We start from the raw sequence: 461,373 nt of genomic DNA, 5'->3' as shown, positions 1-461,373 counted from the left end.
TATTGCCTCTATCAGTGTAGGTGTGAAGGACGAAGAATATGAATTCGTTGAGCAATTAGCAAACGAAGAACTGGTTCCGGAATTTATTACGATTGATATTGCGCATGGACATTCTAATGCAGTTATCAACATGATTAAGCATATCAAGCAGCATTTACCAAAAAGCTTTGTCATCGCAGGGAATGTCGGAACTCCCGAAGCGGTTAGAGAATTAGAGCATGCAGGAGCAGACGCTACGAAGGTCGGAATCGGCCCAGGGAAAGTTTGTATCACGAAGATTAAAACAGGCTTCGGTACAGGCGGATGGCAGCTTGCAGCACTACGCTGGTGTGCCAAAGCAGCAACAAAACCTATTATTGCAGATGGCGGTATCCGCACACATGGTGATATAGCTAAATCTGTACGTTTTGGAGCTTCAATGGTGATGATCGGTTCTCTTTTTGCCGGACATGAAGAGTCTCCAGGCGAGACCATTGAAAAAGAAGGAAAGCTTTATAAAGAGTACTTCGGCTCCGCTTCTGAATTCCAAAAAGGCGAAAAGAAAAACGTTGAAGGCAAGAAAATGTATGTGGAGCACAAAGGCTCTCTTGACGATACATTAACTGAAATGCAACAGGATTTACAATCCTCAATCTCATACGCTGGTGGAAGCACACTTGATTCTATCCGCACTGTTGATTACGTTGTCGTGAAAAATTCCATTTTTAACGGGGATAAAGTTTATTAAGTCTATTACAAAAGGCATGGGTTTTATAGAGCCCATGCCTTTTTTGTCTAATTTGTCTGCACAATAATGTTTTATTTATTCCTCACCAGGATGGTCAAATGATATAAACCAAGCAAAAAGGCTGGGTCTATCTCCTGCGTAGTAATGTTTACTCGATGATTTGTCCGAATAGCAAAACGGTCAGCATCCGCTTCTAGTACCTTGTCATTACTTACTGTTGCCTTTGTTTTAGTGGACATTACCGTGCGCTGATAAAAAATTCTCTCTTCTTGTTGGTCTACTGGCTCATATCTAACATGCATTTCTTTTAACTTAAACTTCATTTTGAATTTTCCAATGTATGCATCATCCTGGTAAACGTCCCATTGATTTGTATAAAGGTTTTTCAAAATGGGCTTCTGTTTAAATGTATAGTGACTATTCCCACCCCGTATTTCAGCATTGAAAAAGAAAACATCTAAATACTTACCCAAAAATCGTTGAACAGCATTCAAAAAATATACTCGGACCTGATAGGGACTCTCTTCAGCTCTTGCAAAGATGGACACCCACTGTTCTGATGCGTCCCTGTACTTTTCACGGTATGCATAATCAAAATCATGCTGTTCCATGTCAGTAGGCTTTTGATCTTCTTCCCGGTCGGACCTCCTCTGGTAGGCTCTGTAGGTTAATATCCCGACAATTGCAATAAAAAGGATACCTACGAAGATCCATAACTGGGTTGTTGTAATAGGATTATCAGGTGCTAATCCTATTGTGTCTAGTATTGCGAATAAGAACAAAATCAAGAACAAAGCAACCACTCGTAAAATATGTAATCCCTCCGTTTATTGGTTTACTGGCATTAAATTCTTTTCTTAACCTATACCCTACTTCCTATTTTTATAACTAGTTTGGAAACATACTCTGGTTTTAATAAGACAACCTTTATAACTCCCTAAAAGCACATACTTAACTAAAAGACTGGAATAATAAGCACTAGGAGGTGTTGAGAATGCCAAGCGATTCAAAGAAGAAGCGTGCTGGTATGAGTGATGAACAAGCAGTAAGAGGGAAGTTATCAAAACAATTTGACCACGAATTTGCGAACGAACCCCTTACCACCGAAGAAAAGTTAAATAATAAAAAAACGAAGAAAAGACAATAATTCCAATTAAAACAGCCCCTTAACTAGAAGGGGCTTCCTGTATGTACATATTGATTTAAGTTACAGCTTTTTCACAAACTTGGTTTTTAATTGCATCTCACCAAGACCATCAATTTTACAATCGATATCATGGTCTCCATCAATTAAGCGGATGTTTTTAACCTTCGTCCCTCTCTTCACTACAGAGGACGTGCCTTTTACCTTCAAATCCTTAATTACGGTAACAGCATCGCCATCATTCAATACGGTTCCATTTGCATCCTTGTACACTTTCACATCATCTTGTTCCACTTCTGTTTCTCCCGTCCACTCATGGGCACATTCCGGACAAACATAGACATTCCCATCATCATATGTATATTCTGAATGGCATTTTGGACAACTTGGTAGTTCGTTCATAGGTAAAACCTCCTTTAACATACAATTAGTTTACCACACCCCTGGCCAAGTGTGGCACAAGCTCATTGGTGTATTTAGAACTGCGTTAATTCAATGCCAGTAAAAGGCACATTACAAAAGCAACGCCTGCTATAGGTGTCATCACATACCTTTCTTTCTTACTTCGGGATGCGAGATTTGCTATCGTATTAAGTCCTAGAAAGATACTAATGACCCAAACCAAAATAGGAATTGGTAAAAACTCAAAGCCACTTATTAAATTAGCATTTTTTAAGTAAACCAAACACATACCTAGAAGAATAATAGCATTCGATAAACTGACTAAACGTAATTTTTTAGGTAATACCTTATAGTACCCTCCCATCGCAAATTCTCCTAACGGCAGTCCAAACGAAAGAAGCACTTGAAAGGCGGCCATCCCTACAAACAAAACAGAAACAAACAACGTCAACAGGTTTACAAAAGTCTCTTCCATCCATTCTTACCTCCTATAACTCTTCATATAAAAAACAGATGTGCTCTGTTATTCATACAGCACATCTGCTAAAAAGTTTCATGTTTCTTTAATTTAATTGAAAAAGCATCACAAGCGCATAACCAAAAATCGCTAGGAATACAGATCCGACGATACCTGCAGCAACTCCTTTCATTCCTAACTTACGGAAAGTTTTGACCTCCACATTTAACCCAAGACCACCCATCGCCATCGCGATTAAAAGGTAAGCAATCATAACAATACTATTTGCTACAGACTCCGAAACGATGCCTAATGTATTAAAACCACTCATGGCAAGGAATCCTAAAATGAACCATGGGAAGATAGACATTGTAGGTTTGCTTCCTGCCGCTTTTTTATTTCCTCTTTGTATAAGATAACCAATAACAAAGGCAACAGGGACAAGTAATGCGACACGTGTTAATTTAACAAGTACTGCCATATCAACTGCCGTTTCTCCTCCAGCCCCAGCTGCAGCAACAACATGAGCCACTTCATGCAAGGTACCTCCCGCAAATACGCCATAGCCTGTTGACGATAATGGTAACAATCCGTAAATTAAACTGTACACCAAAGTAAAAGTGGTACCTAATAATGCTACGATTCCAGCGCTCACAGCCGTTTCTGTTTCTTTTGCTTTAATAATCGGGGCAATTGCCACAACAGCTGCAGCTCCGCATATGGCTGTACCACATGCGGTAAGGATTCCCAGGTTGCGACCCACTCCGAACCAGCGTGCAAGGAAATAAACGAGAATAAGTGCGAACACAAGATTAAGAAAGGCGATAATAAACACGTTTATACCCGCATTGTAAATGTCTGCTAAGTTTAAGCGCATACCTAATAAGATAATTCCTAGTCGTAAAAGCTTTTTATTAGAAAAGGTCACTCCAGCCCGTAATGTGTCAGGTAGACCAAATGCTGCTCGCCATGCCATTCCTAAAATTATTGCGATCACGAGCTGCCCCATGATTGCTAAGAAAGGTAGTTTGGCGAAGAGGCCTGCCAACAATGCAAGCAGAAGTGTTAATCCAATACCCACAATAAATCCATTTTGACTATTTTTTTGCAAGTAACTTCCCATATCTATCACGTCCTCTATTTCACTCTCCATTCACTTTATCGAAAGCTCTACTATTAGTGAAATACATATAAATTATTGTTATGATTAGGAATACTAATAATAAGGAGTGTGACCATGTATTACGATGCCCTTAAAACCTTTATAACACTTGCTGACGTGGGAAATTTCACGAAAACCTCACAGGCATTACATATTTCACAACCTAGTGTTAGCTTACATATTAAAAACCTCGAAAAGGAGTTTCACACAGAACTTTTTGTCCGCTCACCAAAATCTGTTCAAATTACACCAACAGGGGAGATACTTTATGACCGCGCCAAGCAAATCATTGCCATGTATGAGCAAACGCAAGAGGATATAGCAACACATCACCAATCTATTCAAGGCCAATTAAAAATTGGCGCGAGCTTTTCAATAGGAGAATATATTTTACCTACTTTTCTACAACAACTACAGCATGATTTTCCAGCATTAGAATTAGAGGTCGTAATTGGAAATACAGAAGAAATTGTAGAACAGGTGCGTCTCTTTCAGGTTGACGTGGGGTTGATTGAAGGTCAGAGTAATGAAAAGGAACTTGCTGTTCATCCCTTTATGAACGATGAACTGTCCATCATTTGCTCGACTGATCATGAACTTGCAGGGAAACAGCGCATATTGATTAAGGATTTACATGAGCAGACATGGATTACAAGAGAGGATGGTTCAGGGACAAGAGAGTATTTAAACCATGTCATTCGGAGTAATGGCCTCTCTGTGAAGTCAATGCTTACCATTAGCAGCAATCAGGGGATTAAGGAGAGCGTGATGAGAGGAATGGGTTTATCTCTATTGTCTCGTAGCGTTATTTCCCGGGAAAAGATGCATGGGGCACTCGACGTACTGGAGGTAGAAGATTTGCGTTTTACTAGGACTCTCTCTTATATCTATTCTCCAGTTATGCGAAGCAAAAAAAACGTAGAAACATTTATTGGTGTAGTGGAAGCTTATAAAGGGAATAGAATGGCAGATCGTCTAGCCACAGAAAAGGAGTCTTAACATGAAAAAAATAGCATTATATGTATTTGCCATACTCTTTATATTGGCTGGAATATCCCATTTTGTGCTAGAACCTTTTTTCACAGGGGCTATGCCTGATTGGGTTCCATTCCGCCCAGCAGTTGTTTATATTTCAGGAGTCATCGAGATCCTACTAGCCATTGGCTTGCTTTACAAGCCCACTCGGAGAAAAGCAGGAATTCTAATTGCAATATTTTTAGTGTTAATCTTCCCAGTGAATATCTATATGGCGTTAGAACCAGAGCAGTACAATATTCCCTCCTTCGCATTATGGTTGCGTCTACCCCTGCAATTTGTGTTGATTTGGTGGGTGTTGAAGGTTAGGAAAGTCGGCTAATCAACTTCTCCATGGGGGAAAATAAGTTTGCTAGGATAGAATATGTACATGTTTTAGATTGAGTAGCATCAAAAAAAACAACAAAACATTCTTCTAATTTTACCTAGCAAAACTATATATCTAAAAATTATGTTAGCATTGTATAGAGTTCTTTAAACTGATTTACACTATAGTTTAAGTAAAGGGGTTTTCACGGTGCATACTGATAGTGAGAAAAGAGACGGTAAGGTAATATTGTTAACAATTACTTGGATAGCTACATTCTTACCTTATCTGTTCAGTCCGATTGCATTTGGACCATTTGCATTCTTTCTAGGTTTAGTTCTGAAAAGAGGGTATGATGTAGGCAAGCAAAGTAAGATAATCATGGTGTTAGCAGTAGTGAATACAATTGGGGGAATGATATTCGCCAATTGGGTTCTTCGCAACTATGGCGGTTTATAGTTACATGTTAGCCTTGCGTCGTGCACTAACATAGTTTTTGGGGGAGAGGTCAATGGATCAATACTTTGTAGGATGGGGTACACTAGCGTTAATTAATGCTGGTCTCGCACAAGGGAAGAATAGAACAGGATTAAACTGGTTTTTACTTTCTCTTTTATTAGGTCCCCTTGCAACACTCATTTTGTTGTTTGTTGAGAAGAGAGAGCATTAACATTGAATATTATAAAAAAATGGCATACGTCGTTTCGTATGCCATTAGCTTTATTAATACCCTTTATTATAATCAACTAGGTTCTTAGAAGGTTTTTCTCCTTCAAGGTAGTTCTTAAGATTTGGAATGAATACATCCCTTACAACACGCTCTGTATAATGTTCCGTTGACCCTGCAGTATGTGGGGTAACAATCACGTTTTCCATTTCCCAAAGTGGGCTATCTTCTGGTAACGGTTCTGTCGCGAACACGTCTAATCCTGCACCAGCAATTTCACCAGATTGAAGTGCGTCAATCAACTCATCTTCTTGCACAATTGGACCTCTACCAATATTAATTAAGATAGAACTGTTCTTCATTTGTTTGAATTGCTCTGTTCCAAATAAATTTGTTGTTTCTTCCGTTAATGGCAGTGTAATGACTACAATATCACAGTGTGGTAGAACTTCCGATAATTGATCAGGTGTGTACATCTCATCCACAAAATCGGTACTTTTACCAGAATGGCGTACACCTAGCACTTTCATTCCAAAAGCCTTCGCTATTTTTGCTGTTTCCAGACCAATGGCACCAACACCGAGCACCCCAATTGTTTTTTCATGAATTTCCGATTTTAGATCTGCATGTTCCCATTGCTTTTGCTGTTGTTGGCGGACATATGTATGAATTTTGCGTGTAAGCCCAAGCATTAAAGCAAAAATAGTTTCAGAGATTGGATAGGCATGCACACCATTCGCACTCGTAAGGGATATGTTACGCTTACTTAGTTGTTCAAGTGGCAAGTTGTTTACACCAGCACTCCAAGTCTGAATCCATTTTAATTGGTTGTTTTGCTCCAAAACCGTATGCTCAATCGCTTTTTTCCAGTGGAGAATGGCCTCTGCATCTTTTAAATCTTCTTGCAGTTCATCCGTATCTTTCCCTGAAACAACTTCCCAGTCGGGAGCTGCTTCTTTAATTTCATCCATGTAATGTCTCTCAAGGTCAAGATTTACTACCATTTTTCGTTTTGACATAAGAACCCTCTCCTTTGAATACTGTCTCTATTACCTTATACCCTAAAATTTCTAGAGCTAGGCTTCTATATCCTGTAACATTCCTTCAATCAGTTGAGGTTCTCGTTTAATGGCTTCTTCAGGAAAAATAAATGTCCATGGCATACTACTTCTCGCCTCTAACTCTAAATTAGAATAGGAAAAAGTATGGCTGGCAACAAGCTCCCCTTCTTCTACGTACTTTAATGGCAAATGGGTGAAGGACATAGCTTCATCACTAAAGTTTTGGACAATTACCGTTATTAGCAGTTCTCCGCGATAGTTTCGCGCCTGCCAAAAAGGAATATACTTTATGGGTGTTGCTTCTTCATTAGCCTGTTCAAATGTTATTTCTATCTGTTTCCTGTCACCAAGTGAAATCGTCTTATCCCAAGCCTGCTCCCAAACTAATCGTTGCATGGTCTCATCCCTTTCTTTCTATTGGTAGATTACGGTATCAGTCCATATATTTCGTAATTAACTCATAAGACCTTTCTTTCGTTAGCTGTGCTTGTGTGCTTATATATTGCATGGTTTCCATTGAGCCACCTTCATATTTGGCTGCCTCTTCTTCTGCTTTTGCATCTCTAATTTTTACCCATTCCCGCTGCTCTTTTCTCAAGCTTTCCATTTCTTTCTCCGGAAGCTGCTTTTCCAATTCAGCATATACTTCGTTTAATGCATCATCCCACATATTAAAGCTTTTCCCAGCAAATTCAGTTAGTTCTCGCTGTGTAGAGCCTATTTCTTGTTCCTCAGCCGCCAATTCTTCTTCTAGATCGACAAGCTTGTTTCGATAGGTTGTTTTCATATCAGGAGAATTGGGTTTCTCCTCTTCTGCTACTTCGCTTTCCTCATCCTGTTCTTCCGTTGCTGTTGTCTCACTTTCTTCATCCATACTGCTCTCAGACTCAGCATTCTTATCCGTTTCCTCGGCTGTAGTGTCTTTATCATTCACATTATCTGTGTCTTTTGCACTCTCGTCATCATTGTTTCCGCATGCTGCTAATAGCAAAATTAGCACCCCGGCTAAAAGTAATTTCTTCATATTCTAATCATCTCTCTCTTTTTTCTTAATGCTACCTTTTTATAGTATCCCATGATAGACATTACTTGTCATTTCAAAAACTTCATTTCTCTCTACGAATAATCTGAGCAAAAACAACCAAGTTAAGTCTGGGAGGTGCTATTTATGGGGAAAGATCGCCAAGAAAAGAAGTTGAAGGCAAGCGGCCGTGTGGAATCCGATCGTGATACCGGGTTACGCTATACCGGCTCAACCAAAATGTCTAGTCCAGAAGAAGCCAGAAGATTAAACGACGGCCATAAGTAAACCGATGTACGAGGGTCCTCACAAAGTGGTGGCCCTCATTTCCCTTGAAATCCTTTTACTCCAACGCATAGCTTTTGCTTTAATACAAATGCTAACTGGAAAGAGGAGGGTCGATTTGAACCATATAAAACCCATTGCAATAAAGGTAATTGCCGCACTTGTTTTACTATTTGTCGTATTAGGGCTTGTCTATGAGATGCCTTTTGGTGATGTTTTGTTCATAACCTTAACCTTAGGCGTTGTATCATACTTGATTGGAGACCTATTCATTCTTCCCCGAACCAATAACACAGTAGCTTCTATCTCTGACTTTGTTCTCGCTTTCGCTCTTATATTTATGATGAGTGAAGGATTAGAGCCTACTGGGGAATGGATGGTGCCTGCTCTAATTTCTTCCATAGGCGTGGCTGCATTTGAAGCTTTCTTCCATAAGTATGTGAGCAGGCAGTTGGAGAACGACTCTTCGACTTCCAATGTAACAGGGAGCATGAACTTAGGTACAGAGGTATCTGAAGAGCTTGATCCAAAGGATAATTATGATAAGTAAAATTTCAAGTTAACTTGAAGAGTTTTGTTCGATATCTTTCCCTCTAGGAGGTGTTACAATTGAATAAAGACCACCAAGATAAACATGCAAAAGCAACAAGCCGCACGAAATCTGGACGTGACACAGTCATGCAAAAGACAGATACAACAAAGTTCTCTAGCCCAGAAGAAGCAAGCATTCAAAACAAGACAAGAAAGTAACGAGTAACGGTCCCTATATAAGGGGCCGCTTTTCTTTGTTCCTGCAATGTAATGTTACCAGTCTTCTCTACATAGTATTAACTGATGTACAAGCTATTGGGGAGGGTTAGAAATGGGACATTTTTTTAGTTATATTTTATTAGGAATTGCTTTATCCGCTCCCGTTGGACCAATAAATGCGGCTCAATTGAATAGAGGAATTCACCACGGTTTTTTCCACGCCTGGCTGGTTGGGCTTGGAGCAATGCTGGGTGATCTAGTCTTTATGCTTCTCATTTACTTTGGACTGGCTAGCTTTCTAACGACCCCCCTTATGAAAACCTTCCTTTGGTCATTTGGCTTTTTCATTCTGGTTTATACTGGGATAGAAAGCATTGCAAAAGCCAAAAAGCAGATAGAGGGAACGAATCCTACTAAGAACTCTACGAAAAAGAAATCATTTGGCACAGGCTTTTTTATGGCCATATCTAATCCCCTTAACATCGTATTTTGGCTTGGTATTTACGGAGCAGTTTTGGCAAAGACAAGTGAAACCATAGGTAGCATACAAATCCTTCTCTACAGTAGTGGAATCTTTATCGGGATTATCATGTGGGATGTCTTAATGGCGGGATTGGCTAGTGCATTTCGCACCATACTGACAGATCGTCTTCTTTACTTCATTACCGTAACAGCAGGTGTTAGCTTAATTGGGTTTGGATTATATTTTGGATATGAAGCCATGTTACTCTTACAAAAGCTTTAAAAGAAATGGTATATAAGACAGTCACGCCTTGGGCTCTCCCTTCATAATGTATGGTACAAAGAAGGGAGACTGTACGATGGACACCATATTAGACAAAGAGTGGCTGGAAAGGAGTTTGGAGAAGCTTCCACATTGGCAACAGAATGCCTACACCTCTTTTTCCTCCATGCTCACAGATAACAATGCATATCCTTGTGTTCCTGCAAGAATTGGCTTTCTTTCTAACGAGTTGCGATTTCGTTTTCTTGGTGACCCTCGTATACCAGAAACGGCAGAACAGCTCGCTTCAACGCTAAAGGCCTATGGTGGCATTTCGCACGAAACAGGAAAGTACGCTTCTCTAGGAGTATTTTTTTATACACCAGATGATATGGCTACTACATACCGTGTCGAGGATTATCGGGGTGTGTTTTGGACCTTAATGAACAGCGTAACAGCCATTGACGAGACAGAATGGCCTTCAAACATTCCTGAAGACCCTCACCATCCTAACTGGGAGTTCTGCTTTAACGGGGAGCCGTATTTCGCTTTTTGTGCAACACCTGCCCACAAAGTGCGAAAAAGCCGTTATCAGCCCTGCTTTTTCATAGCCTTTCAACCTCGTTGGGTTTTTAAAGACATTAATGGGAGCACTCCCTTCGGTCAAAAAATCAAAAAAGCCATACGCCAGCGATTAGCAACGTATGACAATATCCCAATCCATCCTGACTTGAAATGGTATGGAGATACCAGCAACCATGAATGGAAGCAATATTTCTTAAGTGACGACGAGACAGGTTCAACTAAATGCCCGTTCACTAGAATGAAAAACAAGCTCTCCAGTATTTTAAAATAGGGCAACTATTTTCTTCTTAGTGGCAAAGTCATACAGCGTATACCGCCTCCAGCTTTCTCTAGCTCTGTGACTTCCACTTCGATATATTTTTTACGTGCCAATTTTGGATGTTTTTTGAGCATTTGTTTATGGGCTTGTTTACTAAGCAGAATGGTTTCTGGGTCTAGATTAAAATAATTAATGTCTGGCACTGAATTGTATTCCTCTAGCCAGTACACCTCAAAACCGTGTCGCTTCAGAAATGCCGGGGCCATCTCATAACGGTCGCCCTTTTCGGTCATGACACGTACCGGAAAATGGCGCATAAATTCTTTTGCTATGACTAAATCTTCATTCGCCACATTACAATTCATATCAAGATGCAATGTATCGCCTCTTCTCGGAAGGCTGATGACCGCAACTTCCGAAAAACCAGCATGAAATATATAATGCTTTATGATCTCAATACTTTCAAAGCTAGTACGTAAACCTGCATTAATAAACACTGCATCCTTATTCAAGACCAATACATCCCCGTTCTCCAACGCCTGAATACCTACCTTTTCTTGAGGGATAAAGGAGGTGTCAAACCAAGACTTGAAGACCCGATGAGCCTGTACATATTCTGGCTGGCGCATGAAAATAGAAGGATGTCCTGGTAGGATGGTATTTCCAAATACACAGGCGAGGTCTCTTACAAAAAACCGATTAAGTAATTTCTCACTGAGTGATTGCTCTTCCTGTGATAATTCATTCGAATAATCCAATACATTGATCCCAGCATCCAAAAAGACACCTTGAAGCTCTAAAAAATTTTCCATTGCCTTTTCGTACTGAACAGGTGCGCTCCATTGCACATCCTCTGCAACCTTAAGTGTCGGTACGTCTGCGATTGATGGTGGACAAACCAGCACCGCCTCTAATTCTCCATGTTCTGACCAGCAATTTGGCTTGATTAATACCACTCGGAAACAATCCCCCTCTTTTTTTCTTATCTTTAACCTTTCCTAGTAGGATTATCCATACATGAAGATGGCTTACAGGGAGAAGATATATAAGAAATATTGATAAATGGGAGGAATCATCATGATGATGCAAAATCAGAACCAACAACCTAATCCAAATGCTGCCATGAATCAAGCGATGTCTAAAAATCACGGTGGCCATGAAATGTTTGACGCCCATGAAGTACTTGCAGGTGTCATTAGCATGCTTGACCAATATCAAATGTATGATCAGCATATACAAGATCCCGAATTAAAAAGCATAGTCCAGCGACAATCCACCTTTGTCACCCAATTGTACAACACAATGGTGAACTGCTTTAAAACAGGACAGGACCCTTCTGTACCAACGCAGCAATATCAGATGACACAGGAAAATGAAGTGGTATACGGGATAAAGCCAGGGCAACCAAAGAAGCCGAACAGCTCTGTCAGCCAGCTTTCCGATCAAGGCCTTTCCGCATACATGCTCGGAAACACAAAATCATTAACGTCCCTGCTTGCCATGACTGCTCTTGAAATCACGAATCCCGTTTTACGTCGTGTTGTAGCTGATAGTGTTCCGAATTTTATTGAGCTCAGCTATGAAATCTTCCTGTATCAGAACAAGCATGGCTACTATCAGGTTCCACAACTAATGGAGCAAGACATGCAACAAATGCTTAACAGCTATGCTACTGTTCCGCAGCAGGGTAATACTGTACACTAGAACACATTTTAAAGATAATAGAAGCCGGCTGATTACTCGAATTTACTTGTCGAGTAACGCCGGCTTTTTCATTGGTGATTCATTTTGGTGTTTCTATTCACTCTTGGACGCTCTCTTGTCACTTTGGCCCGTTCTCTTGTCAGCTTGGCTTGCTCTCTTTTCTCTTTGCCTCGTTCTCTTGTCACTTTGCTTCGCTCTCGATTCACTATCTGGAGCTTTCACTATTTTGAAATGTTAACTTCCCTTATACGAGGCACCTCTTTTTCAGACCCTTTAATAAGGAAGCCGATTCCTAATAGAAGCAAGCTGACGCCTATCCAAGAGATGAAGCTTAGCTCCTCTCCAACAAAGAAGACACCTAAGAACGCTGCCGTCAATGGTTCAGCAAGCGATAATGTAACTGCTGTAGAAGATGGAATATGGACGAGCCCTTTTGCAAACAGAAAATAGGCCAAGGCTGTCGCAATTAATCCTAGGTGAAGGCTAGCCGCAGCTCCGCTCAACTCTGTCACCCATGTCATATCATAAATAAATAACAGAGGAGAAAGAATGATAGCACTAAGGGTAAACACAACCGCAACTACGGAGATGGAGGAGAAATCCCTTACTAATTCCTTACTGACAAGCGTATAGATTGCGAAGGAAAGCCCTGCACCAAGTGCTAATAAAATGCCAAGTGGGTCTACATACACAGATGACTGGTTTAAGAAAAGCAACAGGCAGCCGAGAATAGCTAAAAATGTAGATATCCACCAAACCTTCACTGGACGCCGCTTCCAAACCAACCATTCCAGTAGCCCAGATAAAATGGGGGCACTACCTATCGCGATTACTGTCCCAATTGCCACGCCTGTCATGGTGACTGCAGTAAAAAATAACGGCTGATAGGCAGCCATGCTGATCGCAGCAAAAATAGTTGGCTTAAGTGGCCAGCTTTTGAGATCTAATTTCCCCATTAGTAACACGATAATCGTTAGTGCAATACCTCCCACTGCTAAACGGGCAGTACCCACTGCTACAGGATGCGCGCCCTCTGGCACAAGGGTTTGCACCGTCCCCGTTGTCCCCCAGAGCATTGCTGCAAATAAAACAAACCCAACTGCTAATTTCCCCTTCAATTTAATCCCTCCTCTTGTAACGTCGTTCTCCTTTCTAAAGCCATTCATGCTCTGATGACACACAAAAAAGAACCTTTGTCACTAGCATAGATAATCGACTGAATGTTATCTATACCAAAATAAAGGTTCTTTTTAGCCATTATTCATATCTTCTATAGTTTTGTGGGGAAGTTCCTACTTTCATTGTAAACCAGCGCGTGAAGGAGGAAGAATTCTCAAAACCAATTTCCTCGCTAATCCGAGTAATCGTCTGGGTTGTGCCCCGCAATTGGCGCTTTGCTTCATTCAGCCTTAATTCAGCAATATACGCCTTGGGAGTTTTTCCCGTCTTTTCTTTAAACCAACTCGAATAATACACTGGATGATAATGTTCCATTGCCGCTAAGTCCTCAATCTGAATACTTTCCCTAAAATGTCGGTGAATGTAATCAATAGAAGGAGCTGTCGCACGGCGAAGCTTCTGTCCCACATATTTAACCAGCTCTGGCAATCCTGTAGAAATATTGCTAGGCTCCTTAGCCTCCTCCAGTAATAAAGATCGGATAGCCGACCACTTGGAATCTAACTCTGACAAGGTTATCTCTGTTTCCACAGGTAAATAGGAGGTAGGAATATCTAAGATAAGAAACTCGTTTCTGTCCCGCGAACGGTAGCTGTGCGTATAATAAGGCGGTACATAAAAACAATGATCTGTGCCTAGATGAATTTCCTGTCTATCTGTCGCAATGTCCAACGTTCCTTGTAGTGGAAAAAGGAACTGGCCAAAAGCATGTGCATGGGAATCCAGCTTTTTAGAATAGCTCCTTTTTTCACAGATGATCTGGTTATCGCTCACCATTCGCTCCCCTCCCCGATAAATACTTACATTAAGTATAATGTGTGTTTGGATGAGGAGAAAGCGTTTTGCTAAAAAACGAGCATAAAAAGCTACAATCGTTCATGCTCCTCTAATCAACTGCTTACACCTGCAAAATCTCCCGTATATCGTCATCCGTTAGAGAAGCAACTTGCTTTTCTTTCGGATCAATGACTGCTTCAATCAGCTGTTTCTTTCGCTCCTGTAGCTCATTCATTTTCTCCTCAATCGTACCTCGTGCAACGAGTTTAATTACCTGCACAGCATTTTGCTGCCCAATCCGGTGAGCACGATCGGCTGCCTGTTGTTCTACGGCAGGATTCCACCAGCTATCATATAAGATAACGGTATCCGCTCCTGTAAGGTTAAGACCCGTCCCGCCAGCTTTCAAGGAAATGAGAAACATATCGCGTTCCCCCTCATTGAATCGGTCGCATCTATCCAGACGATCCTCTGATGGTGTTTGACCATCCAAATAAAAATAAGGGATGCCTTCTTGACTTAGCTCTTTTCCTATAATGGATAGCATTTGCGTAAATTGGGAGAAGATAAGCACCCTTCTGCCCGCAAGACGGGACTCCTCTAACAGCCGCTTTAATTGCTCCAGCTTAGCAGACTTCCCTTTATAGCCAGTTACAAATAAAGCGGGATGACAGCAAATTTGGCGTAAACGTGTTAATCCTGCAAGTATTTTTATCTTGTTTTTTCTTAATGTATCTTTGTCCAGGTGCTTTAAAGTGTCTTGGCGCAGCTTAGCTAAGTAAGCTGCATAAAGCTTTTTCTGATCTTCTAGCAACTCCACGGATTCTTCTTCCTCCGTTTTCCGAGGAAGCTCTGCAAGAACATCTTCTTTTACCCTGCGTAGCATAAATGGGCGGATTCTTCTGGCAACCTGCTTTTGCGTAAGGTTACTATATTCTTTCAACCCTTGAAAAAGCTCTGGGAAAACGACATGGAAAATCGCCCATAATTCTTCGAGCGAATTTTCCATCGGTGTTCCGGTTAATGCAAACCGGTAATCTGCTTGAATCTTTTTCACGGCACGTGCTGTTTGGGTAACCGGGTTTTTAAATGCCTGTGCTTCATCAAATAACACCGTATGGAATGCTTGCTTTTCATACCACTGGATATCCTGACGTAATAGTGGATAAGAGCTAATTACAACATCCTTTTCCATAACTTGTCGTCTGTTAGCAATACGTTTCGCTTTGCTTCCGTCCATAATGGCTGCATTTAGTTCCGGTGCAAACTTCTTCAGTTCATGTAACCAGTTGTAGGTAAGCGAAGAAGGACAGACAATTAATGCTGGTTGCTGCTTTTTACGGATTTGCGGCAGCTCTGATAAAAGAAAGGCGATGCTCTGTAACGTTTTACCCAATCCCATCTCATCTGCAAGCACCCCACCAAATTGGTAGCTGGCTAACGTCTTCATCCACCTGTACCCATCCTTCTGGTACTCCCTTAACACGTCTAACAAGCTCTCTGGAATCGAAAACGAGCTAGCTTCAGGATGTGAAATCTGTTCAAGAAAACGCCGAAATGAGTCTTCTTTCGTAAATACATCGTCATCTACCACATCAAGCAGCTGGAGACCCTGAAGCAACGGAACATCTAACCCATTCTCTATCTCGTCATGTTGGTTCGGCACCGCATGTAAAAATCGCTTAATTTCTTCAAACTCCCTTGTTTCTAATGAAAGCAAAGAACCATCCCGCAACCGGTAATACTTTCTTTTTTCCTCTAGTGCTGCTAGCACTTCTCGTATATCTCGTTCAGGAAAACCTTTCATTTCAAACTTAAATTCCAGCCAATTTGTTCGCTCACGGTGGGCCTTCACTCTTATCCTTGGTTTTGCTGGGCTTTTCATTACTCGAGTCCTGACCGCTGTGGTCGCATACACATTAACAAGCTTCTGCAGTTTCGGAAGTAGGTGATGAAGAAAGTTATACTCCAGCTCCTCATTATGTAAAAAGTAGCCACCGTCAGTTTGAGCAAACTGCCCCTCCTCCATCAACTTGAGAATACTTTCTTCCTTTTCGATATCTCGAATGATAATGCCATGGGGTTCTATCTCTTCTTCTAATGGATTAATTGTATTGTTTTCATATTGGAACTCCAAGCTTGCGAGCAAGCGATTTTTCACACGATCTAAATAGAGCTTCGCCATTAACGGGGTTGTAGGCAAATGGTCCGTAACTGTTCCGGCCATATTTACTGTGCCAATTTTATTTAAACTTGGAGCAACTTTGTCTGTGAAAAAGGCTGCTTGATTTTCCGGGATTGGGAGTTGGTTTGTCCCTGCGTTCTCGAGCATCTTCTTTAGCTCAATCAAGTAGGTATAATCCATCCTGTTCAGCTCAATGATATTCCCGGCTACTAGGACAGACTCGTAAGCATGTAAAATCGTCAACTCTTCGAACCCGTTGATAGCAAGCGTATAGTGGCTCCCTTCTGTTTCAGAAAAATTAAATTGCAATGGCAATGGTCCTTTTGACAAACGGACCCCTGTATAGCTTCGTCCGCCATCTTCTATCGTAACCGAAGAAATTCCAAGGAGTTGAGGCAAAAGTCTTTTCCAAGAAGAACCAGGAATGAGTAGTGTTTCCTGCTCCGTTATCTCGTTGTTACCTTCCAAGTACACCTTCTCATCCTGAACAGCTTGGACCAATTGTTGAATAATCGCATCTTCTTCCCTAGCAAAGAAATGCCTTGCTGTATCATATGTAAGGTTTGGAGACACGTCATAGGCTCCACCAAATTTCACTTGTTTTAAAAATTCTCGCACATTCTGCACTTTATCCACACCAAGTTGTAACGTTACTCCCATGAGGGTTTCCCCTGTGTTAATCGTGGTAGGCGTAAGGGTAAAGGTTGCCTTAAGAGGCTTGCGATTCTCAAAATGTCGCTGCTGTCCACTCGTACGAACAGGTTTATTTTCAAACAGGTTTATAAACCCTGTAGCAAGCTCCGCACGATGCCGCTCTCGTAAAGCTAGCAACACTGCTGCAACATGCTGGCAATCCTTTTGGAAAGAGGCAAGAGAGGGACAAGTGCAGGAGGTCTGCAGTTTTTCTCCTTCTGCCTGTTCAATCGTTACATAAAAATTTTCCTTGCCCGCAACAACGGCTTCACAATGAGCTGATGTGACGGTATCCAACATTACTTTCCCTGCATTATAAAAAGCGTCCCCTTTCTTAAAGGAAACTTCTCCGCATCGTTCTGCAATTTTTTTGTTTGTTAGGGTGATTTTCACATCATCTCGCCTGCTTTTCTTCGTATTCCGAACACGTTGGTCTTTTTATTGTATCATACAGGTAGCATAGCAATAAAAGAATAGGTGTTCGCCTCACAAACTAAAATCTTTCCCTTAGGTAAACCGCTTGGTATAATACAAACAAAGGAAAATATTAACAAAAAGGGGACACAAACTTGTCAAAATCAGATGGTTATAGAAAGTTCCAAATAGGATTCCATCTTATTATCGCCCTAATTGCCGCAGCCATTGTGTATTCCTATGCTGTCAACGGCTTTCAATTAGCTTATGTCATCATTGGATCTGTTATTGGTATATCAAGTATTTATCAACTTATAACATTGCTAAGGATGGGTAACAAAAAACAAACTTCTCATTAAAAAACCAACAAAAGGGCCGAGCAATTATTCGAATTTGCTCGGCTTTTTGATGTAGTATAAAATTTTTAAACCATCACCTTACATATATCACGGGTAAACTCCACAGGATCATTGATTGGTAACCCTTCAATTAGTAAAGCCTGGTTGTATAGTAGGTTTGTAAACAAGTTTAATTTGTCTTTATCCTTATCATATGACTGTTTCAGTGACTGGAACACGTCATGGTCGACATTAATCTCCAACACCTTATCTGCTTGAACCTGTTGGTTATCAGGCATCGCGTTAATGACTTTTTCCATTTCTATAGAAATATCACCTTCAGCAGTCAAACATACAGGATGTGATTTTAAGCGTTTGGATGCGCGGACATCTTTTACTTTATCAGCTAATACTTCCTTCATAGCCTGGAAAAGTTCCTTATTTTCTTCTTCTTTTTCTTTTGTTTCTTCATTTTCTTCATCTTCTATTCCCAAGTCACCGCTCGAAACAGACCTAAACTCTTTTTCCTTATAGTTCATCAGCATTTTAATGGCAAATTCATCAATTTCTTCGGTGAAATATAAGATTTCGTAGCCTTTTTCGGCGACCATTTCGGTTTGCGGTAACTTTTCGATACGATCAATGGAGTCCCCGATAGCGTAGTAAATATACTTTTGGTCCTCTGGCATTCTTGATACGTATTCCTCTAACGAAACAAGTTTTTTCTCTTTTGAGGAATGGAATAGCAATAGATCTTGTAATGCTTCCTTATTTGCACCAAAATCGCTATAGACACCAAACTTCAGCTGTTGACCAAACGCCTTAAAGAAACGTTCATATTTCTCACGGTCATCACGCATGAGGCTAACTAATTCCTTTTTAATCTTCTTGTTAATATTCTTTTCAATTAACTTTAATTGGCGGTCATGCTGTAGCATCTCTCTGGAAATGTTCAAGGATAGGTCTTCTGAATCCACCATTCCTTTTACGAAACTAAAGTAGTCTGGCAGTAAATCCCCACACTTGTCCATAATCAGGACACCATTTGAGTAAAGCTCCAAGCCCTTTTCATATTCTCTTGTGTAATAATTATATGGAGCACTTTCCGGGATATATAAAATTGCATTATAACGAATACTTCCGTCTACATTAATGTGAAGATGCTTAAGTGGCTTATCAAAACCATAGTGCTTCTCCTTATAGAAGTTTTCATAATCCTCATCTGTCAACTCACTCTTATTCTTTTTCCAAATAGGTACCATGGAATTAAGTGTTTCTTCTGTGATTACCTCTTCATATTCATCCTCTGTACCTTCTTTAAGCTTGCTTTCTGTTACATCCATTTTAATTGGATAGCGAATAAAGTCAGAGTATTTCTTAACAATTTGGCGTAAACGGTGTTCTTCAAGAAATTCATCATAATTGTCTTCTTCTGTGTTTTCTTTGATCTCTAACACAATTTCTGTACCTGGCTCGTCCTTTTGAACAGATGTTAATTCATAACCATCAGAGCCTTGCGATTGCCATTGGTATGCTTCTTCACTATCAATAGATTTCGTAGTCACTGTCACCCTATCTGCCACCATAAAGGCTGCATAGAAGCCAACACCGAACTGCCCAATAATATCGTGGCCATCTTTTATTTCATTTTCATTCTTAAAGGTAAAGGATCCACTGCGAGCAATTGTGCCTAGATTGGATTCCAACTCTTCTTTTGTCATCCCAATTCCTGTATCAATTACTTTTAGAGTTCGAGTATCTTTATTGGGAATGAGCTTTATGTAGTAATTACCTTGGTCAAATGAAATCTGTTCATCTGTTAAAGCACGATAATAAATTTTATCCATTGCATCACTTGCATTTGAAACCAGTTCTCTTAAGAACACTTCACGCTTGGAGTAAATCGAATTAATTACCATATCCAAGAGCTTTTTCGATTCTGCTTTAAATTCCATCTTTGCCATGTGTATCTCCCCTTTAATTTAATCTTTAGCACTCTCTACACCCGAGTGCTAATCCCTCTATATTTTTAATACCATAATCGATTTTGCATGTCAATTCTATTAGTAGTTCTATCTTACTAAGTGGATGAAGTGAACAAGATACTAATTTATCTTTCGCCGGGACATAATGAAAGCAATAAGCACGGTATTTATTATCGAGGCAATAAGAGCAGAAAAACCAATGTAACCCTTACCCATTCCACCAAAACCACCTTTAAAGAAACTGATAACGATTAAAGTCATACTTAATAAGCTAGTTATAATAGGAAGCATTATTTTCTTTTCTTTTAAAAGTAAACTCAATACAAATATAACGATCCCAATTACGAAAGTTAAACCGATGAATTGGCTGATTACATCCATTACCTGTCGCCTCCTACTCTTCAAAAATCCAACGTTATAGTACTAGTATGCCATCCCAACCAAGTTAATGAATAGGAAAAAATCCATTTAGCTCTAACAAGCTTTTAGCAATTCCAATTATAATACAAGCGTTTACAACAAAAAACACTTATGTTAGGATACTTGTATACAAGTATTCACCTTTTATTTAAAGGATGTGTAAGTATATATGAAAGCCCTTTACCCAGAAAAAAGACTAGTAAATGCATCCATGGGCGCGAGAGTCGTGGCTGAGTTGCGTATGAGGATTATCACAAAAGCTATCCAAGATGAAACCGTTTTAACCGAAAACCAACTTGCCAAAGAGTTCCAAGTAAGCAGATCACCCATCAGAGAAGCACTTAGGACATTAACAAGTGAAAATTTAGTTCGCCCTGAGCGAATGGGTGTTGTAGTAGTTGGAATTTCAGAAAAAGATATTGAAGAAATATATGATATACGCCTAATGGTGGAGTCCTTTGTTTTTGAGCGATTACTCCATAAAGATAACGACAAACTTGTCGGCGAGCTTGAAAAATTAATTGAAATGATGAAGATCGCGGTCAAGTACAAGGATATCGACGAATTTTCGTTTCTCGACCTGGAATTTCATGAAACGATCATCCGATCCATTAATCACCGCTATATCTCGATGCTTTGGTCGAATATTAAACCTGTTATGGAGTGTTTAATTCTTTTATCTATGCGCTATCGATTGGAAGAGAACGATAAAGACTTTGAGCGTGTGATTGCCAATCATGAATTAATCTTGGAGTCCATTGCGAATAAGGATACAAATTTGATAAATCAGGCGTTCCACAAAAATTTTAATGATGTTCAGAATAAAGTAGAACAGTTATGGAGTAATGAAGAAATGATGAAGATTGCGAGGGAGAGCATTGAATCCAAATAACTATATGCTTGGTGTCGATATTGGGACAACCAGCACAAAAGCAGTATTATACCGAGAAACAGGTGAAATCATAGCACAGGAAAACAATGGCTATGAGCTTAACACACCAGATGTTTCAACAGCTGAGCAAAGCCCAGAAGAGATCTTTTTAGCTGTCCGACTATCTATTAAAAACATTATGAGCCAATCAGGCATTGATCCTGATAACCTTTCATTTATATCGTTCAGCAGTGCGATGCATAGTGTCATTGCCATGGATGAAGAAGATCAGCCACTAACCCGTTGTATAACTTGGGCAGACAATCGCAGTTCACAATGGTCAGATAAAATTAAAAATGAGCTAAATGGCCATGAAATTTATCGGAGAACTGGAACACCAATTCATCCAATGTCTCCGTTAAGTAAAATTACGTGGCTTCAACATGACAAGCCAGAGGTAGCGCAGAGAACGAAAAAATACATTGGTATTAAAGAATATGTCTTTTATCAATTGTTTGGTGACTATGTAGTAGATCACTCCATTGCCTCAGCGACCGGAATGATGAACCTAGAATCTTTAGACTGGGACAAGGAAGCTTTGGAGGTTGCAGGAATATCCGCTAACCAACTATCACGCCTTGCATCCACGACAGAAATACTAACAGGCTGTGACGCTAATTTAGCTCGTGAGATGGGTATAAAAACAGATACACGCTTTGTAATTGGTGCAAGTGATGGTGTTCTATCTAACATCGGTGTAAACGCCATCAAAAAAGGAGAAGTGGCAGTCACAATTGGTACGAGTGGAGCCATTCGCACAGTAATTCCTAAACCTAGAACAGATGCTAAAGGACGTATTTTTTGTTATGCCTTAACAGAAGATCATTGGGTTATCGGTGGCCCAGTTAATAATGGTGGGATGGTCTTACGCTGGATTCGTGATGAATTTGCAGCAAGTGAAGTGGAAACAGCAAAACGCTTAGGTGTCGACCCTTATGAGGTTCTAACTAGAATTGCCAGTCGTGTTGAACCAGGTGCGAACGGTTTACTCTTCCACCCATTCTTAGCTGGAGAACGCGCCCCACTGTGGAATGCAAATGTTCGCGGTTCTTTCATTGGCTTAACCTTGAATCATAAAAAAGAACATATGGTACGCGCAGCATTAGAAGGCGTCATCTTTAACCTATACTCTGTCTTTCTTGCGTTGGTAGAAGTCATGGATACCGATGTCACTGCCATAAAGGCAACAGGCGGATTTGCCAGATCTGAATTATGGCGGCAAATGATGGCAGATATTTTTGATCAGGATGTCATCATCCCGAAAAGCCATGAGTCCTCTTGTTTGGGAGCCTGTCTATTAGGTTTATATGCAGAAGAGAAAATTGATTCCTTTGATGTCGCAGAAGACTTAATCGGTTTTACCCATAAACACGAGCCGGATTCCTCAAACGCAGAATCTTATCAAGACTTGATGGCTATTTTCATACGCATCTCAAGATCTTTGGAGTATGAATATGAGCAAATCGCCAAGTATCAAGAAAAGCGCAGTGCGTCTGATAGCAAATAAAAAAGTAAATAATTACTAACTAGATTGGAGCTAACATGTTATGTCTGTAATGGAAAATCTCACACCCCTTTTTATTGTCGCGTTAGGGGTTGTCGTATTATTACTATTAATTATGAAACTAAACTTAAACACCTTTATTTCCCTCATCATTGTTGCTTTTCTCGTTGCTCTAGCATTAGGGATGCCACTTGATGAAATTGTTGGATCGATTGAAGGTGGGATGGGAAGTACACTTGGAGACATTGCACTAATATTTGGTTTTGGAGCCATTTTAGGTAAACTTATTTCCGATTCAGGGGGCGCTCAACGTATTGCCCTCACATTAATTAATAAATTCGGGGAAAAACATATCCAATGGGCTGTTGTTATTGCTTCGTTTATTATTGGGATTGCCCTATTTTTCGAAGTTGGTCTAGTGCTATTAGTTCCAATCATTCACCAGATTGCAAAACAGCTAAAAGTTTCTACCCTATATTTAGGGATTCCTATGATTGCAGCATTATCTGTAACACATGGATTTTTACCACCACATCCTGGGCCGACAGTTATTGCCCAGCAATACGGAGCAAATATCGGTATGGTCTTAATCTATGGCCTGATCATTGCGATCCCTACTGTGATTGTGGCAGGTCCATTGTTTACCATTGTTGCAAAAAAACTCGTACCGGATGCCTTCCAGAAAACCGGGGATATTAAATCATTAGGCGAAGTAAAACAATTTGAAATAGAAGATACACCAGGATTCGGGATTAGTGTATTTACGGCTATTTTCCCAGTTATTTTAATGGCGTTCGCCACGATTATTGATTTGCTTCAAGATGTCTGGGGCGTATCTGATAATGTATTTTTTGAGATTGTTCACCTGATTGGGGAACCAACTCCTGCATTGCTTTTATCAGTATTGCTAGCTATTTACACAATGGGAATTGCACGAAGCATTCCAATGAAAAATATCATGAAATCGGCAGAAGCTTCCATTCGTTCCATTAGTATGATGCTACTTATTATTGGTGGTGGCGGTGTCCTTAAGCAAGTGCTTATTGATGGTGGTGTTGGCGATTCTGTGGCAAAATTATTTGAGGGTAGTAGTATGTCACCAATTTTACTAGCCTGGATCATTGCCGCTATCTTAAGAATTTCCTTAGGTTCAGCTACCGTGGCCGCATTGACGACTGCTGGACTCGTTATTCCGTTGATGCAAGGGACTGATGTGAACCTCGCATTGATGGTTTTATCAACTGGAGCTGGTAGTGTCATCGCCTCGCACGTGAATGATGCAGGGTTTTGGATGTTTAAGGAATTCTTTGGTCTAACGATGAAAGAAACTTTTTCCACATGGACTTTACTCGAAACGGTTATTTCCGTGGTAGGACTAGGCTTCATTTTACTACTAAGTATATTTGTTTAAAGGATGTGTCATAAATTGAATTCAATAGGTGTATTTGGGCTCGGTGTAATGGGAGCAAACCTTGCAAAAAATATGGTGAATCACCAAGAGAAGGTTGCTGTTTATAATTACACGCCAGATCTAACAGAAAAATTTATTACCGAATTTCCAAATGATAATGCCGAGGCACATTACGAGCTAGAAAGCTTTATCGCTTCCTTAGAGAAGCCAAGAAAAATTTTCCTGATGGTGACAGCAGGTCCTGTTGTAGACTCTGTTATTAAATCTATGATCCCCCTACTTGAAAAAGGGGACATCATCATGGATGGTGGTAATTCCAACTTTCAAGATTCCAATAGAAGATACCATGAACTGAAAGATGCAGGACTTCACTTTTTAAGCGTTGGTGTTTCTGGTGGTGAAGAAGGTGCGCTTAACGGACCAGCTCTCATGCCGAGTGGCGATCCGGCAGCATATGCTCAGGTTGCTCCAATTTTGGAGAGTATTGCTGCACAGGTTGATGGGAAACCTTGTTGTACCTATTTAGGTAATGAAGGTTCAGGTCACTATGTAAAAATGGTGCACAACGGAATTGAATATGCAGACATGCAATTAATTACAGAGGCCTATCAATTCCTACGAGAAAAGCTGGGACTTACTGTAAACGAAATTGCAGATGTATTTAAATCATGGAATGAATCAGAGTTGGAAAGCTACTTGATTGAGATTACGAGCGAGATTCTCACTCATGTGGATGAAGAGACGAAGCAGCCAACGATTGATGTCATTCTCGATAAATCCGGTTCCAAAGGTACTGGTAAATGGACAAGTCAAAATGCTTTAGATGTCGGCGTACCACTTTCCATCATCACAGAGTCCGTATTTGCTAGATATCTTTCCGGACTAAAAGAGGAACGTGTTTTAGCGGAAGCAGAATTAGCAGGCCCGACTATTAATAATGAGGAAATCGACAAGGATACGTGGCTCAACCTAGTCAAGGAAGCACTATTCATGGGAAAAATTGCGGCATACGCGCAAGGCTTCCATCAATACAAACAGGCATCTGATCACTATGGATGGGAATTGAAACTCGATGAGATCGCCTTGATTTTCAGAGGCGGCTGTATTATCCGAGCCGATATTCTAAATCCGATTAGTGAAGCCTTCAAAGCTGACCCTGACTTACCTAATCTACTGCTTGCACCTTACTTCAAGGAAAAAGCAGGCAAATACGAAAAATCGCTTCGTCAGGTTACAATGAAAGGCATGGAAAATGGCATGTCCTTACCTTGTTTTAGTGCCTCATTAACATACTATGATGGCTATCGTTCCGCACAAAGTGGCGCCAATATGATCCAAGCACAGCGTGATTATTTTGGAGCACACACGTACGAACGTAAAGATAAGGCTGGAATTTTCCATACAGAATGGTATTAAAGTAAACAATACTCCCTTAAGCAGTGGCTTAGGGGAGTTTATTTTTATATAAAAAGCCAAGAATCTGTCTGTCTGTAAACAAACTAGCTCTTGGCTTTTTCTAATCTTCATTTTCATGATTTTCGTAGTAAACTGAAATTTGTTATAACAAGTTAAACCATTCTCTTTTTGAGACTGTAACATCCATCTTTTGCCTTTTACTCAATTAGCCTTTCCCCGATCGAAAAAACAATATGAAAAGCATGTTTGTATTCATCCACCAATTCATTGCGTCATTATCTCTCATTCTTCTTCTATTCTCATAAGCTTCTTTTCTTAAATTATTTATATGGTCGTTTGTAATACTTCTATAAATATCTAAATGATAACACACGGTGATTCCTCCCTTACGTTGTTTTACTTTTTTCTCAACAACCGGGAAGGCTTCAGGACGGCATGGTGACAGACATATCCCCGAAATTTACTCTTATATTAATCAAGAGTACTTTCAGGTGGTAATACCAATTATTTCAACTTCTGTTTATAGTGCGTGTTCAAAAAGTTTTTACCGGACTTTTTGAACAACCTATACTAAAATCACCTTATTTGATGCATTCAACATACTGCAGCCTCCTTTCACCATTAGCTATCGCTACATATTCATTAACTCACTAAACAACCTTGCCGAACAAGGGAAAGAATTGTTATAACCATTCTTTACAAGTTTTTCTTTAGAAATTGTTCTGTACTGGAAAAATTAAAAAGCGTGGTAATCAGATGTCTCTTTTACCACGCTTCCCTAATTATAAGTTAGTCTTTTTATATGAACTCTTTTACGATCCATCACAAATGTTTCGCGTTTTATAAATGATTTTTCGAATACTGTCTACAGACAAATTGTACATCTGCTCAAGCTCTTCAAGGGATGTTCCCTCTCTAGACATTTTAAAAATTTCTTCATTTCTCTGGGCAAGTATCTCCCGTGAACCGTTTACTTCTCCCCATCCCGCACGCTGACTCTTTTTCTTAGGGATGTAAATCAGTTCTCCCTGGATATATTTCTGCATTTCTTTTAGCAGGTTAGGGGGAAGAACCTCTTTTCCATTTTTGTATTGCACGATTTACGTCCTCCTTTAAAAGGTATCCATTGATTCGATGTGTGTACAGATTCCAATTAATCATGCGACTTCATCTCCTTTCTTCTAATTTTATTTTTTGATCCTTTGTCCTTAAGTATAATCTACTTCTTCCACAACCGAAAGATGCTAATTTTCCGAATAATAATTTGTTAATAAAAGGGGTCGCAAAACGCGACCCCTTACGTTGCGATTCCCGCTATGCGGAAATCACCTCAATTTCTGCGTAATTCATAATCAGCCTCCTTTCACAAGAGTCTGTCGGTCCGACACCCTTATTAACTCATAGGACAGGCAGTAAGCACAAGGGAAAGAATGATTATATCTATTTTATGACTATACTGCGGTGGTGAAATAGATTCCTCAGGGGTTTGCTAAAACCTACTTGGTCATTTCACAATCTTTTCATTCATTGCCTCCTAACGTTTATTCTCCCTTCCAACCAGGGTAATTCTATAATAAAGCGTAATAATACATGGAGGGATATAATGGAGTATATTAATCTAGGGAACTCAGGTCTTCGTGTACCGAAATATATACTTGGTACAATTCCTTTTAGTGGTACAAATGGATTTGAGCCAGCAGGAGATGTGAAAGAGGAAGAAGCACGCAAGATGGTCGACATTGCATTGGACGCTGGCATCAATATGTTTGATACAGCAAACCTGTATTCTCGCGGTGATGCTGAAAGGGTATTAGGCGCAGCAATAAAAGGGCGCCGAGATGAAGTGCTATTAACCTCAAAAACTGGCTTCCCGATAGGGGATGGCCCAAATGAACAGGGCGCTTCCCGGATTCACTTAAAGAACTCTATTGATCAATCATTAGAGCGTCTTGGTACAGACTATATCGATCTTTATTTTGTTCATTTGTGGGATGGACGTACACCGATTGAAGAAACGGTTGAAACGATGACTGAGCTTGTCAAGTCAGGTAAAATTCGTTATTGGGGTGTCTCCAACTATAGTGGTTGGGCACTAGCAAGAACGCTATCAATTGCCGAAAAGCCTGGCTATATTGCACCGGTTTGTCAGCAAATTTACTACACTCCTGAAGCACGTGAAGCGGAATATGAGCTACTACCAGCAGCAAGTGAAATGGGCATTGGCTCTATGATATGGAGTCCACTTGGTGAGGGATTGCTTACAGGTAAAATTGACCGCGATAACGATGCGCCGAAAAACACAAGACAGGGCGAGGGATGGCCAGAGCCTTGGGTAATGGATGACGAAAGATTATATAACGTCATCGATGCCTTAAAAGAAGTAGCTGAAAAACGCGGAGCGAGCGTTCCGCAAATCGCACTTTCTTGGGTAAAAGATCGACCTAATATTGGACCTGTAGTCATCGCAGCACGAAATGAAGAGCAATTACGGGAGAATATCGACTCCTACGAAATCAAGCTAACAAAGGAAGAGCATGACAAAATTGAGTCTGTCGCACGTCCGGCACCAATTTATCCACTTTGGCACCGTGTAATGGCTGCCATGGATCAAGGCTCCCCTTCTGAAATGCCATATTTAGAGGAATATAAAAAAACATTAGGTATTTAAATGACATGAAAAGGCATTGGCTAGAGACCCAATGCTTTTTGTAACCTTCCTTATTCATTTTTATTACCCAATTGAATGGATATGAATACCTAACTCCGCTTTTTTTAATAAACTACTCTAATCATTTCTCCTGTTCTGGCATAGTATTTTAAAAAGACCGGAGAGGGGAATTGATGATGTATTATCCTTATGTAAATGTTTATAGGCAGAACACGCCCAACGATCATAACCGTGCAAATCAAGTTATGACGGTAGTAGGGAATGGCTCTGTCTCCGTACAGCCTGACATCGCGAATGTGGAATTAGGAGTTATGACAGAAAACGTCTCCCTCCTTGAAGCTCAACAAGCAAATGCGGAGGCCATGAACCAGGTTATTGAAGCATTGCTACGTTTGGGCATACCCAGGGAAAATATACAAACCACTAGTTATACAGTGAATCCTCGTTATGATTTCGTTGATGGAGAACAAATTTTTAGAGGTTACCAAGTGACAAACTTGATTTCAGTATCCATAACAGCAATTGATCAAATTGGAAGTATATTAGATGCAGCTGTAGAGAGTGGAGCAAACCAGGTCAACTCTATTCAATTCACTGTCCAAAATAGTGATGCATACAAACAACAAGCACTCCAGGAAGCATTGGCCAATGCCCAAGGAAAGGCAAATGCGCTCGCTACTTCCATGCAAGTAAACCTTAATCCCATTCCCTTTCGGATTAAGGAGCTATCAGAAACGATGCCAATTCCTTTTTCAAAGATGGCTCTGTCAGCAGAAGCTGCAGCAACACCGATTGAACCAGGAGAGCTTGAAATCCGTGCTAATCTGGAAGTGAAATTTCAGTACTAAAAAGAATAGAAGCTGTTATCACAAGTCATTCTTTTTCCTTTCTTGTTGATACAGCTTCTTCATGTTTGCATACATTAGGAATGAAGTAATACTAATAGTTGTTAACGAAAGCACAATGAACTTTTCAATGGTGGTTTCAAACACAATGTTACCTCCCCTCTAATTCTTTGGCTTTTGCAGTTTTCTAACCAGTAATAAATCCTTTATTCCATGAAAAATGATATGGAGTATAGCAAGAACCGTAATGATATTAAAAAACGCATTTCCATAAAAGGTTAAATAATCGGAAAAAAAATTCCATTCTACTATACGAGTTGCAAAGTTACCTATTACATTGTTGTTTGGTTCAAGGAATGTGCCATCTATTAGAACGAATACAATCATCATAATCACAAAACCGCTGATGGTGATTATCCATTTCCTTCGTAGCTTCCCTGATCTTGTCTGTTTCTCTTCACCCACTTCAGTACCTCCTATCTTTGCTGTTTATACGTGGAAGATCTCTTCTTTGTTTCAAACAATAGGAATGCCCATACAGAAAACCCCATCCCCCATTACGAAATAAACTTCTCCCCCTTTTAACCATCTCCTTATCACGCAACTAATTTTATGCTAAAGTTAGGGCAAGAATAACCTGATGAACACTTGGAGGCTAATTTATGGAAGAGACCGTTTCATTAAGAGATTTAAAAGCATTTGTTGAAAAGAAAACAAAAAAGAAAACCATCCTGAAAGTCATCTGGAATGATCAAGAGAAAATTACGTTGCTGATCACACCCAACATGAAAATTAATTCCTTTATTATAGATGAAAAGGAAGGCTATTTATTTTATGACATAGAGGGGAAACTCGTACAGCAGGCTATCCCCTGTGTGTTGCCAGAAGATGCCATGCTTGGAGATAAGATCAGCCTTGATAAGAGCGTTACAATTGGCGGACAAGCCCTTTCCAAAGACGATAAGGCACTTTTAAAAGGGTAAACTAGAAACTGACCTTCCTTCTATCTGGAAGCAAGATCAGTTTCCCGGCTATAGTTTTTACTGTATTCCGACCATCCTGTTTGCCATATACAATGCCTTGTCCGCACGATTTCCTCTTTTAAGCGAGTTTCTTTTCATTTAATGTAGCATACCAACTATTAAGAGTGGGGTTTTTACACAAGCTTTGCCTATATCTTGATACTCTTTACTGCATAGTGTGTAAAGAAAACGACTATCTTCGCTTTGCAATGAAAGACCCGATCCCCGTAATCCAAATATATGCAAAGAAGAAAATCCATAAATAGAGAAGCGGGATATTATCACTTCCTATAAGAGTAAAAATAGTCATACCTATAAATAGAACGGCTAAAAAAAGATGGGAAGAGAATGCAAAAAAGCGAAATACATTGTGGGCTACCCGTTCATCTGCTTCAGGTACATTGTCTTTTTTACGCTTTTTCTTTATCACTTCTATTATTACTAATAGGACTGCCCCAACTAAACTACCAAGTACAACCTCGTAAGGAAATTCTCCACTAAAAAGGTACACGAGAACCGCTCCCAAAATCCCACCGAATGCAGTGCATCCAATAATAAAAAATCCTCTCCATTTTTCGAAGAACGCTCCCCACTTTTTCCTTTCAGTTTTTTTCATGTTTCATCCTCCTCTAAGATAAAGATCTCTTCTATCGGAACATTAAAATAGGCTACTAGTTTTAAAGCTAATTCTAAACTTGGATTATATTTTTTTTTTTCAATTGCGTTGATCGTTTGGCGTGTCACTTGTAAATCCTCTGCCATTCGAATCTGTGTGATTCCTTTTTCTTTGCGGATCTTTTTAATATGATTGATCACACCCATGAGCTCGACCTCCACGTTTATGGTAAAGATATCTTTACGTTTAGAATAACAAATCTCTTTAGGTATGTAAAGATATCTTTACCTCATGTTTCGTTGCCTTTATTTCGGGAACAGAATTAATATAGGATATATTAACTAATTCTGATAAAACTCAAAAGAAAGGATGGTATCTTTATGCCTAGATTAGAAGGTAAAACAGCAGTCATTACAGGGGGCGCAGGCGGTATCGGGAAGAAAACAGCCGAATTCTTTTTAAAAGAAGGCGCCAAGGTATTACTAGTAGATATGAATCAGGATGCTCTAGATGAAGTGAAGTCAAACTTAGATCAATATGGTGAAGTAGCTGTTGCAAAAGCAAATGTGACAGACGAAGACGAGGTAAAAGGATATGTAAATAAAGCGAAGGAAGAATTCGGTTCTATCGATATTTTCTTCAATAATGCTGGTATAGAGGGAACTGTTGCCCCAATAGCTGAACAGAAACTGGAAGACTATCAAAAGGTTATGGCAGTTAATGGCGATGGCGTATTCCTTGGGTTGAAATATGTACTCCCTGTCATGTCAGAGCAAGAAAGTGGAAGCATTATTAATACTTCTTCTGTTGCCGGACTTGGCGGTTTTCCAGGTATGGCACCTTATGTTGCCTCCAAACATGCTATTATTGGCTTATCAAAATCAGCCGCAATGGAGGTCGCAGATAAAGGAGTTCGTGTTAATTCCATTCATCCGTCCCCAGTTAACACACGGATGATGCGTTCCATCGAGAAAGGTCAAAATCCGGACGACCCAAACAGTTCAAAAGAAGAGCAGACGAAAGCAATTCCACTAGCACGCTACGGGGAAGCAGAAGACATTGCCAACCTCGTACTATTCCTTGCTTCTGATGAAAGTAAATTCATTACAGGATCAGAGTATCGCGTAGATGGTGGACAGCAAACGAGCTAATAAGAAACGCAATTAATGACAAGCCGCGGGAGAGCTTTCCTTCTCCTATTTTAAAAAGCATCCTACCCTTCACAAGGGCAGGATGCTTTTCTATTTACCTTTAACTGAGTTTGTTTTCTTTAATAAATAAAGAAGATATGGCGCTCCAATCAAGGAGACGATGATCCCTGCAGGTATTTCCTTTGGTGCAAGTATAAAGCGGCCGAGAAAATCTGCTGACAGAAGTAGGATACCACCAACCGCTAACGTCAATGGGAGTACACGTAGCAGTTTAGGACCTACAAGCTGCCTTGCAATATGTGGTGACAGTAAGCCAACAAAGCTGATCGCCCCGACGATAGAGACGCTAATAGCTGACAGGACGACACCTAATACAACCATTAGTAATCGCATACGATCCGTTTTCACTCCAAGGCCAATCGAAATGGCATCCCCAAAGGAAAGGATATCAAACGTTGTAGCGAGATAAATGATAATTGGTAGAATGAGAATAATCGTGATTATAAAAATGATAAAATCATTCCAGCCCACGCCATATGTACTACCGGCTAGCCATGTTAGTGCTTGGCTTGCATGTACATTTGCCTTTACGAGCAATATTTGAATAATTGCAGCTCCTACAGCCGAAATTGCAATCCCCATCAGTAAAAGCATCATTGGCTGGTATCCACTTCGTGCACTTATTGCTAAAACGATGACCATCGTAATAAGGGCTCCAAGTAATGCGCCAATTGGAATGAATACGAAAGGTGCCGAAGGAAAAACAATAATAAACACCATTGCAAACACACTTGCTCCTGAGGTAATCCCTAACACGGAAGCTTCTGCAAGCGGGTTACGTAGCACCGTTTGTAATAATAGGCCACTTACTGCCATCATCATCCCGACACCAAAACTTACAAACACACGTGGAACACGTAAATCCCATACAAAGCGGTTATACATAATCTCTTGTGGCAAAGCGAATAACTTCGTAAAACTTGTGCCTCCAAAAGACAAACTCGTAATAATAATTAGTAGTGTTACAACCCCTAGAATAGGATAAAAAACCTTGGGCTTTGTTATTCGTATTTTACCTTCTAAAGCATTACCTGATGCTCGCGAATTTGAGCTCATTTTTAATGCTAAGTAAACAAGCCAAGGTGCTCCAACAATAGCCGTCATTGCCCCGACTGGTAGCTCAGAAGTCTGAGAAATGATACGAACCAAAATATCCGCCGCAATTAATAAGCTCGCCCCTACAACGATATTACCGAGAATCATTGTTCGATGCATACGAAATCCCATAAGTCTTACTAAATGGGGAGCAATAATGCCGACAAACCCGATTGGTCCCACAACCGTTACTGTAACTGCGGCAAGCAGGATCGCAATTGCCCAACCCAACAACTTACTTAATGTAACATTTTGACCAAGGCCAATCGCCGTTTCCTCACCTAATAACAAAATATCAAATCGCCGGCTTACAATTAGTGCTACAACAAGTGTAATGAGTATCCATGGTGCTGCAAACTGTACTCCACCCCAATCTAGCTGTAAGAGCGTTCCTGCGCCCCATAAGAAAAGTCCAGAAACTTCATTTTGAAATAACAGCTGTAACGCACTTGTAAACGAGGAAAACAGCATCGTTACAATCATCCCTGTTAACGCGATCCGAACAGGATCCAGTGACTTTCCAACAAGAAATGTTACACAGAGTGCCGCTAATATACCCCCAGCCATTGTTACAGCAATGGGGGAAGTTCCAGTAAGACCTGGAAAGAAAATGGTAAAAAAGACCACGAAAAAGTAGGCCCCCGCGTGGATACCAAGCGTACTCGCACTTGCTAAGGGGTTTTTGGTCATTGTTTGCAGTAGCATTCCTGCTACCGCTAAAGCTGCACCCGCCAAACAACCAATGACGAAGCGGGGCATCCGACTATGTAATAAGAAATTCATTTGACGCTCATCATGCCAAACCTCTGTCCAAAATGCAAAAAACCCACCTGAAGCTTGTCCTTGGCTCACATGAATGAGCCCAAGGACAAGAAACAATAGGATACTTCCAATGAAATATAGCGTAGCTTTTACATTCATAACATTAATTCACGAGCGCTTCTTCTAGCTGCTCAATTAAGGTTTCCATAGATAGGACACTACCGAATGTCCAAACTCCTGGACCTACATCATACATCGCATCTTCTTCAACGAAGTTTAGGCCGTTCCAAGCACTGTTATCTGCAAGATTGTCGAATAACGGATCATCTTCTTGCACGGTATGAATGAAGAGTGCCTCATCATAATTTGATACACCTTCTACATTTGCTTCAATAAATCCGCTTGACTGAGGATCCTGATCTTGAATTTTATTTGTAAGTCCTAAACCTTCTAACACATGGCTTACAGTAGAGTTTTCTGTAAACAAGCGGAAGGTAGGTGCTTCATTTACCGTATAGGCTTGTGTGAAAACAAATTCCTTCGTCGGTAAATCTGCTGCTTCGATTTTTTCAGCCCCTTCTGCCATCCGCTCCTCTAAATGCGTAATATGGTCTTCGGCTTCTTGCTCTTTTCCAACCAACATAGCGGTTTGCTTAAATGTTTTTAACATATCAGCATACAAATTCTCAATTGCTTCATCGGTTGTGTTTTCATACATAACGACCGGAGCGATTTTCTCTAACTCTTCTTTCAGTTCGCCTTGATACCCCTTCATGCCTATAATGACATCTGGCTCAAGCTTCGCAATTTCTTCAATATTCGGCTCTGTTCTCAATCCAACCTCTGTTACACTGTCATCTAACTTTTCGTCAATGGTTACCCATTTATTAAAGCCCTCAATATCTGTAACACCGACTGGTTGTACACCAACGGCTAGTAATTCCTCAACAATACTCCATTCTATTGCAACAACTTTTTGTGGGGCCTGATCAAATTCCTGTTCACCATAGCCATCTTCAATTACAATTTTTTCGCTTGCTGTATTTTCTGACTCGTTAGAGCTAGTATCCTCTTCATCTTTTTGCATACATCCTGCTAAAACAAGAACACCAACTAATAACATAAATAAGATCTTTTTCATTTCTTATAACTCCAATTCCGCGTATATTTTTTTGTTTTTGGTTTTAAAAGATTCGTGATGGGAGGAAACCATCGCTGTTTTAACAGCAGCAGGCTCAATAAACTGCTTTGCACGATTTACAGCATTCGCCGCATCATGAAATGCACCCGCAATTAGATTGACTTTCCCGTCATAGTTAATGGCATCACCTGCAGCATAAATTCCGGGAACAGAGGTCTCTGCCATGCTGGTTCCTTGTATTCCATACTCAGGATGCATGTTAATCGTTACATCACTCTGCTCAATTAAGTCGTTTACTGTGTCATAGCCGTGATTAATGATAACTTCATCTACAGCAAGCTTGTCTGTGTCATTTAAGGTCACACTCTCTATCACATCTGTCCCATTTAAACCTGTAATGACAGATTCATAGATTACTTCAACAGAGCTATCTAACAGCTTTTGGATGTCAGCTTCATGGCCTGTAAAATGGTCCTTTCGGTAAGTGACATAAACCTTTTTCGCGATTGGTTCTAATGTATTAGCCCAATCCACTGCCGAGTGGCCCCCACCTGAAATTAAGACTACTTTATCTTTGAAACGAGCTAAGGACTTTACAGTATAATGCAGGTTTGATTGAATAAATCTTTCCTCACCCGATAAGCCAACTTTTTTCGGTGTGAGAATCCCACTACCTGTCGCAAGAATGACTGTTTTACTAGTATGGCTTTCACCTGCTGCAGTAGATAATAGAAACCCATTCTCTTGCTGTGAAATCCCTTCCACTTTTGTGTTAAGAGCCACCGTTGGATCGAAAAGTACAGCCTGTTCGGATAAATGGGTGATGAGCTGCTCCCCCAATACTGGTGGCATTCCGCCAACATCCCAAATCATCTTTTCCGGATAGGCATGCAGCTTGCCACCTAGCACTGCCTGGCTGTCAATGAGCTTTGTTTTCATTCCACGCAATCCACTATAAAAAGCTGCGTACAATCCTGCTGGACCTGTGCCTATTATGGTTACATCATACATGGGCTACGCCTCCTTCATGCCATACGAAAGACATATTGGATTCTGGCTAAACGGGCAAACTGTCAACATCGCTTGGATTTGGAATACATCCTGCAAGTTTGGCGCCGTCATCACTTCGTGTGGTGCACCTTGTTGGATTACTTTTCCATCACGCATTGCAATAAGATTATGTGAGAACCTTGAAGCATGGTTTAAATCATGCAATACCATCACGATCGTTTTGTTTTGTTCTTTGTTTAGCTTATCCAGCAATTGTAATATATCCAGCTGATGAGCCATATCAAGGTAGGTTGTTGGTTCATCCAAAATTACAACTTCCGTATCCTGGGCTAATGCCATAGCAATCCAAACTCGCTGACGCTGACCACCAGATAATGCTTCTACCGGACGGTCCTCTAGATCGCTCAGTCCTGTAGCCTCAAGTGCCCAGTCAATTGCATCAAGGTCTTCCTGCTTCTGTTTACCAAACTTAGACTGATGCGGGAAACGACCATATGTAATCAATTCTCTCACTGTTAACCCAGCTGGCGCTTCTGCTGACTGTGGGAGAATGGCCATTTTACGCGCTATATTTTTGGTGGATGTTTGACTGATGGCCTTTCCATCTAAATAAATCGCTCCACTTTTTGCTTTTAAAATTCGGGCAATCGTCTTAATTAAAGTCGACTTACCACAACCATTCGGTCCAATTACCGTCGTAATTTTCCCTTTAGGAATGCTAAGGTTTAAAGAATCTATAATAAGTGTGTCGCCATAACCGACTTGCACATCTTCTACATGTATCATATGTCCACCTCAATTGATAATGATTATCATTACTACTGATACTATAGGTATATGTCTGATTTGTCAATTGAATTCGCAAAGTTTTCACTGTTTTGTAGGAATTTTGGCAGGGGGGGGTGAATTGGTGTGATCGATTGCGTAGTTGAGTTGGTTGATTGTTGTGTGGGATTGGTTGATAATTCCTCTGACTTGGTTGATTCCTCATCGTTCTTGGTTGATTGTCTTGCTATTTTGGTTGATTCCTCTTCATTCTTGATTGATTCTCTGGCTATCTTGGTTGATTTCTCTTCATTCTAGGTTGATTCTCTGGCAATTCTGGTTGGTTGATCACCTACTTCTCCCGCCACACAAAAAAGGCCATCTACACAAGATGGCCTTCCTCACTGCAAAAAATTTCACATTAAATTAGCTTTCGGAATCGAAATTTTATATATCCCAATACAGCAAGTATTATCCCAATGGTGGGAAAAAGGATGATACCAATCTTATAGGAGTAATCTAAATTAATTGTTTCGGTTAATTTTGCTCTGTTAATAATCTGGTGAATATCAATATAGCTAAACGGGCTATAAGGACTTTGGAAAAAATGCATCCCGATAAATAAGATCGATGCAGTTAGAAAAAGGGTAATCCCTGGATTTTTAACAAATAAGGATAGAACAAAATATATAGAGTAAATAAATAACGCGAACAGGATGGTGAATAAAACAATATAACCAAAATATTCTTTAAGCGTTATAAAATGAAACGTATCCTCCATTACCTTGAGCTGTGTGTACTCTTCCCCAAATGGGTTTAGAGTAGGCCCGTCATACACCAACACAGGATAATCCAAGCCCCCTGTACCACCTGTAAACAAACTGCATAGCAGTGGAAGACCTAACATAAGGAATGTAAAAACCACAGTGTAGAGGAACCCACTTGTGAATTTAGTAAGATAAACCGTACCTCTTCTTACAGGAAGCGTTGCATAGAAGTGTAAGCCACGTCTCTTCATGCTAGCCTCGGTTGAAATGCTATTCCCAAAGATAAAACAGCCAATTAGGATGATGATTGGGATATATAGGTATTGGATGACTTGATATAAAAATAGATAACCCGTTGTTCCATAACGTTTTGTCATATTGTCCCAGGCTTCTAAAGCTCTACCAGTGAAGTTGTCGTAAACGGTTGGTAAAAAAGCTATATCTGTCTCATTCTGGATCATCGGATTGAGGTTATTTTCCAGTTGAAACTGTTTTTCTTCAAGGGTAGCTCTAAATGTAAACCAATTCGTATCTTGGCCTTCAATATCGTGCCCAGGTGTATCAGTACCGTATGAAGAATCGAACTGAAATTGTAAATCACTGATATCACCTTCTAATATGGTCCGCCAATCTTCCTCTTCAAACGCCCTCGCTCTTTCTTGTGTTGCTATCTTTAAATTCTCGTTTTCTTCTACCATCATCGCTAGTTCTTCTGCTTCTTCTACATTGTTCGCTTCTTCCGCAGCTTCCTTTTCCTCTAAAAACGCTTGGACGTATCCTTCTATTCTTAATACATCATTTTGCAATCTTGTAGTATTGGCTTCATGGATGTTTTCTGCCACAGTATAGTTAAAGAAGTAAAGGCTAACAACTGCAAGTAGGGTTAAAAGAAGTGCAACTATGTTTGTTCTTTTTTTTATGGCCTTTAAGAATTCAAATCCTAATGTTTTCACCTTGCCGACCTCCAATTCCAACTATCTTTACTAGTTAAAGCCAGCAAAACAACAGAAGCAATAAGCAGTGCACATATACCTTTCACATCATAACCCTGCTGATACAAGGAACTAGCATCTATATTTTGGTATGTAAGAGGATTCAATGAAAACACCATACCATTTTCGATTACAATCCAACTACCAACAAACACAAATATTCCTACTAAATATGACACGATTGTATTCTTAGTCAAAAATCCAAGCAGGGTGAGTAGTGATACCGTAAACGTCATAAATAGAGCACTATACAGGATAGTCTTTTTCACGTAATCCCCTGTTGTTATAAAATTCCCTTCTGCAGTAAAGAGGGGATAATGAAAGATATTTCCCTCATTATGACCAAAAACTAACGGTAACAAGTATGACGTAATAAAGACGACGGCCAACCAGGACACACCACAAAGGAGTACACTTGTAAACTTTGTAAGTACATATTGCAACCTCGCAATGGGGAGAGCATACACCATCTGGATATTCCGGTCTTCAAATTCTCTTGTTATGCTTACACCAAGCACTAATAGAAACACTAAGAAGCCAGGTGTGCTAAGAAATAAGGATACTACCTTTTTTAGAAAGATAGATGTCTGTATAGATAAATCCATGTTCTCTTTTGGCAGACCAACACGTAACAGTTCCTCATTTAGTCGGCTAATGTCCTCCATATCAGCAATGCTTGCTCGAAAATTGCCATTCATGTTCTTATATGTAATTGCCGTTTCATATACCTCTATCTCAACCTGCAATTCTTCTTCCCATAGATTGTTTTGGATCGCACCCAAAAGCTGGGATAATTGGTCAGCTAATAGTTTTCCCACTTCTAATCTTTCTTCAATAGCAGCGTTAGGTCCATCTCTATGCAAGGTCATATTATCGCCTGTATTTTCGCTAGAGACTTCAGAGGCATATTCTGAAAAATGCTCAATTTTTTGCGCAACTATCGTATCTTGGAGTATCACATTCCTTAGAAACAAACCTGTAATGAGAGCTAACGTAACAATTAAAAATATCGGAAATGCCTTTGTACGAATAATTTTCTTGAACTCAAATAATAATAGATTCATCTCTGTTGACCTCTCACACCAAAGACTTCTTCATACAGTTTTTCTGAACCAGTAACTTCTTTATGAATATCTTTTATTTCGATGGAGTGGTCTTTGATTTCATCAATAAGCATATCCAGTTTACTACTTGGGATTTCGGTAACAATACCATTAGCGGTTTCTTCGACAATGTATCCCTTTTCTCGTAAAATAGCATGAGCTTCACTTGGGTTCGGTAAGGTGAAATAGTAAGAGACTGTCTCATGTTCACTCATATCTACTTCTAGTAACTTCCCATCCTTCAAAAACAACACATTTTTGGTTAGACGATCAATCTCATTTAAGTTATGGGAGGAAAGAATAATGGTAGTATTCTTTTTCCCTAATTCTAGTAGTATTTTTCGCATTAAAATTGCACTTGTGGGGTCCAGGCCATTTAATGGCTCATCGAGTAATAAAAGCTCGGGCTCATTTACAATAGACATTGCAAGCAATAAGTGCTGCTTCATCCCCAATGAATAGTTGCCAACTCTTTTTTTGAGATAGCTCTCCATTCCTACTTGTTCGGCAACTTCTCTCACTCTTTCTTTGTTTAGCTTATGTACCTTGCACACATAGTTAAGATGGTCGTAACCAGTTAGATAATCAAACAAAACGGTATTATCTTGCAAAAACGATACCTTTTTAAAAACCTTATGTCCCTTATTCGATTCCCCCAACAGTTCCACAGTTCCTGACGACTCAGGGAGGATATTCGTTATAACATTTAGTAATGTTGTTTTCCCTACGCCGTTTGGTCCAATGAGCGCCCATATCCCAGGGGAATCGATTGTCAGGCTAATCTTGTTCAATACAAGCTGCTTTTTATAGGTCTTTGATAAATGATGTAATGCTAGAATTGCCATAAGAATTACCTTCTTCCTCATATTTAATTGTAAGTTGGTTTTCTAAGGAAAGAGATCATGTGGAGTTTTACTAAGAGGATGTAAATTTCCTTAAATGTGGAGTTATCATTATCAACTACACACTTGGGGGTAACGACATTTAGAAAAAATTGTCATAACAATAGAAATTTTACCATAATTTGTTAGATAATCAACAGGAAAATTGAATGTTCTAAATTTAATTAAATTCCCTTTTCCTAATGAACGGGATTTGGTGGGAGGAAGGGATTTGTTTTCCTGCGTAAGCCTGATTAATGCCATTAAAATAAGTATTCAAGACATGATCCAGGTTTTCATTTATATTAATCGGTAAAACCAAAGCCGTTTTTTGCTCTAGTGTAGCAAAGCCATGGTGACACCCCATAAATTTTATAGTCTTCTAATGTAAATAAAACATTACATAAAATTCATTAAAACACTCTAATTAAATGTCTATGCTCAAAGTAAACTAAATGAAGACAGATACTCATTAAGTTAAAGGAGGAAAAAACATGGCTTTAACAACAGCAGCAAGAACTCACGTTAGTGCTTTATCATTCTTCATAGCTGCCATTTTATTTGTTACTTATCCAGCGTTACGCCCTTTTTCCGACGAGAAATCGTTGCAGGGAGCAGAAGCATTCGCTTCTCAAGAGTGGGTACTTTCCCATATATTTGGCATGATTGCCTTTATGTTGTTACCTTTAGGATTATTTGGCATTCATCGAGCATTGGAAGGATCAACTGGAGCTACGTTTTCTTATTGGGGTTTTGTCCTGAGTGCCATCGGAGTAGGGCTTATCTTGCCCTATTATGGTGGGGAAACATTCGGCCTCTATGCTATTGGGCAGGAAGCGTTAACGCAACAATCTGCTGATCTTATGAGTCAAGCCGTCGTCGTTCGTTCTGGGGCAGGTCTAGTAATGTTTGTGATCGGTCTATTGCTTCTACTGATCGCATCGATCCTCTTAGCAATTGGCATTTGGAAATCTAGTAAATTACCAAAAATGTCTGGCTTTCTATTCGTACTAGGAATGTGTCTTTACTTGCCACAGTTTTTCTTTGACCAGCCATTACGAGTGGCTCATGGAGCATTGGTAGCAATTAGCTGCATTTGGTTAGCGGTTGTCTTATGGAGTAATCGTAACAATGCTCCATAAGCATAGGTATTAATCTCTCAGGCTAATGCTAATACATGGCATCAGCCTGAGAACCACCCATCATCTCTTACTTAGTTCTCCTAGAACCCAGTTAGCTCTTGCACCATTCTCGCCTGTACTTGGGGATTTATTATCTTTTCCAGTTAGTTCTTCTACCACCATTGTTACAAGAGGTTGATGAACATGCTGCGGTCGTTCAAACGCCCATTTCTGCTTTCCATTTGCAGTTGTTAATACAACTGGATCATCACCAAACGTGGAGAAAGTGATTTTTCCTTCACTGCCAACGATTTCATTTATGTCCACATTCTCAAATGCAGCAAAACACCAACTTCCCACACCATGTACACCTGAATTAAACTGATATGTACCTGTCACGATATCCTCAGCCTGGTAATAACCCGCCTGATTGGACGCAATTCCTTGTACATCCTTAATCGGACCAAGTAAAAAATCTAAGATATCTAGTGTGTGACTAGCTACATCGAAGAACAGTCCACCTCCAGACAATGCCGGCTGCAACCTCCATGGTAGGCTTTCCCCTTTTTTCACCTCATCTGATGCTCTTTTATACTGCATAGTAGAGACGAAACGGACATCTCCAACTGCATTTTGTTCTAGCAATTCTTTTATCTTTAAAAATCGGGGCTGCGCTCTACGGTAATAGGCAACATATAACGGCACTCCGGCTGCTTTGCATGCCGCTATCATTTCATGGCATTCCGCAAAATTAACTGCCATCGGCTTTTCCACATAAACCGGCTTCCCTGCTGCTGCAACTTTCAAGGTATATTCTTTGTGAGATCCAGGTGGTGTTGCAATATAGACAGCATCTACCTCTGGATCCTGAATAAGCGCATCCGCGTCATCATACCATTTTGGCACATTGTGACGTCTTGCGTAGTCTTTCGCTAATTCACCAGTCCGTCGCATCACTGCTACTAACTCGGAATCCTCAACTTTTTGAAAGGCTGGTCCACTTTTTACTTCCGTTACGTTACCACAACCAATCATTCCCCAACGAACTTTATCTAACTTCAAGTGAGTTCCCCCTTGTTTATACGCCCTTTTTTGTAGTGAAACCTTTATGTATATAGTAGCATAATCATATCTTTACTAGTGCTGCTAGGCAAATAAGTTTTGGATTTCAAAGTGTTCTACTAAGGTAACCTTTCTTCCTTCTTCATGCCACCTATGGTATTCACGGAAAACCTGCTGGATATCATGGTTCGCCTTTTCCTCTACGATATATTTAATAGCAAGAAAGCTACGCCAATAATCAAACATAATACTGCTTAAACTCCCTTGATAACTAGCACTTCCAAACTCCTCTAAGGAACGATTTCCATATTTATCTTTAAACATGTTTACCAACTCTTGTTCAATATTCGTAATGTTGGTAAACACTTTTTCATCTAGTAGCAGCTTTCTAGGTAAATACTCACACATTCCCTCTTCGAACCATATCCCATCTTCTCTTTGCTCATCAAACTCATCGAGAAACAAATCAGAGTGGTGTGTTAGTTCGTGACCCACTATTGTAAATATATGCTCTTCCGAAAGGTTTTCATAAAAGTTTTTTATATTGGGGTTTTCCCGTCCCTCTAGTTGCTTAATAAAAAGACTCCTCCAACTCTGTAAATCAGGAGAAAAATAAATAAGATCTTTATTTGTGAAAGCTGGAATTGGTACATTGGAAAAAGACGTTGTAGCCAACTCTTTTGATGTCCATACAATCCCTTCAGGTAAGCTTTTTAGCGCATAGTCTTTTTCTAGAAGCTGCTGGTAATCTTTTAACTTTTCACTGAACCGTTCAATAATAGGTTGGTGTTTTTGGTAGTCTTCTATCTTTTCAAATGCGTAAATGTTTTTCATGCCATCCTGCTCCCTAATATAATACTTTTTTCTTTATTCTAACAAAAACCACAAGAAAAAAGACGGTTATGAGTATAACCGCCTCGCATAGAAATTCCTATAAATTATATTAGATTTTCAATATTGGTTTAATTGTCGTACCTTTTCCAGAATCCTCAAACGCCTGATTAATTTCTTCAAGCTCATAAAATTTCACTAATTTATCAAACGGGAATTGGCCATTTTTATAGTACTCAATTAGCTTAGGAATGAATAGTTGAGGAATAGAATCTCCTTCTACTACTGACACAATAGACCTTCCTTCATTTAACAAATCTAATTGCACGTTCAACGTAACTTCTCCAGTGGCACCGACAACAGCAACTGTTCCTAAGCTGCGCAGGGCTTGTACAGATTGTACAACAACTGGTGAAACGCCTGTTGTTTCAACAGCGTAGTTTGTTCCTCCGTCCGTAATCTTTCTAATCTCTTCTAGAGTATCCACTTCAGAACCATTGATAACATGTGTTGCACCTAACTCCTTAGCTAACTCTAATCTGCTATCATGAATATCTACTGCAATAATTTTAGAGCAGCCAATTAATTTCGCACTCATTATGGCACTTAGTCCTACAGCTCCGCAACCGAATATCGCGATAGTTGAACCGAACTCTGGTTGTAATTTATTAATCACAGTCCCAGCACCTGTTTGGATTCCACATCCTAGTGGTCCAAGAAGGTTAAGGTCTACATCTTTGTCCACTTTAACAACGTTTCGTTCATGAGAAACAGCATACGTACCAAAGGTAGACTGACCAAAGAATGTAGAAACTTCTTGATCTCCTTGATAAAGTCTATTTGTACCATCAGGCATTTTTCCGCCAAAGTTAAATTCAGTTAAATGTATACATGCGGCTGGGTGTCCTGTTAAGCAGTTTTCGCAGTTTCCACAGGATGAGAAAGATAATACAACATGATCACCAGGCTCAACCGTTTTAACACCTGCTCCAACTTTTTCAATAATCCCCGAACCTTCATGCCCAAGTACAGCAGGAAGTGGTACTGGGATCATTTGGTCACGTGCAACAGCATCTGTATGACAAACCCCTGCTGCAACAACTTTTACTAAGACTTCATTTTCCTTCGGTTCGGAAAGTTCCAATTCCTCTATTTGGAATTCTTGTCCATTTCCGTGTACCACGGCACCCTTAATTTTCATTCTTATTTTCCCTCCTAACAATATTTACCTAAGTAATTATACCTAACTTTTTTCTGAAAGGGTTATTACGTGCTCAGTACTAGGTAAATGCAACCCTTATTATGTGAAACTATTTCAGTTATCATGTACTACAGTTCTTTAATAAATATAAAATTTCTGTAATTTTTTATCCGCCGGCTTCTTTTATTTGAAAAATTTAGTAAAATGAAAGGAAGGGGGGACAACTTAATGAAAATAAAAAAGTATACGAAGCAAGAAACGAGTTGGATGTTCTATGATTGGGCTAGTAATGCTTATTCCATTATTATTACTGCCGCTATTTTCCCAATTTTTTATAAGGCACAAGCTACTGCAGCAGGGGTTGCAGCAGCAGACTCTACTGCCTATCTAGGGTACACCATTGCCATCTTTACGTTTATATTAGCTATGATTGGACCAATATTAGGGACCATTGCGGATTATGAAGGGTATAAGAAAAAGTTTTTCACCGGTTTTTTAGTGGTTGGACTAGCTTCCACCTTCTCGCTAATTTTTGTTCCAGAAGGCGAATGGCTAATATTACTCATTGTTTTCACAGTAGCTTCTCTTGGGCTAACAGGGTCAAACCTCTTTTATGACGCATTTTTAGTAGATGTCACCGAAGACAAACGAATGAATAAAGTTTCTGCCAGAGGGTTCGGACTCGGATATATTGGTGGTGCTATCCCATTTGTAATCAGTATTGCTATTATTTTAATGGCTCAGCAGGAAATTATTCCAATATCCAGTACGACTGCAAGTAAAATTGCCTTCTTTATCGCATTTGTATGGTGGGCAGTATTTTCCATACCTATGTTAAAAAATGTAAAGCAAGTTCATGGGATCAAACGTGATGCTAAGCCAATTCGTACAAGCTTCCGCCGCCTAAAAAATACGATTAAGAATATTAGACAATATAAATATCTAACTATTTTTCTCATTGCTTACTTTTTCTACATAGATGGTGTAGGCACCATTATTTCCATGTCTACCGCATATGGGACAGATGTTGGTGTTAGTGCCACTGTGTTGTTAATCGTTCTTTTTGTCACTCAAATTGTTGCAGCCCCTTTTGCTATCTTATACGGTAGACTAGCAGATCGGTTTAACGCAAAAATTATGTTAAACATAGGAATCCTTGTATATATAGTTGTATGTATCTATGGGTATTTTCTTGAGACAGCTTTTGATTTCTGGGTTCTCGCCATGCTTGTTGCTACATCACAAGGTGGAATTCAAGCCTTAAGCCGATCTTATTTTGCAAAGCTCGTTCCCAAGGATAATGCCAATGAATTTTTCGGTTTTTATAATATTTTTGGCAAGTTTGCATCTGTTACAGGACCTGTTTTAATGGGGGTAACAGCACAAATAACTGGAAGGTCAAATGCAGGTATATTAAGTCTTATTGTCCTATTTATTATAGGCATGATCGTCTTAAACTTTGTCCCTTCTGATAAGAAGATTGAAGGACAACAGACTCCTAAAGTAAATATTTCTTAGGTAATTAATATAAACCGTTTATCCTCTGGGTAGACGGTTTATTGTTTATTATTTTGCCGCTCCTAGGAAATGATGTAGTAGTTCTCGTGCGACTTTGTCTGACTCCCGCTCAGCCCAATGCTTTGTAAAATAAAAACTAAAAGGTTGACGTTACTAAAAGTAAGTGCTATTATTATACTGAATTAAAGATAATTTAATTTAAAATAAATGAATTAACTAAAGCAAATTTACCCTTAGGGTTACCAAATAGAACCCAAGATAAGTGCTTTAAGATGGAGGAAGAAATGAGTTTACTTAATAAATTTTTTGGAAGAGAAAAAGAGGAGGAAACAACAATGGAAAAACTAAACATTGGTATTATTTTAGGTTCAACACGTGAAGGACGCTTAAGCCCACAGGTAGGAAACTGGGTAAAAGAATTGGCAGATCAGCGCGGGGACGCTAACTATACGGTTATTGATCTAGCAGAATACAAACTACCATTATTAGGTGAAAGTGGTGCAGACGCTTCAGGTGCAGCAGCATGGGCAGAAGTAATTGCAAAACAGGATGGCTTTGTTTTCATCGTACAAGAATACAACCATTCTATTACTGCATCACTTAAAAACGCATTAGATTACCTACGTGCAGAATGGAACAACAAAGCTGCAGGTATCGTATCCTACGGTTCTGTTGGAGGAGCACGTGCAACGGAGCACTTACGTGGTATTCTTGGTGAATTGTTAGTAGCAGATGTTCGCGTTCACCCAGCTCTTTCTTTATTCACAGACTTTGAAAACGGAGCAGACTTCAAACCAGCTGCTGTTCAAGCAGATTCTGTTAACCAAATGCTTGATCAGCTCCTTCCTTGGTCAACTGCATTAAAAACAATTCGTTAATTGATATAAACAAAATTTTGAGACTATTCATGTCTTCCAAACGCCAAAAACCTCTACCAAATGGATAGGGGTTTTTTTGGATTTAGAGAGTTAATTTTTAATCACCTTCATTTTAGAGTTGGCTAAGTTTTTCACTAACCAACCCTTTGTACACCTTCTTTAAAAACAAACCTTTATACCGATATAAAGAATATACCACCTTAGAATTTAGGGCCTCCTAATTTAAGAGATAAATTATTTCTAATAAGCACTTGTGGTGTTCATATTTGATAGATATACTTAGAAGATTGGTGCAACATTTTAATGACAAGGCATGGCACCAGTACAAACATTATTGCGCATACATGGCTTCACTAACAATAAGGGGAAACACAGGATGGAAGTATTAGGAAGTTTAATAGAAACATATGGGTATTATGGTATTTTTATCGCTTTAGTCCTGGGAATTGTTGGCTTGCCGATCCCTGACGAATTGTTACTTACATTTGTAGGATATAATATCTTTATTAGTAGGATGACATGGAGCGGTTCTTTATTTGCGGCCCTATTAGGCTCTCTCATGGGGATAACAATTAGTTATTTGTTAGGGATTAAACTTGGAGTGCCTTTTCTAAAAAAGTACGGACCTAAATTTCATATAACAGAAAAAAGAATTCAGATAACAGCTTCTTATTTTTCCAGGTATGGTGGCTGGCTTCTTACTTTTGGCTATTTCCTACCAGGGATTCGTCATGTCACAGCATATATGGCTGGTATTTCAAATTTCAAGTTTGGTAAATTTGCTTTCTTTGCTTATTTAGGCTCTCTTATATGGGTTCATACTTTCATTCTTCTCGGTTTCACCCTTGGAAATAACTGGACTATCGTCTCCGAAGTGGAAGGTTATTTCCACAATGTGGGGATTGTTGCCTTGATACTCGTTGGCGTCGCATTGTTCGTTTTTCTGTATATTCGTCGCCGAAGAAAGAAACTAGGCCATTAAGCCAATTCTTTCTCCAACTTTTATTTCGTGGCCGATAGCAAGTTCTGTATCTAAAGGTGACTCGAATAGAAGGATGACAGTGGAACCAAAAGAAAAGTATGCCATTTCTTGTCCTTTTACCATATTAGTATCTTTATAAGTCAAGTGGATGCTATTAACATTTAATGCGCCTACTTTTACAACAGCACAATAACCAAATTCGGTATTTACTTCTGAAATTCGCCGGTAATTCGTTGAGAGTGGGCGGTTCCCATATTTCAGCCCAAGTTTATTGACTGGGTATGACTTTCCACCTAGCGAATAACTATTCATAATCTTTCCATCTACTGGACTATGAATTCGGTGATAGTGTTGTGGGGACAGGTAGAGAACAATATAGCTTCCACCGTGATAAGGGGTAGCTTTATCCTTGCTACCTAGCAATTCGTCGATGGATAATGTCTTTCCTTTTACAGAAATGGCAGTGCCATTTTGAATGGAACCATAATCATTCACGACACCATCTACTGGACTAACGGCAGTTGCCTTAGTCAGATCAACAGGGCGAACTTCTTCCTTCAATTGTCGTGTGAATAAGGCTTTAAGTGAACCATAGGTGGGCAATGGCTCCCGCATTTCCTCCTGTTTCAGCTTGTATACGGAAGCAAAAACAGGGACAAGGAACTTGCTATATTTCGATGCTGTAAAGTTAGCCAATATACTAGAAACAAATCGATTTCCAGTTAATTCTACAAATAATTTTAATATATGTTTTAACACAACAACGCAACTCCTAGTAAACAATAAATTTATATGAAACTGTATTATAAAATCTTCATTTTGTAAAAGGTGGTTACCACAATGAATGTTAAAAAGCATATCCCGAATAGTGTAACACTCGGGAACATGTACTGTGGTTTTTTATCAATAGGGTTTACTGTCAGTAACTCTTATAAGGGCGCAACATGGCTCATCATAATAGGGATAATTCTAGATGCACTGGATGGTAGATTAGCACGTCTATTGAACGTTAAAAGTGATTTAGGAACACAACTAGATTCACTTGCAGATATCGTCACGTTTGGCATCGCTCCTGCACTTCTTTTTTCTTATACAAATTCTATCGGTGGCGGATGGCTCGATATTTCATTGGCTGGACTGTTTGTTTTATGTGGTGGGTACCGATTAGCGCGATTCAACTCAGCTCAATCTGAAGAGACTTCCTTTTTCACAGGCGTACCTATTACTGCAGCTGGCGGAATATTGGCCATTACCACTTTATTCCATACACACTTACCACCAATGGCGAATCTCCTCATCATTGCATTACTCAGTTACGCGATGGTAAGTACGATCCGTATACCTAGTTTAAAAAATATAACCTTACCAAACCACAAAACGATGGCTACCATCCTAATAGGGATCGTTCTATTACTATTTGATAGAAGATCAATCGTTGCCCTTTACTTAACGGCCATCTATTTTATGTATGTTGCATACCGTATTATGCTAATGCGAGCTAATCGGAATGGATAGCCTGCATGGCCTTTAGATGCACCTTCTCTATCTTTAAATTAAGTCGGACGGACTCCAGTGACCGTCCAACTTTTTTATAGATTGTACTTGCAGTGTAGTTTTAGAACGTTTTATGTGTTTCTTATTCCTCTCCAGAAAATTTCCCAAGAAAACGTAGCTTGGACCATATTATCTGGTATTTGCTTATAGCTTGATTCAGAAATTATTCCAACGATTAAACTAAAGAAAGTGTATGCTATTTTACTTGCTTCCATATCAGGAAGAATAATCCCTTCTTTTTGCCCTTTCACGATAACACTGATTACAATATCATCTACTAACCTCTCGCTTTCTTCAATAAACTCTCTAATCTTTTCTTTTAACTCTACCGGGGGAAATTGAATTAAGCGGTTATATATTTTATTAATAACATCCTCTTCATTAGACCAACTCTCAATATAGTTAAAAAAAGCCTGCTTCATCTGCTGCTCTACATTTTCCCCTTCTTTGTTACTAAACGATTTTCTTATATCCGCTACATAGCTTTCCGAGATATTTTTAATTACATCTAGAAAAATCGCTTCTTTATTCTCATAATGAGAGTAGATAGAGGCTTTTTTAATACCTACTTGTTCTGCAATCTTTGTTAAAGACGTTCCTTCATATCCTAGTTCTGCAAAAAGCAGTTGGCTACTTAGTCGAATTTGATTTTTTGTGTTCATAACATTCCCCTTTACAAAACTCTCCTTCTAGTATAACATGTACCTACCGAACGGTCGTAAGTTTAAACTGTCTTTACTACCGTTCCACATAAGATCTAAAGGAGTTAGACAAATTGGTTAACCAGTCTTTATTCAAAAATCGAACATACTCTATATTACTTCTTGCTGGGATCTTTGCGATTGTAGGATTCAGTATGTTCCTCACTACGACAACTTGGTATGTTACCACTACATTAAGCGCCGGCTCTTTAGGCCTTGTATTAATAGCAGCAACGGTTCCTCGCTTACTTATGATGGTATTTGGAGGCGTTATTGCAGATAAATATAAAAAATCAATGGTTATGTTCTGGACTAACCTGTTGCAAAGTTTTCTTTTATTTGGGATCTTTTGGTTGGTGTCTACTGACAATATGAACCTTACCTTACTTCTATTATTAGCTGGAGTGTTTGGAATGCTTGACGCATTTTTCGGTCCAGCTAGTTCTTCGATGATCCCAAAAGTCGTAGAAAAACGGCAATTACAACAAGCGAATGCCTACTTTCAAGGTATCGACCAGGTTTCCTTTATCATTGGGCCGATACTCGCAGGGATTATCATGGAAGTTTTCAGTGTATCAACAAGCTATTTTGTCGCATCTATCTTGGTGTTTCTTTCCGCTATTATCATCTTCCCACCCTTTGTGAAAGAAGGCGAAGTAGAAAACCAAGAACAAAATAAACCGCTAGATGATCTAAAAGAAGGAATATCTTATATACGTCGTTCATCCTTTTTATTAACGGGTATCCTTGTTCTTATCACGCTTAACTTTTTCATTTTCGGGACACTCAACTTAGCCTTACCTCTCGTTGTTGATTTATATGGTGGTAGTCCAATTAATTTAAGTGCTATGGAAGTTAGCTTAGGAGTAGGAATGGTGATCAGCACCATTACACTTAGTAGAGTGCAGATTAAGCGAAGAGGTAGAGCTTCAATCTTTGGATTATTTGCAGCCATTTTTAGCTTCTTGATATTCAGTCAGGCACCAAGCCTCCTTTTATTAACTGTACTCGTTTTTTTTATTGGTGTTTCAATGCCATTTGTATTTATCCCATTTTTTACAGCTGTACAGGAAACTACTGAAAATCGGTTAATGGGTAGAGTAATGAGTATCATCTTCCTTGCAATGAATGGATTTGATCCCATTGCATATGGAGTTATGAGTGGATTCATCGCTTTAGGTATTACTGTGCAAGTGACATTATTAGCCTTTGGCATTGCAGGTTTAATTGTGGCGCTTTTCATCTACTTTAAAGCCCCACATTTTACAAAGACTTAGATATAAGGTGAGGTTATTCTTCAGAGTATTGTTATATAATTAACAGAGTGCTGGCTCTTTGGAAGAGGAAAGAGCCACTTCATAATTTTTACCCCGGAACAACCGTCCGTATGACTCCCACTTCAAAACATGAAGTGGGAGTCTTACGGGAGATGACGTGCAGTTTCAGCAAGATTCTCTTCTCTTTTGGTGTTCATAAGGGCGATGACGTGCAGTTTCAGCAAAATCCTCTTCTTTTTCGATGTTCATAAGGGCGATGACGTGCAGTTTCAGCAAGATCCCCTTCTCTTTTGATGTTCATAAGGACGATGACGTGCAGTTTCAGCGAGATCCTCTTCTCTTTTGATGTTCATAAGGGCGATGACGTGCAGTTTCAGCAAGATTCTCTTCTCTTTTGATGTTCATAAGGACGATGACGTGCAGTTTCAGCAAAATCCTCTTCTCTTTTGATGTTCATACTGCGAATAAAAGCCATATCACAGCAAGGGTTCCTTTCGATTTTGATTTCCGTTTATGTTATAAATGTATTTTAATAGAGTTCCTTACCCAAAGGACTTTTTCTCTAAGGAGTGTTAAACATGATTACAGTAGTTGGAAGTATAAATATGGACCTTGTCGTTTCGGTAGATAGAGCGCCCAACAGAGGCGAAACGTTAATAGGAAAAACTTTTCACACCAACCCTGGTGGTAAGGGAGCAAACCAGGCTGTATCTGCAGCTCGCCTAGATCACCTCACGAACATGGTCGGCCATGTCGGGACAGATGCATTTGGCACTTCCCTACTAAATAATTTAAAAGAGCAAAACATCAGAACAAATTATGTAAAAAGAAAAGAAGGACCTTCCGGGATTGCGAATATTACAGTAGCTGGAGGAGATAACTCTATTATTGTCGTTCCAGGTGCCAACTTTTCATGGGAGGCCAAGGAATGGGAGCAATATGACGACCTGATCACAAAGAGTGATGTGTTGGTGCTTCAGCTCGAGATCCCGCTTGAGGTGGTAGAGGCATTTGCGGAAATGGCCAACAAACGAGGAACAACGGTTATTCTAAACCCAGCCCCAGCTCATTCCTTACCAGCAAGCTTAATCAGGAATGTTGATTACATAACACCCAACGAAACAGAGTGTATGGAAATTTTCAGTATGAACGCAGAAGAAGCAGTATCACACTTTCCTAATAAACTTATCGTAACAGAAGGCGAAAAAGGTGCTGTTTATTATGATGGCTCGTCCCTTGTTCGAATTCCAGGATTCCCTGTAAAAGCAGTGGATACAACAGGCGCAGGAGATACGTTTAACGGGGCGTTAGCTACTGCTATCGCAGAAGGACAGGACCTTAAAAAAGCTGTCTCCTTTGCTAACGCAGCAGCATCCCTCTCCGTGCAGCATTACGGTGCACAAAATGGCATGCCAGAGAGAGAAGCGGTGTTAGCGCGGTTAGGTGAAATGAATTAAAGCTCTATAATCATAGGCGTGGAGGTCAGCAGATAATGCTGATCCCATGCTTTTTTTATAAGCTCCTATGAAAGCGATTAGCGAGCATAATATTATACAAAGCATATCTGATCTATTATCATATCCAGAACAAGGAGGAGTAATAAATGAACCCAGAATATCAAGATATGTTTTCTCCATTAACGTTAAAAAATGGTGTTGAATTAAAGAACCGCTTGGTGATGGCGCCAATGACAAACTCTTCATCCAATCCCGATGGTACCGTAACAGATGACGAGGTGAGCTACTATGCCCGCCGCTCTAAAGGCGTAAGCATGGTCATCACTGCCACAACATATGTTACACCCAACGGAAAAGGATTTATTAATGAATTTGCGGCAGATCGTGATGCCATGATCCCAAGCTTAAGCAAACTAGCAAAAGCAATTCAAGCACAAGGTGCTAAAGCCATATTACAAGTTTTCCATGCTGGTAAAATGAGTCCAGAAGCCCTTGTTCCAGATGGTGATGTTGTAAGCGCAAGTGACGTTCCAGCGAATAGAGAAGGTGCTGTGAAGCCACGTCCGTTACGCGAAGAAGAAGTAGAAGAGATCATTGAAGCCTTCGGTGAAACGACACGCCGGGCGATTGAAGCAGGTTATGATGGTGTGGAAATACACGGAGCTAACGGCTACTTAATCCAGCAATTCTTTTCCCCGCATTCCAATCTGCGTAAGGACCGGTTTGGTGGGAGCCTGGAAAAACGCATGACTCTCCCACTTGCTATTATTGATAAAGTGCAGAGCATCGTTGCAGAGCATGCGGACGAATCGTTTATTGTGGGATATCGCTTTTCCCCGGAAGAACCGGAAACACCAGGGATTACGATGGAAGAGACACTTCATTTAGTCGATGTGTTGGCAGATAAAAACTTAGATTACCTGCATGTTTCCTTAATGGACTTTTTCTCTAAGCCAAGAAGAGGTGTGGAGGATCTAGACAAAACGAGAATCGCACACCTACTAGAAACAATTGGCGAGCGTGTACCTTTAATCGGTGTAGGTTCCATTTATACTGCAGAAGATGCGAAACTAGCATTCAATACCGGTGTCCCACTTCTTGCCCTAGGCAGAGAGCTCGTTATTGACCCTGATTGGGTTCAAAAGATAGCCGAAGGAAGAGAAAGTGAAATCATGACGGAAATTGATAAAGAGAAGCAGGAAGAATTAGTTGTACCAGACCCACTTTGGAAAACTATCATAAACACGCCTGGTTGGTTCCCAGGAGTTTAATAACAAAAGCGTAAGCGGCCGTTTAGAGACGTACGGACTGGACTGAGCCGCAGGAGATAAAGGAAACACGGAGACCGTAGGGATCTGATGTTGACTTATCGTACGGAGGTGAGGGAAGTCACGCTAGTCTCTGGGCGCTGGAGCTGGACGTGGCAATTTCTGCCATCGAAAATTATGAAGCCAAAATTTTAATTCCTTTACTTAACACAATAAGTCAGCCCACTGCATCGAATGCAGTGCCTGGCTTTTTCTTATTTATTCTTTAACACTTGAGACAGACCTTTCAAAGCATCATATTGTTTAATGTGATACTTCCGTCCTTCTTTTTGTAAGTACTGTTTTTCACAAAATTGTGTTAGCACATGCAGTAAATGCCGATAGGATACGCCTAAATAGTCACAGACGGTAACATGTTTTTCTTTATACACTCCATTATCTGCTGTTTGCAAAATAAAATCGGCAAGCCTATTTTCAAGTGGAAAAGCAAGACTTTGCGTATATTTCATAGCCATTTGCGTTGCCTTAATACTTAAAAATCGCGTTAATTCACGCAAAAATTTTGCATCTTCCATCAGTTGTTTTCGATAGTGATGCATCGGTAGAGCGAAACAAATAGTCTTTGTTGAGGCTTGAATTCCTTTTGTATAATACACATCATGGAGTAATTCCATTTCCCCTATAAATTCTTTGGCATTGATAAAATTAATTAACGATACTTTCCCATTTTGATGGGTGATATAGATTTTTGCATTCCCATCTACTACGAAAAATAGAAAGTCAGGTCTCGTGCCCTCTTTTATAATCCAGTCATCACGCTGATATTCATGAACTTCCATAAACGCTTTTACCGGGGCAGAAAACAAATGTTCAATTGAGTGCTTTTCCAAATATAGACTTTTTTTGTCAGCTTTATATATTTCCATTATTCACCTCAAAATAGGAGATATCTCATATTTTCTTTTATTCAACCATGATATCATGCAATCAATAAGGAGGATACATAATGAATACACAACGTTGGATGGGCATACGGTTTTTTAGTTTTTTCCTAACATGGGGCATTTTTCTACCTTACTGGGCCGGGTGGATGATTTATACAAAAGGCATCTCTGTTTCAGAAGCTAGTCTCATTATGAGTGTCGGGTTAGTTGCAAGGGGGCTGTCTACTCTATTTGCCTTTCCTTACCTTTCCGAGAAGGTTAGCAGTAAACGACTACTAAACATAGCGGGAATCGGCACATTCATTGCCCTTATCGCTTATATTCCGGCGGGTTCCTTTTCGGGGTTAATGGTAGCTACCATCCTCCTGCACCTTTTCTATCCCGCACTTATGCCTGCATTAGATAGTGCTGCTGGTGTTCTTGTACAAAACAAACAATTAAAACACTACGGGAGAAGTCGCCAGTGGGGATCAATCGGGTTTGTTTCAATTGGTATGGTCCTTACCATTTTCACAGCGAGGTTTGGCGATGAGATCATTTTTTGGGCGTTATTAATAGGGATATTAGCTTTTGTGGTGCTTAGCCTTTTGGAAGCACCTGCTGTCTTATCTGTAAAACCGCCAGTGGATCAAACACAAAAAGTTGGACTATTCTCTGTCTTCAAGATCAAACATTTTAGCCTCGTACTTTTAATTGTTATATTACTACAGGCCGCACATGCGAGTTATTACAATTATGGCTATATCTTTTTGCAGGATATTGATGCACCTATAACCTTAATAGGTCTCATTATTAACATTGCTGTCATAGCAGAAATTATTTTCTTTGCAATGGCCGATAGAAGGTTTGGTAATTTTTCAGTAGGATCCTTACTGACACTGGCAGCCATCGGTTCCTCTGTCCGTTGGATCGTCGTATTTGCCTTCCCAAGTGTGATTATCTTTAGTATCGCGCAAGTTCTACATGCATTTTCATTTGCTATGGCGCATTATGCCTTTATGAAATACTTAATCAACAATATTCCGGAAGTACAGATACCAAAAGCACAAGGCATCTACTCTGCACTAGCGCTTAGCTGGAGCACTGCTGTCTTTACTATCTTCGGGGGCTTTTTATATGAAATCGAACCAAGATTTGCGTTTATTGGGATGATTGTCTGTACCATTCCAGCCATGCTGCTTGCGTTGGTTTACCGGAAAGTGGAGGTTAGAAAAGGGACTGTGGGAACTGCTTGATATTTCCTTATGAACAGACTTATCTAGTATGGTAAGTCTGTTTTTAATTTTATCGAGTGAGACTGTTTATGTTTTTCTCCTAATAGGGAAGGCTGAATAAGAAACCGCACTTATTGGAGGAACACATCATGCATGAGCTAGATTTACATCATATTTTTCAACTCGGACTTATTTTAGTTATGATTGCGGCTGGGATTACAGCAATCGCCAAGAAGTTTAAACAACCTTACCCCATTGCGTTAGTCATTGTCGGGACAATCATTGGGCTTATAAACATTCCTGTATTAGAGCCGTTAAAGGATTTTATTACCGAAGGAGAAGTGTTTAACTTTGTCATTATTACATTGTTCTTACCTGCTTTATTAGGAGAAGCAGCGTTAAAGCTTCCGTTTTCCCATTTAAATGAAAACAAGAAGCCTATTCTCGCTCTGGCATTCGGAGGGACTTTTTTATCCTTCTTAATCATTGGTTTTTCCTCCATCGGGCTACTTGGTTTATCCATCCCTGCAGCATTTGTATTTGCAGCATTAATGAGTGCTACAGACCCCGTCAGTGTTTTATCCATTTTTAAAAGTGTTGGGGTTAAACGGAGACTTGCTACAGTAATTGAAGGGGAAAGCCTGTTTAATGATGGACTAGCCGTCGTTTTATTTAACATTTCCGCTTTCTCCCTGATCTCCTATCTCGACATGGGGGTATTAGGTGCTGGATATGGCTTGTGGGAATTTATTAAAGTTATCTCCTTAGGCCTGCTCATTGGCGGACTGCTTGGCTATGGCTTTTCACGTCTAACGCGTTACTTTGATGATTATCCGTTAGAAATTATTTTTAGCATTATTCTCTTCTACGGTGCCTTCTTGCTTGCGGAAAGCTTTGATGCGTCAGGGGTTATCGCTGTTGTAGTTGCTGCGCTTATCTTCGGTAATTATGGTACCAAAATTGGAATGAGCCCTGCCACCCAATTAAACATCAGTAATTTTTGGGATGTTGCCACACTGCTTGCTAATTCACTGGTCTTTTTAATGGTTGGATTAGAAATTACACGAATTAATGTTGCGGAACATTGGGGGCTTATTTTCACAGCAATTCTAATTGTGCTAATCGCCAGAAGCTTCGCAGTCTATGGCAGCCTTCTATTTATCAAGAAGATCCCACTATCCTGGAAGCACATCTTAAATTGGGGTGGTCTGAAAGGATCCTTATCTATAGCACTCGTTCTTAGCCTCCCGAGGGATTTTGAAGGTCGCGAGGAAATTTTGATTCTTGCTTTTAGTGTCGTATTGTTCTCTCTTGTCGTGCAAGGCCTTTCCATTAAGCCGCTTATCTCTTGGCTTGGCGTAAACAAAAAAGAAGAAGGATATCAGGAATATGAAGCACTTATTGCCCGAGCACATAGTTTCGAAACAGGCATTGAAGAAATCAACAAGGTTAAAAAGAACTTGTTTATAACAGAATTGGTTTCAGATTCCGTTGTTGATGAATATGAAAAACAACGTACGAAACTGCATAACGAGATAAATGCGCTTTTCCATAAGCACCCTGACCTCAGGGAAAAACAGGAAATTGCCCTCTTAAAGCATTCGCTCTACGCGCAACACGAAGCAGTTGGTCATTTGTTAAGGGAAGATATTATATCGAGTGAGGTTGCACAAAAAGAGCAGGACTTGATCATTAACAAAATCGTGGAATTAGAGGATGACCATGCATAACAGAATTCAACTAAAAAATGAATGGCGCATCTGTTGGACTCACATCAGATACACCATTCATTTTTTATTATCTATTAAAAATTTGGTAAGTAGTTAACTTAATCTGTTGATTTTTCTACATAGCTTTTAAAGTTCTCTAGGATCGCCTGCCAACCCTGTTGCTGAAATTCTGCTGGATGTGAAGCGTCTGAATCAAATGTTTCCACGACCTCTGTTTCCTTGTCATCACCTTTAAAAACGATTTTTACTTTTCTTCCATCAGCCATCGTATAAGCAATGACTTCATGTACCTTTACCTCGTCATAAATCCCACCAAAGTCGAAGCCAGTGCTCCCATCTTTGGCTTCCATTCTTGAAACAAATGCCCCACCTACTTTTAAATCATTTTCTGCAAACGGGGTATGCCAATCATCTGAAGCATTGTTCCACTGCTTAATGTGGTCAGGCTCTGTCCAATACTTCCACACCTTATCTATCGGTGCTTGAACGGTTGTTGCCACTCTAATTTCTTGAGATCCTTCCATTTTAAAACCTCCTCAACAAATCTAATTTTTCTAACGTTTGTTTACTCGAGGTGCCTAAATTTATTATAAGTGCCTTTTCGTTGTTTGACCACTAGTAATCTAAAAAGAAGCGTGAGGTGAAGCATCAATCCCAGTAATGAAAGATTACTTGGCCTATTGTCGCTGGCTTCCAATAAGCAATTTGCTCCAATTCAGCAGAATTTAATTTAGACTGGTTTATAACATCTTGATTGAAAGGCTCTTTTAGCTTTCTCTCTTCAATTATCTGGTAGAAAGAAGAAAGCTGCCCTTGGATATCTGGTCGATCTATAAACTCAATGTTCTCGAAATTCAATTCTGAAGCGAAAGCGAGGTAGGGATAATATTGGTTCAGCAAAATGTAAAATGAATCATCCCTTATCTCAAGTCTGGCGAAATAAAATGTAGTTGGATATTGTGCCACATTAAAATCTATGACTCTCCCGCTGTATCGCAAGGCGAGGTCATAGCACAATTGCTTAAATGGCTTCCAATCAACTCGTGGTGGCTCTTCACTTTTTGAATCGTAAAATCCTGTTATACCATTGGGTAGTTTCATACTCTTTTCACCTTTCTGTGGAACGTACATTTTTAGAGAGAACCTGATTTATCCTACCATAACGGCGATGAATATCCTTTTTTTACCTTAACAGAATTTTGTGATAAAATTAACCAGAAAATTATTATGTCATAGGAGGTTGTTACCATTAGTATTTTAACTATTATTGGGCTATTCATCGTGCCCTTTTTCCTAATTTTTTTCTATGTGACATTAAAGTTTTCTTGGAGCAAGGAAGCTAAAGAAGAGCATGGTAAAGAAGTATTAAAGAAGGCATCTCTCTATTCATTACCATTATTTCCAGTAGGATGGCTAGGCCTTGATATGTTTCATCGTTATATTCAAGCAGTGACCCTGGAGACCTATAGAGATTTCATGCTTCTTTTACTTTTAATTATGATGACGGTTTATGGGGCGAGTATTACCGTATTTAAAAACCGGACAGCACACAACTAAACCGTAAGGCCTTTTCGTATCGGTCTATATGGCTAATTATACTGCAGAAGAGGCGATGAAAGTGAAGGAAAACCCAATTGGTGTTAATTACGTATATAAAAACACCTTAGACCAGACTATTGAGCTTTGGATACCTATACCAGAAGAAAAGAGTACCACACTTAAACCAACCCAACTACATAAATTGCCTACAGGCGAGGACCTGGGATACTTTCTCTTACATAAAAATGACACATTACATCTGCAATATACTCAAAAATGGTATAAACCAAAACAGCTAAAATATTTAACCGAGGAAGAGATAACATACTATTTAAGAGATACGACTCTTTCCCCTGTTAACAAAGAGACGTTAAAAATGGCAAAGGACATTACGAAGGGAATAAAAAATAAAAAAGCTCAAGCTAAAGCCATTTTTCAACATATCGTAACGAGCTATAAGTATCATTACCCTCCAAAGAGTAGAGGAGTAGAATCTTTCCTACGAACAAAATCTGGAGATTGTGGAGAGTTTTCATTTTTATTTTCATCCTTGTGCAGATCCCTTGGAATCCCAACAAGAACATTGTTTGGCAGTTGGTCCACTGGAAGAATGAGTGGTCACGCGTGGAATGAAATTCATGTGGAAGACGAGGGCTGGGTTGCTGTTGACGTAAGTATGGCTAATTTACAAAAAAATAAGCCTCTTAGATTTTTGGATAGCGATTTAAGAACAATGCGGTGGACAAAATACTTTGGAGAAACAGAAGGACAGCGAATTGTCTTTTCTCATGACGCTGAAATAAGATTACATCCAAGGTATCGTGACAATAAAGATTACACCCCTGCGATGGAACCTACTTATGTAAACGATCAAGCCTTTTACTGGGGACAAGAGTCCTTAAATGGAGCTGCACCTTATCTTCAACCAGCATATGTAAAGATAGATATGGAAAACCTCCTCCCAGACACCTCCCTTGGTGTGGAAAACTATTTCGGAACCTGGGAAACAAAGGAAGTCGGTTGGCGAGGTTATATAGCAAAATCAAAAAAATATGCAGCCCTCGTTGGAATTGCTACCATGGCTACATATTTCCTATCTGGTTACGAATACCTCGCGCTTTTTTATAAAATCAGTTTTATTGCGTTGTTTACGTGTTTCATATTAAGGAGAGAGCGTGTTATTTTATTTAGCGTTTTATTAATCTTTATGATTCTTTCCTTTGTTTCAACAGTATCTGAATTGGTGTAATCGTTTCTTTCCATCCCACATTTAAAGGTGTGGGATTTCTCGTTAGGGAAATATTTAATAAGCGCTTCTTTGAAAACCTTATCTGCTAGTACATTACCCGGGAAATAACGTAAACTAACAGCAATCCATTACAATGCGAAGTCATGACTCACCCGTATGAAACCAGACACCTGTTTTTAATGTACTAGCGCTTCCTTCTCTCCCTCTGTCCATTCAGCAGGTATCTGTCCATATCGCCAAATTAAACTTCTTTCATAGAAGTCATACCAAAAATTTATCTTGTCAGAAATTTGCTCGATTTGTTCTTCCGATATAATAGGGTCTACATGTGTAAGAAGGTCGGGAATATATATTTCCATTTCTCTGTTGTATTTAACAGCCACATGAATATTTCTATCCAGAAGAGGTTGGAGGAACGAGAGAATTTCATGTAGACGTTTTTTAGGTAGTTCCTTTTTGGCGTACACGTCATGTGTGTCTAGCACTTCTTGAAGTTTGTATTTCTTCATTTTCACTTTATTCCCGGCAGGTACGAGCAAGAAGGGACCTAGACGTTTGGCTAACCGGTTTGGAAGGACGAGGCGCAAATGCAGTCCTACTTTATTTGTTTTTTCAATATCGAGCCCTTTCTTATACTTAATATAACTTATAGTATCGTTGGGTACATTGGAAAACTGCGGAATTCGTTCCAATTTCAAAGTGTGGTCGCTCTCAAAACCGTAGTGGAGAAACTCCTTGCTGACATTCGCCTCCCCTTTAAAATAAAAATACGGCATAATGTATTTCAATTTCATGTTCCAATACCTTATGCAGTACCTATACATTATTTTTGTATTGGAAACTCTCATGCTATTCATCTCTTCATCTCGCTTTTTGCGCCATTTCCATTGTTTATAAAAACCAAAAACTAACACGATACCTAAGACGAAAATGTTGGGGGATCCTGTAATAATACTAACTGCCACAATACCTGTTAAAATAATATACAGGTACACAGTTAACCATAAATAAGCTTTCCTTAGCCGCTTTGCATAATGTTGTTGACCTATATCTAAGACTTTTAATCCGAGCCAACGAACTACTTTGTCTTCGATAAGCGGTCGTTTTTTCACTTGAAATGGCGGAACTTCATAAAACAGAGTATCTTCATCTTTTGTAGCAATGTGTACATCTCTCTCCAAACTAACCACTTCCTCAACCGTATATTATCACCATTAATTTTTTCCAGAAGGTGGGGCGTACCCTGCCAGTCGCTTTCCAATGGCATGGCATTTGGATCATTATAAAGTGAACTCTTTTTCTTTAAAAAAAGTGATAAAATTTTTCGTTTATTTTCCCAAACATTATACCAAATTTATAATTCATATTTGATATATCTTCATAATTAAATCTGAAAACCGTTAATTCACCCCTAAAACCTGAAAGCATGTTCCATACCGATCATGAAACTAATAGACTGTTGGCAATGTATTTTATTAAATAGTCAAAAATTTTCACGTGTCTCGCTTCCACAAATACATGAGAAGCACTATTGACCATAAAGGTATTAAACTTAGAAAATCGTTATCGATAAAAAAGAATAAAAAGAACAAGGCTAAATATATAGATAACTGGATAAAGGTAGTTTTTAAAGATTTTTCTTCTACGATTAAACTCGACAAGAAAAGGAAAGTCATAGCAAGAGTAATAAGAATTAAGACTACAAATTTATTTAAATCAATTTCTGTAAACGCTAAAAATACTAAACTAAATAATATAAAGTAAGATGCTATACTTAGAAATGTTGATATATGTTTTCTACTCATAAAATACCCTTTCTAAAAGAAAACTTAATTGTACACTTTAATCTTTCATTAAACCTATTATTTAGACAACAGAAAGTTTAGCTTAGAAGGTTCCATATGTCTAAGCTATATGTTATAAGGAACTCTTTTCTCTAGTCTAACAAAGCATAGCGAATAATTCCTTCCTCATACGCAAGTAGATTCCTGGCGAAATAAACGCTCCGCTATACGAAAAAGACACACCCATCAAAAAGTGTGCCTCATCTCTAATTTTATCGATCAAACGTAACTCTTTCTGTTGCATTTCCCAACGTGATAGCTGTTTCACTTGGTTTTGTTTGGGAAATGAGCTTGCCATTTCGGAAGGAGTACCGTACTGCTGCTTGCTTACGAATGACTTCATATTCATTCTCTGCTGTCATAACGATAAAGTTTGCTGGCTTCCCTTCTTCGATTCCGTATTTGTCTTCAATATGCAATGTCTTCGCACTGTTTTTCGTAATTAAATCGATCGAGTTTACAATTTGCTCATAGCCCATTAATTGTGACGCATGGATTCCCATATGCAAGACTTGAAGCATATTCCCTGTTCCGAGTGGATACCATGGATCAAAGATATCATCATGGCCAAAGCAAATGTTTAAGCCAGCTTCCTGTAATTCTTTTACCCGCGTTAGACCACGGCGCTTCGGATAGGTATCAAATCTTCCTTGTAAATGAATGTTCACAAGTGGATTGGATACAAAATTAATATTCGACAACTTCAATAGGCGGAATAATTTCGTTGTATAGGCATCATTATAAGAGCCCATTGCTGTGGTATGGCTCGCAGTTGTTCGCTCGCCCATGCCACGTTCGTATGCTTCTTTGGCTACCACTTCCACAAATCGAGACTGCTCGTCATCGATTTCATCACAGTGGATATCTACTAAAAGATCATATTTTTCTGCTAGATCAAACGCTGTCTTCATCGACTCCACACCATATTCTCTTGTGAATTCAAAGTGAGGAATGCCACCAACAACATCCGCCCCCAATTTCAATGCCTCTTCAAGCAATTCTGCTCCATTTGGGTAGGATTGAATTCCCTCTTGCGGAAACGCGACAAGCTGAATGTCAACAAAGTCGGCCATTTCTTTTTTCACTTCGAGCATCGCTTTTAATGCTGTAAGATTAGGATCTGTTACATCGACATGTGTGCGCACATGCTGAATTCCTTGGGCAATTTGCCATTTTAATGCCTTTGTTGCTCTTGTTTTCACATCTTCCTCTGTTAACGAATCCTTACGCTGGGACCAACGTTGGATTCCTTCGAATAAGGTACCGCTTTGATTCCATTCCGGTTCCCCGGCAGTTAATGTTGTGTCTAAATGAATATGTGGCTCAATGAAAGGTGGTAAAACGAGCGCTCCTTTTGCGTCTATAACCTCTTCTGTTTGCTGCACTTCCTCAAGGTTTTGTGAAATAGTTGCAAACTTGCCATCTTCTATTGTTATATGCCAATGTCCTTCTTTTCCGCGTAATGTTGCATTTTTTATGAGCATTTGAGATCTCCCTTTTCTAAAATTAATAATGTATTCAATTCCCCCAGGATGGCCGTGCCTAGTCGGCCTTCCTTAAAACAGGCGCTTCTTCTTTTTTTATTTTTAATGATGCTAGATACATAAATACGATATAAACAGCCGCTGTTCCGATTAAGGCATTTAATGGCGTGATCCCTGGTGCTAGCTGTGCAATTGCCACACCACTTGCCCATGCCCCAATCGCTACCCAGTTTACTGTTTTAAACGTCATTTCTTTAAACGTACCATATTTCCTTTTTCTCACAAAGAAATAGTCTGCGATAATGATCGCCCCAATGGAAGGGATAGCGGCACCCAGAATGTTTAAGAAGCCGACAAAGTTGTTGTACATCCACATGGCGAGCAATGTCCCAACAAGGCCATTTGTGACAACAAATACCTTTTTAGGAAGCTTGGTGATATTCGCAAATCCTAGACCTGAGGCATAGAGGGCATTATCATTGGTCGTCCAAATATTTAACCCTAACACGATAATTGCCGGAATCATCAATCCTTGTAAAAACATGACTTCTGAAATATCTGGTAGTCCGTAAGACATTGCTCCGACTGCGCCAAACAAGAACATTAACGAGTTTCCTAAGAAAAACGCGATAACCGTTGCTACTACCGCAGAACGTGATGTCTTGGCAAACCGCGCAAAGTCTGGTGTTAGCGTCCCACCACTAATAAAAGAGCCAACACAAATTGTTAAGGCCGCCGCCACGGTCAATGTTTCTGTAGGTTCATAGCTCCACAGTGCATCAAAACCACCCAAGTACTCTGTCGCTTCAAATACAGAATAGCTTCCTAAAATCGCAATGGCAGGTACAGCAATAAATCCTAAAACGACTAAAGCTTTCATGCCAAAGATAGCTGATGCTGTAATGGCAACTCCAAAGATAAAGATTAAAGCATAGACATTCCAATTCATGGCGGTTGCGACAGGCACAGCAAACATCGCCACCCCAACACCAAACCAGCCAACCTGCGTAAAGCCTAGTAAGAATGATGGCAAATACGATCCCTTTTCCCCAAACGCGTATTTAGCCAGAAGATGTGTAGACAAGCCTGTCTTTGCTGCAATGTAAGCAAGCGATCCCGTATACATACCAAGCGCTATATTTCCGATTAACATGATTAAAATAAATTGTGAGAATGATAGACCAGCCCCCAATTCCCCACCTGCTAGCATACTTGCAGAGAAGAACGTAAACCCGAGCATAACAGATAATGTCTTCCAAAAATTATTTCGCTCTGACTGTGGTACTGCTTGTAATGAATACTCAACATCTATTTTTTTCATCATTATTCCCCCAACTATGATTTTCCGGTACCAAAAATCACAGATCCACGGCATACAAAAAAGAGGCTAATCACCAGTTAACCTGACAATTAGCCTCTTTTTCTATACAGTACACCAGCATAGGGTAAAGCACACCTACTCCTCGCGTATTGTAAAAATCCGCTGTCCTTGTCAGCCTCTCTGGACTGAATTAAAGGTACCATATGCAATTAAGAAGATTATGACAGGAAAATTAGTTCCTGTCAATTGCTTAAGGAGAACAGGGAAAATCCCTGCTTAGACATGAAACCGACGAATGAACTCCTCCTTAATTGTTTTGTATGAAAATAATAGCATTCCAATAAGCGTTAGTAATGCATAAAGAGAAGTCCCTACACATGTCCAAAGAACGGTAGCAATCCCACTAATATACAAGCCAATTGGAATAAAGCCTATTACAAACATGACGAATGTATAGCCCATATAGTCCCGCCAGTGCACCCGCTTTTTTAAAATAATAATGGTTGTCAGAAGCGTAGCCATAATAATTATCAGAGGGATGGCAAAATTTACTGACCACCGCTGAAAACCTGATGTGAAGTCCATGATTACCAGTACACTAGAAAGACTAATCACCTGTAAAATAATCTTCGCTCCAGTATGTGCTGAGGAAAGGAGTGTATGGTTCATTGTTACCCAAAGATAAACCGCTCCGCCTACTACATACAGCGACCAAAGGTAGTCGGCATTTACTAATAGGTTTATAACAAAACATGTACTTGCCATAGTAATCGATAGAAAGGCCACGACTTTTGCAATAAACGTCCTTCTTTTTTTCATTGTCATATAGTCTGGATATAGCTTTACCTCATTATCTATTGACTCTGCTACTTTACGATGACATAAGGGACATGTCACGTGGTTGATTGACACGGCACAATGATTACAGTAGTTCATCTCGTCTCCCCCCAATTATTGGAGTAAACTTCCACATTAAGGCCTGTTAAACGAGAAAGCTGACTGAAGAACGACTTAATGACTTCAGATTCTACAATCGAACGTGCAAATGTAATGGTCATTTGATCATTAACGGTAGCAACTCCACAACTAATTGGACTGTTTTTAGTAGGATACAGTGCAACTTCCATTCTTTCAATATAACCTTTCATGGAATCAGGCAGGTTAATGTTTCCTAAGTTAGTTAGTGTAAGTGTCTTTGCCATTTCTCCGTAATGTGTAAATCCATAGCGCATTGCAGGATACTTTAAGGACAAGGGTACTATTCTTGTTTTTAAGCTCTTTTGTAGCTGTACATGGCGGTTGATTTCATCCTGTAAATGTTGCTTGTCTGTCTTACTTTTTAATTGCTCGGATACCGCCTTCATAATCTCCTCTAACGTGATATCACCATTGATATCCACCCTTACATTTACTACAGAAAAAAAGTTTCTTAACGTGACAGAAGGAAACCTTTGGCGGAGGTTTACAGGGATTGCAATGGAGATATTTTCTTTGTATATTCCATATTTCATTGTTTCGGAATAAATGGCATAGATGACCAAGGCTGTAATAAATTCCGTGATAGACACGCCCATTCGCTTTGCAACATTATTTAGAGCAGAGGCACTGATTACGCCATGAATCACATTTACGCCTTTAGGGTCAAATGGCGTTCCTTTAATCTGAAACGCTCGCTGTACTTTATCCTGCAGATAATTACGATTAGACTTTTGGTAATACTTTTCAAAACTATCCTCTGTTTCATACTTACTTGGCACTTGGTCCGAAAATAGTAACGCGTCCCCGTCTACTGCTATTTCTTCCCCTCGCAATGTTAAATATTGATAAATTAATGTTTTAAGAAACTCCACTGCACCTGTTCCGTCTGTAAGAGAGTGAAAAATTTCCACAGCTATCCGCTTGTTAAAGTATAAAACCTTGAACAAATACCCATTATTCTCCTTTGGATTTATCGGGTGACAAGGATAGGTTGTTTCTTTCTGAACGCTTAGCTTTTCTTCATTACTCTCCATAAAGTCCCAGAATACCCCTTTGCGTACCTTTACAGCCAGTGTCGGGAATCGTTTGATCACGCTATCTAGCGCCTCCTGCAATCCCTCCTCGTCTACCATGTCTTTCATTAGCACAGAAACACGGTATACCGAGGAATTAGAGGCCTCTGTTACGGCATGAAATACTTTACCTACATTATCGATTTTATACCATTTGCTCATCAACTTACCTTCTTTTACTTCGTACTTTATCTATGATGATCTGCCACTCCAATTATTAAATTGTCTCATACTTAGTTACAAATAGCGTAACAAATTAGGCTATAACATAAATACACTATATTGTTGCAATTATAGCATTATTTTTTACCGATAGTCCCGATATAGAGTCGACTCTGATATACCCATACTTGCTCGCACATGCTGAGTAAGGAAATACCCAGATGCATCTTCTTTCGCCAGTACGGCAAGGACGCATGCATCAAGTAAAGAGGACCCCAGCTAGAATGACATTAAAGCACCTCCGATTTTTTATATAATAATGGGTGTCAAGATACAATAAGCAACTTATTTTTATTGATCTTTCCCTTTAATAGAGATATATTTTAACCACTGGTAAGTTAAAGGAACGGGGAGATCTTTCGTGAGCGCAATCGAGAAGGTTAAAAAGTTAACAATGGTAAATGGAACAGTTAAAGAAAAATCAGTTGGGTACGAAGATATTAAAATATATGGCGCCGTTACTTTTCACGAGGACTGTGAGTCGAAGCAGTTGTCCCTTTGGGGAAGAGGCAAATTCCTAGCTAATACGAAAGCAGATTGTTTAACCAATCATGGAGCTTCCTCTTTTCATACTGTAGAAGCTGGAGAACTAATGAATATGGGGGCACTTAAACTTGAAGAAGGGACTGTAACAACTCTTACTAGCATGGGGCACCTAACTGTGAAACAGGCAATAAATGCAGAGAGAATAGAGTTAACAGGTGTCATAAAAGCAAACACATTAAAAGCAAAACATATCGAGATAAGTAATACAGGCAAAAGCAATGTAAAAACATTGCAAGGCAACTATATTACCGTCAGTGTAGAAAAAAAGTCACTTTCTTTAAGTGGGAAGAAGCTTACTTGCAGCGTCATTTTCGGTGAAGAAATTCATCTTCATTCCACCAATGCCAAGTGTGTTAAAGGTGCAAATGTCCATATCGGGCCTAAATGTTACATAGAAGAACTTGTTTATGCAGACACCTACACCATAGACCCAACTTCTACAGTAAAGAATTTTATAAAAGAACAAAGAAATGAAAATCCATAAAAAGAAACGTTTGTTTTGTTATTGCCAGTTAAGCTACATTTATATTGGGGTCATGTTCAGCAGTATTATTATTGTTTTCTTAAGTGAGTTATTACGAACAAATGGTTTAGATATCATACAATATTGATAACGCCTGGTAAGGAGACACCTACATATATATTGGTTTTTCAAATAATGTGTGTAAGTTCAATCTTACTCTCTGGTTGGTACTAGTGTTTGGTTCCCTAAATCAGCTGTTTTAGAATACTGCTTAGATTTAGCCAGTAAAATAGCTTTCCATTCCTATCATTTTATTCTTCCAATGAAAAAACTAAACTGTGAAGTAAGAGGGTACGCCCCCATACTTACACAGTATAGTTTACAGTCTCGACTGAATCACTATTGGATCCAATCTTTGGATTCTAACTATTTAATAAGGAAATATTATCTTACTTAAATTTTAATGTTTCTAATATGTCAGGCATGTCCTCCTCTACCATACGAGAAAATTGATTACCTGTATTTATGTACGGCTCGTCATATAATTGCTCTGGCATCATCCCAGGTCTAGTATATACTAAGACAATACCATTTCCTGCCCCAATGTACCCTTCAAACCCTGGCCAATTTTCATAATACTTTTCCACTCCTCCTTCATCTATGTCCTCAAGGACTTCAATGGAAAATAAATCCCCAATGAACGCCCCATCTTCAACCATGCTGAAAACAATAGATTTAGATGGATCTTTAATCAAATGTTCATAGTAGTCTTCACTTATTCTTACTTTATACTTATTTTTCCATGATTTCGGAAATTTCATAGAAAAACCATAATCATTATCGATATAAGTTAAAGTAGTTGTTGGGCCCACAGAAGATCCAAACTCATACGTTTTATTGTCCTGTTTTAGTTCTGTGGCTGAGAATTTTCCCATATTACTCTCTTGATATTCTTTTAGTTCATCCCATGTGACTTCTACCCCTACAATTCCTGCGGCGTTAGGAAAAATACTGAAATATTGTTTATAAAAAGTAATCGACTTCTCTGTTAAGGTAAATGACTCATAATTACTCTCCACTGGCTCTGTCTCTTCATATACTCTTTCCTTATAATTTTCTGATGCAGAATCACCTCGATACTCAGCAAATTTTTCACCCGAAATAAGTTCTTGAGCCACTAATTCAGCGATCTCTTCTAAAGAAGTTTCGTGTTCTTTTAAAACGTCATTCAAGGTAATTAACTGTTCATCCATCAAATTAAAAGTCATTGTATGACTAACAGAATGACCAGTTCCCCCCATGGCAATACGGTCCTCGAAATATATAGATACAAACTCTTTCGTTATAATTGGTTTTTCAAATGTTTTAGTTATAAAATATCTTAGATCTACAGAAGGATTTTCATAAGATTCTACCGTTGCATCAACGCTCTTCCAATGTTCAACTTCCTTCTCCATTTCGCCTGATATAATTTCATCCAAAGGATCATAGGAGAATTTCGGATACTCTATTGTTAGTTCTTTTAATTCTTCAACCTCTTCCAATACAACCGTTTCATAGTTTTCTAGGTTGTTAACTAAATCCTCCTCTATATCTTCTTCATGTTCATTTTTAGTTGTTTCTTCAGACTTTCTTTTACTATGTTCAACTTCTTCACTTTCAGCCTTCTCTTCTGCCACTTCCGTATTACTTGCTCCCGTTTCCTTATTACTACATCCACTTACTATTAGAAAAAGGATAGTAAATGGTAAAATCACATTCTTCATAGCTGTTTTCCCCCTGATAGATATGATACTCTCAAAAAGTTTGTTAATACTTTCGAATTACAGTCATTAGAAGTCTATATCCAGTGTATGATTTATCTTGACAGCTCTTCATAACTAGGTATATATACCTTTCTTAAAAATGAATAAACAACCCAACAATGTTCCTTTCGACCTACATTACATAATATTACGAATTCCATCTTACGTAAATAAATAATGGAACAACTTGCTTTTCAAATTAGCAGTATTTTTAAGATCATTCAAATTCCCTTCCTTAATATTGCTAAATTTATTGTGAATACAGAGCACCTTGTTAGTAGCTGAAGGCAGCTACAGATAAAATTTTATATAAAGTTCGATTTCTCCCGCACTTTTCAAGTATAATGAACCTTAATCAGATCATGCATATGATATTTCTTGGAGAGAATTCTATATATATGACGAAAAAACAAAAAATGAGGTTAAAAAATGAGTAAAAGAAGTTTTGCGGATTATCATGTAAGCGAAGAAATTAAAAAAGCACTAGCTGTGCTAAAATACGAAACGCCAACAGAAGTTCAAAGTAAGGTCATCCCACTAGCAATGGAAAATCAAGACCTTGTCGTAAAAGCTCAAACAGGGAGCGGAAAGACCGCCTCTTTTGGTATACCTGTTTGCGATATGGTTGAATGGGAGGAAAAAAAGCCACAAGCCTTAATTCTTACCCCAACCAGGGAGCTTGCAGTTCAAGTCCGTGAAGATATTACGAATATCGGAAGGTTTAAACGTATTAAAGCTGTGGCCGTCTATGGAAAAGAACCTTTTGCGAAACAAAAGGATGAATTGAAACAAAAAACGCATGTAGTCGTTGGTACGCCTGGACGGGTCATGGACCATATTGATCGAGAAACCCTAGATTTGAATCAAATAAAGTACCTTGTCATAGATGAAGCGGATGAAATGCTTAATAGAGGTTTCATTGATGAAGTAGAATCGATCATTAAAGCGTTGCCTTCAAACCGCGTTACCATGGTTTTTTCTGCTACCTTGCCTAAAGATGTGGAAAATCTTTGCTATAAATATATGAAAAACCCTACTCAGATTGAGATTGAATCAACTGGGGTAACAGCCGATTCCATTGAACATTTCTTAATCGAAGCGAAACAAGAAGAAAAAATTTTACTACTTAAAGATGTCACAGTTGTACAAAATCCAGACAGCTGCCTCATTTTCTGCCGAACGAAAGAACATGTGGATACAGTGTACAGCGAACTAGATAAAGCTGGATATCCTTGTGAGAGACTCCACGGGGGACTAGAACAAGAGGACCGATTCGCTGTTATGGAAGGTTTCAAAATGGGGAACTTCCGCTATCTGGTGGCCACCGATGTAGCTGCCAGAGGGATTGATATTGATAATGTGTCACTTGTTATCAACTATGATGTTCCAATGGAAAAAGAGAGCTATGTGCATCGAACTGGGAGAACCGGTCGTGCTGGAAATAAAGGAAAGGCCATTACATTTTCGACACCTTTTGAAGAAAAATTTCTTAAAGCAATTGAAAAGTACATCGGCTTTGAAATACCGACTATAGAGGCTCCCAGCACTCAGGAAGTAACTGGCGGAAGAGCTGCTTTCGATGAAAAACTTAGCAACAAGCGAATTGTAAGAAATAATAAAACTGCCCGTATCAATCAAGATATTATGAAACTCCATTTCAACGGTGGTAAACAGAAGAAGATTCGTGCTGTTGACTTTGTTGGAACGATCGCCAAGATCCCTGGTGTCACAGCAGATGATATCGGCATTATAACCATCCATGATCGCATGTCATATGTGGATATTCTGAACGGAAAAGGCTCACTCGTTATACAAGCCATGGAGAATACGACGATCAAAGGAAAGAAGTTAAAAGTAAGCAAAGCAATTAAGTAATAGATGTATAAACCTTAAATCCCCCTCCACAAAAAAGTGAGGGGGATTTTTTAATTCAAGTAGCGTATAAATAAAGTCGAATTTAAAAAGCCCTGAACGAGGCTAGGACATATTAGCCAAAAGACGGATAAACGATATAACAAGCGTAAGAAATATACGGAGACTCCTTGAAAATCAAAAACGATTTTCTGCGTGCGATGCAATGCTGTCGAAGTCTTCCTTGTCCAATGGGAGGGAAGGCCTAGGTGAGACCCCGGAATGCGAAGCATCCGGAGGCTCACCAGCCGCCCATGGAAAGCGTAGTATATTTCTGGAGCGGTTTTTCAAAAGCATATCTTTCGGATTTTTCTTTTAAATAATATCCCAAACACGTACTTTTATTTCAGGTGCTTAACTCCCGTTTCTAACATCTCCATCTGCAGCAGTGTTTGTTCGTCTGTGATAGTTTTTTCCTTACCATTTATAATCGCTTCGTATACATCATCATACACCCGACCATAATCACCATTTACCGATTTCACTGTTTCTTCATGGATTGTGCCTTCCTCATCGATATATGTCAGCACACCATAGTGGTTTATTGTATCAACACCAAAGTCTTTGTTATCAGGCATGTAGAATAATTTCAAATGTTCTTCCTGACGATCTTTCGTTTCTTTGACAAAGGACCCTTTTTTACCATGAACGACGAAGCTTGGTCTCTCTTTCACTCTGAAATAACTAGATTTTACCGATACTTTGACTCCACCATAATATAAATCCAAATCGAAGTAATCATTTTTTCTACCTTGTCCTAAAATCTGCCTCACATCATAATGAATATCATCTGGCTTGCCAAAATAGCTGATGACCTGATCTAGTGTATGACAGCCATGTTCGTATAAAAAGGATGATCCTGGATCAAAAGAGGTAGCAGACTCAGGTACTTCGGGGCGATAGTAGTCATAATGCATTTCAACTTCCAGTAAGTCCCCTGTTTTTCCTTCTTCAATCACCTTTTGAACAGTTAAGAAGTCACTATCAAAACGTCTATTTTGATATGCCTGCACAATTAAGTCCTTCTCTTTTGCCAATGCGAATATTTCTTTAGCCTGTTCCGAAGTTTCCATAAATGGCTTTTCAACCAAACAGTGTTTATTATGTTCTAATACTTGTTTAGCATATTCATAATGGCTATCATGTTTTGTACAAATCACAATAAGCTGGATGTCCTCGTCATGAAGTAATTCTTGTAAATCAGAAGTATAATGGACACCCGCAATCTTATCCCAGCTATCATTTGCAGGCGTTCTCCGATAGATTGTTTTTACGTTTATATTTTCCCTTTGCAGTACGAATGGCAGATGGTACCTGTTTGTACTTTTTCCATTTCCGATATAACCAATAGTAAGCATAGTAATCTCCTTTTATAACATTATGTAAAAGTACCTCCTTTGATGAACAGATGTCATCCTAGGAGGTACTTCACTATTTAAATAAAGTTTAGCATTACATTAAGCCAATTACGTGGAAGACAATACCTAGAACGAATAATCCAAGGATCATAATAATTGGAGAAACTTTCTTTCTAAGCAACCACATACAAATAAGGGTTAACGCCAAGCCAGCTAAACCAGGAATTAAGCTATCTAAGTTGTCTTGTAATGTTGTAACTTGATATTCACTTAATGATCGCCCAGCGGCCTGTTGTTCGAGTGCCGTTTTAATTCCCTCTGCTCCGGATGGTAGGTTCTCCCAATCAATATAAGCACCGTCATCGAGTTGGATTTCCGAGACGGTTGGGGTGAACGATACAGCTACCCACCTATTAACCAAGGCACCGAGGATGAACATACCGAGTATCGAGGCACCCTTGGTGATATCTTGAAGTATTCCGCCAGATAAGTCATCCGTGATCTTAGAACCGGCTTTGTAACCAAGCTCTTGTGAATACCACATGAAGCCCATACGAATCAGATTCCATAAGACGAAGTAAAGAATTGGACCAAGTATATTACCGCTCATTGCAAGCGAGGCAGCTAATGCACCAAGGATCGGTTTTACCGTGAACCAGAATAATGGATCGCCAATACCAGCTAATGGACCCATCATACCGACTTTAACCCCTTGAATAGCCTTGTCGTCAACCGGGGCACCATTTGCCCGTTCTTCTTCAAGCGCAAGCGTTACACCAATAATTGGCGAAGCTACATACGGGTGTGTATTAAAAAACTCTAAATGACGCTGCAATGCAGCAGAACGATCTTCTTTTGTTTTATATAATCGTTTGATGGCCGGGATCATGGAGAATGCCCAACCACCGTTTTGCATCCGTTCATAGTTCCAAGAACCTTGTATGAACATGGAACGGAACCAAATAGCTATACGATCTCTTTTTGATAATTTCAATCCTTTTTCCATTTTTTAAGCCTCCTCCTTTTAGTAGTTATCAATAATGTCGCCTAACGGATCACCAGTATTGCCGCCGCCTCCGCCATTACCAGAGCCACCTTGTTTTGATAATGCAATATAAATAAGTGCAAGTGCTACACCGATACCACCTAAACCTAAAAGGGTAAGAGATGGAATGGTTGCTATTACGAAACCAATTGCCAAGAATGGCCATACTTCTTTTGTAGCCATCATGTTAATAACCATCGCAAAACCAACCGCTACTACCATTCCACCACCGACTGCTATGCCGTCTGTCAACCAAGCCGGCATCGATTCAAGTAATTCTCTAACAGGACCTGCGCCAATTGCTACAATTAATGCAGCAGGAATAGCAATACGCAAACCTTGCATAATGATCGCGATAATATGCCACATCTCAACCTTTCGGAAATTACCTTCCCTCGCTGCGGCATCCATGAAATGTACAAATGCTGTTGCAATCGTTCGAACAATAATTGTTAATAATAAACCTGCTACTGCAAGTGGAACAGCAATCGCGATTGCTGAAGATACACCTGCTTCGCCTTGACCACCCAAAACTAAAATAATGGCAGATGCTACGGATGCCAACGCGGCATCAGGTGCTACAGCAGCTCCGATGTTAGCCCACCCTAAAGCAATCAATTGAAGCGTACCACCTAAAACGAGACATGGTATTATTTCTCCTGTAACTAAACCAATTAACGTACAAGCAATAATTGGCTGATGGAAGTGGAATTCATCCAATATCCCTTCGACACCAGCTAAGAATGCTACGATAATAACTAGTATTATCTGAATAATAGTCAAATCCATGATATATCCTCCTTTTCACCTAATAATTATTTCTGTTTATCTAACTCAGCTTGTGCTCTTTTTAGAATGTCATCCATGTTGCCATATTGATCAGCTGGAACTTTACGTACATCGAAGTCCACACCAAACTCTTTTAACTTGCGAAACGTATCGATATCGTTTTGATCAAAAGCCAACACCTTATTCGGCTGGACTTTACCAGGAGAGTGTGACATCGAACCAACGTTAATGGTTTCTAATGGAACGCCACCTTCTACAGCTCTAAGCACATCCTGCGGGTTTTCGAAAAGCAGTAACGCGCGCTGACCACCAAAATGCTGATCATCCTTGGCAAGCTCGATCATTTTTTGAATCGGCACGACATGTGCCTTAACACCTGAGGGAGCAGCCTGCTGGATCAATTTTTTACGAAGCTCATCTTCTGCTACCACATCTGATACAACAATAATACGCGTAGGCTGTGTATTCCTTGTCCAGGCTGTCGCTACTTGTCCATGCAACAAACGCGTGTCAATACGAGCTAGCACATAGTCAAATGTACCAGGTGCACCTGTACTTGCTGGTCCGGCATCAGCCTTCGCAGTGTCCGCTGGTTCTAATTCTTCCGGTTTTACTTTAACGGCTTCTTTCGCTGTACCTAGGATATGTGTCGCAATTTCATGTGCTGTGTCCATAGACATGCGCGAAGCATATGCTTCTATCAGCATGGCTAAATTCAAACCAGCAACAATTGCCCATTTATCTTTACCTTCCATCAAGCTGCTTGCCTGATTGAAAGGAGTACCGCCCCAAAGATCGACTAAGAATAATACTTCATCTTGATTGTCGAAAGAGGAGATTGCCTTTTCCATTTTTGTTTTTACATCAACAGGTCCTTCGTTCGGCATCAATGTAATAGCTGTCACATTTTCTTGCTCTCCAAAGATCATCGCTCCAGATTGCAAGATACCATCTGCGAATTCGCCATGCGTAGCAATGATAATTCCTACCATCTTTTTACCTCCTATTAGTATTCGTTTTTTTACACTTAAATTATGGATAACTCGTTAACCACTATCTCCCCATTCCCTCTAAAGCGTTTGCAAACACAAAAAAAGAATAAAAAAGACACGAGTAAAAAGCAGACTAAAACAAGGCAGAGGTGTAGTAGGTCCCCTTTTACTTCGTTTTAATCTATACTTCCCACTCATGCCTGATCGAATCAGTAACACGTAAAAAATAAGTACAATCTATTCACTTTATGCAAACGCTTCAATCACACTTAAAATAATTAAGCATTTAGAATGCTTAATGAGTTTATCCAAAAGTATTATAACACTACATTTTACTCGTTTCAAGAATAAGCTAATTATTTTTGCTCAGTACCTTTTCACTATGAACCTTTTTAATTACGTTTAAGAACCTCTGCAAAAAGCTACTTATTAAATCTACCTTTAAAACCCCGCTTAATGACATCAAAGAAGCCTAATGATTGAACCATCCGATCCGGGTCAACGTACTCACGAATGGATCGCAATACTTTCTTTGGATCCTTAGAAGAAAATGTATATGTCCCATCACTCTTTGTTTTAATTGCATAACGCGGAATCCACTTTCCTTTAAACATGACAGAAGCAATCACGGAATCCACTTCTTTCCACGGAATTTGAATAAACTTTCGGGCATCACGAGTATTGTAGAATTCAAACCCTTTGTCGCCAATCATAATTTTGCCATAATCGGTCATTCTTATATGTGAGGTTGCATTAATAACTAAATCTACTTTTGTATTAAGAGACTGGACCATTTGACCTACCCCATTTCTTTCTATTACTAGAAATCATTATACACGTTTTAGTCTTTTAAGCAAAAAATGTTTGAAAGAAACCAGCTATTAATGAACACTAGACGTACACGTTTTAGAAGACTAGTGACGGCAACCGTTACATTCACCCATAACAAAGGTCTGTCATAAACTGTATAAAGTGAAAAGATACATTAATCGTCCACCTTGGTGAAAGGCAAAATAACAAAATTTGATTAAAGGAAGTGACTCCTTGAAAAATTATTATTATGTCACGGCAAATACAGCAGAGGGATTTTTTAACTTACTATCCTCCAATATAGAAGGCTTGCAGCAGATCATTAGTCTGAAACATGCTTCCCAAAAGGTAAAATCACAGATTTTAAAGCATTTAATACAAAAATATGAAACTACTAATGCAGTGGAAGTGTTAAAAAGTCCGTTAGGTGAGGGTTACTTGGATGGGGTTATTATTCGCGAAAAAGGTATCGCGTTTTTAAATGATTCCGCCATCCCCCATGGTATGGAGAGCGTAATCGAACTCGATTTAAGTGCCTTTACATCAGAAAAATTAGTAAATAACATTGTGCTACAAGAAAAATTCAAGCATCACACCGAAAAAGCATATAAGGATTTTGAAACAGGATTGCGCATTCATGATGATCTGGAAGAGATCTATATTAAAGAGATGCATTTTGAAAAGGCGAATGAAATGACAGGTAAATTTATTCAAGAAAGATTACAAGGGCAACCAAAGAAGACCCGCGATGCCCATGAATATCACCGCCTCTTTGGTACGACAACCGTGGATGGACCTGTCAATGTCATCCCCCATATTACGGAAAAGCTCTCCCATGTTTTTTATGTGAAAGGGCGTGCCGGAACAGGCAAGTCAACATTCATGAAAAAAGTAGCAAGTGCTTGTATCCAACACGGTTATGATACGGAAGTTTATCATTGTAGTTTCGATCCAAATAGTATTGATATGGTAGTTGTACCCGGTTTAAATTTCTGCCTCTTTGATAGCACGGACCCGCATGAATTTTTTCCAACAAGGGAAAAAGATGAAGTCATTGATTTATACGAAGGAGCTGTCACTCCTGGTACAGATGAAAAATATGCAGATAAAATTAACAAAGTAAATGACCACTACAAATCCTATATGAAAAAAGGTGTTGTAGAGCTGAAAAAGGCTGGAGAATACTTGGAATCGTTGGAACAACAGTATTCAAGTACGGAGCAAGAACAGAAGAAAATACTTGAATTTATTGAACAGCAGCTCGACTAGTCCTTTGCGTGCCGAGCTTAATAATATACATCAAATGCCATAGAAACCATCAACTATCGTTTCTATGGCATTCTGTTTATCATTTTTTTCTTAATTAATTCATAATACAAAGCTAGAGTTGTTTGAACAGATAAAATTACAAGCAATGAAAAGTACATATTATATCCATGTTGATAATGAATTACTCCCATAAATACTGATAATTTTTCCATGGATAAGCTGATTATAACCCATCCTATAACATAAAAAATAAAACGTTTTTTATTGATATTTAGCACTTCATAAAAATAAATAAAGAAGTAACTAAAAATCGGAAACTGAAGATAGGTTAAAAAATCTGCAAACTCATAGCCATTAGCATCATTAATTTTATAAAAGTCCATCATCCCTCCACCGATAGTAAAATCGACTAACATTGCAGTAGCTAAACCCCATGTTAAAAACAAAACAGTAATAGGAAGAGGCAACTTTTTAGGGGAAATAAAGACTGCAGCATAACCCCCAAGCAGTAAAATTAATGTATATATTTCATTTTTATCAAAAGACTCCCATAACATCATTTACTTTCTTGAACCCCCTTGATTTTATTAAATAAGGTGTATGAAATAAGACCAATAAGATTTAAGCAAATGAGATAAATTGCTTCTAACCAAAGGCTCCATTCTTTGAATTCTATTATGTTTAATTGGGTTGAAATAAAACTAATCATGAGCAAAATTATTATGGAAGAAACCAGGATAATTCCTTTCTTAATATATGAATGAGTTTTTATAAAAAGGTTTACCTGTAACAAGACAAGAATAGGTATAAGTATACTGCGATTCAACAAGTATGCTGTGTACGGCGTCCATTCTTCTCTTAACGTAATTAAATTCAATTCATCGTTAATAATCCATGAAAAATTAATACTCACAATAAGTATGATTAGAAAAATAAAAGTGTTTGTAACAATACTTAGATCTTTATTTATAGCCGTGAACAATGATATTGCTAGCCAGGATAGAAAAAAGAAAACAGCAATTTCCATAAAGACCTCCATACATAATTTTTATCTAGTATGTCAGCTGAACAGTAATTTATTCTCTTCTATCTAAATAATGGTCTAAGTGCAGTCCCATATATATATTAAAAAAATTTAAAGGAGGTTGTCCTTATGACACGAGTAATATCTCTCTTTTCACTTACCTTCCTTTTATTCTTCACTGGTTGTTCCGACACTAATGCAGTGGGAAGCAGTTTGAACCTTGGTGAAACAACCGGGATGGACTGTGTACCTGGTGAGAATGGAGCGAGCAGAATGTTTGGAGATACATTTCTCATACATGAGGGAGATGAGGAAATTACCATTACTGATATTTCTCTCGTTAACGCTGACGGCTTGGAATTAAAAGAGTCGGTGCTAGTGAAGCTCAACTCTGATGAAGCACTTCTTGGGTTTGGTGAGTGGCCACCAACAGACTCCACAGATTTCCCACTGCCGAAAAATTGGGATAATCGAGTAGAAGCGATAGGTGCGAAAGTTCAGCCGAATGAGATGCGGAATCTTGTATTCGCCTTAACGTCTACTTCATCTGAAACGGGTTCCACTGATGCAGTTAAGATTGAATACAAGGACTCCACAGGAAAAACCTTCGAACAAGAGACGCTCATCCGCTATTTTATTACTTCTGATGAGTGTGAGGATGTTTGAAGGAGAATCCTTTGTAGAGGAATGACTTAGAATATTTATCCACTTCGTTACAGCTAATACGGTTCTGTCAATCATCCCCCCTTTATACTCAGGGGGGATTTAACTATTTGTGTAACACAGCTAAAAATTACTACTTGATAAACTAGATGAAAGCTAGTAAACTATTCAAAGTGCTTGATTACATTAAATTTAAATAACCTGTATAACCTCAGGAATATGGCTTGAGGGTCTCTACCAGGAACCTTAAAATCCTGATTACAGAAAATGAGTGAATCATTTTTTGTAATCAGGATTTTTTTATTTAATTTGAAAGGAAGGAAAGAAAGATGAATTTAAAAGTTTTTATTCTCGCATTATCTACAGTAGCCGTTGGACTTGTTGAATTAGTCGTTGGTGGAATTCTTCCAACTATAGCGAACGATTTAAATATCTCCTTAAGCTCCGCTGGACAATTAATCACGGTTTTCGCACTTATCTATGCTGTTTCCGGTCCTGTATTATTAGTCCTAACGAGCAAAATGGAGCGCAAAAAGTTATATCTTATTTCCTTGTCTATTTTCTTCATTGGGAATATTATGACTTATTTCAGTCCGAATTTTACCTTTATGATGATTGCAAGGGTCATTACCGCCATGAGTACAGCACTGATCGTAGTCCTGTCCTTAACCATCGCTTCAAAGGTGGTTTCACCGGCACATCGAGCAAAGGCGCTAGGCCTTGTTTACATGGGGATTAGTTCTTCGCTTGTTATGGGAGTGCCACTGGGAATTTTGATTTCCGATCAATTTGGCTGGCGCGTTATCTTCCTAGGAATTGCATTGTTATCGATAGGTTCTTTTGTACTTATCTCCATCTTTTTAGACCGATTCCCTGGCGAGAACGCGATTCCACTCACGCAACAACTAAAAGCAGTGAGTAGCGTGAAATTAGGTAGTGCACATCTCGCAACCATGTTTATGCTAGCAGGGCATTATACGCTTTATGCATACTTCACGCCATTTTTAGAAACAGAACTTCATTTGGGTTCCAGTTGGCTCAGCATTTGTTATCTATTATTTGGGATTGCAGCAGTAAGTGGCGGTGCATTTGGAGGATTTCTTTCCGATTCGATTGGAGCTCCAAAAAGCATTATTACCGTGATCATTTCATTTGCTGTAGTGCTATTTATACTGCCATTTACAACTTTTTCACTTATTGTATTCCTACCAGTTATGATGATCTGGGCTGCATTAAGCTGGAGTCTAGCTCCACCACAACAAAGCTATTTGATTCAAACAGATCCTGCAACATCTGATATTCAGCAAAGCTTTAATAATTCAGCATTACAAATTGGGATTTCGCTTGGGTCAGGATTTGGTGGACTCGTGTTAAATCAAACCGGAAATGTTTCCAGTACAGCTTGGTTTGGTGGCGTGCTTGTTATTATTTCCTTAGTATGTGCGGTTGTTTCTTTAAGGACAAAAGCGCAAGGCACGCGTTTAAGGAAGGATAACTACGAATTAAAGCCCGAAAAAAATTATTAAAAAAGGTTTTTATCAATCCCTAGGCTTAAAAGACAGATGGACCCCTCATTTAATGGAGGACTATCTGTCTTTTTTAATTTACTGCCCAACTAATGGATACGTAATGATTTCTTGCAACGTGTCATTTATTAAACGGACCTCCCACGCGTTGAAGTCTAGGGCTGCAAGCTGTATGGCATTTTCAAATACAGTTCGATCATCTTCCGTTACAATCTCTTCATCCAACGTATATTGGACCGTAGCAACACCATTCTCAATGGATGCGTGAACAACTTCCAATCCTTCTACCATTGCCGAAGAGTAAAAGGCATCTTCGCGATCCACTGTAGCCATCGCTTCAACTGTTTCCGGGAAGGATAATGGCTCTTCGTTGTCATTTGTAACCTGCTCCTCTAATTCCCCTCCTGGCAGGAACAACGTTTGCTCTAGGTCTTGGTCGTAGACGGTGTAGTACCCACGCGTAAGACCTCTTTCGTCTTCAATTTGCATAGGCTCATCAACCAATCTTTCTGCTACCGTGATGTTTTCCTCGCCATCAGGATTAAAAAATGAAACTTCTTCAATCCCATATAAATCACTAATTCCAAACAACGAATCATAAAATAACATCATTTGTGCAGAGGTAGCGGATAATTGATTTCCCTCTTCAGTAAAGTTTACTTGAAGCTTTGGCCACTCTACAGTCATATCAGTGAATGAGCTAAGAATATCCTGCTCAGAAGGATCATTTTCTGTAAGAGACTCCTCTAATCTATCTTCGAGTGGCATATCTCCCTCATGATCACGTTCAATGGTGTATGCTGTATAAAACTTATTTTCTGAACTAAAGATTTGTGAATCTATGAAGTAATTAGGAGTCTCTTGAGTTCCTCCATAAGTACCTGAATCGTTATCGGCATCTTCGTTTGATGATTCCTCATTTGTATCCTTGTTATTGCTGTTTTCATCTGCATTATTTCCCGTTTTTTGTTCTTCCTGATCAGCTGGATCACTTTCATTTTGACTTTCATCAACCGACTCAGCATCCTGTACTGTTTCTTCTTCAGGATTTTGACAACCAACAAGTAAAATAGCGATAGTAGCCATTCCGGCTAACTTGGTTATTTTATTCACTCATAACGCCTCCTTTTTAATCATATCCCCTATCTGAATATGAATTAAAAGGGATTTTTGCGAACGTGATTCATGAGTGGATGTCGCATCAATAGCTTTGAAGAAAATAAATTCTTTATAAACCTCCTAAAGCTTACTTTAGCTAGCTATGAAAAATTCTATGTTAACCTAATTGAATATAGGGTATATATCTAGAACATCAATACATAAGGAAGTGAACAACATGAAAAAACTAGCATTGCTATTCACAGGAGCACTTTTCCTTTTTTTCCTGATCGCTTGTTCAGAAGACACCACTACTACTAATGAGAGTGAAAAAAGTGATGAAGAACCGGCACAGGAAGAAGACACTGCTGATGAGAAGGAAGAAGAGAACCCTCCTCAACCCTACAAAGCGATGGAACCAACAGAAGATGCCACCGCTCTAAAAGAAACGTTATCTGAAGAGGAGATTGAAAAAATGCCTAGTGCTGAAGCTGGCGGAGGGGATCGTACTAGGATGGTTCCAGTTGGAGAAACATTGGTAAAAGGAGCCGAAGATCAAACTGAAGGCCTATTAAAAGATCATAGACTCGTAGCCTATTACGGACATCCGAACTCTACCAATATGGGGATATTGGGAGAAATGGAACCAGATGAACTAATGGAAAAATTAAAAGAGCAGACACAAGCATATTCAGATGCAGATCCTTCACGCCCTGCAGTGCCAATGATTGAACTCATTTCTACCGTAGCCCAGCGTGACCCAGGGACTGAAGGGACGTACGTCCATCCAACTCCACCAGAGAAAATTGACGAATATGCCAAACTCGCGGAAGAAAATGATGCGTTACTTATGCTGGATGTCCAACTCGGAACAGATTCCGTCATCAATCAAGTTAAATCACTTGAGAAATGGCTTAAGATGCCTCATGTGCACCTAGCTATTGATACCGAATTTCATGTAAAAGAGGGACAAACACCAGGTGTTGACCTTGGGCAAGTAGACGGGGCTGAAGTGCAAGAAGCGGTAGATTACTTAACGGAAATGGTTGAGGAAAATAATTTACCAGATAAAATTGTTCTCGTCCATCAGTTTATGGACGAAGCATTAACGAACAAAGAAGCCATCCAACCAACCGAACATGTGGAAGTGGCCTTGAACTATGACGGGTGGGGCGATTCTGCCACCAAAATGTCACTCTATCGCAAGTTCGTGCGCAACGAAGCAGTCCAATACGGAGGATTTAAAATCTTTTATAACAAAGACGAGCCTGTATTGAGTCCGGAAGAGGTCTTGAAGCTTGATCCTAACCCGGCGATTATTAATTATCAGTAAGGAAGGTTTGGTTTTAATCTTATTAGTTAATATAATTCCATAATTAATGTCCAAAAATGATAACAAAGCATGGGGCGGTTTAACCACTTCTACCGATAACCGCCCCTGTTTTTACCTTAACCCAAATTTTCTTTATACATCAACAGCCGTAATGTCTCTTCCATGCCTTGTTTAAAAGGAGTTTTTGGGATGGGACCAATTCGCTTTTCATATTTTTCACCACTTAAAACAAACCCTTCTTTCGTAAGGTACATAATTTCAACAACTTCCCTCATAAATACATCAAATAACCCAATAAAACGAATGGTGTTTTTAGAAAGTGGAATAATTATCTTTTGGCTCCCCGATACGTGACGAGCTATTTTAATAATATCTTTCCCCGAAATTAATCCCGCCCCTGGTATATTCCAATTCTCTCCATAAGAATCGTCTTTTTCTGCTATATTAACAATCATCTTCGCCGCATCTGGCAAATAGACATACTCACGAGGAGTTTTTAGATTTCCAATAAAAACAGAGGCTTTATTGGCAGCTATTCCTTCTAGGGTAGGCTGTAAATAGGAATTTTGTGACGTGGGACCATAATAATCTGGTAGCCTGACAATTAATGCTTTAGCACTTTTCCATTTAGGACTGAAAATCAGTTGCTCGAATTCCACTCTAAGTTTACCTTTTTTCGTATGGGGCTGTTGTGGATGATTTTCATCCCCTTTTGCAACTTGGTGCCCATACACGTAAATTCCATCTACAAAAACAATCTTTTTTTCTAAAGTATCAGCTGCTTTCATTACACTCTCTCCAAGTAATAATAGCTTTGATTTCATTTCTTGATACTTGACATTCGCACACTGAAAAATAACATCTACATCTTTGGCAGCTTCTATAATGGTTTTATAATCAAATATATTACCCAGTTTGTATGTTAATTTGGGGTGGTTATCATGTTCTTGCATTAATTCATTTAATTTCTCTTGAGAACGCCCGAAAGCCATGACTTCTATTCCTCTGTTCAATAATTCTGAGACAATAACTTGACCTGTTCCACCAGTCGCTCCTAATACAACTGCTTTTTTCATATATAACACCTCTTTTTATTATTGATTGATCAATAAATAACTAAATTAAAAAAACACCACTTATTCACCCTTCCACCGGAATTATTCGCATCATAGCATGCTGTTATTAGTCCCAAAATGTGAATAAAACGATCACAACTGCAATAATCCCCAATCCAATAGATAAATATGAAACACGCGTCTTCTTATTATTCATCATTACACCTCCCTGACTATATTTGATTTTAGTAGGTTCAATCCCACCAACTTATAATACACACCACAATGATGCCTATTGAAAGGAAGTCTATTTTACTTAGCTTCATATTTTCACCTCCTTATTCTTTAGTTATTGATTCATCAATAACTAAAGAATAAAAAATAAATAACTCGCTTAGGCTACATTATTTATTTTTTGTATCTATAAGCTCTGGGAGATCTACGAAATAAGATATATTGCACAATATCCCTCGGGCCAAGAATGTAGTAACTTCTCTTTCAACATTTTCTATTCCCGCATCTCTAAATCGTTCTAAGGTGTAACTGCGAATATTAGATAGTCCTTTCTGCGTTGCATTTCGGATTGCGCTTTCTGTAACGGATATGCCTATAACCTGTAATGCGATTTCATTAGGATGAAGTTCAGAAAGTTTATCATAAGCGTCAATCATTTTCTCAACAAGTTGTTCTCCACTAGCATCTACATTTTTAAAAGTATCGAGGATTCTATCAAATGCGCGGTCTAGCGCAGCAATAAACAATTCCTCTTTTGTTTTATAAAACCGAAAGACATATGGCTGCGATATCCCCGCTTTTTCTGCTATATGTGCGGTAGTTGTATTATAATAACCTTTCTTTGCAAATACTTCTAATCCCGCTTCAAGTATCTCCTCTTTACGGTTTCCCCCACTTGGCCGACCCATATCAAACACCTGCTTGTTATTAGTTATTTATTGATCAATTACATTATAAGAAACAGTACGCTTTAATTCAAGTATAAAGTTTTTTTAGCTGTACTGTTTACACCTTAAACGGCTGGGTATCGCCATTAAGAATGATAATGGCAATGACTCGAATTTGAATTTACTACTTCGTAGAAATTGATTGTCTCACACAATATATAGTGAAACTTCACCTATCTTCCACAAACTCCAAAACCTAATTTTTAACATTATATAACATATATGTTTATATGATGTTATTTAGTTGCTTTGATTTTGATTATTTTGTTACTAAATGTTATTGTATTCCCAAAATGACAAACAAGAGCAATACTAATTTCATACAATCTTGTGTTATGAGAGATGAGTTAATCAGGCAAAGAAATTTATGCTATGGAGTGGAAAAGCTTGAATCAAACAAAAAGACATGTGTTTATTTTAGAAAAAGTAAAAGTAAATGGTGAGGTTAATTCTAAAGACTTAACCGAGGAACTCAACGTATCTTTAATGACCATTAATCGAGACTTGAAAGCATTATCCGAAAATGGTGAGCTAGAGTTGGTTTATGGAGGTGCTGTTTACAAAAAAACGGATTTATCCGAATATCCGATGACGATTAAAAGAGAAGTTAATGCCTATGGCAAGAAACTAATCGGGGAATACTGTAAGCGGCTTGTAAAACCCTATTCTTCCATATTTATTGAAACCGGCACAACCACTTTAGCTGTGGCTCACGAAATATTTAGAACAAGGAACTGCACCTTTTATAGCAACTCCTTAATGGTCCTTTCCACTTTATCAAAACATAAAGACATCTCTTTGTTTAGCGTTCCGGGAGAGTACAGAGATTTATCTCAAGGTTTTTTGGGAGTGCAAACAATTGATTATATAAAAGACTTTCAGTTCGATTTAGTGTTTGTAGGTACGGAAGGGATTACACTTGAACACGGTGTCACATTACCAGACGAAATAGACGCATTTACAAAAAAGGCGATTATCAACCAGGCCAAGCAAGTAGTGCTAGTTGCCGATAAGACAAAGTTTGGCATTTCCCATCTTTATAAGGCAGGGGAAGTGAAGGATTTTGATGTAATTATAACCGACTTACCAAAGGATCACGAGAGCTTTAAAGAAATAAGTCAAGTGACCAACATCATCTCAGTTGCAGAATAGAAGGAGAAATTATAATGGATATACAATTAACTCAGATTACGCCACCGAAGATTCACCATAATATGCAATCTGTTATCTTAACAGACGAAACATTAGCCCAACGTCACACAAATTTCTTGGAAAAAATGAAAGAACACCAAGTGGATACAGCGATTATTTATGCAGATCGTGAACATGGTGCCAACTTCGAATATTTCACAGGGTTTATTCCCCGCTTTGAAGAGGCCTGCCTTGTTTTGCACAGCAACGGAAAAAGCTATTTACTGTTAGGAAATGAAAATTTAAAACTAGCGAGTAAATCCCGGGTGAAGGCAGAAGCCATTCATGTTCCTTACTTTTCCCTTCCTAATCAACCGATGAAAAATGAAAAGGAACTAGCTCAATATTTTAAAGAAGCCGATATTTCTCAAGACTCCAAAGTTGGGTTAATTGGTTGGAAGATGTTTACGAGCACTGTTTATGAGAATAGCGACCTTTTTGACATTCCTTATTTTGTTGTAAATGAATTGAAAAAATATGTGACACAAGGAAAAGTGTTCAACTTTTCGCCAGCCCTTCTCTCTCCACTTGAGGGGGTTCGCACTATTAATAATGCGAATGAAATTGCTCATTATGAATACGGAGCATCATTAGCTGGGTCTCGTTTATATCAAGCGCTACAAAACCTTGAGGTGGGAAAAACGGAAAAAGAAATTGCTTCCATACTGGCGGCGGATGGACAGCCGAATTCTGTAACGACCATTACTGCTGCAGGTGCTAGATTTACAAACGCTATAATCTACCCAAGGGATAAAGCAATCCATTATAAAGATAACTTTTCCATAACCGTAGGCTATAAGGGTGGATTAAGTAGCCGCGTGGGCTATGTAGTGGAAGCGCCCGAGCAATTACCTGAAGAGCAAAAAGACTATCTTGAGCGACTAGCAAAGCCTTACTTTACTGCTTATGTGACTTGGTTAGTATCCATCAAAATCGGTCAATCAGGTAAAGATATGTATGCGATCATAGAAGAGGTGTTGCCTAAGAAGGACTATGGCTGGTCCTTAAACCCAGGACACTTTACAAGCGATGAAGAATGGCTGGCTTCTCCATTCACAGAAGACTCAACAGCTGTCGTTAAAAGCGGCCAAATGTATCAAGTTGATATTATTCCAAGTGTGCCAGGCTATGCAGGAGCATCATGTGAAGAACCAATTGCCATTGCAGATGAAGCATTGCAATCAGAAATTAAAAACACTTATCCAGAAGTATGGGAAAGAATTCAAACGAGAAGAAGCTATTTACAAGATGTTTTGAATCTATCCATTAGCGACGAACTACTTCCATTAAGCGATACAGTCGCCTTTTACGCCCCACTTCTGTTAAATAAAACATTGGCATTTAGTAAAAAACAATAATACTTTTAAGCCAGGGCCTGTAACGATGTGATACAGAACCTGGCTTAAATGCTAATTCAGAAGTTATGTCGTATCTGGCGGAGATGATGCTTGGTCAGCCTTCACACAGTCAATGGCTATGACGAGTGCAATTAAGATCGTCTCCATCTCTTCGTTCAGTACTTGAACCTTGTAGCTATCTCCCCATGTAAACCATTCTTTATTCACTTTCCCTACAGCTTCCCCATACTGAAATACTTCAAAGTTCATATCCCACCAGTTACCATGCACTTCTATCCCCGCAGCCTCAATAGAATAGCGTGCTTTAAAGAAAGAAAACTCTTTATTAATCGTTAATACCTCTTGGCCGTTTACCTCAACATAAAATTTCGGCAGGAAGCTCATCACCTTTTTCGTTATAAGTGCAACCTCTGTTCCAGCTGTATCTAAGATGGAGAACGTTTTTGGGATTTTCATAAAACTTCCCTCTACATAATAAGCATCATTCTGCTGCTGGTCCTTTATCGTGAATTTGTCTTTAAAACTCATCACTTTTTGTTTTATAAAGAATTGTTTCAAAATAAGAACACCCTTCCTTTGGTGGGATACTATTACTGAAGTATTTCCTATTGTACGGTTTTAGCGCTTATGAGGTTTCGTATTATCGATACGAAGAGGACACGTAATAATTGAAATGTATATCTCGATAAATTTTATTCGTAAGGCCCCATTCTTTTAATTTGCAACATGCCAGCAAAATGCTTGGAATGAACTTTACATGTAAGCAAGTTTGAAAAGGTATTTTTAAGTACTATTTTATAAACAAAGCCCCGCTTTCAGATGGAAAGCAGGACTATGAAGAAGTCTATAATTAAGAGGATGAGCGGGAGCACCAAAGGAGGGTAATTACATCTTTTATCTCGAAAAGAAAGCTCAATTTTTAAGTTGTTCCTCATAAGCCTTAGACCAGTGGCGAGATTGAATTTCAAACAACACTTAATTTTCTTTTATTCCAATGATTCAAATTCTAATTCATATTTACTTTATTCAGGATTTGTATATTTTAAGTATTCTTCTAGCAGTTCTCGTTCTGCTCCTATAATAAAAACATCTTTCATTATAATTTTTTCAAATTTATTTTTGGTGAGATTACTGGAAAGATTATTAGTATCTTCCGACTCTAACTGTACGTACACTGATGTTAAACGATCTTTAAATAACTTCAAAAAAGCTAGTTCTGATTGATCGATCTCCTGCTCCTCAAAAAATGGCGGTATTTGAAGTCCCTCATAACTTACTCCACGATTCATAACAACTGCAGCGTAACCAATGTAATTTGTTCCTCCTCCCATACCATCGAAATAATAAGGAACACTTCTCAGCATATAGTCCAGGTAATTTAATCTTTCTACAAGAAAAGAAATTTCACGATAATCAGTCTCTCCCCGGGCAATCATTGAATCTAATAATGATATCGATTCTTTGATTTCGTTGAAAAAGTCTTCAATATAATATACAGTATAATACCTATTCTTTTCTTGGTTCTCGCTATATAGATGATAATTTAAAAAAAGACTAATTAGAAGTAAACATATTAGCGAAATATTTAATGCATTTAAATTATTTTTTATCATATTAAAGACTCCCAACTATCAAGGTTCAAAATATCACGCCTAGGTCTAAATAGACCTAGGCGTGATATACTAATATAAGTTTGTTCCTAAATCTGTTCTATAGGTCCAAGTTAAACTTATACTGCCATCACCTGAATGAATGTCTCCTTTAAGATTTACATAAGCTTCTTCATTCCTAATATCATAATCTCTTAAACTTCCTGAAACTACACGGTATACTTTGCCATGATGGACCTCTTTTTGAGATTCAAAATCTTTTCCTACAAATTCCTCAGCAGTACCTAAGTCCTTATTTTTAGGGGACATCTTACTTAGTGTATCCCAGACGTTATTTACATTATCCCCATATGGAATTAAACCTGCAACATACTTTATTAAAGGTGAACCACTTCTTTCTGTAAGTCCTTGCCCTTGTAAATCTTGACGTGTATAAACGCTAACTTCGCCTGCTCCATCAGCTAAATTTTGCGCTAAATGAAAGTTTCTTTGATTTATACCAAGATTATAGAAAAAAGCTTTAATATCTTTGGTATAGTGGTCATATTCTAGTACCATCCCATGTTTTATTTTCCAAATATTTGTATAATCGTTAGTGCCACTTACCCATTCTCCAAACCTTCCTTCAAATTGAAAGGCAGTTATTTGAGTTAATGTGAAAGAACCTTGGTCAGATCCAGCAGCATAATATCCCCATCCAGGATTCACATTTAGGTTAGCACTCTTTTTCCATCCGGACCCCTTAAATAGTGATTCAGGTAAATTATAATCTGATAGGTTTACAGAATCAGTATAAGGATCTTTTAAGTCCTGAAACATTCTATCCAATTCTCTAAAATTAACACTAATGTCATCCATTTGAGTGGAAATTGGTTCATCTACTGTTCTGTTGCCATTAGTATCATCTATACCACTATCCTCTACTTTTATATTATTACCTATTTTCTCTCCATGTTCGGCTTTATTATGAATGTTTAATAAGTTAGTTACTTTCTCTGCTACCTCTAATTCTTTTACCTCTTTATTTTCTATCAGTAATGTAGAGTCTTGGTAGAACTTTTCAAAAGTCTGTTTACCTATTTCTTGGTTAAAACGTATCCATTCACCTGTTACTTTATCTTCCAAAACAATTGTTGCATTGGCAGACTCGGCGTTTTTGCTTACTGAATCTTCGGATTTATGTTCTATTTTAAACTGTATTACATTATAATTCTCTGTGGGATCCATGTCTCCCAATACTAAATTACCTTCATAGTATCCCTTACCGAGGACAGGGTATAACTCTCCTTTAATTGAGAGTTCACTTTTGGTACCGTTTTGAATGATGGTTCCACTTCCATTAATAATTCCTTCTTTTTGTTGGATGTTTAATCCATCTAGTAAAAAACTGCTTTCTTTTTGCAATTCATTGCTATCTCGTACTGTTTCCCCTTCAATTTTTTCAAAATCAAACATATTCGTTGATTGATCAGCATAGATTGTCTGAATGCTGAATAAGCTTAAAACCATTACAAAAATTGTAAGACTAAACAACCTTTTCATAAAATAACTCTCCCTCTACAAGTATTTTTAGCACTGAAAATTCAAGTTACTCTCTAGATAGTAATAGATGTAATTAAACTAAACACCTCCTATCTAACCTCGAAAAAATATGCTAGGTCAAAATGTTGTTAAGGTTCAGAAAATATAGTACGCCTTAATCTTATCTATCTTTCAAAAAATTGGCAAAAACTAATAACACCCCTTTACTTAGTCTAATTTATTTAAAAAGATGGTTTGTTAGAAAATATTCTTGACTCGAAAATTTAATCGATATTTAAGGTTTTATTTGACAAGTTCTTCGAGAAACTTGATAAAATCATTATTTTTTAATTATCCTATACTACCACATTTTAATTGAGATTTTTTCTAATCCTTGGTGTTTATGACTTGAAATATTCTGGGTATTTTTCCCTCAACTTATATTGCATTACTATATATTTCCCCTATCTCTAAATTACGCTCGTCATACCGACTTCTTTTTGCCCTCTTTTGCAATATATCCAAAGCTTACGAGTTAAATGATCGGTAATACTAGAGTGCTAAGTATAAACTTTAGAGTAACCCCCTCCCTTACTAAAATACAAAGGTGTATCATTTTAGCTTCGATATTGGAAAATTTTCCAATAACTCGATTACTATTGATTTAGAGAAGAAGATAGTTTAGTGGAGTAAAGAAAATTTTAATTTTATTAAAAAAACTAAATATTAATGGATTTACAAGTAATAGTTGTCTTATAATTCTACTAAGGAGGAGGTATATTATGAAAAATATTGGCCAAAAAATTAGGTACTATAGAATCCAAAAAGGTATGACACAAGCCGAATTAACAGAAGGTATAATATCTCACTCTTACTTATCAAAAATAGAAAATGGGGGTACTTCTGTAGACCCCGAAATTATTGCACTTTTATGTAATAAACTCAAAATAACTCCTCAATTGGCTGATTTTGATTCTGAGATAGAAATTTGTAAAAATTGGTTTAAAAAGATATTGGAGGGTAACAAAAAAGAGGCACTAATTCTATATGATGAAATAATAAATAATTCCACTATTAATACATATGAATTACTTGGCAATTTAATAGAATTAAATAAACTAAGATTTTATATGCTTACTAAACAAGAGGGTTTAGCAAGCCGCCAAATAAAAGTGCTAAATAGAGAGGCAAAAAAATTCACCAGTACAGAGAAGTATTATTGGTTGAAATTTAAAGGAGAGTATAAATTCTTTCAACAGTCATATAATAAAGCGCTTATTGATTTCCAAGAAGCTGAAAAGTTGATAAATGATAAAATATATTTTAAAGAAGAGGAAGAAAATGATTTGTTTTATTTAATTGGTTTAACTGCAAGTAAAATAAGACAAGTTCATTTATCTCTGGTTTATACTTATAAAGCTCTAAAGTATTATCAAAGTAAATATAATTTATATAAATGTGCTCAATGTCACATTTTGTTAGGTATCTCATATAGGAGGTCTGATGATTTAGAGAATTCAAAACGTAGTTACGAAATGTCTAAACACATCGGGGAAGCCATTAAGGATAATAAAATTTTGTATCTATATAATCAAAATATGGGTAGTCTCTATTCATCAATAGGGATGCACGAAAAAGCTATAAACTATTTTAATCAAAGCTATGAACTACGACGAACAGAAGAACCGATCCGATTAATTGTTCCCATATCTAGTATAATGAAGGAATATTACAAAATGGGAGATCACCCTAATGCAATTTTTTGGTTAAGTAAAGGAATAGATTTATCTAGTAACATGGAACCAAACGCTTCTATTTATTTGTTAGAATTTAAAGTATATGAACAGTTACTACTACATAATGAGAGCCCTTTACTAGAAAAATTAATAGTTAATAGAGTATTTCCATTTATGGAAGAGCGCAAACTTTTTTTTGAGAAACGTACCTATGAATTAATATTAGCTGAGTATTATTATAAAAAGAAAAGATACAAATTAGCAGCAGATTACTATAGAAGTGCTAATATTACACTTGGCAGAGTATATTGTGAATAAGGGGGTGTTAATCATGAAAAGATTATTTATTTGTCTCTCTTTGCTTTCAATAATTTTCTTCACAGCTCATACAGACTTCTATTATAGTTCTAAATTGGAGCGAATTAATAAAATCGAAAATTCCCCTCCAGATAATGAGGAGGAACCAGGTCCTTATCATGATAAAATATACTTTAATTAATATATAGAATAAATAGGGCATGGAATTTTTAACCCATGCTCTTAAATCCTTTTTTTGCTTATATTAATCCTCGTACAGTTAATTGAACAAGTGGATAGGCTACACTAAGTTGGACAGATAAAATGAGGGCTTGTAAACTTAGACTATAACTTAAGGGAGCGTGACTACAATGACACGTCAACGTCGAACTTTTACAACCGAATTTAAACTGCAATTAGTGAAGCTTTATGAAAATGGTAAATCGCGTGCAGATATTGCGAGAGAGTATGATATCACGCCTCTCTGCGTTAGATTACTGGATTAAAAATCATCAAGAAACAGGTTCATTTGCCACCAAGGATAATCGTTCTGAAGAAGAGAATGAACTAGCTCAGTTACGTAAGGAAAATCAACGTCTCAGATGGAAAATGATATTTGCACCTAAAGGTATAAATGCGACTAAGCATATAAAATGCTAAGTCTTACTACAAAGCAAGCAGCGCTGATCATGGGACGAAAATAGATGTGATTCGAAATAACGCTCACATCTATTCGGTATCAGCAATGTGTGAGGTCCTCCAGATTCCCAAAAGTACGTATTACTATCATGCCAATTTGAATGGCCGACGTGTGCTAAAAACGGAAGATAAAGAGATTTCTCAGGAGATCTCTCGAATTTTCAAAGAAAGCCGAAACAATTATGGTACGCGCAAAATTAAGAAAGAATTAAGTAGATTACCACAGCCAAAACACGTATCACGGCGTAGGATTAGCCGTTTAATGACTGAGCTTGGACTTGTATCAAACTATACGGTAGCACAGTATAAACCGCATAAATCATCATGTAATGAAGCATTGATAAAAAACGTATTACAGCGTCAATTTGAACAAGACAAGCCGTTGGCTGTCATTGTGAGTGATTTAACTTACGTCCGTGTTGGAACAAAATGGCATTAAGTATGCTTATTTGTTAATCTTTTTAACCGTGAATCTTTGGCCGTAGTGCTGGTGCTAATAAAAATGCAGAGCTTGTCTACTAGGCTTTATTGAGCATTAGAGGTAACTTGAAAGACGTTCAAATGTTTCATACAGATAGTGGTAAAGAGTTTGGTAATAAGCTTTTTTCCGAAGCACTAGAGACATTTGGCATCAAAAGATCGTTGAGCATGAAAGGATGTCCTTATGATAATGCCGTGGCTGAAGCAATGTTTAAGGTATTCAAAACAGAATTCGCTAACAGTGCTCATTTCTCTTCTCTTGAACAGCTAGCTATTGAACTTGATGATTATGTTCATTGGTTTAATAATATTCGAATTCACGGAACTTTAGACTATTTAACACCAAGGGAATACAAGCGACTGCCCTTATAATTTTTTTCCAGTTTAGTGTTGACATACCAAAATAGATTATTATAAGAATAGCTTCCCAACTAATAAGGGTAGCAATCCGACCTACTGCTACCCTCAATAATTAATTGAAAATTTGTACGGATTAAACAAATGAATATAGTGTATATGTATCTTTTACCTTAGAATCGAAACACACCCCAACCTGATATTCTTCACCCTTTGGATCAATTTCCCCATATTCTTCATTATTTATTTGTATAGATTGTACAACTCCAAACCCAAATTTCCCTTCAGGTTTTTCAAATAAGATGGTATCACCCTGAGACAATTTAACATTATTTATTTCTAAACCTATTATTTTATCTGTTATTCTAGCAATTGGATTACCAATCTTAACAATATTATCTCCAGTTCGTATAATAAAAGGCAAAGCTTGTTCAATTAATACAGTATTCAATGAATTCGTAAACTCCTTAATGAACTTTGAATACCTGTATAACTCATCTAAATCTAAAATATCATTCTCTTCAGAACCATGCGATATTCTATTTCGCCTTTCTGCCAGATCATTTAATATATGGAAGGCATTTTCTAACTCTATACCTTCTGATTCTAAATATTCTTTGAAAACTTTATTACCTTTCATTAATGACGTTATATTCGCCAAACCCACACTTTTGAAAAACTCGTTGATTGACTGTTCCTTAAAATTGTAAGTATGCTGAGTAAAAGCATCATTATTAATCTTGTATTCTTTTAATCCCTTGCAATTTCCACAACTATATAAATTATTTATAATAAATTCTTTAGTTATTTTATCTTTATATTTTGGTAACGATAGATTATTTATTAAATTAGCGGACAATTCATAGTGATTACTTTTGATGGCGTCTGGTAAGTTATTGTATTTGGGAATACATCCTGATAAATAATCAAGGTACTCCTTCATTAGGTTTTCAATATAGTTTTCTAGGAGCCCATACAAATTTATTATTACACTGGAATATTCAAATATTTTATTATCAGGTTGTAGGTGTGAAATCAGTATTTCTTGAGCCTTACTTATTAAGTTCTCACTATTTTCACCTGACGTTTTCTCGTGTTCTCTGATATCGAGTAATAATTCTCTATGCTTCTTCATACCCTCTATATAGCCCATTATCTTTTCCAAGCCTTTATTTAATTCGATTACCGAGTATTTTAATATCATGATTTTTACCTTAACCTATATACCTACTAAAAAATTCATCAAATAACTTTATTCTGGTTAATACATCATTTTTTCCAGTATTTCTTCCACCAAACGTCTCATAATTTTCTTGGTAAAATTCTAGAATATCTTCTTTAATTTTTTCTCGTTGCTCAATAAAATGTTCCTTATTAGCAATATAACTACTCAAGACATACATTATCGGATCGTAAACTACTTTAGTAGGTCTATTGTACATAATCCATTTATTATTTCTTTTTCGATAAAGGCAAAAAGCCTCCTCTTGAAATAGTTGATACGCTAACTTAGAGGTATCATTAAACAATTCCTCGTATTGCTTAAATACGTCATTAGGTAATAAATTCCCCTTCTGCAAAAATAAATCTAAAAACCTTGTTAGGGATACCCTCTCCCATTGATCAATATGTCTAAAAGCAAAAAATCTTAGAACTAACTCTACATCCTGCATTTTTCTATACAGAGGATTTTCAGTTAGTTCTTTAGAAATCTCTCCTCCTAATTCCTCATCGGTTCTTTGAGGAATCCCCCACATCCAACAAAAGTATTCATTTCTAGATAATTCAGAGCAAAGCCTATTTAAAGGCCCATTATATAGGGCATTTCTTTTTTCTTGATCCTCCAAACGCTCACCGCCACTATTTATTCGTTCAAACACAAGTTGCTTCAATCTTTGCTCTTCAATTTCAGAGCGAGCTGTTTCTTTTAATAATATCATCGAAGACAAATACCTGCGGTCTATCCCTCTTCTAACTTGTGATGGCAATTCAAGATATTTTAAACCATTCAATTCTGGCCATTCTTCTAAACCTTCCAATGCAAAACCGTCGCTATAAAACTCATATAGTGCAGTCAATCTTTGTAAGCCATCCATAACTTCGTATACAGAATAATCTACCTCATATAAGAATATTGGCGGGATAGGTACGTTCATAATAAAAGATTCTAATAACCTAGACTTCTTTTCAATACTCCACCTGTGGCGTCTTTGAAATTCAGGATCTAAAATATAATCTTCACTTTCAACTATAGACTGGACCGTAGTAAGTTGAAACCTACCTTGTTCTGTTACTATCCGTACTTCTCCCTTTTGATATTTCTCATTAACTTTTTCATGGTCTACTTCTTCACTCTCGTCAGTAAATTCTTGGAATATTTTAATATATTCATTTTGAAAAAGGTTCATTAAATTCATCTCCATTGTTCTTTTTTTGGTCAAATAGTTACTTAAAGCTTAGATTAGCAATTATTTCCACCACTCCTCATTTGTTATTCATAAAGACGTTGAACAGATGAGGTAGGGGAGCAAATATCCTTCGACTATTGCTATTCACCTATTACCACTTCTTTTCCCCTTTCTAAGTCCACAAAATTAGTTGGTTTATCTTGCTTCCATATTTCTGACGGTATTACAGTTTTTGATGGGTCACCAAATTCCTCCCCGTCTATTTTCACTTCCATAGGGATAGCAAAAGAATCACCAACAATTAGTACGACACCTCTTCTTAGGAATGATAATCTATTTAATTGTCCATCGTTTATATATGGAATGCTCTTTCTCATTTGATCTAAATCTATATTATTCCGAATGCGATGTAAAATAAAATTATTACATTGCGATAACACTGTCTTAGAAAGTTCTCCTGGTCTTTGACTAGATAGAATCAAGAAAACACCAAATTTCCTACCTTCTTTTGCAACTGTTCGAAACATTTTAGAGTAATCTACAATGTTATCCTCATTTTTCTCAGATATATATTTATGGGCTTCATCAAATACAAAGTTATAACTTTTTGTTACATGTCCAGTTATCATTTTTCTTTCAAGTTGTGCATTAAAAATACTTCTTAATACATAACTTGTGAAAAATAGCAGAACGTCTTCATCAATAAAAGAGCAATCAAATACTGTAAATGCCTGTTTAGTTAACAACATACCTTCCAACTCTTCTTGCCGTGTCAAATCTTCAGAGAAAAGGTTATTAGAATATGTAGCATCGAGATTGTCCATCCGCGTAATTAAAGTTGAGCAAAAAGTTCTAATTTGATTATTGCCCTTAGCTTCTTCTAAAAGTAGTACTAAATCAACAGCTATTTTTAAATCTTTAATAGTTTTAGTCTTACATTTAGTGGATTCTAAACAACTAATTAAATATGAGTGAGCATCTTCATATTCATAACCAGTTTTATCCTTAACATAAGCTCTAATTTCACTTCTAAATGTATCATCAATATTTGGCGGATTAAAGCTTCCAAACTGGGCATTATAATGTTTTAGGTATTCATTAATTTTTTCCGAATCTATTCCCTCTAACAAGCCCTTAATTTTAGCTCTTTTTGGAACAGCATCGGTTGACTGGTTATTAAACAATTCTAATGCACAAAAAGCTTTTATCCAGGAAACATCATTATTATTTGAATTGAGATGATTAGCTAATTTTAATGCATTAAGTAAAACAGGCCTTTGTGTAGCGTGCGAAGGTTGTAGTAAATTCATCCAATCCTCTACTGTTAGTCTCTCTAGATTTATAGAGATATCATTAACTTTCTTTAATGTTGTCATCTTTGGTGGCAAATCTGTATATTCACCATGAACATCAAAAATAATAAAATTTGCTTTAGAAATATCAATCTCAGGATCCTTTTTGCATCGTGCTATCTCATTTAGTAATTTTCTAACTGTAGTAGATTTTCCGGAACCAGTATTCCCCAATATACTCATGTGGTTGGTCAAAATACTATCTACACTAATCTTAGGCATTAAATCTTGGGTGGTTAACTTGCCCAACATAATCGACATTTTGCTATCAGACAACAGTAACATGGTGTTTATATCATTAACATCAGTTAAAAACGCCTCTTCACCAATAATCGGAAAAGTAGACAAACCATACTCAAACCTATCATATAATATTTCTCCCACAGGGGCAGCCTCAAAAAAAGCCTTTTGGCTGAATTTTGACTGTTCTTCTACATTTAATGGCTTTTCTTGTTCATATAATCCGATAATTTGGTAAATGTACTTGTGCGAGCCGTTCTTATAAATTGTTACAAAGTCGTTTAACCCATTTAATGTATACAAATCCCCTAAATAATTATGCTGAATTAATGTGGTATCAGGAACTTCAATTACTACTTTATTAAAATAAACTTTAGTGATTATACCGAATGCATGGTTAGTCATCCATACCAACACCTTTCATAAATCTAATGATGTTATCAAAATGATGTCCATCACTAAAAGAAGTGTCTTCTGAAAAACAGCCACCTATAACATGAATATTTTTAATATTTTTATGTTTACTGTAAAAAGCCTCTATTTTCTCTTCGCCAAGATTAGCAAAAACTATTAAAGTAAAGTCCTCATTGCTTAGTGCTTGTGAGATAAGCTGGTTGATATGTTGATCCGGAAAACCATAACCTAAAACTATTAAAGTACTATTAGATTTTTGAAGGTTAATAGTAAATTCCCTAAACAATTCAGAGTAAGGAGTTTGTTGTGTTTCAATATGTTTGTTAATTGTTGGATATATTAGAGCGTTTTGAGTATCATGGTGAGAATTAGACGTTTGCATCACCTTTTGAGTATTAGAGTCATAAAACCAATCTATAGATCCGTGAACTTTATACAACTTAACAAACTTTCGTACGATACTCCATTTATCCTTGTATCTGTTCATATCGTCTACTAATCTATAATTAAATTCTGAAGGGTCAAATGCTCTATTTATAATCCCCCTAAAGCCATTAGTATACCTGATATTCGTTTTCTCTAATGCTACCTCATTGAATAGGTCATAATTGGTAGTAAATATATTCACTGGTGTATAGTCCTTATTATCTCTAACAGAAAATATCTCGTTATAAAATTGTATGTAAAGGTCCATAACACTATTTTCTGCTTTGTAGTCAATATTAATACTTTTAAGAAGTGCCTCTTTGGTCATTAAGAAATTATCCTGATAATCTTTAATGTTTTTATCTGATTCACCTGAATCAGATAAAAATTTTAGAGCTGTATTTAACCAATTTAAATAATCCTCAATATTATCATTCTCTTCTTCATAATATTTTCCTATAGCAGATTTTTTTAATTCTGGCTTAATTTTTTTAAAAGTATCTCCCATGGAGGGTATTGCAGAAAAAGAACATCCAGAACCCAAGAGGAAATTTAAGTTATTAGTTAATAACCTCTTTTTTATAAAAGAACTAATTTCTTTCTTTTGTTTATTAACAGACATCCCTTCTAAAATGTCTTGATTGCCCTGATAATGATATAAACCGTTTACTACATAAGACATTTTTCTTTCCTCCTTAATGCTTTTCAAGAATTATCAACCTAAATGTATTTGCTTTCATTTTGCATTCTTTCAAAGGATAAAAACATAAGGAAGTCTTCTTCCTTTAATAATTTTCCCTCACTTATGATACGGTTCCCCCCTAATAATCCGAAACGCCCGATAAACCTGCTCCAACAAAATCAACCTCATAACCTGATGAGGAAACGTCATCTTCGAGAATGACAATGCCAAATCACTTCGCTTCTGAACCTCATCACTAATCCCTAAAGATCCACCGATCACAAAAGCAATCTTACTTTTCCCATATGTCGCAAGCTCGTCCATTTTTGTTGCGAGCTGTTCGGAGCTTAGCATTTTACCATTGATTTCAAGCGTAATGACATAGGTATCCTGGCTAATATGGGAGAGGATGCGCTCGCCTTCTTTGCGTTTCACTTCTAACATTTCCGCTTCACTCATATTTTCTGGTGCCTTTTCATCCGCGACTTCCACAATATCTACCTTGGCATACGCACTCAGCCGCTTCATATACTCCTGAATGCCTTGCTTGAGGTATTTTTCTTTTAATTTTCCAACTGATACGAGGGTTATTTTCATTGTAGCTACATCCTTTGTCGTCTTTTGTTCCCTATAGTTTACCACAGTTATTCTGTAGCTATTGCCGCATCGCGTTCACGAGTAATCTTGCTAATATAGAAGCTAAAGGGACCAAGAAAATAAAAAGCAACACTAAAGCCCATAAATCGGATACAGGGGTCCATGGCATGTATAGTCCCCAGAAGTATGTAAACACTTTTAATAAAATCCAAAAAATCATAAAAAAAGCAATAACTGAAATAAGTTTATCTTTCATAACGCTCCCTCCCATTCTAAGGAAATGGACCTACTTCTAGTTTATAATACTTTCCATATTTTCCCCATAAAAAATTTCATGATTCTGAATTTGTTGTGGTTTTAAAAAAACATTGCTGTCCTTATACTCCAAACCTCATCGCAACTTGCATTACGTTTTCTTAACTTACTCATACGCAAAAAACTCCATTTAGCGAGAATTGTTGATCCTTCCCACTAAATAGAGTCTTTTTACAACTTATATAGATATTACCTGCTAGAGTAATGGCCTTTTCATTTGTAAGATGTGAACCATAATAAGCGCAACATCCCCGCCGGTCACTAAATCCCTCCGGCCCGTTTATTATTCTTTATCTGTCACGTCCTTTAGGTTCTTAAACAGTCTCTTAAGGATTTGTTTATCAACACTTTCTGGGTCGACAGTAGAAATTTTATTTAACACATATGCTAAAACGTCTTGAACAATAAAGCCATTTGCATTATCAACCACAATATTCGCCTGTGACATTAACCAGTTCACATCACATTCAACCATAGAGAAATATAAAAAACTATCTGTAATCAGAAAGGCGTCGTCACCTTTTTGAACCTCTGTTTCTAATTGCAAAGGTGTATAACTATTCTTAGCACGTAATCCAGTCGATTTATTGGCACGAGCTTTGCTTGGCTGACCTTTATTTTTTTCGCTTAAAATAGGGATTCACCTTCTTTCGATTAATTTAAATGCTGTATGGAATTGTTGTTAGAATGGAACTATTGGAAGTAAATTGTAGAGCGATTGCTGAAATAATGAGTATGATGACGGTTAGAGGGACAAGGAGAATTACAATCAGTAATAAACACCACGAGAAAGTCGGTATCAAAGTGACTTTTCCTTCGCTCCATTCCCAATAAGGAAACAGGCTCCTTCCAGTGTATATGACTTAGCAGGCTATTCATAGGTGAAATTACAAATCGTTTTGTTTTATGCTAGATAAAGAGCCCAGGCATCCTTTTATTGATACCTGGGCTCTTTTTTTCTATGCCTCATCCAACTGAGCAAGCATTTTAGAAAGGGTTTGTTTTAGCTGGATCACTTCTTCTTCATTTAGATTCGTTTGCTCAACAAATTTTAAAGGGATTTGTTCTGCTTGTTTCTCTGCTTTTCTCCCCTGTTCTGTTAAGACGACTTCCACGACTCGTTCATCCTCTTTTGAGCGTGATCGCTGCACGAGTCCATGCTCCTCCATTCGCTTTAACATAGGGGTTAGCGTACCTGAATCCAGTAGTAGACGCTTGCCTAGTGCTTTGACTGAGATTCGATCAGTTTCCCAGAGGACAAGTAACACCAGGTATTGCGGATAGGTGACGTTTAGTTCCTCTAGTAGTGGACGATACCGCTTTGTCATTTCGCGGGTTGTTGCATATAGTTGAAAACATATTTGATTATCTAATTTTAATATTTCATTTGTCATTGTGATCACTCCTGGAATCATTATAGCAAGATCGGAAGTAAAATTATAATAATTGACGTCTCGCTATTTAATTGTGTACAATCTAATTGTACACAATTAAAAAAAGAGGAGTGTTTAATTATGGGATTAGCATTATACACAGCGTCTTCAACTGCAGCGGGGGGCCGTCAAGGAACGGTTAAATCATCTGATGGCACATTGGATCTAGATTTATCTTTACCTAAAGGGTTGGGTGGAAATGAAAAAGAAGGCACCACAAACCCAGAACAGCTCTTCTCAGCTGGCTATGCCGCCTGCTTTGATAGCGCACTACAAATGGTAGCCGGTAAAGCAAAGAAAAAAATAACCTCAGAAGTAACAGCAGAAGTTAGCATTGAAAAACAACTGAAAGGTTTTGGCTTGAGTGTGAAGCTAAAGGCTGAAATGGAAGGCGTTACACAAGAGGAAGCAGAGGAACTAATGGAGAAAGCACATGAAGCTTGCCCATATTCTCGTGCCATTGAAGGAAATGTGAAAGTGAAGAAAACAGCCGTTGCGAAGTAAATAGTGTATGAAATTGGAGATCTCCTACCTACTGCAAAAGCCCCTTTATGGGGTTTTTGCGTTTATAATGAAGCTCAACTTGGCACCTCCCATTCCATTAAACTACATTATCCACATGTATTTCCCGCATGACCGCTAAATAATCCGCATACTCTTTAGAATTTTTATAGTCGTGATGGTCCGCTATTTTCTTCAGCGACCCGTATACGTATGGCTTTAGCCTGTAGTCAGGAACGTTTCGATTATTGTCCACGAACTCTCTTGCGTATTTTTCGATAATCTTGTGCCACTTTTCCTTTGCCCAACGTCCAGCAGCGAATTCTGCATAAAATTCATTGGCAATCTCAATAATTTGCTCCATTTTGTTGGTTGGCTTGTTAACAGTTGCTAATGAATGTTTTTTTGTACCTGTTTCTTTTGTCTTTTTTTCATTTGTAGTAGCACTTTTTGCACTGTCCGCTTTGAATTGTACATTTTGTAAATCAGAAAAAAAATCAGGTACAACAAAGGGCGAGTCCTTGATCACTTTAATATTAAACACCACTTTTCCTTCTTCTTCGAGCTCTTTTTTCTGTTCCTCAATAAATGTTTCAAAGTCAGTTTGTGAGAAAGGATGATCGGCTGCCTTATAATAATACTTATGGTGTCCATTCACATGACAAAAAAAGCCCATGATGTATCGATGCTCCAGCAAAACCTTCCAAGAGCTATCCACCTTACGCCGAGTGAACTTCCTATGCAGCTCTGATTTATGTATTTCCCAAGTGGGGGCATGACTCAGAATGTGTGTAAGTAATCCAATTGCTGCCAAATCTTTTAAATCTTCTTGCACTACTTTGTTATCAATTTTAACGTAGCCAGATTCGTTACGATTTTTAACAATATAATTCATATCTATACATCCTTTTTATTCGCAGACGAAAGGGCTCCTCTACCCCATGACGGTGAGACAGGCACCTTGCGTGCGGTATTTTATTTTTTATCAAGCTATAGGTGAAAATTTACTTTCAAATTTCATTTTCAGCCCAAACGTCCAGCGATTCTTTGGTGAAGATGATGCTATTATGAATAAGCAAATGTGGCAGTTTATTCAGCTTCACCAATACGTACACCATGTCCGTGTGTATGCTAAGATAGGCAGCAACTTCTCGTACACTTAATATCGTGCTCTGCATACTTCTCCCTCCTTCCATTAGATACTTGAAACCTCTTCACTTCTACAATCGAAAAAGATGCGCATAGGGGGGCATCTTTTTGAAAAAAAATTTAAGAAAGCATTAAAACTGATATTGACGTGCGATTTTGTCATGTTGAGACGCGGCCTTGCCGGGCTGGCACGCGACTTCGTGGGATTGACACGCGACTTTTGTTATACTAAAAAGAAGAGAAGAATCTCTGTTCTCCTATTACATAATTGAAGGTGATATATATGAAATTAGTAAAACCAAACATACCTGCAGAATTACCAAAAGGAAATTTTTATGACATTTTTAATGAGGAAGATCCACATTTAAGCAACATGGAAATTGAGGGGTCCTATTTCGATAACGAGGTACTGGACCGCGTTCATCTAAACGAAATGGTGATCAAGCACTCGACGTTTCACCATACGAGGTTCGAGAACATCGATATTACAGACGTAGTCTTTGAGAATTGCGATCTATCTAATGCTGATTTAAGCACAGCGAGCATCCATCGGGTTACATTCAAGAACTGTAAGCTATTAGGTGTGCAGTTTGTCGAGGGGCGCTTTGGGAATGTGACGTTTGAAAATTGCTTGCTATCCATGTGTAATTTCGGTGATTCTAAGATTGAAAAAACACAGTTTATCGAATCAAACCTGCAGAGTGCAGACTTTTTCAACTGTAAATTAAAACAAACCGTTTATTCCTATTGTGATTTGGATGGGGTTAGCTTTGACAGCACCAAGTTAAAAGGAATTGATATTAGTACATCTCACTTCGAATCCCTAGTGGTTAAGATGGAGGACTTGAAAGACTGTATCGTTTCCCAGCATCAGGCGATTTACTTTGCTTCCATGTTAGGGTTGGATATTCGGTAACAGGGGGTTAAAAAATGGACTTGAAAGCTCGTTTGAAACAGTTAGCGCAAGGCAGTATCGAACGGAAAGATGTAGCATTATTGCTGCCTGACATGATAGATCATATTGGGGCACCTGACCCTGAATTAAGGGACAATCTTATCTACCAAACATTTATTAGAATAATAGATGAAAACTTGCTGACGAAGGAGCAGTTTCGCCATATGTTAAATACTTGTTTAGACGAACACCATCTTTCCTTTAGATTAGGTGAGAGAGAAACAGATTCTGTTTTCACCAGGTCTTTTTCATCTTTAGTTATTGCTGGGCTTTTAACAAAGGACAGTGAGATTGGGCTTTTATCTGAGGAAGAGATACAGGAAACATTTGATAGATGCATCAGCTATCTAAAGTTCGAGCAGGACACTAGAGGATTTGTTGAGGAAAAGGGGTGGGCACACAGTATTGCCCACGGCGCTGATTTACTGGTCTCGCTCGTTAACCATCCAACGTGTAACAAGAAGAATTATACTGTTGTCCTCGATACCATACATAATTGCTTACTTAAAGAGGCTACCTACATTGATGATGAAGATGAGCGATTGGTTTTTGTTACCAAAGCACTCATCGAACAAGGTGTGAATGAAGGGGAATTGGAAAAGTGGGTGCTTGATGTTTTTAATGACTTGGAGAAGATCCACGAGAAGGAAGGCTTTTCCCTAAAGTACTTCCGAGTGAAGTTCAATATCTCTACCTTTATGAAAACATGCTATTTTCAATTAGGGTTTAAAGAATATCGTAATAGTATTCGAGCAATTATCCAGGATAACTTAAAGGAGCTTCATCTTAAGCTGTATGGCGCTTAAGGTGATAGCTCTTTTTTTACTTTCAATATCTTAACCTAAACTCAGAAAGGATTCTCCCCTTTGACAAAAGGGACAAACACCACATAATTGGCTGCAATAAAGGTAAGCCAAAATAAGACCGACTTAAGCCGGTGTTTACAAATAAAACTATTTTTAAATAGGAATATAGCAATCAACGTGTATAAGGCAAATAGAATATAAGACACGCCAAACCAATTCACCCATACATTCCCCATAAACTTAATTCCAAAGTGTTCATATATGGGTTCTAAAATATACACTGTGAAAAACAAACCGACTATCAGGATGGCAAGGATCTCCATTAATCTTGCTACAGCTTTTGACCATTCATTCAAAAAAATCCCTCTCTCTTCCTTTACTACATTTTATTCACACTTTTATAAAGTATTTCCTTGTATTTGCTGCTGTCATTCGGCCATCACCGACCCTTGATTCGACAATTTCCTACAAAACCGTTGCATCTCAAATAAGAATATAGTACTATGTATGTAAAGCGTATACATGACGGATTGTAACTGTTTAATCAGGCAAAACCGAGTCCTTTTTTAAAATTAGGGGTGGTTTTGCTTTTTTGTTATCGGAGGTGAAGAAGTGGAAATCGTAAAGATATTAAACAACAATGTGGTCGTATCGATAAAGGAAGAACAAGAAGTTATCGTGATGGGCCGTGGAATTGCATTTAACAAGCGTTCTGGTGATGAAATCAATTCGGAACAAGTCGATAAAATTTTCACTTTGGAAGACGATATTACAAAGAAGTTCAAAACACTCATCTCTGATATTCCAGTGGAATACATGGAACTCTCTGAGAGAATCATTCAATATGCTAAAATGAAACTTGGCAAAAAATTGAATGATAGTATTTATATATCGTTAACAGATCATATTCATTTCGCAATTGAGCGACATAATGACAATATGCCGATTACAAATGGGCTGCTTTGGGAAACGAAGCATCTATATAAAGAGGAGTTTGAGATAGGGCTAGAAGCATTGAACATGATCTGTGATCAATTTAATGTAATTTTACCCGAAGACGAAGCTGCTTTTATTGCCCTGCATATTGTGAATGCTCAATTGAATGAAGATATGACAAATATTATGGATATGACGGAAGTAATCCAAGATATTTTAACCATTGTGAAGTATCACTTGAAGATGGAGTTTGATGAAAGCTCATTGAACTATTATCGTTTCGTTACACATTTGAAGTTTTTCGCGCACAGGCTCGTGAAAGGCACCCATTATAAGAAAAACGATGAGGATGACCTTTTAGGCGTAATAAAAAGTAAGTATCCTGACGCGTATAAGTGTACAGAAAAGATTAAAAAGTTTATCGAGAACAAATATAGTTATGAATTAACAGAGGAAGAAATGCTTTACCTCACAATTCATATCCAGCGAGTAGTTAAAAATTAAATAACATCCATTTAGGATTGTGACTTGCGAGGCAAAACCTAAATTGACTTTTTCCGATAGAAAGAGTCAATTTAGGTTTTTTATTTGCTCAAAAACGTATCAGTATGAAAAAGCTAGCTGAACAGGATACTAACTTTAACGAGTTAGGGACTATTCACGCAGTATAAGGAGGAAAAACAATGGCTTACGAGAAGTTAGCAAAACAAATCGTCGACAATGTTGGCGGTGAAGAGAATATTGCCAGTCTTGTTCACTGTGCAACACGATTGAGATTCACATTAGACGATCATGGTAAAGCAAACAAAGAAACATTAGAAAATATGGATGGCATCTTAAATGTTGTCGAAAGCGGAGGCCAATTCCAGGTTATCATTGGTTCTCACGTATCAGAGGTTTATAAAGAGATTAGCAATGTCGCAAATGTAGGCGATGGTGGTAACAAGGAGACTTTCAATAAACAAAAAGGTTCCATTATGAACCAAATATTCGATGTTATATCACGGACCTTTTCTCCTATAATCCCTGCATTAGCAGGGGCTGGGATGCTTAAAGCATTATTAGCACTTCTAACTATGATAGGATGGCTCTCAGAAGAAAGTGGCACTTATTTAGTCTTATCGGCCGCTGCCAATGCAATCTTTTACTTCCTACCTATTTTCATAGGAATAACCTTATCAAGCAGGCTTGGTGCTAACCCATATGTTGGTGGTACGATTGGTGCCGCATTGCTTGAGCCAAATTTGACGGGATTAATCGAAACGGGTTCCTCATTTTTAGGAATTCCAGCAATTGTAGTGGATTATTCATCAACTGTTTTCCCGGTATTTATCGCAGTGTGCATATTTGCATTATTTGAAAAAGCCATTAAGAAAGTTATCCATAAAGATTTACAGCTATTCTTGGTTCCGATGTTATCTTTAATTGTCATCGTGCCGTTAACTGTCCTTATTTTCGGGCCATTTGGTACGTATGTAGGAGAGGGCATTGCTACTGTGATCGAATTCTTAGCAGATAAAAGTGGATTACTAACAGGTGCAGTAATGGGTGCGGCTTGGACGTTCTTAACCCTACTCGGTTTGCATTGGGGTCTTGTACCAATCATTCTGCAAAATATTAGTGCTGGAGGAGATCCACTTTTACCTATGATCTCCGCTGCTGTTTTTGCACAGGTTGGGGTAGCTACAGGTATCTTCTTTAGATCAAGAGATAAGAAAGTGAAGACATTAGCAGGTTCGACTATGCTTCCAGGTCTATTCGCTGGTGTAACAGAGCCTATACTATATGGAATTATTTTAAGGTATAGAAAAACACTCGTCATCCTTGTTATCGCAGGTGTGATTGGTGGTGCCATAAATGGTGTCCTTGGTTCACAAGCAATGTCCTTTGCATTCCCAAGCTTACTTGCCATTCCAGCTAACACACCTATTATCTTATATTGCATCGGTATCCTTGTATCTTTTGTAGTAGCCGTTGTACTCATCATGATCTTTGGCTATGAAACAAAAGCAGCTGACAAAGAAAAAACGGTAGATAAAGAGGAAGAAACTGTTCAAGAGGATGCGGAACCGCTTGTAAGAAAGGAAACTGTGGGAAGCCCACTTACAGGTGACGTGAAACCGCTAAGTGAAGTTAGTGATGCAGCCTTTGCATCAGAAGCGATGGGTAAAGGGATTGCAATTGAGCCTACTATTGGAGAGGCAGTTTCTCCTGTTGATGGTAAAGTAACAGTTGTGTTCCCTACAGGCCATGCAATCGGCATTACGTCAGATAGTGGCGCAGAGATCCTTATCCATATTGGAATTAACACCGTACAACTAGATGGGAAGCATTATACACCACTAGTTGAAGTTGGAGATGTCGTGAAACGTGGCGACAAGCTAGTGAACTTTGATATTAAAGAAATTAAAGAGGCAGGGTACGAGCTTACTACCCCTGTTATCATCACAAACACAGACCGTTATCTTGAAATAGCAGCAACTGAAAAACAAAGCATTGAAGCAAAAGAAGATCTATTGACATTGGTAATTTAAACAAAAGCGTAGAGTGGGGGGATTCCCCCCTTAAAGCTAAATAGTAAAGGAGTGCAACGTAATGAGTACAACAAACAGTAAATTTCCAAAAGACTTCCTATGGGGAGGCGCCACAGCAGCAAACCAAATGGAAGGTGGTTTCCATGAAGGCAATAAGGGATTGAATATTGCAGATGTCCTACCTGGTGGAAAACAACGACTAAGAATCCTAAAAGAGCCTGGCTTCAACTTCGAAATTGATCATGATAAATATAGCTATCCGAACCATGAAGGTATTGATTTCTACCATCGTTACAAAGAAGATATTGCCTTATTTGCTGAAATGGGCTTTAAGGTTTATCGTATGTCGATCGCCTGGACACGTATTTTCCCAAATGGCAATGAAACCGAACCAAATGAAGAAGGACTTGCTTTCTATGATCGTGTATTTGATGAGTTGCACAAGCATGGGATTGAGCCTGTTGTAACCATTTCACACTATGAAATGCCATTAACTCTCGTAAAAGAATATGGTGGCTGGAGAAGTCGTGAAGTAATCGGGTTCTTTGAACGTTATGTAAATGCTATTCTGAATCGCTATAAAGATAAAGTAAAATACTGGATGACATTTAACGAAATTAACAGTGCGCTCCATTTCCCAATTATGAGCATGGGCTTCTCAATTGAAAGCCATGAAGACAAGTATCAATCGATTTTCCAAGCATTTCATCACCAATTTGTAGCAAGTAGTATTGCGGTAAAAGCATGTCACGAAATCATTCCTGACGCGCAAATTGGCTGTATGCTGTTAGCTGCACCAATTTATCCTTATGATAGCAATCCAGAAAACGTTATGTTTGCTTTAGAAGAGGAACGTATTTTTAATTACTATTGTGGGGATGTTCAAGTACGAGGAGAATATCCTGCTTATGCTAATACATTCTTTAAAAAACACAATGTTACCCTTGATATCCGAGAAGGCGACTTAGAGCTAATTAAAGAGAATACGGTTGATTATATTGGCCTTAGCTACTACATGTCCTCTACACAGAAGAAAAATAAATTAGAAGAAGAGATGATCCAGGGTAATTTACTTGAAGGGGTTAAAAATCCATATCTACAAGCGAGTGATTGGGGATGGGAAATCGACCCAGTTGGATTACGTATTGTGTTGAACAATTTATATGACCGTTATCAAGTACCACTTTTCATTGTGGAAAATGGCTTAGGAGCTTATGACAAGTTAGAAGAAGATGGTTCCATTCAAGATGATTATCGTATTGAATACTTACGTAGCCATCTTGCAGCTACAGCAGATGCCATTGAAGATGGTGTGGAAATAATGGGCTTCACGAGTTGGGGATGTATTGACCTCGTAAGTGCATCGACTGGAGAATTCTCCAAGCGTTATGGTTTCATCTATGTCGATAAACAAGATGATGGAAGTGGAACATTAGAGCGTAAAAAGAAAAAATCCTTCTACTGGTATAAAGACGTTATTGCCAGTAATGGAGAAAATTTATAGGATTGACATTTTAAAGACCGTTGGGATAAGCTCAACGGTCTTTGTTTATATAATTAAGGGATTAAGCGATACTGATTTTATCATGCCAGCTGCTTATCCATTTGCTGTTTACCAAGCCGCTTCATATGGTGACGGAAGCAGGCCATGATAAACAGATGTGCATTGGCCTGGGTGTATTTATAGATGAACCATGGTAGGGATGGCAGGTAATCATGAATGGCGATGATTGCCTCGTTCGCCCCCGGGATTTTTCTAAATTCCATCCGTCCTCGTTCATTGTGCTGAGAATCCGAGAAAAAGCCACCCGTAATATAATAAAGTGCACGGTCTTCTGTGCTGCGTTCAGGCGCATACGATAGCTCAAGCATTGGCTTTTTATTACCAATCCAGCCAATCTGACAGTTAAGATCCTCATCAACGGTTGTCCGCACCCATGGATTAAGGAACCTTTCCAGCCATTGCACGTAATACCTTGCTACTTCATCCGCACGATATCCTTCCGGTAGTGGAATGCGTTGTACGGAGCGCACGTCGCGCTTCAGCGGCCCGATTTCCGGCTTCGGCAATAGCTTACTATTCGTGCCTTCTTCGTTCTCCAATGAATACGCAGCCGCTTCTCTAAAGGTAATTGTCCCATGGCTGATTCCCTCTTCATCCTTTTGTGCAGTTAACGGATGCTTCAAGCTAGCCAGCAGTGGGTAAACCGTTTCTTTTGGTGTTTGCGTAATTAGGCGTAACCATAGTCGGGATAGGTACAAGGAGAAAAAAGGAACATTATACATGACACGCTTTTCACCCATGACTTCAGCTGTTTGTTCCATCATCTGGCGGTAGGTCATGACTTCTGGTCCACCGAGATCATAAGAGTCGTTCACTGCCTTTTCGTCGGTCACCGTCGCATCCAGAGAATTGAGTACATCTGGAAGGGCGATGGGCTGTGTCTTTGTCCGTGTCCATTTCGGTAGAATCATAATAGGTAGACGCTTAACCAGCTTGGCTAAAATCGGGAAAGATGAACCCTTTGGCCCAACAATCAGACCTGCACGCAATGCAGTCACCGGCGTACCATATGCCCGAAGAATGCGCTCCACTTCCAATCTACTTTTCAGATGGGCGGATAGTTTTTCTACCCCTTCTGGCACAATGCCGCCAAGGTAGATAATTTTCTTAACACCTTGCTTCTTTGCTGCCTGAGCAAAGTTATCAGCAAGGATCACATCCATATCTGCAAAATGGCCTTGGGTAAGCTTGGCTGAAGGCATCATCGAGTGCACAAGATATACCGCAATGTCCGCTCCCTGTAGCCCTTTTTCGGCATCCTTTAGGGAAAACAGGTCACAGGAACGCCATGTGATATCTTCTGTGTTCTCCCGTTTATCTCCATTCCGCGAAAGTCCAATGAAGGTTGCACGTCCTTGCAGCTTTTTAAGCAGGTTCTGGCCAATATAGCCGCTCGCCCCGGCTACTGCAACGACAGGTTTTGTTTCTGTCATGTGTTCACATCCTTTTAGTCACTTGTAGTAGGTTGTACCCTTTGTGGGGCCTCTGTAACCACTGGTTATGTAAGGGGCTGCATTATCGGGAAAGGCAAGCGGGTTTACTTGGTCCTCTTTTTCTTCTTCATCTTTTTAAATAAAGAATCCATGCCGAGGAAAATTCTAATAATGACCACAAAAAACAATGCCAGCCCTATATTTCTCGCCCAATCAAGCTCACCATTCTGTAGATAATCAAAGAATGAAAGGACTATGAAAAGTATTATGCTAAAAAGGATGGATTGTAAAATCTCTTTCTTCATGTCGTTCGCCTCCTAACGACATGATAAAGAGTAAGTGCTGCGTTTGCAATGTTGGTTGGTAGTGTTTGATGCCTATTTAAAATAATTGAATATAATACTACCGATAATGACTACTAAAGTAAGGATAATCATAAACCCTGGTTTACCTACGAAAGCTCTATCGAATGTATCTTGATGATCTTCTCTTTCACGGTCATATTTATTTCGACTCATAAAGGCCCTCCTTAAATATCAGTAGTTTTTGTATAGCTAAATCCAGGTACTCGAATAAACTTTGATCGTTTTCTAACTGTAATTCATTAAGACCACGCCCAATAGTTGCAGGTTGCACGTAAAATTCCATTAATCATGTTGTTAGGATAGAATTTATAAACTCTGTTTTAGACTTCGTGTATTTCTCTCTATCGTTTTTGAATTTTTCGGCCGATTCCCTTTTAAGTTTTGCGTATTCATTTACAAGATCTTGGTTAGATCGTAATCGATCCCTAAACAATAGCTGTTTATCCCACCTATCATCACCTTTTAGCAATAAATGTAGATGCGCTTCCCGTTTATCATTATTTACTTTTACGAATAACCGTTGCCAAGGTCGCTGGTCTAAATCTGGATGTACATAGTGCCAGCTATGATTACTTAATATAGATAGTACTTCATCCTCTACGATTTTAAAGGAATCAACCTTCGCCATTAGATCGATAATTGGCTTAGATGGTAAGTTGGGGACAGAGGTACTTCCATAGTGTTCTACTTGATTTATTCCTATAGGGTTTAAAAGATTGAGAAGTAACTGTTTTTCTCGTTCTCCTTTTTTAACCATTCCTGTTTAGGCTCTTCAATTTTAACTTCTTCAATAGCCCATACCGGCCATGTCGTTTCATCGTGAACATTGCTCATATAGTACCCCTTTTCTATAAGAATTTCCTACACTCTATGTATTTGTATAGTAGCATTGTTTCAGACTATTCAACAAACTGAACTGTCCAATTCCGAATCTTTATGTAAATTTTTTAAAAATTTGCTTCCTTTTCTTAGATTTATCATGTACCATATATCTAAATGATATATAACATAAAGATAGGATGGACTTCATGAAAAAATACAATAATACGACCTACGCGATTCTCGGGATTCTAACAACAGGTTGCACATCAGGATATGAAATCAAGCAGCTTATGGATAAAAGCCTCAATCACTTCTGGAAAATTAGCTATGGCCAAATTTATCCCACTTTAAAACAGCTTGCCGAGGATGAATTGGTTACAGTTACGACTACCTCTCAAGATGGAAAGCCGGACCGAAAAGAGTATGAGCTCACCAGTAAAGGAATAGATGCTTTGGAAAAATGGCTCACACAACCGATTGAGCAGGTTCCAGTGGAACGAAATGAAGTGTTGCTAAAGCTGTTTTTCGGTAGACATCAGCCCACAGAAAAAACCCTCGCACAGCTGGAGGACTATAAACTCAAGCTGGAGGGGCGTTTCCAGACATACACTACAATTGAGCAAGCAATTCGGACGAATCATGCGAACGATCCAGATGCCCGCTACTGGTTATTCACACTCGATTATGGAAAGCGAACTACCGCAGCTGCCATCGATTGGTGTGATGCTACGTTGAATGACCCCCACTTAACGAACGTTTGAAGTGGGGGATTCCTAAGAACACCTTCGTAACCGAAAGTTATGTTATTAGGCTATCCCTGCGTCCCCGCAGTTAGAAGTCGTAACGCTTCGTTTTTAAGATTCAAGCTTGCGTTCTGGTCCCGGTCATGTTGTGCGCCGCAATAAGGACAAACCCATTGGCGCAATCCGAGATCTTTAACGGCTTTATTTTGATAGCCACAATCTGGTGTGGAGCAAAGCTGACTAGACGGAAAATTCCTGGCAACGGTTATCACGTGCTTTCCATACCAAGCCGCTTTGTATTCTAGCATCTGTCGAAATTGTGACCAGCTCACTCCACTAATGGCTTTTGCTAACTTGTGATTTTTCAGCATGTTGGACACCTGCAAGTCTTCGATACCTATAATGTCGTGGTTTTTGACAATAGCAGTAGAAATTTTATGCAAGTAATCATGCCGTGCATTGCTGATACGTTCATGGAGAAGCGCCACTTTTCGTTTTTGTTTTTGATAGTTCTTGGCGTCCTGTAAGGCTCGTTTTTGCTTTATCGCCAGTTCTTTACGCCGTGAAAGAATACGCTGTTCTTTTGCCAACCGGGACGCTAATGTACGAAAATGTTTCGGATTCTTATATACTGTTCCATCCGAAAGAACGGCAAAATCTTTGAGTCCGACGTCAATTCCAACAGTAGAACCTGTTTTGGTTAACGGTTGTACCTCCGTTTCAGCTAAAACCGAAACAAAATATTTCCCACTCGGATTGCGTCTTATCGTAGCACTCATGATGCGTCCCTCAACTTCCCGGCTCTTGGCGAATCTGACAAGACCTAATTTGGGCAATTTGAGTTTGTTCCCAACCACCGCAATATTATGATTCGTATACTTCGTCGTATAAGATTGAACCGGGTTTTTCTTTGACTTAAAACGTGGCGCTTTATTCTGTTTTTTAAAAAATCGATTGTACGAATCAGCCAAATGTTTAAGCGCTGACTGCACGGCTATGCTATCCACTTCTTGGAGCCACACCAGTTGCTTTTTGAGTTGTGTAAGGCGGGCGGAACAAGCCTTGTATGTCAAGCCTTTTCCCGTCTTAGAGTAAGCTTCATTCCATTGATGCAGAAAATAATTGAACACAAAACGAGAGCAACCAATCGTCTTCGCAATGAAGACTTTTTGTGATGCATTTGGATAGATACGGAACTTATAAGCTTTGTGAATAGACATAGTTTTCACAACTTTCTCACAGGAATATTACATCTATTATATCAGAAAACAACCATACGCACACCCGTTCGCATTATAATTAATACAGGAAAGTTAGACAATTCATCTCCACCCTAGCTAGGCTTGAGGATGGAGTCTTCTTGTCCAAAACCGATAAATGTTATTTAAAAGGAGGAAATAAGATGGGGAAAGCGATTTTCAGTGGAAGATTCACGACAGAAAATGAGGAAGACCTTGTTGTATTTATCATTGGCATGCGGATTAATAAGCGAAGGGCTGTCCATAAGTGGCTCCCTGTTATGAAATCTATGCCACCTATGATAAGAGAGCTTTATACGAACCAAGAGGAGCTGGGATTCTTGTCTATGGAAAGTTTCTTTGGGCTTCGTACAACTGTCATGATTCAATACTGGCGTTCAACCGAGGACCTGCTTGCTTATGCAAAAGGGAGCAACCATTTAAAGGCTTGGAAAAACTTCAACAAAAAAGTTGGGGACAATTCCGCAGTCGGCATCTACCATGAAACCTATGTGGTGAAGCAAGGGAACTATGAATCTGTTTATGGAAACATGCCACAGTACGGGTTGGCAAAAGCCATGCCCCATCTTCCAATTAACCCTAAACGAAGATCTGCTCAGAAACGTCTTACTCCACAAGTTAAATAAACCTTATCCCGTTATTGCCACACGTCCAGCCTGTTAGGCCACGTGTGGCTTTTTTCATTCCGTTGCCCATTTTTCAAACTCCATATTGACTTAAAAAAATTTACCTGTTATGGTTATACACATAAGTATATAACCATATAAGTGTATAAGACGAAAAAGGATTGTGGGAGATAACATGAGAGGTGCATTTACGCAAGACAAACCAATATATGTCCAAGTGCGTGAAAGATTGGAAGATCAGATTTTAAATAATCAATTAAAAGAAGAGGAAAAGGCACCTTCTACAAATCAGTTGGTGGATTTTTATAAGATAAACCATGCCACCGTAACGAAAGGGATTAATCCGCTGGTGGAGGAAGGGATCCTTTATAAGAAGAGAGGGATTGGGATGTTCGTCGCCGTTGGGGCAAAGGAAAAGTTGAAAGAAAAGCGTAAGCTCTCCTTTATGGAGGACTATGTAGTCAAACTAGTTCAGGAAGCTGACAAACTGGAGATTGAAGAGAATGAGATCATTCAATTAATAAAAAAAGTAAAAGGTCGTGATCAACATGACAATTAAAGTGGAAAACTTGAGTTTACATTATAGCAATCATATTGCACTAGATAATGTCAGCTTTTCCTTAAAGGAAAAGAAAATTTATGGACTGCTTGGCAGAAATGGGGCTGGAAAAACAAGTCTACTATCCATTTTGGCATCCTTTAGTGAACAGTCTAGTGGATCGCTTACCATTAACGGGATAACTCCATTTGAAAATGCAGAGATCATGCAGCAGGTCGCCTTTTTATATGACAGAGACTATAAGGACGAATCAGATAAGGTAGTACCCTTACTTCAAGATGTTCAGCGCTACCGCCCTAATTTTGATATGGATTATGCAGAAGAACTTGTTGCAAAATTTAAACTGCCCAAAGATAAAGCAGTTAAATACTTTTCAAAAGGGATGCAATCTGCTCTCAATGTCATCATTGGTCTCGCGGCCAGAACCCCCATTACTATTTTTGATGAGGTATACCTTGGTATGGATGCCCCATCACGTGACATCTTTTATAAAGAAGTATTAGCAGATCAGCAAGAACATCCAAGAATGATTATCCTCTCGACACACCTTGTATCTGAGATGGATTACCTTTTCGATGACGTCCTGTTATTAAACAAGGGGGAGCTTTTGCTTCACGAGGGATACGATTCCCTTCTTGCAAAGGGCGCTTCTATTACAGGTAGCTCGGAGACCGTGGAGGAGTTTGTTAAAGACATGAAGCAGATACATGAAACGCAATTAGGTGGGACCAAATCGGTCATGGTTTATGGTGCGTTACGCGAAGAGGAAAAACAGGCTGCACTCGCTAAAGGCCTTGAGATTGCTCCACTCTCACTCCATGAACTATTTGTCCACTTAACAGAGGAGGGAGTCGAATGAAATCATCAAATAATTATCTAAAAGTAATGACGGATATGTTCTTCATACAACTATTTTGGGCATTTGGCGTTATGGGGGTCATGCTAATCATTGGCATTGTTAGGCTGGTCCTTCAATTTCAAGCAAATGGGCAAGATAATTTCTATAATTCCTTCTTTGTTGTAGCTACTTTCTTCTTTTTTGTTATTGGAATTATGGCCACCTCTTTTCTCCCACACTATGTAGGGCATGGTGTAACGAGAAAAGACTACTTTAAAGGGGCTTCTCTTGCTTTGATTGGTATGGCAATTACGCTTCCGTTTGTCGCGTGGGGCATTTCCGTCTTAACAGAGTTTGTTGTTGAAAATGTTACGAGTTTTTCATTTAGAGAACCTAATATGGAAGTATCTATAGACGATAGTAATTTCATAGGCAATATTGTTGAGTTTCTAATTGTAACACCATTTGTGGAGCCTGAGAGTAATTGGGTTCTGGCGATTGGTATCTTTAGTTTAAAGATTTTAGTCTACTATTTGGCTGGATGGTTAATTAGCGCGGCTTTGGCTTTCTACCGATTTTCGATTGTTATAGGAATTGGATTTATTGCAATATCAATCGTTCTTCTAACAGTTGAAAATGTACTCCTTAGATCGGTCTTGAGCCTGCCCATTCCTAATCGATATGCGTTTCTTGCAATGCCCGAAGGAATCGCTATTGCAGCCCTATTCATTATTCCTCTTGGCATGTTTTACTTAATCCGTGTTTTAACCAAACGTGTTTCAATTAGAGTGTAACGGGTCTGTAGTGGGGGCGTACCGCCGTGCGGTAGTGCTCTCACGCATGATTTATAAGGGGGATTATGATGGAGAATAAGTTGGAAGTTAGTAGTATTAACTTATGGAAGGATCATAAGGCATTGCTTGGTCTGATCCTTCATCTATGTATTTTTTTAATTATACAGCTATCATTTTTTGCTATCGGTGATTACAATGCCTGGCATATTTTTAAACTTAATGCCGGTGGGGAAAATGCTGCAGCATTTTTGAAGCAAGTTGAGGATTACATTCACTTTCACGAAAGTTATCAATTTAACGTGATTACTGCTGTTTTACTCGTTGCTTTATGTCTCCATGCCGGCTCCACATTGATTAATGTGTTGAAGAAAAAGTGAGGGAACAAATCTGGCTGATGACCTAAGGTGCTACTAATAAGGTCTCCCTAAACTTTCTTAATACTTGTCAGACCTGAAAAACAGCCTCTTCCAAAATGGAGTGGCTGTTTCATTTTAAATTGAGCACTTCATAACTAACCGTATTCTAGAAAATGATTCTATTTTTGGTTGAAGAGATAGAAGATCTAATATATGGTCAGTATATATTTGGAGGTGTTTTATTGGATAAAGGGGAAAATAAAAAAAGTAAGTATGAAATTGTAGATGATTATCTTTTGAAAGTAAAAATGATGTTTGGCCCCACGCTTCTTTTAATTATTGCATTTGTGGATATAAGTAATAAGATGATTTACTTTTTAAGTGTATTTCTCTTTTTGCTGATAGTTATTCAAACGTTTTTAAATTATAAAATTTATAATAGATTAATAAAATCTTTTATCATCGAGCTTTTTATAGTAACAATAACCATTTGTATAATAATTTTCTACTTAACATAGTAAGTTGTATTGTATGGTTGATTCATGCATTTTTAAAATTTTAATCATATGCAATATTCACTAGTGCTGTTCGATAATTGTTCCGATATACTTACTATAAAAAGGAGATTTGCTATGGAGACCGTAGAATTTAAAGAACTTCAATCAGAAAGTGAGATAATGCAAGCCTTCCCAGTTATGAAACAATTACGAACACACCTCACGGAAGAAACATACCTAGACCTCGTTATAGAAGCTAAAAAAGAAGACCGGTATAAACTATTTGCATTATTTGATGAAGGGGAAATTGTTGCCGTAACAGGGTTCAAGCCTATGACAACCTTATATTATGGGAGGTTTGTTTGGGTTTGCGACCTTGTAACAGATAAAAACAGGCGTTCAAAGGGATATGGAGAAAAGCTACTTACATACGTTCATGAATGGGCTAAGGAGAACAATTATGAGAGTGTAGCATTATCTTCTGGACTACAGCGAACGGAAGCACATCGTTTTTATGAAGATAAAATGGATTATGACAAAGTTAGTTTTGTATTTAAATCATCTTTAGAATAAGAAAATTCTACTTTAAGGCCACACTTTCATTTGTGTGGCCTTTTTTATATTGTGGCTAATTATAACTCTCTCCCTGAAGCACCTGGGTGTTGGTTTGAGGTTTTACTATTATTGGTTTTCGGATCAGTATTCTTTGAACGTTGCTCATGACCTAGATAGGTGGATCTGTCTTTCCCTTGAGCTTTAATGAACTTTCCAAAATCTGTGTTAACCATTATGAAACTCCTCCCTTCCCCATTAAAATGCCCTACTGCTTTAGAGATTAATCAACTCTTATGGCTAACTAACACCCCTGATTGGATGATTATTCCTTAAATTTTTGCACATAATAACGTGAAAACGAGATAGGTGGTGCATAACATATGGAGATTGGTGAGTTAATAGCAAGAGTCATTATCGGCTTTTTTGTACTATTTGCAATGACTAGATGGCTTGGGAGAAAAGAAATTAGCCAAATGACCTTTGTAAATTTCACTTCAGCTATTTCCATTGGATCCATTACAGCAAACCTTGTCGTCAACCAGAATTTAAGCATTTTAAATGGTGTGTTGGCTGTTGTGGGATGGGCAATTATTACGTTTATTTTGGAGTTAGTGGAGCTAAAATCAAAAAAGGCGCGAAAAGTCATTTCCGGAACCCCTATAGTAGTCATCAAGGAAGGGAAACTCGTCAACAGATCGCTTCAATCACACAGATTAGACTTGGATTCACTAATTGCTTTGCTTAGACAAAAGAATATCTTTTCTATTGCTGAGGTTGACTATGCTATTTTAGAAACCAATGGTAAATTAACAGTTCTTCCTAAAGACAACAATAAGCCGGTTACGAAATTCGATATGAATGTACCTACCACGCCAAAAGCCTTCCCCATTCCAACTGAAGTCATCTCAGACGGCAGAATTTTAACGGAAAACTTGAGCAAGTTAAAGCTTGATAATAATTGGATTCAGCAACAATTACAGCAACGCAACATAGCCTCCATATCAGAAGTGCTATTTGGACAGGTACAAATAGATGGAACATTGTTCCTAGCTTTAAAAAATGAACGATAAAACAATTTTATTCTAAAAGGTCTTTTATGTTTGGTGCTATGAGAGGCCTCTTTCTTATTCCAACACTTCTCTCATTCTCTTAAAACAAATTCCCACTAATTTTTCCTTTTTAAGGAAAAAGGTAGGCCTTAAAACAATGTTAAGACATTGTCCTTCCCTCTATTATTCCCAATAGCGACAGTGCCTGGATACACACATGATCCTATCCGAACTCCCATATATTGTTAGAGTGTTAAATCAAGGGAGGGAAAAGGATGAAGAAGAAGTTTTTTGGTTCCATTTTGTTTATGTTTTTGGTAATGGTATTTCCATTGGTGAGTTTTGCTGAGGAGAGTGAGAGTCCATCTTTAGCAAAGGAGAATGTTCCGGTTAACGTTAGCATTGAAAAGGGGAGCTACGTTAAAGGAGAAGTGATTGTTAAATTTAAAGATAGCATTTCTCTAAACAGTCAGGAACAGATTTTAAACGAACTTAATGCAAAAGTTCAACCAAGCCCAAGCGTAGTGAAATCCCCATTTGTAGTCCTTGAGGTTGGGGATGTGGATAGCGTTGTAAAAACGTTAAATCAGAATAAGAATGTAGAATATGCAGAACCGAATTACATTTTAAAAGCGACATGGTCTCCGAACGATACTTATTTCAGCCCATCCTATCAATACGGATTATTTAATATATCCGCACATCATGCATGGGATCATGCAAGGGGAAGTTCTTCTCAGGAAATTGCTGTATTAGACACAGGAGTAGATTATAACCATCCTGAATTAAGAGGAAAAACGATCCGTGGCTACGATTTTGTAGACCGGGATTACACTCCTACTGATGCTAATGGCCATGGTACGCATGTAGCAGGGATTGCCGCGGCCGAAACAGATAATGGAATTGGAATCGCTGGTACGGCTCCAAATACAAAAATATTAGCTGTACGTGTACTAGATGCAAGGGGTGAAGGCTCCCTTTCTAACATTGCCAATGGGATACGTTACGCTGCAGAACAAGGAGCAGAAGTGATAAATCTTTCTTTAGGCTGCGCATGTGACACGCAAACATTAGAGTCTGCTGTTAACTATGCATGGAATAGAGGATCGGTTGTGGTAGCAGCTGCAGGGAATGATGGTACATCACAACGTTTCCAGCCAGCATCTTATGCAAATGCCATTGCAGTTGGCGCTGTTGATCGGAATAATAATAAAGCAAGCTTCTCTAATTATGGAACATGGGTAGATGTCTCCGCTCCAGGTGTCGATATTGCTTCCACTTATCCAGGAAATCGTTATACCTATCTATCAGGAACTTCGATGGCATCCCCTTATGTTGCTGGTCAAGCGGCATTATTGACTGGTCAAGGCAAGAACAACGCTCAGGTTCGCGCAGCTATACAAAACACAGCAGATAGTGTTAGTGGCACTGGGTATTATGTGCGTTACGGGTTAATTAATGTTTTAGATTCCGTACGATATTAATAGATTTCTAGGTAGCATCCATATTGGGTGCTACTTTTTCATTATGTATATTCTGGCATATATCTTGTGAAATAAGCACCTATTATTAGCAAAATTATTGTTATTGACCAACTTAATATCCCCATAAACTGTAACCAATAAGCTAAGAGATGGGTTATCGCGATAAGATAAAAACAAATTGAGGGAATAGCACTTCTCACCCCTGTTATACCAGACTTTTTTCTCTTTTGGATAACAACATAAACAGAAAAGATAAGAGCGATTATTAGTATGACAGTTAAAATTATTTGAACCATTTAAATCTCCTTTTTAAAACATATGTAATGAATTCTCTTCTTAAATTTCTTATTGAATTACAATTCAATTCCTACCCTAACGGAGCACGGTTTGGTTAAAGTAAACTATGCTTGCAAAGCACAATGAAGTATTTCTTGGTACATATCGCCCCAGCCATGATGATATTCTGATACATTATCGGGATTAATTACAATTCTTTCAATTGATTCATACTCCGCTTTAAATTCATGTAATTGGTCAATATCCATGCGGTAAAAAACTTGATATCCAACTAAAGGGTAAGGGCTATTCTCATCCCAATTTGGATTTTCATTATGGTCGACCACAATATGACCTAAAAGAGAACAACTCCCTGTTATATAAGCTTCTTCATATGCTTCACGCTTTAAACATTCATCAGGAGTCTCCACCTCTTCAATATGACCTCCCGGAAAGTCCCATCCTCTATGTCTTAAATTAATTAATACCAATTTATCATCTTTAAAACAAAACCCATGAACACTCGTTATTTGTTCTCTTGGTGGGAGATGATTATTACGGTTCCACGTTAACTTTACTTTTCCTTCTCCCCAATTAACATATTTTAATCATGTATTACCTCCTAGCACATCTATTCTTTTTACCAACCAAAATACATACTAGTCAACGTCCATTTTACCATAAACATCCAATTAATAAACAACCTAGTTATCCCACTACCTTGCCTAATACTAAACGTCCTTCCATACAAGTTATCCTCAGCCTATAACATTGCTAATACGCCTTTAGAAATAGTAAGCTTTGTTTATTTTTATGGAAAAGTAGGGAAGAAAGGGGTATATAGAGCGATCTAAAGGAGGATATAAGAAATGGGAAAACTAGATGATAAAGTGGCATTGATTATTGGTGGTACTTCAGGTATTGGAGAAGCCACAGCTAAGTCGTTTTCTAAAGAAGGAGCTAAAGTGATTGTGAGTGGTACAAATGATGATCAAGGGAATCGGATTGTTAAGGAAATAAAACAAAATAATGGGGAAGCTACATTTGTAAAAATAGACGTAACAGATCAGGCATCCATTGAAGAATGCGTTAATAAAACGGTAGATGAATATGGCACGATTGATATCTTGTATAACGGAGCTGGTGTCCATGATGCCTATAAAAACGTATTGGATACAGATGAAGAAACATTTGATAAATTAATGGAAGTTAATGTGAAGGGTCCATACCTCGCTACTAAAGCCGTATTGCCGATATTCTTGGATAAAGGGAAAGGAAATATTATAAACATCGGCTCTCAATCTTCATTTGTTGCTGGAGCAGGTGGCAATACTTACGTTACAAGCAAATTTGCTATTAATGGATTTACAAAACAATTAGTCTATGATTTTGGCAGCAAAGGAGTCAAAGCTAATTTAATTGCACCTGGGTTTGTTGACACCCCTATGACGGAGGGCATTCAAGATGAGAGATTAAAAGACATCCCTGCAGGTAGGGCTGGTAAGCCAGAAGAAATCGCATCTGTTGCCGTTTTCTTAGCTTCTGATGAATCAGATTATATGCAAGGTGCAGAAATTAAGGTTGATGGTGGCTGGACAGTCGGGCGTTAAGAAAAAGAAATAACTTTTATGTGGTACTAGTAAATTGCAAAGCTAGATAGTCTCCTGCTTCCTAATTGATTTATGGGAAGCAGGAGATTTTTTGTCCCTGCCTCAGTATTTTATACCGCTTATCTCCTCTATAATTTTACAATACATTTAGCTTACTTAATATGCAGTTTTAAAACGCCATCCACCTTTATTATAAGTACATAATCTTCATGAAGATTAGTAGAAACGATTATCTACGTGCACGTAGACAAGGAAAACTAAAAAAAGAAAAGGGGATAACATTATGACAACAACAATTGCAAGTACAACTGTTTACATTGTTCAACCAGGTGACGTATTGGGGAGGATTGCAGAGCAGTTTGGCATGACTTTATCTGAGATCATGTCGCTTAACAACATTAGTAACCCTGACCTCATTCAAGTTGGACAAGAACTACTCGTTTATAGTAATGGCGGGTCTAACCCGGGTACCACCGTTTATGTGGTACAGCCAGGAGATGTGTTGGGGAGGATTGCGGAACGATTTGGAATGACTTTATCTGAGATTATGTCGCTTAACAACATTAGTAATCCTGATCTTATTCAAGTTGGACAAGAACTACTCGTTTATAGTAACGGGAATGACGATGGCGGCTCTTCTCCTGACACGATCATTTATATCGTCCAGCCAGGAGATGTTTTGGGAAGGATTGCGGAGCGCTTTGAAATGACTTTATCTGAGATTATGTCACTTAACAACATTAGTAACCCTGATCTCATTCAAGTTGGACAAGAACTACTCGTTTATAGTGACGGAAATGATGATGGCGGATCTACCCCTGACACGATCATTTACATTGTCCAGCCAGGGGATGTATTGGGAAGGATTGCACAGCGCTTTGGGATGACACTGGATGAAATTATGGCACTAAACAACATTAGTAACCCTGATCTTATTCAGGTTGGGCAAGAGTTGCTCGTTTATGATAACGGGGATAGTGGTTTGCCACCAGGTGATGGTGATCTTTATGTAACAGAAAGCCAACTAAATCAAATTGGCTGGTCTAGCGCCTATCTTTCAAACGCCATTTTGGAGGATTTAAATAGATGCTTAGAAAGATATAATATTACAACCAGATCTCGACTATGCCATTTTATTAGTCAATGTAGCCACGAGTCAGGAGCTGGCAGATGGACAAAAGAACTAGCATCCGGTTGGGATTATGAAGGACGAACAGATTTAGGGAACACCCAACCTGGTGATGGCCCGAAATTTAAAGGCGGGGGATATATTCAATTAACAGGTCGCTATAACTATACACGTTTTTCCAATGACATCGGTGATCCAGAGATTGTAAACCAAGGTGTAGATTACGTTGCTGCTAATTACCCTTGGACAAGTGCCGGATTCTGGTGGGACTTAAACAATATGAATGCACTTTGTGATACGAACCCATCAGTCGAGGCCGTAACGTTAAGAGTCAATGGTGGTTACAATGGATTAGAGGATCGAAGAATGTATTATAACCGGTGCCTTCAAGTATTTTAAGCGAATAAAATCAATCTGAAATAACAGCAAGGGGTGGCTCACAAATTAGTGAGCCGCCCCTTATTTCTTTCTAGTGAATTTTCATGATGTCTATGAGCTTTATAATTTCTTCGTCATTGCCCGGATCAATTTTCACTAGCTCTGTTTCTTCGATTAAACTCTCTGTGTACTCTTTCATGAAGTCTTCATCTACCTCAGCGTCACTGCTATCCCAACGTAAAGGTACATTGTAAACATTAATTGTGCCATCTCCATTACCACTATATGTAACCGAACCATCAACCAAGCGAGAGCCCGCTAGCTGGATGACATCTTCTGGATAATTCGCACTGGTTTCATCGTTCGGGTTAATCGGCTCTCCTGCAGCAATATGCCGAACATTTAATTCATCGATCTCTTGGTTAGGTCCAAGCTCTAGCCAAACGCGAGCATATTCAATTTCCTCAGAAGAATAATTCGAAAGTGACTTACCCTTTTCTTCTCTGTCTTCAGAATTACTTTCTTTGTCTTGGTTTCCTATTTCCTTTGTAGAAGAAGTATCATTAGAATCGTCGTCCGCTTCTGTAGTAGCCGTTTCTGACTCTTCCTCAACATCAGATTCATTTTCATCTGCCTCATTCGCTTGCTCTTCAGATTGTGAAGCATTGTCACTTTCTGTTGAATCTGATTCTTCATCTGAACCTCCTCCACATCCAGCTAGCAATAAAACGAGCAAAAGTAAAAGGAAGCTAAAATAGTAGTTTTTTGTACGCCTTGTCATCAAATCATTCCTTTCTTTAATCAAAAGATATCACACTAAACTTTAGAGTCAAGTTGACTTTAGCAAGTAGATGTTCTTTCCATTGGGAGAATAACTTAAATTACAATGAATCTACCTGCATGATTAGTCGCCTCATAACCAGATAAAGTTACAATTTTTGCTAAATTTAGCGTTTACTGATTTTTAGGTGGCTTATTACTTATTTACCTCTATAAAAAAATAAGACACTTAAGGGAGATTAGTAGTTTATTTAGCGTTGCTTTTCTTATGTTAAAGACATACTTTTCACTATACCCCAAATCAAAAGAAGTCTGCACGATTGTCTTCCCTTTTAAATAGCGAGATGTTATAAATTGATATTCTGTTTCATCCAATTCCGCAATAGCTTCATCAATAGACGCAACGATTATACTGTAATGTAACAATTCTTCGTACAGCTTAATAAATTTTACGCTTGATAATCTATCCATATCTTTACCTAAGGATTCTATAGTAACTCTACCATCCAATACATTCCCTACTTCAAAACATGAAACAAAGCCAGGAACCAGGTGATTTAATTGCTTCACTATAATTCTAATTGCCGCTTTATATGTCTTATAATTTTTTAAATGGGTTTCTAGCTTCTTTATATCATCCTTTTCTGCCTTCCTCTTACTCCCGTTCATATGCATCCCTCCTTAATATATCGCCTTCTTATTTTTTCTTACTATCAATTCTAAAGGATTCCATGAAGCAAGAAGTCTTAACCTAATAAAAAGTTGATACAAGAAAGCTCAACCGATTCTACGGATAAAGTACAGTGTTTTTCTAAAACCTACAAATTGGTAAAAATATCCTTTTAATTCACAGGAGACAGTGGTACAATATAAAAACAGAATGTATGTTCTATTTTTTTAGGAGGGATATAGTTTGAAAATGGAACGAACCAAGACAGAAAAAAAAGATAAAATAAAATTAATAGAGTACTATTTGAAAAATTACACAACATTTAAAGTTGCGAATGATAACCTACAAAGACAGCTTCAGTACCTTACACCAAATGAAAATCAAAGCTACCTCTCTATTAACTCGGATGAAAAAGAAAAGATTATGACCATCCGCAAAAAGTTAAACGAAACACTCCTGATAGAAAATTCCATTGAAAATGCTATTTCAAACTTAGATATTCTTGAACAAAGATTTATTAACTTAAGATATTTTCAAAACTATTCCATTGAAAAAACAGCTCAGACTATCGGCTATAGTAAGGCCTCACTTTATGTACTCAGGAGTCGTATAATGGATAAACTACTCATTAGTTTTGGGATCATGATAAATAACGACTTGAAAACTGTAATCGAGAAAAACAATTAGGGAGCTTTTTTCCTCTTCATATTAATGGGAAGCACCCGAAATTGGGTGCTTCAACTTGGTCACCTTTCTTCCCAGTTCCATAGTTCTACTTCACCTAGCTGCTCCCCTTGAACAAGTTCAGATTCTCTTAATTTTAATAACTCTTTCACTGGACCAGTTACAACAGCACCATATACAGTAAAACCTTCTTCCTTTACGTATTGATATCTCTCATCTAAATGGGCAAGACCTAAGAATTGCTCATAATAGCTCTCTGATTTGTTCAAAACTTCTTCCATGTTCTCCAACATCAACTTCTGGCTTTCACCAACCGTACTTTCATCCAGGCTGTTTATCCTCATTGATTGATGGTAGCGTTTATCATGGTTAACACCACCTGTCAAACCAATTCGATTATCTACCATGATCGTATTATCGCTTGCACTCCACATATTCGGCTCATACTCTACAAATTCTCCAGTGTACAATGGCATCCACAAAACCCTAATATCGTATGGTTGTAGAGACTCGACTAATTGTTCTGATTCCATAAAACTTGTCGTGGAGAAAGCTAACTCTCCTACTGTCCCTTGAGGAAGCATTTCTAATGTTTCCCATACATTTGGCGACGTATTTGCCTCTAGCTTTTTATCAGTTCTTGGATCTTCAGGGAGCGAAAAGGAAAAATCACTTAATTGCTGTAAGCCAGGATGTGAATAGGTGACCCTTGATAGATTACTGGATAGATGCTTCGTTACATTTGCCTCACCTACCACTTTATTTTCACTTCCTACCGTTTTAAGTAAGTTGTAGGAGAAACTTTTTGTACCGAAAGCGTTCAGTTCTTCTTCTTTTATATCATAGTCAGCTCTGACATTAGGTACAGTCCAATCAAGCGCAAGACTGGAGTAATATTTATTTTCCCTCCCAACATCAAGTTTATCAACTAAAATATTCGTAATCATCATGTATAAAACATAAATAAATACCAGGATTATTAGCATTCGTAAGACCCGAAATGCTAAAGTGAATTTTGACTTTTTTAATATTCTCTTCTCTAAATCTTTATTCCATTCTGTCATGATTCCACCCTTTCCTCTTAGCAAGGCTTGCTAGCCGTGTCCTCGCTCGATGGAGTGTTACTTTCACCTGTTCTTCTGTAAGCTGTAATGCTTCCATCATTTCTTTATAGCTAAATTCCTCAAACTCACGTAAATAAATAATTGACCTATATTGTTCTGGTAAAAACTCCAATAAATCTTCAAGTTGTTCATGTGTTTCTTTCGTTATAAGGGCGTCTTCAGGAAGCCCATAAGGACTAATCATTTCTTCTTTTACCGAAAATATTTTGAACAGTGGAAGTGTTCTTCTTCTTTTTTGCTTTCGCCATTCATCTAGGTAAGCATTACGTGCTACTTTAAAAAGCCAGGCTCGTGCCTCTTCACCCTCATATGTATGAAGGTGAACCGTAGCACGAACAAAGGTCTCTTGCGTTAAATCCTCTGCAAGCTGCGTTGAACCGCTTAGCTTAAGTAAATAAAAATAGAGCGTCTTTGCATACTGTTTATATAGATTTTCTAATTTTAGTTGATTTCGCATTTGCCCCCCTCTTTACCATCCACATTACAAACACGTTTGACCGAAAGAAATGTTACAGTGCTTTTTTACTTTGATTTTGGAATTAAGAATGTCTATGAAAAGAAAAGGGATTGTCTTGAGACAATCCTTTTAATAGCAGTATGTATGTTAATAAGGCATATTTTAATCTACATTTAACTTTATGGATCTTGTGGCTATAAATGTGGAAATATCCATTACCTTTACATCTGCACCTGTAGCAGACAGGATAGGTGCCTGTTGACCTCCCCCCGATGCTAAACAGAGCACCTTTTTTCCTTTGTAACCGTGATTTCCCATTCGCCGGCCTTACTTTTTTTAAATGCCTCACTGCTAACAGGTTTAGTATAATAGGGCCTTCTTCCACTTTTTTATCCCATGCATTGCTATTATGGGGAGTTGTATCCAGTGGTTGATCTCCTATTTTTAATAATGATAAATTGTAATAATTAATTTTTATGAATTACCTTTCCACGGAGTACGTAGGGGATGGTGGAATTTCTATTAACTAATTCATTTCCTTCAGTTGAGAGAGAGGCATATTTTAATGCTTCTTCCGCATTCATCCACGTGACTTCTTCGATTTCTTCTGGATACATAATATTTATTTTACCTCCAACGACCTTACCTCTAAATGTAAAAAAGATTGCGTGATGTCCTCGTTGTTCAAGAAATGCTTCACTTACTGCCAAGACTCCATCCAGTTCAACGCTTAATCCTGTTTCCTCTATAACCTCCCGGATAGCTGCATCTTCTAAAGTTTCCCCAATTTCTACTGCCCCTCCTGGAAGTGTATAGTAAGAGGAGTCCATTCCTTTATTTTTTACCATCAAAATTCTTTCTTCACTATGGTCATATAAAAGAACATAAACCACATTTACTCTTTCCATATATCATTACTCCCCACTCTGTTAGTAAATTCAATCCTTGTAAGCACTTTAAGAATCTCCTTTACCTTGCTGATCCATTTTATTCAACAAGGAATGTTAACAAATCCCCAAAAATAATATCATATGATAGGGCCAACTCCTGCTTTACCACATCTAAGTATGGTTCACAATTTTGCATGTCTACTTCCTGTCCATTTTCTTTTCCGTAGCAAACATTATTCTTATAAATGTACTCCTCTGAAATAAAACTACCATCTCGGAGAATGACAGGATGATCACTGTCCCTCGTAAAGAGATTACGACCAAATGAGTAGTTAACTTCTGTCTTAATGCCTAGAAGATGGAGAAGGGTTGGACGTATAAGACAGCCAGCTTACCCTACTCCTCAAACAAATGGTGTAGCAGTCTCTCTTTATTTTCAAAGAACTGTTTCATGGAGCGATAATGTCCCGTTTCCTCAAGCGCCATTTCCTTCATGCCGTCCTCAGTCAATTCAATTAATTTTGCCCACGGATAAGCCATCAGTATAGGAGCGTGGGTGGAAATAATAAATTGTGCCCCTTCACTTACCAGCTCATGAATGCGTGAGAGCATGGACATTTGCCTTAATGGCGAAAGGGCTGCTTCTGGCTCGTCCAATATGTATATTCCTTCGCCTGAAAAGCGGTGGAGAAATACGGAGAAAAAGGCTTCCCCGTGTGATTGCTCATGAAGTGATTTGCCACCATAGGAATTTACTGCACCTACTTCTTCAATATTTGTTGCAACATTATAAAACGATTCCGAACGAAAAAAGAAGCCGCCCTTTGGTAATATTGGCCCTTTTGCAACTCGCAAATAAGAGCCGAGATCAGAATGAGAATCATAGCTTGAGAAGTTGAAATTTCGTGTGCCACCCTCTGGATTGAATCCAAGTGCAACTGCTATGCCCTCTAACAAGGTTGATTTTCCCATACCATTCTCTCCAACGATATAGGTGACATTTGGGTGAAAGTTAAGCTTGTCTAGGTTGCGAATAACAGGGAGGTCAAAAGGAAAGCAATTAAAGCTTGGTATTTGGTCTCTCTTCAATTCCATGCTTTTTATGTATGCCGTTAATTCGTCGAGACGCATTGGCCCACCTCTTTTTTCTTTATTTTAACAGAATTGTTTGCCTTTTGGGAGATTTTGCGTGGGGGTAGGCTTAAGTGTTAGCTCGCTTCACCTGCGGGGGTTGATGATTCACTGCTCCCGATTCACTTCTCGGCGATGACGATTCACTCTTGGCTTCTCTCGATTCACTTCGCAGTGCTGTTGATTCACTTTCATCTGATGACGATTCTCCTTGGCCATTTTCGACTCATTTGCCTGCTTGGGGCAACTCGCTCTTATTTGCAAGCCTAAATACTAAAAAAGCCACCCTCCTTTAGGAAGGTGGCTCGTTAGCTAGATTACTCCGAAAACTCGTGTTCAGCTAACGTCGTTGCAATGTCATCTTCTATAGCACGCATACTTGAGCTCGATCCAAGATAGTTGTTAATTAAAATAGAGAAAATAAGGTCCTCTCCATTTGCAGAGGTCACATAACCAGAAAGGGTGGATACGCCAGAAAGGGATCCTGTTTTGGCAGTTACATTTCCTTTAGCAGGCTCCTCTGTCATCCGATTACGCAGTGTCCCTCCTACAAATCGATCTGATTCACCAGCAATAGGGAGAGAGTATTCAAATGCATCAAACCATTCCGTTGCTTGAATTTCATATAAAAATTGAGACAAATCATGAGCTGGTATCATCGTCTTATGCGACATACCGGAACCATCGCGTAGTTGGATCGTATCTTTATTCATCCCATATTTGGCGGCTACGTCCTCGATGACTTCTAGCCCCTCATCCCAGCTTCCTTCACCAGAAACCACTTTTCCCATCTCTTTGGTCAGCACCTCTCCATGCCCATTGTTACTGAGCTTCATGAATGGCACCAACAACTCATGTAATGGCATCGATTGCTTAGATGTTAGCAACTCGGCGCCTTTTGGTGTCACACCAGACTTCTCGTCTGACTTTCCGATAAAGCGAATATTTTCTTCTTCCAATGACTTTTTGAAGATATTAAGCGCATAGCCTGTTGGCTCCCATACGGAGGCCCAAGAACGGGAATTGGATCCATCCACCGGCATATTTCCCTCTATTACGATTGTATTGGTGCCATGCTCGCGTTCTATGGAAATGGTTTTCCTTTCACCTGAAGGAACCATCTTTGTCTTGTTTTCTATCGTGACATAATCTGTTGCAGGGCTAAGATTGACCTCAGCCTTGCCATCAGGATCATCAGCAGGACTTACTTCTACAATAACTGTACCTGCATCATAGTCTTCGTTCGGAGATAGAGTTAGTGCCGAAACTTGAGCACCTGTATAGAAAGGCTCGTCCGACCAATTTAGATCCTGTGAAAGCCGTACATCGTCATACCAGCTATCATCTCCAATTAGATCGCCTTTCACCTTTTGAATTCCTTGTGCCTTCAGCTCTTTCGCAAATTGATCGAAATCTTCTTTTAATAGTGTAGGGTCTCCCTTTCCTTTTAAATAGAGATCTCCATGAAGAACCTTTCCACGTTTTTCACCATCTGTTAGTACTTCTGTAGAAAACTTATAATCTTTACCCAACGTTTCCAAAGCTGCCGCTGCTGTCAGGATCTTCATATTGGATGCTGGGTGGAGACGTATATCCCCGTCTTGTGAAAAGAGCTGTTCACCAGTATCAGCTTGCATAATGCTAACTCCAGTTACCGCTCCGTCAAGCTGTTCATTCTCTAGGAGGATGCGCAGCTTTTCTTCTAGGTTAGATTCGGCAAATTCTTTTTCTGTTATCTCATTGGATGCTGTAATCGTTTGATTTCCCTCTTGTCCAAGCAAAGGAAATACTGCAAGGACAGCAATAACTACTAAGAGCAGGATTCGTTTCAAACGCATTGTTAACATCTTCTCCCTTCATATTCAATAAAATTTTGAATATTTAAAGTATACAGTAATATATATATCAATAATAGAGCTCTAATAGAAAAGGGATCAATGGGCCCAGTTAATAAGCCTATATCATACTATAGAAGGGTTATCACTAATCTAGTCCACTATTTATATGATATTTAGTCTACATGCTCATTTCATAAAATCCCGTGTTTGATTCCGCTCTACCTCGGGAAACGCCTAATATGAACGATAAATCCTTCATAGAGAGGAGTTTTAGAGTGAATCAAGTTCTATTTATTCAAACAGGAACTGGAATCGACGTTCATGGACAGAATATAACGAAGGCAGCTGTCCGTGCTGTGGAAAATGCAATATGGTTTAACTCCATGCCAGGCATTGAAAAAAGCCTTCCTGAACAACAATTAGAAAATATGAAAGTTCAAGTGAAGTTAGCTGTACCGCTTGATCGAGACGAATTGGATGAGGAAAGCGTTAAAAAAGCAATCCCTTATGGCTCTGTATCGGTAGATGTTACAGATGGGGGAATGGCCACATCCAGTGGAATTACCCTTAAGGACAAAGGCGATGAAAATGACTTAATGTATATTGTGAATGCAGCAGTTGAAGTAGGCTATTAAGATTTTTAGGTTTTAAGGTTTTCTCCAACCCAAAGCAGGACAAGGCTGGTATAAGCCCCTTGTCCTGCTTTTTTGGTTAGATAATTTTTCTACTTTATATGTCACTATGAGACGGTTTGGTTTCACTTTTCGGGCATGTGGTGTCACTCTGGGCCGTTTTGGTGTCACTTTACTGGTTATCGTTTCACTTTCTACCGCTGAGGTGTCAGTTTCATCGGTATGGCGTCTCTTTACTAAAATCCTGCGTCGCTCAATATATTTTAAAAATCATACTCCGCTTCTTTTGCTTCTCGTATCTTGGTATAGGTTTCGGTTAATACGACGGTATCCTCCACGAGTCTTTCAATTCGAAAATGGACGTCATCATTGGTAATTTCTTTGCGATAGAAGTCACTTTCTTCAATGAATACATAGGTATGCACGATTTGGGCCTTCATGTAGCCAAGAATTGGCTTCAGCTGTTGTTCCGCGATTAGGAAGTGCTTGGCAGATCCCGCGGTCACAACCATACTCACGATCTTATCTTGAAATGCGTTAACAGGGAGTAAATCAAAGATATTCTTTAAAGTAGCCGGGATGGAAGCCTGGAATATAGGGGTTCCTATAATGACGGCATCTGCTTCCATGATCGTTTTCGTCACATAGCGGGTATCACCCTCATAATCAAGGTAGTTACGCCCATCACTAAATTGGATGTCATAATCAGCTAGGTCGAGTAGTTCTGTTTCTATTTCTGGATACTTTTCTTGTAATTTAGTTATCGTGTAATCCATAGCAGTTCTTGTTTTGGAGCCAACTTTTGAGCCGGATAGTCCCACAATCTTCATCTGTATTCACCTCTATTTTTTTGCTGTATGTTTTTTGATTGCCGGAAGAATTTCTGTTCCGATGATTTCAATGTTTTTACGTAGCTTATCGAACGGCATACCACCAAAGTCTATCTGAGCAATATAGCGCTGATGGCCAAACATTTCATGCTGGTATAGCATCTTTTCAATGATCTGCTCTGGGCTTCCTATATTTATAATACTATGCGGGTCTGCACCTTGTGCAAAAGCCTGCTTCGGAAATCCTTGTCCGTTAGTGCGCTTCATACCTTCATTTATATGTGGATACATATCCCTAAGAGCCGTTTGCATATCTTCAGCTGCGTAAAAGAATCCAGCAGTTGCAACGGGTAGCTGGTCTGTATCAAATCCTCGGCTTTGTGCTGCTTGGCGATACGCATCAATTGAACGTTTGAAACTGCTAGCCGGTCCACCTAAATGGGCAAGGAACATTGGCACACCTGAATAGCCTGCTTTGATTGCACTGCCCGGTGAACCACCGACAGCACGCCAGATTGGCAACGAGCCGTTAAGTGGGCGCGGCAATATTTTCGCATTGTTTAGCGGGGCACGAAACTCGCCTTCCCAGTTTACAATCTCTTCTTCATTAATTTGTCTTAGTAAATCAAATTTTTCTTCAAAAAGCTCTTCGTAATTGCGAACATTATAGCCGAGAAGATCAAACAAGCCAATTCTTGATGCTCGTCCGGCAACTATCTCCGCACGCCCTCCAGAAATTAGATCAATTGTAGCAAAATTCTCATAAACGCGCACGGGATCTGATGTGCTAATAATCGTCGAGGAACTGGCAATTTTTATATTCTCTGTAGCTTGGGCAATTGCTGACAAAACAACGGCATGTGCCTGGGTAGCGAAGAAATCCTGATGGCTTTCGCCTACACTAAAGAAATCAATTCCTGCCTGATCGGCCAGTTTTGCTAATTCAATTATTTCCTGTAAGCGTTGCTGTGCAGGAATTCGTTTTCCCGTATGCGGGTCTGGCAGGTGGTCACCAAGTGTGTATAGTCCGAATTCCATTCCTTTGCTAGGATCTATTCGATATTTTTCCATTTCATTATCAACCTTTCTATCCTACATAATCTATATCTACTGGCTTTCTATTTTTTCATTATAATGCTATTGTAAGGTATAATGAGTATTTCCTGAAGTACGCACTTTTAGGTGGTATAGTATACAAAAAGATACTAAGGGAGGAAAAAGCATGGATAAAACACCAGATTTATGTCGGGTAGAGGATGCGCTAAGTATTTTGGTTGGTAAATGGAAGCCAATTATCCTTCTCCATCTGTTACAAAAGGGGACACAACGATTTAGTGAGCTTAAGCGCAGTATGCCCGGAATCACCCAAAAAATGTTAACCAAACAATTACGTGAGCTGGAGGAAGAGGATATTATTGCCCGTGTGGTGTACCCACAAGTTCCTCCAAAGGTTGAATACTCCATGACCGATTATGGAAGAAGCTTAGAGCCGATTTTAGAAGCAATGCATGAATGGGGAACAAAGCATACCGTCCATAAACAAGCCAAGCTAGATAAAGAAGCTAAAAGACAGGAGGCATAGCACCCCTGTCTTTTTAGACTTTTCGTTTATACCTTAATGAGATTTGTCTTTCTCCTGTACTTGTTGGAGTTTCTTTTTTCTCTTGATAGATAAATCCCCTCGCTTCATAAAAAGGAATACCATACTGGTTTTCCTCTTGAACAGATACCCACTGCTCTTTTGCGCCTTTTTCAATCTGTCGCCTTGTTAGAGCGTCAAGGAGCTGCCTTCCTATGCCTTTATAACGGTGTGCTTCTTTTACATAAAGCACAAACAGTTCACCGGTCTCTGGTGCCGTTATTCCGCCTCCAATTACGCCAACCACTTCGGAATCAAATAAGGCAACATGTGTATAGCTTTCTGATAAAATATCGTTTTCTACTCTAGCGTAGTTATACCATTTAGCAACATTCTCCTCCTGAAACGTTTCGCTAAGCTTGCCTTCTACTGTCTGCTTCCACCCAGCTGTGCATATGGCAGATATAGCTGCTGTATGAGAAATTTCAGGTTTCACAATTGAGATAGACATACTACTTCCAACCTTTCTGCTGCTATTTTATACAAAAGCTCTTCCCAAAATAGGAAGAGCTTTTATTATTTATTCCGTTGCACCTTCTTCGTTAATCTTACGTGTCATTTCTTTTTCTTTCTTTGGTGAGCTTAGGAAGAATGCGAGCACTAGACCAACGAATGCTAGTACCGTGCTTCCTGTAAACGCCCATTCAAAGCCTTGAATTTGCGCAAGCTGACCGGCTGTATCTACTGACTCATTCGCACTTGGTGTGAATTGCTTGGCACCAACTGTAGTTAACGTTACAAGAATTGCCGTTCCGATCGAAGCGGAAATTTGTTGCATCGTATTGGCCATGGCAGATCCATGCGCATACCATTTTGGCGGTAACTGATTTAATGCTGATGTCATAACTGGCATTAAAGCGAAAGATAAACCAAACATCCGAATGGCATATACCGTGGTCAAGTAGGCAAATGATGTTTCCATCGATAGATTTGTGAAAAAGAAGGTCGTTACGGTAACAATGGTAAGACCCGTGATTGCTAGATATTTACCACCGAATCGATCAAACAGAAAGCCTGTGATCGGAGACATAATCCCAATTACGATGGCTCCTGGTAATAGCATCAGCCCTGATTCGAGTGGACTAAAACCAAGTGTGTTTTGCATAAATAGTGGTAACAGTGTCTCTGCACCAATTAAAGAAATCATGACTGCCATCGTAATTACAATGGCAAGGGCGAAGATGCGAAACTTAAAAATGCGAAATTCAAGAATCGGTTTTTTAAGCTTCAATTGTCTAAGGATAAATAGCGTAATTAAGATCGCTCCCCCGACAATTGCGATAATGACAGCTGGACTTCCCCAGCCATGCTCTGAACCGATACTAAACCCATATAGGAATCCGCCAAACCCTAGTGAAGATAGCACAACGGACAGGACATCCAGTTTTGGGCGACCAAGATCTGTAACGTTCTTTAAAAACAACGCTGCGAGAATAATAGTAAGAACGACAATCGGTAGCACGGTTAAGAAAAGTGCTCTCCAATGGAAATGCTCAAGCAGCCATCCAGATAAGGTAGGGCCAATTGCAGGTCCAAACGCAATAACAATTCCGATTAGCCCCATTGTCGTGCCGCGTCTTTCTACAGGGATGATTGCGAGCAACACTGTCATTAAGAGTGGCAGCATAATCCCTGAACCGGAAGCCTGAACAACCCTTCCTAATAGTAATACAGGGAACACTGGGGCAGTTGCCGCAATTAAGGTTCCTATACCGAAAAGACTGATTGCCGTTAAAAACAGTCCACGGGTCGTGAATCGTTCAATAAAGTATGCTGAAATAGGGATCATAATCCCATTCACCATAAGGAATGCCGTAGTCAGCCATTGAACCTGGGCTTGTGATATTTGAAAGGCATGCTGAATCGTTGGAAGTGCTGTCGCTAAAAGCGTTTCATTAATAATCCCCATAAACGCCCCAACAAGCAATGCCGCGATCATGGCAACCTTTTGGCCTTTTGGTAAATCTGATGTAGCCATATGTTATATCCTCTCCTTTTTTGTATCTAAGAACGTATGTTTTTTATGTAAAAAACCTTTACACATCTTTTTACTATATAGGATGCAATCGCTTTTAAACAATTAAATTGCTTACAATTTTTATAAACTTTTGTTTATAATTGAATATTTAGACATTGTGGTATAATTAAGGCAAATACCGTATAAACAATGAAGGAGACACAAGATGAAATATTATATTGCATCAGGTTTTAAAAATAAGACAAGCGTCCAAGCTGTCAGCCAGTTTCTTTCCTCTAGGGGGCATGTGAATACATATGATTGGACATTGAACGAACGCGCAGACACTGTTGAACAACTTGGAAGGATTGGCACATTAGAAAAACAGGCAGTGGCGGACTGTGATTTTTTCATTCTATATTTACCAGGTGGGAAAGGCAGTCATGTTGAGCTTGGTTTGGCATTGGCCTATGATAAAAAAGTTTTTATCTACAGTGAAAAGGGGTTTTCACCAGAGGAAGCATCCAGTTTTTATTTCGTTGAAGGTGTGCACCATGTGTTTGGGGATTTGGAGAAGCTTTTTTCTGAAATTCATCTGGTTGAGGAAACTAAATCTAGATAGATGTTTTCTTCGTTGGTACACCAGAAAAATGCTTATATACAACGTAAAGGTCTTCAGCAATCGGGCCAGATTGCGGAATATAATGCGTGAATAGATTGAGTCTAACAAAGTATCTAAGGGAAATAAGTTTAAGGGGTTGCTCTCAATAAAGCAATCCCCTTAACACTACTTATTAAACAATTTATAACTATTGAAAAGAGATAAAAATTGTTTAAAGTTAACGTTATTTAAGTCATCTATTTTTGCATGCTTCAAGGCTTGTCTGAACTGATTTTTAGTAAAAAGGACGTGATATTCTTTGTTTACCCACCTATAGACAAACGATTGATATTTTTTGTAGTCTTTCTTTAAAATCAATGGCTCGTGGCGTTCAAGGACGATTAATACAGAATCCACGCTTGGCCTCGGATGGAAATAAGTTCGAGGCATTTTTGTGAGGATTTTGATATCCATTTCAACCATCAACAGCAAACCTAAAGCTCGTTTAGTATTTTGTAATCGTTTTGCAAAACCTTTCTCCACGATAAGGTAACTAAATTTCGACTGGCTTTCAAAAGCGATTTTTTTGACAATATCAGTACTGATGTTAAAGGGAATATTACCAAATATTTTATAGTCTTTGTTTTTGTGGAAGTTAAATTTCAGAATATCCGTATGGATAACTTTTATATTCTGAAAAGGCTTCACCACTTTTTGGGTGACTTGACACAAGTCCTCATCAATTTCTATAGAATGCACCCACCGACTCATTTTGACAAGCTCTTTGGTAAAATGCCCTTTTCCTGATCCGATTTCTATTACGTGATCTTGTTTATTGATACTCGTATGATCCAATATTTCTTTTACATGCTTTTTAGAAGTAATAAAATTTTGAGTGTCCTTTGGGTTTTTATGGTTCATTATAACCTTCTCCTTGCTGGTTATAATGAACTGACATTAAAAGTTCATTATAACCAATTTATTTTTGATCTGGTTGATAATGAACTCTATTAACGACACATATAGAACAAATTCCCATACTTTTATCTCCTTTCCATTTTTTCAATATGAATGAGATAAAGTAAAATCGACTACTGCTATGCTAGAACACATATTTGAACCCTCCATGAGTTGCTTTTTATGAAACTGATTATACCTGATTATACCATTTTCGTAAATCAAATGTTCAAATATAGGAAGGTCCTCGTTTGCATGCCTCTTAAAACGGTAAACTCTGTTCCGTAATCGGGCGCTATTCTTTAATAAAGATCAACGCCCCTTTTGCTTATAAGAGCCATTAATGTAATATCAGTTGGCATAAATCAATAGGTTAGTGGCTTTTGGTCACCCTCAGATGAATGATCAATTTTTGTAGCAAAGTGTGCCTTTGTCAGCTCTACAAAATCATGTAATTGAGGTGTGAGCCATTTGTTTTTGTGTAAAGCCATTTGTGTAGTTAATACGGGCATTTCTACATCCCAGTTTAATTCCATTAATAATCCTTCTTCTAAGTCCTCCGCAACGGCCATTTCTGGAAGCATTGCAACCCCTAAATTGGCGATTACGCATTTTTTGATAGCTTCAAGACTAACAAATTCAAGCGTGTTTTTCGGTGATACTTGATATTCGTGAAGCTTTTGTTCAAACATAATCCGATACGAACAGCCTTTCTCTGTCAATAAGACCGTTTCTTCTTGTAAATCATCCGGTAATACTGTAGGTTTTGAAACTAATGTGTTCGATGGCGAAGCAACTAATATTAATTTCTCTTGTAATAAAGGATTTGGCTCTAAATATGGATTTGGTTTGTTTGTATCCATAATAAAAGCCAGATCTAATTCTCCCTGCAGCAAAGACTCTGTTGCACTTTCATCAGAATGAGCAGGTTTAAAAATCAAATTCACAAGTGGGTATTTTGATTTAAAGTTTTTAAGAAGCTCAGGTAAACGGTATGTGCATTGGCTTTCTTGTGCCCCTACTATAATTGTTCCTGTTTTCTCTCCGGCACCAATTGCAGTACGTGCTTCAGTTGTTAAATGAACAATTTGGTAGGCATACCGTTTTAACTGCTTTCCCGCTTGAGTCAAAACAAGTTTCTTCCCAAGTCTCTCAAAAAGAGGAGTCTCCAAATCTTGTTCGAGAGATTTGATTTGAGCCGTGACACTAGACTGAGCATATTGGAGTTTGGCAGCGGTTTTCGTGAAGTTCATGGTCTCGCTTGCAACTAAAAATGTTTGTAAGTATTTATATTCCATATAGTTCTCCCTCTCTGTAATCGAAATTATTGATTGATACCATCAAAATTATCACCTTTTATAATCGATAAGCTTAGTTTACACTCTATGTAGATCCAAAACAATATGAGAGAGGGGAAGACTAAATGAAAAATATATTACTTATTAATGGTCATGACGTACTTCAAAGAGCAAAGGGTCAATTAACAGATCACATGATTGATCTCATTAGGGAGGAAGTAAGTCCCCATTTTGAACTGAAAGAAACAATTATTTACAAAGGTTATAACATCAAAGAAGAAATTGAAAAATTTCAATGGGCAGATATTGTGCTCATACAAACACCTATTTATTGGTTTAGTATTCCGGGCATTTTTAAAAAATACTTTGATGACGTGTTTATGCCAGATGTATTTTTTACAAAAGCAAAGGAGTTTGGTCGAGGTGGTTTACTTACTCAAAAAGAATACATGCTTTCCGTTACATGGGGTGCACATATAAACGCATTTAACGGAAGCCAAGATAGTTTTTTAGAGGGGTACTCCCCAGATCAAGTATTATTTCCCCTATATAAAATATTTGAATACTGTGGTTTGAATCGTTTACCGACTTTTTCAATCTATTCAGCGATGAAAAATCTACCTTTAAAAGAGTATACAAGTCAATTACAAGATCACCTCCAACGTCATATCATCAAAGGAGAAGAAAGCAATGCTCTTTAACATGTTGAAAGGCAGGAATTTCAGAAACTTTTTCATCTCCGATATTATACAAGGATTCGGTGTTGGAATGAGTACGATCGGCGCAAACTGGTATGTACTTGATCAAACAGGTTCAGCTTCAGCAGTCGGATTTTTATTAGCGCTCAATCTTTTGGCAGGATTTCTATGTTTTCCTCTTGTCGGTTACCTAACCGATCGCTTTAGTCGAAAACAGATCATTTTCTTAGCACATGTTATACGTGCAATCTTAATCTTTACCATCACGTTTATATTTTTTATCGATGGATTTAGCATGATATATATTTATCTTTTTACCATCATTAATGGTGTTGGATGGACAATCTATATGTCTGCTTCGAGAAGCTTTACACAAGAAATTTTAACAAAAGATGAATTTGTGAATGGCAATTCGTTGATAGAGATTAGTTTGCAAGTCGGAATGTTTTTAGCAGGTGCAGTCTCTGGAATTCTTTATAAATATTTTGGTTTTGAGTTCATTCTGCTTATGAATGCATCTGCATTTATGCTCAGCAGTATCTTTTTAATGCGTGTCGTTTACCGCACCAAAGTCTATGTTAAGGAAGAAGAGGAATCTTTTATACAGAGCTTCAAAGGTGGAATTGGTTATTTAAAAAGCAAACCAATCTTATTCCTATTGGGAATAGTCTCCATCATCCCGTTAACTACAACCATGGTTTTCAATGTTATATTGCCGGGTTATGTTAAAGATTTATTACAAGCCGATTCTGTAGTTTTCGGTACGGCAGATATGTTTTATGGAATCGGGGGATTGCTATCAGGGTTTTTAGCTGCACCAATTGTTAAGAAATTAACTAAACCCTATACCATTGCGATGTTCTTCATTCTTGCAACCGTGACAATGATAGCTCTAGCCTTTCAGCATCATGTTATTTGGCTGTTTTTAGGAAGTATGTTGATTGGTCTTTCTAATTCATCTATAAGAATACACACGAATGCACTCCTGATGGAACTAGTATCAGAAAGGTACATGGGGCGATCGATGTCCGTCTGGATGGGAATCTCCCTCTTATTACAATCGGTTTTAGCTTATAGCATTGGTCTCGCAATTGACCTCATGCACGCAGGTATTGGATTTATTTTAATGGGTGGCCTGATGCTTATAGGCATTGTCTTATTTATCGCTGTCCATCATTCCATGTCCAATTCAAAAGTGAAAGAAAATGCTGTTGTACAGTCACAGTCATAATTTATATACGATGGGAGAGATTGTTGTGAAAGAAAAAATGAAACAAGTGGTAGCTTTAGTTGAACCTAGCTTTTATGGAGTTGACTTTGTAAAATCGGCTTTCAATAAAGGTCATAAAGTTGTCGTCATTACTCATTCCGAAAAAAGCCCTAATAAATATGGTTACGAAGGATATTATCACGATCTCATTATGGCAGACATCCGAGATGCGCAATCTATAATTACAGCAATTCAGGAGTCGCCCTATAATCGAAAATTGCATGCTTTAATACCTGCTACTGATTTTGCCTCACATATTACGGCAATGGTAGCAGAGAGTCTAGGCTTAAGAAATGTCACCTATGATGCCGCAGTAAAGGCTAGAAATAAAGATTTGGCCAAAGAAGCTTTTATTAATAATTACGTTCCTTGTGCAAGGTATCAAATAATAAAAAGTTATGAAGAGGCACTAACGGCTGTTCAATATATAAAATATCCGGCTGTTATTAAACCAACGAATGCGGCAAGCAGCCAGGGGGTATATTTAGTAAAGAATGAAGAGGAATTAAAAAGTGCGTTAAAGAAACTATTATTGTTCAAACAAAGCTATCTTGGGTTTGCCGTAAGGGATGAGTATTTGTTGGAAGAATACCTTGAAGGCCAAGAGTACAGTATTGAGCTTTTTCTAGAAGAGGGTAACACACTTATGAGTGTTGTCACGGAGAAAACTATCAGTCCCCCGCCTTATTTCGTTGAAACTGCCCATATCATGCCTGCAATGATTGATAAAGATGCAGAGAAAAAAATTGTCAATACTGCTGTTCAAGCTCTCCACGCCATTGGACTCATTAATGGTCCGAGCCATGTAGAAGTAAAGATGACAACGGAGGGGCCAAAAGTCATTGAAGTTAACGGTAGACCTGGAGGCGATCAAATAGCTTCAGATTTATTAATGCAAGCTAAGGGAATAAATGTTTTTGATGTCACTATTGATTTTTATTTAAATATACCGATTAATTTAAAAGCAACCAAAAATAAAGGAGCATCAGTTGCTTTCTTGACCGCAGAGAAGGAAGGGCGTTTAGAAAGATATACTAATACTGAAATCTTAATTAATCATCAAGGAGTTGTTCGAACGACATTAAATGTACAGTCCGGTGAGAAAGTATACACCCCGAAAAGCTCTGATGATCGATTAGGGTATATCATTACGGTTGGCGACACACCTGAATCAGCAAAGAGTATTGCACTAAGCTTGATTAATTCAATAGACATTAAGTACAAGACAGAATTTTCCTTTCCTTTCCATAGTAATTAGGAAATGGAGTAAGCATAGCCATTCATTGAGTGGAGGAACCACAAGAAAAAACGTATGGTAAAGAATATGCCATAAGAGTTAATTTAAATATCTTGATTGATCACGTCTATGACTATGCCACAAACGGGCGCGTTTGTGGCATAACGAAGACACAATAGCCCTTTAATAATTAGGGGGAGAACGGGGTATAAATTTATTCATTGAATACATGGATAAAATGAAAGAACATCTTTAATTCACACTTTTTATAAAAAAGGTATTGATAAAATGGTAATGACCTCTTTTGGGACATTAATTGTGGCGATCCTGTCATTTAATCACAAAAAATAACCACCCCAGCCTAGCAAGCTAATTAAGTGGTGGTTATTTTATCACTCTTATTAGTGAGCTGCCCCCTTGAAGGGCTACTGCACTTAACCGTTTGGTGTAACAGCACCAAGCGGTTATTTTATTATATGAAGATCTATACATAGTATACCCTATTCTATGTCTTTTGAAAACTATAGATAAATGAAGAATGGTTCCATATGAGTCTGCTTTTACAAAGGGAAGGAAAAATGAATTTTTTTAATATTAATCGTAAGCGCTGTCTTATGTTTGTCTGTCACCATGGGGTGGAATAGACTATTGTGACGCAAAAAATAGCAATTATTCAAGGAGGTAATGTCACTTATGGATCCGAAAGAGATGCAAAAGGGTAGTACCCCTAGACAAAAACAAGAGAAACAACCAGGTATTGAGTCAAAAATGAACCCACTACCGAAACAGCCAACAGAATATAAAGGTTCCGAAAAACTAAAGGGAAAAAGTGCCTTAATTACAGGTGGCGACAGCGGGATCGGACGCGCTGTAGCAATGCTTTACGCGAAGGAAGGGGCAAATGTTGCCATTTCCTATCTAGATGAGCATGACGATGCAGAAGTAACAAAAAAAGCAGTCGAAGCAGAAGGTGTAAAATGCCTGCTACTTCCTGGAGATATTAAAGATGCTGCGCATTGTAGAGATCTCGTACAAAAGACAGTCGATGAGTTTGGCAAACTGAACATTCTCGTTAATAATGCAGCTATTCAATTTGTTCGAGAAAATGTGGAAGATATTTCAGATGAACAGTTTGAAGAAACATTCCAAGTTAACTTCTTCTCACAGTTCTATTTAACAAAAGCAGCAGTCCCTCATATGCAGGAAGGAGATTCTATTATTAGCACATCTTCCATTAACGCATATCGCGGGAATCCAATCTTTATGGATTATTCTGCAACAAAAGGTGCGATTACGGCGTTTACTCGAAGCATTGCCCAAAGCCTTGCAGATAGAGGAATTCGCGCTAATACAGTGGCTCCAGGGCCAGTATGGACACCACTTATTCCGTCTTCCTTTGATGAAGATGGCGTAGAAGGGTTCGGACAGGATACGTTAATGGGTCGCCCTGGACATCCATCCGAACACGCAGCACCATATGTATTACTAGCATCGGATGAAGGTTCTTATATTACAGGACAAGCTATCCATGTGAATGGTGGCGCTTGGACCTCATCTTAAGAACAGGTTAAATTGAAGAAAAAGTGCCGGGAGCGTTAATGGCTCCCGGCACTTTTATTATCCTTCTAGTTTTGCAAAAGCCACCAATGAACCCTGATCACAGGACTCGAAGCCATTTTTCTCATAAAAATGTCTCACGTCTGGTGCCTCTTCTGTTAACAAGACCTTTTGCCTCACGTGTTCATATTTCTGCAACACTTGCTCCATTAATTGTGTGGCAACTCCTTGATTTTGATAAGCATTCAATACCAGGATGTCTTGGATATAGAGGATTGTTAACCCATCGCCTACGACACGAATTAGGCCGACTAGCTTTTCTCCATCCCATGCGGTTATGACATCTAAGGACTGCTCTATCGCATTTTGTAGCAGGTTAGCATCCTTCGTGTAAGCAGCCCACCCTACATCATTATATAAATTCATTACCTGTTCTGTATTAATCTTTTTACCATGTTGTATGGTTAAATTCACTTTTATTCCTCCTCAAAAAAATATTTATTTTGAAGAGTCCGCCCACCATTTCTCCATTATTAAATCTCTCCTTTCAGCTATACTCTACTACTATTCGACAATTATTCCGAAATTCCTTTTTTTAGTTTTAAAAAAAAGAACCTAGCTACCTACTAAGGTAACTGGGTTCTTATCAAGTTAGTAAACTCCTACTGCGTCATATGCTTGCTCCACTGCAGTCACTGCATCCGAATCGCTACCATAAAGGTCTCCCGCTGCCTGTATTGCCGCTTCACGCATCATGCTGAAGTCAGAGCTGCGAGTTAAATAGAGTGATAGTGCACGGTAATAAATTTGCTCCGTTTTCTCCCTTCCAACTCCATTAACGGTTACATCAAAGTGTTCCCCACCTTCGGAAACGAGATATGCTGCCTTATTATTAATACTCGAATTAATATGGACACCACCGTTATCAAGGTTGCCGGTGTACCTTCTACTCCAGTGATCTGGATATGGTTCCTGTGTTCTCCGTTCAATCAAGACTGTTGGATCCTCCATTGACCTTAATGCCAAGGTACCATCTGCCATAATATCTTCCCCGATTAACCAATTTTCCCGGTCCACCATTGCGCCAAAAATATCAGCAAAGGACTCATTTAGTGCACCTGATTCATCTCGATAAATAAGATTGGCCGTATGTTGAATAACACCATGAGTCATTTCGTGGGCAGCTACATCAAGCCCTGCTGCAAGTGGATGGAAACGGATCCCATCTCCATCCCCATATGACATTTGCCTTCCATTCCAGGACGCATTATTCCAATTATCCCCGACATGGACAGCTGAAATTAAGATCTGCCCGTTATCATCAACGGAATCCCTCCCGAATGTTTCCTGATAATAATCATACGTAATTTGTGCATTAGCATGCGCATCTACTGCCGATCCATCGCTGAACATTTTATTTATACTAAATACATCTAAGTTGATTCCAGTCGTATTATCATATGTGATAACACCATCTCCTCGGCTTTCATCAAACAAGCGAAACATTCCTTCAAAAGCTTGTGCTTCAAACTTCTTCCTGTCGCCGAACACCCCCGTTCCAAAGGCCGTAACATCGTGCGCCGAATTATAGGAGTCAATAACTTTTCCATTGGTTGCATCGATAAAGTAATGCCAAAAACCAACCTCTGGCTGGGTAGTCGATGCTGTGACAAGATACGTATAAAAATAGTCTTCGTCATGTTCATAGATATAAGGTTCTGCTTCTAGTGGTCCATCAAAGTCTTTCACTTTACCAATCTTTTTCTCAATTTCTTCTTTTGCAAGCTTAATCGCATCGGATTCTGATAGGTTTGCTTGCATGTTTATTTTTTTCTTATCGAGATCCGGAATTACTTCTCCAAAGTATGCGGTTACATTATTATTTTCATCTAACTTTACAGTTTGATCTGCTCCATAAATAGGAATTCCTTTGTAAGTTTGCTGGACTTTAAAGTGGGAATTATCTGTTTGGTCATCCTTTAATTCCTCTATAATTTCAAAATCTACATTTTTGTTACCTTGTAGTTGGAAGTCTTCTTTATTCTGAGAAAAATAAGCTAAGACAATCTCCTGCTTGGTCATTCCCCCTGGCGCATCCCACTTTTCCACAATATAAGATGGTGTATTGTAGGTCTCGTTTAATTTGATGTTGGACTCCTCTGCTGAAGCAATTGTTCCATGTGTAACAATCCCTATTGATAGCGACAGTGCTATGGTAGAAAAGCCAATTTTTTGGCGTAATTTCATTCCCCTCATTCCTTCCTGTGAATTTATTTGTTATTTTTCCTCTCCATCTCCCTGTGTCGCATTAAAGATCCATTCCAATGAGAGAGAGTCTCCTTGAAACATGTTTTGATCTGCTCCATTATCAACAAACTCAAATTCTACCCAAAAATCATGTACTTCTTCTGAATCAAGCCCACCTTTTTGCTCCCATAATGGATCCCAAATATCCCGCTTCACAACATCTGGATCCATTTGCTGTAAATCATATAATGTCGTTTCAAATACTGGTTCACTTTCCTGATTCCAGTTCCAAAGAAAATTCACCTTTATATGCTTGCCATAATCATCTGTATTGTCATCCAGTATGTCCGTTACAGTATAGGCTGTCTCCAAGAAGACGTTCTCTATCTTTAAGCTCCCTTCATTTGCTAAACTAAACTCTCGCAGCATCGTATCGCCAGGCTTTAAATCCTCCAATTCTATAAGCGCTGTTTCGTTCATCGATAGATCTAACGTGCCCGCAGCAAAGGAACTATTCGCCACTTCTTGATCACTAAAGTAGGCATAGGTTCCTCCACCAATTAGCGCCACCCCGAGTACACTTGATGCTAAAGCCAAACCTAACTGCTTTTTCAATTTCATGCCCGTTCCTCCTCATTTTTGTTTTATCTACCGTAACCATGCATGACCGCTTGCAGTGACCCTTCACCTCCATTGTCTTGGAAATCACCTTGGTGCCAGCCTGCTATTCTTGTAACTCTATTATAGGGGTGCCCTTCTACTAGATGTGTCGAAGCCTGTTGGCGTATTTATGCATTTCTAAAAATAACCAGGAAGTACTAGTAACTGTTTAGTTGCTTATAGGTATTCAGCATTGGGAAATTTTTCAATAAGCGGTGGAAAAGCTCTATTACTCATACATAGGGTTCATTAAAGAGGAATTCGCTAGTTTGATAGAATTGAAAAATAAATAATAATGCCTAAAAACAAATTTCGTGAGACAGCTGTTCGTTATATTTAGGATAGATTAATGCACAATACAAGCGGAATTTCCTAGAAATGAGGCCAGGAAGAAGGAGAGCTTGTGGCTTTAGGCTTACGTGAATGTGAAGCTGAGCTGCTTTCCATTTACCAGTGCGGCAAATATTGTCGATTGAAGGAAAAGGAAGAGGGGGAATGTGACTCTTCCTGTGTGGTGCGTGACGCTTGGCTGGAGTTGCTCACGCTCGACTTTTCGCCAAGGCCACGCGACTTTGCTCCGACCTCACGTGACTTGCTGCCGGGATCACGTAACATCGCCGCTATCGATCTGTCTCTTTAAATGTAATGGAGGTTACCTCTTCTGTCTCTGGTTTGTACTCAATGTTCACATATACACCGAATTCTTTGTTATCCTGTTTAAGCCACAACTTAAACATTTCTACTTCTGAATCTCCATTTTTCCTGCTGCCTTCATGAAGGTAATCAATAATGTCAGCATTAGGATACTTTGCTTTCGTTTCTTTCATAGCAATTTTTCCCCATTTCGCATAAGCAGGGGTTTGTACTTGCTCCTGTTGTGGTTCCACATCTGCTGGTGGTAAAGCTTGTCCGATAAAAGCGGATAGGCCTAGGCTGATTGCTATAAGTAAGTTTTGCATGTCGTACACTCCTTTTAGAACTAGGTTGTGACATTGGGACAGATTTATTCAGCTGACCGCCCGCAGATAGAGCGAAATCTGTTATTATTTTACTAACATGCATAAAGCAAAACAGGGGGTTATAATATTGACGACAATTTGCCTTATACGACACGGAGAAACGGATTGGAATTTAAAAGGAAAGTTGCAAGGGAGTACAGATATCCCACTAAATGATACAGGCATCCGGCAGGCTGAAAAGAGTGCTGCCCACTTGAACGCAGAGGATTACGATGTAATGGTCGCTAGTCCAATGAAGCGAGCAAAACGTACGGCAGAGATTATCAACACATCCCTTAATCTTCCATATGAGGAGATGGCAAGCTTTGCAGAATGTTCTTTTGGTGATGCGGAAGGGCTAACTATTGAAGAAAGAACTACACAATATCCTGATAAAGCCTATCCTAACAGGGAAGAACCAGAAGATTTCACCAATCGTGTAATGAGTGGTGTGAATGAGGTTATTCGAAAATACCCGGATAAGCGCGTACTTATTGTTGCACATGGTGCAGTAATTAATGCCATTTTAACAACTGTCTCAAATGGAGAAATCGGTTCTGGAAAAACAAAACTTATGAATGCTTGTATTAGTAATATTCACTACAAACAGGAGAAGTGGGAAGTGCTGAACTACAATCAAATTGAGCATTTAAACGAAAGCGTCTAGTTTCATTATCAGCCAATTCTTTGTTAAGTCACCTTTCATAAGGAGGAGATCATGCTAACATTTGAGACAATGGATTTAACCAAACATCAAAAAACAGTTATTGCATTTCGTAAAGACTCGTTTAAAGCTAGTTTTGGCGATACTGCAGGTTTTGGGGATGAAGATGATTATTTACATTGGCTAGGAGAAAAGATTAGCACATTTCCTAAAGGCTTTGTGATGGTATTGGAAGATGGTGAATACATCGGACAACTCGAGTTATCCATCAAGGATTATAAAGGGGAATCGATTGGGTATATCCATCTTTTTTATTTAGTCCCTGAAAAACGCGGAAAAGGTCGGGGCGTAGATCTGTTCCATTATGCCAAAGCATTTTTCCTTGAATCTAAGGTAGAACATTATCACCTAAGAGTATCTCCTTCAAACAAGCGTGCTTTAACGTTCTATCGGAAAATTGGTATGGAACAAATCAAAACAGAGCTTGATGGAAAAGTGGTTAGGATGAGGGGGAAGCTTTAACCTTCAGATGGACTAGGTTTAACGTCTTGATATTAGTGGAATTACCGAAAGAGCCCCTCACGATAGAGATTCTATAAAGGAGACAGAAATGTAGGTGGTATTATGTCAAAGAATAAAAAAGACTACTTCGGGTTTATTATAGTGCTAATTGTACTTTCACTTTTAATTCTTATTCTTGATATACCAAAAGTAAGTAACTTTATAATTTTAGGAATAAGTGCTGTCTTTTGTATCTTTCTTCATGTGGCGTTTGGGCCTAAAAATAATAATAAATAGGGGAAAAATTCTGTGATGTTATCCACATTAGCTAGCGTTTTTTACGTAATTCACATACACTCCATCGCTTCAACAAATTCTACATCATCATGAAATTTTCTACTACAAAATTAAATACTTGTTGCACTAGGCTTAGTAGAATTCTCACTAAGCCTCTTTTTCATCAATTTGATTCTCTTTATATAACGATAACCCTTTATTTAACTCGGATATCTTCTCTCTTTTTCTACGGATTTTTTCCTCTTCTTCTATAAACTTTTGTTCTTTTTCTCTTAGGGAAAGGGTAATCTCTTTAATCAACTCATTTGAACCACGACCATCGCTTTCTTTCAAATCAAAGATAGCTTTAATCTCCTTTAAAGATAAATCCAATTCCTGCATTTCTTTTATTGCCATGAAATCCTCAAGTTCTTTTTCTTTATAGTCTCTTCGACTGTTCGTAATTGTGGGACTTAATAAATGTAAGCTTTCATAGTGCCTTTTGCCGCTGTCCTTGTATTCCTTTCAAGACTGACTAATGGTTTAGTTCTCTATGGAAAAAACAATGGAAAGCATTATATCGTAACAGGTGCCATAATATTATTGGCATTTCTATTATACTTGTATGAACTATAATGATAAACTTATATATAACAGAAAATTTAAAACACTAGGAGAAACATCATGGTAAAAGAGAATTTAGAGGAATATCAAGATCCTATTCAATATGACAAAGAAAATGATTCTTACAATCAGGATATCGCTTATATACTAAAGCTGGCAAAAAAATTCAATGGCCCCATTGTCGATTTAGGTTGCGGTACGGGGAGAGCCACCATCCCTTTAGCAAAAGCTGGCCACAAGGTATTAGGTGTAGATTTACATAGTGGAATGTTAAAGCACGCAAAGGAAAAAGCAGCTGCTGAGGGGGTTTCTATACCTTTTACCGAACAGGATTGCACAAAGCTAGATCTAGGCCAGAAAAGTGATTTTATTTTCATGGTCGGAAACTCATTCCAACATTTTCTAACCAATGAAGGTCAGGACAGGCTACTGGCCTCCATTCAAAGCCATCTTATTACAGGAGGTCGCTTTCTGTTTGATACACGCTTCCCCAGCACATACGAGCTAAGCTGCTCGGAAGATGAGGAGCCAGGTTTTACTTATAAAGATGGCAGGCATTCTGTCCATGTATCCTATATAAGCCAATATGACCCGCTCAACCAAATACAACATAATATCACGATAAGAAGGTCTTTTGATGAGAATGGAAAATTGCTAGAGGAAAAGCGATCAGCTATTAATTTGCGCTTCGTCTTCCCTTTAGAAATGGAGCGTCTTTTAGAAAGGCATGGTTTTACCATTGAAGGAGTTTATCAGGATTGGAAGGAAACGCCTTTAACTACTGAGGCGTCAAGTATGATTTACGTCTGTAAAAAGTCAGTCTAGAAAGGTTGCTCTCAGAGGGGGAGATTATCTTGTGGAAAAAAGAACTCGTACAAACAAATCGAGGGACATTTGAAATTTTCTTTAAAGGAGAAGGTGAACCAATTTGTATTACGCATTTATATAGTCAATTTAATGAAAAAGGCTATTATTTTGCGGATCCATTCACAGAGCAATTTAAAGTATATTTGGTAAATCTTAAAAACGCAGGTAATTCTAGCAAGGTAACCTCAGATGAAGAGTTGAGCATGCTTGAAAGTGTAAAAGATATAGAATCCATACGGGTAGCGCTAGGCTATAAAACGTGGGCTTTCGGTGGGCATTCAGCAGGAGGAATGCTGGCATTAGAGTATGCAATACACTTTCCTAATTCCTTAACAAAGATAATTTCCGGTGGAGCTACCGCATCTAAAGATTATATGAACCATGAAGAAAGCATCTATTGCAGGAAAAATCCTCATAACAAAAGATTAAAAGAATTATTATCCATTATAAAAACATCTGAAATTAGACAGGAACGCGTTGTCGCATATAGGGAGTGGATGGAAATGTCCCTGTACAAACCACAACACTTCGATCATTATTTTTCTAAACCAAGCAGTGGAAGCGTCGTGCAAAAACGGCTTGATTATTACTCTTACGAAGAGTTACCAAGCTATGATATTAGAGAAGAATTGAAAAATGTAAAGGTCCATGCCATAGTCTATTGCGGAAAACATGACGCGCAATGCCCTTTTGTCTTTTCAGAAGAAATCCACAAGCTGTTACAGCATTCTTCTTTTTACTGCTTTCATGAAAGCAATCATAATCCCTTTCTTGAGGAAGCAGAAGCTTTTGAAGAAATGGTCCAAGCATTTAAAAAACTCCGCTAAAGTTCTTAGCGGAGTTTCCACGTCCAGCTTCAGCGCCCAGAAACTAGGCGCTTGCGCTTTTGCCCTTAAAACGCTGCGGTCCAACCAGCGTCTGCAGTTATCACGGTACCATTTACAAAGCTTGCTTCATCAGATGCTAGGAACAAAGCTACACTCGCTATTTCTTCTGATTTTCCGGCACGTGGCATAACAGCTTGAGATTTTCCTGCTCTCGATGCACCGAATTCATTGAGGTTTTTCATGCTTGCTGCTATATTTGTTGCCACACCACCTGGGGCGATGGCGTTACAACGAATCCCTTTTTCGGCATACATGTAGCCAGTGTTTTTCGTAAAACCGATCACAGCATGTTTGGAAGCTGTGTATGTCGCACCAGCATGCGCACCATTTAACCCGCCAGTTGATGCTGTATTAATAATAACTCCTTTCCCTTTTTCAAGGAAAACAGGCAATGCTTTACGTGTTGCGCGCATAACAGCGGTAGTATTAATAGCAAATATACGCTCCCATTTTTCATCCTCAATATCACCTGCTGGCTCCATGCTATCCATAATTCCAGCATTATTAACGAGAATATCCAATGAGCCAAATTCCTTAACTGTTGAATCAATTAAATGGTCAATATCTTCTCTATCTGCCACGTTTGTCTTGATAGCCTTGGCTGTTCCACCATTTGCCTTGATCTCTTCAGCTACAGTCTCTGCGCCTTCTAGGTTAATATCAGATACAACCACTTTTGCTCCTTCTTCCGCATAACGGGTGGCAATTGCCTGTCCCATCCCGGATGCTGCTCCCGTTACAATCGCTACTTTTCCTTCTAGTCTCATTTCTATCTCCCCTTATTTTAGAATATAGGTCTAGGAAATGCCTTAAAATATACATTTGAATACGCTAAGTATAATGTACTATACTTAAGGTAGCAATAAGCAAAAGACCACTGAAATGTTGTTAAATCAACAATTATAAAGGATTTGTTCAATCGAAAGAGGATAATGAACAGAAGGGTGGTAAAGTGTAAATGACCCAACATGATCGGCGAATCGATAAAACGCAAAAAGCTTTAAAATCAGCTTTAATAAAGTTAATGGAAGAAAAAGACATGCGGCAAATTACGGTAACGGAAATTGTAAAAGAAGCTGATGTTAATCGTGGTACTTTTTATAAGCATTACGAAGTGAAGGATGATTTACTGGAAGCGACTATACATGAAGTGATAGAGAGTCTTATACAAGCATACCGACATCCTTATTTAAATAAGGAGACATTTACCATGAAAGATCTTTCTGCTTCTAAAATAAAGCTCTTTGAACACGTCGCTGCAAATGCTGATTTTTATCGTGTTATTATGTTGCATCCAAGTGTCTTGCCTGGTTTTCAAAATAGATTATGTGAGGTATTAAAAAAGCTTTCTATACAAGATTTAATGTTTATCCATAACATGGGAACCATTGATGTGGATTTACAAGCAAGTTACCAATCCCATGCATTATTCGGTATGATCTTTGAATGGGTAAAAGGTGGGTTTAAGTATACACCAGAACATATGGCACAACAGTTATTGGAGATCTTGTCTAACCAGCCCTTCTCCTCTGGCTACCAAACGATTCTAAATAAGTGATACAAATCCCGATGTTTCATGTGAAACGTCCCTTAAACATCTATGTGTATAAATTAGTAAGAAATGGCGTCTAAGCTCACTAGCTTAAACGCCTTTTTCTTTTTACCGCATCTGCACTTTATGCAAGTTAGCGAAAATACCATCTCGTTTTAATAATTCTTCATGACTTCCTTCTTCTTCAATGCCTTCTTTTGTTACCACCATTATGCGATCAGCATTTTTAATGGTTGCCAGCCTATGCGCAATGACCAATGTGGTGCGATCCTTCGCAAGCTCTGTTAAGGCTTTTTGGATAATGGTTTCCGTTTCGGTATCCAAGGCGGATGTTGCTTCATCAAGAATAAGAATAGGTGGGTTTTTCAAGAACATCCGGGCAATCGCAATACGTTGTTTTTGGCCTCCGGACAATTTCAATCCACGCTCTCCTACCTGTGTTTCATAGCCATCTGGAAGTTCCTTAATGAAATCCTCCATATGAGCCTGACGAGCAGCTTTTTCTATTTCTTCATTTGTAGCATCAAGCTTTCCATAGGCAATATTTTCTCTTAACGTACCTGTGAATAGAAAGACATCCTGCTGCACAATACCGATCTGGGCACGCAAGGATTCCTTCGTCATATCACGAAGATCTAGCCCATCGATGGTAATACTACCTTGGTCCACATCGTAAAATCGAGGAATTAGGGAAGAAATCGTCGTCTTACCGGCACCTGATGGCCCAACAAACGCAATCGTTTCCCCCGCTTTAATTGAAAAACTTAGATCATTCAATACAGGCCGCTGGGTTTTTTCATAAGCGAACGTAACATCATTAAAGGCGATATCTCCTTTTAACGTTTCCACTTCTTTCGCATCTGGCTTGTTATCGACATCTGGCTCAACATCCATTAGATCCATAAACCGTTTAAAGCCGGCCATACCTTTCGGATATAGCTCCAGTAATGCAGTAATTTTTTGAATTGGGTTAAACAATACATTTACAAACAAGACAAAGCTGACAAGTTCACCGTATTGCAGTTCATTTTGATAGGTTAACCAAGCACCGACCACAAGTACTAGCAAAGTAATCAAGCGCATCATCATATAAATATTGGAATGCACAAATGCCATTACTTTATAAGCACCAATTTTAGCTATACGGAAGTTGTTGTTATCCTTGGAAAAACGCTCCATTTCAAACTTCTCATTCGTGAAAGATTGTACAACACGTACACCTGATACGGCGTCTTCCACTCGAGCATTCACTCCAGCAATTTCTTCATACATCTGCTTCCATGCTTTATTCATTTTAATATTGCTGAATGTAATCAGGAAAATAAGAATTGGCACTGCGATTAGAATAATCAGTGCAAGTTTCACATTGATTGTAAACATGATGAGAAATGCACCAATAAAGGTCATAATCGAAATAAAGAAATCCTCGGGCCCGTGGTGGGCAAGCTCTCCGATATCAAATAGGTCATTCGTTATTCTACTCATGACATGCCCTGTTTTCGTATTATCAAAAAAGCGGAATGATTGCCTTTGAACATGGTGGAAAAGATCATGACGCATATCTGTTTCAATATTTATCCCAAGCTTATGTCCTAAATAAACGACGACAAATTGCATGAGCGTACTAATGATATATACCAATAAAAGCAAGATACTTACGGTTACAATGAGATTCCAATCTCCACTTGGTAAAAGATCATCTATAAATCGTTGTACCGCCACTGGGAATGCCAGTTCCAGGATAGCAACGAAAAAGGCAGAGGTGAAATCAATTATAAATAACCGTCGATGCGGTTTATAGTAAGAGAAAAATCGTCTTAGCACTTCTTCACTTCCTTTTTTACAGTCTAAAAGAAATTATAAGGTTAATTTAGAGACTTGGCAATCTATTCATCCTTATCCCTAGACATGAAAAATGGATTTCCTAGTTAAATGCTTGGCAAGGTTGTCCAGTTTCATGCATATAGATCATATATAGGAGTTTAGATATCTGGGGGGTGATTAAATGAAGATAAAATTATCTATGCAGACATATAAGTGGATTTGTTATGCGATTGGTTACGTCTTTATCACTTCAGGAATTATGAAGCTTGTAGTTAGTGATTTTAGAGGAATGTTCGCTAATATGGGGCTACCATTTCCAGAGGCAACTTTATTTCTTGTAGCCATTGTTGAAATTGGTTGCGGCGTGTTAATTGTGGCTAGGCTCTATATTCACCTCGCTGTACCACCCTTATTGCTAATCATGCTTGGTGCACTTTATTTCTCAAAGCTTCCTACTTTATTTAACAAAGGTTTTCTTTCCTTCGCATTTGAAGCAAGACTTGATATCGTCATGTTTATCCTTTTACTTTTAGTTTGGCAGCATGTTAGAGGTAAAATAGCTTTTTAGAAAAAGGTAAGCATAGGGCTTCTTTTTCTCAAATCTTTGTTTTAAAAAAGTTATACACATGTTTACACCCCTTTTCTGTTGAAAAGGGGTGGATAACCTTGCTATTGTTTGTGGAAAACAAGTAGTTATCCACAAACTTATGCACATATGCACAAGTGTTCGTAGTTATTTTGTTGCCGAACAACTTTTCTATACTATATATAGATTCCGGCAAAATAATTATCCACGGATTGTGCATAACCTTTAAATTATGTGGATAACCAGTGAAGCTATCCTAATTTAAGTAAGGATAGCTTCAACATTACTCCTGTGTACCTAATGTTAATGTTGTTTCATTTCTTTCGCCTTCACGGTAATAGGTGACGGTTATTTCATCACCTATTTCTTTATCTTGATAAAGAACTTTACGAAGATCGATCATATTCATAACTGGATTGCCATCTAACTCGGTAATGACATCCAATCTTTTAAGGCCTGCTTGGTCTGCTGGAGATAAAGGCTCGACACTCCATACATAGACGCCACCTTCTACTTCATTAGGCAAACTGAGGGTATCTCTCCATTCAGCTTGTGGCACTTCATCCAAGGAGTAAATCTCCACACCTAGAAACGGTCTGTTAACTTCACCTGTTGTTTCAAGCTCCTCTATAATTGGCATAGCTGAATCAATCGGGATTGCAAACCCAATCCCTTCAACTGCGGCTTGGTTAATTTTCATGGAGTTAATCCCAATCAGTTGTCCGTTAATATTAATTAACGCTCCACCACTATTACCTGGGTTAATGGCGGCATCTGTTTGAATAACTTCTGCTTGCCAATCTGCACGGCCATCCTGATTAAAATCCTGTGGGATCGTACGCTCCTTACCGCTAATAACTCCTTGTGTTACGGAACTTGAAAACATAAGGCCCAGTGGATTTCCAATAGCAATGGCAGGCTCGCCAACTTTTACATTCTCAGAGGATCCCAGTTCCATCGTTTGCTCGACCTGTTCTCCATTCATTCTCAGGACAGCCAAATCCGAGAACACGTCACTTCCAACTATCTCGGCTTCTATGTGGGTTTCATCATATAAGACAACCTCTACGCTATCAGCACCTTCGATGACGTGATGGTTTGTTACCACATAGGCTGTGCCATCTTCATTTTTATAAATAACACCTGATCCTTCACCAGCTTGATTCGACTCTTGTTGTTGCCAAAAGTCACCTTGCTGCTGAATATTAATAACACCTACCACCGCAGGGGTTACCTGCTCTACCACGTCTGTGACTTGGGTGGTGACATCGACATTCACTGCGTTAGCCGTCCCTTGGGACCCATCATTCATACTGGAGTTTCCTGGCTGACTCTGTTCCGTTGAATTACCTGGGAGTAAATTATTCTCTTGTAGTGCTGGTAATGCAACAACAACTAATAAAATACCGATAATGACACCAAGTAATGCAGGAACAAGCCACCCTCTATTTTTCCGGTGGCGATGAGGGTTTGGTGGGTAATGCTCATCATAATAGCCCATAGCTTTATCCCCTTCTATCCTAAATAGGTCTAAACACTCTAGTATAGTATTCCTTCATTACAAATAGAATAAACAAAAATGTTTATTCTATTTGTAGGGATGCGTAAATACCTTACTTGTTAAACTAACGTACAGCTAATGTCAATGCCTATAGCTTCATACTACACAACTTCGTATAACGATGTTGGTGATTTCGGATCAGTATCACGCAAATCAAGGGTAATACCTCTTTCCTGCAAGACGCTGTCTACGGACATGCGCGCAAGATCCTTCATATTATTATCCAAGCTAAGGTGTGCCAAGTAAATCCGCTTTGTCCGATTACTAATAATATCAGTAAGCGCCAGACCACAATCCTCATTGGATACATGGCCTGAGTCACCTAGTATTCTTCTTTTGACATTCCATGGGTATCTTCCCATACGCAGCATGCTCACATCATGATTCGCTTCAAAGATGTAGGCATCTGCATCCTCGACTGTCTTCTTTATTCGTTCCGATACATAGCCAAGATCTGTAACAAGTGCTACCTTTTTTCCTTCATGGTGGAATGTGTAAAACATCGGCTCTGCAGCATCATGTGATACCCCAAAGGATTCGATGTCCAGATCTTGAAATTGTTTCACTTGCTCCATATTAAAATGAAATTTTTGATCTACCCCAATTTTGCCAATACTGTGCTCCATGGCTTTCCATGTTTTTTCATTCGCAAAAATCGGCAAGTTGTACTTTCTAGCCATAATACCTAGCCCTTTAATATGGTCACTATGCTCATGTGTAACAAGAATGCCTGTAAGAGTTTCAGGGTCGATGTTAATTTGGCTAAACAGGTTGTCCATCTGTTTCCCACTTAACCCCGCATCTACAAGCAATCTTTCCTTTTCTGATTCTATATAAAACGCATTTCCTGTGCTTCCTGATGCAAGCACACTAAAACGTAACGTCATGGTAGTTCACTCCGATTTGTTTCTGCTTGTGTCAATTTCCTAAGTTTGTTAATCATGTCATCTTTCCAATCAAGATCATTTGGGATAACCTGCACATCCATAAAATTTTCCATGATCATATCCCGGGTGAAATTTTCTTCAGGATCGGTAAACAATTGCCCTTCAATGGCGTTTATAAAGTAATCTCGTTCTTCATTTACAGACACTTTATAGGTAGGAGCAAAAACTTGTTTTCCACCAGTAGGAGGAATCCAAGTATGATAACCGAATTCTACATCATCTACATGGTCTTCAAAAAACAAGGAATTATCTTCATACAACGTTCCAATGGCCTGCATTGGCTTAATTAATGTCCGTAAATTGTCTTCATGCGAGGCATCGGTATCACCAAGAATGGATTGAGTATAATATTCTATCTCATTATCTTCATTCAAAAAGACAAGCAATAATCCATATTGGTTGTAGTATATCGGGTCACCTTCTTTTTCTTGAAAGAAAAGGATAACATTTAACTCCTTGTCCCATTCCCAAAACTTGTAATTTTCTGCACGGTAAACATAGTCGTTAATTGCTTGAGAGATTTCCGCTCCATCTGCCTCCTCTGAAATCGGGATAGGATCATCGAAGTGAGAGATAATTAAGTTGTCTGTATTTATTACAGTTTCTTGATTATCAAGCTCATCAATTGTTTCCTTTTGCTCTTCTGTGAATTCTATTGGGGAAACCGTGATAGGAGATTCTTTTTCGACCCCTACTTTAATATCTCCGAGCGTAATTCCCTCCCTTTTTAACTCTTCTTGAAGGGTAAGATTCTCATCCCCTGAATATTGATCAGCCCTGTCCTGCTTATCTATAAACTGTACGAGTAAATATATATCTAAAATGAGGAAACAGAGGATAAACAGGGTTTTAATTTGACTCCATTGCATCCTTGTTCTCCTCCTTTACTGGTTGCCAAGAACCATTATAGTTCATGTACCATTTTGCTCTGAGACTAAGATAGTCAGCATTATCAATATAGGCGAGTTCGTAACCGATACGAATATTTTCAACATTTTCTAAGGAAATATCCTTTTCACCACGTTCCCTTAAATAAGCTATAATGGCCTCTCCAGAATCAAGGTTAGTGGGCTCTGGTGTTATTTCGGAAGTCACCTTGAACAAGGGACGCTTATATTCTAAAAGGGTCCCACTGCCAAATTTTTGTTCGATTGCTGTTAACCCTTTATCAAAAACTGGATAGTCCTTATAGTACATTTGATAACGAACTCTTTCTGATCGTCTATCAATGGAAAGAAGCTTGTAATCATTTGTCCAACCACCATGATCGGAAATGCTATCCATACTATATTCAAGTAGCTCTTGTTTCTGCGATGGGAGCCCATCACTAGATTGGGGGTTAATAAAACTCATGACCCGGCCATTCTTTATCACTTTTAACTCACGGATAGCATCCGTATAAGAGGGTTCATTAAGCGGATTAAGAGACCGACTCACGATCCTTGGATCCCGAAATAGAGAGTTAACGAGCATTTGTACATTAAGGTCCCTAGTGGAAAGGGTATAGTTTTCTACATTTTCCACTTGGCTGGGCAAATAAATTTCTTCTGCTCCTTCAGAAAAATGTACGTATTGAATTAAACCCTCTTTTCCTACAAGCTTTGATTGGAACAATTCGAAACTACTTGCATCATTTATGGTGGCCGTCGCTCGGTGTTGCCCGTCTACAGAAATAAAGGTAACCTCTAGTAACCGATTATTTTCTTTATAATTTAATACAATCTTTTCAAATGACCAGTTTGGTAAATTCTCTGCCACTTCATCAAGACTAAATAAGTTGTTTGCAAGTGTCATTGGTAAAGCGTCAGGAAAACGCATCTCCATGTCAAAATTCGACTCGTTTATAATTTGATGTTCTCGAAAATTGCTCATTGTCCATGTCTGAAGCTCTTCATAAAACTCACGCTCTTCCTGAGGAGAGGGAAAGCCATAATGTGTGTCTTCTTCTGCATGAAACAAGATAGAGGTCGGCTCAATAATCGAGCGGACAGATTCCTCTGTGCCACCGAGATCACCTTGTGAGTATACATCCTCGCCACCCAATGACTCACTTTCAGAGGGTTGATATGTCCATAGGCCGAAGCTGAGTAGTAAACTCACACCAATTAGGACAATTAATAAAAATGATTTGGTTGTTTCCAGTCTCATCGCTCGCCCCTCCACATCTTATTCATAAGTGGCAGTGTGAAGAATATCGTTGTGCCCTTTCCTTCCACACTTTTCGCCCAGATTTTTCCGTGGTGTACTTCGACGAGTTCCTTGGCTATCGCTAAACCTAGTCCTGTACCACCAAGCTTTCTTGTACGGGCCTTGTCAGCTCTGTAGAAACGTTCAAAAATCCTTTCCAGCTTATCATAGGCAATTCCCATTCCTTGGTCTTGAATGCTCACCAGCAAGTGATGCCGGTTGTTTTCTACCTTCAACTGAATGGTTCCACCTTCTGGAGAATACTTAATAGCATTAGAGATAATATTATCAAGTACTTGGGTCATCTTATCTTTATCAAGCCAAACTAGATATTTCCCTCGCGGCAGATCCCGTTTTAACGTAATATGCTCCGGAATATTCATCTCAAAACGGTCAATTATTTGATGGAAATAGCTAACAAACTCTGTCCGCTCTTTTTGAAGTGGATACTCCTTTGCATCCATCTTAGATAGCTGCAATAAATCATTAACCATTCTTATCATGCGGTCTGTCTCATTTTGTGCAACTTCCAGGAACCTAGGTGCTATCTCTTTATCTTTCCACGCGCCATCATTTAATGCTTCTATATAGCTTCGCATCGTTGTCAATGGGGTCCTCAACTCATGCGATACGTTAGAAACAAACTCTCTTCGTTCCTGTTCGACCTTTTCTTGTTCAGTTACATCACTAATTACAGTAATAAACCCAGTTATCTCTTCTTCATCATCCACAACAGTGGAAAAATTTGACCTTACTAAAAACTCTTCTTCTTCATTACTAAAATCAATAATCATGGAGCCGCTATCCTGTAGTTCTGTTATATCGACTATTTTATCCTCGAGTTGTAAAACATCGATTAATAATTCTCCGATAATATCATCTGGATCATGGCCGATTAACCTGCCCGCCGCTTCATTCATCAAGGTAACGGCACCTGTGTTGTCTGTTGCGATTACACCGTCTGACATATTAGAGAGTACAGAGCTAAGCTTTCTTCTCTCCTCTTCAATCGTCGCATAGGAGTGTTTAAGCCGACTGTTCAGGTCATTAAATGTGTCAGCAAGATGGCCTATTTCATCTCTTCCATAAACATTTACCTTTTGAGTAAAGTCTCCTCTTGCCATTAACTGTGCCTGACGACGCATTTCCATTATTGGTTTCGTGATCGTTCGGGCTACTAATATACCAATAAAGGCTGATACCGCAATGGCGAGTATGGACCCTTTTAGAAAGATCTGATTAATATTATCCAGCTGTTCATAAACCATCTGTATGTTGGCTTCCGCATAGAGCACTCCAACCGTTACATCATCCTCTCCCTCTTTATAGAGAGGCTGAACAATCACGTATATCTGTTCTCTATTGTACTGAACTACTTTTTTCTCAGTCTCTCCTCCTTGGAGAACGCCTTGCACAAGTTCATTGGATATTTTCTTCCCAACATCACTTTGACTCTGATAATCGTTCGTTGCTATAATTCTGCTTTGATTGTCTATAATCTGTAGCTCCATGCCATCCTCTGAACCTACTTCAGCTACAATACCTCTCACTTCTTCCTCAGGGGTTACTTCATCTTCGGCTCCTGTGAGTTCCCTGCTCAAAGCTTGTTCTAAATTGTGTGAGAGTAGTCTTAAACGATCATCAACAGAGGTTTGATAGGTTTCTACCAACTGGGATTCAAGTTCTGTGGTAAAGAAAGAACCAATAACCTGAATAGCTACTAATAATAGCAGAATATATATAATAATAAACTTTAACTGTATCGAACGAAAGAAACCAACTTTATTCATTCTACATTACTCCTGCTCAGGGTTACGTAGATAATATCCAACACCTCTTCGGGTTACAATCCATACGGGATTGCTCGGGTTTTCTTCAATCTTTTCACGAAGACGACGTACGGTAACATCCACCGTTCGGACATCACCAAAATAGTCATATCCCCACACGGTTTCCAGTAAATGCTCTCTTGTCATTACTTGCCCAATATGGCGAGCCAGGTAATGGAGCAACTCGAATTCCCTGTGTGTCAGCTCTATCTGCTCTCCATCTCTTGAAACAACATAGGCATCTGGGTGTATAACAAGGCTACCGATCACAATATCCTTTGTTGCTTTTACTGTATCGTCTGGTGCAGCATGTTGTCTGCGTAGGTTCGCTTTAACCCGGGCAATCACTTCACGGTTACTGAACGGCTTGGTAACATAGTCATCTGCACCAAGCTCCAATCCCAGGACCTTATCAATTTCCGCGTCTTTTGCTGTTAGCATAATAATCGGCATCATTTGTGTCTTTCGGATTTCTCGGCATACTTCATTACCATCTTTATTTGGAAGCATTATATCCAATAATATTAAATCAGGCTTTTCTGCTTCTGCTACTTGGATAGCTTCATCGCCATCATGAGCAAGTACCACATCATAGCCTTCTTTTTCAAGGTTGAATTTTAATATATCTGCAATTGGCTGTTCATCATCAACTACTAAAATCTTTTGACTCATCTTTGCCACATCCTTTTTTATTCGCATACTTGCAAGAGGATTTATCATCCTTAGTAAAAAGCAACATATCCACTTTTACTGTTTAAGACATATTCATCCTCATTTTATAACACTACTTCTATTCTATCGTATTTTCGGGTAAATGTCTTTACCTGCCTTTTACTCCCTTAAAAGGAAGGAATACATTTTGAAATACAAAAAGACAGCCACAAAGGGAGGGCCTCTTATAGGCAATCATTCCCTTTATGGCTGACTATATATTTTAATTACTACTTAGCTATATACACTGCGTACTACATTTGTTTGACTACGATCTGGCCCAACAGAAAATACTGAAAGCGGGATTTCTGTTAGCTGGGAGATTCGCTCTAAATAATGACGGGCATTTGCTGGAAGTTCATGTAAGCTTTGAACACCAGTAATATCTTCTGTCCAGCCTGGCATCTCTTCATAGACTGGCTCACACTCAGCAAGTGCTGTTAAGCTCGCAGGAAACTCATTGATGACTTCCCCTCTATAACGGTAAGCAACACAAATCTTCAATGTTTCAATTCCTGTGAGTACATCAATGGAGTTTAGCGATAAATCTGTAATTCCGCTAACACGACGGGCATGACGAACCACCACACTGTCAAACCAGCCAACACGACGTGGTCTACCTGTTGTTGTACCATATTCACGGCCTACTTCTCTAATTTGATTTCCAACTTCGTCATGCAATTCTGTTGGAAACGGGCCATCGCCTACACGGGTTGTATAAGCTTTAGAGACACCGACAACATGATTAATTTTAGTCGGACCAACACCAGAACCTATCGTTACACCACCAGCAATTGGGTTGGAGGAGGTTACGAATGGATACGTTCCTTGGTCGATATCAAGCATAACACCTTGCGCTCCTTCGAATAATACCCTACGACCTTCATCAAGGGCATCATTAAGAACAACGGATGTGTCACAAACGTATTTTGCCAATTGCTGTCCGTATTCATAATATTCCTCTAGAATATCTTCCACCTGTACAGAATCTACTTCATATACTTTTTCAAAGAGACGGTTCTTTTCCCTCAGGTTTTGCTCAAGTTTTTCACGGAAAACATCTTTATCCATAAGATCGGCAATACGTATTCCCATACGTGCTGCTTTATCCATATAAGCTGGTCCAATCCCCTTTTTGGTTGTCCCAATTTTGTTTTCACCTTTTTCTTCTTCTTGTAAGATATCCAGCTTTAAATGGTATGGCAAAATGACATGTGCACGATTGCTAATACGCAGGTTATCTGTTGAGACATTGCGCTCATGCAAGTATGCAACCTCTTCTACGAATGCTTTTGGATCAATTACCATTCCGTTACCAAGCACGCAAATTTTATCATCGAAGAAAATCCCGGATGGAATTAAATGTAGTTTATACGTAACATCATCAAATTTTATTGTATGGCCGGCGTTGTTTCCACCTTGATATCTGGCAACTACTTCGGCATTTTGCGATAGAAAGTCTGTAATCTTTCCTTTTCCTTCATCGCCCCATTGTGTTCCAACTACTACTACTGAGGACATAGTGCACCTCCACAAAATTTATATTATATGTTTTCTTTAATTACCATAGTAAGTTTACCAATATTTCTTATGTCAGTCAATCCGAAATACGAACAATGTTATATAAATAAATTTCAACGTTCGTAATAACGGAGTCTCCCTTTTGTTTGGTTTATTCCCACTGCTTAAAGGTTACTGATTGGAAAATTGCTAATTGCGCTACAGGAAATACTCCATTTTCCTGGGGCAGCTGTTAAATCGGGATATACTTCCACCACCTAGAACCTTCTTACTTTATATACTGTCCTAAATTGTAAAAAAGCAGTCTCTCCTAGGGAAAGACTGCTAATTAATTTATATTACACCGGGACCGGGGGGATGTCACTCTCTGAGTAGCGGTGATCTAAGTCCACAAATTTGTTATATTCTTTCACAAATGCCAACTCTACGTTACCTACTGGACCGTTACGTTGTTTGGAAATAATAATTTCAATAATGTTTTGTTTCTCTGATTCTGTATCGTAGTAGTCATCACGATAAAGGAAGCCAACGATATCGGCATCCTGCTCAATACTACCCGATTCACGAAGGTCGGACATCATTGGGCGTTTATCCTGTCTGGATTCCACACCACGTGACAGCTGGGATAACGCAATTAGCGGTACATTTAGCTCACGGGCAAGCCCTTTTAAGGAACGAGATATTTCTGATACTTCCTGTTGTCGGTTTTCTTTTGAGTTCACACTACCTTGGATTAACTGAAGATAATCAATTAAAATCATACCAAGTCCATGCTCTTGTTTTAATCTACGACATTTGGAGCGGATATCCGCAACACGGATACCAGGTGTATCATCAATATAAATACCTGCATTGGACAGGCTTCCCATTGCCATCGTTAGCTTACTCCAGTCATCTGCTTCCAACTGTCCATTACGCATCCGCTGTGCATCAATATTCCCTTCCGCACAGAGCATACGTTGAACAAGCTGATCTGCTCCCATCTCCAGACTGAATATCGCTACATTTTCATCCGTATTAACGGCCACATTTTGCGCTACATTCAAGGCAAAGGCCGTTTTACCAACGGAAGGGCGGGCCGCAACGATAATCAAATCATTTCGTTGGAACCCGGAAGTGATTCTATCCAAATCCCGGAATCCTGTCGGTATCCCCGTTACATCTGCGCTTTGGTGATGTAGTTGTTCAATATTATCATAGACATCGATTAACACATCTTTAATTGCTTTAAAGGCACCCGAATTTTTTTGGCCGGATACTTCTAAAATTGTTTTCTCTGCTTCGTTTAATACATCCTCTACCTCATCTTCACGTTCAAATCCGGAGGTAACAATGTCTGTAGCGGAGCGGATCAGCCGGCGCAGCAATGATTTTTCATCAACAATTTTACAATAGTACGCTATATTCGCGGAGGTTGGGACACTTTCAGCCACCTCGGAAAGATACGTAACACCTCCGACTTCCTCAAGCTGTTTCGCATTATGCAAATACGTGGTAACCGTTACGACGTCAATTGGCTCACCTCTATCAGCAAGCTTCATCATTGCCGCAAAAATGCGTTGGTGTGAAGCCCTGTAAAAATCCTCTGCCACCAACAGCTCTGAAGCTGTGGAAAACGCCTCTGGGTCTAAAAATATAGCACCAATAATGGATTGCTCTGCCTCTATATTATGTGGTGGTCTACGATCACTCCATGTGTCGCTCATGAACCCCGCCTCCTTTCTTTCATGATAGAAGGCTCACTTTGAAAGTGAGCCTCCTTAAAATTTGTTAAAAAGATACCATGTTCCCTAAAGCACCTCGTCTACTAGACTGACACAATAGGAATGTTTATTTTTCTGCTACATGTACTTTAATAGAACCGGAAACCTCTGGGTGGAGTTTAACCGGTACTGTCGTATATCCAAGAGCTCGGATCGGCTCATCCAGCTCAATTTTTCGCTTATCTATTTTATAGCCATGCTCTTTATGCAAGGTTTCTGCAATTTGTTTGCTTGTAATAGAACCAAACAGTCTACCACTATCACCAGACTTGGCTTTTAATTCAACCGTAAGCTCTGCTAATGTGTCTTTTAAATCCATTGCTTCTTCTTTTTCTTGCTGCTCTAGCTGCTCATTCTTTTTCTTTTGTGCCTCTAAAGCCTTCATATTAGCATTGGTAGCTTCCTCTGCCAAGTTATTTTTTAGTAGGTAATTGCGTGCATAGCCATCGGAAACATCTTTCACATCACCTTTTTTGCCTTTACCTTTTACGTCTTGCAATAAAATTACTTTCATTCAGCTTCTCTCCCCTCATAGTACTCTTGTAAAATATCTTTGAGCAGGTTCTCTGCATCATCAATAGTTGTATCCTCTATTTGAGTTGCGGCATTCGTTAAATGACCGCCACCATTCATTTTTTCCATAATTACCTGGACATTTACTTCACCCAACGATCGGGCGCTTATTCCTATTCTACCATCTTTTCGCTCGGAAATGACAAATGATGCGCTAATTCCACTCATTGTCAATAATGTGTCAGCAGCTTGTGCAATTAACACAGGACCGTAAGCCTTGCCTTCATCAGCTTTTGATATTGCAATATGCTCGCGATAAACCTCTGCTCGCTCTATTAGCTTACTCCGTTCAACATACAAATCAAGATCTTCTTTCAAGAATTTCTGAACAAGTACTGTATCCGCACCTTTTGCTCTTAAGTATGAGGCTGCATCAAAGGTTCTTGATCCTGTTCGTAAAGTAAAGCTTTTTGTATCCACAATAATTCCTGCAAGTAATGCAGTCGCTTCAAGCATTTTCAGCTTCAATTTTTTTGGCTGGTATTCTAAAAGTTCTGTGACCAATTCAGCAGTGGAAGAAGCATATGGTTCCATATAAACAAGAGTTGGATTATCTATAAACTCTTCTGCTCTTCGGTGATGATCAATGACAACTTTATATTCTGTTTGGTGAAGCAAACTTTCATTTACTACCATCGATGGTTTATGTGTATCAACTACAACAACAAGGCTCCTGCTGCCTGTAATGGACTCTGCTTCTTCTGGTTCAATAAAATGCTGCCAAACATTTTCTTCCTCTTTAATGGCATCCACTAGACGATATACACCAGTGTCCACATCATCTGGATCAAACACAATATATCCTTCTACATCATTGGATTTAGCAATATTCAATATCCCGATCGCTGCCCCGAGTGAATCCATATCTGGTGATTTATGCCCCATGATGATAACATTGTCGCTCGCACGCACCAACTCTTTTAAGGCATGGGATATCACCCGAGCCCTAACTCTTGTTCGTTTTTCCATTGGATTTGTTTTACCACCATAGAATCTAACTTTACCAGCATCATCCTTAATTGCCACCTGGTCACCACCACGTCCTAGGGCTAAATCTAGACTTGATTGTGCTAGCTCCCCTAACGTCGGTAAATCAACATCCCCTTGGCCTACACCAATGCTTAGTGTAACAGGATTATTTTGCTCTCCGTTCAATTCACGAACCTCATCTAGAATGTCGAATTTCACCTTTTCAAGCTTTTCTAGTATATCTTTTGTGCCAACTGCTAGAAACCTCTCCTGGGATGTACGCTTCAAATAAAGGCCATAAGAAGTGGACCATTTATTTAGTACCTCTGTTACCTTGGAGTTGAGTTGACTCTTACTGGTGTCATCCATGTTTTGCGTTATTTCTTCATAATTATCTAAGAAAATAAAGGCTAACACTGTTTGATCATCATGATATAACTGCTGTAATTCAGCTTGCTTAGTACGATCAAAAAGATAAAGCAATCGCTCTTGCTTTTTAACTGTTGTCTGAAACTCATAACCCTCTAGGTGAAACCATACATTTTCTTTATTCTCTTTAATCATAGGGATAAGGTCTTCAGATAATTGCTGGAGTGACTCACCAACAAGGCTATCTTCTGCAAATTGATTCATATAAGGATTTGCCCATTCAATGGTATAGTCCTCATTGTATAAGATTATACCAAACGGCATTTCTAACAGGGCCTCTTCCCCGACCCGTTTAATTCTATACGATAATGTTGATATATATTGTTCCGCTTCATCCTGCAGTGTTTTCTCAGTACGAATACTGTAAAAAAAGGATGCCCCAAGTAATAATGTCATGATAAGGCCAAGCACCCATTGGAAATACCATATTACGACAAGTAATACGATCGAGAGTAAATAAATAATCCATAAATGACTGCTTAACACGGGGTTCTTCTTTCCATCTGGCATTTACATCAGCTCCTACTGCCTAAACCATAATTTGAGGACTATTCATCTTTTTTGGCAAGACGGTCTCTCATTCCAAATCCCAAATCAAAGATTCCTATAAAGCGCACAAGGAATATAAAGAGTGTTGGGAAAAGCAGAGTGAGTACCACACTGAAAATAGGGAGTGCTTTTGACATTTTCTTGTGATGTGCATAAAAGAATATAAATGAAAATCCCTGTAGGGTCATCAGTAATCCTGTTAAAACAAGTATATTTTGTGCTCCTGTATAGAAGAAGCTTGTTGTGTCACTTACCAAAAATGATGCTATTAAGGCAAAGAAATATACCCATATTAAGGATGCCGGAAACTTTAGTGTTCGAAACGGTGGAAATCTCAAGTCTTTTTTGTCCAGCCTGTTTATCACCTTATAACTAAGCCATTGACTGATAAACGCCATAACGATTGCTCCCCCTACGAGTAGTACTGGCAATAAGTTTACAAGTAGGTCAATTGTCTGAACTAGCACCTCTTCACCCTGCTCCTGACTTGATAACCCAAATTCGCTCAGCGTTTCAAAGGTTGAGTCCATTGACATATTCATTTGTTGTTCAATCTCTTCAGTCCAATTCACCTGAAAGACAACCTGTGTAAAGACAAAAGCAAACAGAAGTCCAAAAATAAATCCTAAGGTACCTCTGGCCCATGTTTCGTGGGCAGAAAGCTTGCGAAATATTGCGTGCCCTATCATAACTCCACCACTACCCATTAAAACGGCAATAGGCAAGGAATAAAGGCTAGCTATAAGCATGGAAATTAATGCTGTTACAAGCCACATCAACAATGCTGGTTTCCCACCATGTTTTGAAGCAAAAATTACGAACGGGATTGGTAACAATACCATTCCTATAATGGATATCACAGGAGCAAATACACTAACAAGTAATAGGATTGCAAATACAGCTGTCAGGATAGCTCCGTCTACTATTTTTTTAGATTGATTCATTGTGCACCCCATCTAATTTTTAAACAAATATTAGTCCACTTTAACATTTATCCCCCCACTTTATTGCTCGGCAAGATGTAAGCAGTAAAGTAGGGGGAAGCTTCATTCGCCTAATACTAAATCAAAGCGGACAAAAAATTACCTTGTTATTATGATAACATGTTTTTAAATGAAAGGCTTGTCGAAAACAGTAGAAAATATTATTTCCCGGGTAATATTCTGTTATAACCTGTAACGATTACAACCGTTTTAATCGTTGCCTGCTTGCAGTTTACAAAAATGTCATGTTTTTTAATTCATGTATGACTGTTTTCCTTTATAATAGATATAGACTACTAAATAAGGATGAAGAATATGAAAATCCATCATGTATTTCTGCAAAGCCTCAAACTCCCAAGTAAAAAAGCTACCTTTTCGCTTAATCGTGTTAGCATGGATATTACCATCATTTATATGTTTATTCTGCTCATACTTGTCTCTATTCCTGCTTTAATTGATCGCATTGCCGAAAATAATAGTGTGTCAGCAGAACTGAATATTCTCTTCCTCATTATCTATTTCTTCATTTTTTACTATCTGCCTTTAGCAGTTTTTGTCTGTATCGGCATCTCCATCACCGCTTATCTTGGAGTATGGGTGGCAAAAGGGTTGGATCGGAAGCTACAGTTCCCCCTGCTTTGGAAAATGAGCGTATTTATTGCTACGATTCCGTTTATTATATATGCCATCATTGCTTTCCTTTTTCCTGTAGATGATGTTTTATTAGGTGCTTTTTTTGTGTATATAATATTTATGCTGTTTATTATCATTCGTATCTATCCGAAACGAAGGAAGCAAAATTAATCTAGTTAGGAGTAGATTATTATCTATGAGGTATATCTTGTTCGTAATCATTGGCCTAGTTAGCCTAACTGCTTGCTCTGATGATCCATTTGTTAAATCAACCGAGGAAACCCATTTACTTGTAGCATCGACATCAAGTATATCTGGCACTTTGCCAGAATTAGTGGAAGAATTTGAAGAAGATAACCCATATATTAACATTTCTGTAGATTACGGTCCTTCTGGAGAACTTGCTCAACAAATTCAGCAGGGGGCACCTGTTGATTTATTTCTATCAGGGAACCAGGAATGGATGGATATGCTGGCAGATCAGTCTATGATTGTACCTGAATCCAGAAAAAATTTCGCAACAAATAAACTTGTATTTGCCGGAACTGCCGGAGAAGATTTGAAGGTGTCATCTTTTGAGGAATTAAAACAACATTCATTTGAAAAGATTATTTTAGGACAACCTGAAACTTCACCAGTTGGCACCTATGCACAGCAAGCACTACAATCTGCAGGTGTCTGGGATGCTTTATCAAACTCCTTCTTTTATGCTAAAGATGTTGCACAAGTAGTCACTTTTATAGAATCAAGAAAAGTGATGGCTGGATTTGTTTATTACTCAGATATCATTGAATCTGATCACCTGGAAGTACTTTTCCCTGTTGATCCAGAATTACATGATCCCATTGAATTTCCCGCAGCGATTACGACATATAGTACAAACCAGACCGATTCAGAAAGGTTTATCGAATTCCTGCATAGTGATACTGCAAACGATATTTTAGAGAAGCATGGCTTTAACAGGGAGTAATTCCGAAGTTATTCCTTCGTGCCTACTAAAATCTCATTCTCTACGATCGAACAAAACTTATCTACTTCCTCAATAAATGGGGAATGGCTGGAGTTTTCAAAGGTGAAAAATTTCTTCTTAGGAGATTGTACGTTATCAAAAAAACGTTTTGCCTGTTGGTAGGATGTCTGGTAGTCATGCTTTCCTTGAAATATATAAACCGGTATCTCCATGCTAGGAACTATCTGTGTTAAATCGTTTTTTGCTAACTCTTTGTATAAAGAATAGGAGTAGTTCGATCCCCTTAAAATATTCATTCTCTCTTTAAGAGAGTACGACTTACAAAATAGTAATTCCTTCATTTGCTTAAGGTTGGAGTAATTGTCGCGTTTCATACCGCCTCCATACTTAATTAAATACTTAAATAAAATCTTTCCATACTTCGTGTTATTGTAGTAGTTTTCATCAAGTGTTATTTGGGAAATTTCTTGCTGTGCCTTTTTTTCACCACGGTCTATTGCCGTCTGTAATAAAAATTGTAATGTTTCCTTTTCTGAGTCTGCCTGGCTGCCTATTTGTCCAGATCCCATATAAGCATGAAAAAGATGGGGATACTTTGCAGCTGTTAAGCATCCTAAAAAGCTCCCCCAGGAATGACCAAATAGATAGACCTTCTCTTTATTGAACCTCTCACAAAGGTATGTTGTTATACTAGCAGTATCCTCGACTAACTGTTTAGAGCTTAGCTTCTTATTTGTCATTCCTTTATGGAAGGACATCCCTGTGCCACGTTGATCCCAATAACACACTGTAAAATATTTCTCTAACTTCAAATGGCTATTTTTTATAAAGGGATATCCTGGATAGCCAGGTCCTCCGTGTAAGAAAAGTAATAAGGGGTTTGCAATATCCTCCCCTTCAATAAACATTCCCTGTACCAGCCCATTAATTTCAATAAACTCTTTCTTCTTAATTCCCTCTCTTGGTGCGCTTGTTTCTGCAACAGGTTGCATATTCACTACCCCCGTTCAAACTTATCGTATTGTATATAATACGACTTTGATAACTATAAGATTCACTTTATTTAGAATCTAGTAAAGAGGAGGAGGGTAAGCTAGTTTTCACTTAGCCAATGTTTTAACACATAAAAAAACCTCCAGACCTTATACCGGTCTAGAGGTTTAAATAACAATTACTCTGCTACGAATGGTAACAATGCCATTGTACGAGCACGTTTAATTGCTATAGTCAATTTACGTTGGTATTTTGCAGAAGTTCCAGTTACACGACGAGGAAGAATTTTTCCGCGTTCTGAAATGAAACGTCTTAGCAAGTCAACATCTTTATAATCGATGTGTGTAATTCCATTAGCTGTGAAGTAACACACTTTACGACGCTTTGCGCGTCCGCGACGAGCTGCCATTGATAACCCTCCTTTTTACTTTAGAATGGTAAATCATCGTCTGATATATCTATAGGCTCCCCATTATTTCGAAATGGGTCGTCCTGATTTTGGTTCTGGTTCTGATTTTGATTCTGATTAGGTTGATACTGGTTTTGGTTTCTGTCCTGTTGGAAACCTGAATTATCCTGCCCTTTATTCTGGGAAGAACCTTTTGATTCTAGGAATTGAACGCTGTCTGCAACAATTTCTGTTACAAATACCGTTTTACCATCCTGCCCTTCAAATGTACGTGTCTGCACACGGCCATCCACACCAATTAAGCTTCCTTTTTTCATGAAGTTCGCAAGGTTTTCGGCAGGTCTTCTCCAGACCACACAGTTAATGAAATCAGCTTCACGGTTTCCCTGCTGATTAGAAAAAGGACGATTAACTGCAATAGTAAAATTGGCTACGGCCACTCCGTTGGGTGTATAACGTAAATCAGGATCCTTCGTTAACCTGCCAACTAGTACGACACGATTTAACATCAGAACCACTCCCTATTATTAATCTTCTTCTCGAATTGCAATATGACGAATAATGTCTTCAGAGAATTTAGCTAGGCGATCAAATTCATTTACTGCATTTTCATCACCGCTGAAATTAATGATTACATAATATCCATCACGATAGTCTTTGATTTCATAAGCAAGACGTTTCTTGCCTTTTTCATCAACTTTTTCAATCTCCGCGCCATTATCAGTTAGAATACCATTAAAGCGCTCAACTAAAGCTGTTTGAGCATCCTCTTCAATGTCTGGGCGGATGATGTACATGATTTCGTATTTTCTCATCCGTTACACCTCCTTTTGGTCTTAGCGGCCCTTATTTTTTGTCAGGCAAGAAGCCTTCCTCACCAAGGGCAAGGAGTAATCGTAATAATAATTACTCACAATTGTGTATTATACCAAATCTTTTTTGAAATAACAAGGTTTCGAGAGATCCTTTTTACGTTAGATGTTTTTTTATACATTGAAACGGAAATGGATGACATCGCCGTCCTTAACGATGTACTCCTTACCTTCCAAGCGTACTTTACCGTTTTCCCTTGCTTGCCCCATCGTACCTGCCTCGACCAAATCACCGTAAGACACCGTTTCAGCACGGATAAAGCCTCTTTCAAAGTCTGTATGGATGATACCCGCTGCCTGCGGTGCCTTCATCCCTTCACGGAACGTCCAAGCTCGTACTTCCTGCTCTCCGGCAGTAAAATAAGTAGCTAATCCCAATAAATGATAGGAAGCTTTGATAAGCTTATCAAGTCCTGATTCAGAAATGTTAAGATCTTCAAAGAACATTTCCTTCTCTTCCAGGTCTAGCTCAGAGATTTCTTCCTCTATTTTTGCGCAAATAACAATTACCTCTGCATTTTCTGCCGCTGCAAATTCCCTTACTTTTTGTACATTTTCATTACCATCAGGGTCTGCAACCTCTTCTTCACTAACATTTGCCACATATAATGTCGGCTTTGCTGTTAGTAAATGCAGGCCTTTTACTATTTTCCATTGGTCCTCAGAGAAGTCCATTGCCCGAGCAGGCTTTTCCTCTTCTAGTCCAGCCTTTAGCTTCACAAGTATTTCCTGCTCAGCCACAGCTTCCTTATCCTTTTGTCTTGCCAATTTTTCTACACGTTGAGTCCGTTTATTTACTGTTTCAAGGTCAGCCAAAATAAGCTCCAGGTTAATGATTTCGATATCATCAATTGGATCAATTTTTCCAGAAACGTGCGTAATGTTTTCGTCCTGAAAACAGCGGACTACTTGGCAAATCGCATCCACCTGGCGAATATGGGATAAAAATTGGTTCCCAAGACCTTCCCCTTTACTTGCACCCTTCACTATTCCAGCAATATCGGTAAACTCAAATGCAGTTGGTACGGTTTTTTTCGGTTTAACTAGTTCTGTTAATTTATCTAAGCGCTCATCGGGTACTTCCACAATACCTACATTGGGATCAATCGTGGCAAACGGATAGTTCGCAGCTTCTGCTCCCGCTTGGGTAATTGCATTAAATAAAGTTGATTTTCCGACATTCGGAAGTCCGACGATTCCTGCTGTTAAAGCCATACAACCTTCACTCCTTAAGGATTTCCATTCATATGAACGTGATAGTTATCCTAATTATAGATAGTAGACAAACAATTGACAAGCTAACAAAAAACAAAAATAGGCATTTTGAGAATGCCTATTTTCATATTTAACTCTATTTATTTATCTAACACTATCTTTTTCTACTCTCATAATACCATTTTTACAAGAGAATCGTCCATTTTACATCCCAAAAAACTTTATGCGAATGTAAAATGAACTACAACTCAATCTTCGGCTTTTTCCAATACTTTTTTCACTTTCTTTGTAAAATCTCTTCGCGGGATCATTACACTGTGATCACACCCGAGGCATTTAATTCGAATATCCATTCCCATTCGGATTATTTTCCATCGATTTTCTCCACACGGATGAGGTTTCTTCATTTGCACAACATCATGTAAATTAAAATCTTTCTCCGCCATTCCCTTTTCTCCTTTATTTAAAGTTAATAGCTCTATTATATAGGGAAATTACTCGCCACGCTCGCGATTTTTATCTAATAATTTTTCTTTATCATTTCCAGAGTACATTACAATACGTGGAGCAGGGATTTCGATACCTGCATTGTACAGTTGGTTTTGTATTTCTTTTCGGATATTTCGTTCACCGGCCCATTGGAAACCAGGAAGTGTATCAGCAATGATGCGAATCGTAAAGTGAGATACATCCAGATTCTGTACGCCAATAATTTCTGGAACACCAACAATGAAATCGTACTTATCTGGTAGTGTAGCGACAATTTCATTAATGGCATTTTCTGCATCATTTACATTGCTTTCATAAGGGATATTAACATCTACAATAGATAGACCGTTATGAACAGAATAGTTGATAACCTGTGTGACATTGCCGTTTGGCAGCACGTTTAATTCTCCAGTCCAGCTCAGTACTTTTGTCGTACGAAGTCCTATTTCTTCTACCGTACCTTCAATTCCAGAAACACCAACATAGTCCCCTACTGAGAATTGGTCTTCAAATATAATAAAGAATCCTGAGATAATATCACGCACAAGATTTTGCGCACCAAACCCGATAGCAAGTCCAGCAACGCCAGCCCCTGCTAGTAATGCCCCAACATTAAAGCCAAATACATTATCCAAGATCATAATAATAGCAATAAAATATACTACATAGGCAACCACATTTTTAATTAATTTTTTTAGCGTATTCTCTCGTCTTTCCGTTATGCGAATTGGACCTTTTTCTCTTTTCATAAAGAGACGATTCACGAGCTTTCTTGTAACCCGGACTATTATTAATGCCAATACTATAATTAGTATAGCATCCAAAATCTTTCCCCCGATTAACAACCATAAATCTGGGCCTTTAAGATAATTCCAAGTATCTTCAAAATTAATCACTACTTCTCCTCCTAATCATGTTGCTATGTTTTTTTCTACGTTTCTTTGTACCATAATGGAAATAGCAGTAATCTAGTCAACACGTATAAATTCAATATCCCATAGATCGGGTATAAATAACTAACCAGTGTACTAAATCCTAATGCTGTTAATGGAATCATTGTAACCAAGGTAACCACGACAATCAACCATAATGGTTTGTTTATATAGCTTTGAATTCTCGTCACAATGCCGAGAATTCCGGAAGCAGCTGTTGTAAAGATCGCAAACCATAATAATATACTAATAAAGATGATCATTTGTACTGGATAATGCTGAAGAATGGCAAATAAGGGGATCTCAAATACGAGAAGCTCGTCTGCAATTTGGATAAGGCTATTGTTATAAATATAGGAGATACTTCCAAGCAGAAAACCACTGCCGACACAAGCCACCCAAATTTCTTTTTTTGACTCTACTTTATTTCCAACCGCCCCCAGTACAGCGATCAGTGGTAATATGTTCAATGCGGTGAATGGAAATGCCGCAGTCCAATTTCCTTGCTCTCTCCAGTGGGAGAACAGTTGAAGATCTTGATCCACCGTAAATAATAGTAGAACGAACACCAAACCACCTAACAGAGGCGGTAGGATAAATTGATTAATTGAAAGAAGTCCATTTATATCTTTCATAAACAAGGCTATTAATGCCATTAACATAATACATATACCCCACCAATAGGGAAAATTAAACGCTTGTCCTGTAGCACCACTTCCTGCAATCATAACAACCGTTGTAGTGAAGAGATATAGAAAGATCATTACATCATAAATAGCCGTCATTCTTTTCCCGACGATGATACGCAATACCGGCAAATAATGTATAGACTGATGTTTATAGCTAAGGCTCATAATGACCCCACATGATAGGGAAAAGAATATAGCAAACAATAGAATAGCAAGTCCACTTTCATGGCCAAAAAACTGCCAAAGCTCTCGTCCAGAGGCATAGCCTGCCCCAATTGTCGTTCCAATTATTAAAAACATCCATTTAATTCCTGCTCGCATAATTTGTCCCCCATATATCCATATTGTATGTATAGATTCCTTGGAATTTCCGTATACTATACCAATATGTAATTGGAGGATAAGCTATGAATCTAAAAAGCCGTTTCAGCCCTAATAAAGAAAATTTTCGAATGCACCATACAGACTCCAACCTATACCCGACAATGAGCGAAAAGATTATTTCCTGGCTTCCAGCTATCCCAAAAGATTATGTTCTCATTTGTATTGGGACAGACCGCTCAACTGGTGATTCACTCGGCCCCCTGGTTGGTACCCTTTTCTCCGAAACGAGACCTAAGCATATGACAGTATATGGAACACTACACGAACCAGTTCATGCAACCAATCTGCAAGAATATATGGAACAAATAAACAAGCAACACCGTGACCCTTTTATTATCGCCATAGATGCCTGCCTGGGGAAGAATTCATCAGTAGGTCAGATCATATCAGGGACAGGCCCAATAAAGCCAGGAGCGGCCTTAAACAAGCCTCTGCCTGACGTAGGAGATGTACATATTACTGGTGTTGTGAACATAAGTGGCTTTATGGAGCATTCCGTCCTCCAAAACACACGACTATCGGTAGTAATGGACATGGCAGTAAAAATTTCTGGTGTATTGGATCAAATTGACCAACGGATGACGTATAACCATCCTAAACCCTCTGTCGTGCTGAGGTTTAAAGAAGAAATGAAGACATCTGCTCCACAATCTTAGATAATTAAAAAGGGCTCGGATATAACGTCCCAGCTCTATGCAACACGAACAATAAAATAAGAAAAGAGACTGCTTTATTACCGCTTCGGAAAATACTACGCTTTCCGTGGGCACGGCCTCGGGCCAACAGGATGTTGGTCACAAAGGCGTTGCCACAGGACGTGGCGCTCTTAGCCTTTCTTCCTTTTCCTTGCGGGGCCTTCAGACTCGTGCTGTTCCCACAGGACAAGTAAGACTTCGTCAGCGATTCATCGCACGCAGAAAATGCGAATGCATTTTCAAGGAGTCTTCGCATTTTCCTTTGCTAATGTGTGGTTAAGATACAAAAAAATCAGGACTATATCCGGAAGTATTCAAACTTTTACTACAATACTTCGTTTGAGCGTCCGTTTTTTTTGTTTAATTTTTTTATGTTCCAGCTTCTTTTTGCTTTTTAAAAAAGATAATATATAGAATAAATGATACCTACTGTCAAAATAGATGGAAGCAGGTTTCCAATTCTAATTTTTGTTAGCTTTAATAGATTTAAACCAATGGCTACTATTAGTAATCCACCTACAGCCGTTAGTTCAACAATCAGTCCATTTAGAAAAACTTCTGGTAGCCAGTTCTCTATTTGTGTCGCAAGTAATGCTATAGCCCCTTGATATAGAATGACAGGGATGGCAGACAGTATCACACCAAATCCCAGTGTTGTCGTAAGCACTAATGCTACAAAACCATCTAGTATACCCTTTGTTATAAGTACCTCATGATCCCCACGGATACCACTATCTAGCGCACCTAGTATTGACATGGCACCGATCACAAAAATAAGAGAAGACGTTACAAAGCCCTGTGCTACACTAAAATTGTCATTCTTTGTCGTAAATTTACTTCCTATCCAATTGCCTAGTCGATTTAATGCTTCTTCTAATCTTAGTAATTCCCCAATGATCGCTCCTGTTAGTAGACTTAACAACACGACGATAATAACCTCTGTTGTGAATGCCATTTGTAAACCAATAAGCAAGACAGCCAACCCTATCCCATGCATAACTGTTTCTTTATAACGCTCTGGTATTTTGGTGAAGAATAGACCTAATATGCTCCCAATAATAATAAGTGCTCCATTAACTAGTGTTCCGTATAATACCATCGCTACCTCTCCTGTATGTAAAATCTCTCTAATATCGTTGATTGTTTCACGTGAAACAATTTCCATAGCAAAAGACTGACGATACGTACGCCAGTCTTTTAAAATTTAATCTTCTAATACTTCAATGATGCGTTGTAAATCATCATCCGTATAAAATTCGATTTCAATCTTCCCTTTTTTCTTTCCACGTTGAATGGTTACAGCTGTACCAAAGCGATCTCGTAAAAAGGATTCTCTCTCTTGTAAAAAAACATCCTTTTTAGGTTTTTCCGCTTCTTTCTTTACTGGTTTTTCGTTCAGCTGAATAATTAGTTGTTCAACTTGTCTTACGTTTAATTTTTCTTGACGAATTTTATTTACAAGAGGAATTACTTTTGTTTTGTCTTTTAAGCCTAGAAGCGCTCTTCCATGTCCCATGGAAACTTCCCCGTTGTTTATATATGCAATAATTTGCTCTGGTAAGGAAAGCAGTCGAACAATATTAGCTATATGTGACCTGCTTTTTCCAAGTCTTTTCGCAAGTTCTTCTTGGGTAATCTTTAGCTCGGCCATTAAATTGGTATAAGCATGTGCTTCCTCAATTGGTGTTAAATCTTCTCTCTGAAGATTTTCAAGCAAAGCTAGTTCCATCATCCTGTCATCAGATAGCTCTTTGATGACTACAGGAATCGTTCCTAGGCCAGCCTCTTTTGCAGCGCGGAACCTTCTCTCCCCTACTACAATCTCATATCCTTTAATGCTTTTTCGGACAATAAGCGGTTGAATAATGCCATATTCCAATATAGATTCTTTAAGTTCTTCAATCGCATCTGCATGAAACGTCTTCCTAGGTTGATAAGGATTTGGCCTACATTCTGTAATTGCAATTTCTTCTATTTTCTCATTGGCCTTTTCCTCAATCTCAGGAAAGAAAGCATTTATCCCTTTACCTAACCCTCTCGCCATTGGCCACCACTTCCTTCGCTAATTCAAGATATACTTCTGCACCTCGAGACTTAGGATCATACGTTATTATGGGTTGTCCATGACTTGGCGCCTCTCCCAATCTTACATTTCTCGGTATGATAGATTGATAGACTTTGTCTTGGAAGTATTTTTTCACTTCGTCAATTACTTGGATACCTAGATTTGTTCGAGCATCCAGCATGGTCAGAAGAACCCCTTCAATCATAAGATGCTTATTCAAATGCTTTTGAACAAGACGAATTGTATTTAATAATTGGCTTAAACCCTCTAATGCATAATACTCACACTGTACAGGAATTAACACCGAATCGGATGATGTTAACGCATTTAATGTTAGTAGACCTAGTGAAGGCGGACAGTCGATAAGAATGTAATCATAGTCTTCTTTTAGACTTTCTAATGATTTTTTCAAACGTATTTCTCGAGAAATAGTCGGTACAAGCTCAATTTCTGCTCCAGCAAGCTGAATGGTAGCAGGTATTATATCTAAGTTGTTTACACTTGTGGGAATGCAAACTTCTTCTGCAGGCATGTCTTCTACAAGTACATTATAGATACAGTGCTTAACATCTGCCTTATTTACACCTACCCCGCTTGTCGCATTCCCTTGTGGATCTGTATCGACAAGTAACACTTTGTTACCTAAATGGGCAAGGCATGCACTCAAATTAACGGATGAAGTTGTTTTCCCTACGCCACCTTTTTGATTTGCGATGGAGATTATTTTTCCCATGTTGACACCTACCTAACGATATACATTTTATTTTATCACTAATTGCAATAAAAGGACGAGATAATTTTCACTTTTGTTAAGAATTTGTAATTAGCTGAAGAAGAAAGAGGAGGAGAATCGATGAATTAAGTAATTGGAGGTGCTATATTATGGGACCATAGACCCTCTTATTTAATGATTGCTGTTTTTCGCGTACGTTTTTCTGCACCGCCTTTTATTGCATCACTTCTATTGGAAAAATACCCATCTCCTTTAAAGATGGGTATGTATTATTTGGAATAAAGTAGTAAAATTATTTCTGTTTCGGTATTTTAATTGTTATTTGGTAATAATCATCCATTTCCTGCTCATCAGATTCCACGTCGACTCCAGTATCTGAAACCATACTTAAGGATTGCCTGATTGTGTTCATTGCTATGCGAACATCTTTACTAAACCCTTTTAGAGTTGCCTTCTTCTTAGGTGGCGTGTCTTTTGGTTCATTCATCTTCGCAATCCGTTCTTCTGTCTGTTTTACATTTAATTCGTTCTCCAATACATCCTTAAGAACTAGAAGTTGTTTTTCTGGATCCTTTAATTTGATTAACGCGCGGGCATGACGCTCTGTAATCATTTTGTTTAGCAAAGCTTCTTGAACCTCTTCAGGTAGCTTTAATAATCGCAATTTATTAGCAATTGTTGATTGATTTTTCCCCAAACGTTGTGCTAATGCTTCCTGTGTTAAGGAATGGAGTTCTAAAAGTTGAGCATACGCTTTTGCTTCCTCAATGACTGTTAACTCTTCACGCTGAAGGTTCTCTATTAACGCAACGGAAGCTGTTTCAGTATTGGTCATTTCTCTAACAATAGCAGAAACTTTCTCCCAGCCTAAAAATTGTACAGCTCGCCAGCGTCTTTCCCCAGCAATTAGCTCGTACTTACCTTCTTCACCTTCCACTTTGCGTACAACAATCGGCTGAATCATTCCATGCGTATTAATGGTTTGTGCGAGTTCTTTTATTTTCTCTTCCTTAAAAATAGTTCTTGGTTGATAACGATTGGGCTCAATATCACTGACTAGAAGTTGAACCACTTCATCCGGATGATAGGCTTCTACTTCTGATTCAGAGTCAGAAGCGGGCTTTTCCCCCAAACCAAAAATTTTATTAAAAGGCTTTACCATCATCAGACACCACCTTTTGATTTACTAGTTTAAAAAACGCTTTCTCCTACAGAAGCGAGACCGTTTTTCTTTTACTCTTAATAGAGAGGAGCTATGTAAAAAATGTTTCACGTGAAACATTTAGATTTTTAAGACAAATGTACTTTTGGAAGATTGCCAATGATAGAATTCGCCAATGTGTCTTGTCGACAAGCCTAAATAAAGGATTAATCGAACAAATAGTTATATTTAAAAAATAATCGAATTCACGCAGTCTCTACTTCTATTTTACCATATTAAAGCCTGATAAAGTAATTAATTGTATCTATATATTCTCTAATCTATAGAATTTTTGAAAACTTATTCTATTGGTTCCTTGTTAGGGGTACCAGGCTTTCTAGGATATTTTTTGGGAGTTTTTCGTACTTTATCTATCACAACAATGGAGCGTTCACTATCTTCTTTTGGCAGAGTAAAAGAGAATGTGTCGGACATTTCTCCACCCATCAACTCAACTGCTGCCTTACCTGTGGATAGTTCTTCAAGGGCTTGGGACCCTTTCATAGCAATAAAGACGCCTCCCTTTTTGACTAAGGGCAGGCATAATTCACTTAAAACAGACATTCTTGCTACTGCTCTAGCTGTTACAATATCAAAGCTCTCTCTGAAATTACTGTTCTTACCAAAATCCTCTGCGCGGTCGTGGTAGAACGCTACATCTGTAAGCTCTAGTTGTGAAGCTAAATGGTTTAAGAAGCCAATACGCTTTTGCAATGAATCCACGATGGTCACCTTTAACTCCGGAAAACAAATCTTGATTGGAATGCTTGGAAAACCAGCACCTGCTCCTATATCGCATACATGCATTGGTCCGTTGAAGTCGAAATGGAAAGCAGCAGAGATGGAATCATAAAAATGCTTTAAATAAACATCTTTTTCGTCTGTCAACGCTGTTAAGTTTATTTTTTCATTCCATTCTATTAAGGTTTGAAAATAAGTGGCAAACTGTTCTAGCTGGTATGAAGTGAGTTCTATCCCCTTTTCTTTCAAGGCCGTTGCAAACTCTTCTGGATTCATATAATGGAATCTCCTTTACGTAATTTACATTTGTACTATGTACCATGGTGGGAGTTAGAGCTGCCTTACAGCATCTCTTAACCCACCATGTTAGAAGTTTACTGTGCAATTGAATAGAAGAGTAGTACCTTTCGTTGCGCCGACAAGTACTCCCCTTTCGTTTTCCATTTTTTATTCACCTAAAGAGAAAGGGGGCGTTGCACACTAACCCCTTTAGCTCTAAATACTTGCTATAAGCCTAATTCGCTACGCGTGCTATATTCCCCTGTTCAATATAAACAAGCAAGATCGAAACATCTGCCGGGTTAACGCCTGAAATTCGAGACGCTTGCCCAACGGATAATGGACGTACCTTCTTAAGTTTCTCCTTCGCTTCTGTAGCAATCCCACCAATAGCATCATAATCAATGTCATCTGGAATTTTCTTATCTTCCATTTTTAGCATTCTGGAAACTTGCTCATAGGCCTTTTTAATATAACCTTCATATTTAATTTGAATTCCAACCTGTTCTTTCATCTCATTTGAGAGATCTGGGTTAGGTTCTATCATGTTCTCTAAAATCTCATAAGATAGTTCAGGTCGCTTCAATAAATCATACGCTTTTACTGCTTCTTTTAATGGTGTTGCTCCTGCTTCTTCCATAACCTGATTGATGGCTTCACTTGGTTTAATAATAAGCTTATTCAACCGTTTCTTTTCTTCCTCTACCAGTCGTTTCTTCTCTACAAATGTTTGGTAACGAGCATCCGTAATCAACCCAAGCTCATTTGCAGTTTCTGACAATCGTAGATCAGCATTGTCATGACGAAGCAACAGGCGGTATTCCGCACGGGAAGTTAGAAGTCGATATGGCTCATTCGTCCCTTTTGTAACAAGATCGTCAATCAGGACACCAATATAAGCTTGTGAACGATCTAAAATAACTGGGTCTTTTCCGAGTACTTTCGCTGCTGCATTGATTCCTGCCATAATTCCTTGTGCAGCAGCTTCTTCATATCCAGATGTCCCATTTATTTGTCCAGCTGTATATAGTCCAGCAATTCTTTTTGTTTCCAATGTTGGCCATAGCTGTGTTGGAACCACTGCATCATACTCAATGGCATAACCAGCACGCATAATTTCAGCGTTTTCCAAACCTTCTACACTACGTACCATATCATGTTGAATTGATTCTGGAAGCGAGGTCGATAACCCTTGTACATAAACCTCTTCCGTATCTCTTCCTTCTGGCTCCAAAAAGATTTGGTGACGTGGTTTATCGTTAAAACGTACAATCTTATCTTCAATAGATGGGCAATAGCGTGGACCCGTACCACGTTTCATCCCTGAATACATTGCAGACAAGGATAGATTTTCGTTAATGATCTCATGCGTAAATTCATTGGTATAAGTCAACCAGCATGGGATTTGATCTGTTATATACTCCGTTGTTTCATATGAGAAGCTTTGTGGCTTTTCATCCCCTGGTTGAATCTCTGTTTTGGAATAATCAATGGTATGACTGTTTACTCGTGGTGGTGTTCCGGTTTTAAAGCGAGTCAGTTCAAAGCCTAGATCCTCTAGATGCTCTGAAAGTTTTACAGAAACGCGTTGATTGTTTGGGCCACTTTCGTATTCCAAGTCTCCCATTAACACCTTTCCACGCATAAACGTACCTGTCGTAATAATAACCGTTTCTGCGCTATATGCAGCTTTTGATTCGGTTATTACTCCTTTACATACCCCATCCTCAACAATTAATTCATTTACCATGCCTTGTCTTATTGTAAGATTTTCTTCGTTTTCAATAATGTTTTTCATTTCTTTTATATACAAAGGCTTATCAGCTTGTGCACGTAATGCCTGAACAGCTGGCCCTTTTCCTGTATTTAGCATACGCATTTGAATATGCGTCTTATCAATCACTTTAGCCATCGCGCCACCAAGTGCATCTATTTCCCGGACAACAATTCCTTTGGCCGGACCACCGATAGATGGATTACATGGCATAAAGGCAATCATATCCAAATTAAGTGTAAGCATTAAAGTTTTTGCACCCATTCGAGCAGACGCTAACCCTGCTTCAACACCAGCATGCCCTGCACCAATTACGATTACATCATAATGCCCAGCATCATATGTCATTGTTTTTCATCCTTCCTATTATTTAAAGTACATGTTTTTCTAACATGCATCGATTATTTTCCTAAACAAAATTGTGAAAACAATTGATCAATCAAGCTATCACTAGCTGTATCACCAATAATTTCACCTAAAAATTCCCATGTGCGTGTTACATCTATTTGTACGATATCAAGTGGCATTTCCATATCCAATCCCTGCATCGATTCTTCTAATGCTTCTTTCGCCTGTTTTAATAGCTGGATATGACGAATATTTGAAACATAGGTTAGATCACCTGTATCAATCTCGCCGGAGAAGAACGTTTCGGCTATTGCTTGTTCAAGCTTGTCGATGCCTGCTTCCTCTAATAGTGAGGTGGTGACGATTGGATTTCCTTCTGACAGTTCACTTACTTTCTCAAGATCTAATTTTTGCTCCAGATCTGTTTTATTTATAATTACAATATATTCAAGTCCTTGAATTGCTTCAAAAAGTTTTTCATCTTCTTCGGACAGTTCTTCATTATGGTTTAAAACAAATAAGATCAGATCAGATTCCTTCAGAACCTTGCGCGAACGCTCTACCCCTATCTTTTCAACAATATCTTCCGTTTCCCTGATACCTGCTGTATCAACAAGGCGCAACGGAACTCCACGAACATTTACGTATTCTTCAATGATGTCTCTTGTTGTCCCCGGAATTTCTGTCACAATGGCCTTGTTTTCCTGTACTAATGCATTCATTAAGGATGATTTCCCGACATTGGGACGACCAATTATCGCGGTAGCAAGCCCTTCACGTAAAATTTTCCCTTGTTTTGCAACCTCCAAAAGGTTTTCAATTTCACGATGCACTTCTTTTGTCTTTTCACGCATTACTTCTTTGGACATTTCTTCTACATCATCATATTCCGGATAATCAATGTTAACCTCTACATGCGCTACTGTTTCCAATAAATTTTGCCGTAATGTTTGAATTAGCCCTGATAACCTGCCGTCCATTTGCTTTAAGGCAACAGACATCGCTTTGTCAGTCTTCGCTCTGATCAAATCCATTACTGCCTCTGCTTGGGATAGATCTATTCTACCATTTAAGAAGGCGCGCTTTGTAAACTCCCCTGGTTCAGCTAGGCGTGCCCCTTTACTTAAGATGATTTCTAGCACACGGTTGACGGAAACCATACCACCATGACAGTTAATTTCGACAACATCTTCCCTTGTAAATGTCTTTGGTCCTCGCATTAAGGTAACCATAACTTCTTCGGCAACCTCTTGAGTTTGGGGATCAAGAATTTTGCCGTAGTGTATTGTATGGGAATCAGCCTCTCTTAAGCTTTTCCCTTTATATATTTGCTCGGTAATGGAGATTGCCTCAGGACCGCTTAGCCTGACGATGGCAATCGCTCCTTCGCCAATAGGTGTGGATATTGCAGTAATTGTATCTGTCTCCACTACATTTCACCTCCAGAAACGTGCTTTTTATCTATATTAATAACGAATTATATTTTTATCGCCACTAACTTAATAGAATAACACAACTTCACCTAAAAATAAAGTTATCCACAACAGTTTTTTATCTCTATTAATCCTGTTTTTATCCACATGTGTATAGTTCGTAAAAATAATTTCACGCTTTGTGTTCTTTATTTGTGGATAGAGGTTGTTCTATTTCTACTTTCGCCAAAGATTGAATTTGCTAGACTGGTACATTTTTTCTAACGCAAAAAATCCGCTTGGTTTCACTTGAAAACCAAACGGATTTATCTACATTTTTACTATTAAACTTATATGTCGCTTTAAAAAAACATTTCGCTATGCAAATTGTTTTCAATTAAGGTTTAATGACGATGTGGCGGTGTGGCTCTACACCGTCGGAATAGGTGTTAATTCCTTTTTTTGACTGCAGTGCGGCATGGATAATTTTGCGTTCGAATGAAGGCATTGGTTCCAGTGCAACCTTTTTATTCATTCGCACTGCTTTATCGGCCATTTTTGCTGCAAGCGACTCTAACGTGTCTTTTCTGCGTTGGCGATATCCTTCTGCATCAAGAGACACTGTGTAAAATTGCTTACCATCTTTATTAATTGCAAGATGGAGCAAGTGCTGCAACGCATTTAGCGTTTGACCACGTTTTCCAATGAGAACAGCAATATTTTCACCGCTAAGTTCAAAGTTCACATGATTTCCTGTCACAGTCACTGTAATTTCTGCTTCGATGTTCATATTTGTAATAATTTTCTTAAGATATTCCGTTGTTTCTTCTATTTTGTTCTTTGCTAACGTAACTTTTACAAAGGCACGTTTAGAACCGAATAGACCGAGCAAGCCTTTCTTGCCCTCGTCTATTATTTCAACTTTTACCTGATCCTTCGTGGTGTTCAACTGCTCTAACGCTGACTGGACGGCTTCATCAACTGTTTGTCCACTCGCAGTTATTTCTCTCACTTTTTGTCTCCTCCAACTACTTCTTTCATCATTGGTTTACGGATAAAAATAGTTTGTATCACCATAAAGACGTTACCTACAACCCAGTAAAGTGCTAGTGCTGCTGGGAAGAAAATAGCAAACACACCAATCATAATTGGCATAACATAGAGCATAACAGCCATTTGTGGATTGTTTGCTGCAGGGCTTCCTGCCATCATAAGCTTCTGTTGAATAAATGTCGCGCCACCTGCAATTAATGGTAACAAGAAGATTGGATCCGGTGAACCTAATTCAAACCATAAAAAGCTATGGGTACTAATCTCTTCTGTACGCATAATGGCATGATACATCGCTAGTAAGATTGGCATTTGAATGAATATAGGCAAACAACCAGCAAGCGGATTAACACCATGCTTTTGGAATAACGCCATTGTTTCTTGTTGCAGTTGTTGTTGTGTATTCGCGTCTTTTGAGCTGTGTTTTTTTTGAATTTCTTTTAATTCTGGCTGAATATCCTGCATCGCCTTTGAGCTTTTTAATTGCTTTACGTTTAACGGTACTAGGACTAAACGAGCTAGAATTGTAACAATTACTATGGAAAGACCATAATTTTCGTTGAATAACTCAGCAAAATAGGTAATAACTACGGATAAAGGATATACGAAGTAACTATTCCAAAATCCTTCACTTTCCGGTGTGATTGGCTGGTTAACCTCTGTACAACCAGAAAGAATTGCCAGCAACATAATGAGTGTCACAAGCAGTAAATACTTTTTACGCAAAATGTTTCCTCCTAACTATATGAAAAGCGCAAACGCTTAACATAAGCCTTATACAGATTTTCCTATATGTATTTTATCCTAAATCCATATGGGATTCTATATAAATTCTTTATTTTTTTAGTAGTCTTTCTTTATATAGTAAATGGTTGAGACTTTTTTTCATTTCTTCAAATGACATTTTTTTCGTTTGTTGTCTGGCAATAATAACAATATCGTAAGGATACTTTATCCGGTCATCCATCTCCTGAAAGGCCTGACGTAAGTATCGCTTAATACGATTTCTCGTTACCGCATTTCCAATCTTTTTCCCGACAGAAAGGCCAATGCGATAGTGATCTTGATCCTTTTTCTCTATATAATAGATGACAAGCTGTCTATTTGCAAAAGACTTTCCATGCTTGAATGTTTGTTGAAATTCTTCGTTTTTTTTGATGCGATACTCTTTTTTCATCATGATCACCTTTACTACTCTACATATCCAGCTTGTCCTTCATATTTCTATGTATCGGCCCCCGGATCGAAACCCGGTGAACCCGATTTACTGCTTAAAAACAATTAATGGCCTTAAGTGGAAAAAAGACCACTGACTTATCAGTGGCCTATGCAGACAATACTTTTCTTCCTTTACGACGACGACGAGCTAAAACTTTACGTCCGTTTTTAGTACTCATACGCGTACGAAAGCCGTGTACTTTTTTGCGTTTACGGTTATTTGGTTGAAACGTTCTTTTCATTTATCATGCACCTCCCCAAGGGATGAAATTTCCTGTTTAAAAATCTTATCATAAGACAGTCTTTGTAATTATAAGTAATAACTATGCCTTCTGTCAACTTTATTCTCGTTAATAGCTCATTTAATTGCTTACTACACCATCTATGTGACCTATTTTCAACACAACCTACTTTGCTATGAAAACATTTAATAGATCCTCTTGAAAATCAAAAGAAAATTTATTGTGGATAGTTTTGGTGTCTTTTGTGTCCAGTAATTACTTTCACCGTATTATTCATTCAACACTCTATCCCTTATGTACTATTACTCATTTTTCACTATCCACACCCCATTGTTCACTGTTTTATTACAAAAAAATACTATCCACAACACATATCGACAGGAAAATCACAAAATATAGTAGTGTGGATAGATGTTGTCTACAACCAATGGGACTTGTGGATAAATGTCGAAACATCATTGCACATCACGGGTTTTTTTGATATTATAATTGTGTTTAACTTGTGTAAATTGATTTTAGTGATTTAAGTTATTCACAGATTGTGGATATCGTGTGGATATTTATTCACACCCTCGTTTACAACGTTATCCACAGAAATGTTAATAACGTTTATAAGCGTTCTAAAAGCATTATTGATCTGTACAAAACTATCCACAAGTCATTTTATTATATCGTTCATTTCAGCATGCCTAATTAAGGCTAAATAAACGCCTTTTATGAATGAATGCCTGTCCATCTTTATGATTGAGAGAGGCTTTTTCTGTCATGATATAAAACCAGGAAGGAGTGAATAAACGCTTGGAAAACATTGAAGAACTTTGGGTCGCAACCCTAGAAAAAATCGAAGAAAAAATTAGTAAACCAAGCTTCGACACCTGGCTTAAAAATACGAAAGCTGAATTTCTAGAAGAAAATACACTTGTTATTTCAGCGCCGAATGAATTTGCTAGAGACTGGCTTGAGAACCAATACACTGCACTCATATCTGATATTTTGCTCGACATTACTGGTTCTCGGTTGGCTACAAAGTTTATTATTCCAGATTCAACCCCACCGGTTGAAGAGTCAGAAATCGCACCCAAGCAGAATGCAGCAAATGAGGCAAATAATGAAACTCCAAAGTCTATGCTAAATTCAAAGTATACCTTTGACACCTTTGTCATTGGGGCAGGCAACAGATTTGCACATGCAGCATCACTTGCAGTGGCAGAAGCTCCAGCAAAAGCTTATAACCCACTATTTATCTATGGTGGTGTTGGATTAGGTAAAACACACTTAATGCATGCAATTGGCCATTATGTGCGTGATCACGATCCTAGTGCGAAGGTGGTTTACTTATCGTCAGAGAAATTTACGAACGAGTTTATTAATGCCATTATGGATAATAAAACGGTAAACTTCCGCAATAAATATCGAAATGTCGATGTCTTGTTAATTGATGATATTCAATTTATTGCTGGAAAAGAATCGACACAGGAAGAATTTTTCCACACCTTTAACACGTTACATGAAGAAAGCAAGCAAATTATTATCTCCAGTGACCGTCCACCTAAGGAAATCCCAACACTGGAAGATCGTTTGCGTTCTCGTTTTGAGTGGGGGCTAATTACTGATATAACGCCACCTGATTTAGAAACACGAATTGCAATATTAACGAAAAAAGCGAAGGCAGAAGGGCTTGATATTCCGAATGAGGTAATGCTGTATATTGCCAACCAGATTGATACCAACATTCGGGAGTTGGAGGGCGCTTTAATTCGCGTGGTCGCCTATTCCTCTTTAGTAAACCAGGATATTGACGCTTCGCTAGCTGCTGATGCATTGAAAGACATCATTCCTAGCAGTAAGCCTAAAATAATAAGTATTCAACGGATCCAGGAAGCTGTTGGGGAAAAATATAATATACGCCTAGAAGATTTCATTGCAAAGAAACGTACAAAGTCAATTGCATTCCCACGACAAATTGCCATGTATCTATCAAGGGAATTAACGGATTCCTCCTTACCGAAGATTGGCGAGGAATTTGGAGGACGTGACCATACGACCGTCATCCATGCCCATGAAAAAATTGCGCGTCTCATGGAAAATGACACACAACTAACACGTGAGATCGATGAAATTAAGGAAAGCTTAAAATCATTTTAAAGACTTTTTATAGGAAAGATTTCCTTTTTGTTTATTGATTTCCTATATTAGACCTGTGCACAGTGTGAATAGTGGTGCAAACTTACAAACAGTTTATCCACATGTGTATAACTTTTAGTGATCTAGGTTTTACACGCTTATCCACATAACCACAGCCCTTACTATTATTAATACTGTATTTTTATAAAAATAATAAATATAAAAGAACTTCCATTAGGAGGATTTATTCATGAAATTTATAATTCAACGAGATCAATTAATAGCTAGTGTGCAAGATGTTATGAAGGCTATATCTTCTCGTACTGTTATCCCAATATTGACCGGAATGAAAATCGAAGCGAAAGAAAGTGGCATTACCTTAACAGGAAGTGATTCTGATATCTCAATCGAATCTTTTATTCCAGCTGAAGAAAATGGAAATGTGAATGTAGAACAAATTGAAGAAGGAAGTATTGTTTTACAAGCAAAATATTTCCCCGATATTGTCCGAAAACTACCTGAAAAAACAGTAGAAATTGAAGCCGATGAAAATTTAAAGGTAACCATTCGATCAGGGAAAGCAGAGTTTAATTTGAATGGACAAGATGCTGAAGAGTATCCACAACTGCCTAAATTACAGACAAACGATAGTTTTGAATTACCAATTGACCTTTTAAAAAGCTTAATAAAGCAAACGGTATTTGCTGTATCTACTATGGAAACTCGCCCAATTCTTACAGGAGTAAATATAAAACTGGAAAACGGCAATCTTGTCTTTACCGCGACTGACAGTCATCGCTTAGCTTCAAGAGAAATCCCTGTTAGTGAGGCACCAGGTCAACTGCCAACTGTCGTGGTACCAGGAAAAAGCTTGAACGAATTAAATAAAATTTTAGACGATACGGAAGAAACAGTTGAAATCAGTGTCACAAATAATCAAATACTGTTCCGTACAAAAAATCTAAATTTCTTATCCAGATTGCTTGATGGAAACTATCCAGAAACCTCACGATTAATTCCAGAACAAAGCAAAACAGTTCTTCATGTAAAAACGAAGGAGCTTTTAAGCACAATTGACCGGGCTTCACTACTGGCGAAAGAAGAACGTAACAATGTAGTAAGATTGAGCACAAGAGGAAATGGATTAATTGAAATTACGAGTAACTCTCCTGAAGTAGGTACTGTAGCAGAAGAAATTACCGTTCCTTCGATTAGCGGGGAAGAACTAAAAATCTCTTTTAGTTCCAAATATATGATCGATGCACTAAAAGCAATCGAATACGAAGAAGTGAAAGTTGAGTTTACAGGGGCAATGCGACCATTCATCATTCGCCCAGCAAACGATGATCCAATTCTACAATTAATTCTGCCTGTCAGAACATATTAAGAAAGAAAAGTGAGAACACCTGATTCATTTCTCTAATAAAAAAATTTTCATAGAAGGTCCTTATCTCAAAAGATAGGGACCTTTTAATTGTTCTGGATAGCCCATAATAAAAAGTTAAAGGCTTTTTAAAAACGATTTTAAGCCTAAATAGGCGTTTTTAATGTAAATATGGGGTGATACCTTTCCTTATTGACAAATCTTTAGTAAAATAGGTATACAAGACGTTTACAGGTTAAAACTAATAATATTAACATTTAAAATCTAAAATCACCTATAAGAGGGTGGATACGTTTTACTAATACTTTGATTATCTGAACCTTTTTTGGTAGGTAGTTCAATGTATTTTCAATAAAGTAGGAAACTTGGTGATAACATGCATGAAGAAATTGAAATAACGACGGAATATATTCCATTAGGCCAATTTATTAAGCTTGCCAATGTCTTGGAATCTGGTGGGATGGTAAAAGCTTTTTTGCAGGATGAGGGTGTTTTAGTAAATAACGAACGGGAGCATCGGCGTGGGCGCAAGCTATATCCTGGAGATAATGTCGAATTAGAAGGCATTGGATCTTTTAAAGTGATAAAAGCTTGAATCACTTGAAAGACGGCTTAGCAAGTGCTCCTGAACTGAACCGAAAAAAAGAGGATTCGTCATGCACATAGAACAGCTATATTTAAGAAATTTCCGCAATTATGACAGTCTGGAAATGGAATTTAATAATAAAATTAACGTCATCATCGGGGAAAATGCCCAGGGCAAAACGAACTTGATGGAGGCAATCTATTTACTTGCCTTTACAAAGTCGCATCGAACTCCTAGAGAGAAAGAGTTGATTCAATGGGAGAAGGAATATGCAAAAATAGAAGGCAGGATTACAAAAAGAAACCAGAACTTTCCGCTGGAAATTATCCTTTCAGCAAAAGGTAAAAAAGCAAAGCTCAATCGCCTGGAACAAAAGCGTTTAAGCGACTATATAGGTGCGCTTAATGTGGTGATGTTCGCCCCGGAAGATCTGACATTAGTCAAAGGGGCACCTCAAATACGCAGGCGTTTTATCGATATGGAACTTGGACAGATACAGCCACGGTATATCTATCATTTAGGGCAATATCAAAAAATATTAAAACAGCGAAATCACCTGTTGAAACAATTGCAACGTGGAAAAAGCCAAGATAGGACCATGTTACAAGTCATAACAGACCAACTCGTAGAACATGCCGCTACCTTATTGGAAAGACGGTTTGTTTTTTTGGATTTATTAAGGAAATGGGCTAGCCCCATCCATCACGGTATCAGCCGTGAGCTGGAAAGGCTTGAAATAAAGTATTCTCCGACAATCGAAGTATCAGAAGATGATAATAAGGGGAAAATAGAAAGTATCTATTTAAATAAATTTCATCAAATACAAGAAAAAGAGATTGAACGTGGCACAAGTCTAATTGGGCCACATCGTGATGATCTCCTCTTTTATGTAAATGGCAAGGACGTGCAAACCTATGGATCACAAGGTCAGCAACGTACAACCGCCTTGTCGGTGAAGCTGGCAGAAATTGAACTTATCTACAATGAAGTTGGGGAGTATCCAATCCTCCTGCTCGATGATGTGTTAAGTGAATTGGATGATTACCGACAATCACACTTACTTCATACCATTCAAGGGAAGGTTCAAACCTTTGTATCTACCACAAGTGTTGATGGAATAAATCATGAGACCCTGAATAAAGCGGAATTGTTCCGTGTCTGTAATGGTGAAGTGGAAAAATAGATTAGGGGGGAATTAACATGTTTATTCATATCGGGAATGATAATGTCATCCGTTCCAGGGATGTTATTGCAATCGTTGATTATAATTTAATCTCATCATCTACCATCATGGAGGAAATGATGGAGACTGCTGGCAAGGAAAAGAAATTAGTAGGACCAACAGTTGATGCAAAGTCTGTCATGATTACAAAGGAGATTATTTACTATAGCACGCTTTCTGTATCAACATTGAAAAAGCGTGCAAGTATGATCTCCACGATCAGCAAGCTGGATGATTTCTCCGACGAACTTAAAGAAGAAGCAGAAGAAGCATAGCATACTGTTTTTAATTCGATACATTTTAAGTAACAGGAAATGGAAGTGAGAACATGGCAATGGAAGACAATATGACGAATACTCAATCCGAATATGGTGCTGATCAAATTCAGGTACTAGAAGGACTTGAAGCAGTACGAAAAAGACCTGGCATGTATATTGGATCAACGAGCGAGAAAGGTTTACATCACCTCGTATGGGAAATAGTTGATAACAGTATCGATGAAGCATTAGCTGGATATTGTGACAAGATTGATGTAACAATTGAAAAAGATAACAGTATCACCGTGAGAGATAATGGCCGAGGTATTCCAGTTGGCATTCAAAGGAAAACGGGTAGACCCGCATTAGAAGTTATCATGACAGTCCTTCACGCTGGAGGGAAATTTGGCGGTGGTGGATACAAGGTTTCTGGTGGACTGCATGGTGTAGGTGCCTCTGTAGTAAACGCCCTCTCAACAAACTTGGAAGTCCATGTTCACTTGGATAATAAAATCCATTACTTAGGGTTTAAAAAAGGAGTTCCACAGGGAGAAATTGAGGTCGTTGGCGAAACGGACATAACAGGAACGGTTACTCATTTTTCTCCGGATCCTGAAATCTTTGATACAACCGAATATGACTATGATACGCTGACACAGCGCTTACGTGAGTTGGCATTCTTAAATAAAGGTATTACCATTACCGTAGAAGATAAGCGTACGGATGAAGAACCTGTCAGCTACTTCTATGAGGGTGGAATAAAATCCTACGTGGAATTTATTAACCGCACAAAAGAAGTCTTGCATGAGCCATTCTATGCAGAGGGAGAAGATCAAGGAATCTCTGTAGAAGTTGCAATTCAGTATAACGAAGGGTTTGCTAGCAGTTTATACTCATTTGCCAACAATATTCACACCTATGAAGGTGGTAGTCACGAATCTGGTTTCCGAACAGGTCTTACAAGAGTGATTAATGATTATGCGAGAAAAAATAATTTATACCGAGAAAACGATCCAAACCTATCTGGTGATGATGTTCGAGAAGGCATGACCGCCATCGTATCCGTGAAACACCCTGATCCACAATTTGAGGGACAGACAAAAACAAAGCTTGGAAACAGTGAAGCACGTACAATTACAGACTCTGTTTTCAGTGAAATGTTCTCCAAGTTTCTTTATGAAAACCCGTCTGTTGGAAAAATCATCGTGGATAAAGGGCTTATGGCTTCGCGTGCACGTTTAGCTGCGAAAAAAGCTAGAGAGCTTACTAGAAGGAAAAGTGCACTGGAGATTTCAAATCTACCAGGTAAGCTTGCTGATTGTTCCTCTAAGGATGCAAAAATAAGTGAGCTTTATATCGTAGAGGGTGACTCAGCTGGTGGTTCAGCGAAGTCTGGTCGTGACCGTCATTTTCAGGCGATCTTGCCACTACGTGGTAAAATTCTCAATGTAGAGAAAGCCCGTCTTGATAAAATTTTATCCAATAATGAAGTTCGTGCCATGATTACTGCCCTTGGTACAGGTATCGGGGAAGATTTCGATATCTCTAAGGCCCGCTATCATAAAGTTGTTATCATGACAGATGCCGATGTCGATGGCGCACATATACGTACATTACTATTAACCTTTTTATATCGTTATATGCGTCCGTTAATTGAATATGGCTATATTTATATCGCGCAGCCACCTTTGTATCAAATCAAGCAAGGGAAAGCTGTTCATTATGTTTATAACGAAAAGGCATTAGATAAATTGCTTCAAGAACTTCCACAATTACCTAAGCCAGGGATTCAGCGTTATAAAGGTCTAGGAGAAATGAATGCTACTCAACTTTGGGATACGACAATGGATCCAGATTCACGTACACTCCTCCAAGTTGACTTAGCCGATGCCATCGAAGCAGATCAAGTATTTGATATGCTAATGGGAGACAAAGTGGAACCAAGAAGGAACTTTATTGAAGAGAATGCACAATACGTTAAAAATCTTGATATATAATTCACATTAATATATGTAATATTTGAGGCAAATCACTATTTCTTTGATAAATAGTGATAGGAGGTATAAGAATGGCAGAGGAAAAACGTCCAAACGTTCAGGAAATAAATATTAGTAATGAGATGCGCACATCCTTCCTTGATTACGCAATGAGTGTTATCGTATCACGTGCATTGCCAGATGTACGGGATGGTATGAAACCTGTGCATCGAAGAATTTTATATGCGATGAATGACCTGGGGATGCACTCAGATAAAGCATACAAAAAATCGGCCCGTATCGTCGGGGAAGTAATTGGTAAGTACCATCCACACGGTGACTCAGCGGTTTATGAAACAATGGTCCGGATGGCACAAGACTTCAGCTATCGTTATATGCTCGTTGATGGACACGGGAACTTCGGTTCAGTTGATGGTGACTCAGCAGCAGCGATGCGTTATACAGAGGCAAGAATGTCCAAAATATCAATGGAGCTTTTGCGTGATATAAATAAAGACACAATTGATTACACAGATAACTATGATGGTTCTGAACGAGAACCAGTCGTTTTTCCAGCTCGATTTCCTAATTTACTTGTGAACGGAACATCGGGGATTGCAGTAGGAATGGCAACGAATATCCCCCCACATAATTTAGGGGAAACCATTGATGCTGTGCTAGCGATCAGTAAAAATCCTGATATCACCATTAATGAATTGATGGAAGATTATATTCATGGCCCGGACTTCCCAACAGCTGGTCAAATCTTAGGGAAAAGTGGAATTAGAAAAGCCTATGAAACAGGTAAAGGTTCGATTACCGTACGGGCAAAAGCAAACATTGAAGAGCAAGCAAACGGCAAAGCAACGATTATCGTGACAGAGCTTCCATATCAAGTCAATAAGGCGAAATTAATTGAGCGGATTGCAGAGCATGTCCGGGACAAGCGAATTGAAGGAATTACCGATTTGCGTGATGAATCAGATCGTAATGGAATGCGTATTGTGATGGAGTTACGTCGTGATGTTAATGCAAATGTGGTGCTAAATAACCTATACAAACATACGGCATTACAAACAACCTTTGGAATTAATACATTAGCCCTTGTTGATGGTCAACCTAAAGTGTTGACGATTAAACAATGCCTTGAATATTATCTTGAACACCAAAAGGTTATTATTAAACGCCGAACCGCGTTTGAATTGCGTAAAGCAGAAGCGAGAGCACATATTTTAGAAGGGTTACGTATTGCCCTTGATCATTTAGATGAAGTGATTGCCCTTATCCGTAATTCCAAAACAGCCGATATTGCTAGAGACGGTTTGATGGAACGCTTTGAACTTTCGGAAAAACAGTCACAAGCAATTCTAGATATGCGTTTGCAGCGATTAACTGGTCTGGAACGTGAAAAAATAGAAAATGAATATAAGGAACTTCTCGAGTTAATTGATGAATTAAAAGCTATTTTAGCAGACGAGGAAAAAGTTCTAGAAATTATTCGTGAAGAGCTTACAGAGGTAAAGGAACGTTTTAATGATGAGCGAAGAACAGAGCTTGTTTTAGGCGGCGTTGACTTCTTTGAGGATGAGGATTTAATCCCTGAGGAGAATATTGTCATTACCTTAACACATCAAGGTTATATTAAACGTCTGCCATCTTCTACCTACAGAACACAAAAACGCGGAGGACGCGGTATACAGGGCATGGGTACAAACGAAGACGATTTTGTAGAACATCTTGTTTCCACATCCACGCACGATACAGTGTTATTCTTTACGAACAAAGGGAAGGTTTACAAGGCCAAAGGCTATGAAGTCCCTGAGTTCAGCAGAACAGCGAAGGGAATTCCTATCATTAATCTCTTGCAGATTGAAAAGGGCGAGTGGGTTAATGCTGTTATTTCTGTAAATGAATTTAGTGATACAGATTACTTGTTCTTTACTACCAAGCACGGTATTTCTAAACGTACAACCCTTTCACAGTTTGCTAACATCCGTAAAGGCGGATTAATTGCGTTAGGATTGCGAGAAGAAGATGAATTAATATCTGTTCGTCTAACTGATGGTGAGAAAGACATGATGCTCGCTACCAAAAATGGTTATCTTATCCGATTCCCTGAAGATCAAATCCGTTCTATGGGTAGAACAGCTGCCGGTGTGAAAGGTATCTCTCTAAGGGAAGATGATGAAGTCGTATCTATGGAAATCCTGCAGGAGAACTCCAAAATCTTACACGTAACGAGTAAAGGTTATGGTAAACAAACCCCTGAGATGGAATACCGTATAACGAACCGTGGCGGTAAAGGAATCTTTACATGTAACCTAACAGATAAAACAGGTCATGTAGTGGCTGTGAAAGCTGTCTCGGGAGATGAAGATCTTATGCTGATTACTGTAGCAGGGGTTCTTATTCGAATTCCAGTTCGAGATATATCGGAAACTGGGCGAAATACGATGGGTGTACGTCTTATTAGGCTACAAGAAGAAGAGGAAGTAGCAACAGTAGCAAGAGTTGACCAGGATGAAGAAGAAGAAATCGATGAAGAAACAGAGACCGTTGAAACAGAAGAAACACCAGAGGAGAATACAGAGGAATAAAATTGCAGGAAGGGACCTTGGTCCCTTCCTGATTAATATGGTAAAGGGGAAGAATGATATGAGGGTAAAAGCCTCGCAGCTTGTCCCAGGATGTGTATTGCTTAGAGAAATAAAAGGGAAAACAAATAGAGCTATTATCCCAAAAGGCACCGTACTAACAGAAAGACATATAACCGTAATAAAAAAGTATCTTGTGGAAAGTGTTGATGTTTCCTCAAAGCTTGCTGAAGGAGAATCATATACACCTGAGCAAATAGAGGAAGTACAACAGGTACAACAACCTGATGCAAAGAAAGAAGACGTAGATCTCCCACCTTTTCATGTACATTATGAACAAACCGTACAAGCATACAAAAAACTTTTTGAAAACTGGAAAAATGGCGCGCCGTTAGATATGCCATACGTCCGCAAATTAATAATTCCTTTAATAAAAAGAATGGACGATATCTCCTCTGCTGTTTACACCATGCACCATTATTCAAACAAGCGGGATTATATTTTCTACCATAGCGTCGCGGTCGGTATCCTATCAGCATTCCTTGCAAGAAAAATGGGATATCCCTCTGGTGATTGGTTACAAATCGGAATCGCCGGTTTTTTATGTGATGCAGGTATGGCAAAGGTCGAACATAACCTTCTTCATAAAGCAGGTACATTAAGCACAGCACAGATGAACGATTTGAAAAAACATCCTACTTATTCTTATCGAATGGTCGAACAAATCCCAACCATTAAGCAGTCCGTAAAGCTGGCGATTTTGCAACACCATGAAAGATCAGACGGTAGCGGTTATCCACTTGGCCTTACTAGCGGAAAAATACATAAGGTTGCCAAAATAATAGCTGTTTGCGATATGTACCATGCCATGACATGTGAAAGAATCTATAAGGAAAAGCAATCCCCGTTTCTTGTTATAGAGGAACTACAAAAGGAGCAGTTTTCAACCCTTGATCCAGAAGTCGTTACTAGCTTTGTAGAAAGCATGACCCACTTTTCTATCGGAACTAAAATACGTCTGTCTAATAACAAGCTTGGTGAAATTGTATTTATTGATGCCAAGCATCCAACAAGACCAATGGTACGACTGGAAGGTAATGAGGATATAATAGCTTTACAAAAAACAGAAATGTTTATCGAAGAAATAGTCGGAATCCAATAATACGGATTTTGGCTTTTTTTATTAAAGAAGTTAATTCGATTCGTTGTTAAGGAGGTGAGCGTTGTTATTATTATGATGATGAACGTCACATTATGAGGTGATAGCGCTAAAAAATGCATTTCATAAGGGTGAGGAACGTTAAAAAGAGAACGTCCCCAGCTGAAAGTGTAGTTCATAACTGAAGTGACGTGCAATTTACTAAAAGATATGAGGTCCCAGACTTAGATAAACAAAATATCCTTCTATTCATTCCTTTTTTTTATAAAGTTCTAAGCCCAGTAACAGCGGCACTTTATTAGCCGATTCCTTCAAGAATTGAGTTATAAAGGGATAATCTATGTCTGACTTTGCTGTAAACAAGTCTCCCCACCAATCCGTTTCATAGCGACATAGCATACTAAGATTATAAAGAAGTAAATAGTGAACCATAATCTCAGAAAAAGGCAAAAACAGATCTCTTTTGGCTGGGAAAAAAATGGCGGTTTGCGTCTTATCTGAGAAGAAGGGGCCTTTAAGTTCCGTTAAAGGCATAGCCAGTTCTATTTGGATATGCTGGCTATCTGATTCCATATGCTTTATATCTGGCAAATAAGAAGAAATTTTCTTAACGAATCCGTCTTTTGTCGTATAGTAATCATCCAGTATCTTTAGTGGGAATTCTAGCCACTTCCCGTGTGTTTTTCCTACCTGATATAATCCCTTTTCCTGATGAAAGCCAAGCAGAGGAACCATTTCTGGTATAAGGGAGAGAAGTTGTTTCATACTTAATTTTTCAAAAGGTAGTTTACTTACTTTAAATAAATGCTCGGAAAAATAAGGAAACAAGCCATTATGCTGAAGCTTTACCTCATCATGCAAAAAGGAATAATCCTTTTTTTTACGTTTCCTTGCTGTAACTCCGTGGGCAAGCAAGGTCGTTGATTCTGGGTAATCTGGTCTTACAGTCAGAAGGCAGGCTTTAATTAAATGTGCCATGCCGTAAAAATAAAGGACAGGCTGCAAAATGGGAGAGGAATTTTTTCCACTTTGATAAAACAACTGCCCGTGTTCTAAGTAAGAGATAAATACTGTGCAGTTTTCATAACTTTTTCTTTCTGCATCTACTCCCTCTATCCTTTTATAACAGTTGTACAAATAATGCTGTGCTGTTTGCTGTGACATCAGATAGGTATAAAACATCTCTATGTGTTGCATATCGCATCCTCCCCCCTAACTGTTTAAAAATTTTGAATCTACTTTCTTTTATTTTGTTTAAAGATCTTGTTGAAAAAGCAATTATGTTAACGTATTGTATATAAAAATAGTACTACTTGCATAGCTTGTGCAGAGATTGCACGTTGCATACATATTACAAATCAGGAGGAGGAAATATCATGCGTGAAGACAAGTTCGCTAAAGAAGGATTAACGTTTGATGATGTGTTACTAATGCCTGCAAAATCTGAGGTATTGCCAAAGGATGTTCAAGTAAAGACAAAGTTGACAGAAAACTTACAGTTGAACAATCCATTTATTAGTGCTGGAATGGATACCGTAACAGAGGCTGAAATGGCCATAGCCATGGCTCGTCAAGGTGGCTTAGGTGTCATCCATAAGAATATGTCGATTGAAGATCAAGCTGAACAAGTGGATCGTGTGAAGCGTTCGGAAAGTGGTGTCATTACGAATCCATTTTTCTTAACTCCTGAGCATCAGGTATACGATGCAGAGCATCTCATGGGAAAATTTCGTATTTCTGGTGTACCGATTGTAAACTCTATTGAAGAGCAGAAGCTTGTTGGCATTTTAACAAATCGCGATTTACGATTTATTCAAGATTATTCCATATCTATTTCGGAAGTGATGACAAGTGAAGATCTTGTTACTGCACCTGTAGGAACGACACTACAAGAAGCGGAAAAACTACTTCAACGCTATAAAATTGAAAAACTACCGTTAGTAGATGACGAAGGGATTCTTAAAGGTCTAATCACGATTAAAGATATTGAAAAGGTAATTGAATTTCCAAATTCAGCGAAAGATAAACAAGGCAGATTACTTGCGGGCGCCGCTGTCGGTGTTACAGGCGATGCGATGAAGCGAATTGAAAAACTCGTTGAGGCAGGTGTTGATGTTATCGTAATTGATACAGCACATGGTCACTCTAAAGGTGTACTCGACCAGATTAAAGTGGTTCGTAACGCACACCCTGAGCTGGATATTATTGCAGGGAATGTGGCAACAGCAGAAGCTACTAGAGAATTAATAGAAGCAGGAGCATCAATTGTGAAAGTTGGGATTGGCCCTGGTTCTATTTGTACGACAAGAGTAGTAGCAGGTGTCGGGGTTCCACAAATTACAGCAGTTCATGATTGTGCCCTTACAGCAGCAGAATATAATGTCCCAGTTATCGCTGATGGTGGTATTAAGTACTCTGGGGATATTGTTAAAGCATTGGCGGCAGGAGCACATGCAGTAATGCTTGGCAGCATGTTTGCTGGTGTAAATGAAAGTCCTGGCGAAACAGAAATCTACCAAGGAAGACAGTATAAGGTCTACCGTGGTATGGGATCAGTTGGAGCAATGAAGGCCGGTTCTAAAGATCGTTACTTCCAGGAATCAAGTGAAGCTAAAAAATTGGTGCCTGAAGGAATTGAGGGAAGAGTTGCCTATAAAGGAGCTCTCGCTGACACTATACATCAATTATTAGGTGGCCTGCGTTCAGGTATGGGGTATTGTGGAACAGCTTCTATCGATGAATTACGTCATGATGGACGGTTTATTAAAATAACGAATGCCGGGCTTCGCGAAAGTCATCCACATGATGTCCAAATCACGAAAGAATCACCAAATTACTCCTTACAATAGAAAAGTTAATAATAATATGAAATTTAGTGGACGGGGGGAATTCCCCGTCTATTTTTTCAGGGTTTTCTATGGTAAAATAACAAAGTGCACAAGAAAACAACAACAAGAAGATTAAACTACAAGTTGGAGGTAAAGGAAGTTGAAACACAAAATGAAAAAGCGTTTTTCAATGCTACTAGCTTTTTTGGTAGTGATTACATCAGTATTAGTTCAGCCGTTTGCAACACATGCTCAAGAAAATGTAGATATCGAAGCTGAATCAGCTATTTTAGTTGATGCAGCAACAGGAAAAATTATCTTTGCAAAGAATGTAGATGAAGCCCTGCCTCCAGCAAGCATGACAAAAATGATGACCGAATACCTCGTATGGGAAGCCATAGAGGAAGGTCAAATCAGCTGGGATACAACAACACAGATTAGTGACTATCCATATAGTATATCTGCCAACAACTCTTTTTCCGGAGTTGGATTAAGGCAGAATCAGGATTATACTGTCAAGTCTTTATACGAAGCAATGGCAATTAACTCCGATAATGCAACTACCATTGCACTAGCTGAACTGATTGCAGGTTCAGAAAGTGAATTTGTAAAAATGATGAATGAAAAGGGAGAAGAAATGGGGCTCCCTGATTATAAATTTGTAAACTCTACTGGACTGGATAACTCATCATTAGGTGATAATTATCCTGAAGGTACGGAACCAGATGATACGAATTTGTTATCTGCCAAGTCATCTGCACTACTTGCTTACCATCTCGTTAATGATTATCCTGAAGCTCTAGATATTTCAGGTATTCCAGTCACAGAATTTGATGGACAGGAAATTCGTAACTGGAACCATATGCTTAACCATGAAACCACCTTTCTAAAGCAATTTTACTATAAAGGGGTAGATGGTTTAAAAACAGGTTATACCGATCTTGCTGGTTATAGCTTTACAGGTACAGCAGAGCGCGATGGCCAACGCTTTATCTCGGTTGTAATGAAAACCGATAGTGAAGAAGAGCGATTTGCACAGACAGCGAAATTACTTGATTATGGTTTTAATAACTTTGAAACAACAGAGCTATACCCAGCAGGTTATCAGCTTGAAGATCAATCCACTATTCCAGTAACCAAAGGAAAAGAAGATGCAGTCTCCGTATCTACTGGACAAGCAGTCTCTTTCCCGATAAAAAAAGACGAATCTGATGCATATAGTATCAAATATACATTAGACGAGGAAAAACTAAATAGTGACGGAGAGTTGACTGCCCCCATTAAAGAAGGGGATGTAGTAGGAACTGCCGAGCTCGTTTATGAAGGTGAAAATGATTACGGGTATATTATGACAGGTTCCGACGGTCCAATTGACTTGGTGGCAGATGAGTCAGTAGAGAAGTCCAATTGGTTTATGCTGACACTAGGCGCAATTGGCGATTTCTTTGCAGACCTGTTTACAACTGTTGTGGACTGGGTTAAAGGTTTATTTAGCTAATTAAAATTATATAACATACAAACAGGGGGAATTATTCATGTCAAATACAGGTACAGAACGTGTAAAACGTGGTATGGCGGAAATGCAAAAAGGCGGCGTCATTATGGATGTAGTGAATGCTGAACAGGCAAAGATTGCGGAAGCTGCTGGAGCAGTAGCCGTAATGGCACTTGAACGTGTTCCATCTGATATTCGTGCAGCTGGTGGCGTAGCACGTATGGCTGATCCTACCATTACAGAAGAGGTACTTAATGCAGTCTCTATTCCAGTGATGGCAAAAGCACGTATTGGCCATATTGTTGAAGCTCGTGTGCTTGAAGCAATGGGCGTTGATTATATTGATGAGAGTGAAGTATTAACACCTGCGGATGATATTTATCACCTTAATAAATCAGATTACACTGTCCCATTTGTATGTGGTTGTCGTAATCTTGGTGAAGCAACTCGTCGTATTGGAGAAGGTGCTTCCATGTTACGTACGAAAGGTGAGCCAGGTACAGGGAATATCGTTGAAGCAGTTCGTCATATGCGTGAAGTCCAATCCGAAATCCGTAAGCTTTCTGCAATGTCTAAAGACGAAGTGATGACATTTGCCAAAGTAATCGGTGCACCTTTTGAATTATTACTACAAATCCGTGAAGAAGGTCGCCTACCAGTCGTTAACTTTGCAGCTGGTGGTATTGCAACACCTTCTGATGCAGCATTGATGATGGAGCTAGGAGCAGATGGCGTATTTGTTGGTTCAGGTATTTTTAAATCAGATAACCCAGAAAAATTTGCGAAAGCAATTGTGGAAGCAACCACACATTATCAAGATTATGCATTAATTAGTGAGCTTTCTAAAGGATTAGGAACAGCTATGAAAGGTCTGGAAATGAGCACTATTGCGGCTCATGACCGTATGCAGGATCGCAGCGAATAGAAAGAAGGAATGTTATATGATTACGATTGGTGTTCTTGCTCTTCAGGGAGCTGTACGGGAACATATTCGTTCTATAGAAGCATGTGGTGCAAAGGCGGTTGAAGTGAAACGTGTAGAACAGCTTGATGAAATTGACGGCATTATTCTTCCAGGTGGGGAAAGTACGACTATGCGCCGTTTAATTGACAGCTACGGTTTCTTCACTGCCATTCAGGAATTTGGCCGCCAAGGCAAGCCTGTTTTTGGAACATGTGCTGGATTGATTTTAATGGCCAGTGAAATTGATGGCCAAGAGAATGCTCATCTTGGATTAATGAATATGAAAGTTGCTCGAAATGCATTTGGACGTCAGGTAGCAAGCTTTGAAGCAGAGATTGATGTAAAGTATATTGGCGAGGCGTTTAATACTGTATTTATTCGTGCACCATATGTGTTGGAGGCTGGCCCAGAAGTAGAAGTATTGGCTACGTATCAAGACAGAATTGTTGCAGCGAAGCAGGGTCCTTACCTATGTACGGCCTTTCATCCAGAATTAACGGATGATAATCGTGTCATTGCCCATTTTGTCACAATGGTCGAAGCATCGATTAAAGCAACGGCTTAATGGTCTTGTTGTAAGAAGTAGCAATTAAAACATTGGGCTATGAGATGACACCCAGCCTAGTATTTCCCGAAGCGCTGATTATCATCTCATACTAGGGTTGCATTCGATGTATAAATTGGATATGATATATTATAATAAATTCAATGAATAAATGATTGTTATGATAGGAAGCAGTAACAGTATCTCCTCCTTTAGAGAGTCGATGGTTGGTGGGAATCGATGAAGGAGTGCTGTGAATCCATCCTTGAACTGGTTAATGGAACCCGGATTTCCCCGGTAGTAAATGAACCCGGTAGCACCGTTAAAGCTGTGAGCCGGAAGAGTGTATTCTCTTCAACAAGGGTGGCAACGCGGGAAAAAACTCTCGTCCCTATATTTAGGGACGGGAGTTTTTTTGCGTTCCTGTCAAATCGATTAGTGTAATAAATAAAAGGAGGAAATAACATGTTGGATATGAAGTATTTGCGTAACAACTTCACAGAGGTGAAGGAAAAATTAGCACACCGAGGAGAAGACCTTTCCGAGTTAGACAAATTCGGGGAATTAGATGATAGACGAAGAGAGCTCATTGCTGAATCAGAAACGTTGAAGGCGAAACGTAATGAGGCGTCTAAGCAGATCTCTGTTCTTAAAAAAGAAAAGAAAGATGCTGACCAGGCCATTAAAGAAATGCGTGAGGTTGGAGAACGCATTTCTGAGCTTGATAAAGAATTAAAAGAAATTGAAGAAACGCTTAACACGATTATGCTTTCTATTCCAAATATCCCTCATGAAAGTGTTCCAGTTGGGGAAGATGAAGAGGATAACCAGGAAGTACGCAATTGGGGAGAACGTAAAGATTTTAGCTTTGAAGCGCAAGCTCATTGGGACATTGCGACAAACCTGGATATCCTTGATTTTGAACGTGCAGCAAAAGTTACAGGAAGCCGTTTCGTTTTCTATAAAGGACTTGGCGCAAGACTAGAACGTGCTTTAATTAACTTTATGATGGATTTACATGCAGATGAGCATGGCTATGAGGAAATGCTTCCACCCTATATCGTCAACCGTGCCAGCATGACAGGAACAGGCCAACTCCCTAAATTTGAAGAAGATGCCTTTAAGCTAGAAGAGTGGGATTATTTCATGGCTCCTACAGCTGAAGTACCTGTTACGAACTACCACCGTGATGAAATTTTGACAGTAGACGATCTTCCTAAAAAATATGCTGCCTTTAGTGGTTGCTTCCGCTCTGAGGCGGGTTCTGCTGGTCGTGATACTCGTGGTCTTATCCGTCAGCATCAATTTAACAAAGTTGAGCTCGTTCACTTTGCTAAACCAGAAGATTCTTATGACACATTAGAGACGTTAACAGGCCATGCGGAAAAGGTGTTGCAGCTTCTACAGCTACCATATCGTGTAATGAGCATGTGTACAGGGGATCTTGGTTTTACAGCAGCGAAAAAATATGACATTGAAGTATGGATCCCAAGCCAAAACACGTATCGCGAAATTTCTTCTTGCTCTAACTTTGAAGACTTCCAAGCAAGACGTGCAGGCATCCGTTTCCGTAGAGAAGCTAATGCGAAGCCAGAGTTTGTCCATACGTTGAATGGCAGTGGGCTGGCCCTTGGACGTACTGTGGCAGCAATCCTGGAAAATTACCAACAAGAGGATGGCTCTGTAATCGTCCCTTCTGTATTACGTGCATATATGGGTGGTAAAGAAGTAATTAAATAAGTTAAGTTTTGAAAAAGGGCTGCTTTCGTTAACGCGAGGGCAGCTTTTTTTGAAAATAAATAAAAAACGGTGTTTAGCAAAAAGAGTGATCATAAATAATTAATAGATTTAAATAATTCAGATGAATTGTTTGAAAATTAATGTTAGAATCAAGCTAACTTATTGAACTAAAAGGCAGTATATGTAATATGGAAATGGGGTTAAGTAGCTGAATGGATATGGAGAAGGCTCCTAATCGGGAAAATAAGCATACTAAAAAGCGGAAAAAATTGCGTTTCTTTACTTGGGCAGTAATAGTAATAGTTGGTCCCATTATTATTTTTATTGGTATATTTTCCTTTGAAATGTTTTTTAAAGAGAAACCCCTCGTATCTAGTCATTCTCCAAACGATATCAATACCATTGAAGTTGTCGAGAAAGGGGAACCTGCTTGGTTTGGCCCATCTTCGGTAAAAATTAAGTACGATGGAAAACATATTGACCGAAGTATTAGTAATGATGGGAAAATGCTTCAAGATTCAAATTTTGCAATCCACTGGGATAATGATAATGAAGCTACGATTACTATATATGGCGAGGAACAATATCCAGATGTAATTACATTTAATGCTAAAGAATCCCCCCCTTTTGAGGGAATTGAAGGAAAGGAAATAGTACTAGGTTCTTTTACATTTAAGACAAGTGAATCACCCAACCTTAAAAATATTATCGAACTCAGAGAGGTAAATAAAATTAAAGACACATCCCGATACTCAACGCTTCAAATATTTTATGGAGAACGAGGGAGTGTTTTAGAAAAGTATAAAGAACATATCCCAAGTGATACATATACAACAGATAACTTTATGGTTTATTGGAAAAACGACGAACATGTAAAAATTGAAGTTATTAGAGAAAAAGATAGTGGAGAAACCTATATAGAAGATACCATTGAAATTGATTTATCCAAATGAACCTGTTAATAAAAAACCCCCTGTATTGTTGGGGGAATAATTGAAGAAAAGATTGAAATAGCTGTGTACTGACGGGTCATGGTAATTTAGGAGGGCTCCAAATGTTTGAACATAAAAGATTTCCTAATATAGAGACAGATAGGTTGTTATTGCGGAATGTAAATAATGAGGATGTTGATTTCATCTATAAGCATTTTAGTGATGAAAGAGTATGTGAATTTTTATATGATGAAGAATTATTTAAAAGTAAAAATGATGCCATAGAATTTGTTGAATGGAACAAAGATCCAGAAGAAAAGGGTTACAACCGGTGGGTGCTGGTCAAAAAAGATGCGAACCAAGAGAAAATTGGTACCTGTGGATATGATAATTGGGACAGATTAAACAATATTGCAGAAATAGGATATGATTTATGGCATGAATATTGGGGACAAGGATATATGAAAGAGGCATTAATTAGTTCAATAGAAAGTGGATTTAATCATATGAATTTGAATAGAATTAACGCTTACGTCGCTATAGATAATTTAAATTCTATAAAGTTATTAGAAAAACTTGGGTTTGTAAAGGAAGGAATATATAGAGATAAGCATTTATTCAGGGGTAAATATTATGATCATTATTCCTTTTCTTTACTAAAAAGAGATTGGAACGAATACTAGGCTTTTGTTACGAATTTTAGAAAATTATTAAAAAAACAATTGACAGAATAAAAGTCTGGTAGTATTGTAAATAGCAACAACAAATTAAATATGCATTACTTCTTATTCAGAGAGATGGAGGGACTTGGCCCATTGATATCTCGGCAGCGGACTTTTAATAGTACTGTGCTAAATCCAACAGGCGAATGCGAGCCTGAAAAATAAGAAGAGGATGATCGTACATAGCTGATCCCTTCTTATTTTATAAGAAGGGGTTTTTTAATTTCACACGAAATAATTCTTCTTCACTAAAATTAAATATGCATTACTTCTTATCCAGAGAGGTGGAGGGACTGGCCCATTGATACCTCGGCAGCGTGCTTATAAAGCAACGTGCCAATTCCAACAGACGAAGGTCTGTAAAGATAAGAAGAGGATACTCGTATATTGCCTCTTCTTATTTTATAAGAAGGGGTTTTTAAAATTAATAGACGATCAGGAGGAAGCAGATGATTACATTTGATCAGGTTTCAAAAGTATATGGCGAAAAGGCGGAAGGTGTAAAAGCACTGGATGAGGTGAATCTTCACGTAGAAGAGGGCGAAATTTACGGTGTGATTGGATTTAGTGGGGCTGGAAAGAGTTCACTAATTCGCTGTGTGAATTTACTCGAACAACCAACCTCAGGCTCTGTGACAGTGAATGGGCAAAATTTACAGGAACTGTCGCCAAAAGAGCTTCGGGAGGCAAAACGGAACATTGGGATGATTTTCCAACATTTTAATTTGCTTAATTCCAAAACTGTATTTACCAATGTCGCAATGCCCTTACTGTTAAGTAAGACACCTAAAAAGGAAGTAACAAAGCGTGTATATGAATTGCTTGATTTTGTGGGCTTACGTGACAAAGCTGACAGCTATCCAGACCAACTATCCGGCGGACAAAAACAACGTGTTGGGATTGCTCGTTCTCTTGCAACACAGCCATCCATTTTATTATGTGATGAGGCGACATCGGCACTTGATCCGGATACAACAAATGCCATTTTGAAGCTTTTAAAGAAAATTAATCAGGAATACAATATCACCATCTTGATTATTACGCATGAAATGGGTGTGATCAGAGAGATTTGCGATAAGGTTGCAGTGCTGGAAGACGGAAAGGTAGTCGAGTCTGGTTCAGTGTTTGATGTCTTTTCCCAGCCAAAAACAACCACAGCTCATAACTTTGTCAGCACGGTGATGCATGATCAAATACCAAATTCTGTGTATGAACTGCTACAAAAACAGGATGCACAAAACAAGATCTATCGGATTGTCTTTGTTGGTGAATCTACTGGTACACCGCTGTTATCTCAAATAGCGAAACAATATCAGGTGGAGGTAAATGTTCTATTTGGTAGTATCACAGAATTACAGGGCGTCCCGTTTGGTAATCTCATTGTTCAATTTGAAGGAGAAGAAAAAGAGATTAACCGTGTCATTATGCATATTCATCAGCAAAAAGTAAGTGTAAAGGAAGTGTTAGAAGATGTTGGTTGATTGGCAACAAATTATAGAAGCATTATGGCAAACGGTTGTGATGGTCGCAGTATCCCTTTTCTTTTCAGCCCTTATAGGTCTAGTCTTAGGAATTATTCTTGTGGTAACACGCAAAGGGCACTTATGGGAGAACAAGTATATTTTTACGGTTTTAAATGCAATAGTAAACATATTTCGTTCCATTCCCTTTATTATCCTGATGGTTGCAGTTATTCCATTCACTAGACTTGTGGTTGGAACCTCGATAGGTACGGCCGCAGCTATTGTACCAATGGTATTATTTGCAGGGCCATACATTGCAAGGTTAATAGAGAATTCCCTATTAGAAGTAGATCCTGGTGTCATGGAAGCTGCCCAGTCGATGGGCGCAACGCCTTGGCAAATTATAATTCGTTTTCTTATACCAGAAGCACTTAGTTCACTTGTTTTAGGGGCTACCATAGCAACGATTGGATTAGTTGGTGCATCAGCCATGGCAGGAGCAGTTGGTGGTGGCGGATTAGGAGACTTGGCCATTACCTTTGGTTATCAACGATTTGACACCATCGTAATGCTAATAACTGTAGGGATTCTAGTCGTCATGGTCCAAGGACTACAATCCACAGGAAACATCTTATCCAAAAAAATCAGAAGAAGATAACAACAAAAGCGACAGCACCCGTATTAAGGAAGGCTGACTAAGATCGACCCCTCCTGGGTCAACGCCAGCATGACCCGGATCCTCCGGGCCTACGTACGGACTGGACTTCTCCAAAGGAGATAAAGGAAATATGCTCCTGCAAAAGGAGTATGTCGGCGTTGGCCGACAAGGCTGAATTTAGTCGACCTTCCTTTCTTCCAGAAGCTGATATTGACTTTCACCCTCCGGGTATAAGTGCGACTAGGCCTCTGGTTGCCACCAGTCGGCAAGTCTTCTACATCGCACGGAGGAGAAGGAAGTCACGCTAGTCGCTGGGAGCTGGAGCTAGACGTATAAAAAATGAAACAAAAGGAGACGACTCAACATGAAAAAAGTAAGCTTATTTTTATTACTCGTTAGTATTAGTTTGGTGATCAGCGCATGTTCTAGTGGTGATGCAGCTACAAAGGTGAAAGTGGGAATTAGTGGCTCCGATACGACCATTTGGGATTATGTATCGGAAAAGGCTGAAGAAGAAGGTATTGAAGTAGAAATTGTCCGTTTCTCTGACTATGTGCAACCGAACTTAGCGTTATCAGAAGGAGAAATCGACGCAAACGCTTTCCAGACTATTTCCTATTTTGACGCATTCATTGAAGAGCATGACCTTGATTTGACGCCAATTGCAACTACTGTCATTGCGCCCATGGGGCTTTATTCCGAAAAGCATGAAACAGTTGAAGACATTCCTGAAGGTGGAACCATTGCCTTAGCAAAAGAAGCAACGAACATGGGCCGTGGCCTTTTACTTCTTGAAGAAGCAGGACTAATTAAATTGGAAGAAGGCTTTGACGGAAATGGTTCAGTTGATAAAATCGTAGAAAATCCAAAGAACTTAAAATTTGAACAGATTGTTGCCGGACAGACACCAAGGGTATTACCAGATGTTGATGCCTCCCTTATTAATAACGGGATTGCTGTGGACGCTGGTTTTAGCCCAATAGATGATTCTATCTATCATGAGGATGAAACAGCAACACCATATATTAATATTATTGCCACTCAATCTAAGGATAAAGACGATGAGACTCTAAACAAATTAGCAGAAATTTACCAGTCAGATGATGTAGCAGATTTTATTATTGAAGAGCGTGACGGAAATTCTATCCCAACATTTGTCCCATTAAGTGAAATCGGCCATTAAAAGAACGTTTCGGTGATTAAAAATAAAAAAGAGGTGGAGTAAATGAGTGTTGTAGCTAAAAGTTTAGAAGAAGTGAAAAAGATTATCGTGGATAATGTGGAAGAAAATAAAAAGAAGTACATTCAAGCAAGTCATGACATTCATGGTAACCCGGAAATTGGTAACCAAGAGTACTATGCATCTGGTCGCTTAATTGAATTGCTTGTAGAGGAAGGATTTATAATTGAAAAAGGGGTAGCTGGTCATGAGACAGCATTTGTGGCGAAAAAGAAAAGCGAAAAAGAGGGCTTAAAGATTGGTTTTCTCGCAGAATATGATGCCCTACCGGAAATTGGTCATGCTTGCGGACATAACTTGATTGGCACAACAAGCGCTGCTGCTGCGATTGCACTAAGTAAAGTATTAGATGAAGTAGGGGGAGAGCTTGTCGTTCTGGGTACACCAGCGGAAGAAGGCGGACCGAATGGAAGTGCAAAAGGCAGCTTTGTAAAGGCAGGGCTGCTCGAGGATATTGATGCAGCCATTATGATCCATCCAGGTGCAGAGACAAATCTAACAGGACCAAGTCTTGCAGTAGATCCACTTGATTTTGCTTTTTACGGGAAGCCAGCACATGCTTCTGCACATCCGGAAAAAGGAATAAATGCACTGGATGGCGTCATTCAGCTTTTTAATGGAATTAATGCGCTCCGACAACATCTTCCGTCAGAGGTTCGTATCCATGGAATCATTACAGATGGTGGAGATGCGCCAAATGTAGTACCAGATTACGCCAAGGCAAGATTTTATATCCGAGCAAGTTCTCGAGAGCTTTTAAACGAAGTAACGAAGAAAGTGAAGGGTATTGCAGAAGGTGCTGCATTGGCTACAGGTGCTGATGTGAAAGTGATCGCTTTCCAAAATGAAGTGGATAACTTTATTGTCAATAAGCGGTTTGATAACGTATTTAAGGAAGTTGCAGAAGAATTGGGAGAGGAAGTTAATACGGAGGAAAGAAAAGCACTTGGCTCTACAGACGCAGGAAATGTTAGCCAGGTAGTACCGACCATCCATCCACACATCAAAATTGGTTCAAGTGATTTAATTGGTCATACAGTAGCATTTCGGGAAGCTGCAAGATCCGAGCAAGGGGATGAAGCACTTATTAAAGGAGCGAAGGCCTCCGCACTCACGGCTCTTCAGCTTTTGACTAACTCTGCATTGTTTGAGGAGATTAAACAAGAGTTTTCGGAGCGGACAGGACGTTAAAGTATTATCTAAAAGCTAATCTATACACATTAGGTGGAAAAAGTAGCATTTTTTTTATAAATGAATGCTACTTTTTATTTACTTTCCAAATATTTTATATAAAATGAGGATAATTTAAAATAATAGAGGTGGTCTTATGGAGATTGAAGATATATTTAGTAATCTACCAACATTAGAAACAGAACGGCTACTATTAAGAAAAGTAACATTAAATGATATGGAAGATATTTATAGCTATGGATCCAATCAGGAAGTATCTAAATATGTAACATGGGAAACACATAGAACATTATCAGATACTAAAGCGTATGTTGATTTTGTATTAAGCCGATATGAGAATAAAAGTATCGCTCCATGGGGCATCGAGTATAAAGAAAATGGTAAATTTATTGGGACGATTGACTTTGTTACATGGCAAACCAGACATCGTGCCGCCGAAATAGGTTATGTAATTTCCTCTGATTATTGGGGGAAAGGGAATGCCACAGAAGCAGCGAATGAAGTAATAAAATTTGGATTTCAAAATATGGACTTAGTTCGTATTCAAGCAAAATGTTTTAATGAAAATGTGGGGTCAGCACGTGTTATGGAAAAAACAGGGATGACTTATGAAGGTACTCTTAGAAAAGGGATGGTAGTAAAAGGAGAACATCAGGACTTAAAGATGTACTCTATACTTAAAGAGGAGTTTTTTTCCCAGTTATAATCCGAAAATAATTCGTTATAGAATTTTAACATTATGAACTGCGTTTTCACCAGAGGAGGTGCTCCTTTTGACGTTCATCAGCCATATGAACTGTATTTACATCAGAAGTTATATATACGGTTTGAAAATAAACTCGCTTTCTGAAGTAGGAGTCTTCCTGCCAGTTATGCGAAGAAATTTCAAAATTCTCGGTCATTCTTTAAACTTTAATTTTTTGTAGAAAAATAATTGACATCTTTTTTTCAGCATGATATATTATATTCTGTTGCCACGGAGGTATACCCAAGTCTGGCTGAAGGGATCGGTCTTGAAAACCGACAGGCGGGTCAAACCGCGCGGGGGTTCGAATCCCTCTACCTCCTCCATTAATTAAATTAGCGCATAAAATTTGGAGATAAAAAAAACCGTTACCTAGTAGCGGTTTTTTTCTTTACCTAGCCATATAGCACTTTCTTTGTAAGAAACCTTGACTTTTTTGATGTGAAGACATATAGTAATAAAAATTGATAACCTGACGTTGATCAGATCAGTAATATATTAACGCCTGAAAGAGATTGGAATTCATCGGCTGAAAAATTCCATCGGGGACAGTGTATATGAACCTGCCTGGGAGTCGTTAGTTAAACGCTAACCGCAGTTAAACTGTGTTAACAATAAAAAGCTGGGCATGAATATGCCAATTTAGGTGGTACCGCGGAACTCATTCCGTCCTGAAATGATTCAGGATGGAATGAGTTTTTTAGTTTAGATTACGAAAAACTAAAGGAGGAGAAAAAATGAAAAAAATTGCATTTATCGGAGCAGGATCAATGGCTGAGTCCATTATTTCTGGCATTGTACAGGCAAATGTATTGGAAAATGATGATATTATCGTAACGAATAAAAGTAATAAAGAACGAGTAGAGCGTCTTGAGGAAAAGTATCTAATTACAAGCATGCAAGATAAAGCGGACGTTGTGAGGGATGCTGATGTTATCGTTCTAGCAACAAAGCCTTACGATCTAGAGGCAGCAGTTAACTCTATTAAGGAACACATCAAGCAAGATCAGTTGCTTGTTTCTGTGATAGCCGGAATTTCCACAGACTATATCGCCTCCCTTACTGGTCAAGATATTCCAGTCATTCGTGCCATGCCCAATACCTCTGCTTCCATTGGATACTCTGCAACGGCCATTTCGGCTGGGGCATTTGCGAAAGAAGCACATATTGTAACGGCACAGGAGCTGTTTGATACAATTGGAACAACCGTGATTGTAGAAGAAGAGGATATGCACATTGTAACAGGCATTTCTGGAAGCGGTCCTGCATATATTTACTATTTGGTAGAAGCTATGGAAAAGGCTGCTATCGACTCAGGGCTTGATCAGGAAATAGCAAAGGCTTTGATTACCCAAACCGTGCGTGGGGCAGGGGAAATGTTAAAGCGGTCAGGTGATTCAGCAGAAGTGTTACGAGAGAAAATCACTAGCCCAGCAGGAACAACACAGGCAGGTATTGAATCATTAAAAAGGAATGATTTTCAGGAGATTGTGAAGAGCTGTGTGGAGAGTGCAAGAGATCGTTCGATAGAGCTTGGTAAAAAGAATAGCTAGGTTAAAAAACACCCTATTGAGCAGAAGCATTTGTCTGAAATCTACTCAATAGGGTGTTCGTTTATTTCATTAGTTCTCTGGACTTCCAGCGTCTGGATTGCTGGATGAAATGGCCGATTTTTTCTAGGATTGGTTCAATAGAATCTTCTTTTTTCATTAAATCGTAATCCGAGATATTAATACGCAAGATCGGACAAGCATTGAAGTTATCGATCCAATTGGTATAACGGTTATACATTTCTTCCCAATACGAATTTGGTGTGCTTTTCTCCATTTCCCTACCACGTTCCTGAATGCGGCCCACGACTTCATCAAATGAGCCCTCTAGGTAAATAAGTAAATCAGGATGTGGGAAATATGGTGTCATGACCATTGCTTCAAAAAGATTTGTATAGGTTTCATAATCCGTTTTTGACATTGTCCCATTCTCGTAATGCATTTTAGCAAAAATGCCAGTATCTTCGTAGATGGAACGATCCTGAATAAAGCCACCACCGTATTCAAAGATTTTCTTTTGCTCTTTAAAGCGTTCAGCTAAGAAATATACTTGTAAATGGAAGCTCCAACGTTCAAAGTCTGCATAGAACTTTTCCAGATATGGGTTGGTATCCACTTTCTCAAATGATGTTTTGAACTGCAGTGCATTCGCCAGGGCATTTGTCATCGTGGATTTCCCAACACCAACCGTACCAGCAATGGTAATGATGCTGTCATTCGGTATTAGGTATTTTTCTCTTAAATTCATTGGTAGTTCCCCTTTTTTCTTATTTACAATTTTGCTTATCGTTTCATTGCACGGAAATTTTGCAACTGGTTGTCCACTTGAGCAATTATCCCTTCCAGATCATCTTGATGTTTTACAAAGTCTATTTTATCTCCATCAATTCGGATCACTGGGATGTTGGGATGAAGCAATTCAAACTCATTCATGTAATCTTCATAGTCCTGTGCAAGCTGAGCAAGATAAGAAGCTTTAATGTTTTGCTCAATATCACGACCTCGCATCCGTATCCGTTCAAGAATGGTATCGAGACTTGCATGCAAATAAATCATCATGTTAGGTACAGGCATATCTTGTGTCAAGATATGATAAATTTGTTCATATTTATCGAACTTATCTGGCTGTAATGTACGTTTTGCAAAGATCATGTTTTTCGATATATGATAATCCGCCATAACGGCTTTACTCTCGTTTAAATATTTCTTCTCGATATCCTCGAGCTGCTTAAATCGATTGCATAAAAAAAACATTTCTGTTTGAAAGCTCCACTCGTCAATATCGTCATAGAATTTACCTAGAAAAGGATTTTCCTCAACAATTTCTTTTAATAAGTGAAAGTCATAATGAACAGAAAGTTTTTTAGCTAGGGATGTCTTTCCGATCCCAATTGGTCCTTCTATTGCGATAAAAGGAACTCCTGCCATGGCTATTCCTCCAATCTATATTCCATTGAACAGATGTATATATTTTACCACACAACGGTAACCCATTCCATGTGTAAAAAATGTTTCGCTTTTCAAATGGGTCTCCATTTTGTATAATGATTTGTACCGTGTGAAAACTTAGCGCCCGTTTTAAAGGGGACGCCGACTAGAATGCCCGTCCTGGTGCAACGTCGGCATGACCCGAGTCCACCGGGCCCTCGTAGCTCAGGGGATAGAGCATCGGTTTCCTAAACCGTGTGTCGCAGGTTCGAATCCTGCCGGGGGCATTACTAGTAAGGGGAATGTTGATTTATCAACGTTCAGAAGCCATTTGTCTTTCTCGTTAGCTTAACGAGGGGGACATGGTTTCCATCTCAAAATAAACATAAACCGTAAGCGTCTTTTTTCGTTTTATTGTCTGTATTGACATTAATTCTAGAGGAGGCGTTTTTTCTTTTGTTTAAAGATAGTCGTAAAGGAAATTATTTGTTTGAAGGAAAACAATCACCGGCATATAGGAAATCCTATAATGGTTTATTCATTTCATTCGTATATACACTCTGATATAATGGCTAAATTACTGGCTAAAGTAAATCTTTGTTGTATGGGAGTGAATAATGTGAGTAACAAAATATCAAAAATTGATTATCTTGAAGTGATGGAATACTCTCTAGACCCCATCATCATCCATACTGATTATAAAATAATTTACATAAATCGTGCAGCTGAAGATTTTTTCGGCGCAGAGAAAAATGAAGTGATAGGCTCTAATCCTTTAGATATTTTCAAAGAGTCTTCAAAGGCTGGGATTGAGAAAAGAATAAAATCTGCCTATGGTGGTCCGGCTGAGGTTATTGAGGAGATCATCTTCAGAAATAACGGAACGACAGTCGATGTTGAACTATATTGTCATCCAATAGTTGTCGAGGGTAAAAAGGCTATTCAGACATATGTAAGAGACATTACAGAACGAAAACAGGCTGAGCAGAAGCAATTAGAAATGGTTGCACAAGTAAATGAATTATCTGCAACACTTGTTCCTCTACTTAACGAATTAGCTATTCTCCCATTAGTAGGGAATTTTGATGATCAAAGAGCAAGACAGCTTGTAGACATTGTACCAGCAAAGGTTCAAGATCAAAATATAAGCACTTTAATTATTGATTTCTCTGGTATTTATAATCTTGATAATGTTGTAGCGAATCAGCTTTTTAAAATCAACAAGGTACTATCCCTGCTTGGCGTGCAAACCATTATCACAGGGCTACGACCTGAATTAGCTATGGTAGCAACTAATTTTAATCTCAATTTGTCTAATATCCCAACAATGGCTACAGTAAAGGACGGACTTTCATACTTGGGTATAGAGTTTGAGAATAATAATTAATTCTGTTTGAAGAAAAATAAGTAAAGCCATCCTTCGCGAGGGCTTTACTTAAATAACAAATATCGATACGACAAAAAAGACAATTATCATTAGGATAATTAGGAGTAAAGTCCCCTTCCAGCTTAGTGCACCTACTAAATCAGAAAGTACACTCCCATGATTACTACTAGAAGGTCTTTTTAACTCTTCCTGTCTCATTTTTTCTCTTCTTCTTTCGGGAGTTTCCTTATCGTCACTCATTACTATCCCTCCCTTTATTATCTAATAATTCTAACACATAATAAAAAATATGGGATTTTATTACCATATCCTGAAGTTAAAGAATATGGTAAAATAACATATACTGGTAGTCTATACTTTGTACGATAGGTTCATTCTTGCTTTAGCATGCCAATCTTTTTTCATTTCTATTATCCTCACACACAGAATTACACATTCCATAACACAACAAAGAATAAACATAGAAGGAGATTAAGGCTATGAGTCTAACAAAGAAAATTATTATTGCCCTAATTCTTGGTGTCATTACAGGGGTTGGCCTAAGCTTTGCACCATCATCTTTATACAGTCCACTAGATACTTATTTATTAGGTCCGGTTGGTCAAATATTTTTAAACTTAATTATGATGATTGTTGTTCCAATTGTATTTGTTTCCATTGTACTAGGCACAGCTGGACTTGGTGATCCGGCTAAATTAGGAAAAATTGGTATACAAACGATTCTTTTCTATATGGTTACAACAGCAATTGCGCTTATTATTGGGCTAGGAGTAGCCTATATCCTGGAACCAGGAAAAGCAGGAACATTTGATACAAGTAATGTAGAGTACGAGTCTCAGGAAGCACCACCAATTATGGAGACACTCGTAAATATTATTCCTCAAAACCCAATTGAAGCCATGACCTCGGGAAATATGCTGCAAATCATTGCTTTTGCTATATTCATAGGTGTTGCGTTAGCAGTGTTAGGTGAAAAAACGGCTGGCATATATCGATTGTTCGAACAGGCTAACGATCTATTAATCTTTCTGGTAAACGCAATTATGAAACTGGCTCCATATGGCGCCTTTGCGTTGATTGCCTCTGCAATTGGTGATGCAGGTTTGGATGCTCTAGGACCAATGGCGATGTATATGGTTGCAGTTATTTTAGCACTCCTACTACATGGCGCTATTACCTATAGTCTCGCTATTTGGGGAATTGGTAAGGGAAGTCCGATAAAGTTTTATAAAGAATTTTTCCCTGCGATGTCACTAGGTTTTAGTACATCAAGCTCTAGTGCAACACTACCTGTTGCCATGAAGACTGCGCAGGAAAGCCTAGGTGTTAGAAAGTCTGTCAGTAGTTTTGTACAGCCATTAGGTGCAACGATAAACATGGATGGCACCGCCATTATGCAGGCAGTCGCTACCGTGTTTATTGCACAGGTTTATGCCACATCACTTGGTTTGAATGATATTGTCATGATCATCTTAACAGCGACACTGGCAAGCATTGGTACTGCTGGTGTTCCGGGGGTCGGGCTTGTCATGCTAGCGATGGTACTAAACCAAGTCAATCTCCCTGTGGAAGGAATTGCCCTCATTATTGGAGTTGATCGTTTGCTCGACATGCTACGGACTTCGCTTAATGTTACAGGGGACGCAGCCTGTGCATATATCATTTCAGAGAATGAACGTAGAAAAGAAGAAAAGGCCAAAATTACCTGACATAAGCATCTATCGTGAAAGAAAATGACTTTCTTAGGAAGGACATTTTTAAAGCGGTAGGTGCTTTTGCTTTTTCTAAGCAAGCACCTCTTAATGCTATCCTTCTAATGCACTATTTAACAGATTCTTGTGTCTAATCGCTTTAAAATTACGCCCAAATGTTCTAAAATAGGGTTAGTTACCTAAATCTTTCAATAATTTGGATCGTAAAATGCAATCGTTTACAAAAACAGAATGCTGAGGTGATTGGATGGATATGCAGAAAGTACCGTCAAGAGAAGGGGATCATAATTTAAAGGATTATAAACAGGTGAAGGAGAGCTTTTCCTGGGAAAAAGTAAAAGGTAGCTTTTCATGGAATGAAACAGGAAAAGTAAACGCTGCTTATGAAGCGATTGACCGTCATGCGGAAGATCCTCAGAAGAAGAATAAGACCGCCCTTTTATATTCTGCTCCGGGCAGGGAGGAGAAGCACACGTTTGAAGATTTACGTAATTACAGTAACAGGTTTGCGAATGTCCTAAAGAAGCATGATGTCAATAAAGGGGATAGGGTCTTTCTCTTTATGCCACGCAGTCCTGAATTCTATGCTGCATTCTTCGGTATTTTAAAAGTAGGGGCGATAGCAGGACCTTTATTTGAAGCGTTTATGGAACAAGCCGTCAGGGATAGATTACAGGATAGTGAGGCAAAGGTATTAATTACAACACCTGACTTGCTAGAACGTGTTCCTCAACAGGATTTACCAAGCCTCGAGAAAATTGTGTTAGTTGGAAAAGGAGAAGAAAGCTCATCTGTATATGTGGACTACGAAGCAGAAATGGAGCAGGCTTCTGACGAGTTTTCAATTGAGTGGGTGGATCTAGAGGATGGTATGCTATTGCATTACACCTCAGGATCAACTGGCAAACCAAAAGGTGTCTATCATGTTCATAATGCTATGATTCAGCATTATGCAACAGCTGAATGGGTGCTTGATTTGAAGCAGGATGATATTTACTGGTGTACGGCTGACCCAGGCTGGGTTACGGGAACAAGCTATGGCATCTTTGCCCCATGGCTGCATGGGGTCACTAATGTAATTAGAGGTGGTAGATTTTCTCCGGAGGATTGGTATGGCACGATTGAAAAACATGAAGTAAGCGTTTGGTATACAGCACCAACAGCGCTTCGTATGCTCGTAAGTGCTGGGGAAAATGTGGTCCAAAAATTTGCTTTATCATCGCTGCGTCATATTTTGAGTGTGGGAGAGCCGTTAAATCCAGAGGTTGTAACATGGGGATTAAAGGCATTTGACCTGCGAATTCATGATACGTGGTGGATGACGGAAACGGGTGCCATCCTGATTGCGAATATACCAGCAGAAGAAATCCGTCCAGGATCTATGGGAAAACCCGTTCCCGGGATTGAAGCTTCGATTGTCGACAATGAAGGGAACGAGCTTCCAGCGAAGCAAATGGGGAACCTTGCCATAAAGCAAGGGTGGCCATCTATGATGCGGGCGGTTTGGAATAATCAAAGCAAGTATGAGAGCTACTTTATTAACGGGTGGTATGTTTCCGGTGATAGCGCCTATAAAGATGAGGACGGTTATTTCTGGTTCCAGGGTCGCTTGGATGATGTTATTAATACATCTGGGGAACGAGTGGGGCCATTCGAAGTAGAGAGCAAACTCATAGAACACAAGGCGATTGCCGAGGCAGGCGTCATAGGCAAACCACACCCGGAACGCGGTGAAATCATTAAAGCGTTTATTACACTAAACGCTGGATATGAAGAGTCTGAAGAATTGCTTGAGGATATTCGTCAGTTTGTAAAAAATGGGTTAAGTGCCCATGCTGCACCGAGGGAAATCGAAGTAAAGGACGCCATTCCTAAAACACGCAGTGGTAAAATTATGCGTAGGCTGCTTAAGTCCTGGGAACTCGGCCTTCCTACAGGCGATACATCGACTTTGGAAGAGTAATTAGTTTGGAAAATGTACAACAAGCCACGGAGCATTTTTCGCTTCGTGGCCTTTTCAGCGTGAATAATGGTAGAGGGATGTTTTATTTTCGCCATAGTGGGAACACATATTTATGTAATACTACTAAAAGGAGCGGATAATTCATGGGTAAAAAAATAGCAACAGTGCTTACAAACATGTTTGAAGATGTGGAATATACTGATCCGGCCAAAGCATTTAAAGATGCTGGTCATGAAGTAGTTACAATTGAAAAAGAAAAAGGCGCAAAAGTAACAGGAAAGAATAACGAAGAAAGGTTAACTGTAGATTATGGTATTGATGACGTTAATCCAAGCGATTTCGATGCGTTATTCATTCCAGGTGGTTTTTCACCTGACCAATTACGTGCTGATGACCGCTTTGTGAAATTTGCGAAGCATTTTATGGATGAAAAGAAACCAGTATTTGCAATCTGTCATGGTCCACAGCTATTAATTACTGCGAAGACTTTAGAGGGACGTAAAGCGACAGGCTTTAAATCCATTCAAGTTGATATGGAATATGCTGGTGCAACAGTAGTTGATGAAGAAGTGGCAGTATGCCAGAATCAACTGGTAACAAGCCGTCAACCTGATGATATTCCGGCATTTAACCGTGAGTCTCTAAATCTTTTAAAATAAGGGCAGTAAAGAAGAGAGCCTTATAAACTTTAAGTATATGTAAAATGTAAAAAAGTCGAATGGATTCGATTCTATCTTAAGAAGTCTCGAATTTCCATTCGGCTTTTTAATTTTGATACTAGTTCATCGATATAAATTTTTACTAAACTAGCTTCTCTACTTCAAATTGATCGTTTAGCAATAGCCAATTTTGCGGGAATGCTAGACCTAGTTTCCAATACGCAATTCCCCGCAAGTTAAGTTCTTTAATTAAGTTAAACTTTGCTTGTATGGATCGCGCATCCTCAAACCATACCTCATGCTGATTTCCTTCACTGTCTGTATAAATGAAAAATGGGGCCTGTGCGCCTGGGTCAAATTGTATTTCAGCATTGTTCTCACGCGCAATGTTTATAGCTTGTTGGGGGCTTACCGCGCGGGCTGCCTCTCCTCCTTCTTCATAAGGAAGGGTCCAGTCATATCCATACAAATTCTGACCAAGCATAATTTTCTCTGCAGGCATCTCGGTTAAAGCATACTCCACAACACGCCTTACTTCATTTATCGGCGAAACAGCCAAAGGTGGTCCATAGCTATAGCCCCATTCGTAAGTCATGAGCACTACAAAGTCAGCAATTTCACCATGGGTAGCATAGTCATGTGCCTCATACCATTGACCTGTCTGAGTTCCGCTCGTTTTTGGAGCAAGTGCCGTGGACATCATTAATCCTGCCTGAGAAAAACGATCTTTCGCTTTCCGTAAAAACTCATTATATGCTTCCCTGTCATCGGCTTGAAGAAATTCAAAATCAAAATGAATATCCGTATAGCCAACCTCTTCTGCCACGTTAATAATGTTATCCAATAGTGTATTTTGCACTGCCTGCACTGTCAGGATGATATGACCAAGCTCTGCGCTAAAAGATCCCTCTTCTAGGTTGGTTAATACAAGCATAAGGGCGGTATTATTTTCTTGAGCAATTTCGGTTAATCCGTTCAGTGGCGGGGGCGTTAGTGAACCGTCCCGATTTACGTTATAACTGAAGATAGAAAGGTATGTTAGGTATGGCGAGTTTTTGGTTGCAGCATTTTTTAATGTCTGTGAAACAGCGTCTCCCCGGGGCTCGATATATGCAGCCGATTGAATAGAACGGCGAGGCTGCTGGGGTATATAAAGCCGGAACCCTACAGGCAGAATATTGCCGATTGGAAATTGATTGATCTGAGCAAGCTCCTCTGGCGACATATTGAACTGTTGTGCAATGGAATAAAGGGTGTCACCTTGCTGAACAAAATAAAATCGCCCAATGATAGGAATAACCAGTGCCTGCCCTACTACTAGTTCATTAGGTGTCTCTAATTCATTTGCTTCCGTAAGAGCAGTAGTAGAAGTGCTATATGTATTGGCTATTTCAAATAAGGTCTGTCCCTGTTCGACCACGTGAATTTGCAAAAAAACCCCTCCTTCATAGATGTCCCTACTGACAAATTATGAAGGAGAGGTTCAATTTATGTCATTAGAATGCTTCAATATCGGCTTCCATTACTGTTTTCATTAGGTGTAGGGCATAGTCGTTAGTTTGATTGTTCTCAGATGCCATACAGTTTTTAGGAATTTGTAAATCAAATTTATACATATACGCATCCTTAGCTGTAAATAAAATACAAATATCTCCCGCAATACCAGAAATAATTAAGTGTGTTTTTTCTAGCTCGGTTAATAGGGATTGTAGGGGAGTCTGGAAAAAAGCAGAGTGCTGTGGTTTAATTAGAAAATAGTCATCGTCGTCTGGACCAATCGCATCAATCACTTCTTGGCTTTTCTCATTCTTACAAAAGTCTGTTACTTTTTTAAAATCAGCCTGCCATAAGCCATAATGATCATTAATATAAATAATAGGTAAGTCATTGTCTTTCGCATATTGACGTAGCTTTTTCATGTTCGGTAAGATTTCTGTGGTGTGGGCGAGTAAGTCATCTCCACCGTCAAAATCAAAATGATTTATAATATCTACAAACAACACAGCTGTATTATCAAGTGGCGTTTTCATGCTAGCAACTCCTTTTTAACGTCATATTTTATTTATTTCCTATTTAATATATTTCAAACTTAAGAAGGTGACATGTATGAAGACAGATGATAAATTTATGAGACAAGCAATTGAACAGGCGAAAGAAGCTAGTTATAAAAAAGAAGTTCCGATCGGTGCTGTAATTGTCTTTCGAGATGAGGTTATTGCTACTGGTTATAACGAGCGGGAGGCTTCCCAAACAACTTTATCGCACGCAGAACTATTTGCAATTGAAGAAGCGAATAAAAAAATAGGAAGCTGGCGTTTAGAAGACTGTACACTCTATGTTACCTTAGAGCCATGTCCTATGTGTGCGGGGGCAGTTGTTCAGTCGCGGATCAAAAGGGTTGTCTATGGCGCGCCTGACCCGAAGGCTGGATGTGCTGGAACCCTTATGAATTTATTAGATGAAGAAAGATTTAACCATCAAGTCGAGGTGACAGGTGGTATTTTGGAAGAAGAATGTGGTGCCCTGTTACGCGATTTTTTCCGGGATTTGAGAAGAAAAAAGAAAACCGGGGATGAATTGTAGACTGATTAAATAAGCCTCTAGCTCTTGTTCCCATATTTTTGAAAGGGACAAGCATTGCATTCTATGAAAAAAGTCGTTATAATAGACGATGTCGTGCTAAGCGGGGAGGTAGCGGTGCCCTGTACTCGCAATCCGCTATAGCGAGGCCGAATTCCCACCCAAGGTTTGGCGACTTTATGGTCTGCCCTAACGGAGTGGTGTTGACGTCCAGGTCCTGCGCAACAGAGACCCATGAATCCTGTCAGGTCCGGAAGGAAGCAGCAGTAAGTGGTTATCTCCGTGTGCCGCGGGGACGCCTGGGCCGAGCCATGAAATTAGGTAACGCATAGGGTCGTCAAATCGACGGTGGGTGCACGGCATACATAAAAGAAACCTTCAGTCCATTGCGGGCTGAAGGTTTTTTTCTGTTTTGCTTTTGATAGTGTGAATGAAGGACGTTCGTCTGGTCTGTTTGAACATCATAAGACTAATGAACATCATTTTGCCTGGAATTCTATCTCAAACTGCACGTCATAAGACGAATGAACATCATTTTGCCTGGAGTTCTATCTCAAACTGCACGTCATAAGGCGAATGAACGTCATTTAGACTGAAATCCTCTTCCAAAGTGCATTTCATAAGACAAATAACATCACGGTAGACAGCTGGACTCCCATAATTCGGGAGCCCACAGCCTGTTTTCCTTACTTAGTCGCATATCCGTCAACAACAAGATCCAGTTTTCCTGTATCGGGGTTGATCACAAGTCCGTGTACTGGAACATCATCTGGCAATAGGGGGTGGTTATCTACAGTAGAGACACTATGCTTTACACTGTCTTCTACGTTATCGAACCCTTGTAGAAATTGTTCGAAGTCAATACCGGAAAACTCAAGCGTATTCAGTTTCTCTTCTGTCACACCACGCTCTTTCATTTTCTGTAGCGTTTTATCTACTTCAACGCCGGACATACCGCAGTCATGATGTCCGACCACACATATTTCGTCAATACCAAGCTCGTAAACACCAACTAGAATACTCCTCATTATACTGCCAAAGGGATGTGAGACAAGGGCACCTGCTGTTTTTAATATTTTCACGTCACCATTTCCAACATTCATCGCCTTTGGTAAGAGCTCGACTAGCCTAGTATCCATACAAGATAGGATTAGGAGACGCTTATTGGGAACCTTGCCTTTCTGGTACGCTTCATATTCCTTTTTTTCTACAAATTCTTCATTATGGGCTAAGATATCATTTAATAGACTCATTGTTACTCTCCTTATGCTCGTTTTTTAACTTATTATAAAGGAAAAAAGCATTGAGGCAAAATAGAACTCACTTTTAGGATAGGAAGTAAATCAGCCAATATTTCTAATCAAGCTCCTCTACGCCTTTGATCGTCTAGCTCCGAGCACCAGAAACTAGACAACTTCGCGAATCGCCTTTCGATAAGGCATCATTGGTTCGCGAAGCTCACCATGATTTTTTTATCTCAGTTGATTCACTCCAGTTGTTACATTTCTAAACGGTGCTCTGTGCCTTTGATTTAAATAAATTGTTCACACGCTATGGTTCACATTCACCCTGTAAATAGAGTATAATTAGAAAGAGATCATAGAGGGGATTTTGTATTATGAGCTATCAGGCATTATATCGCGTTTGGCGTCCTAGAAAATTTCAGGACGTAGTCGGACAAACACATATTACACGTACATTGCAAAATGCGATTGTCCAGGAGAAGTTTTCGCATGCTTATGTATTCTCCGGTCCACGAGGGACGGGGAAAACGAGTGCTGCAAAAATTTTCGCCAAAACGATAAACTGTGAACAGGCACCCGCAAAGGAACCTTGTAATGAATGTGCGGCATGCCGCGGAATTCAGGATGGGTCGATTTCGGATGTAATTGAAATTGACGCTGCCTCCAACACAAGTGTGGAGGATATTCGTGACATACGGGATAAGGTGAAGTACGCTTCTAGCTCTGTTCCCTATAAAGTATATATTATCGATGAAGTGCATATGATCTCTACGAATGCCTTTAATGCCTTATTGAAGACGTTAGAGGAACCACCGAAGCATGTTGTCTTTATTCTTGCGACAACTGAGCCACATAAAATTCCATTAACGATTCTCTCAAGATGCCAACGGTTCGATTTTAAGCCAATTTCCAATGCAGCGATTGTGGAACGTATGCAGTCGATTATCGATGCAGAAGGTATTTCTGTTTCTCAAGAAGCAATGGAAACAGTGGCACTTGCTGCAGAAGGCGGAATGCGTGATGCGCTAAGTATACTGGATCAGGCAATATCCTATAGTGAAGAAAAGGTAGAACTGGAGGATGTCCTCGCAGTTACTGGCGGTGTTTCGCAACAGATTTTAACGGATATGGTACAATCCATGCACGAAAAAAACGTCCAACATGCATTAAAGCAGCTGGATGAATTGATTAGTCGTGGAAAAGACCCGGGCCGATTTGTCTATGACATGATCTACTTCTTGCGTGACCTCTTGTTATTCAAAAGTGCGCCGTCTCTTGAAGGGTTATTGGAGAGAGCGAGAACAGATGAAAGCTTCACTTCTTTGGCAAAAGCTGTCTCCGTTCAATGGATCCAGCAATGTATCATGGAATTAAACCAATGTCAGCAGGAAATGAAGTGGACGAACAGTCCCAAGGTATTTATTGAAATAGCCATTCTGTCTCTTACGAACGGACAACAGCAAACTGAAGCAGCACAGGTAACAGAAAAAAACGATGATTCTGAAGCTGTTATGAAACTGACTAGTAAACTGTCTGCACTGGAAAAGGAAGTAGCTGCATTAAAACAAAACCCACCGGCTGCTGGGCAATCTGCCGCTCCAAGAGAGCCGCGCAGACCACAGACAAGGGCTACGAAAAACAGCTACAAGGTTCCTAATGAGCGTATTCGTGAGGTACTAAAACAGGCGGAAAAGACAGCCCTAAAAAACGTGCACAGTCAATGGGCCAATTTTCTATCAAGGCTCAAATCATCGAATGCGCCTGCGCATGCTACAATCCAGGATAGTAAGCCTGTAGCAGCTTCAGAGCAGGCGATTGTAGTGGCATTTAAGTATGAGATCCACTGCTCACTATTTCTTGATAACAGGGAAACAGTAGAGTCAATACTGACGAGTGTGCTGAACAAACAGCTGACTATTATTCCAATACCGGAAGTAAATTGGTCCGAAATTCGAACAGATTATATAAATAACCAAGAAAAAAACAATGAATCTGAGGAACAACAGGTTGATCCACTAGTGGAAGAAGCACGAAAGCTCGTTGGAGATGATCTGATTGAAATACATGATTAGCTACAGTAAAGTTTGGTAAGATAAAGCTAAGTTTAATTTAAAGGAGGCGTTTTCCATGAAAGGTATGGGAAATATGGGCGGAATGATGAAACAAATGCAAAAAATGCAGAAAAAAATGATGCAAGCACAGGATGAGCTCCATGAGATGACGTTTGAAGCGTCTGCAGGTGGGGGAATGGTTACTGTCACTGCAAATGGTAAAAAAGAGATTACGGATGTACAAATTAAAGAAGAAGTTGTAGATCCAGACGATATTGATATGCTACAAGACCTTATTCTTGCAGCTACCAATGATGTAATTAAGCAGATTGAAGATAAAACGAATGACACGATGGGACAATTTACCAAAGGGCTGAATATGCCAGGGATGTTCTAGTTTCACATCAGCACTGCCACCTGTGAAGCGGGGAGGCAGCATGCTGGCCACATAACAAGAGGGTTGGATAAAACAATGTTTGTCCAACTCTTACTTGTGTGTCGCTTCTAGGAGGAAAACGATGTACTATCCAGAACCAATTTCTAAACTTATTGACAGTTTTACAAAATTGCCGGGGATTGGACCAAAAACTGCTGTCCGACTGGCATTTTTTGTTTTGAATATGAATGAAGACGACGTCATGGATTTTGCCAAGGCACTTGTAAATGCGAAGCGTGAATTAACACACTGTTCTGTATGTGGGCATATTACGGACCAAGACCCATGCTCTATCTGCCAAGATACTTCACGGGACGCGTCAATCATCTGTGTGGTTCAGGATCCGAAAGATGTTATAGCAATGGAAAAGATGAAAGAGTTCCACGGCAAATACCATGTACTTCATGGTGCCATTTCTCCAATGGACGGGATTGGTCCAGAGGATATTAACGTACCGGATTTAATTAATCGCCTCAAAGATGAAGAGGTAAAAGAATTGATACTTGCTACAAACCCAAATATTGAGGGAGAGGCAACAGCAATGTATATCTCTCGTCTGGTGAAGCCGTCAGGAGTACGTACGACTCGTATCGCACACGGTCTACCAGTTGGTGGCGATCTTGAATATGCAGATGAAGTAACATTATCGAAGGCGTTGGAAGGTAGAAGAGATTTGTAGAGATTAGGTGGGACACATGGCCAAAAAAATTAAAAAAAGCGATATGGATGAGCAATTATTAAATTCAATATTTAGATTGGAAAGCGAATGGAAGCAGATCTCTTCTTTGCTTGAACAAAGCATTGATCGACCGGCACACGCAGTAAATATAGAGGCGCTTGCGCAAGCGAATTATTTATTTTTACTTCGTGAGGCAAGGCATCGTAAAGTAAGTGCCATGAGCTACCGTTAACCACAGAGAATCTCTGGGAGCAAAACTTTTTTACAATTTCGTTCGATAAAAGACAAGGACACCGTCATGGGCGCCTTGTCTTTTTATTTTGGGTAACAATTGATGCAGTCGAAATGTTGAAGTCCAAAGTAAAAGAAAAACATACACATTCGCTATAAGAAGAGTGAGTGTAATGATTTCTAATGTTCTTTTTTCCTTCCTTTATTCATATGTACTAGAAAGGGGACAAGGAGGGGATTAGGATGAGTTCTACAATAGTCATATCCATAATGGTTGCACTTATCATTGTTTTGTTATTGGTAGGAGCCCCCATTAAGCCAATGCGGTTCTTGGCACAAGGGACGATTAAATTAGGAATTGGGATTTTATTTTTATTTTTTTTCAATGTGTTTGGGGGAGCAATTGGGCTGCACATCCCAATCAATGCATTCACGGTTATTGTATCCGGGTTTTTAGGGTTGTTTGGAATGGCGTCTTTAGCTGCCATTCACTTATTTGTCCTACCATAAAATGCGTTAACAATAGAAAAATAGCACATAAAACTGTCTTGAGGCATGGAGTCATTCTCTCAAGACAGTTTTTATTTTGCCTTAAAAGCTTGACCAATCTTGTCGCATTGATTATTATATGAATATAAAATAATTTAATTCATATATTCAAAAAAGAGGGGTGCCACGATGCCAAAGTTTGGGCAGAAGGAGAAAGAATGGATACAACAAGATCTTCTAACAAAGGGGAGGGACTTGTTTGTGAAAAGGGGATTGAAGAAAACGAGTATTTCGGATATCACGAAAGCAGTCGGGATCGCACAAGGATCCTTCTACAACTTTTATGAAAGCAAAGAAGTGCTCTACTTGGAGATTTTAGAGCAGGAGGAAGGAAAGATTAGAGAACAGCTTGTTCTACCATTTTTTCAGTCAGATACCTTTACGAGGGAAAGCTTTAAATCCTTCCTTATGGAGGCTTTTTCTACAATGGAGTCTAATGAATTTATTCGACAGTTGTTTGACGAGGGAATCATGGAATCACTATTTAGGAAATTACCAGAGGAAAAAGTAGCGAAACTCGCTAGTAGTGATGTGGATTTTTTCACACCATTAATTGGGAAATTGCAATCGGAAGGCGCCATAATAGACAAAGAACCAGAGGTCATTACCCAATTGCTACGCATGGTTTTCTTGTTATTTCTCCAGAAAAAGCAGATTGGTGAAAAGCGGTTTGCAGAAGCGATGGATTTACTTATCACATTTGTTTCAACTGGTTTAATGAAGAAGGTGGATTAATGATAGACGTGGAGAAGTTACACTTTACTTATCCTGGGCGTAAAGAACCCACCATAAAAGGGATGGATTTCACGATAAATGAGGGAGAGATTTTTGGTTTCCTCGGACCCTCAGGTGCTGGAAAAAGTACGGCACAGAAAATCCTAATTGGTATGCTTAAAAACTATCAGGGTAGAGTTCGTATTTTTGACCAAGAGGTTAGCCAGGTGAAACGTTCTTATTATGAAAGAATTGGGGTTGCTTTTGAATTTCCTAATTTTTATCAAAGACTTACGGCAATGGAAAACCTATCTTTATTTCGTAGCCTGTATACAGGAGAAACTGTGGCGCCAGAGGAGTTACTAATGGAAATGGGTTTAAATGAGTCTGCTCGGATGAAAGTGTCTGCTTATTCTAAAGGCATGAAAATGAGGTTAAACTTATGTAGAGCACTATTAAATAAACCGGATATTCTCTTCCTGGACGAACCAACATCGGGGTTGGATCCCCTTAATGCTAAGAAAGTTAAAAATAAAATAGTACGTTTAAAAGAAGAAGGAAAAACGATTCTAATTACAACACATAATATGAATACAGCTGATGAGATTTGTGACAGAGTTGCATTTATTGTAGATGGGAGGATCCAACTAATTGATACCCCTAGAAATTTGAAAGTGCGCCATAATGAAAAAAAGGTTCAGGTGGAATCTCGAGAAAAGGATCACGGGTTAAAAATAAATGAATTTGACTTACAGGGAATTGGTACAAACCCTGACTTTTTAACTCTCCTACGATCTAACAAAATAGAGACAATACATACACAGGAGGCAACACTTGAGGATATATTTATTAATGTTACAGGGAGAGGATTGAATTGAGATTCCATACTGCTTTTTTCTATGATATTAAAATTCAAATTCGGCATGGATTATATGCTGTTTATATCCTTGTTAGTCTGTTTTATATCATTGCTCTTTATCAGATCCCGGAACAGTATAGAGAAATGGTTGGGGTTTTCATTACATTTTCTGACCCTGGGGTTTTAGGCTTTTTCTTTATTGGTGGGCTTGTCCTATTAGAGCGAAACCAGAATATATTAGACAACCTTTTCATTACACCATACAAAGTAGAGGAGTATATTCTTTCAAAAGCTCTTTCACTAACCGTGTTGTCAATTATCTCAAGCTATGCTATCCATATTAGTGTATTTGGCTTTTCCTTTGGTATGATCCTATTTCTAATAGGAGTTTTTTTGACCTCCATGTTTTTCACCATTTTTGGTTTGGGGGTAGCTGTCCGAAGTCATACACTAAACGGCTTCTTTCTCTTGTCTTCTAGCTACAGTTTGATTTTCTGTCTTCCCTTGTTAGAGTTGGTTGGAATAGATTATAGTTTATTTATGCTGCTTCCAACAAAAGGCGCTCTTCTTTTAATTAGCACAGCGTTTAGTCCCATAAATATGCTGGAAATGATATATGCTATAGGTATTTTACTATTTTGGAGTCTCGTTGCTTTTTGGTGGGCTAGACGTTCCTTTTATAAAATGATTATATTCAAAGCAAGTGAGGGGAAGACATTATGAAAGCTGTCTTCCATTTAATTAGAGGCGACATGAGGCAAATATATAGGGATCCAATGTTATTCATATCCATGGTTGGCCCTATCTTGCTAATCCTCTTAGTTCGATTTATTGTACCTTTTGTCACAGCGCATTTCGCGATAGAATCGTATAATGTCCTTTTGGCAAGCTTCTTCATTCTATTAATTCCTTTATTATTAGGCGTTATGACCGGCTTTATCATGCTTGATGAACGCGATGACAAGATGATAGACTATTTTGCCGTAACCCCTTTAAGCAAAATAGGATACCTTATTTATCGTTTGCTATTCCCTGGGGTGCTAACCATCTTCTATGGAATTGTATTTGTGGAGTGGGCTAGTCCAGAGTCTCTAGCCGCATTGGATACATTGCTGGTAATTGTAATGTTAGCAATGGAGGCTCCTATTATATGCCTGTGTCTCGTTGCCCTTGCTGCAAATAAGATTGAGGGATTAGCTTTATCTAAAGGTGTTGGATTGGTGGTATTTGTACCCTTTATCATTTATTTTGTACCACTGCCATGGCAGTTGGTTGGAAGCATCCTGCCGACATACTGGACAGCAAATCTGTTTTTAGTGGGTGACATTAGTTTTGGTATGCTTCTTATAATAGGGATTTTGGGGATCTTTATTCACATTCTGTACATCGTATTCCTGTCCAAGCAATTTTTAAGGAAAATAGATTAATAGCTTCCCATTTTTTTCAAAGATTGTTTGTATATTATTCGTTAGATTGGGAGATACTAGTTTCTAACGGAGGTGGGGAGATGGAACAAACGACTTATATCCAGCGATGTGGTATCTGTGAAGAAGATAAGGTTAGAGGCATCCATTTGTACACGACGTTCATTTGTACAGAATGTGAGCACAATATGATTCACACAGAGCCACGTGAAGAAAAATATAATTATTATGTTAGAAAATTAAAGAATGCAACGAAACCAAAATTATATTCATAGATATTTGAGTCTTTGCTTATTGCAAAGGCTTTTTTTATAGTAAAATAGCACAAACAAATCCGAACGATTATGAATCTATAAAACATTAAAGAAGGAGTTCTCCACCATGGATCAGCAATCAACCCCTTTATTTCAAGTATTGCAGCAATTTACACAACATAATCCAGTCTCCTTTCATGTACCTGGGCACAAAAATGGAGCTGTTTTTCCTGAAAAGGCAAGCGGCTATTATAATGCTGTTTTAAAAATGGATATGACAGAGCTAACAGGATTGGATGATCTGCATGCCCCAGAGGGACCAATTGCGGATGCTGAACGTCTTGCAGCAAGTTATTTTCAGTCAGCACATACTTATTTCCTTGTCGGTGGGAGTACAGCAGGAAATTTAGCCATGATCATGGCTACTTGTTCACGTGGGGATAAAGTTATTGTTCAGCGAAACAGCCATAAATCGATAATGAATGGTTTAGAGTTAAGGGGAGCTAATCCGATTTTTATTTCTCCAGCATATGAGGAAAGTGTCGGTCGCTTCACCAACCCCGAGCAAGATACATTACAAGAAGCTTTGAATAGACATCCAGATGCGAAGGCGGTGGTGCTGACATACCCGGATTATTTCGGAGGGACATTTCCATTAAAAGAAATGATTGATCTAGCACACTATTATGATATTCCTGTATTAGTTGATGAGGCACATGGTGTGCATTTTTCCCTAGGTGAACCTTTTCCTGCTTCTGCTATTAGTCTAGGAGCAGATGTTGTTGTCCAATCGGCCCACAAGATGGCACCCGCAATGACGATGGCATCTTTTCTTCACCACAACTCCTCCATGGTATCGAGGGAGAGAATCTCGCATTATCTGCAACTCTTGCAATCAAGTAGTCCATCCTATCCGTTGATGGCTTCATTAGATATCGCGAGAGCTTTTCTTGCCACAATGTCTGCCGATAAGATGGAAGCTGTGATGAAAAGCGTGAAAGAAGTGAAGAATCTATTTGAGGATTCGGAAAACTGGAGCATCATACCTGCAGAAGACCCATTAAAAATAACGTTACACGTGAAACATTCTGCCAAGGAAGTAGCAGGATTATTTGAGGAACAGCATATTTTTCCAGAACTTCAAACAGAAAAACAGATTTTATTTATCCACGGACTAGCCCCTTTTCGTCGTTTAGAAACATTGAAAAAAGCTATAAAAACAGTGAATGAGCAATTAAAAAATAGGCAAAGGCATGATACAATAGATATAGTACCGTTTTTAACGGGGCTTGAATCCATAACAGAGCTGGCGATTCCTTATACAAAAATGGATCAGTTGGAAACAAGGCATGTGCCTATCACCGAGGCAGTGGGACGAATAGCGGCAGAGGCTGTTATCCCATACCCGCCGGGAATACCGCTTATACTTAAGGGAGAACGTATTAAAGAGAAACAGCTTGAACATATAACCCAACTCCAACGTAATGGAGTTCGATTGCAGCAAAGGGATCCTAAAAGAATTGCAGTCTTTAGAGGGTCCGCAGAAGGAGCAGAATGACGTGGACGGAATCTTTATAACATTTGAAGGCGGAGAGGGAGCTGGCAAAACATCCCTTCTTCATCGTATAAGCAAGCATTTACGTGACCAGGGGTATGACGTATTGGCAACTAGGGAGCCTGGGGGCATCGAGATTGCCGAACAGATTAGAAAGGTAATACTCGACCCTGTCAATACAGAGATGGAAGAGCGGACAGAAGCTTTATTGTATGCAGCTTCCAGACGCCAACATCTAATTGAAAAAGTATTACCTGCCCTCAAAGAGGGAAAAGTAGTACTATGTGATCGTTTCATTGACAGTAGCCTAGCTTATCAGGGACATGCTAGAGGACTCGGTATCGACGAAGTTTTCTCGATTAATCAATTTGCCATTGGTGATTGTATGCCTGATCTTACTTTATTTTTTGATATTGAGCCAAACAAGGGATTGGCAAGGATTGCGGCGAATAAAGATAGAGAACGAAATCGTCTGGATTTGGAAAATCTAAAATTTCATGAACAAGTTTATGAAGCCTATCATATTCTAGTGAAAAGATTTCCACGTCGTATCCAGGCAATCAATGCAGACCAGCCTATGGAAATTGTTGAAGTTGAGGCAATGGAACGTATTGGTACATTACTAAAAAATAAAGCGTAAAGGGGGTACGTATAATGAAATTGCTTATCGCGGTAGTTCAGGACAAAGATTCCAACCGTCTAGTAGATGCTTTGGGTGAAGAGAATTTTAAAACAACCAAGCTTGCTACAACAGGAGGATTTCTAAAAGAAGGCAACACGACACTTATGATCGGTTGTCAGGATGAGTATATCGACGAAGCATTGCAAATTATTAAAGACAATTGCTCCCATCGTGAGCAAATGGTCGCACCCATTTCCCCAATGGGAGGAAATGCAGATTCGTATATTCCGAAACCTGTTAAGGTTGAAGTTGGTGGCGCAACAGTATTTATTCTGCCGATTGAGTCATTTTATCAATTTTAATCTAATGGTAGCGAACACTGACTCAGCTAGATAAAGAAATATTTTAACACAATGAATAAAAAAGGCGGCCAGCAGATGAGGATGTTGATGCTGGTCGCAACCTATACTTCAAGGAAATTCGTTTAAGGGACTGATCTTATGAAAATTGGCCAGGAAATACGGACACAGACAGAGCCGAATTATACCCGGACTAATGTAGTAGAGTCTAATACGTTTCAACAAAGCCTTCGGTCCCAAACCCAAAGTTTGAAACAGCAGGAACTACAGCAATTAATGAAGCATATTACACTACAGGGAAATAAGCTCGCACGGTTTAGGTCCTTTCGAGATCTTGCTAAATTTAAGCGAATGGTGAAAAGCTTTTTACAAGAGACTGTGTCGAGTGGTCTTGACCTTGAACATACTCACAGCTTCAGCCTCGATGGACAAAATCGTAAGCTGGCAATTGTGAAGCAGGTAGACGAGAAACTAGTAGAGCTAACAGAAGAAATAATGAACCGAGAAAAAAAGACAGTAGATATCCTTGGCTTAATTGGAGAAATTAAAGGACTATTGATTAACATATATACGTAAGTAAAAGGTATGCCGTAGATTGGGAGTGAATACAATGGTGAACTGGTCTGACATTGCTGAAATACAGCCACTGGCTAGTAGAATTATTACCAACAGCATAAAAAAAGACCGTATTTCTCATGCGTATTTGCTTCATGGGGCACGTGGAACGGGGAAAGAAGCAATTGCAGAATTAATCGCAAAAAACTTATTTTGTGAAAATCTGGCAGGTGTAGAACCCTGTAATCAATGTAATGCATGTAGGAGAATTGCCTCTGGGAACCATCCTGATGTTCATTGGATCGAACCAGAAGGGCAATCCATTAAAATAGAGCAGATCCGTAATCTGCAAAAGGAATTTAGCTATTCTGGTATGGAATCAACCCGTAAAGTATATGTCATAAAGGGTGCAGAGACACTGACCGTTAACGCAGCCAACCGTATTTTGAAGTTTTTAGAGGAGCCTAGTAAACAAACAACGGCCATCATGCTTACAGAGAATAGTCAGGCTATTTTACCAACCATCCGCTCTAGGTGCCAGATTATTGATTTACAGCCATTGAATGTCATTCAATTTCAACAGAAATTAATGGAGAATGAGGTAAGTGAGAGTACGGCCAGATTAATGGGTGCCCTTACGAATAACTTGGATGAAGCGATCGCTCGAAGTAATGATGAGTGGTTTGCCACTGCTAGAAAGATAGTGGTACAATTAATAGAAATGTTTGCCGATAACCCGCAGGATGTTTATTTATTTATTCATAACCATTGGGTGGGACATTTTAAAGAACGAAACGAGCAGGAAGAAGGACTGGATTTACTGCTTATAGCATTTAAGGATGTACTCTATTACCATATTGGAAACGAGACCGAAATGGTGTTCTTTTCTAATCAGGAGCAAATGCTTGAAAAGGTAGCTCTTTCCTTTTCTCAAGAGGAATTATTAGGACACTTAAATGCGATTATGCAGGCAAAAAGAAAATTGAAGCAAAATGTTAATCCCACATTAGTGATGGAACAACTTACACTTCAGATTCAGAGGTGATTATGTGATAGATGTAATTGGAGTCCGCTTTAAAAAGGCGGGTAAAATATATTATTTTGACCCTGGAGAACATACAATTCTCCTAGACAGCTACGTGATTGTGGAAACAGTCAGAGGCATAGAATTCGGCAAGGTAGTAATTGCTAAGAAACAAGTGGATGAGGAAGATGTTGTACTTCCCCTGAAACAAGTAATACGTGTAGCGAATGAGAAAGATAAATTGAGCGTGGTGGAAAACCAGGAGCATGCTGAAAAAGCTTTTCAAACTTGTACAGAAAAAATCATCCAACATAAGCTTGATATGAATCTAGTAGAAGTAGAATATACATTCGATAGAAATAAAATTATCTTTTATTTTACAGCAGATGGCAGGGTTGATTTCCGTAACCTTGTTAAAGATTTAGCAGCAATGTTTAAAACACGCATTGAACTTAGGCAAATTGGCGTGCGAGATGAGGCGAAAATGCTTGGAGGGATTGGGCCATGTGGTAGAATGCTCTGCTGCTCTACCTTTTTAGGTGACTTTGAACCAGTTTCCATAAAAATGGCGAAGGACCAGAACCTATCTCTTAATCCTGCAAAGATATCTGGGCTCTGTGGAAGGCTTATGTGCTGTTTGAAATATGAAAACGATGATTATGAAACGGCCAAGCGTGAACTTCCTGATATTGGGCAATCTATAAAGACACCGCATGGTACAGGGAAAGTAGTTGGCCTCAACATTCTGGAGAGACTAATCCAAATCGAAATTCCAGAAAAAGAACGTGTTATTGAATATACTTTAGATGAACTAATTGATGAAGGTATATTAGCGCAAGCCACAGAATAATGGGGTGAGTTAGGCGTGAAAAAGAGAGAGATTTTTGATCAAGTATCGGATATGGAACAGCAGATTGGAGAATTATATGAGCAGCTTGGTGATCTAAAAGGACGCTTACGTGATTTGCTTGAAGAAAATCACAGGCTTGCTGCGGAGAATCACAATTTGCGCAACCATCTAGAACAAACTGATAAGCAAAATAACACGGAATCAAGCGAGGACAAGCCTCCCAAAAGTTTTCCTGGAGAGGGATATGATAACCTGGCGAGGCTGTATGAAGAAGGATTTCACATATGTAACCTCGAATTTGGTAGCCCGAGGCAAAATGAAGACTGTATCTTTTGCCTCGACTTTTTAAACAAGAAAAAATAGCAATTAAAGAGCGGCTGTCCCAACAATGGGGCAGCCTTTCTTACAACAGGAGATACACTTATTTTGCTGAAGCGGCTGGTTAATATATATAATAACGATTTTTTACATAGAAAGGGTAAGACAATGGTAGCTTTATACGATGATGAACGAATAGATTATTTACTAGCAGATGAGAGTATGAAGATCATTCAGAGCCCAACAGCATTCTCCTTCTCTCTCGATGCCGTATTACTAGCACATTTTGCATATGTTCCGATTAAACGAGGATCAATTCTAGACTTGTGTACAGGCAATGGTGTAATTCCCCTTCTTTTATCGAGAAGGTCGCAGGCAAAAATAACGGGAGTAGAAATTCAGGAACGTATTTTCCACATGGCAGAACGTAATATAGAACTTAACGCCTTGGAAGAAAATGTGGACGTACTTCATGCAGATTTAAAGGATATTGGGCCAACTTTGCAACAAAGCAGCTTTGATGTGGTCACATGTAATCCCCCTTACTTTAAAACCCCATCTAAGAATGAACACAATCATAATGAGTACCTCACCATTGCCAGGCATGAGGTTTATTGTACACTTGAAGATGTGGTAAAAGCTTGTAAGTTATATGTTCGTCCTGGTGGGAAAGTAGCAATGGTACACCGACCCGACAGGCTTGTCGATATCATTGAATTATTCCGCAAGTACAAGTTGGAGCCAAAACGTGTGCAGCTTGTCTACCCAAAAAACCACAAGGAAGCCAATATGCTGCTTGTAGAAGGAACGCGTGACGGGAAACCAGGATTAAAATTTTTACCACCGCTATATGTCTATAATGATGACGGTGTATATACCAAAGAAGCAGCGGAGATCATTTATGGCTGAGGAAAAGCACACAGTATATATATTAAAATGTAAAGATAATTCATTATATACAGGGTATACAAATAACCTAAAAAAACGACTTCAAATGCATACAGAAGGTAAAGGGGCTAAATATACTCGTGGTAGAGGCCCATTTGAAGTAGTCTATAGGGAGCACTTTTCTACAAAGGAATTGGCAATGCAAAAAGAGTATCAAATAAAACAATTATCCCGTAAGGAGAAATTCTCTTTAATACGGGACATGCTGAAAGAAGGGGTGCAAGTTGAAAATACAAAAGAGTTATGAAGAAGCGGGAGGGGGCACCCTTTATGTAGTACCGACTCCGATAGGTAACCTGGAGGATATCACATTTCGTGCACTTAGAACATTGAAGGAAGTTGCCGTAATTGCTGCTGAAGACACTAGGAATACGAAAAAACTACTGAACCATTTTGAAATCAGCACACCTTTAATTAGCTACCATGAGCATAATAAGCTAGGGCGCGAGGAACAGCTTCTTTCACGAATGCTTGATGGTGAGTCTATAGCTGTAGTGAGTGATGCCGGAATGCCAGCCATTTCTGACCCGGGGTATGAAATCGTACAAGCTGCCATTGCCCATGATTTACCGGTAGTCGTTCTGCCTGGTGCTAATGCAGCACTTTGTGCGTTAGTAGGCTCGGGCCTTTCCGCCACTTCTTTTCATTTTTACGGATTTCTACCAAGGAAAAAGAAGGACAAAGAAACGGAATTAGAGCGATTAAAAGGATTGGGGGACACCTTGCTGTTCTACGAATCTCCCCATCGTTTGAAGGAAACTTTAAAAGCAATGAATGACCAATTGGGTCAAAGGCAGGCTGTTATTGCAAGAGAACTGACGAAGCGTTTTGAGGAATACAGTCGTGGTACAATTGAGGAATTGCTGACATATGTAACAGAAACACAGTTAAAGGGAGAATGCTGTATAGTTGTAGAAGGAAGTAGTGGTGACGTAGAAGAAAGCAGCACCTTATGGTGGAGCCATCTTCCTGTTCGTGAACATGTCACGTATTATATAGAAGAAGAGAGTTTACCGAGTAAAGACGCGATCAAGAAGGTAGCCACAGAAAGACAGATGCCTAAGCGCGACGTTTACCAAGCATACCACATTGATTAAAAGAAAAGCGTAAAGCGCTGGAAAAAAAGGACTGACGTGCATATGCAAGCGTCAGCCCTTTTTATAACTTTTAATTGCTTCTATAAAGAAACGATTATTTATTGAAGCGTGATTGTATTTCGTTTACAAGTTCTTGTGCGCCTTCAGGGCTAAGAACTAGTTTGCCATTCGCTAATGAAAGATTATCATCTGATACTTCCCCGGTTAGGTGGCAAGTCATGTTTGGTTTATACTTTTTCAGGACAATTCTATCGTTGTCCACATAGATCTCCATTGCATCCTTCTCATGGATATCAAGTGTGCGACGGAGTTCAATTGGGATTACCACACGGCCAAGCTCATCGACTTTACGTACAATTCCAGTAGACTTCATTTTTCTCCCCCTCGTAGGTTGGAAAGTATCTTCAATCACAAAGGTATATAGTGTGTGATGGACAATCTTTCCGAAAATAAATCGCCATAATTCGACATGTTTCTAAGCAATAGAATACCAACCTTTACCACGCCTGTCAATATATATTTACCTAAAAATAAAATTAGTGGGAAAATTTGATAAACCGTTATGAAGGGATTTGTTTTACATACTAGGCTACGACGTTGTCTTAAATTTAGGTAAAAATCTCCTAGTTATAATGGAGTACAAAGTTGTTTTTTTCGACATAATTCGACAAAAAGGTCATTCTTTATGGAATATATAGAATTTGGTAATACTGATTCTTGCAAGGGGTTTGGCAAAATACGTAAGAAAAGCTACAATAGGAATAGTTTAATAATAGATGTTAGCAATTGAAGGAGGTAACAAAATGCCATCAGATAAAAAGACATTTTATATAACAACGCCAATTTACTATCCAAGTGGCAATTTGCATATTGGGCATGCATATTCGACAGTAGCTGGAGATGCGATTGCTCGTTATAAAAGAATGCGCGGTTATGATGTAATGTATCTAACAGGTGCAGATGAGCACGGGCAGAAAATCCAGAAGAAGGCTGAAGAAAATGGGCAGACTCCTCAGGAATATGTTGATGAGATTGTTGGAGGAATTCAAGAGCTTTGGAAAAAGCTAAAAATTTCCAATGATGATTTCATCCGGACAACAGAGGAACGCCATAAAAAAGTATTAGCTAAGCTATTTGATCAGCTTGTAAAGCAAGGAGATATCTATCTTGATCAATATGAGGGCTGGTACTGTACTTCATGTGAGTCTTTCTTCACAGAACGCCAGCTGGACCAAGGACACTGTCCTGATTGTGGTGGCTCAGTTGAAAAGGTTAAAGAAGAATCTTATTTCTTTAAGATGAGTAAATATGTTGATAGGCTCGTACAATTCTATGAAGATAACCCTGAGTTTATTCAGCCTGAAAGTCGTAAAAATGAAATGCTAAACAATTTCATTAAACCAGGTCTAGAAGATCTTGCTGTATCTAGAACAACGTTTGATTGGGGAGTTAAAGTTCCTGGCGATCCTAAACATGTTATCTATGTTTGGGTTGATGCCTTGTTTAATTATATTACAGCGCTTGGCTATGGCACGGATGATGATGGGAAATATCAAAAGTACTGGCCAGCAGATGTCCACTTAATGAGTAAAGAAATTGTAAGGTTCCATACGATTTACTGGCCAATTCTACTTATGGCTCTTGATTTGCCATTACCGAAAAAAGTATTTGCTCACGGTTGGATCCTTATGAAGGACGGTAAAATGTCCAAATCTAAAGGAAACGTAGTGGACCCAGTAAGTTTAACAGATCGCTATGGTCTTGATGCATTGCGCTATTATTTGCTTCGTGAAGTTCCATTTGGCTCAGATGGTGTCTTTACACCAGAAGGGTTTGTAGAACGCACAAACTACGATTTAGCGAATGATTTAGGAAACCTACTAAACCGTACAGTTGCGATGATTACGAAGTACTTTGATGGAGAAATCCCTGCTTATAAGGCAGGCGAGACAGAAGTTGATGCTTCACTAGAAGCCTTCGGGAAAGAAACGATTAAAAAGGTAGAGGATGCACTTGAAGACATGCAGTTCTCTGTAGCCTTATCTTCCCTATGGCAGATGATTAGTCGCACAAACAAATACATTGATGAAACACAGCCATGGGTATTGGCTAAAGATGAATCTCAAAAAGAACGACTAGGCAATGTAATGGCACATTTAGCAGAATACCTGCGTAAGGCTGCTGTTATGCTCCAGCCATTCTTAACAGAAGCACCAAGTGAAATTTTCCGCCAGTTGAATGTGGGCGACGAGTCCTTGCATGTATGGGACAGTGTGTATGAAGAAGGCAACATCCCTGCAGGAACCAAGGTACAAAAAGGGGAGCCAATTTTCCCTAGACTTGATGTCGAAAAGGAAGTAGCTTCCATTAAAGCAATGATGCAGGGTCCAGCCCAGGAAGAAGAAACAGAGCCTGAAAAACATGAAGATGAAGCAAAAGAGGAAATCGCTTTTGATGACTTTATGAAGGTAGACATGCGTGTAGCTGAGGTTTTAAAAGCAGAGCCTGTAAAGAAAACAGACAAGCTGCTAAAATTACAACTGGACCTTGGAACAGAAAAACGTCAAGTTGTATCAGGAATTGCGCAGCATTACAGTCCGGAAGAATTAACAGGTAAAAAAGTAATTTGTGTCACCAATTTAAAACCGGTAAAACTTCGAGGCGAAAAGTCTGAAGGTATGATTCTATGTGGTGAAGACGAGACAGGGAAACTAGTCCTTGCTTCTGTAGAACAAGATTTACCGAATGGTTCCGTTGTAAAATAAACGTTAAAGGTCAGGTCCCATTAGTGGGATATGGCCTTTTTCTATAACTATAGCTTAAGAAGTTACAACCTATATTTGAGAAAAATTGCTGTAAGGTAAGGTTTGTTAAGGAGGATGAAAAGAATTGTTATTTGATACACATGTGCATTTAAATGCAAGACAATTTATGGAAGACCGCGATGAGACAATCCAACGGGCTTTTGATGCTGGCGTGAAATACATGGTGGTAGTTGGCTTTGACAGTGAAACCATACCACTTGCCATTGAAATAGCAGAACAGTACGAGACGATTTATGCTGCGGTAGGCTGGCACCCAGTGGACGCCATTGATATGACGGAGGATCACTTAAAATGGATTGAAGAGTTAGCCGCACATCCAAAAGTTGTGGCTATCGGGGAAATGGGGTTAGATTACCATTGGGACAAGTCTCCTAAGGACGTTCAGAAAGATGTTTTCCGCAAGCAAATTCAATTAGCGAAAAAAGTACAAATGCCAATTATTATTCATAACAGGGAAGCGACCACAGATATTATTGAGATCTTACAAGAAGAGGATGCACAATCTGTGGGTGGTATTATGCACTGTTATAATGATTCGGTTGAATATGTCCAAGCTTGTTTGGATATGAACTTTTATATTTCTCTTGGAGGACCAGTAACCTTTAAAAATGCTACCCTACCTAAGGAAGTTGCAGTACAAGTTCCGAGGGATAGGCTGCTTGTAGAAACAGATGCCCCATTTCTTGCCCCCCACCCGAACAGAGGGAAACGAAATGAACCTGCATATGTAAAATTGGTTGCGGAACAAATAGCTGATTTAAGAGGAATTAGTTTGGAGGAACTTAGCAAGTTTACGACACAAAACGCCTTTTCTCTTTTTAAGCTCGAATTATGAGGGTTGTAAAACAAATAACATAATATGTTAAAATATAGGAAAACAATGGAATGAACAAGAGAGTCTGGCCACAAGAGCCAGGCTTTTTTTATTGAAAATAAAAATCAGGATAGGCCCTTTTATACCGGGGTATTTGGCTGCTTGTAAGCTTCGTACTTCCCATGCAGGATATAGTTGTAATCTAATTGTAACTTAACCGTAATCGGATTTACTTTGACTTTGCATATAACTGTATCTATAATCAAAAATGCATTGAGAGGGGGCAGAAGCATGCGAATTATTTCAAAGCTAATGCCGGCGTCGAAAATGAAGCTGGTTATTTCAAGCATTGGTGTTTTAGCACTTGTTGTATTTTCAGGTTTAGTGCTATTTGATGCCACAAAGGCAGAGGTTGTACTAAACGATAATGGGGAAAAACAGAAAGTAAGAACACATGCAAAAACGATTGACCAACTGTTAGAAGAGGCAGGAATTACCGTTGGGGGACACGATTTGTTATCACACAAAGCAGATGCTTCCATAGAAAACGGTATGGAAATTAACTACAAAACAGCGAAACAAATAATCGTAACAATAGATGGAGAAGAAAAAGAGTATTATACAACAGTGGATACGATCGAAGCGTTCCTGGAAGAGAATAATCTCTCTTTTGCCGAGCGTGATGAAGTATCTCACGATATGCAGGCAGCACTAGAAGATGGACTACATATTGACGTAACACAAGCATATCAAGTTACTATTCAAGATGGTAAAAAAGAAATAACGGAGTGGACGACTGGCGGAAATGTGAAAGACTTACTTGCGGAAGCTGGAATCGAATTTAATCCAGAGAGCGACGACAGAATTGAGCCAAAGCTTGATGAAGCACTTTCTAAAGAGGTCTCCATATCCATTGTTCGCGTTGAAAAAGATAAAGAAGAAGTAAGCGAAGCAATTGCGTTTGAGACAGAGAAGCAAGAGGATAGTAGTCTTCCAAAAGGGGAAGAGCGTGTAGTGGCGGAAGGCGAAGAAGGAACAATTAAAAAGGTTTACGAGATCGTCAAAGAGAACGGAAAAGAATCAAGCCGAGAGTTAGTAAGTGAAGAGGTAACGAAAGAATCAAAAAATCGTGTTGTTGCAATTGGTACAAAAGAGCAACAGCCTCAAGTAGTAAAAAAGCAGGAACCAAAGAAAGAAGAAAAGCTAGTAACCTTATCTAAAGAAGAACCGAAAAAGAGCAAGAAATCAAGCTCTGAGGGCAAGGTTTTTACAATGAGTGCGAGTGCGTATACAGCAGGATGTAGTGGTTGCTCTGGCTTTACTTCTACGGGAATTAACCTTAACGCAAATCCTAATATGAAGGTCATTGCTGTCGATCCGAGTGTGATTCCTTTAGGTACGAGAGTATGGGTTGAAGGATACGGAGAAGCAGTGGCAGGCGACACAGGTGGCCACATCGTAGGAAATCGTATCGATGTCCACGTCCCAAGCAAAAGCGCAGCATACAGCTGGGGAAGAAAAACAGTAACAGTAAAAGTTCTCGATTAAAATTTATGCTCTTACCATGGTATAGTGGTAAGAGCATTATTTATATAGAACGATAAACAGAAAATATCTTAACTGGAAGTAAGCCTCATTTACTCCATTATGTAAGAAGGAATGGGGTATGGCAGAATAGTAGGAGTAAATCCTCTGAAGGATTGCGTAATTCTAGCCTGGCATTACATTAATTGAAGCGGAGGACCGTCGACTCCTGCGGGAGAAAAGGTATAGGTGAGACCCCGTAGTGCGTAGCACACGGTGGCTCACCAGCCGCCCTCGGAAAGCGACTGTCCGGAGCGGAGATTTCGCTGTACCTCCATTCCGTTAAAGAGATACTGTTAGAAGAAAGAGGAATATAATGAAAATAAAAGAAGTAATTGTTGTGGAAGGTAGAGATGACACGGCTAAGATTCTACAGGCCGTCAATGCCGATACAATTGAAACAAACGGATCTGCAATAAACAACACAACCCTAAAACAGATAAAGCATGCACAGGAAAAACGCGGCATCATCATCTTTACAGACCCGGACTATCCTGGAGAAAGAATCCGTCATATTGTAAACCAAGCTGTTCCTGGATGTAAACATGCATTTTTAACCCCAGATCAAGCAAGAGCTAACTCTGTACGGAGACGCAGCTTAGGGATTGAGCATGCCTCCTTGGAAGCAATCCAACAAGCATTAGCAGATGTGTATGAATTAAAGGAAGTTGAACAAAGTGAGATAACAAAGGAAGATCTCGTAAAAGAGGGGCTTATTGGGGGAACAGGTGCGAGCAATCGACGACAGCGACTTGGTGAGCTTTTACAAATCGGGCATACTAATGGAAAACAACTTTTAAAGCGTTTGACAATGTTTCAAATTACAAAAGCACAATTTGAGGAAGCTATGAAGCAATTGCAACAGGAGGATGGCCATGACAAATAATAAGTATATTGCAACACCTACTCGTACAAAAGAGATATTAAACAAATATAAATTTACATTCAAAAAAAGCCTTGGGCAAAACTTTCTTATTGATAGCAATGTCTTGGAAAACATTATTGCTCATGCCGGTATTGATAAGCAAGCTGGAGCCATTGAGATAGGTCCAGGAATCGGAGCTTTAACCGAGCAACTGGCAATTCATGCAGACAAAGTAGTAGCCTTTGAAATTGATCAGAGATTGATACCAGTACTTCAAGACACACTAATTGATTACGACAATGTAAACATTGTGAATGAAGATATTTTGAAGGCAGATGTCTCAGAAACGATTAAAGCAAACTTTTCAGAAACACAACCTGTACATGTTGTGGCAAATTTGCCATATTACATTACTACGCCGATATTACTGAAGCTACTGCATGAGGATCTCCCGGTCACCAGTTTGACAGTTATGATCCAAAAAGAGGTAGCAGATAGGATGGCAGCAGGACCGAATAGTAAAAGCTATGGGTCTTTAACAATTGCTGTCCAGTATTACACAGAGGCTGCTGTTGTAATGGATGTTCCGAAAAAAGTTTTTATGCCACAGCCTAATGTAGACTCAAGCATTTTAAGATTAGTGAAAAGGGACAAACCACCAGTAGAAGTGGATGACGAGGAATACTTTTTTGCCATAATTAAGGCAAGTTTTGCCCAGCGTCGTAAAACACTACGGAATAACCTGACAAGTTATTTTAAAGGCAATATTGATAAAGAAGTAATTAACCAAACCTTAGAAAGTATAGGTATTGATGGGACAAGGCGTGGTGAATCCCTGGATATGCAGGAGTTCGCTACAATGGCTAACGCGTTTTCACAACTAAGTTAGAGTAATAATTACTTCTATATTAGTCATCGGTTATCAATGATTAACAAAAACACTTGGAAAAATATTAATCCAAGTGTTTTTGATTACGATGAAAGTCGCAGATTGTAATAACCATTATTTATTCAACTTCCAGTACAGCATACCATCGACTTCTTGTATTTTCTGCATTTTTAACTTCTCTAACACTTTTATAGAAGAGGTATTTCCCACAAGGCATTCCGCACTTATTGTATTTACCATATTAGAGTTAAATGCCCATTCAATGATTCTATGTAAGGCTTCTGTTGCATACCCTTTATTTTGTTCTGTAGGCGTAATGCCATAACCTATTTCAACAGACTTGTCTAGGTCAGGCTTACCTTTAAATCCCATATCCCCAATAATTTTGTTCGTTTGTCTATCGATGACGAGCCAAACTCCCCAACCAAGGGAAGATTCATCTTTTTTTAATTCTTCCAGATACATGGCAATATGAGGTCCCAGCGCGTAATCTTTTGTAAAATAAGCTGATAAAGCACCGTTGGAACAAGGGACAAGTTTTAATCTTTTTGTGTTTAGCTCCATTTCTTCTTCTTTTCCCCTCTATATATAAAAATTATCTACCCAATCTTTCAGCAGATTTATGTGGTTCGTTGTCAAAGTTGAGGACACAATACTTTCCTTCCGTTTCGAACTTACAAGTCCCACCTCTTCGTCACTAATCATACATTAAATATAACTAAAAGTTTGCATTTAAAGTATATACAGATTAGAGATTGTGAAAAGAGGTATACCAACTCATGCTTTGTTTGCCTGTATAATTCGCGGTTACAGAGAATTTGCCCACGGCCTCCGCACGTTCTTTCATGTACTTCATATTCTATATAAGCAAGGTTTTGGATAATGGAAGGCTGTGACAAAATGGATGTAAGAAAAGGCGGTTTAGTAACAAGGAAATCCTATAATCATGATTTGCTCTTTAGAGTCGATAGGGTGGATAAAGGGATTGTTGGGTTGTATGGTGAGGATATTCGACTTGAAGCTGACGCACCAGTCGAGGACCTAATCACCGTAGAAAAGCGGGAACTGGAAAAGCGGCGTAAGAAGGGAAAGGAGCAGGAGGAATTTTCCTATAGATTATTTCGCCAGGACTATCAGTTGTTGAAAGAGAAGCGAGACTACCAATCGACAGATGGCTATCAATATGAGGCTAAAATCTTTCAACTGCCTGCAAAAGTGCTTCATTTGGATGGAGATCAAATGTATCTACAGAAATGTATTGAACTGTATCAACGGATGGGTCTACAAGTTCATGGTATTCATTTGAACGAGAAAGACATGCCCCTTGAAATTGGATCTCTAATTGAAAAAATACAGCCAGACATCCTCGTAATAACAGGTCATGATTCTTTTTCTAAAAATAAAGGCATAAAAAACGATCTACGGGCCTATAGGCATTCAAAGTATTTTGTAGAAACGGTTAGAGAGGCGAGAAAAAGAATGCCTCATTTAGACCAGCTTGTTATATTTGCAGGGGCTTGCCAATCTCACTTTGAATCTTTAATTAGGGCAGGAGCTAACTATGCGAGCTCACCACGGCGCGTTAACATACATGCCTTGGATCCAGTATACATCGCTGCTAGAATCGCTTATACGCCGTTTATGGAGAAGGTAAGTGTATGGGAGGCTCTACGAAACACTTTAAGTGGAGAAAAAGGAATGGGCGGTGTGGAAACAAGAGGTCTGCTGCGTACAGGGATGCCATATATGGGGGACGAAAATGAAATGTAAGGGAGTACCTTGCCTATAGGGTAAGTGTTGCTCTTTCTTATAATCGGACATGCATTCATTAGATTTAGGAAGTTATTTTCAAAAAACATTACATAAATTGTTAAGTTTTACAAATAATAAAGAAAATCGACAAAATAAATTGTTGACATTAAAAAAGGTATCTTGTTATAATAAAAAGTTTTATTTGACTATTAAACAAGCTTATGCTACAATGTTAACAGTGAGGTGGAGTATAGTGGCTAAAACATTAATCGAAATTAAGCAAGGTCTTGAAGGTCACGTTGGACAGCGGTTAAAGCTTAGAGCCAACGGTGGTAGAAGGAAAACGATTGAACGGTCCGGAGTACTAGCAGAGACGTATCCTTCAGTTTTTATTGTGGAGCTGGACCAAGAAGAAAATGCATTCGAACGTGTTTCATACAGCTATGCGGACGTGTTAACAGAGACAGTAGAGTTAAATTTTTCAGAAGAGCGAGCAATCGCATCAATGTTGGAGCAGTAGACATACGTTTACTGCTTTATTTTATTCAAAGCCTTTCTGCAATCCAAAAAAACCCAGCGTATAATTTTCCTTTTTTACATACTTCTGCTTGGTGTTGAGTTGGCCAATATAGCATAAACTATAGGTGTCGTAAAAACTCATGCAGAAGGGGGTTGTTCTTTCATGGCTAGACGTAGAGGAATGATGTCAGACCAATTGAAAGAAGAAATTGCAAAGGAGTTAGGATTTTACGACACAGTAAAGCAAGAGGGCTGGGGCGGTATCAAGTCAAGAGATGCCGGTAATATGGTGAAACGTGCAATTGAAATGGCTGAACAGAATATGCAAACCAAAGGCAAGCCCTAATAGGGTTTGCCTTTTGGTTTTTTGGACAATAGTTATACTATGATAATCGGTGACGAATTCAATTTATAAGTGCATTTAAACGTGCTTGGCTCATAGGTCGCCACTGTTTTTTTAATATGTTACAATTTGTTTATCTATGTACAAGAAGGTGACGGTGTTGGTACTTTATGAGAAAGCTCCCGCCAAAATTAACTTATCACTGGATGTGTTAAGTAAACGAGATGATGGCTACCATAATGTTGAAATGATTATGACCACCATCGACCTTTCTGATCGGATTGAATTTCATGAAATGAAAAAGGATCGGATAACGATTTCCCTTGAGAGTAGATTCGTTCCAAATGATGAACGGAACTTAGCATATAAAGCTGCAGCTTTGTTTAAGGAACGTTATGATATTAAAGCTGGGGTTCATATAAAGATTGAAAAAAACATACCAGTCTCCGCTGGGCTAGGCGGTGGTAGTACAGATGCTGCTGCTGTGCTACGTGGCCTCAATCGTCTTTGGTCCATGAATTTATCTTTATCGGATCTTGCAAATTTGGGAGCGGAGCTTGGAACGGATGTGCCCTTTTGTGTCTACGGAGGTACAGGGATTGCATCAGGACGCGGAGAAATAGTCAAATCGCTTAAAGCGCCACCCGCCTGCTGGGTGGTGCTTGCCAAGCCAAATATAGGTGTATCCTCAGGTATGGTGTTCCAACAAATCAAGTTGGATGAGCTTATTCATCCAACTACCAAAGAGTTAATTAAGACACTGGAGGAAGGCGATTTTTCAAGGATGTGTACAAACTTGGGGAACTCGCTAGAAAATATAACGATGGAAAGACATCCAGAAGTGCGTCAAATTAAAGAGGCAATGATACAAGCTGGCTCTACTGGAACGTTAATGAGCGGAAGTGGGCCGACTGTTTATGGTCTTGTTATGCAAGAAAATAAAGCACATCGTATCTACAACAGTATGCGAGGGTTTTGTGAAGAAGTCTTTTTGGTCAGACTTTTAGGATGACCTTTTTAAATAATGAAATAAAGATCCTTAACTATCAAAAGTAATTTATGGGTTGGCTGTACAGCGTCTAGCTATAAGTTCCACGAACTAGGCTGCTTCGTAAATCGGTTTTTACGCCCGTTGTCGGTATACTCTTTTGCAGGACATGCTTACTTTTTCTCAATTGATATATACAAATCGCTCTCTACTTTTGATTTTACGTATATTAATGTTATAATGTGGGGAAATATTCGGTTTTGAGGTGTGGAAATGAAAAGAAGCAATCGTTTGGTTACATTGACTAACTTTTTTTTAGAAAACCCTAGAGAGCATGTGCAATTACCATACTTTGTCCAACTTCTGCAAACAACAAAGGCTTCCGTCAGCGAGGATATGGATATAATTGACGCAGTGTTTCAGCAAGAGGGGCTGGGCTATTTAAATCGTACTACTGGTGCTGCAGGGGGAGTAAAGTTTATCCCTGAATTTTCCCAGCAGAAAAGCTTTCAGTTTATCGAACAGATGAGAAGAAAGCTAGAGGATCCAATTCGAATTCTTCCTGGTGGATATTTATATATGAGTGACATCTTGGGAGACCCCAAAACAGTAAAAGAGATTGGTCGTGTCTTTGCTTCCGCCTTTTCAAAGTCAAAAATTGACGTTGTCGTTACGGTAGCGACAAAGGGGATTCCGCTAGCTTATGCAGTAGCATCGTTCCTTGATGTCCCTGTCGTTATTGTGAGAAGAGATCCAAAAGTGACAGAAGGATCGTCTGTAAGTATAAATTATGTATCAGGGTCTTCACGTAAGATTCAAACAATGGTCCTACCAAAGAGGAGTTTACAGGAAGGTGCCAATGTCTGTATTATTGATGATTTTATGAAAGCTGGCGGAACGATTACCGGTATGGTAAGTCTCCTTGAAGAATTTAATGCAAATGTAAAAGCCATTGGAGTGCTTGCCGAAGCGGACGATGAGGAAGAAGAACGAGTGGTAGACAACTATACTTCCTTAATTAAAATTTCCAATGTAGATATTAAGGGTAAAAAGATCGAAGTACAGCTAGGTAATATAGGTGAAAAGTCCTCTGAATAACGATTTTTGTAGCAGACAAAGCCTCCTTTCCCGCTTTTTTTGAAAATAATAAATTTTTTTCTTATAAAAAGAAGGATTTTCCTTTTATTTGTTGAACTTGTTAATTAAGTTCTAATGGGAAAAGGTGGTGAAACATCATGGAAGTAACAGACGTTAGATTACGCCGCGTCAATACAGAAGGAAGAATGCGTGCTATTGCCTCAATTACACTGGATCAGGAATTTGTCGTACATGATATCCGTGTCATTGATGGGAACAACGGTTTATTCGTAGCAATGCCTTCCAAGCGGACTCCGGATGGAGAGTTCAGAGATATTGCACACCCAATTAATTCTGGAACACGCGGGAAAATTCAAGATGCTGTGTTAGAAGAATATCGTCGTGCAGGGGAAGAAGATGTGGAATATGAAGAAGCGGGCGCTTCCTAAACCATAAACCTGCGTGAAAACAACTAGAGGTCTAATCTTACAACAGGTTAGCCTTCTTTTTTTGCGAGAAAAAGAGCATAATACATTCAATCTTTACCACCTATCTCCTCATCATTAATCCCCTTTTCTTTGTAGTTAGAAGAGCTAATAGTGTTGAAATCCATGGCTATTTAAGATATATTCATTATGGATAAAGTGAAACTTCAATTAGCGGGCTCGTTTGACCCCTGATTGTTAGTGAGCAGAATCGGACAAATACTGGCAGTCTGGTCCCTGAATTTTCCTTTTGTATGTGGAGTTCTTACTGGTAGACATGAAGGGTTAAATTCACCAGCTTTTAGTAGTTGAATATAGGATGGATAAAGCTTAATACAAACATGGAGGTCTCCTAATGGCAAATCGGTATGCGCTAATCTTAGCAGCGGGTCAGGGAACAAGAATGAAATCGAAATTATATAAAGTACTACATCCAGTAATGGGACGCCCTATGGTTCAGCATGTATTGGAACAAGTGAAGACGGTAAACCTAGAAAGTGTGGTTACTGTGGTTGGTTTTGGTGCGGATAAAGTCGCGGAATACATAGGACACGAAAGTGAATTAGTTGTCCAGGAAGAGCAATTAGGTACAGGACATGCCGTTATTCAGGCAAAGGACCTCTTAAAGGATAAAGAGGGAACCACCATTGTTGTTTGCGGGGACACACCTTTAATCAAGGGTGAAACCTACGCGGAACTATTTGCACACCATGAACGTACAGGTGCAAAAGCAACGATCCTTACTACCAAGGCGCCGAATCCGGCTGGGTACGGTAGGGTTATCCGTAATGAAGAAAACGAAGTAGAGAGAATTGTGGAGCACAAGGATGCGAATGAACAGGAACTTATGGTAGATGAGATAAATACAGGTACCTATTGCTTTGATAATCAGGCCTTATTTGCAGCTCTTGAGCACGTATCGAACGATAATGCACAAGGGGAGTACTATTTGCCTGATGTAATTGAAATCCTTCGTAGACAGTCTGACGTGGTAAGTGCCTTTCTAACTCCTGATTTTGAAGAAACTCTTGGTGTTAATGACAGAGTCGCTTTAGCCCAAGCTGAAGGAATCATGAAACAACGAATAAATGAGAAGCATTTACGTAATGGAGTTGGAATTATTGATCCAAGCAATACGTACATCCATCCTGATGTTGTTATTGAGCCAGATGTTGTTATTCACCCCGGAACGGTAATTAAAGGAAATTCTACCATAAAAAGTGATGCTGAGGTCGGCCCTTTCACTGAAATATCGAATTGTTATGTTGGAGAAAATACGGTCATTAAGCAAAGTGTGGCTACTGATAGTCATATAGGAGACCGCGTTAAAATCGGTCCATATGCACATATTCGCCCTGATTCTTCTATTGGAGACGAAGCAAAAGTTGGAAACTTTGTTGAAATAAAGAAAACAACCCTCGGGGATAGCAGCAAAGTCTCCCATCTAAGTTATATTGGCGATGCAGAAGTAGGAAGCAATGTTAATGTTGGTTGTGGTACAATTACAGTGAACTATGATGGAAAGAATAAATTTTTGACAACAATAGAGGACGATGCATTTATTGGATGTAATTCTAATTTAATCGCACCAGTTACAATTGGCAAAGGTTCTTACGTCGCTGCTGGCTCTACTATAACCAAAAATGTCCCAGAAGATTCGCTGTCTGTCGCGCGTGCCAGACAAACGAATAAGGAAGGGTACGCATCAAAAATTAAAAACAGACAAAAAGATTAACGGAGGGTTTTAACTCATGGCATCTACTTACAAAGATTCATCTTTGAAAGTATTCTCTTTAAATTCAAATCTTAAATTGGCAGAAGACATTGCTAACCACATTGGCACAACACTGGGCAAATGTTCAGTTACTCGTTTCAGTGATGGTGAGATTCAGATTAATCTGGAAGAAAGTATCCGCGGCTGTGATGTATATGTCGTTCAGTCAACATGCTCCCCAGTAAACGAGCATTTGATGGAATTATTAATTATGATTGATGCGCTAAAGCGTGCATCAGCGAAATCTATTAATATTGTGATGCCTTACTATGGTTATGCCCGTCAGGATCGTAAAGCAAGATCCCGTGAACCAATTGCGGCAAAGCTGGTTGCAGACCTTGTTGAAACAGCTGGTGCTACAAGGGTGATTACACTTGATCTTCACGCACCACAAATTCAAGGGTTCTTTGATATCCCTATCGACCATTTACAAGGGGTTCCTATCCTATCTGATTATTTTGAAGCAAAAAATCTAGATGACATTATTATCGTTTCCCCAGATCACGGTGGTGTTACACGAGCTCGTAAAATGGCAGATCGCCTAAAAGCCCCGATCGGGATTATAGATAAACGTAGGCCACGCCCAAATGTTGCCGAAGTGATGAATATTGTAGGTAATATTGAAGGTAAGACAGCAATATTAATTGATGATATTATAGATACAGCGGGCACCATTACACTTGCAGCAAATGCATTAATAGAAAATGGAGCGAAAGAAGTGTATGCTTGTTGTACACATCCTGTTCTTTCTGGTCCAGCAATCGAAAGAATTGATAACTCAAAGATCAAGGAATTAGTTATTACAAATTCCATCCCTTTAACAGATGATAAAAAGAGTGATAAAATCACACCACTATCAGTTGCACCGTTAATTGGGGAAGCAATTATTCGAGTTCACGAGTTGCAATCCGTAAGTATTTTGTTTGATTAAATGTTTAGCAGACTGATTTAATGGGTAATATCTTAATGGACCTTGTTTTAGAAAGGCTAGTAAAACCTTAAAGCAAACATGCGAAAGGTTGCTAGGAACTGCAAAGAATATACACACGAGACATAAAAGAGAGAAAACTAATAAGTTTTTTAACTAATTTGGAGGGTGATGAATATGGCAGTAAAGCTAAAATCAACAAACCGAGAAGATCTTACAAAATCAGCTACGAAACAGGTAAGAAACAGTGGAAGAGTTCCAGCTGTAGTTTATGGACAAGCTAAGGAACCAAAGGCAATTTCTGTTGATAGTATTGAACTAGTGAAAACAGTTCGCGATGAAGGTAGAAATGCTATTATTTCTCTTGATATAGAGAATAGTGAAGCAGTGGATGTAATGCTGCATGACTATCAAATTGATCCAATTAAGGACGAGCTAATCCATGCAGACTTCTATGTAGTCAACATGTCTGAGGATATGGATGTAGAAGTGGCGCTACGTCTTGAAGGCGAGGCACAAGGTTCTAAAGACGGCGGTGTAGTGCAGCAACCTTTATATGTTTTACAGGTTCGCGCTAAGCCTAATAGTATTCCGGAAGAAATTACAGTGGATATAAGCTCCCTGGAAATCGGAGAAAGCTTAACTGTTGCAGACCTACCAACTTCAGGTAGCTATGAAATTCTAGATGAACAAGATACTACTGTTGCAACAATTCTTGCTCCAGATACACTTGACGATGTAGAAGAAGCACCAGACAGCGATGATAAACCTGAATTAGTCGATCCGGAAGCAGAGACGCTAAACGAAGAGAATAAGTAGTACGTCTATCTTGATAAGGCGTTGCTTAGTTAATCAAAATAGTTAATAGAGAAAATATATATACCCTCCCTCTCCAAAGAGGGAGGTTTGTTGTATTGTATAACTATAACAAAAGCGAAGAGCACACGTAATAAGGAAGGCCGACTAAGAACGCCCCGTTCTGGGGCAACGTCGGCATGACCCGGGTCCTCCGGGCCCACGTACGAACTGGGGCTGCGATTACTCGCCCCACCGAAAACCTTTTGGACTGAACCGTAGGAGATTAGATGAACTCAATTTTAACGAATGTTAAAATGATAGTGAATCTTATGCTTGGAAAGCGAAAAGGAATCATGCCCCTGCAAAAGGGGTATGTCGGCGTTGGCCGGCAAGGCCGAATTTAGTCGACCGACCTTAATTGTGCGAAACGATGATGACTTTCACCCTCCGGGTATAAGTGCGACTAAGCCTCTGGTTACACCAATCGGCAAGTCTTCTTTATTGTAGGGAGATTAGCGAAGTCGCCTAGTTTCTGGCACTCGTAGCTAGCCGAACAAAAGCGAAGAGCACACGTTTATATTTAAAAAAAGGGAAGCGTTAAAATGAAGTGTATTGTAGGACTGGGTAATCCAGGGAAGAAGTATAAGGATACCAGACATAATGCTGGCTTTATGGTGATAGATGAATTATTAGGCCGCCATGGCTGGTCCTTAAATAAATCTAAATTTAATGCGGATTATGCGATGGAGACACTTAACGGGAATAAAGTGCTTCTCGTAGAACCACAGACATATATGAACCTATCCGGAGATGCGATTAGGCCACTGCTGGATTACTATTCCATTGACGTGGAAGATGTCCTTGTCATCTATGATGACCTTGACCTTCCTCCAGGGAAAATACGACTGCGACAAAAAGGGGGCCATGGAGGTCATAATGGAATAAGGTCCACTATCTCTCATTTAGGTACAAAGGAATTTAAACGGGTTCGAATCGGGGTTGGCAGACCTACCACACCAGTACCAGTAGTAGACTACGTTTTAGGAAACTTCCATAAAGCAGAACAGAGCGATGTACAGCTAAGTATTGAGAAGGCTGCTGATGCATGCGAGTTGTGGTTAGATAAGCCATTTTTAGAAGTAATGAATGATTATAATAGCTGACAACCCATCAACTAGTTATGCGTTTAAGTGCTAGTTTGAGTTATTTGTACATAGGTATAAGGAAACGGCTTTGGGGTAAAACTAAACAAGACATCTTGTTGGTTTCCAAGGAGGTTTTATTAGTGCCTATTATTTATAAGTGCAGACATTGTACGAAAGAGATTGGAAGGTTAGATCAACACGTCGTAGAGTCAACGATGCTTGGTTTTGATCAATTAACCACAAAGGAAAAAGAAGATATGATAAAATATAATGCTAATGGCGACATGGAGATAATCTCTATTTGTGAAAGCTGTGAGGATACATTAGGTCACCATCCTCATTATCATGAGCTAGATTTTTTTATTCAATAGAAAGCAATAAAGCTTTGGTGTTTAAGCCAAAGCATTTTTGCGCTTATTCATTAGCTCCGAGCACCCAGAAACTAGGCATCTTATTGAAGTTCCATATAATAAGGTTATTTCGTTTTAGTGCTATGTGGCCTTAGAGGATCGGGTCTTGCGGTTGTTAACCTAAGAATGGGTTATTTTTACTCGGTGTTCCTTAGTATGGGGCTCTGTTTTTTATAGTATTGCAGGCGGAGGTTTAAGAATGAAAGGTATTAATAAGTATTTAAAGTCTAAAGAGGATATACAATCAATTATTAGTGGGATAGAGAGCGGCATGAAAGAACAACTCGTGGCCGGGCTCTCCGGCTCTGCACGAAGTATTCTTGTGTCTATTTTAAACGAATCGACAAAAAGGCCTGTTTTATTAGTGACACACCAGCTTGTTCAGGCACAGCAATTATATGATGATTTATCTGAAATAATGGAAGAGGATACCGTACATCTTTACCCTGTTAATGAGTTAATAGCCTCTGAGATAGCGATTGCCAGTCCTGAATTAAGAAGTCAACGAATTGAGTCCTTAACTTCATGGGCGAAGAAGGAAACCGGTGTCTTAATTGCTCCGGTTGCTGCGTTGAAGCGGTTACTTCCACCTACAAACTATTGGGAGAAATATCAGCTTGTTTTTAAGCTTGGTGAAGAGATACAAATTGACAATTATTTGTCTTCGTTAATTGATATGGGCTACGAGCATGCTTCTATGGTTGCTTCGCCTGGAGAGTTTAGTAGACGTGGCGGTATTATTGATGTATATCCGATAACAGAAGAACATCCGATTCGAATTGAGTTGTTTGATGAGGAGATTGACTCCATTCGATATTTTGATGCAGGGACCCAGCGATCGTTGGATACATTGGAGAACGTTACGGTTGGCCCAGCAACAGAGTTATTGCTCACTCAAGAGGATATTCTATCAGGTGGTGAGCGCCTCGAAGAAGCCTTGGCTGTCAGCATGAAGAACCTTAAGTCTTCTGAAGCAAAGGAAATGTTAAATGAAGCGGTTTCCCATGATATTGATCGACTTAAAAATCTGGAACGTTTTCAAGAAATGTACAAATATATTGGATTTTTATATCAGGAACCTGCTAGTTTGTTAGATTACTTACCTGATAATGGTCTCATCATAATGGATGAGATGAGCCGAATTCAGGAAACAGCAATAAACCTTGATACGGAAGAAGGGGAATGGTATAGCAGTCTCCTGGAATCAAACCGAATGGTGAAAAACAGTACATTCTCTTTTGATTGGAACCAGGTTTGGGAACATCTAAGGCATCAGCGTCTCTATATGTCTGTTTTCCTGCGGCATATACCGAATACGCAACCGCAAAATATTATCAATCTGTCATCACGAGCGATGCAAGAATTTCACGGCCAAATGCATTTATTCAAGAATGAGTTGATTCGTTGGGAGAAGGGTGATTTCTCTGTTGTCATTCTTGCACCAAACGAAACACGAGCAGAAAAAATTCATTCGATTTTCGCCGATTATGACATTGAGGCGTCTGTAAAGCAGAACCCTGAGCTTCCTGCTGAAAAGCCTGTCATTACAGTAGGAAATATGAATGGTGGTATTGAACTGCCAATGCATAAGCTTGTCTTGATCACGGAAAAGGAACTGTTCAAAAAACAGACCAAACGGAAAAGAAAACAACAGAAGATATCCAACGCAGAACGGATCAAAAACTACCAAGACTTAAAGGTTGGCGATTATGTAGTGCATGCCAATCACGGTATTGGTCGCTATCTTGGCATTGAAACACTTGAGTTAAAAGACATGCACAAGGATTATATGCTCATTAAATATTCTGGTGATGACAAGTTGTTTGTGCCAATAGATCAGATTGACCAGGTTCAGAAATTTGTCGGATCAGAAGGTAAAGAACCTAAACTATATAAACTGGGCGGTAGTGAGTGGACGAAAGTTAAACGCAAAGTGCAATCTTCTGTTGAGGATATTGCTGATGATTTAATTAAGCTATATGCCGAGCGGGAGGCAAAAAAGGGCTACGCTTTTTCAGAAGATACGGAGATGCAACGTGGGTTTGAAGCATCCTTCCCTTACCAGGAAACAGAGGATCAACTAAGATGTATTGAAGAGATTAAAAGTGATATGGAACGAGAAAGACCAATGGACCGCTTGCTATGTGGGGATGTTGGCTATGGAAAAACAGAGGTGGCAATTCGTGCTGCATTCAAGGCTGTTGCTGACGGGAAACAAGTAGCTATTCTTGTCCCCACAACTATTCTGGCACAACAGCATTATGAAACAATAAGGGAAAGATTCCAGGATCACGCGATTAACATTGGACTAATGAGCAGGTTCCGGACAAGAAAACAACAGACCGAAACAACCAATGGTTTAAAAAAGGGAACGGTAGATGTTGTCATTGGAACACATCGTATCCTCTCTAAAGACTTGGAGTACCGTGACCTTGGTTTACTTATCGTCGATGAAGAGCAGCGTTTCGGCGTAAAGCATAAAGAAAAAATAAAACAGTTAAAAACAAATGTAGATGTATTGACCCTTACGGCTACCCCGATTCCACGTACGCTTCATATGTCTATGCTTGGTGTGAGAGATCTCTCTGTTATTGAGACACCACCAGAGAATCGCTTTCCAATCCAGACCTATGTTATGGAATACAATCCTATTTTCATGAGGGAAGCTATTGAAAGAGAAATGGCTAGAGGTGGCCAGGTATTCTTCCTGTACAATCGTGTGGAAAATATTGATAAGGTAGCAAGAGATTTAGGAACCCTTGTGGGAGATGCACGTATTGCTGTTGCTCATGGGCAAATGAATGAATCAGAGCTGGAAAATGTTATTTTTGCCTTTTTGGAAGGAGAATATGATGTATTAGTTAGTACGACTATTATTGAAACAGGTGTAGACATTCCAAATGTAAACACCTTAATTGTAAATGATGCTGACCGTATGGGGTTGAGTCAACTTTATCAATTACGTGGCCGCGTTGGACGTTCTAATCGTGTTGCATATGCTTACTTCACTTACAAAAAAGACAAGGTGCTAACAGAGGTAGCAGAAAAACGTCTTCAGGCAATTAAGGAGTTTACCGAGCTTGGTTCTGGTTTTAAAATTGCTATGCGTGACTTATCAATTCGTGGGGCTGGTAATTTGCTTGGTTCTCAGCAGCATGGGTTCATCGATTCAGTCGGGTTCGATATGTACTCCCAAATGTTGAAAGATGCAATTGATGCAAGAAAAGCTGGCAAAGAGCTTGAGGATATCAAGCCATTTGAGCCAGAGCTTGCCTTAAATCTTGATGCGTACATCCCTGAAACGTATATTCGGGATGAGAAGCAAAAAATTGATATTTATAAGCAATTCCAAGCTATTCAAGAATCAGAGGATATTACCGAATTAAGGGATGAGTTGATGGATCGATTTGGCGATTACCCAGTCGAGGTAGAAAATTTATTTACTGTTACTAAACTCAAAATGAGTGCGAAGCGGGAAAGAGTCGAATCCATTAGCGAAAAGAACGCAAAAATTGAATTACTTGTAGAAGAGAACCGTAGTCAGCAGATTGATGGTGCTAAATTATTTGAGCTTGCTAATAATTATGGTAGAAATGTACAGCTAGGAACAGAAAGTAATAAACTCAAAATCGTTTTTAAAAGCACACAAGATACAAAGCATCAGCGCTATGATACTGTCGCAAAATTTATTCAAGAATTAAATAAGCTCGATAGGGAGTAGGCATCTACCATAACGGTGCTAGTATAATCTCTCATACCCTACATCATAAGCATTTTGTATATGGGTATAGCGTAATAAGTAAAAACAATTCTAAACAAACACGAAGTATTTCCTACACTTTTTTCCTGTAGATGTGAAAAATTGGCTCATCATGTATAGTCTTCCTAAGTTGATTCATACTAAGTTCACAGTTGGTGATGAAGACACCGTGAAAAGGCTACAAAAAAAGTATTAATACACCAATTTTCACACAGGAAAGAGAGGCTACTAAGAATGAAAGCAACAGGAATTGTTCGTCGTATTGATGATCTTGGAAGAGTAGTTATTCCTAAAGAAATCAGAAGAACACTAAGAATACGGGAAGGCGACCCACTTGAAATCTTTGTGGATCGTGAAGGCGAAGTTATTTTAAAGAAATATTCGCCCATTAATGAACTTGGGCATTTTGCGAAAGAATATGCGGAAGCACTGTTTGATTCTCTTCAATCACCTGTGATAATCTGTGACAGAGATGAAGTGATCGCCGTAGCTGGGGAATCAAAAAAGGATTACCTTAACAAAAACATTAGCCCTGATATTACAAAAATTATTGAAAATCGCTCACCGGTATTTGAAACAGAAAAAGGAAACATGGAAGTTATTGATGGAAATGAACTAGAACTCCACTCTTATTGTATTAGCCCTATTATTGCAAACGGGGATCCTATAGGATGTGTGATGGTCTTTTCCAAAGAAGAAAAGTTGAGTAAAGTAGAACAGAAATCGATTGAAACGGCTGCGAGTTTCCTGGCTAGACAGATGGAGTAATAAAGAGCTGATGAATTGGTTACAGATACCTACGGCAAAATCGGACAAGACCCTATAGTGTGGACAGTTAAATTGTCCGCCCTATAGGGTGCTTTTTATTTGGAATGGTTAAATGTTAAGCTTGGTGGGAGAATCCAAGAGGGATACAATAATAAGAGCCTAGCAGGTGTGCTATAATAGAGACAAATTTAACGGATACAAAGGGCGTTAGTCATGAGTAAGAACGAAACAAATCAGCTTTTAAAAGGTGCTCTTTTGTTAACGGCAGCTGGTATTCTCAGCAAGTTGTTAAGTGCAGGGTACCGCATTCCATTGCAAAATCTTACGGGAGATATAGGATACTACGTGTATCAACAGATTTATCCGATACTTGGTATTATTATGGTGTTATCGTTGTATGGATTTCCAGCAGCTATCTCAAAGATACGGTCAGAAATTGGCTCTAAGGCAGGCGGGCAGACAATACGAAACTTCTATTTCCCGTTGCTCCTTATACTGTTCATTCTAAATGGAGCCATGTTCCTATTTCTATTTATCAATGCCCCAAATTTGGCTAGGTGGATTGGGGACCCGGAGCTTACCAGTACATACCGTATAACCGCGATTGTTTTTTTATTTGTGCCATTTCTAGCATTATTGCGAGGTAGCTTTCAAGGGGAACAAAAGATGGCACCAACCGCTATTTCACAAGTGTCAGAGCAAATCATACGTGTATCCTTGCTAATCACAGCCGCAATTGTGATTAGCTCAAATCAGCTCGTTATTTACCAGGTAGGACATACTGCGGCAATCGCCTCTATTATCGGAGCGGTAGCAGGTACTATTGTGTTAATTGTGTTTTTTTTGAGAGACAGGCCGAACATTTTGGTTGAAGAATCAACAGAAATTCCATGGAACTATTATGTGCGTACAATGTTGCTGTTTGGAGCTGTTGCTGCTTTAAATCACATGGTGTTACTCGTAATCCAGTTCGCAGATACCTTTACATTGCTTCCGGGGTTAATCGAGTCAGGGCTTGCTAAGCAGGAGGCAATGGAAGCAAAGGGGGTATTTGACCGGGGGCAACCCTTAATTCAATTAGGAACAGTTCTCGGATCATCTTTTGCACTAGCTCTCCTTCCAAATATTTCACAGGATCGGCTCAAGCAGCAGCCGGCTTTATTTTACCAATACATAAGGGGAGGGCTTCTTTTTAGTATTTACTTGGCATTTGGAGCGACCATTGGCTTAATTCTCATTTTTAGGGAAGCTAATATACTATTATTCCAAAATGACTTAGGTACGGGTAATCTAAGGTTGCTAGTCGTCTCGATCTTGCTCTGCTCAATATCGATCACGGCTGCCTCTATTCTGCAGGGGCTTGGACATGTGAAAAGAACAGCCAGCTTTATCCTTGGTGCTTTTTTCATCAAGTGGATTGCCAACCAGCTTCTCGTCCCTATTTTCGGAATTACGGGAAGTGCAGTAGCCACCGTTTTGAGCTTGCTTCTATTGTGTGCTGTCACCTTTTATGAATTACAGCGCAAGCTTCCAAAATTAAAATTCATGAAGGTAGTAAATGTACGGGCACTGGGAATGGCAATTGGTGTAATGGTGCTTTATGTGCTCATAATGCATGCATGGTTAGCGGATTATGTCCAACCAAGCCGGTTTCTTTTATTACTTTATGTAGTGTTCATCGCATTAACAGGGGGAGGAGTATACTTGTTTTGCTTGCTACGCTTTCGGGCATTTAGCAGAAATGAAGTAAGTATGCTTCCATTCTCCTCTTATATATTACGTTTTTATAAAGGAAGGTTAGATAATGAATCGAATTGAGATTATTGGTCTTGGTGCAGGAGATATTGAACAGCTCCAGCTTGGGCTCTATAAAAAATTACTTGAAGAAAAACAAGCTATTTATACTAGGACAATGGACCACCCTGTTATACGCTCACTAAAAGAAGAGGGTGTAAACTTTGAATCCTTTGATTCTCTATACGAAGCAGAGGATGGGTTTCATGAGGTTTACCAAAATATCGTTGATCGCTTACTTGAGCAGGCACAGCATAGGTCAGTTCTTTATACGGTTCCAGGGCATCCAATGTTGGCAGAAAAGACCGTTCAGCTTCTACTAGAGCAAAAGGATGTTGAGGTAAGCGTATTAGGGGGACAGAGCTATCTTGACGATCTATTTACAGCACTCCAGATTGACCCGATAGAAGGGTTTCAATTCGTTGATGGTACGTCTTTTTTAAGAAGTGATTTAAACTACCGACAGCATTTAATTTTCTGTCAAGTTTATGATCGAATGGTTGCTTCAGAGGTAAAGCTGAGTCTGTTAGAGGATTTACCTGCAGACTATTTGGTTACCATCGTGGAGGCCGCTGGAAGTGAGGCAGAACAAATTCGGCAGGTTCGGTTGGAAGAGCTCGATCACACAATGGAAATCAGTAACCTAACAAGTGTATATGTGCCGCCTGTTTCAGAAGCATTATTAAATCATACCTTTACTAGACTTCGTGAAGTTATTTCTATATTAAGGAGCCCAGAAGGCTGTCCTTGGGATCGAAAGCAAACCCATGAAAGCTTAAGAGAATATGCCATAGAAGAAGTTTATGAGCTAATTGACGCCATCGATAACCAGGATGATGAAAACATCATCGAAGAACTTGGAGACATTCTCCTCCAGGTGATGCTGCATAGTCAGATTGGCGAAGATGACGGATATTTTACGGTAGATGATGTCATCCGCGCTGTAACGGATAAGATGATACACCGACATCCGCACGTTTTTGCTGACCGACAAGTTGAGTCTGTAGAAGAGGTCTATAAAAACTGGGATGAACTTAAAAAGGAAGAGAAACCAGGAGATCGCACTTCCGTTCTAGATGGCGTTCCAAAGAATCTACCATCTCTAGCAAAAGCCGTAAAGCTACAGAAAAAGGCTGCAAAAACGGGCTTTGACTGGGATGAAGCAAAAGACATCTGGGCAAAGCTGATGGAAGAGTTAGATGAGGTAAAAAAAGCAATTTCCCTTAATAATAAAGAAGAAGTAGAAAAGGAATTTGGAGATATTCTATTTGTCATTGCAAACCTGTCAAGGTATTATAAAATAAACCCAGAAGTAGCCTTAAATCGCACGAACCAAAAGTTTACTAGCAGATTTTCCTTTATAGAAGAACAACTTGGCAAACAACAAAAGGATATTCAAAAAGCAACACTGAAAGAAATGGATGAATTATGGGACAAAGCAAAGGAAAGAGAGGGATAAAATTGAGACTAGATAAATTTCTAAAAGTTTCCCGATTGATAAAGCGAAGGACATTGGCAAAGGAAGTTGCTGATCAAGGGCGTATAACAATAAATGGTGTAACAGCAAAAGCATCTTCCACCCTATCAAAGGGCGATGAACTTGTCATTAGATTTGGACAAAAACTTGTAACCGTAAAGGTTAATGAATTAAAAGAAACGGTAAGAAAAAATGAAGCTGAGACGTTGTACAGTGTAATTAAAGAAGAGAAAGTGAACGCATAGTTCTAACCTTGTCCCTCCTGTCATAAAGTAATAATGATAAGGAGGGTTTTACAATGAACTATTATGAAAATAAAGAAACTACCACGCGTGTACAAGCAGATCATGCGGTGAAAATTAATAATCGGAAGAATCTTGAAATCAGTGGCGTCAAAGAAGTGGATAGTTTTGATAATGAGGAATTTCTATTAGAAACAGTCATGGGTTACTTAATTGTTCGTGGACAGAACCTTCAATTGAAAAATCTTGATGTGGGGGAAGGCTTAATCACCATAAAAGGGAAAATTTATGAGCTTTCCTACGTCGATGAGCAACAGCAGGAGAAAGCTAAAGGATTCTTTAGCAAGCTATTCAGATGACGCTTAGCACGCAGTTTTTGACAATGCTTGCAATGGTTTCAAGTGGTTTCTATTTGGGTATAGTACAGGACACCTTTCGTCGCTTTACACCATATTGGAAGAAGAAGGTCGTCCTGACCTATACAATGGAAGTTAGTTTCTGGCTAACCCAGACACTCATTGTGTTTTACGTTTTGTTTCAGGTTAATGGTGGAGAGCTGCGTTTCTATGTTTTTGTTGCATGCTTGCTTGGGTTTGCGGCCTATCAAGCACTGGCTGCGGAGTCGTATAAAAAGTTACTTGAGCACATTATTCGTATTCTAACAGCGGTATATCGCTTTCTGGAAAGGTGTGTAAAAGCATTATTTATCACCCCGATCAAATGGATATTCGATCTTATCTGGACGGTCTTTTTCCATTTTCTGAAACTATTGGTGACAGTCCTCTTATTTCTATTAACTATAATCATTACACCATTTGGCTGGATATTCCGGTTTATTTATCGGCTTCTTCCTGATGGCTTTAAAAATTTTTTTCGCAAAATTGCAGGATTTTATAGTAAAATGAAGAATATAGGTATAAAGCTAATGAAGCGCCTGAAAAGGAGGTAGAAGCTTTGTCTTCTAATAAAGAAACGGTAGCAAAATTAAATTCAAATTACACGCAGCAATATGATGTATACATACAAAGACAGAAGAGAAAGAAGCAACGGTTGGTTCGTAGACTGGTATTATTCTCTATTGTTGTCGCCATTGCAATAGGAGGCATTGCTGCATATCATGTGAAGCAACGTACTGTTCATGCAGAAAAGGTGGAACAATATGAGCAAATGGAAAAGGAACTCTCGGTATTAAAAAATAAAGAAGAGGATCTGAAAGAAGAAATCTCCTTGCTTAAGGATGAGGACTATGTGCTAGAGATAGCTCGTACGAACTATTTTTTCTCTAAAGATGGAGAGCTTATTTTTAAGATTCCAGAGAAATCTCCTTCTTATTGACACACTTTCAACCGCTTCGCTATAATATAATACAAAGCAATTGTGCTGCTATGAAGCACATTAAGAAACGAGATTAGTTTGACGCTCGTTTTTTTAAAAATTATAAGGAGGAGCATTTTTTTTATGTCAATCGAAGTAGGCAGCAAGCTGCAGGGAAAGGTAACAGGGATCACTAATTTCGGAGCCTTTGTGGAGCTTCAAGAAGGCACTACAGGGTTAGTACACATTAGTGAGGTTGCCGATAGCTATGTCAAAGACATTAACGAACATCTAACTGTTGGGGACGAAGTAACGGTCAAAGTAATTAATGTCGGCAAGGATGGCAAGATTGGACTGTCGATAAAGAAGGCAAAAGATAGACCAAAACGCCCGCAACGTGACACGAGGGAGCGTAAAGAGACATTTGAATCTAAAATGGATCGTTTCCTTAAAGACTCTGAAGACCGTTTAGCCTCTTTAAAGAAACACACCGAATCCAAACGCGGAGGACGGGGTGCTAAGAGAGGATAGCAGTTGCTGTCTATAGACAATGCTCTATGTAGATATAAAACAGGAATTACCCACTGTGGTAATTCCTGTTTTTTGGTTATATAGAAATTAACAAATTGGTGGAAGAACAAATAAAAAACCCTCCTGCATTATGCAGAAGGGTTTTGTTGATGGCGGCAGAGGGGATCGAACCCCCGACCTCACGGGTATGAACCGTACGCTCTCGCCAGCTGAGCTACGCCGCCGAAATAAGTCAACAAAAAATATAATACAGCAGGACAGGGTAAGTGTCAAGCGTTTCTGTGAAAAAATATAACAGGATGCCCAACTTTAGGGGGCACCCTGCTTAGAAATCGAAGCACTACGCTTTTCTTTATCTAGCTTCGCACTCCGGTATTTGGTTGCATTTTAGCGGATGTAGTCTTTTCTGCCATTTGTTTATTATATGCCTCATCTTCCTCAACTGGTTTGGTCTTTTTAATAAAGAAGGAGAGAATGAATCCAATCACTGCGAAGACTGTTGCCACCGTAAAAGCATCGTTAATCCCTTCAATTGTTGCAAGGTTTTCGATTACACCCATTTGCTGTTCTGTAGGAGTTCCAGTTGCTGGCATAAATTCTGGTATATGCTTAACAGTTTGGGCACTCATGACGGTAACCAAAAAGGCTGTACCAATTGAACCAGACATTTGACGCAAGGTATTCGCCATCGCTGTACCATGTGAGTAAAGTCTTCTTGGGAGTTGGTTTAATCCAGCAGTCATAATTGGCATCATGATCATCGAAATTCCGACCATTCGAGCGGTATATAATCCCATCATATAATAGTATCCTGTGCTGTCTGATAAATTGGCAAAGAAAAAGGTTGTTACAGCAGTAAGAAATAAACCAACCAGTGCTAGCGGACGTGCGCCAATTTTATCGAATAGCTTACCAGTGATAGGTGACATGATAGCCGAAATAAGAGCACCTGGTAATAGCAATAATCCTGATTCAAGTGGGGAGAAACCACGGATGTTTTGTAAATAGATTGGGATGAGAATCATTGCTGCAAACATCGCCATCGTTACTACCACACTAATAATTGTAGTTAGGGAAAACATATTGTATTTAAAAACACGAAATTCTAGCATTGGTTTCTTCATTCGTAACTGTCTTCTGACAAAGAAAAACATAATGGCTGCACCAATGACGAGTGTCAGTATAACGGTAAGATTTCCCCAGCCTTTTTCACCTGCGCTACTAAACCCGTAAAGTAGACCACCAAATGCGAAAGTGGATAATGTAATAGACTTAACATCAACTTTTGGGTTCGATAGTTTTGTTACATTTCGTAATAGGAAATATGCCAGAATAATATCAATTACGACGATAGGAAAAATAATAAAGAATAACACGCGCCAAGAATAATTTTGCACGATTATCCCTGATAAAGTAGGTCCAATTGCTGGCGCAAACATCATAGCTAGACCAATGTAGCCCATCGCTGAGCCACGTTTTTCAATACTAAACAGGCTTAAGATCACATTCATTAGTAGTGGCATCATAATTCCAGCGCCTGCTGCCTGTACGACACGCCCGGCCAGAAGTGATGGGAAAGAAAAAGATAATCCGCAAATTAGTGTTCCAAGAGCAAATAGGGACATTGCTGTAAGGAACAAATGCCTTGTTGAAAACTTCTCCATAAGAAAAGCGGTTATGGGAATTAGAATCCCGTTAACCAGCATGAAAATCGTCGTTAGGGATTGGGCAGCATTTGCTGACATATCCATATCTACAATCATCACTGGTAATGCTATATTCAAGAGTGTTTGATTTAAAATAGCTACAAAAGCACCCATGACCATAACGAATATTATAGGTATTTTAGGTACTTGTGAGGCCTCTACATATGCTGAACGATCTTTCATTTCTTATCATCTCCGATTAAATTCATTTTATCTTGGACCAACTGATGTAAACGCAACAGTTCATCCATATCTTGTTCGCTTATATCTCCTAATGGGCTTAACTGTTGAAAATATATAGCACGACCTTCTTCTTTTTTTTCTTTCCCGAGCGGGGTTAACGTTAGGACAATGGCTCTACGATCAGCTTTAGAATGATCCCGCTTGATGTAATTTGCTTTGACTAAGCGGTCAACGGTAGTGGAAACAGCGCTTTTTCCACTGTTCAATCTTTCGCACAATTGTGCCAAGCTAAGGTTTGGTTCATCGTCCAATATTTTAAGGATTTGCAACTGTACCACTGTTACACCAAGTTGATTGGCGTGATGCCACATCTGTTTATAAAAAAGATGGTGCATTTTGCGAAAGGAATACGTTATTTGCCTGATTTTATCTTCTTTTTCCATTCCGACCATCTCCTGCTTCATAATTAGTTCATGCACGAACATTTCGGCATAAGAAGTATTATATGAAATAGTTATCACTTTAGCAAGGGGTATTTACTAGAAATAAAAAAGTAATTATTTTCTGTGAAATGCAGCTGTTGCTAAGTCTCGGGAAATGATTTCCGGCATTTTAATCATATATGGATCCAATTATTTACCTTCGCAGTTTATATACCACCATTAATTTTGCCTTTCAATATAAGCCTGTTTCTACATAACCTCAGTTCATTCGGCAAAGAAGTCCTCTCTATTCAAGATTAATCATTCCGTAGAAACCCGCTACCCTGCTGAGGAAATTTGATAGCTTTGTTAGGTAATTCGCGGTTATGTAGGGGGCACGTGTGGATTTACTGCTTTTGTTAGTTTTCAGTAAAAACAAATAGTCTTGTAGAACTCTGCTGATGTTTTCTAAAAACACGTCGAACGATTTATTAGACATGCTCTGTTGTTTTGACAAAAAAAGAAGTCATAATGTGGTTTAATAAACCTCACTAATGACGGGAGTGGTTAATATGAGTTCAATTTCTGGGGTAGAGCCGGGTGTATATGGGGCAGAGCGTGTTAATAAGGTTGTAACGCTACGAAGAAAGGTTCAGACGAAAGTTTTAACACTGTTTTTGGAGAAAGGACTACTCTATTACATCGTTGGTTTTCTACTAGGACGAGCTGTTATCCTTTCTGCGGTATCACCTTTTGCGGTAGCTTTTCTCGCAACAATGTGGTTTGTTCATCGAGAAAAAACAGCCAGATCGCTTCTCGCTGTTTTAGCAGGTGCTCTGACCTATTCAATTCCGCAGAGTATCTTTCTTTCTATTGCTATATTGTTATTTATTATGATGGCCGGGTTCTTTAAAAAGGTAAAGAGACAGCAAATTCTTATTCCTGTCTTTGTCTTTTTCTCAACAGTGGCAACCCGCCTGTTTTTATATTCTATTAATGGGCAGCTGAGCTCCTATGAGTGGTTGCTGCTCTTTGTCGAAGGAGTCCTGGGAACGGTTCTTGTATTAATCTTTATGCAGAGTATCCCACTTTTATCCCCAAAACGATATAAACCGAGTTTGAAAAACGAAGAGATCGTTTGTGTAATCATTCTAATTGCCTCCATCCTAACAGGTACGATTGGGTGGGAAATGTATGGCGCCTCAGCTGAGCAGGTCTTGTCCAGGTATTTTGTTTTAATCCTATCATTTGTTGGAGGAGCAGCAATTGGTTCAACCGTCGGCGTTGTAGCCGGTCTGATCTTGTCACTTGCCAATGTGGCCAACCTCTATCAGATGAGCTTGCTCGCTTTCTCTGGTTTGCTCGGTGGTTTGCTTAAGGAGGGGAGAAAGCCAGGGGTGGCCGCAGGGTTACTTGTTGGTACCTTTTTAATTGGAATTTATGGAGATGCTGCGAATGTTGTGCCATCGATAATAGAGTCATCGATCGCGATTGTGTTATTCATGCTGACACCGGCAAGTATTTTTAAAGGTATTGCGCGATATATACCTGGGACGGAGGAATATACGAAAGAACAGGAGCAATATTTACAAAAGGTCCGTAATGTGACAGCAAAACGTGTCGAGCAATTTTCCGATGTTTTTGAGGCTCTATCTAAAAGCTTTAACACCATGGATCCACCAGTGGAAGAAGATGATAAAAAGCGGGAGACAGACTATTTTTTAAGTCAGGTGACGGAGAAAACGTGTCAAACCTGCTTTATGAAGGAGCGCTGCTGGCAAAAGCAATTTGATAAAACATACTCTTATATGGAAGAGATGAAAGATGATATGGCGGAAGGTAAAGAACCGAATAGAAAAGTTTCCAGGGAGTTTGAGAATTATTGTGTGAAATCTAAAAAAGTAGTGGAAGTAATGAAGGAAGAGATGTCCTTCCTAGAAGCAAATAGAAGGTTGAAACAGCAAGTGATGGAAAGCAAGCGATTAGTGGCAGATCAATTACAGGGTGTTTCTGAGGTGATGGATGACTTTGCAAAAGAAATTTTAAAAGAAAGGCAGCAGCATGAACACCAAGAGGTACAAATTGTTCACGCATTAAAGCATATGGGGATTGATCTAGAGAAGCTTGATATCTACCAATTAGAGAAAGGGAATGTGGACATTGAGATGACGGTTAGCTTCTACAGCTATCATGGAGAAGGCTCTAAGCTCATTGCTCCTGTACTTTCGGATATATTAAATGAAATGATTATTGTAAAAGAAGAAGAGATCTCTCCATTTCCAAATGGGTATAGTTTTCTTTCCTTTGGCTCAGCAAAAGCCTTTGTAGTGGAAACAGGAGCGTCTAACGCGGCAAAGGGCGGAGGGCTTGTGTCAGGTGATAGCTTTACGACAATAGAACTTGGTGCAGGGAAATATGCGATGGCAATAAGTGATGGAATGGGGAACGGAAAACGAGCAAGAGAAGAAAGTATGGAAACATTAAGGTTACTGCAACAAATTCTACAGACAGGTATTCCGGAAAAGGTAGCCATTAAATCTATTAATTCCATCCTATCTCTTAGAACAACAGACGAAATGTTCGCTACATTGGACTTAGCTGTTATCGATTTGCATAACGCGTACGTTCGTTTTCTAAAAATAGGATCTTCGCCAAGTTTTGTTAAACGTGGGGACAAGCTTATTCGTGTGGAAGCAAGTAATTTACCAATGGGTATCTTACAAGAATTTGATGTAGATATTGTAAATGATCAGCTTATGGCAGGGGATGTCCTGATCATGATGAGTGATGGAATATTTGATGGTCCAAAACATGTGGAAAACACAGACATGTGGTTAAAACGTAAAATACGCGAAATGACAACAGAGGATCCACAGGAAATTGCAGACCTATTATTAGAAGAAGTAGTTCGTACCCGTGCAGGGGAGATTGAGGATGACATGACCGTGCTTGTTGCGAAGATTACAGAGAATAAACCGGAATGGGCCTCAGTACCTGTTTATCCAGCGTCAAATTGGCAGTAAATTCACTGTAAATGAGTTTTCTTTTACGATGAGAAAGTAATGAACCATATAGGGACACAGGTTAACAAAATGTATAAACCTTCCTTTTTCTGGCGAAGATGTTACTGGAATAAACGGGAGGTAGATGGCTTTGAAAAAAGGAACGATAAAGCAAATATTACTTATAACAGATGGATGCTCAAATAAGGGAGAAGACCCAGCTGCTACTGCTGCGCTCGCAAACCAGCAGGGCATAACGGTAAACGTTATTGGGATTATGGAAGACTTTCACACGGAAGAGTCAGAAGGGTTACAGGAAGTAGAAGAGATCGCCCTTTCTGGTGGTGGGGTGAGTCAGCTCGTCTATAAGCAATCCCTGTCCCAGACTGTACAGATGGTAACGAAACAGGCTATGACACAAACACTCCAAGGGTTTGTTAATAAGGAATTAAAGCAAATTCTTGGCTCAGAACAATCTATGGAAGATCTGGATCCGGAAAAACGGGGAGAAATTATGGAAGTTGTTGAGGATATGGGGGAAACATGTGACCTAGAAGTACTTGTTCTCCTTGATACAAGTGCTAGTATGGCTGACAAACTTGAGACGGTTAAGGAAGCTTTGATCGATCTTTCCCTTAGCTTAAATGCAAGAATAGGAAGAAATCGCTTCAGTATTTTTAGTTTCCCTGGTAAACGAAAAGATATGGAAAAAGTATTTGACTGGTCTCCTAGACTTGATTCAATATCGACTATTTTTCCTAAGCTGACTAGTGGTGGTATTACACCGACAGGTCCAGCAATTAGAGAAGCCATGTATCAGTTTGGCAAGAAAAGCTTACTAAGGAGCTTCAGAGATGATGAAGCAGGATTGGAAGAAGCATGATTCTGAAATCAGACCAGGGATGGTCGTTGAGGGGAAATGGCATCACAAAAAATACCTAATTAAGAAAAAACTTGGGGCAGGGGCAATTGGCTCGGTATACCTTTGTGATGTAAACGGAAGCCCTGCAGCACTAAAAATTAGTGATAATAGCACCTCCATGACAGTGGAGGTCAATGTTCTGAAATCACTTGAAAAGGTCCAGGGTTCACGTCTTGGACCTTATTTATTAGATGTCGATGATTGGACTTCACCACTTGGCACCAAATATGCATTTTACGTAATGGAATATTTAAAGGGAGAGGCTCTGGGGCCATTCATTCACCAGCATGGGAGGGAATGGATCGGGGTGTTTATGATCCAGCTCTTGGAGGATTTAAACAAGCTCCACCAATCTGGCTGGGTTTTCGGTGATCTAAAGACCGAGAATTTAATGGTGATCCAGACACCACCAAGACTTCGCTGGGTCGATGTTGGTGGAACTACGCAAATAGGCCGGGCTATAAAAGAATATACAGAGTTTTACGATCGTGGCTATTGGGGAATGGGAACGAGAAGGGCTGAACCAAGCTATGACCTATTTGCCTTTGTCATGGTCTTCTTACATGTTTATTACCCGAAGCGGTTTGAGAAAGGGGGCAACCCAGAAGCCACCTTAATGAGGAAGCTTAATGAAGTAAAAGCACTCACCCCCTACCGTCACGTGTTGAAAAAAGCGTTAACTGGAAAGTACACCTCAAGTTCTGACATGAAAAAGGAGCTTGTCCAGGTTTTGCAGCGTTTCCAGCAACAAAAGCAAACACGAACGCAAACTAGAAAAAAGACAAAAACCTCAAAACCAGCTGCTGCATTGGAGCTTGGTGGCATGACCTTTTTAGCTTTAGGGTACTATTTATTATCATTACTCTTTTAACCTTAATTTTATCCCGGAGCAACCGTCCGTAAGACTCCTACTTCAAAACATGAAGTGAAACAGTTAGTTTTTAGTGGGAGTAAACGGACTAACATGCCCGATTCGTTCAACTAACAATCAGTGGGGAAAGAACGAAAACCCCCACTAATTGAAGTTTCACTTTATCAGTTGGGCTTGCTTTATTACCTACTAGTTGTGTGATACGATGAACAAAAATGGGTTAGTTGGAGATGCACATAATGAAAAACACAGTCATGGCTTTTATAAAGGAAAAACAGTTACTTACAATGAATGCAACGGTCCTTGTAGGGGTGTCCGGAGGGCCCGACTCCATGGCGCTTTTACACTTTCTTAAGAGTTTGAGAAAGGAGTGGCAACTAGAAATCATTGCAATTTCTGTGGACCATCAATTACGAGGAGAGGAATCCTTGGAGGACCTTCGCTATGTAAAAGAAATGTGCATGCAGTGGGATATTCAGTTTGTCGGAACTTCTTTAGACGTTCCTACGTATAAAGAAACACACCACCTTGGAACACAGGTTGCAGCAAGGGAGCTACGTTATCAGTTTTTTACTGAGCAGATGAAACAATTCAATGCCTCCTTTCTTGCATTAGGACATCACGGAGATGATCAAGTAGAAACAATGTTGATGGAATTTGTACGTTCGGCAAGCTCCAATACCCTTTCTGGGATCCCGGTTAAAAGGAACTTTTCGACAGGGAGTATTATTAGGCCCTTCCTCTGTGTTACAAAGAAAGAAATTGAGGAGTATTGTGCTGCGGCACAAATCACTCCAAGAATCGATCCTTCAAATAATGAGATAAATTACACACGAAATTATTTCAGAAATCAGGTTCTTCCATTAATAAAAGAAAAAAATAGCAATATACATACTACCATACAGCGTTTGAGTGAAACGCTTCAAGAGGATGAAATATACCTGCAGACCGATGCTGAAAATATGGTTAAAGCGCTGGTAGGATCTAATTTCTCCAAGAGTGAGGTCAAGTTTAAAATTAATAGCTTCGAGCAGTACCCCCGCGCTTTACAAAGACGTGCCTTTCATCTAATATTAAATTATCTGTATGAAGATTTACCAAAGAACCTGTCTTATGTACATGAAGCACATTTTTTCTCATTATTACAAAGCAATAAAAGCAATGTCCAAATTGATTTCCCCCTTCATTTAAAGTTGGAAAAGTCCTATGCAAACATAAGGTTTTATTTTGACTTACAACAAGAACAAAATGAGACGTTTCATACAATAATGGAGATACCGGGGAAGGCCTTTTTACCAGACGGGGCAGCTGTTACAGCAACACTCGTTAAGGAATGTGCAGAGGAGGACGAGCTTACATATTTTTGTAGTATGGAGCAGGTAGCTTTACCACTACATATTAGAACCCGGCAATTTGGTGATAAGATGCGTTGGAAAGGTTTAAATGGAAGCAAAAAAGTTAAAGACATCTTTATCGATGCAAAAATCCCAAGAAATGAGAGGGATACCTGGCCAATTGTAACAGATAATAATGGGGAAATCCTTTGGCTTATCGGGCTGAAAAAGGGGAACCTCAAGAGAAAGTCGAACAATGCTTCGTATATTCAACTATACTATGAAAATGGCAACATGTAGGAGGAGCAAACATGCACGACGATATTCAGGAAATATTAATCACCCAAGACGATATTACTAATAAGTGTAAAGAGCTTGGGGAACAACTGACTAAGGAATATGATGGGAAGTTCCCATTAGCTATTGGCGTCCTAAAAGGGGCAATGCCATTTATGTCCGACATCCTTCGTTATACTGAAGTTCATTTAGAAATGGATTTCATGGATGTTTCTAGCTATGGAGGGGAAATGAGATCCTCGGGTGAAGTTAAAATAGTGAAGGACCTTGATACGAAGGTAGAAGGACGGGACCTGTTAATTATTGAAGACATTATTGATAGCGGGTTAACCTTAAGTTATTTAGTGGATCTCTTTAAATACCGTAAAGCAAGATCCATTAAAATTGTTACACTGCTCGATAAACCATCTGGCAGAACGGCAGCAGTGAAAGCGGACATGGTTGGGTTTGAAGTACCTAATGAGTTTGTTGTTGGTTATGGATTAGACTATCAAGAGAAATATCGCAACCTTCCATATATCGGAGTTCTTAAACCGAAAATTTATGGTGGCGAAGAGTAATTTTTTTACATGAAAAAGAAGGCTGGAAGCAGGTAGTTCAATTATTGGATTAACCTGGTAGAAGAAGGGGAATTAGTTGTATTCCAACTTTTTCTTATGGTACGATGTTATATAGTTTTTCCCGCTTGGGAGGAGGTAGGCAATGAATCGGATATTTCGCAATGTATTCTTCTGGGTACTCATATTTTTCGTCGTTGTCGGCGTTATAGGAGTATTTAACGGACAGAATGAAGAAGCAGAACAATTTAATGTAAAACAATTTACGGATGCTTTAAATAATGGTGAAATCGAAGAAATGACGATGCAGCCAGCAAATGGTATTATCCGCTACTCCGGAACTCTTACGGATGAAGAAAAACAATTCGTAGCACAAGTTCCAGATAATACAGATATAGTTGCCTCGATTACAGATCAGGCTCAGGAACAAAGTATACTTAAGGTAGAAGAAGAGGAACAACCAAGTGCTTGGGTAACTTTTCTAACTACTATGATACCGTTTCTAATTATCGGACTGTTCTTCTTATTTATACTTAGCCAGGCCCAAGGTGGCGGCGGCGGTGGCCGTGTCATGAACTTTGGTAAAAGCAAAGCTAAAATGTACAGTGAAGAAAAGAAAAAGGTACGTTTTAAAGATGTAGCAGGTGCTGATGAAGAGAAACAAGAGCTCGTTGAAGTAGTGGACTTTTTGAAGGATCCACGTAAGTTCTCTACTGTTGGTGCAAGAATTCCAAAAGGGGTACTGCTTGTAGGACCTCCAGGTACAGGTAAAACATTGTTGGCACGTGCAGTTGCTGGGGAAGCTGGAACACCGTTCTTCTCTATCAGTGGTTCGGACTTTGTTGAAATGTTTGTTGGTGTTGGTGCTTCTCGTGTACGTGATTTATTTGAAAATGCCAAGAAGAATGCACCATGTATTATCTTTATCGATGAAATTGATGCAGTAGGTAGACAGCGTGGCGCTGGGCTTGGCGGTGGCCATGATGAACGTGAGCAAACGCTAAACCAATTGCTAGTAGAAATGGACGGATTTGGTGTAAATGAAGGTATCATTATCATTGCTGCAACAAACCGTGCAGATATCCTTGACCCAGCACTCTTACGTCCAGGACGTTTTGACCGTCAAATTACGGTAGATCGCCCAGATGTAAAAGGTCGTCAGGAAGTATTACAAGTTCACGCAAGAAACAAACCATTAGATGACACAGTAGATATGAAAGTAATTGCGATGCGTACGCCAGGATTCTCTGGTGCGGATCTGGAAAACTTGCTCAATGAGGCAGCACTTGTTGCAGCTCGTTCAGACCGAGCTGAAATCAACATGCTTGATGTCGATGAAGCGATCGACAGAGTAATTGCTGGTCCTGCGAAGAAGAGTAGAGTTATTTCACAAAAAGAGCGTAATATTGTTGCATACCATGAAAGTGGGCATACAATTATCGGAATGGTCTTAGATGATGCTGATATGGTCCACAAGGTTACAATCGTTCCTCGTGGTCAAGCTGGTGGTTATGCTGTCATGCTTCCTAGAGAAGATCGTTACTTTATGACAAAACCAGAGCTTTTTGATAAGATCACAGGTCTCCTTGGTGGACGTGTTGCCGAAGAAATTATCTTCGGTGAAGTAAGTACTGGGGCACATAATGACTTCCAGCGTGCAACAGGCATTGCTCGTAAGATGATTACTGAATATGGTATGAGTGATAAAATTGGACCGCTTCAATTTACGAGCGGCGGTGGCGGCGATGTGTTCCTTGGAAGAGATATCGGCAATGAGCAAAACTATAGTGACTCTATTGCACGAGATATTGACCAAGAGATGCAGAATTTCATTAATTACTGCTATGAGCGCGCGAAAACAATTTTAACGGAAAATCGCGATAAGCTTGAGCTGGTTGCCAAAACGCTTCTTGACGTGGAAACACTTGATGCGAAGCAAATCAAATCACTGTTTGAAGATGGTACACTTCCAGAGCCAGAGGATTACGGTACAGAATCTAAAGATGTGAAAGTAAATATACAATCTAAAGAAGATGAGCCAGAGTCTTTCGAAGAGGCAAAGGAAGAAGAAGAGACTAAACGCACTGAAGATCGTTACATTAATGATCCAATCATGCAGGACAACAAGCCAGCTTCTGGTGATGATGATGAAAAAGATAACAAGTAATAGAAAGTAATAATAAGGCAGCTCTCCTATTTAGGGGAGCTGCCTTTTGCTTGTATGGGAGAGCTCCTTTTTTGGGCGGAGTTCATACTGAAGATGAACGCCGTTTAGTTGTTAGATCCTGCTGGAAATGAGGTTCATAGTGGAGATGAACGTCAAAAAGGAGAGAGAACTTGCAGGAAATGAAGTTCATAGTGGATGAACCTCTTTCTATATGGGAGCTCCTCTAATCAGGAAGCTCATAAATTCGATTCAGCATATTCAGCATAGAATCTGGACATTGCACATTCCATGTTGAATTATGTTATATTATAAGTTGTAAAAAGGGGATAAAAAGGTTTATATAGAAGGGTCTGGATACGATATGCTATTTGTACTGGATGTAGGAAACACGAATACGGTTCTGGGGGTGTTTGAACAGGACGAGCTTAAACACGAATGGCGGATTAAAACAGACCGTTATAAAACAGAAGATGAATTTGGAATGCTAATAAAGTCTTTACTTGATCATAAAGGGATTGCCTTTTCAGATATGCATGGGGTTATCATTTCATCTGTTGTTCCACCGATAATGTTTGCATTGGAAAGAATGTGCAAGCTTTATTTTAATATAAAACCAATGGTTATCGGGAAGGCAGATGTTCAATCCCATCTTAAAATGCAGTATCCGAATCCACAAGAGATTGGAGCGGATCGTATAGTAAATGCGGTTGGCGCCATCACGGAATACAAGGGACCATTAATAATCATTGATTTTGGTACAGCGACAACCTATTGCTATATCAATAAGGATGAAGAATATGTAGGTGGAGTTATTTCCCCGGGCATAAACGTGTCGATGGAAGCACTCTACAGTAAGGCATCTAAATTGCCAAAAATAGAATTTGTACCACCAGAACGCGTAGTGGGGGTTTCCACAGTAGAAGCAATGCAATCGGGTATGTTTTATGGATATGTGGGACAAGTTGATGGAATAGTAAAACGTATTAAGGAACAAAACAATATCGAGGCAACTGTTATTGCTACAGGTGGGTTAGCTTCATTAATTTCCCATGCCTCTGAAACTATTGACCATGTAGAGCCACATCTAACATTAAAAGGACTTAACCTGATCTATCAAAAGAATCAAAAGCAATAGCATACAGAAGGAGGAAAACAGCATGAACGATTATATAATAAAAGCAACGGCTTACCAGGGGAAAGTAAGAGCATATGCCGCAACCTCTACGGAAACAGTAGAAGAAGCGCGCAGAAGGCATGATACATGGGCAACGGCATCTGCTGCACTGGGTAGGACGATAACCATTACAGCAATGATGGGAGCTATGCTTAAAGGGGAAGATTCACTAACTGTAAAAGTTGAAGGGGGAGGACCAATTGGTGCGATTATTGCGGACGCTAACGCGAACGGACATGTCCGAGGTTATGTATCCAATCCTCATGTAGACTTTGATTTGAATGCCAAAGGAAAGCTCGATGTTGCAAGAGCAGTAGGAACGGAAGGGAATCTAAGCATTATTAAGGATTTAGGACTTAAAGATTTCTTTACAGGGGAAGTTCCGGTTATTTCCGGGGAAATTAGTGAAGACTTTACTTATTACTTTGCAAATTCGGAGCAAGTTCCTTCTGCGGTAGGAGCGGGAGTTCTCGTGAACCCGGATCACACTATTTTGGCAGCGGGGGGATTTATTTTACAAATCATGCCCGGCGCTGACGATGAAATCATTACACGATTAGAAAAGCAAATAGAATCCATACCACCTATATCTTCTCTTATTAGAGAAGGGAATAGCCCAGAAGAAGTACTTGAACGATTACTTGGTGAAGATGAGCTAAAAATTCATGAGAAGTTACCACTTGAATTCCGTTGTAGATGTTCAAGAGAAAGACTTGAGCAGGCTATAATTGGTTTAGGGAATGAAGAGATAGAAAACATGATTCAGGAAGATCATGGTGCTGAGGCAAGTTGTCATTTCTGCAACGAGAAATATGTTTTTACTGAGGAAGAGTTAAAGACTTTAAAGCAATAGAGTAAGTAAGGGTGTACAGGGGGAATGGAGAGATGTCAAAAAAATTATTGCTCGGCATTATCGTTATCCTAATCATTACCAATATCGCTTCTTTAACCTTTTGGAACAGTGAGGAGCAACCATCTGGAAGTGAAGAGGATGAGGGTGGACCGGCCATTAATACGAAAGAACCAGTTGCAACAATTGGTGAAGATGAAATCACCTATGAAAATTGGATGAGTAGCTTGCGTTCAAACCATGGTGAAAAACAATTAAAAACGTTAATTGACCACCGCGTTGTAAATCAAATGGCGAATGATAAAGGAATAGAAATAGATGAAAAAGTGATTGACCGGGAAGTTTCAATGCTGACAGCAATGCAAGGCGTAATGACGGAAGAAGAGTACGACAAAGCGCAAGAAGGCTGGAGAGAAGACATCCGTTACCGATACCAGTTAGAAATGCTGTTAACGGAAGGAACGGAAATCCCAGAGGGAGATTTACAAAGTCATTACCAAACGTATGGCAACCAATACAATGTCACCCCGTCTATGCAGCTCTCGCACATTGTGGTAGAAGATGAAGAAACAGCCAACAAGGTAAAAGAAGAGTTGGATAGTGGTGCCTCTTTCGATATGCTTGCCCAAGAGTACTCTATAGATGAGGAAACTAGAGATAATGGTGGCTATATGGGCTACATTTTTACTACAAGTCAATTCTTTCCTAATGGCTATAAAGAAAAGGTAGCAGAAATGGATGAGCATTCATATGGTAACCCTTTTGCTGTAGGTAACAATTATGCCATCGTTTATCTACACAAAAGTTTGCCAGCAATTGACTTTACTTATGACGAAATGAAGCCATACGTAAAAAGTGAACTAGCAATGCATGAACTTGATCAGACTTTAACTGCTGACCCGCTATGGGATGAACTAGACATTGAATGGGTGTATGGTGAATAGACTACTATTAGTTGACATTTAGACTGATAAAACGTACATTAGAATTAAATCATACAAAATGACTAGGAATTAGGAGGGGTTTGAATGAGAGTAGCTGATAATATTACTGGACTAATTGGCCAGACTCCAATCGTGAAATTAAATGGAGTATCAGAAGAAAACAGTGCTGACATTTATGTAAAGCTTGAATTTATGAATCCTGGAAGTTCAGTCAAGGATCGAATTGCATTGGCCATGATAGAAGCAGCTGAGAAAGAAGGTGCTTTAAAGGCTGGTGATACGATTATCGAGCCAACTAGTGGAAACACAGGGATTGGCCTCGCAATGGTAGCAGCAGCTAAAGGGTACCAAGCAGTTCTTGTTATGCCAGATACAATGAGTAAAGAGCGGAGAAATCTATTGCGTGCATATGGAGCGAAGCTTGTCCTTACTCCAGGTGCAGAGGGAATGAAAGGCGCCATCAGTAAAGCAGAAGAATTGCAAAAGGAAAATGGCTATTTTATGCCACAGCAATTTAACAATGAAGCTAACCCTGAAATCCATGCACGAGCTACAGGAACTGAAATTGTAGAGCAAATGAAAGATGGGCTTGATGCTTTCGTTTCTGGTATCGGCACAGGTGGTACGATTACAGGTGCGGGTAAAGTATTGAAAGACCACTTTAAAGAAATAAAAATTTACGCTGTTGAGCCAGAGGATTCGGCTATCCTATCTGGGGAGAAACCTGGTCCCCATAAAATTCAAGGTATTGGAGCAGGATTTGTTCCGAAAATACTGGATACAAAAGTATATGATGACGTTCTTCGTATTTCAAATGATGAAGCCTTTGCTACCTCTCGTGAAGTGGCTACTACGAATGGAATACTTGGCGGAATCTCAGCTGGTGCGGCGGTAGCGGCAGCTAAAAAGGTTGCAAAACAACTTGGCAAAGGGAAAAAAGTTCTTGCTGTATTCCCTGATAATGGAGAGCGTTATTTATCTACTCCACTATACCAATTTGAAGAAGATAAGTAAGGAATCAACAAGTAAAGGTCAGTACCTTAAGAGGGGCTGGCTTTTTCTTTTGTTGTATGTCCTTTAAATGAATTTCAACAGGTCGCCTGCCATTCCGGATTGTGGTACGATAGTAGGTGAATTAAGGGTGCGAAAGAAGGTTCGATTTAGGTGAAAATCAAAACAGAACATTTAATATATGATCTAACAGAAAGAACACATATTATGGGTATTTTGAATGTGACGCCAGATTCCTTTTCTGATGGAGGTAGCTATGAATCTACGGAAAAAGCAGTAGAGCAAGCAATCCTTATGGAAAAGGAAGGGGCAGATATTCTTGATATTGGCGGGGAATCCACTCGACCAGATCATGACCCGGTCGCTCTAGAAGAGGAGTTAAAGCGCGTTATCCCTGCGATTGAGGCTATAAGGGAAAAGGTATCGATTCCGATATCGATTGATACCTATAAAGCTGAAACAGCGAGAAGAGCTCTTGAAGCTGGAGCAACTATAATTAATGATGTGTGGGGAGCGAAGAAGGAGCCGGCTATTGCAAAAGTTGCTGCGGAATACGGTGCCCCGATCATCTTGATGCATAACCGTGATAATATGAGTTATAACGATCTTATTGAGGACATGAAGCGCGATCTTATTGAAAGCATCGATATCGCTTTGTCAGCAGGTGTGAAAAAAGAGAATATTATAGTTGACCCTGGGGTTGGCTTTGCGAAAACGGGAGAAGATAATCTTAAGGTGATGAATAACCTTGAGGCCTTTCATGCACTAGGATTCCCGCTGTTATTAGGAACCTCACGTAAACGATTTATCGGTCATGTGCTTGGGAATGAGGCGAAACAGCGTGATGTAGGAACAGGTGCAACGACGTGCCTAGGGATTACCAAGGGCGTGAAGATCGTTCGGGTACACAATGTAAGATTGAATAAAGAACTAGCAGTCATGACAGATGCAATGCATAGAGCGGGGAGTGTTACATTTGGATAAGATTATACTTAATGGTCTGCAGTTTTATGGGTATCATGGCTTACTCCCAGAGGAAAACAAACTCGGTCAGCGGTTTAATGTGGATGTGGAGTTGTTTGTTAGCCTACAGAAGGCTGGAAAGTCAGACAATATGCATGACTCCATTCATTATGGACAAGCTTATGAGAAGATTAAAGAAGTCGTCGAAGGGAAAGCTATGAACCTAATTGAATCCGTTGCAGAGGCAATTTCGGATGAATTGTTACACTCTTTTTCCATGCTTGCAGCCTGCAGAGTGAAGGTAATCAAACCTGACCCACCAATACCAGGACATTATCATTCGGTTGCTGTTGAAATATATAGGGAGAGATAGAATGAATATAGTATTTATCGCATTAGGAACAAACATTGAACCGAGAGAAGGACATCTTCAAGAGGCAATAAAACTGCTGAACGACTATTCGGAAATAAGGGTAGAAAAGGTGTCTTCTATTTATGAAACAGCTCCCGTTGGTTATGCAAATCAGGCGGACTTTTTAAATATGGTGGTGGAGGTCCATACTACTGATTCTCCCTTGACGTTGTTGGATAAATGCCAGGAAATTGAACAACTGCTTGGTAGAAAAAGGGGGATACGCTTTGGCCCTCGCACAATAGACCTTGACATTTTGCTTTATAATCAAGAAAATAGTAAAACGGAACGATTAATTATTCCTCACCCAAGAATGCATCAACGAGCTTTTGTTCTTATACCATTACTTGAAATTGCGTCATCATTAGAAATTAAAGAACTTGGGAAAAACGTGAAGGAATTAATGAGAGAACTTCCAGAAACAGACATAAAGGATGTACGTATATGGATGCGAAGCGAGTCGGAAGAAGGATAAAGGCCTTCCGTAAATTAAAGGGGTATACACAAATAGCGTTTGCTGAAAAGGTAGAAATTCCTATCGCGGTTATAGGGGCGGTAGAACGAGGAACGAAAGAAGCGGACGAAGAACTGCTAAAGAAGATAACAAAATTTCTAGAGATATCTAAAGAAGAACTAGTATTGGAGAAACAAACTGAAGAGATCCAATCATAATGGGAACCATCACCAATTATTTATCCCTTGTAAAACTAATATATTTCAAACAGGGACCATGGTGGTATCAAACGTGATGCAGAACATCAGTCAGCTCGACTTAGGCAGTTATACATTAAAATTAGATATTTTACATTAATGACAGGAGTGATAGTGGTGTCAGAAGAATTAAATGAACATATGCGGGTAAGACGTGATAAGTTAAATAGCTACAGAGAGCAAGGGCTTGATCCATTTGGCAGCAAATTTGAGCGTACACATCTTGCGCAAGAATTACTTGCTTCTTATGACCAGTTTACGAAGGAAGAACTAGAAGAAAAGACAGATAGCGTGACAATAGCAGGAAGATTGATGACCAAAAGAGGAAAAGGAAAAGCAGGTTTTGCACATATTCAAGATCTAAGTGGTCAAATTCAATTATACATTCGTAAAGATTCTGTCGGTGAAGAAGCATATGAAGTATTCCAATCAACTGACCTTGGGGATATTGTCGGTGTGACAGGGGTTATGTTCAAGACAAATGTCGGAGAGCTTTCTGTTAAAGCGACTGAATTTCAGTTACTAACAAAATCACTTCGCCCATTACCTGAAAAGTATCATGGACTTAAAGATATTGAACAGCGTTATCGCCAGCGGTACTTAGATCTTATAACGAATCTAGATAGCAGGGAAACATTTGTATTACGAAGTAAAATCATTCAATCTATGAGACGTTATTTGGATGGACAAGGCTTCTTAGAAGTGGAGACGCCTATGATGCATGGAATTCCTGGTGGAGCATCTGCTCGTCCATTTGAAACACATCACAATGCGCTAGATATTCCTTTATATATGCGTATAGCAATTGAACTACATCTAAAACGCCTTATTGTAGGTGGTTTAGAAAAGGTGTATGAAATTGGTCGTGTTTTCCGTAATGAAGGTGTATCTACAAGGCACAACCCAGAATTCACAATGATTGAACTGTATGAAGCATACGCAGACTATAAGGATGTAATGGCTTTAACAGAGAACCTAATCGCCCATATTGCAAAAGAGGTTCTAGGAACAACGAAGATCACCTATGGCGAAGAAGAAGTGAACCTTGAGCCTGCATGGAGAAGAGTGCATATGGTTGATGCCGTTAAAGAAGCAACAGGAGTAGATTTTTGGAAGGAAATGACTGATGAAGAAGCAAGAGAGCTTGCGAAGGAAAATGGCATTGAGATAAGAGAAACCATGTCGTTTGGCCATGTAGTAAATGAATTTTTCGAGCAAAAAGTAGAAGAGACTCTAATTCAGCCTACCTTTGTATATGGTCATCCTGTGGCTATTTCTCCATTAGCTAAGAAAAACCCAGAGGATGAACGTTTTACAGATCGCTTTGAATTATTTATTGTAGGGCGCGAGCATGCAAACGCGTTTAGTGAATTGAATGATCCAATTGATCAACGTGAACGTTTTGAAGCCCAAGTTAAAGAGAGAGCAGAGGGGAACGACGAAGCTCATCTTATGGATGATGATTTCCTTGAGGCGTTAGAGTACGGTATGCCTCCAACAGGTGGTTTAGGTATTGGGATTGATAGGTTAGTGATGCTTTTAACTAATGCGCCGTCTATCCGAGACGTGCTGCTGTTTCCGCAAATGCGAAATAAATAAGTTGTAAATACAATGGCTCACAGGAGGAACACTTCTGTGGGCTTTTTTATATACTTATAAAGTGGTAGTGAAAGCAGAGGAAGCAAAGCATATCTCAATTATCTGGGTATAGGTGAATTGGCTAAATAATACGAATATACTTTTCTTTAATTTCTTTTTAAAATGTACTTGCATTCGAATATGAATCATGATAAATTAATAAACGTTGCTTCAACAGACAGCAACAAGACAAACATATTAAGAGAAAATCATTTAAATTAATTTCAAAAAAACATTGACTTGATAATCTCAATATGATATATTTATAAAGTCGCCAAATTGATTAGCGACTTACAAAATTGCTCTTTGAAAACTGAACAAAACAACTAGTATGTCAAGGAAAAACAGATATTCTGTTTTTCGAAGAAATACAAGCAGAAGCCAGTATTCTGCGAAAGCTAAGACAGATTGTGTTGATTGGTGTCAACATGATACAAACTTTTTTGGAGAGTTTGATCTTGGCTCAGGACGAACGCTGGCGGCGTGCCTAATACATGCAAGTCGAGCGCAGGAAGCAAGCAGATCCCCTTCGGGGGTGACGCTTGTGGAATGAGCGGCGGACGGGTGAGTAACACGTGGGCAACCTGCCTGTAAGACTGGGATAACCCCGGGAAACCGGGGCTAATACCGGATAATACTTTTCTTTGCATAAAGGAAAGTTGAAAGGCGGTTTCGGCTGCCACTTACAGATGGGCCCGCGGCGCATTAGCTAGTTGGTGAGGTAACGGCTCACCAAGGCGACGATGCGTAGCCGACCTGAGAGGGTGATCGGCCACACTGGGACTGAGACACGGCCCAGACTCCTACGGGAGGCAGCAGTAGGGAATCTTCCGCAATGGACGAAAGTCTGACGGAGCAACGCCGCGTGAGTGATGAAGGTTTTCGGATCGTAAAACTCTGTTGTTAGGGAAGAACAAGTCGGGTAGTAACTGACCCGGCCTTGACGGTACCTAACCAGAAAGCCCCGGCTAACTACGTGCCAGCAGCCGCGGTAATACGTAGGGGGCAAGCGTTGTCCGGAATTATTGGGCGTAAAGCGCTCGCAGGCGGTCCTTTAAGTCTGATGTGAAATCTCGCGGCTCAACCGCGAACGGTCATTGGAAACTGGAGGACTTGAGTACAGAAGAGGAGAGTGGAATTCCACGTGTAGCGGTGAAATGCGTAGAGATGTGGAGGAACACCAGTGGCGAAGGCGACTCTCTGGTCTGTAACTGACGCTGAGGAGCGAAAGCGTGGGGAGCGAACAGGATTAGATACCCTGGTAGTCCACGCCGTAAACGATGAGTGCTAGGTGTTAGGGGGTTTCCGCCCCTTAGTGCTGAAGTTAACGCATTAAGCACTCCGCCTGGGGAGTACGGCCGCAAGGCTGAAACTCAAAAGAATTGACGGGGGCCCGCACAAGCGGTGGAGCATGTGGTTTAATTCGAAGCAACGCGAAGAACCTTACCAGGTCTTGACATCCTCTGCTATTCCTAGAGATAGGAAGTTCCCTTCGGGGACAGAGTGACAGGTGGTGCATGGTTGTCGTCAGCTCGTGTCGTGAGATGTTGGGTTAAGTCCCGCAACGAGCGCAACCCTTGATCTTAGTTGCCAGCATTAAGTTGGGCACTCTAAGGTGACTGCCGGTGACAAACCGGAGGAAGGTGGGGATGACGTCAAATCATCATGCCCCTTATGACCTGGGCTACACACGTGCTACAATGGATGGAACAAAGGGAAGCAAAACCGCGAGGTCAAGCAAATCCCATAAAACCATTCTCAGTTCGGATTGCAGGCTGCAACTCGCCTGCATGAAGCCGGAATCGCTAGTAATCGCGGATCAGCATGCCGCGGTGAATACGTTCCCGGGCCTTGTACACACCGCCCGTCACACCACGAGAGTTGGTAACACCCGAAGTCGGTGAGGTAACCTTTTGGAGCCAGCCGCCGAAGGTGGGACCAATGATTGGGGTGAAGTCGTAACAAGGTAGCCGTATCGGAAGGTGCGGCTGGATCACCTCCTTTCTAAGGATAGAAACGGAACGCCGAGGATTCTCTTCGGAGAATCTTCCGGTAAGGATATACTAGTTGTTTGGTTCAGTTTTGAGGGAGCAATTCTCTCACTTGTACCTTGAAAACTAAATAAGAGTAACAACGACATCATTTTTTAAAGCTGCAACAATTTGTTCAGCTTGAATATAGCAAGGCTAAGAAATTAGCACGCTTATTTACTGTAACTTAGTTAAGTGAATAAGGGCGCACGGTGGATGCCTTGGCACTAGGAGCCGAAGAAGGACGGGACTAACACCGATATGTCTCGGGGAGTCGTAAGTAGACATTGATCCGGGAATTTCCGAATGGGGGAACCCACTGTTCGTAATGGAACAGTACCTTTACCTGAATACATAGGGTATTGGAGGCAGACCCGGGGAACTGAAACATCTCAGTACCCGGAGGAAGAGAAAGCAAATGCGATTTCCCAAGTAGCGGCGAGCGAAACGGAATTAGCCCAAACCAGAAAGCTTGCTTTCTGGGGTTGTAGGACACTCCACACGGAGTTACAAAGAAATTCTTTAGATGAATCGATCTGGAACGATCAGCCATAGCGGGTAAGAGCCCTGTAATCGAAAAGGAATTTCCTCCGGAGTGTATCCTGAGTACGGCGGAACACGAGAAATTCCGTCGGAATCCGGGAGGACCATCTCCCAAGGCTAAATACTCCCTAGTGACCGATAGTGAACCAGTACCGTGAGGGAAAGGTGAAAAGCACCCCGGGAGGGGAGTGAAAGAGAACCTGAAACCGTGTGCCTACAAGTAGTCGAAGCCCGTTAATGGGTGACGGCGTACCTTTTGTAGAATGGACCGGCGAGTTACGATCGTATGCAAGGTTAAGTGGAAGACACGGAGCCGCAGCGAAAGCGAGTCTGAATAGGGCGATTTGAGTATGCGGTCGTAGACCCGAAACCGTGTGATCTACCCATGTCCAGGGTGAAGGTCAGGTAACACTGACTGGAGGCCCGAACCCACGTATGTTGAAAAATGCGGGGATGAGGTGTGGGTAGGGGTGAAATGCCAATCGAACACGGAGATAGCTGGTTCTCTCCGAAATAGCTTTAGGGCTAGCCTCAAGCATCGAGTACTGGAGGTAGAGCACTGATTGGACTAGGGGCCCTCACCGGGTTACCGAATTCAGTCAAACTCCGAATGCCAGATACTTAGACTTGGGAGTCAGACTATGGGTGATAAGGTTCATAGTCGAAAGGGAAACAGCCCAGACCGCCAGCTAAGGTCCCAAAGTATACGTTAAGTGGAAAAGGATGTGGAGTTGCCCAGACAACCAGGATGTTGGCTTAGAAGCAGCCACCATTTAAAGAGTGCGTAATAGCTCACTGGTCGAGTGACTCTGCGCCGAAAATGTACCGGGGCTAAACGTATCACCGAAGCTGCGGATTGTTCTTCGAACAATGGTAGGAGAGCGTTCTACGGGCAGTGAAGTCAGACCGTGAGGACTGGTGGAGCGCGTAGAAGTGAGAATGCCGGTATGAGTAGCGAAAAAAGAGTGAGAATCTCTTTCACCGAATGCCTAAGGTTTCCTGAGGAAGGCTCGTCCTCTCAGGGTTAGTCGGGACCTAAGCCGAGGCCGAAAGGCGTAGGCGATGGACAACAGGTAGATATTCCTGTACCACCTCTTGAATGTTTGAGCAATGGGGGGACGCAGAAGGATATGGAATGCGCACCGATGGATGTGTGCGCCCAAGCAGTGAGAATGTTGGATAGGCAAATCCGTCCAACTGAGTTCAAGCTGTGATGGGGAGGGAAATTAAGTACCGAAGTTCCAGATTTCACACTGCCAAGAAAAGCCTCTAGTGAGTTCAAAGGTGCCCGTACCGCAAACCGACACAGGTAGGCGAGGAGAGAATCCTAAGGTGAGCGGGAGAACTCTCGTTAAGGAACTCGGCAAAATGACCCCGTAACTTCGGGAGAAGGGGTGCTCCTTTTTAGGAGGAGCCGCAGTGAATAGGCCCAAGCGACTGTTTAGCAAAAACACAGGTCTCTGCGAAGCCGAAAGGCGAAGTATAGGGGCTGACACCTGCCCGGTGCTGGAAGGTTAAGGGGAAGCGTTAGGCGCAAGCCGAAGCGTAGAACCGAAGCCCCAGTAAACGGCGGCCGTAACTATAACGGTCCTAAGGTAGCGAAATTCCTTGTCGGGTAAGTTCCGACCCGCACGAAAGGTGCAACGACTTGGGCACTGTCTCAACGAGAGACCCGGTGAAATTATACTATGCGTGAAGATGCGCATTACCCGCGACAGGACGGAAAGACCCCGTGGAGCTTTACTGTAGCCTGATATTGAATGTTGGTACAGCTTGTACAGGATAGGTGGGAGCCTTCGAAGCGTGAGCGCTAGCTTACGTGGAGGCATCCGTGGGATACCACCCTGGCTGTACGAACCTTCTAACCCAGGACCGTAATCCGGTTCGGAGACAGTGTCAGGCGGGCAGTTTGACTGGGGCGGTCGCCTCCCAAAAGGTAACGGAGGCGCCCAAAGGTTCCCTCAGAATGGTTGGAAATCATTCGTAGAGTGTAAAGGCACAAGGGAGCTTGACTGCGAGACCTACAAGTCGAGCAGGGACGAAAGTCGGGCTTAGTGATCCGGTGGTTCCGCATGGAAGGGCCATCGCTCAACGGATAAAAGCTACCCCGGGGATAACAGGCTTATCTCCCCCAAGAGTTCACATCGACGGGGAGGTTTGGCACCTCGATGTCGGCTCATCGCATCCTGGGGCTGTAGTCGGTCCCAAGGGTTGGGCTGTTCGCCCATTAAAGCGGTACGCGAGCTGGGTTCAGAACGTCGTGAGACAGTTCGGTCCCTATCCGTCGTGGGCGTTGGAAGTTTGAGAGGAGCTGTCCTTAGTACGAGAGGACCGGGATGGACACACCGCTGGTGTACCAGTTGTTCCGCCAGGAGCATAGCTGGGTAGCTACGTGTGGCAGGGATAAGTGCTGAAAGCATCTAAGCATGAAGCCCCCCTCAAGATGAGACTTCCCATCACTTCGAGTGAGTAAGATCCCTCAGAGACGATGAGGTTGATAGGTCCGAGGTGGAAGCGTGGTGACACGTGGAGCTGACGGATACTAATAGATCGAGGACTTAACTAACATTTTTTGATTCGTTGTTATCTCTTATTTAGTTTTTAGGGTATAAAAAACCCTTGCATTTTTTGATGAAAATGCATATAATATGGTCAGTTATCAATGGATTGCGGTTAATACCGTTTATGTCCTATGTAAACATGAAATGACCTATATGAATTAGGTCTGGTAGTAATAGCGGAGAGGTCACACCTGTTCTCATGCCGAACACAGAAGTTAAGTTCTCCAGCGCCGATGGTAGTTGGGGCTTTGCCCCTGCAAGAGTAGGACGCCGCCAGGCCTATTTTTTTATATATTGCGTATAATAATCGGTCAAGTTGTACAAACTAAGATTGTTATAGTAATAAAGATTATTCCACAGTAGCTCAGTGGTAGAGCAATCGGCTGTTAACCGATCGGTCGTAGGTTCGAATCCTACCTGTGGAGCCATTTTTATGTCTGCTTCCATAGCTCAGCAGGTAGAGCACTTCCATGGTAAGGAAGGGGTCAGCGGTTCAAATCCGCTTGGAAGCTCTCATAAGAAAAGCCTTTACTCCACGTGAGTAGAGGCTTTTTTATTTGCCTTTTTTGTTTCTTTAATTCATCGCCTGTTTTTCCCTAAATTCTCTCTGTAAATTCGATAGTAGATAGTTCTTTTAGATCAAGGAAGATCCCTCCTAAATATTCGCTCTCTTATTCTCCAACATCTCCATTCGTTTATAGGCAAAACTATACTCCACGTTAAACAGTTCCATTAGGTTATGGGGGGTCAGTTTTATCGTAATCTTCTCGAGCATAAACGTTGGGATACAAAGGTGGCAGCTGAAATAGTTTGCCTGCCATTCCTGTAATTCAACAAAGCTTGGTGGTAATAACTCCTGCCTTCCTACATGCCACATTATATGAGCCACTTCATGCGTGAATTCTTGCCACTGAACTCTTTCATTTTTTTGTTCATTTAAGAAAATAATGTATTTCCCATCCCTGCTTACTGCTTCGCTTCCAAACTCCCATGGATGTACCGAAATTTGGAGTGCTTCCGCCATAGTGTAAATCCCTAAGTCTGCAGGCTTTTTTATGTTAACAGACAGCAAGAGGTCTTTTATAAATGTTTCCGTTCTAGTGTAGAACAAAGGAATACCTCCCCATAAATAGAATGTATGTTCGTGTTTGGTTTATAAAAGGAGGTGCACCGCTATTTGTACACCTAATCATCAGCTAAGGATCTCTGCTAAGTCCTACTATTCTTCTTTAAATGCTTCCCAAATCCTTTTTAACCTGCGTAGATCCTCTTCACTATTTTGTGGTAGCGTCTTATACCATCTTTCAAGTGCGGGATCATTGCGAAATGCTTCGAAATCTTCCTTTTCACTCCTAGCTGGATTTTCGGACCTCCCAAGAAGGTAGTCTGTCGTTACTTCTAGTACTGTGGCGATGCGGCCTAGTTCATGGTCTTTAACTGGCCTTTCCCCTAATTCAATTCGATTCATTACGCTCACATTTAATTGAATACGTTTGGCGAGTTCTCGTTGGCTCCAGTTTTGTCTCTCTCGCAATTGGATAATTCTTTCCCCTAATTTCACCGTGAACAACCCTTTCTTATACCTCTCTATATCATAACATTATTTCTAATTGCGAAACAAATAACTAATTTTAGCCCTAAAGTCCTCTTTACATTTCTGTTTTAGAAATATAATATAGGAACAAACGTTCTATATAGTATACCATATTTTTCTATGATAAAGGGGGATCAGCATGGGTTATTCTACTAATCAAAAAAACTGTGTTGTTACATGGGTTGTCAGCGACATACGAAAAGATAAACGAAGTGGTGCTCTATCACCAATTACGAGAAGCAAGTATGCACAATTGCTATTCAATAAGGGGGCAGGTTTTGATGAACGAAAAACAGATTGAGCGTACTTTAAAAGACTATCGTTGGATGTTAAAAGAAATTAAAAGGCAGAGGGTCGTGTTAGAAGAAGAGATAGGATCCAAATTGGTTGCTTCATCTGGTATTGAATCGACACTTCCTAAAACAAAAGGGAAAGTAAGTGACCCTGTTGGTCAAGAAGTATTGCGAAGAGAGAAGAAAAGTGGATGGATTATAAAATTGGAGAGAAAGGTTTTATTTATCCAGGAGAGAATGATAGCCATTGAAGATCCAAGGGAAAAGGCTATCCTAGAATGTATATTAGATGGAATGACAATTAGTGCGGTAAGCGAGCATATGGGCTTATCGAGAAGACAGGTATATCACATAAAGGATGATATTGTTCGTCAAATTGCACATTTTACACACTCTGCGCAGTAGATGACAAAGATAACAAAGGGGTTGTACAATAGATTTAACAGGAATAGAACAAGTGTTCCTGTTGAAGGCAACTTGTTAGGAACATCACCATACAAAGAAGGGAGGTTGGGAATGCTAAATCAAAAGGAACAGGAAAATACGAAGGAATTTTTGACAGTGCTTATGGAAGTGAAGGTGTCGCTGGCTGAGTTAAATGGGAAAATAGATCAGTTACAAGATGTTAAAGAAACACTCACCAAAACAAAAAAAGTGGCCGAAGAGGCAAACTATCGTTCCGTTGAGAACAACAATAAGATTAAGACTATCCAGACAAGCTCAAGGCACCTGGGAATCGCCCTAATCTCCATGATTGGGGCATTTGTATGTCAGATTCTATTTTTTCTGTTGACGTTTGGTTTATAAATAATAGTAGAGAAGAGGTGGTAGAAATGGATAGAGGGACAGTCGTACGAACCATTGCGCTTGCGATTTCTTGGGCGAATGTTCTGCTCACTCACTATAACTTACAGCCAATACCCGTGTTGGATGAGCAAACGATAGCATACCTGTTATGTTTCTCTGTCTCTGTGTGGTCGTGGTTTAAAAATAATTACCTTACAGCAACAGGAGAACAGCAAAAACTAGTACTAAAAAAATATAATTTGGCAAAGTAGTCAAACGGCTAGTCCACACGGGCAAGCCGTTTTTCTAATCGGCTAGGCTCCATCGCCCAGAGACTAGGCGACTTCACGAATCGCCCTACGATAAGTCATCATCGGTTCGTAACCTTACCGTGATTCCTTTATCTCAGTTGATTCGTTCCACTCGCTACGTCTCTAATCGGGCTCTTACGCTTTTGTTCTATAAAATATCAAGGAGGAGATTTATTATGGCTATTATTGCAATTGGAGCAGGACATGGTATTAACACACCGGGGAAAAGGTCCCCAGCTGGTGAAAGAGAATGGACTTTTAACAACAAAGTAGTTTCGGCTGCTATTCGTTACCTTGGAGGTTACGAGAATGCGAATGTAGTAAGGTTAGACGATCCTAGTGGAAATACAGATGTACCATTAACGACTCGAACAAATACTGCTAACAACGCTAATGCAGATATTTTAGTATCGTACCACCATAATGCCAATACAGGGCAATGGGGGACATGGACAGGGACAGAGACGTATCATTACCCTGGCTCTACTTCAGGTTATAACCTGGCGCGAAGTATTCATCCTAGTATTGTAACTGCGATGGGACTACGAGATCGTGGCGTTAAGTCGGCAAACTTTCATATGCTACGAGAATCCAACATGCCAGCCATCCTTATTGAAGGCGGTTTTATGGATTCTACCATAGATATTGTAAAGATGCGGAACAATGGGGTAATGGATAATACAGGAAAAGCACTAGCTGACTCGATTGCATCTTATCTTGGATTAGTAAAGAAAGATGGTGGAGGTTCCGGACAGGGATTTGTTGAAATCGTCACAGACTCTCTTTGGACGTATAACACTGCTAACTGGAATGATCGTGCCGTCATTGTAAACAGAGGAGAAGTATTTACCGTCATTCGGGACAGGTTCCCGGTAGATGGAGGATATATGTATCAAATAAAAAGTGGCTTATATATTACGGCGAATCCTAATTATGTAAGGTACTATACAAAATAAACAAATGGAGGGGTACTCACCCCTCCATTTCTAAATGAAATTGCCTAGTTTTGGTTATGCTAAAAAGAGGTGATGATAATGAAAGCTAATGAGAAAGATTATCAAAAATATAGTGATGCCATAGACCGTATACAAGAGGGAAACGAAGCTATGATTGAGCTATTTAATGAGCTTGAAAAAGATAATCCTGTAATTGGGTTTAACGGAGAAGTCATGAAAAGTATTTCACAGGCTAAAGAGAAATATGGTGAAGATGTCATCGATCAAAAGATAAATACGGTTGTAGCGGAAATGTTATCCTGGTTAGATTTAACTGATCTCTCATAACAAAGGTTCGGCGGAGTCCTTACGATTTTGAAAATAACGAACGATTGCCCATTGAATAGAAAAAACAGTGAGAGCTACAAGGCATAAATTTACATAGTATAGCACGCCATCCCCGAAATAGTTTAAAGGGGTATTTGATATAGGGGTATTCCTAAGATAGAGATAATTGACATCTAAAATGGGATTAACAATAAACCCAATAAAAGCTGCATAAATTAGTAGTAGACCATAGCTTATAAGCAGGGATCTATATTTTAAAGTGATAGAACTAGTTACAATCACAAAAAGGCTAGCCCAGGAAATAACGATGTGATGCACAAAAAATTTCCAGAATCGAAAATGCGGAAAATTATATAGCAGATCTGGGGTAATTAGCGCTATTAATGCTGGTACTAAGCCAATATAGAAAGTTAAAGTGGCAAGCATTTTATTTTGTAGTAAAAGCGTTAGGGCTGCTGTAATGCTTGCAACACCACATAAATGCAAGGGAATATGCTCCTTTAAATTCCAAATCCCAGTGCTTGCTGACCAAATTTGATAGCTAATTTCTGATAGGATTAAAAGAATAAAGAGGGACCATCTTATTATATTGTAGATACGTTTATAAAAGGGTTGCCTTTTTAGTGAGTTAAAATAAATTATTAATATAAACCCAACAAAATAGATGGACAGCATAACGAGGTGGGATATCTTAAATATGACAAAAGGCTCTCCCTCAACAGAAAAGATTGCATCATACATACACATTCCCTCCTAAAATAAAAGACGCTTTTTTGCATAAAGGCAAAGAAGCGTCTTTTTCCTGTTTAACCGCCGATTATATGGTATCCAGAATCTACGTGCATGACTTCACCAGTAACCCCTCTAGCCAGATCGCTCAAGAAGAATAGGGTTGCATCCCCTACCTGATCTTGATCAACATTTCGGCGCAACGGTGCTTTTTCTTCAATGATGCCAAGTTTTTCGTTAAAACCTCCAACACCTTTGGCAGATAAAGTACGAATTGGACCAGCTGAAACAGCGTTGACACGGATTCCGTATTTACCAACATCTTCTGCTAAATAGCGCATGCTTGCTTCTAGAGAAGCTTTAGCAACACCCATCACGTTGTAATTTTGAATTACCCTTTCTGCACCAAGATAGGTTTGGGTAACAATGCTACCTCCCTCTGTCATTAGCGGTTTAGCAGCTTTTGTCACGGCAACTAAGGAAAATGCACTAATTTCCTGTGCCAGTAAGAAGCCTTCACGTGAAGTGTCTGCATACTCGCCTTTAAGTTCATCGCGATTGGCAAATGCTACCGAATGAACAACGCCATGAATAACGCCAACCTTCTCCTTTATTTCATCAAATGCATTTGTAATACTTTCATCACTTGCAACATCGCATGACACGATAAGCTTTGCTTCTATTCCATTTTTCTCTAATAACTTAGTTAGTTTTTGATAGGAGCGTTCCTGTCTATTTGTAAAGATCAGATTTGCCCCTGCATTATGTAATGATTTTGTTATTCCCCAGGCAATACTTCGTTCACTTGCAACACCCATGACGACTACATTCTTGCCTTGCAATAAATTAGACATGAAAAATACCTCCATTAAAATGATCTTCTATATTATAACCCAATTGAATTACAATTAGAAAGTAAAGTTGAGTAATCTAACCTGTTCAAAGTGTTTTAATTTAGTAATGTGATGTTTATGAAACGATCCAATAACACTGCTTCGACTTGCTAAATAGGTCGAATGACACCGAGGTTTTTCTACATATTTCATTAAAAATGAAAAAAACATAAAAAAAACGCATTTTCCTCTTTACAAAGTTTTAAGAAACGATTATAATAAATTTTGTCGGTTTGAGAGAAATGAAAAAAATGTAGAAAACACTTTAATCTTCTTTCAAAATATGATATAATTTTTATTCGTATGGCCCGTTGGTCAAGCGGTTAAGACACCGCCCTTTCACGGCGGTAACACGGGTTCGAATCCCGTACGGGTCACCAATTTTTCAATCCTGAATTGATGGAGGATTAGCTCAGCTGGGAGAGCACCTGCCTTACAAGCAGGGGGTCGCAGGTTCGAGCCCTGCATCCTCCACCATTCGCCGGCCTAGCTCAACTGGTAGAGCAACTGACTTGTAATCAGTAGGTTGGGGGTTCAAGTCCTCTGGCCGGCACCATTTTTCTTTTTATGTGTATATTAACTCATTTATAGTTAACAATATGGAGGGGTAGCGAAGTGGCTAAACGCGGCGGACTGTAAATCCGCTCCCTCAGGGTTCGGCAGTTCGAATCTGCCCCCCTCCACCATTTTTATATTGTTGGGCTATAGCCAAGCGGTAAGGCATCGGGTTTTGATCCCGTGTACCCCAGGTTCGAATCCTGGTAGCCCAGCCATTTTTTTATTTCTAGGCCTTTTTTTATGTAGAGTAATATTATTACTATAATAAGGAAACTTTTAATTGCTAAGAGCCATTAGCTCAGTTGGTAGAGCAACGAGCAATTGCATCTACCGAATAAGCTACGAGTAACCCCGATGCACTAATCATCTCTGAATTAGCTATAAGAAGCAGGGGTCATCGAAATGGATTTACTTTACTTTTTACACGAGCCATTAGCTTAGTTGGTAGAGCAAGCCGCTAGCATCATCGAGTATGCTACTATGTGCAGGCCTGCGAGGAGTGCAGCTTCACTGAAATAGTTTGCAACACGACGAACATAAGAAAATAACACTTAACTTCCTAATATGGGAGCATTTTATTAAGAACGAGCCATTAGCTCAGTTGGTAGAGCATCTGACTTTTAATCAGAGGGTCGAAGGTTCGAATCCTTCATGGCTCATCCTTTTTATTTGAACGTAGAGTACAACTTGAATATAGAAAATGTAGATAAACAGGGTCGTTTTTATTGTTAAACAACCTTGTTTATTTGCATTTTAGCCCTTTTTTTTACATAATAGTTACAGTGATTTTATTTGAAGAATATAGATGCCAAACGTGTTATAATAAATTAGATTTAAGACTTTATTAACAAAATTAATACGAAGTTTATATATATATAATTATTGTATACAAAAGGATGAAGACGTATGAAAACTTCCAGGATCCCAGGTTTCTACAATAAAACGGTTGAAGAACGCAGAGAGTCACTGGAAAGTGTTGAACAACTTTCTGTGGATGATGCTGCAGCTTTTCATGAGCCCCTCTCTACAGATACCGCAGATAAGATGATTGAAAATGTGATTGGAACATACCCTCTTCCTTTAGGAGTAGGATTGAACTTCTTAATAAATGGGAAAGAATATGTAGTACCAATGGCTATTGAAGAACCATCTGTGGTCGCGTCAGCCAGTTACATCGCTAAGATTGTCCGAGAGGCTGGTGGATTTACTACAGAAGCAACGGAAAGAGTGATGATCGGGCAGATACAAGTAGTAGGTGCTCCTGATCTAGACGCTGCAAAGGCAGCTATTCTATCCGAAAAGGACTCATTAATTGATGATGCGAATGCCGCATATCCTAGTCTGGTTGCCAGAGGAGGCGGAGCAGAGGATCTGGAAGTAAGGATCTTAAATGAAGCGTCTAATTCGACTTATGGTAAGATGCTTGTCGTGCATTTATATGTCAATACATGTGATGCCATGGGAGCGAATATTATTAATACCATGGTGGAATCATTAGCACCGACGATTGAAGTATTAACAAATGGGAAGGTTTACTTGAGAATCCTTTCTAACTACGCTGACCGATGCCTTGCGCGGGCACGATGTGTCATTCCTGCCAAGTTACTCGAAACAGGTGACTTTTCCGGGGAAGCAGTGCGAGATGGTGTTGTGCATGCTTACGAATTTGCAGCATCCGATCCATATCGAGCTGTTACCCACAACAAAGGAATCATGAACGGCATCGATCCTATTGTTATTGCTACAGGGAACGATTGGCGTGCAGTTGAGGCGGGGGCGCATGCCTATGCCGCAAGAACAGGACAATATAGTTCGATGACTACATGGTCTACAGATAATGAGGGAAACCTAGTTGGAGAATTAGAATTACCAATGTCTGTGGGAACTGTTGGTGGCGCAATACGTGTGCACCCAATGGCAAAGGTAGCACAAAATATATTGAACGTAGAATCAGCTCAAGAATTGGCCCAGGTCATTGTTGCCGTCGGTTTGGCGCAGAACCTTGGAGCACTTAAAGCACTAGTGACAGATGGTATTCAAAAAGGACATATGGCACTACATTCTCGCTCTGTTGCAATAGCAGCAGGGGCTTCTGGGGAGATGATTGATATCATTGCAGGAAAATTAGTGGAACTAAAAGAAATCCGTGTCGGAAAAGCTAAAGAATTGGTGGAACAATTTAAAAAATGAGTGCAGAAAAAGCTACAACAACAGAACAAACAGCTATAGGAATAGCTCATAGTAAACTGATTCTAATTGGGGAGCATGCAGTTGTACACGGACAACCGGCTATTGCTATCCCGTTTCCTCTAGTAGGTGTAGAATCTGTAGTAGAACATGAGCCAGGTCCTGTCGTAATAGATAGCACGTTTTATCACGGCCCGCTGGGCTTAGCTCCTGAACCTTTGCAAGGCATCACTAACTGTATTAGTGGAACCCTTGAATATCTAGAGTTACCGAAAGCAGATCTGTTAATCCGGATTAAGTCTTCTGTGCCTCCTGGGAAAGGTCTCGGGTCAAGTGCTTCGGTTGCGATCTCTGTTATTAGATCTTTGTTTGCTTATGCTGATATTGAGCACACAGATGAGGAGCTACTTAAGCTTGCTAATATTGCAGAAACATTTGCACACGGAGCACCTAGTGGGATTGATACGTTAACGATAACTTCTGAATTACCTGTATGGTACGAAAAGGATAACCCTACAGATTTCATTGAGTTAAATGATGATTTTCATTTCGTTGTTGCCGATTCCGGAAGCATTGGAGATACAAGAATGGCAGTAGAATCTGTAGCGCATTTACTTCGTGTAGCTCCGCGTAAAATCCAACGGAAGCTTGATCGCATAGGGGAATTAACCCATCAGGCAAAAGATGCGTTGGAAAAAAGAGGAAAGCATTTGCTTGGTCAAATGCTAAACGAGGCGCAAAAAGAGTTGGAAGCTTTAGGAGTTAGTACTACAGGGTTAAACAAGCTTATTGATTTTGCACGTGAAGAAGGTGCTCTTGGAGCGAAATTGACAGGCGGAGGTAACGGCGGCTGTATTATTGCCCTTGCTCAAAATGAAGTCCATTCAAGATTGCTTGCTGAGAAATTAAGAAAATTTGGTGCACATGCTGTATGGCCATTTGTGCTTAAAAGGCACCATAAGAAATAGTGAAAAAGGGGACTATTATGAAGGCAACAGCTAAAGCACATACAAATATTGCCTTGATTAAATATTGGGGGAAACGAAACGAATCCATTATATTGCCAACCAACAGCTCTTTGTCTTTAACGTTGGATGGTTTTTATACCACTACAACCGTGGATTTTTCTGAGGAGTACACGAAGGATCAATTTACGCTAAATGAAAGACCTATTGAAGGAGAGCAACTTAGACGTGTTACGGGTTTTCTTGACCTCATTCGACAACATGCAGGGAAGTCTTTACATGCAGCAGTTCATTCTGTTAACGAAGTACCTACTGCTGCGGGATTTGCTTCCTCTGCATCAGGCTTTGCAGCATTAGCGGCTGCCGGAAGTAAAGCGATAGGTCTAGACTTACCAGAACGTGAGCTTTCTGCTTTGACAAGACAAGGTTCAGGCTCAGCTTGCCGTTCGATCTATGGAGGGTTTGCTGAATGGGAAATGGGAACAAAGGAAGATGGAAGTGATTCCTATGCTGTCCCTATTGCTCCAGCTGAGCATTGGGATCTTCGGGTTGCAGCTGTTGTGTTGTCTTCCAAGATGAAAAAAGTTTCGAGTCGCACTGGAATGAAGCGCACTGTGGAAACCTCCCCTTTCTATCAAGGATGGCTTGATAGTATCCCTGCTGAGATGAATCAAATTAAAGAAGGAATTAAAGAGCTTGATTTTGAAAAGGTGGGAGAGGTAGCTGAGGCTAATTGTCTGAAGATGCACGCAACGACACTTGGTGCAAACCCACCTTTTACATATTGGCACGATACGACGATGACGGTCATGGAAACGGTAAGAGAAATGCGCGAAAAGGGAATTCCCGCATATTTTACAATTGACGCAGGGCCCAATGTAAAAGTATTATATTTACCGGAGAACGAGGAAGTAATTAAAAACACACTCCGTACCATACCAGGTGTTGCCGATATTCGGTTGAGCCGGCCTGGACAGGGAGTAACCTATCTGTAAGGGATGAAATCCATTGCCGAATACACCGATGACAATAAAGGTACCTGGGAAGTTAATGATAGCTGGCGAGTTTGCGGTCTTGGAACCATACTACCAATTAGTTGTAATGGCGGTTGACCGATATGTATATACCACCATTGAAGAGAGCGAGCAGAATCGTGTTTCACTTCATGACTTCCAATTGGAGGACCTTAAATGGGACTTCGAAAAAGGGACCCTTACCATACATACGGATAATCCAAAGAGAATTTTTGTGGAAGAGGCCATGCGTATTGCAATGGCCTATCTTCATGAGCAGAATATACAGCCAGGGTCTTTTGCCATTTCAGTTAAAAGCGAACTAGATGATGTTACAGGAGTAAAGTATGGCTTAGGATCAAGTGCTGCAGTAGTAACGTCTATAATTACAGCGATTTTTAAAAAGTACTTCCCAACTTATAAGCAAGATGAATTGTTTAAACTTTCTGCTTTGGCACATGTAAATGTTCAAGGAAACGGATCTGGTGCCGATATTGCAGCATCAACTAATGGCGGCTTTTTACAATATGCATCCTTCCAGGCGGAATGGTTAAAAGACGCATATATACATGCGAAAAGTCTAAGTGAGTTGGTAGAAAAAGATTGGAAGTACTTTTCATTAAAGCCTTTACGTTTACCTGAAACCGTCTTTGTCTGTGTAGGGTGGACTGGAAAACCGGCTTCGACTGCAAAGCTTGTCGATGAGTTGAGGTTGCTTAAAAGCAATGATCCAGTGGCTTATCAAGGGTTCTTAGATGCAAGTGAAGAAGCAGTTTCTACCTTTTTGCAGGGCATGAAGGAAGAGAATGTTGACTTGTTATTAACGGGCGTTAAACAAAACAGGAGAGCACTTTCAGAGGTTGGAAAGCAAGCGAATGTAGCCATTGAAACCCCCTTGCTTGGCAAATTATGTGATCTGGCGGAGGAATATGGTGGTGCAGGTAAATCTTCAGGAGCTGGTGGTGGGGATTGTGGAATTGCCTTTCTACCATCAAAAGAAAAAGCAGACGAGCTAATGAAGGCTTGGGAGAGAGCAGGTATAAAGCCATTATCCATTAAGCCTTCATCGATTGGAGCGAGTATAAGTAATTTGTGAAACAGCTACTTGGCGTAGCTGTTTTTTGTCGTTAAAATAATTGATCAAATCGCCTCTCAATAACCGCTCCACACTCTAAGCAATTTCTCCTTAACCTCAATCCTTTGTATATATATACATCTAAATGTGGAGTTGAGTCACCTCCTCGTTTTTGGCTACAATAGAACTAGAGGAGGCGCTTACATGATGAAAGATATTTCTATTATTGGGGTTCCTATGGATTTAGGTCAAAGTAGACGTGGAGTAGATATGGGGCCAAGTGCTCTGCGTTATGCAGGGGCAATTGAGAAGCTGCAGGAACTAAATATTAACGTACATGATTTGGGAGATATTCCGATAAATAGACCCTCAATGGAGCAAGCAGATCAAGATGAAAGCAATTTGAAAAACCTTGAACAAGTAATTGAGGCAAATGAGAAGCTTGCAGAAATGGTAGATAAAGAAATTGAAGTGGGCCATTTCCCATTAGTATTTGGAGGAGATCACAGTATCGCTATTGGCAGTTTAGCAGGAATATCGAAGCATTATGAAAACCTTGGCGTCATCTGGTATGATGCGCACGGAGATTTAAATTCTGAAGCTACATCTCCATCTGGAAACATTCACGGTATGCCGCTGGCTGTCAGCTTAGGCATTGGCAACGAAAGGTTAACTAATATTGCTGGATATACACCTAAAATCAAGCCGGATAACATTGTTATTATTGGCGCACGTTCATTGGATCCTGGTGAAAAAGCGTTAATTCAGGATAGAGGGATAAAGGTATTTTCCATGCATGAGATTGATCGAATGGGTATGCCGGCTGTCATGGAAGAAGCAATTCAATACTTAAAAAAGAAGGCGGATGGAATTCATTTAAGTCTTGATCTCGATGGATTAGATCCATCAGAAGCACCTGGTGTCGGTACTCCTGTTATTGGTGGAATGACCTATCGTGAGAGCCATTTGGCTATGGAAATGCTCGCAGAAGCGGAGTGCATTACTTCAGCAGAATTTGTCGAAGTAAATCCGATTTTGGATGAAAAGAATAAAACAGCTATCGCTGCAGTGGCGCTAATGGGTTCTTTGTTCGGCGAAAAATTAAAATAAAACAAAAGCATACAAAAAAGACATTCAATTCCTTCATGGGATTAAATGTCTTTTTCTATTTATAGTTAACACCTTGCTGTTTTAGAATGATTATGATTACAGTCATTTGTTGTTTTGATACTCGTTTATTAGTTGGTCTAATTTTACACTGGAGGTAACAACAGCTTCTGAAGTTAAAGAGTGAAACCTGCTTAAATTAAGCATTTCTTCACGACATTGTTCAATTTTTTGTAAAAGTGTTGAATTACACACAAATCTTTCCTCCTATTTAGTATAATGTATAGTAAGAAACTACCCATTTAATTGGAATGATAAACCTAAAAAATTTTTTTATTCTTATTGAAACCTTTTTTACATAGAAAACGTATGATAAATACCGCATGATTGGCGGAGGTACTTGTATGGAACAATTTATAAGAGAGAAAATAAAAAAAGTGAAAAAAGGGGACCAATCTGCTTTTGAAGATGTTGTCTCATTTTTTCAGAGCAAAATCTATCAGCATTGTTATCGAATGCTTGGTAATGCGCACGAGGCGGAGGATATAGCACAGGAAGCTTTTATTCGAGCATATGTTAACATCCATTCTTTTGATGAAAAACGGAAATTTTCCACATGGCTATACCGAATCGCTACAAATCTAACGATTGACCGAATTCGAAAACGAAAGCCGGATTATTACCTAGATGCGGAGATTAAAGGAACGGAAGGGTTAAATATGTACTCGCAGATGGCCGATGAAGGTCGTTTGCCTGGCGAAGAAGTGGAAAGTATGGAATTGCAGCGCTATATACATCAAGAGATTTCAGAGCTCCCTCCAAAATACCGCAGTGTAATTATGTTGCGTTATTTGGAAGAATTCTCGCTACAAGAAATCAGCGACATTCTGGATATTCCATTAGGAACCGTGAAGACCCGGATTCATCGAGGGAGAGAAGCTTTACGGAAAAGGCTTCGTCACGTGTAAAGGAGTGTGATTCACATGGAATGTAATCATGAAGCGTCCTCGCTAATGCATAAATACTTGGACGGGGATATATCCAATGAAGAAGAGAAAAAACTGCGGCTTCACTTAGAAGATTGTGAAGCCTGTCAAAAACATTTTCGTGAATTGAAGCGGACGATCACGCTGCTTCAAAGTACGGAACATATAGAAGCGCCTGCTAATTTTACTGCTAATGTGATGAATCGACTTCCGACTGAGAAAAAGCGTATGAAATACGGGCGCTGGTTTAAAGCACACCCGATTATTACGGCGGCTGCCCTCTTTTTAATTTTTATGATGAGTGGTGTGTTTTCAGCATGGAACCAAGATAGTGAATTGGTCGTTTCCAAACAAGATAATCTTGTTATTGAGGGAGACACTGTAATCGTGCCTGAAGACGTTACGGTAGAAGGGGATTTAGTTGTTAAGAATGGAAACCTTGTGATTAAGGGAACCATTAACGGTAATGTTACCCTCATTAATGGCAAGCTTATAGAAAACCCGATTGAAAGCGAAGGGTTAATGGCATCTGCCGGAGGAGTAAATGGGGAGTTAAAGCATGTTGACCAAATTTTTGAATGGGTATGGTACAATTTGAAAAATTTGTTTAGAAGTATCTTTGCATTTTAAATCATAATTTCAATCCCAAGTTCACAGTAAGTGGACTTGGGATTTCTCTTAGAATTGCTTGCAGTTATGAAACCAAACCGGGTCTTAATTGATCAAGCATAATAAGGAAACCACACAGTCTGTAAATTATTAACAAGAGAGTAACCTATCAAGCCAAATGAGATATGTTTATCTACACACCTTAATGAGATGTATTATATTCACTACAGTTTTCTACACATGTCTAAAGCCGAATTATGTTATAATAGTAAACGTTACTATCTATAGAACGGTGGAACGAAAATGATGTGCAAAAGGATGGATACATATGCTTGATGGGGGATTCGATCTTTTACAGCTCCTGAGAATTGGCGTGGACATTGCTCTTGTCTGGTATATATTATACAAACTGATCATGCTTATCAGAGGTACAAAGGCAATTCAGCTATTAAAAGGGATTGCTGTTGTTTTGGCTGTTTGGTTGCTCAGTATCGTTTTAGAATTACAGACAATTCAATGGATTACCAACCAAGCCATTAGGTGGGGGCTTATTGTAATTATAATCTTGTTCCAGCCTGAGTTACGCCGAGCATTGGAGCAATTAGGACGAGGAAACATATTTGGGCGTGGGTCCCGGTCAGAAGAAGAGATTATTGAACAGAATATAGATGCGATTATTCAATCCTGTGTTTACATGGCAAAGCGCCGTATTGGTGCCCTTATTTCTATTGAGCGAGAGACAGGGATTGGTGATTATGCAGAAACGGGTATTCCAATTGGCGGTAAGCTGACACATCAACTGTTAACAAATATCTTCACCCCAAATACCCCATTACATGATGGCGCAGTGATAATTAAATCTGAAGAAATTGTCGCGGCAGCCTGTTATCTCCCACTATCTGAAAGTCCTTTTATATCTAAGGAATTGGGGACAAGGCATAGAGCGGCAATGGGAATTAGTGAAGTTACCGACGCGCTTACAATTGTGGTGTCGGAGGAGACAGGAAATATATCTTGTACGAAAAATGGCGAGCTTCACAGGGAACTTGAGGCAGAAGAGCTACGTAATATGCTGAAAGATAATTTATCCTTAAATCTGAAAACCTCTGAAAAGAAGTCTTGGAAATGGAGGGGGAAAAAGAATGGATAACTGGTTTAGAAGTAAATGGTTTGTTCGTGTAATAGCTCTGGCATTAGCAGTTTTGCTCTATATCTTTGTTAATGTTGAAACAAATCGGCCTACAGCATCAGATTCCACCTTCCCAAGTCAATCAGATGACGCTCAGACAATGAGGGACGTACCAGTTGAAATAGAAATAGATTCAGATAACTATGTAGTAAGTGGTGTTCCAGAAAGTGTGACAGTTTATATGCAGGGATCACCAGGAATTTTAACCCCAGTTATTACCAATCGTAACTTTAAGGTCTTTGTTGATTTGGAAGGGTTTGAAGCGGGGGAACATAAGGCGGTAGAAATTCAACATACGATTTCTCCTGATATAGATGCACAAATTGAACCAAAACATATAGACGTGGTAATAGAAGAAAAAGGCACGAAAGAGTTTGATGTAACGGTTGATTTCTTAAATGAAAATGGGCTTGCCGAAGGGTATGAGCTTGGCGATTATATGGTAGACCCGAGTACTGTCACTATAACTAGTGCTAAAAGTGTTATTGACCGAATTGGCATTGTCAAGGTCTATGTGGATTTATCAGGACTTGATCGTGATGTGGATACAAGAGAAGTGCCTGTGAATGTATACGATAATCAAGGGAACGCGTTGAGTGTCAATGTGCAACCTGAAAATGTAGTGGTATCTGCAGAAATTGACAATCCAAGTAAGACTGTACCACTGAGTGTTGAGACGAACGGCGAATTGCCAGAAGGCTATTCTCTTACATCGATTTCTGCTAATGTAGAGGAAATTGAAGTATATGGCAGAAGTAATGTTCTTGAAAACATTGAGACAGTTAATACAGAAGAAATAGATCTTTCTCAAATTACAGAGTCTGGAACCATTGAAGCAGATATAACCTTGCCTGATGGAGCAAGTGCACCAGGTAACGGAACCATTGAGGTCTCCGTGGAACTAGAGCAAACCAGAACAATTGAGTCGTTGCCAATCGAGACTGAAGGAATAGGGGACGAGCTTGAGTCGACCTTCCTTGATCCTGAAAATGGAGAAATGAATGTAACAATCAGTGGTAGCCAGGAAGACGTAGATGGAATAACTGCAGATGATTTCCGATTTTTCATCGACCTTAGTGGTTTGGAGCCAGGAGAACATGAAGTCCCTATTTCAGTTGAAGGACCTGAAGGGGTAGAAGTAATACCTGAATTTGAACAAGCCACTATTGAGATAACGGAATAAACCAGGTAGATATGGATATAAAGGAGAGAAAAGAGATGGGAAAATATTTTGGAACAGATGGTGTTCGCGGAGTTGCAAACAAAGGTCTTACACCAGAACTTGCTTTTAAATTAGGACGTTTTGGAGGACATGTTTTAACGAAAGATTCACCACGCCCAAAAATTATAATTGGGAGAGATACCCGTATTTCCGGCCATATGTTAGAGGGCGCCTTGCTTGCAGGGCTGCTTTCTATAGGAGCTGAAGTTATGCGTCTAGGGGTTATTTCAACACCTGGAGTAGCTTACTTAACAAAAGCGACAAGCTCACAGGCTGGTGTTATGATCTCCGCTTCCCATAACCCTGTTGAAGATAATGGGATCAAATTTTTCGGTCCAGATGGCTTTAAGTTAACAGATGACCAAGAAAAGGAAATTGAAACATTAATGGACGGGGAAGAAGATGAGCTTCCACGACCAGTTGGAGCAGATGTTGGTACGGTAAATGACTATTTTGAAGGTGGCCAAAAATACCTTTCCTTCTTGAAAGATACAGTAGATAACGATTTTGACGGCTTAAAAGTTGCAGTGGATTGTGCCCATGGCGCAACGTCTAGCTTAGCAACACACCTTTTTGCTGACCTTGAAGCAGACATATATTCAATTGGTTCGTCTCCAGACGGCCTTAATATTAATAATGGATTTGGTTCTACACATCCAGAGAAACTCCAAACGTTCGTACAGGAAAAAGGAGCGGACATTGGGCTGGCCTTTGATGGTGACGGAGATCGTTTAATTGCTGTTGACGAAAAAGGAAATATCGTCGACGGGGACCAAATTATGTTCATTTGTGCGAAGCATTTGAAGGAAAAAGGAATTCTGCGACACAGTACCGTTGTTTCTACCGTGATGAGTAACATTGGCTTCTACAAAGCGCTAGAAGAAAATGGACTGCGTAGTGATAAAACCTCTGTAGGTGACCGTTATGTAATGGAGGAGATGCGCAAAGGCGGATATAACCTCGGTGGTGAGCAATCCGGACACATTATTTTCCTTGATTACATAACCACAGGTGATGGCATGCTTTCTGCTCTTCAGTTAGTTAATGTCATGAAGGAAACGGGCAAAAAGCTTTCCGAGTTAGCGGGCGAAATGGCTATTTTCCCACAGGTACTTAAAAATGTACGTGTAACGGATAAGAACGAAGCCTTAACTAATCCTCGCATTTTAAGTGAAATTGAAGCAGTAGAACGTGATCTTGGTGAAGATGGCCGTGTATTAGTACGCCCGTCTGGTACAGAACCACTTGTGCGGGTAATGGTAGAAGCACCAACTAAGGAAGATTGTGAGAAACACGTCAAACGTGTTGCTGATTTAATCGAAAACTTGCTAGGTATGGAAGAACAATAATAGAAAAGGCCGCTTCTTAGAGAGAAGCGGCCTTTGTTTTAGAAGTTGTTTTCTGAATGTTTAATAAAGTAAAAGGAGAGATGGTTGAAGATGCATGTGCGGAGCCATATTGGCCAAATTGCTTATACAAGCAAACTAATACGCCCGTGACCTCCGTCTCTAGCCGGAGGTCATAACAATCCAGGGACTGTTCCTGTCAGATTACAACCATGCTAAGCTATTATTACAATGCAATTCCTACCGTAACCAGTATAAATACGGTATAATGGCAAGAGAGACAATTTTCTAAATTTTAAGGGGGCAATACGATGAAACAATTTCCAAAACCTACAGTGGAACAATTTTTCAGAACGTATGCAATCACGAATTTTACAGTAAGCAGTGATGAGCAAAAACTTTTATTTAGCTCTAATTTAAATGGCAAAGTGAACGTATGGGGAATGGATTTACCAGACACTTTCCCTTACCTATTTGCACATAATGACGAATCTATTAGCTTTTTGAAATTTGATCCTGAGGGCCGTTATGTGTTGGCCGGTTATGATAAAGATGGAGACGAAAACCATCAGATATATGCCCTGCCTCCAACGGGTGGACTGCCACAGCCTCTTGTGACGGGCGACGCTGAAGAGAAATACTTCTTTTCACACTTAAGTGATGATGGGAATCGCCTTTATTATATGACATCCGAGGGTAACCCTTCTTTTTTAAATGCACGTGTGCGTAACCTGGAAGATGACACTGACACATTAATAAATGAAGGAGAAACCTCCCCAACCGATTTGGCTGCAGTATCTGATGATGAACAGGCATTTGTTTATGTTCGTTCATTTGCCAATACGTATGTTACAGGGTTTGTCAAAGTAGGAGAAGAAATCAACTACTTAACTCCAGATCCGGAAAAAGTACATGTTGTATTCGATCCTGTCTTCGTTGATGAAAACACTATTTACTTCGTAACAGACTATGAAAGTGAGTATAGTTATGTTGCGAAATATGAGATAAAAGAAAAAGCATTCTCCAGCGTATTTAGTATAGAAGGGGAAAGCGTAGAAACGTTAAAGTGGCATAAAGATAGCAATAGCTTCTACCTCGCTACCGAAAAAGGCGTTGTCGATGTCCTTTATCGCTATGATGTAGAGTCCGATAAAGTCGAGACTTTAACTACACCAATTGATGTTATAGATAAGCTGCAAGTAACCAAATCAGGTAATGTTTATCTGTTAGGGAGAAGTGCTACGGTTCCTCCAAATATCTTCAAATCAACAAATGGAACTGACTGGGAGCAGCTGACCAATAACGGGGTGCTCGGTGTTAATAGTAAAGATATGGTAGAGCCAGATGTCGTCTCCTATAAATCCTTTGACGGCATGGAAATTGAAGGATTACTATTCAAAGCATTGCCGGAGAACGATAATGGCTATACAATCTTCTGGCCACATGGTGGACCACAGGCCTCTGAGCGTAAAATGTTCCGTTCGATGTTCCAATGTTTCTTAAATCGAGGATATACCATTTTTGCGCCGAACTTCCGTGGCAGCACTGGCTATGGCTCTTCGTTTGTGAAGCTAGTGGAACAGGATTGGGGAGAAGGTCCTCGTCTAGATTGTGTCGCTGGTATTGAATGGTTATTCGAGAACAACCATGCGGACAAAGATAAACTATTCCTAGTTGGTGGCAGCTATGGTGGTTACATGGCACTATTGCTTCATGGACGCCATCCTGAATACTTCAAAGCGGTTGTCGATATCTTTGGACCATCTGATCTATTTACCTTTGTGAATTCTGTGCCACCACACTGGAAGCCTATCATGGATCGCTGGTTAGGAGATCCTGAACGTGACAAAGAGCGTTTTGTAAAAGATTCCCCTGTGACGTACCTTGACGGCATGAAAAAGCCAATGCTTGTCATTCAGGGTGCAAAAGACCCACGTGTAGTGAAAGAAGAATCAGATCAAATCGTGGCCAAGCTTGAAGAAGAAGGACGCGATGTGGAATACCTCGTCCTAGAAGACGAAGGACATGGCTTCTCTAAAAAAGAAAATGAGATTAACGTATATAGTAGAATGCTCGAATTCCTTGAAAAGCATCAATAGGATAAGTGAGCGTGAACGAAAAGCAGTACAAAGGATAGATCTTTGTGCTGCTTTTTTGTGGAAGAATATGGTTGATTGAGTGGTGGTCGTGGTCGATAGGCCAGTAATGTTGGTTGATAACACGGCGATCTTAGTTGATTCACCCTCATACAACCCCAAGGCTGTCATAATTATCCACCACAAGGAGTATTATAGTATAAAGAAATCTGGGAGGGTGATGGTTGTGAAAAGAGTCTTTCGTCCATTCTGGAGCTTTGATATTAAGAAAACGGAAAACTGGTTGGATAGTATGGCTCAAGATGGCTATTACCTGAAGACCATTCATATAGTAACCAGTACGTTCGCATTTGAGGAGAAAACCGAATCCAATTCAATTCATTATCATATTGCCTATGAAAAAAATGAAAAAAACCCACTCTCTGCACCGTTACAAAAGGATGGGTGGGAACTCGCTATACAACAAAAAAGCTGGCACATTCTGCGCACCGAGAAATCTACCAGGGAACGTAGAAGCTTTCCTGTACGCGAGGGATTAATTAGACGAAACCGCACTTTGCTTTACCTATTTGGAGCTATGACAGCTTATGCTGCTTTAACCACAATATTTTTCCTGTTACTTAGTGGGATTACGTTATTTTTTGATGGTATGTTAACGATTGAAGCAAATCCCTTCTGGCTCGTAACACTTACCGTTGCGGCTTTACTTTGGATCATTGCTCCTTATTGCACGCTCCATCTATATAAAGGCAATAAGCAATTTTGGTAGGCCCCCATTAGCGATAGGAAGCGAGCGGCCCTTCAAAATAAATAATTTGGGACAGTCTGATATGCAATGAACGGTCATCGATATTAATTTGTATGTGATCCACAGCAACTCCTGCATTTACCCCTTCAATTCTTCCTGCTGTTGTCATTAATGCCATCCGCTGTCCTTGGTGCCTACTCAGATGCTGGACAAAAACTGGGTCAAGCTGTGTCATATAAGCGGTTGGTTGTGGAACAGCCATTGGATAGATTTCGGTATGGGCTGCAGGCATTTGATTTACATAGCCTGGCTGGTCAATTGGCTTTTGCTCCATATGCATTTTGTTTGCGTCCCCGTGCTTCATTTTTACCTCTCCCTAAACACATTTTTCTTATACCTATGTCAAATGGGCTAATGATGTGATTATTCTTTCTTAATTGTTGGAAAAGCGAAAAAGAACAGGTTTAAATGAAAGGGCATACAATATTTCACACCACAAAAAACGATTGACTTTCAATTATTGGAAAGGTTAAAATGTGGTGTACCCAATTTTGGGGAAGTATTTTGAAACAGAAAGGAGAATAGCTAGTAAAAGGAATGACAAAGCGCCAGGACTATTTTCCGAACGGTAAGGAATAATAGTTGACGAGGTCGGAGGTTATCGATATTTCGGCGGATGCCTCCCGGTTGTACATCCCAATCGTTATGCTTTTTCTTAAAACAGTAAGGTAACTTATTGGACAAAGGAAAAAGGAACAAGATGACATACAACAAACACGAGAAAGGGGCAGTAAAACGCTCCTCTATAACAAAATATATTGGTCTGTTTGTCTGCCCCTTTTACGTATAAGGAGGCCCACTAATTATGTGTGGAATTGTAGGATATATTGGACAAAATGATACAAAAGACGTTTTATTAAATGGACTTGAGAAGCTGGAGTACCGCGGGTATGACTCAGCGGGAATTGCTGTGCTAAATGATGAAGGAATTAACCTTTTTAAAGTGAAAGGTCGTATTGCTGCGCTTCGTGAACGCGTAGATAACTCTGTTCATGCAACAATGGGAATTGGCCATACGCGCTGGGCGACACATGGAGTGCCAAGTGAAGACAATGCACATCCACACCGCAGCACGTCTGGAAGATTTACACTTGTTCATAATGGTGTAATTGAAAACTACCAAGAAATTAAAAAGGAATACCTTCAGGACGCAAACTTTGTTAGTGAAACAGATACAGAAGTCATTGTACAGCTTGTAGAGAAGCTATTTGCTGAAACTGGTAGAACTATTGAAGCATTCCGTAAAGCAATGGAACTTTTAAAAGGCTCTTATGCTATCGGTCTAATTGATAACGAAGATGAAGATACACTATATGTGTCTAAAAATAAAAGCCCACTACTTGTAGGTCTGGGTGATGGCTTTAATGTGGTTGCAAGTGATGCAATGGCGACATTGAAGGTTACGAATCAGTATGTGGAAATCCATGACAAAGAAATCGTTCTTGTTAAACGTAACGGTGTCGAGCTACAAAAGCTTGATGGCACAGTAGTGGAACGCAGCCCATACACAGCTCATATTGATGCTAGTGACATTGAAAAAGGAACGTACCCTCACTTCATGTTAAAAGAAATCGATGAGCAGCCTTTCGTAATGCGCCGAATCATTAAAGAATATCAGACAGAAGATAACAAACTGAAGCTTGATGCAGATGTACGCCAGGCAATGAAAGCTTGTGATCGCATCTATATCATTGCTGCAGGTACGAGTTATCATGCAGGACTTGTTGGGAAAGAGTTCATTGAAAAACTTGCTAACATCCCAGTTGAGGTTCATATTGCAAGTGAGTTCTCTTACAACATGCCATTGCTATCTGAAAAGCCATTATTTATCTTTATTTCTCAAAGTGGTGAAACAGCGGATAGTCGTGCTGTATTAGTTAGAATTAAAGAAATGGGACATCCAGCACTAACGATTACAAACGTGCCAGGATCCACCCTTTCTCGTGAAGCAGATTATACTTTAAATTTATATGCTGGTCCTGAAATTGCGGTAGCATCTACAAAAGCATATACTGCTCAAATTGCAGTATTAGCAATTCTTGCAGTAGATACAGCACAAGCAAAAGAACTTGAGTTGGACTTCGATCCAATGCAAGAGCTTGCGATTGTTGCGAATGCAATGGAAGTCCTAACAGATCAAAAAGAAGCCATTGAAGAACTTGTTCGAGAAAACCTCGGCACAACTAGAAATGCATTCTTTATTGGTCGTAGCACTGACTACCATGTATGTCAGGAAGGCTCACTGAAACTAAAAGAAATCTCGTATATCCAAGCAGAAGGCTTTGCTGGCGGAGAATTAAAGCATGGTACCATCGCTTTAATCGAAGAAGGAACACCTGTTATTGCAATCGCAACACAGGAGAATGTAAACTTGTCCATCCGCGGAAACGTGCAGGAAGTTGCTGCCCGTGGAGCAAACACAATGGTATTCAGCATGAAGGGACTAGAGCAGGATACAGACGCATTCGTTATCCCGCATGTTCATGAATTGCTAACACCACTAGCAAGTGTTGTACCAATGCAGTTGTTGGCTTACTACGCAGCACTACACCGTGACTGTGACGTAGATAAACCACGTAACCTTGCTAAAAGTGTGACGGTGGAATAGGTTAATTAATGTTATTAAAAGAACCGAGAGACGTACGAAAGGTACGCTTTCTCGGTTCTTTTTGTATACGAATTATTTAGAATTAATGTCTATTTTTCTTATTACTTTCTGGTCCTGTTCTTCATATACATCAGGATACATACCTTACCAATATACTCAAAAAACTTTGCCGCAGGTAGAATAAGGTTAGCAACAAAGAGCGAAGATCCTTTTTGTTGTTACCTGGAGCAATATAACAATTAGTTTGATTTGTCGAAAAAATGCTATAAAAAATAACCAATAGTTCATCTTTACTTCACAAATTCCCAATAAAATAAAGCTTACGTAATATTGGTTCATTAAACCATTATGAAGAAATAAAAACTTCTAAAGAAAAAGGAGCTAAGAAAATGAAACGGTTATTTAAACATGTTGTCATTCTTTTACTATTTGCTGTAATAGTAAGTGGTTGCCAAAATACTTCACAGTCCCATGAAAAAGTGGAGGAAAGTACTGAACAATCTTCTGAACCTTACCTAACCTTTGAAGATTTTGATGGGGAAACTGTTACACTTCAAGAAAAACCACAATATATTGTCATATTAAAAGATGAAGTGCTTCACTCATTTTACCAAGTTGGTGGTGAAGCCGCTGGTATAACGAATGCTTTTACTATTGAGCCACCTGAGGAAGCGATCGATGTTCCGAAGGTAGGTTTTATGCATGAAGTTAATATGGAAAAAGTCTTTGAATTAAAACCAGATTTAGTGATTGGTCAGCGTTTCACGCATGGAGATTTAAGAGATACCTTTAAGGAAGCGGGGATTGCTTTTGCAAACCTTAATACCCAATCAATTGAGGAAATAAGAGAAAACACACTGCTTATGGGGGAAATTACAGATAATCAGGACAAAGCTGAAGCACTAATAAAAGAAATGGATTCAGAAATCAATCAGATTGTCGAACAGATCCCAGATGATAAGGAAATTCCTACTTATGCGATTATGACAATTATGGGGGATGCTGCGTTTGTGGAGCAGGGTCCTACAATTGGAGTTGATATTGCTAATCAGTTGAAGCTTAAGAATGTGACAGAATCGTTAGAAGGAGAAGTTATGGCAGGTTTTATCCCATTTAGTATGGAAGCTATGGTGGAGGTCGACCCGGATTATTTGTTTATTCTTTCCCACACTACGGATGAAGATGCGGTAAAAATAATTGAAAATAATTATAAATCGAATTCAGCCTGGAAGTCTCTTTCTGCTGTGACCAATGACCGTTTATACTTTTTACCTACAAATAAATTTGTTATGGCGCCGGGAGTCGATGTGGTCGATTCATATAAGTATATGGCGGACATAGTGTATTCGTATTCGGACTAATTTTACAGCTAATAGAAAGAAGTGTACTATCATAAAAATTAGTATGAGGTTTAATGGAGGCTGAGTTAGATGAAGAATGATAGTTTTTCAGCTTTCCTTATCGGATACACTCCAAGAAGGAAGTTAGAGAAAGATGTGAGTTCAATTTGTATGTTGAACTTTCTAGAAAATTATGATGAATGATAATAAGGGTTTTAGAAAAAGGAAAAGCTGGAAGGCCTTCGTCACCATCTGCTTTCTATTCCTAGCTATATTTAGTGTTATGTTTAGTCTAGGGACCGGCGCGGTCTCGGTGGATATAAAATCCATTTTAAGTATCTTATTTGGTGACAGTGCCTCAGAATACTACGATATCATTTGGAATATCAGGTTGCCACGAACACTTGTGGCCGTATTCGTAGGCATAAATTTAGCGCTATCTGGTGCCATACTGCAAGGTGTCATGCGTAACCCAATGGCTGATCCTCACATTATTGGCGTTTCCTCTGGTGCAGGTTTATTCGGAATAACAATACTTTTGGTTTTCCCTGCTTATTCGCATTTGTTGGTTCCCGTCTCATTCATTGGAGCGATGTTAACATCTTTGCTTATTTACTTGCTAGCTTGGGACAGAGGAGCTTCTCCAATGAGGATAGTTCTAGCTGGCGTTGCAGCTTCTGCTTTTTTAAATGCTGGGGTGAATGCTCTTTATACTTTTTATAGTGATCGTATACAGGGGGCTGTTTCCTTTATGGTAGGAAATTTATCTGCAAAAAGTTGGGAGCAAGTGGAGATTATTGTTCCCTATAGTCTTATTGGTTTGACGCTTGCCATACTCAGTGCTCAGAGGATGAATGTACTGTTACTCGGTGACTCTAAATCAAAATCACTTGGGCTAAATACGGAAGGATATCGTTTGTGGTTTATTGCAATAAGTGCGTTGCTTGCAGCTAGTGCTGTCAGTATAGTAGGTCTCCTGGGTTTTGTTGGATTGATTGTTCCACATGCAGCCAGGCTTCTCGTAGGTAATGATTATAAGATTTTACTTCCAGCATCAGCGTTATTAGGCGTAGCAGTTCTTTGCTTATCAGATACCATTGGCAGAGTTGCCTTTGCGCCAATTGAACTCCCAGTAGGTATTATAATGGGGGGCATCGGTGCTCCGTTTTTCTTATATTTGTTACGAAAGAAGAGGACTCTGTGATGTTTGAGATAAAAAATGTTCATATTGGTTATCAGGCTAATGAAGTTATTTCGGATTTAACAATTCAGTTAGAGGCTGGAAAGATTCATAGCATTATTGGACCGAACGGTTGTGGCAAAAGTACGTTCTTAAAAGCTATTGGAAATCAACTTAAGGCTACATATGGAGAGATAGTATTTCAAAGTAGTAATATTCATAAATGGGGGAGAAAGCCATTTGCTCGAGAGCTTGCATACTTAATGCAGGAAAATGAGAGTAATCCTGAGATTACAGTTCGACAATTAATCGAATATGGACGTTTTCCTCACAAAAAGAAATTTGAACGTTTAAATCAAGATGATCAAGCTATTGTAGAAGAGGCTATTAAACTAACAAATTTAATAAATTTAGCAGAAAGAGCTGTTAATAGTTTGTCTGGAGGAGAACGGCAGCGGGCTTGGATTGCTATGGCATTGGCTCAGCAACCAACTGTTTTATTGTTAGATGAGCCTACCTCTTATCTTGATATTCACCATCAACTTGAAATCATTGAGCTACTAAAACAGTTGAACACGGAACAGGGCATTACGATTATCTTAGTCCTGCATGATATTAATCAGGCTGCAATGATTTCAGATCAAATTATTGCGCTTAAATCTGGGCGTCTCTATGATTTTGGCATTCCTAAAGATGTGATTACACAAACAATGTTGCATGATGTTTTTAAAGTTAATGCAGAGATAATTATATCTTCTCAAAGTGAATCTATCTCTATCTATAATTTTCACCTTCTAAATGAATCCTTAAATAACAAAAAGTAAAAGCTCCCGATTGTTGTTTAAGAAAATGGACGCAATGAAGTGCATTGCCTCTTCAGAAAACTTACAACTTAGAAAAACACGATCTACAACTTTTTGAAGTAACAACTATAAAATCTAAAAAAGTCCTTTTACAGTATCTGTAAGAGGACTTTTCGCATCCTAACTAGCTGATTTCTTTAATGTCGTTTATAATTTCATCTTCATAAGAATCATCAACATAGTTGTATTCATTCAAGATAAACCCTCGATCATCTATTAGATAAAACGTTGTCCCATGGATAACTTGGTTAGAAGTATCTGGTTTTTGGACAATTGTTTGAAATTGCTCTCTTGCAAATGCTTCAATCTCTTTTTGAGTATAGCCCGTCAACATATGCCAATTTGTTTCGTTATCAGTATATTGGTTAATATATTCTTTTAATATTTCGGGCGAATCAACCTCAGGATCCACACTGAAGGAAACAAATTCTACTTCTATTCCTTCCTTTTTTAATGTTTTTTGTAATGAGGCCATTTCAGACGTCATTCGCGGACAAACAGTTTCGCATGAGGTGAAAATAAAATTAGAAATCCAAATACTTTCACTTAAATCGGTAATGCCAAATGGTTGATTATTTTGATCTGTAAAGGAAAACGAATCAATCTTCTTTTCGATTGGTTGATTAGCGTTACATGCAGAAAGGATAATAAGACAAAAAACGATATAAGCTATATATCTAATATTCATTAGGTCATCACACTCCTTCTATATCCGCATGAGGTAGTTGAATAGTGACCGTTGTCCCAATCGCATTATTACTAGTAATAGAGAATGTTCCTTCATGCAATCGAACAATTTCTTTTACTATGGACAAGCCAAGTCCTGTTCCCCCTGTTGTTCGAGTTCTTGCTTTATCTGTTCGGAAAAAACGTTCCCCAAGTCGTTTGAGATCATCCTCTTGAATGACAATACCGGAATTAATGATCTGGTACTGAGCAGCTTGGTTAGTTTTAATGAGATTAATTGTGATCGAACCCTCTTCTAATGAGTATTTGAGAGCGTTATCGATGGTATTATAAAATACTTGTTGGATGCGTTTAGCGTCACCAAACACAATAAGTTCTTCTTCAATATTAAGAGAAAGGTGCATTTTTTTCTCTTTAATAAGAATTTCAAATAAATCGATTGTATCAAATAATAATTGTGCAATGGCAATCGGTTGCTTGTCGATTGTATATAATTCTTCCTGTAAATAATTCAAATCAGCGAGATCATTAATTAACTTGCTTAATCTTGTTGTTTCTTTCCCGATAGTTGTTAAATAGTTCTTTGCTTCTTCGGGAGAGGTATATATTTTCTGATTTAGCGCTTCGGCGTACCCACCAATATATGTAAGAGGAGTGCGCAGTTCATGTACGACACTTGATGTGAATTCTTTCTTTCGCTCTTCTTGTTGCTCTAATGCTATGCTCATCTGATTAAATGCTTTCACAAATTGCCCGACTTCGTCATTACGCTCAATTTGTATTTGATTGGAGTAATTCCCTTTTGACACTTCAAATGCGAGATTTTGTAAATTCTTGAGAGGTCTGTAAATAGATTTCCAAACACGTTTAACAACAAAAAAGAGAATAAAGAAAAACAAAGTCCCTACTATGAGCATTATGGGAATACTATTACTAAACACATCTATAATTGCAGCTAGAGGTACATAAATATAAATAAATCCAATTAGTTCCTGTTCCCCTTTTATAGGAAATATAGCTCCTAGAATTTCTCTGTTAAACTCATCCACAAACCCCTCTTTCATTACATATCTTCCCTCTTCTAATTCAGATCGATCGTGTGCATCAACAAGTGTTTCATAGTTTACTTGGTAAGGGAAGTATGTAGAGAGATTTTCCAGGTCATCCACGACAATAATGTCATATTCCGAAACGACATTATACCACTGAATTTTGCTTATGATTTCATCGTCCAATTCTCCGTAATGATAATGGGCGGCTGTCCGCTGGCCTTGATATACAATAGATTCCTCAATGCTTGATAAATATAATTCAGAATATAAATAATGAATAAAGAAAAAGGAAAAAAGAATGCTAAAACCGATGCTGGAGAAAAAGACAATAAGTATTTGTTTGTTAAATGAAAGCTTCTTCATTCTCTACCTCAAATTTATAACCAACACCCCAAACAGTTTTGATTAAATGTCCGTGGTGACCCATTTTTAGACGTAACGTCTTAATGTGAGTATCTACAGTTCGTTCACTACTTTGCTGGCTTTCTTTCCAAACGAGATGCAATAGTTGTTCTCTAGAATATACGCGCCCAGTGTTTTTTAAAAGAATCTGAAGCACGCTAAACTCTTTACGAGTTAATGAAAGGGAAGATCCCTCCAATGTCACTAGATGCGAAATATTGTTAAGAACAATTGGACCAGCTGTTAGAATATCGGAACTAGTCTTATGACGGTATGCCCGTCTAAGTACCGATTCGACTCGTGCGAGTAGTTCCTCAGGTAAGAAAGGTTTCGTAATGTAATCATCGCCACCCAGTTTTAGACCATGAATCTTATCCCATTCTTCTCCTTTAGCAGATAAGAAGATTAAAGGGAGATCAGAAGCGGGCTTGAGTTCTTTGGCAAATGTAAACCCATCCATAAAAGGCATCATTACATCTACAATTAATAAATGTGGTTTATTTTTTTCTAATAGTGAAAGGGCATGGGTGCCATCGGTCGCTTCGAGGACTGTGTACCCATCTCTTTCTAAAAACGTCCTTATCATTTGTCTCATCTGCTGCTCATCATCAATTACCATAATAGTCGTTTGATTCATACGATCCCCCATTCCAAAATACCGCATCCGCAGTTCATTATAAAGGTAGATGAAAGATAAGTATAAATATCATCATCTTAGTTTCTTTTATCTAATCATACTAAACTATTTAAAGATTAATATGCATAATTAAACAAGGTATTTAGTGCATACAATGTTTGAAATCATTGTAATTGAGGGCTTTATTTTTGACAAGGACAGTACACACAAAAATAGGAATTGTTTTCTGAAATCCACAATTATTACACAAAAAGTTCACATCTATACTGTACCATTACTGCTATAGCCTTTGTTCGATGTAAATGGTAATAATACATTCCTAAATGAATTAACTGTAAAAGTTCTCAAAACCAATTGTAAGCGCTGCTCTAAAAAGGTTCATAGTGGTTACCGTGTTTGATAATGACTGTTCTATAACATAAGTTCTCACATTCCAGTATATGCTAGAAAAGTTGAAAAAGGTTTAGAGGGTGAGGTGCACCGCTTAAATGAATTAATAGAAGTAGTTTATCATATTAAAATTTGCAAGATGCTTTTGAGTGTGGCAATTAACATTAGCATTAGCATCAAGTAAAGGAGGCTTATCCCTTGAGCACAATAACTAAAAAAGAAGAACCGCGTATAACGAATGCTAAACAAAATAAAAAAATATACACCGCGATTTGGCGATGGCATTTCTATGCAGGTGTTATTTTCGCTCCTCTCATTCTATTTCTAGCTATTACCGGAGGTGTGTACCTTTTTAAATCGCAAATAGAGGACTATATGTACCATGACCTTTACTATGTTCAACAAGAAGGAGAGAGGCTCACACCAACTGAACAAGTAAATGGAGTAAAAATGAATTACCCCAATGCTGAAATTACCAGTATGACACCGTCCTCTGGTGTAGAAAAAACAGCAGTTGTAGGGATGATGGATAGAGGGAAAGAGATTTCTGTATATGTTAATCCATATAATGGTGATATCGTTGGTACTATTAATGAAGGCGATCGTTTCATGGCATATGTCAAGGACTTACATAATGGAGTGTTATGGGGAGGTACGATTGGAAATAGATTAGTTGAGCTTGCTGCTTGCTGGGTTATTATTCTCGTAATATCAGGCTGTTACCTATGGTGGCCACGTAATCGAAAATCGATCTTTGGGTCATTGGTTCCTCGGATTCGAGCTTTTAAGGGAAAAAGGTTATTCTGGCGCGACTTACATGCTGTTACAGCTGTGTGGTTGTCAATTTTTATTGTTGTTCAAGTGTTATCTGGTCTAATGTGGTCTGACGTTTGGGGAGGTATGGCACACAAGGCAGTTGAAGCTACTGGTACTGGAGGACCTGCTGGCGATCAACCATGGGAATCCTATGCGTTTCCAACGTCGACTATACCAACAAAAGAGGTAGCGGACGTTCCATGGGCAGCGGAAAACATTCTTGTTCCAGCATCAACTAGTAATGGCACAGTACCAATATCCATTGAGAATGTCATAGAGACCGTAGAAGATAAACAGGTTCATCCAGGTTATCAAATTGTTTTCCCTCAAAGTGAGGAGGGAGTTTATACTGTGTTTTTGGATACAGCAGATGTATTTCCAAATCGCCCAGGCCCATGGACACAGCAGACACTACATATTGACCAATATAGTGGGGAAGCACTAGTGAATTACACTTGGGACGATTATGGCAGTTTGGGTAAAGCAATGTCACTCGGAATTGCCTTTCATCAAGGAGAATATGGCCTGCTAAGTCAAATTTTTATGCTTCTATTAATGATCGGGATTATCCTGGTTGTCATCAGTGGATTAATGATGTGGTGGAAGCGCAGGCCGACAGGAAAACTAGGTGCACCATCTTTACCAAAAGATTTCAAGATGCTAAAGGGATTAGCAATACTCATAATAGCTCTTGGCATATTCTTCCCACTAGCAGGGCTTTCTCTTATATTTATCTGGATTGTAGATCGTTTCATTATCCAAAGAATCCCAAAAGTTAAACAGTGGATTGGTTAGAGATGAATCATGTGTATGTGAAAGGAGGTCTCTAATTGTATGAAATTTATTATGATGACGTTTTTGGTTTCTTTATCTTTTCTTGTTGCTTGTAACTTCGGAGAGGATCAAGCAACATCAGATTCTACTGAAGCTATACAAGTAGAAATTTTAATACCAGGTAGTATTCCTCTAGCTAAGAGTACTGATCTAAGTGTAGCAATTACACAAGGAGCAAAAACAGTAAAAAATGCCGATGAAGTGATCTTTGAGTTATGGAAGGAAAATGATCAAGATAATAGTGAACGTATTGAAGGAAAACATGAAAAAGATGGTCTATATAATATAGAAAAGAATTTTGAAGAAGAGGGGATTTATTATGTGCAAACCCATGTTACAGCTAAAGGAATGCATGTGATGCCGAAACTTCCATTTATAGTGGGGACTGCCTCACCTGAGGAAATAGTCAAACTAGAAAGTGAGAAACAGAAACTAGGGCAATCAGGACCAGATCAAAACACATCGCATGAACATCATCAATAACTAGTTCTTCGAATTTATTATTAAGAGAGCGTGATTACACTGAAGAAACAATTTATTTTAATGTTTGTTGCCATCATCTTTCTTACTGCTTGTAACGAGGAGAAAATTGAAACGAATATGTCTCGAGAGATGCAATCCTTTGAGTTTACCACACAGGATAAACAGTTCTTAAGTCTACAAGACTTAGAAGGTAGCTGGTGGGTTGCTGATACTATTTTCACAAATTGTACAACTGTTTGCCCGCCAATGACTGCAAATATGGCGAGTTTGCAAGAAAAGATCAAAAGTAAAAACTTAGATGTGCAATTAGTCTCTTTTAGTGTAGATCCAGATAATGATACACCTGAGACGCTAAAAAAATTTGGAGAGAAATTCCAAGCTGATTTTAGTAATTGGACGTTTCTGACGGGTTATGACTATGAAACAATTAAAACTTTATCTATTAAATCATTTCAATCAATGGTTAAAAAAATACCAGATTCTAACCAAGTTGCACATGGAACTAACTTTTATCTCATAAACCCTGATGCAAAAGTAGTTAAAAGCTATAGTGGCATGGAATCCAAGGAAATGAGCAAAATAGCAGAGGATTTGGAAAAAGTCTTGCAAGAATAACAGTTTATATTACTTTGGGGGTATAATAATGAAGTTTCGCATCATTCTATGTTTATTTATTATCACTTTCTTATTCGCCGCTTGCAACACTGAACAAACGATACCAGATAAACTCAATTGGTCAGTTGAAGAATTTAAAGCTACAGATCAGGTTGGTAACATGGTTACGTTATCAGACTTGAAAGGAGAAGTTTGGATAGCCGACTTTGTTTTTACTAATTGTGAGACTGTATGTCCTCCAATGACGGCAAATATGGCAAAACTTCAAAACAAATTGAAAAGTGAGGATGTACCAATTCAAATTGTGTCATTTAGTATAGACCCAGAAAGAGATACGGCAGATATTCGAAGAGACTTTATTACTGATCGCGGAGGTGATTTATCGAACTGGTCATTTTTAGGGGGGTACACTTTCGACTATATAAAAAACATTTCAGAAAAATCTTTTAAAACTGCGGCAGCTAAACCTCCGGAAAATTCTGATCAATTTATTCACGGCACAAGTTTCTTTCTCGTGGATCAGTCAGGTACTATCGTTAAAAAGTATAATGGATACCAGGAAGTACCTTATGAAGAAATGATAGAACACATAAAAATTCTTAATTAAAATGAGAAAGGGGATTAATATGTTAAAAAAACTAATTCCAGTATTAGTACTATTTTTCTTCATTTTATCTGGTTGTGGTAATGCATCGAACGAAGAATCCAATGTATCAGGTTCTAATGAAGAAGAAGGATTAAAAACATTAGACGTAGAATTTTTGACTGAACCGAACTCTTTTGAACCGGGTCAAGAGGGCACAATTCAAGTAAAAGTACTGCATGGAGAAGAGAATGTCGAAGATGCTGATGAAGTTCTGTTTGAGATTTGGGAAAAAGGAAATAAAGAGGATTCCATCAAAATAGAGGGCGAACTCAACGAGGATGGTATTTATAATTTAACGCATACTTTTGAGGATGAAGGATTGTATGAAGTTACCGCACATGTAACAGCCCGGGCTTCACACATGATGCCAACAAAAGAATTTAACGTGGGGAGTGTAAATGAAGAAGATTATGTAGATGAGGAACACGATCATGAAAGCGAGGAAAATCATGAGCATGATAATGAGAGTGAGGAAGACCATGTCCATGATCATGGTGGCCATTAAGAGTAAATTAGATATTCAGGATTCGTTACCTTAAAAGTTTTATAATTATTAAAGCAGGAAAAAATGAGGTAACCGCGTTTTGTATAACGAAATTACTGTAGAGTTGGTTTCTATAAGGAACAGATTCCAACTTTAATTGTTAGTAAATCCACTTACATTATAAATAAATTTCCAACTTTATTTCTTAATATGAATGTACCAAGAACCTTTAGACTCTGCAAAATCAAGGGTTTTGGTTTCCGACTTTATTGTCACTGAACATGAGAACCGAGAGACGTACAAAGGTGCGCTTTCTCGGTTCTTTTTTTCATGGATAAATATCTAGTCACCTTGTGTGGGTTTAATTTCATTTATAGAAAATCTACGACTAAGATGTCCTTCTTCCTACAACCAATTTCAATTAGTGTAGGAATTTTTTATTCCGGGTATAGTATTTATGGGCATCTTGGTGAGAGGTGAAAAGACCATAAAATGGCGGTTCCATGGCTGAGCTAGACGATGGAACGGCAGCCATGATATCTAGAATCAATGTTTGAGAACGGTGCCTATGGGTTTCCTAATCGCAGACATGGAGGAAATATCTATTTTCCATTCTCAACTTACCTTACGAAAATTTTTAAAGGAGATGAGATTTTGACTTTTAATAATAACGGTTTTACTCTAAATGATGGTGCAGTGCTTCCTTATGTGGGGTTAGGCACGATTGGTATTAATGGGGATCAGGGCACGTTTGAAATTTTAAACGCATTAAATATAGGATATCGCTTGATCGATACGTCAACAAACTATGATAATGAAGGAATTGTTGGCGAAGCGGTACGTCGGTCCGCCCTACCCAGAGAAGAAATTTTAATTAGTACGAAATTGCCCGGCGCCTACCATGAATATGATAGGGCATTTATCTTTATTCAAGAATCTCTACGACGCACTGGATTAGACTATTTTGATAAGTATTTAATTCATTGGCCTAATCCTAAGGACGGCAAGTATGTAGAAGCTTGGAAGGCTTTAGTGGATGCTCAAAAACAAGGGTTAATCAGAACCATAGGCGTTTCAAACTTTGAGCCAGAACATCTGGACGACATTATCGAGGCAACAGGTGTGACACCTGCTACAAACCAGGTGGAGCGTCATCCGTATTTTAATAATAACCGTATGGTGGAAGAAAATAAGAAACGGGGCATTCTTACTGAAGCTTGGAGTCCTTTTGGTCGAGGATATCTGAATGACGTGCTGGAAAATGACACAATTAAAGAAATTGCGGATAAGTACGATAAAACCCCAGCACAAATTATTTTAAGTTGGAATTATCAAGCTGGCGTATTTTCTATACCAAAATCAAGTAATACAGTGCATCAAAAAGAAAATTTCAATAGTACCAACTTTGAGTTAGCCACTGAGGATATCAAAAAAATTGATTCATTGGATAAAGGAGAAGACGGCCGAGTAGAAGGGCAGGACCCAAACGAATACCACGAATATGTATAGGCAGGACACTATATTTCAAAAGAATCGAGAACGTACGAAAGGTACGTTACCTCGGTTCTTTTCTTGTTTAAGGAATACTAATATTGCGTAACAATAGATTTAAAATAGTAGAAATAGGAACATCAATGATGTACGTTACCTAGTACATGAAACCTTAAGAATTATTAAACGTATAACAATGAAAATCGTTTAGGATATTCTTGGCCTCTGGATATGAAGGACAATATATTATTGTCGCACCAGACTATCAATTGGTAACAGTTTTTACAAGTTGTATTAAGGATGATGCAGCAAGGCTTTTAATTTATTTCAAGGACTATCTTCTGACTTATGTCGTAAATCAGCAAATTATGAAATTGAAGTCTGAAAAGTGTTGAACTGTTTATATGCATTTTACAGTTAACTTAAAAATAATCGTTTACAACTTGAATCATGTAGACGGTTATTTTTCGATTCTTTGGCTAGACTTAGCTTTCATGAGGCTCCCTTAACACCTCTATATGTTTACGTCGTTTTAATCATATAATAACTATAATTTACATAAAAATGTTAATAATTACAATATTTAAAAGGAGTTTTAAACTAAATAGCGAATAATAGATAGACAAATGTTTTAACTAATATTTCCAAATACATAAATATCCCCTCCAGAAAAGAGGTGAGCACCATAAAAAAGCTATTCGTCATTATAGGTATTCTCTTGATTGTTACGGCTTGTACGGATGCTAAAATAACGGTTCCTATAGAAAAATATGAAGAAGTATCGCAAGAAAAAGAAATAGTTGAGGAAACGGGAGAAGAAACAGGCAAGGAAGAACTAGTTCCCCAGAATGCTAATGAAAAGATAGATATTTCCATACATAGTAAGTCAGACGTTGTTACACCAAGCAATATTGGTTTCTGTTGGAATGAAAGTGTGGAGGAAGACTGTGCTTTACACCCAGAAAACCCTAAAGGAGACATTTCTTCCGAAGATCCTTTATTAGTGAATAAAGAAGAAGAACTAGAAATCTATATGTATGTAGAAAGAGATAAATTGTTAGTCTCTGCTCAACCTTACAAAGTGGAAGTTCTCCAATTTGGCCTTCGCGTTGAAGAAGGGAAAATTGTAGATAGCAAGACAGATAGGGACCTAATTAAATTTTCAGCTCCCGATGAAAAAGGAGCACATTTTTATCTGATTCATGTAATCTGGGATGAAGAGGAGACAAAGAGAGCCTATTATGCATTCCGAGCAGTCGTAAGCTAAACGAATTTCAGCTGTATCTTAATCAATTTGCAGGATCTTTTCTCTGGTTTGTTCAGAGGTAAGAAAGTATAAAAAAATTGGCGTTATATTGTTCTTAGACAGCAACAGCTACATCCAGCTTCAGCGCCCAGAGACTAGCGCGACTTCCCTCACCTCCGTAAGTCTCTACACGGCCGCTTGCGCTTTTGATCTAGGAGGTATTTCCATGAAGGATTTATTACCATTTGAAATTAAAAAAATAAGCAAAACCCTCTATTTTGTGATGATGCTACTAGCATTAATCGTGTTTGTTAGCTTCTTTTTCATTTATAGCTATGTGCATACAGAACGGGTTGATGATTATATTCATAAAAATGAAATCATAAAATCAAGCCATCAATTATCAATTGATGAGTTAAGTAATACAGAGGAGGATAGAGCTGCATACCACCTTGAAGAAATGGAAGAAATCGATATGCTTTCTGAAGCTGCAAGAAATCATGATTGGGAGACTATTATCCACTACGAAATAACAACTTCTGAAGAAATAGTTAAAGGGATTCCTTCTCAAGCAGAGGAAAATGTTTATACATGGCCAACGCACTTCACAAATGAAGTTGTTATTGAAAGAAATAAATGGCTTCTCGCACACAATATACAACCTGTTTTCCCTATACATAATGCTTCAGAAATAACCGCTTATGATAGGGTGTTCAACACAGCCCTTGATGAAGAAATTGCATATGAATTTTTTAATAAGTATGATTCGTCTTCTATATATTTTTTATATCTTCTTGTTGGAAACGGTTTAACCATTGGAGGTGCCATTTTCTTTTTATTCCTCTTCGGGAGTATGATCACTAGAGAAGGTCTCGGTCGTAATGGACCAATTCACTTCTTGGGTACCATGCCATTAAAGCGCTGGAAAATTATTTGGAGTAAGTTGATTACGCTTGTCCTGTTAACAATCTTTGTATTATTAGCCACAATCCTATGGGGAGCGTTACTAGGAATAGTTTTTGACCGTTTTGGTGACTGGGACTATCCCGTCCTCATTTATGAACCTGATTTCTCTTTTCGATTTATAGAGATGGGAAACTTTATTCTATTATCCTTGCTACTCTTTTTTGGTTTGTTGATTTTTTGTTATAGTTGGCTATTTTTATATTCTGTTTTATTGAAGCAGACGTTTATGACAATTGTGCTTACCGTAATAACGGTGGGTTTGGGCTATCTAATTAGTGATTCCGATATTGCAATGGCCCAAGCGCTTGCACCATTCAACCCATTTCATTACTTTCATGTCATCGAAATTATTACAATGGAATACGCATTCAACGCAGATAACTATAACTTCACCATGTGGAACGGTATGATCAGTTTATTTATCTTCAGTTTAATTATAATACTCGTTGCTTTCTTCCTTTTTAGAAGAAAAGCCAAGTAGTATTAGTCTAGTATAATGAGGAGGATTCCGATGATTGTCCAGGTTGATAACTTAAAAAAGAAATATAAAAAAGACTGGATTCTTCAAGGGGTTCAGTTTGAAATAGATCACCCACAAATCGTTGCATTAGTCGGCCCAAATGGCTCGGGGAAAACCACTCTATTTAATTGTATGACGAATCTATTATCTTTTAATAGTGGCACGATTAAACTGCTAGAAAAGGATTATACAGATACATCCCTTTTCTATGATATTGCTTATTTACAAGATAATCGAATCCTTTATGAAAATTTAACTGCATATGACCATTTGAAATTCGTTTGTAGTGTTATGAAGCTTCCTAATTCGAAAATAATAGAAGTGGCAGAGCGGGTTGGTATGCAACGTTATTTGAAAAAACGGGTTCAAAAATTCTCGCTCGGTATGAAGCAGCATCTCCTTTTGGCGATGGCGATCATAAATAGTCCAAAGTTATTGCTAATGGATGAGCCAATAAATGGATTAGACCCTACCAGTGCCATTAATATGCGGAAGATCTTATTAGAGTTGCACGAAGAAGGTACCACTATTATTATTTCTTCCCATAATTTAGATGAAATTGATCGGCTAACGAACACGATTTACTTTATGAAAGATGGAAGAATTTTAGAAGAATCATTGAAAGACTATAATACAAAAAAGTATTTTCTAACTGTAAACCAGATAGACCAAGCAAAAGCCATTTTAGAAGAAAACGCCTATCCTGTTAAAGTTAATAAAGAGGAACAGATTGAGTTTGATGACAATCATACTTCACTGCAAGAAGTGATTAGCCTCTTAAACCAACACGATATCCTAGTTGAGGATACGGAAATCATACGAATTGGTGCTGAAAAGCGATACTTGGAATTATTTGAAGGGACCAATACGGAATGAGGCTATTTCTATTTGAGTTGAAGAAAATTGCTTGGACCAAAAAGTTTCTCGTTATACTCCTAATTCTTTTCTGCTCTATTTTATTTCTATTCATTCGAAATAGTTTATTCGCTGATTATGCGCAAGAGCAAAAAAATGAAGAGATTGCTTTATTTATTGAAACAAGTTCCACAAAAGATTTTAACTACACAAATGAGATAGAAACAATTGGCAGCAATGAGGATACGGAGAGAAAACAAGAATTAAACCTTAAGGTGTGGAATTTAGCAAAGGAATTGAGAAATTCGTTATCTGCAGAGGACTGGAGACGGACATTAGAAATAGAAAACAGTCTATTAATTGCCATTCGTAATTATAAGGCTACAGAAGAGGACTATCCCATTTCAGAAGACGAGATCTCTTATAGGTTAGCCATGAATCATACTTTATTGGAGTTAGGGATAGCCCCAGAATATGAGAACTATAGCACAGCTTTTCCCAACTTCCTAAAGCAAGTTGTGGATGTATTCATTAATTATGGTGGTTTACTGATCGCTTTACTCCTTATTGGAGAAATTGTGACGAGGGAATTTGAGAATAAGTCTATTCGTCTATTATTTACATTACCATTAAGCAGGCCAAAGTTAATTTGGAGTAAGTATTTTAGTGCGCTTGCTACTTTCTTTTTTACTTTTATCTTTGTTATAGCTCTCGGCATGAGTGTCGGAAAGATATTCGGGGCAGATGGGTCATTTGCCTATCCAGTACTGATTGAAAAAGAGGGGCAATTCTTCTATATGCCTACAATTGATTATATTCTTTATGTTATCCTGCTTTTTGCTATCCTGCTTGTTTTTGTCACGGCCTTATACATGTTTTATAGTTTAGTGTTCAAACATTTACTCGCTACGTTGGCAGCCACAGTTGCTACCCTAGTAGGTGGCTATCAATTAGGGAATTTGACCAATTGGGCTCCATTTTCGTGGGTGAATCCCTTTCAATACATTTTCCCCATAGAAGCAATTCTGTATCAGAACAACGAGCTGTTCTATCAAGGCATTTCCGTTACTTTGTTTTTGACTTTGCTGTTATTGGTAGCGTCAATAATTAGGGTGAGGCAGAACCTTGAATAAATTCTATTTCACCATAACAGTGCGCTAACAAAACCAGATCATTAGTTAGGAGAAAAAAATGATTGAATTACGAAAAATAACCGGGGATAACATAGATGAAGTAATAGCACTCGAGGTGAAAGAAAGCCAGAAAGACTTTGTAGCAACGACTAACCTTAGATACATAGCAGACGCTTATGTGTTGAACGAAAACGGGGAACCAGCTATCCCCTACGCCATTTATGCTGATGGAGTTGTGGTTGGGTTTTTGATGTATTCTTATGATGTAATGGATCATGAATCATTTGAAAATGAAGTTTTTTACGGGAAGATGAGCTATTTTATTTGGCATATTATGATTGACAAGCATTATCAGGAGAAACGATATGGCAAGCTTGCCTTTGAAAAAATGTTGAAGGATATTGAAACGATGCCTTATGGTGAGGCAGAATATGTAGCACTCTTTTATCACAGAAATAATCTCACAGCTAAAACATTATACGCTTCATTTGGATTTTCAGAAACAGACATCGTTCAGGATAAATCAATTCTGGCGATTAAGAATCTGAGAGAATAAACATAAGCGGTAATGTAGCAGGTTCTCTCGGAATAACTCGAAGTTTTCAACGTTTAACAAGTCCGTAAGCCTATCATAAGGACTAGCCATCTGTATGTACCGTGACCTTGAATCTATAATATGCTGAGGAGAGTATTGCATGAAGTTTGTTCTTATTACTGGGCCGCAAGCAGTAGGTAAAATGACAGTTGGTCAGGAGTTAGCAAAGATAACAGACCTAAAACTATTTCATAATCATATGACAATTGACTTGGTCAGCCATTTCTTTGATTATGATACGAAAGAAGGGAAAAGGTTAGTTAACTTATTTCGGCAGGAAATATTTGAAGAAGTAGCAAAAAGTGATTTATATGGAATGATTTTCACTTACTTATGGGCGTTTAATTTACAAGCTGATTGGGACTATGTAAAGCGAGTAACACAGCTATTTGAGTCCAAAGGGGCAACTGTGTACTATGTGGAATTAGAAGCTGGTTTGGGCGAGAGAATTCAACGAAATAAAAGTTCTAATAGATTGGAACATAAGCCATCAAAAAGGGATATTGAATGGTCTGAAAATAGGTTGAAGCAATCTATTGAGAAATATAGACTGAACTCCTTAGAAGACGAAATCGATTTCCTGAACTATATGAAGATCAACAATACCAATTTGAGTGCGGAGGAAGTTGCAGAATTAGTTAAGGAGAAATTTGATTTGTAAAAGTTTGACTGAGAAACAAGCTAAGGGGGTAAGTACTAAATGGAATTAGGAAATGTATTAGTATTTGGTGGGACGGGAATGCTCGCTGAAGTGACGGGATGGGTTGCTAAACATTCAACTCATACAATAGCATTCGGAAGAGATCACAATAAGCTAGAGCAACTAGAAATGAGATATAAAGTTAAAGCGAGAAATTTAGATTACAAGGATATAAGTGCATTAAAAGAAGAAGTGATAAATGCTTACAAAGAACATAAAACAATTAATATGGTGATTGCTTGGATACATAGTACTTCCCCTCAAGCGGTTTCCGTAATAATAGATACACTATATGAGGTGCAACCTCACAAACAATGGACTTTAATTTTGGTAAAAGGTAGTAGTAGTCATTTATCAGGCATTAAGGAAACTCGAGAAGAGAGCGTACCAAATTGTACTATAAAAGAAGTTAGGTTGGGGTTCAAAATAGAAGAACAGGGTTCTAGATGGTTAACACATGGTGAAATATCAAATGGAGTTATTCAAGCAATTAAAGGAAGTAACAAAGAAACCATCGTTGGGACATTAGAGCCATGGCATAAACGACCATAACACAACCATGGACGTACGAAACTTAGCAGTATTAACCTTTCTAAATATTTACTTCCAGCCTACAATATAACTAAAATTTAATCTCTGACAACATGCAGGTATAATTAAAAATTGCTATAATGTAATTAGCAATAGAATAGGATTTCTCAAGGGTGGTCAGCTCACTCCCAACAGAAAGGGGGTGGTGCTGTATGACGGTTTTCGAAACACTTATGTTTGCTGTAGCTTTTTCAAGTTTAATTGTTGCAGTGCTGTCATTTAACCAAAAAAAATAACCCACCCTTGAGTTAGCAGCTCTGGTGGATTATTTCTACCCTATGCTGACCCCCTTGCAGGGAGCCTTAGCTATTGCAAACCGTTTGGTGTACCAGCACCAAGCGGTTTTTTAAATTATATGTTTTATTACTTGTATTATACCCTATTCTAAGTAAAAAGAAAACAATCACTCATTAGTAATAGGTTTCTCTGTGCTATCTATAGCCACAAATTAACAGAAATCAATCCAACAGTGCAAACTCCATATATAGACCAAGCTAAGATCTTATTGCTTCTTGGCACGCCTTCTATTCGGAATATTTTAATCAACTTGTAAGTCAAAAAGATAAAGAACAAAATGGATAACATTAAAAGTTCATTCAATTTTTTAGTCCCCTTTTATAGATCCAATTTTCAGTATATATTCTATAATAGCAGAAAACACAAATAACAGACTAATAAATGTAAAGATTAAAGTTGACTTTCTCATTCCGGTCGGCTATGATTTGTATAATTTAATAATAATTCGATGACGAGAAAGAGTAGTTATGTTTATCTTATCTACAGAGAGTTGACGATTGCTGAAAGTCAACGGTAAGGCCGTAATGAAAATCCTCTCCGAGAAGCAAAGTTGAAAAGATTTTTAAACTTTGACGGCATTCTACCGATACCCAGGACGCGTATGATAGTACGTAGTGTAACGATTTGATAAAAACCACTACTATGGTTTTTTTATTTTGTTAAAAGTCGAATATATTTATATATATGAACTCGATCCTACGTATGTGGGGTCGAGTTTTTTAATTTTGTTTACAAAGCAATGAACTGAAAATTAGTGGTGAAAGTTAAGCGTAGATAAGCCACGGCCAGCTCCAGCCAAAACGGGTGCCTGCGCTTTAGTTTATTTAAATGAGGTGATGATGGTGAAGGAGACCAATGTTGAAAGGGAATTAAGGGTTCGAAAAAAATGGGAAGCAGACAAAACGTTTGAATGCTCCATAGCTAATCGTGAAGGAAGAGAGACCTATGTTTTTTATGAAGGTCCGCCAACTGCAAATGGGCTGCCACATGCAGGTCATGCCCTTGGAAGAACGATCAAGGACTTTGTAGCAAGATACAAAACAATGGCTGGTTACCAGGTGCTGCGAAAAGCGGGCTGGGATACTCATGGTTTACCTGTTGAATTAGAAGTGGAAAAACAATTAAACATTCGTGGGAAAGATGAGATCGAGGAATATGGTGTTGAGAATTTCATTCAGAAATGTAAAGAAAGTGTCTTTGCTTATGAAAGTGAGTGGAAACAATTCACGGAGGCACTTGGTTATTGGGTCGATATGGAAAATCCTTATGTAACACTAAACAACAAGTATATTGAGTCTGTCTGGAACATCTTATCCACAATCCATGAGAATGGTTATTTATATAAAGGGCATCGAGTTGTCCCCTATTGTCCACATTGCGAAACTTCCCTTAGCTCTCATGAAGTGGCACAAGGGTATAAAGACGTTTCCGATTTATCTGTAACAGCCAAGTTTCGACTAAAAGGCAGCACAAATGAGTATCTCTTAGGCTGGACGACGACACCATGGACATTACCAGGGAATGTTGCCGTGGCAGTCAATCCTACTATGAACTACGTCCGAGTAAAGCAAGACTCAGAAGTGTTTATTCTTGCAGAATCTTTGGCTCCAAGCGTGATGAAAGAGGATTACGAGGTGCTGGAAACCCTGAAAGGGAAAGACTTACTAGGTCTCCCTTATGAAGCTCCTTTTGATTATGTCACGGTAACTAGTGGACATAAAGTGATTGGGGCAGACTTTGTTACAGATACAAGCGGAACAGGTATTGTGCATATCGCGCCAGCCCATGGTGAAGATGATTACAAGGCAATACAGGAAAATCAATTTGATTATATCAATGTTGTGGATACAAAAGGTCGCTACACGGAAGAGATAATGCCACTTGCGGGGCGATTTGTAAAAGATTGTGACGTAGACATCATAAAAATGCTATCAAAACAAAATCTTTTATTTGAGAAGCAAAAATATCAACATAGTTATCCACACTGTTGGCGATGTGACAGTCCACTGCTTTATTACGCAATGGAAGGTTGGTTTATTAAGACAACAGCTGTGAAAGAAAAAATGCAGGCAAATAACCAGGAAGTTAGTTGGTTCCCTTCCCATATGAAAGATGGAAGGTTTGGGAACTTTTTAGATAACATGGTGGATTGGAATATAGGAAGAAATAGATATTGGGGAACACCGTTAAATGTGTGGGTTTGTCAGGAATGCGGAGAAGAAAAAGCGCCACATTCATCAAAAGAACTAAGAGAACTTGCTGTGGAAAAAGTGTCAGAAGAGTTGGAGTTGCACAAGCCTTATGTGGATAACGTCCAATTAACCTGTTCATGCGGCGGGAGAATGGATCGAACAAGCGAGGTTATCGATGTATGGTTTGATAGTGGATCCATGCCATTTGCTCAGTACCATTACCCATTTGAAAACGAGCCCTTGTTTAAGAAACAATTTCCTGCAGATGTCGTAATTGAAGGAGTTGACCAAACAAGAGGGTGGTTTTATAGCTTATTAGCAGTTTCAACACTGTTTACAGGACAATCACCTTATAAACGTGTTCTTTCCTTAGGACATATTTTGGATGAAAATGGCCAAAAGATGTCGAAAAGTAAGGGAAATGCTTTGAATCCTACAGAGCTTATTGAAGAGTTTGGTGCCGATTCGTTAAGGTGGGCCTTGTTAGCGGACAGCTCACCATGGAACAACAAACGCTTTTCTAAAAAGACGGTAAGTCATGCAAAATCCAAAGTCATTGATACTTTGTTAAATGTGTACTCTTTTTATTCCATGTATGCAGAAATCGATCAATTTAATCCAGCTAGTGACTTGGGCGGAATTCCGACAACGCTTGATAAATGGGTAATTTCTCGCCTAAACACCGTTACGAGGGAAGTTGTTCAAAGCCTGGAGGAATATGACATCACCAAAGGGGCAAGGACCATCGCTACCTTTGTTGATGAACTTAGTAATTGGTATGTAAGGCGTTCAAGACAGCGTTTTTGGAGTAATGGAATGACCGATGATAAGCGGGCAGCATTTAGTACTTTATTTGAGGTTTTAAAGAAGCTTTCTCAGCTCATGGCTCCCTACACACCATTTGTTTCAGAAGACATATACACAAGCTTAATGAACAAAAGTGTGCATATCTCGGATTATCCACAATTAGACGATAAACTTGTGGATGAACAATTAGAAAAGGATATGGATGCCGTTTTAGAAATCATAGAGCTTACCAGATCGTTGCGCAATACAGTTGGAATAAAAACGAAACAACCACTAGCCAGGCTGGTTGTCGTGCCAGTAGAAGCATCTAATCTGTCTGCGTTGCAGAAATATGTTTCTATCATAAAAGATGAAATGAATATAAAGGAAGTAACATTTAAAGAAGTTGCTCGAGAGTTAATACAATTCGACATGAAGTTAAATTTCTCAGTTGCTGGACCTAAGCTAGGAAAATCTCTAGGTGAAGTGAAAAACAAAGTAGAGGCATTAGGCAACCTGGAAAAGGCGACGTTTCTTGAAGAAGGCGAATTGTTGGTAGTACTAAATTCAGGTGACACTGTACAACTCACTAAAGAGGACGTTCTTGTTGAGAGAAAGGGAAGAGATGGCTTTGCATTACTGGAAGGTAATCATTTCCTAACCTTATTAGATACAAATGTAACGCAGGAATTAAGAGAAGAAGGATTAGTAAGAGAAGTAATCCGAGCAGTACAAACATATAGAAAAGAATTAAATCTACCTGTTGATTTACGAGTAGACCTATTTATCCAGGCTGATACATGGCTGCAAAACGTTCTGGTTGAGCATGATGAATTAATGCAACGGAATTTGATTTTAAATAAGATTCATTTTGAGAGTAAACCTACTATGAAAAGTTTTGAAGTGGAAGGAAATGAAGTAGAGCTGTCTATTGAGTCATAGAAATTCGGATAGGACGCCTTGCTAAATAGGAGCAAGGTGTCTTTTTACTGATCTGTAGTAGTTTGAATTAAATGAAACATCCTTTAGATAAAAACGTCTTACTTATTGGGGGGGAATAAATACAATGAAAAAGTTAGTGCGATTTGTAAGTGTTTTAATTATTACCTTGGTCGTTGTTGGTTGTCAGAATACAGAGTACACAACAAAACCGAATCAAGAACAAAATAATATTCCTGATTACACTCCTTCAACTGAAGACGTTAAAGATAGAAATGGTGATATTGAAAATATAGAAAGATTTGATGAATTTCACCAGAATGCGGAAAATGGACGGAAAGATAGCCTTAGAGTAGTGATGTATACCACTGAAGGTGATCCGATGCTGCACGACCTAGAATATAACGGGGAAACAATAACTTCAACACGTGACACAAGAAGAGATACGTTTGGTGACGGGGAGATCAATACCACAACTTGTACCTCGATTAAATTTATAGAATCCACAGAAAGTACGGAGTACATTTTAGAGGGTTGCGAGAGTATACAAGACGATATTATTTTAGTTAATTTAGATTAATAGGATTTTTGAGCTGCTAGGCGTTAAGTATAGACCCCGTTTTGTTGTTTCTTTAATCTTCACACTGTTGTCGAGCTGTAACGGTAACTACATAAGAAAGGGCAGTCCCTTTTAAATAAATGCATAAATTTGCCGATAATAGATAAGGATGCAAATACGTAAAGAAAAGAGTGGTTTTACGATATGGCGAAGAAAAAATGGATGGTAGGAATCTCCTCTCTCCTCATAATTGCTGTGCTAGTAGTTGGCATTGTGTGGATAGGCAATAACGATTCAGAAGCGAATGCAGAAAAATCTATAGAAGAGACACCTGAGGAAGCTAATAAAGACAAAGAGATTAATAAAAAGATTAAATCGGAAGAAAACAAGCACGAGACGGAAGAGGAAAAAGAAAGTAAGGATAAAGAAGAGGAAAGTGAAGGAAAAGATAAGGAAGAAGACAAGAAGGAAACTGCTGAAGTAAACAAGGAAACATCGGATAAAGTAAAATCTGAAGCAAAAAAGGAGGAAAAAGTAGAAACACAAACTTCAGAAGCTGAAAAAGAAACGAAGTCAGCTGATCCTTCCACTAAAGTTATTGATCCTATAACAAAATATGTAGATGTTAGCTCGCTGAACGTTCGGAATGGACCGGGTACAAATCACGCTGTCATTACTAGCGTTCAAGAAGGACAAACTGTTACGGTGACAGAGTTAAGTGATGCTTGGAGTAAAGTAAACGTAAATGGTAAATCGGGTTGGCTTTCAAGTAAATATTTGTCTGATAAAAAACCTGTTGTCGCTACGAAAGAAGAAAAGAAAGAGGAATCTAGTCAAACTACTACCAAGAAACCTGCAAATCCTAAAAATGATGCTGATAAGTTGAAAACGGTTAGTGGAAACCGCCAACTCATATTAGTTACAGCAAACGGTTATAGTACCAGTAATGCAACCATCCAAACTTTCGAGAAAGATGGAAGCGGTAAATGGAATCAGGTCCTGAACACGTCAGGTTTTCTCGGTAAAAATGGGTTTGGTAAACAAAAAGAAGGCGATGGGAAAACACCTATTGGAAAATATACAATCGGTACAGGTTTCGGACAAAAAGGAAATCCTGGAACCAAACTTCCATGGAGAGATATCACAAGTGATGATGTATGGGTTGACGATTCTGATTCCCCTCTTTACAACACATGGCAATCAAAAAGTAAAACAGAAGGTCAATGGAAAAGCGCTGAAAATATGACACATCGTCTATATACATATGGCTTTGTCATAAATTATAATACCCAAAGAACACCTGGAAAAGGTAGTGCCATTTTCCTTCATACTGGAAGCAGTTATACACTTGGTTGTGTAGCCACTTCTCAATCAAATGTAGTTTCGATTATGAAGTGGTTGGATCCATCCAAGAATCCAGTGATCGTTATGACACCAACTCAGAACTTGGGTAACTATTAAAAATTATAAAAACCTACAAAGGGATCTCTTTCCTCTGTAGGTTTTTGTTTCTACTAGCAAATACCCCTCATATAAAATAATAAATTTGAGCCTTACAATTCATTACCCCCGCGTGAAATGTACCCACAAAAAGCAACTTAAAATATAAAAAAAGGTTTCATTAGGACTTAAGTCGAAAGTAGATATAAGGATGTATTAATTAAGGAGGGTAAAATGGATTCTAATCAATGCTCACCCGAATTAATGCGGATTAAGCTTCAAGATAAAGCTATTCTTAAAAATATATATCAGTTATATCTCCATGACCTCTCACCATATAACCAGGAAGATTTAGATCATAACGGATTATATGAAGAAGGGTTTCTCGATCCTTTTTGGGAAAAGGAAGGCTTATTCATTTGACAACTTTAGAACAAGTTGTTTTAGGGGGGAAAGAAGATGAAGAAGTTTTTACTTAGGAACGCAAATATATTATCTTTCATAATTATTTCTCTACTATTAATTATAAAGGTTATAGCTTTAATGGAAGAACAATCTACTTGGAATTTTGTTTACTTTATCATGCTGAGTATTTCATGGCTTAGCTTTTTGTTACTTCTTTTTATAAAACCTGTTAATGAGTAAACATGATATATCAGGAGGTCCCCTATTATGAAAAATAAATCATTTCGCGAGTTTCTTGATTCCTATTTAGATGTGTGGAGAAAATCGTCTTTAGCAGAATTGAGAGATATGATGTCCATTGATTATAAAGCAAGAGAGATTTCAAATGGCGAATTAGTAGACTTTGGCTATGAAGAGTCGGTAACTGGCTGGGAACAAGGGTTTAAGTTTGCCAAGCAAGAGGGAAACGAATGGGACTTAAATGAAATAGCGATCATCCCTTTACGACAAAATGAAATAATGGCAATTTTATCAGCTACACTAATAGTTGACGGAAAGAAATTAGAGAATATTAGTTTGTTCTTTCAGACATTTAAAAGAAATGAAAACAATGGATGGAAATTGATAAGAAGTTACATAGAAACCGGAGTTCCAAATGAAAATTTAAATAAGGTACAGTTTAACCATTAAAAGGGGATTATTATTTGGATAGAGTTGAATATATTCGACGAGAAGAGAAGAAATATCATGATTTTTTGTTATGAAAACTATAAATTATTTGAAGAGGGATCCTGGCTATATAAGCCTGTAAAAACGGTAATGGAACAATTATCACTACTAAAAGGGAAGCGGGATATTCGCGTTCTTGATTTAGGGGCTGGTGTAGGTAGGAACAGCATTCCAATTGCAAATGAATTAAAGCACAGTGCTAGAAAAGTTGTTTGTGTTGATTTATTACCCTCTGCAATAGAGAAATTAAGCCGATACAGTAAAGAGTATGATGTTGAAGAAGTAATTGAATTAGAGAACTCTGATATAACAGATTATCAAATTAAGCAAAATGAATATGATTATATTGTAGCCGTATCAAGCTTAGAACATGTTGCTTCAGAATCTATTTTTGATAGCGTTTTAAAAAAGATGGCAGCAGGCACGAAAGATGGCGGTTTAAATTGTATAATCGTAAACTCTGAAGTAGAAGAAACGGACATTCAAACAAATGAAAGACTGGATGCTCTAATGGAAGTAAATATAAAGACTGAAGATATGATAGGTAAATTAAGAAGCTTTTATAATGGTTGGGAAGTTGTTAAGGAGCAGGTAAAACCATTGAAATATAAGATAGTGCGTAATGACAAAGAGGTGTTATTAAAAACAAATGCTATTACCTATGTGGTTAGAAATAGGTAAAAGACGAATAAGTCGTCGTCGATCGTTCGTGGATAGCATTAATAAAAACTTACTTGCACAGTATGGCGGTTTAATTAAATGGAGGTTCCCAATTGAATAATACGAAGAATAATGGTTTTAGTTTTCTTGATTTTATTGTTGTGAAAGAAGCAGAAGTATATGATTATCATCGGTTAGCTGGTTCTTATGCAGTAATTAAATGTGATGATAAATATCTTTTATGTTATAACACGTTGAGAAAGCAATGGGAAATACCAGCAGGAAGGAGGGAAGAAGACGAAACACCAAAAGAGTGTGCTATAAGGGAACTTTACGAAGAAACTGGTCAGAGAGTTTCAGGGTTAGAATTTAAGGGATTGTTGAAAGTGAAAAGCTTGGTCAGTGACGAGGTAAAGTATAATCCTGTCTATTTTACTACGCTTGTAAAACTCCAACCATTTCTCAAAAATAATGAGACATCTGAAATACTGTTATGGGACTTAAAACAAGAGATTGGTTACATAGATGAGATAGATATAAAAGTATTCAATTATATTTAATGAAAAGTGCATATTTAGCCAGCCTTTTGATGTTAAATTAGCCAATGACTATTCAATTAGTTTCATTGAAACTATGGGGGAATTATTTTGAGGAAAAAACGATTGTTGCTGATTGTCCTTAGCCTTGTTTCTGTAATCGCAGCTTGTAAAACAGAAGAAACCCTTAAAGAAGAAAAATGGGAAGATGATAGTCCTTTTTTTACAAATGAGTACGGTGAAATGTTTGGAAAAGAAGGTAGCATTGGAATAATTGGTCTTAAAACCATCACAGAGAGTGGACAAAAGTGGATGTGGCATTTTTGGGGACCAGACGAAATTTCCCATAAAGAATGGGAAGTAAAAGCATTTAAGCAAGGTGAAGAAGATTCGATAAATCCAATAACATTTAAAGATGAAAAATTATCCCCTCGTGGTACATCCATTAACGGGCATGCCCGTTCAACCGTAATGTTTCCATCATCAGGGGCATGGAAATTAGAGGTTTATATTGATGAGAAATATTTTGATGAAATAATCGTAGAAGTTACGCAGGAATGATAAATTTCAAGTTACAACAAACCTGCCACAGTCTAATAGAAGAGATTACAAAGGGGGAGAATAATGAAGAAAGCGCTTCTCGTTATTGATGTTCAAAATGGTATGTTTCAGGACGGTAATGTTGTATATAAAGGAGAAAAGTTACTACATAATTTAAAGGACTTAATTGATCAAGCACGCTCTAAAGGAACCCCGATCTTTTATATTCAACATAATGCACCTGCTGGTCAGCCTTTAGAGTACGGCGCAAAGGGGTGGGAGATCCACTCTGACATTACGCCAAGCAAACAAGATATAATTATTCAAAAGGCTACTCCAGATTCCTTTTTAAATACTACTTTAAATGATGAACTTAAAAAACAGGGTATTGAACAACTTGTAATTACCGGAATTCAAACAGAAGTATGCGTGGATACGACTTGTAGAAGAGCGTTTAGTTTGGGTTATAAGGTTACGTTAGTTTCAGATACACATAGTACCTGGGATTCACAAGTTATTACAGCCCAAGAAATTATAAACCATCATAATGGAGTACTACGTTGGTTTGCAGAAGTTATTACGAGTAGAAATATTACATGTGATAGATGAAGGTGCTCAAGCTATGGCTTGGCACTTCTTGGAGGAAAAGATATGTTAATCAATACGGACAGACTATTGATACGAGATTTTCAATTCGAAGACTGGGAATCTGTTTTGAAGTATACATCTGATAGTAATGTGATGGAATATATACCTGAAGGAGTGTTGTCTGAAAAGGGAGTAAAGGATTTTATAAGAGAAAACGTCGGAGAGAATGCGGAAAAATTCCCTGTGATTTTTAAGGAAGAAAATGCACTTATAGGTCATATGGTTTTTCATAAATGGGGTGGAGAAAGAACTTATGAAATAGGATGGGTTTTTAATCCAGAATATCACAATAATGGGTTGGCATCAGAAGCCGCAATGGCTATTCTCAAGTATAGTTTTGAAGAATTGAAAATTCATCGGATAATTGCCACTTGTCAGCCTCAAAATATTGCTTCTTCCCGTGTTATGGAGAAGATCGGAATGAGGAGAGAGGGCCATTTCAAGAAGTGTATACCTGCACATTATAAGAAGGGTAATAGGGATTGGTGGGATGAATATTTTTATGCAATTCTAGCTGAAGAGTGGGAGGAAAAAATATAGTTGTAATGAAAAATGAATCTAGCTGATTGAAGTAAAAAATGTCTTTTTCTCATGTGATTTTTTATGTAAGGGGGCCACTATGTCACATATTAAAAAATTCCACAGAGCTTTTGGCGTCTATGGAATTTATATAGAAGACAACAAACTCTTAGTTATAAACAAAAGCAGAGGACCATATAAAAATCGTTATGACCTTCCTGGTGGTAGTCTAGAGGAAGGGGAGGGCTTATCAATTGCGATGCAAAGAGAGTTTAAAGAAGAAACGGGAATTGATATTGAGATCCTCAAAAACCTGGGCGCAATTGATTTCATCGTTCCTTGGGATTGGAAGAGTTTTACGCATGTTCATCATATTGCGGTATACTATGAGGTCAAAAGAATAGGAGGGGAAATAACCGAACCTGCACAGTTTGAGGGACAGGATTCTCTTGGCGCTGTTTGGGTAACAAGGGAAGAAGTATCACTAGATAACGCCTCTCCGTTAGTACTTAAAGCTTTTGAGTGGATGAACAAGAACGAGCTTGGAATAGAAACTGTTTGTTACGAGCAATGGGAAGTTAAGGAGTAAATATAAAAGTAGGTGTGGTAATGAGGTTAATTTTCGGTAGTAAGAATGAACACGTGGAATATAGAGTTAGAAAGGGTGCGTATGCTGTTATTTTCAATGATTTAAAAGATAAAGTATTAGCTGTCCAGACCGCCAATGGCAATCACTTTTTGCCCGGAGGAAGAATGGAAGATAATGAAAGAGATATAGAATGCCTGAAAAGAGAGATGATAGAAGAAACAGGGTATAAAATAGAGATAAGCTCCTTTATAGGTAATGCCATGTGTTACTTTTACTCTACCAAAAATGAACCTCTATTAAGTGATGGATATTTTTATCAAGCAAAACTGTTGGAGAGAGTGCAGGAACCTGTAGAAGAAGATCATTATGTGAAATGGGTAAGGGTAGAAAAAATGGAGGAATCCTCTTTTCATGAACATCAACTATGGGCAATTAAGAAAGGGTTAAATAGTAGATTTACATAAATTTGGCTTAATTAGAAGTGGAGATAAAAAAATGAGGAATAGGGGTTCAGCAGTACTGCTACGAGAAAATAAAATAGCTCTAATCAAAAGGATTAGAGAAGGCTCGACTTATTATGTTTTCCCGGGAGGCGGTATGGAGGAAGGGGAAACACCAGAGCAAGCTACTAAACGTGAGGTTTACGAAGAGTTAGGAGTACAAATAAATATTATTAGGTACATCGCTTCCTTACATTACCACGGTGTGCAACATTATTTTCTAGCGGAGATTACGGAAGGTGAATTTGGTACTGGAATAGGTGAAGAATTTACGGATTTAGATAGAAATAGAGGCATTTATAAACCTATGTGGGTGGAAGCAAATCATCTTTCATCTATAGATGTTAGACCTAAAGAAATGGCAGAAAAGGTAACAAACATGCTTAAGTAAAATACGATACGGATTTAACCTTAAAGGAGGCTTCTATGAGAACGATTACGCTTTCCAATGGAAAAGTTGTAGAAGTGGAATGTTTAAGCTGTGCTTTAACGGGTGGAGTTATTGAACCAGATGGTGGTGTAGTAATAGAAACAGAGCACTTCCACGCACATCAAGATGTTGCGTATCCCATAAAAGGTTTAATCATTTTAGCGTCTAAGCGGCATATCAAATGCTTTGATGAATTAACCGAAGAAGAACAAATAGATTACATAAATATTTTGTCCAAGATTAGAAAAGCTCAAAGGAAAGTTTTAGGTATTGAACAAGTCTATTATTTTTATAACGAGGATACGACACACCATTTTCATACTTGGATGGTTCCGCGCTATGAATGGATGTACAAGTTTGGCAGATCAGTAGAATCAGTAAGGCCCGTACTACTTCATGCAAGAAATAAACTTAATCATGATGAAAACATAAAAGAAGTAAAAAAAGCAATTAAGGCTTTAGCAGAGGAATTGCGTATTACATGAGTAAATTGACCCCGAAATGTACTTCATCTAGTCACTATTTAATGTAGGTATTCCAAATATATCGCTTGTACCAGCACCTGACTACCTAGTTGCTGAAGGAAAAGACGGGTATCTGGAGAGAGTAGACCTGGATTTTATGTATGAACAGATTCAGTCATTTATAAAAATGGTGTCGATCATTGATCATACACCGGGATTGGGAAAAACAGATGCTTATACAGGAATGCTCGGCTTCTTAGGGAAGGCGCATGATAAATAATAACCTTCCAAAAGATTGGAGAAGGTTAACTTCTAAGTCCATACGTGTAATCATTTTAAGTGTAAAATAACAGAGATTGCTCAGGATGAACATCTACGCAGAGATTGTAATAAGGAAAAATCAGAGTTTTCTTTTTAAATAAGATCGGGTATACTATACGTAGATAATCATATAAATAAAATACCGCTAGTGCTGGAACACTAACGGTATCAGCGCATAGCCCTTCAAGGGGGCGACTCGCTAATTGGTTGATAAAATAACCACCTACTTAGCTGTCAGGCGTAGGGTGGTTATTTTTTATTGTTAAATGACAGAATAGCAACAATTAACGTTCCAAAAGAAATCATCAGAACCATTGCCTCAAATACTGCCATTGGCATCACCCCCTTTCTAAAAGGGAGCGAGCCACCACCCATGACGACCCTATGCACTTATATGAATTATAGCATGTTATTTGCATAGAACTATAGGCAGCAAGGGGAAAAGATAAAAATTCACTGCAGTATTTAGTTGGTTTTACTTATATAAAGAACTACAAGGATAAGGAATGAGGTGAAAATGATTAAAGCAGTTATCTTCGACCTAGATGGTACGCTTCTAAACAGGGAGGCTACTGTACGAAAATTTGTAGAAAACCAGTATAAAAGATTTAATAATGAACTTGGCCATATCCCTAGAGAAGTTTACGTTTCAAGATTTATAGAGTTGGAATGTCGTGGTTACGTTTGGAAAGATAAAGTGTACCAGCAGATGGTTGATGAATTCAAAATTACCGAATTCATATGGGAAATGTTGCTTAATGATTACATAACCGAGTTTCATAAAAGTTGTATCCCTTTTCCAAATTTAATAACGACATTAGAAAGGTTAAGAACTAGTTCAATTCGATTAGGGATGATCACAAATGGCAAAGGGCAATTTCAAATGAATAATATAAAGTCCTGAGGAATTGATAGCTACTTCAATACAATACTTATTTCAGAATGGGAAGGAGTAAAAAAACCGGATCCAGAAATTTTCTTAAGGGCTCTTAATCTATTAAAAGTTCCTGCTAGAGAAAGTATGTACGTTGGCGATCATCCTGAAAATGATGTTAGAGGTGCAGAAAATGTAGGTATGGTTGGCGTATGGAAAAGGGATTTAGCCTGGGGTGATGTTATGGCGCGGTATGTAATCGATGAGTTAAAAGAGCTTCCTTTAATTATTCAACAATGAAACAATACATAGAGAGGTACCACCATTTTATAGAAAAATTAGTGAATTAAAACAATTGTTGCTTCCTCTGTTGTAAGATAGAGCAAAAGGGTTTTTGAATTTTTAGGGGAATTTTTATGCTTAAAAGTAAAAAAATGTTTTATATTGCACTTATTTTTTTTATTATATCTATGGTGTTAAATTTTCCTTTTCCACACGAAAGTCCTTATGGTGAGACGATTGCTTCCATATTGAACATACCAATTAAAACGGTTAATGGGTTGCAATTTGTGGGGATTACCTCACTTGTTCTGTTGTTAGCAAGTTTAATTTTTCTTACCAAATCATTAAAGAAATATCACGCACGTGCTGTCCTTATTGCTATTCTTATTTCAATGTTTTTGCCCATGATGCTTGCTAATCTTTATCAAAAAACATTTGCTACAGGTATCTACGCTATTTCTTATGAGAGTGACTGGAGTAGTTGTGAATTTGAAATGATTGATGATGCAACGTTGCACGGAGAATGTGAACTACCTTTTGAAAATTATAGAGGTAGTGTAAACCAATTCACTGTTGAATTTCAGGAAAGATACTATGCAGATCATGAGGTGTCCATGCTATCACTTATGAACCAAGACAGCCCTTATGAAGTAAGGTTAGAAGGTAATGAGAAAAAGGTAGTAAAAATAGACGTGGATATAGATGTATCAAATATGGAAAACCACATAGAGAATGGGTCAGCGAAAGGGATAAATATTATTATTAAATCAGGAGATAAAATGCGGAAACTATAAGTATATTTTTTATTGGGTAGTTTATTAAATTTACAGCAAGTACACGTAATGCTTACTATCTTACACAGTCAGTAAAAGGGATTGGAGAGGTTTCGACAATTATTAATATCGTTAACGGCTGTAAGATAATTCACGTGATAATCAGGCAGTTTAAGAATAAGATTAAGGTTTAATCTCAGCTAGATATGTTTGAAAAACTTCTTCTGTCAATAAATCTTTTTTATAGCTTTCAAATAAATAAGCAGGTTCATTTCCAATAACCCTAATTCTATTATCCTTTAGAATTACTGCCGTTCCATCAGGTATAGCAATGACAGGAAGACCATATTCTTTAACAGCTTGTTCTATCACTACGTCGTCTTCTTTTTTATAATGACACCAAATGCAACAATTCTTTACACGATTTAAAGCATGGAAATTTTTTAAACCTACGTTGTTTAAATTTACATCTGGTATAATTTTTATATTGTTTCCAAATATTATTGCCCCAGCACTTTGACCATATATGGTTCCACCTTCTATTAAGAATTGTGTTAAGACTGCATCAAACCTCGTGCTTTTTAAATCATTTAGTAAGCTAAAAGTATTTCCGCCGCTAACGTAAACTGCTGAAAATTGCTTCATATCATCAATAGTTTTATTTTTTATATCCAACCACATTGTAATCTCATTTATTCCTTGTGGATTAAAAACACTGTTCATGTAGTTATAACTGGATTCATACGTTCTATACTCGGGGTCCCCTGCAATAGGTATATATAATATCGTTTTATTATTATCGATCTCTTGTGCAAAATATTTGTTTATTTCCAGTGTTTCTCTAGGACCTCCGCCCCCGGATAAAATTAAACTCCCCATGAAAATCCCTCCCCGGTACTGACATAAGCTATTTATTCATTACGCAATGAATTTAGTAAACCATGCAATATATCTTGCTCCCCAAATGAATAAGAATTGAGCAAGGATTGTACCTAATAATCGTGAAGTTACCATCATTAACGATATACTTTTTAGTTTATTGTAACTCCCTCGTTTATTTACTACATCGTCTGCTATCACAGATATTTTCGGATCTATAAAAATAACTAAAAGAATTGTTGCTATTCCATTTATTAAGCCGGATGCCATGATAGCTGTAGAAGCTCGCTCGGGAGCTAATAAAGCTGCATATAATGCTGATAATACACCAATCGTATATATCGCTGTTATTACCATATTTACACAGAATAGTCTTATTGGAATATCTTTAATTCTTGTGTCTTGCAAGTATGAAAACTTTGGCAGGCTGAAATGTGTTATACCACGCTTTATGTACGCTAACGAAAACATTCTTTTTATTAAAGAGGGAACAGAACCTTTTTCCTCTGACAAATGAATAATTGCTCTTGAAAACAAAGCTATAAAAGTAGGGAGTAGTATTATTCCAACAACTGTGCCAACCGTTGACGCTCCTATAAGAATGCGAAATTGATTTTCTACAAATTCCAGAGTGTTTTCTTTTGGGGCAGTGTCAATAATACTCCCAGTAAATGGTTGTTGCATCATATTAGCTAATCTTGAAACGATAACCATGATGTTAAAGAGAGATAGTGCTGATGCTATCATTTTAACTCTTGCGCCTGATAGCCTTACTGCATAAGCAAGTGTTTCTATCGAATGAATGATAAAAATGAACAAAGCTATAAATAATAATTTTTCTGTTATGAACTCCATTAAGTTACCTTCTTTTTAATATTTAGTTTCCTAATTTTAACATACTGTTCGTATTTATTCTTGCACTCCCTGCCCCGTCGTTAAACAACATAACGTTGTATATTGAATGAATAAATACATCGTTTCATAACTCCATATCTCTAATTATAGTACTTTTATAAGTTAGACGTGTAAAGTTGAATTGACATAATGTATAGTTAACTTTACAATTAGGGAGTGGTAAAACAAGGAGTGATTTAGTTGCTTGTTAATCGTGTGAAAGAATTGCGGGCTCGATTCAATCTTACACAAGGGGAATTAGCTAAGAGAATTGGTGTAACGAGGCAAACAATTGTTTCATTAGAAAAAGGGAGTTACATACCTTCTTTACTCCTAGCTATGAATATTGCTGAAGTCTTCGGTGAACCAATTGAGAGTATATTTTATAAGGAGGGGGATGACGAATGAGATTAACATTCACCGTAATTTTGAGGTCATTACTTTTTGTTTCATTAGCTGTTATGGTCTATGATTCTGTACGAGTTGAACAAAAGTTTGAGTTATTAGGTAGAGGATATATTGATGGGTTTTCTGTAAATATTAGCAACCAAGCGGGGATAATATTTTTAGTTATCTTTATCTTATTTTTTATATTAAATGTCATACAAATCGTGGTTATGAAGAGAAATAAGAGTAAGCAAGCAAAAGTGGAGGACTACCTACTACCAGAATATGATACTTCCGATGAACGAGCAGTGGATATAACTGGACGAGCAGTACGTTTTTCCTTCGGTTTTATCTTAATGTATACCTTCATTATTCTAGGATCCTATATGTTCATTCCAACATATTTTCTAGACTATGTTTGGTATCCCATGTTCTCTACAGCATCAATTCCAGTATTTGGCTTAATCGTTTATTTAATATCTTTCAAAATTTTATATGCTCGTTAGGAGGGCTTTCTTATGAACACCGGTAACAATGTATATTTAAGACCGATTGAAGATAAGGACATAGATGGGATTTTTGACAGTCTTCATGATGAGGAAGGACTCTATTTAACTGGCACGCGTAAGGTGTTTACAAAGGAAGAAGTTCAAACAGCTTATGAGCGGTTTAACAAAGATTCTACTCGACATGACTTCGCGATCTGCTTAATAGAAAACGATCAAATGATAGGTGACCTAGCAATCAATGATATCGACCGAGATAACAGTAAAGCGATGTTTCGAATTGCAATACATAATAAGGATAACTATGGAAAAGGTTATGGAACTGAAGCTGTAATGCTTGCTCAGAAATTTACCTTTGAAGAGTTGCGACTAAACCGATTAGAGTTGCAGGTCTATTCTCATAACCCAAGAGGAATACGCTCCTACGAAAAAGCTGGCTTTAAGAGAGAAGGAGTATTAAGGCAGTCCTTATATATGAGAAATCAGTATTCAGATGAAATTATTATGAGTATGCTTTATGAGGATTACATTAAATTAAATTCTAAATAAATAGTTCTCTATTTGACATAATTAATTGCAAATCAGACATAAAAGGCAACTTTTCACATGAATTAATAGAAAAGTTTGCCTTTTTTGTTTCTTTTTGTTGTAAGATAGAGAAATAGAAATTTGTAAGATTTTGGAGGGGAGAAAATGGGGATTAGGAACTCTGCAAAGGCGATTATTATTCAGAACGATCAATTGTTAGCAATTAAAAAACAGGACCAAGATGGCTATTACTATATTTTACCTGGTGGCGGACAGGAATTTGGAGAAACGCTCCACCAAACATTAAAAAGAGAATGCATAGAAGAAATTAATGCAGCTGTAGAAATTGGAGACCTGATCTTTATACGGGAGTATATTGGAAAAAATCATGAACACTATGAGTTTGATTCTGAAGCTCACCGATTGGAGTATATGTTTTTATGTGAGATTGCAGAAGGAAGTACTGAAATAGGAAATGGGACTGTACCTGATGATGGACAAATTGGTGTGGAATGGTTGTCGTTATCCGAGTTATTGAATTATCGACTTTACCCTCGAACACTACGTCAGTGCATCATTGACTATAATGAAGGGAAGGAAGCGCCTGTTTACTTAGGTGATGTAAATTAAAGTATTATCGCGGTGGTTATCTATAAATGAAACGGGAAAAGCGTTTTAAGGGGAGGAACCATGAATAAAAACATCTACATAATCAGACATTGCAAAGCGGAAGGACAAGCATCTGATGCTCCATTAACAGAAGAAGGTACCATTCAAGCAAAGGAATTAGCTGAATTCTTGTCGGATTTAAAGGTAGATAGAATCATTTCCAGCCCCTTTCTACGGGCTATCCAGACGATTAAGCCCTTTGCAGAAAACAAGGATATAGATATTGAGGTAGATAGTCGTTTAGCCGAACGCGTACTTAGCTCTACCTTTCTTACGGATTGGATGGAAAAGCTAGAAGCGACTTTTAACGATACGGATCTTAAGTTTGAAGGGGGAGAATCAAGTAACGAAGCAGCGAAGCGAATTGTAGAGGTAGTCGATGAGGTTGTAGTTAGTGACGCTGAAAATACAGTGATTGTGGCGCATGGAGGGATTATTTCCTTATTACTAAACGTCTATGATAAAAGCTTTGGTTTCGAAAAATGGATGAGTTTACGTAATCCTGATGTTTATCATTTAAGGGTTACAGAGACCGGCGCTAATTTCAACCGTCTATGGAATGGGTGATTTGTTGGTTGCCACGCTTCAATACATGCAAGTTAAGATCTTATTATTAAAAGGGGGAGTTCTTTTGCCCACAAACTTATATTTTGTGAGACATGCTCATTCTATCTATACGCCAGACGAGTTGGGAAGACCTTTATCTAAACGTGGCTTTAATGACGCAAATATAGTAACGGAATTACTTAAAAGTGAAGCTATTGATGCTGTCTATTCCAGTCCTTATAAGCGGGCCATCCAAACAGTTGCAGGAATTGCAAAGTACATAGGTAATGAGGTTAAAATATTTGATGACTTCAAAGAAAGGATCCTTGCAGAAAAGCCTGTAGAAGATTTTACAAAGGCTATTACGCAGGTTTGGGAAGACTACGAATTTTCATGGGCTGGCGGCGAATCAAACGGGGTTGCTCAAAAAAGGGGTGTAAATGCCACTTTGAACGTTCTAGAAAGTAACCAGGGAAAAAATGTCGTAATAGGTACACATGGGAACATCATGGTTTTAATGATGAACTTTTTCGACAAAAAATATGGGTTCGAATTTTGGAATCAACTTGAAATGCCAGATATTTATAAACTCACCATTGATAGCCAAGAGCTTCATCATGTTCAGAGGATATGGAGATAAAAATTGTCGATGTTTGAAATTTTGCAAAACAAACGTCAAACTTAGTGGTATAATTTAACTTAATTTACAATAAAAAGGAGTGATTATAATCACAGTTCTAGACCTACAACAAGTAAATAAAAAGTATAAAAACCAGCAAGTAATTAATAATGTCGATTTACGTCTTGATAAACCAGGCATATGGGCATTAGTCGGCCCTAATGGTGTGGGAAAGACGACGTTATTAAATTGTATTTGTAACATCATCCCGACTAACTCCGGAAAGATAGAACTTCTAGGTGTCTCCAACAAAGAATATAAAGTATTTCAACAAATTTCTTACCTCCAAGATAATACCGTATTGTTTCACTATTTAACAGGATATGACCATTTAAAGTACGTATGCGATATACATAAATTACCTAAGAGTAGAATTAAAGAAGTTGCAGAATATGTTGGAATGGAAAGCTACTTAGGAAAAAAGGTAGGAGATTATTCCCTTGGTATGAAGCAGCACCTACTTGTAGCGGTAGCGATAGTTAACAAGCCGAAGCTGTTGTTTATGGATGAGCCATTAACTGGACTGGATCCTTCTAGTGCTATTTTAATGAGAAAAATACTGTTAGATTTAGAAAGGCAAGGAACTACTATCATTCTTTCGTCTCACAACTTAGCAGAGATTGACCGTGTAACCAATCAAATTATCTTTTTAAAAGACGGCAAATTAATAGAAATAGACCGAACGGAACATGTCGAAACACATTATCACTTCAAACTATCTAATTATGAATTGGGCATAAAAGTACTAAACGATTCTGGATATTCCATTCAAACAGAAGATAAAGTGATTAAAGTAGATGTAAAAGAAGAAGCCTTAGACCAGTGCATCCAACAAATTCAGAATAGTGGGATAGCTATTTTAGATATTCAAAAAGAAGTCTCAGGTTCTGAAAAATTATATGAAGAGTACTTCGGTAAGCAGGACTAGCTGATGAAGATCATACAATTCGAATGGAAAAAGCTATGGAAATCAAAGGCGTTTATCGCCATTCTTCTTATTACTATTGCACTTATTGCGGGCTTGTTTACACGTAATTACTTTTACCAAGATATTGTTAAAACACAGAAGATGGAAATGTTTCGAGAACATTCCTTGAATGTGATCTCCCAAGTAGATGCTGACCGAGACACATTGGAGGAAATTGGGGAAGGAGTAGACCCCATCTTAGAGGAAAATGTTGAGCTGGGTCTTTCCTTATATCGAAAGTTGCAAGAACTAAGAGCTGCTGTCGATGCCGGTGAGGACCTTTCTGCATTACAACTGGAGAATGAAGCCTATGAATTAGCAATGCAATATCTGTCAAAGGATAAACGCTATCCTTTGACAGAAATAGAAATGCAAGACGAAGTGAAACTAAATGAGGAGCTGTTACAAAAAGAGTTACCGAAAGAAGATCTTCAAGCTTCTATTCAACCGGCTGTATTTATGAAACAAGTGATGCAGTTATTGTTTAATACATTTGGATTTTTTATCCTAGTAGTTATTATAGGTACGCCCATTGTAAAAGAGTTTGATGATCATACCATTAAACTCACATATGGTTTACCTATTTCCTCCCATCGATTGGTGCTATCGAAATGGTTGAGTATGGTATTAAGCGGAGCAATCTGGTTTGGTCTCGTACTATTGGCTGCATATGCCGTTTCAACGGTTTTAGGTAAGGATTTAGCAAACCCATTTGAATATCCTTTGTATACAGAGCAGATGACATTTATAACTATGGGTGAGTATGTAACCCAATCCATTTTCTTCGGCCTTTTCTATTTGATTTTATTAATGAGCTTCTTTATTTTTCTTTCTTTTTTATTGAAAAGTACATTAGTCGTACACATCGTACTACTCATCCTGTTTGTTGTTAATTTCATTATGACAAGTAATGGCGTGATCCATCCTATTATACCGTGGAGCTATCAGGAATTAGGTCAAGCAGTCATACTATCGGAAACTGCTTCCTGGATAGGTGCTGTTTTAAGCCTTGTTTTAACTAGTATCTTACTCCTTTTCGCCATCCTAACAAGCAAAAGGAGGGAATATCGATGATGAAATTATTTTTGTTTGAGTGGAAAAAGATCTTGAAAAAGAAAACAACATGGGTACTGCTAATTTTGAGTTTAACAGCAACAATTGGAATTTATTTTTTTCATTTAAGCCTGGCCAATAACGTAGAACAGAAGGTCATTAACCATTATGATTTTCTCATAAATCTGTCTTTAGAAAGTGCGGAAGATTCAAGATTAGCGAAAGAAAAGGCGATCAAAGAAGAAGATGAAGATTTAATTGAACAAGCAACCATGGAGGAGGAGCATTATCGTACAAGTGTGGAGAAGTATCAGAGTGCAAAAAAATCATATGTGGATGAAGAATGGGAAGTGCTTTACCAAAGGGAGTTAGATAGCCTTGAAACTTACGCATACCCTTCCCAATATGAGAATGCCGTTTTTATAGCTGAAGGTGGTGGTGAGATCACGAATTTCACCCTTAGAGCAACCTTTGAAGAACGGAAGTATATGTTAGACCATAAAATTGACCCATTCATTCAAAATACGATATATGACATGTATTTGCGTACAGCTTATGAAGACTTTGATAGTAAAACACTGGAAATATGGGAAGAAATGACAGATCGCTACGGAAAACAAGGAATATATTATATCTATCAGTTAATCCAGTCACTCTATATTCCAATTATTATCTTACTGGGCTGCTTTATATTTGGTAACACTCTTTCTTCGGAGACAACGAAGAAAAATAATGGTATTCGATTCCATCAAGTGTTGCCATTAAATCAGACAAAGCTGTTCGTTGCAAAGTATCTAACCGGTTATTTGGGAATTCTACTTTTTTTCATGTTGATGATAGTGGCGCCTTTGATAGTAGGAACGCTCATGCATGGCTTTGGCTATTTAGATTATCCTGTGCTAATTTATGATGGATATACTACGGAGGATATGTGGAAGAATGCTATGGAAGATACGTTTCATTTTATCACATTACAAGAATACTTAAGCAAGACGGTGTGGTTCGCCTTAGCAATGAGTCTATTAATCTATTCGTTGTACTATCTGGTTTCTCAATTTAGTAAAGAACCGATTTTTAATACAATTATCATTGGTGTCATTTGTTTTGTAGGTATGCAATTTCAGCATCCGTATAATCCATTTAGCTATTTGGATATAGATAAGGTAATTTCACATGAGATTCAACTGGAAACCTGGAATACGGATATCACTTATATAACAGGAATAATGATTATGTTGGTAATTGGTTTTATCTTTACGGTCGGGAATTATATTCGTTTTAGGTCGAGGAGGACAAATTAGTTTGTGTAAGTACAAAAATCAGAACCCATGTGTGAAGGGTTCTGATTTTTATGTACTTGGTTATTTAACGGTTAAGGTAGAAAAAAAGTTTAGTCCTCAGAAGCTCACTCTTATCTCTAGTTGAAAGTTAATTACTAGGGAAGTTCTGAATAGCTTCACAACAAATGCTACAAATGAAACTTAACCGTTCGTGCACCGTAATATATCTATATTTAGAGAAGGTGGAGGCGAGGTTTATGACGTGGGAATTAAAAGGCACAAATGTTTTACATATCTATGCTCAAGACTCCTGGCATAAGGAAGCATATATCGTTGGAAATAAAGAAGGACTGCTTGAGCTTAGGAAGGCAATAGATCAAGCACTAAAATCGAAGGAGGCAATAGCTAATGTATTCCCAGCGGATGGAGAAGGTTATGAAGCAATGGTGCTGTTAGTGGATGATGACGAAGAGAAAAAACTATTAAATATAGAGCTTCCTTACACAGGGAAAGATATGAATTATGATGTTGTGTTTAACGATGAGGGGATGCTCCATCCACATTCATTGGTAAAAAATAAAAATGAAGAATAGGGGAAGCCAGTATGGAAAAAATCCATCTATTTAAATGGTTGCTAGAAGTAGATGTAGGTAGGACGAAAGAATACTATAAACAAGATCAGGAACTTTGCAATTGCGTAGATTGTAAAAACTATAGAGAAGCTTGTACACAGATGGATCCTCAGATTACGCAGTTTTTTAACGAGTTAGGTATTGATCCAACAAAACCAGATTTATTATCAGAGTTTGGTGAGGAGGAAGATGGATTACACCTTTATATGGGGCATTATTATCTGGCAGGAAGATTAGTAGAGGGAGAGTATTGTTTGGATTCTGATTGGACTTCTGAAAACACGGCTACTTTAGGAAATTTTACTTTTGGGTTTGCGGAAGGAGAACCAAGTGAAAAGGATTTTTTACCAATGCCTGGCCTTTGGCTAGAGTTTGAATCAAAAATCCCGTGGATCTTACGTGATCCTCAGTAAAGTTCCTCTACTATGTAGCAAGAACATAGTAGAGGGTATAATCATAGCCAATGTATAAAGCCTTTAAGTAGAAAATCCTAACCCTTTCGCTTCCGCAATGATCGATTCCATCAGCATACCGACGGTTTGTTTCTTTGCCATTGTGGCATTTTGACCGGCCCAAAGGGACATGAATTCCGGTTTACCCTGACTAGCACCAGCCTTTCGAATATCCTTTGTTAGGCTATTTTGTACAGGAAAAGCTGGTAATTGTTGTTCATTCGCTCTCATAGAGGAGATAAATTCGTTCTGTATTCCTCTTGCCCACTTTCCGGAAAAGGAGCGGGTTACAACAGTTTGGTCTTCTTTTGCGTTCAGAATGGCAGTTTTGTGTAGCTCATTTGCTCCACTTTCCAAACATGTCAAAAAAGCTGTACCCATTTGCACCCCTTGTGCTCCTAGGCAAAGAGATGCCATGAAGCCTCTACCGTCCATAATACCTCCAGCAGCAATGACTGGGATACTGACATTATCGACTACCTGGGGAATAAGTGACATTATGCCCATCATACTTTCATTATTCGACTTCAAAAAGTTGCCACGGTGACCGCCAGCCTCACTACCTTGCACAACAATGATATCCATTCCAGCCTTCTCTAAGGCAATAGCTTCTTTCACCGTAGTAGCTGTGCCCATAAGAAGTATATCGTGTTGTTTTAAGCGATCAATCACTTCCGTAGTAGGTACCCCAAAGGTGAAGGAGCAAATGGGTACATTCTCTTTTATCACTACATCAACTTGCTCCAAAAAAGTGTTATATAAATCATTAAAATCCGGTTTTTCAACAATCTTTTTCTCTGGTATTTGTAACGTAAGCCGAAACTGGTTAAGTTTCTCGTTAGCAGCCAATATTTCCTCTTCTGTTACATGAAATTCATTTGGTACAAATAGGTTTACTCCAAAAGGATTGGGAGTTAATTGTTGCACTTCCTGTATTTGTTTTCGGAGCTGGTTAGGTGACATATAACCTGCTCCAATCATTCCAAGGCCACCCCCATTTGCGACCTCTGTTACCAAACGAGTAGTGGTTACACCCCCGGCCATTGGTGCTTGAATAATCGGGTACTTCACATTAAAAATATCCGTGGCTTTTTGTAGCATGCTTTACCCCATCCTCTTCTATATTGGTTAGCTGAGAAGTGAAAGTCCTGCTGTTTCTTATCCTAAGATACTTCTTTCTTATGTGAGTTTCAATCATCATATACTAAAAAATCTAGATACTCTCCAAGGAATAACAATGGAGAAACTGTCCCCTCATACGGTTAATTCATTTTCTGTTTTGAGTTGTAAAGCTTTACTTAAAAGGCTCTGTAATAACGCAGCAAAGAAAGCTATGACTGCGGAACAGAAGATGATCACTAAACCGATAAGCAATATTCCGGGATTGGCAGCATTTAGGGATAGAAGGGAGATAAATCCTACCATGTACAAAACACCAATGACTAAAGCGCAATACATAATATTTTTTAAAGAAGATAAAGTCTTTGTGGAGAAAGCTTTATTGTAATCAATATAGCGTAAGAGCTTTAATGCTTGGTACAAGGCAAAGATGAACGGAAGGGTTGTAACAAGTAAGCCAATTAATAAAGGGTATTGTAAATAAGCAAACTCGGGATACATTTCAGCGAAAAAATTCGCCTGATATGGTAGCCAAAAAATACTTAGAGCGAGTACTATCATCCCAATAATGACTATAGCAGACTTCAAAAACAGCGTTGTTCCTTGTTTCATAACCTACACCTCATCCTGTTTGTTTTTCTACATCTTACTATAGTATTTATTGTTAATCAATAAATTTTTATCAATTATCATTCTTGAATTAACAAAAGAAAAAGGCCCCTTCGAGAGAGGTCCCGGTCTGAAGAGTACATCTTCTAAATTATAGGAACGTTAAACCTTCGTAGTATTAGGATAAGAACGGAGTAGCGTGATCTTTCTTTGCTGTGTGCGTCCCATTATTCTGTCTAAAATTTGATCCAGATACATAGAAAATGGTGTACTCGTACGCTGGCGAGGCCTTGGTAAATCAATAGACTGGTTCAGACTAATATAACCATTTTCAATGACGATAACGCGATCTGCAATAGCTACTGCCTCTTCCACATCATGCGTTACCAAAATGGCTGTAAATTTTTTCTGCTGCCAAAGGTCCTCAATAAGTGCCTGCATTTCTAATCGGGTCAATGCATCTAGTGCACCTAAAGGTTCGTCAAGCAGTAAAAGAGAAGGCTCATGTACTAACGCCCGCGCCAAGGCAACGCGCTGTTTTTGTCCGCCGGAAAGCTTGGCTGGCCAATCTGTCATTCTGTCCTCTAGGCCTACGAGCTGTAATGCCTTCTTAGCCCTATCTTTTCCTTCTTTTGTGAGGCCAAGCGACACATTATCGATTACTTTTTTCCAGGGAAGTAGACGGCCATCCTGAAACATCATCCGCGCTTCGCTATTTAGCTCTGCTAGCGGTCGTTGATCCATGGTCAATTGTCCCTTACTAGGCATTTCTAAACCTGCCAACAAACGTAGTAGGGTACTCTTTCCGCAGCCGCTCTTGCCAACGATTGCAACAAATTCCCCTTTTTTAATAGATAAATTAATATCCTTTAACACACTTCTTCCGGGGTAATTCTTTTCAACATGCTCTGTTTCAATATGAAATGTCGGTTCTTTTTCTCTCAATTTCTTGCCTCCTTTCATTACGTTCCATTCCAACGAAGCAATTTCCTTTCAAACAGCTTGGCAATGACATCCGATAATTTTCCGAATAAAGCATAGAGTACAATAGCTAGAACAATCACATCCATTTGCATAAATTCCCTTGCGTTCATCGCCATATAACCAATTCCGGAATGTGCGGAAATTGTTTCTGCTACAATAAGAGTTAACCACATAACGCCAAGGGAAAAGCGTACACCGACAAGGATGGAAGACATGGCTCCAGGCAGTATGACATGAAAGAACAATGCTTTTCCCTTTAAACCATAGGCCTTTCCCATTTCAATTAACCCTTTATCTACAGATTTAATACCATGGTAGGTGTTTATATATACTGGAAACATCACACCAAGCGCGACAAGGAAAATCTTGGAGGTCTCATCTATACCGAACCACAAAATAACCAGAGGGATTAAGGCTAAATGTGGAATGTTTCGTAGCATTTGAATGGAGGTATCAAAGAATAATTCGGCAAAACGAAAAATACCATTAAACAAGCCAAACGCAAATCCAATAATCCCGCCAATGAGAAAACCAATTAATGCCCTGCCAAGGCTAATAGAAACATGATTCATCAGCTCACCTGTGGCGGATAAGTCAATTGCCGCTTGAAATACTTGTGTGGGAGCTGGAAGGATGCGGGAGGGAATGATACCTAGTACGGAAAATAGCTGCCAGCCAACTAGTAGCATAATCGGAACTAGCCATGGTATGAGCTTCTCTGAGACTCCTTTAGTTGAAAATTTCACAATCCTGGCCCTCCTTTGTTTCATCAGTTATTCGCCAAAACATCTTTCACCTGGATTTTTTTCGGAATAATATCCAGTTCGTAAAAGGTGTCCGCAATTTCTTGTTGTTCTTTTAAGATCTCTTCATTTATTTCATCGACTCCATATGTTCGCCTCTTAATTGACTTCAGAATAGAATCCTCTTCAATGTTAAGAATGGGAGTTAATATCGTTGACAGTTCTTCCTGATTACTATTAGCCCAATCAGATGATTTTTGTATTTCTTCTAATAGAATGTCAATCATTTCTGGATGATTCTTTTCAAATGTTTCTGTTGCGATGAAAAAGTCGCGATCTGTGGTTAATCCTTCTCCATCTATTAGAAGCTTGCCGTTAGAATGTAGCTCTGTTGAGGCTGTAAAAGGATCCCATACTGCCATTGCATCAATGTTCCCTTGCTCAAAAGCAATTCTCGTATCACCTGGTGATAAAAAGGCAGGCGTTATATCGCCATACTGTAATCCTGCTTCTTCCAATGCTTTTACCACTAAATAATGGGAACTCGAGCCTTTCGCAAAGCCAACCTTTTTTCCTTTTAGATCGTTCGTACTTTGGATATCTGAATCATTTGGTACGAGAATTCCGCTTCCCTTAAATTTTGATTTGCCAGCAGCGACCATAACAAACGGGGCGTCTGCAGCTTGAGCAAATATGGGTGGGGAATTTCCGGTTCTACCGAAATCGATGCTCCCTGCATTTAACGCTTCGACTAATGCAGGACCTGCCTGGAATTGCTTCCACTCGACAGTATATCCTTTCTCTTTTAACCGTTCTTCCAAGGTGCCGAGTGATTTTAAAATAATGAGAGGTCCATTTTTCTGATAGCCAATTCGAATTATCTTGTCCCCCTCGGAGTCCACTTCAGTTGTTCCATTCTGACTACAGCCTACAAATAGGAACAAACAAATAGCACTTATAAACAACAACTTTATTTTCTTTTTCATTGATCGAACCTCATTTATCATAAATTTGCACAGCGCCCGTAGTGGAAGAAAATCAAGCAAATAGAGGATCTGCGCTTTTCTTATCTGGTTTTAGCCTATGTTTGAATGAAAAGTAGGTTCCTGTCCATTGTAAAATAATACGCAACATAATTTTTTATTCTGTGTGGGAAGCTACATAGAAGGAATGTATTCTATTGGAAGGATTTATCGACTAGATCCTTGGGAGGTATGATGAGTATGCATAGTAGCAGAAATGAAGAGGAGGCACTTCACGCAGGGGAGGTCTATAATCTTTGGTCCTATCTTTATAATGCAAAATGCTTTTGTGTCACCATGCAGGTTTTAATTAATCATACAGGGGACAACGATTTAAAGGTGTTATTGGAGGACGTACTGGAAAATGGTTTTACCCAGGAAGAGCAACAAGTAGAAACCTTGTTGAAGGAGACTGGAATTCGCCTGCCGCCCGCACCGCCGGATCGGCCAAATGTGGAAACACAGGATATTCCAGCTGGTGCACGCTTCAATGACCCGGAGATTGCTGGCCTTGTACAAAAGGAGCTTGTAACGGGTCGAATGACATCTAGTTATATCATCGGAATTAGTTTCCAAGAGAAGCTTCGTACCATGTTTGAAGAATTTAATACACAAAAGGAAGAATACGAGCTGAAGCTATTAAAACTAACGAAGGAAAAGGGCTGGATTGTGTATCCACCAATTAATACCAAATAAAGGATATTAGAGTGAAGGAGTAACGTGATGGTAAAGGCTGCAAACAAGGGCATGACAATACTTGCAATTGGTTCTATCCCCTTAATAATGACACTTGGTAATTCCATGTTGATCCCGATTTTTCCTGAAATGAAATCCTCATTAGATCTATCACAAATGCAGGTTAGTTTAACGATCACTGTGTTTTCTATTGCTGCTGCCATCTTTATCCCGATTGTAGGATATCTTTCTGATCGCTATTCAAGAAAGGCAATTATTCTTCCATCCCTGTTCTTATTCGGTTTGGGCGGGTTACTTGCAGGATTGGGCGCAGCCGTATTTTCGGATTCTTATACATGGATCATAATTGGAAGGATATTACAAGGTATTGGGGCGGCTGGGACAGCGCCAATTGCGATGGCATTGACTGGAGATTTGTTTAAGGGTGGTGAACAAAGTAGAGTCTTGGGGATTTTTGAAGCATCAAATGGACTCGGTAAGGTTTTATCCCCTATTTTTGGCTCCTTGATCGCCCTGGCTGTCTGGTATTTTGTCTTTTTTGCTTTTCCCATCATAAGCTTCCTATCTTTGATCCTCGTATGGCTGTTTATTAAAGAAAAGAGCTTCAAACAAGCGCCGCCACCGTTTAAAAAATATGTTAGAGGATTGGTAAGTGTCTTTAAACACGAGGGAAGGTGGCTCTTTACGACCTATCTTGCAGGGGGGATTTGCCTATTTACCCTATTTGGAATCTTATTCTTTCTTTCCGATGTGCTAGAGACGAAGTACTCAATAGATGGAGTCCTCAAAGGTCTTCTGCTAGCAATTCCTTTACTTGTCATGGTTATCACTTCTTATATAACGGGAAGTAAAATTGGAAAGAATCTAATGAGGATGAAACGATTAGCAGTACTTGGACTTGCACTCATGACGCTGTCTTATGGCCTTCTTGTCTTTTTCGAAAAGCTGGTTCCTTTTCTTATCGTGCTGGCCATTAGTAGTGTAGGATCTGGCCTCGTACTACCGTGTGTGAATAGTATTATCACGGGGGCTGTAGGGAAGGAACGTCGAGGCTTTGTTACGTCCTTATACGGTTCTGTTCGATTTCTTGGTGTGGCACTTGGCCCACCCGTGTTTACACGTTTAATGGATTGGTCTAGAACTGGTATGTTTCTATCGGTTGCAGCTCTTACGTTTATCGTAGCTTTGCTTGTTTTCTTTTTACTGCATGTAAAGGGAATGGATGGGAAAGATGAAAAGAAAACAGCAATTCGATATTCGTATTTTTAATCCGTGTGCCTGGCAATTTAGGGCGCAATACATAGCAGGTGTCCTTTATTTCCTTCTCCAGCTGATCGTATAACTTTGGTACAAATTTAGCTGACATATTAAGTTAACCATTCTTGTAGAAATCCATTGGCTTCCAAGCGCGAGAAGGATGATTTTCCAATCGATCACGGCTGCAGTAAATATAAAAATACAGCAATTAATCCAGAATAATGGTTGCCCTGGAGAGATACTCCTTTTATGGGAAACAATCAGGGCAATTACCCCAACACCTCCATTAGACACCCCTTGTCGCATTAACAGCCCTATCCCTGTACCAAGTAACAACGAGCCACAGAAAAAATCCAAGAATAGATTGCGATTCGCTATAATAAAAGTTTGTTCGAAAAACAGAATAGATACCGAAGTCATCGTTATTCCAACGACGGTCCAGACCGCAACCCTTTTTCCGAGGTACTTTACTGCAAGCAAGAGCATGGAGGCATTGACCAGCCATAAGGCGAGCCCTGTATTGAAATGGAACCAATAGGTTAACAATACTGCGATCCCTCCAGCCCCACCAGATGGTATGAAATGAGGAAACAAAAATAGCCCCATACCCATTCCTTGAAGAGCCCCTCCAGCTATGACGATTATGGTTTTTGCTAGTAGGTGTGTCATTAGATTCCCCCTATGGAGGCTCTAATGAACGCTTATTAGGACAACCCCCTTCATCATTCTATTCAAACCAGCATTTAATCATGTTTTAAAATCTCAGGGGATTAAGATGTTAAGAATATGAGTGGAAGGGTTTTATAATGGTGCCTTTCATTGCGGGATTAGTATATAATTAATATGTCAGAATATAGTGACCAGTGGGAAAATTATCTCGGTAGAGAGGATTTTCAGGTGGTGAACGTCAAAAGGAGCGAGTTTGTTATGGAGAAGATACTAAAGGATTTCCCTGTACTAGAGACAGAGCGTTTGATATTGAGAAGAATACATAAAACAGATGCAGCAAGTATGTTGAAATATTTATCTGATAAGGATGTAATGGAGCATTACGGATTATTGCCTTTTAAAACAGAAGAGGAGGCACTCGGCGAAATAGCCTGGTATGATTCTATATTTGCTGGAAAAACGGGAGTTAGATGGGGTATTACAATTAAAGGGGTGGATGAAGTAATTGGCAGCTTTGGTTTTCTAAACTATGTGGCACAACATTTTCGCTCCCAAATCGGCTATGAGTTAGACAAGCAATATTGGGGAAAAGGTATAGCAAGTGAGGCAATCGAAGCGATATTGAAATATGGGTTTGGTGAGATGGATTTACAACGCATTGAAGCATTAATCGAGCCGCCAAACGTTGCATCACTCAAGCTAGTAGAACGAAATGGTTTTATTAAGGAAGGCTTGCTACGAAGTTATGAGTTTAATGGAAAGAAGTTTGATGATCTATATATGTATTCTCTGCTGAGAAGTGATTATAAGAGGAAGTAAATAATTTTGGATAAGGGGTGGACCGCTATGAAAGCTATTTTATTTGATTTTGACGGAACACTAGCTAACACATTACCCGTTGCCTACTATGCTTTTCAACAGGTATTCCACATGTATGACGGGAAAGAACTGACGGATGAAGATGTAAGGAATATGTTTGGGCCTCCCGAGCCGGAAATAATTCGGGGTAACCTGCAACATACAGACAAGGAGAAAGCAGTTGACCGCTTTCTTGAAATTTATGAACAACATCATGAAGCATTAGTGAAGCCTGACCAGGAAATTACGGACATGATAAAGACGCTTAAAGAGCGCGGATATAAATTGGCAATCATCACAGGGAAGTCTAGAGCAAGCTTGGGTATTTCCCTCAAAGCATTAGAAATGAATGAAGGATGGTTTGACTCCATTGTTACGGGAGATGATGTAGGGAATGCAAAGCCACATCCTGAAGGTATTCTTAATACATTGCGAGATTTGAATATCGAGAAAAGCGAAGCAATGTTTATTGGCGATAGTAACGCTGACATCGAAGCGGGAAAGCGTGCAGACGTATTTACTATTGGCGTGCAATGGCTACCTGAATTCCAAACTAGTGAATTTACAGGGGAGCCTGATAGAATATATAAAAAGGTTTCAGATTTCACATGTTCGCTTGGCTAATCGCAATATTAGTTGGTGTATAAAAACGAGGAGGGGGATTTCTCCTTGGTTAGGGATGGAGAAATGTATTATGAGGAATCCATTAATTTTGCCGAGCAGTCCAAAAAAACAATAAAAGAGCTCGCGGAGCGATTATAGTTAGCTCGCTTATAAAATGTGCTGCACCAGAGACAATGCCAGTCGTGCACAGACTGGCATTTTAGTGTGCAAGCCCTAGTTTAACGATTCCAATTGTGCACTTTCATTAGCACCCTGCCCTTTTGGTCGAAGGTGACACCTTCCTGTTCAAGGAGATGTCGCTGGTTCGTAAACCCTGGAGCAAGCTCTCCAGATTTTTTTACAACTCGATGGCTGGGCAGATTTCGTTCTGGAGGTGTTTGCCTCATCGCCCAGCCGACAACTCTAGCATTATGTGGTTGTTCCAACATTCTAGCAATCTGTGAATAGGAAACCACACTACCTGTCGGGATTTGAGAAACGAGATCATATACTTGTTCAAAAAAGCCGTTTTTCATATTATTCACCTTCTAATAGTTCCTTGAGCACAATAGCGTGATTATATGTTTTATCTTTGGCTCCATATAATAGAACGAGCCTTTCATTCGTAGCCATTTTCTTTAGTTTTTCGAGCGTTTCCTGCTGCTCATTACCCTGTTCTAGTTCTTCTTTATATCGTTGTTTGAATTTCTCAAACTTATCAGGATCATGATTAAACCATTTTCTTAGTTCTGTACTTGGTGCGACGCCTTTTACCCAATCATCTAGGTTAGCATCTGCTTTCGAAATACCCCGGGGCCACACTCTGTCTACAAGAACCCGATTTCCTCCTAAAGGGCTTTCCTTATCATATATTCTTTGCATGACAATAGACATACTTATCCCTCCTAGTAAAAAAATTCCCTTGGATTGACAATAGTAAACTGTACCATGTAAGAACACCCATCGTTATAAATTTCTGTTAGTTTAGTATAGTTTTTTCCCGGTACTTACCTGGGGACACTCCGGTCCAGCTTTTAAACGCATTTTGAAAAGCACTTGGTTCTGAATAATGTAAGAGATAAGCGATGTCCCCAACTGAATGTTTTCCATCAGCAAGATAGCTTTCTGCCATTTCTTTCCGAACTTGAATGGAAAGCTTGCTAAATGATGTGTTTTCGTCCTTTAGATTTGCTTGCAGCGTTCGGGAGCTTAACCCTAGATGATTAGCCGTCTGATTAAGGGAAGGAAAAAATGACGGAATACATTCCTTTAACCATTTTACCACTTGATAGGAAAAGAGATTTGCCTGTGTGATCGTTTCACTACCCTCTTTTGCTAGCTTTTCAAACACCCTTAAAATCTCTGGATTCGCATATAGGACGGGAAAATCAAGAACTTTACTATCCATACATAGAGCTGTTTTTTCAGCTGCAAATGATGTCTCAATTCCAAAGGTTGAGACATAGGCCGCCACGTCGTCCCCTGGATTCTCATGGCTGAATTGTACAGAATGCAACGGGATCTTCCGATTACTAAGCTTGCAGGTGAGGTGATAGACAGAACTAGCCATATCCTCAATGCAATGTCGTGACATATGATCATATGGCTGTAAGTCCAGCTGGATTTCCAGCTTGTTGTCTTTTATCTCCCAATCAAGGTTAAATCCATTATATAAGATTACATTATACCGTTGATAGGCGCGGAGGGCATCACCAATTGTTTTCGAATGTAACATAACATAGCCAAGCACTCCTAGGTCCTCAAAATTTATTTGTTCTCCTTGATGTAATCCGAAAAAGGCATCCTCCGTGTAGACAGCTGCAGCACGCATTAACTTCACTAAATCCATTGCGCTAATTCGAGCATCTACATTACGAAGAAGCTTAGGATTCATGTCCACCATATCGAATAGCTGCTCCTCTTTTATACCATGTCTTTGAAGTGATTTTATAATTGGATACACCATGGAAATGGGAACTCCTGAAGCCGTCATACATACCACTCCTCTACTTTGCGCATATTACCATGTTTATTGCGGAATTCATCATTCCTTTATCTCAGCAACTATTTTATGATTTTTGTATTAACACTACTATAGCATGTAAATGGAGATTTTATATTTTGAAAAAAGGAGGAGGAAGTGTAATGAAAGAAAGAATTTTGATTATAAATGGTCATCCAGATCCGGAAAGTCTTTGTGCTAGTTTGTCCCAGGCATATAAAGAGGGGGCTTCTGACACAGCAGAAGTTCGCTATATTGATTTAAGTACAATAGAATTCACACCAAACTTAAAATATGGATATAGAAAGCGAACTGAATTAGAGGAAGATCTAATTAAGGCACAGAAATGGATTAAATGGGCGAACCATTTGGTGTTTGTGTATCCCACATGGTGGGGTTCTATGCCAGCTGTTTTAAAAGGATTTATTGATCGGGTATTTCTGCCAGGGTTTGCTTTTCGTTACCGAGAAAATTCTCCTCTTTGGGATAAACTACTGACTGGGAAAACAGCCCACCTTATTGTATCGATGGACACACCATCCTGGTATAACCGTTTTGTTTACCGGCGTGCAGGACATCAAGTAATGAAACGCAATGTATTGAAGTTTTGTGGTATTAAACAGGTACGTATAACCGAAATAACACCAGTTAAAAATGCTGCAGATTATAAGCGGGCTACTTGGTTGAAAAGAGTAGAAAAGCTAGGGCAAAAGCATGCGTAACTGTGTAGAAATTTAAATCCTTTGGCAAAGTTAGAGGGAGAGGGCTCCTCCCGCTTGTTTTTCCATGTTTGCATGCATTATCCTATCCTTAGGAGGGATGGCGATGATATACATAGGATTAACAGGCTGGGGAGATCACCATGCATTATATTCAGCCCAGACGAAACCGAAGGATAAACTTCCTGAATACAGCAGTCACTTTCCTGTTGTAGAGGTGGATAGTTCTTTCTATGCCATTCAACCAGAAAAAAATGTAGAAAAATGGGTGAAGGAAACACCGGAAAATTTTCGCTTTATTGTCAAGGCATACCAAGGGATGACAGGACATCAGCGTGGGGAGGAAAACCACTTCTCCTCGAAAACAGAGATGTTTCAAGCATTTACTGACTCCCTAAAGCCGTATTTACAGGCAAACAAATTAGCGATGGTACTTTTTCAATTTCCACCATGGTTTACCTGTAAGAAGGAAAATGTTGATTACTTGCGTTTTTGTAAAAAGCAAATGGGCGATATCCCCGTTGCATTAGAATTCCGAAACCAGACTTGGTTCGATGAAAGGTTTAGAGACCAAACCATTAAGTTTATGCGAGAGGAAGGTTGGATCCACTCCATTGTAGATGAACCCCAAGCAGGGGAAGGGTCAGTTCCCATTGTACCTGTTGCTACTGATGAGAAGGTGACCTTAATACGCATGCATGGCCGAAATCTGTATGGCTGGAATAAGCCAAAGGACGCAAATTGGCGAGAAGTTCGCTATCTATATAACTATAATGAGCAAGAACTATTAGAATGGAAAGAACGAATCCTTGAGTTAAATAATCATACAAAGGATATTGTCGTATTGTTTAATAATAATTCGGGTGGCGATGCTGCAGACAATGCGAAGACCTTCAAGAAAATATTAGGCATTGAATTTGAAGGCTTAGCGCCACGACAAATGGATTTATTTTAGTTTAACTAAAAATTCTATTCCTTCGTTTTCGTAGCGTCGAGAAAACACTATAAAGAATGATAATACTTACTATAGTAATACTGCTGATAAGTGTCCAATGCAAGGTGTTCTGTTGGACATTGATCAGAATTGCAATAAACGTCCAAATTAAGACGAGTGGGTAGAGCGTATCTCGTTGTAATAAAAGCAATGAAATCGCAACCAAACTAATTCCGATTATCGCAGCTAGTGTCCAGCCCACTTCCCCTAGCCCAATAAAGGAAAGCATCTCACTACGCTCCACATAGGTGAAGATATTTACAATACTTGCAAGTGATACCCACCCCGTGTAAATAGAAAAAGGCGCGTAGTCCCAAGTATTGCTTGCAGGATGTTGATGTACCTTTCGATAGATCCACACAAGGGAAAACAATAACAATAGAATAACGATTGTCGATCCCAGGATCATTTGCTGTGTAAAGGTAACAATCCATATACTGTTCAATACAAAATTAAGGGGAAGGATATACTTTAGCTCTTTATACAGATTTGCTTTTGGCTCAAATGTAAAAAAGCCTTTTATAATCCAAACGAACAAGAGTAAATAGATAAGCCCCCATATAGAAAAGGCATAACCAGCAGGCTGGATGAGCGCTGGATCCTGATTGGCAACCTGGCCGACCTGTGAGCCGACAGAATAGTTTATAAAAATCATGCCAGCAAAAAATAGTAGATAAACAATGGATATTTTCCATGGACGCAATATAATCCCCTCCTGGATCGGTTTCTTTTTTTACTTTTTCCCTATTTAACTAGTAAATAAAACAAGAACAGTGAATGGTAAGTTTGAATTTTCTTGAAAAGGTATTGCCTTTTTTTCATATTTGTAATAGCATATATAAAAATTAGTTATGCAAAGTGTAGATGAGGAAATGCATTAATTTTACCGGTTATCAGAGAGGGAAGGCATGCTGGGAACTTCCTAACGCAGAAAATTAATGTACCACCTCGGAGCTGTACTGGGGAAATCAAAGTAACCAATACCGTAATTGCTGCGTTAAAGCAACCAAAGTCAATGAATGTATTTGTTCATTGTAAAATTGGGTGGAACCACGAATATACACATTCGTCCCTTGTACAGGGATGGATGTGTTTTTTGTTTTACAAGAAGAGTTTAAGCTAGGAAGAGGACATGTATTATTTTTACAGCTGACAGAGAGGGGAGGAGTGCTGAGAACTCCCTAGTGATGGGAAATAATTCACCACCTTGGAGCTGTATTGGGGAAATGAGTAACCAATACCGTAATTGCTGCGTTAAAGCAACCAAAGCCAATGATTTTGTCATTGGGAAGTTGGGTGGAACCACGGGTAGCGCACTCGTCCCTTTATTGGGATGAGTGCGTTTTTTATATTTTTATTTAAAAGGAGGATGTTTTATGGAGCAGATAAGTGTTCAATTTCCGGATGGGCAAGTGAAAGATTATGCAAAAGGAATCACAATTCAGGAGGTTGCCTCATCCATTAGTTCAAGTTTGGCAAAGAAAGCGATAGTAGGGAAGGTTGATGGGCAGCTTGTGGATATGACGCAGCCTCTCGTTAAAGGTGGGCCGTTATCTATTTTAACTCTAGAGGACGAGGAGGCATTAAATGTATTGCGTCACAGTGCGGCGCATATCTTGGCACAAGCGTTAAAACGATGCTTTGATGAGGTGAAGTTAGGGGTTGGGCCAGTCATTGAAGATGGCTTTTATTACGATGTGAAGCTGAACCAGACTTTGTCAAAGGATGACCTTAATACCGTTGAGAAAGAAATGAAGCGCATTATAAATGAAAATTTGTCAATAAATCGAAGGGTGGTATCATCTCGTGAGGCAAGAGAGTTGTTTGAAGAGAGAGGAGAATCCTTTAAACTCGAAATTCTCGAAGGATTAGGAGAGAACGAAGAAATTTCCATTTATCAACAAGGGGAATTTGTCGACTTATGCCGGGGGCCTCATTTGCCAAGAACTGGTATGATCAATGCTTTTAAACTTACACATGTATCAGGCGCATACTGGAAAGGTGACCAGGACAAAGATGTAATGCAACGCGTGTATGGCATAGCTTTTGATAAAAAGAAAGCGTTAGAGGAATACCTGCAATTACGAGAGGAAGCAGAAAAGCGCGATCACCGGAAGTTAGGGAAGCAATTAGAACTCTTCATGTTTTCTGAGGAAGCCCCTGGGATGCCATTTTATTTGCCAAAAGGTCAAATTATCCGAAATGAATTAGAAGCCTTTTCAAGAGAGCTGCAAACAAGAGCTGGTTACGAGGAGGTTCGCACACCATATATGATGAATCAGCGTTTATGGGAACAATCCGGGCATTGGGATCATTATAAAGAAAATATGTATTTCTCTGAAGTTGATAATACAAAGTTTGCGATGAAACCGATGAACTGTCCTGGTCATATGCTGATTTTTAAGAATGCCTTGTATTCCTATCGTGATCTACCAGTTCGAATGGCGGAATTTGGCCAGGTTCATAGGCATGAGTATAGTGGTGCTTTAAACGGGATGCTACGGGTACGTTCCTTCTGCCAAGATGATGCCCATCTGTTTGTTCGAGAAGATCAAATTGAAGAAGAAGTAAAGTCAGCTATACAGTTAGTGGACAAAATGTACGCTACATTCGGGTTTACTTATAGTATTGAACTTTCCACACGTCCGCATAAATCACTTGGTTCAGATGAATTATGGCTTCATGCAGAGAAGTCTTTAGAAAATGTTCTGACACAAATAGGCGTTGATTACCATGTGAATGAGGGAGATGGAGCGTTCTATGGCCCTAAAATTGATTTTCATATTAAGGATGCTTTAAAGCGAAGCCATCAGTGTGCAACGATTCAACTGGACTTCCAAATGCCAGAGAAATTTGATCTGACATATGTAAATGAAAAGGGTGAAAAGGATAGACCTGTAGTGATTCATCGTGCCATATATGGATCAATTGACCGTTTCTTTGGCATTCTTATTGAGCATTTTGCAGGGGCATTCCCTGTCTGGCTTTCTCCAGTACAAGTACAATTACTTCCGGTTGCCGAGGTACACGTAGATTATAGTTTGAAGCTCCAAAGCGAATTGCAACAACTTGGAATGAGGGTTCAATTAGATGAACGGAATGAGAAGCTAGGATACAGGATAAGGGAAGCTCAAATGAACAAGGTTCCTTATACACTGGTAATCGGTGATAATGAAGCTGACAGTGGAAACATAACGGTTCGTAAATATGGCGTAAAGGATACAGAGACTGTCGCATTTTCGGATTTCAAAAAGTTATTGATGGAACAAGTTCAACAAAAACAATTACTGTATTAGAAGATTAAGATTGGGAAAAGGGGAAAAGAAGCCAGCTTTACGGTTGGCTTCTTATTTGCTTATAAAGGCTGACATAATGAACAAGAAGGGACGTGCTTATGCACCATACTCCTGTTCTTCTTCAACATAGTCTTTCAGTTTTTCAAATTGCTCTTGAAAGGCAAATTTTGCTAGCCACCCGGTCATTTTAGTTAAGATTAAATAATAAAGGTTACTAGGAATCATGCTAGATTCTAAGGTTAATCTCGTACTCTTATTTTCCTGGTTTAATTTATATCGCGTAATACTTGTTCCTTCTTTTGAATAGGAGTTCATAACGATAAGGTGTGGTGCAGCAAACTCAATTAATTCTGAATCAATGGTAAAGACTTTTTTCCCTACTAGTTGAACCGTTTGAAACTTTGTTCCAGGAAGAGCCGCTTCTTTGGCTTCCCTTGAAGGATAAATGTTCTCAATCAGTAGTTCATTCCATTGCTTGATTTTTTCATCATCATTTATACAGTCAAATACCAACTCAATTGGTGCTTCAATCACATCTTCAATAGTAAATACTTTCTGCTCCTTCATCGTTTGCCCTCAAACTTTCTCTTTTTAATTCTATTATATATTTAAAATGGGTTTAGGCAATATTTAGTTAAGTTGCTAATCGACCAAAAGGCGGAATCCATTATTGACCAGCTAACCCAATTTTTAAAAAAGTATTGTGAAACTAATTTTGATAAATGTTCACTTTTTGTACGAATTTCCTTGAACATTTTATGACAGAAAATACTTTCTAATTGTATTTCTACCGATCTGGTATTAAGATGATAATAGCTTTGTGAAGTATGTAACAATAATAGTTTTTTTAGGTTAGAAAATATAGCTAATTTATAAGGAAGGAGTATCTCTATGAAAATAAAATGGATGATACTAGCAGCTATCCTCACTGTACTTACTGTATTAACAGGCTGTGAGCCATTAGCTGTATTGGATCCAAAGGGACCACAAGCTCAGACGCAAGCGGATGTTATCCTACTTTCAATTGCAATTATGTCGTTTATCGTCATTGCAGTCTTTGCCATCTTAATTTACATGCTGGTTAAATACCGAGCATCTAAGCAGCCAGAGGATTATAAACCACCCCATATTGAGGGGAATTTTTGGGTTGAAGCAATTTGTGTAGGAATTCCTGTGCTGATTGTAGCCTATCTTTCTTTCGTATCAGTCGAAAGTAACTACAAGGTTGAAGCAACGCCAGAAGGGTATGATGAAGAACCATTAGTTGTTTACGCATCTTCTTCTGATTGGAAATGGCATTTCAGCTATCCAGAAGAAAATATTGAGACGTTGAATTACCTATACGTTCCTACAGATCGCCCGCTTGAATTCAGATTGTATTCATACGGACCGATAAGTGCTTTCTGGATACCACAATTGGGTGGACAGAAATACGCGATGGCCGATATGGTAACGACACTCCATTTAGCAGCAGATGTTCCTGGTGAATATTCTGGTAGAAATGCTAACTTTAGTGGGGAAGGATTTGCAGAGCAAACCTTTAATGTAAATGCCGTATCACCAGATGAGTTTGATGAATGGGTGGAGGAAGTCCAAACGACTGCAGACCCGATAACAGAAGATGAATTTGAAGAACTTCTGGAGCCAGGTCATCTAGGTCAACAAACTTTCACGGGTACACACCTTGAGTTCATGCCAGCACCTGAAGGGGAACATGGTGGTCATAATCATGGAGGAGAATCAGAAGAAAGCCATGAGGAGCACTCTGACCAATCAGATGATGAACATAGTGACCATTCCGAGCATGACCATGATCACTAATTTATAAAAATGTCCTAGACTTCAACAATAAGGTCGGCGTGTTTCAGCGTAAGTGCTGCCATGCCGGCCTGTGCATGTGAAGTTTTGAGAGACGGGACGGTTGAAAAATCGAACAGTCCTTTTTAAATGAAGTTTTACTTTATAGAAGGTTTGAAAGGAGTAAAAATTATGGAGTTCTTTGAACGTTTTGCGATACCTCATCCAAGTCCGATTATATATGCCTCCATGGTTGCGATTGGGATTACCCTACTTGCAATTATCGCTGGTTTAACGTTCTTTAAAAAATGGGGTTATCTTTGGCGCGAATGGCTAACAACAGTTGACCATAAGCGAATTGGTATCATGTATTTAATTTCTGCGCTCCTTATGCTTTTCCGTGGTGGGGTTGACGCACTGATGATGCGCGCTCAGTTAGCCACTCCGGAAGCTCAGTTGCTTGATTCGCAACATTATAATGAGATATTTACAACACACGGTGTTGTTATGATTATATTTATGGCAATGGCCTTTATTATTGCCTTGATGAACTTTGTTGTACCACTTCAGATTGGTGCACGTGACGTAGCATTCCCAAGACTAAACGCACTAAGCTTTTGGCTTTATTTTATGGGTGCTATGTTATTTAACTTATCCTTTGTTATTGGTGGTTCACCGAGCTCTGGTTGGACATCATATTTTCCGTTGGCAGGTAATGAGTTTAGCCCGTCAGTCGGAACCAATTATTATATGATTGCCATTCAGATAGCCGGGATAGGTACCTTAATAACGGGTATTAACTTTATTGTAACGATCCTTAAAATGCGTGCACCAGGCATGAAGCTTATGAAGATGCCGATGTTTACCTGGTCTGCACTTATAACCAACTTAATTATTACGTTTGCATTCCCTGTTCTAACTGTTGCACTTGCAATGGGAACAATGGACCGTTTATTCGGCACACAATTTTTCACAACAGGTAATGGTGGAATGGATATGCTATGGGCCAACCTATTCTGGGTTTGGGGCCATCCGGAGGTTTATATTTTAGTGCTTCCAGCATTCGGTATTTATAGTGAAATCATTTCTACCTTTGCAAAGCGTAATTTATATGGGTACAAATCGATGGTTGCTTCTATGGTCATCATCTCGCTTCTTTCATTCGTAGTATGGGTCCATCACTTCTTTACGATGGGGCAGGGAGCAATGGTTAACAGTATTTTCTCTATTACTACAATGGCGATTGCTGTTCCAACCGGTATTAAAATCTTTAACTGGTTATTCACCTTATATAAAGGGAGTATCCGATTTACCGTGCCGATGATGTATTCATTAGGGTTCTTGCCTATTTTCACAATCGGTGGGGTAACAGGTGTTATGCTTGGTATGTCTGCAGCGGACTACCAATATCACAACACGATGTTCCTTGTAGCGCATTTCCACTTAGTTATTATTCCTGGTGTGGTATTTGCGATGTTAGCTGGTCTAACCTACTGGTGGCCAAAAATGTTTGGCTTCATGCTAAACGAACGAATTGGTAAGTGGGCATTTTGGTTTATTTCAGTCGGTACATGTGTAGCGTTCTTCCCAATGTTTATTTCCGGGTTAGATGGGCAAGCACGTCGTATGTATACCTACTCTGAATCAACAGGATTTGGGTTCTGGAATATGCTTTCGTTTGTCGGTGCAGTAGCATTAGCCATTGGGTTTATCATAATTGTTTACAATATCTACTACAGTACGCGTTATGCATCAAGAGATATTGGAAGCGATCCTTGGGATGCACGTTCACTGGAATGGGCAACACATACACCAGTACCAGAGTATAACTTTGCAACCATTCCTGAAGTAGACTCAAGTGAAGCGTTCTGGGATTCCAAATACAATGGTCATAAGCTATTTAAAGGAAAACTAAAAGAAATTCACATGCCGAATAATAGTGGCGTGCCGTTTATAATGAGTGCATTGTTCTTTGTACTCGGGTTCTCCTTTATATTTAGCATATGGATTGGTGTAATTGTTTCCTTATTAGGTATTTGTGCATGCTTAATGCATCGTTCATTTGAGAAGGATCATGGGCGTCATATATCACTAGAGGAAGTTGAAAAAACAGAATCTGAATTGCGAGGTGGAAAATAATGAAATTGGATCACTCGCAGCCGTTGGAGTATAGCTCTGAACAGGGCCGTTTGAATATATTAGGTTTTTGGATCTTTATTGGAGCAGAGGTCATGCTCTTTGGAACATTATTTGCTTCCTACTTTACGTTAGAAGGTCGTCATGGAAGTGGACCTAGTGGGGCAGAAATCTTTGAAATAGCTCCAGTGTTATTTGAAACAATTTTGCTGCTTACAAGTAGTTTTACCGTTGGTTTAGCTATCCATGCAATGAGACTTAACAACAAGAAGGCGATGATGACTTTCTTCATCATCACCCTTGTGCTCGGTTTAGCTTTCCTTAGTGTGGAGATATATGAGTTTACTCATTACATCCATGAAGGAGCTGGCTTAACAGTAAGTGCCTTCTCATCTGCTTTGTTAACAACATTAGGCACACACGGATTGCACGTTACCTTAGGTCTGTTCTGGGGAATATTTATCCTAATACAGGTTGCAAAACGTGGTTTCACACCAGAAACTGCTAATAAATCTTTTATATTCTCTCTTTACTGGCACTTTCTAGATGTTGTCTGGATCTTTATTTTCAGTTTCATCTATCTGAAAGGAATGATGTAAATGAAGGAATTGTTTCCACTAAAACAAGTAATGGGATTTGTTTTCTCTCTTGTCTTAACAGCTGTTGCTTTATCAGTAGTAATGTTTGATATGTCATTCGCAATGGGTATGACCATCTTACTCATCACAGCGTTTGTTCAAGCAATGTTGCAGTTAATGGTATTCATGCATGCTAGAGAAACAGAGGACAGTGGTTTGATTTTAGCTAACGTTTATTACGGTGTTTTCATTGCAGTAGTGACAGTCTTTGGTTCATTACTGGCATTGATTTGGGGATATATGTAAGGATGAAAAAAGGAGTGCTATTAGCACTCCTTTTTTATTAGGAATAATCTTTAATTTGTATTTTCATTTTTAGATTTTAATTTTCCATAACGTTCTTTTATTTTTTCTTCTGTCCCAACAAAAAACACACCCATTAGGAAGAGGAAAACTGCACCCATTACGGTGCCAATGCCAATTCCTGTCCAGAGGCTCCTGTCACTAATGAAAAAGCCATACAAGAATATTAATACTCCTATTGCCAAGACAACAGCGCCTGTATATTTGACTGCTCGTATAATTCTAATTCGTTGTTTCATGTTACCATCCTTCCCTGTTACATTCTTTCTAAGGTGTAATAGTCTGCTATTTATATAAAAATTCTCTATAAGCCTATACCCGTTTTAGATGAAAGGAAAAACAGAGAGTGAAGGAAATTTAATATATTGTGTCTAGAAATAAGCTATATGATACTTATACTTAGTGAATGATTTTCACCAAACAAAAAAAGAACGCCCAGGGCGCTCCCTTATTTAAGAATTTTAGGTTTACCGAATTTCTCCAAAACCTCTTCCGTCGCTACGAAAAAGACGCCCATTAAAAAGATGAAAACTGCCCCCATGATTGTACCAATGCCAATACCGGTTATCGCACTGTAATCGCTTACGAAAAATCCATATAAAAAGATGACGATCCCAAGTGTAAGTACAGTTGCCCCTGCAATTTTAACGGCGTTTAACATTTTCTTGCCTGTTTTCATAGAAATCATCCTCCCTTAACTATATTATTCACCTTGTTCACAAAGTTGTCAAATAGTTTGTGTCAAAAATGTGAAATATATTTAGGGAGATGGAGTGAAGAATGTGAGCATTAAAAAAGCAGCGGGTACATCTCGCTACCATGTAAAAAGAATTATAAATAAAAGAAAGCAACTATTGCAGCCTACCCCAAATAGTGGTAAACTTAATTAGTTACTTGTTTTCTGTAATAATAATATATTATCTCCAAATATATTATATCATTACGAAAAAGTAAAGTCAACCATATTTATATTGTGAAGAATTGGAGTTGATTTAATGAGCGTGGGACCAAAGGATCGAGTGGAAGAACAAGAGAGGATTGACTATGTATTAAATGAGATCGGGAAGAAGGAGACAGCTTTATATTCTAAGGCAACAGGGTTAAAGGAAGACGTAATCGAACTAAGGAAAACTTTTTGGGATGATGTTACCGTTAACCTTGATGAGCCGGACGATATTATTGAAACAGAGGCTAGTATAAAGCAGCAGGCTGAATTTTTAGCGGAGAAAGAACGATTCCATGGAAAAATTGGGGAAGAGCTAAAAGTATTAAAGCGGATGAAAAAATCTCCTTATTTTGGTCGAATTGATTTTAAAGAAAACGGAGAAAACGAGGAAGATAAGCTCTATATTGGGATTTCCTCTTTTTTGGATCGTCAGGATGAAAATTTCCTTGTCTATGATTGGCGTGCACCTATTTCTAGTTTGTATTACGATTACACTTTAGGTGAGGCCTCTTATAATGCCATAGAAAGCACAATAAAAGGTGAAATTACATTGAAAAGGCAGTTTATTATACGAGAAGGCGTTCTGAAAGGTGTTTTTGATACCGGCTTAACTATTGGTGATGAAATGCTTCAGGAAGCGCTCGGCCATAATGCAAGCACAGATATGAAAAATATTGTAGCAACTATACAAAAGGAACAAAATAGAATCATTCGTGAAGAAAAAAGTAAGTTGTTACTTGTACAAGGGGTTGCGGGTAGTGGTAAAACTTCGGCCGCACTTCAACGTATTGCTTATTTGATGTATCGGTACAGGGAAGAGTTGCATCCGGAAAATGTAGTACTATTCTCACCAAACCCGTTATTTACTGGATATATTCGCAATGTACTTCCTGAATTAGGTGAGACGAATGTTAGACAAACGACTTTCCTGGAGTACTTAAGAGAGGGAATTGGAGAAAAGTTTACTGTGGAGTCTCCTTTTGAACAGATGGAATATGTGCAGACAAAGGAAGGTAGTGATGGCTACGATACCCGCTTGAGTAGCATGCGATATAAGGCCACATTAGACTTTAAAAAAGTGATTGACTTCTATGTAGAAAAATTACGGAAGAATGGGATGCAATTTAAAAATATTTCCTTCCGTGGCGAGATACTCATTTCTCGAGAGGATATTAGCAACTATTTTTATTCGCTTGATGAAGCAATTTTACCTTCTAATAAAATGGAGCTTGTTGCTAAATGGCTAGTAAATGAGTTAAAGTCATTCCAGAAACAAGAAGTGAAAAAAGATTGGGTAATGGAAAAGGTTGAATTGCTTGATAAAGAGGCCTATTTGAAAGCCTATTATAAAGCTCAAAAGTTAGATGAAGATATGTTTGTAAATGAAGAGAAAATATTACGCAGAGCAGTTGTTAGTAAAATGTTTGGATCTTTGCGTAAGCAGATAGAAAATCTAGAATTTGTGAATGTTGAAAAGAGCTTTAAACAACTGTTTACGACAAAAGAGATGCAGAAGACCCCGAAGAACTGGGAAGCGATCTGTGAGTTAACGATTCATGATCTGGAGAATAACCACTTAACATGGGAAGACGCAGCTCCATACCTCTATTTTAAAGGAAAACTTATTGGTGATAAGCAGGAACGTGCTGTACGTCAGTTGTTAATTGATGAAGCCCAGGATTACTCATCTTTTCAATTTGCTTTTATAAGACATCTTTTCCCATACACTCGCATGACGTTACTCGGGGACATTAATCAGGCTATTTATGTAGATGTAACAAAGGAGAACCCTCTTTTGCCTGGTATACAAGAGTCTGAACATGAACGAATTACGCTCACGAAAAGCTACCGATCGACTAAACAAATTACCAAGTTTACGAAAAGCTTTGCACCTGGGGAAGAAAAAATTGAAGCCTTTAATCGGGATGGTGACAAACCGAAGCTAGTTCGTCTATCTGATACAAACCAACAATCGCGTGCCATTCTCTCCGAAAGAGCAGCTTATTTGGAAAAAGGGCATGAAATGATTGCAGTTATCTGTAAAACAGTAGAGGAGACAGGGCGTGTATACGAGGAATTAAAAGAAGATGTACCTGTTAAACAAATAACGGAAGAAACATATGGATTCTCAAAAGGGTTCATTGTGCTGCCTGTATATTTGGCTAAAGGCATTGAGTTTGATGCCGTCATCATTCCTGATGGTTCATCTAAACACTATAAGGAAAAAGATAGAACGCTGTTTTATACGGCGTGCACAAGAGCAATGCATGATCTAACGGTGATATCCAGCGGTGGAGAACCTTGTCACTTTATCGATGAGGCAGACGGAAACACGTACAACATTGTAGATGACGAAGGCACCTTAAATAATTAGCAGTTGAATTCTAGGTTAAAAGACCGAATTGGTGTGATTTGGTCTTTTATATTTCCTGCATTCAGGGTAAGTGTATATCTGTTGGTATTAGTAGATTGTAGTTCTAAGTTTCGATAGCCAACTGGTGACAATAAAATCTGTATGTAAATGCGTCCTCTGAACTAAACACCTTTACGGCCCAATTTCCTTATGCATTTCGGTCCATCCTTTCTTTGCTAAATGGTAATATTTGGGGGTGTTAAGAGGGTGCTTCTGCATACCTAATTGTTCGGGTTGATGTTATGATTATCAAGGGCTCGATACAGTGGATTACCCTTGGACATCTTTAAAGCAGTAAAGTGTGAGATGTGTTCAAGGGAATGGAAAAAAACCTCTATGCAACTAAAAGACACTGGTCCAACAAAATAGAGATGAAGAAGTTATAAAACTTATATGCAGGGCAAAGTGAAGTTCATCCGTTTTATGAAGTCTCGAACAGATTAGAATTAGAAGTCCTTCATTCACTCTATCAAAAACAAAACAAACCTTCAGTTGCAATAGATTGGAAAAAAGAGAGGAAAAGTGATGGAGAAATACGAAATGAAAATTTACAAGGACGTGCTATTTTTTAAGTATAATGAAATGGCCGAAACTGTAGAAGAAGCACAGCGGCAGGCGATGGAAGTGAAGCGCATATTAAGTCAGCCTAATGTTACTAAATTTTTAAACGATAATAGCGCCATACAGAATGTTGCAACACGTGAGGTAAACGAAGTATGGGGTGAATTAATGAGCTGGATAGGTAGCAATATCGACAAAACTGCTACCATTGCAACTAATGTGACGTGGAAAGAACAGCTAAACCGTATATCTAAAAGTGCGGGTGCCTACGATTCGGTCCGTGCCTTTTCAAGCTTAGAAGAATCGCTAGAATTCCTTGAGATTCCTGATTTTAAAGTGTAGTATCAGCATCAACATCAAAAAAGGGCTGCCCATTTGTTGTCATACAAAGAGGCAGCCCTTTTAGTGTAAATAAAACGCTATTGATTATATTGATTTGATTCAAATAGGTCGATAAGATCCACCTTTGGATACTTATCATGAAACCAATTTAATGCAAAGTCGTTTTTAAACAGTGCAACATAGTTGCCTTCTCGATCTTGCACAAGCATACTACGTTCATCGAAAATAGATGGGTCTATTTGATCTTCTTTTAACCACCTAGGAATACGTTCACCGATCGACTCCAACATCACCTCAGTATTATATTCCGCTAACATTCTATGCTTGAAAACGTCATATTGCAATTCGCCAACTGCTCCAATAATTCGTGCGTCATTACGGTGCCCTTTAAATAATTGAATCGCACCCTCTTGGACAAGCTGTTCAATACCTTTGTTAAATTGTTTTCCCTTCATTACATTCTTTGCCGTTACCTTTTTATATAATTCTGGAGGAAATTGGGGTAGTTCATCATAGTCAAATTGTTTTTTGCCAGTAAGGAGAGTGTCCCCAATGCGATAAATATTAGGGTCGTATATACCGATAATGTCCCCCGCATAACCTTCTTCAACAGTATCTCTTGATGAAGCAACAAATTGCTGGGTCTGGGAAAGTTTAATCACTTTATTAGACCTTGCAAGTTTAACGCTCATACCTCGTTCAAATTTCCCTGAGCAAATACGAAGAAATGCTACACGATCACGGTGTGCCGGGTTCATGTTTGCCTGGATTTTAAATATAAAACCAGAAAATGCTTCATCATCAGGCTGAATTGGCCCCTCTGTAGATTTTCTTGGAACAGGTGCAGGAGCCATGGAAATAAACGTATCAAAAAATGTTTGGACGCCAAATGGAGCGAGAGCACTTCCGAAAAATACAGGCGTTTGGTCACCGGACATGATAGCATCCATTGAATAAGAGTCGCCAGCTTCATCAAGCAATTCTAGTTCCTCTTCAGCATGCGTATAGCTGGAATGTGTACGAAGATTCGCATGTTCCTCATTGTTTAGCTCGTCATAAGGGATCACAGTCTCCTCTTCATTTCCGTTAAATTGGATAAACTGTTTCCCCTGGCGATCAAAAATGCCGAGAAATTGTTTCCCCATTCCTACAGGCCAGTTCATTGGATATGTTTCAATATCAAGTAATTCCTCTATCTCTTCCATTAATTCTAGTGGTTCCCTGCTTTCACGGTCGAGTTTATTAATGAACGTAAATATAGGGATGCCACGCATGCGGCAAACTTTAAAGAGCTTTTTGGTCTGCGCTTCAATCCCTTTTGTTGCATCAATAATCATGACAACACTATCAACTGCTGTGAGTGTTCGGTATGTGTCCTCACTAAAGTCTTCATGCCCAGGGGTATCTAAAATGTTTACTTGGTAATCTTTATATGGGAAATTCATAACACTGGATGTGACTGAGATACCGCGTTGTTTTTCTATCTCCATCCAGTCAGAGGTAGCGAATTTACCAGATTTCTTTCCTTTAACAGTACCTGCCGAACGAATCAAATTGCCAAATAGAAGCAATCTTTCCGTTAAGGTTGTTTTTCCCGCATCTGGGTGGGAAATGATGGCAAAGGTCCGTCTTTTCTGCACTTCATCATGTATGCTCATATATAAAATCCCTTCTTTGATATAGTTTTTATCCCGGTGCAACCGTCCGTAAGATGTCCCACTTTAAAACATGAAGTGAAAGTGGGAGTAAATGGACGCTAACACCCCGATTCGTTCCACTTACAACCAGTGGGGGAACAAAAAAACCCTCCACTGATTGAAGTTTCACTTTATTTGAGTACTTTTGACGAGGGATTATTTACATTGGATGATTCTCCTTTTACTAATCTTTTTATATGATAGCAAACCATGCTGCTGTTTCACAAGACTGGCCTCCAGAATGAAATGATAGAGAAAGGAGCATTCAGTCTTTGGTGTGTAAAGTTTAGTCAAACGGGTTAAAATACAAACGATTGAGTGTTGCACTAGAAAAGTGTGTGGAAGTCAATCACTCGTATCGATTTTCCACTTGTAGATAACCGAACCACCAATCAATTCAAGGTGTAGAGTGTATGATAAAAGGGTACATGGTTAAAGATAAAAACAGCTTGTTAGCATGGGCTGTGAAGAATGTCACGTAATTGTCATTAGAAGGTTCTCGTATAAGCGTAAGGTTGCGTTATAATGGAGAAGTACACCAATTAATGATTTTTATATACCATGCTTACTTGCTGGCATTATGCTTGTGAGCTTTTAAATAAATGATAGTTTGATCAGTACTGAGCAAACTATTTTTAATGTATTTTCCAATCAGGGGGGTTTACGCATGTTTGAGTTGGATCCGGTTTTGATGAGTCGATTGATCACGGCAATGACACTCATTTTCCATATTATATTTGCAACGCTTGGCGTTGGTGTTCCATTACTTATTTGTATTGCTGAATTTATTGGCGTTAAAAAGAATGACGAGCATTATCGTATGCTAGCAAGAAGGTGGACACGAGGATTCGTTATTACCGTAGCTGTAGGTGTTGTAACTGGTACCGCTATCGGATTGCAACTATCGCTGGTTTGGCCTAATTTTATGCAGCTTGCTGGTAATGTTATTAGTCTGCCTTTATTTATGGAAGTATTCGCCTTCTTCTTTGAGGCAATCTTTTTAGGGATTTATCTTTATACATGGGATCGATTTAAAAATCCACTGACCCACTGGTGGTTTTCTATACCAGTTGTTATCGGTGGTGCGTTATCTGCATTCTTTATTACGACTGTAAATGCATTTATGAATACACCGGATGGCTTTACCATGGAAGATGGGCAATTTACAAGTATTAATCCGGTTGCAGCTATGTTTAACCCAGCTACCACTTCCAAGGTATTACACGTACTAGGTTCTTCTTATTTAACTGTAGCTGCGATTCTTGCTTCAATTGCAGCCTTTAGTTTGCTAAAGAAAAGGCAATCTGAATATCATAAAAAAGCATTAAAACTGACCATGACACTGGTCTTTGTATTTTCTATCGTAACAGCTCTTGCTGGAGATATATCTGCAAAGTTCCTAGCTGAGCATCAACCAGAAAAGCTAGCAGCTGCAGAGTGGCATTTTGAAACGGAAGAAGGCGCAGATCTTGTGCTTTTCGGCTGGTTAAATAACGAGGACAACCCCATTGGAGCAATACGGCTTCCAGGTCTTCTTAGCTTTTTAGCTCATGGGGACTTTGAAAGTGAAGTGACGGGTCTAAATGAATTTCCAGAGGACGAAAGACCACCACTTTGGGTGCATTATATGTTTGACTTTATGGTTATGATTGGTATGTTTTTGATCGCTGTTTCCTTGCTCTATATTATCGTTAGCAGAATAAAGAAATGGGATGAACATAACAAATGGATGATTCGTCTTTTATTCCTGTCTGGTCCTCTTGCCATGCTGGCAGTTGAATTTGGTTGGATCTACGCTGAAGTTGGGAGACAGCCATGGATTTTGCGTGGCTATATGACAGTAGATGAAGCGGCCACACGATCACCACAGATTGGGCTTATGTTCTTCTTCTTCCTAGCTCTTTATATTGTTCTTGGTACATTATGTGTCATCGTACTTCGCAAGCTCTTTAAAGGAAAACCAGCAGAGGAAGAGTTGGAGAAAAAGTACCCGACTATTGAAGAGGGGGATAAAGAATGAGCTATGAAATAATAGGAATTACCGCCTTGTGGATCTTTTTGTATGGATACCTGATCGTAGCATCGGTTGATTTTGGAGCCGGATTCTTTGCCTACTATGCGAAGGTTACAGGGAATGACCATATTATAAATAAGCTAATATCACGTTATCTTTCACCTGTTTGGGAGGTAACCAATGTGTTCTTTGTGTTTTTCTTTGTTGGAATCGTTGGTTTCTTCCCAGATTCGGCCTATTATTATGGTACAGCTTTGCTTGTGCCAGGTAGTATTGCGATTATTCTATTGGCCATCCGTGGTTCTTTCTACGCATTTGAAAACTATGGATCAAAGCAAAGTAATGTCTATATGTTTTTGTATGGGGCCACTGGCTTACTCATACCGGCGTCCCTTTCTACAGCTATGACCTTGTCAGAAGGGGGATTTATCACAGAAATCAATGGTACTGTCTCTCTTGATTATCTTGCATTATTTACAAGTCCATACTCATGGAGTGTGGTATTTCTCGCACTTGTTTCGGTGCTGTACATTAGTGCAACCTTTCTTGTCTATTACGCAGCGCGGGCAGATGATCAAAAGGCATTACAACTGGTTAGAAAGTATGCCTTGTTTTGGGCTACACCTACCATTGTCGCCTCTCTAACGACATTTATCGCCCTAGGACAGCATAATCCAGAGCATTATGACAAAATGCTTGATTTATGGTGGATGTTCGGTTTATCTGTGGCATTCTTTATGATAGCGATGTGGCTGGTCTATATTGGGAAATACTATGGTTGGGCATTTATTAGCGTAATGTTGCAGTTTTTCTTCGCATTCTTTGGTTATGGTGCAAGCCATTTGCCTTATATTCTATATCCTTATATAAATATCTATGACAGTGTAACCTATGAATCTACAGCAATTGCACTTATTATTGTCTTTATTGCCGGGCTCTTACTATTAATACCTTCATTGATCCTATTAATGCGTTTGTTCCTGTTCAATGCCGATTATGTAAAAGGTAAAAAATAAGCTCCGATTGGAGATAACCCGCATGGATATGTTAAAAGAAGTTATAAAACAACAAAGAAAACGAATGGCCTTACTGGTGTTATTTGCTCTAATTGCCGGTACGATGGTTATTGCCCAGGCGTATCTTCTGGTCACAGTAATTGAGGATGCCTTTTTGGGAAATGCCGATTTGCGTGATGTACTACCATTACTAGGCATCCTCCTGCTTGTATTGCTATTTAGAACAGGATCTACCTATTTAAATGGACGTATAGGGATTAAAATGGGAGCTAGTGCTAAGAGTGATTTTCGCCAATCTTTGCTTCATCAATACAAGGTAATTCCAGTTCAATCCTCTGTTAAAGGGCAGTCTGGAGGAAAAGTGAGTATCTTAATGGATGCGGTTGATGAGGTGGAGAGCTATTTTAGTTCCTATATTCCGCAGGTTATTCAATCAAGCCTCATTCCACTGCTTATTCTAGTTGTGGTATTTACACAACATTTAAATTCAGGCCTCATTATGATTATAACCGCCCCATTTATACCAATTTTCATGATTATCATTGGAATGCAGACACAGAAAAAATCAGAAGAGCAGCTGGACAAGCTTGCATCATTTTCTGGTGGGTTTCTTGATACATTGCAGGGATTAACCACACTTAAGCTTTTTGGTCGTGCCCGTAAACAAACTCAAACAATTGAAAAGAGTAGCTTAGGTTTCCGAGATGCTACGATGGAAATTCTGAAGGTCGCTTTCACTTCTTCTTTTATGTTAGAGCTCATCTCAATGCTCAGTATCGGAATTATTGCGTTAGAAATTGCCTTGCAACTTATTTTATTCGACGGAATCACGTTTTTTGTAGGATTTTTAATTTTAATCCTGGCGCCAGAATTCTACACTTCTCTTAAAGAATTAGGTAGTGCTTTTCATAATGGACAGAGTAGTATCGGGGCTGCGAAGAAAGTCGCTGAGGAGCTTACAGAATCCGACAAGGTGATAAATTGGGGCGACAAAACGTTTCCACAAAGTCATACACCTCCTCATTTAGAATTAAAGGATGTAGGATTTAGCTATGGTAAAAGTGGATTTAACCTTACGGGTATAGAGACAACGATCAAACCCTATGCCTCGATTGCGATTGTTGGTAAAAGTGGTTCAGGAAAATCGACATTATTGCATATGCTTGCAGGACTGTTACCATTATCGACTGGAGATATCATTGCAGATGGAGGTCCATTAAGCGATTATCAGGAAGCCGAGTGGTTTAGTAAACTGAGTTATATTTCCCAGCATCCTTATATTTTTTCAGGTACGTTAGCTGAAAATGTAGCAATTGGCGCAACAGGTGATGTTACTAGGGAAGCTATTCAAGCTGCTGTAGAGCAGGCAGGCATCATGGATCTAGTGCAAACATTGGATAAAGGATTGGATACACCTGTTGGAGAAGCGGGAAGAGGGCTTTCTGGTGGGGAAAAACAACGTCTTGCATTGGCTAGAGCTTTCCTGAAACAGCCTTCCCTGATCCTGTTTGATGAACCAACAACAGGCCTAGACTTAAAGACAGAACGAATCTTACAAAAGTCCATTGAAAAACTGACAGAGAATGCAACCATCATAACGGTTGCACATAGACTTCATACCATTAAGAACGCTGATCAGATTCTTTTTCTGGAGGATGGACAGTTAGCTGGTAAAGGAACACATGCTGAGCTTGTTGCTAGTCTCCCAGCCTATGCAGCAATGGTATCCGTACAGCAGGGAGGAACTGCCTAATGAAGGACTTAGCTATCGTTACAAAATTAATGATGTCTGAAAAAAGGGATATTCTAATATCTATATTGGTAGGATTCATAGCGGGAATTGCAGGGGTTGGCCTTTTTGCCGCAAGTGGTTATCTGATTTCCAAGGCTGCACTTGCTCCGCCTTTATATGCGTTAATTGTATTAACTTCAACAGTAAAACTTCTTGGGTTTACAAGGGCTTTAACCCGTTATGCCGAACGGTATTTCTCCCATCGGGCGACCTTTACTATCTTAAGTAATTTGCGAGTATCCTTCTTTGAAAAAATAGAACCGCTCGCTCCGGGTATTTTTCAAAAGTACCGTAGTGGTGATTTGCTTGCAAGGATCGTGGGAGATATCGAAAGCCTGCAAAACTTCTTTTTACGTGTCTTTTATCCACCAATTGTTCTTGCTTTAGTATTCCTGAGCACCATTTTTTTCACCGCATTTTTTTCCCTTTATGCAGCACTTGTCTTATTTTTGGGGCTTATTTTGACAGGATTTGTGGTCCCTGCTATTTTTGCGATAAAACAGAGAAAAATTGATCAAGATGTACGGGAAAATCGATCGGATCTTTCGACAGAAGTTACGGAGTATCTTTATGGATTTCGGGATTTAAAAATATATCAACAGCTTGATACAAGAGAATCACAGCTGTTAAGCGCTTCTGATAAGTATATTCAGGAGCAAGAAATAGAAGGAATAAATAAACTGTTTAGCCAGTCATTGAATACGCTTGTTTCCCATGTTATTACAGCTATTGTGCTTGGGCTAGGTGTATACTTAATTGCCAATGGTAGCTTGGAAGGCTTGTTGCTCGCAATGCTTGTCATGATTTCCATCACTGTTTTTGAGGATGCTTCCCCAATGGCTGCATTCCCAATCTATTATCATGACAACCAAAGAGCCGCGCGACGGTTGTTTCAAGTAGTCAAACAGGATACTAATACTAAGAAAGAAAATCTAGCTTCTCTTCCTGAAACAGTACCTTCTGTATGCATGGATGAGGTTACATTTTCCTTTGAGGATCAGGGTAGACCGACTTTAAGAAATGTAAGTTTTGAATTGAAAAAGGGAAGCAAAACGGCGATTGTTGGACCGAGTGGATCTGGTAAATCAACAATCCTTCAACTTCTTCTAAAGCTATACGAACCAAGTAGGGGAGACATAAAGTTAAACGATGTACCTTTGGCGACGTCTAACAAGGAATCAATTTGGAATATAGCCAATGTTGTATTACAGGATAATCATTTCTTTTTCGGTACCATAAAAGACAATTTATTACTGGCCGGGGATGACCTAACAGATGAGCAACTAAATGAGGCATTGCAGAAGGTTATGTTAGATAGGTTTTCCCTGTCTGATAACGTACTTGAAAAAGGTGCTAATCTTTCTGGAGGCGAAAAGCAACGTCTCGCCATAGCCAGGGCATTACTTAAGAAGGGAAAACTATGGCTGCTGGATGAGCCAACCTCTTCTGTGGATGCACTAACGGAAAAAAATGTCCATGAAAGAATACTGGAAGAAGCGGAAAACGATACGCTTATTCTTGTTAGCCATCGTCTGGCTGGGATGGAAAAGATGGATCAAATCCTCGTTATGGACCAAGGGCAACTGATAGAATCAGGATCCTACCAAGAACTGATGAATAAAAAGGGTTATTTTTATGAGATGAAAGAAATTGAGCGCAACTTGTTATAAGCTAATGGGAAAGCCCGGGAATCTGGGCTTTTTTGTTTGCATTCTTTTCTTGTGGTGCTTGTTATGTGTATGGACACAAGGGGGAGTGTGATATTCGACCAAACTAGCTAGGAATCAACAGAAAAATTGGTTACATTGCCCTTGAATTAAAGTTCATCACATGCTATTATATCGATATACGATACATCGGAGATCGATGTAATGAGGTGAGCAAATGAAGCGACCAGAGGAATTTTTACCATTATCTCAGGCGACATACTATATATTATTATCACTACGCATGGTCCGCCACGGTTATGGCATTATGCAGGATGTAGAGGAAATCAGTCAAGGTGAAGTGAAAATGGGTCCCGGGACGTTATATGGTGCTTTAGGCAAATTGGAAAAGCAACAAGTTATACAGAAGGTTACCGTGGAATCAGATGAACGCAGAAAATACTATGCCCTTACAGAACTGGGGAAACAGGTTTTGCAGAAAGAGTATATAAGGTTAACATCCTTAGTAAACAATGCAACAGGTATAATTGAGAGGTTGGAGGTTGAAGAAGATGGGTATTAAGAAATTTCGTCTATTTCTTGCTTCAGGATTGGAAAAAGAAGAGCAATGGCTCACAGAAATGTCTGCAAAAGGGCTGCATATGAAAAAATACAAACTAGGTTTTTATACGTTTGAAGAAGATGAAAACAAATCGTTTGTTTACCAAATAGATTTTCAGAGGCTTGCAACAGATGATTATATTCAACTTTATGAAGATGCTGGATGGGACTATGTTGATCATTCAATTGGATTGTTCCACTATTTCCGTACGGATGCTTCAATCGAATCGGTTCCTAAAATTTATTCTGACTATGAATCGGTTAGGGAGTCGTATAAAGGTATGTTACGGTTTTACATGATTCTTTTCACAATTTTGTTGTTATCTCAGTTAGGTGGATTGCTTACATGGAAGTGGGGCGGTTTGCAAATCTTCACCATGTCACTTGCTGGTGCTGTCGTAGTCCTTTATATTTATATGCTTATCGCGCTTAAGCGAAAGATTAATTTTTATAAAAGAAATTGAAAGTAGGCATTCACTATGGATGCCTGCTTTCAATTAACGGAATAAACTCTTTCCATTCATCTAATCGAGTTGCTGATGTGAATTCTCGGTTATAAGATTGGTCTTTGATAACTAATGTTGTTGGTTCTGCATGTAATGTTTCTAAAACTGCAGGCTTATCATCCACATAATAATCGAGCTGCAGATTTTGAATGATGTTTATTTTCTCATGATCATTCATGCCATAGAAGAAGTTCTCATCATCAATAGGGAAACCTTTCTCCTTCATCCACGATTTCGTTCGTTCACCGTGGGCTTTAGGCCGTGCTGTAATGTAATAGATAGTATGCCCTTTCTCTTTCAGCTCGTTTAGAACCTCAATAGCTCCTGAGAACGCGGGGCAATCCGTATAATAAATTGCTTCTAAAGATTGCTCCCACATTGCTTTTCCTTCTTTATCATTTAACCCGAAAGGTTCATGGATTTCAACCCGCTTAAGGGAGTGAAACGCTTCAAAAGGGATCTGCTTTCCAAGCTTTTTATTATATAAATGAAAGGCATGAACTCGTAGATCAATTAATGTATCATCAATATCGAAACCAAATTTCATCCATATCCCTCAGTTCTTACGACTATAGGCTGGGTAGCCAGTGATTTTCAGATCTTTCCCAATTGTTTCCACTTGGAGATCTTTTAGATCGGTGGCATCTTGCATTTTTTCCACACCTGTTCCTCCAAGAAAAGAAGGAGCATTCTGACCGCCAACTAGCTTTGGTGCCATGTATACGATTAGTTTGTCGACAAGCTGATGCTCCATGAAAGTTGCATTAATGGTAGCCCCTGCTTCGATGAGGAGGGAAGAAATGCCATTTTCACCAAGGTAGTTCAATACATCTTCTCCTTGAAGGAAATCACCTTCAAGGAGAATAATACGAACTCCTCGTGCCTCAAGCAGACCTCTTTTTTTCTTATTATAACGGCTTGTTGTAAACACCCAAGTTTCCGCTAGATGATCCGCTACAAGCTGATGGTCTAGCGGGATTTTTAATGTAGAATCCAAAACAATTCTAATTGGGTTCTTCCCATTTGGGATGCGAGCAGTTAAAGCGGGATCATCCTGGAGAACAGTGTTTATTCCAGTAAGGATGGCCATGTTCTCATGACGCAGACGGTGTACATCAGTGCGGGCTTCCTCTGACGTGATCCATTTACTGCTTAAAGCATGTGTAGCAACCTTCCCATCGAGTGTAGCGCCTACTTTCATTGTCACAAATGGACGTTGTGCCACGATGTATTTATTAAACACCTCATTCATTTGTATGGATGCTTGTTCACAAATCCCTGTGACTACCTCAATACCTGCCTTTTCTAAGATGGCGACACCATTCCCGGAAACGACTGGATTAGGGTCGAGTGTGGCGATGACTACTTTTGCTATTCCTGCCTTAACAATGGCCTCAGCGCAGGGCCCTGTTCTGCCATGGTGAGAACATGGTTCGAGAGTAACATACATTGTAGCTCCTTCCGCATGTTCTCCAGCCATACGAAGTGCGTGAATTTCTGCATGCGGTTCTCCAGCTTTTAAGTGGCTTCCTATCCCTACTATACGGCTTCCGTTTACAATCACAGACCCTACCAGAGGGTTAGGGTCTGTTTGGCCTTTCATTGCTTTTGCTTGGTTTAATGCCATTTCCATAAAGTGTGCATGATCAGTCATTTAAGCACGTTCCTTCTGCTTCCATATGCCCTGATTTTGACACCTTTGTTTGCAAATATTTCTTATTGTACTCCGAGACATCTCCCCAAAGTGGTGTTCTGCCTGAAATAGGAAGTCCTGCTTTTTCTAATGCTTCCATTTTTTTCGGGTTGTTTGTAATGAGAGTTACTGCTTTACTGCGTAATTGCTTTAATACATCGATTGCATCTTCATAGTTTCGAGTATCATTTTCAAATCCGAGCTGTTCATTTGCTTCTACAGTATCATAGCCACTCTCCTGCAGAAGATATGCCATAGCTTTGCTAAATAGTCCGATTCCTCGACCCTCGTGATTTGCCAAATAAAAAAGGGCTCCTGCACCATTGTCCTTAATACGTTTCATCGATTCTTTCAATTGAAACCCACAATCACAACGTTTACTGCCAAAAATGTCTCCAGTGTGGCAGATAGAGTGCATTCGGATGAGGGCTTCTTCTGCATTTGCAAAATCACCATAAACAAGTACGCTTGACTGCTGGTATTCAGCGAGATTAGAAGATGCAAGCTTTTCAATGATATGGCTATAATCTTCTGTTACTTCATCCTGGCTAAGCCAACAATACCATTGAAATACGGTGGTTTCCCCATATAAATTAACGGGCAATTGGATGGGCCCTACTAAGTAAGTTGCTTTATTTCTCTGTTTAATAAGCTGTATTTTATCTTTCAGTATTGTAAATGCTTCGTGATCATGCTTTATTTCTTTCATCACTAAAACTCCTTCCACTCTCAATTAGTATAATGAAATTTAAGTTAGGTATCAATTTTCTATTACTGTCTATTTATTATTATATGTGTAAGGAGGGGAGCCCGTATACGCTAGAAACTTCCTCTTTAATTCGGTAGGAACCCACAGGTTATTGCTATTATCAAATCTTTTTTCCATCATTGGAATTTCACTTTATTAAAAAAAGAGAGGATTATTTATCCACTCTTTTGCCAACTATGCCGTAATACAAAATATGCATGATATCTTCAGTCATTGGTAAAATCTTACTATATACGTCCTTTTTTTGGAGATGCTCATTCATCATTTGAATATAGAAAAGAATGGCTTCATTAGAGATGGTGGGGTCAACATAGCCTTCGGACTTCCCTTCGTCAAAAAAACGCATCATTTTAGGTATAGCTTCATTCGTGACCAATTTCTCCATATAACCATCTCCAGCAGTATATGCTTTCATAAAATGTTGATAAAAATTTTCATGGATGCTATCTGCTGATTCTTTTTTGTTGAAAATTAATTTCTCTATTTTCTTGGGAAAGGGAAGGTCACTTTTCAGTACAGCATCTGACTCCTGCCAAACCTGGTCTACATAGTAATGGATAACTTCTTCAACTAATCTTTCTTTATTTTTAAAATAATTGTAGATTGTAACCTGTGAGACCTTTGCTTTTGTGGCTATCTCATTCATGCTAACTTTTTGTACCCCAAATTCCATAAATAAACGTAATGCAGCATCTAATATGCTTTGCTTTTTACGTTCTCGACGTCGTTCAAATCCGTCCATTTGTTTCACCTCTCTTAAAGTGTATAAAAAAATATGTAATAAAACAATGAATATATTTCATAAGTTATTGCAAAGTAGCTTTGTATTATATATTATGAACTATATAACAATAAATATTTCATAATTTTGCAGGGAAAGGGAGGGCAAGGGATTATGTCTATAATTGAAGTGAAAAATGTTACGAAGCAATTTGGAAAGTTTACAGCATTAGATGGGGTTGATATGCAAGTGAATAAAGGGGAGGTTTACGGTTTTATTGGACCTAATGGGGCTGGAAAATCAACTACCATTCGTATTTTGTTGGGGATTATAAAGGCATCAAAAGGCTCTGTGCAGATCTTCGGAAAAGATGCTTGGCAGGAAGCTGTGTCTATTCATGAACGAATTGCCTATGTACCTGGGGATGTGAATCTTTGGCCGAATTTAACCGGGGGAGAGGTAATAGATCTCTTTACAAAGCTTCGGGGGAAGGTTGATAAAGGACGTAGAGAGGAATTAATGGAGCGCTTTGAGTTGGATCCTACGAAGAAGTGCAGAACGTATTCAAAAGGAAATAGGCAAAAGGTAGCACTTGTATCTGCTTTTGCCTCGGAAGCGGACTTGTATATTTTGGATGAACCAACGTCAGGACTCGATCCTTTAATGGAGCGTGTTTTTCAGGAATGTGTTCTAGAAGCAAAAGATGCAGGCAAAAGTGTTTTACTATCAAGCCATATCCTATCAGAAGTGGAGAGACTATGTGACCGTGTTGGGATTATTCGTCAGGGTAAAATGATCGAGAGTGGCTCGATGTCAGAATTACGCCATCTGACAAGGACCAACTTGCTTGTCCAGACCAAACAGACAATGGGTGATTTGGGCAAGATAGAGGGTGTTCACGATTTAGAGGAAAAGGAGGGAGCTTTTTCTTTTCAAGTAGATTCTGAGAAGCTGGACGGTGTAATAAGGTATCTTAGCTCATTTGGTATTGAGAAGCTGGAGAGCGCGCCTCCTAATTTGGAAGACTTGTTTATGAGACATTATGAAGGAGACAGAGAGCCAATGAGGGAGGGCGAACAAGATGCTTAGTGGGAGAGGAACAACAACTCTTCTTCGCTTTTTAGTGAGAAGAGATCGAATACGAACTCCTGTGTTTGGCTCTTTGCTTATTCTGATTACGTGTATGACCACTGTTGCTTTAGCCAATTTATATAATTCTAGTGATAGCAGACAGACAATGGCCGAAACGATGGTAAACCCAGCCATGACAGCAATGCTTGGAAAGGGATATGGGTTGGAAAACTATACGATAGGGGCGATGATGGCACATCAAATGCTACTCTTCACAGTCATCGCGATGGCAATTATGAATATTTTACTCGTAGCGAGACATACGAGGGCAGATGAGGAGGAAGGTAGAGTTGAGCTTATTCGGTCTTTGCCTTCTGGTAGGTTGGCCAATTTATATGCAACCCTTATTCTCGCTTTCTTAACTAATATGGTGATTGCAATTCTTACTGGATTAGGACTGTATGCTCTTGGTATTGAAAGTATGAATTTAGAAGGATCCCTACTTTATGGGGCAGCATTAGGGGCGGCGGGTTTTTTCTTTGCTACCGTTACTTCCATTTTTGCTCAGCTTTCAGAAAACGCACGTGGCACAATTGGACTATCCTTTACGTTGTTAGGAATTTCCTACCTGATACGCGCGGTAGGAGACGTTAGCAATGATGCTCTTTCTATGGTTTCTCCACTTGGTTGGATCCTAGGTTCAGAAGTTTATGTAACAAACAAGTGGTGGCCAATAGTCATAACATTAACCTTTTCTGTGTTACTCATGATCGTATCGTGTGTGTTGTATAGTAAACGTGATCTTGGGGCAGGTCTCCTTCCAACAAAACCTGGGAAAAGAAATGCCTCGGCTTCTTTACTGAGCCCATTTGGTTTGAGTATTCGACTACAAAGAACTGGGCTAATTTCTTGGGCAGTAGGGATGTTTATATTAGGAGCTTCCTATGGTTCTGTATTGGGAGATTTGGATTCCTTTTTTGTTGAAAACGAGATGTTTCAGCAATTGCTTAATCCAGAAAACGGTCATTCTTTAACAGAACAGTTTCTTACCATGATGATGTCTGTTCTTGCGATGGTTAGTACGATACCAGCGTTGATGTCTGTTAACAAACTTGTAGGCGAAGAGAGAAAGGGCCGCGTAGAACTTCTATTAAGTAAAAAGGTTTCCCGAAATAGGCTACTCGGTAGTGCCCTTGTTTTATCAACCATTGTAAGTTTTATTATGTTGTCACTGACAGCACTTGGTCTATGGACTGCAGGAAATCTATCAATGGAGAACGGGATGGATTTTTGGAACGTTTATAGTGCGGCAATTGTTTACTTGCCTGCCGTCTTGCTTATAGTAGGTTTCGGGATTTTAATTATAGGATTGCTTCCAAGGGTAACGATCGCTGGCTGGATTTATCTCATGTTTTCATTTTTCGTCGTCTACCTTGGCGGCTTATTAGAGTTTCCAGAATGGCTTAGCGGTATTTCACCATTTGGCCAAATACCTGAGCTCTTAGTGGAGAAAAGGAATTATCTGCCAGTTTTCATAGTGACTGTATTAGCGGGCCTTTGCGTTGTTGTAGGGTTTGTAGGGTACAACAAGCGTGATATTCAAGCATAAAAGGTGATGGAGTATTATCTAAACTAGCTATTGGCCATCTGCCTGGTCTATAATTAAAGCAGTAAGAATGGATAGGCAGGGTGATATATATATGAAGGAAGATAAAAGCAATATAAAAGATTTTTATGCTCTAATGACATCAACCAAAATTCCCAAGATGGCATTAACAATTGGATTAATCGGCAGTGTGCTAACGACGCTAGTTGGTTTATCTATTCCTATACTTACAAGGGAACTGGTTGATGGTTTTTCAGTGGAATCTTTAAGCTGGTTCCTAATTGTGGCAATTGGGGTGGTTTTCATCCTGCAAGCCGTAATAGATGGGGTGTCCACCTACTTGCTAGCAATGGTTGGACAGCGAATTGTTGCTAGTTTGCGGGAAAGAATGTGGAGGAAGCTGATTCGTATGCCTGTTAGTTATTTTGACAAAACAACGAGTGGCGAATCGGTAAGCAGGGTCGTAAACGATACAGGAATAGTAAGAGAATTGATCTCCACTCACTTTCCGCAGTTTATTACAGGCATCATTTCCATAATCGGCGCGGTGATCATCTTGCTTATTATGGACTGGGAAATGACATTGATCATGCTGATCTCCGTACCTGTTACGATAGCTATTATGGTACCACTTGGCAGCAAGATGGCTAAGATCTCAAGAGGGTTGCAAGATGAGACGGCTACTTTTACGGGAGCTATCCAACAGACACTTAGTGAAATTCGCTTAATGAAATCCTCAACAGCCGAGGGGTTTGAAGAGAAGAAAGGCGTAGCCGGAATCCATAATTTATTTGCCTTCGGATTGAAAGAATCCAAGATATTTGCCTTAATAGGTCCACTTATGTATCTCATTATTATGGTTGTCGTAGTGGTTATTATCGGGTACGGCGGAATCCGTGTAGCTGACGGGACTATGTCAACAGGTTCATTGGTTGCTTTCTTACTTTATCTGTTTCAAATTGTAATGCCGGTTACCTCGTTTGCGATGTTTTTCACACAGTTACAAAAGGCAAAGGGAGCCACTGAAAGAATACAACACATACTAAATCTGTCTGAAGAAAAAGGACAGGATGGTAAACAAATACAGGTCACAGACCAATCCCTTTCATTCGAAAATGTTTCTTTCTCCTATAATGAGAAAGAGCCTGTTTTGAAATCAATTAGCTTTGTTGCACGGCCTGGTGAGATGATTGCATTTGCGGGCCCAAGCGGTGGAGGAAAAACAACATTGTTTGGTTTAATCGAACGATTCTATGAACCTATAGAGGGTGAAATAAAGGTAGGGGAGACATCCATTCAAGATTTATCTCTCCACACATGGCGAAGTCAAATAGGCTATGTTTCCCAGGAAAGTGGCATGATGGCAGGTACAATTCGAGAAAACCTTACCTATGGGCTGGAACAGCCATTAGAAATTCCTGATGATAGGCTATGGGAGGTTGCAAAAATGGCTTATGCTGATCAGTTTATCAAGGAGTTTTCTGAGGGGCTTGATACAAAAGTTGGTGAGCGTGGTATCAAACTTTCGGGTGGTCAGAAACAGCGGATAAATATTGCACGTGCCTTCTTACGTGACCCGAAAATTCTCATGATGGATGAGGCAACTGCAAGCCTTGATAGTCATTCGGAAATCGTTGTTCAGCAAGCTTTAAGCCGTTTAATGGAAGGGCGGACAACATTTGTGATTGCCCATCGCTTATCTACAATCGTAGATGCGGATAAGATTATCTTTATAGAAGGTGGTAGTATAACCGGAAGTGGTACACATCAGGAGTTAATCTCTAGTCATGCATTATATCGTGAATTTGCAGAGCAGCAATTGTCATAATAAAAAATCCACACTTGGCTTATCTTTTAGCTAATGGTGGATTTTTTATATAGTATTTTCCACAGTTTCGTTCCCTAACATAGGTAGAGAATTACCTTAGAACAGTCGTTTTCAAAATGTTAGTATAATTTACTGTTTAAAATATTCTTAAATTATTATATAATTTCTAATTATGCATCTTAGAGGGGGAGATATATTGAAAGCTTTAGAAAGAGTTAGTAGTTTTGTAGGAAATACATTTGCGATTTGGGTAGTATTATTTGCGGTATTATCTTTTATTGTTCCTTCAGGTTTTACGTGGCTAGCAGCCTATATTACACCATTACTAGGTATCATTATGTTCGGTATGGGGCTTACACTATCAGCGAGTGATTTTAAGGAAGCTTTTAAACGTCCGAAAGAGGTTGCAATAGGTGTAGCTGGCCAGTTTTTAATCATGCCATTGCTCGCCTTCGCGCTCGTGACGATCTTACCTGTCTCCCCAGAAGTTGCAGTAGGGGTTATTTTAGTTGGATGTTGTCCTGGTGGAACTTCATCAAACGTCATGACCTATTTATCTAAAGGAGATACTGCGCTCTCTGTGTCAATTACTGCAGTTTCTACTATTCTGGCACCTATCTTAACACCAGCTCTTATATACCTTTTTGCCAGCCAGTGGTTAGAAGTATCTGCTGGGTCTTTATTTGTATCTATCGTACAAATTGTCTTAGTACCTATTTTACTAGGTTTGCTCGTTAAAGCTTTGTTAAAAGATAAAGTAGAAGCAGGTGTAAAAGCCATTCCCCTAGTATCTGTTATTGGTATTGTTGCCATTGTGACAGCAGTAGTGAGTGTAAACCAAGATCAAATAGCAAAAACCGGGCTACTTATTTCGCTAATAGTTGTATTACATAATACATTAGGTTATGTAGTTGGTTATGGACTTGGAAAAATGATGAAAATGGATCCGAAGCAACAAAAAGCCGTTTCGATAGAAGTTGGTATGCAAAACTCCGGTCTTGGTGCAACCCTAGCAGCTGCCCATTTTAATCCATTATCTGCCGTTCCAAGTGCGATCTTTAGTGTATGGCATAATATTTCAGGCCCTATCATAGCTACAATTTACCGTAAACTACAGGAAAAAGAAGAAGATAGTAAGAAAAGTAAAGGGGCCAAGACAAAAGTAATATAGATCTAGTTCAATCCGTCTATGATTAAGTATTCGTTAATCAGGATTGATTTTAGAGTGAACTAATAATATTAACTTAAAGAAGCCGAGCGATGATGAATCGCTCGACTTCTAAATCTATACTATTCGATAAGGGGACATATTTTATCCCGCCTCGACTGGCAGTAAAACCCCCACCAAATGAAGTTTCACTTTATTCTGTTCCATCAAGCTTTACGATTGTTCGGCCACGCACACGACCTTCTAGAATTTCTTGTAGCGTATTTTCTACTTCATCTAGTGTAATTTCATTCACCACTTCTTCATTTAGGTGTGCTGGCTTTAAGTCATCTGCAAGCCGATCCCATACTTTTCTTCGTAAGTCCATTGGACATTGTACAGAATCAATGCCAAGCCAATTCACACCTCTCCCGATAAATGGAAGTACGGTTGTCTTTACCTCGACACCACCAACTAATCCTGAAGTAGCGACAGATCCATGTTGTTTTAAGGTGCTTAAAATATATTGCAAGGTTGAACCACCTACAGGGTCCACTGCTGCTGCCCAGCGTTTTTTTCTTGTTGGAGTGCCATCATCGTCTGTAACTTCATCTCTAGAGATAATTTCCTTTGCTCCGAGCTTCTCTAGGTATTCCTTTTCACTGGAAGACCCAGTACTTGCTGTTACGTCATAACCTTTTTTCGCAAGCATATCAACAGCCAGACTCCCAACACCGCCTGTGGCGCCTGCTACTAATACAGGGCCGTGTGAGGTGGAGAGTCCATTATCTTCTAAACGTTGCACGGATAAAGCGGCAGTTAGCCCCGCAGTTCCCAGGATCATGGCTTCCCTTAAGGTAAGGCCGTCTGGTAATGGTACGACCCATTCTTTTGGTACACGTGCTACTTCACTAAAGCCACCATGATGTCCTGTACCCAGTTCGTAGCTCGTGACAATCACCTTATCCCCAGACTTGTACGAATCATCGCTAGACTCAATGACGGTACCCGCAAGGTCAATTCCCGGAATGTGAGGGAAGGATTTAACCATTTGGTGTTGAACGCCTACAATGGCATCTTTATAGTTAACACTGGAGTATGCAACCTGAATCGTTACGTCTCCTTCTGGTAGATCTTGCATTCTTTGCTTTTTAACAGATAGTGATGCTTCATCGTTTTCTTTTGTTAAAACTAATGCTTTAAAATTATCCACTTTAAAACACTTCCTTCCTCTAATTTAATACGAACCTTAAAACCTTTATATTCCCTCATATAAAAAATGTAAAACATTGCAAGAAAAAAAGTCCAGTAATATATTGCATTTTGCGACTAATGCTTGTAGTATGAATTGTACTGATATATTGCATATTAAAAATAAAAATAACATCGTAGATTAAACACAGGGGGATTAAAAATGAAGGACAAGCTTTCTTTTTCATCATATGCAGTGGTAGGTTTTATGCTTTTTGCTCTCTTTTTTGGAGCGGGTAATTTGATTTTCCCAGCGCAACTAGGTCAGAATGCTGGTGTGAATTTTTGGCCAGCCATACTGGGATTTTTGCTTACTGGAGTGGGTTTGCCGTTGCTCGGAATATTGGCGATGAGCTACTCTGGTAGTAAAAACCTTCAAGAATTAGCAAGTCGAATCCATCCGGCATATGGCATTGCCTTTACTGTTACACTTTATCTAACTATTGGTCCTTTCTTCGCTGCTCCAAGAACAGCCACGGTTGCATACGATGTGGGATTCTCTTCATTTGTTGGGGAAGGGACACAGCAAATAGGATTATTACTATTTTCGTTGTTATTTTTTGCAGCAAACTTGTTTTTCTCATTAAAGCCAGGAAAGCTTATTGATTATATTGGAAAAATACTGGCACCAAGCATCGTCGTACTTTTATTAATTTTGCTAGCAATGGTAATTACAAAGCCAATGGGCGATGTCCAGGCACCAGTGGGAGACTTCCAAAGCAATGCTTTTGTTCAGGGTTTTCTTGAGGGATATAATACAATGGATGCTCTCGCTTCCTTAGTTTTCGGAATCATTATTATTAAAACAATTAAGTCATTAGGCGTCTCATCTACCAAAGGGGTACTTGCCGCAACTGCTCGTTCAGGTTTAGTGGCTATTACATTATTAGGTATTATTTACATTGGGATTGCCTATTTAGGTGCAGTTAGTGTGCAAGAGCTTGGTATGTTCGCTACTGGAGGCCCAGTTTTGAGCGGGGGAGCTGCTTATTATTTCGGTCAAATCGGGACGGTTTTGTTAGCTGTAATCATTACATTGGCCTGTTTAACAACGAGTATTGGTTTAACAACAGCTTGCGCAGAGTATTTTCATGCACTCTTCCCTAAAGTAGGGTATAAAGCATTTGCGGTCTTCTTTACAGGGATTACTTTTATTATCGCTAATTTTGGGCTTTCTAATATTATCACATATTCTGTACCTGTACTGATGTTGCTTTACCCACTGGCAATTGTGTTAATGCTTTTAGCCTTTTCGTCAGGCCTTTTCCTGCATAGGAGGTCGGTTTACGCCATAACGACTGCTGTAACGTTACTGATCAGTATTACAGATGGTTTGAAGTCTCTTTGTGAGTCATTAGGCATAGACTACTTCAATTGGCTTGTACCGATTATTTCCTTCTATGAAAAGATACTGCCACTTTACAATCAAGGGCTTGGCTGGTTGCTGCCTGCTATAGCTATCATCCTTATCGCGAGTATCGGTTTACGACTTTTCATTAGAGAAGGAAAGGTTGCATAGAATGAAAAAGAGAGCACATTCGCTAATTGAGGCTAGCGAATGTGCTCTTTTAGTCTTTCTCATGTATTGCCTGAAATTCATCAATTGCCCGAAGCCAGTTTTCTTTCATAATAGGAGCGATTGCTTCCCTCTTTCCATCTCTCATAAGTTGGATGATGGCGTGATGTTCATCAACTGACTTCTCCGTTAAAATGATAGAGTTATGAAAGAATTGCCTTCTGACATGTGCTTGTAGGGAGGAAATAATATTATGGATATAGGAATTATTCGCTGTATCAACAATGATTTGGTGGAATTCCTCATCTATTTTAAGGGAAGCATAGTAGTTCTCTGATCGAATAGCATTGGCGAATCGTTCGTTTGTGCTCTCTAAAAGTTCCAGAGTATCTTCGGTAATATGGGAGACTGCTAATTCTGCTGATAAGGCTTGTAATGCAGCGAGTGGTGGCAACAGATCAAGAATGGCGTCCTTTTCGACCTCTGTTACTTGTGTTGCCTTTCCTGGATACATTTTTACAAAGCCTCGCATTTCTAACATTTGCAGTGATTCTCTAATCGGTGTTCTACTTACACCAAGCGCTTTGGCGAGTTCCGTATCATTTAATTTTTCACCAGGCTGTAAGGTTCCGTCGATAATCCATTGTTGGATTTGCGTAAAAGCATTTTCTTTAGCGGTTTGACGAACGGGTTTGGCGTGATTAGCTGGAATCGGCATAATGGTTCACCCACCTTTTCTGATATCGTATACTATTAGTATACATGAAATAGAGGACAAATGAAATATCCAATATATTGCCAAGTGAATGTAGGGAAGGGGGAGTAGCATTGAATGATTACGAAAGGAAATCCTACGAGAAATTGAAGGAATGGGAATGGGAGCTTTTTTCAAAAACAAGTGTGTTTAAAAGTTTTTCTAAAAAAGCTCAAACAAAAATAAATGGCATGATTCCAGAAAAAGTACACCAAGTTATGACCGAAGGGATTCAGCAAATGGTGAAAATGACGTTATATGGCTCCTATCACACGACAAGGAAACCAGAACTTGCTCAAGCAAGTCTTCAGGAAAAAGATGAGCTTGTTAAAGAGAAACTTACAGCTTATAGAAGAACAGCAACAGTAGAAGGCGCTGGCACAGGGGCTGGTGGGATTTTCTTAGGTTTAGCTGATTTCCCTTTGTTACTTTCGATTAAGATAAAATATCTCTTTGAAGTGGCAGCCATTTACGGATTTGATACAAAGGATTATTCTGAACGATTGTTTATTCTACATGTATTTCAGCTTGCTTTTTCTGATGATAGAAAAAAGAGAGAGACGTTCCACACACTTGATAATTGGAATGAAAAAAGACATGAGATCACAGAAATGGACTGGCGGACATTCCAGCAAGAGTATCGGGATTATATTGATTTGGTCAAATTACTGCAGCTTATACCGGGGTTTGGAGCAATTGTGGGAGCGTATGCCAATTACAATTTATTAGAACATCTTGGCAAGACAGCTATACACGCCTACCATTTACGGTTGTTTAAGGAAAGCCCGCTTGATTATGTGGAAGAGTAGGGTAACATAAAAAATAAGAGCCGATCAATGCTGGTCGGCTCTCTGTCTGTTCAAAAGTAAATTTTTAGTAAGGATCGGCCTCATGTCCTTTTTTAATCGCTTGTTCAGGTGCTTTTTCACTGTCCTTATTACCTAATGGGTTCATGCTCGATCCGTCTTTCTTTGCATTCGCAAGACCTTCACGAAGACGACGACCATATTCTTCATCAGCCTCTTCAGCAAGAGCGACCATTTTATCCTGAATACGCTGGTCACATTCAGCTAGATCACCAACCATATTGCCAATTAATTCATCTTTCTCCCAATCTTCAAATTGTCGGTAGGTCTCTCCGGCTTGTTTCGTATTATCGTTACGTTCAATAGACTCCCTGACTAATTTCCCTTGGACTTTAGGTGTATGTTCTTTTCCGGTTTGTTCTGTTTCCTTTAGTCCCCCAAGTGTGGAAGGCTCGTAGTTAACATGTGGATTCTGTCCTGGTGCCTTATCATTTTCGTAACGTAGCTGACCACCTTCTTGGTTTGTGGCAACGCGTTTTTTAGCTGCGTTAATCGGTAGTTGGAGGTAGTTAGCCCCAACGCGATAACGCTGTGTATCGGAATAGGAGAAGGTACGACCTTGCAGCATTTTATCATCAGAAAAGTCAAGTCCGTCTACTAACACACCAGTCCCAAATGAAGCTTGTTCCACCTCGGTAAAGTAGTTTTCGGGATTTTTATTTAAGACCATCTTTCCAACTGGAAGCCATGGGAATTGGTCTTCAGGCCAAAGTTTCGTATCGTCAAGTGGATCAAAATCAAGCTCAGGATGTTCTTCATCGCTCATAACCTGTACAAAAAGTTCCCACTCTGGATAATCGCCCTTTTCAATAGCATCATACAAATCCTGGGTTGCATGATTAAAATTCGTTGCCTGAATTTCAGCAGCTTCTTTCATGGTAAGGTTTTTAATACCCTGTTTCGGTTCCCAATGATACTTAACCAGCACGGCTTCACCTTCCTGGTTCACCCACCTGTACGTATTTACGCCAGAACCTTGCATCATACGGTAGTTTGCTGGGATCCCCCAGGGGGAGTAAACAAACGTAACCATATGAAAAGATTCAGGAGAGTTGGAGCAAAAATCAAAAAAACGCTGGCTATCTTGGATGTTCGTCATGGGATCTGGACGAAAAGCGTGGATCATGTCAGGGAACTTCATAGCATCGCGGATAAAAAAGATTTTGAGATTGTTTCCTACAAGATCCCAGTTTCCATCCTCAGTATAGAATTTAACTGCAAAGCCACGTGGGTCACGGACGGTTTCAGGTGAGTGATTTCCATGTACAACGGTAGAGAAACGTACAAATACTGGTGTTTGCTTCCCTTTATCCTGAAATACCTTTGCACGAGTGTATTTTGAAACAGGGTCATCTCCGGCTGTTCCATAGGTTTCAAAATAGCCGTGCGCACCTGCACCACGAGCATGTACAATCCGCTCGGGTACTTTTTCTCTGTCAAAGTGACTTATTTTTTCAATGAAGTCATAGTTTTCTAACGTAGCTGGGCCGCGGTTTCCTACTGTGCGTATGTTTTGGTTATTCGTGACGGGATGACCTTGTCTCGTGGTTAATGTGTCTTCGTTTTCTATGTTCGTTTGCCCGGTACGTGACTCTTTTTCACTCACAATATCAACCATCCTTTTTAAAATATTTCGTTCCCTATTAGCTTTCCCCAATTTGCTTAAAAAAACGCTCTTTTTTCCTGCGAAAATTCTAAAAATGAGTATCCGTCGAAATAGCTGATTGCGTTATACAAAGAGGGGATCCAAATTAAAAAGCATCCCCATCAAAATAGGAATGCTTTCTAATTTATCCATTTTTATAAGTTACATTGCTAATGCTCGTTACTAACTAGTTCAGCTTTTGCTATTAAGCGAACTGCTAGTATTAAGAGAATAATAGAAAGAGCTGTGGAAATAATGATCATCATTATATCTGGCTGGCCTAAGAAAAGGCTGCGAATTGCCGTAACTTGGTACGTTATTGGGTTAAACCAAGATATGAATTGAATATACACAGGTGCACTTTCTATCGCGTAAAATGTTGGAGCTGTAAACAAAATTGGCAGTGTCATTAAACCAAGTACAATGTCCCTTTGATGATAATCATTTATTCTTGTCGTAATGATAATACCTAAAGAACACCAAAATATAATCCCTACTATTCCAAGAGATATGGCAAGAAGTAAATTCGTAATGGAATAGCTTATCCCGTAGAACAAAGAAAGCACGGCAAGCAGTACTCCTTGAACTAAAAATACAAAAAACGGGTAAACCATCAATCCGGTTACATAACTAAGAGGCGATATGCCATTCATAAATTTGTACCCAAGAAGCCCCCATCGCTTATCAATGGTACTTCTGTATACGGTATGACCCATTAAGCTGATAACCAACATCATAAGAATACCAGGCAGTGTAAAGGCTAAAAAATCAACTTCCGTGCCATTTACTATAATTCCACCAGTCATCCCTCTTAATCCAGCCATGAAAAAAATGAGGTACAAAATAGGGTTTAGAAATGCATTCACTATTAAAGGTTTATTGTGCCATACTGCCTTTAGCTCATTCTCTGCCAGAATAAGGGTTTTGGCCCAGTGAAAGTGGGTCCCTTTGCGAAACGTTTTAGTATTTACAAAATTTGCATCGTTTTTCATCATCATACTTCCTCCCTTGCTCTTGCGACTTCTAGATATGCTTCTCGAAGCCCAGGGGAAGTCCGATTTATGTCTATCACGAATACAAGTGAATCTAGTGTATTTATTATCTGTCCAATTGGTGTATTCCTTTTGATTTCTATTACTAAAGGTTTTAAATCGTTAATCGTAACGACACCTTCAATTGCTTCTAACTTAAATTTTTCTAGCTCTGCTAGCTCTCCCTCATACTCAATCGTGAGTATCTCTTTATCGCGATAACGAGAAATGAATTTCGTTATAGGCTCATAAGCTACAATACTTCCTTGCTTTAAAAGCAACACGCTATCACAATAACTGTCCAATAGATTTAGATCATGTGAAGATACGATTACTAGGCCACCTTTATTTGCTTTCTCTTTTAAATGGGACAGTAATTTCTCTGATGATTCAGCATCAAGGCCAGTAGTAGGTTCATCCAATATCATAATGTCTGGATGGTGGACGAGGGCTCTGGCAATTTGAACTCTTTGTTGCTGACCACCTGATAATGCATCCACATCTCGATCTTTATATTCTAATAATCCAACTAAATCAAGCGCTGCAAGTGTATCTATTTTTGAGGTTTTTCTACTTTTTCCCGCTAATCTTGCGCTAACGACAACATTGTCAAATACATTTACATACCAATCTATTGCATGTGTTTGTTTACTCCAACCAATGTTATGGAAAGGGGTGTTACGATTTATGAGATCTTTATTGAAAAAGACGTCACCTGTTGTGGGCTTCATTAGCCCACATAGTGCGTTCAAAAAGGTAGACTTACCAGCACCATTTGCACCGACAAGCGCTATTAATTTACCCTTTTTAAATGTCACATTAATATCTTCAATTCCCCAAACTTTATTATCATATTGAACACCAAGCTGGGATACTTCAATTACATTTTCGTATAAATTAGTAACCAATTAATTCACTCCTTATTTTATAATGTTATAAAATAAGGTTTTTTACTAATTCTCTAATTCCCATATATCTAATGCTCCTCACATTGTAAGTCGTTTCCAATTTCATCCTCAGTATAACTTACTTTCTAGCTTTAAGGCAATGAATAGTTGGATTAATGAGAATAATATAAAAAATCGCGGGCGTTTTCATTTTTAAAATGAATTTATCTTTTTATGACTATTCTACCGGGACAGGCTATATACATAGTAATAGAAAAACTATCGGGGGTAGCTATAAATGTTTTGGGATTTTGTACAACAGTACCAATTTCATCTAAATACAGCTTTGTCTATTATTATCCTCGCAATCTTTCTTTTGCTCAGAATTCGGTTTACAAACTTTTTCTTTCGTATGTTATTGAAGGTAAGTAGGAATACATGGAATGGATTTTTTGCGCAACTTCAAACATCATTTGAAAAGCCATTACAGCTGTTAATAACTGTTATTGGCATATACATAGCGGCAAAGGGGTTCCCATATTTTAATGAAAGCAATGCCTTATTTAACCATTTAGTTCGTTCATCGGTAATCTTTGCGGTGGGATGGGGACTATACAATCTTTCCTGTTCTTCATCTGTGCTATTTTCTAAAATAAATCATAAATACAATGTAAAAATTGATCATATTTTAATCCCGTTTTTTTCAAAAGCACTGCGGCTCATTATCGTAGCCATCGGTATTAGTGTTATTGCCCAGGAATTTGATTATGATATTAACGGCTTTGTTGCTGGTCTAGGTATTGGCGGACTTGCCTTCGCTTTAGCAGCAAAGGATGCGTTAGCAAACTTATTCGGTGGGATCATTATTATTACAGAAAAGCCTTTTACCATTGGAGATTGGATTAAAACACCAAGCGTTGAAGGAACTATTGAAGATATTAGCTTTCGCAGTACGAAAGTACGAACCTTTGCCCAAGCGCTTGTCACTGTCCCCAATGCGACACTTTCAAATGAGGCAATAACAAATTGGAGCAAAATGGGGAAGCGCCAAATCACGTTTAAATTGTCCTTAATGTATGGGGCAAAAAGAGAACAATTGGAAGGGATAGTAAAAGAGATTCAAGTTCTCCTAAGGCATCATGACGCCATAAACAAGGAAACGATTCTAGTAAACGTGGATGCGTACGGCGAAAATGGCTGGGAAATCTTCCTTTATTTCTTCACAAATACTACAGATTGGGAAGAACACTTGAAGGTAAAGCAAGAGATTAACCTTGCTATTCTAGCTATTATTGAAAGAGAAAAACTCGAGATTGCCATCCCTACAAGGAAGTTATATGTGGAGCCGGAAATGGTGAAGGAGAAGCAGAGAGAGACGTTATTAGGACAGGAAAGCTAAAAGATTCTAGCTTTCCTGTTTTTCTTTAATTTGGATAGTGGTTTGTTTAAATGGTGCTCCTACATAGCTGTTAATAAGGCCATTTTTACGTATTTGGTTTTTGGTAATTTTTTTAAAAGTGTATGTGATGGAGAAGGGATTTTTAAATGGAAATTCCTTAATTAAAATCTCTTCATTATTTGCCCATGTTAAGGCCATCTTCTCTTGGGAAAAATGAGGAAGCGCACTGGAAAGCGGTATTCCCTTGGTGAAGAAGGGGTGGCTGTTTTCTCCAGGCTCATTTAGGCATAAAAACAATGATAAATTATCGCAAAACTGTAGTAATGCATAGTGGTAGGAAAAAAGTTTTTCATCAAAGGAAGCGAGTGATGAATGTATTATTTCCTGCCTCTTCTTTTCCTGCTCTACAAAAATTCTACCTGATTCCGTATCGTCCTGTTTGAGAAAACGGACATAATGCTCACTACATAATAACGCGGAATATAAATCAGTTGATTGTACCTGATCAATTCCATGCGAATAGAGTAATGTTTTCATTGGCGCAGGAAAGTCTATAAAGCTATACGGCATTTCTTTTGCATCATTCCAAAATGGTTGTTTATCTGCTGGGATCCACCCAGCATCATGTTGCTGGGTGGCAAAAATAACAGACTCTTGCAATGGTGAATCGATGAATGAACCCATCTTCCACTGTTTGATAAGTTCCCCTGAGGCAAGCGCATGATTATGTTGTTCAACAAGAATAAAGTCATGATCGCGTTCTCGAATGATCACAATAAGGCACCCTCTCTTAGCACAGAAGTTTATAACTTCATTATAACATTTAGACTGTTTCTCGGCATAACAACGGGAGCGATTCAACTTCGCTCATAAGGTTGATATCTCGCGTCAAGAGCGATATCCCGTTCCTAATGGCCGATGCCCCTCTAGTATAGGCTGATATCCTAGCCCTTATGGTCAATAATATAACGTAAGTCGATTTAAGTATGCTATACTAATTAGGTTACAATAAGTAAGTTAGTTTTATAAAGTGCCTCTTTTAGAAAAGAGGATGAATAGGAGTGGATCTTGTGGAAAAAAAGTTTTTTAATGAGCCGGCAACATATGTAGGGGGGCTCTCTATCAATGTGACAGACCTTCAACAAGCTATAGATTTTTATCAAACCGTTATAGGCTTTCAGGTTTTGGATAAGACTGAACGGACAGCGAGGCTTTCTGCGAATGGTAAAACAGCCATGCTAACGCTTGAAATGCCAGAAAATGTTACGGAAAAAGAGCGGAGAACGACAGGATTATACCATTTTGCTATCCTTTTACCGAACAGAGCTGCACTATCTTCCTTTCTGGAGCATGCTCTCAAACGAGGTGTACAGCTTGGTGCTGCTGATCATGAGGTGAGTGAAGCACTCTATCTATCAGATCCTGATGGTAACGGTATTGAAGTTTATTCTGATAGGGACTCAAGTGGGTGGAACTGGAATGGTGATCAGGTTAAAATGGGAACAGATCCACTAGATGGTGATGGACTGTTAGCGGAAGAACGTGAGGTATGGAGTGGATTACCGGAAGAGACAATTCTCGGCCATATCCATCTACATGTTGCTAATTTAAAAGCATCAGAGACTTTTTATAATCAAGGGTTAAACTTCTCTGTAGTAACGCGATATCCTGGTGCACTATTCATTTCAACAGGGGATTACCACCATCATATCGGCCTAAATACTTGGAATGGTGAGGGAGCTAAAACGCCACAACCAAACCGGGTTGGATTAAATTGGTTTTCCCTTGTATTTCCTAATGAGAATTCTAGAACAGAGGCAGTTAACCGTCTTATAGAAGCACAAGTAAAAGTGAAGACATACCCTGAATATAGTGAAGTTAAAGATCCTGCTGGTAACACCATTCGCCTCACCTTATAGTGACTAACTTAGCGAGAGATTCCATATTTTAAGTTAAAATAAAATCGAAAACTTTCGAAGACGGGATTTGGGGTATGGTTTTCTAGGGGGTCAATTCTCATTCAGAAAAAGGACGTGGGAAAGCTTGTCTTATTTATTTTTACTGGTAGGATTTGTATTACTCATTAAAGGTGCGGATTTGTTTGTTGATGGGTCCTCAAATATTGCAAGACTTCTCAGAGTACCACCCATCCTTATTGGTTTAACCATTGTTGCTTTTGGAACCAGTTCTCCAGAAGCAACAGTAAGTATTATTGCGGCAATGGAGGGGAGCTCTGATGTTTCGTTAGGTAATGTAATCGGAAGCAATATATTTAATCTCACTCTTGTCGTAGGGATAGCGGCTATTATTTTCCCTTTAAAAGTGGAAAACGAGACGATACGTAAGGAAATTCCCTTTACTCTACTAGCGGGTGGCGCACTTTTAGTAGTGATAAATGATGTCTTTTTACAGGACCATAGCAATAATCTGATTACCCGTAGTGATGGTCTTATTTTCCTCTTATTTTTATCCGTTTTTATGTACTATGTAATTGAAGTAGCGCTTAAAAGTCGCCAAGACAGTCAAAATGAAGCTATTTCAGACGATATTAAATGGGGGAAAAATATAGGGCTTACTATTTTGGGGCTTGCTGGAATTGTTTTTGGTGGGGAGCTGGTTGTTAGTAATGGTACAGAAATTGCTTATGCAGTCGGGATGAGCGAAACGTTGGTCGGCCTCACGATCATCGCAATAGGTACCTCACTTCCTGAACTTGTAACATCCATCACGGCAGCCTTGAAGAAGCAAAGCGATATTGCACTTGGAAATATTGTCGGTAGTAATATCTTCAATATTTTGTTTGTACTTGGAGCCTCTTCTGTTATCACACCACTATCTGTTAGCAGTAAAGTGGGGATAGACGTCGTAATCATGCTTCTTTTAACGATTTTATTGCTCGTGTTTTCGCGGACGAATTTCCGTGTTGGAAAGCGGGAGGGTGCTGTACTAGCTATTTTCTATCTGATGTACCTCGTTTATATTATAATGCGAAACTAAAAAATCCGCATAGGAGGCCTTCTATGAAAGGATCCTATGCGGCTAGCACTTTTTAAGAATCTCTTAACGGTCGCTTGAGCTTTTGTTTGTAGTAAAGATGGTATAAAGAATTGAGCTTTATTAGATTCCTTACCAGGAACGGCCGCGTCCAGCTCCAGCTCCAGCTCCCAGAGACTAGCGAGACTTCCCTCACCTTCGTACAATAAAGAAGACTTGCCGATTGGTGTTAACCAGAGGCTTAGTCGCACTTATACCCGGAGGGTGAAAGTCAACATCGGCGCCCTGCGGTGCCGTGTTTCCTTTATCTCCTACGGCTCAGTCCAAAAGGTTTTCGGTGGGGCGAGTAACCGCAGTCCCCAGTCCGTACGTCTCTTAACGGTCGCTTGAGCTTTTGTTTTGATACCAAGCTGCTGCGGCTTCTACCTCACTGAGTGTCAGCTGGTGTCCATGGTTTTCCCAGTGGACTTCCACATTTGCGGAAGCCTCTTGTAATAGTTGTTGTAAATCCTTTGATTCTTGAGACGGGCAAATCGGATCATTGGTTCCAGCTGTAATGAAGACTCTTTTGCCACTTAAGTCAGGCAGACTAATTCCTCTGCGTGGCACCATAGGGTGGTGCAGAATCGCTGCGTTTAATGCTTCCTTATAGTGAAACATTAAGCTTGCGGCAATGTTAGCGCCATTGGAATACCCAACTGCAGTAATTGTGCTTCGGTCAAATTCATATTTCTCGGATGCTTCATTCAGAAATTGATTTAATTCATCTGTTCGAAAAATGAGATCCTCTTCATCAAATACGCCTTCAGCTAAACGTCTAAAGAATCTAGGCATTCCATTTTCTGAAACATTCCCTCTTACACTTAATACATTCGCTTCGGGGTCAATTTTATCAGCTAATGCAAGCAGATCCTGCTCAGTACCTCCAGTGCCGTGCAGCAATAAGAGAGTAGGTCTTTGCGGATTACTGCCCTTCTTAAAGATATGTTTCATTACCATGCTCCTTCCCGTGTTTTAGGCTTTGAGGCCCACCTTTTTCAATGTCTCTATTACAACACGCATATCCTCTTCACTAACTCCTTCGAATAAATCCTCAATCACTTGTTGATGCTTTGGAAAGATTTCCTGCATTAACTGTGTTCCTTTGTTGGTAATCTGGATATAGACAACACGCCGGTCTTCCTTGCAATGCTCTCTTTCTAGTAAACCTTTTGTCTCCAGTTTATCAATAACATAGGTGATAGAGCCGGTATTAATTAAGACTGCTTCGGATATTTGTCTAACCGTTTGGCGCCCCTTATGAAAGAGTGTCTCCAGGATGGCAAATTCAGAAGTTTTCATACCATAGCTTTGGATATCTTGTTTTACTCGCTCTTGTATCGTTTTAGAGGATTTCATTAAAACGACAAATGCTTTTAATGAAAGGTTTTCGGCCAATATGCTCATCCTCCTTTAATATATTTAATTAATGTATTATTAATTAAATATATATAAAAATATGGTCAAAGTCAATGAATAGCTAAACACAGTTGTTATTTTTGAAGCTTTTTTTGAAGTTCTCTCTTTTGCTCTAAAAGGTTTTGAAAGGTACTGTCCAATTCCTTGGAAGGTTCTATACTTAATCTGCTTAGTGTCTCCGTTATTCTTGTTTCAATGATGAAAAGTTCTTCTTCTACTTGGCTGAGTGATTCAGATGCACTGTCATTTTTATAAGCTTGAAAATCTCCTTCTACAATGTGAAGGGTACTGTCTTCAATGGAAAAGACGCGACTTGCAAGATGCTCTATAAAGCGTCTGTCATGGGATACCACAATAATAGTACCTTCATAATCTGACAGCAAATTTTCTAGCGCTTCTACTGCTTCAATATCTAAATAATTAGTTGGTTCGTCCAAGACTAACGTATTAATATCATTTAGGAGTAGTTTTGCGAGTGCTACTTTAACGCGCTCACCACCACTTAAGATATCCACTTTCTTATATACATCATCACGAAAAAAACGTAGCCTGGCAAGAACAGTACGGATTATTGTTTCCTCTTGACTGGATGTTTCGCTAATATTCTCTAAAATGCTTTTTTCCTTATCTAGAATATCAAGGTTTTGACTAAAGTAACCAATTTTTATGGCAGCAGAGTGTGTAACACCTGGAGCTTCCTTCATAAGCTTTTTTATAAGTGTGGTTTTTCCACTGCCATTTGGTCCCACAATGGCAATCTTATCCCCCCCAGATATTGTAAAGCTTACATCCTTCCACAGTTTACGTTTTCCTGCTTTTGCGGAAAGTTCTTCGACACGAAGAATGATGCGGTTGCGTATGCGATCTTCATTTGGTAATTGCATTTTAATAGGTGCTACTTCCTTAACTTTATCAACCTTTTCTAATTTATCTAATCTGGTTTCGATGGCTTTTGCTGTTTTGCGTAGTTTCTTTTGTTTGTTTGCAAAATACGGCTTTGCACCCGTAATCTTCGCCTCTGAATTGCTTGTATGCTTCGGCTTCTTTGTTGCTCGCTGGGCTTTTTGTTCTTTAATCTCAAGCGCCTCTTCTAGTTGTTTCTTCTTTTTTTCATACTGTGCGTGAGCCTGCCGCTTTTGTTCTACTTCTTGTTCCTTCTGTCTTGCATAATCAGAATAATTTCCTTTGTATTCTGTTATGGTTCCTTCGTCGAGTTCCCAAATTTTATTGCAAAGTGCATCAAGGAACGCCCTGTCATGCGAAATTACCACCATGGCCCCTTGTCGTTTTTTTAGCTGTGTTTCCAGCTTCTCGATATGGGCTGTATCAAGGTTTGTTGTAGGCTCATCAGCAAATATTAGTCCAGCATTTTTGGAAAAAGCATCGTTAATATATTCCTGGGTCACCTCACCACCACTCTTTACCGTATCTGTTCGCTTTAATTGTGGGATGTGAGCGATAGACGTGTTTACTGTTACGAGCCCGTTGTCAGGAGCTTTTTTACCTGCGAGGACCTCAAGTAATGTTGTCTTTCCACTGCCGTTCTTTCCAACAAGGCCAATACGATCATGTGCATGTATAGCAAGGTATTCTAGATGGACTAAACGACGATCCCGGGCGTCAATGTTTATATCGCGTGCTTCTATTAAACGCATAAATATCCTCTCCGTTCCAGTTTATTAAGACTTGTATAATCCATTTGCAAAAAGGCCACGTCTAGCTCTAGCGCCCAGAGACTAGCGTGACTTCCCTCACCTCCGTACGATAAAGAAGACTTGCCGATTGGTGAAAACCAGAGGCTTAATCGCACTTATACCCTTGCGGTGAAAGTCAATATCAGATCCCTAGATTATTGTAGGTCGACTAAAATCGGCCTTGTCGGCCAACGCCGACATACCCCTTTTGCAGGGGCATATTTCCTTTATCTCCTGCGGTTCACTCCAGTCCGTACGTCTCTAAACAGTCGCTTCCGCTTTTGCTTTGGAGCTAAAAAAAGCCTCCTATTCGTTTTTAGAATAGAAGGCAGCATGCAGGTGTAGCACAAAAAAGGATACTTCCCCCTTGTGCAGCTATCCAAATACATGAAACAATCCTATTCTAAAAACATTCATAAGCGGCATGTTAGAAAAACTCGCATTCGCTTGTCTTTTGGAGAATGTGCACGTTTTTCTTATACTTGGGTCTTCAAAATTTTAACTAAGTCGTTATTGCTTCCTAGCTAAGATTTTATACTTCCCAACGTGCAAAAAAGACAGATCTTGTCTGTTTTTCTTATCATACCTATGCAGATGTTTTTCAAGTGAAATAGGATTATAACTTCATGTACCCGGGTCACCCTTTCGTTTTAAGTTAGTGCTATTATATAAGAAACAAGGTGTGCTGTCTAGATTGAAACGGAGTGTCCATCGATGATGCAGTAGAGACCATTGCTGAACGGGGTGACATTTCACTTTTACCTGACAAGCGCTCATGGATAAGAAAAAGGATAGACCAGTTAAAGATTATGCTCCAGTAAATGGGATAAATGCTTTACAAACAGAAAATAATTATATATAGTGAACATACCTAATAATTCTAGGTAGGTGATAAAATGTTTAATCGGGAGCTAGTGAAAGGCAGTACCTCTTTGCTTGTATTACAGTTGTTGGAAGAACGGGATATGTACGGTTATGAACTTGTAAAGGAAATGGATCAGCGTAGTGAGCATAACCTGCAAATTAAGGAAGGTACCTTGTATCCGGCACTACATAAACTGGAAAAACAGGAGTATATTGAATGCTATTGGCAAAACCAGGAGAAGGGGCCTGCCCGTAAATATTATCGGATTACCGAACAGGGGAAGGAAATGCTTGAGGAGAAGACGAGTGAATGGCACCGTTATGTTCAAGTGATGAATAACCTGATTCGGAGAAACGAAACATGAATCAGGGAGCAAAAACCTTCCAAGAGAAATTAGCAGATGAGCTTGACGACCATCCGGATAAAGAGTCGATTCTGGCTGAATATCAGGCCCATATTTATGAATTAGAACAAGAGACAGAGGGGAAAAGCTCTTACCCCATATTAGTTGAAAGGCTTGGGGAACCAGAGGAAATTGCTTCGTTGTGGAAACAGGAGGCAGCGATTACGCCTAAGAAAACACAATGGCTCTTTGTAATCTTAAATGTGGCTATATTCTTAGGTGGTGCTATCTTAACTATTATTTATCATGTATTTGATTGGAATTGGACAGATATTCTTTGGGAGGGTCTCACTAAATCAGCGTCCGTCATCATGGTGGTCTACACTTTTTTCTGGGGATTGCTCGGCTATGAGATAGGCAAAGAGTTTGGAGAAGCCGGAAGGAAACTGTTAAAAAAAACGTTTATTATTTGTTTAATTCCTAATCTGGTCTTAATGTATTTGGTTATATTTAAATTTATTCCACATAAATGGTTTGAACCATTGATAAGTTTGCCGTTTATTGTGGCGTGTATCGGCTTTACGGTCGTATTATACCCCGTCAGCCGACTAGGGTATAAATGGGGGCGGAAGAAATCTGTGTAACGTATTTCCTTCCTTCTGTCCCAAAACGGATATTTTTTTACCTATATACATAGAATTACTATGCATATAGAATTACAAAGTATGCTTGGAGGATATTCCATGAAAGTTGAAGTGTCAAAAAAAGATTTTCTGTTTTTAGTCGTTTGCATAGGGCTAGGAGTGTTAGCGGAAATTAGCTTTTTCCATGGTCGTATTGGCGTCTCGTATCTATTGTTTGTTGCCGGATTTTACAGCATTCTTTTTTATCGCACTGGCTTTGCTTTTTATCATAGAAGAATCGGATTACTCTTAATGCTCATAATCTGGATATTGGCAGGGAGTTATCTCTATTACGATTCGATTTTGTTTTATGGTCTCAACTTATTTGTTATCCCTGTGTTGATGTATTTCCATGTCATTTTAATTACAACACCAGAAAATTATAACTGGGCATCGAGTTATTTTATCGCGATATTAAAATTAAAGATAGAGCAACTGTATCAGTATATAATTGCCTTTTTTCAAAGTATCTTCCACTACATGTTTAAGAATGTGGAGGAAGGAACGTCTAAGGTGATAATTCGTATTTTAATTGGAATTGGCTTTAGCTTACCTCTTCTGTTTGTTATTGGAGCTCTTTTAATGTCGGCTGATTCGGTGTTTGAGGAAATGCTTGTTTCCTTGCCAGAGTTTCTTCTTCAATTAAACTTTCTTGAAGGTTTATTCCGAACATTGTTTGTCATGATAGCTGCACTCTTGTTTTTCGGGCTGTTTCAGGCAATTCGAATGAAGAGATTCCCAAAACAGTCTTATGATCATGATAAACAAGTGACCGGATGGGAAGGCATTACATCGGTTACCATTCTTTCTATTTTAAATCTGTTGTACGGCCTTTTTGCAGCTGTTCAATTCACCTACTTTTTTGGGGGGAGCTTGGAGGAAGGGTTCACTTATGCAGAGTATGCACGACGAGGGTTCTTTGAATTGATTATTGTAACATTGATCAATTGGACATTGCTTATCAGCTTTTTAACGTTTGTTAAAGCCTCAGTAAAAGTAAACCGTGTATTAAAAATCCTTTATACATTGTTAATTGTTTTTAGCGCCATTTTGCTCGCATCTGCCTACCAACGGTTAAGCATGTATGAATCAGCTTTTGGTTACACCATTGATCGAGTATTGGCACATGGGTTTATGATATTACTTATGGTCATTTTCGCATACACCTTAATAAAAGTATGGCTTGAAAAAGTGTCCCTACTACATTTTTATTTGATCGCAGCAATTCTATTTTATACAGGGCTAAATGCAGTTAATGTAGAGCAAGTTGTGACCAAACAAAATATAGCTAGATACGAGAAAACGGAGAAAATAGATATTCACTATTTAAACTCGCTATCTTATACGGGTTGGGATGGTTTGTTGGAAATCTATAAGTCCGACCCGAATTACAAGGGATTGAAACCAATGTTGACACAAATAAGAGAAAGGCTACGCCAGAAAGAAGAAGATCCGTGGCAATCTTATAATTTCAAACGACAGGAAGTCATGCAAAAATTTAAAGAGATGGACTTTTAATAAAATGAAAGGTAAGGAGATGTTTTCGATGGGTAAAAGTGTCCCAAAGCATGTAGCGATTATGATGGATGGGAACGGAAGATGGGGAAAACAGCGAGGACTAACGCGAAGTGAGGGCCATTATGCCGGAGCGAAAACGATGGAGAAAATTATTGATGCCAGCATTGACTTAGGTATTGAAGTTCTAACGCTTTATGCCTTTTCTTCTGAAAACTGGTCAAGGCCAATGGAGGAAGTAAACTACTTAATGCATTTGCCTGTTAAGTTCTTTAAACAGAAGCTTCCTGAGTTTCAAAGACGCAATATTGTTGTCCGTATATCCGGTAATTTAGAAGCACTACCTAGTCGTACAAGAACTGCGTTGAGAAATGCGGTAAATGAAACAGAGGCTAATACAGGATTGATCGTAAATTTCGCCTTTAACTATGGCGGGAGGGACGATATTTTGCAGGCAGTACGACATATTGTGAGGGAATTGCAAGACGAAAAGATGGATCTCACGCAGTTGAATGAACAAGTCCTTCAGCAATGTTTGTACACAAAGGAACTCCCCGATCCAGAGTTGGTTATACGAACAGGTGGAGAGAAGCGGATGAGTAATTTTCTCTTATGGCAGTCCTCAACTGCAGAGCTATACTTTACAGACGTCTATTTTCCTGACTTTGAAGGCCCATTACTAGAAAAAGCAGTTCGCTTTTACCAAGGGAAAAACTCTGAACTCATTGTATAAACCGCCTGCTAAATAAAAATACCGTTAGTAACGTATAAAACACTAACGGTAATAACTGAAGGCTCCCTTTAGGGGGAGCACATACTAACATTAATCTACCAGAGTGCGTGGCACTAGGGTGGATTATTTTTGTTTGGCCGCCTCTGTCATTTGATGCCATATCGACCCTTTAGCACGCTCTCCACCTTCGATTCGAGCCAAAGCCATTTTAACTTGCATCCTTACCTCGAACTCTAGATCCTGTAAGGCATCATTTAATGCAGGGATGGCAGTTTCATCGCCGAGCTCGTATAGGAACATGGCTGCCCGCCAACGGACAAGACGACTTTTGTCGGTCAAAGAGTTGATCATTTCTGGCATCGCTTCTTCAAAGCCAAGGTCTGATAGACAATCACCCGCTGTCCTTCTAACATTAACTGCCTTGTCTTTTAAGGCTTTGTATAAGTATGGCAATACTTGTTTATTTTCAATCATACCGAGATAGGCGGTCGCAAGTCTTCTAATAGATGCTTTTTCATCTTGGAGCGCCTTATCCAGAACAGGTAAGTCTTCCTCTGTTGGATCCATTCTATCTAATGCAGCATAGCGATCCTTCCAATTAGGAGCCTCCATCATTTCCATCGTAACCTTTTGATAGAATGAACGATTGCTGGCAGTTTCATTATTCAACGCATACTTTACAAGATCTTCAAGTCTTGCATCATCATAACTAGCGTTTACTTCCTCCAAGACCTCTTTTCCGATCTCCTCAAGGTCTCCATACCGAGGAGATTGTTCTACCCATTTACGTTCCATCAACATATTATCCGAAGTCTCTGAAGCTTTCATAGTGGCATTCATAAAACGTTCAGGAAGTCCGAAACGTTTTTCGACTTCTCCCTCTTCTAATTTTACCTGCATAGGGATATAGCGGAACATCTGAAGATAGACATGAACTTCACCGAAAGCTTCTTCTTGTTGCCCAGCATTTGTTTCTTGTTTTTCTTCTTCTTGTTGCTCGGAAGAACCTAGGGCCTGGCGTACAGCGGGAAGGATTTCCTCCCAAGGGATGCGTGGGTTCCTTTCCAGAGCAATGAAATCGACCACCCGATAAAGTCCTTTCACCCCGTCAATTTGAAACAAATCGCGAACATAGGCTGGTGCCTCTTGCATTTCATCATCTCGCTTATAATTCTCTGTCTGCCCATCTGGCAGTTTTTCGTCGACATTTACCTTCATGGAGTAAGGGCTTGGGGTCGGCTCAATCGAAATAATTTTCATATGCTACATTCCTCCTCTTACGCGTCCGTATCTTGACTATATTTTAACAAAGAGCGGGGTCTTAATCCAATTGGCCATTCTATATACGATTGCCCATTGACAATTTTTTGAGCTTTGAGTATAGTTGATTACACAAGTATACAACCAACCATCCTGGGAGGAGGGCATTAGGTGAGAGCAATGTTAGATGAGTCCCAACCAATATTTCAGCAAATCGCGGATATGATCCGTGACGACATAATCGACGGAGAATTTGAAGAAACGGAAAAAGTTCCATCAGAAAATGAGATATCTCAGTTTTATAACATCAATAGGGCAACTGTACGAAAAGGACTCCAACAACTTTTGGATGAAAACCTTATTTATAAAAAGCGTGGGATTGGCATGTTTGTCAAAGAAGGGGCAAAAGAAAGCCTAATGAAAGAAAGACAAAAGCAATATGTCCAGGATTATATAAAACCATTATTAGAGGAAGGTAACAGATTAGGATTAAACCTCGATAAAATTATTCAGTTAATGAAGGAGGAGATAAAATGATAAGGTTAGAAAACGTGACATTTGCTTATGATCAGGAAACAATTCTAGAGAAAATTGCGTTCACTGAGGAGGAACCAGTCATTACTGGACTTTGGGGAAGGAACGGCTCTGGTAAAACCACACTCATGAAATTACTCGCCGGCCACCAGAAGCCCGCAGAAGGTGACATTGAAATATTCGGTCACTCCCCTTTTAATAATCTTGAAATAGTAAAGGATATTTGCTATATGGAAGAGGATCATCCTTTCAGTGTCATCTGGTCGGTAGAAGATGCTTTAAGGTTTGGCCGTTATTTTAATCCAAATTGGCATCAGGAAACCGCTGAACGACTATTAAAGCTATTCAATCTCCCAAGAAATAAAAAGGTAACAAAGCTGTCTAAAGGAATGAAGACAGCTGTTCAGATTACAATTGGTCTTGCCAGTCATGCGAAGATCACTATCTTGGATGAACCGACAAATGGATTAGATGCAGGTATACGTAAGAAATTCTATCAAGCATTGAAGGAATCCTATGAAGAAAACCCGCGTTTTATCTTGCTATCCTCCCACCACATAGAGGAAATCCAGCCACTTTGTGAGTCCTTGGTCGTTATCCACAATCAGAAGATTTTCCTTCATGAGGAAATGGAGGTAATTAGAGAAAAGGGGTTCTGGTTATCTGGTAATCAAGAAAAAGTAGAAGCGGTCATAAAGAATGAGCGTGTGTTGGAGAGAAATGCTTTAGGTAAAATGCTGAAGGTTATGCTGCATGCAACCTATACCAGCGAGTGGGAACAGATCGCAAAAGAGCACGGATTATCTATTGAAAAGGCACAGGTGCAGGACTATCTACTAAATTTAACAGAAGGAGGTGTGCTTGATGAGCATAACTAGTGGAACAACAAGAATGGTTTACGAAGATGCCAGGTGGTTTTTCCTAAACGTTTTGATTTTATCCGTTACCTTACCGCTGACTATTCTTTGGATCGTCTTAGGCTTAACTTTTGATATGAGTGAAGCGATTGGCTCTATAGCTGGTCCAGCTTATTTCTTTATTCCGAGCTTTGCCATATTTGGGTATAAGACACTATTACCTATTGGAGTAGGAATGGGCAGTACAAGATTACAGATTTTGAAATCCTTCTATGGGGTTGGGATCTTGTCTGTTGCAGTTGTGGTCTTTATCTTAAATGTACTTCAATTCACCCTTGTCACATTAAGTGATTGGAGGCTCAATTTCAAGGGAGTTTTACATCCGGGAGAAATCTTTTATGTGGACTATCATTTCTTGTCCTATCTATGGCTGGATATGATGACAGCTCTCTTTCTTTTTGGAATGGCCTTTCTCCTATATAGTCTATTTTACCGATTAGGGTTGGTAAGGCTGGCCATATGGATGATGGCTATCGTGATTCCTTTTATGTTTTTATATTATGGTGGTGTGCTAGATCCTCTTATAAAATCACTCACATCATTTGAATGGAGTGGAAATGTTGTTGCCATTATATTAGGCGCATTTGGAGCTGCCGGGCTTGCTATCACATACCCAATAATGCGAAACGCACCACTAAAACCAAGATCAGCAAAATCATAAATACGGTTACTCAAATAGTAAAAAGGGGACTGAAAAATCCTATGAATGATTTTTCAGCTCCCTTATTTTTTGTGTGAAAAGCGCAGCGAATTTCTCTCGATCATCTTGTGTAAATGGCTTAGGCCCTTTGGTACGTTTTCCGCTTTTTCTTTCCATTGCACTAAGGTACCGTGTCTGGAGAAGCTGGTCGATATTATCATTTGTATAAACGAACCCTTTATGATGTAGGACATGACACTTTTTGGCAAGTGCAAGGGAAGCCAGCCCATAATCTTGTGTTACGAGGACGTCCCCGCGTTCTGCCAGCTTCATGATCCGGTAATCTGCCGACTCTGCTCCGGTATCAACATAGATCGTTTCGATACCATCGGGATGCTGTTCATTTGAATAATGTGCAAAACTGGATACGAGTATAACCGGGATCTCTTTTTCTAATGCTGTTTGAATAATAGTATCTTTTACTGGACAAGCGTCTGCATCGACAATGATTTTCATCTACATTCCTCCTAATTTAAAATTATATCATATAAAAAATCGAATGAACTATTCTGAAAAAATGCTTGCATAAACGTCTTTGTCTATATATGATGTTTTATAATTATATTTAAAAAAGGGGGATGATTGGATGCGTTTAGTACGTCCTTCATTAGAATGGAAAGAAGAACATAAACAGTATGTGGAAGAATGGGGGCCTTCCCGCATGATTCCTAGTAGCTTTAACCTTACTGGACACGCTACATATGAAGAGTATCTACAAGCTTTGCATGATAGGGAGAGTGGGCAAGGTAAGTGGGTTCCAAGCTCCAATTATTTCCTTGTGAATGCAGGTGGTAGAATACTTGCAATGGTGGATATCCGGCATGAATTAACGGAGCATTTACTCCATGTCGGTGGGCATATCGGCTACAGTGTAAGACCAAGTGAGAGACGTAAGGGTTATGCGACAAGAATTCTTGCTGAAGCCTTAGAAAAATGTAAGAAACTACATATTCCAAGAGTACTTGTGACCTGCGATGATGGTAACGTTGGTTCAGCTAAAACTATTCTTAATAATGATGGTATAGAGGATGAAAGCTATACCGATATAGATGGCACAGTGATACGGAGGTTTTGGATTGTTAATGAGTAGTAAAGTAAATGATATTGTGATGGATCATATGACCACTTCCGACTGGTCCCAAGTGCGATCCATTTATTTAGAAGGAATTGAAACAGGAAATGCAACATTTGATACAGAGGCTCCAGATTGGGAAGAATGGGATCGGAAATATTTAAAAGACTGTCGGTTGGTTGCTAGAGAGGCGGGTAAGGTTATAGGTTGGGCAGCACTTCTCCCAACCTCCAGCAAAAAAGCATTCGCTGGTGCGGCTGAGCTAAGCATTTATTTGAGTAAACAAAGTATTGGCAAAGGAATCGGAACAAAACTTATGGCCTATCTGATTGAGGAAAGTGAGGCAAATGGGTTTTGGACACTTCAATCCGGCATTTTCCCAGAAAATAAGGGGAGCATTCGACTTCATGAAAGTGCTGGTTTTATAGAAGTTGGGGTTCGAGAACGTATTGGCAAATTAAATGGTGTTTGGCGTGATGTAGTGCTTTTAGAAAGAAGGAGTCGCATTGTCGGTATAGATTAATAATAAGTATGAAATATGAATGTCTGCTAAGCAGGCATTTTTTATTTGTAAATTTTTGAAAATCAATCAATTTGCGCTTGTTTTTTTCTTTAAATAATTATATACTACATTACACGACTAATGCACTGAGTTAGTTGAAGGAGGTTGCTGGTTTGCATTTACTTTCAGATACCACAAAGCCTATCTATGTTCAAATTGCCGAATGGATTGAAACAGAGATACTTAATGGTAATTTTCAAACAAATAACAAGGTTTATTCACAATACAAGCTTGCAGAAATATTCACCATTAATCCGGCAACAGCGGCAAAAGGGTTAACACTCTTGTCAGATGAAGGAATCTTATACAGCAAACGCGGATTAGGAAAGTTTGTTACACCGGAAGCGAGACAGTTGATACTAGATAAACGAAAAAACCATACGTTAAAAGGCTTGTTGGATGATGTGGCTCTAGAGGCAGCCCGGTTAAAGGTAGACGAAGAAGAATTGCAGAAAATGCTTCGGGACAGTTTGGAAAAGATAGAGGGGGAAGCGTAATGAATATGGTGGAGTGCGATAGGCTTACAAAGAAACAGGGCAGTGTGTATGCTTTAAATGAATTGAATATCCAAATAAAGAAGAACACCATTACAGGACTTATTGGGAGAAATGGCGCTGGTAAAACAACCTTGCTAAAAATTCTTGCAGGTCTTTGGAAACCTACAACTGGACATGTTGAGGTGCTAAAAGTAAATCCATTTAATAGCCTTACCGTTTCTGCTAACGTCGCCTACATTAATGATGAAATGGATTTTCCTAATGCTCTTACTTTATCGGAAATATTGCAAACGGGAAAACGTTTCTACGGCAATTGGGACAGTCAATTAGCAGAACGATTATTCAAATACTTTTCCTTTAACCCAAACCAATTACATACCCATCTTTCAAAGGGAAAAGCGAGCACCTTCAATATGATTTTTGGGTTGGCTGCACGCTGTGAAATCACCTTATTTGATGAACCGACAACAGGCATGGATGCCTCCGTAAGAAAAGACTTCAATAGAGCTCTTCTTAAGGATTATCTTGCACACCCACGAACAATGATTATTTCCAGTCATCACTTGGAGGAACTAGAGGAAGTATTAGAAGACATACTTGTGATAAAAAATGGCAAAGCATTGCTTCACGAACCGATTGATGTAATACGCAACTATGCAATAGGGTTAACAGGTCGGAGCGAACTAGTAAGACAATGGGTAACAAATAAGCAGGTATTATATACAGAAGATGTTGGGGCAAATACCTGTTATGCCGTTGTGAAAAACGAAGAAATAGACATAGAGAAAGCGAAACGATTAGGTATGCAAGTCACCACCGTATCAGCAAGTGATGTCTGTGTCTATCTGACAAACCAGACGACAGGGGGGATTGACGATGTCTTTAAATAAGATGTCACTTGGTAGATTGGTTGGTGAGCAGTATTTATTTAAATGGAAGGCCTTTGCTGGTGTGTTTAATTCCATGGTGGCTTTACAGCTCCTTGCTATTGTGTTTACTTGGGGCGGAACGGGCATGCATGGCACAAGTATGGGGAATGTTTCCTTATGGATGAATTATTATTCTACAGATGGGGTCATAGGGCTAACCCTCGTATGGGTATTCTTTACCTCTATTTTAATTACAACCAAATCTTATCGAAACGATGATTATCTATTTATTACGAACAGACTTAGTAGCAATTTAGCTAATATGGCCTTCTTGCTTTCTGCAAGTACGGTTGCAGGACTAACTGCAGTTTTTTCACAGTATTTGATTCAAATGATTCAATATTTACGGGGGAATACCTTCTTGACAGAAGCATTGCCTCTAACGACAGGTGAGTGGTTAAGTGGAACGGCAGCTACAATTTTGTATGTTTTATTTATTGGAACCATTGGTTATTTTATTGGAAATGTAGTGCAGCTGCATCGTATGTTAATCATTATCGTTCCTGTGGGGTTGCTTGGATTTCTTTTTATCTATGACTTTAATGAACCAGGCTTCGTATCATTGTATGAATTTTATTTTCGAGAGACAGCTTTTGGGCTCTTTGCTGTGAAAATTATTGGGACCGTTTTTCTATTGTTTTTAGCTAATATTCTCGTTTCCAATCGTCAGGAGGTTAGGAAATGATAAACTTTGACATTGTACTTTTTCCTATTTTATTGCTGGCCATTATAATTGGCGGGGTTGTTTTATTAATAAAGTTTAGTAGTAAACAATTTCCTGCTTTACGACGAAAGGAAAGGTGGCTGTTACCTTTATATGGAGCGGTATTAATCGCTTGTGGCATAGTACTTGCAATATTGGATCCTTTTGAAGAGCACTCGGCAAGTGGTGAAGGAGAGAGAAGGGATTTTATATCTCTTTATGATCATATGTATTCTGGGAATACTGAGGGAATTGATGCGGAGTACATTCGCAAGGATTGGGAATTCACCTATTCGGAGAAAGTATTGCAGATTACCTCAAGTCCTAGTGAAGAATTAATGGCTTCTATCTTTGTGGAAAAAGTTGCGGGGTTGGGAGATGAAATTGAAGTCATTTATTATGAGACCCCCCTATATATGAACGGAGAGGATATGAGTGGATATATCCATCCGCCAGATGTAACGTTATCCGATGGTGTTGTAAATATTCTAAACCCAGGTGAAAATGGGTATCAGGAAGTTGAGTTAAATATGCTTAGAGATCCATTTACCTTTAATCAATTTACAGGAAGAACGTTTATGGGAGATGAAAATGGATCGACCATTATCCATGGAGAAAATGTCATATTAATTCGTGTAGGGGAAGAGAAGACACTCGACCTAGATCCAGACTCTTATATAGAATATGTGAACGAATAAATTGGGTGGGCTAGATTGCCCTGGCAAGTTAGAGTGACACCAAATAGGGGAGAAGTGAAACCAGAAGCCGTGAAAGTGACACCAAACAAGGGAGAAGTGAAACCGAAAGAGGGGAATTTAAAACCACAGCGACCATACGAACGCTTATAAAATCATATGGTCGCTCGGCCTTTTTTACTTAAAAGTTTGCTGTTCTAGCTAAAAACCTAGTTTTCCAGCATACTCGCCCATTTCCCATTCCTGTTTCATCGTTTTGCGGTGATTTTCTTGTAATTCTTTCACAATTTCTTCTGCATCTACCTGTTGTTCATAATGCCACTTTAATGCGATCGACATATAGAGCTCGTTTAGCTGTGCGATGGATAAGCCTTTTGTTTGCTTTGTTAACCGTGAAATAGCAGTTTCGTCAAGGAATCGTTCCAGTCCTTTACTGCGTAAATAGGTGTCGCGCAATGGTTCTCCCGGCTGATTTCATAAGCTCGGTCAAATCTTCCAGCTCGGTTGATAAGTGCTGGATCAATCTTCTCTGGATAGTTTGTTGTGCCAATAAGGAAAATGCCTTCCTTTGAAGTCGCGCCATCAAGGGTGTTTAGAAACACCGAGCGCGACTCTTCTGGCATGGAATCAATGTCCTCAATAATTAAAACAAGTGGTGCCATCTTGGTTGCAGTAGCGAAAACCTCGCTTATCGAATAGCTTGAGGTATATTCAGTGATTTGCCAATAGACCACAGGTGCTGATACACTGCCGGCAATCGACTTAACGAGCGTTGTTTTCCCATTACCCGGGCTTCCATACAGTAAAATGCCCCGTTTGTACGGAATGTTGTATTCCTTATAAAACCCCCCGCCTTCCACGAAAAACTCATCAATGGAACGGAAGATATCTGTCTTAACATGATCATCTAATAGGATGTTTTCTCTGGAGATCTGGTTGGTTAACTTTTCTTTAGACCGAACTAGACCGTCTTCGGTATCTGTCAAAACCGTAATGCCTTCTGTCATGTTTTCTCGCTGTTGTTTCATTATATATTCCAGAAAAAGAACGAGGTCCTGGTCACTTCGTGCAAATATAAATGAACGTTCGAATTCCATATGACTTTGGTAGATTGGTATTTTCATACTTGCTACATGAAAAGTAGGGAAGTAAAAAATATGATTATTTAAAGAAGGTTTGATTCGGTATTGTTCAGTCTCGTTATAGGAAATGGTAGAAACTGCTACCGTATCATAGATCGAACCTAGTTTTTCAATTGCCGGATCTTTTTGTTGCAGCATCATATCGATCGCTTCATCTAATTCGTCCAGTCCTTCTTCTGTTTCGTACAAGGACAGGTCTTCTCCTAGCTTCTCTTTCAGGACTTGCTGTGCTTTGTTGAGCGGGTAGGCATAATCATAATAGTGGGGAAGAGTGTTTCTCGTCATTTCATTAAAATTTACAAGTGATTTTGTTCTCATGAATGACTCCTTTAACAAGTTATTTAGGGGTAATAAATCCTATCATACCACATCTTATGCCATTGTTTTGCAAGAGTATGAATTTTCTACAGGGAGTAGTGGGAATAATGAGACGGTAGGGACAATATATCATTCCTTTCGCTTTTCCAAACCACATGCGATAATAAGAAAAAAGAGTTAAGGATGAAAAGATGCAAAATACTATTGAAATAAAAGTTAAAGAACCTTTTATACAGGATTTTCGTAAGGGTGTACCATTAATTAGTAAGGAAGCAATAACAAATGAACACGTATTGAAAGAAGAGGGAGCCATTATTGATTTGGTTGACTCTACACACAACTTTCTTGGAAGAGGTTATTATGGCCGACAAAATAAAGGGATTGGTTGGGTTTTAACAACCAAGCAAGATGAACCGATTGATTTTTCTTTCTTCCAACAAAAAATTCTCAAGGCGATTAATAAGCGCCAAGGTTTTTATCAGGATGAAGAGACGACTGCATTTCGTCTCTTTAACGGTGAAGGGGATGGAATTGGTGGTCTAACAATCGATTATTTTGATGGCTACTACCTGATCAATTGGTATAGTGATGGGATTTATACGTTTAAAGAACTGGTTATACAAGTATTGGACGAGCTTGGTGATTATAAAGCGATTTATGAAAAGAAACGCTTTGACACGAAGGGTAAATATATGGAAGATGATGACTTCGTCAAAGGTGAACGTGGAGAATTTCCACTTATCATTAAGGAAAATGGCATGCGGTATGCCGTCTATTTAAATGATGGAGCGATGGTGGGGATTTTCCTAGACCAGCGTGACGTAAGAAAAGCCATTCGGGATAAGTACGCAAAGGGCAAGCATGTACTTAATACGTTTTCTTATACAGGTGCCTTTTCAATTGCTGCGGCTCTTGGTGGAGCAGATAAGACAACGAGTGTGGACCTTGCTAAACGATCAAAAGCAAAAACAATTGAGCAATTCAGCATAAATGGAATCGATTTTGACCAGCATGATATCCGTGTTATGGACGTGTTTGATTATTTCCAGTACGCGAAACGTCACCAATTAAAATTTGATATGGTGGTGCTTGATCCTCCAAGCTTTGCAAGATCAAAAAAGCGCACGTTCAGTACGTCAAAGGATTATCCAAAACTACTAATGGATACGATATCCATTACAGAGAAAAATGGCATTATTGTGGCGTCAACAAACAATGCAAGCTTTGGAATGAAGAAATTCAAGGGCTTTGTTGAAAAAGCTTTTAAACAAATGAATACTGGCTACAAAATCTTGGAAGAGTATCACCTACCCGCTGATTTTCAGGTGGATCGTAAATTCCAACAAGGAAATTACTTAAAGGTACTTTTTATCCAGGTGAATTAACATATATCGCTTTGCTAACAAATTTAGCAGAGCGATTTTTTTATAAATAAATGTGCAAAAATATTGTATATTTATTCTAAATAATGCATAATAATTCATATACATTCCGAAGGGTGGAAATGGATGATGACAATACAATTAAAGGAAGCTCCGAATAGCTTAAAGTCTCTCGCTGGCCGTGATTTTCTAACATTAGAGAATTTTAAGAAGGAAGAGATCCTTTCTTTACTTGATTTGGCAGAACAACTCAAGGCTAAAAGGAAGGCTGGAGAGGAGGAGCACACACTGAAAGGAAAGACACTCGGTATGATTTTTGAAAAAGCTTCTACTAGAACAAGGGTCTCTTTTGAGGCAGGAATCTATCAGCTTGGCGGAAATGGAATTTTTTTAAGTACAAAAGATTTACAAATTGGAAGAGGAGAGCCGATTGCCGATACTGCTAAGGTGTTATCTGGATATCTTGATGGCATAATGATTCGGACTTATTCCCAGGAGATGGTAGAAGAACTTGCAGCAAATGCCAGTATTCCTGTTATAAATGGCCTAACAGATCTCTATCATCCATGTCAGGTCCTTGCAGATTTGTTAACAATAAAAGAGCAAAAAGGAGCACTAAATGGGATAAACATTACATACATTGGCGATGGGAATAATATGGCCAATTCCCTTATGATAGGGGCGGGATTGATGGGTATGAACCTTACCGTTTGTGCACCTGTTGGGTATGCCCCTTCAGAAGCGATAGTAACAAAAGCGAAACAGCATGCATCTATTTCTGGTGGTAAGATTATATTCGAAACACTTCCAAATGAGGCTGTCCGGAATGCAGATGTTGTTTATACAGATGTGTGGGCAAGTATGGGACAGGAAGAGGAACAGAAACAAAGGATAGAAGCTTTCCAGCATTACCAGGTTACAGCTGAACTATTCGCCTTAGCAAAGCCTGATGCTACCTTTATGCATTGTCTACCAGCACATAGAGGGGAAGAAGTCGAGTCAGCAGTAATTGATGGAGAACAATCCGTTGTTTTTGAACAAGCGGAAAACAGACTTCACGCTCAAAAAGCCCTAATGACAGAGCTTATGGGATAATCTAAAGAAAAAACGCTAAGCCTCGCTACAGTTAATCTGTAGCGGGTCTCAGCGTTTTTGTTTGCATTCCCTGTTGATCGATCTCGGCTACTTTCACTTGAAAGTCAGATAGTAACTTTTGCAAGTGTTTAGCTAATGTAGTGCCAGTTCCTTTTTGGGTGAAGGAGATCATGGTTGGTCCGGCTCCGCTAATCACGGTCCCGTAGCTTCCAGCCAACTTTGCTTCTTGTTTTATTTGCTTATAATGCGGTAGTAAACCGGCTCGATATGGCTCGTGAAACAGATCCTTTTCCATCATTTCTCCCGCTACTGTAAAATCTCCAGTGGCTAATGCAGCGATAAGCACATTGCTAAGACTGCTAGCCATGGATGCCTGGTTTCTGGTGAACGTTGCTGGCAATACGTTCCTAGCGTCTTCTGTCATTAACTCAAAGGGAGGGATGCTCAGAACAGCCTCAAGCTCTGAAAGCGGGAGTTGTACATAATGTACGTCCTCTTGTAGGGTAGAAATGATCAACCCTCCTAATAAGGAAGCAGCTATATTATCTGGGTGGCCTTCAAGTTCTGTTCCAAACTTTAATATATCGGCATTTGTTAGCTTTAAATCACACAGTTGATTAGCTAGTTCAATCCCAGCAATTACAGCTGCGGCACTACTTCCGAGGCCGCGAGCTAATGGAATCTCACTTGTGACTGTCACCCTGCAAGGTGAGAGTACCACGCCAAATCGATCCGCAGTTTGCTTGGCGATTTGGTATATATAATGCTCTTCATAGGTTGTAATAGTAGGTAGCAGGTCGGAAGCGTGGATAAATTCCCAATTCCTTTGCTCTTCTACTTCTAGTATCAAATAAAGATTTAGCGCAATGCCTGCTGAATCAAAAGCCGGTCCCAGGTTTGCGGAACTAGCTGGAACGCTAATCTGAAAAGCAGTCATACTATCACCGTGCTTCCAATATAACGGAGGAGAGACTCTGCATCATTTGGCAGGGCAACAGGTTGTATTTCCATTTGTTCAATGGCTGTCTGTGGATCCTTTAGGCCATTTCCTGTTAGTACTGTGACTACCTTGCTTCCTTTGGGAATGACACCTTGCTTACATTGCTGAATCACACCAGCTATAGAAGCACAGGAGCCTGGCTCTGCAAAGATTCCCTCTTGTTGAGCCAGGAGCTTAAATGCGTTTGTAATTTCCTCATCGGTGACAGACTCTATTAAACCGTTAGACTCATCACGTGCTGTAACCGCAAGTTTCCAGCTTGCGGGATTGCCGATTCGAATTGCAGTAGCAATTGTTTCCGGGTTCGCGATAATCTGGTCCTTTACGATAGCGGCTGCTCCTGCAGCTTCAAACCCAAACATTTGAGGGAGTCCGCTCTCCCTTTTTTTGTTATACTCCTTAAAACCTTTCCAGTATGCGCTAATGTTGCCGGCATTTCCAACAGGGATAGCAAGAATATCAGGGGCAGCATTCAATTGCTCACATACTTCAAACGCAGCTGTCTTCTGGCCTTCCAGTCGGTAGGGGTTAACTGAGTTCACAAGGGTTACATCTGCTTTCTCACTAATTTCCCTCACCATTGCAAGGGCTTCGTCAAAATTCCCGTCAATCTCCACAATCTCTGCTCCGTACATAATAGCCTGCGCGAGTTTCCCCATAGCTACTTTGCCTTTAGGGATAACAATAATGGCGCGGATCCCTGCTTTCGCTGCATACGCTGCTGCAGAAGCAGAGGTATTACCTGTAGAAGCGCACACAATAGCATCACTTCCTTCTTCTACCGCTTTAGCAACGGCCATCACCATTCCTCTGTCCTTAAAAGAGCCAGTTGGATTTGCGCCTTCTATTTTTCCATATAATTCAATTTCTAGCTGTTCGGATAAATGTCTAAAATGGATTAAAGGAGTGTTTCCTTCCCCTAGAGTGATTTCTGGTGTATCGACGGTTACGGGTAAATGATCCTTATATTGTTTTAGCAGCCCCTGCCAATTCACGCTCAACATCTCCTTCAACTTTGTAATAGCTCTTAACTTCAAGAACTACATCTAATTTCTTTAAATCTTGTAACGAATTATTAAATGTTTCTAACGATGTTTGGTGTGTTACTAAAATGATCTCTGCAACTTCATGCTTTTTAACCGGGGTCTGTAAGATTCGCTTAAAACTAATGTGGAACGAATTGAAAAGAGAAGAGATAGTAGAAAAGGCACCCACTTCATCTTTTACTTGTAAACGGACATAATATTGTCCAAGTCGTTTATCTGCTGTCTTAAGCTCTTTTTTAAACCGTGGTTTAACGGTGCTGTGACCGCTCACTCCCAGTTTCATATTTTTGATAATGGTGACAAGATCGGATACTACAGCAGTGGCAGTAGGTAAGCTACCAGCACCAGGTCCGTAAAACATTGTTTCGCCAACTGCCTCGCCATAAACGTAAACCGCATTGTATTCATTCTTCACATCAGCAAGTGGATGGCTTTTAGATAGCAAGGTAGGTTGGACATTTACTTCCACTTGACCATCCTGACAGCTCGCAAAGCCAATGAGCTTCATGGTATAACCTAATCGTTCTCCGTATTTCAAATCTTCAAGGTCGAGATTTTTAATCCCAGCCACCTCTACCTCTGATAATTCAATGTCAGTTGAAAAAGCTAGTCGACCAAGAATCGCCATTTTTCTTGCTGCATCTAGGCCTTCCACGTCAGCGGTTGGATCTGCCTCAGCGAAGCCGAGATTCTGTGCTTCTTTTAAGGCGTCTTCATATGACACACCTTCATTATTCATTTTAGTTAATATATAATTTGTCGTACCATTTACAATCCCCATTACTTGTTGAATGCGATCGGAAGAAAGACCATCCGTAATTCCCCTCAAAATAGGGATTCCGCCGGCAACACTTGCCTCATAATAAAAGTCACAATGATTTTTATCGGCAGCTTGTTGTAGCTCTGGACCATGTAAAGCTACAAGATCTTTATTTGCAGTAACCACATGTTTTTTAGCGGAGAATGCATCCAAAATATGCTGGAAGGATTCCTCGATCCCTCCCATAACTTCCACTATAACGTCAACTTCCGGGTCCTGTAATATGTCATTTGGATCTGTGGTGAGAAGGGTCTGTTCAATCGATACATTACGCACTTTTTCAATATCCCGTACTAAAATACTTTTTACATGTACGTTACAACCTAAACGATGTGCTAGTTCTTCTTGATGTTCTTCTATGAGCTTTACTACACCTGAGCCAACTACCCCTAAACCAAGTAGACTGACAGAAACTTGCTCTCCCACACAATCACCTCTTCGATTTTTTTGGTTACTAGATATTTAAACATGGATAAAGAAGTATAGCAATAAGGAATTTTCCGAATATACTGTAAAGCGCTTACATAAACTGATTACTTTCTAGTGCTGTGGACCTAGAATTAACCAAACAAAAGGTTAGTTAATACACTACATTACAGAGAAAAAAGTGGAGGTGTAGGAAGTGAGTGAAGCGAGTGTAGGTTTAACATTTATCACATGTTTGTTACTAGGATCAGGCATCGGCTTGCTATTGGGGAATCTAGAAGGTGGAGGAGCTGTGGGGTTATTAATAGGAATTACAAGTGTTGTCCTATTTCGAAAAAAGAAAAAGTGATGGTTTAAATTTATCCCATAGCTTTGCGTTTTTTAAAATGGGAAAATCTGAAGACTAGTCGTAAGCACTAATAATTAGTTACTTCTTTCGCCTCCAGATGGTCATGACCTTGACTTAAGGTTGTTCAATTTAAGTAGAAAAATTCTTAGCTTTTATGTTATACGTGTACCAAACAATATCCATGGAGAGGGAAGGGTAAAGGGATGATTGCTAGGTAGGTTGGCTACTTCTTGTTTTGTTAAGTCCATCCAAACATAGGTGTCTTCGCCTGTCTTCTTAGTTAATTGTTTATATCCATGGGTAATGGTCTCCCACAAGCCTTCCTGCTGGTGTAAATCTTCCCATGGGTAAATAACATGGAGATAGTGCCATTTCTTTTGATCTTCCTTTGTAATAAGGAAGCGATCTTGCATTTCATTTTCATAGAAGGACCACTCAAGCAAGTTTTCATCTGTAAATAGCTCCCATGATGCCGGGAAGGGATAGTAACATTGATAGGGGAATATCGAAGGGCCCTTGAGGTACCCCATTTCGATTAACTCTCTTTTTCTTTCAAGCTTATGTACTTTATTCCATGGCTGTGCTCCAGATTCAAGCCTAGAAAGATTTTTTGTGGTTGCCCCGTGAATTGTAATATGTGGATGAAGACCGGCTTTCTCAAGAACCCTTCTTCCTGCAATGTTGTCTTCTTGTGTATTGGCACCAATCCATTTTATTTCTTGATCTTTAAAAACTTCTGAAATCAAATGCTTCATCAAGATTGTAGAAAAATCTCTTCCTCTGTAACGCACATCACTTCGCAACCGCCCAAGCATCGCATAATGACCTGCATATATCGAGTAACCAGCAATGCTAACTAACTGATCCTGATTAAATAATCCGAATAGCGTGTTGCTCCCATCTATTAATCTATTAAATATACGAAGAACATAGTCATCTTCTATTCCTGTGTCCATTGCTTCGGCGTGATGAAAGTCTTCTTTAGTAAGTCTACGTATGAGATTTTGCATGATACTCACTCCTTGCTGTATCTGTTCACCTTCATGGTATATCAATCTCTTTTACTTCCAAAGTAAAAAGATTCTCACTTGTAAAATCAATTGAAATCTAGTAATATTTAATTAATTTCATAGATGACCTTATCAGATCGGTGAGGTAGAGGCGCGAGCAACATGAGTAATCAATAGGAGTATGACACCGTTGAGTATTGATGAAAGGGTTGTTGGCCGAAGCGTAATAAGAGTCAAGCTTATTATTGCTGGTATGTTTTTGAATAGGGAACATACTGTCATGCTAAAGGATTGTGCATGGAGAACTACTGATCGAAATGGAGGATAACGTATATTAATTGTAGTGGCAATGGTAGGTTATTTTCTATCATTGTTTTTTTATGTACTTTTTTACTTATCTCCTTGCACTCTCCCTATAAATGAAATGAATAAAAAAAGGGAGCTTTAACAAAATGTCCAACGAATTAACAACTTCTGAGAAAAAAAAGTTTCAATTTCCCCATGTATTTATTATTTTATTTGGTTTTGTTGTGCTTGTATCGGTAATTACGTATTTCATTCCTGCTGGAGAATTCGAGAGAGAAACCAATGCAGATGGCAGAACGGTTGTCGTTGATGGAACGTATAATAGTGCCGAAGCAAGTCCTATTGGATTTCTAGAAATCTTCCAAAGTATTCATACAGGAATGGTGCAAGCCTCAGAGATCATCTTTTTCATCTTTCTTGTTGGCGGAGCTTTTGGTATCTTACGTGCAACCAATACGCTAGAGAGTGCATTTGGCTCATTATCTAGAAAAATGGCAGGTAAGGAGCTATGGATCATACCTGTTGTTATGCTATTCTTCTCTGTTGGTGGTGCTACATTTGGCATGGCGGAAGAAGCCATTCCGTTTATACTAATCATGGTTCCCGTTGCTCTCATGATGGGATTTGATTCGATGGTAGGTACTGCTGTTATCCTTGTAGGAGTTTACTCTGGGTTTACTGCTGCGTTTATGAATCCATTTACCGTCGGAGTTGCTCAAGGGATTGCAGAATTACCGACATTCTCTGGCATGGGAGTCAGATTTATTTTTTGGCTTGTGTATCTTGGAGTAAATATTACATATGTAATGGTTTATGCCCGTAAGGTTAAAAACGACCCAATGAAAAGTATTGTTTATGAAGAAGATCGAAAACGCGAAAAGCAAACGAACACGCTTGACCAGCCAACACTATCTAAAAGGCAGATAGCTATTTTAGCTATCTTGATCATAACCCTTGTAGGGCTGGCGCTTGGTGTAACGTTACAGCACTGGTACATTACGGAAATAGCAGGTTTATTCCTACTTATGGGTGTATTAATTGGAATCGTAGCAAGGATGAAGGTCAACAAAATTGCAGAATCCTTTGTAAAGGGCTGCGAGGAGTTAGTGCTAGGGGCATTGGTTGTTGGGTTTGCCTATGCTATATTAGTTGTCTTGCAGGATACAAATACAATTGATACGATCCTTTATGCTGTTTCCAATGTTGTGTCTGGATTACCATCAAGCTTATCTGCCATAGGAATGTATTTCACACAAAGTGTATTGAATTTTATCGTTCCCTCAGGTAGCGGCCAGGCCGCATTGAGCATGCCTATTATGACACCTCTTGGAGATTTGCTTGGGGTGGATCGTCAAACGGCTGTACTGGCATTCCAGTTTGGTGATGGGATTTCCAACATTTTTGCCCCAACAGCTGGAGTGTTAATGGCAGCTTTGGCCATTGCACGCATTTCCTATGTGAAATGGATTAAATGGATTTGGCCATTAATCCTCATTCAATATGCACTAGGAGCTATATTTGTAACCATTGCACATCTATTTATCTGGTAAGAGGCGTCTAAAAAGAGTGGGCTTCCATCTGTGGGAGCCCTTAACTATTTCTAGGAACATGGAGGTTATTAAATGATCGAGAATCTTGAACGTATACTGCACGAATTATATCCAGAATTAGTAGCATTTAGAAGGGATCTTCACATGCATCCCGAAATTTCACACCAAGAAGTAAATACACCAAAAAAGATAGCCGCTTATTTAAGCGCGTTAGATATTGACGTAAGAACAGAGGTCGGCGGAAGAGGAGTAGTTGGGACACTAAAAGGCGGAAAACCTGGCAAGACCATTGCGCTACGTGCAGACTTTGATGCCCTTCCAATTCAGGATGAAAAGGATGTTACATACAAATCTACAGTACCTGGTGCTATGCATGCGTGTGGGCACGATCTCCATACTGCAGCACTGTTAGGTGTGGCAAACGTATTAAGTACGGTGAGGGAAGAAATTCCAGGAAATGTCGTATTTATTCACCAGTTTGCTGAGGAGGCGACCCCTGGGGGAGCTAAACCTATGATAGAAGATGGCTGCCTAGATGGTGTTGATGTAATTTATGGCGCACATGTAATGTCAACAGACCCACTTGGAACATTTAACGTAAAAGAGGGATTTGCTTCTTCTGCGCAAGATGATTTTAAGATTGTGATTCATGGAAAAGGGGGGCATGGGTCTGAGCCCCATTTAGCAATAGATCCACTTGTTACCGGGAGTCAGCTTGTCGTAAACCTACAACAAATTGTTAGCAGACGGGTTAATCCGCAGCAGGCTGCGGCTCTAACAGTAGGTTCTTTTGTAAGTGGGGAAGCAACAAATGTTATCCCGGATACTGCAGTAATAAAAGGAACTGTAAGAACTTATGATGAAGAGGCTCGGTCTATTATTGAACAGGCTATGAAACAAATGACAAAATCAACATGTGAAGGAGCAGGAACTACCTTTGAATTTGAGTATGTGAAAGACTGCCCTTCTATATGGAATGACCCAGATTTAGCAGAAAAAGTAGAAGCAATCGCGGTAGAAACATTTGACGATTCTAATCCTATTCACCATACACCTATGATGGGAAGTGAAGATTTTTCCTTCTATCAGAAAGAAATCCCTGGTGTTTATTTCACAGTAGGGGGAGGAAATCCCGAGCTTAATGCTGTTTACCCACACCATCACCCGAAATTTGATATAGATGAACGTGCAATGCTAGATATTGGGAGGATGTTTATTAGGCTTGTGTTTCGCAATGGGAATTAAATAAAAGGAAAGAACCCTGAATTGCTCGTTATGAGACAGTTTAGGGTTTTTTAATAGATTTTCTATAGGAAAACCACAGGGAGAAAGGCCACAAGGATCCCCATAACGAGAGTTACGTTTATAAGTTTAAAGGTGTTAAATGATAATTATGGAAGAAAAAGGATTAGCATGTAAAGTTATTGGGTACTATTTCCTATGCATAGTTGAATTTTTAGTAAAATTAGCATAATATTTTCATGAGAGAGGTGGAGGCGTGAGAGCGAGATTCCGATTAAAACTATTTGTAACCATGATTACCTTTGCGCTGATTATTTCCTTCAGTATTGCAATTATCGATTACATAAAGCTGAGGGAAGAAGCAATCGCCAATAACCAGGTGCAAATTCAACAGACAGAGAATATTGTGGTCGATTCTCTAAGTACTATAGATAAAGCGTATACCATTTTTGATCAGGATACGACAGAGGAAATGAAAGAACGAACAGAAGAGTTGATGGAACGCTATAATTCTGATCCTTCTTTCGAGAATTGGAATTTTGCTAACATAAAAGAAGAAATAGGAATGGATGTCTACATTATCAACGATCAAAATGTCATCATACATACTAGTTTTACAGAAGATCAAGGGCTAGACTTCGCTGAATGCTGTAGTGATTTTTCTAGTTTATTAGACGAGCGAAGACAGGCTGGCGAATTTACTGTGGATGGGTTGGACGTTCAACAAAAAACAGGGGAAATTAAAAAGTTCAGTTATATGCCGACACCAGACAAGAAGTATATCATTGAATTGGGTTATTCCTTAGCTGATAAACGTATATTTAATGAGTTTAATTTTCTTAATGTAATAAAGGAATTAGAGAATAAGTATGAGTTGATTAACGAAATCAATATATTAAATGTAGATGGTTTTAAACTAGGGGAGCCTACAGAGGAAAATTACCTTACAGATGAGAGACAGGATGCATTTAATCGATCCATTCGTTCGAAAAGTTCCGCAGAGGCTGAAGAAGTGGACGGAAATCCAGCACTGTACCGGTACCTTTATTATTCCGCAGATAATACACAGGGTATTTCCACTAATCGGGTAGTCGAGATTAGCTATAATCATGATGGATTAGGTGCAATATTGGATAGGACACGAACAATCTTCCTTTGGCAGCTAGCGATCGTATTTGTGGTGACCATTATTCTTGCTATACTTATTTCTAAATGGGTGGCAAGGCCAATGTATATGGCTTTTCACGATCAGTTGACTGGGTTGAAAAATCGCACTGCTTTTGAAGAAATTATGGAGAGAAAAATAAAGGATCAGCAGGAAACTGCCTTGATCATGATAGATTTAGATCATTTTAAAAAAGTGAATGACGTTTTGGGGCATGACAAAGGGGATGAGCTATTAATTGAGCTAGCGGCTTGTATAGAGCGGAATTGTCGTAAGGGAGACACTGCTGTTCGCATGGGAGGCGATGAATTTATCATTGTTTTGCCTAATACCAATGTGGAAGAGGCTAGCAACGTTGCGGAAAAGCTGCTACGATCAATAACCAATTTATTTCAATCCGTGAAAAGTGAAAGCGGTATTTCTCTGACTGCTAGTATGGGCATAAGTATGACGCCACATGATGGAATCGACATTGAAACATTATATAAAAAAGCGGATATAGCATTATACGCTTCCAAAGAGAAGGGGAAAAACCAATATTGTGTGTATAATGCCAATAGAACATACGCTAAATAGAGCTGCCAAAGGTCGTTCCACCTTTTGACAGCTCTTCTCTACTTTTGGGTGAAATAATCAAACGTGTCCATTGCTAATGTAACACCCTGTGCAAATGCAGCTCCGCCACCTAATGCTGCACTTACCCCTACTGCCTCCATAAATTCTTCCTCTGAGACGCCATGTTCCACGCATCCTTTTGTATGGTACATTATGCAGTATTCATCCTGTGCGTAAATGCTGATGCCGAGCGCAATTAACTGCTTCTCTTTTTTTGCTATAGCTCCTTTTTCAAAGCATGCTTCTGTGAATTCGAAATACCCTTTCGTCATTTTAGGGAATTTTTCCTCAAAGCGACTTGTTCCCTCTTTAAATTCCAGGATAGATTGATCAAAGTAATTCACTATTTCCTCTTCATGTGATTCCATATAATTCCCTCCATCTCAATTGGTAATCTCTCTAACTTGGCTTATTTCTCCCGGAGCAACCGTCCGTAATACTCCCACTCAAAACATGAATAGAAACAGTTAGTTTTTAGTGGGAGTAAACGGACGCTAACACCCCGATTCGTTCAACTAACAATCAGTGGGGAAAGAATGAAAACCCCCACTGATTGAAGTTTCACTTTATAAAAGTCCGATACGTTCAACTAACATTTGGTTAACACCAATTGAAGTTTCATTTTATATCATTCTAGAAAAAGGGAATAATATACGAGTGAAAATATGGAAGCATTTAATCCGTTATTAATCAGACTTCAACGCTTTTTTTATTTGCTTTTCTTTTTTTACCATTGTGGAAAGTGGCGTTAGCATCTGAGGGTTGTTATACTAAATATACCTCAAGGTAGTAAAGGGAGGAAGTAACCATTGAGTAAAAAAACAAGTTTAGAGAAAGACGCCATGCGCGTATTAAAACAAACGAGTAGAACATTTTACATACCTATCACACTTTTAAAACAACCATTAAAAATTACGGTCGGTTCCGCTTATTTGTGTATGCGTGCCATTGATGAAATAGAAGATCATGAATTACTTGATAACAGCACAAAAAAAGTATTACTGGATGCCATTAGTTCACTATTACGTAATAAATTTAACCAACAAGCCTACAATGAGCTGTTAACCCCTTACCAATCAATCTTGCCAGAGGTAACGTTGAGATTAGGCGATTGGGTTGAAGTGTGTCCAGCAGGCATCGTCGATAAAGTCCTGGAATCCACCGGTATTATGGCAAAAGGGATGGCAGATTGGGCTGAACGCGATTGGGTGGTAACTACAGAAGAGGACTTGGATGATTATACATATTATGTTGCCGGTCTAGTTGGGGTTATGCTATCTGATATATGGGAATGGTACGATGGTACGATTACAGATAGAGAATTGGCAATTGGTTATGGAAGAGGCCTTCAGGCAGTTAACATGCTACGTAACCAAGAAGAGGATGCGGAACGAGGCGTAACCTTTATCCCGGATGGTTGGAACAGAGCGGACTTGTTTGCATATGCAAAGGGCAACTTAGAGAAGGCCGATACTTATATTAAATCCATCCAAACACGGCATATCCTTCATTTCTGTAAGATCCCGTTGGCGCTGGCAAAAAAGACATTGAAAGCGATGCAGGATGGAAAAGAAAAAATGTCTAGAAACGAAGTGGAAGAGACAGTAGAAGAGATCGTCAAAGATTAAACTTATAATATAAAAATACGGCTTCCTTATCGTGTATATAATTCTATTTATAAGTGAAAATTAGTGTTAAATATACTAGCTAACAGACAGTAATTTTTTGACCAATCAGCAAATTTAGACTATAATATTGAGCTGTGTTATAAAAAAGGGCAAGCTGATGGTATTTCGTCAAAGGATTATTATGTTGTTTTTAATAATCAACTTCCATCCAACGGTCTTAAATGACAAAGCTAACAACCAATTTTAGACACTTGCTCCTAAAAAATTAGGAGGAAAAGCGTGAAACGTAAACCAAAAAAGTTAGACTGGCCAGTGTTTATAGTCAGTGGTGGTTTTCTAACTGCATTTATCGTACTTTCATTAATTAACAGTGATATGGTTGGTAACGCAATCAACAACCTTTTTAACTACTCTGCAACATTCTTTGGTGCCTATTGGCAGCTGTTGCTGTTAGGGAACTTTCTTGTAGGGTTAGGTCTAGCGATATCTAAGTACGGAAGAGTTAGATTGGGTAAACAGGATAAACCAAAGTACAGTTATTTTCGCTGGGTAGCAATGATTTTGGTAACCCTATTGGCAAGTGGAGGGGTATTCTGGGCTGCTTCTGAGCCAATGTATCATTATATGACAACACCTCCGTTATTCGGTGGAGGGGAGTTTAATAATATTAATGCTGCATTAGCGCAATCCTTTATGCATTGGGGATTTACTGCCTGGGCTATTCTAGGTACACTTGCAACCATAGTAATGATGTACGTTCATTACAATAGAGGATTTCCATTACGTCCCAGAGGGTTACTATACCCTATCTTCGGAGAGAAAATTTATCATAAAAGCGTTATTGGTTCCTCTGCTGATATCTTTTCTATTATAGCTACGGTTGCTGGGACACTCGGTCCATTAGGATTTCTTGGATTGCAAATTTCCTACGGGTTACATCATCTATTTAATGTTCCTAACACCCTATCTGTAAGCATCACCGTTGTGATAGGTTTAGCAATAATTGCTGCCATTTCAGCTGCGACTGGTGTAGATAGAGGGATTTTAACATTGAGCCGTTACAATGTCGGCTTTACCATATTTTTAGCAATTGTTGTTTTAATTATTGGCCCGACTATGTTTATATTAGACGGTTTTGTTGGAGGAACAGGCCATCATATCCAAAATTTCTTTACGATGAGTATGTTCCGAGGTGACCATGAATGGTTGGGTGCCTGGACAATATTTTTCTGGGGATGGTTCATTGGTTATGCTCCAATGTTAATTGTTTTTATCAGTCGAATTTCGCGAGGAAGAACAATTAGAGAATTAATTATTGCGGTATCCATTGTTGCACCAATCGTAAATAATTTCTGGTTTTCGATTGTTGGTGGAACAGGGATATTCTATGAAACAGAACATCCGGGATCAATTTCTGGTGCGTTAAGTGAAGGTGGTATGCCAGCGGCTGTTATGGCTATAACGGATCAACTACCAATAGGTACATGGATAGGACTAGGGTTCCTGATTGTATCGGTTGTCTTTGTTGCGACCACGGTAGACACCATGTCTTATACGGTGGCAGCTACACTTACGGGAAATGATATGCCAAAAAGATGGTTACGCGTATTTTGGGCGGTTATCTTTGGGCTTACAACAGCAGTAATTCTTTCCATAGGAGAGGACAGTATTTCATCTATCCAAAACTCGATTGTGATAACAGCAGTACCAGTCTCATTACTCCTGCTTCCGCCATTATGGAACGCTCCCAAAATAGCTAGGAAAATGGCTTTTGAACAAGGACTTATGTGGCAAAGGGAAATGAGTAAAAAAATGAATAAATAGTTCACATTGCTAAGGTGATGGAGACAATAGGTGTAAAGACACCGCCGGATTCGGCGGTGTCTTTGTTTTACTACCTTTTATTGAAAAGAGATTTAAAGCCAAGATAAAGTATAGCTCCCCCGAATACAATTATCGCAATGCTCCCAATAAGGTTAAAGATATTGGCAATTTCTGCTGTAACGATAGCGGAAGATGGTAAATTAGCGAGCCCGAAGCCAGCAAGAACACAAGCTAAATAGAGTAAAGCTAATTGATACACCATGTATCCCTCCCTTCGAGTTATCCTATGATGGAAACCTGTAAGAAGGGTGTGCACTAGCCCTTTATACCCTTAGTAACATTGGAACGATTGAACATTATCCAAATCTGTTCCGAAATAGACCCATCTATTACCAGTCCATCTAAAACCGGCTATAGAGTTTCTTCCTACAAATGTAGGGAAGAACCAGAATGATTGCCAACGCAACCAAACAAAGGTGAAACGGAATAGACAGCTACGGATTGCTCCAGGGTCAACGGCAAACAATTGTGCTTGTGGTTGAACCGGCTGGAAAGATGGTGGCGGAGTTGAAGGTGGCCCTCCAGACTGTCCTGGTCCTCCGCCAGGCTGTCCGGGGAATCCACCTCCAGAACCAGGGAAACCGCCTTGGCCAGGAAATCCGCCTCCAGAACCGGGGAACCCGCCTTGGCCAGGAAATCCGCCTCCAGAACCAGGGAATCCACCTTGGCCAGGAAACCCGCCGCCAGGACCGCCGAATAATCCTCCAAGAATCTGTCCCGGTATGTTTAATTGTCTTTCTTCTTCTTCATCGTATGGTGGTTGATTATAATAAGTCATTTTGTTACCTCCTAAAAAGTACTCCCTATACTATATGGTTTATCGTCTATTTTGCGATTCGATTAGCAAAATTGGGCGATTGAATTGGTTTGTTTGTGTCTGTTTAGGCATTCGTGCGAACTTAACGATAAGAAAATAAATTTGTTGTATAAAAGTAATTTTTCTTCTTGACCATAACGTTACGTTATACTTTATTGTAGAGTTATGGAAGGAGGGAAATCGTTGTTGAAAGTAAAGGAAGTGGCTTCTTTAGTAGGAATAAGTGTGCGTACACTGCATCACTATGATGCGATAGGATTACTTAATCCTGAAGAGATGACAGATGCTGGTTATCGAATTTATTCCGAAAAAGACCTCGAAAGACTACAGCAAATTTTATTTTTTAGAGAACTGGATTTTCCATTGAAGAAAATAAAGGAGATTCTCGCAAGTCCTTCTTTTAATCAGGAGGAGGCACTAGCGCTACACCGTAAAATGCTGTTAGAAAAAAGAGCTAGCATAGACAAAATGGTGAGAACAATCGATAAAACAATCGAGTATAAAAAAGGAGAGAGAAGAATGAGTGCAGAAGAAAAATTTGAAGGTTTCGATTTTAGTAAGAATCCATATGAGGAAAAAGCTCGCAAGCGTTGGGGAGATGAAGCGGTAGACCAATCAAATGCGAAGCTAAACAATATGTCGAAAGGCGAGAAAAAGAAGTTTGAAGAAAAGTTTAATGCCATTTATGCTGGACTGGCAGAGGTTCGTCACTTGGATCCTGGTTCGGAGACTGCACAAGAAAAAATTGAAGAGTGGTTCTATTTTTTAAACGATATGGGATCTTATTCGCTTGATGCATTTAAAGGGCTCGGACAAATGTATGTAGATGATCAGCGTTTTACAAAAAACATTGATCAATTTGGTGAGGGCCTAGCGTTATTTATGCGGGATGCAATGGGTATCTATGCAGACAGAAGGAAATAAAGTGGTATAGAGCAACTAGCCGGCCAAACCCGATTTTTTGTAGAATAATCCGGTTTGGCCGACTGTAGTTTAAATGATTTTCTTTTGCTCTATCAGCTTCTTACTACTTTACAAATTTTCCACCGCATCTTGGATGTTTGTTGCGTGTGTGATGGCAGATATGACTGCTACTCCATCTGCTCCTGCTTGTATCACGTTGCTAGATGAGTCGGTGGTAATGCCGCCAATCCCGACTAATGGTAGGTGGGGATGCTGTTCTCGTACTTGCGCTATCCATTGAGTACCAACAGGCTCCTTGGCATCATTTTTTGTCCCTGTGGCAAAAACAGGTCCTGCTCCAAGATAATCGACAACAGATAAAGGGCTCTGTTCAAGCTCTAATGTATTGGAAACAGATAAGCCGATCAATTTATTAGGAAACCGGCTCCGTACTTCTTCAGCATTGCTGTCTTCTTGGCCGATATGAATTCCATCAGCACCTAAAATCTCTGCTAGCTCTATGTCATCATTTACGATGAAAGGAATGGAATGTTGATAACAAATCTCTCGTAATTGCTTTCCCAACACGACTTTCCTTAGACCACTTAGAGCGCCTGTGCCTTTTTCTCGGAATTGGAAGGCAGTAATTCCTGCTTGAGCTGCCTCAGTTAAGATTTCAACAGGATCTCTAGGGCAGTTTTGACTTCCCATAATAAAGTATTTACGCAGTATCTGGGGTTCCACTTACATTCTCCTTTCCGCTACTTTTTCTACATCCATAGACAGTGCATCGATGAATCCAGTCAAAAAGCTGCCAGGCCCCACAACAGTGCGTTGCTGTGCTGCAAAGTCAGCGGCATGCCCATAAAATGAAACAGCGGTGATAAGCTGATCCTTCATTGAATAATTGGTAGACAAGCAAGCTGTAATAATCGAACCAAGCAAGCAGCCTGCTCCAGTTATTTTTCCTAGTAGAGGGTGACCGGAATCATTTGTGTATAGATTGCCATCTGTATAGATATAATCCGTTTTTCCCGTAACTATGACAGAGGTTTGATAAGTATCTGCTACCATTTGCGCAATCTCTGTTATATCTCCATCGCCAACAGAATCTACCCCCTTTGTTTCCCAAGGGGTATGTACGAGATGAGCCATTTCACCTGCATTGCCTTTAATCGCAGTGAATTGAATATTCTCTGTTAACTGTCTTACTGCATTACTACGAAACGTCGTTGCCGCCACACCAACGGGATCTAGCACTACAGGTATGCCTTTTTTATTTGCAGCAATTCCTGCTTCCACCATGGCAGGTAATTCCAAGGAGGTTAATGTACCAATGTTGATTAATACCCCGTCAGCGACAGAGGCCATTTCCGTTGCCTCTTCCTCTGCTTTTGCCATCACAGGAGATCCTCCAAACGATAGAAGTCCATTTGCTGTGAAATTCATTACAACCTGGTTTGTTAAATGGTGGATGAGTGGATTTGTTTCCCTGACTTCTTTAATAATTTGTGCGTTCATCTGTATATCTGGCCCTCCTTCATTCTCGTTGCCCAGTGATTAGTTGGACCATTTCCTGATCCGATTGGAAAAGAATGGCGGATTGCTGCCGTTACAAATTCCTTTGCATGCAATACAGCTTCATAAAGTGATAAACCCTTACTTAAGTTAGCGGTTATTGCTGCAGAATAGGTGCACCCTGTGCCGTGAGTATTCTTTGTAATAATGCGCTCTTCCGAAAACGTATATAAGCGTTGTCCATCATAGAGGAAGTCTACTGCTTTTCCCTGCAGATGTCCGCCTTTAATAAGTGCTGCACCCGCTCCTAATTCATCTACTATATAAGCGGCCGCTTCCTTCATATCTTTCGTTGACTCTATTTGTCTGCCCGTAATAAATTCCGTTTCTGGAAGATTTGGAGTAACAATGGTTGTTAGTGGAAGCAGTTCCTCTTTTAGAAAATGGCGTGCTTCTTCAACAATGAGTGGGTCTCCACTTGTTGCTACCATTACGGGATCCATAACGTAATGGACGTCCTGTGTAGTAATGTGTTTTGCAAGAACGCGCATCATTGGTTCATTAGCAATCATCCCTGTTTTCAGGGCATGAACTGGCATGTCGGATAACACAGAATGGAGCTGTTGCTCAATAAATTCCTCTGGAAGGTGGTGTACATCCTGCACACCAGTTGTGTTTTGGGCTACAACCGATGTAATGACAGACATCCCGTAAGTTTGTAATTCCTGAAATGTTTTTAAATCAGCTTGAATGCCAGCACCTCCGCTTGGGTCTGTACCTGCAATAGTTAACGCGCAAGGTATTTGTTTCATTAGCGAATCCCCTTTTCAGCTGATGGCCATTCTTCGCACGTGTATGCCATCTCCCAAAACTTCAACTCTAGCTGGCAGCTTTTACGGAAGGCTTCTTTCATTTTTGCCTGTTCTTCTTCAGAGCTTTGAGAAGCAAATCGATCAAGGCGAGCGCGTAATTCACTCGTTGTGTGCTCAACTTCCTCTCCGGTATAAAAGGTTATCCAATCGTAAAAGGGATGACTTTCATCAGGTTGATATTGTTCTGTTAATGCTTTACCTATTTCTAAATATGTCCACGGGCAGGGAAGTAAAGCTCCGATAATTTCACCAGACGATCCCATTTGGGCATGGTACATCATATGTTTAATATAATGGTCGGCAGTAGGTGGAAGTGGATGCCCTTGTAATGCTTCATATTCTACACCGATATGATCACAGAAATTTCGATGTGGGTGAATTTCATCATGAAGCACGAATTTAATCTGATCGAAGAAATAAGCGATATCTTCCCGATCTTGTGACTTTGATAGGGCGATGCCGTAAATTTGCATAAACGCGTTCAAGTATTCGTAATCCGCTTTAATATAATGGGCGAGCGCTTCCTTTGAGATGTCACCTTTTCCGACTCCTTGCACAAAGGGATGCGCGAAAATCATTTGAAATAGATCATCGTTTTCTTTTCTTAACTGTTCTGAAAAATTCATAGTAAAATCCTCCTTTGATTAGGTAACAAGTTTAAAACAGGTCCAGATATCTAGACAGAGAATCTATGACTAGATACCTTGTATTCTAGTAATGGAACGTTGGTTTAAGCGAGAGACGATAAATATCCCGATTAATCCACCTGTAACACTACTAACAAGGAAAGATGGCATGAAGAAAAATGCTCCTACCGCATTTCCTAGAAAAATAGTCGAAAAGGGCACAGCAAACAAGGAACCAAAGACCCCTGTACCGATCATTTCCCCTGTTGCTGCCCAACGTTTTTTTCCGAACCTTTGATATAAAATACCGGCAAGAAGAGCGCCTATCATACCACCTGGAAAAGCCAATAATGTTCCAAGACCAAGTAAGTTTCGAATTAGACCGATCATAAAAGCAATCCCTACTGCTGGCCCTGGCCCAAGTAAAACAGCTGCCATTACATTAACCGCATGCTGTACCGGATAAGCTTTGGCAATACCTGCAGGAAACCAAAGGAGTTGGGCGCCAAGTGTGCCAATGGCAACAAAGACCGCCATGGTGGTAAGTAAATGTGTTCTTTTCATCGTAACCTCCTTTCTTTAGACTAACCTGATGGCAATAATAAAAAGCCAGGTCACAAGGGGACCTGGCTTCGGTAATTTGAAATAGGATAGACGTAACTGGGACGTCCACTACTTCCCTCCGCTGGTATTAACCAGATCAGGTTCATAAGAGTCGGTAGCTCATGTGCTAACCTCTCAGCCCACCATAATTGGGCCCCCCTAGTAGTCTTCTTCGTATGAAATTATGGATCAGCAACAATGCCGATACTTATAGACTAACAAACTATTCCATATTTGTCATGGGTATTATGGTTTGAAAATCACTTTAATACTTCCATCTTCCTTCTTGTCAAACATGTCATATGCTTTATCCGCATCATCTAAGGAAATTCTGTGTGTAATAAGATCAGTAGGGTCAACTTTTTTCTGCTCTACCATATCATAAAGCTTTGGCATCATATGGATGATCGGAGCCTGTCCCATTGTGAGGGACACGTTTCGGGTAAAGAAATCACCTAGTGGGAAACTGTTGGCATCTGAGCCATAAACACCAGTTAGTTGAACCGTACCAAATTTTCGTACTGCTTGGGAAGCTGTCACGATTGGGCTAATTGTACCAAATTGGTTATCCATTTCTGAACCAAATTCCGTTTTCGGTGGTACGGTTCCGTCCATTCCAACACAATCAATCACTACATCTGCTCCACCTTTTGTTTCTTCGTGAAGAAGTTCACCAATTTTTTCATGTTCTTTAAAGTTAAATGTTTCTACATTATTAGTTTTAGCGGCATGGTCAAGTCGGTAATCCATCTGGTCAACGGATATTACACGTTTTGCGCCTTTTAACCAAGCAAATTTTTGAGCCATTAACCCAACTGGCCCTGAACCAAGTACAATAACCGTATCGCCTTCTTTTACCCCGCCATTTTCCACACTCCAATATGCGGTTGGAATGACATCGGATAATAATAACACCTGTTCATCACTCAATTCGCTCGACTCTGGCACTTTAAAAGAGGTAAAGTCAGCGTATGGCACACGTAGATATTCTGCCTGTCCTCCTGGATAGCCACCATTTTGTTCGGTGAAACCAAATAGCCCACCAACTTCACCATGTGGGTTGGACTCATCGCATTGGCTTTCCATCTGGTTTTTACAGAAGAAGCACTCACCACACCCTATATTAAAAGGAATGACCACTCGATCTCCTTTTTTCAAGCTTTTCACTTCTGAACCAACTTCTTCTACGATTCCCATTGGCTCATGCCCAACCACATAGTCGGTTTCTGGCACGATTCCTCCATGGTAAAGATGTAGGTCTGAACCACATATTCCGCTTGCTGTGATACGTACAATGACATCGCTATTTTTTTGAATTGTTGGATCATCCACTTCTTTTCCTACCATTGCTTCTTTTCCTTGGAACGTTACTGCTTTCATTCCGTCACATCCTTTAGTATAAGTTATAGAGAATATTTCCGTAATTTAGTACTATTAAACAAGAGCTTAATAATTTTTGGGTCAGGAAGTGATGGAGATGACAGAAGGGCTGATATTCAGCAATTTAGAAAAGCAAACAAAGGATAATATACTATTTCCCAATTTCGACCTTACCTTAGCGCCAGGGGAGATTGTTGCCATATATTCCACGTTAAATGTACGGAAAATGCTTCTTGATCTTTTAAGAGGAAAGGCTGTCCCTTCTAACGGCAAAATTTCTGTTCACGGAAAAACATTGGAAGAAGAAAAGAAGGCATATATGTCCGCTGTGAATATTTGTTTTTATGAAGAAGGGTTATATGAAAGGTTAAAGGTAGAGGATTATTTTTCTTTTTTTATCAAGCTTTACGACTCTGGTTATCGTATGGAAGAACTTCTATTGGATACGCAACTTCAGGATAAAAGAAGGGTGAGGATTCAAAGTTTAACAGAGTCAGAAAAAAGAAGAGTGCATTTTGGCAGAATCATAATACAAAATCCAGATGTATTTATTTTTGAAGAGCCCGATTTGAATGTAGATATGGAAACGAGAAGGGTTTATGTAAACTTGGCGAAGAAGCTGCAGGAAAAGCGAAAAGCCAGTTTAATTCTGACAGGTAATCTGGAAAATGCATTGACCGTAGCTGATCAGGTATTTCGATTAGATGAAAATGGTCTCCATGTTTTGCAAGTTGCAGAAGAAGAAGAAAGCAAAAAAGAAGAAGTACATACAGAAGAAAAAGATGACGAAGCTATTAAACCGTTTCAATTTAATAAAATTCCAACGAAAGTAAATGAAAAAATTGTGTTATTCGATCCACAAGAGATTGATTATGTTGAAAGCAATGATGGGCAGTCCAATATTTATATTAAGGGCGAATCATTTCCTAGTCTGTTCACATTAAATGAGCTAGAGATCCGTTTACAACATGTTGGCTTTTTCCGTTGCCATCGTTCTTACATTGTCAATCTACAAAAGGTACGTGAAGTGATCACATGGACGAGAAATAGCTACAGTCTCATTTTAGATGATAAAGCAAAATCATCCATCCCACTTTCTAAGACAAAAATGGCCCAATTAAAGGAGATGTTGGGCCTGAAATAAGCTCCATTCACCCCCTAATTTGCTCTTTTCACGGTGAAAGTGCTGATTTCATGCGGTTTTCCTTCTATAGTTGACTTATAGAGGTTGTTCAAAAAATCCGGTAAAAATGACACATCGAATTTCTTCGTTGGCTTGCTTATCCGTTCCTCACGTATTAATTACATACGTTCCGGTACTCAAAGCTACGCCGCCTCGAACTTCTCGGTCCTTTTTATCCTCCTTTTTGAACACACACTTATAGAAAACATCACCATCTGGGAGGAAAACAAATGGAAAATATTATTGAAGTGACATCTCTTGCAAAGATATTTGGCAATCAAACGGCTTTAGAGGATGTCCATTTTTCAGTCAAAAAAGGAGAAACGTTTGGTTTTCTTGGACCAAGCGGTTCAGGAAAAACTACCACAATAAAAATTTTGACAGGGCAACTTTCACACACTTCAGGAAAGGCTTCTGTTTTTGGGAAGCCAGCAGCCACCTTAAATAAGCCCCAAGATCGGAAAAGGTTTGGTGTCATTACAGATAACAGTGGATTGTATCAGCGGCTTTCCATCGAAGATAATTTAAAGCTTTACTGTAATCTTTATGATGTTCCGTCCATTCGTATCTCGGAAGTGCTTGAGATGGTCAGTCTGTCTAAAGAAAGAAAAAAGAATGTGGCCAAACTTTCAAAAGGGATGATTCAGCGTGTTACATTGGCTAGAGCCTTGCTACATGAGCCTGAGCTGTTATTTCTTGATGAACCAACCTCTGCACTTGATCCTGCTAACTCTAAACATATTCACGAAGGACTTCGCGAATTAAACCGAAAAGGAACGACCATTTTTCTGACAACCCATGACATGGGTGAGGCAGAGAGCCTATGTGACCGCGTTGCCTTTCTTAACAAAGGCAGAATACAGCTTCTCGATGAACCCAAAACACTGCGCAGGCAGTTCGCGGAAAACACCGTTTTACTAGAATTGCAGGATGGCAGTAACATCACGCTTCCGGGCGGACAAGAGGGAGCAAAAGAGGTCTATGAAAGGATGGCTTCTGGACAGGTCGTTTCCATCCATTCAAATGAGCCAACATTAGGAGATATTTTTGTGGAAGTTACAGGGAGGGAATTAGTATGACGTTTTCAATGAAGCGAATGTATGCCATCTTTCAAAAGGATGTAAGGGACTTATCTAAAAACATGTATATTACAACCACAATGCTTATGCCGCTTGCTTTGGCTATCTTTTACAGCACGATGGATGAAGTGACGATGGATATGCACTACTTAATTATTAATTTATGTTTTGCAGCAGTAGGAGTTTTTGTTCAGAGTGCCATCATTGCAGAGGAAAAGGAAAAAAACACGTTGCGTGGATTAATGCTCTCACCAGCTACATTACCAGAGATTTTGGGTGGGAAAAGTCTGGTGACATTGGTATTAACGATGGCGACTGTTTTAATTTGTGCCTTATTAATGGGGTATGAACCTGCCAATTACATGATAGTTGGGGGAGCAATTCTAATCTCTTGCTTCTTCTATATAGCATTGGGAACTTTAGTAGGGCTACTGACAAAATCTGTTGTGGAAGCATCTGTCTTGGCATTACCTGTTATGTTTATATTTTCTTTTGGATCATTATTCCTTACCTTAATTGAGGAATATCCCATCCTATCTTTTATTGAATATTTGCCAAGCGTTCAACTGGTCGAACTAGCAATAGAAGTAGAAACTGGCGCTGTGTTTGCCGACTTGTGGAGCAACTTTGCCATCATTCTAGCTTGGATTGTATTAGCAAGTCTCTTAACCGCTGTTGTTTATAAGAAAAAGGAAATGGATGCTTAAGGCGTGTAAGAACTTAACGTGTGAAGCAGCGGGTTCTAACCTAGTCTTTAAACTGGTGCACGATATCACAAATTAGAATAAAAACACCGAAAAATCATCATCAGCTTCCTTTCGAAATCGTGATGATTTTTCGGTGTTTTGGTATAACTGGCTCTATTTTAATTCTTTATCTAGAAATGCATAGAAGTCGACCCATTCTTCAATGATTTTGGAGGTTGGTTTTCCAAGTCCATGTCCGGCTTTGGATTCTAAGCGTAGTACAATAGTAGAATCCTCATGCGCTTTTTCCTTCAATGTTGCAGCAAATTTCTTCGCATGGGCTGGAACAACTCTGTCATCGCTTTCTGCCGTTGCGATTAACACTGGTGGATATTTTACTCCCTCCTCTACATTATGGAGTGGGGAATAAGCATAGAGAAATGGGAAGTGTTCAGCGTTGTCAGCACTACCATACTCTGGAATCCAATAGCGACCAATGGTGAACTTATGGTAACGTAGCATGTCAATTACGGGAACACGGCAAATGACTGCACCAAACAAATCTGGACGTTGTACCATACACGCAGCAACAAGCAGGCCGCCATTTGAACCACCCATAATGGATAGCTTTTCTTTACGGGTATAATTATTGGTAATTAGCCATTCTCCGGCCGCGATGAAGTCATCGAAGACGTTTTGTTTGTTCTCTAGCATTCCAGCTTTATGCCATGCTTCCCCGTATTCTGTGCCACCGCGAAGGTTGGCTACAGCATAAACACCACCTTTTTCTAGCCAGCGGAGAACAGCTGGGTTAAAGGATGGAGTCATACTAACATTGAATCCCCCATACCCATAAAGCAAAACGGGATTTTGACCATTGAGCTCAAGGTCTTTACGATAGGTGAGAAACATAGGCACTTTCGTTCCGTCTTTAGACGGGTAAAAGACTTGAACCGTTTTAAATGGATCTGTATCTACAGTCATCTCGGATTCTGCTATCATGTCTAATTCATTACTATCGACCTTGTATGAATAAACTGTGGTTGGGTTTAAGAAGGAAGTAAGACCAAAGTAAATAATGCCTTCCTCTTTGTTTCGCGTAATATCAGTGAGTGAGCCTAGTATCGGCAGCTCAATTTCATGCTTGTACAAACCATCCTTGCTGAAGAGATGAAGCTGATGATGGGCATCTTGCTGAACTGCGACGACAAGGGTATCGTTTAACGCTACTACATATTCAAGAACACCTTGCTGCTCTGGAATGACTTCCTGCCAGTTCTCTTTCTGAGGAGCTTCTATATCGATGGCCACGACCCTTCCCATTGGTGCCAGATAGTTTGTTTGAAAATAGAATAGGCTTCCCTCATTTGTGATATAGCTATATTCTGCATCTTGTTGATCCAGCAATTTAATAAAAGCATCCTCAGAATGGATTGGTTTAATATAGATTCTATTTTCTGTGGCAGTACCTTCGTTTACGTATAAACCAATATATTTCTTATCATCGCTAATAAAGGCAGAAAACATTAATTCCTTATCTTCTGGCTGTTCATGTACAAGGATGTCGTCTTGTTGATTAGTCCCTATCTTATGGAAATATACAGTGCTAAAATTACTCTCATCCTCTGGGGCGACTGTCCCCGGCTCTGGGAATCGGCTGTAGTAAAATCCGCTGTCATCAGGAGACCAGGCAATGCTCGAGAACTTCACATGCTGAATGTGATCCTCCAGATTTTCATTGTTTGCTACATCAAGGGCACGTATTTCTTGCCAGTCACTTCCGTGAGTTGAAGTAGCATAGCTCATATATTGTCCTGAGTAACTGATGGCATAATTGGTCATCGC

General features: G+C 39.1%; 465 protein-coding genes, 11 tRNA genes, 3 rRNA genes, 1 other RNA gene, 8 pseudogenes, 5 riboswitches and 4 other annotated features (2 of these 497 cut by a window edge). Of the genes and pseudogenes, 296 read left to right on the top strand and 192 right to left on the bottom strand.

The genetic code is table 11. The annotated features are described in order from the left end of the window. Positions 1–727, top strand: partial view of a GMP reductase gene (gene guaC / locus BN985_RS03360; protein WP_042221091.1) — the 3' portion only. It extends 257 nt beyond the left edge of the window; 727 of the gene's 984 nt are visible here — the last part of the coding sequence; the start codon falls outside the window, past its left edge; it ends in the stop codon at positions 725–727. Positions 728–798: 71 nt separating this feature from the next. Here the strand turns inward: guaC and BN985_RS03355 are convergent, their stop codons facing one another. After that, on the bottom strand, positions 799–1,515 hold the full coding sequence (locus BN985_RS03355; RefSeq protein WP_042221089.1) for a hypothetical protein: 717 nt from the start codon (positions 1,513–1,515) through the stop codon (positions 799–801). A gap of 206 nt (positions 1,516–1,721) precedes the next feature. On the opposite strand from BN985_RS03355, the gene sspO reads away from it, so the two are divergent. Next, positions 1,722–1,874, top strand: coding sequence for a small acid-soluble spore protein O (sspO, locus tag BN985_RS03350; protein ID WP_042221088.1), 153 nt, complete (start codon positions 1,722–1,724; stop codon positions 1,872–1,874). 60 nt (positions 1,875–1,934) lie between these two features. Here the strand turns inward: sspO and BN985_RS03345 are convergent, their stop codons facing one another. The 3 genes from BN985_RS03345 to BN985_RS03335 all read right to left on the bottom strand — a co-directional run bounded on the left by BN985_RS03345 (position 1,935) and on the right by BN985_RS03335 (position 3,853). Next, positions 1,935–2,273: a zinc ribbon domain-containing protein YjdM gene (locus BN985_RS03345; protein ID WP_042221087.1), complete on the bottom strand. Its 339-nt coding sequence runs from the start codon at positions 2,271–2,273 to the stop codon at positions 1,935–1,937. 85 nt (positions 2,274–2,358) lie between these two features. Next, positions 2,359–2,748, bottom strand: a complete 390-nt coding sequence (locus BN985_RS03340) for a hypothetical protein (RefSeq protein WP_042221085.1) — start codon at positions 2,746–2,748, stop codon at positions 2,359–2,361. An 88-nt stretch (positions 2,749–2,836) separates the two neighbouring features. Continuing rightward, positions 2,837–3,853: a YeiH family protein gene (locus BN985_RS03335; RefSeq protein WP_042221083.1), complete on the bottom strand. Its 1,017-nt coding sequence runs from the start codon at positions 3,851–3,853 to the stop codon at positions 2,837–2,839. 114 nt (positions 3,854–3,967) lie between these two features. Between BN985_RS03335 and BN985_RS03330 the strand changes: the two genes are divergently transcribed. The 4 genes from BN985_RS03330 to BN985_RS19180 all read left to right on the top strand — a co-directional run bounded on the left by BN985_RS03330 (position 3,968) and on the right by BN985_RS19180 (position 5,904). Next, positions 3,968–4,891 carry a LysR family transcriptional regulator gene (locus BN985_RS03330; protein WP_042221082.1) on the top strand — a complete coding sequence of 308 codons (924 nt, stop codon included), beginning with the start codon at positions 3,968–3,970 and terminating at the stop codon, positions 4,889–4,891. 1 nt (position 4,892) lies between these two features. Next, positions 4,893–5,249, top strand: coding sequence for a DoxX family protein (locus BN985_RS03325; RefSeq protein ID WP_042221081.1), 357 nt, complete (start codon positions 4,893–4,895; stop codon positions 5,247–5,249). Between the two features lie 195 nt (positions 5,250–5,444). Further along, positions 5,445–5,693, top strand: coding sequence for a hypothetical protein (locus tag BN985_RS03320; protein WP_042221080.1), 249 nt, complete (start codon positions 5,445–5,447; stop codon positions 5,691–5,693). A gap of 52 nt (positions 5,694–5,745) precedes the next feature. Beyond that, the gene (locus BN985_RS19180; protein WP_198029963.1) at positions 5,746–5,904 is read left to right on the top strand and encodes a hypothetical protein; all 159 of its coding nucleotides are present in this window, start codon (positions 5,746–5,748) and stop codon (positions 5,902–5,904) included. Positions 5,905–5,957: 53 nt separating this feature from the next. On the opposite strand, the gene BN985_RS03315 is transcribed toward BN985_RS19180, so the two are convergent. From BN985_RS03315 to BN985_RS03305, 3 genes are read right to left on the bottom strand one after another with little or no spacing between them, the layout of a single operon-like run. Then, positions 5,958–6,920, bottom strand: a complete 963-nt coding sequence (locus BN985_RS03315; RefSeq protein WP_042221079.1) for a D-2-hydroxyacid dehydrogenase — start codon at positions 6,918–6,920, stop codon at positions 5,958–5,960. Positions 6,921–6,977: 57 nt separating this feature from the next. Then, the gene (locus BN985_RS03310; RefSeq protein ID WP_042221077.1) at positions 6,978–7,358 is read right to left on the bottom strand and encodes an SLAP domain-containing protein; all 381 of its coding nucleotides are present in this window, start codon (positions 7,356–7,358) and stop codon (positions 6,978–6,980) included. 37 nt (positions 7,359–7,395) lie between these two features. After that, positions 7,396–7,986, bottom strand: coding sequence for a lysozyme inhibitor LprI family protein (locus BN985_RS03305; protein WP_052360595.1), 591 nt, complete (start codon positions 7,984–7,986; stop codon positions 7,396–7,398). Between the two features lie 144 nt (positions 7,987–8,130). Between BN985_RS03305 and BN985_RS03300 the strand changes: the two genes are divergently transcribed. From BN985_RS03300 to BN985_RS03285, 5 genes are all read left to right on the top strand, one after another. Continuing rightward, the gene (locus BN985_RS03300) at positions 8,131–8,271 is read left to right on the top strand and encodes a YpzI family protein (RefSeq protein ID WP_084157441.1); all 141 of its coding nucleotides are present in this window, start codon (positions 8,131–8,133) and stop codon (positions 8,269–8,271) included. Positions 8,272–8,386: 115 nt separating this feature from the next. After that, complete coding sequence (locus tag BN985_RS03295; RefSeq protein WP_042221076.1) at positions 8,387–8,818, top strand: YndM family protein; 432 nt, start codon at positions 8,387–8,389, stop codon at positions 8,816–8,818. 59 nt (positions 8,819–8,877) lie between these two features. Further along, positions 8,878–9,018 carry a hypothetical protein gene (locus BN985_RS18930; RefSeq protein ID WP_156960068.1) on the top strand — a complete coding sequence of 47 codons (141 nt, stop codon included), beginning with the start codon at positions 8,878–8,880 and terminating at the stop codon, positions 9,016–9,018. 112 nt (positions 9,019–9,130) lie between these two features. Beyond that, positions 9,131–9,763: a LysE family translocator gene (locus BN985_RS03290; protein WP_042221075.1), complete on the top strand. Its 633-nt coding sequence runs from the start codon at positions 9,131–9,133 to the stop codon at positions 9,761–9,763. 76 nt (positions 9,764–9,839) lie between these two features. Beyond that, positions 9,840–10,598 (top strand): YqcI/YcgG family protein, encoded by a 759-nt coding sequence (locus BN985_RS03285; protein WP_042221073.1) that lies wholly within the window; start codon positions 9,840–9,842, stop codon positions 10,596–10,598. 5 nt (positions 10,599–10,603) lie between these two features. Here BN985_RS03285 and BN985_RS03280 read toward each other — a convergent pair whose 3' ends face one another. Continuing rightward, positions 10,604–11,542 (bottom strand): arginine deiminase family protein, encoded by a 939-nt coding sequence (locus tag BN985_RS03280; protein ID WP_042221071.1) that lies wholly within the window; start codon positions 11,540–11,542, stop codon positions 10,604–10,606. Positions 11,543–11,669: 127 nt separating this feature from the next. On the opposite strand from BN985_RS03280, the gene BN985_RS03275 reads away from it, so the two are divergent. Further along, positions 11,670–12,290, top strand: coding sequence for a spore coat protein (locus BN985_RS03275; protein WP_042222877.1), 621 nt, complete (start codon positions 11,670–11,672; stop codon positions 12,288–12,290). 221 nt (positions 12,291–12,511) lie between these two features. On the opposite strand, the gene BN985_RS03270 is transcribed toward BN985_RS03275, so the two are convergent. From BN985_RS03270 to BN985_RS03260, 3 genes are all read right to left on the bottom strand, one after another. Continuing rightward, positions 12,512–13,408, bottom strand: a complete 897-nt coding sequence (locus tag BN985_RS03270; RefSeq protein ID WP_042221070.1) for an EamA family transporter — start codon at positions 13,406–13,408, stop codon at positions 12,512–12,514. A 139-nt stretch (positions 13,409–13,547) separates the two neighbouring features. Beyond that, positions 13,548–14,246 carry a helix-turn-helix domain-containing protein gene (locus BN985_RS03265; protein WP_042221068.1) on the bottom strand — a complete coding sequence of 233 codons (699 nt, stop codon included), beginning with the start codon at positions 14,244–14,246 and terminating at the stop codon, positions 13,548–13,550. 121 nt (positions 14,247–14,367) lie between these two features. Then, a complete protein-coding gene (locus BN985_RS03260; RefSeq protein ID WP_042221066.1) occupies positions 14,368–17,517 on the bottom strand; it encodes a DEAD/DEAH box helicase in 3,150 nt (1,049 codons plus the stop codon). A gap of 176 nt (positions 17,518–17,693) precedes the next feature. Here BN985_RS03260 and BN985_RS03255 point away from each other — a divergent pair, with 176 nt between their 5' ends. Then, the gene (locus BN985_RS03255; protein ID WP_042221064.1) at positions 17,694–17,897 is read left to right on the top strand and encodes a hypothetical protein; all 204 of its coding nucleotides are present in this window, start codon (positions 17,694–17,696) and stop codon (positions 17,895–17,897) included. A gap of 65 nt (positions 17,898–17,962) precedes the next feature. Here BN985_RS03255 and htpG read toward each other — a convergent pair whose 3' ends face one another. Together htpG and BN985_RS03245 are read right to left on the bottom strand one after the other, a co-directional pair. Beyond that, positions 17,963–19,840, bottom strand: coding sequence for a molecular chaperone HtpG (gene htpG / locus BN985_RS03250; RefSeq protein WP_042221063.1), 1,878 nt, complete (start codon positions 19,838–19,840; stop codon positions 17,963–17,965). A 141-nt stretch (positions 19,841–19,981) separates the two neighbouring features. Continuing rightward, positions 19,982–20,242: a YesK family protein gene (locus BN985_RS03245; protein ID WP_052360594.1), complete on the bottom strand. Its 261-nt coding sequence runs from the start codon at positions 20,240–20,242 to the stop codon at positions 19,982–19,984. 208 nt (positions 20,243–20,450) lie between these two features. On the opposite strand from BN985_RS03245, the gene BN985_RS03240 reads away from it, so the two are divergent. Genes BN985_RS03240 through gnd form a run of 4 tightly spaced genes read left to right on the top strand, consistent with a single transcriptional unit; the run spans position 20,451 to position 25,543 of the window. Next, entirely contained in the window at positions 20,451–21,173 is a 723-nt protein-coding gene (locus BN985_RS03240; protein WP_042221062.1) for a GntR family transcriptional regulator, read from the top strand. A 4-nt stretch (positions 21,174–21,177) separates the two neighbouring features. Then, a complete protein-coding gene (gene gntK / locus BN985_RS03235; protein ID WP_042222872.1) occupies positions 21,178–22,719 on the top strand; it encodes a gluconokinase in 1,542 nt (513 codons plus the stop codon). A gap of 49 nt (positions 22,720–22,768) precedes the next feature. Continuing rightward, a complete protein-coding gene (locus BN985_RS03230) occupies positions 22,769–24,127 on the top strand; it encodes a gluconate:H+ symporter (RefSeq protein ID WP_042222871.1) in 1,359 nt (452 codons plus the stop codon). Between the two features lie 15 nt (positions 24,128–24,142). After that, on the top strand, positions 24,143–25,543 hold the full coding sequence (gene gnd, locus BN985_RS03225; protein ID WP_408634657.1) for a decarboxylating NADP(+)-dependent phosphogluconate dehydrogenase: 1,401 nt from the start codon (positions 24,143–24,145) through the stop codon (positions 25,541–25,543). A 205-nt stretch (positions 25,544–25,748) separates the two neighbouring features. Here gnd and BN985_RS18920 read toward each other — a convergent pair whose 3' ends face one another. After that, entirely contained in the window at positions 25,749–25,916 is a 168-nt protein-coding gene (locus BN985_RS18920) for a hypothetical protein (RefSeq protein ID WP_156960066.1), read from the bottom strand. Between the two features lie 439 nt (positions 25,917–26,355). Continuing rightward, positions 26,356–26,640, bottom strand: coding sequence for a CD3324 family protein (locus tag BN985_RS03220; protein ID WP_042221060.1), 285 nt, complete (start codon positions 26,638–26,640; stop codon positions 26,356–26,358). Between the two features lie 506 nt (positions 26,641–27,146). Between BN985_RS03220 and BN985_RS03215 the strand changes: the two genes are divergently transcribed. Then, a complete protein-coding gene (locus BN985_RS03215; RefSeq protein WP_042221059.1) occupies positions 27,147–28,211 on the top strand; it encodes an aldo/keto reductase in 1,065 nt (354 codons plus the stop codon). A 173-nt stretch (positions 28,212–28,384) separates the two neighbouring features. Then, positions 28,385–29,059 (top strand): SIMPL domain-containing protein, encoded by a 675-nt coding sequence (locus tag BN985_RS03210; protein WP_084157439.1) that lies wholly within the window; start codon positions 28,385–28,387, stop codon positions 29,057–29,059. 18 nt (positions 29,060–29,077) lie between these two features. Here the strand turns inward: BN985_RS03210 and BN985_RS19450 are convergent, their stop codons facing one another. Together BN985_RS19450 and BN985_RS03205 are read right to left on the bottom strand one after the other, a co-directional pair. Next, positions 29,078–29,203: a hypothetical protein gene (locus tag BN985_RS19450; protein WP_269635254.1), complete on the bottom strand. Its 126-nt coding sequence runs from the start codon at positions 29,201–29,203 to the stop codon at positions 29,078–29,080. A 15-nt stretch (positions 29,204–29,218) separates the two neighbouring features. Then, positions 29,219–29,521 (bottom strand): YfzA family protein, encoded by a 303-nt coding sequence (locus BN985_RS03205; protein WP_042221056.1) that lies wholly within the window; start codon positions 29,519–29,521, stop codon positions 29,219–29,221. Between the two features lie 197 nt (positions 29,522–29,718). On the opposite strand from BN985_RS03205, the gene BN985_RS03200 reads away from it, so the two are divergent. Further along, the gene (locus BN985_RS03200; RefSeq protein WP_042221055.1) at positions 29,719–30,039 is read left to right on the top strand and encodes a hypothetical protein; all 321 of its coding nucleotides are present in this window, start codon (positions 29,719–29,721) and stop codon (positions 30,037–30,039) included. A gap of 232 nt (positions 30,040–30,271) precedes the next feature. Here the strand turns inward: BN985_RS03200 and BN985_RS03195 are convergent, their stop codons facing one another. Then, positions 30,272–30,694 carry a hypothetical protein gene (locus BN985_RS03195; protein WP_052360593.1) on the bottom strand — a complete coding sequence of 141 codons (423 nt, stop codon included), beginning with the start codon at positions 30,692–30,694 and terminating at the stop codon, positions 30,272–30,274. Next, complete coding sequence (locus BN985_RS03190; RefSeq protein WP_042221054.1) at positions 30,691–30,900, bottom strand: helix-turn-helix transcriptional regulator; 210 nt, start codon at positions 30,898–30,900, stop codon at positions 30,691–30,693. Before BN985_RS03190 ends, BN985_RS03195 begins: the two co-directional genes overlap by 4 nt. A gap of 174 nt (positions 30,901–31,074) precedes the next feature. Between BN985_RS03190 and BN985_RS03185 the strand changes: the two genes are divergently transcribed. Next, on the top strand, positions 31,075–31,845 hold the full coding sequence (locus tag BN985_RS03185; RefSeq protein ID WP_042221053.1) for an SDR family NAD(P)-dependent oxidoreductase: 771 nt from the start codon (positions 31,075–31,077) through the stop codon (positions 31,843–31,845). Positions 31,846–31,935: 90 nt separating this feature from the next. On the opposite strand, the gene BN985_RS03180 is transcribed toward BN985_RS03185, so the two are convergent. The 7 genes from BN985_RS03180 to BN985_RS03150 form a co-directional block, all read right to left on the bottom strand. Further along, positions 31,936–33,921: an iron ABC transporter permease gene (locus BN985_RS03180; protein WP_042221052.1), complete on the bottom strand. Its 1,986-nt coding sequence runs from the start codon at positions 33,919–33,921 to the stop codon at positions 31,936–31,938. Between the two features lie 4 nt (positions 33,922–33,925). Next, on the bottom strand, positions 33,926–34,903 hold the full coding sequence (locus tag BN985_RS03175; RefSeq protein ID WP_042221050.1) for an ABC transporter substrate-binding protein: 978 nt from the start codon (positions 34,901–34,903) through the stop codon (positions 33,926–33,928). 3 nt (positions 34,904–34,906) lie between these two features. After that, complete coding sequence (locus tag BN985_RS03170; protein ID WP_042221049.1) at positions 34,907–35,914, bottom strand: NAD(P)/FAD-dependent oxidoreductase; 1,008 nt, start codon at positions 35,912–35,914, stop codon at positions 34,907–34,909. Positions 35,915–35,917: 3 nt separating this feature from the next. Next, positions 35,918–36,700 carry an ABC transporter ATP-binding protein gene (locus BN985_RS03165; protein WP_042221048.1) on the bottom strand — a complete coding sequence of 261 codons (783 nt, stop codon included), beginning with the start codon at positions 36,698–36,700 and terminating at the stop codon, positions 35,918–35,920. Positions 36,701–37,100: 400 nt separating this feature from the next. Next, entirely contained in the window at positions 37,101–38,399 is a 1,299-nt protein-coding gene (locus BN985_RS03160) for an ABC transporter permease (protein WP_052360592.1), read from the bottom strand. After that, entirely contained in the window at positions 38,396–39,502 is a 1,107-nt protein-coding gene (locus BN985_RS03155) for an ABC transporter permease (RefSeq protein WP_042221047.1), read from the bottom strand. The genes BN985_RS03160 and BN985_RS03155 overlap by 4 nt, the downstream gene beginning before the upstream one ends. Then, positions 39,499–40,386, bottom strand: a complete 888-nt coding sequence (locus BN985_RS03150; protein ID WP_042221046.1) for an ABC transporter ATP-binding protein — start codon at positions 40,384–40,386, stop codon at positions 39,499–39,501. The genes BN985_RS03155 and BN985_RS03150 overlap by 4 nt, the downstream gene beginning before the upstream one ends. 530 nt (positions 40,387–40,916) lie before the next feature. Between BN985_RS03150 and BN985_RS03140 the strand changes: the two genes are divergently transcribed. Beyond that, positions 40,917–41,564, top strand: coding sequence for a hypothetical protein (locus BN985_RS03140; protein WP_042221044.1), 648 nt, complete (start codon positions 40,917–40,919; stop codon positions 41,562–41,564). Between the two features lie 60 nt (positions 41,565–41,624). Here the strand turns inward: BN985_RS03140 and BN985_RS03135 are convergent, their stop codons facing one another. From BN985_RS03135 to BN985_RS03125, 3 genes are all read right to left on the bottom strand, one after another. Then, a complete protein-coding gene (locus BN985_RS03135; protein ID WP_042221042.1) occupies positions 41,625–42,605 on the bottom strand; it encodes a Gfo/Idh/MocA family protein in 981 nt (326 codons plus the stop codon). A gap of 84 nt (positions 42,606–42,689) precedes the next feature. After that, positions 42,690–43,439, bottom strand: a complete 750-nt coding sequence (locus tag BN985_RS03130; protein WP_042221041.1) for a hypothetical protein — start codon at positions 43,437–43,439, stop codon at positions 42,690–42,692. A 109-nt stretch (positions 43,440–43,548) separates the two neighbouring features. Further along, positions 43,549–44,637 (bottom strand): NAD(P)-dependent alcohol dehydrogenase, encoded by a 1,089-nt coding sequence (locus BN985_RS03125; RefSeq protein WP_042221040.1) that lies wholly within the window; start codon positions 44,635–44,637, stop codon positions 43,549–43,551. Between the two features lie 228 nt (positions 44,638–44,865). Between BN985_RS03125 and BN985_RS03120 the strand changes: the two genes are divergently transcribed. The 3 genes from BN985_RS03120 to BN985_RS03110 all read left to right on the top strand — a co-directional run bounded on the left by BN985_RS03120 (position 44,866) and on the right by BN985_RS03110 (position 48,015). Then, a complete protein-coding gene (locus BN985_RS03120) occupies positions 44,866–46,155 on the top strand; it encodes an MFS transporter (RefSeq protein ID WP_232225525.1) in 1,290 nt (429 codons plus the stop codon). Between the two features lie 284 nt (positions 46,156–46,439). Next, positions 46,440–47,033: an NADPH-dependent FMN reductase gene (locus tag BN985_RS03115; protein ID WP_408634656.1), complete on the top strand. Its 594-nt coding sequence runs from the start codon at positions 46,440–46,442 to the stop codon at positions 47,031–47,033. A gap of 376 nt (positions 47,034–47,409) precedes the next feature. Further along, positions 47,410–48,015 carry a DedA family protein gene (locus tag BN985_RS03110; protein ID WP_042221039.1) on the top strand — a complete coding sequence of 202 codons (606 nt, stop codon included), beginning with the start codon at positions 47,410–47,412 and terminating at the stop codon, positions 48,013–48,015. Here BN985_RS03110 and BN985_RS03105 read toward each other — a convergent pair. After that, positions 48,004–48,774, bottom strand: coding sequence for a phosphatidylserine decarboxylase (locus BN985_RS03105; RefSeq protein ID WP_042221037.1), 771 nt, complete (start codon positions 48,772–48,774; stop codon positions 48,004–48,006). The two genes, BN985_RS03110 and BN985_RS03105, sit on opposite strands and share 12 nt — an antisense overlap. A gap of 81 nt (positions 48,775–48,855) precedes the next feature. Between BN985_RS03105 and pssA the strand changes: the two genes are divergently transcribed. Further along, entirely contained in the window at positions 48,856–49,530 is a 675-nt protein-coding gene (pssA, locus tag BN985_RS03100; RefSeq protein ID WP_042221036.1) for a CDP-diacylglycerol--serine O-phosphatidyltransferase, read from the top strand. 110 nt (positions 49,531–49,640) lie between these two features. Here pssA and BN985_RS03095 read toward each other — a convergent pair whose 3' ends face one another. After that, positions 49,641–50,231 carry a TetR/AcrR family transcriptional regulator gene (locus tag BN985_RS03095; RefSeq protein WP_042221035.1) on the bottom strand — a complete coding sequence of 197 codons (591 nt, stop codon included), beginning with the start codon at positions 50,229–50,231 and terminating at the stop codon, positions 49,641–49,643. A 113-nt stretch (positions 50,232–50,344) separates the two neighbouring features. On the opposite strand from BN985_RS03095, the gene BN985_RS03090 reads away from it, so the two are divergent. The 3 genes from BN985_RS03090 (at position 50,345) to BN985_RS03080 (ending at position 54,275) form a co-directional block, all read left to right on the top strand. After that, the gene (locus BN985_RS03090) at positions 50,345–51,547 is read left to right on the top strand and encodes an MFS transporter (RefSeq protein ID WP_042221034.1); all 1,203 of its coding nucleotides are present in this window, start codon (positions 50,345–50,347) and stop codon (positions 51,545–51,547) included. Positions 51,548–52,125: 578 nt separating this feature from the next. Continuing rightward, positions 52,126–53,004 (top strand): ribokinase, encoded by an 879-nt coding sequence (gene rbsK / locus BN985_RS03085; protein ID WP_042221033.1) that lies wholly within the window; start codon positions 52,126–52,128, stop codon positions 53,002–53,004. 146 nt (positions 53,005–53,150) lie between these two features. Next, positions 53,151–54,275, top strand: a complete 1,125-nt coding sequence (locus BN985_RS03080; RefSeq protein ID WP_042221032.1) for an NADH-dependent flavin oxidoreductase — start codon at positions 53,151–53,153, stop codon at positions 54,273–54,275. Between the two features lie 251 nt (positions 54,276–54,526). On the opposite strand, the gene yeiL is transcribed toward BN985_RS03080, so the two are convergent. Beyond that, complete coding sequence (gene yeiL / locus BN985_RS03075; protein ID WP_042221030.1) at positions 54,527–55,198, bottom strand: transcriptional regulator YeiL; 672 nt, start codon at positions 55,196–55,198, stop codon at positions 54,527–54,529. An 80-nt stretch (positions 55,199–55,278) separates the two neighbouring features. Here yeiL and BN985_RS03070 point away from each other — a divergent pair, with 80 nt between their 5' ends. Together BN985_RS03070 and BN985_RS03065 are read left to right on the top strand one after the other, a co-directional pair. Continuing rightward, positions 55,279–56,451, top strand: a complete 1,173-nt coding sequence (locus BN985_RS03070; protein ID WP_042221029.1) for an MFS transporter — start codon at positions 55,279–55,281, stop codon at positions 56,449–56,451. A 128-nt stretch (positions 56,452–56,579) separates the two neighbouring features. Next, complete coding sequence (locus BN985_RS03065; RefSeq protein ID WP_042221028.1) at positions 56,580–58,160, top strand: cation:proton antiporter; 1,581 nt, start codon at positions 56,580–56,582, stop codon at positions 58,158–58,160. A gap of 98 nt (positions 58,161–58,258) precedes the next feature. On the opposite strand, the gene BN985_RS03060 is transcribed toward BN985_RS03065, so the two are convergent. Both BN985_RS03060 and BN985_RS03055 read right to left on the bottom strand, forming a co-directional pair. Beyond that, positions 58,259–58,684: an SRPBCC family protein gene (locus BN985_RS03060; protein WP_042221027.1), complete on the bottom strand. Its 426-nt coding sequence runs from the start codon at positions 58,682–58,684 to the stop codon at positions 58,259–58,261. Between the two features lie 124 nt (positions 58,685–58,808). Further along, complete coding sequence (locus tag BN985_RS03055; protein WP_042221025.1) at positions 58,809–59,261, bottom strand: hypothetical protein; 453 nt, start codon at positions 59,259–59,261, stop codon at positions 58,809–58,811. A 180-nt stretch (positions 59,262–59,441) separates the two neighbouring features. On the opposite strand from BN985_RS03055, the gene BN985_RS03050 reads away from it, so the two are divergent. Continuing rightward, a complete protein-coding gene (locus BN985_RS03050; protein WP_052360591.1) occupies positions 59,442–59,717 on the top strand; it encodes a hypothetical protein in 276 nt (91 codons plus the stop codon). A gap of 61 nt (positions 59,718–59,778) precedes the next feature. After that, a complete protein-coding gene (locus BN985_RS03045; RefSeq protein ID WP_042221023.1) occupies positions 59,779–60,948 on the top strand; it encodes a transglutaminase-like domain-containing protein in 1,170 nt (389 codons plus the stop codon). 176 nt (positions 60,949–61,124) lie between these two features. On the opposite strand, the gene BN985_RS03040 is transcribed toward BN985_RS03045, so the two are convergent. The 5 genes from BN985_RS03040 to BN985_RS03015 all read right to left on the bottom strand — a co-directional run bounded on the left by BN985_RS03040 (position 61,125) and on the right by BN985_RS03015 (position 67,810). Continuing rightward, positions 61,125–62,129 (bottom strand): hypothetical protein, encoded by a 1,005-nt coding sequence (locus BN985_RS03040; protein WP_042221022.1) that lies wholly within the window; start codon positions 62,127–62,129, stop codon positions 61,125–61,127. Positions 62,130–63,004: 875 nt separating this feature from the next. After that, positions 63,005–64,276, bottom strand: a complete 1,272-nt coding sequence (locus BN985_RS03030) for a cytosine deaminase (RefSeq protein ID WP_042221019.1) — start codon at positions 64,274–64,276, stop codon at positions 63,005–63,007. Positions 64,277–64,334: 58 nt separating this feature from the next. After that, a complete protein-coding gene (gene codB, locus BN985_RS03025; protein WP_042221018.1) occupies positions 64,335–65,597 on the bottom strand; it encodes a cytosine permease in 1,263 nt (420 codons plus the stop codon). Between the two features lie 276 nt (positions 65,598–65,873). Beyond that, positions 65,874–66,533, bottom strand: coding sequence for a DUF6320 domain-containing protein (locus BN985_RS03020; protein WP_042221017.1), 660 nt, complete (start codon positions 66,531–66,533; stop codon positions 65,874–65,876). Continuing rightward, entirely contained in the window at positions 66,530–67,810 is a 1,281-nt protein-coding gene (locus BN985_RS03015; protein ID WP_042221016.1) for a condensation domain-containing protein, read from the bottom strand. The genes BN985_RS03020 and BN985_RS03015 overlap by 4 nt, the downstream gene beginning before the upstream one ends. A 421-nt stretch (positions 67,811–68,231) precedes the next feature. Between BN985_RS03015 and BN985_RS03005 the strand changes: the two genes are divergently transcribed. Continuing rightward, positions 68,232–68,900, top strand: a complete 669-nt coding sequence (locus BN985_RS03005) for a hypothetical protein (RefSeq protein WP_042221015.1) — start codon at positions 68,232–68,234, stop codon at positions 68,898–68,900. A 428-nt stretch (positions 68,901–69,328) separates the two neighbouring features. Here the strand turns inward: BN985_RS03005 and BN985_RS03000 are convergent, their stop codons facing one another. Further along, positions 69,329–70,645 carry an RsiV family protein gene (locus BN985_RS03000; protein WP_042221014.1) on the bottom strand — a complete coding sequence of 439 codons (1,317 nt, stop codon included), beginning with the start codon at positions 70,643–70,645 and terminating at the stop codon, positions 69,329–69,331. Positions 70,646–71,113: 468 nt separating this feature from the next. Between BN985_RS03000 and BN985_RS02995 the strand changes: the two genes are divergently transcribed. Next, positions 71,114–72,559, top strand: coding sequence for a DEAD/DEAH box helicase (locus BN985_RS02995; RefSeq protein WP_042221013.1), 1,446 nt, complete (start codon positions 71,114–71,116; stop codon positions 72,557–72,559). A 377-nt stretch (positions 72,560–72,936) separates the two neighbouring features. Here BN985_RS02995 and BN985_RS02990 read toward each other — a convergent pair whose 3' ends face one another. The 5 genes from BN985_RS02990 to BN985_RS02970 form a co-directional block, all read right to left on the bottom strand. Next, positions 72,937–73,953 (bottom strand): oxidoreductase, encoded by a 1,017-nt coding sequence (locus tag BN985_RS02990; protein WP_042221011.1) that lies wholly within the window; start codon positions 73,951–73,953, stop codon positions 72,937–72,939. Between the two features lie 94 nt (positions 73,954–74,047). Then, on the bottom strand, positions 74,048–74,959 hold the full coding sequence (locus tag BN985_RS02985; RefSeq protein ID WP_042221010.1) for a PTS system mannose/fructose/sorbose family transporter subunit IID: 912 nt from the start codon (positions 74,957–74,959) through the stop codon (positions 74,048–74,050). An 18-nt stretch (positions 74,960–74,977) separates the two neighbouring features. Then, entirely contained in the window at positions 74,978–75,781 is an 804-nt protein-coding gene (locus BN985_RS02980) for a mannose/fructose/sorbose family PTS transporter subunit IIC (protein ID WP_232225567.1), read from the bottom strand. 32 nt (positions 75,782–75,813) lie between these two features. After that, positions 75,814–76,779, bottom strand: coding sequence for a mannose/fructose/sorbose PTS transporter subunit IIA (locus tag BN985_RS02975; RefSeq protein ID WP_042221008.1), 966 nt, complete (start codon positions 76,777–76,779; stop codon positions 75,814–75,816). 422 nt (positions 76,780–77,201) lie between these two features. Further along, positions 77,202–77,573, bottom strand: a complete 372-nt coding sequence (locus BN985_RS02970) for a DUF956 family protein (protein ID WP_042221007.1) — start codon at positions 77,571–77,573, stop codon at positions 77,202–77,204. A 250-nt stretch (positions 77,574–77,823) separates the two neighbouring features. On the opposite strand from BN985_RS02970, the gene BN985_RS02965 reads away from it, so the two are divergent. Next, positions 77,824–78,858: a hypothetical protein gene (locus BN985_RS02965; protein WP_042221006.1), complete on the top strand. Its 1,035-nt coding sequence runs from the start codon at positions 77,824–77,826 to the stop codon at positions 78,856–78,858. A 62-nt stretch (positions 78,859–78,920) separates the two neighbouring features. On the opposite strand, the gene BN985_RS02960 is transcribed toward BN985_RS02965, so the two are convergent. Beyond that, the gene (locus BN985_RS02960) at positions 78,921–79,418 is read right to left on the bottom strand and encodes a hypothetical protein (RefSeq protein ID WP_042221005.1); all 498 of its coding nucleotides are present in this window, start codon (positions 79,416–79,418) and stop codon (positions 78,921–78,923) included. Then, the gene (locus BN985_RS02955) at positions 79,415–79,885 is read right to left on the bottom strand and encodes a hypothetical protein (RefSeq protein WP_042221004.1); all 471 of its coding nucleotides are present in this window, start codon (positions 79,883–79,885) and stop codon (positions 79,415–79,417) included. Before BN985_RS02955 ends, BN985_RS02960 begins: the two co-directional genes overlap by 4 nt. 126 nt (positions 79,886–80,011) lie before the next feature. Between BN985_RS02955 and BN985_RS02950 the strand changes: the two genes are divergently transcribed. After that, on the top strand, positions 80,012–80,548 hold the full coding sequence (locus BN985_RS02950; RefSeq protein WP_042221002.1) for a hypothetical protein: 537 nt from the start codon (positions 80,012–80,014) through the stop codon (positions 80,546–80,548). Positions 80,549–80,726: 178 nt separating this feature from the next. Then, positions 80,727–80,826, top strand: a riboswitch (purine riboswitch). Between the two features lie 48 nt (positions 80,827–80,874). Continuing rightward, a complete protein-coding gene (locus BN985_RS02945; protein WP_042221001.1) occupies positions 80,875–82,071 on the top strand; it encodes an MFS transporter in 1,197 nt (398 codons plus the stop codon). Between the two features lie 78 nt (positions 82,072–82,149). On the opposite strand, the gene BN985_RS02940 is transcribed toward BN985_RS02945, so the two are convergent. After that, positions 82,150–83,184 (bottom strand): hypothetical protein, encoded by a 1,035-nt coding sequence (locus tag BN985_RS02940; RefSeq protein WP_042220999.1) that lies wholly within the window; start codon positions 83,182–83,184, stop codon positions 82,150–82,152. Between the two features lie 223 nt (positions 83,185–83,407). Here BN985_RS02940 and BN985_RS02935 point away from each other — a divergent pair, with 223 nt between their 5' ends. Further along, positions 83,408–84,502, top strand: coding sequence for a hypothetical protein (locus BN985_RS02935; protein ID WP_042220997.1), 1,095 nt, complete (start codon positions 83,408–83,410; stop codon positions 84,500–84,502). Between the two features lie 116 nt (positions 84,503–84,618). Here the strand turns inward: BN985_RS02935 and BN985_RS02930 are convergent, their stop codons facing one another. Continuing rightward, the gene (locus BN985_RS02930) at positions 84,619–85,578 is read right to left on the bottom strand and encodes an SDR family oxidoreductase (protein ID WP_042220995.1); all 960 of its coding nucleotides are present in this window, start codon (positions 85,576–85,578) and stop codon (positions 84,619–84,621) included. 383 nt (positions 85,579–85,961) lie between these two features. Beyond that, complete coding sequence (locus tag BN985_RS02925; protein ID WP_042220994.1) at positions 85,962–86,480, bottom strand: TetR/AcrR family transcriptional regulator; 519 nt, start codon at positions 86,478–86,480, stop codon at positions 85,962–85,964. A gap of 426 nt (positions 86,481–86,906) precedes the next feature. Here BN985_RS02925 and BN985_RS02920 point away from each other — a divergent pair, with 426 nt between their 5' ends. Further along, a complete protein-coding gene (locus BN985_RS02920) occupies positions 86,907–87,671 on the top strand; it encodes a DeoR/GlpR family DNA-binding transcription regulator (protein WP_042220992.1) in 765 nt (254 codons plus the stop codon). Positions 87,672–87,685: 14 nt separating this feature from the next. After that, positions 87,686–89,068: a M24 family metallopeptidase gene (locus BN985_RS02915; protein WP_042220991.1), complete on the top strand. Its 1,383-nt coding sequence runs from the start codon at positions 87,686–87,688 to the stop codon at positions 89,066–89,068. 63 nt (positions 89,069–89,131) lie between these two features. Here BN985_RS02915 and BN985_RS02910 read toward each other — a convergent pair whose 3' ends face one another. The 3 genes from BN985_RS02910 to BN985_RS02900 all read right to left on the bottom strand — a co-directional run bounded on the left by BN985_RS02910 (position 89,132) and on the right by BN985_RS02900 (position 92,220). After that, on the bottom strand, positions 89,132–89,626 hold the full coding sequence (locus tag BN985_RS02910) for an LURP-one-related/scramblase family protein (RefSeq protein WP_042220990.1): 495 nt from the start codon (positions 89,624–89,626) through the stop codon (positions 89,132–89,134). A 464-nt stretch (positions 89,627–90,090) separates the two neighbouring features. Beyond that, positions 90,091–90,681: a hypothetical protein gene (locus BN985_RS02905; protein WP_042220988.1), complete on the bottom strand. Its 591-nt coding sequence runs from the start codon at positions 90,679–90,681 to the stop codon at positions 90,091–90,093. Positions 90,682–90,750: 69 nt separating this feature from the next. Next, entirely contained in the window at positions 90,751–92,220 is a 1,470-nt protein-coding gene (locus tag BN985_RS02900; protein ID WP_042220987.1) for a hypothetical protein, read from the bottom strand. A 761-nt stretch (positions 92,221–92,981) separates the two neighbouring features. Between BN985_RS02900 and BN985_RS02895 the strand changes: the two genes are divergently transcribed. Both BN985_RS02895 and BN985_RS02890 read left to right on the top strand, forming a co-directional pair. Further along, positions 92,982–94,253 (top strand): helix-turn-helix domain-containing protein, encoded by a 1,272-nt coding sequence (locus BN985_RS02895; protein ID WP_042220985.1) that lies wholly within the window; start codon positions 92,982–92,984, stop codon positions 94,251–94,253. Positions 94,254–94,603: 350 nt separating this feature from the next. Further along, positions 94,604–95,783 (top strand): annotated as a pseudogene (locus BN985_RS02890) (IS3 family transposase). Between the two features lie 121 nt (positions 95,784–95,904). Here the strand turns inward: BN985_RS02890 and BN985_RS02885 are convergent. From BN985_RS02885 to BN985_RS02850, 8 genes are all read right to left on the bottom strand, one after another. Further along, the gene (locus BN985_RS02885; protein ID WP_042220984.1) at positions 95,905–96,972 is read right to left on the bottom strand and encodes an MAE_28990/MAE_18760 family HEPN-like nuclease; all 1,068 of its coding nucleotides are present in this window, start codon (positions 96,970–96,972) and stop codon (positions 95,905–95,907) included. Between the two features lie 10 nt (positions 96,973–96,982). Then, on the bottom strand, positions 96,983–98,176 hold the full coding sequence (locus tag BN985_RS02880; RefSeq protein ID WP_042220983.1) for a DUF262 domain-containing protein: 1,194 nt from the start codon (positions 98,174–98,176) through the stop codon (positions 96,983–96,985). A 140-nt stretch (positions 98,177–98,316) separates the two neighbouring features. After that, complete coding sequence (locus tag BN985_RS02875) at positions 98,317–100,173, bottom strand: ATP-binding protein (protein ID WP_042220982.1); 1,857 nt, start codon at positions 100,171–100,173, stop codon at positions 98,317–98,319. Beyond that, positions 100,166–101,290, bottom strand: a complete 1,125-nt coding sequence (locus BN985_RS02870) for an SIR2 family protein (RefSeq protein WP_052360590.1) — start codon at positions 101,288–101,290, stop codon at positions 100,166–100,168. The genes BN985_RS02875 and BN985_RS02870 overlap by 8 nt, the downstream gene beginning before the upstream one ends. 117 nt (positions 101,291–101,407) lie before the next feature. Next, a complete protein-coding gene (rlmH, locus tag BN985_RS02865) occupies positions 101,408–101,887 on the bottom strand; it encodes a 23S rRNA (pseudouridine(1915)-N(3))-methyltransferase RlmH (RefSeq protein WP_042220980.1) in 480 nt (159 codons plus the stop codon). Positions 101,888–101,945: 58 nt separating this feature from the next. Further along, entirely contained in the window at positions 101,946–102,143 is a 198-nt protein-coding gene (locus tag BN985_RS02860; RefSeq protein ID WP_042220979.1) for a hypothetical protein, read from the bottom strand. A 342-nt stretch (positions 102,144–102,485) separates the two neighbouring features. After that, positions 102,486–102,749: a hypothetical protein gene (locus BN985_RS02855; RefSeq protein WP_042220978.1), complete on the bottom strand. Its 264-nt coding sequence runs from the start codon at positions 102,747–102,749 to the stop codon at positions 102,486–102,488. A 412-nt stretch (positions 102,750–103,161) separates the two neighbouring features. After that, a complete protein-coding gene (locus BN985_RS02850) occupies positions 103,162–103,596 on the bottom strand; it encodes a MarR family winged helix-turn-helix transcriptional regulator (protein ID WP_052360589.1) in 435 nt (144 codons plus the stop codon). A gap of 120 nt (positions 103,597–103,716) precedes the next feature. On the opposite strand from BN985_RS02850, the gene BN985_RS02845 reads away from it, so the two are divergent. Then, the gene (locus BN985_RS02845) at positions 103,717–104,139 is read left to right on the top strand and encodes an organic hydroperoxide resistance protein (RefSeq protein WP_042220976.1); all 423 of its coding nucleotides are present in this window, start codon (positions 103,717–103,719) and stop codon (positions 104,137–104,139) included. 97 nt (positions 104,140–104,236) lie between these two features. Here BN985_RS02845 and BN985_RS02840 read toward each other — a convergent pair whose 3' ends face one another. Further along, positions 104,237–105,031, bottom strand: coding sequence for a hypothetical protein (locus BN985_RS02840; RefSeq protein WP_042220974.1), 795 nt, complete (start codon positions 105,029–105,031; stop codon positions 104,237–104,239). Between the two features lie 115 nt (positions 105,032–105,146). Continuing rightward, a complete protein-coding gene (locus BN985_RS02835; RefSeq protein WP_198029962.1) occupies positions 105,147–105,314 on the bottom strand; it encodes a helix-turn-helix domain-containing protein in 168 nt (55 codons plus the stop codon). A 254-nt stretch (positions 105,315–105,568) separates the two neighbouring features. Here BN985_RS02835 and BN985_RS02830 point away from each other — a divergent pair, with 254 nt between their 5' ends. Further along, positions 105,569–106,201 carry a pentapeptide repeat-containing protein gene (locus BN985_RS02830; protein ID WP_042220971.1) on the top strand — a complete coding sequence of 211 codons (633 nt, stop codon included), beginning with the start codon at positions 105,569–105,571 and terminating at the stop codon, positions 106,199–106,201. Positions 106,202–106,215: 14 nt separating this feature from the next. Further along, positions 106,216–107,046 carry a DUF2785 domain-containing protein gene (locus BN985_RS02825; RefSeq protein ID WP_052360588.1) on the top strand — a complete coding sequence of 277 codons (831 nt, stop codon included), beginning with the start codon at positions 106,216–106,218 and terminating at the stop codon, positions 107,044–107,046. Positions 107,047–107,087: 41 nt separating this feature from the next. On the opposite strand, the gene BN985_RS02820 is transcribed toward BN985_RS02825, so the two are convergent. After that, the gene (locus tag BN985_RS02820; RefSeq protein WP_042220969.1) at positions 107,088–107,402 is read right to left on the bottom strand and encodes a hypothetical protein; all 315 of its coding nucleotides are present in this window, start codon (positions 107,400–107,402) and stop codon (positions 107,088–107,090) included. 256 nt (positions 107,403–107,658) lie between these two features. Here BN985_RS02820 and licT point away from each other — a divergent pair, with 256 nt between their 5' ends. The 3 genes from licT (at position 107,659) to BN985_RS02805 (ending at position 112,020) form a co-directional block, all read left to right on the top strand. Beyond that, entirely contained in the window at positions 107,659–108,486 is an 828-nt protein-coding gene (gene licT, locus BN985_RS02815; RefSeq protein WP_042220968.1) for a BglG family transcription antiterminator LicT, read from the top strand. Positions 108,487–108,665: 179 nt separating this feature from the next. Continuing rightward, complete coding sequence (locus BN985_RS02810) at positions 108,666–110,516, top strand: beta-glucoside-specific PTS transporter subunit IIABC (protein ID WP_042220967.1); 1,851 nt, start codon at positions 108,666–108,668, stop codon at positions 110,514–110,516. A gap of 61 nt (positions 110,517–110,577) precedes the next feature. After that, positions 110,578–112,020: a glycoside hydrolase family 1 protein gene (locus BN985_RS02805; protein ID WP_042220966.1), complete on the top strand. Its 1,443-nt coding sequence runs from the start codon at positions 110,578–110,580 to the stop codon at positions 112,018–112,020. A gap of 80 nt (positions 112,021–112,100) precedes the next feature. Here BN985_RS02805 and BN985_RS02800 read toward each other — a convergent pair whose 3' ends face one another. The 4 genes and pseudogenes from BN985_RS02800 to BN985_RS02790 form a co-directional block, all read right to left on the bottom strand. Next, complete coding sequence (locus BN985_RS02800) at positions 112,101–113,513, bottom strand: NAD(P)H-binding protein (RefSeq protein ID WP_042220965.1); 1,413 nt, start codon at positions 113,511–113,513, stop codon at positions 112,101–112,103. A gap of 104 nt (positions 113,514–113,617) precedes the next feature. Further along, positions 113,618–113,818 (bottom strand): hypothetical protein, encoded by a 201-nt coding sequence (locus BN985_RS02795; RefSeq protein ID WP_042220964.1) that lies wholly within the window; start codon positions 113,816–113,818, stop codon positions 113,618–113,620. A 72-nt stretch (positions 113,819–113,890) separates the two neighbouring features. Continuing rightward, entirely contained in the window at positions 113,891–114,031 is a 141-nt protein-coding gene (locus BN985_RS18910; protein WP_156960061.1) for a hypothetical protein, read from the bottom strand. 133 nt (positions 114,032–114,164) lie between these two features. Beyond that, positions 114,165–114,712, bottom strand: a pseudogene (locus BN985_RS02790) (GrpB family protein). Between the two features lie 194 nt (positions 114,713–114,906). Between BN985_RS02790 and BN985_RS02785 the strand changes: the two are divergent. Next, positions 114,907–115,461, top strand: coding sequence for a PadR family transcriptional regulator (locus BN985_RS02785; protein WP_042220962.1), 555 nt, complete (start codon positions 114,907–114,909; stop codon positions 115,459–115,461). A 50-nt stretch (positions 115,462–115,511) separates the two neighbouring features. Here the strand turns inward: BN985_RS02785 and tnpB are convergent, their stop codons facing one another. Beyond that, positions 115,512–116,663: an IS200/IS605 family element RNA-guided endonuclease TnpB gene (gene tnpB, locus BN985_RS02780; RefSeq protein WP_042220961.1), complete on the bottom strand. Its 1,152-nt coding sequence runs from the start codon at positions 116,661–116,663 to the stop codon at positions 115,512–115,514. 182 nt (positions 116,664–116,845) lie between these two features. Here tnpB and BN985_RS02775 point away from each other — a divergent pair, with 182 nt between their 5' ends. The 7 genes from BN985_RS02775 to BN985_RS02745 all read left to right on the top strand — a co-directional run bounded on the left by BN985_RS02775 (position 116,846) and on the right by BN985_RS02745 (position 120,945). Then, the gene (locus tag BN985_RS02775; RefSeq protein ID WP_042220959.1) at positions 116,846–117,328 is read left to right on the top strand and encodes a DUF4188 domain-containing protein; all 483 of its coding nucleotides are present in this window, start codon (positions 116,846–116,848) and stop codon (positions 117,326–117,328) included. A gap of 175 nt (positions 117,329–117,503) precedes the next feature. Then, the gene (locus tag BN985_RS02770; protein WP_042220958.1) at positions 117,504–117,887 is read left to right on the top strand and encodes a GntR family transcriptional regulator; all 384 of its coding nucleotides are present in this window, start codon (positions 117,504–117,506) and stop codon (positions 117,885–117,887) included. Then, positions 117,877–118,746, top strand: coding sequence for an ATP-binding cassette domain-containing protein (locus BN985_RS02765; protein WP_198029961.1), 870 nt, complete (start codon positions 117,877–117,879; stop codon positions 118,744–118,746). The genes BN985_RS02770 and BN985_RS02765 overlap by 11 nt, the downstream gene beginning before the upstream one ends. Beyond that, entirely contained in the window at positions 118,743–119,519 is a 777-nt protein-coding gene (locus BN985_RS02760; RefSeq protein WP_042220957.1) for a hypothetical protein, read from the top strand. The genes BN985_RS02765 and BN985_RS02760 overlap by 4 nt, the downstream gene beginning before the upstream one ends. Before the next feature lie 68 nt (positions 119,520–119,587). Next, positions 119,588–119,896, top strand: a complete 309-nt coding sequence (locus tag BN985_RS02755; RefSeq protein ID WP_042220956.1) for a hypothetical protein — start codon at positions 119,588–119,590, stop codon at positions 119,894–119,896. A gap of 221 nt (positions 119,897–120,117) precedes the next feature. Next, positions 120,118–120,393: a hypothetical protein gene (locus BN985_RS02750; protein ID WP_042220955.1), complete on the top strand. Its 276-nt coding sequence runs from the start codon at positions 120,118–120,120 to the stop codon at positions 120,391–120,393. A 114-nt stretch (positions 120,394–120,507) separates the two neighbouring features. Next, entirely contained in the window at positions 120,508–120,945 is a 438-nt protein-coding gene (locus BN985_RS02745) for a GNAT family N-acetyltransferase (RefSeq protein ID WP_042220954.1), read from the top strand. A gap of 59 nt (positions 120,946–121,004) precedes the next feature. On the opposite strand, the gene BN985_RS18905 is transcribed toward BN985_RS02745, so the two are convergent. Next, positions 121,005–121,160, bottom strand: coding sequence for a hypothetical protein (locus tag BN985_RS18905; protein WP_156960060.1), 156 nt, complete (start codon positions 121,158–121,160; stop codon positions 121,005–121,007). A gap of 147 nt (positions 121,161–121,307) precedes the next feature. Between BN985_RS18905 and BN985_RS02740 the strand changes: the two genes are divergently transcribed. Next, entirely contained in the window at positions 121,308–121,997 is a 690-nt protein-coding gene (locus tag BN985_RS02740) for a YetF domain-containing protein (protein ID WP_042220952.1), read from the top strand. Between the two features lie 254 nt (positions 121,998–122,251). Then, a complete protein-coding gene (locus BN985_RS02735) occupies positions 122,252–123,460 on the top strand; it encodes a S8 family peptidase (RefSeq protein ID WP_042220950.1) in 1,209 nt (402 codons plus the stop codon). A 401-nt stretch (positions 123,461–123,861) separates the two neighbouring features. Here the strand turns inward: BN985_RS02735 and BN985_RS02725 are convergent. Continuing rightward, positions 123,862–124,338 (bottom strand): annotated as a pseudogene (locus BN985_RS02725) (NUDIX hydrolase); the annotation flags it as partial. 267 nt (positions 124,339–124,605) lie between these two features. On the opposite strand from BN985_RS02725, the gene BN985_RS02720 reads away from it, so the two are divergent. Continuing rightward, on the top strand, positions 124,606–125,346 hold the full coding sequence (locus BN985_RS02720) for an SDR family NAD(P)-dependent oxidoreductase (RefSeq protein WP_042220948.1): 741 nt from the start codon (positions 124,606–124,608) through the stop codon (positions 125,344–125,346). A 283-nt stretch (positions 125,347–125,629) separates the two neighbouring features. After that, positions 125,630–126,874: a LysM peptidoglycan-binding domain-containing protein gene (locus tag BN985_RS02715; protein ID WP_084157434.1), complete on the top strand. Its 1,245-nt coding sequence runs from the start codon at positions 125,630–125,632 to the stop codon at positions 126,872–126,874. A 70-nt stretch (positions 126,875–126,944) separates the two neighbouring features. On the opposite strand, the gene BN985_RS02710 is transcribed toward BN985_RS02715, so the two are convergent. Next, on the bottom strand, positions 126,945–127,634 hold the full coding sequence (locus BN985_RS02710) for a hypothetical protein (protein WP_042220946.1): 690 nt from the start codon (positions 127,632–127,634) through the stop codon (positions 126,945–126,947). Between the two features lie 209 nt (positions 127,635–127,843). Next, positions 127,844–128,302 (bottom strand): hypothetical protein, encoded by a 459-nt coding sequence (locus BN985_RS02705; RefSeq protein WP_042220945.1) that lies wholly within the window; start codon positions 128,300–128,302, stop codon positions 127,844–127,846. A 244-nt stretch (positions 128,303–128,546) separates the two neighbouring features. On the opposite strand from BN985_RS02705, the gene BN985_RS02700 reads away from it, so the two are divergent. Further along, entirely contained in the window at positions 128,547–128,990 is a 444-nt protein-coding gene (locus tag BN985_RS02700; protein ID WP_042220944.1) for a sigma-70 RNA polymerase sigma factor region 4 domain-containing protein, read from the top strand. Between the two features lie 59 nt (positions 128,991–129,049). Here the strand turns inward: BN985_RS02700 and BN985_RS02695 are convergent, their stop codons facing one another. The 6 genes and pseudogenes from BN985_RS02695 to dacB all read right to left on the bottom strand — a co-directional run bounded on the left by BN985_RS02695 (position 129,050) and on the right by dacB (position 134,427). Further along, positions 129,050–130,051, bottom strand: coding sequence for an anti-sigma factor (locus BN985_RS02695; RefSeq protein WP_042220943.1), 1,002 nt, complete (start codon positions 130,049–130,051; stop codon positions 129,050–129,052). Further along, a complete protein-coding gene (locus tag BN985_RS02690) occupies positions 130,035–130,568 on the bottom strand; it encodes a sigma-70 family RNA polymerase sigma factor (protein WP_042220942.1) in 534 nt (177 codons plus the stop codon). The genes BN985_RS02695 and BN985_RS02690 overlap by 17 nt, the downstream gene beginning before the upstream one ends. 204 nt (positions 130,569–130,772) lie before the next feature. Continuing rightward, a pseudogene (locus BN985_RS19305) lies at positions 130,773–130,995 on the bottom strand (SAM-dependent methyltransferase); the annotation flags it as partial. A gap of 40 nt (positions 130,996–131,035) precedes the next feature. Beyond that, a complete protein-coding gene (locus BN985_RS02680; RefSeq protein WP_042220941.1) occupies positions 131,036–131,476 on the bottom strand; it encodes an NUDIX hydrolase in 441 nt (146 codons plus the stop codon). Positions 131,477–131,854: 378 nt separating this feature from the next. Then, the gene (locus BN985_RS02675; RefSeq protein WP_042220940.1) at positions 131,855–132,589 is read right to left on the bottom strand and encodes an AAA family ATPase; all 735 of its coding nucleotides are present in this window, start codon (positions 132,587–132,589) and stop codon (positions 131,855–131,857) included. Positions 132,590–132,906: 317 nt separating this feature from the next. After that, positions 132,907–134,427, bottom strand: coding sequence for a D-alanyl-D-alanine carboxypeptidase/D-alanyl-D-alanine endopeptidase (gene dacB, locus BN985_RS02670; RefSeq protein WP_042222851.1), 1,521 nt, complete (start codon positions 134,425–134,427; stop codon positions 132,907–132,909). A gap of 275 nt (positions 134,428–134,702) precedes the next feature. Between dacB and BN985_RS02665 the strand changes: the two genes are divergently transcribed. Next, positions 134,703–135,062, top strand: coding sequence for a Lin0512 family protein (locus BN985_RS02665; protein WP_042220939.1), 360 nt, complete (start codon positions 134,703–134,705; stop codon positions 135,060–135,062). Positions 135,063–135,322: 260 nt separating this feature from the next. Here the strand turns inward: BN985_RS02665 and BN985_RS02660 are convergent, their stop codons facing one another. Together BN985_RS02660 and BN985_RS02655 are read right to left on the bottom strand one after the other, a co-directional pair. Next, a complete protein-coding gene (locus tag BN985_RS02660) occupies positions 135,323–135,889 on the bottom strand; it encodes an NADPH-dependent FMN reductase (protein ID WP_042220937.1) in 567 nt (188 codons plus the stop codon). Between the two features lie 12 nt (positions 135,890–135,901). Then, the gene (locus BN985_RS02655) at positions 135,902–136,960 is read right to left on the bottom strand and encodes an LLM class flavin-dependent oxidoreductase (protein WP_042220936.1); all 1,059 of its coding nucleotides are present in this window, start codon (positions 136,958–136,960) and stop codon (positions 135,902–135,904) included. Positions 136,961–137,111: 151 nt separating this feature from the next. Here BN985_RS02655 and BN985_RS02650 point away from each other — a divergent pair, with 151 nt between their 5' ends. Beyond that, the gene (locus tag BN985_RS02650) at positions 137,112–137,471 is read left to right on the top strand and encodes a winged helix-turn-helix transcriptional regulator (protein WP_042220934.1); all 360 of its coding nucleotides are present in this window, start codon (positions 137,112–137,114) and stop codon (positions 137,469–137,471) included. Between the two features lie 13 nt (positions 137,472–137,484). Here the strand turns inward: BN985_RS02650 and BN985_RS02645 are convergent, their stop codons facing one another. Continuing rightward, positions 137,485–137,979 carry a GNAT family N-acetyltransferase gene (locus BN985_RS02645; RefSeq protein WP_042220932.1) on the bottom strand — a complete coding sequence of 165 codons (495 nt, stop codon included), beginning with the start codon at positions 137,977–137,979 and terminating at the stop codon, positions 137,485–137,487. A gap of 69 nt (positions 137,980–138,048) precedes the next feature. Further along, on the bottom strand, positions 138,049–139,506 hold the full coding sequence (locus tag BN985_RS02640; protein WP_042220931.1) for an MDR family MFS transporter: 1,458 nt from the start codon (positions 139,504–139,506) through the stop codon (positions 138,049–138,051). 205 nt (positions 139,507–139,711) lie between these two features. On the opposite strand from BN985_RS02640, the gene BN985_RS02635 reads away from it, so the two are divergent. Continuing rightward, the gene (locus tag BN985_RS02635; protein ID WP_042220930.1) at positions 139,712–140,107 is read left to right on the top strand and encodes a hypothetical protein; all 396 of its coding nucleotides are present in this window, start codon (positions 139,712–139,714) and stop codon (positions 140,105–140,107) included. Positions 140,108–140,272: 165 nt separating this feature from the next. Here the strand turns inward: BN985_RS02635 and erm(A) are convergent, their stop codons facing one another. The 3 genes from erm(A) to BN985_RS02625 all read right to left on the bottom strand — a co-directional run bounded on the left by erm(A) (position 140,273) and on the right by BN985_RS02625 (position 142,341). Continuing rightward, positions 140,273–141,007 (bottom strand): 23S rRNA (adenine(2058)-N(6))-methyltransferase Erm(A), encoded by a 735-nt coding sequence (gene erm(A) / locus BN985_RS02630; RefSeq protein ID WP_042220928.1) that lies wholly within the window; start codon positions 141,005–141,007, stop codon positions 140,273–140,275. A 58-nt stretch (positions 141,008–141,065) separates the two neighbouring features. Next, on the bottom strand, positions 141,066–141,125 hold the full coding sequence (locus BN985_RS19550) for an erythromycin resistance leader peptide (protein ID WP_198029988.1): 60 nt from the start codon (positions 141,123–141,125) through the stop codon (positions 141,066–141,068). 283 nt (positions 141,126–141,408) lie between these two features. Continuing rightward, the gene (locus tag BN985_RS02625; RefSeq protein WP_042220927.1) at positions 141,409–142,341 is read right to left on the bottom strand and encodes a LysR family transcriptional regulator; all 933 of its coding nucleotides are present in this window, start codon (positions 142,339–142,341) and stop codon (positions 141,409–141,411) included. Positions 142,342–142,466: 125 nt separating this feature from the next. Here BN985_RS02625 and BN985_RS02620 point away from each other — a divergent pair, with 125 nt between their 5' ends. The 4 genes from BN985_RS02620 (at position 142,467) to BN985_RS02605 (ending at position 147,106) form a co-directional block, all read left to right on the top strand. Then, complete coding sequence (locus tag BN985_RS02620; protein WP_042220926.1) at positions 142,467–143,042, top strand: NAD(P)H-dependent oxidoreductase; 576 nt, start codon at positions 142,467–142,469, stop codon at positions 143,040–143,042. Next, entirely contained in the window at positions 143,032–144,270 is a 1,239-nt protein-coding gene (locus tag BN985_RS02615; RefSeq protein ID WP_042220924.1) for an MFS transporter, read from the top strand. Before BN985_RS02620 ends, BN985_RS02615 begins: the two co-directional genes overlap by 11 nt. A 25-nt stretch (positions 144,271–144,295) precedes the next feature. After that, positions 144,296–145,567 (top strand): ATP-grasp domain-containing protein, encoded by a 1,272-nt coding sequence (locus tag BN985_RS02610; protein ID WP_232225523.1) that lies wholly within the window; start codon positions 144,296–144,298, stop codon positions 145,565–145,567. 672 nt (positions 145,568–146,239) lie between these two features. Then, positions 146,240–147,106: an SDR family oxidoreductase gene (locus BN985_RS02605; RefSeq protein ID WP_042220923.1), complete on the top strand. Its 867-nt coding sequence runs from the start codon at positions 146,240–146,242 to the stop codon at positions 147,104–147,106. 57 nt (positions 147,107–147,163) lie between these two features. Here the strand turns inward: BN985_RS02605 and BN985_RS02600 are convergent, their stop codons facing one another. The 3 genes from BN985_RS02600 to BN985_RS02590 all read right to left on the bottom strand — a co-directional run bounded on the left by BN985_RS02600 (position 147,164) and on the right by BN985_RS02590 (position 149,971). Next, positions 147,164–147,577 carry a GNAT family N-acetyltransferase gene (locus BN985_RS02600; RefSeq protein ID WP_232225522.1) on the bottom strand — a complete coding sequence of 138 codons (414 nt, stop codon included), beginning with the start codon at positions 147,575–147,577 and terminating at the stop codon, positions 147,164–147,166. Positions 147,578–147,754: 177 nt separating this feature from the next. Next, on the bottom strand, positions 147,755–149,350 hold the full coding sequence (locus BN985_RS02595; RefSeq protein WP_042220922.1) for a M4 family metallopeptidase: 1,596 nt from the start codon (positions 149,348–149,350) through the stop codon (positions 147,755–147,757). Between the two features lie 30 nt (positions 149,351–149,380). Continuing rightward, positions 149,381–149,971, bottom strand: coding sequence for a CalY family protein (locus BN985_RS02590; protein ID WP_042220921.1), 591 nt, complete (start codon positions 149,969–149,971; stop codon positions 149,381–149,383). Positions 149,972–150,413: 442 nt separating this feature from the next. Between BN985_RS02590 and BN985_RS18890 the strand changes: the two genes are divergently transcribed. Further along, on the top strand, positions 150,414–150,650 hold the full coding sequence (locus BN985_RS18890) for a hypothetical protein (protein WP_156960058.1): 237 nt from the start codon (positions 150,414–150,416) through the stop codon (positions 150,648–150,650). Here BN985_RS18890 and BN985_RS02585 read toward each other — a convergent pair. Then, on the bottom strand, positions 150,631–150,969 hold the full coding sequence (locus BN985_RS02585) for a YqzG/YhdC family protein (RefSeq protein ID WP_042220920.1): 339 nt from the start codon (positions 150,967–150,969) through the stop codon (positions 150,631–150,633). The genes BN985_RS18890 and BN985_RS02585 overlap by 20 nt on opposite strands. A 127-nt stretch (positions 150,970–151,096) precedes the next feature. Between BN985_RS02585 and BN985_RS02580 the strand changes: the two genes are divergently transcribed. Beyond that, positions 151,097–151,675 carry a histidine phosphatase family protein gene (locus BN985_RS02580; protein ID WP_042220918.1) on the top strand — a complete coding sequence of 193 codons (579 nt, stop codon included), beginning with the start codon at positions 151,097–151,099 and terminating at the stop codon, positions 151,673–151,675. A 51-nt stretch (positions 151,676–151,726) separates the two neighbouring features. Further along, positions 151,727–152,194 carry a GNAT family N-acetyltransferase gene (locus BN985_RS02575; protein ID WP_042220916.1) on the top strand — a complete coding sequence of 156 codons (468 nt, stop codon included), beginning with the start codon at positions 151,727–151,729 and terminating at the stop codon, positions 152,192–152,194. Between the two features lie 423 nt (positions 152,195–152,617). Here the strand turns inward: BN985_RS02575 and BN985_RS02570 are convergent. Then, positions 152,618–152,938, bottom strand: a pseudogene (locus BN985_RS02570) (MerR family transcriptional regulator); the annotation flags it as partial. Positions 152,939–153,133: 195 nt separating this feature from the next. Here BN985_RS02570 and BN985_RS02565 point away from each other — a divergent pair. Together BN985_RS02565 and BN985_RS02560 are read left to right on the top strand one after the other, a co-directional pair. Then, positions 153,134–153,898, top strand: a complete 765-nt coding sequence (locus BN985_RS02565; protein WP_042220915.1) for a class I SAM-dependent methyltransferase — start codon at positions 153,134–153,136, stop codon at positions 153,896–153,898. A gap of 29 nt (positions 153,899–153,927) precedes the next feature. After that, positions 153,928–154,767, top strand: a complete 840-nt coding sequence (locus BN985_RS02560; protein WP_042220914.1) for an alpha/beta fold hydrolase — start codon at positions 153,928–153,930, stop codon at positions 154,765–154,767. A 65-nt stretch (positions 154,768–154,832) separates the two neighbouring features. Here the strand turns inward: BN985_RS02560 and BN985_RS02555 are convergent, their stop codons facing one another. Further along, entirely contained in the window at positions 154,833–155,594 is a 762-nt protein-coding gene (locus BN985_RS02555; RefSeq protein WP_042220912.1) for an SDR family oxidoreductase, read from the bottom strand. A gap of 191 nt (positions 155,595–155,785) precedes the next feature. Here BN985_RS02555 and BN985_RS02550 point away from each other — a divergent pair, with 191 nt between their 5' ends. Further along, a complete protein-coding gene (locus BN985_RS02550; RefSeq protein WP_042220911.1) occupies positions 155,786–156,385 on the top strand; it encodes a TetR/AcrR family transcriptional regulator in 600 nt (199 codons plus the stop codon). Positions 156,386–156,487: 102 nt separating this feature from the next. On the opposite strand, the gene BN985_RS02545 is transcribed toward BN985_RS02550, so the two are convergent. Continuing rightward, positions 156,488–158,203 (bottom strand): ABC transporter ATP-binding protein, encoded by a 1,716-nt coding sequence (locus tag BN985_RS02545; RefSeq protein WP_042220909.1) that lies wholly within the window; start codon positions 158,201–158,203, stop codon positions 156,488–156,490. A 181-nt stretch (positions 158,204–158,384) separates the two neighbouring features. Here BN985_RS02545 and BN985_RS02540 point away from each other — a divergent pair, with 181 nt between their 5' ends. Next, positions 158,385–158,771, top strand: a complete 387-nt coding sequence (locus BN985_RS02540; protein WP_232225521.1) for a DoxX family protein — start codon at positions 158,385–158,387, stop codon at positions 158,769–158,771. A 301-nt stretch (positions 158,772–159,072) separates the two neighbouring features. Here the strand turns inward: BN985_RS02540 and BN985_RS02535 are convergent, their stop codons facing one another. The 11 genes from BN985_RS02535 to BN985_RS02485 form a co-directional block, all read right to left on the bottom strand. Further along, positions 159,073–160,290: a S1C family serine protease gene (locus BN985_RS02535; protein WP_042220908.1), complete on the bottom strand. Its 1,218-nt coding sequence runs from the start codon at positions 160,288–160,290 to the stop codon at positions 159,073–159,075. A 161-nt stretch (positions 160,291–160,451) separates the two neighbouring features. Further along, positions 160,452–161,237: an MBL fold metallo-hydrolase gene (locus BN985_RS02530; protein ID WP_042220907.1), complete on the bottom strand. Its 786-nt coding sequence runs from the start codon at positions 161,235–161,237 to the stop codon at positions 160,452–160,454. After that, positions 161,234–162,166, bottom strand: coding sequence for a two-component system regulatory protein YycI (locus tag BN985_RS02525; RefSeq protein WP_042220905.1), 933 nt, complete (start codon positions 162,164–162,166; stop codon positions 161,234–161,236). The genes BN985_RS02530 and BN985_RS02525 overlap by 4 nt, the downstream gene beginning before the upstream one ends. Next, entirely contained in the window at positions 162,147–163,445 is a 1,299-nt protein-coding gene (locus BN985_RS02520) for a YycH family regulatory protein (RefSeq protein ID WP_042220904.1), read from the bottom strand. The genes BN985_RS02525 and BN985_RS02520 overlap by 20 nt, the downstream gene beginning before the upstream one ends. After that, on the bottom strand, positions 163,442–165,274 hold the full coding sequence (gene walK / locus BN985_RS02515; protein ID WP_042220902.1) for a cell wall metabolism sensor histidine kinase WalK: 1,833 nt from the start codon (positions 165,272–165,274) through the stop codon (positions 163,442–163,444). Before walK ends, BN985_RS02520 begins: the two co-directional genes overlap by 4 nt. A gap of 6 nt (positions 165,275–165,280) precedes the next feature. Next, the gene (gene yycF, locus BN985_RS02510; RefSeq protein WP_042220900.1) at positions 165,281–165,985 is read right to left on the bottom strand and encodes a response regulator YycF; all 705 of its coding nucleotides are present in this window, start codon (positions 165,983–165,985) and stop codon (positions 165,281–165,283) included. A gap of 273 nt (positions 165,986–166,258) precedes the next feature. Then, positions 166,259–167,545, bottom strand: coding sequence for an adenylosuccinate synthase (locus BN985_RS02505; RefSeq protein ID WP_042220898.1), 1,287 nt, complete (start codon positions 167,543–167,545; stop codon positions 166,259–166,261). Positions 167,546–167,883: 338 nt separating this feature from the next. Then, positions 167,884–169,251: a replicative DNA helicase gene (gene dnaB / locus BN985_RS02500; protein WP_042220896.1), complete on the bottom strand. Its 1,368-nt coding sequence runs from the start codon at positions 169,249–169,251 to the stop codon at positions 167,884–167,886. Positions 169,252–169,375: 124 nt separating this feature from the next. Then, a complete protein-coding gene (gene rplI / locus BN985_RS02495; protein ID WP_042220894.1) occupies positions 169,376–169,822 on the bottom strand; it encodes a 50S ribosomal protein L9 in 447 nt (148 codons plus the stop codon). Continuing rightward, positions 169,819–171,789, bottom strand: coding sequence for a DHH family phosphoesterase (locus tag BN985_RS02490; RefSeq protein ID WP_042220893.1), 1,971 nt, complete (start codon positions 171,787–171,789; stop codon positions 169,819–169,821). The genes rplI and BN985_RS02490 overlap by 4 nt, the downstream gene beginning before the upstream one ends. A gap of 38 nt (positions 171,790–171,827) precedes the next feature. Further along, positions 171,828–172,772, bottom strand: coding sequence for a YybS family protein (locus BN985_RS02485; RefSeq protein WP_042220892.1), 945 nt, complete (start codon positions 172,770–172,772; stop codon positions 171,828–171,830). Between the two features lie 354 nt (positions 172,773–173,126). Between BN985_RS02485 and BN985_RS02480 the strand changes: the two genes are divergently transcribed. Both BN985_RS02480 and modA read left to right on the top strand, forming a co-directional pair. Continuing rightward, positions 173,127–173,615 carry a DUF1189 family protein gene (locus BN985_RS02480; RefSeq protein WP_042220891.1) on the top strand — a complete coding sequence of 163 codons (489 nt, stop codon included), beginning with the start codon at positions 173,127–173,129 and terminating at the stop codon, positions 173,613–173,615. 25 nt (positions 173,616–173,640) lie between these two features. Next, complete coding sequence (gene modA, locus BN985_RS02475; RefSeq protein ID WP_042220889.1) at positions 173,641–174,414, top strand: molybdate ABC transporter substrate-binding protein; 774 nt, start codon at positions 173,641–173,643, stop codon at positions 174,412–174,414. An 8-nt stretch (positions 174,415–174,422) separates the two neighbouring features. Here modA and BN985_RS02470 read toward each other — a convergent pair whose 3' ends face one another. The 8 genes from BN985_RS02470 to BN985_RS02435 all read right to left on the bottom strand — a co-directional run bounded on the left by BN985_RS02470 (position 174,423) and on the right by BN985_RS02435 (position 180,337). Further along, the gene (locus BN985_RS02470; RefSeq protein ID WP_042220887.1) at positions 174,423–175,406 is read right to left on the bottom strand and encodes an alpha/beta fold hydrolase; all 984 of its coding nucleotides are present in this window, start codon (positions 175,404–175,406) and stop codon (positions 174,423–174,425) included. Between the two features lie 179 nt (positions 175,407–175,585). After that, complete coding sequence (gene rpsR, locus BN985_RS02465) at positions 175,586–175,816, bottom strand: 30S ribosomal protein S18 (RefSeq protein WP_042220886.1); 231 nt, start codon at positions 175,814–175,816, stop codon at positions 175,586–175,588. A 20-nt stretch (positions 175,817–175,836) separates the two neighbouring features. Then, positions 175,837–176,325, bottom strand: a complete 489-nt coding sequence (ssb, locus tag BN985_RS02460; protein WP_042220884.1) for a single-stranded DNA-binding protein — start codon at positions 176,323–176,325, stop codon at positions 175,837–175,839. 18 nt (positions 176,326–176,343) lie between these two features. Continuing rightward, entirely contained in the window at positions 176,344–176,631 is a 288-nt protein-coding gene (rpsF, locus tag BN985_RS02455) for a 30S ribosomal protein S6 (protein ID WP_042220883.1), read from the bottom strand. A 171-nt stretch (positions 176,632–176,802) separates the two neighbouring features. Further along, complete coding sequence (gene ychF, locus BN985_RS02450) at positions 176,803–177,903, bottom strand: redox-regulated ATPase YchF (RefSeq protein WP_042220881.1); 1,101 nt, start codon at positions 177,901–177,903, stop codon at positions 176,803–176,805. Between the two features lie 248 nt (positions 177,904–178,151). Further along, positions 178,152–178,349, bottom strand: a complete 198-nt coding sequence (locus BN985_RS02445; protein ID WP_042220880.1) for a DUF951 domain-containing protein — start codon at positions 178,347–178,349, stop codon at positions 178,152–178,154. A 48-nt stretch (positions 178,350–178,397) separates the two neighbouring features. Beyond that, the gene (locus tag BN985_RS02440) at positions 178,398–179,288 is read right to left on the bottom strand and encodes a mechanosensitive ion channel family protein (RefSeq protein ID WP_042220879.1); all 891 of its coding nucleotides are present in this window, start codon (positions 179,286–179,288) and stop codon (positions 178,398–178,400) included. Positions 179,289–179,323: 35 nt separating this feature from the next. Continuing rightward, on the bottom strand, positions 179,324–180,337 hold the full coding sequence (locus BN985_RS02435; RefSeq protein WP_042220878.1) for a YkvI family membrane protein: 1,014 nt from the start codon (positions 180,335–180,337) through the stop codon (positions 179,324–179,326). An 83-nt stretch (positions 180,338–180,420) separates the two neighbouring features. Here BN985_RS02435 and yyaC point away from each other — a divergent pair, with 83 nt between their 5' ends. Beyond that, the gene (gene yyaC / locus BN985_RS02430; protein ID WP_042220877.1) at positions 180,421–181,053 is read left to right on the top strand and encodes a spore protease YyaC; all 633 of its coding nucleotides are present in this window, start codon (positions 180,421–180,423) and stop codon (positions 181,051–181,053) included. Positions 181,054–181,486: 433 nt separating this feature from the next. Here the strand turns inward: yyaC and BN985_RS02425 are convergent, their stop codons facing one another. The 11 genes from BN985_RS02425 to rpmH form a co-directional block, all read right to left on the bottom strand. Then, positions 181,487–182,191, bottom strand: coding sequence for a DUF554 domain-containing protein (locus tag BN985_RS02425; RefSeq protein ID WP_042220876.1), 705 nt, complete (start codon positions 182,189–182,191; stop codon positions 181,487–181,489). Between the two features lie 105 nt (positions 182,192–182,296). Beyond that, complete coding sequence (locus tag BN985_RS02420) at positions 182,297–183,136, bottom strand: ParB/RepB/Spo0J family partition protein (protein WP_042220875.1); 840 nt, start codon at positions 183,134–183,136, stop codon at positions 182,297–182,299. After that, positions 183,117–183,890: a ParA family protein gene (locus BN985_RS02415; protein ID WP_042220873.1), complete on the bottom strand. Its 774-nt coding sequence runs from the start codon at positions 183,888–183,890 to the stop codon at positions 183,117–183,119. Before BN985_RS02415 ends, BN985_RS02420 begins: the two co-directional genes overlap by 20 nt. Positions 183,891–184,182: 292 nt before the next feature. Then, on the bottom strand, positions 184,183–185,052 hold the full coding sequence (gene noc, locus BN985_RS02410; RefSeq protein WP_042220872.1) for a nucleoid occlusion protein: 870 nt from the start codon (positions 185,050–185,052) through the stop codon (positions 184,183–184,185). 339 nt (positions 185,053–185,391) lie between these two features. Then, positions 185,392–186,108, bottom strand: a complete 717-nt coding sequence (gene rsmG, locus BN985_RS02405; protein ID WP_042220870.1) for a 16S rRNA (guanine(527)-N(7))-methyltransferase RsmG — start codon at positions 186,106–186,108, stop codon at positions 185,392–185,394. A 238-nt stretch (positions 186,109–186,346) separates the two neighbouring features. After that, entirely contained in the window at positions 186,347–188,233 is a 1,887-nt protein-coding gene (gene mnmG / locus BN985_RS02400; protein WP_042220869.1) for a tRNA uridine-5-carboxymethylaminomethyl(34) synthesis enzyme MnmG, read from the bottom strand. A gap of 53 nt (positions 188,234–188,286) precedes the next feature. Beyond that, on the bottom strand, positions 188,287–189,663 hold the full coding sequence (gene mnmE / locus BN985_RS02395) for a tRNA uridine-5-carboxymethylaminomethyl(34) synthesis GTPase MnmE (RefSeq protein ID WP_042220868.1): 1,377 nt from the start codon (positions 189,661–189,663) through the stop codon (positions 188,287–188,289). Positions 189,664–190,042: 379 nt separating this feature from the next. Beyond that, a complete protein-coding gene (gene jag, locus BN985_RS02390) occupies positions 190,043–190,657 on the bottom strand; it encodes an RNA-binding cell elongation regulator Jag/EloR (RefSeq protein ID WP_042220866.1) in 615 nt (204 codons plus the stop codon). Next, on the bottom strand, positions 190,654–191,421 hold the full coding sequence (gene spoIIIJ / locus BN985_RS02385) for a YidC family membrane integrase SpoIIIJ (RefSeq protein WP_042220865.1): 768 nt from the start codon (positions 191,419–191,421) through the stop codon (positions 190,654–190,656). Before spoIIIJ ends, jag begins: the two co-directional genes overlap by 4 nt. Positions 191,422–191,530: 109 nt before the next feature. Continuing rightward, the gene (gene rnpA / locus BN985_RS02380) at positions 191,531–191,872 is read right to left on the bottom strand and encodes a ribonuclease P protein component (RefSeq protein ID WP_042220864.1); all 342 of its coding nucleotides are present in this window, start codon (positions 191,870–191,872) and stop codon (positions 191,531–191,533) included. A 148-nt stretch (positions 191,873–192,020) separates the two neighbouring features. Beyond that, positions 192,021–192,155 carry a 50S ribosomal protein L34 gene (gene rpmH, locus BN985_RS02375; protein WP_019377820.1) on the bottom strand — a complete coding sequence of 45 codons (135 nt, stop codon included), beginning with the start codon at positions 192,153–192,155 and terminating at the stop codon, positions 192,021–192,023. Between the two features lie 798 nt (positions 192,156–192,953). On the opposite strand from rpmH, the gene dnaA reads away from it, so the two are divergent. The 8 genes from dnaA to BN985_RS02335 all read left to right on the top strand — a co-directional run bounded on the left by dnaA (position 192,954) and on the right by BN985_RS02335 (position 203,460). Beyond that, positions 192,954–194,300 carry a chromosomal replication initiator protein DnaA gene (dnaA, locus tag BN985_RS02370; protein WP_042220862.1) on the top strand — a complete coding sequence of 449 codons (1,347 nt, stop codon included), beginning with the start codon at positions 192,954–192,956 and terminating at the stop codon, positions 194,298–194,300. A gap of 229 nt (positions 194,301–194,529) precedes the next feature. Continuing rightward, on the top strand, positions 194,530–195,666 hold the full coding sequence (dnaN, locus tag BN985_RS02365; RefSeq protein ID WP_042220861.1) for a DNA polymerase III subunit beta: 1,137 nt from the start codon (positions 194,530–194,532) through the stop codon (positions 195,664–195,666). A 373-nt stretch (positions 195,667–196,039) separates the two neighbouring features. Next, complete coding sequence (gene yaaA, locus BN985_RS02360) at positions 196,040–196,258, top strand: S4 domain-containing protein YaaA (protein ID WP_042220860.1); 219 nt, start codon at positions 196,040–196,042, stop codon at positions 196,256–196,258. A 61-nt stretch (positions 196,259–196,319) separates the two neighbouring features. Next, positions 196,320–197,432, top strand: a complete 1,113-nt coding sequence (gene recF / locus BN985_RS02355; protein WP_042220859.1) for a DNA replication/repair protein RecF — start codon at positions 196,320–196,322, stop codon at positions 197,430–197,432. Positions 197,433–197,449: 17 nt separating this feature from the next. Then, on the top strand, positions 197,450–197,746 hold the full coding sequence (gene remB, locus BN985_RS02350) for an extracellular matrix regulator RemB (protein WP_042220858.1): 297 nt from the start codon (positions 197,450–197,452) through the stop codon (positions 197,744–197,746). A 53-nt stretch (positions 197,747–197,799) separates the two neighbouring features. Then, positions 197,800–199,725, top strand: coding sequence for a DNA topoisomerase (ATP-hydrolyzing) subunit B (gyrB, locus tag BN985_RS02345; RefSeq protein ID WP_042220857.1), 1,926 nt, complete (start codon positions 197,800–197,802; stop codon positions 199,723–199,725). 71 nt (positions 199,726–199,796) lie between these two features. Continuing rightward, entirely contained in the window at positions 199,797–202,301 is a 2,505-nt protein-coding gene (gyrA, locus tag BN985_RS02340; RefSeq protein ID WP_042220856.1) for a DNA gyrase subunit A, read from the top strand. Between the two features lie 58 nt (positions 202,302–202,359). Continuing rightward, the gene (locus tag BN985_RS02335) at positions 202,360–203,460 is read left to right on the top strand and encodes an HD-GYP domain-containing protein (protein WP_042220855.1); all 1,101 of its coding nucleotides are present in this window, start codon (positions 202,360–202,362) and stop codon (positions 203,458–203,460) included. Between the two features lie 246 nt (positions 203,461–203,706). Here the strand turns inward: BN985_RS02335 and BN985_RS02330 are convergent, their stop codons facing one another. After that, positions 203,707–204,654, bottom strand: a complete 948-nt coding sequence (locus tag BN985_RS02330) for a YaaC family protein (protein WP_042220854.1) — start codon at positions 204,652–204,654, stop codon at positions 203,707–203,709. A gap of 179 nt (positions 204,655–204,833) precedes the next feature. On the opposite strand from BN985_RS02330, the gene guaB reads away from it, so the two are divergent. From guaB to proC, 14 genes are all read left to right on the top strand, one after another. Next, the gene (gene guaB / locus BN985_RS02325) at positions 204,834–206,306 is read left to right on the top strand and encodes an IMP dehydrogenase (RefSeq protein ID WP_042220852.1); all 1,473 of its coding nucleotides are present in this window, start codon (positions 204,834–204,836) and stop codon (positions 206,304–206,306) included. 139 nt (positions 206,307–206,445) lie between these two features. Next, positions 206,446–207,783, top strand: coding sequence for a serine hydrolase (locus tag BN985_RS02320; RefSeq protein ID WP_042220851.1), 1,338 nt, complete (start codon positions 206,446–206,448; stop codon positions 207,781–207,783). A gap of 37 nt (positions 207,784–207,820) precedes the next feature. Continuing rightward, the gene (gene pdxS, locus BN985_RS02315) at positions 207,821–208,705 is read left to right on the top strand and encodes a pyridoxal 5'-phosphate synthase lyase subunit PdxS (protein ID WP_042220850.1); all 885 of its coding nucleotides are present in this window, start codon (positions 207,821–207,823) and stop codon (positions 208,703–208,705) included. A 16-nt stretch (positions 208,706–208,721) separates the two neighbouring features. Further along, positions 208,722–209,309, top strand: coding sequence for a pyridoxal 5'-phosphate synthase glutaminase subunit PdxT (gene pdxT, locus BN985_RS02310; protein WP_042220849.1), 588 nt, complete (start codon positions 208,722–208,724; stop codon positions 209,307–209,309). Positions 209,310–209,460: 151 nt separating this feature from the next. Continuing rightward, positions 209,461–209,684: a binding site (T-box leader), on the top strand. Positions 209,685–209,753: 69 nt separating this feature from the next. Beyond that, positions 209,754–211,028: a serine--tRNA ligase gene (serS, locus tag BN985_RS02305; RefSeq protein ID WP_042220848.1), complete on the top strand. Its 1,275-nt coding sequence runs from the start codon at positions 209,754–209,756 to the stop codon at positions 211,026–211,028. A 212-nt stretch (positions 211,029–211,240) separates the two neighbouring features. Beyond that, a complete protein-coding gene (locus BN985_RS02300) occupies positions 211,241–211,981 on the top strand; it encodes a hypothetical protein (protein WP_052360586.1) in 741 nt (246 codons plus the stop codon). Positions 211,982–212,082: 101 nt separating this feature from the next. Then, the gene (locus BN985_RS02295; protein ID WP_042220847.1) at positions 212,083–212,643 is read left to right on the top strand and encodes a GNAT family N-acetyltransferase; all 561 of its coding nucleotides are present in this window, start codon (positions 212,083–212,085) and stop codon (positions 212,641–212,643) included. Positions 212,644–212,742: 99 nt separating this feature from the next. After that, positions 212,743–212,850: riboswitch (SAM riboswitch) on the top strand. Positions 212,851–212,951: 101 nt separating this feature from the next. Beyond that, a riboswitch (SAM riboswitch) is annotated at positions 212,952–213,054 on the top strand. A gap of 77 nt (positions 213,055–213,131) precedes the next feature. Beyond that, a complete protein-coding gene (locus BN985_RS02290) occupies positions 213,132–214,163 on the top strand; it encodes a methionine ABC transporter ATP-binding protein (protein ID WP_042220846.1) in 1,032 nt (343 codons plus the stop codon). Beyond that, entirely contained in the window at positions 214,153–214,803 is a 651-nt protein-coding gene (locus tag BN985_RS02285) for a methionine ABC transporter permease (protein ID WP_042220844.1), read from the top strand. Before BN985_RS02290 ends, BN985_RS02285 begins: the two co-directional genes overlap by 11 nt. A gap of 364 nt (positions 214,804–215,167) precedes the next feature. Next, positions 215,168–215,986, top strand: a complete 819-nt coding sequence (locus tag BN985_RS02280) for a MetQ/NlpA family ABC transporter substrate-binding protein (RefSeq protein WP_042220842.1) — start codon at positions 215,168–215,170, stop codon at positions 215,984–215,986. A gap of 42 nt (positions 215,987–216,028) precedes the next feature. Next, positions 216,029–217,234, top strand: a complete 1,206-nt coding sequence (locus tag BN985_RS02275; protein WP_042220840.1) for a M20 family metallopeptidase — start codon at positions 216,029–216,031, stop codon at positions 217,232–217,234. A gap of 136 nt (positions 217,235–217,370) precedes the next feature. Further along, on the top strand, positions 217,371–217,940 hold the full coding sequence (locus tag BN985_RS02270; RefSeq protein WP_042220839.1) for a GNAT family N-acetyltransferase: 570 nt from the start codon (positions 217,371–217,373) through the stop codon (positions 217,938–217,940). A 272-nt stretch (positions 217,941–218,212) separates the two neighbouring features. Next, positions 218,213–218,305, top strand: a tRNA-Ser gene (locus BN985_RS02265). 411 nt (positions 218,306–218,716) lie between these two features. Further along, a complete protein-coding gene (gene proC, locus BN985_RS02260; protein ID WP_042220838.1) occupies positions 218,717–219,532 on the top strand; it encodes a pyrroline-5-carboxylate reductase in 816 nt (271 codons plus the stop codon). 61 nt (positions 219,533–219,593) lie between these two features. On the opposite strand, the gene BN985_RS02255 is transcribed toward proC, so the two are convergent. Both BN985_RS02255 and BN985_RS02250 read right to left on the bottom strand, forming a co-directional pair. Continuing rightward, positions 219,594–220,277: a deoxynucleoside kinase gene (locus tag BN985_RS02255; RefSeq protein WP_042220836.1), complete on the bottom strand. Its 684-nt coding sequence runs from the start codon at positions 220,275–220,277 to the stop codon at positions 219,594–219,596. A gap of 35 nt (positions 220,278–220,312) precedes the next feature. Beyond that, a complete protein-coding gene (locus BN985_RS02250; protein WP_042220835.1) occupies positions 220,313–220,957 on the bottom strand; it encodes a deoxynucleoside kinase in 645 nt (214 codons plus the stop codon). Between the two features lie 214 nt (positions 220,958–221,171). On the opposite strand from BN985_RS02250, the gene BN985_RS02245 reads away from it, so the two are divergent. Then, positions 221,172–221,244, top strand: a tRNA-Arg gene (locus BN985_RS02245). Positions 221,245–221,576: 332 nt separating this feature from the next. Then, positions 221,577–222,344, top strand: coding sequence for a PAS domain S-box protein (locus tag BN985_RS02240; protein WP_042220834.1), 768 nt, complete (start codon positions 221,577–221,579; stop codon positions 222,342–222,344). A 48-nt stretch (positions 222,345–222,392) separates the two neighbouring features. Here BN985_RS02240 and BN985_RS02235 read toward each other — a convergent pair whose 3' ends face one another. Continuing rightward, a complete protein-coding gene (locus BN985_RS02235) occupies positions 222,393–222,584 on the bottom strand; it encodes a DUF6366 family protein (RefSeq protein WP_042220833.1) in 192 nt (63 codons plus the stop codon). A 239-nt stretch (positions 222,585–222,823) separates the two neighbouring features. Here BN985_RS02235 and BN985_RS02230 point away from each other — a divergent pair, with 239 nt between their 5' ends. The 3 genes from BN985_RS02230 (at position 222,824) to BN985_RS02220 (ending at position 226,678) form a co-directional block, all read left to right on the top strand. Further along, positions 222,824–224,053, top strand: coding sequence for a dicarboxylate/amino acid:cation symporter (locus BN985_RS02230; protein WP_042220832.1), 1,230 nt, complete (start codon positions 222,824–222,826; stop codon positions 224,051–224,053). Between the two features lie 250 nt (positions 224,054–224,303). Continuing rightward, positions 224,304–226,019 carry an acetate--CoA ligase gene (acsA, locus tag BN985_RS02225; RefSeq protein ID WP_042220830.1) on the top strand — a complete coding sequence of 572 codons (1,716 nt, stop codon included), beginning with the start codon at positions 224,304–224,306 and terminating at the stop codon, positions 226,017–226,019. A 143-nt stretch (positions 226,020–226,162) separates the two neighbouring features. Further along, positions 226,163–226,678 carry a type 1 glutamine amidotransferase domain-containing protein gene (locus BN985_RS02220; RefSeq protein ID WP_042220829.1) on the top strand — a complete coding sequence of 172 codons (516 nt, stop codon included), beginning with the start codon at positions 226,163–226,165 and terminating at the stop codon, positions 226,676–226,678. A gap of 142 nt (positions 226,679–226,820) precedes the next feature. Here the strand turns inward: BN985_RS02220 and BN985_RS02215 are convergent, their stop codons facing one another. Beyond that, the gene (locus tag BN985_RS02215; protein WP_042220828.1) at positions 226,821–228,110 is read right to left on the bottom strand and encodes a glycosyl hydrolase family 18 protein; all 1,290 of its coding nucleotides are present in this window, start codon (positions 228,108–228,110) and stop codon (positions 226,821–226,823) included. Between the two features lie 64 nt (positions 228,111–228,174). Continuing rightward, positions 228,175–228,708 (bottom strand): isochorismatase family cysteine hydrolase, encoded by a 534-nt coding sequence (locus BN985_RS02210; protein WP_042220827.1) that lies wholly within the window; start codon positions 228,706–228,708, stop codon positions 228,175–228,177. 76 nt (positions 228,709–228,784) lie between these two features. Between BN985_RS02210 and tadA the strand changes: the two genes are divergently transcribed. Together tadA and ffs are read left to right on the top strand one after the other, a co-directional pair. Next, entirely contained in the window at positions 228,785–229,261 is a 477-nt protein-coding gene (tadA, locus tag BN985_RS02205) for a tRNA adenosine(34) deaminase TadA (protein WP_042220825.1), read from the top strand. Between the two features lie 91 nt (positions 229,262–229,352). Then, positions 229,353–229,618: signal recognition particle sRNA large type (gene ffs / locus BN985_RS02200), an RNA gene on the top strand. Between the two features lie 326 nt (positions 229,619–229,944). On the opposite strand, the gene BN985_RS02195 is transcribed toward ffs, so the two are convergent. Continuing rightward, positions 229,945–230,511: a beta-class carbonic anhydrase gene (locus BN985_RS02195; RefSeq protein ID WP_042220824.1), complete on the bottom strand. Its 567-nt coding sequence runs from the start codon at positions 230,509–230,511 to the stop codon at positions 229,945–229,947. Positions 230,512–230,876: 365 nt separating this feature from the next. Between BN985_RS02195 and dnaX the strand changes: the two genes are divergently transcribed. The 20 genes and pseudogenes from dnaX (at position 230,877) to rsmI (ending at position 245,027) form a co-directional block, all read left to right on the top strand. Next, positions 230,877–232,574 carry a DNA polymerase III subunit gamma/tau gene (gene dnaX / locus BN985_RS02190; protein ID WP_042220823.1) on the top strand — a complete coding sequence of 566 codons (1,698 nt, stop codon included), beginning with the start codon at positions 230,877–230,879 and terminating at the stop codon, positions 232,572–232,574. Positions 232,575–232,629: 55 nt separating this feature from the next. Continuing rightward, positions 232,630–232,950, top strand: coding sequence for a YbaB/EbfC family nucleoid-associated protein (locus BN985_RS02185; RefSeq protein WP_036578159.1), 321 nt, complete (start codon positions 232,630–232,632; stop codon positions 232,948–232,950). 121 nt (positions 232,951–233,071) lie between these two features. Further along, positions 233,072–233,668 (top strand): recombination mediator RecR, encoded by a 597-nt coding sequence (gene recR / locus BN985_RS02180; RefSeq protein WP_042220821.1) that lies wholly within the window; start codon positions 233,072–233,074, stop codon positions 233,666–233,668. 16 nt (positions 233,669–233,684) lie between these two features. After that, a complete protein-coding gene (locus tag BN985_RS02175; protein ID WP_042220819.1) occupies positions 233,685–233,900 on the top strand; it encodes a YaaL family protein in 216 nt (71 codons plus the stop codon). Positions 233,901–234,142: 242 nt separating this feature from the next. After that, a complete protein-coding gene (locus tag BN985_RS02170) occupies positions 234,143–234,409 on the top strand; it encodes a pro-sigmaK processing inhibitor BofA family protein (RefSeq protein WP_042220818.1) in 267 nt (88 codons plus the stop codon). A gap of 168 nt (positions 234,410–234,577) precedes the next feature. After that, complete coding sequence (locus BN985_RS02165; RefSeq protein WP_042220817.1) at positions 234,578–235,183, top strand: TetR/AcrR family transcriptional regulator; 606 nt, start codon at positions 234,578–234,580, stop codon at positions 235,181–235,183. Next, entirely contained in the window at positions 235,183–236,040 is an 858-nt protein-coding gene (locus BN985_RS02160) for an ABC transporter ATP-binding protein (RefSeq protein ID WP_042220816.1), read from the top strand. The genes BN985_RS02165 and BN985_RS02160 overlap by 1 nt, the downstream gene beginning before the upstream one ends. Further along, positions 236,037–236,744: a fluoroquinolone export ABC transporter permease subunit gene (locus BN985_RS02155; RefSeq protein WP_042220814.1), complete on the top strand. Its 708-nt coding sequence runs from the start codon at positions 236,037–236,039 to the stop codon at positions 236,742–236,744. Before BN985_RS02160 ends, BN985_RS02155 begins: the two co-directional genes overlap by 4 nt. Continuing rightward, the gene (locus tag BN985_RS02150; RefSeq protein WP_042220813.1) at positions 236,741–237,448 is read left to right on the top strand and encodes a hypothetical protein; all 708 of its coding nucleotides are present in this window, start codon (positions 236,741–236,743) and stop codon (positions 237,446–237,448) included. Before BN985_RS02155 ends, BN985_RS02150 begins: the two co-directional genes overlap by 4 nt. A gap of 80 nt (positions 237,449–237,528) precedes the next feature. Beyond that, positions 237,529–237,720 carry a sigma factor G inhibitor Gin gene (locus BN985_RS02145; protein ID WP_042220812.1) on the top strand — a complete coding sequence of 64 codons (192 nt, stop codon included), beginning with the start codon at positions 237,529–237,531 and terminating at the stop codon, positions 237,718–237,720. Positions 237,721–237,826: 106 nt separating this feature from the next. After that, positions 237,827–239,257, top strand: coding sequence for an aminotransferase class I/II-fold pyridoxal phosphate-dependent enzyme (locus BN985_RS02140; protein WP_042220810.1), 1,431 nt, complete (start codon positions 237,827–237,829; stop codon positions 239,255–239,257). Position 239,258: 1 nt separating this feature from the next. Beyond that, a pseudogene (tmk, locus tag BN985_RS02135) lies at positions 239,259–239,973 on the top strand (dTMP kinase). Beyond that, positions 239,909–240,238, top strand: coding sequence for a cyclic-di-AMP receptor (locus BN985_RS02130; RefSeq protein ID WP_036578175.1), 330 nt, complete (start codon positions 239,909–239,911; stop codon positions 240,236–240,238). Before tmk ends, BN985_RS02130 begins: the two are co-directional and overlap by 65 nt. Before the next feature lie 138 nt (positions 240,239–240,376). After that, complete coding sequence (locus BN985_RS02125) at positions 240,377–240,811, top strand: YaaR family protein (protein ID WP_042220807.1); 435 nt, start codon at positions 240,377–240,379, stop codon at positions 240,809–240,811. Positions 240,812–240,845: 34 nt separating this feature from the next. Further along, positions 240,846–241,835, top strand: coding sequence for a DNA polymerase III subunit delta' (holB, locus tag BN985_RS02120; RefSeq protein WP_042220805.1), 990 nt, complete (start codon positions 240,846–240,848; stop codon positions 241,833–241,835). Between the two features lie 4 nt (positions 241,836–241,839). Then, positions 241,840–242,664: a PSP1 domain-containing protein gene (locus BN985_RS02115; RefSeq protein WP_042220804.1), complete on the top strand. Its 825-nt coding sequence runs from the start codon at positions 241,840–241,842 to the stop codon at positions 242,662–242,664. A 15-nt stretch (positions 242,665–242,679) separates the two neighbouring features. Beyond that, positions 242,680–243,027 carry a DNA replication initiation control protein YabA gene (yabA, locus tag BN985_RS02110; protein WP_084157432.1) on the top strand — a complete coding sequence of 116 codons (348 nt, stop codon included), beginning with the start codon at positions 242,680–242,682 and terminating at the stop codon, positions 243,025–243,027. A 123-nt stretch (positions 243,028–243,150) separates the two neighbouring features. Then, positions 243,151–243,891: a tRNA1(Val) (adenine(37)-N6)-methyltransferase gene (locus BN985_RS02105; protein ID WP_042222840.1), complete on the top strand. Its 741-nt coding sequence runs from the start codon at positions 243,151–243,153 to the stop codon at positions 243,889–243,891. Then, positions 243,884–244,177: a GIY-YIG nuclease family protein gene (locus tag BN985_RS02100; protein ID WP_042220803.1), complete on the top strand. Its 294-nt coding sequence runs from the start codon at positions 243,884–243,886 to the stop codon at positions 244,175–244,177. Before BN985_RS02105 ends, BN985_RS02100 begins: the two co-directional genes overlap by 8 nt. Then, positions 244,155–245,027, top strand: coding sequence for a 16S rRNA (cytidine(1402)-2'-O)-methyltransferase (gene rsmI / locus BN985_RS02095; protein ID WP_042220802.1), 873 nt, complete (start codon positions 244,155–244,157; stop codon positions 245,025–245,027). Before BN985_RS02100 ends, rsmI begins: the two co-directional genes overlap by 23 nt. Before the next feature lie 94 nt (positions 245,028–245,121). Here the strand turns inward: rsmI and BN985_RS02090 are convergent, their stop codons facing one another. Beyond that, positions 245,122–245,400 (bottom strand): AbrB/MazE/SpoVT family DNA-binding domain-containing protein, encoded by a 279-nt coding sequence (locus BN985_RS02090; protein ID WP_042220800.1) that lies wholly within the window; start codon positions 245,398–245,400, stop codon positions 245,122–245,124. A gap of 430 nt (positions 245,401–245,830) precedes the next feature. On the opposite strand from BN985_RS02090, the gene metG reads away from it, so the two are divergent. From metG to rsmA, 5 genes are all read left to right on the top strand, one after another. Beyond that, complete coding sequence (metG, locus tag BN985_RS02085) at positions 245,831–247,792, top strand: methionine--tRNA ligase (protein ID WP_042220799.1); 1,962 nt, start codon at positions 245,831–245,833, stop codon at positions 247,790–247,792. 124 nt (positions 247,793–247,916) lie between these two features. Continuing rightward, positions 247,917–248,687: a TatD family hydrolase gene (locus BN985_RS02080; RefSeq protein WP_042220798.1), complete on the top strand. Its 771-nt coding sequence runs from the start codon at positions 247,917–247,919 to the stop codon at positions 248,685–248,687. A 270-nt stretch (positions 248,688–248,957) separates the two neighbouring features. Then, positions 248,958–250,214, top strand: a complete 1,257-nt coding sequence (locus tag BN985_RS02075; RefSeq protein ID WP_042220797.1) for a G5 and 3D domain-containing protein — start codon at positions 248,958–248,960, stop codon at positions 250,212–250,214. A 352-nt stretch (positions 250,215–250,566) separates the two neighbouring features. Further along, positions 250,567–251,136: a ribonuclease M5 gene (rnmV, locus tag BN985_RS02070; protein WP_042220796.1), complete on the top strand. Its 570-nt coding sequence runs from the start codon at positions 250,567–250,569 to the stop codon at positions 251,134–251,136. Continuing rightward, complete coding sequence (gene rsmA, locus BN985_RS02065; RefSeq protein WP_042220794.1) at positions 251,126–252,004, top strand: 16S rRNA (adenine(1518)-N(6)/adenine(1519)-N(6))-dimethyltransferase RsmA; 879 nt, start codon at positions 251,126–251,128, stop codon at positions 252,002–252,004. Before rnmV ends, rsmA begins: the two co-directional genes overlap by 11 nt. 114 nt (positions 252,005–252,118) lie before the next feature. On the opposite strand, the gene BN985_RS02060 is transcribed toward rsmA, so the two are convergent. Beyond that, on the bottom strand, positions 252,119–252,568 hold the full coding sequence (locus BN985_RS02060; protein ID WP_042220793.1) for a GNAT family N-acetyltransferase: 450 nt from the start codon (positions 252,566–252,568) through the stop codon (positions 252,119–252,121). Between the two features lie 336 nt (positions 252,569–252,904). Here BN985_RS02060 and yabG point away from each other — a divergent pair, with 336 nt between their 5' ends. The 20 genes from yabG to BN985_RS01960 all read left to right on the top strand — a co-directional run bounded on the left by yabG (position 252,905) and on the right by BN985_RS01960 (position 272,109). Continuing rightward, positions 252,905–253,774 (top strand): sporulation peptidase YabG, encoded by an 870-nt coding sequence (yabG, locus tag BN985_RS02055; protein WP_042220792.1) that lies wholly within the window; start codon positions 252,905–252,907, stop codon positions 253,772–253,774. 235 nt (positions 253,775–254,009) lie between these two features. Next, on the top strand, positions 254,010–254,276 hold the full coding sequence (gene veg / locus BN985_RS02050; protein WP_042220791.1) for a biofilm formation stimulator Veg: 267 nt from the start codon (positions 254,010–254,012) through the stop codon (positions 254,274–254,276). Between the two features lie 162 nt (positions 254,277–254,438). Next, positions 254,439–254,621 (top strand): small, acid-soluble spore protein, alpha/beta type, encoded by a 183-nt coding sequence (locus BN985_RS02045; protein ID WP_042220790.1) that lies wholly within the window; start codon positions 254,439–254,441, stop codon positions 254,619–254,621. Positions 254,622–254,778: 157 nt separating this feature from the next. Further along, positions 254,779–255,630, top strand: coding sequence for a 4-(cytidine 5'-diphospho)-2-C-methyl-D-erythritol kinase (gene ispE / locus BN985_RS02040; RefSeq protein WP_042220789.1), 852 nt, complete (start codon positions 254,779–254,781; stop codon positions 255,628–255,630). A gap of 249 nt (positions 255,631–255,879) precedes the next feature. After that, positions 255,880–256,704 carry a pur operon repressor gene (gene purR, locus BN985_RS02035; RefSeq protein ID WP_042220788.1) on the top strand — a complete coding sequence of 275 codons (825 nt, stop codon included), beginning with the start codon at positions 255,880–255,882 and terminating at the stop codon, positions 256,702–256,704. 137 nt (positions 256,705–256,841) lie between these two features. Beyond that, entirely contained in the window at positions 256,842–257,132 is a 291-nt protein-coding gene (gene spoVG / locus BN985_RS02030) for a septation regulator SpoVG (RefSeq protein WP_036578205.1), read from the top strand. Between the two features lie 391 nt (positions 257,133–257,523). Continuing rightward, complete coding sequence (gene glmU, locus BN985_RS02025; protein ID WP_042220784.1) at positions 257,524–258,903, top strand: bifunctional UDP-N-acetylglucosamine diphosphorylase/glucosamine-1-phosphate N-acetyltransferase GlmU; 1,380 nt, start codon at positions 257,524–257,526, stop codon at positions 258,901–258,903. A 16-nt stretch (positions 258,904–258,919) separates the two neighbouring features. Further along, entirely contained in the window at positions 258,920–259,873 is a 954-nt protein-coding gene (locus tag BN985_RS02020; RefSeq protein ID WP_042220782.1) for a ribose-phosphate diphosphokinase, read from the top strand. Positions 259,874–260,047: 174 nt separating this feature from the next. Next, entirely contained in the window at positions 260,048–260,689 is a 642-nt protein-coding gene (locus BN985_RS02015) for a 50S ribosomal protein L25/general stress protein Ctc (protein WP_042220781.1), read from the top strand. Positions 260,690–261,270: 581 nt separating this feature from the next. Beyond that, the gene (pth, locus tag BN985_RS02010; RefSeq protein WP_042220780.1) at positions 261,271–261,831 is read left to right on the top strand and encodes an aminoacyl-tRNA hydrolase; all 561 of its coding nucleotides are present in this window, start codon (positions 261,271–261,273) and stop codon (positions 261,829–261,831) included. Positions 261,832–261,953: 122 nt separating this feature from the next. Next, positions 261,954–262,184, top strand: a complete 231-nt coding sequence (locus BN985_RS02005; protein WP_042220778.1) for an anti-sigma-F factor Fin family protein — start codon at positions 261,954–261,956, stop codon at positions 262,182–262,184. Between the two features lie 238 nt (positions 262,185–262,422). Then, the gene (gene mfd / locus BN985_RS02000) at positions 262,423–265,944 is read left to right on the top strand and encodes a transcription-repair coupling factor (RefSeq protein ID WP_042220777.1); all 3,522 of its coding nucleotides are present in this window, start codon (positions 262,423–262,425) and stop codon (positions 265,942–265,944) included. 273 nt (positions 265,945–266,217) lie between these two features. Continuing rightward, positions 266,218–266,751 carry a stage V sporulation protein T gene (spoVT, locus tag BN985_RS01995; RefSeq protein WP_042220776.1) on the top strand — a complete coding sequence of 178 codons (534 nt, stop codon included), beginning with the start codon at positions 266,218–266,220 and terminating at the stop codon, positions 266,749–266,751. 213 nt (positions 266,752–266,964) lie between these two features. Continuing rightward, positions 266,965–268,569 carry a putative polysaccharide biosynthesis protein gene (locus tag BN985_RS01990; RefSeq protein ID WP_042220774.1) on the top strand — a complete coding sequence of 535 codons (1,605 nt, stop codon included), beginning with the start codon at positions 266,965–266,967 and terminating at the stop codon, positions 268,567–268,569. After that, positions 268,556–270,004, top strand: coding sequence for a bifunctional methyltransferase/pyrophosphohydrolase YabN (gene yabN, locus BN985_RS01985; protein WP_042220773.1), 1,449 nt, complete (start codon positions 268,556–268,558; stop codon positions 270,002–270,004). Before BN985_RS01990 ends, yabN begins: the two co-directional genes overlap by 14 nt. Positions 270,005–270,006: 2 nt before the next feature. Continuing rightward, the gene (locus BN985_RS01980; RefSeq protein WP_042220771.1) at positions 270,007–270,267 is read left to right on the top strand and encodes an RNA-binding S4 domain-containing protein; all 261 of its coding nucleotides are present in this window, start codon (positions 270,007–270,009) and stop codon (positions 270,265–270,267) included. A gap of 53 nt (positions 270,268–270,320) precedes the next feature. Next, positions 270,321–270,623, top strand: coding sequence for a sporulation protein YabP (yabP, locus tag BN985_RS01975; RefSeq protein ID WP_042220769.1), 303 nt, complete (start codon positions 270,321–270,323; stop codon positions 270,621–270,623). Then, complete coding sequence (gene yabQ / locus BN985_RS01970; RefSeq protein ID WP_042220768.1) at positions 270,620–271,213, top strand: spore cortex biosynthesis protein YabQ; 594 nt, start codon at positions 270,620–270,622, stop codon at positions 271,211–271,213. The genes yabP and yabQ overlap by 4 nt, the downstream gene beginning before the upstream one ends. Positions 271,214–271,218: 5 nt before the next feature. Then, positions 271,219–271,599, top strand: a complete 381-nt coding sequence (locus BN985_RS01965) for an FtsB family cell division protein (protein ID WP_042220767.1) — start codon at positions 271,219–271,221, stop codon at positions 271,597–271,599. Positions 271,600–271,722: 123 nt separating this feature from the next. After that, the gene (locus tag BN985_RS01960; RefSeq protein WP_042220766.1) at positions 271,723–272,109 is read left to right on the top strand and encodes a S1 domain-containing RNA-binding protein; all 387 of its coding nucleotides are present in this window, start codon (positions 271,723–271,725) and stop codon (positions 272,107–272,109) included. Positions 272,110–272,259: 150 nt separating this feature from the next. Here the strand turns inward: BN985_RS01960 and BN985_RS01955 are convergent. The 3 genes from BN985_RS01955 to BN985_RS01945 form a co-directional block, all read right to left on the bottom strand. Continuing rightward, positions 272,260–272,333: transfer RNA gene (locus BN985_RS01955), tRNA-Met, on the bottom strand. Positions 272,334–272,465: 132 nt separating this feature from the next. Beyond that, the gene (locus BN985_RS01950; RefSeq protein ID WP_042220765.1) at positions 272,466–273,998 is read right to left on the bottom strand and encodes a DHA2 family efflux MFS transporter permease subunit; all 1,533 of its coding nucleotides are present in this window, start codon (positions 273,996–273,998) and stop codon (positions 272,466–272,468) included. Continuing rightward, on the bottom strand, positions 273,995–274,441 hold the full coding sequence (locus tag BN985_RS01945; protein WP_042220764.1) for a MarR family winged helix-turn-helix transcriptional regulator: 447 nt from the start codon (positions 274,439–274,441) through the stop codon (positions 273,995–273,997). The genes BN985_RS01950 and BN985_RS01945 overlap by 4 nt, the downstream gene beginning before the upstream one ends. Positions 274,442–274,992: 551 nt before the next feature. On the opposite strand from BN985_RS01945, the gene spoIIE reads away from it, so the two are divergent. The 20 genes from spoIIE to BN985_RS01845 all read left to right on the top strand — a co-directional run bounded on the left by spoIIE (position 274,993) and on the right by BN985_RS01845 (position 296,919). Continuing rightward, the gene (gene spoIIE, locus BN985_RS01940) at positions 274,993–277,443 is read left to right on the top strand and encodes a stage II sporulation protein E (RefSeq protein ID WP_042220763.1); all 2,451 of its coding nucleotides are present in this window, start codon (positions 274,993–274,995) and stop codon (positions 277,441–277,443) included. Between the two features lie 130 nt (positions 277,444–277,573). After that, positions 277,574–278,305, top strand: coding sequence for a VWA domain-containing protein (locus tag BN985_RS01935; RefSeq protein ID WP_042220762.1), 732 nt, complete (start codon positions 277,574–277,576; stop codon positions 278,303–278,305). Further along, positions 278,277–279,215: a serine/threonine-protein kinase gene (locus BN985_RS01930; RefSeq protein WP_232225519.1), complete on the top strand. Its 939-nt coding sequence runs from the start codon at positions 278,277–278,279 to the stop codon at positions 279,213–279,215. The genes BN985_RS01935 and BN985_RS01930 overlap by 29 nt, the downstream gene beginning before the upstream one ends. Before the next feature lie 239 nt (positions 279,216–279,454). After that, complete coding sequence (gene tilS / locus BN985_RS01925) at positions 279,455–280,849, top strand: tRNA lysidine(34) synthetase TilS (protein ID WP_042220761.1); 1,395 nt, start codon at positions 279,455–279,457, stop codon at positions 280,847–280,849. An 11-nt stretch (positions 280,850–280,860) separates the two neighbouring features. Next, positions 280,861–281,406, top strand: coding sequence for a hypoxanthine phosphoribosyltransferase (gene hpt / locus BN985_RS01920; protein WP_042220760.1), 546 nt, complete (start codon positions 280,861–280,863; stop codon positions 281,404–281,406). Positions 281,407–281,548: 142 nt separating this feature from the next. Beyond that, a complete protein-coding gene (gene ftsH / locus BN985_RS01915) occupies positions 281,549–283,570 on the top strand; it encodes an ATP-dependent zinc metalloprotease FtsH (protein WP_042220759.1) in 2,022 nt (673 codons plus the stop codon). A gap of 361 nt (positions 283,571–283,931) precedes the next feature. Next, positions 283,932–284,705 (top strand): type III pantothenate kinase, encoded by a 774-nt coding sequence (locus tag BN985_RS01910; RefSeq protein WP_042220758.1) that lies wholly within the window; start codon positions 283,932–283,934, stop codon positions 284,703–284,705. A 22-nt stretch (positions 284,706–284,727) separates the two neighbouring features. Next, positions 284,728–285,597: an Hsp33 family molecular chaperone HslO gene (gene hslO, locus BN985_RS01905; RefSeq protein ID WP_042220757.1), complete on the top strand. Its 870-nt coding sequence runs from the start codon at positions 284,728–284,730 to the stop codon at positions 285,595–285,597. Between the two features lie 32 nt (positions 285,598–285,629). After that, positions 285,630–286,538 carry a peptidylprolyl isomerase gene (locus BN985_RS01900; protein WP_042220755.1) on the top strand — a complete coding sequence of 303 codons (909 nt, stop codon included), beginning with the start codon at positions 285,630–285,632 and terminating at the stop codon, positions 286,536–286,538. An 84-nt stretch (positions 286,539–286,622) separates the two neighbouring features. Then, a complete protein-coding gene (cysK, locus tag BN985_RS01895) occupies positions 286,623–287,552 on the top strand; it encodes a cysteine synthase A (RefSeq protein ID WP_042220754.1) in 930 nt (309 codons plus the stop codon). Positions 287,553–287,756: 204 nt separating this feature from the next. Next, positions 287,757–288,533, top strand: coding sequence for a dihydropteroate synthase (gene folP / locus BN985_RS01890; RefSeq protein WP_084157495.1), 777 nt, complete (start codon positions 287,757–287,759; stop codon positions 288,531–288,533). Beyond that, positions 288,526–288,885: a dihydroneopterin aldolase gene (gene folB / locus BN985_RS01885; RefSeq protein WP_042220751.1), complete on the top strand. Its 360-nt coding sequence runs from the start codon at positions 288,526–288,528 to the stop codon at positions 288,883–288,885. The genes folP and folB overlap by 8 nt, the downstream gene beginning before the upstream one ends. 1 nt (position 288,886) lies before the next feature. After that, the gene (folK, locus tag BN985_RS01880; protein ID WP_042220750.1) at positions 288,887–289,399 is read left to right on the top strand and encodes a 2-amino-4-hydroxy-6-hydroxymethyldihydropteridine diphosphokinase; all 513 of its coding nucleotides are present in this window, start codon (positions 288,887–288,889) and stop codon (positions 289,397–289,399) included. Beyond that, the gene (locus tag BN985_RS01875) at positions 289,369–289,596 is read left to right on the top strand and encodes a helix-turn-helix domain-containing protein (RefSeq protein ID WP_042220749.1); all 228 of its coding nucleotides are present in this window, start codon (positions 289,369–289,371) and stop codon (positions 289,594–289,596) included. The genes folK and BN985_RS01875 overlap by 31 nt, the downstream gene beginning before the upstream one ends. Positions 289,597–289,734: 138 nt before the next feature. Beyond that, on the top strand, positions 289,735–291,234 hold the full coding sequence (lysS, locus tag BN985_RS01870) for a lysine--tRNA ligase (protein ID WP_198029959.1): 1,500 nt from the start codon (positions 289,735–289,737) through the stop codon (positions 291,232–291,234). A gap of 479 nt (positions 291,235–291,713) precedes the next feature. Then, positions 291,714–293,277 (top strand): 16S ribosomal RNA (locus BN985_RS01865). A 215-nt stretch (positions 293,278–293,492) separates the two neighbouring features. Further along, a 23S ribosomal RNA gene (locus BN985_RS01860) occupies positions 293,493–296,412 on the top strand. A gap of 158 nt (positions 296,413–296,570) precedes the next feature. After that, a 5S ribosomal RNA gene (gene rrf / locus BN985_RS01855) occupies positions 296,571–296,686 on the top strand. Together the 16S, 23S and 5S rRNA genes with 2 tRNA genes alongside form the textbook arrangement of a ribosomal RNA operon. A 74-nt stretch (positions 296,687–296,760) precedes the next feature. After that, positions 296,761–296,835, top strand: a tRNA-Asn gene (locus tag BN985_RS01850). Between the two features lie 11 nt (positions 296,836–296,846). Continuing rightward, a tRNA-Thr gene (locus BN985_RS01845) sits at positions 296,847–296,919 on the top strand. A gap of 143 nt (positions 296,920–297,062) precedes the next feature. On the opposite strand, the gene BN985_RS01840 is transcribed toward BN985_RS01845, so the two are convergent. Together BN985_RS01840 and BN985_RS01835 are read right to left on the bottom strand one after the other, a co-directional pair. After that, positions 297,063–297,518 (bottom strand): ImmA/IrrE family metallo-endopeptidase, encoded by a 456-nt coding sequence (locus tag BN985_RS01840; RefSeq protein ID WP_042220747.1) that lies wholly within the window; start codon positions 297,516–297,518, stop codon positions 297,063–297,065. Positions 297,519–297,626: 108 nt separating this feature from the next. Beyond that, positions 297,627–297,968, bottom strand: coding sequence for a helix-turn-helix domain-containing protein (locus BN985_RS01835; RefSeq protein ID WP_042220746.1), 342 nt, complete (start codon positions 297,966–297,968; stop codon positions 297,627–297,629). A 172-nt stretch (positions 297,969–298,140) separates the two neighbouring features. Here BN985_RS01835 and BN985_RS18885 point away from each other — a divergent pair, with 172 nt between their 5' ends. The 6 genes from BN985_RS18885 to BN985_RS01810 all read left to right on the top strand — a co-directional run bounded on the left by BN985_RS18885 (position 298,141) and on the right by BN985_RS01810 (position 300,674). Continuing rightward, a complete protein-coding gene (locus tag BN985_RS18885) occupies positions 298,141–298,302 on the top strand; it encodes a hypothetical protein (protein ID WP_156960056.1) in 162 nt (53 codons plus the stop codon). Beyond that, positions 298,283–298,699 (top strand): helix-turn-helix domain-containing protein, encoded by a 417-nt coding sequence (locus BN985_RS01830; protein ID WP_042220745.1) that lies wholly within the window; start codon positions 298,283–298,285, stop codon positions 298,697–298,699. The genes BN985_RS18885 and BN985_RS01830 overlap by 20 nt, the downstream gene beginning before the upstream one ends. A 111-nt stretch (positions 298,700–298,810) precedes the next feature. Then, positions 298,811–299,101 (top strand): hypothetical protein, encoded by a 291-nt coding sequence (locus BN985_RS01825; protein ID WP_042220744.1) that lies wholly within the window; start codon positions 298,811–298,813, stop codon positions 299,099–299,101. Continuing rightward, entirely contained in the window at positions 299,062–299,352 is a 291-nt protein-coding gene (locus BN985_RS01820; protein ID WP_232225518.1) for a phage holin, read from the top strand. The genes BN985_RS01825 and BN985_RS01820 overlap by 40 nt, the downstream gene beginning before the upstream one ends. A 215-nt stretch (positions 299,353–299,567) precedes the next feature. Further along, on the top strand, positions 299,568–300,347 hold the full coding sequence (locus BN985_RS01815; RefSeq protein ID WP_042220742.1) for an N-acetylmuramoyl-L-alanine amidase: 780 nt from the start codon (positions 299,568–299,570) through the stop codon (positions 300,345–300,347). 78 nt (positions 300,348–300,425) lie between these two features. Continuing rightward, positions 300,426–300,674 carry a hypothetical protein gene (locus tag BN985_RS01810; protein ID WP_042220740.1) on the top strand — a complete coding sequence of 83 codons (249 nt, stop codon included), beginning with the start codon at positions 300,426–300,428 and terminating at the stop codon, positions 300,672–300,674. On the opposite strand, the gene BN985_RS01805 is transcribed toward BN985_RS01810, so the two are convergent. Both BN985_RS01805 and fabI read right to left on the bottom strand, forming a co-directional pair. After that, on the bottom strand, positions 300,669–301,415 hold the full coding sequence (locus BN985_RS01805) for a YwaF family protein (RefSeq protein ID WP_042220739.1): 747 nt from the start codon (positions 301,413–301,415) through the stop codon (positions 300,669–300,671). The two genes, BN985_RS01810 and BN985_RS01805, sit on opposite strands and share 6 nt — an antisense overlap. Positions 301,416–301,480: 65 nt before the next feature. Next, positions 301,481–302,257, bottom strand: a complete 777-nt coding sequence (fabI, locus tag BN985_RS01800; protein WP_042220737.1) for an enoyl-ACP reductase FabI — start codon at positions 302,255–302,257, stop codon at positions 301,481–301,483. A gap of 344 nt (positions 302,258–302,601) precedes the next feature. On the opposite strand from fabI, the gene BN985_RS01795 reads away from it, so the two are divergent. The 11 genes from BN985_RS01795 (at position 302,602) to rocF (ending at position 309,204) form a co-directional block, all read left to right on the top strand. Beyond that, a tRNA-Glu gene (locus BN985_RS01795) sits at positions 302,602–302,676 on the top strand. A gap of 21 nt (positions 302,677–302,697) precedes the next feature. Beyond that, positions 302,698–302,773: transfer RNA gene (locus BN985_RS01790), tRNA-Val, on the top strand. A 3-nt stretch (positions 302,774–302,776) separates the two neighbouring features. Further along, a tRNA-Thr gene (locus tag BN985_RS01785) sits at positions 302,777–302,852 on the top strand. A 45-nt stretch (positions 302,853–302,897) separates the two neighbouring features. Beyond that, positions 302,898–302,982, top strand: a tRNA-Tyr gene (locus tag BN985_RS01780). 12 nt (positions 302,983–302,994) lie between these two features. After that, positions 302,995–303,069: transfer RNA gene (locus BN985_RS01775), tRNA-Gln, on the top strand. Positions 303,070–303,440: 371 nt separating this feature from the next. Next, positions 303,441–303,513: transfer RNA gene (locus tag BN985_RS01770), tRNA-Lys, on the top strand. A gap of 247 nt (positions 303,514–303,760) precedes the next feature. Beyond that, the gene (locus tag BN985_RS01765) at positions 303,761–305,044 is read left to right on the top strand and encodes a hydroxymethylglutaryl-CoA reductase, degradative (RefSeq protein ID WP_042220736.1); all 1,284 of its coding nucleotides are present in this window, start codon (positions 303,761–303,763) and stop codon (positions 305,042–305,044) included. Continuing rightward, a complete protein-coding gene (gene mvk / locus BN985_RS01760; RefSeq protein WP_042220735.1) occupies positions 305,041–306,009 on the top strand; it encodes a mevalonate kinase in 969 nt (322 codons plus the stop codon). The genes BN985_RS01765 and mvk overlap by 4 nt, the downstream gene beginning before the upstream one ends. A gap of 17 nt (positions 306,010–306,026) precedes the next feature. Further along, positions 306,027–307,001 carry a diphosphomevalonate decarboxylase gene (mvaD, locus tag BN985_RS01755; RefSeq protein ID WP_042220734.1) on the top strand — a complete coding sequence of 325 codons (975 nt, stop codon included), beginning with the start codon at positions 306,027–306,029 and terminating at the stop codon, positions 306,999–307,001. Between the two features lie 13 nt (positions 307,002–307,014). Continuing rightward, positions 307,015–308,115: a phosphomevalonate kinase gene (locus tag BN985_RS01750; protein ID WP_052360584.1), complete on the top strand. Its 1,101-nt coding sequence runs from the start codon at positions 307,015–307,017 to the stop codon at positions 308,113–308,115. A 186-nt stretch (positions 308,116–308,301) separates the two neighbouring features. Continuing rightward, a complete protein-coding gene (gene rocF / locus BN985_RS01745) occupies positions 308,302–309,204 on the top strand; it encodes an arginase (RefSeq protein ID WP_042222835.1) in 903 nt (300 codons plus the stop codon). Positions 309,205–309,306: 102 nt separating this feature from the next. On the opposite strand, the gene BN985_RS01740 is transcribed toward rocF, so the two are convergent. Next, positions 309,307–309,456 (bottom strand): aspartyl-phosphate phosphatase Spo0E family protein, encoded by a 150-nt coding sequence (locus tag BN985_RS01740; RefSeq protein WP_156960055.1) that lies wholly within the window; start codon positions 309,454–309,456, stop codon positions 309,307–309,309. A 149-nt stretch (positions 309,457–309,605) separates the two neighbouring features. Between BN985_RS01740 and sigW the strand changes: the two genes are divergently transcribed. The 7 genes from sigW (at position 309,606) to BN985_RS01705 (ending at position 317,418) form a co-directional block, all read left to right on the top strand. Further along, a complete protein-coding gene (gene sigW / locus BN985_RS01735) occupies positions 309,606–310,169 on the top strand; it encodes an RNA polymerase sigma factor SigW (RefSeq protein WP_042220733.1) in 564 nt (187 codons plus the stop codon). Positions 310,170–310,184: 15 nt separating this feature from the next. Then, positions 310,185–310,817 (top strand): anti-sigma factor family protein, encoded by a 633-nt coding sequence (locus tag BN985_RS01730; protein WP_042220731.1) that lies wholly within the window; start codon positions 310,185–310,187, stop codon positions 310,815–310,817. A gap of 307 nt (positions 310,818–311,124) precedes the next feature. Next, complete coding sequence (gene cdaA / locus BN985_RS01725) at positions 311,125–311,946, top strand: diadenylate cyclase CdaA (protein ID WP_042220730.1); 822 nt, start codon at positions 311,125–311,127, stop codon at positions 311,944–311,946. Next, entirely contained in the window at positions 311,939–313,168 is a 1,230-nt protein-coding gene (locus BN985_RS01720; RefSeq protein WP_042220728.1) for a CdaR family protein, read from the top strand. The genes cdaA and BN985_RS01720 overlap by 8 nt, the downstream gene beginning before the upstream one ends. A gap of 35 nt (positions 313,169–313,203) precedes the next feature. Continuing rightward, complete coding sequence (gene glmM, locus BN985_RS01715; protein ID WP_042220727.1) at positions 313,204–314,556, top strand: phosphoglucosamine mutase; 1,353 nt, start codon at positions 313,204–313,206, stop codon at positions 314,554–314,556. Between the two features lie 308 nt (positions 314,557–314,864). Next, entirely contained in the window at positions 314,865–316,652 is a 1,788-nt protein-coding gene (locus BN985_RS01710) for a S9 family peptidase (RefSeq protein ID WP_042220726.1), read from the top strand. A 223-nt stretch (positions 316,653–316,875) separates the two neighbouring features. Then, the gene (locus tag BN985_RS01705; protein ID WP_042220725.1) at positions 316,876–317,418 is read left to right on the top strand and encodes a DUF2812 domain-containing protein; all 543 of its coding nucleotides are present in this window, start codon (positions 316,876–316,878) and stop codon (positions 317,416–317,418) included. Between the two features lie 7 nt (positions 317,419–317,425). Here the strand turns inward: BN985_RS01705 and BN985_RS01700 are convergent, their stop codons facing one another. Beyond that, complete coding sequence (locus BN985_RS01700; protein WP_052360583.1) at positions 317,426–317,761, bottom strand: DUF2642 domain-containing protein; 336 nt, start codon at positions 317,759–317,761, stop codon at positions 317,426–317,428. A 501-nt stretch (positions 317,762–318,262) separates the two neighbouring features. Between BN985_RS01700 and glmS the strand changes: the two genes are divergently transcribed. The 4 genes from glmS to BN985_RS01680 all read left to right on the top strand — a co-directional run bounded on the left by glmS (position 318,263) and on the right by BN985_RS01680 (position 323,409). Beyond that, positions 318,263–320,065, top strand: a complete 1,803-nt coding sequence (gene glmS, locus BN985_RS01695) for a glutamine--fructose-6-phosphate transaminase (isomerizing) (protein ID WP_042220724.1) — start codon at positions 318,263–318,265, stop codon at positions 320,063–320,065. A 389-nt stretch (positions 320,066–320,454) separates the two neighbouring features. After that, a complete protein-coding gene (locus tag BN985_RS01690; protein ID WP_042220723.1) occupies positions 320,455–321,426 on the top strand; it encodes an ABC transporter substrate-binding protein in 972 nt (323 codons plus the stop codon). A 175-nt stretch (positions 321,427–321,601) separates the two neighbouring features. Beyond that, positions 321,602–322,609: a FecCD family ABC transporter permease gene (locus BN985_RS01685; protein ID WP_198029958.1), complete on the top strand. Its 1,008-nt coding sequence runs from the start codon at positions 321,602–321,604 to the stop codon at positions 322,607–322,609. Then, on the top strand, positions 322,609–323,409 hold the full coding sequence (locus BN985_RS01680) for an ABC transporter ATP-binding protein (RefSeq protein ID WP_042220720.1): 801 nt from the start codon (positions 322,609–322,611) through the stop codon (positions 323,407–323,409). The genes BN985_RS01685 and BN985_RS01680 overlap by 1 nt, the downstream gene beginning before the upstream one ends. Positions 323,410–323,572: 163 nt before the next feature. On the opposite strand, the gene BN985_RS01675 is transcribed toward BN985_RS01680, so the two are convergent. From BN985_RS01675 to BN985_RS01665, 3 genes are read right to left on the bottom strand one after another with little or no spacing between them, the layout of a single operon-like run. Further along, on the bottom strand, positions 323,573–324,136 hold the full coding sequence (locus tag BN985_RS01675) for an SCO family protein (protein ID WP_042220719.1): 564 nt from the start codon (positions 324,134–324,136) through the stop codon (positions 323,573–323,575). Positions 324,137–324,143: 7 nt separating this feature from the next. Continuing rightward, the gene (locus tag BN985_RS01670; protein WP_042220717.1) at positions 324,144–325,550 is read right to left on the bottom strand and encodes a sensor histidine kinase; all 1,407 of its coding nucleotides are present in this window, start codon (positions 325,548–325,550) and stop codon (positions 324,144–324,146) included. After that, on the bottom strand, positions 325,531–326,211 hold the full coding sequence (locus BN985_RS01665; RefSeq protein WP_052360653.1) for a response regulator transcription factor: 681 nt from the start codon (positions 326,209–326,211) through the stop codon (positions 325,531–325,533). The genes BN985_RS01670 and BN985_RS01665 overlap by 20 nt, the downstream gene beginning before the upstream one ends. A 603-nt stretch (positions 326,212–326,814) precedes the next feature. Between BN985_RS01665 and BN985_RS01660 the strand changes: the two genes are divergently transcribed. The 28 genes and pseudogenes from BN985_RS01660 (at position 326,815) to BN985_RS19440 (ending at position 351,104) form a co-directional block, all read left to right on the top strand. After that, positions 326,815–328,227, top strand: a complete 1,413-nt coding sequence (locus tag BN985_RS01660) for a PepSY-associated TM helix domain-containing protein (RefSeq protein WP_084157428.1) — start codon at positions 326,815–326,817, stop codon at positions 328,225–328,227. Positions 328,228–328,266: 39 nt separating this feature from the next. Further along, a complete protein-coding gene (locus BN985_RS01655; protein ID WP_042220715.1) occupies positions 328,267–328,749 on the top strand; it encodes a FixH family protein in 483 nt (160 codons plus the stop codon). A gap of 30 nt (positions 328,750–328,779) precedes the next feature. After that, a complete protein-coding gene (locus BN985_RS01650) occupies positions 328,780–329,364 on the top strand; it encodes an SCO family protein (RefSeq protein ID WP_332257416.1) in 585 nt (194 codons plus the stop codon). Positions 329,365–329,392: 28 nt separating this feature from the next. After that, the gene (locus BN985_RS01645) at positions 329,393–329,971 is read left to right on the top strand and encodes an SCO family protein (protein ID WP_042220712.1); all 579 of its coding nucleotides are present in this window, start codon (positions 329,393–329,395) and stop codon (positions 329,969–329,971) included. A gap of 19 nt (positions 329,972–329,990) precedes the next feature. Continuing rightward, positions 329,991–330,515 (top strand): FixH family protein, encoded by a 525-nt coding sequence (locus BN985_RS01640; protein ID WP_042220711.1) that lies wholly within the window; start codon positions 329,991–329,993, stop codon positions 330,513–330,515. 633 nt (positions 330,516–331,148) lie between these two features. Further along, complete coding sequence (locus BN985_RS01635) at positions 331,149–332,003, top strand: aldo/keto reductase (protein ID WP_042220709.1); 855 nt, start codon at positions 331,149–331,151, stop codon at positions 332,001–332,003. Positions 332,004–332,661: 658 nt separating this feature from the next. Beyond that, complete coding sequence (locus BN985_RS01630; RefSeq protein WP_156960053.1) at positions 332,662–333,252, top strand: hypothetical protein; 591 nt, start codon at positions 332,662–332,664, stop codon at positions 333,250–333,252. A 205-nt stretch (positions 333,253–333,457) separates the two neighbouring features. After that, positions 333,458–334,678, top strand: coding sequence for an ABC transporter permease (locus BN985_RS01625; RefSeq protein ID WP_042220705.1), 1,221 nt, complete (start codon positions 333,458–333,460; stop codon positions 334,676–334,678). A 30-nt stretch (positions 334,679–334,708) separates the two neighbouring features. After that, positions 334,709–335,593: an ABC transporter ATP-binding protein gene (locus BN985_RS01620; RefSeq protein ID WP_042220703.1), complete on the top strand. Its 885-nt coding sequence runs from the start codon at positions 334,709–334,711 to the stop codon at positions 335,591–335,593. Further along, positions 335,590–336,705 (top strand): ABC transporter permease subunit, encoded by a 1,116-nt coding sequence (locus tag BN985_RS01615; RefSeq protein WP_042220702.1) that lies wholly within the window; start codon positions 335,590–335,592, stop codon positions 336,703–336,705. Before BN985_RS01620 ends, BN985_RS01615 begins: the two co-directional genes overlap by 4 nt. 58 nt (positions 336,706–336,763) lie before the next feature. After that, the gene (locus BN985_RS01610; protein ID WP_042220700.1) at positions 336,764–337,261 is read left to right on the top strand and encodes a GNAT family N-acetyltransferase; all 498 of its coding nucleotides are present in this window, start codon (positions 336,764–336,766) and stop codon (positions 337,259–337,261) included. 139 nt (positions 337,262–337,400) lie between these two features. Beyond that, on the top strand, positions 337,401–337,961 hold the full coding sequence (locus tag BN985_RS01605) for an AAA family ATPase (protein ID WP_042220698.1): 561 nt from the start codon (positions 337,401–337,403) through the stop codon (positions 337,959–337,961). Positions 337,962–338,000: 39 nt separating this feature from the next. Continuing rightward, a complete protein-coding gene (locus BN985_RS01600) occupies positions 338,001–338,552 on the top strand; it encodes a Rossmann-fold NAD(P)-binding domain-containing protein (protein WP_042220697.1) in 552 nt (183 codons plus the stop codon). A gap of 775 nt (positions 338,553–339,327) precedes the next feature. Beyond that, positions 339,328–339,561, top strand: a binding site (T-box leader). Positions 339,562–339,727: 166 nt separating this feature from the next. Beyond that, positions 339,728–342,808, top strand: a complete 3,081-nt coding sequence (gene ileS, locus BN985_RS01595; protein ID WP_042220695.1) for an isoleucine--tRNA ligase — start codon at positions 339,728–339,730, stop codon at positions 342,806–342,808. A gap of 124 nt (positions 342,809–342,932) precedes the next feature. Further along, positions 342,933–343,385: a DUF4362 domain-containing protein gene (locus BN985_RS01590; protein ID WP_052360582.1), complete on the top strand. Its 453-nt coding sequence runs from the start codon at positions 342,933–342,935 to the stop codon at positions 343,383–343,385. Between the two features lie 183 nt (positions 343,386–343,568). Beyond that, complete coding sequence (locus BN985_RS01585) at positions 343,569–344,825, top strand: SH3 domain-containing protein (RefSeq protein WP_232225517.1); 1,257 nt, start codon at positions 343,569–343,571, stop codon at positions 344,823–344,825. A 213-nt stretch (positions 344,826–345,038) separates the two neighbouring features. Continuing rightward, entirely contained in the window at positions 345,039–345,227 is a 189-nt protein-coding gene (locus tag BN985_RS01580) for a hypothetical protein (RefSeq protein WP_042220693.1), read from the top strand. A gap of 249 nt (positions 345,228–345,476) precedes the next feature. Next, positions 345,477–345,899, top strand: a complete 423-nt coding sequence (locus tag BN985_RS01570) for a hypothetical protein (RefSeq protein WP_042220690.1) — start codon at positions 345,477–345,479, stop codon at positions 345,897–345,899. Between the two features lie 14 nt (positions 345,900–345,913). Continuing rightward, positions 345,914–346,619, top strand: a pseudogene (locus tag BN985_RS01565) (class I SAM-dependent methyltransferase). A gap of 92 nt (positions 346,620–346,711) precedes the next feature. Further along, positions 346,712–347,158 carry an NUDIX domain-containing protein gene (locus tag BN985_RS01560; protein WP_042220689.1) on the top strand — a complete coding sequence of 149 codons (447 nt, stop codon included), beginning with the start codon at positions 346,712–346,714 and terminating at the stop codon, positions 347,156–347,158. A gap of 87 nt (positions 347,159–347,245) precedes the next feature. Then, on the top strand, positions 347,246–347,695 hold the full coding sequence (locus BN985_RS01555; protein WP_052360581.1) for a DUF4871 domain-containing protein: 450 nt from the start codon (positions 347,246–347,248) through the stop codon (positions 347,693–347,695). 63 nt (positions 347,696–347,758) lie between these two features. Then, on the top strand, positions 347,759–348,283 hold the full coding sequence (locus tag BN985_RS01550; protein ID WP_198029957.1) for a cysteine hydrolase family protein: 525 nt from the start codon (positions 347,759–347,761) through the stop codon (positions 348,281–348,283). Between the two features lie 42 nt (positions 348,284–348,325). Further along, positions 348,326–348,862, top strand: coding sequence for a GNAT family N-acetyltransferase (locus BN985_RS01545; protein ID WP_042220686.1), 537 nt, complete (start codon positions 348,326–348,328; stop codon positions 348,860–348,862). Between the two features lie 79 nt (positions 348,863–348,941). After that, positions 348,942–349,430: an NUDIX hydrolase gene (locus BN985_RS01540; RefSeq protein WP_042220684.1), complete on the top strand. Its 489-nt coding sequence runs from the start codon at positions 348,942–348,944 to the stop codon at positions 349,428–349,430. 20 nt (positions 349,431–349,450) lie between these two features. Next, positions 349,451–349,894: an NUDIX hydrolase gene (locus tag BN985_RS01535; protein ID WP_042220683.1), complete on the top strand. Its 444-nt coding sequence runs from the start codon at positions 349,451–349,453 to the stop codon at positions 349,892–349,894. Positions 349,895–349,925: 31 nt separating this feature from the next. Next, on the top strand, positions 349,926–350,321 hold the full coding sequence (locus BN985_RS01530; protein WP_042220681.1) for an NUDIX hydrolase: 396 nt from the start codon (positions 349,926–349,928) through the stop codon (positions 350,319–350,321). A 35-nt stretch (positions 350,322–350,356) separates the two neighbouring features. After that, entirely contained in the window at positions 350,357–350,845 is a 489-nt protein-coding gene (locus BN985_RS01525; protein WP_042220680.1) for an HIT family protein, read from the top strand. 136 nt (positions 350,846–350,981) lie between these two features. Continuing rightward, positions 350,982–351,104, top strand: a complete 123-nt coding sequence (locus BN985_RS19440) for a hypothetical protein (RefSeq protein ID WP_269635251.1) — start codon at positions 350,982–350,984, stop codon at positions 351,102–351,104. Between the two features lie 290 nt (positions 351,105–351,394). Here BN985_RS19440 and BN985_RS19300 read toward each other — a convergent pair whose 3' ends face one another. Further along, positions 351,395–351,484 carry a putative holin-like toxin gene (locus BN985_RS19300; protein ID WP_232225516.1) on the bottom strand — a complete coding sequence of 30 codons (90 nt, stop codon included), beginning with the start codon at positions 351,482–351,484 and terminating at the stop codon, positions 351,395–351,397. A gap of 178 nt (positions 351,485–351,662) precedes the next feature. Here BN985_RS19300 and BN985_RS01520 point away from each other — a divergent pair. Together BN985_RS01520 and BN985_RS01515 are read left to right on the top strand one after the other, a co-directional pair. Beyond that, positions 351,663–352,319 (top strand): annotated as a pseudogene (locus tag BN985_RS01520) (HAD family hydrolase). A gap of 116 nt (positions 352,320–352,435) precedes the next feature. Next, a complete protein-coding gene (locus BN985_RS01515) occupies positions 352,436–353,095 on the top strand; it encodes a hypothetical protein (protein ID WP_042220679.1) in 660 nt (219 codons plus the stop codon). Between the two features lie 162 nt (positions 353,096–353,257). On the opposite strand, the gene BN985_RS01510 is transcribed toward BN985_RS01515, so the two are convergent. Further along, positions 353,258–353,953: a Type 1 glutamine amidotransferase-like domain-containing protein gene (locus BN985_RS01510; protein ID WP_042220677.1), complete on the bottom strand. Its 696-nt coding sequence runs from the start codon at positions 353,951–353,953 to the stop codon at positions 353,258–353,260. A 39-nt stretch (positions 353,954–353,992) separates the two neighbouring features. Further along, on the bottom strand, positions 353,993–354,808 hold the full coding sequence (locus BN985_RS01505; protein WP_042220676.1) for a lipid II flippase Amj family protein: 816 nt from the start codon (positions 354,806–354,808) through the stop codon (positions 353,993–353,995). Positions 354,809–355,048: 240 nt separating this feature from the next. Here BN985_RS01505 and BN985_RS01500 point away from each other — a divergent pair, with 240 nt between their 5' ends. The 11 genes from BN985_RS01500 to BN985_RS01450 all read left to right on the top strand — a co-directional run bounded on the left by BN985_RS01500 (position 355,049) and on the right by BN985_RS01450 (position 362,507). Then, complete coding sequence (locus BN985_RS01500; protein WP_042220674.1) at positions 355,049–355,255, top strand: helix-turn-helix transcriptional regulator; 207 nt, start codon at positions 355,049–355,051, stop codon at positions 355,253–355,255. Next, entirely contained in the window at positions 355,252–355,740 is a 489-nt protein-coding gene (locus BN985_RS01495) for a hypothetical protein (protein ID WP_042220673.1), read from the top strand. Before BN985_RS01500 ends, BN985_RS01495 begins: the two co-directional genes overlap by 4 nt. A gap of 12 nt (positions 355,741–355,752) precedes the next feature. After that, positions 355,753–356,289, top strand: coding sequence for a GNAT family N-acetyltransferase (locus tag BN985_RS01490; RefSeq protein WP_042220672.1), 537 nt, complete (start codon positions 355,753–355,755; stop codon positions 356,287–356,289). A 144-nt stretch (positions 356,290–356,433) separates the two neighbouring features. Next, positions 356,434–356,898, top strand: coding sequence for an NUDIX domain-containing protein (locus tag BN985_RS01485; protein ID WP_042220670.1), 465 nt, complete (start codon positions 356,434–356,436; stop codon positions 356,896–356,898). A gap of 60 nt (positions 356,899–356,958) precedes the next feature. Beyond that, the gene (locus BN985_RS01480) at positions 356,959–357,504 is read left to right on the top strand and encodes a histidine phosphatase family protein (RefSeq protein ID WP_042220669.1); all 546 of its coding nucleotides are present in this window, start codon (positions 356,959–356,961) and stop codon (positions 357,502–357,504) included. Positions 357,505–357,568: 64 nt separating this feature from the next. After that, the gene (locus tag BN985_RS01475) at positions 357,569–358,123 is read left to right on the top strand and encodes a histidine phosphatase family protein (protein WP_042220668.1); all 555 of its coding nucleotides are present in this window, start codon (positions 357,569–357,571) and stop codon (positions 358,121–358,123) included. A gap of 79 nt (positions 358,124–358,202) precedes the next feature. Then, the gene (locus tag BN985_RS01470; RefSeq protein WP_042220667.1) at positions 358,203–359,090 is read left to right on the top strand and encodes an ABC transporter ATP-binding protein; all 888 of its coding nucleotides are present in this window, start codon (positions 358,203–358,205) and stop codon (positions 359,088–359,090) included. A 3-nt stretch (positions 359,091–359,093) separates the two neighbouring features. Then, entirely contained in the window at positions 359,094–360,203 is a 1,110-nt protein-coding gene (locus tag BN985_RS01465) for an ABC transporter permease (RefSeq protein WP_042220666.1), read from the top strand. Further along, on the top strand, positions 360,200–361,483 hold the full coding sequence (locus BN985_RS01460; protein ID WP_042220664.1) for an ABC-2 family transporter permease: 1,284 nt from the start codon (positions 360,200–360,202) through the stop codon (positions 361,481–361,483). Before BN985_RS01465 ends, BN985_RS01460 begins: the two co-directional genes overlap by 4 nt. Before the next feature lie 236 nt (positions 361,484–361,719). Next, a complete protein-coding gene (locus BN985_RS01455; RefSeq protein WP_042220663.1) occupies positions 361,720–362,055 on the top strand; it encodes a hypothetical protein in 336 nt (111 codons plus the stop codon). A gap of 11 nt (positions 362,056–362,066) precedes the next feature. Beyond that, a complete protein-coding gene (locus tag BN985_RS01450; RefSeq protein WP_042220662.1) occupies positions 362,067–362,507 on the top strand; it encodes a hypothetical protein in 441 nt (146 codons plus the stop codon). Positions 362,508–362,570: 63 nt separating this feature from the next. Here the strand turns inward: BN985_RS01450 and BN985_RS01445 are convergent, their stop codons facing one another. From BN985_RS01445 to BN985_RS01425, 5 genes are all read right to left on the bottom strand, one after another. Further along, positions 362,571–363,647: an NAD(P)H-dependent flavin oxidoreductase gene (locus BN985_RS01445; protein ID WP_042220661.1), complete on the bottom strand. Its 1,077-nt coding sequence runs from the start codon at positions 363,645–363,647 to the stop codon at positions 362,571–362,573. A 153-nt stretch (positions 363,648–363,800) separates the two neighbouring features. Further along, positions 363,801–364,277, bottom strand: coding sequence for a DUF2975 domain-containing protein (locus BN985_RS01440; RefSeq protein WP_042220660.1), 477 nt, complete (start codon positions 364,275–364,277; stop codon positions 363,801–363,803). Between the two features lie 159 nt (positions 364,278–364,436). Then, entirely contained in the window at positions 364,437–365,237 is an 801-nt protein-coding gene (locus tag BN985_RS01435) for an ATP-binding cassette domain-containing protein (protein WP_042222825.1), read from the bottom strand. Then, the gene (gene ssuC, locus BN985_RS01430) at positions 365,237–365,947 is read right to left on the bottom strand and encodes an aliphatic sulfonate ABC transporter permease SsuC (protein ID WP_232225565.1); all 711 of its coding nucleotides are present in this window, start codon (positions 365,945–365,947) and stop codon (positions 365,237–365,239) included. The genes BN985_RS01435 and ssuC overlap by 1 nt, the downstream gene beginning before the upstream one ends. Positions 365,948–366,027: 80 nt before the next feature. Continuing rightward, entirely contained in the window at positions 366,028–366,987 is a 960-nt protein-coding gene (locus BN985_RS01425; RefSeq protein WP_042220658.1) for a sulfonate ABC transporter substrate-binding protein, read from the bottom strand. A gap of 237 nt (positions 366,988–367,224) precedes the next feature. On the opposite strand from BN985_RS01425, the gene BN985_RS01420 reads away from it, so the two are divergent. Both BN985_RS01420 and BN985_RS01415 read left to right on the top strand, forming a co-directional pair. Next, a complete protein-coding gene (locus tag BN985_RS01420) occupies positions 367,225–367,719 on the top strand; it encodes a DUF3231 family protein (protein WP_232225514.1) in 495 nt (164 codons plus the stop codon). A 27-nt stretch (positions 367,720–367,746) separates the two neighbouring features. After that, positions 367,747–368,988, top strand: coding sequence for an MFS transporter (locus tag BN985_RS01415; protein WP_042220656.1), 1,242 nt, complete (start codon positions 367,747–367,749; stop codon positions 368,986–368,988). Positions 368,989–369,033: 45 nt separating this feature from the next. Here BN985_RS01415 and BN985_RS01410 read toward each other — a convergent pair whose 3' ends face one another. Beyond that, positions 369,034–369,645, bottom strand: coding sequence for a YitT family protein (locus BN985_RS01410; RefSeq protein ID WP_042220654.1), 612 nt, complete (start codon positions 369,643–369,645; stop codon positions 369,034–369,036). A 258-nt stretch (positions 369,646–369,903) separates the two neighbouring features. On the opposite strand from BN985_RS01410, the gene BN985_RS01405 reads away from it, so the two are divergent. Next, complete coding sequence (locus tag BN985_RS01405) at positions 369,904–370,464, top strand: GNAT family N-acetyltransferase (RefSeq protein ID WP_042220653.1); 561 nt, start codon at positions 369,904–369,906, stop codon at positions 370,462–370,464. 27 nt (positions 370,465–370,491) lie between these two features. Beyond that, the gene (locus tag BN985_RS01400; RefSeq protein ID WP_042220652.1) at positions 370,492–371,127 is read left to right on the top strand and encodes an HAD family hydrolase; all 636 of its coding nucleotides are present in this window, start codon (positions 370,492–370,494) and stop codon (positions 371,125–371,127) included. Between the two features lie 218 nt (positions 371,128–371,345). On the opposite strand, the gene BN985_RS01395 is transcribed toward BN985_RS01400, so the two are convergent. From BN985_RS01395 to BN985_RS01385, 3 genes are all read right to left on the bottom strand, one after another. Then, positions 371,346–371,642: an MGMT family protein gene (locus tag BN985_RS01395; protein WP_042220651.1), complete on the bottom strand. Its 297-nt coding sequence runs from the start codon at positions 371,640–371,642 to the stop codon at positions 371,346–371,348. Between the two features lies 1 nt (position 371,643). Continuing rightward, on the bottom strand, positions 371,644–372,000 hold the full coding sequence (locus tag BN985_RS01390) for a DUF488 domain-containing protein (protein ID WP_042220650.1): 357 nt from the start codon (positions 371,998–372,000) through the stop codon (positions 371,644–371,646). Between the two features lie 85 nt (positions 372,001–372,085). Beyond that, a complete protein-coding gene (locus BN985_RS01385) occupies positions 372,086–373,099 on the bottom strand; it encodes an AraC family transcriptional regulator (RefSeq protein WP_042220649.1) in 1,014 nt (337 codons plus the stop codon). A gap of 152 nt (positions 373,100–373,251) precedes the next feature. Here BN985_RS01385 and BN985_RS01380 point away from each other — a divergent pair, with 152 nt between their 5' ends. Both BN985_RS01380 and BN985_RS01375 read left to right on the top strand, forming a co-directional pair. Continuing rightward, the gene (locus tag BN985_RS01380) at positions 373,252–373,830 is read left to right on the top strand and encodes an NAD(P)H-dependent oxidoreductase (protein ID WP_042220647.1); all 579 of its coding nucleotides are present in this window, start codon (positions 373,252–373,254) and stop codon (positions 373,828–373,830) included. Between the two features lie 103 nt (positions 373,831–373,933). After that, on the top strand, positions 373,934–374,782 hold the full coding sequence (locus BN985_RS01375) for a DUF72 domain-containing protein (protein WP_042220645.1): 849 nt from the start codon (positions 373,934–373,936) through the stop codon (positions 374,780–374,782). Position 374,783: 1 nt separating this feature from the next. Here the strand turns inward: BN985_RS01375 and BN985_RS01370 are convergent, their stop codons facing one another. Then, complete coding sequence (locus tag BN985_RS01370) at positions 374,784–375,524, bottom strand: tryptophan-rich sensory protein (protein ID WP_052360579.1); 741 nt, start codon at positions 375,522–375,524, stop codon at positions 374,784–374,786. A 149-nt stretch (positions 375,525–375,673) separates the two neighbouring features. Then, positions 375,674–375,898: a binding site (T-box leader), on the top strand. Positions 375,899–375,933: 35 nt separating this feature from the next. Then, positions 375,934–376,149 (top strand) — a binding site (T-box leader). A gap of 48 nt (positions 376,150–376,197) precedes the next feature. On the opposite strand from BN985_RS01370, the gene thrS reads away from it, so the two are divergent. Continuing rightward, positions 376,198–378,117 (top strand): threonine--tRNA ligase, encoded by a 1,920-nt coding sequence (gene thrS / locus BN985_RS01365; protein ID WP_042220643.1) that lies wholly within the window; start codon positions 376,198–376,200, stop codon positions 378,115–378,117. A gap of 96 nt (positions 378,118–378,213) precedes the next feature. On the opposite strand, the gene BN985_RS01360 is transcribed toward thrS, so the two are convergent. Then, a complete protein-coding gene (locus BN985_RS01360) occupies positions 378,214–378,684 on the bottom strand; it encodes an SRPBCC family protein (protein WP_042220642.1) in 471 nt (156 codons plus the stop codon). A 324-nt stretch (positions 378,685–379,008) separates the two neighbouring features. Between BN985_RS01360 and qoxA the strand changes: the two genes are divergently transcribed. The 4 genes from qoxA (at position 379,009) to qoxD (ending at position 382,934) form a co-directional block, all read left to right on the top strand. Continuing rightward, entirely contained in the window at positions 379,009–379,938 is a 930-nt protein-coding gene (qoxA, locus tag BN985_RS01355) for a cytochrome aa3 quinol oxidase subunit II (RefSeq protein WP_042220640.1), read from the top strand. 168 nt (positions 379,939–380,106) lie between these two features. Further along, positions 380,107–382,053, top strand: a complete 1,947-nt coding sequence (qoxB, locus tag BN985_RS01350) for a cytochrome aa3 quinol oxidase subunit I (protein ID WP_042220639.1) — start codon at positions 380,107–380,109, stop codon at positions 382,051–382,053. Further along, on the top strand, positions 382,053–382,649 hold the full coding sequence (qoxC, locus tag BN985_RS01345; RefSeq protein ID WP_042220638.1) for a cytochrome aa3 quinol oxidase subunit III: 597 nt from the start codon (positions 382,053–382,055) through the stop codon (positions 382,647–382,649). Before qoxB ends, qoxC begins: the two co-directional genes overlap by 1 nt. Continuing rightward, positions 382,650–382,934 carry a cytochrome aa3 quinol oxidase subunit IV gene (gene qoxD, locus BN985_RS01340; RefSeq protein ID WP_042220637.1) on the top strand — a complete coding sequence of 95 codons (285 nt, stop codon included), beginning with the start codon at positions 382,650–382,652 and terminating at the stop codon, positions 382,932–382,934. Between the two features lie 50 nt (positions 382,935–382,984). Here qoxD and BN985_RS01335 read toward each other — a convergent pair whose 3' ends face one another. After that, the gene (locus BN985_RS01335; RefSeq protein ID WP_042220636.1) at positions 382,985–383,230 is read right to left on the bottom strand and encodes a hypothetical protein; all 246 of its coding nucleotides are present in this window, start codon (positions 383,228–383,230) and stop codon (positions 382,985–382,987) included. Between the two features lie 209 nt (positions 383,231–383,439). Then, on the bottom strand, positions 383,440–383,670 hold the full coding sequence (locus tag BN985_RS01330; RefSeq protein ID WP_042220634.1) for a hypothetical protein: 231 nt from the start codon (positions 383,668–383,670) through the stop codon (positions 383,440–383,442). 316 nt (positions 383,671–383,986) lie between these two features. On the opposite strand from BN985_RS01330, the gene helD reads away from it, so the two are divergent. Beyond that, positions 383,987–386,311: an RNA polymerase recycling motor HelD gene (gene helD, locus BN985_RS01325; protein ID WP_042220633.1), complete on the top strand. Its 2,325-nt coding sequence runs from the start codon at positions 383,987–383,989 to the stop codon at positions 386,309–386,311. A gap of 579 nt (positions 386,312–386,890) precedes the next feature. Next, positions 386,891–387,253 carry a hypothetical protein gene (locus BN985_RS01320; protein WP_232225513.1) on the top strand — a complete coding sequence of 121 codons (363 nt, stop codon included), beginning with the start codon at positions 386,891–386,893 and terminating at the stop codon, positions 387,251–387,253. 77 nt (positions 387,254–387,330) lie between these two features. On the opposite strand, the gene BN985_RS01315 is transcribed toward BN985_RS01320, so the two are convergent. Next, positions 387,331–388,911, bottom strand: a complete 1,581-nt coding sequence (locus tag BN985_RS01315) for a peptide chain release factor 3 (RefSeq protein WP_042220630.1) — start codon at positions 388,909–388,911, stop codon at positions 387,331–387,333. A 706-nt stretch (positions 388,912–389,617) separates the two neighbouring features. Here BN985_RS01315 and BN985_RS01310 point away from each other — a divergent pair. From BN985_RS01310 to BN985_RS01285, 6 genes are all read left to right on the top strand, one after another. Then, positions 389,618–390,970, top strand: coding sequence for a cytochrome ubiquinol oxidase subunit I (locus BN985_RS01310; RefSeq protein ID WP_042220629.1), 1,353 nt, complete (start codon positions 389,618–389,620; stop codon positions 390,968–390,970). Continuing rightward, positions 390,967–391,980: a cytochrome d ubiquinol oxidase subunit II gene (locus BN985_RS01305; RefSeq protein WP_042220628.1), complete on the top strand. Its 1,014-nt coding sequence runs from the start codon at positions 390,967–390,969 to the stop codon at positions 391,978–391,980. The genes BN985_RS01310 and BN985_RS01305 overlap by 4 nt, the downstream gene beginning before the upstream one ends. 22 nt (positions 391,981–392,002) lie before the next feature. Beyond that, positions 392,003–393,733, top strand: a complete 1,731-nt coding sequence (cydD, locus tag BN985_RS01300; RefSeq protein ID WP_042220627.1) for a thiol reductant ABC exporter subunit CydD — start codon at positions 392,003–392,005, stop codon at positions 393,731–393,733. Then, on the top strand, positions 393,733–395,442 hold the full coding sequence (cydC, locus tag BN985_RS01295; protein WP_042220626.1) for a thiol reductant ABC exporter subunit CydC: 1,710 nt from the start codon (positions 393,733–393,735) through the stop codon (positions 395,440–395,442). Before cydD ends, cydC begins: the two co-directional genes overlap by 1 nt. A gap of 214 nt (positions 395,443–395,656) precedes the next feature. Next, positions 395,657–396,001: a PadR family transcriptional regulator gene (locus tag BN985_RS01290; RefSeq protein WP_042220625.1), complete on the top strand. Its 345-nt coding sequence runs from the start codon at positions 395,657–395,659 to the stop codon at positions 395,999–396,001. Continuing rightward, positions 395,991–396,503 (top strand): DUF2812 domain-containing protein, encoded by a 513-nt coding sequence (locus BN985_RS01285; RefSeq protein WP_052360578.1) that lies wholly within the window; start codon positions 395,991–395,993, stop codon positions 396,501–396,503. Before BN985_RS01290 ends, BN985_RS01285 begins: the two co-directional genes overlap by 11 nt. Positions 396,504–396,516: 13 nt before the next feature. On the opposite strand, the gene BN985_RS01280 is transcribed toward BN985_RS01285, so the two are convergent. From BN985_RS01280 to BN985_RS01265, 4 genes are all read right to left on the bottom strand, one after another. Continuing rightward, entirely contained in the window at positions 396,517–397,092 is a 576-nt protein-coding gene (locus BN985_RS01280) for a 5' nucleotidase, NT5C type (RefSeq protein WP_042220624.1), read from the bottom strand. 9 nt (positions 397,093–397,101) lie between these two features. After that, on the bottom strand, positions 397,102–398,199 hold the full coding sequence (gene ribD / locus BN985_RS01275) for a bifunctional diaminohydroxyphosphoribosylaminopyrimidine deaminase/5-amino-6-(5-phosphoribosylamino)uracil reductase RibD (protein ID WP_042220623.1): 1,098 nt from the start codon (positions 398,197–398,199) through the stop codon (positions 397,102–397,104). Beyond that, positions 398,192–398,947: a GTP cyclohydrolase II gene (locus BN985_RS01270; RefSeq protein ID WP_042220622.1), complete on the bottom strand. Its 756-nt coding sequence runs from the start codon at positions 398,945–398,947 to the stop codon at positions 398,192–398,194. The genes ribD and BN985_RS01270 overlap by 8 nt, the downstream gene beginning before the upstream one ends. A 211-nt stretch (positions 398,948–399,158) precedes the next feature. Further along, positions 399,159–399,749 carry a TetR/AcrR family transcriptional regulator gene (locus BN985_RS01265; protein WP_042220621.1) on the bottom strand — a complete coding sequence of 197 codons (591 nt, stop codon included), beginning with the start codon at positions 399,747–399,749 and terminating at the stop codon, positions 399,159–399,161. A 153-nt stretch (positions 399,750–399,902) separates the two neighbouring features. On the opposite strand from BN985_RS01265, the gene BN985_RS01260 reads away from it, so the two are divergent. The 4 genes from BN985_RS01260 (at position 399,903) to BN985_RS01245 (ending at position 405,404) form a co-directional block, all read left to right on the top strand. After that, complete coding sequence (locus BN985_RS01260; RefSeq protein WP_042220620.1) at positions 399,903–400,817, top strand: ABC transporter ATP-binding protein; 915 nt, start codon at positions 399,903–399,905, stop codon at positions 400,815–400,817. Beyond that, positions 400,810–402,408 carry an ABC transporter permease gene (locus tag BN985_RS01255; protein WP_042220618.1) on the top strand — a complete coding sequence of 533 codons (1,599 nt, stop codon included), beginning with the start codon at positions 400,810–400,812 and terminating at the stop codon, positions 402,406–402,408. Before BN985_RS01260 ends, BN985_RS01255 begins: the two co-directional genes overlap by 8 nt. Before the next feature lie 91 nt (positions 402,409–402,499). After that, positions 402,500–404,233: an ABC transporter ATP-binding protein gene (locus BN985_RS01250; RefSeq protein WP_042220617.1), complete on the top strand. Its 1,734-nt coding sequence runs from the start codon at positions 402,500–402,502 to the stop codon at positions 404,231–404,233. Between the two features lie 196 nt (positions 404,234–404,429). After that, positions 404,430–405,404 carry a bile acid:sodium symporter family protein gene (locus tag BN985_RS01245; protein WP_156960052.1) on the top strand — a complete coding sequence of 325 codons (975 nt, stop codon included), beginning with the start codon at positions 404,430–404,432 and terminating at the stop codon, positions 405,402–405,404. 190 nt (positions 405,405–405,594) lie between these two features. Here BN985_RS01245 and BN985_RS01240 read toward each other — a convergent pair whose 3' ends face one another. Further along, on the bottom strand, positions 405,595–406,593 hold the full coding sequence (locus tag BN985_RS01240; RefSeq protein WP_042220614.1) for an acrylyl-CoA reductase family protein: 999 nt from the start codon (positions 406,591–406,593) through the stop codon (positions 405,595–405,597). A gap of 201 nt (positions 406,594–406,794) precedes the next feature. Between BN985_RS01240 and brnQ the strand changes: the two genes are divergently transcribed. Continuing rightward, positions 406,795–408,150 (top strand): branched-chain amino acid transport system II carrier protein, encoded by a 1,356-nt coding sequence (gene brnQ, locus BN985_RS01235; RefSeq protein ID WP_042220613.1) that lies wholly within the window; start codon positions 406,795–406,797, stop codon positions 408,148–408,150. A gap of 49 nt (positions 408,151–408,199) precedes the next feature. On the opposite strand, the gene BN985_RS01230 is transcribed toward brnQ, so the two are convergent. After that, positions 408,200–408,865 (bottom strand): GntR family transcriptional regulator, encoded by a 666-nt coding sequence (locus tag BN985_RS01230; RefSeq protein ID WP_042220612.1) that lies wholly within the window; start codon positions 408,863–408,865, stop codon positions 408,200–408,202. Positions 408,866–408,975: 110 nt separating this feature from the next. Between BN985_RS01230 and BN985_RS01225 the strand changes: the two genes are divergently transcribed. Continuing rightward, entirely contained in the window at positions 408,976–409,710 is a 735-nt protein-coding gene (locus BN985_RS01225) for an EcsC family protein (protein ID WP_042220611.1), read from the top strand. Positions 409,711–409,774: 64 nt separating this feature from the next. On the opposite strand, the gene BN985_RS01220 is transcribed toward BN985_RS01225, so the two are convergent. From BN985_RS01220 to BN985_RS01210, 3 genes are all read right to left on the bottom strand, one after another. After that, positions 409,775–411,385, bottom strand: coding sequence for a catalase (locus BN985_RS01220; RefSeq protein ID WP_042220610.1), 1,611 nt, complete (start codon positions 411,383–411,385; stop codon positions 409,775–409,777). A 197-nt stretch (positions 411,386–411,582) separates the two neighbouring features. Beyond that, the gene (locus BN985_RS01215) at positions 411,583–412,407 is read right to left on the bottom strand and encodes an ABC transporter permease (protein ID WP_042220609.1); all 825 of its coding nucleotides are present in this window, start codon (positions 412,405–412,407) and stop codon (positions 411,583–411,585) included. Further along, positions 412,407–413,351 carry a metal ABC transporter ATP-binding protein gene (locus BN985_RS01210; RefSeq protein WP_052360577.1) on the bottom strand — a complete coding sequence of 315 codons (945 nt, stop codon included), beginning with the start codon at positions 413,349–413,351 and terminating at the stop codon, positions 412,407–412,409. The genes BN985_RS01215 and BN985_RS01210 overlap by 1 nt, the downstream gene beginning before the upstream one ends. A 277-nt stretch (positions 413,352–413,628) precedes the next feature. On the opposite strand from BN985_RS01210, the gene BN985_RS01205 reads away from it, so the two are divergent. Beyond that, on the top strand, positions 413,629–414,729 hold the full coding sequence (locus BN985_RS01205) for a mechanosensitive ion channel family protein (protein WP_042220608.1): 1,101 nt from the start codon (positions 413,629–413,631) through the stop codon (positions 414,727–414,729). Positions 414,730–414,735: 6 nt separating this feature from the next. Here BN985_RS01205 and BN985_RS01200 read toward each other — a convergent pair whose 3' ends face one another. Beyond that, positions 414,736–415,503, bottom strand: a complete 768-nt coding sequence (locus BN985_RS01200) for a DUF3891 family protein (RefSeq protein ID WP_042220607.1) — start codon at positions 415,501–415,503, stop codon at positions 414,736–414,738. 296 nt (positions 415,504–415,799) lie between these two features. Here BN985_RS01200 and BN985_RS01195 point away from each other — a divergent pair, with 296 nt between their 5' ends. Next, the gene (locus BN985_RS01195) at positions 415,800–416,648 is read left to right on the top strand and encodes a VOC family protein (RefSeq protein WP_042222818.1); all 849 of its coding nucleotides are present in this window, start codon (positions 415,800–415,802) and stop codon (positions 416,646–416,648) included. Between the two features lie 124 nt (positions 416,649–416,772). Next, positions 416,773–417,726 carry a calcium/sodium antiporter gene (locus BN985_RS01190; protein ID WP_042220605.1) on the top strand — a complete coding sequence of 318 codons (954 nt, stop codon included), beginning with the start codon at positions 416,773–416,775 and terminating at the stop codon, positions 417,724–417,726. 372 nt (positions 417,727–418,098) lie between these two features. Here the strand turns inward: BN985_RS01190 and BN985_RS01180 are convergent, their stop codons facing one another. From BN985_RS01180 to BN985_RS01170, 3 genes are all read right to left on the bottom strand, one after another. Further along, positions 418,099–418,716 carry an alpha/beta hydrolase gene (locus tag BN985_RS01180; RefSeq protein WP_042220602.1) on the bottom strand — a complete coding sequence of 206 codons (618 nt, stop codon included), beginning with the start codon at positions 418,714–418,716 and terminating at the stop codon, positions 418,099–418,101. Between the two features lie 21 nt (positions 418,717–418,737). Beyond that, positions 418,738–419,160: a MarR family winged helix-turn-helix transcriptional regulator gene (locus BN985_RS01175; protein ID WP_042220600.1), complete on the bottom strand. Its 423-nt coding sequence runs from the start codon at positions 419,158–419,160 to the stop codon at positions 418,738–418,740. A gap of 95 nt (positions 419,161–419,255) precedes the next feature. Next, positions 419,256–420,836 (bottom strand): Vga family ABC-F type ribosomal protection protein, encoded by a 1,581-nt coding sequence (locus BN985_RS01170; protein WP_042220599.1) that lies wholly within the window; start codon positions 420,834–420,836, stop codon positions 419,256–419,258. A 935-nt stretch (positions 420,837–421,771) separates the two neighbouring features. Between BN985_RS01170 and BN985_RS01165 the strand changes: the two genes are divergently transcribed. The 4 genes from BN985_RS01165 to BN985_RS01150 all read left to right on the top strand — a co-directional run bounded on the left by BN985_RS01165 (position 421,772) and on the right by BN985_RS01150 (position 425,014). Further along, positions 421,772–422,104, top strand: coding sequence for a PadR family transcriptional regulator (locus BN985_RS01165; RefSeq protein ID WP_042220598.1), 333 nt, complete (start codon positions 421,772–421,774; stop codon positions 422,102–422,104). Continuing rightward, entirely contained in the window at positions 422,101–422,727 is a 627-nt protein-coding gene (locus BN985_RS01160; protein WP_042220597.1) for an HAAS signaling domain-containing protein, read from the top strand. Before BN985_RS01165 ends, BN985_RS01160 begins: the two co-directional genes overlap by 4 nt. A gap of 99 nt (positions 422,728–422,826) precedes the next feature. Next, positions 422,827–424,284, top strand: a complete 1,458-nt coding sequence (locus BN985_RS01155) for a DUF4153 domain-containing protein (RefSeq protein WP_042220595.1) — start codon at positions 422,827–422,829, stop codon at positions 424,282–424,284. 28 nt (positions 424,285–424,312) lie between these two features. Beyond that, the gene (locus BN985_RS01150) at positions 424,313–425,014 is read left to right on the top strand and encodes an isoprenyl transferase (protein WP_052360576.1); all 702 of its coding nucleotides are present in this window, start codon (positions 424,313–424,315) and stop codon (positions 425,012–425,014) included. A 123-nt stretch (positions 425,015–425,137) separates the two neighbouring features. Here the strand turns inward: BN985_RS01150 and BN985_RS01145 are convergent, their stop codons facing one another. Beyond that, the gene (locus tag BN985_RS01145; protein ID WP_042220593.1) at positions 425,138–426,274 is read right to left on the bottom strand and encodes a conserved virulence factor C family protein; all 1,137 of its coding nucleotides are present in this window, start codon (positions 426,272–426,274) and stop codon (positions 425,138–425,140) included. 180 nt (positions 426,275–426,454) lie between these two features. Here BN985_RS01145 and BN985_RS01140 point away from each other — a divergent pair, with 180 nt between their 5' ends. The 3 genes from BN985_RS01140 to BN985_RS01130 are packed head-to-tail and all read left to right on the top strand — an operon-like array spanning position 426,455 to position 428,386. Next, positions 426,455–426,811 carry a GntR family transcriptional regulator gene (locus BN985_RS01140; protein ID WP_332257477.1) on the top strand — a complete coding sequence of 119 codons (357 nt, stop codon included), beginning with the start codon at positions 426,455–426,457 and terminating at the stop codon, positions 426,809–426,811. Then, on the top strand, positions 426,808–427,686 hold the full coding sequence (locus BN985_RS01135; protein WP_042220591.1) for an ATP-binding cassette domain-containing protein: 879 nt from the start codon (positions 426,808–426,810) through the stop codon (positions 427,684–427,686). Before BN985_RS01140 ends, BN985_RS01135 begins: the two co-directional genes overlap by 4 nt. Further along, the gene (locus tag BN985_RS01130; RefSeq protein ID WP_042220590.1) at positions 427,673–428,386 is read left to right on the top strand and encodes a hypothetical protein; all 714 of its coding nucleotides are present in this window, start codon (positions 427,673–427,675) and stop codon (positions 428,384–428,386) included. The genes BN985_RS01135 and BN985_RS01130 overlap by 14 nt, the downstream gene beginning before the upstream one ends. Before the next feature lie 39 nt (positions 428,387–428,425). Here the strand turns inward: BN985_RS01130 and BN985_RS01125 are convergent, their stop codons facing one another. Continuing rightward, positions 428,426–428,881: a YaiI/YqxD family protein gene (locus BN985_RS01125; protein ID WP_042220589.1), complete on the bottom strand. Its 456-nt coding sequence runs from the start codon at positions 428,879–428,881 to the stop codon at positions 428,426–428,428. A 130-nt stretch (positions 428,882–429,011) separates the two neighbouring features. Between BN985_RS01125 and BN985_RS01120 the strand changes: the two genes are divergently transcribed. From BN985_RS01120 to BN985_RS19435, 7 genes are all read left to right on the top strand, one after another. Then, positions 429,012–429,515: a GNAT family N-acetyltransferase gene (locus BN985_RS01120; RefSeq protein WP_042220588.1), complete on the top strand. Its 504-nt coding sequence runs from the start codon at positions 429,012–429,014 to the stop codon at positions 429,513–429,515. Beyond that, positions 429,508–430,020: a GNAT family N-acetyltransferase gene (locus BN985_RS01115; protein ID WP_042222816.1), complete on the top strand. Its 513-nt coding sequence runs from the start codon at positions 429,508–429,510 to the stop codon at positions 430,018–430,020. Before BN985_RS01120 ends, BN985_RS01115 begins: the two co-directional genes overlap by 8 nt. A 152-nt stretch (positions 430,021–430,172) precedes the next feature. Continuing rightward, the gene (locus tag BN985_RS01110; RefSeq protein ID WP_042220587.1) at positions 430,173–430,556 is read left to right on the top strand and encodes a GntR family transcriptional regulator; all 384 of its coding nucleotides are present in this window, start codon (positions 430,173–430,175) and stop codon (positions 430,554–430,556) included. Continuing rightward, positions 430,556–431,446: an ATP-binding cassette domain-containing protein gene (locus BN985_RS01105; RefSeq protein ID WP_042220586.1), complete on the top strand. Its 891-nt coding sequence runs from the start codon at positions 430,556–430,558 to the stop codon at positions 431,444–431,446. Before BN985_RS01110 ends, BN985_RS01105 begins: the two co-directional genes overlap by 1 nt. Beyond that, positions 431,433–432,170: a hypothetical protein gene (locus tag BN985_RS01100; protein ID WP_042220585.1), complete on the top strand. Its 738-nt coding sequence runs from the start codon at positions 431,433–431,435 to the stop codon at positions 432,168–432,170. The genes BN985_RS01105 and BN985_RS01100 overlap by 14 nt, the downstream gene beginning before the upstream one ends. Then, a complete protein-coding gene (locus BN985_RS01095; RefSeq protein ID WP_042220584.1) occupies positions 432,167–432,886 on the top strand; it encodes a hypothetical protein in 720 nt (239 codons plus the stop codon). Before BN985_RS01100 ends, BN985_RS01095 begins: the two co-directional genes overlap by 4 nt. 15 nt (positions 432,887–432,901) lie before the next feature. Beyond that, the gene (locus BN985_RS19435) at positions 432,902–433,036 is read left to right on the top strand and encodes a hypothetical protein (RefSeq protein WP_269635249.1); all 135 of its coding nucleotides are present in this window, start codon (positions 432,902–432,904) and stop codon (positions 433,034–433,036) included. 48 nt (positions 433,037–433,084) lie between these two features. Here BN985_RS19435 and BN985_RS19295 read toward each other — a convergent pair whose 3' ends face one another. Both BN985_RS19295 and BN985_RS01090 read right to left on the bottom strand, forming a co-directional pair. Then, positions 433,085–433,339 carry a hypothetical protein gene (locus tag BN985_RS19295; RefSeq protein ID WP_232225512.1) on the bottom strand — a complete coding sequence of 85 codons (255 nt, stop codon included), beginning with the start codon at positions 433,337–433,339 and terminating at the stop codon, positions 433,085–433,087. Next, positions 433,270–434,343 carry an ATP-binding protein gene (locus BN985_RS01090; RefSeq protein ID WP_052360575.1) on the bottom strand — a complete coding sequence of 358 codons (1,074 nt, stop codon included), beginning with the start codon at positions 434,341–434,343 and terminating at the stop codon, positions 433,270–433,272. The genes BN985_RS19295 and BN985_RS01090 overlap by 70 nt, the downstream gene beginning before the upstream one ends. A gap of 191 nt (positions 434,344–434,534) precedes the next feature. Between BN985_RS01090 and BN985_RS01085 the strand changes: the two genes are divergently transcribed. Then, the gene (locus tag BN985_RS01085; RefSeq protein WP_042220583.1) at positions 434,535–435,728 is read left to right on the top strand and encodes a class I SAM-dependent rRNA methyltransferase; all 1,194 of its coding nucleotides are present in this window, start codon (positions 434,535–434,537) and stop codon (positions 435,726–435,728) included. Between the two features lie 126 nt (positions 435,729–435,854). After that, entirely contained in the window at positions 435,855–436,820 is a 966-nt protein-coding gene (gene argF / locus BN985_RS01080; protein ID WP_042222813.1) for an ornithine carbamoyltransferase, read from the top strand. A gap of 31 nt (positions 436,821–436,851) precedes the next feature. On the opposite strand, the gene thrB is transcribed toward argF, so the two are convergent. Genes thrB through BN985_RS01065 form a run of 3 tightly spaced genes read right to left on the bottom strand, consistent with a single transcriptional unit; the run spans position 436,852 to position 440,112 of the window. Further along, the gene (gene thrB, locus BN985_RS01075; RefSeq protein WP_042220581.1) at positions 436,852–437,757 is read right to left on the bottom strand and encodes a homoserine kinase; all 906 of its coding nucleotides are present in this window, start codon (positions 437,755–437,757) and stop codon (positions 436,852–436,854) included. Continuing rightward, positions 437,754–438,815 carry a threonine synthase gene (thrC, locus tag BN985_RS01070; RefSeq protein ID WP_042220580.1) on the bottom strand — a complete coding sequence of 354 codons (1,062 nt, stop codon included), beginning with the start codon at positions 438,813–438,815 and terminating at the stop codon, positions 437,754–437,756. The genes thrB and thrC overlap by 4 nt, the downstream gene beginning before the upstream one ends. Beyond that, the gene (locus BN985_RS01065) at positions 438,784–440,112 is read right to left on the bottom strand and encodes a homoserine dehydrogenase (protein WP_042220579.1); all 1,329 of its coding nucleotides are present in this window, start codon (positions 440,110–440,112) and stop codon (positions 438,784–438,786) included. Before BN985_RS01065 ends, thrC begins: the two co-directional genes overlap by 32 nt. 196 nt (positions 440,113–440,308) lie before the next feature. Here BN985_RS01065 and BN985_RS18880 point away from each other — a divergent pair, with 196 nt between their 5' ends. Then, positions 440,309–440,461 carry a hypothetical protein gene (locus BN985_RS18880; RefSeq protein ID WP_156960051.1) on the top strand — a complete coding sequence of 51 codons (153 nt, stop codon included), beginning with the start codon at positions 440,309–440,311 and terminating at the stop codon, positions 440,459–440,461. A gap of 152 nt (positions 440,462–440,613) precedes the next feature. On the opposite strand, the gene BN985_RS01060 is transcribed toward BN985_RS18880, so the two are convergent. Beyond that, positions 440,614–441,471 carry a GNAT family N-acetyltransferase gene (locus BN985_RS01060; RefSeq protein ID WP_042220578.1) on the bottom strand — a complete coding sequence of 286 codons (858 nt, stop codon included), beginning with the start codon at positions 441,469–441,471 and terminating at the stop codon, positions 440,614–440,616. Between the two features lie 138 nt (positions 441,472–441,609). Next, a riboswitch (Lysine riboswitch) is annotated at positions 441,610–441,787 on the top strand. Between the two features lie 136 nt (positions 441,788–441,923). Between BN985_RS01060 and BN985_RS01055 the strand changes: the two genes are divergently transcribed. From BN985_RS01055 to BN985_RS01045, 3 genes are all read left to right on the top strand, one after another. After that, positions 441,924–443,327 carry a YfcC family protein gene (locus BN985_RS01055; protein ID WP_042220577.1) on the top strand — a complete coding sequence of 468 codons (1,404 nt, stop codon included), beginning with the start codon at positions 441,924–441,926 and terminating at the stop codon, positions 443,325–443,327. A gap of 72 nt (positions 443,328–443,399) precedes the next feature. Beyond that, positions 443,400–444,572 carry a M20 metallopeptidase family protein gene (locus tag BN985_RS01050; RefSeq protein WP_042220575.1) on the top strand — a complete coding sequence of 391 codons (1,173 nt, stop codon included), beginning with the start codon at positions 443,400–443,402 and terminating at the stop codon, positions 444,570–444,572. A 253-nt stretch (positions 444,573–444,825) separates the two neighbouring features. Further along, the gene (locus BN985_RS01045; RefSeq protein WP_042220574.1) at positions 444,826–446,310 is read left to right on the top strand and encodes a GGDEF domain-containing protein; all 1,485 of its coding nucleotides are present in this window, start codon (positions 444,826–444,828) and stop codon (positions 446,308–446,310) included. 38 nt (positions 446,311–446,348) lie between these two features. Here BN985_RS01045 and BN985_RS01040 read toward each other — a convergent pair whose 3' ends face one another. Further along, entirely contained in the window at positions 446,349–446,717 is a 369-nt protein-coding gene (locus BN985_RS01040; RefSeq protein ID WP_042220573.1) for a carboxymuconolactone decarboxylase family protein, read from the bottom strand. A 441-nt stretch (positions 446,718–447,158) separates the two neighbouring features. Between BN985_RS01040 and BN985_RS01035 the strand changes: the two genes are divergently transcribed. Continuing rightward, positions 447,159–447,977, top strand: a complete 819-nt coding sequence (locus tag BN985_RS01035; RefSeq protein ID WP_042220572.1) for a squalene/phytoene synthase family protein — start codon at positions 447,159–447,161, stop codon at positions 447,975–447,977. A gap of 279 nt (positions 447,978–448,256) precedes the next feature. Beyond that, entirely contained in the window at positions 448,257–449,801 is a 1,545-nt protein-coding gene (locus BN985_RS01030; protein WP_042220571.1) for a BCCT family transporter, read from the top strand. Positions 449,802–449,871: 70 nt separating this feature from the next. On the opposite strand, the gene BN985_RS01025 is transcribed toward BN985_RS01030, so the two are convergent. Together BN985_RS01025 and BN985_RS01020 are read right to left on the bottom strand one after the other, a co-directional pair. Next, positions 449,872–450,063 (bottom strand): hypothetical protein, encoded by a 192-nt coding sequence (locus BN985_RS01025; protein ID WP_232225511.1) that lies wholly within the window; start codon positions 450,061–450,063, stop codon positions 449,872–449,874. Between the two features lie 69 nt (positions 450,064–450,132). Continuing rightward, a complete protein-coding gene (locus tag BN985_RS01020) occupies positions 450,133–450,639 on the bottom strand; it encodes a hypothetical protein (protein ID WP_042220570.1) in 507 nt (168 codons plus the stop codon). A gap of 225 nt (positions 450,640–450,864) precedes the next feature. Between BN985_RS01020 and BN985_RS01015 the strand changes: the two genes are divergently transcribed. Beyond that, positions 450,865–451,602 carry a MerR family transcriptional regulator gene (locus BN985_RS01015; protein ID WP_232225564.1) on the top strand — a complete coding sequence of 246 codons (738 nt, stop codon included), beginning with the start codon at positions 450,865–450,867 and terminating at the stop codon, positions 451,600–451,602. 108 nt (positions 451,603–451,710) lie between these two features. Here the strand turns inward: BN985_RS01015 and thiE are convergent, their stop codons facing one another. The 6 genes from thiE to BN985_RS00985 form a co-directional block, all read right to left on the bottom strand. Then, positions 451,711–452,292: a thiamine phosphate synthase gene (gene thiE / locus BN985_RS01010; protein ID WP_042222811.1), complete on the bottom strand. Its 582-nt coding sequence runs from the start codon at positions 452,290–452,292 to the stop codon at positions 451,711–451,713. A 33-nt stretch (positions 452,293–452,325) separates the two neighbouring features. Continuing rightward, a complete protein-coding gene (gene thiM / locus BN985_RS01005; RefSeq protein WP_042220568.1) occupies positions 452,326–453,102 on the bottom strand; it encodes a hydroxyethylthiazole kinase in 777 nt (258 codons plus the stop codon). After that, positions 453,099–453,911, bottom strand: a complete 813-nt coding sequence (thiD, locus tag BN985_RS01000) for a bifunctional hydroxymethylpyrimidine kinase/phosphomethylpyrimidine kinase (protein ID WP_042220566.1) — start codon at positions 453,909–453,911, stop codon at positions 453,099–453,101. The genes thiM and thiD overlap by 4 nt, the downstream gene beginning before the upstream one ends. After that, positions 453,911–454,597, bottom strand: a complete 687-nt coding sequence (gene tenA / locus BN985_RS00995; protein ID WP_042220565.1) for a thiaminase II — start codon at positions 454,595–454,597, stop codon at positions 453,911–453,913. The genes thiD and tenA overlap by 1 nt, the downstream gene beginning before the upstream one ends. A 69-nt stretch (positions 454,598–454,666) precedes the next feature. Further along, complete coding sequence (gene thiW / locus BN985_RS00990; protein WP_042220564.1) at positions 454,667–455,161, bottom strand: energy coupling factor transporter S component ThiW; 495 nt, start codon at positions 455,159–455,161, stop codon at positions 454,667–454,669. A gap of 96 nt (positions 455,162–455,257) precedes the next feature. Next, positions 455,258–455,371: riboswitch (TPP riboswitch) on the bottom strand. Positions 455,372–455,446: 75 nt separating this feature from the next. Next, complete coding sequence (locus tag BN985_RS00985) at positions 455,447–456,580, bottom strand: zinc-dependent alcohol dehydrogenase (RefSeq protein ID WP_042220563.1); 1,134 nt, start codon at positions 456,578–456,580, stop codon at positions 455,447–455,449. Positions 456,581–456,677: 97 nt separating this feature from the next. Here BN985_RS00985 and BN985_RS00980 point away from each other — a divergent pair, with 97 nt between their 5' ends. The 3 genes from BN985_RS00980 to BN985_RS00970 all read left to right on the top strand — a co-directional run bounded on the left by BN985_RS00980 (position 456,678) and on the right by BN985_RS00970 (position 459,549). After that, positions 456,678–457,724: a LytTR family transcriptional regulator DNA-binding domain-containing protein gene (locus BN985_RS00980; protein ID WP_042220562.1), complete on the top strand. Its 1,047-nt coding sequence runs from the start codon at positions 456,678–456,680 to the stop codon at positions 457,722–457,724. Positions 457,725–457,993: 269 nt separating this feature from the next. Next, complete coding sequence (locus tag BN985_RS00975; RefSeq protein ID WP_042220561.1) at positions 457,994–458,842, top strand: ABC transporter ATP-binding protein; 849 nt, start codon at positions 457,994–457,996, stop codon at positions 458,840–458,842. Continuing rightward, positions 458,839–459,549, top strand: coding sequence for an ABC transporter permease (locus BN985_RS00970; protein WP_042220559.1), 711 nt, complete (start codon positions 458,839–458,841; stop codon positions 459,547–459,549). Before BN985_RS00975 ends, BN985_RS00970 begins: the two co-directional genes overlap by 4 nt. Positions 459,550–459,702: 153 nt before the next feature. Here the strand turns inward: BN985_RS00970 and BN985_RS00965 are convergent, their stop codons facing one another. Continuing rightward, positions 459,703–461,373, bottom strand: the 3' portion of a protein-coding gene (locus BN985_RS00965; RefSeq protein WP_042220558.1) for a prolyl oligopeptidase family serine peptidase. It continues 351 nt past the right edge of the window; 1,671 of the gene's 2,022 nt are visible here — the last part of the coding sequence; its start codon lies beyond the right edge, outside the window; the stop codon is at positions 459,703–459,705.

The organism is Oceanobacillus manasiensis, from assembly GCF_000724085.1.
Lineage (GTDB): Bacteria > Bacillota > Bacilli > Bacillales > Amphibacillaceae > Oceanobacillus_B > Oceanobacillus_B manasiensis.
Note: the sequence above shows the minus strand (reverse complement) of the source record. Positions and strands in the feature narration are given on the sequence as shown.

Excerpts from the sequence above, each read along its gene's own strand:
- sspO (WP_042221088.1), top strand. The coding sequence starts at position 1,722 with ATGCCAAGCGATTCAAAGAAGAAGCGTGCTGGTATGAGTGATGAACAA.
- BN985_RS03345 (WP_042221087.1), bottom strand. The coding sequence starts at position 2,273 with ATGAACGAACTACCAAGTTGTCCAAAATGCCATTCAGAATATACATAT.
- BN985_RS03340 (WP_042221085.1), bottom strand. The coding sequence starts at position 2,748 with ATGGAAGAGACTTTTGTAAACCTGTTGACGTTGTTTGTTTCTGTTTTG.
- BN985_RS03335 (WP_042221083.1), bottom strand. The coding sequence starts at position 3,853 with ATGGGAAGTTACTTGCAAAAAAATAGTCAAAATGGATTTATTGTGGGT.
- BN985_RS03330 (WP_042221082.1), top strand. The coding sequence starts at position 3,968 with ATGTATTACGATGCCCTTAAAACCTTTATAACACTTGCTGACGTGGGA.
- BN985_RS03325 (WP_042221081.1), top strand. The coding sequence starts at position 4,893 with ATGAAAAAAATAGCATTATATGTATTTGCCATACTCTTTATATTGGCT.
- BN985_RS19180 (WP_198029963.1), top strand. The coding sequence starts at position 5,746 with ATGGATCAATACTTTGTAGGATGGGGTACACTAGCGTTAATTAATGCT.
- BN985_RS03315 (WP_042221079.1), bottom strand. The coding sequence starts at position 6,920 with ATGTCAAAACGAAAAATGGTAGTAAATCTTGACCTTGAGAGACATTAC.
- BN985_RS03310 (WP_042221077.1), bottom strand. The coding sequence starts at position 7,358 with ATGCAACGATTAGTTTGGGAGCAGGCTTGGGATAAGACGATTTCACTT.
- BN985_RS03305 (WP_052360595.1), bottom strand. The coding sequence starts at position 7,986 with ATGAAGAAATTACTTTTAGCCGGGGTGCTAATTTTGCTATTAGCAGCA.
- BN985_RS03300 (WP_084157441.1), top strand. The coding sequence starts at position 8,131 with ATGGGGAAAGATCGCCAAGAAAAGAAGTTGAAGGCAAGCGGCCGTGTG.
- BN985_RS03290 (WP_042221075.1), top strand. The coding sequence starts at position 9,131 with ATGGGACATTTTTTTAGTTATATTTTATTAGGAATTGCTTTATCCGCT.
- BN985_RS03285 (WP_042221073.1), top strand. The coding sequence starts at position 9,840 with ATGGACACCATATTAGACAAAGAGTGGCTGGAAAGGAGTTTGGAGAAG.
- BN985_RS03275 (WP_042222877.1), top strand. The coding sequence starts at position 11,670 with ATGCAAAATCAGAACCAACAACCTAATCCAAATGCTGCCATGAATCAA.
- BN985_RS03265 (WP_042221068.1), bottom strand. The coding sequence starts at position 14,246 with ATGGTGAGCGATAACCAGATCATCTGTGAAAAAAGGAGCTATTCTAAA.
- htpG (WP_042221063.1), bottom strand. The coding sequence starts at position 19,840 with ATGGCAAAGATGGAATTTAAAGCAGAATCGAAAAAGCTCTTGGATATG.
- BN985_RS03245 (WP_052360594.1), bottom strand. The coding sequence starts at position 20,242 with ATGGATGTAATCAGCCAATTCATCGGTTTAACTTTCGTAATTGGGATC.
- BN985_RS03240 (WP_042221062.1), top strand. The coding sequence starts at position 20,451 with ATGAAAGCCCTTTACCCAGAAAAAAGACTAGTAAATGCATCCATGGGC.
- gntK (WP_042222872.1), top strand. The coding sequence starts at position 21,178 with ATGCTTGGTGTCGATATTGGGACAACCAGCACAAAAGCAGTATTATAC.
- BN985_RS03230 (WP_042222871.1), top strand. The coding sequence starts at position 22,769 with ATGGAAAATCTCACACCCCTTTTTATTGTCGCGTTAGGGGTTGTCGTA.
- BN985_RS03215 (WP_042221059.1), top strand. The coding sequence starts at position 27,147 with ATGGAGTATATTAATCTAGGGAACTCAGGTCTTCGTGTACCGAAATAT.
- BN985_RS03210 (WP_084157439.1), top strand. The coding sequence starts at position 28,385 with ATGATGTATTATCCTTATGTAAATGTTTATAGGCAGAACACGCCCAAC.
- BN985_RS03200 (WP_042221055.1), top strand. The coding sequence starts at position 29,719 with ATGGAAGAGACCGTTTCATTAAGAGATTTAAAAGCATTTGTTGAAAAG.
- BN985_RS03195 (WP_052360593.1), bottom strand. The coding sequence starts at position 30,694 with ATGAAAAAAACTGAAAGGAAAAAGTGGGGAGCGTTCTTCGAAAAATGG.
- BN985_RS03190 (WP_042221054.1), bottom strand. The coding sequence starts at position 30,900 with ATGGGTGTGATCAATCATATTAAAAAGATCCGCAAAGAAAAAGGAATC.
- BN985_RS03185 (WP_042221053.1), top strand. The coding sequence starts at position 31,075 with ATGCCTAGATTAGAAGGTAAAACAGCAGTCATTACAGGGGGCGCAGGC.
- BN985_RS03180 (WP_042221052.1), bottom strand. The coding sequence starts at position 33,921 with ATGAATGTAAAAGCTACGCTATATTTCATTGGAAGTATCCTATTGTTT.
- BN985_RS03175 (WP_042221050.1), bottom strand. The coding sequence starts at position 34,903 with ATGAAAAAGATCTTATTTATGTTATTAGTTGGTGTTCTTGTTTTAGCA.
- BN985_RS03170 (WP_042221049.1), bottom strand. The coding sequence starts at position 35,914 with ATGTATGATGTAACCATAATAGGCACAGGTCCAGCAGGATTGTACGCA.
- BN985_RS03165 (WP_042221048.1), bottom strand. The coding sequence starts at position 36,700 with ATGATACATGTAGAAGATGTGCAAGTCGGTTATGGCGACACACTTATT.
- BN985_RS03155 (WP_042221047.1), bottom strand. The coding sequence starts at position 39,502 with ATGAATCTATTATTATTTGAGTTCAAGAAAATTATTCGTACAAAGGCA.
- BN985_RS03150 (WP_042221046.1), bottom strand. The coding sequence starts at position 40,386 with ATGGCAATTCTAGCATTACATCATTTATCAAAGACCTATAAAAAGCAG.
- BN985_RS03140 (WP_042221044.1), top strand. The coding sequence starts at position 40,917 with ATGGCTTTAACAACAGCAGCAAGAACTCACGTTAGTGCTTTATCATTC.
- BN985_RS03130 (WP_042221041.1), bottom strand. The coding sequence starts at position 43,439 with ATGAAAAACATTTACGCATTTGAAAAGATAGAAGACTACCAAAAACAC.
- BN985_RS03125 (WP_042221040.1), bottom strand. The coding sequence starts at position 44,637 with ATGAAAATTAAGGGTGCCGTGGTACACGGAAATGGACAAGAATTCCAA.
- BN985_RS03120 (WP_232225525.1), top strand. The coding sequence starts at position 44,866 with ATGAAAATAAAAAAGTATACGAAGCAAGAAACGAGTTGGATGTTCTAT.
- BN985_RS03115 (WP_408634656.1), top strand. The coding sequence starts at position 46,440 with ATGAGTTTACTTAATAAATTTTTTGGAAGAGAAAAAGAGGAGGAAACA.
- BN985_RS03110 (WP_042221039.1), top strand. The coding sequence starts at position 47,410 with ATGGAAGTATTAGGAAGTTTAATAGAAACATATGGGTATTATGGTATT.
- pssA (WP_042221036.1), top strand. The coding sequence starts at position 48,856 with ATGAATGTTAAAAAGCATATCCCGAATAGTGTAACACTCGGGAACATG.
- BN985_RS03095 (WP_042221035.1), bottom strand. The coding sequence starts at position 50,231 with ATGAACACAAAAAATCAAATTCGACTAAGTAGCCAACTGCTTTTTGCA.
- rbsK (WP_042221033.1), top strand. The coding sequence starts at position 52,126 with ATGATTACAGTAGTTGGAAGTATAAATATGGACCTTGTCGTTTCGGTA.
- BN985_RS03080 (WP_042221032.1), top strand. The coding sequence starts at position 53,151 with ATGAACCCAGAATATCAAGATATGTTTTCTCCATTAACGTTAAAAAAT.
- yeiL (WP_042221030.1), bottom strand. The coding sequence starts at position 55,198 with ATGGAAATATATAAAGCTGACAAAAAAAGTCTATATTTGGAAAAGCAC.
- BN985_RS03070 (WP_042221029.1), top strand. The coding sequence starts at position 55,279 with ATGAATACACAACGTTGGATGGGCATACGGTTTTTTAGTTTTTTCCTA.
- BN985_RS03065 (WP_042221028.1), top strand. The coding sequence starts at position 56,580 with ATGCATGAGCTAGATTTACATCATATTTTTCAACTCGGACTTATTTTA.
- BN985_RS03060 (WP_042221027.1), bottom strand. The coding sequence starts at position 58,684 with ATGGAAGGATCTCAAGAAATTAGAGTGGCAACAACCGTTCAAGCACCG.
- BN985_RS03055 (WP_042221025.1), bottom strand. The coding sequence starts at position 59,261 with ATGAAACTACCCAATGGTATAACAGGATTTTACGATTCAAAAAGTGAA.
- BN985_RS03030 (WP_042221019.1), bottom strand. The coding sequence starts at position 64,276 with ATGCTCATAAAAAATGCAACATTACGCGGAAAAGAAGGACATTGGCAT.
- codB (WP_042221018.1), bottom strand. The coding sequence starts at position 65,597 with ATGAAAAAAATAGATGTTGAGTATTCATTACAAGCAGTACCACAGTCA.
- BN985_RS03020 (WP_042221017.1), bottom strand. The coding sequence starts at position 66,533 with ATGAACTACTGTAATCATTGTGCCGTGTCAATCAACCACGTGACATGT.
- BN985_RS03015 (WP_042221016.1), bottom strand. The coding sequence starts at position 67,810 with ATGAGCAAATGGTATAAAATCGATAATGTAGGTAAAGTATTTCATGCC.
- BN985_RS03000 (WP_042221014.1), bottom strand. The coding sequence starts at position 70,645 with ATGAAGAATGTGATTTTACCATTTACTATCCTTTTTCTAATAGTAAGT.
- BN985_RS02995 (WP_042221013.1), top strand. The coding sequence starts at position 71,114 with ATGAGTAAAAGAAGTTTTGCGGATTATCATGTAAGCGAAGAAATTAAA.
- BN985_RS02990 (WP_042221011.1), bottom strand. The coding sequence starts at position 73,953 with ATGCTTACTATTGGTTATATCGGAAATGGAAAAAGTACAAACAGGTAC.
- BN985_RS02985 (WP_042221010.1), bottom strand. The coding sequence starts at position 74,959 with ATGGAAAAAGGATTGAAATTATCAAAAAGAGATCGTATAGCTATTTGG.
- BN985_RS02975 (WP_042221008.1), bottom strand. The coding sequence starts at position 76,779 with ATGGTAGGAATTATCATTGCTACGCATGGCGAATTCGCAGATGGTATC.
- BN985_RS02970 (WP_042221007.1), bottom strand. The coding sequence starts at position 77,573 with ATGGTCCAGTCTCTTAATACAAAAGTAGATTTAGTTATTAATGCAACC.
- BN985_RS02960 (WP_042221005.1), bottom strand. The coding sequence starts at position 79,418 with ATGATGTTATGGGAGTCTTTTGATAAAAATGAAATATATACATTAATT.
- BN985_RS02955 (WP_042221004.1), bottom strand. The coding sequence starts at position 79,885 with ATGGAAATTGCTGTTTTCTTTTTTCTATCCTGGCTAGCAATATCATTG.
- BN985_RS02950 (WP_042221002.1), top strand. The coding sequence starts at position 80,012 with ATGACACGAGTAATATCTCTCTTTTCACTTACCTTCCTTTTATTCTTC.
- BN985_RS02945 (WP_042221001.1), top strand. The coding sequence starts at position 80,875 with ATGAATTTAAAAGTTTTTATTCTCGCATTATCTACAGTAGCCGTTGGA.
- BN985_RS02935 (WP_042220997.1), top strand. The coding sequence starts at position 83,408 with ATGAAAAAACTAGCATTGCTATTCACAGGAGCACTTTTCCTTTTTTTC.
- BN985_RS02930 (WP_042220995.1), bottom strand. The coding sequence starts at position 85,578 with ATGAAAAAAGCAGTTGTATTAGGAGCGACTGGTGGAACAGGTCAAGTT.
- BN985_RS02925 (WP_042220994.1), bottom strand. The coding sequence starts at position 86,480 with ATGGGTCGGCCAAGTGGGGGAAACCGTAAAGAGGAGATACTTGAAGCG.
- BN985_RS02915 (WP_042220991.1), top strand. The coding sequence starts at position 87,686 with ATGGATATACAATTAACTCAGATTACGCCACCGAAGATTCACCATAAT.
- BN985_RS02905 (WP_042220988.1), bottom strand. The coding sequence starts at position 90,681 with ATGATAAAAAATAATTTAAATGCATTAAATATTTCGCTAATATGTTTA.
- BN985_RS02900 (WP_042220987.1), bottom strand. The coding sequence starts at position 92,220 with ATGAAAAGGTTGTTTAGTCTTACAATTTTTGTAATGGTTTTAAGCTTA.
- BN985_RS02895 (WP_042220985.1), top strand. The coding sequence starts at position 92,982 with ATGAAAAATATTGGCCAAAAAATTAGGTACTATAGAATCCAAAAAGGT.
- BN985_RS02885 (WP_042220984.1), bottom strand. The coding sequence starts at position 96,972 with ATGATATTAAAATACTCGGTAATCGAATTAAATAAAGGCTTGGAAAAG.
- BN985_RS02880 (WP_042220983.1), bottom strand. The coding sequence starts at position 98,176 with ATGAACCTTTTTCAAAATGAATATATTAAAATATTCCAAGAATTTACT.
- BN985_RS02875 (WP_042220982.1), bottom strand. The coding sequence starts at position 100,173 with ATGACTAACCATGCATTCGGTATAATCACTAAAGTTTATTTTAATAAA.
- BN985_RS02870 (WP_052360590.1), bottom strand. The coding sequence starts at position 101,290 with ATGTCTTATGTAGTAAACGGTTTATATCATTATCAGGGCAATCAAGAC.
- rlmH (WP_042220980.1), bottom strand. The coding sequence starts at position 101,887 with ATGAAAATAACCCTCGTATCAGTTGGAAAATTAAAAGAAAAATACCTC.
- BN985_RS02860 (WP_042220979.1), bottom strand. The coding sequence starts at position 102,143 with ATGAAAGATAAACTTATTTCAGTTATTGCTTTTTTTATGATTTTTTGG.
- BN985_RS02850 (WP_052360589.1), bottom strand. The coding sequence starts at position 103,596 with ATGACAAATGAAATATTAAAATTAGATAATCAAATATGTTTTCAACTA.
- BN985_RS02845 (WP_042220976.1), top strand. The coding sequence starts at position 103,717 with ATGGGATTAGCATTATACACAGCGTCTTCAACTGCAGCGGGGGGCCGT.
- BN985_RS02840 (WP_042220974.1), bottom strand. The coding sequence starts at position 105,031 with ATGAATTATATTGTTAAAAATCGTAACGAATCTGGCTACGTTAAAATT.
- BN985_RS02835 (WP_198029962.1), bottom strand. The coding sequence starts at position 105,314 with ATGCAGAGCACGATATTAAGTGTACGAGAAGTTGCTGCCTATCTTAGC.
- BN985_RS02830 (WP_042220971.1), top strand. The coding sequence starts at position 105,569 with ATGAAATTAGTAAAACCAAACATACCTGCAGAATTACCAAAAGGAAAT.
- BN985_RS02825 (WP_052360588.1), top strand. The coding sequence starts at position 106,216 with ATGGACTTGAAAGCTCGTTTGAAACAGTTAGCGCAAGGCAGTATCGAA.
- BN985_RS02810 (WP_042220967.1), top strand. The coding sequence starts at position 108,666 with ATGGCTTACGAGAAGTTAGCAAAACAAATCGTCGACAATGTTGGCGGT.
- BN985_RS02805 (WP_042220966.1), top strand. The coding sequence starts at position 110,578 with ATGAGTACAACAAACAGTAAATTTCCAAAAGACTTCCTATGGGGAGGC.
- BN985_RS02800 (WP_042220965.1), bottom strand. The coding sequence starts at position 113,513 with ATGACAGAAACAAAACCTGTCGTTGCAGTAGCCGGGGCGAGCGGCTAT.
- BN985_RS02795 (WP_042220964.1), bottom strand. The coding sequence starts at position 113,818 with ATGAAGAAAGAGATTTTACAATCCATCCTTTTTAGCATAATACTTTTC.
- BN985_RS18910 (WP_156960061.1), bottom strand. The coding sequence starts at position 114,031 with ATGAGTCGAAATAAATATGACCGTGAAAGAGAAGATCATCAAGATACA.
- BN985_RS02785 (WP_042220962.1), top strand. The coding sequence starts at position 114,907 with ATGAAAAAATACAATAATACGACCTACGCGATTCTCGGGATTCTAACA.
- tnpB (WP_042220961.1), bottom strand. The coding sequence starts at position 116,663 with ATGTCTATTCACAAAGCTTATAAGTTCCGTATCTATCCAAATGCATCA.
- BN985_RS02775 (WP_042220959.1), top strand. The coding sequence starts at position 116,846 with ATGGGGAAAGCGATTTTCAGTGGAAGATTCACGACAGAAAATGAGGAA.
- BN985_RS02770 (WP_042220958.1), top strand. The coding sequence starts at position 117,504 with ATGAGAGGTGCATTTACGCAAGACAAACCAATATATGTCCAAGTGCGT.
- BN985_RS02765 (WP_198029961.1), top strand. The coding sequence starts at position 117,877 with ATGACAATTAAAGTGGAAAACTTGAGTTTACATTATAGCAATCATATT.
- BN985_RS02760 (WP_042220957.1), top strand. The coding sequence starts at position 118,743 with ATGAAATCATCAAATAATTATCTAAAAGTAATGACGGATATGTTCTTC.
- BN985_RS02755 (WP_042220956.1), top strand. The coding sequence starts at position 119,588 with ATGGAGAATAAGTTGGAAGTTAGTAGTATTAACTTATGGAAGGATCAT.
- BN985_RS02745 (WP_042220954.1), top strand. The coding sequence starts at position 120,508 with ATGGAGACCGTAGAATTTAAAGAACTTCAATCAGAAAGTGAGATAATG.
- BN985_RS18905 (WP_156960060.1), bottom strand. The coding sequence starts at position 121,160 with ATGGTTAACACAGATTTTGGAAAGTTCATTAAAGCTCAAGGGAAAGAC.
- BN985_RS02740 (WP_042220952.1), top strand. The coding sequence starts at position 121,308 with ATGGAGATTGGTGAGTTAATAGCAAGAGTCATTATCGGCTTTTTTGTA.
- BN985_RS02735 (WP_042220950.1), top strand. The coding sequence starts at position 122,252 with ATGAAGAAGAAGTTTTTTGGTTCCATTTTGTTTATGTTTTTGGTAATG.
- BN985_RS02720 (WP_042220948.1), top strand. The coding sequence starts at position 124,606 with ATGGGAAAACTAGATGATAAAGTGGCATTGATTATTGGTGGTACTTCA.
- BN985_RS02715 (WP_084157434.1), top strand. The coding sequence starts at position 125,630 with ATGACAACAACAATTGCAAGTACAACTGTTTACATTGTTCAACCAGGT.
- BN985_RS02710 (WP_042220946.1), bottom strand. The coding sequence starts at position 127,634 with ATGACAAGGCGTACAAAAAACTACTATTTTAGCTTCCTTTTACTTTTG.
- BN985_RS02705 (WP_042220945.1), bottom strand. The coding sequence starts at position 128,302 with ATGAACGGGAGTAAGAGGAAGGCAGAAAAGGATGATATAAAGAAGCTA.
- BN985_RS02695 (WP_042220943.1), bottom strand. The coding sequence starts at position 130,051 with ATGACAGAATGGAATAAAGATTTAGAGAAGAGAATATTAAAAAAGTCA.
- BN985_RS02690 (WP_042220942.1), bottom strand. The coding sequence starts at position 130,568 with ATGCGAAATCAACTAAAATTAGAAAATCTATATAAACAGTATGCAAAG.
- BN985_RS02680 (WP_042220941.1), bottom strand. The coding sequence starts at position 131,476 with ATGGAAAGAGTAAATGTGGTTTATGTTCTTTTATATGACCATAGTGAA.
- BN985_RS02675 (WP_042220940.1), bottom strand. The coding sequence starts at position 132,589 with ATGCGTCTCGACGAATTAACGGCATACATAAAAAGCATGGAATTGAAG.
- dacB (WP_042222851.1), bottom strand. The coding sequence starts at position 134,427 with ATGCGTTTGAAACGAATCCTGCTCTTAGTAGTTATTGCTGTCCTTGCA.
- BN985_RS02660 (WP_042220937.1), bottom strand. The coding sequence starts at position 135,889 with ATGAAGATTGTGGGACTATCCGGCTCAAAAGTTGGCTCCAAAACAAGA.
- BN985_RS02655 (WP_042220936.1), bottom strand. The coding sequence starts at position 136,960 with ATGGAAAAATATCGAATAGATCCTAGCAAAGGAATGGAATTCGGACTA.
- BN985_RS02650 (WP_042220934.1), top strand. The coding sequence starts at position 137,112 with ATGGATAAAACACCAGATTTATGTCGGGTAGAGGATGCGCTAAGTATT.
- BN985_RS02645 (WP_042220932.1), bottom strand. The coding sequence starts at position 137,979 with ATGTCTATCTCAATTGTGAAACCTGAAATTTCTCATACAGCAGCTATA.
- BN985_RS02640 (WP_042220931.1), bottom strand. The coding sequence starts at position 139,506 with ATGGCTACATCAGATTTACCAAAAGGCCAAAAGGTTGCCATGATCGCG.
- BN985_RS02635 (WP_042220930.1), top strand. The coding sequence starts at position 139,712 with ATGAAATATTATATTGCATCAGGTTTTAAAAATAAGACAAGCGTCCAA.
- BN985_RS02625 (WP_042220927.1), bottom strand. The coding sequence starts at position 142,341 with ATGGAATATAAATACTTACAAACATTTTTAGTTGCAAGCGAGACCATG.
- BN985_RS02620 (WP_042220926.1), top strand. The coding sequence starts at position 142,467 with ATGAAAAATATATTACTTATTAATGGTCATGACGTACTTCAAAGAGCA.
- BN985_RS02615 (WP_042220924.1), top strand. The coding sequence starts at position 143,032 with ATGCTCTTTAACATGTTGAAAGGCAGGAATTTCAGAAACTTTTTCATC.
- BN985_RS02605 (WP_042220923.1), top strand. The coding sequence starts at position 146,240 with ATGGATCCGAAAGAGATGCAAAAGGGTAGTACCCCTAGACAAAAACAA.
- BN985_RS02595 (WP_042220922.1), bottom strand. The coding sequence starts at position 149,350 with ATGAAATTACGCCAAAAAATTGGCTTTTCTACCATAGCACTGTCGCTA.
- BN985_RS02590 (WP_042220921.1), bottom strand. The coding sequence starts at position 149,971 with ATGAAATTGAAAAAGCAGTTAGGTTTGGCTTTAGCATCAAGTGTACTC.
- BN985_RS02585 (WP_042220920.1), bottom strand. The coding sequence starts at position 150,969 with ATGCAAAACTTACTTATAGCAATCAGCCTAGGCCTATCCGCTTTTATC.
- BN985_RS02575 (WP_042220916.1), top strand. The coding sequence starts at position 151,727 with ATGCTAACATTTGAGACAATGGATTTAACCAAACATCAAAAAACAGTT.
- BN985_RS02565 (WP_042220915.1), top strand. The coding sequence starts at position 153,134 with ATGGTAAAAGAGAATTTAGAGGAATATCAAGATCCTATTCAATATGAC.
- BN985_RS02555 (WP_042220912.1), bottom strand. The coding sequence starts at position 155,594 with ATGAGACTAGAAGGAAAAGTAGCGATTGTAACGGGAGCAGCATCCGGG.
- BN985_RS02550 (WP_042220911.1), top strand. The coding sequence starts at position 155,786 with ATGACCCAACATGATCGGCGAATCGATAAAACGCAAAAAGCTTTAAAA.
- BN985_RS02540 (WP_232225521.1), top strand. The coding sequence starts at position 158,385 with ATGAAGATAAAATTATCTATGCAGACATATAAGTGGATTTGTTATGCG.
- BN985_RS02535 (WP_042220908.1), bottom strand. The coding sequence starts at position 160,290 with ATGGGCTATTATGATGAGCATTACCCACCAAACCCTCATCGCCACCGG.
- BN985_RS02530 (WP_042220907.1), bottom strand. The coding sequence starts at position 161,237 with ATGACGTTACGTTTTAGTGTGCTTGCATCAGGAAGCACAGGAAATGCG.
- BN985_RS02525 (WP_042220905.1), bottom strand. The coding sequence starts at position 162,166 with ATGCAATGGAGTCAAATTAAAACCCTGTTTATCCTCTGTTTCCTCATT.
- BN985_RS02520 (WP_042220904.1), bottom strand. The coding sequence starts at position 163,445 with ATGAGACTGGAAACAACCAAATCATTTTTATTAATTGTCCTAATTGGT.
- walK (WP_042220902.1), bottom strand. The coding sequence starts at position 165,274 with ATGAATAAAGTTGGTTTCTTTCGTTCGATACAGTTAAAGTTTATTATT.
- yycF (WP_042220900.1), bottom strand. The coding sequence starts at position 165,985 with ATGAGTCAAAAGATTTTAGTAGTTGATGATGAACAGCCAATTGCAGAT.
- BN985_RS02505 (WP_042220898.1), bottom strand. The coding sequence starts at position 167,545 with ATGTCCTCAGTAGTAGTAGTTGGAACACAATGGGGCGATGAAGGAAAA.
- dnaB (WP_042220896.1), bottom strand. The coding sequence starts at position 169,251 with ATGAGCGACACATGGAGTGATCGTAGACCACCACATAATATAGAGGCA.
- rplI (WP_042220894.1), bottom strand. The coding sequence starts at position 169,822 with ATGAAAGTAATTTTATTGCAAGACGTAAAAGGTAAAGGCAAAAAAGGT.
- BN985_RS02490 (WP_042220893.1), bottom strand. The coding sequence starts at position 171,789 with ATGCCAGATGGAAAGAAGAACCCCGTGTTAAGCAGTCATTTATGGATT.
- BN985_RS02485 (WP_042220892.1), bottom strand. The coding sequence starts at position 172,772 with ATGAATCAATCTAAAAAAATAGTAGACGGAGCTATCCTGACAGCTGTA.
- BN985_RS02480 (WP_042220891.1), top strand. The coding sequence starts at position 173,127 with ATGAAAATCCATCATGTATTTCTGCAAAGCCTCAAACTCCCAAGTAAA.
- modA (WP_042220889.1), top strand. The coding sequence starts at position 173,641 with ATGAGGTATATCTTGTTCGTAATCATTGGCCTAGTTAGCCTAACTGCT.
- BN985_RS02470 (WP_042220887.1), bottom strand. The coding sequence starts at position 175,406 with ATGCAACCTGTTGCAGAAACAAGCGCACCAAGAGAGGGAATTAAGAAG.
- rpsR (WP_042220886.1), bottom strand. The coding sequence starts at position 175,816 with ATGGCAGCTCGTCGCGGACGCGCAAAGCGTCGTAAAGTGTGTTACTTC.
- ssb (WP_042220884.1), bottom strand. The coding sequence starts at position 176,325 with ATGTTAAATCGTGTCGTACTAGTTGGCAGGTTAACGAAGGATCCTGAT.
- rpsF (WP_042220883.1), bottom strand. The coding sequence starts at position 176,631 with ATGAGAAAATACGAAATCATGTACATCATCCGCCCAGACATTGAAGAG.
- ychF (WP_042220881.1), bottom strand. The coding sequence starts at position 177,903 with ATGGCTTTAACAGCAGGAATCGTCGGACTTCCGAATGTCGGAAAATCA.
- BN985_RS02445 (WP_042220880.1), bottom strand. The coding sequence starts at position 178,349 with ATGGCGGAGAAAGATTTTAATTTACATGATGTTGTGCAAATGAAGAAA.
- yyaC (WP_042220877.1), top strand. The coding sequence starts at position 180,421 with ATGAATCTAAAAAGCCGTTTCAGCCCTAATAAAGAAAATTTTCGAATG.
- BN985_RS02425 (WP_042220876.1), bottom strand. The coding sequence starts at position 182,191 with ATGGTATTATACGGAACACTAGTTAATGGAGCACTTATTATTATTGGG.
- BN985_RS02420 (WP_042220875.1), bottom strand. The coding sequence starts at position 183,136 with ATGGCGAGAGGGTTAGGTAAAGGGATAAATGCTTTCTTTCCTGAGATT.
- BN985_RS02415 (WP_042220873.1), bottom strand. The coding sequence starts at position 183,890 with ATGGGAAAAATAATCTCCATCGCAAATCAAAAAGGTGGCGTAGGGAAA.
- noc (WP_042220872.1), bottom strand. The coding sequence starts at position 185,052 with ATGGTAAAGCCTTTTAATAAAATTTTTGGTTTGGGGGAAAAGCCCGCT.
- rsmG (WP_042220870.1), bottom strand. The coding sequence starts at position 186,108 with ATGAATCCAGAAGAGTTTGCAACGGCCTTGAAAGAAAAGGGGATAGAA.
- mnmG (WP_042220869.1), bottom strand. The coding sequence starts at position 188,233 with ATGACATATGATGCTGGGCATTATGATGTAATCGTAATTGGTGCAGGG.
- rnpA (WP_042220864.1), bottom strand. The coding sequence starts at position 191,872 with ATGAAAAAAGAGTATCGCATCAAAAAAAACGAAGAATTTCAACAAACA.
- rpmH (WP_019377820.1), bottom strand. The coding sequence starts at position 192,155 with ATGAAAAGAACGTTTCAACCAAATAACCGTAAACGCAAAAAAGTACAC.
- dnaN (WP_042220861.1), top strand. The coding sequence starts at position 194,530 with ATGAAATTTATAATTCAACGAGATCAATTAATAGCTAGTGTGCAAGAT.
- yaaA (WP_042220860.1), top strand. The coding sequence starts at position 196,040 with ATGCATGAAGAAATTGAAATAACGACGGAATATATTCCATTAGGCCAA.
- recF (WP_042220859.1), top strand. The coding sequence starts at position 196,320 with ATGCACATAGAACAGCTATATTTAAGAAATTTCCGCAATTATGACAGT.
- remB (WP_042220858.1), top strand. The coding sequence starts at position 197,450 with ATGTTTATTCATATCGGGAATGATAATGTCATCCGTTCCAGGGATGTT.
- gyrB (WP_042220857.1), top strand. The coding sequence starts at position 197,800 with ATGGCAATGGAAGACAATATGACGAATACTCAATCCGAATATGGTGCT.
- gyrA (WP_042220856.1), top strand. The coding sequence starts at position 199,797 with ATGGCAGAGGAAAAACGTCCAAACGTTCAGGAAATAAATATTAGTAAT.
- BN985_RS02335 (WP_042220855.1), top strand. The coding sequence starts at position 202,360 with ATGAGGGTAAAAGCCTCGCAGCTTGTCCCAGGATGTGTATTGCTTAGA.
- BN985_RS02330 (WP_042220854.1), bottom strand. The coding sequence starts at position 204,654 with ATGCAACACATAGAGATGTTTTATACCTATCTGATGTCACAGCAAACA.
- guaB (WP_042220852.1), top strand. The coding sequence starts at position 204,834 with ATGCGTGAAGACAAGTTCGCTAAAGAAGGATTAACGTTTGATGATGTG.
- pdxS (WP_042220850.1), top strand. The coding sequence starts at position 207,821 with ATGTCAAATACAGGTACAGAACGTGTAAAACGTGGTATGGCGGAAATG.
- pdxT (WP_042220849.1), top strand. The coding sequence starts at position 208,722 with ATGATTACGATTGGTGTTCTTGCTCTTCAGGGAGCTGTACGGGAACAT.
- serS (WP_042220848.1), top strand. The coding sequence starts at position 209,754 with ATGTTGGATATGAAGTATTTGCGTAACAACTTCACAGAGGTGAAGGAA.
- BN985_RS02300 (WP_052360586.1), top strand. The coding sequence starts at position 211,241 with ATGGATATGGAGAAGGCTCCTAATCGGGAAAATAAGCATACTAAAAAG.
- BN985_RS02295 (WP_042220847.1), top strand. The coding sequence starts at position 212,083 with ATGTTTGAACATAAAAGATTTCCTAATATAGAGACAGATAGGTTGTTA.
- BN985_RS02290 (WP_042220846.1), top strand. The coding sequence starts at position 213,132 with ATGATTACATTTGATCAGGTTTCAAAAGTATATGGCGAAAAGGCGGAA.
- BN985_RS02285 (WP_042220844.1), top strand. The coding sequence starts at position 214,153 with ATGTTGGTTGATTGGCAACAAATTATAGAAGCATTATGGCAAACGGTT.
- BN985_RS02280 (WP_042220842.1), top strand. The coding sequence starts at position 215,168 with ATGAAAAAAGTAAGCTTATTTTTATTACTCGTTAGTATTAGTTTGGTG.
- BN985_RS02275 (WP_042220840.1), top strand. The coding sequence starts at position 216,029 with ATGAGTGTTGTAGCTAAAAGTTTAGAAGAAGTGAAAAAGATTATCGTG.
- BN985_RS02270 (WP_042220839.1), top strand. The coding sequence starts at position 217,371 with ATGGAGATTGAAGATATATTTAGTAATCTACCAACATTAGAAACAGAA.
- proC (WP_042220838.1), top strand. The coding sequence starts at position 218,717 with ATGAAAAAAATTGCATTTATCGGAGCAGGATCAATGGCTGAGTCCATT.
- BN985_RS02255 (WP_042220836.1), bottom strand. The coding sequence starts at position 220,277 with ATGAATTTAAGAGAAAAATACCTAATACCGAATGACAGCATCATTACC.
- BN985_RS02250 (WP_042220835.1), bottom strand. The coding sequence starts at position 220,957 with ATGGCAGGAGTTCCTTTTATCGCAATAGAAGGACCAATTGGGATCGGA.
- BN985_RS02235 (WP_042220833.1), bottom strand. The coding sequence starts at position 222,584 with ATGAGTGACGATAAGGAAACTCCCGAAAGAAGAAGAGAAAAAATGAGA.
- BN985_RS02230 (WP_042220832.1), top strand. The coding sequence starts at position 222,824 with ATGAGTCTAACAAAGAAAATTATTATTGCCCTAATTCTTGGTGTCATT.
- acsA (WP_042220830.1), top strand. The coding sequence starts at position 224,304 with ATGGATATGCAGAAAGTACCGTCAAGAGAAGGGGATCATAATTTAAAG.
- BN985_RS02220 (WP_042220829.1), top strand. The coding sequence starts at position 226,163 with ATGGGTAAAAAAATAGCAACAGTGCTTACAAACATGTTTGAAGATGTG.
- BN985_RS02210 (WP_042220827.1), bottom strand. The coding sequence starts at position 228,708 with ATGAAAACGCCACTTGATAATACAGCTGTGTTGTTTGTAGATATTATA.
- tadA (WP_042220825.1), top strand. The coding sequence starts at position 228,785 with ATGAAGACAGATGATAAATTTATGAGACAAGCAATTGAACAGGCGAAA.
- BN985_RS02195 (WP_042220824.1), bottom strand. The coding sequence starts at position 230,511 with ATGAGTCTATTAAATGATATCTTAGCCCATAATGAAGAATTTGTAGAA.
- dnaX (WP_042220823.1), top strand. The coding sequence starts at position 230,877 with ATGAGCTATCAGGCATTATATCGCGTTTGGCGTCCTAGAAAATTTCAG.
- BN985_RS02185 (WP_036578159.1), top strand. The coding sequence starts at position 232,630 with ATGAAAGGTATGGGAAATATGGGCGGAATGATGAAACAAATGCAAAAA.
- recR (WP_042220821.1), top strand. The coding sequence starts at position 233,072 with ATGTACTATCCAGAACCAATTTCTAAACTTATTGACAGTTTTACAAAA.
- BN985_RS02175 (WP_042220819.1), top strand. The coding sequence starts at position 233,685 with ATGGCCAAAAAAATTAAAAAAAGCGATATGGATGAGCAATTATTAAAT.
- BN985_RS02170 (WP_042220818.1), top strand. The coding sequence starts at position 234,143 with ATGAGTTCTACAATAGTCATATCCATAATGGTTGCACTTATCATTGTT.
- BN985_RS02165 (WP_042220817.1), top strand. The coding sequence starts at position 234,578 with ATGCCAAAGTTTGGGCAGAAGGAGAAAGAATGGATACAACAAGATCTT.
- BN985_RS02160 (WP_042220816.1), top strand. The coding sequence starts at position 235,183 with ATGATAGACGTGGAGAAGTTACACTTTACTTATCCTGGGCGTAAAGAA.
- BN985_RS02150 (WP_042220813.1), top strand. The coding sequence starts at position 236,741 with ATGAAAGCTGTCTTCCATTTAATTAGAGGCGACATGAGGCAAATATAT.
- BN985_RS02145 (WP_042220812.1), top strand. The coding sequence starts at position 237,529 with ATGGAACAAACGACTTATATCCAGCGATGTGGTATCTGTGAAGAAGAT.
- BN985_RS02140 (WP_042220810.1), top strand. The coding sequence starts at position 237,827 with ATGGATCAGCAATCAACCCCTTTATTTCAAGTATTGCAGCAATTTACA.
- BN985_RS02130 (WP_036578175.1), top strand. The coding sequence starts at position 239,909 with ATGAAATTGCTTATCGCGGTAGTTCAGGACAAAGATTCCAACCGTCTA.
- BN985_RS02125 (WP_042220807.1), top strand. The coding sequence starts at position 240,377 with ATGAAAATTGGCCAGGAAATACGGACACAGACAGAGCCGAATTATACC.
- holB (WP_042220805.1), top strand. The coding sequence starts at position 240,846 with ATGGTGAACTGGTCTGACATTGCTGAAATACAGCCACTGGCTAGTAGA.
- BN985_RS02105 (WP_042222840.1), top strand. The coding sequence starts at position 243,151 with ATGGTAGCTTTATACGATGATGAACGAATAGATTATTTACTAGCAGAT.
- BN985_RS02100 (WP_042220803.1), top strand. The coding sequence starts at position 243,884 with ATGGCTGAGGAAAAGCACACAGTATATATATTAAAATGTAAAGATAAT.
- BN985_RS02090 (WP_042220800.1), bottom strand. The coding sequence starts at position 245,400 with ATGAAGTCTACTGGAATTGTACGTAAAGTCGATGAGCTTGGCCGTGTG.
- metG (WP_042220799.1), top strand. The coding sequence starts at position 245,831 with ATGCCATCAGATAAAAAGACATTTTATATAACAACGCCAATTTACTAT.
- BN985_RS02075 (WP_042220797.1), top strand. The coding sequence starts at position 248,958 with ATGCGAATTATTTCAAAGCTAATGCCGGCGTCGAAAATGAAGCTGGTT.
- rnmV (WP_042220796.1), top strand. The coding sequence starts at position 250,567 with ATGAAAATAAAAGAAGTAATTGTTGTGGAAGGTAGAGATGACACGGCT.
- rsmA (WP_042220794.1), top strand. The coding sequence starts at position 251,126 with ATGACAAATAATAAGTATATTGCAACACCTACTCGTACAAAAGAGATA.
- BN985_RS02060 (WP_042220793.1), bottom strand. The coding sequence starts at position 252,568 with ATGGAGCTAAACACAAAAAGATTAAAACTTGTCCCTTGTTCCAACGGT.
- yabG (WP_042220792.1), top strand. The coding sequence starts at position 252,905 with ATGGATGTAAGAAAAGGCGGTTTAGTAACAAGGAAATCCTATAATCAT.
- BN985_RS02045 (WP_042220790.1), top strand. The coding sequence starts at position 254,439 with ATGGCTAGACGTAGAGGAATGATGTCAGACCAATTGAAAGAAGAAATT.
- purR (WP_042220788.1), top strand. The coding sequence starts at position 255,880 with ATGAAAAGAAGCAATCGTTTGGTTACATTGACTAACTTTTTTTTAGAA.
- spoVG (WP_036578205.1), top strand. The coding sequence starts at position 256,842 with ATGGAAGTAACAGACGTTAGATTACGCCGCGTCAATACAGAAGGAAGA.
- glmU (WP_042220784.1), top strand. The coding sequence starts at position 257,524 with ATGGCAAATCGGTATGCGCTAATCTTAGCAGCGGGTCAGGGAACAAGA.
- BN985_RS02020 (WP_042220782.1), top strand. The coding sequence starts at position 258,920 with ATGGCATCTACTTACAAAGATTCATCTTTGAAAGTATTCTCTTTAAAT.
- BN985_RS02015 (WP_042220781.1), top strand. The coding sequence starts at position 260,048 with ATGGCAGTAAAGCTAAAATCAACAAACCGAGAAGATCTTACAAAATCA.
- pth (WP_042220780.1), top strand. The coding sequence starts at position 261,271 with ATGAAGTGTATTGTAGGACTGGGTAATCCAGGGAAGAAGTATAAGGAT.
- mfd (WP_042220777.1), top strand. The coding sequence starts at position 262,423 with ATGAAAGGTATTAATAAGTATTTAAAGTCTAAAGAGGATATACAATCA.
- spoVT (WP_042220776.1), top strand. The coding sequence starts at position 266,218 with ATGAAAGCAACAGGAATTGTTCGTCGTATTGATGATCTTGGAAGAGTA.
- BN985_RS01990 (WP_042220774.1), top strand. The coding sequence starts at position 266,965 with ATGAGTAAGAACGAAACAAATCAGCTTTTAAAAGGTGCTCTTTTGTTA.
- yabN (WP_042220773.1), top strand. The coding sequence starts at position 268,556 with ATGAATCGAATTGAGATTATTGGTCTTGGTGCAGGAGATATTGAACAG.
- yabP (WP_042220769.1), top strand. The coding sequence starts at position 270,321 with ATGAACTATTATGAAAATAAAGAAACTACCACGCGTGTACAAGCAGAT.
- yabQ (WP_042220768.1), top strand. The coding sequence starts at position 270,620 with ATGACGCTTAGCACGCAGTTTTTGACAATGCTTGCAATGGTTTCAAGT.
- BN985_RS01960 (WP_042220766.1), top strand. The coding sequence starts at position 271,723 with ATGTCAATCGAAGTAGGCAGCAAGCTGCAGGGAAAGGTAACAGGGATC.
- BN985_RS01950 (WP_042220765.1), bottom strand. The coding sequence starts at position 273,998 with ATGAAAGATCGTTCAGCATATGTAGAGGCCTCACAAGTACCTAAAATA.
- BN985_RS01945 (WP_042220764.1), bottom strand. The coding sequence starts at position 274,441 with ATGGAAAAAGAAGATAAAATCAGGCAAATAACGTATTCCTTTCGCAAA.
- spoIIE (WP_042220763.1), top strand. The coding sequence starts at position 274,993 with ATGAGTTCAATTTCTGGGGTAGAGCCGGGTGTATATGGGGCAGAGCGT.
- BN985_RS01930 (WP_232225519.1), top strand. The coding sequence starts at position 278,277 with ATGATGAAGCAGGATTGGAAGAAGCATGATTCTGAAATCAGACCAGGG.
- tilS (WP_042220761.1), top strand. The coding sequence starts at position 279,455 with ATGAAAAACACAGTCATGGCTTTTATAAAGGAAAAACAGTTACTTACA.
- hpt (WP_042220760.1), top strand. The coding sequence starts at position 280,861 with ATGCACGACGATATTCAGGAAATATTAATCACCCAAGACGATATTACT.
- ftsH (WP_042220759.1), top strand. The coding sequence starts at position 281,549 with ATGAATCGGATATTTCGCAATGTATTCTTCTGGGTACTCATATTTTTC.
- BN985_RS01910 (WP_042220758.1), top strand. The coding sequence starts at position 283,932 with ATGCTATTTGTACTGGATGTAGGAAACACGAATACGGTTCTGGGGGTG.
- hslO (WP_042220757.1), top strand. The coding sequence starts at position 284,728 with ATGAACGATTATATAATAAAAGCAACGGCTTACCAGGGGAAAGTAAGA.
- BN985_RS01900 (WP_042220755.1), top strand. The coding sequence starts at position 285,630 with ATGTCAAAAAAATTATTGCTCGGCATTATCGTTATCCTAATCATTACC.
- cysK (WP_042220754.1), top strand. The coding sequence starts at position 286,623 with ATGAGAGTAGCTGATAATATTACTGGACTAATTGGCCAGACTCCAATC.
- folP (WP_084157495.1), top strand. The coding sequence starts at position 287,757 with ATGGGTATTTTGAATGTGACGCCAGATTCCTTTTCTGATGGAGGTAGC.
- folK (WP_042220750.1), top strand. The coding sequence starts at position 288,887 with ATGAATATAGTATTTATCGCATTAGGAACAAACATTGAACCGAGAGAA.
- BN985_RS01875 (WP_042220749.1), top strand. The coding sequence starts at position 289,369 with ATGGATGCGAAGCGAGTCGGAAGAAGGATAAAGGCCTTCCGTAAATTA.
- lysS (WP_198029959.1), top strand. The coding sequence starts at position 289,735 with ATGACAGGAGTGATAGTGGTGTCAGAAGAATTAAATGAACATATGCGG.
- BN985_RS18885 (WP_156960056.1), top strand. The coding sequence starts at position 298,141 with ATGGGTTATTCTACTAATCAAAAAAACTGTGTTGTTACATGGGTTGTC.
- BN985_RS01830 (WP_042220745.1), top strand. The coding sequence starts at position 298,283 with ATGAACGAAAAACAGATTGAGCGTACTTTAAAAGACTATCGTTGGATG.
- BN985_RS01825 (WP_042220744.1), top strand. The coding sequence starts at position 298,811 with ATGCTAAATCAAAAGGAACAGGAAAATACGAAGGAATTTTTGACAGTG.
- BN985_RS01820 (WP_232225518.1), top strand. The coding sequence starts at position 299,062 with ATGTCAGATTCTATTTTTTCTGTTGACGTTTGGTTTATAAATAATAGT.
- BN985_RS01815 (WP_042220742.1), top strand. The coding sequence starts at position 299,568 with ATGGCTATTATTGCAATTGGAGCAGGACATGGTATTAACACACCGGGG.
- BN985_RS01810 (WP_042220740.1), top strand. The coding sequence starts at position 300,426 with ATGAAAGCTAATGAGAAAGATTATCAAAAATATAGTGATGCCATAGAC.
- BN985_RS01805 (WP_042220739.1), bottom strand. The coding sequence starts at position 301,415 with ATGTATGATGCAATCTTTTCTGTTGAGGGAGAGCCTTTTGTCATATTT.
- fabI (WP_042220737.1), bottom strand. The coding sequence starts at position 302,257 with ATGTCTAATTTATTGCAAGGCAAGAATGTAGTCGTCATGGGTGTTGCA.
- BN985_RS01765 (WP_042220736.1), top strand. The coding sequence starts at position 303,761 with ATGAAAACTTCCAGGATCCCAGGTTTCTACAATAAAACGGTTGAAGAA.
- mvk (WP_042220735.1), top strand. The coding sequence starts at position 305,041 with ATGAGTGCAGAAAAAGCTACAACAACAGAACAAACAGCTATAGGAATA.
- mvaD (WP_042220734.1), top strand. The coding sequence starts at position 306,027 with ATGAAGGCAACAGCTAAAGCACATACAAATATTGCCTTGATTAAATAT.
- rocF (WP_042222835.1), top strand. The coding sequence starts at position 308,302 with ATGAAAGATATTTCTATTATTGGGGTTCCTATGGATTTAGGTCAAAGT.
- sigW (WP_042220733.1), top strand. The coding sequence starts at position 309,606 with ATGGAACAATTTATAAGAGAGAAAATAAAAAAAGTGAAAAAAGGGGAC.
- BN985_RS01730 (WP_042220731.1), top strand. The coding sequence starts at position 310,185 with ATGGAATGTAATCATGAAGCGTCCTCGCTAATGCATAAATACTTGGAC.
- cdaA (WP_042220730.1), top strand. The coding sequence starts at position 311,125 with ATGCTTGATGGGGGATTCGATCTTTTACAGCTCCTGAGAATTGGCGTG.
- BN985_RS01720 (WP_042220728.1), top strand. The coding sequence starts at position 311,939 with ATGGATAACTGGTTTAGAAGTAAATGGTTTGTTCGTGTAATAGCTCTG.
- glmM (WP_042220727.1), top strand. The coding sequence starts at position 313,204 with ATGGGAAAATATTTTGGAACAGATGGTGTTCGCGGAGTTGCAAACAAA.
- BN985_RS01710 (WP_042220726.1), top strand. The coding sequence starts at position 314,865 with ATGAAACAATTTCCAAAACCTACAGTGGAACAATTTTTCAGAACGTAT.
- BN985_RS01700 (WP_052360583.1), bottom strand. The coding sequence starts at position 317,761 with ATGAAGCACGGGGACGCAAACAAAATGCATATGGAGCAAAAGCCAATT.
- glmS (WP_042220724.1), top strand. The coding sequence starts at position 318,263 with ATGTGTGGAATTGTAGGATATATTGGACAAAATGATACAAAAGACGTT.
- BN985_RS01690 (WP_042220723.1), top strand. The coding sequence starts at position 320,455 with ATGAAACGGTTATTTAAACATGTTGTCATTCTTTTACTATTTGCTGTA.
- BN985_RS01685 (WP_198029958.1), top strand. The coding sequence starts at position 321,602 with ATGAATGATAATAAGGGTTTTAGAAAAAGGAAAAGCTGGAAGGCCTTC.
- BN985_RS01680 (WP_042220720.1), top strand. The coding sequence starts at position 322,609 with ATGTTTGAGATAAAAAATGTTCATATTGGTTATCAGGCTAATGAAGTT.
- BN985_RS01675 (WP_042220719.1), bottom strand. The coding sequence starts at position 324,136 with ATGAATATTAGATATATAGCTTATATCGTTTTTTGTCTTATTATCCTT.
- BN985_RS01670 (WP_042220717.1), bottom strand. The coding sequence starts at position 325,550 with ATGAAGAAGCTTTCATTTAACAAACAAATACTTATTGTCTTTTTCTCC.
- BN985_RS01655 (WP_042220715.1), top strand. The coding sequence starts at position 328,267 with ATGAAATTTATTATGATGACGTTTTTGGTTTCTTTATCTTTTCTTGTT.
- BN985_RS01645 (WP_042220712.1), top strand. The coding sequence starts at position 329,393 with ATGAAGTTTCGCATCATTCTATGTTTATTTATTATCACTTTCTTATTC.
- BN985_RS01640 (WP_042220711.1), top strand. The coding sequence starts at position 329,991 with ATGTTAAAAAAACTAATTCCAGTATTAGTACTATTTTTCTTCATTTTA.
- BN985_RS01625 (WP_042220705.1), top strand. The coding sequence starts at position 333,458 with ATGAAGGATTTATTACCATTTGAAATTAAAAAAATAAGCAAAACCCTC.
- BN985_RS01620 (WP_042220703.1), top strand. The coding sequence starts at position 334,709 with ATGATTGTCCAGGTTGATAACTTAAAAAAGAAATATAAAAAAGACTGG.
- BN985_RS01615 (WP_042220702.1), top strand. The coding sequence starts at position 335,590 with ATGAGGCTATTTCTATTTGAGTTGAAGAAAATTGCTTGGACCAAAAAG.
- BN985_RS01610 (WP_042220700.1), top strand. The coding sequence starts at position 336,764 with ATGATTGAATTACGAAAAATAACCGGGGATAACATAGATGAAGTAATA.
- BN985_RS01605 (WP_042220698.1), top strand. The coding sequence starts at position 337,401 with ATGAAGTTTGTTCTTATTACTGGGCCGCAAGCAGTAGGTAAAATGACA.
- BN985_RS01600 (WP_042220697.1), top strand. The coding sequence starts at position 338,001 with ATGGAATTAGGAAATGTATTAGTATTTGGTGGGACGGGAATGCTCGCT.
- ileS (WP_042220695.1), top strand. The coding sequence starts at position 339,728 with ATGGTGAAGGAGACCAATGTTGAAAGGGAATTAAGGGTTCGAAAAAAA.
- BN985_RS01590 (WP_052360582.1), top strand. The coding sequence starts at position 342,933 with ATGAAAAAGTTAGTGCGATTTGTAAGTGTTTTAATTATTACCTTGGTC.
- BN985_RS01585 (WP_232225517.1), top strand. The coding sequence starts at position 343,569 with ATGGCGAAGAAAAAATGGATGGTAGGAATCTCCTCTCTCCTCATAATT.
- BN985_RS01580 (WP_042220693.1), top strand. The coding sequence starts at position 345,039 with ATGGATTCTAATCAATGCTCACCCGAATTAATGCGGATTAAGCTTCAA.
- BN985_RS01570 (WP_042220690.1), top strand. The coding sequence starts at position 345,477 with ATGAAAAATAAATCATTTCGCGAGTTTCTTGATTCCTATTTAGATGTG.
- BN985_RS01550 (WP_198029957.1), top strand. The coding sequence starts at position 347,759 with ATGAAGAAAGCGCTTCTCGTTATTGATGTTCAAAATGGTATGTTTCAG.
- BN985_RS01545 (WP_042220686.1), top strand. The coding sequence starts at position 348,326 with ATGTTAATCAATACGGACAGACTATTGATACGAGATTTTCAATTCGAA.
- BN985_RS01540 (WP_042220684.1), top strand. The coding sequence starts at position 348,942 with ATGTCACATATTAAAAAATTCCACAGAGCTTTTGGCGTCTATGGAATT.
- BN985_RS01535 (WP_042220683.1), top strand. The coding sequence starts at position 349,451 with ATGAGGTTAATTTTCGGTAGTAAGAATGAACACGTGGAATATAGAGTT.
- BN985_RS01530 (WP_042220681.1), top strand. The coding sequence starts at position 349,926 with ATGAGGAATAGGGGTTCAGCAGTACTGCTACGAGAAAATAAAATAGCT.
- BN985_RS01525 (WP_042220680.1), top strand. The coding sequence starts at position 350,357 with ATGAGAACGATTACGCTTTCCAATGGAAAAGTTGTAGAAGTGGAATGT.
- BN985_RS19440 (WP_269635251.1), top strand. The coding sequence starts at position 350,982 with ATGTATGAACAGATTCAGTCATTTATAAAAATGGTGTCGATCATTGAT.
- BN985_RS19300 (WP_232225516.1), bottom strand. The coding sequence starts at position 351,484 with ATGCCAATGGCAGTATTTGAGGCAATGGTTCTGATGATTTCTTTTGGA.
- BN985_RS01515 (WP_042220679.1), top strand. The coding sequence starts at position 352,436 with ATGCTTAAAAGTAAAAAAATGTTTTATATTGCACTTATTTTTTTTATT.
- BN985_RS01510 (WP_042220677.1), bottom strand. The coding sequence starts at position 353,953 with ATGGGGAGTTTAATTTTATCCGGGGGCGGAGGTCCTAGAGAAACACTG.
- BN985_RS01505 (WP_042220676.1), bottom strand. The coding sequence starts at position 354,808 with ATGGAGTTCATAACAGAAAAATTATTATTTATAGCTTTGTTCATTTTT.
- BN985_RS01495 (WP_042220673.1), top strand. The coding sequence starts at position 355,252 with ATGAGATTAACATTCACCGTAATTTTGAGGTCATTACTTTTTGTTTCA.
- BN985_RS01490 (WP_042220672.1), top strand. The coding sequence starts at position 355,753 with ATGAACACCGGTAACAATGTATATTTAAGACCGATTGAAGATAAGGAC.
- BN985_RS01485 (WP_042220670.1), top strand. The coding sequence starts at position 356,434 with ATGGGGATTAGGAACTCTGCAAAGGCGATTATTATTCAGAACGATCAA.
- BN985_RS01480 (WP_042220669.1), top strand. The coding sequence starts at position 356,959 with ATGAATAAAAACATCTACATAATCAGACATTGCAAAGCGGAAGGACAA.
- BN985_RS01465 (WP_042220666.1), top strand. The coding sequence starts at position 359,094 with ATGAAGATCATACAATTCGAATGGAAAAAGCTATGGAAATCAAAGGCG.
- BN985_RS01460 (WP_042220664.1), top strand. The coding sequence starts at position 360,200 with ATGATGAAATTATTTTTGTTTGAGTGGAAAAAGATCTTGAAAAAGAAA.
- BN985_RS01455 (WP_042220663.1), top strand. The coding sequence starts at position 361,720 with ATGACGTGGGAATTAAAAGGCACAAATGTTTTACATATCTATGCTCAA.
- BN985_RS01450 (WP_042220662.1), top strand. The coding sequence starts at position 362,067 with ATGGAAAAAATCCATCTATTTAAATGGTTGCTAGAAGTAGATGTAGGT.
- BN985_RS01445 (WP_042220661.1), bottom strand. The coding sequence starts at position 363,647 with ATGCTACAAAAAGCCACGGATATTTTTAATGTGAAGTACCCGATTATT.
- BN985_RS01440 (WP_042220660.1), bottom strand. The coding sequence starts at position 364,277 with ATGAAACAAGGAACAACGCTGTTTTTGAAGTCTGCTATAGTCATTATT.
- BN985_RS01435 (WP_042222825.1), bottom strand. The coding sequence starts at position 365,237 with ATGAAAGGAGGCAAGAAATTGAGAGAAAAAGAACCGACATTTCATATT.
- ssuC (WP_232225565.1), bottom strand. The coding sequence starts at position 365,947 with ATGCTACTAGTTGGCTGGCAGCTATTTTCCGTACTAGGTATCATTCCC.
- BN985_RS01425 (WP_042220658.1), bottom strand. The coding sequence starts at position 366,987 with ATGAAAAAGAAAATAAAGTTGTTGTTTATAAGTGCTATTTGTTTGTTC.
- BN985_RS01420 (WP_232225514.1), top strand. The coding sequence starts at position 367,225 with ATGCATAGTAGCAGAAATGAAGAGGAGGCACTTCACGCAGGGGAGGTC.
- BN985_RS01415 (WP_042220656.1), top strand. The coding sequence starts at position 367,747 with ATGGTAAAGGCTGCAAACAAGGGCATGACAATACTTGCAATTGGTTCT.
- BN985_RS01410 (WP_042220654.1), bottom strand. The coding sequence starts at position 369,645 with ATGACACACCTACTAGCAAAAACCATAATCGTCATAGCTGGAGGGGCT.
- BN985_RS01405 (WP_042220653.1), top strand. The coding sequence starts at position 369,904 with ATGGAGAAGATACTAAAGGATTTCCCTGTACTAGAGACAGAGCGTTTG.
- BN985_RS01400 (WP_042220652.1), top strand. The coding sequence starts at position 370,492 with ATGAAAGCTATTTTATTTGATTTTGACGGAACACTAGCTAACACATTA.
- BN985_RS01395 (WP_042220651.1), bottom strand. The coding sequence starts at position 371,642 with ATGAAAAACGGCTTTTTTGAACAAGTATATGATCTCGTTTCTCAAATC.
- BN985_RS01390 (WP_042220650.1), bottom strand. The coding sequence starts at position 372,000 with ATGTCTATTGTCATGCAAAGAATATATGATAAGGAAAGCCCTTTAGGA.
- BN985_RS01385 (WP_042220649.1), bottom strand. The coding sequence starts at position 373,099 with ATGACGGCTTCAGGAGTTCCCATTTCCATGGTGTATCCAATTATAAAA.
- BN985_RS01380 (WP_042220647.1), top strand. The coding sequence starts at position 373,252 with ATGAAAGAAAGAATTTTGATTATAAATGGTCATCCAGATCCGGAAAGT.
- BN985_RS01375 (WP_042220645.1), top strand. The coding sequence starts at position 373,934 with ATGATATACATAGGATTAACAGGCTGGGGAGATCACCATGCATTATAT.
- thrS (WP_042220643.1), top strand. The coding sequence starts at position 376,198 with ATGGAGCAGATAAGTGTTCAATTTCCGGATGGGCAAGTGAAAGATTAT.
- BN985_RS01360 (WP_042220642.1), bottom strand. The coding sequence starts at position 378,684 with ATGAAGGAGCAGAAAGTATTTACTATTGAAGATGTGATTGAAGCACCA.
- qoxA (WP_042220640.1), top strand. The coding sequence starts at position 379,009 with ATGAAAATAAAATGGATGATACTAGCAGCTATCCTCACTGTACTTACT.
- qoxB (WP_042220639.1), top strand. The coding sequence starts at position 380,107 with ATGGAGTTCTTTGAACGTTTTGCGATACCTCATCCAAGTCCGATTATA.
- qoxC (WP_042220638.1), top strand. The coding sequence starts at position 382,053 with ATGAAATTGGATCACTCGCAGCCGTTGGAGTATAGCTCTGAACAGGGC.
- qoxD (WP_042220637.1), top strand. The coding sequence starts at position 382,650 with ATGAAGGAATTGTTTCCACTAAAACAAGTAATGGGATTTGTTTTCTCT.
- BN985_RS01335 (WP_042220636.1), bottom strand. The coding sequence starts at position 383,230 with ATGAAACAACGAATTAGAATTATACGAGCAGTCAAATATACAGGCGCT.
- BN985_RS01330 (WP_042220634.1), bottom strand. The coding sequence starts at position 383,670 with ATGAAAACAGGCAAGAAAATGTTAAACGCCGTTAAAATTGCAGGGGCA.
- helD (WP_042220633.1), top strand. The coding sequence starts at position 383,987 with ATGAGCGTGGGACCAAAGGATCGAGTGGAAGAACAAGAGAGGATTGAC.
- BN985_RS01320 (WP_232225513.1), top strand. The coding sequence starts at position 386,891 with ATGAAAATTTACAAGGACGTGCTATTTTTTAAGTATAATGAAATGGCC.
- BN985_RS01315 (WP_042220630.1), bottom strand. The coding sequence starts at position 388,911 with ATGAGCATACATGATGAAGTGCAGAAAAGACGGACCTTTGCCATCATT.
- BN985_RS01310 (WP_042220629.1), top strand. The coding sequence starts at position 389,618 with ATGTTTGAGTTGGATCCGGTTTTGATGAGTCGATTGATCACGGCAATG.
- BN985_RS01305 (WP_042220628.1), top strand. The coding sequence starts at position 390,967 with ATGAGCTATGAAATAATAGGAATTACCGCCTTGTGGATCTTTTTGTAT.
- cydD (WP_042220627.1), top strand. The coding sequence starts at position 392,003 with ATGGATATGTTAAAAGAAGTTATAAAACAACAAAGAAAACGAATGGCC.
- cydC (WP_042220626.1), top strand. The coding sequence starts at position 393,733 with ATGAAGGACTTAGCTATCGTTACAAAATTAATGATGTCTGAAAAAAGG.
- BN985_RS01290 (WP_042220625.1), top strand. The coding sequence starts at position 395,657 with ATGAAGCGACCAGAGGAATTTTTACCATTATCTCAGGCGACATACTAT.
- BN985_RS01285 (WP_052360578.1), top strand. The coding sequence starts at position 395,991 with ATGGGTATTAAGAAATTTCGTCTATTTCTTGCTTCAGGATTGGAAAAA.
- BN985_RS01280 (WP_042220624.1), bottom strand. The coding sequence starts at position 397,092 with ATGAAATTTGGTTTCGATATTGATGATACATTAATTGATCTACGAGTT.
- ribD (WP_042220623.1), bottom strand. The coding sequence starts at position 398,199 with ATGACTGATCATGCACACTTTATGGAAATGGCATTAAACCAAGCAAAA.
- BN985_RS01270 (WP_042220622.1), bottom strand. The coding sequence starts at position 398,947 with ATGAAAGAAATAAAGCATGATCACGAAGCATTTACAATACTGAAAGAT.
- BN985_RS01265 (WP_042220621.1), bottom strand. The coding sequence starts at position 399,749 with ATGGACGGATTTGAACGACGTCGAGAACGTAAAAAGCAAAGCATATTA.
- BN985_RS01260 (WP_042220620.1), top strand. The coding sequence starts at position 399,903 with ATGTCTATAATTGAAGTGAAAAATGTTACGAAGCAATTTGGAAAGTTT.
- BN985_RS01255 (WP_042220618.1), top strand. The coding sequence starts at position 400,810 with ATGCTTAGTGGGAGAGGAACAACAACTCTTCTTCGCTTTTTAGTGAGA.
- BN985_RS01250 (WP_042220617.1), top strand. The coding sequence starts at position 402,500 with ATGAAGGAAGATAAAAGCAATATAAAAGATTTTTATGCTCTAATGACA.
- brnQ (WP_042220613.1), top strand. The coding sequence starts at position 406,795 with ATGAAGGACAAGCTTTCTTTTTCATCATATGCAGTGGTAGGTTTTATG.
- BN985_RS01230 (WP_042220612.1), bottom strand. The coding sequence starts at position 408,865 with ATGCCGATTCCAGCTAATCACGCCAAACCCGTTCGTCAAACCGCTAAA.
- BN985_RS01220 (WP_042220610.1), bottom strand. The coding sequence starts at position 411,385 with ATGGTTGATATTGTGAGTGAAAAAGAGTCACGTACCGGGCAAACGAAC.
- BN985_RS01215 (WP_042220609.1), bottom strand. The coding sequence starts at position 412,407 with ATGATGAAAAACGATGCAAATTTTGTAAATACTAAAACGTTTCGCAAA.
- BN985_RS01205 (WP_042220608.1), top strand. The coding sequence starts at position 413,629 with ATGTTTTGGGATTTTGTACAACAGTACCAATTTCATCTAAATACAGCT.
- BN985_RS01180 (WP_042220602.1), bottom strand. The coding sequence starts at position 418,716 with ATGAAACATATCTTTAAGAAGGGCAGTAATCCGCAAAGACCTACTCTC.
- BN985_RS01170 (WP_042220599.1), bottom strand. The coding sequence starts at position 420,836 with ATGCGTTTAATAGAAGCACGCGATATAAACATTGACGCCCGGGATCGT.
- BN985_RS01165 (WP_042220598.1), top strand. The coding sequence starts at position 421,772 with ATGTTTAATCGGGAGCTAGTGAAAGGCAGTACCTCTTTGCTTGTATTA.
- BN985_RS01160 (WP_042220597.1), top strand. The coding sequence starts at position 422,101 with ATGAATCAGGGAGCAAAAACCTTCCAAGAGAAATTAGCAGATGAGCTT.
- BN985_RS01155 (WP_042220595.1), top strand. The coding sequence starts at position 422,827 with ATGAAAGTTGAAGTGTCAAAAAAAGATTTTCTGTTTTTAGTCGTTTGC.
- BN985_RS01150 (WP_052360576.1), top strand. The coding sequence starts at position 424,313 with ATGGGTAAAAGTGTCCCAAAGCATGTAGCGATTATGATGGATGGGAAC.
- BN985_RS01145 (WP_042220593.1), bottom strand. The coding sequence starts at position 426,274 with ATGAAAATTATTTCGATTGAGCCGACCCCAAGCCCTTACTCCATGAAG.
- BN985_RS01140 (WP_332257477.1), top strand. The coding sequence starts at position 426,455 with ATGTTAGATGAGTCCCAACCAATATTTCAGCAAATCGCGGATATGATC.
- BN985_RS01135 (WP_042220591.1), top strand. The coding sequence starts at position 426,808 with ATGATAAGGTTAGAAAACGTGACATTTGCTTATGATCAGGAAACAATT.
- BN985_RS01130 (WP_042220590.1), top strand. The coding sequence starts at position 427,673 with ATGAGCATAACTAGTGGAACAACAAGAATGGTTTACGAAGATGCCAGG.
- BN985_RS01125 (WP_042220589.1), bottom strand. The coding sequence starts at position 428,881 with ATGAAAATCATTGTCGATGCAGACGCTTGTCCAGTAAAAGATACTATT.
- BN985_RS01120 (WP_042220588.1), top strand. The coding sequence starts at position 429,012 with ATGCGTTTAGTACGTCCTTCATTAGAATGGAAAGAAGAACATAAACAG.
- BN985_RS01115 (WP_042222816.1), top strand. The coding sequence starts at position 429,508 with ATGAGTAGTAAAGTAAATGATATTGTGATGGATCATATGACCACTTCC.
- BN985_RS01105 (WP_042220586.1), top strand. The coding sequence starts at position 430,556 with ATGAATATGGTGGAGTGCGATAGGCTTACAAAGAAACAGGGCAGTGTG.
- BN985_RS01100 (WP_042220585.1), top strand. The coding sequence starts at position 431,433 with ATGTCTTTAAATAAGATGTCACTTGGTAGATTGGTTGGTGAGCAGTAT.
- BN985_RS01095 (WP_042220584.1), top strand. The coding sequence starts at position 432,167 with ATGATAAACTTTGACATTGTACTTTTTCCTATTTTATTGCTGGCCATT.
- BN985_RS01090 (WP_052360575.1), bottom strand. The coding sequence starts at position 434,343 with ATGAGAACAAAATCACTTGTAAATTTTAATGAAATGACGAGAAACACT.
- BN985_RS01085 (WP_042220583.1), top strand. The coding sequence starts at position 434,535 with ATGCAAAATACTATTGAAATAAAAGTTAAAGAACCTTTTATACAGGAT.
- argF (WP_042222813.1), top strand. The coding sequence starts at position 435,855 with ATGACAATACAATTAAAGGAAGCTCCGAATAGCTTAAAGTCTCTCGCT.
- thrB (WP_042220581.1), bottom strand. The coding sequence starts at position 437,757 with ATGACTGCTTTTCAGATTAGCGTTCCAGCTAGTTCCGCAAACCTGGGA.
- BN985_RS01060 (WP_042220578.1), bottom strand. The coding sequence starts at position 441,471 with ATGCAAAATCTCATACGTAGACTTACTAAAGAAGACTTTCATCACGCC.
- BN985_RS01055 (WP_042220577.1), top strand. The coding sequence starts at position 441,924 with ATGTCCAACGAATTAACAACTTCTGAGAAAAAAAAGTTTCAATTTCCC.
- BN985_RS01050 (WP_042220575.1), top strand. The coding sequence starts at position 443,400 with ATGATCGAGAATCTTGAACGTATACTGCACGAATTATATCCAGAATTA.
- BN985_RS01040 (WP_042220573.1), bottom strand. The coding sequence starts at position 446,717 with ATGGAATCACATGAAGAGGAAATAGTGAATTACTTTGATCAATCTATC.
- BN985_RS01025 (WP_232225511.1), bottom strand. The coding sequence starts at position 450,063 with ATGGTGTATCAATTAGCTTTACTCTATTTAGCTTGTGTTCTTGCTGGC.
- BN985_RS01020 (WP_042220570.1), bottom strand. The coding sequence starts at position 450,639 with ATGACTTATTATAATCAACCACCATACGATGAAGAAGAAGAAAGACAA.
- thiE (WP_042222811.1), bottom strand. The coding sequence starts at position 452,292 with ATGGGAAGTCAAAACTGCCCTAGAGATCCTGTTGAAATCTTAACTGAG.
- thiM (WP_042220568.1), bottom strand. The coding sequence starts at position 453,102 with ATGAACGCACAAATTATTAAAGAAGTCAGGGAAACAAATCCACTCATC.
- thiD (WP_042220566.1), bottom strand. The coding sequence starts at position 453,911 with ATGAAACAAATACCTTGCGCGTTAACTATTGCAGGTACAGACCCAAGC.
- tenA (WP_042220565.1), bottom strand. The coding sequence starts at position 454,597 with ATGAATTTTTCAGAACAGTTAAGAAAAGAAAACGATGATCTATTTCAA.
- thiW (WP_042220564.1), bottom strand. The coding sequence starts at position 455,161 with ATGAAAAGAACACATTTACTTACCACCATGGCGGTCTTTGTTGCCATT.
- BN985_RS00985 (WP_042220563.1), bottom strand. The coding sequence starts at position 456,580 with ATGAAAGCAGTAACGTTCCAAGGAAAAGAAGCAATGGTAGGAAAAGAA.
- BN985_RS00980 (WP_042220562.1), top strand. The coding sequence starts at position 456,678 with ATGACAGAAGGGCTGATATTCAGCAATTTAGAAAAGCAAACAAAGGAT.
- BN985_RS00975 (WP_042220561.1), top strand. The coding sequence starts at position 457,994 with ATGGAAAATATTATTGAAGTGACATCTCTTGCAAAGATATTTGGCAAT.
- BN985_RS00970 (WP_042220559.1), top strand. The coding sequence starts at position 458,839 with ATGACGTTTTCAATGAAGCGAATGTATGCCATCTTTCAAAAGGATGTA.